The organism is Streptomyces sp. TSRI0107 (assembly GCF_001905845.1).
GTDB lineage: Bacteria > Actinomycetota > Actinomycetes > Streptomycetales > Streptomycetaceae > Streptomyces.
Map to the genome: position 1 here is coordinate 56,412 of NZ_LIVZ01000007.1, position 429,120 is coordinate 485,531.

Below are 429,120 nucleotides of genomic sequence, written 5' to 3' on the forward strand. Positions count from 1 at the left end.
CAGGGCCTGGCCGAGCTCACCGGTCTGACGATCGGCGTGGTGTCGATCGTCGTGGGCGCCGCGGTGCTCCTGCTGTGGATCCCGCTGCGCCAGCGCCCCGGCCTCGGCACCGTCTCCAATGTCTTCGTGGTCGGCATCGCCATGGACGGCGCCCTCGCCGTCGTCCCCGAGGCCGACACCCTCCCCGTACGGGTCCCCCTGATGCTGGCGGGCATCCTCCTCAACGGCGTCGCCACCGGCCTCTACATCGCCGCGCGCTTCGGGCCGGGGCCACGCGACGGGCTGATGACCGGACTGCACCGGCGCACCGGCCGCTCGATCCGGCTGATGCGCACGGCCGTCGAGGTGGCGGTCGTCGTCACCGGCTTCGCGCTGGGCGGCACGATCGGCGTCGGCACACTGCTGTACGCGGTCTCGATCGGCCCGCTCGCCCAGCTCTTCCTGCGCGTGTTCGCCGTCCCGTCGGCATCCGACGGCAGCACGGTCGTTGCCGGCGGGCAACCGCGGCGAGCGATACTGCGTCGGTGAGCACGCGCGTACGCCATCCCTATCTCGACCACCCCGGTCCCATCCCGTTCGCCCACCGCGGCGGGGCGGCCGACGGGCTGGAGAACACCGTGCGGCAGTTCCGCCGCGCGGTCGAGACGGGCTACCGGTACATCGAGACCGATGTACACGCCACGCGGGACGGCAAACTCGTGGCGTTCCACGACGACACGCTGGACCGGGTCACCGACGGCGCCGGCCGGATCGCGGACCTGCCCTGGGCGGAGGTACGGCACGCGCGCGTGGGCGGCAGCGAACCCGTGCCGCTCTTCGAGGAGCTGCTGGAGACGTTCCCCGAGGTGCGCTGGAACGTCGACCTCAAGGCGGAGTCCGCGCTCCACCCGTTCCTCAACCTGGTCGCCCGCGCCGACGCCTGGGACCGGATCTGCGTCGGCTCCTTCTCCGAGGCCCGCGTGGTGCGCGCCCAGCGCCTGGCCGGACCACGCCTGGCGACCTCGTACGGCACCAGGGGCGTGCTCAATCTGCGGCTGCGCTCCTGGGGCGTGCCCGCCACGCTGCGCCGCTCGGCCGTCGCCGCGCAGGTACCGGAGACGCAGTCCGGCATCCAGGTGGTGGACCACCGCTTCGTGCGCACCGCGCACGCGCTCGGGCTCCAGGTGCACGTGTGGACGATCAACGAACCGGAACGGATGCACCGGCTCCTGGACCTGGGGGTCGATGGCATCATGACCGATCACATCGACACACTGCGCGAGGTCATGACGGATCGCGGCGTCTGGGCCTGACGCCCCGGCCCGGCGGACGTCCCGGCCCCGCGCGCGGCACCTGCACGGGGAAGCGAGGGCACGGGTGGGCACCGACACCGTGCGGACGGGCGCGAAGGACGGCGACGAGCCCGCCGCGCGCCGGCGCGAGCAGCGCGGCTGGTACTTCTACGACTGGGCGTGCTCCGTCTACTCGACGAGCGTGCTCACCGTGTTCCTGGGCCCGTATCTGACGTCGGTCGCCGAGGCGGCGGCGGACTCGGACGGATTCGTCCATCCGCTGGGCGTCCCGGTGCGCGCCGGGTCCTTCTTCGCGTACGCGGTGTCGCTGTCGGTGATCGTGGCCATCCTGGTGATGCCGCTGGTGGGTGCGGCCGCCGACCGCACCGGCCGCAAGAAGCACCTGCTGGGCGCCGCCGCGTACACGGGCGCCGCGGCGACGGCCGCCATGTTCTTCCTCTCCGGCGACCGCTATCTGCTGGGCGGGGCGCTGCTGGTGGTGGCGAACGCGGCCCAGTCGGTGGCGATGATGCTCTGCAACTCCTATCTGCCGCAGATCGCGCCGCCCGAGGAACGGGACGCGGTGTCCTCGCGCGGCTGGGCCTTCGGATACGCGGCCGGGGCCCTGGTCCTGGTCGGCAATCTGGTCCTGTACCTGGCGCACGACTCCTTCGGCCTGTCCGAGGGCGAGGCCGTCCGGATCTGCCTGGCCTCGGCCGGGCTGTGGTGGGGCGGCTTCGCGCTGATCCCGCTGCGCCGGCTGCGGGACCGCCCGGCCGTGGAGCCGGGGGCGGCCGTCCCCGGCCGCCGGCAGCTCATGGCGACCCTGCGGGACATGCGCCGCCACCCGCTCACGCTCGCCTTCCTGCTGGCGTACCTGGTCTACAACGACGGCATCCAGACCGTGATCTCCCAGGCCTCCGTCTACGGCTCCGAGGAGCTGGGCCTCGGCCAGTCGACGCTGATCGGGGCCGTGCTGCTGGTCCAGGTGCTGGCGGTGGCGGGCGCACTGGCGCTGGGGCGGCTGGCCCGGCGCCACGGCGCCCGGCGCACCATCCTCGGCTCGCTGGTGGCGTGGACGGTGATTCTCGCCACGGGCTACTTCCTGCCCGCCGGGGAACCGGTGTGGTTCTTCGCGCTGGCGGCCGGGATCGGACTGGTGCTCGGCGGCAGCCAGGCGCTGTCCCGGTCCCTGTTCTCGCACCTGGTCCCGCCCGGCAAGGAGGCCGAGTACTTCGCGGCGTACGAGCTGAGCGACCGCGGGATGAGCTGGCTGGGACCGCTGCTGTTCGGCCTGACGTACCAGCTGACCGGGAGCTACCGGGACGCGATCATCTCGTTGGTGGGCTTCTTCGTGCTGGGTTTCCTGCTGCTCGCACGGGTACCGGTACGGCGGGCGATCCAGGAGGCGGGCAACCCGGTCCCCGAAAGGATTTAGCACTCGGCGCGAAAGGGCTGTAGTGTACGCGTTTGGCCTGCCAGGCGTACCGTTACTGCGCGTCAAAGATGCCGAAACGCTGGGTGACATCTCCTATCAGATGTGACAAACCGGGCGCCTGTGGGTACTGCACTGGTTGACAAGGCTGCGGCTACGACGGCGACGCATGACCCGGAACGGGACTCCGAACGGGAATCTTTACCGCCGACCGGACGTTGACCGGATGACGACGACAGCGACACCTGTCCTGTGGGCGACAAGCCCGGGAGGCACGATTCATGAGTGAGCGAGCTCTTCGCGGCACGCGCCTCGTGGTGACCAGCTACGAGACGGACCGCGGCATCGACCTGGCCCCGCGCCAGGCCGTGGAGTACGCATGCGAGAAGGGGCACCGGTTCGAGATGCCCTTCTCGGTCGAGGCGGAAATCCCGCCGGAGTGGGAGTGCAAGGTCTGCGGGGCCCAGGCACTCCTCGTGGATGGCGACGGCCCGGAGGAGAAGAAGGCCAAGCCGGCGCGAACGCATTGGGACATGCTGATGGAGCGCCGCACCCGTGAGGAGCTCGAAGAGGTCCTCGAGGAGCGGCTCGCCGTGCTGCGTTCCGGCGCGATGAACATCGCCGTTCATCCCCGGGACAGCCGCAAGTCGGCCTAGTCCCCGCGGGGCCTGGCCCGGTATCCAGCGCACGCACATGACCGCGGGCGCCGTACGTGACTTCCACGTACGGCGCCCGCGGTCGTTCGTGTCCCTGCTTCCTTCCGGTTCAGCGGTTCAGCGGCGGGTACTGCTCGCGCGGCGCGTCCGCGGGCTCGTCGCGGATGACCTCGCCCTGGACGACCTTGCCGTCCGGGCGGTGCATCCGGGCCTGCTGGAAGGCGTCGCCCAGGCTGCCGGGGGCGGCCCGGCGCAGCCTGCGGTCCACCGTGCGCTCCGCGTACCGGCCGAGGGCCTTCTGGAGCGGCGGTACGAGCAGCAGCAGACCGGCGACGTCCGAGATCATCCCGGGGAGCATCAGCAGCAGGCCGCCCAGCATCATCAGGCCGCTGCCGCCCCCGCTGGAGGGCGCGGTCCCGCGCTGCAGCGCCTCGTTCAGGTTCTGGAAGGCACGCCGGCCCGCCCGCTTGATGACCGCCGCGCCGAGCACGAATCCGGCGACGAGCAGCAGGAACACGGTGAACCCGCCCGCCGCGTCGGCGACCACGGTCAGCAGCCAGATCTCCAGCACCAGCCACGCCGCGACGGCGAGCGGCAGCATGGTGCGCAGCCGGGAGCGCCGGGGCCGGGTGGTGGCAGCAGAGGGGGTCGAAGCGCCAGTCGTCATGGGTCCAGTGTGCCTGCGCCCGGCTCAGCACGGGATAAGGGGCCTGGCCGGCCCCGGCCGGGCTGACGGCGGCGGCCCGTCACGGCTGCTTCGCAGGCCCCTCGCCGCGGCCGCCCAGCAGCTTGCCGACCCGCTCCCCCACGCCCCAGGTGGTGACCCGCCACAGCGCCTCGACGAGGATGTCGCGGCTCATCTTGGAGTCGCCCAGTTCGCGTTCGACGAAGGTGATCGGGACCTCGACCACGTGGTAGCCGGCCTTGATGGCGCGGCGGGCGAGGTCGACCTGGAAGCAGTAGCCCTGGGAGGCGACCTCGTCGAGGCCCAGGCCTTGCAGGGTCTCCACGCGGAACGCGCGGTAGCCGCCGGTGATGTCGCGCAGCGGCAGGTCCAGGGCCAGGCGCGAGTACAGGCTGCCGCCGCGGGAGATGAACTCGCGGGACTTGGGCCAGTTCACCACCCGGCCGCCCGGCACCCAGCGGGAGCCGAGCACAAGGTCGGCGCCCTTGAGCGCGGTGAGCAGCCGGGGCAGTTCCTCGGGCTGGTGGGACCCGTCGGCGTCCATCTCGATGAGCACGCCGTAACCGTGCTCCATGCCCCAGCGGAAGCCCGCGAGGTAGGCGGCGCCGAGTCCTTCCTTGCCCTTGCGGTGCAGCACCTGGACGTGATCGTCGGAGGCGGCGAGCTCGTCGGCGAGCTTGCCGGTGCCGTCGGGGCTGTTGTCGTCGGCGACCAGGACGTGCGCCTCGGGGACCGCCTCGCGCACCCGGCCGACGATCGTCTTGATGTTCTCCGCCTCGTTGTAGGTCGGAATGATCACCAAGGCCGTGCCGAGCGGGCCGAAGCGTCTCCCCTGGGCCTCTGCCGCGCGGGTGCCGTCGCCGTCGTTCACTGCTGCCCCTTCATGTCCGTACGCAGAGCTCCACCTTAGTGGCCGCGGCCTGCGCTGACGTGACAGGACGTTCCTATGGCGGCGGCCGTTCCACGTGAGCGGGGCAGATGCACTGTTTTGACCACCCCGGCGCCCCCGGTCGCCCGGTGGTGCGGCGGTGCGGCGGTGCGGCGGTGCGACGGATGGGGGCCCGGCGCCCTTCGGGCCGACCTGGGACCCGCTGGCTGCGGATCGACCGAAAGCCGTTGTCTACTGAGCGGCCGGGCCCCACCCGGGTCACACCTTCCCGGCCGGCCGGAACGCTCCCTCGGTGCGGTGCCGACGCTGAGCCTGGCTCCCAGTGACGGTGCCCCGGTGCGGTACACCATCCCTGACCCAGCGGCGCCGCGACGAGTGTGCGAACGTTCCCCGGTCGGGGTGTCCGGTGGTGGACCCGGCCGAACCTACCGGTGCCGGGCCGCCGCCTGTCAACAGCCGTCTGACCTGTGCTTTTGTGCCGAATCCGCTGGTGGGCGGGGCGGAAGCGCAGGTCGCGCGACCGCGCGCCGGGCCGCCCGCGCCCCCGCGCGGACCCCGTAGATCACTCGCCCGGCCGTACGAACACGGTCCGTCCGCCCACCACCGTGCGCAGGCAGACGGGCAGGTCGGTGCCGGGGGTGAGGTCGGGCAGGCCGGGGGTGCCGGAGCGCGGGTCGGTGGACCAGCGGGCGACCCGGTCGTCGGGGGCCTGGACGACGAGCTCGCCGGTGCGCCACACGGCGTAGTCCGCGGGCGCGCCGGGCACCAGGACGCCCGCGTCGTCGCGGCCGATCGCCCGCCAGCCGCCGCGCGTGTGGGCGGTGAAGGCGGCCCGTACGGAGACCCGGTGCTCGGGGGTGCGGTGGAAGGCGGCGGCGCGGACCGTGCCCCACGGGTCGAGCGGGGTGACCGGGCTGTCGGAGCCGAGGGCGAGCGGGACCCCGGCGCGCAGCAGGGCCGCGAACGGGTTCAGGGCGCGGGCGCGGTCGGCGCCGAGCCGCTGGGCATACATGCCGTCCTCGCCGCCCCACAGGGCGTCGAAGGCGGGCTGCACGGAAGCGGTGAGGCCGAGCTCGGCGAAGGCGGCGACGGTCTCGGGGGTCAGCATCTCGGCGTGCTCGACCCGGTGCCGGGCGGCCCGGACGCGGGCGAGGCCGACCTTGTCGGCGGCGGCGCGCACGCCCTCGACGACGGCGGTGACGGCGGCGTCGCCGATGGCGTGGAAGCCGGCCTGGAGGCCCGCCTCGGTGCAGGCGACGACATGGGCGGCGACGTCCGCGGCGTCCAGGTAGGCGGTGCCGGTGTGGCCGGCGTCGGCGTACGGCTCGTGCAGGCAGGCGGTGTGGGAGCCGAGGGCGCCGTCGACGAAGAGGTCGCCGGCGGCGCCGGCCGCGCCCAGCTCGCGCGCCTTGTCGACGTCCCGCTCGGCCCAGTAGCCGACGACGCGCGGCCCGGGCTCGTCGGCGGCGAGGCGGAGCAGGCCGGTGAAGTCGTCCTCGGAGGAGATCTCGGGCCCGCCGCACTCGTGGACCGAGCCGATGCCGAGGGAGGCGGCGTGCGCGAGCGCGGCACGCTGGGCCTCGTCACGCTGGCCCGGGGTGACGGCGGCGAGGGCGGCGGCGCGCACCGCGTGGTGGGCGTCGGCGGTGAGCGGGCCGTCGACCGGGCCGAGCTGCGGGGTCATGTCGAGCAGCGCGGTGCTGACGACCGCCGAGTGGACGTCGATCCGCGAGAGGTAGAGCGGGCGTCCCCCGGTCGCCTCGTCGAGCTCCGCGCGGGTCGGCGGGCGGCCGCCGGGCCAGCGGGCGGCGTCCCAGCCGTGGCCGAGCAGCACCCGGTCGTGCGGGCGGGCGGCGGCGAACTCCCGGACCAGGCCGAGGGCCTGTCCGAGGTCCCGCGCGGCGGACAGGTCGAGGCCGGTGAGGGCCAGTCCGGTCGCCGTGGCGTGGATGTGCGCGTCGGTGAACGCGGGGGTGACGAGGGCGCCGTCGAGGTCGATCACCTCGTCCACACCGTCCGCGAACGCGTCGGCCGCGCCCTCGGAGCCGACCCAGGCGACCTGGCCGTGCTCGACGACCATGGCGGTCGCGAAGGGGTCGGCGGGACTGTGGACCTCTCCGCGGCGGAGGAGGACGGTCTTCGGCGGGGTGGTGCGCTCACTCATGGGGAACAGTCTCGCGCCCCGCGTGCGCCGACCCGCACCCAGGTGGCTCAGATACGCGGCGGCCGTGCCTCGTACGGCGTCGACAGGACGACCGTGGTGCGCGTGGAGACCCCGGCGAGGGAGCGCAGCCGGGCCAGCAGCTCCTCCAGTTCGTGCGGGGTGGCCACCCGGACCTTGAGGATGTAGTTCTCGTCGCCCGCGACGCTGTGGCAGGCCTCGATCTCGGGGACGCCCGCGAGCCGCTCGGCGATGTCGTCGGGGGCACTGGGGTCGAACGGTTTCACCGAGATGAAGGCGGTCATGGGCAGCCCGACCGCCTCCGGGTCGACGACCGCGGCGTACCCGCGGATGACGCCACGCTGCTCCAGCCGGCGCACCCGCTGGTGCACGGCCGACGTGGACAGGCCCGTGGCCTTGCCCAGGTCGGTGTAGCTCATCCGCCCGTCCTTGACGAGCAGCTGCACGATCTGTCGGTCCAGCTCCTCCATGGCGCAAGAACCTACAGTGCGGTTGATCCCCTCGGATAGCGAGCGGCCCAGGTCATGCCCGGTTCGTGATGTGAGCGGGAGCGGTGCGTCGGCCGTCCGGGCGACGGGACTGCCACGCGGGCACCTGCGAACGGCATGTGACGAACGCCACAAGGTTCGAGCCGTCTCCGTGATGTTCTCGTGATTACCCCGGAATCCCGTTGGGAAGTGCTTGCTGTGGTCGAGGCCGCAGTGCCCGAACGGCCCAGCCCGAGGGGGAGAATCCCATGCAGAGTCTTAAGCGCCCTGGTCGTACCGCGCCCAAGCGGCAGCAGCCGGTCGTCGAACCCGAGCCGGAGGGCGTCGAACCCGACGCCTACGACACCGAGGAACTCGACGCCTACGACACCTTCGAAATGTACCGGGTGATCTGCCCGGACTGCGCGCAGCCCATCGCCCTCCTGGCGGACGAGGAGGTCCTGCCGGAGCACGCGCTGTGCGCCTCGCCGTGGAACCCGTTCGGCCTCACGGTCTGCGCGGGTACCGGCCGCCGGGCCTCCGACGCCCGGCCCGCGGACGAGTCCTTCGAGCCGCAGGAGCAGGACACCGCCCTGCTGCTGACGCTGCCCCAGGGGCTCGACTGGCGGACGCAGCCGTTCTCGCACGTCGGCGGCCCGGGTTCGCGCCCGATGCGCGTGCCGGCGATGCGTCGCCACGCCGCCTGAGCCTCCGGCTCGCCCCTTTCTCACCGGAGCGCGCCGCGGCACAGGACTGCCGTGGCGCGCTCCGGCGCGCCGGGACGCGCCCCCGGGCCGCCCGGGCGCCCGTGACCGTACGCCCGGCGCGCGGTCTCCGCGAGCGCCCGTGAAACGCACGCCCGATTCCACGCACCGGTGACCTGCCCGGCCCGCGTGGCGTTGCCCAGGCATGACCCCCACGTACTCCACCACCGGGCGACAGCGGCCGCTGCTCGTCCCGAGCGGGTTCACCCCCAGTGGGTTCGTCTCCAGCGGGTTCGCGCCGAGCGACGTGACACCGAGCGGCTTCGTCCCGAGCGGCTTCCAGGACCCGCCGATCTACGCCGACCTGTTGCGGACCTGGACCAACCGCGGCCGCACCCTGCCGGGGCGCCACGACCCGGAGTGGGTCCGGCTGGTGGCGCCCGTGGTCAGGCCGGGTCAGTTCAGCGGGTCTCCGGACCGGCGAGGTGACGGGCGATGACCATCCGCTGGATCTGGTTGGTGCCCTCGACGATCTGGAGCACCTTGGCCTCGCGCATATGGCGTTCGACGGGGAAGTCCGCGGTGTAGCCGTAGCCGCCGAGGACCTGGACGGCGTCCGTGGTGACCTTCATCGCCGTGTCGGTGCAGTGCAGCTTGGCCATGGCCGCCTGCTTGGCGAACGGCCGCCCCGCGTCCTTCAGCCGAGCCGCCGCGAGGTAGAGGGCGCGGCCGGCCTCGATCTGGGTGGCCATATCGGCGAGCATGAAGCGCAGCCCCTGGAAGTCGGCGATCGGCCGGCCGAACTGCCGCCGTCCGAGTGCGTACTCCACCGCCGCGTCCAGGGCCGCCTGTGCGACGCCGATCGCGCAGGCCGCTATGCCGAGCCGCCCGGAGTCGAGGGCGGAGAGGGCGATCGCGAAGCCCTGGCCCTCCTCGCCGACGCGCCGGTCGTCGCCGACCCGCACCCCGTCGAAGTGGACCTGGGCGGTGGGCGAGCCCTTCATGCCCATCTTCTTCTCCGGCGCCGCGGCGCTCAGCCCCTCGGCGTCGCCGGGCACCAGGAAGGCGGTGATCCCGCGCGGGCCGTCCTCGCCGGTGCGGGCCATCACGGTGTAGAAGTCGGCGACGCCGCCGTGGGTGATCCAGGCCTTGGTGCCGCTGATCACCCAGTCGTCGCCGTCGCGGACGGCCTTGGTGCGCAGCGAGGCCGCGTCCGATCCGGAGGCCGGCTCGGAGAGGCAGTACGCGCCGAGCAGGCCGCCGCCGAGCATCGCGGGCAGGTGCTCGACCTGCTGCTGCTTGGTGCCGAAGGTGGCGAGGGCGTGGGAGGCGAGGGTGTGCACGCTGACGCCGAGGCCGACGGTGAGGCGGGCCGTGGCCAGCTCCTCCAGGACCTGGAGGTAGACCTCGTAGGGCTGCTCGCCGCCGCCGTACTCCGGGTCGTAGGGCAGCCCCAGCAGGCCCGCCTCGGACAGGAGGGTGAAGATCTCGCGCGGGAAGCGGCCGGCCTCCTCCTCCGCGGCCGCCCTGGGCGCGATCTCGCGCTGCGCTATGTCGCGGACGAGCGAGATCAGGTCCCGGGCCTCGTCCGTGGGCAGTTGTCGGTCCACCGGCTGCGGGGCGCGGTCGGGCATGGCGACGCTCTCCTCCCGTTTCGGGCACATCGGCGGACGGGCGCCGTGGGTTGGGGCGGCTCCGCCGGTCTCTCTGAGGCCCAGCCGAGGGGGCGGGCTTCCGGGTCACGGAAGCCGCTGACCAGCGGCTGTGCGCAGTGAGTATGCCCGATCCGGGGCCCTCCGTCACCGGTTAACGACCGCTCACTTCAAGAATTCCGCAAGCGCGGAAATTGGTCCGCACCATTGACCTACTGGTCTAGTCCTCCTACGGTGTCGGATCACCGCACTCGTTATCGCGTCCATGCCAATGAGTGCGCCGTTCCCCTCTCCCCCACGAGGAGACACCTGATGCGAACTCCCCACCGCCCCCGCGGCCGCTTCCGGGCCGCCGTGGCCGCCGCCTGCGCGGCCGTCCTCGGCGCCGGACTGCTCGCCGGCGCCGGTGCGAGCACCGCCACCGCCGCCCCCGAGGCGGAGGCCGCCGCCGGCTCCAAGGTCGTCGGCTACTTCACCGAATGGGGCACCTACGACCGCAAGTACCTGGTCAAGAACATCGAGACCTCCGGCTCCGCCGCCAAGCTCACCCACATCAACTACGCCTTCGGCAACGTGGTCGGCGGCAAGTGCGTGATGGGCGACGCCTACGCGGCCACCGACCGCACCTACACCGCCGCCGAGTCCGTCGACGGCGTGGCCGACACCTGGGACCAGCCGCTGCGCGGCAACTTCAACCAGCTGCGCGAGCTGAAGAAGAAGCACCCGAACCTCAAGGTCCTGTGGTCGTTCGGCGGTTGGACCTGGTCCGGCGGCTTCGGTGAGGCGGCGAAGAACCCGGCCGCGTTCGCGCAGTCCTGTTACGACCTGGTCGAGAACTCCAAGTGGGCGGACGTCTTCGACGGCATCGACATCGACTGGGAGTACCCGAACGCCTGCGGCGCCTCCTGCGACACCAGCGGCCGGGCGGCGTACAAGAACCTGATGCAGGCGGTCCGGGCCAAGTTCGGCTCCGGCAACCTGGTCACCGCGGCGATCCCCGCCGACGCGACCTCCGGCGGCAAGATCGACGCGGCGGACTACGCGGGCGCGGCGCAGTACGTGAACTGGTACAACCCGATGACGTACGACTACTTCGGCGCCTGGGACGCCACCGGCCCGACCGCCCCGCACTCGCCGCTGACCTCGTACTCCGGCATCCCGATCGCGGCGAACCACACCTCGGCGACCATCGCCAAGCTGAAGGGCCTCGGCATCCCCGCCTCGAAGCTGCTGCTCGGCATCGGCTTCTACGGCCGCGGCTGGACCGGCGTCACCCAGTCCGCGCCCGGCGGCACCGCGACCGGCCCGGCGGCGGGCACGTACGAGCAGGGCATCGACGACTACAAGGTGCTGAAGACCAAGTGCCCGGCGACCGGCACGGTGGGCGGCACCGCGTACGCCAAGTGCGGCAGCAACTGGTGGAGTTACGACACCCCGGCGACCATCGCGACGAAGATGAACTACAAGAACCAGCAGGGCCTCGGCGGCACCTTCTTCTGGGAGCTGAGCGGCGACACGGCGAGCGGTGAGCTGATCAAGGCCATCAACTGACCTCGGGACGCGGTCACTCGGGGCGGAGGCCGGTCACCGGTCTCCGCCCTCGCTCATGCCTCCCGGCGGGCGGGCGGCGGCACCGGGAAGGCCGGGTCCAGCTCCTCGATGGCGCGCATGGCGCCGCCCAGCGACTTCACCAGCAGCTCACGCATCAGCTCCCGGGGCAGCCCGGGGCGGTCGATCCAGTCGAGGGTGGTGCCCTCGACGCCGCAGACCCAGCCGAGCAGCCCCATCCGCGCCAGCGGAGTGATCTCCCGTTGCCCGTAGGCCCCTTCGGCGATGGTCGTGACGATCGCCTCGCGCACCCCGTCCCGGATGGCCTGCACCTCGGTGTCGAAGCCGACGCCGCCGCTGACGATGGTGCGGTACGCGGCCTGATTGTGCTCGGCGTAGCGCAGATAGCCGTCGACGGTGCGCTCCACCCGCTCGCGCGCGGGCAGTTCCAGGCCGCCGGCCGCGAAGGTGACCAGGTCGGCGACGGAGTCCTGGACGATGGCCAGGTAATAGCCGCGCTTGGAGTGGAAGTAGTAGTAGATCAGCCCCTTGGCGACGTGCGCCTGCCGGGCGATGTCGTCCATCGACAGCGCGTCGTAGGACGTGTCGGCGAACAACTTCCGCCCGATGGCGATGAGTTCCGCGCGGCGTGCGACGGAGCGCTCGGTTCCGCGCGGCCGGGGACGGGCGGCGTCACGTTGTTCGCTGATGTTCACTTTCGACCCTGACTCCAACGGGCGGCGGGACATCCGCAGTATGTCAGGTCGGGTCATAGCCCTATGTGTCAGGTCACAGTGCGGCAGTGCAACCGGTCACAGCAGGCCGAGCCGGGTGACGAGCATCGCCACGACGGCCACGAGGACCCAGCCCATGACGTGCTCGACGATCTGCGGGCCGTCGTCCTGGGGGCCGCCGGTACGGACGCGGGCGGCGATGAGGGAAGTGGCGGTCATGTGCTTCTCACTGGTCTCGTACGGGCGGTGGACACGGTGGGCGCGGTGGACACGCCGGGGCGTCGCCCACCGGTCTGTCCACCTTGCCACCGCCCGCGCCGTTTGCGGCGGAGACGTTGCTCACAGCGCCGGCCGGACCCGGGACCCGGCGCCCGGAGGTCAGCGCACCCCGACCGCCGCCAGCGCCGCCCGCTGCCGCGGGGTCGGCCGGGCCGGGAAATAGAGGTAGCAGACGCCGCCGGTGCCGGAGACGACCTTGCCGGAGGCGTTGTACCGCTTGGTCCGCAGCCAGATGTTCTCCCACTCGCGCCGCCGGTAGACCCGCCGTACGGCCTCGTTGCTCGGCGAGGCGGGGTCGTTGGCGATCACGTCGCCCTCGGCGGTGAAGCCGATCACCGTCATCAGATGGCCGGAGGTGCCGTAACCGGCGCCGGTCAGCTCCTCCTTCAGGAAGGACTGGGACGTTATGGCCGGGATGCCCGCCGCGATCAGCTGCTCCAGTTCCGTCAGGGAGCCGAGCCTGGTGACCACGCCCTGGAGGTCCTTGAAGGTGGCCGCGTAGGCGGCGTTGAACGGCCAGTTGCCGCAGCCGGCGTACTGGTAGTCGTAGGTGTGGCGGGCCGCGTGGCACACCTGCGGGTCGGCGTAGGCCGGGTCGACCCAGGACAGCTGCTCGTCGGTGAGGCGGCCGCCCCAGTACTCGATGATCATCTGCGAGGAGGTGGGGCTGCACCATGCCTCGCCGCCGTTGTCGTACTCGGGGTACTGGCCGACGTGGGTCTCCTGGGAGTAGCGCGGAACCGCCAGCTCCTGGGCGAGGCCCGCGGTGGTGGCGGGGACCGTGAAGCGGTCGGGGATGTCGGAGCCCATGGCACCGAGGCGCCACACGGTGGGGGTGAGCCGGGTGCCCGGCCGCCTGTACAGGGTCAGCCGCAGCCGGTACGACTCCAGGCGCAGCCCGGACGCCGGGTCGTCGACGGCGAAGGTGTCCGTCCAGACGCTGCTCTTGCCGTCGCCCTGGTCGTCGACGGAGGTCCGCCGGATGTCCTGGTCGCCGGCCGCCCAGCGGCCCATGACGTACCAGGGGGTGTCGGTGCCGTCGGAGTAGGTGCCCTTCAGCTCGATCTGGATCCAGGTGCCCTCGGGGGTCCTCGCGTTCCAGGAGGGGATCACCTCGGTGGCGGGGACGGCGAGCCGGTGGACGGGCGAGGTCCAGGTCGCGTACTCCCAGCGGGAGGTCTCGCCGGTGTGCGGGTCCGTGTAGTCGAGGGTGCCGAGGGGGGCGGCGATCGCGAGGCCGGGCCGGGCGCCCGCGACGGCCCGGGTGCCCTTGGAACCTCCGGAGCGCCAGTCGGTGTACGTGGTCCAGGCCCGGTTGTCGATGGGCCGGGCCGGGGCTCCCGCGGCGGTCGCGGGGCCGGCGGCGGTCGCGGTGCCGGCCGTGGTGGCGGTTCCGGCGGCCACTGCCGTTCCCGCGCTGCCGGTGACCGCGGCGGCGACCGCCGCGGCCAGGAGGGTTCTGCGGGACGGCTGTTCGGCTCTGCTCATGGGCGCTTGACTCCCAGGGGTGCGAGACGGGCAGGTCCTTGCACGACGGTGTGCGATGGCGTTCGCCAACTGATGGCGTCCGCCAACTATGGACGGGGGTGGACCGCCCTGCCAGCACTTCGGGGCATGCCACGCCCACCAATATTGGTCGGGACCACTGGCGGTCCGGGGCACACGGGATGATGGGCACGTGTCGCATCCCCTGAATGGCCTCGCCCGTACGCTCCGCCGCCTCCCCCCGTCCTGCGGCCCGGTCCGGCTCGTCGGCGTCGACGGGCACGCGGGCTCCGGGAAGTCGACCTTCGCGGGCGAGCTGGCCGCCGCGCTCGGCGGGGCGCCGGTGCTGCATCTGGACGACATCGCCAGCCACGAGGAGCTGTTCGCGTGGACCGGCCGGCTGCTGGAGCAGGTGATCGAGCCGCTCCGCAGCGGCGCGACCGCGCACTACTCCCCCTACGACTGGCGTGCCCGCCGGTTCGGCGCGCCGCGTCCGCTGCCGTCGGCGCCGGTGGTCCTCCTGGAGGGTGTCGGAGCGGGCCGCCGCGCGCTGCGCCCGCATCTGGCGCGACTGCTGTGGATGGAGCTGCCCGCCGAGGAGTCCTGGACGCGGGGTCGCTCACGTGACGGGGAGGAGCAGCGGGAGTTCTGGGACGGGTGGGTTTTGGCAGAGCGGCGGCATTTCGCCGACGACCCTTCTCGGCCGTACGCCGACCTGTTGGTACTGCAGATGACAGGGGGATACGAGGTGCTGCCGGGGCCTGCGTGACGGCCCTTCGGAGACCAGTACGTCACGCTCCGTGATGGACCGTCTCCGATGTGGTGAACCTGTGAAGACCCTTGCGTGCGAACTCGGCCGACTGCCTCAACTCCGCTTGACCCGGGGGCCGTACAGGACTTACGTTCTCAATGTGCGGCCAAACGGAGCCGCCCAGTGACGCGAAGCCCCCGATTGTTCCCCCGTGATCGGGGGCTTCGTTCTGTCCGCTTCACGTTTTCCGGCGCTCCCGGCCTCCGATTCGCTCACCCTCGGTCACCATGCGGTGTGCGCCCCCTTCGCACCCGGCCTCGCCGAACGTCCCTGCGGCACCCTACGGCGGGCACCCGACCCGCGGGTACGATGCCCAATGTCGCAACTCCGGTCCGCTGCACAGCGGTTCGACCAGCGGGGGCACGGTTTGTGGGGGGACGTGATGGACTTCGGCACGCAGGGCCCCGAGGCCCCGGCCGACCTCGCCTGGCTGCGAGGCGTGGACGCGTACACCATGGGCGCCTATCCGCAGGCGGAGGAGGAATTCCGGACCGCGGTGCGGCTGGACCCCGGGATGGCCGACGGCTGGCTCGGGCTGCACGCGCTGCGCGTCGACACCACGACCGCGCTGCTGCGGATGTTCCGGCACCGTGACCGCTTCGGCGAGCAGCGCGCCCGGCACCGCCGCACCCTCAACTCCTGGTACTGGCTGGGCTGGTGGGTCCAGCCCGTGCTGGAGAGCCCCCGCGATCTGCTGCTCGCGCACGCCTCGCACTGGCTGGACGGCCGCCACGTCCCGGAGCTGGACCGGGCCCTCGCCGGGCTGCCCCCGGTCGACGCCGACGCCCAGGTCCGTTTCCTGCACGCCTGCCGGGCCTATCTGGTCAAGGACTGGGAGCAGCTGGTCCGGCACACCGACCCGCTGCTCGACGATCCGCTGCTCGGGATCGAGGCCGGCCTGTTCGGCGGCATGGCCCGGGTCCGCCTGGAGATGTACGGCCAGGCCGAGCCGCTGCTGTCGGCCGCGCTGATGCGCTGCCGCAGCGAGCAGCCGCAGCGCAAGGAGCTGCGGTACTGGCTGGCGCGGGCGCACGAGGGCACCGGCCGCTCGGCGGCGGCGCTCCCCCTGTACCGGGCGGTGCACCGCGTGGACCCCGCCTTCATGGACACCTCCGCGCGGCTCGCCGCGATCGCCGAGGGCGACGGGTACGACGACAGCACCGACCTCGCCTCGCTCCCCCTCGCCGGCCCGGGGTCCGACTACGCCGACGGCATGGAGGGTCTGGACCCGCTCTTCGGCATCGAGGACCGCAACCTGAAGCTGACCGAGCCCGGCCTGCCGCCCGCCGGTCCGCTGCCGTCGGAGAGCGACCCGGCGGTACGGGAGAAGGCGACCCTGTCGTCGCAGCCGCTGCCCGCCGGCCCCACCGACCCGGGATTACTCGAGGAAGCGCTCGCCGAGCTGGAGCGCATGGTGGGCCTGGAACCGGTGAAACGGCAGGTCAAGGCGTTGTCCGCCCAGCTGAACATGGCGCGGCTGCGAGCCGGTCAGGGCCTGCCGGTGCAGCCGCCGAAGCGCCACTTCGTCTTCTCCGGCCCGTCCGGCACCGGCAAGACCACGGTGGCGCGCATCCTGGGCCGGGTCTTCTACGCGCTCGGCCTGCTCGGCGGCGACCATCTGGTGGAGGCGCAGCGGGCCGACCTGGTCGGCGAGTACCTGGGCCAGACGGCCGTGAAGGCCAACGAACTGATCGACTCCGCGCTCGGCGGGGTGCTCTTCGTGGACGAGGCGTACTCGCTGTCCAACTCCGGCTACGGCAAGGGCGACGCCTACGGCGACGAGGCGCTCCAGGTGCTGCTGAAGCGGGCGGAGGACAACCGCGACCATCTGGTGGTGATCCTGGCCGGCTACCCCGAGGGCATGGACCGGCTGCTGGCCGCCAACCCCGGCCTGTCCTCGCGTTTCACGACGCGGGTCGACTTCCCCTCGTACCGGCCGCTGGAGCTCACCGCGATCGGCGAGGTACTGGCCGCGGAGAACGGCGACGCGTGGGACGAGGAGTCGCTGGACGAGCTGCGGTCGATCGCCGGGCACGTCGTCGACCAGGGCTGGATCGACGAGCTGGGCAACGGGCGGTTCCTGCGGACGCTGTACGAGAAGAGCTGCGCCTACCGCGATCTGCGGCTGTCGACGTACCCGGGGACGCTGTCCCGGGACGACCTGGCGACCCTGCGGCTGCCGGATCTGATGCAGGCCTACGGGGAAGTGCTGTCGGGCCGGGGCCCGCAGGATCCGTCAGCCATGTGACGGACCCCGCGGACCGGCCCGGGCGGCTCGGCCCGCCGGGGCGGGTCAGCTCGCCAGCGCCTGCTCGACCTCCTCACCCGAGCGGGGCTCGGACACGGAGGGCGGTCGGGTCTCCCGGTGCGCCGGGTCCCGCACCTCGCCGACCAGCAGTTCCAGCACGTCCTCCAGCGCCACCAGCCCCAGCACCCGGCCGGAGGCGTCGGCCACCTGGGCGAGGTGGGTGGCGGCGCGGCGCATCACCGTCAGCGCGTCGTCGAGGGGCAGCTCGGGGCGAAGGGTCGTCATCGGGCGCCACAGCTGCTGCGGCACCGCACGGTCGGAGTCTTCCAGGTCGAGGACGTCCTTCACGTGCAGATAGCCCATGAAGGCGCCGCCGTCCGTGGCCACGGGGAAGCGGGAGTACCCGGTCCGCGCGGTCAGCTCGACGATCCGTCCCGGTGTGACCGACGGGGGCACCGTCACCAGCGACTCCCGCTTCAGCAGGACGTCCGTCACCGGGCGGGAGCCCAGTTCCAGGGCGTCCTCCAGGCGTTCGGCCTCCTCGGGGTCGAGCAGTCCGGCCTGGCCGGAGTCCTCCACCAGCCGGTTGAGCTGTTCGCTGGTGAAGACGGCCTCCACCTCGTCCTTGGGCTCGACCCGGAAGAGCCGCAGCACGCCCTGGGCGCAGGCGCCGAGGGCTGCGGTGATCGGGCGGCACACCCGGGCGAACGCGACCAGTCCGGGGCTGAGCCACAGCGCGGCCTTCTCCGGCGCGGCCATCGCCAGGTTCTTCGGGACCATCTCGCCGATGACGAGGTGGAAGAAGACGACGGTGGCCAGGGCGATGACGTAGCCCAGCGGGTGGATCATCGCGTGCGGCAGGTGGATCCACTCGAAGACCGGCTCCAGCAGATGCGCGACCGTCGGCTCGGCGACCGCGCCCAGCGTCAGCGAGCAGACGGTGATGCCGAACTGGGCGGCCGCCATCATCTGCGGCAGCCGCTCCAGGCCGTACAGCACCTGACGGGCGCGGGCGGTGCCGAGCGGTTCGATCTGGCTGCGGCGCACCGAGACCAGCGCGAACTCGGCACCGACGAAGAAGCCGTTGGCGAGCACGAGCAGCGCCGCGAACAGCAGTTGCAGGACGCTCATCGGGCGGCCTCCATCACGGGGGCCGTGCGCACCAGGCGGACCCGCTCCGCGCGGTAGTGGCCGACCTGGCGGACGGCGAGCCGCCAGCCGGGCAGTTCCGCGCGGTCGCCGACGGCCGGGATCCGGCCGAGCAGGTCTGCGACGAGTCCGGCGACCGTCTCGTACGGTCCTTCGGGCACGTCGAGGCCTATCCGGGCCAGGGTGTCGACCCGGCAGCTGCCGTCGACGTCCCAGGCGGGCCTGCCGTCCTCGGGCGGGGCGGGGGCGAGTTCGGGTACGTCGTCGAGCACGTCGTCGTGCTCGTCGCGGACCTCGCCGACGATCTCCTCGACGATGTCCTCCAGGGTGACGACGCCGGCCGTGCCGCCGTACTCGTCGACGACGACCGCGATCGGCTGCTCGCTGCGCAGCCGGGCCAGCAGCGGCCGGACGGGCAGGGTCTCGGGGACGAGCAGGGCCGGCCTGGCGATCCGCGACACGGGGGTGCGCAGCCGTTCGTGGGCGGGGACCGCGAGGGCGTCCTTGAGGTGGACCATGCCGACGACCTCGTCGATCCGCTCCCGGTAGACGGGGAAGCGGGACAGGCCGGTGGCCCGGGTCAGGTTGACCACGTCCTCGGCGGTCGCCGACGACTGGAGCGCGCTGACCCTCACGCGCGGGGTCATCACATGCTGCGCGGTCAGCTCGCCCAGCGACAGGGTGCGGACGAAGAGGTCCGCGGTGTCCTGCTCCAGGGCGCCGGCCCGCGCCGAGTGCCGGGCCAGCGAGACGAGCTCGCCCGGGGTGCGGGCGGAGGCCAGCTCCTCGGCGGGTTCGAAGCCGATGGCGCGGACGAGGCGGTTGGCGACGCCGTTGAGCCCGGCGATCACCGGGCGGAACAGGCGGGCGAAGGCGTGCTGCGGGCCGGCGACGAAGCGCGCGACCTGCATCGGGCGGGACACCGCCCAGTTCTTGGGCACCAGCTCGCCGACGACCATCTGCACGGCGGAGGCGAGCAGCATGCCGACGACCACGGCCACGCCGGACACCGCGGCCTCGGGGATGCCGACGGCCGTGAGCGGGCCGTCGAGCAGCCGGGCGAGGGCGGGTTCGGCGAGCATGCCGACGACCAGGGAGGTGATGGTGATGCCGAGCTGGGTGCCGGAGAGCTGGAAGGACAGCTCCTTGAGGGAGGCGACGACCCGAAGGGCCCGTCGGTCGCCCTCGGCGGCGGCCTTCTCGGCCTCCGGGCGCTCGACCGTCACCAGGCCGAACTCGGCCGCGACGAAGAAGCCGTTGGCGAGGATCAGCAGGAACGCGGCTGCGAGGAGCAGCAGGGGGGTGGTCATGATGCCGCCGCCTCCGCACGGACGCGGACCTCGTGGAGTCGGTCCGCGCTATGTCGGCAGGGGGCGGCGCAGGTACTACAGGACGATCCGTCCATCGCCGGAGAGGGTCACTCCTCGGGTAGCAGGAGCCCCTGTGCGCCGGGCGGCACGACAGGGGCGGAGGCTCATCGGAAAACGCCTCCGCCTCACAGATTAATCAAGACAGGGGCCGGTGCGGCAGGGTGAGCACCCCCGAACCGCCCCCGAGTCAGCCCCGATGTTCCCCGGTACGGGCCTCCACCAGGGCCCTCAGGGTGCGGGTCTGGGCGATGGCCTGCTCCTTGGCGATGCCCGGCTGGATGCCGATGGCGGGCAGGCTGGTGCCGTCGCTGAGGTCGAGGAACACCCAGGGGTCGCCGACCCGCAGGTTCACCTGGACGATCTCGGCCCACTCCAGACGGCGGACACTGCCGAAGTTGACGATCGTCACACCGGATTCCTCGGCGACGACCTTGGGTCGTGCCAGTCGCAGCAGCACCCAGGCCAGCAGGGCGGCGGTGAAGACGAAGCTCAGCTTCTCGGCCGGGCTGAGCCGGTCCAGGAGCAGTGCGACCAGCGACACGGTCACGAAGATCGCGCCGGCCGCGGTGAGCAGGACGGCCCGGGTGCGGGTCGGCCGGAAGGTGACGGGGAGGTCGGGCAGGGGTGCCGGTGCCGACATCGTGCGCAGCCCCTTCTCAGAGCCGGCAGGCGTGGATGGCGGTCGTCAGGATGGCCCGCGCCCCGATGGAGTACAGGTCGTCCATGATCCGCTGCGCGTCCTTGGCGGGCACCATCGCGCGGACGGCGACCCAGCCCTCGTTGTGCAGCGGCGAGATGGTGGGCGATTCCAGGCCCGGGGTGAGGGCGACGGCCTTCTCCAGCTGCTCGACCCGGCAGTCGTAGTCCATCATCACGTAGGTGCGGGCGACCAGGACGCCCTGGAGGCGGCGCAGGAACTGCTGCACCTTCTCCTCCTCGGCGTCGGCGCCGACCCGGCGGACGACGACGGCCTCGGACTTCATGATCGGCTCGCCGATGACCTCCAGGCCGGCGTTGCGCAGCGAGGTGCCGGTCTCGACGACGTCCGCGATGACCTCGGCCACGCCGAGTTCGATGGCGGTCTCGACGGCGCCGTCGAGGTGGACGACCGAGGCGTCGATGCCGTTGTCGGCGAGGTGCTTGGCGACGATCCCCTCGTAGGAGGTGGCGACCGTCATACCGCTGAGGTCCGCGACGCCGTTCGCCGTGCCCGGCTTGGTGGCGTAGCGGAAGGTGGAGCGGGCGAAGCCGAGCGGCAGGATCTCCTCGGCGCTGGCGCCGGAGTCGATCAGCAGGTCGCGGCCGGTGATGCCGATGTCGAGGCGGCCGGAGGAGACGTAGATCGCGATGTCGCGGGGGCGGAGGTAGAAGAACTCGACCTCGTTCTCCGGGTCGACGATCCGCAGTTCCTTGGACTCGCGGCGCTGCTGGTAGCCGGCCTCATGCAGCATCTCCGCCGCAGGGCCGGAGAGTGAACCCTTGTTGGGAACGGCGATGCGCAGCATGAGGTCGGCTTCCTTTGCGTGGGGTGTGGCGGGGACTGTGCGGGATGTGCTTACAGGTGGGCGTAGACGTCGTCGAGGGAGATCCCCCGGGCGACCATCATCACCTGGACGTGGTACAGCAGCTGCGAGATCTCCTCGGCGGCCGCCTCCTTGCCCTCGTACTCGGCGGCCATCCAGACCTCGGCGGCCTCCTCGACGACCTTCTTGCCGATGGCATGGACGCCCTTGCCGACCAGCTCTGCGGTGCGGGAAGTGGCGGGGTCGCCGTGGGCGGCCTTCTGCTGGAGCTCGGTGAAGAGCTCCTCGAACGTCTTCTTGGACATGGTGGTCCTAACCCTACGCGCTGACCGGCACCCCTCAGCGCCAGGGTTCGGATACTGAACGCAGGGTCGCCGCCGTGGCGACCGCCGCGGTCACCGCCTCGTGTCCCTTGTCCTCGTTGGAGCCCTCCAGCCCGGCCCGGTCCAGGGCCTGCTCCTCGGTGTCGCAGGTGAGCACGCCGAAGCCGACGGGGACACCGGTGTCGACGGAGACCTGGGTGAGGCCCTGGGTGACGCCCTGGCACACGTAGTCGAAGTGCGGGGTGCCGCCGCGGATGACGACGCCGAGGGCGACGATCGCGTCGTAGCCGCGGCCGGCGAGCACCTTGGCGACGACCGGGAGCTCCCAGCTGCCGGGGACCCGCAGCAGGGTCGGCTCGTCGATGCCCAGGTCGTGCAGGGCGCGCAGCGCGCCGTCCACCAGTCCGTCCATCACCTTCTCGTGCCACTGCGCCGCGATGACGGCGACCCGCAGGTCACCCACATTGCGTACGGACAGCTCCGGTGCGCCCTTGCCGCTCACGTTCTCGCCTCTCCTCGGTGTCGTTCGGGTTCGTTCTACTGGTTGCCGCAGGTGGTCGCGGGAGCGTCCAGCCAGGGCAGGTCGTGGCCCATCCGGTCCCGCTTGGTGCGCAGGTAGCGGAGGTTGTGCTCGCCCGCGGTCACGGGCATCGGCTCGCGCTCGGTGACCTCGATGCCGTGCCGGACGAGCGCGTCGGCCTTCTCGGGGTTGTTGGTCATCAGACGGACGCTGCGCACGCCGAGGTCCTCGAGGATCTGGGCGCCGGCCCCGTAGTCGCGGGCGTCGGCGGGCAGGCCCAGCTCCAGGTTGGCGTCGAGGGTGTCGTGGCCGCGTTCCTGGAGTTCGTAGGCGCGCAGCTTGGACAGCAGGCCGATGCCGCGGCCCTCGTGTCCGCGCAGGTAGACGACCACGCCCCGGCCGGCGGCCTGGATGCGCTCCAGGGAGGCCTCCAGCTGGGGGCCGCAGTCGCAGCGCAGGGAGTGGAAGACGTCGCCGGTGAGGCATTCGGAGTGCATGCGGACCAGGACGTCCTCGCCGTCGCCCAGCTCGCCGTGGACGAGGGCGACGTGCTCGACGCCGTCGACGGTGGAGCGGTAGCCGTACGCCGTGAAGGTGCCGTGCCGGGTCGGCAGGTGGACCTCGGCCTCGCGGCGGACGGTGGGCTCGGCGCTGCGGCGGTAGGCGATCAGGTCCTCGATGGAGATGATCGTCAGGCCGTGCTTGCGGGCGAACGGGATCAGTTCGGGCAGCCGCAGCATGCTGCCGTCCTCGCCGGCGATCTCGACGATGGCGCCGGCCGGGCGCAGGCCCGCGAGCCGGGCGAGGTCGACGGCGGCCTCGGTGTGGCCGTTGCGCGCGAGCACGCCGCCGGGCTTGGCGCGGAGCGGGAAGATGTGGCCCGGGCGGACGAAGTCGTCGGCCTGGGCGGCGCCGCTCGCCAGCAGCTGGAGGGTGGTGGCGCGGTCGGAGGCGGAGATGCCGGTGGTCACGCCGTGCGCGCCGGAGGCGTCGACGGAGATGGTGAACGCGGTCTTCATCGACTCGGTGTTGTCCGCGACCATCTGCGGGAGCTGGAGCCGCTCCAGTTCGTCGCCCTCCATGGGGGCGCAGATCAGACCGCGGCACTCGCTCATCATGAAGGCGACGATCTCGGGGGTGGCCTTCTCGGCGGCGATGACGAGGTCGCCCTCGTTCTCGCGGTCCTCGTCGTCGACGACCACGACCGGGCGGCCGGCCGCGATGTCGGCGATGGCCTGTTCGATCGGGTCGAGGGCGTAGTCCTCGATGCCGTCGGTGCTGTACAGCAGAGGTGCCGTGGTCATGCCGGGGCTCCTTCCAGGACGGGCTGCCCGGCCCGGCGGGACCGCCGCCACCAGTCGCGCATGCCCCACAGGACGAGTGCGCCGTAGATGACGTAGACGAAGCCGGAGAAGGCGTAGCCGTTGGCGAAGTTGAGGGGAACGCCGACCAGGTCGACGAGCAGCCAGGCGAACCAGAACTCGACCATGCCGCGCGCCTGCGCGTACATGGCGACGATGGTGCCGACGAAGATGTAGGCGTCCGGCCAGGGGTCCCAGGACAGGCTGGGGTAGGCCGTGAAGAGCAGGGCGACCGCGACGGTGCCGAGGGCGGCGGCGGCCGCCATCGCGCCGCGCTCGCGCCAGGTGGCGAACCGGACGGAGACGCGGCCGTCCTCGGTCCGGCTGCGCCCGCGGCTCCACTGCCACCAGCCGTACAGCGCGACGGCCATGACGACGGCCTGCTTGCCGGCGCTGCCGGTCAGGTGGCCGAAGAAGGCGCCGAAGAGGACGAGGCCGGAGAGGAACTGCACCGGCCAGGTCCACAGGGAGCGCCGCCAGCCGAGGGCGAGGGTGATGAGGCCGAGGATGTTGCCCACCATGTCGGACCAGATGATGTGCTGGCCGAAGAGGGTGAACGCCTCGGAGTTGAGCCAGTTCACCGGTCGGCCCCCCGGCTGCCGAGCAGGCGCTCGACGTACTTGGCGATCACGTCCACCTCGAGGTTGACCGGGTCGCCGGGCCGCTTGTGGCCGAGCGTGGTCAGGGCGAGGGTGGTCGGGATGAGGCTGACGGTGAAGTAGTCGGGGCCGGCTTCCACCACGGTGAGGCTGATGCCGTCGACGGTGATGGAGCCCTTCTCGACGACGTAGCGGGCGAGGTCGGCGGGGAGGGAGATCTTCACGATCTCCCAGTTCTCGGAGGGGGTGCGTTCGAGGACCGTGCCGGTGCCGTCGACGTGGCCCTGCACGATGTGGCCGCCGAGGCGGGCGCCGACGGCGGTGGGCCGCTCGAGGTTGACGCGGGAGCCGACGGTGAGGACGCCCAGGCTGGAGCGCTTCAGGGTCTCGGCCATGACGTCGGCGGTGAACTCGTCGCCCTCGTGGTCGACGACCGTGAGGCAGACGCCGTTGACGGCGATGGAGTCGCCGTGCTTGGCGCCCTCGGTGACGACGGGGCCGCGCAGGCGGAAGCGACAGGCGTCGTCGAGGTTCTCGACGGCGGTGACCTCGCCCAGCTCTTCGACGATTCCGGTGAACACTTCCCGGGTCCTCCTGCCTCTTCGGGCACGGACTCCGGGGCTGTCGATGACGACAGAAAGTACGGGCGACGACACCGGGAGCGACGCCGACAAAAACCCGTCCCGAAAGGGACGAGCCAATACGGCGGCGCGCACGAATGCCCGCCCGCCGCGCACTGCCTCCCATCCGGACTTTAACCGTCGGTCCAGGAATTTCACCTGGTCAACCGGCCGCTGGAGGCGACCGGGTCGCGGACTGTAACCGCCGGTTCGGACTTTCACCGACCCCGGAGTGCGCTGCTACTGGTACAGGGCCAGTTTGCCACGCCCGATCGACGTCCATACGGGCGAGCGGTGTGGGGTGGCTCACAGCGCGCCCGTATGGACATTCCGAGCGTTTCCGGTAACGCCAACTCCCCCGTTCTCACCCGCACTTCAGATTGGTCCATACCTATTGACTCACTGGTCTAGTCCTCTCTAGGGTCTGCGCAACTTCCGTGGAGAGGAACCGACTGTGCTGTCCCCCTCACGTCACCGGGCCAGACCCGCCCTGCTCGCGGCCGCCGGGGCCGTCGCGGGTCTGCTGCTCGCCGGCCTCCCGGCGACCGTCTCGCACGCCGCCGACCAGGAGTCCTGTCGCCCCGACGGCCTCTACAAGACCCCCGGCGTCGACGTCCCCTACTGCTCCGTCTACGACGCCGACGGCCGGGAGAAGATGGGCGCCGACCACCAGCGCCGGGTGATCGGCTACTTCACCGGCTGGCGTACCGGCAAGGACGGCACGCCCGCGTACCTGGCCTCGGACATCCCGTGGGACAAGGTCACCCATCTCAACTACGCCTTCGCCCACATCGACGGCGGCAACAAGATCTCCGTCGGCGCGGACGGCCCCACGAACGCGGCCACCGGCATGACCTGGCCGGGGGTCAGTGGCGCGGAGATGGACCCGGAGTTCTCCTACAAGGGCCACTTCAACCTGCTGAGCAAGTTCAAGAAGCAGCACCCGAACGTCAAGACGCTGGTCTCCGTGGGCGGCTGGGCCGAGACCGGCGGCTACTTCGACGACAGCGGCAAGCGCGTGAACTCCGGCGGGTTCTACTCGATGGCCACCAACGCCGACGGCTCGGTCAACCAGGCCGGCATCGACACCTTCGCCGACTCGGCGGTCGCCTTCATCCGCAAGTACGGCTTCAACGGCGTCGACATCGACTACGAGTACCCGACCACCATGAAGGACGCGGGCAACCCGCTCGACTGGTCCTTCGCCAACGCCCGCCGCGCGGGTCTGGTCAAGGGCTACGCGGCGCTGATGAAGACCCTGCGGGAGAAGCTGGACCGCGCGGGCGCCGCGGACGGCAGGCACTACCTGCTGACGGTGGCGGCCCCCTCGTCCGGCTACCTGCTGCGCGGCATGGAGACCTTCCAGGTCCAGAAGTACCTGGACTACGTCAACATCATGTCGTACGACCTGCACGGCGCCTGGAACGAGTACGTCGGCCCGAACGCCTCCCTCTTCGACGACGGCAAGGACGCGGAACTCGCGGCGGCGAACGTCTACGGCAGCCAGCAGTACGGCGGCATCGGCTACCTGAACACCGACTGGGCGTACCACTACTTCCGCGGCTCCATGCCGGCCGGCCGGATCAACATCGGCCTGCCCTACTACACGCGCGGCTTCAAGAACGTCCAGGGCGGCACGGACGGCCTGTGGGGCAAGGCCGCCGCCACCACCTGCCCGGCCGGCTCCGGCCTGACCAAGTGCGGTGACGGCGCGGTCGGCATCGACAACCTGTGGCACGACAAGGACGACAACGGCAAGGAGTCCCCGGCCGGCTCCAACCCGATGTGGCACGCGAAGAACCTGGAGAAGGGCATCGTCGGGGACTACCTGACGAAGTACGGCTTCCCCGCCGACACCCGGCTCACCGGCACCTACGCCCGCAAGTACGACTCCACCCTGGTCGCGCCGTGGCTGTGGAACGCCGAGAAGAAGGTGTTCCTCTCCACCGAGGACGAGCAGTCGGTGGCCGCCAAGGCCGACTACGTCGTGGACCGCGGCATCGGCGGCACGATGATCTGGGAGCTGGCGGGCGACTACGGCTGGAACGCGGCCAAGGGCCAGTACGAGCCCGGCTCCACGCTCACCTCGCTGATGTACGACAAGTTCAAGTCGGCCGCCCCGTACGGCGCGAAGGTCTCGAACAAGGAGCTGCCCGCCAAGGCCGTCGACATCGGCGTGGAGTTCGGGGAGTTCAAGCTCGGCGACTCCAACTACCCGATCACGCCCAAGGTGAAGATCACCAACAACACGAAGACGACGCTGCCGGGCGGTACGGAGTTCCAGTTCGACTACTCCACCGCGGCCCCGGCCAACGCCTCCGACCAGTCGGGCTTCGGCACCAAGGTGATCAGCAGCGACCACACCGGGAACAACGTCGGCGGGCTGAAGGGCGACTTCCACCGCGTCTCGCTGAAGCTGCCGGCCTGGCAGTCGCTGGCGCCCGGCGCGTCCGTGGAGCTGTCGTTCAACTATTACCTGCCGGTGTCCACCCCGTGGAACTGGACGGTGAACATCGCCGGCACGACGTACGCGCTCGCCGGGAACCTGGCCCGTGGCACCACGGTCGTGGAGCCGGGCTCGGGCACCACGCCCACGCCGGACCCGACGAACCCGACCCCGACACCGACCCCGACGCCCGGCGCCTGCACCGCCCCGGCGTGGAACGCCGGCTCGGAGTACGGCGGCGGCTCGACGGTGTCCCACAAGTCCCACACGTGGAAGGCCAAGTGGTGGACGAAGGGCGAGGAGCCCGGCACCACCGGCGAATGGGGGGTCTGGCAGGACCTGGGCGCCTGCTGATCCCGGACGGACGGGCCCGGCGGCGGTGACGACGGCCCTTGCCCGCCGCCGGGTCTCACCAGAGCCACCCCGCACCACCCTGCCGGAGCGCCGCGCGGCGTACCGCTCTGGCAGGGTGATCGTCATGACGAGCGCGATCGCCGACGAGTTCGAACTCCACCGGGGCCGGCTGTTCGGGCTGGCCTACCGTCTGCTCGGCTCCGCCGACGAGGCCGAGGACGCCGTCCAGGACGCCTATCTGCGCTTCAGCGGCACCGACCGCGCGCGGATCGAACAGCCGGGGGCCTGGCTCGCCAAGGTCGTCACCAATCTCTGCCTCAACCGGCTGACGTCCGCCAGGGCCCGGCGCGAGCAGTACGCCGGGCCCTGGCTGCCGGAACCCGTGGGCACCGCCGACGGCACCCTCGGGCCACTGGAGTCGGCCGAACAGCGGGACGCCGTGTCCATGGCACTGCTGGTGCTGCTGGAACGGCTCACGCCGGCCGAACGGGCGGTGTACGTGCTGCGGGAGGCGTTCGGATACGGCCACCGGGAGATCGCCGAGGTGCTGGAGCTGGGCGAGGCGAACTGCCGGCAGCTGTACCGGCGGGCGGTACGGCGGGTCGCGGCGCGGGAACGCCGGTTCGAACCGGAACCCGAGCGGCAGCGGGAGCTGGTCGCGTCCTTCCTCACCGCCGCGCGCGAGGGCGATCTGGGCGGCCTGGAGAAGCTGCTCTCCGCCGACGTGACCTGGTGGAGCGACGGCGGGGGCAAGGTCTCCGCGGCCCGGCGGCCGCTCGAGGGCCGCGAGAAGGTGCTGCGCTTCCTCGCGGGCGGCTCGCAGCGGTTCGCGGCCGGGTTCACCTACACGCTCGTCGAGGTCAACGGCGGGAGCGCGCTCGCCGCGTGGGCGGACGGGACGCTGGTCGCCGTGGTGTCCTTCGAGTCCGCGGACGGACTGATCACCGAGGCGTGGGCCGTGGTCAACCCGGACAAACTGGCCTTCGTAGGGCGCCAGCTCGCTCACCGGTAGGCGGTTGTCACATTCCGCGGGGGCTGCCCGGTCTCCAATGCGGAGGCGTTCCGGCCGGGAGCGCCCCGCGTGAAGGGACCGACAGCATGACCACGATCCTGGTGACCGGCGGTACCGGAACCCTCGGCCGGCTCGTCACGGAGCGGCTGCGGGCGGACGGACACGAGGTGCGGGTGCTCAGCCGGCACGCCCAGCCGTACGCCGTCGACCTGCGGGCGGGCGGTGGCGCGCTGGACGCGGCGCTGGCGGGAGTGGACACGGTCGTGCACTGCGCGAGCTCCCCGCGCGGCGGCGACGAACAGGCGGCCGGTCACCTGATCGCGGCGGCCCGGCGGGCGGGCGTCGGCCATCTGCTCTACATCTCGATCGTCGGCGTCGACCGGGTGCCGTACGGCTACTACCGGTCCAAGCTCGCCGTCGAGCGGCTGGTCGAGGAGTCGGGGATCGGCTGGACCGTGCTGCGGGCGACCCAGTTCCACGATCTGCTGGTCCAGGTGTTCCAGGCGCTCGCCAAGCCGCCGGTGATGGCGCTGCCGGCCGGGGTGCCGGACCAGCCGATCGCGGTGGCGGAGGTCGCCGACCGGCTGGCGGAACTCGCCCTCGGCGGACCGGCCGGGCGGGTCCCGGACATGGGCGGACCCGAGGTGCGGTCGCTGGAGTCCCTGGCCCGGGCGTACCTGGCGGCGACGGGGCGCCGGCGACGGCTGCTGCGGGTGCCGCTGTGGGGCTCCGCGTACCGCGCCTTCCGCGCGGGCGGCCATCTCACGCCCGGACGGGCGGTGGGCAAGGGCACGTTCGAGGAGTACCTGGCGGCCCGCTTCGGGAGCGGCCGGTAGGCCGGCCGGCCCGTACGGTCATCTCTCCGGCGGTGTGAACAGCTCGTCCTGGGCGCGGTCCCGCGCGGTCAGCAGCGCGCCGCGCAGCACCGCGCCGCCGCCGAGGACACTCGTCCGCACCTCGGTCGCCAGCGGCGACATCCGCCGGACCCGCGCCTGAACCCGAGCGGCCAGCTCCGCTCCCCCGGCCTGCCCGATCTCGCCCCCGAGCACCACACAGCCCGGATCCAGCACAGCGGCGACGGAGGCGACCCCGACGGCGATCCGGTCGGCGAGGGCGTCGAGAAAACGAGCCCCGGGGTCCGAGGGACCGCCCGCACCGGCGCCGGGATCACCGGCCTCGCCTCCCCCGACGGCCGTCGGCGCAGTTGCCGGGGAACCCGGCGCCCCGGCCTGACCCCGACCGCCGACCGACGCACTCGCCGGCAGGCCCGCCGCGCGGGGCCCGGCTCCCACCGCGTTCCCGGCGCCCCGGCCGGGACCGGGCACCACTCCGTTCGCGGCTCCCGGATCGCCCCCGGCGCCACTCACGGAATCCGCCCCGGCACCGGCCGAACCCTCGGAGCCCGAACCCCGCCCGGCTCCCGCCACCCCCTCGGCGCCTCGGCCGGAGCCGGGGCTCGCCGTATCCCCGGAGCCGGGGCCGGACCCGACACCCGCCGCGCCCCCGGAGCCCGGCCCGGGGCCGAAGCCCGGCCCGCCCCCGAGCCCGCGCACCGCCGCTCCCACCAGCTCCGCCGCCCACGGGCCGGCGCCCGCGTGGGGCGCGGTCAGCCCGTGCCGCAGCGCGAGGCTCTCGATGGCCGACGCGCCCGCCAGGGAGTGGAAGCCGCCCTCGCAGTCCGTCGCCGACGGCAGGCCGCTCGTCCCCGGTACCGGCAGGAAGCCGATCTCGCCGGTGCCGCCGGAGGCGCCGCGGCGGAGGTTGCCGTCGAGGACGACCGCCGCGCCGGTGCCGTGGCCGAGCCAGAGCAGGACGAAGGTGTCGCGGTCTCGGGCGGCGCCGTCGCGCTGTTCGGCCAGGGCCGCGAGGTTGGTCTCGTTCTCGACGATGACGCGGGCCTCGGGGAGCCGTTCCTGGAGCGCGGCGACGAGGCGGCGGTGCCAGGCGGGCAGGCCGGTCGAGTCGCGCAGCTCGCCGGTCGCGGGGTCGATCAGTCCGGGCGCGCCGATCCCGACGGTGTGCAGCCGGTCCGCGCCGGCCTCCTTGGCGACCCGCTCGACGAGGGCGACCGCCTGTTCCACCGCGGGCCCGGTCCCGGTGCCGTCGCCGATCGGCACGGACGCCTCGGCGAGCACCCGGCCGAGCAGGTCGGAGACGACCACGCTGACGCTCTCGGTGCGCACGTCGAGCGCGGCGAGGTGGGCGCGGTCGGCGACGATGCCGTACAGCCTGGCGTTGGGGCCGCGCCGCTGCTCGCCCGCCTCACCGACCACGGCGACGAGTCCGGCGGCGGTGAGGCGTTCGACGAGGTCGGCGACGGACGGCCGGGACAGTCCGGTCAGCTGTTTCAACTGCCCCGCCGTCAACGGGCCCTCCTGCTGGAGCAGGCGCAGGGCGAGCCGGTCGTTGATGGCCCGGGCGGTGCTCGGGGATGCGGGCATGCCGGGATCCTCCCAGACGGTCGGGCCCGCGCTGCGGGCGGTCATGAGAATACGCCCTATCTATCAGGCAGGCTTCCTGATAGTTTACGGCCGCAGAAACGGCGCCCCCGCGAAGGGCGGCGGCGGCACGGCGCGGATGGCGCGAACACGCCCGGGGAGGGGCCCGACAATGAGTGAAGTGGTCTACGAGCAACGCGTCGTGCGGCGCGCCCGTTACGCCGTGGCCGCCGTGTTCACCGTGCACGGGGCGGTCACCGGCTCGTTCGCGACCCGGGTGCCGTGGATCCAGGACCACGCCGGTGTGAGCGCGGGCCAGCTCGGCCTCGCCCTCGCCTTCCCCGCGCTCGGCGCGTCCGTGGCGATGCCGCTCGCGGGCTGGTTCAGCCACCGCTTCGGCGCCCGTACGGCCCTGCGCGGGCTGCTGGCGCTGTGGACGCTGTCGCTGACCCTGCCCGCCCTCGCCCCGAACCTGGCCACGCTCTGTCTGGCCCTGTTCGTCTACGGCGCCACGGCCGGCATGTCGGACGTGGCGATGAACGCCCTGGGCGTGGAGGTGGAGAACCGCCTCGACCGGTCGATCATGTCCGGCCTGCACGGCATGTGGAGCGCGGGCGCCCTGCTGGGCTCGGCGGCCGGCACGCTCGCCGCGCACCTCGGCTCCGACGCCCGGCTGCACCACACGCTGGCGGCCGGTGTGCTGACCGTGGCCGGCCTGGTGGCCTGCGGCTGGGTGCTGGACCTCCAGCCCGCCGAGGACGAGGAGCCGCCGCCCCGGTTCGCGCTGCCGCCCCGCTCGGCGGTGCTGATCGGCGCGGTCGGGTTCTGCGCGGTGTTCGCGGAGGGGGCGAGCCTGGACTGGTCGGCGGTGTATCTCCGTGACGAGCTGGGCACCTCGGCCGGTCTCGCGGCGGCCTGCACGACCGGGTTCACGTTCACCATGGCGGTCGCCCGGATCGCGGGCGACAAGGTGGTGGACCGTTTCGGCGCGGTGCGGACGGTCCGCTGGGGCGGCGTGCTGGCGACCCTCGGCGGTCTGCTGATCGTCGTCGGCGGGCATCCGGCGGTGGCGATGTCCGGGTTCGCCCTGATGGGGCTGGGCATCGCCGTGGTGGTGCCGCTGTGCTTCGCGGCGGCGGGCCGCAGCGGCTCGAACCCCAGCCTGGCCATCGCGGGCGTCGCCACGATCACCTACACCTCGGGGCTGGTCGCCCCGAGCGCGATCGGCGGGCTCGCCCAGCTGACCAGCCTGGTGGTGTCGTTCGGGCTGGTCACCGTGCTGTCCTGCGGGCTCGCCGTCTTCGCCGGCGTGCTGCGGTCCGGTGACCGGGGCCGCCCGAAGGTCAGCGCTGCGGACGCAGCAGTTCCCGGCCCGCGGCCCTGAACCGCTCGCTCCAGGGGGCCGGGCGCATGGTGCCGGCGTCCAATCGGACCAGCACCCGGCTGCCCTGGGCGTAGGTCACCGTCCCGTCGGCCGAGCAGAACCGGAACCCGTAGGTGAGGCCCGTGGTGCCGAGCCGGTCCAGCCAGAGGTGGACGGCGTAGCCGCCCGGCCTGGTCACCGGCGCCTCGTAGCTGATCCGCAGTTCCCTGACGGCGTTGCAGGCGTCGCCGGCGGCGGCCCAGTCGCCCTCGAAGGTCACCCCGTGCTCCTGCCACAGCTCGGTCCAGGCGCGCTCGACCAGGACCGGGTAGCGGGCGTTGTGCAGCAGCCCGAGCGCGTCGAGGTCGTCGAAGTGGACGGTGACGGGGATCAGCCGGCCGTACGGCAGGGCGGGGGCGGCCGGGGCTTCGGCGGTGGTCATGGGCGGGGCTCCAGGGACGTACGGGATAGGTGCCCAGTACATGAAGTGCCGGGGCGCGATCATCCTAAGCGCCCGCTTTCAGCCGGCCGCCAGCGGCTTCGTCCCACCCCGAGCAGGCGCTCAGATGTGCGAAGCACCCCCGTCCACCCCTGACAATGGTCCGGACGAAGCTGCCCGCACGACGAAAGCGACACCCCATGGATCTCGGCGTCCGCTGGAAACTGCACGGCGACGGACGCTCTCCGGCCCCCGGAGCCGTCGTCCACCCCGACGAACGGCTCTCCTGGCCGCGTACGGCCGGACTCGGCGCCCAGCACGTGGTGGCCATGTTCGGCGCGTCCTTCGTGGCCCCGGTCCTGATGGGTCTCGACCCGAACCTCGCGATCATGATGTCGGGCGTCGCGACGATCGTGTTCCTGCTGGCCACGCGCGGCCGGGTGCCCAGCTACCTGGGCTGCTCGCTGTCCTTCGTGGGCGTCGCCGCGGTGATCCGCGCCCAGGGCGGCACCAGCGCCACGGTGACCGGCGCCGTCTTCGTCGTCGGGGTCGCGCTGTTCCTGGTCGGCCTCGCCGTGCAGCGGTTCGGGGCGCGGATCATCCACGCGGTGATGCCGCCGATCGTCACCGGCGCGGTGGTCATGCTGATCGGCTTCAACCTGGCCCCCGTGACCGCCTCCACGTACTGGCCGCAGGACCAGTGGACGGCGCTGCTGGTGATGCTGTTCACCGGTCTGGCCGTAGTGTGCCTGCGCGGTTTCTGGTCCCGGATCGCGATCTTCCTCGGCCTGGTCTTCGGCTACGGCATCTCCTGGGTCTTCGACCTGGTCTTCGGCAAGATCCACTCCGTGGACGGCAGCGGCAAGGTCACCGACCACTGGCGGCTGGACTTCTCCGCCGTCGGCCAGGCCGACTGGATCGGTCTGCCCTCCTTCCACGGCCCGTCCTTCGAGTGGTCGGCGGTCCTGGTCGCGCTGCCCGTCGTGATCGCCCTGGTCGCGGAGAACGCCGGGCACGTCAAGGCGGTCGGCGAGATGACCGGCGAGCGGCTGGACGACAAGCTCGGCACGGCGATCTCCGCCGACGGCGTCGGCTCCATGCTGTCCACCGCGTTCGGCGGCCCGCCCACCACCACGTACTCCGAGAACATCGGCGTGATGGCCGCGACCCGCGTCTACTCCACCGCCGCCTACTGGGCCGCCGCCGCGTTCGCCCTGCTGTTCGGCGTCTGCCCCAAGTTCGGCGCGGTCGTGGCCGCCATCCCGGGCGGCGTGCTCGGCGGCATCACCGTCATCCTGTACGGCATGATCGGCCTGCTCGGCGCGCAGATCTGGATCAACGCCAAGGTGGATCTGCGCAACCCGCTGAACCTGGTGCCGGCCGCGGCGGGCATCATCATCGGCGTCGGCAACGTCTCCCTGGAGATCACCGACAACTTCTCGCTCAGCGGGATCGCGCTGGGCACCCTGGTCGTCATCACCGGCTACCACGCGCTGGGCGCCTTCGCCCCCGCCCACCTCAAGGCGCAGGAGCCCCTGCTGGACGAGGGCACGTCCAGCTACGACACCGAGGACACCAAGTCGTCGTAGCCGTCTCTCAGCGCGCCAGGTCGTAGGCGTACGACGGGGTGAACGTGCCCGGCGCCCCCTTGCAGCCGTCCGACTCCCCCGGCAGCTTCACCCACAGGTAGGCGTCGATGCGCTCCTCACCGGTGTTCAGGGTCGGGGCGCGGCCGAGTCTGCGGCCCGCCGGGTCGCACCACTGGCCGTCGGCCGGGGCGCCGTTGCCGTTCCTGCTGGTGTCGATGACCGCGCCCAGGCCCGCCGGGCCGCCGAGGGCGTCCAGCACCCGCCGGTCGTAGGCGATCTCGTCGGCCGTGCGGTGGAAGTTGGAGACGTTGCTGAAGACGCCGTCGGAGGAGGCGGCCGAGGCGGCGCCCGCCTGGCGCAGCAGTCCGGCCTGTTCGGCGGCAGGGCGCCAGCCGGAGTGCCCGGCGTCGTGGTAGACGCGGGCCTCGGGGTTCGCCTTCTTGAGCACCCGTCCCGCGCGGGCCAGCGAGGCGAACCTGGCGGCGCGGTCCGCGGCGGAGAGGCAGTCGGCCTGGGCGACCGCGTCGGGCTCCAGGATGACGATGACCTCGCCGGAGCCCAGCCCGGCGGCGAACCGGTCGATCCACGCGTCGTAGGCGGCGAGGCCGGGGGCCCCGCCCTGTGAGTGGCCGCCGCAGTCGCGGTCCGGGATCGCGTACGGCACCAGCACCGGCACCCGGCCCTCGGCGGCGGCGCCGGAGGTGACCGCCGCGACCCGTGAGGTGATCGTGGATGGTGTGAAGTCGGCGAACCACACCGAGGCGGGCTGATCGGCGATGCGCTGCCGGATCACGTCGCGGCGCGGGTCGTCGGGGTTGGCGCGCACCCAGTCGAGGACGTGGGAGTCGGGGTGGCGGTAGAGCCGCCCGGCCGCCGGGGCGCTGTGCTGCTCCCGGGTGGCGCGGGGCGTCGCGGTGGCGGACGGCCGCCGCTCGGACGGCGGCCCGGTCGAGGACGACGAGGGCGAGGCGGAGCCGGACGGTGCCGCCGACCGCGGGGACGGCGACGGCGGCGGCTCGACCGGCGGCGGGTCCGGCCGTGGCGAGAGGGTCCGCTCGGTGCTGGTCGCCTCCTCGACGGGCGGCCGGTCGTCGAACGCGGACCTCAGTCCGGTCACCGCGCCGGCCGCGACCACGACCGAGGCGGCCACCACCATCGCGTTGCGCCGGACGGCACGCCTGCGCGCGGCCCTGCGCTCGGCCAGCCGCCGGGCACGTAAGCCTGACACCTGCTCTTCCCCCCTCGTGTCGCCGTCTCCCCCACGGCTCACTCCCCCGTGCGACGAACCCGTTCCCCCGTTCTGGGGAAGCGCCGGGCCCGTCGGCACCGCGGCAAGCGTAAGGCTGGGACGCTGCCCCCATGGCGCAGTTGGAACACTTCACCACTCCCGTCGACGCGGTCGTCTCCCGGATGCGCGCCCTCGACGCGTCCCTGCCCCCTCGGGACGGGGTTGCGGTCTTCAACCGCGTCTACCTCGCGGTGACCGAGGCGGTCGACCACCGCATCGACGCGGGCCGGTTCCCGGACCCGCTGGCCGCGATGACGCTGGACGTACGGTTCGCGGAGCGGTACCTCGCGGCGGTCGACGCGGTCGCCGAGGAGCGCCGCCCGCCGGCCTGCTGGCGGCCGCTGTTCCAGTTCCGCCGCCACCCCGGCGTACGTCCGCTGCAGTTCGCGCTGGCGGGCATCAACGCGCACATCGGGCACGATCTGGCGCTCGCCGTCGTGGACGCCTGCCGTACGCTGGGATGCGAACCGGCCGATCTGGAGGATGAGTTCGACCGCGTGGGCGACCTCCTCGTGACGCTGGAGGAGCGCATCCGCGAGGATCTGATGCCGGGCCCCGATCTGCTGCAGATCGCCGACCCGCTCACCCATCTGCTCGGCGCGTGGAGCCTGGACCGGGCCCGGGACGCGACGTGGGCGGCGGCGCGGGCGCTGTGGGCGATGCGCCGACTGCCCGATCTCACGGCGGAGTTCGTCGAGCGGCTGGACGCGGCGGTGGGGTTCGCGGGACGGATGATGCTCACTCCGCTACCGGACTGATCAAGCCAACCGCTTTACGCTCACCAGGCAACTCCCCATTGAATCGTTGTAAGTTGAATGACCTCTTCGGCGTCGCTCACGCAAAGGAGCACACGGGACATGGCGATTCGGCTCGGCCTCGGACTGCCCCAGGCACGGCACTACGACATCGGCCGCGACGTACCCGAGGTGGCACGCGCCGCGGAGCGCGTCGGCTACGAGAGTCTGTGGGTGTTCGAGCGCGCGTTGTTCCCCGAACCCGCGACCCAGGGGCTGTACGGCATCGAGGGCCTGCCGTGGCCCGAGTTCTACCGGCATGTCGCCGACCCGCTGGTCACGCTGACGCTCGCCGCGGCGGCCACCGAGCGGGCCAGTCTCGGCACCAGCGTGCTGGTGGCCCCGCTGCACGTGCCGTTCCAGCTCGCCAAGACGCTCGCCACGCTGGACGCGGCGAGCGGCGGCCGGGTGGTCGCCGGGTTCGGCACCGGCTGGTCCGTCGACGAGTACGCGGCCGCCGGCATCCGGCCGTTCGCGGAGCGTGGCCGGGCCCTGGACGAGCTGCTGGAGGTGTGCCGGGCGGTGTGGGGCCCGGACCCGGTCGCCCACGACGGCGAGACCACCACGATCGCCTCCGCCGCGGTCGGTCCCAAGCCCGCCCGGCCCATCCCGGTCCTGCTGGCCGCGTCCAGCCCGAAGGCCCAGCGGCGGCTGGTGGACCACGCCGACGGCTGGCTGCCGGTGGCGATGGACGCCGGCGCCCTCGCCGAGCAGTGGCGCCGGCTCCAGGACCTGGCGGCCGAGCGGGGCCGTACGGCTCCCCTGCGGACGGTGCTGCGGGTCAACGCGCAGTACACGCCGCGGACGTACGACGGCTCCGACCGCCGGCCCTTCCAGGGCAGCGTCGACCAGATCGTCGCCGACCTGGTCCCGTTCGCGGAGATCGGGCTGGAGGAGATCATGATCGACTTCCTGGGCGTGCCGCGCGACGCCCGGGAACTCGTGGACCTGGCCGCGCAGGTCTACGACAAGGCCCGCGCGGCCGGTGTCTGAGCCGGACCCGGCTCAGTCCTCGGGCAGCTCGACCGGCGCGATCTCGTCGTACACGTCACCGGGGCCCGGGTTGGTCGGGTCGGTGGTGCCGCCCAGGTGGTGCATGACGCCCCAGACCGCGTTCAGCGCGGTCTGGACGGCGCCCTCGGCCCAGCCGGCCGTCCAGGAGATGTCGTCGCCGGCGAGGAAGATGCCCCGCTTGTCCTCGGGCAGCCGGTCCTGCATGAAGTGGGTGAACAGGCGCCGCTGGTAGCGGTAGTGGCCGGGCAGGTTGGCCTTGAACGCGCCCATGAAGTAGGGCTCGTTCTCCCAGGAGACCGTCACCGGGTTGCCGATGATGTGCTTGCGGATGTCGACCTTGGGATAGATCTCGCCGAGCGACTTCAGCATGACCTCCATCCGCTCGTTCGCGGACAGCGGCAGCCACTTCAGGCTGTCGTCGCACCAGGTGTACGACAGGCAGATGACGGCGGGCTTGTCCGGGCCGTCGTCCAGCAGGTAGGTGCCGCGGGTCATGCGGTCGGTGAGCGTCATCGACATGACGTCCCGGCCGGTCTCCTCGTCCTTGTCCAGCCAGAAGGGCCGGTCGACGGGGACGAAGAGCTTGGAGGACTCCATGTAGTGGGTGCGCTCGATCGCCGTCCAGTGGTCGATCGGGAACAGCGAGTCGTCGCAGGCGATCTTCGACAGCAGCATCCAGGACTGGGCGGTGAAGATCGCCGCCCGGTAGGTGCGGATGTCGCCGTTCGCGTCGGTCACCGTGATCCGGTTGCCGGCGGTGCGGTTCAGCCGGGTCACGGCCGGGCGGGGCTCGCCGTTCTCGTGCAGCTTGGCGAGCGAGGTGCCGTACGCCCAGTGCGTGATCTTCTCCGGCTCGCGCTCCCACAGGCGCAGCGGCAGCTGCTGGGAGCCGCCGACGATGCCGCGGTGGTGGTCGTCGGCCTCGGTGTAGACGACCCGCAGGATCTCCAGGATGGAGTTGGGGAAGTCGGTGTCCCAGCCGCCGGTGCCGAAGCCGACCTGGCCGAAGATCTCGCGGTGCCGGAAGGACTTGAACGCCTCGGAGTCGCAGAGGAAGCCGTAGAACGTCTGGTTGTCGAGCTTTTCGACGAGCTGCGACCAGATCTCCCGGATGCGCGGGACGTCCCGCTCGCGCATCGCCTGGTTCATGTCGGAGAAGTCGGCGCCCTCTTCGAGGCACTTGTTCCAGGCCTCGGCGACGTCGCGGTAGACCTGCGGGAGGTCGTCGATCGTCTCCGCGTAGTGGCTCTCGCCCTTGAGGTCGACGACGGTCGACGGGGTCGCCTCGGCGAGGGGGTTCGGGAACGGCCGGGTCTCGAGTCCGACGAGGTCGATGTAGTGCTGGAGGGCGGTGGAGGACGGCGGGAAGCGCATCGCGCCCATCTCGGCGGTCAGCGCCGGGTCGCAGCCGTCGAAGCCGACGGTGCGCAGCCGGCCGCCGATCTGGTCGGCCTCGTAGACGACGGGCTTGAGGCCCATCTTCATCAGCTCGTAGGCGGCGACGATGCCGGACAGGCCGCCACCGATGACCGCGACCTCGGTGCCGTGCTCGGTGGCGGGCACCTGGCCGAGGCCCGCCGGGTGGGCGAGGAAGTCGTCGTACGCGTAGGGGAAGTCCGGGCCGAACATGGTGATCGGCGGCTGCTGCTCGTCGGCGTGCTCGACGGCGTTGGGCACCGTGGACGTCATGGGGTACGGACTCCTTGCGCGGAATTCTTGCTCAGAAAGCGAGAAGAGAAGCGGGGGGGCGGGGGGAGGGCGGGGGGCCGGGGCTTCAGAGGAGGGACCCGTAGAGGGCCGGGCGGCGGTCCTTCAGGTACGGGTTCGTCTCGCGGGAGGCGGCGAGGGCGACGGGGTCCACGTCGGCGAGGACCAGCTCCTCGGCGCGGCCGGCCCGCGTGCGGGCGACGCCGTCGGGTCCGGCCAGGGTGGAGAGCCCGACGAACTCGAACTCCCCTTCCGCGCCGACCCGGTTGACGTAGGCGACGTACATCTGGTTCTCGAAGGCGCGCACCGGGACCAGGTGTTCGGCGACGAACTGGAACGGGTGCATCTGGGCCGTCGGCACCAGCAGCAGGTCGGTGCCCGCCAGCGCGTGGGCGCGGACGTTCTCCGGGAACTCCACGTCGTAGCAGATCATCAGGCCGATCCGCAGCCCGTCCAGCTCCGCCTGGACCACCGGCTGCTCGCCCGGCGTGAACTGGTCGCGCTCGAAGCAGCCGAAGAGGTGGGTCTTGCGGTAGTTGGCGAGGCGGGTGCCGTCGGCGGAGATCAGCTGGACGGAGTTGAAGACGGTCGCGCCGGCACGCTCCGGGTAGCCGTACGCGACCGCCAAGCCGTGGCGGGAGGCGAGCTCCGCGATCGCGTCGGCCGATTCGCCGTCGGCGGGCTCGGCGAGGCGGGCGACGTCGTCTCCGATGGCGTAGCCGGTGAGGAACATCTCCGGCGCGACCAGCAGTCCCGCGCCCGCGGCGGCGGCCCGGCCCGCGGCCTCGTCGAGGACCTTGAGGTTCTCGACGGTGGAACCGGGGCGGCCGGAGCTCTGGAGCAGGGCGATGCGCATGCGTGTTCCTCACCGGGACGGATGGGTGTGGGGGACACGTAGACGGTACGGGCGGCGGAGTCGGGCGGACAAGGAGGAGCCGTTGCGCGCTCGTGCGCGGTTCGTTGCGTCCGTGCGGGGCGCGGCGGCGATTCGTTGCGCACCCCGAGTCGTACGGCCGGTCGCCCTCGGGGCACACGGCCGGGCCCGGTCCTCCGCCGGGTGGCGGAGGCGGGGTGACGCCCTCGGCGCGATGTGGCGGGGGTGCTCCGCGGGAAGAGTGGTGACCGTTCGTACCACCGGCTCTCACCTGCGGAAATCCCGGAAAGAACCCGTCATGAAGCGTCGTACGAGGACCGCCGCGTCCGGTGTCGCCCTTGCCCTGCTGCCGGCCACCGGCGCGACGGCCGGCACCGCCGTCGCGGAGAAGCGGGAGGCCGCAGCGCTGACCGGCACGGCCAAGCTGTACCGGTCGGCCGGGGACGACATCACCTTCACCTTCGACGCGCATCTGGCGGCGAAGGACACCGCCGCCCCGACGCCACTACCTCGACGGGAAGGGCGCCCGGGCCGAGGCGGAGGGACTGCCCAAATGCGTGGGGTCCGCCCCCCTTCGAGAAGGTCGAGCAGGTGACGGGCGACTTCACGGTCGTGCCGTGGCGGCCCCGGCTCTGGTCAACAGCAGCGCCGTCACCAGGTACGGCACCGCGAACAGCGCGAAGACGGTGCCGTGCGCGGCCGATCCGCCGAGTGCCGCGTAGCCGCCGTACACGGCGATCGTGGCCAGCTCGGTGCCGAGGCCCGCGACCGAGGTGAGCGTGGCGCGCTCGCCGTCCTGGATGCGGTGCTGGAGCCGGGTGTCGGCGAGGACGGTGGCCAGCTGGAAGCCGCCGAAGGCGACGGCAACGAGACCGAGGCCGGCCGGCGTGCCCAGCCCGGCGCCCACGGCGAGGGCGAGCGCGGCCCCGGCGAGCACTCCGGCGAGCCCGTGCCCGCCGAGGCCCGCGGCGCGTCCGGCGAGCAGGCTCCCGGCGGTGGCGCCCGCCCAGATCAGCATGATCAGGTAGGGCACGAGTTCGTCGGGCACCCCGGTCTCCCGCACCAGTAGCGGCGTGTACTCGTCGAGCGCGCCCCACACCGCGCCGACGGCGGGGACGAGCAGCAGCGCGCCGCGCAGGGACCGGTCGCCGCGGGCGGCGGCGAGCCCGGACCGCAGGGTGGCGGCCCAGCCGTCGTCGCCCTCGGCCGCCGGCGTTCGGTGCTCCGGGAACCGGGTGGCCGTCGCCGCGGTCAGCAGGGCCGCCAGGACGCTGGCCGCGCCGACCGCCGCGTAGCCGCCGAGCGCGAACACCGGCCCGGCGAGCCCGACCGCGGCGACCGTGGCCAGGAGGCGTGCCGCGTGGGAGCGGCCCATGACCCGGGCGTACCGGTCGGCCGCGCCGAGCCGGTCCAGCTCCTCGTACACCAGGGCTTCCAGGGCGCCGGAGCCGAGCGCTCCCCCGGCGCCCCACAGGACGAACCCGGCCGCGAAGGCCCAGTACGACGGGACCAGCACCCACAGGGCGAAGCCGACGGCGGTGAGCAGCGGGCCGAGCCACAGCAGCAGCCGGCGTGAGAAGGCGTCGGCCCAGGCGCCGGAGGGGACCTCCAGCAGGACGCCGGTCACCGACCAGAGGGCGAACAGGGAGGAGATCTGCCAGAGCGACAGTCCGGTGTCGGCGAACAGCAGCGCGTACACCGGGTAGAGCAGGACGAAGTCTTCGAGGAACGCGTAGCCGTACAGCGTGGCCGTGAGGCGGCGGACGCCGGTGCCGGGCACGCGTGCGGGTGAGAGTGTCATGAGGCCTTCCCACTGGGACGGATCGGACGCCGGGGGTACGGCGTCCGAGGCGGCCCTCGGGAGGCACGGCGGGTGGATCAATGTCGCCAGGTCATGGCACCGATGGTAGGCGGGACCTGCGCGCCCGCGCAGGATTCCCGGCGATCCGGCGGCTCCGCCGCACGGCTACCCGGGTCCGCCTCGCGGAGGAGGCCGTCGCCCGCACCGGGGCGCGAGACTTCCTCACGACAAGCCGAATCCGCCCGCCGAAGGGGTCCTCCATGAATGCCGCCGACCGTCTCGCCCTGCCGTTCGTCGACCGGCACGGCACGGTCGTCGCGGCGGGCGCCGACGCCGTCTGGAGGGCGCTGGGCGAAGTCCTGGACCGCTCGTGGGCGGGCGGCGGGGCGGCAGGGTACGCGCGCCTGGTGGGCTGCGCCGACCGCACGGCGTCCGGGCCCCGGCCGCTGACAGAGGGTTCGGCGCTCGCGGGGTTCAGGGTGGCCGCCGCGGATCCGGGCCGGGAGCTGGTCCTCGTCGGGCGCCACCGGTTCTCGACGTACGCCCTGATCTTCCGCCTTCACGAGGCGGGCCCGGGACGCACCGTGCTGCGGGCCGAGACCCGGGCCAGGTTCCCCGGCCCGGCGGGTGCCCTCTACGGGCGGCTCGTCATCGGCTCGGGCGGCCACGCGATCGGCGTACGGCGGCTGCTGGCGGCGGTCCGCCGCCGGTCCGGATGAGAGCGGTCGGGCCGGCAGGCACGATCGCTCAGGTCGGCGACCCGGACGAGAAGCGCCGCAGCAGCGGGGACAGCACCAGCACCGACTTGGTGCGTTCGACGAACGGCTCCCCGGCGATCCGCTCCAGGACCCGTTCGAAGTGCCGCATGTCGGAGGCGAAGACCTGGGCGATCGCGTCCGCCTCCCCGGTGACGGTGGAGGCGGCCACGACTTCCTGGTAGCGCTCCAGGCCCCGCTGGATGGTCTCCGGCGAGGTGTTGCGGCGGCAGTAGATCTCGACGAACCCCTCGGTCTCCCAGCCGAGCGCCGACGGGTCCACCCGGACGGTGAATCCGGTGATGGCCCCGGTGGCGCGGAGCCGGTCCACGCGCCGTTTCACGGCCGGGGCGGACAGTCCGACCAGTTGACCGATGTCCGCGTAGGAGCGGCGGGCGTCCTCGGCGAGGGCGTGCACGATGCGTTCGTCGAGATCGTTCAGCACAGTGGGGTGTTCACTTCTCAGGTGTTGCGAGACGGGACCGGCGATAGCCGTAGAGGAAGTAGAACACGAGACCGGCGGCCATCCAGAACCCGAAGACGACCCAGGTGACGGTGTCGAGGCTGAACATGTTGTACGCGCAGAAGAGGAAGCCCAGCACCGGCAGGACGGGGCCGAACGGCACCTTGAAGGTGCGCTCCAGCTCCGGGCGCTTGTAGCGGAGCACGATCACCGCGATGTTGACCAGGGCGAAGGCGAACAGGGTGCCGATGCTGGTGGCGTCGACGAGCTTGCCCAGCGGGATCAGGGCGGCGAGCACACCGCAGAACAGGGAGACGACGACCGTGTTCAGACGCGGCGCGCCGGTCTTCGGGTTGATCTTGCCGAGCGCCTTGGGGACCAGGCCGTCGCGGGACATCGCGAAGAGGATGCGGGTCTGGCCGTAGAGCACGGTGAGCACCACGCTGGCGATGGAGATGACCGCGCCCAGGGCGAGCAGCGTGCCCCAGAAGGTCTGGCCGCTGACGTCGTTCATGATCGCGGCGAGGGAGGCCTCGGAGCCCTCGAACTTCGTCCAGTGCCAGGCGCCGACGGCGACACCCGCGACCAGCACGTACAGCGCGGTGACGATGATCAGCGAGAGCATGATCGCGCGGGGCAGGTCCTTCTTCGGGTCCTTCGCCTCCTCACCGGCGGTGGAGGCGGCGTCGAAGCCGATGTAGGAGAAGAACAGCGTGGCGCCGGCGGCGCTGACCCCGGCCATGCCGAGCGGCATGAAGTCGGCGTAGTTGCCGGACTTGAAGCCCATGAAGCCGACCGCGCAGAACAGCACCAGCGCCGCGATCTTCACCGCGACCATGATGGTGTTGGCGCGGGCGGACTCCCGCACCCCGCCGAGCAGGAAGACCATCGCCAGCAGGACGACGATCAGCGCGGGCAGGTTGATGACGCCGCCCTCGCCGGGCGCGGAGGACAGGGCGGCGGGGATGGTGACGCCGATCGTGCCGTCGAGCAGTTCGTTCAGGTACTCGCCCCAGCCGACGGCGACGGCGGCCACCGAGACGCCGTACTCCAGGACCAGACACCAGCCGCAGACCCAGGCGACCAGCTCGCCCATCGTTGCGTACGCATACGAGTACGAGGAACCGGCGACCGGGATGCTGCCCGCCAGCTCGGCGTAGGACAGGGCCGAGAAGAGGGCCGTCAGACCGGCGATCACAAACGCCAGGGTGACCGCGGGGCCGGCCTCCGGGACGGCGTCGCCGAGGACGACGAAGATGCCGGTGCCGAGCGTGGCACCGATGCTGATCATGGTGAGCTGCCACAGTCCCAGGGAGCGGCGCAGCGCGCCTCCCTCACCCTGGCCGCCCTCCGCGACCAGGCGTTCCACAGGCTTGCGGCGCAGCAGGCGCGCGGCGACGCCCGGGCCTGGCTGGGTGGGGTTCTGCGGGGGTGCGCCTTGGTCGAGCACGCGCTGGCTCCTTCTCGCTGCCGTTCAGGTCGGACGGGGTCCGGCGGTACCCCGACGACAGCCGGAACCCACCGAGCGGGGTCCCCGCCACGCCACGTACAGCGCAGCACTCTATGGCTGGGGCGTTGCGGCTGTAATGCAGCAACCTTGCGCATGCCCGCAAGATCATTGCGTTCCTGGGGGCGGGGCGGGGGTTCGTTGCGCGGGGGCTGTCGAGTGTTGCGTCGCGTTGCTCAGTGGAGGGTTTTGACGAGGAACGTGCAGGAGTCGGCCTGCTCCCGCTGGATGCCCTGTTCGTCCAGGTACGTCCACCGGTCGACGTAGGCCACCGCGGGCCGGTATCCGAGCCGTCCGTAGAGGGCTTCGGCACGCTCGTTGCCGCGGCCGACACCGAGGCCCATGACGGCGATGCCGCGCTCGGCCGCCAACCGCTCGGCGGTGCGGATCAGGGCCGTGCCGATGCCCCGGGAACGCAGGGACGGTGGCGACACGAGGAGGCCGTTGATCTCCGGGCAGCCGGGCTGGACGGCCCGCACCTCGGGCGCCGCACAGCCGGTCCAGCGCACCTCCGCGTGACCCACGGGCCGCCCGTCCAGCCACGGGACGAGACAGCTGCTCTCCCCGGCCTCCTGGCGGGCGAAACGGGCGGCGTGCGAGCCGCCGACGCTGTTCGACGGCAGAAGGCGCTCCAGCGCCTCCAGGTCCTCGGCGCGGCACACGGTGATCTCCATGGACCCGACCGTACGGCGCCGGAAACGCCGAAGGCCCCCGGTTTCCCGGGGGCCTTCGACCAGGGATCGGGTCAGCTCCAGCTGGCGTGCAGCGGCTTGCCCTCGGCGTAGCCCGCGGCGCTCTGGATGCCGACGATCGCCTTCTCGGCGAACTCCTCCAGGGAGCCGGCACCGGCGTAGGTGCAGGAGGAGCGGACGCCCGCGATGATCGAGTCGATCAGGTCCTCGACGCCCGGGCGGGCCGGGTCGAGGAACATGCGGGAGGTGGAGATGCCCTCCTCGAACAGCGCCTTGCGGGCGCGGTCGTACGCGGACTCCTCGGACGTGCGGTTGCGCACGGCACGCGCGGAGGCCATGCCGAACGACTCCTTGTAGGCGCGGCCGTCGGCGTCGTGCTGGAGGTCGCCCGGGGACTCGTACGTGCCGGAGAACCAGGAGCCGATCATCACGTTGGACGCGCCGGCCGCGAGGGCCATCGCCACGTCGCGCGGGTGACGGACACCGCCGTCGGCCCACACGTGCTTGCCGTACTTCTTCGCTTCGGCGGCGCACTCCAGCACCGCGGAGAACTGCGGCCGGCCGACGCCGGTCATCATCCGGGTGGTGCACATGGCGCCGGGGCCGACGCCGACCTTGACGATGTCGGCGCCCGCTTCGATCAGGTCCCGCACGCCCTCGGCGGAGACGATGTTGCCCGCCGCGATCGGCACCTGCGGGTCGAGCGCGCGGACCGTGCGGATCGCGCTGATCATCGACTCCTGGTGACCGTGCGCGGTGTCGATGACGAGGGTGTCGACGCCCGCGTCCAGCAGCTGCTTGGCCTTGCCCGCCACGTCGCCGTTGATGCCGACGGCGGCGGCGATGCGCAGCTTGCCGTTCGCGTCGGTGGCCGGGGTGTACAGGGTGGCGCGCAGGGCGCCCTTGCGGGTGAGGATGCCGGCGAGCCTGCCGTCCTTGTCGACCGCCGGGGCGTAGCGCCGATTGTGGTGGTCGAGGGTGTTGAAGGCCTCGCGCGGGTCGATGTCGGCGTCCAGCAGGAGCAGGTCCTTGGACATGACCACTTCGAGCTGGGTGAAGCGGTCGACGCCGGTCAGGTCCTGGTCGGTGACGACACCGACCGGGCGGTGGTCCTCGTCGACGACGACACCGGCGTTGTGCGCGCGCTTGGGCAGCAGGGCGAGTGCGTCGGCGACGGTCTGGTGCGGGGCCAGCACGATCGGGGTGTCCAGCACCAGGTGGCGGCTCTTGACCCAGGAGACGACGTCGGTGACGACCTCGATCGGGATGTCCTGCGGGATGACCACGAGGCCGCCGCGCCGGGCCACCGTCTCCGCCATCCGGCGGCCGGCGATGGCGGTCATGTTGGCGACGACGAGCGGAATCGTGGTGCCCGTGCCGTCCGGGGAGCTGAGGTCCACGCCCTGGCGGGAGCCGACCGCGCTGCGGCTCGGCACCATGAACACGTCGTCGTACGTCAGGTTGTACGAGGGCTGGATGTCGTTGAGGAAACGCACGTGCTGCACATCCCAGTCGATCAGAGGTGGCCCCCGGACAGGTCAGCCAGGGGGAAAGAGCACGTACTTCATTCTCCCATGCCGCCCCCTCGGCGACGTACGGGCAGTTCATCCAGGCTGGTCAGGAAGGCGTTAGGAGGATCCTCCAAGCGCGAGGTGGACGGAGAGCGCCGAAGTGTGGTCCGCCGCCTGGCCGAACACCTCCTGGGCGGTCCGCCACTCGTCCGGCCGGGCCTGCGCGTACCCCTGCCAGTTCCGTACGACGACCAGCAGTCCCCGCTCGACGGCGTCCTCCGGCCAGAGGGTGTGGTCGCCGAGGCTGTCGGCGAGCGCGTCCCAGTTCCGGCCGAACCAGTCGGGCAGGTCCAGTGCGCGGGCGCAGCGGTCCATGAGGCCCGCCTTGTCGGTGATCCCGGCGAGATCCAGGCTGACCACGCGTTCCGTCATCTCGGCACCGCCCTGAACGAGTCGTAGTGATCGTCGGTGTAATGGATCCCGCCGAGACCGGCGCGGAGATGGCGCGGAGACGGACGAGGACGCCGGGTACGGGCCACGGCCGCATGCCGTCGATGCTGCCACGGCCGCATGCCGTCGATGCTGCCACGGCCGTGCCCGGCTCACCCGCCGCCCGCGTCCGTCAGTGTCCGTCCGGGTCCGCCCGGTTGAGCGCAGGCTTCGGCGTCGGCCCCGCCGTCATCAGGTAGTCCGCGGCCGAGGTGTCCGTGACCAGGCTGGTGACCAGCCCGGACCGCAGCACCGCGTCGATCGCGGCCGCCTTGCGCTGGCCGCCCGCGATCGCCACCACCTCCGGGATACGGCGCAGCTGGTCGGCCTTGACCGTGATGCACCGCTCGCCCAGGTCCCGGCCGATCCGGCGGCCGTCGGCATCGAAGAGGTGCGCGGACATCTCGGCGGCGACACCGAGCGAGGCGTAGTGCGCCCGCTCCTCGTCGCTGAGCATGTCGTGCACCGTCGAGATGCCGGGCTCCCAGGAGCCGATGGAGACACAGGCGACCGTGACCTTGTCGAAGTACTCGAAGGCCCGGGCGATCCCCGTCTGGTTGCGCAGCGCCACCGCGGTGGCCGCGTCCGGCAGCAGCATCGGCGCGTAGATGGGGTGGGCGTCGCCGCCCGACACCTGCGCGGCACGCCGCACCGCCTCCACCGAGCCGCGCTCGGCGGTCCCGGCGTCGTACACCCCCGTCAGCTGCACCACCGTGCAGGGCGGCAGCCGGTCGAGGGCGGCCGCCATGTGGATGGTGGACCGGCCCCAGGCCAGACCCAGCACGTCACCCTCGTTGACCAGCTCGCCGAGCAGGTCGGCGGCCACCTCCCCCAGGTTCTCGGGGTCGGGTGTCTCCTCCGCCTCCGCCGGGGACTCGACCACGACGGCGTGCCTGAGGCCGTAGCGGGCGCGCAGCGCGTCGGAGCGCTCCGCGTCCAGCTCGGCCGGCACCCGGATCTCGATACGCACGAGATCCCGTTCGAGGGCGGTCTCCAGGACCCGGGCCACCTTGAAGCGGCTGACGCCGAACTCCTCGGCGATCTGGATCTTGGACTTCCCCTCGAGGTAGAAGCGGCGGGCCATGGCCGCCGCCTGCACCAGCTCAGCGGGTCCCATCCGCATGGCTGACCGGCCCGCCGACATACCCGACACGGCGATCTCCTCACTGCTGTTCACACTCTGGATTCGCCGTTCATCCTTGCAGATCCGGCGCGCTTGATCAGCCCTGATGGGAGCCGTTCACGTTCCTGACGCTCAGTGGTCGCACGCCCACGAGGCCTTGGCCGTGGCCGCCTGAGCCTGGTTGCGTAGTGCACGTACCGCCTCGGCCGGGTCGGACGCGCCGTAGACGGCCGATCCCGCCACGAAGACATCCGCGCCCGCGTCGGCGCACTGCTCGATGGTGGACTCCGCGACCCCGCCGTCGACCTGGAGCCACAGCTGCAGACCGTGCTTGCTGATCAACTCGCGGGTGCGGCGGATCTTGGGGAGCATGATGTCGAGGAAGGCCTGGCCGCCGAAGCCCGGCTCGACCGTCATGATGAGCAGCATGTCGAGCTCGGGGAGCAGGTCCTCGTACGGCTCGATCGGCGTCGCGGGCTTGAGCGCCATGGAGGCGCGGGCGCCCTTGGCGCGGATCTCCCGTGCCAGCCGTACCGGGGCGGCGGCCGCCTCGACATGGAAGGTGACCGAGGAGGCACCCGCTTCCACGTACTGGGGGGCCCAGCGGTCGGGGGCCTCGATCATCAGATGGCAGTCCAGCGGAGTGTCCGTCGCACGGGCCAGGGACTCCACCACCGGCACGCCGAGCGTGAGGTTCGGGACGAAATGGTTGTCCATCACGTCGACATGGAGCCAGTCGGCTCCTTCGACCGCCTTCGCCTCGTCGGCGAGTCTGGCGAAGTCGGCGGACAGGATGCTGGGGTTGATCTGCACGGCCATGACCCAAGCCTGCCATGCGCCAGGCCCTGCCGTAACGGCGGACCCGTGGGCCGGTGCCGGTGAGGGCGCCCATGGCGGACGCCCGAGGCGTCGCGCGGCTGGTCTGCGGGCCGCGCGCCAAGTGGCTGGTGCTCGCTCTGTGGCTGGTGGTGCTCGCGCTGACGGTGCCCTTCGGCCAGCGGCTCACCGGCGCCCAGGACAACGACGCGGCCTCCTGGCTGCCCGGCTCCGCCGAGTCCACCCAAGTCATGGAGATCTCCCAGGAGTTCAGGCCCGAGCAGCTCCCCGTGGTCGTCCTCTACGCCCGGGAGAGCGGGCTGACGGCCCGGGACCGGGCGGCGATCGCCGAGGACGTGCGCGAGCTCCGGCAGCTGCACGACCACGGCATCCGGGGCGCGGAGACCCGAGGGCCGGTGTTCGACCGGGAGACCGGACCCCGGGCCGCCCAGGTCTTCGTACCGGTCACCATGGACGAGAAAGGCTGGGAGCACATCGCCCCGGCCGTCGACTCGATCCGGGCGGGTGCCGGCGCGGGCGGCGCCGGCCTGGCCGTGCACATCACCGGCCCCGGCGGCACGTCCGCGGACTTCGCCGAGGCCTTCGCGGGCATCGACTCCACGCTGCTGCTCGCCGCGATGGGCGTCGTCGTCGCCATGCTGCTGATCACCTACCGCAGTCCCACACTCCTCCTGGTCCCCCTGCTGTCGGTGACCGCCGCGCTGTTCACCGCGCAGGCCATCGTCTACTTCCTCGCACAGCACGCGGGTCTGACCGTCAACGGCCAGAGCGCGGGCATCCTCACCGTCCTGGTCTTCGGCGCCGGCACCGACTACGCGCTGCTGCTCGTCGCCCGCTACCGGGAGGAACTGCGCCGCCACGCGGACCGGCACGAGGCGATGGCCCTCGCCCTGGGCCGCGCGGGCCCGGCGGTGATCGCCTCCGGCGCGACGGTCGTGCTCGGCATGCTCGTCCTGCCGGCCGCCGAGATGAACTCCACCAGCGGCCTCGGCCCGGTCGCGGCCACCGGCGTCGCCGTCGCCCTGCTCGCCATGCTGACGCTGTTCCCGGCGCTGCTGGTGAGCCTCGGCCGCTGGATCTTCTGGCCGGTCGTCCCCCGCTACGGCGCCGACGACCCGGCGGAGCGCGGGATCTGGGCGCGCACGGGCCGCCGTATCGCCCTCCGCCCGCGCGTGGTGTGGGCCGTGACGGCCGTGCTCCTCGGGGTCTGCTCGCTCGGCCTGCTCCAGCTGCGCGCCGAGGGCCAGAGCAACGCCGACGCCTTCACCGACAAGCCGGACTCGATCGTCGGCCAGGAGCTCTCCGCGCGCTGGTTCCCCGCGGGCAGCGGCGATCCGCTCCTCGTCGTCAGCGACCGGGAGCAGGCCGGGCAGGTGGGCCGCGCGGTCGCCGCGGCCCCGGGCATCGTCCCCGGCTCGGTGGTCCCGGCGCCCGGCGCCGCACCGGTGCACGACGGCAGGGTCCTCTTCGAGGCCACCCTGACCGACCCCGCCGACAGCGAGGCCGCGAAGCGGACCGTCGAGCGGGTCCGGGAAGCGGTGCACGCGGTGCCGGACGCCGACGCCCGGGTCGGCGGCGGCACGGCGGCCCTGCTGGACATGGACGAGGCGACGACCCGCGACAACCAGCTGATCATTCCGCTGGTGCTGGTGGTCGTGCTGCTGATCCTCTGCGTCCTGCTGCGCGCCCTGCTCGCCCCGCTGCTGCTGATCGGCACGGTGATCCTGTCGTTCGCGGCGGCGCTCGGGATCAGCGCGTTCGTGTTCCGCCACGCCTTCGGCTTCGCGAGCGAGCCGACGGACTTCCCGCTCTTCGTGTTCGTCTTCCTGGTCGCCCTGGGCATCGACTACAACATCTTCCTCACCACCCGCATCCGCGAGGAGGCCGCCCGGCAGGGCACCCGCCCGGGCGTGGTCACCGGCCTCGCGACCACCGGCTCGGTCATCACCTCCGCCGGCCTGGTCCTGGCCGGCACCTTCGCCGCGCTGGGCACCATGCCCCTGGTCACCTTCGCCGAGATCGGCTTCGCGGTCGCCCTGGGAGTGCTGCTGGACACCTTCGTGGTGCGGTCCGTGCTGGTGACGGCACTGTTCCTGGACGTGGGTCCGGCGGTGTGGTGGCCGCACCGGCTGGCCCGGGAGGACGGCGGTCCGCCCGAGCCCGAGCCGGTCGGCGTGGAGGTCAGCCGGTTCGGCGGATGAGCGCGAGGTACATCGCGTCCGTCCCGTGCAGATGCGGCCACAGCTGGACGTCCGGGCCGTCACCGAGGTGCGGTACGCCGGGCAGCAGCGGACGGGCGTCGATCAGCTCGGCCTGCGGGAACTGCTTGAGCAGGTCGGCGACCACGGCCCGGGTCTCGGCGAGCAGCGGCGAGCAGGTGGCATAGCCGACGACACCGCCGACACGGACGGACTCCAGGGCGGTGCGCAGCAGGGCGCGCTGGAGCGGCGCGAAGCCGTCCAGGTCCTCCGGGCGCCGCCGCCAGCGGGCCTCGGGGCGGCGGCGCAGCGCGCCGAGCCCGGTGCAGGGCACGTCCATCAGCACCCGGTCGAAGGTGCCGGCCCGCCACGGCGGGCGGGTCCCGTCGGCGGCGATGACCTGGTAGGGGCCGGGGTTGCCGTGCAGCGCCTTGGCGACCAGCCCGGCCCGGTGGGGCTGCTTCTCGGAGGCGAGCAGCGTGGCGCCCCGCTCGGCGGCCAGCGCGGCGAGCAGCGCGGCCTTGCCGCCGGGGCCGGCGCAGCCGTCCAGCCACTTCTCGTCCGGCCCGTCCAGCGGCGCGTCGGCGAGGGCTACCGCGACGAGCTGGCTGCCCTCGTCCTGCACGCCGGCCCGGCCCTCGCGGACGGCCTCGATCGCGCCGGGCTCACCGCCCTCGGTGAGCCGCACGGCGTACGGCGACCAGCGGCCCGCCACCGCGGCGTCCTCCGCCAGCAGTTCCTCGGCCGTGGCCCGGCCGGGACGGGCCACCAGGGTCACCTCGGGCCGCTCGTTGTCCGCCGCCAGCAGTTCCTCGATGCCGGCACGGCCGCCGCCGAGCGAGTCCCACAGCGCGGAGACCACCCAGCGGGGGTGGGAGTGCACGACGGCGAGATGGTCCTCGGGGTCCTCGTCATAGGGCGGCGCGACGCGCTCCAGCCAGCCGTCGAGATCGTGCTGGGCCACCTTCCGCAGCACGGCGTTGACGAACTTGGCGCGCCCGTCGCCGAGCACCACGCGGGCCAGCTCCACGGACGCGGACACGGCGGCGTGCGTCGGGATGCGGGTGCCGAGCAGCTGGTGCACACCGAGGCTGAGCACGTCCAGGACCGGCGGGTCGACCTCCCTGAGCGGCCGGTCGACGCAGTCCGCGATGACCGCGTCGTACGTCCCCTGCCGGCGCAGCGTCCCGTACACCAGCTCGGTGGCCAGCGCGGCGTCCCGCCCGTCGAACTTCTCGGGGCCCTCCTTCTCCCGCGCCTTGCGCAGCAGCGGCGGCAGCACGAGGTTGGCGTAGGCGTCCCGCTCGTCCACGGCACGCAGCGCCTCGAAGGCGAGGATGCGGACGGGGTCCTTCTGGGGCCGACGGTAGGGCTTGCCGGGCTTGCGGGGCCGCCGGGAGGTGTCGCTCACGAAAAGGTGCTCCGGATTTCTGTATACGGTGTGCGACCAGCCTACGTGGGCCGCACACCGCCCGCGCCGGGCCTGGGGGGCGTCTCGCCGCCTAGGCGCCGACGGTCTCGCCGTCGGCGATGCGCACGCCGCGAGCCCAGTCCGCCGCGCGCATCGGCTTCTTGCCCTGGGCCTGGACCCACAGCAGCTCCACGGCGTGCGAGCCGGTGCCGACGTGGACGTTGTTCTTGCCGACGGACAGTCGTCCGGGAGCGAGGTCGGTGCGGTCCGGGGTCAGGGCGACCTGGATGAGCTTGAGCCGTTCGCCTCGGAACGTGGTCCACGCGCCCGGCGCGGGGGTGCACCCGCGCACCACCCGGTCGACGCGCAGCGCGGGCGCGGCCCAGTCGATCCGCGCGTCCTCGACGGTGATCTTCGGCGCGAGGGTGATCCCGTCGGGGGGCTGCGGCACGGCCTTGAGCGTGCCGTCCTCGATGCCGTCCATGGTCGCGGCCAGCAGTCCGGCACCGGCGAATGCCAGCCGGGTCAGCAGGTCGCCGCTGGTGTCGGTGGGGCGGACCTGCTCGGTGACCGTGCCGTAGACGGGACCGGAGTCCAGCCCCTCCTCGATCAGGAACGTCGAGGCGCCGGTGATCTCGTCACCGGCCATGATCGAGTGCTGCACGGGCGCCGCCCCGCGCCAGGCGGGCAGCAGCGAGAAGTGCAGATTGACCCAGCCGTGCGCGGGGATGTCCAGGGCGACCCGCGGCAGCAGCGCGCCGTAGGCGACGACGGGGCAGCAGTCCGGGGCGATGGCGCTCAGCCGCTCCAGGAACTCCGGGTCGCGCGGCTTCGCCGGCTTCAGCACCTCGATGCCGGCCTCCTCCGCCCGCTCGGCCACGGGCGAGGCGACCAGCCTGCGGCCCCGCCCTGCGGGCGCGTCGGGCCGGGTGACGACGGCGGCCACCTCGTGCCGGCCGGAGGCCAGCAGAGCGTCCAGGGCGGGAACGGCGACCTCGGGGGTACCGGCGAAGACCAGCTTCATGGGTGGGCACGGGCCTCTCGGACGGAATTGTGCGGGCAACGCAAAGTCTAATTCCCACGCGGCGAACGCCCCTGACGGTGGAAAACCCGCAGGCGGGACGCACAGCGCACACCATCACGCGGGGGCGCGGGCATATGCCCGCACGCCCCCGGTGCGTGACCAGCGGCGCCGATCCGCGTTGGTCAAGACAGAGTTGACCACCACGGGCCGCGATCGCGGCCCGATCCTTTCTCCTCAACGCCGGTTCGAGAGGCTTGTTCATGGCCGACCACGCAACCCACGACGCCCAGGCTCGGGCCAGCCTGCACTTGCTGGTGCGGGACATCGAGCGGGTCCGCCGGCAGGTGGACGCACTGCGCACGCTCACCGCCCAGCTGGGAAACGTCTACCGCCCGCGCCGCTCCGGCCCCTCCACGGGCTTCGTCGTCTACGGACGCGCCCCCGCCCCGACCGTCCGCCTCGCCCAGGAACTGCGGGACAGTGTCGAGACCCTGGTCACGGCAGCGGTCGACTTCGACCGCTCGCTCGGCTTCTCGTGGGACGCGGTGGGCTCCGCCCTCGGAGTCACCAAGCAGGCGGTGCACCGTCGTTACGGCTCCCGCCGCGCCGCCGCCCAGGCGGCCGCCGAGGCCGAGCGCGGCACCGAGCCGTCGGGCACCCGGACGGTCAACGTCGGCACCGGCCTGCCCGCCGTGCCGACGGTCCCGGCCGCCCGCTCCATGCCCACCCAGCCGACGGCGGGCAGCCCGGCCCTGCGCGACGAGGCCAGGACGACGGCCTTCCCGAGCCCCCGCAACGGCTGACACCGACCGCCCCCGCCCCCGCCCCGAACACTGCCCTCCCGGTGCACCGCCCCGGGAGGGCAGTCCGTGTGCGGCTCCGGGACCACAGCCCTCCCCGCTGAGCGCGCCGCACGCACTCGTCGCCGGGCTCGCCGCCGCGTGGCTCCCCCGTCGGGCTCGCCACACGCATCCTCGCCGCGCTCGCCGCCGCGTCCCTCCCCCACCGGGCCTGCCGCCGCGTCCCTCCTCGCCGGGCTCGGTCGCCGCACTCGCCGCCGCGTCCCTCCTCGCCGGGCCCGCCGACGCGCCCCCTCGCCGCCGCGTCCCTCCCCCGCCGGGCTCGCCGCACGCATCCTCGCCGCGCTCGCCACCGCGTCGCTCTCCCGTCGGGCCCGCCGCACGCACCTCCTCGTCGGGCCCGCCGCCGCGTCCCTCCCCCGCCGAGCCCGCCGCCGCGCCCCTCCGCCGCGCTCGGCCGCCGGGCTCGCCGCCGCGTCGCTCAGCCGATGTCCGGCGGATCGATCCGCACCCGTACCGCCGCCCCGCTCCCCCGCGCCGTCCGTGCCGCCTGGGTGGCCTTCAGCGCGGACGCCAGTGCGGCTCCGCGGCCCGGTGGTACGCGGATCAGCGCCCGCTCCCAGTGCTCCCCGGGCGGTGGCGCGCCCGGCCGGCGTGGCCCGCCCGGGGCGGGGACGGGCACCGGTACCGGGCCCAGCACCTCCGCCTCGGGCGGCATGTCGACCATCGTCAGGAACTCCGCGACCGCCTCCGCCGTCCCCGAGACCGCCGCCATCCGGGACACCGGCGGAAACCCCAGCTCGGCGCGCTCGGCCAGCTCCCGCACCGCGTGCCCGACGGGGTCCCACCGCACCAGCGCCTGCACCGGGCGCAGCGTGGACTCGGCGACCACCACCACGGTCCCGCCCGCGCCCTGCGGACGCACCAGCGCGCCGGCCGCGATCCACCGGCGCAGCGCGTCCTCACCGGCGCGCAGGTCGGGCCGCCCGAGCATGGCCCAGCCGTCGAGCAGCAGGGCGGCGGCGTAACCGCCCTCGGCGACGGGCTCGGCGCCCGGTGTGCTCACCACCAGCGCGGGCGTCCCCGGCACCGTGTCCAGCACGTGCTCGCGCCCCGACGTCCGCACCGGGACCGCCGGGAAGGCCCGTCCCAGCTCCTCCGCGGTCCGCCGGGCGCCCACGACCTGCGCGCGCAGCCGGAACGACCCGCACTCCGGGCAGTGCCAGGACTCCTCCGCGCGACCGCACCAGCCGCACCGCAGCGCCCCGGCGTCCTGCGCCTCGAGCGGTCCGGCGCAGTGCCGGCAGCGGGCGGGCTCGCGGCAGCGGGCGCACGCCATCCGCGGGACGTAGCCCCGCCGGGGCACCTGGACCAGGACCGGTCCGTGCCGCAGCCCCTCCCTGACCGTCTGCCAGGCCAGGGTCGGCAGCCGGGCCGCCCGGGCGGCCTCGTCCCGGGCCAGGTCCTCGTCGCCGACGGTCCGCACCAGCGGGGCGGCGGCCCGCACCTGCTCGCGCCCGGCGACCAGGGGCCGCGCCCAGCCGCTCTCCACGAGCTGCGCGGCCTCCACCGTGCAGCTCCAGCCGCCCAGCAGGAAGGCGCACTTGTCCTGGGCGGCCCGCAGCAGCAGCACGTCCCGGGCGTGCGGCTGCGGCGCGTGCAGCTCGCTGTGGCTGTCGTCCCCGTCGTCCCAGAGGGCGACCAGCCCGAGGTCCTGGACCGGCGCGAACATGGCGGCCCGGGTGCCGACCACCGCCCGTACGGACCCTCTGCGTACCGCCAGCCATTCGCGGTACCGCTTCTCGGGCCCCGCGTCGGCGGTGAGCAGCGCGTGCCGCCCCGGTCCGAGCAGGGCGGTCAGGGCGGCGTCGACCCGTGCGGCGGCCCGCCCGTCCGGTACGACGACGAGCGCGCCGCGTCCGGAGGCCAGCGTCGCGGCGACGGCGCGGGCCAGCTCGGCGCTCCACTCCGGGCCGGGCAGCGCGTTCCACACGGCGCGCGGCGCGCCCCCCGAGGCCAGCGCCGCCAGGAACGCCGGCCCTCGCTCGTACCGCGTCCAGGACTCCGCGTCCGGCGCCGGGGGCGGCGGCAGCGGCGCGGGGGACGGCCGCTGCTCGGCCTTCGCGCTGCGCGGCGGCACGGCGAGCTGGAGCACGTCGGCGAGGCTTCCGGCGTACCGGTCGGCGACCGCGCGGGCCAGCCCCAGCAGTTCCTCGCTCAATACCCGCTCGGGCGACACGACCTGCGCCAGCGCGGCCAGCGGCCCGGAGTAGTCGGACTCCGCCCGCCGCTCGATCAGGAACCCGTCGATCAGACCGCCGCCCTCGCGGCGCCCCTCGCGCACCCGGTGCCGCCCGGCCCCGAACCGCACCCGCACCCGGACGCCCGGCTGCGCGTCGGCGTCCAGTTCCTCGGGCACGGCGTAGTCGAAGTAGCGGTCGAGGTGCAGTACACCCTTGTCCACGAGCACCCGCGCCACGGGCAGCTCCTTGGCGAGCGCGGCGCCCCGCCACGTCCGCGGCTTGGCCTTCGGCGCCTTGGCCTTGCGCACGCTCTCCCGAATGAGCGCGAGCTGCTCCGGCGGCGCGCCCTCCGCGCCGCCGCCCCCCTGACCGTTCTCGCTGCTCACGCTTGCATTCTTACCAAACCGCACTGACACCGACGCGCGGCCCGAGATCACCTCGGCCGCGGACGAACGCCCATCGGCGCTTCCGCCTTAGCCCGCTCGGCCATACCGGTCCGCCTGAACGGACCGGCAGCAGGATTCGAACCTGCGAGAGGAGAGATCCCCAGAAGTACCCGCGGCCTTCGCACCGGGCACGCGTCGTCGGCCTCCCGAGATCAGGCCGGCTTCGGCACATGTCTTCCAGATTCACCGCACGCCCGAGAGCGCACTCCACCGAAGGAACCGAAACCCTCGCACCGGGAGATCACCACCGTACGGCGCCGTGATCCCGCCGTGCCAGCGATTTCCCCACCGGGTGGGGCCGGGTAGGGCAGGGACGGGGCGGGGCGGGGCGGAACGCGACGAGGCCCGGCGCCCCCGAAGGGGTACCGGGCCTCGCGGAGACCGTCGGGGCTTACAGCCCCGCGGCGGCGCGCAGCGCGTCCACGCGGTCCGTGCGCTCCCAGGTGAACTCGGGGAGCTCACGGCCGAAGTGGCCGTACGCCGCGGTCTGGGCGTAGATCGGGCGGAGCAGGTCGAGGTCGCGGATGATCGCGGCCGGGCGGAGGTCGAAGACCTCGTCGATGGCCTTCTCGATCTTCTCCGGCTCGATCTTGTGGGTGCCGAAGGTCTCGACGAAGAGGCCGACCGGCTCGGCCTTGCCGATGGCGTAGGCGACCTGGACCTCGCAGCGGCCGGCCAGGCCCGCGGCGACCACGTTCTTGGCGACCCAGCGCATGGCGTAGGCGGCCGAGCGGTCGACCTTGGACGGGTCCTTGCCGGAGAAGGCACCGCCGCCGTGGCGGGCCATGCCGCCGTAGGTGTCGATGATGATCTTGCGGCCGGTGAGGCCGGCGTCGCCCATCGGGCCGCCGATCTCGAAGCGGCCGGTCGGGTTGACCAGCAGGCGGTAGCCCTCGGTGTCCAGCTTGATGCCCTCGTCGAGCAGCGCCTTCAGCTCGGGCTCGACGACGAACTCGCGGATGTCGGGAGCGAGCAGCGAGTCCAGGTCGATGTCGCTGGCGTGCTGCGAGGAGACCACGACGGTGTCCAGGCGGACCGCCTTGTCGCCGTCGTACTCGATGGTGACCTGGGTCTTGCCGTCGGGGCGCAGGTAGGGGATCGTGCCGTTCTTGCGCACGTCGGACAGGCGCTTGGACAGGCGGTGCGCGAGGAAGATCGGCAGCGGCATCAGCGTCGGCGTCTCGTCCGTCGCGTAGCCGAACATCAGGCCCTGGTCGCCGGCGCCCTGCCGGTCCAGCTCGTCCTCGTCGCCCTCGACGCGGGTCTCGTAGGCGGTGTCCACGCCCTGCGCGATGTCCGGGGACTGCGAGCCGATCGACACCGACACGCCGCAGGAGGCGCCGTCGAAGCCCTTCTTCGAGGAGTCGTAGCCGATCTCCAGGATCTTGTCCCTGACGAGCTGCGGGATCGGCGCGTAGGCCTTGGTCGTGACCTCACCGGCCACGTGCACCAGGCCGGTCGTGATCAGGGTCTCGACGGCGACCCGGGACGTCGGGTCCTCGCGCAGCAGGGCGTCGAGAATGGTGTCGCTGATCTGGTCAGCGATCTTGTCGGGGTGACCCTCGGTCACGGACTCCGAGGTGAACAGGCGACGGGACACAACGCTCCCTGGGGTTGCAGCGGCTGCTGGCTGATCATTGGTGGACGGGACGGGGCTGCTGCCCGGCGGTCGTCCTGGAACAGTTTATCGGTCGCGCTCCGCCGCGGGGCCACCCGTCTCGCCTCTCGGGAGCGCTGTGACCTGCGGCACGGGCATTCTGCCCAGGTTCTGCGGCATTGGCCAGGGGCGCCACGCCTGGATCGGGCGCGCGGGGGACGGCGTGGCGCGCGGAGCCGGTCAGCGCAGGCGGCCGGCGACGAGGTCCCACACGGTGTCGGCGAGCGCCTCCTTGGGGCCGTGCGGGACGGGCGTCTCGCCGCCGTCGGCGGCCAGCACCACGGCCTCGTTCTCCTCGGCGCCGAAGGTCTTGCGCTCCCCCACCTCGTTGACCACGAGCAGGTCGCAGCCCTTGCGCTCGAGCTTTCGGCGGCCGTTGGCCAGGACGTCGTCGGTCTCGGCGGCGAAGCCGACGATCACCTGACCGGGGCGCGCCCGGTCGGCGGAGATCTCGGCGAGGATGTCGGGGTTGCGGACCAGCACGATCGGGTCCGGGTCCTGCCCGTCCTTCTTCTTGATCTTGCCGGTCGCGTAGGTCTCCGGGCGGAAGTCGGCGACGGCGGCGGCCATGACGACCGCGTCCGCGTCGGCGGCCGCCTTCAGCACCGCCTCCCGCAGCTGGACGGCGGTGCCGACCCGGACCACGTCCACACCGGCCGGGTCCGGCAGCTCGGCGTTGGCGGCGACCAGGGTGACGCGGGCGCCGCGCGCCGCTGCCGTACGGGCGAGGGCGTAGCCCTGCTTGCCGGAGGAGCGGTTGCCGAGGAAGCGGACCGGGTCCAGCGGCTCGCGGGTGCCGCCGGCGCTGACGACGACGTGCCGGCCGGCGAGGTCGGGCTCCCGTACGCCCCGGGCGAGGACGCGGCGGCAGACCTCGAAGATCTCGGCGGGCTCGGGGAGCCGGCCCTTGCCGGTGTCTACGCCGGTGAGGCGGCCGACGGCGGGTTCGATGACGACGGCGCCGCGCCGGCGCAGCGTCGCCACGTTCTCCTGGGTGGCCGGGTGCTCCCACATCTCGGTGTGCATCGCGGGGGCGAAGACGACCGGGCAGCGGGCGGTGAGCAGGGTGTTGGTCAGCAGGTCGTCGGCGAGGCCGTGGGCGGCCTTGGCGAGCATGTCGGCCGTGGCGGGGGCGACGACGACCAGGTCGGCCTGCTGGCCGATGCGCACGTGCGGCACCTCGTGCACGGCGTCCCAGACCTCGGTGGAGACGGGATTGCCGGACAGGGCCGACCACGTGGCGGCACCCACGAAGTGCAGGGCTGAGGCGGTGGGGACGACCCGGACGTCGTGTCCGGACTCGGTCAGCCTGCGCAGCAGCTCACACGCCTTGTACGCGGCGATGCCGCCGCTGACCCCCAGAACGACCTTCGGCTTGTCCACCGTCGTCTCTCCCCGAACCTCGGAAACGTGCAACCACCCCCCATGAGACACCACAGGCCCGGCAGACGTGCTGCCGGGCCTGTGGAAAAGTCAGCCGTGAGCTGACCGTATGACTTACTGGCCGGGGCCTTCGACGGCCTCGGAGGTCAGCAGCCCCGCGTTGATCTCGCGCAGTGCGATCGAGAGCGGCTTCTCGTGGACGTGGGTGTCGACGAGGGGACCGACGTACTCGAGGAGACCCTCGCCGAGCTGCGAGTAGTACGCGTTGATCTGGCGGGCCCGCTTGGCCGCGTAGATCACGAGGCTGTACTTCGAGTCGGTGGCCTCGAGGAGCTCGTCGATCGGCGGGTTGATGATGCCCTCGGGCGCGGAGATGGAAGAGGACACGCTCTACCTTCCGATGGATGGGAAAGAATCAGTCGCGATGATCAGCCACTGCGGCATGGTCGTCACGATCACACAACGTTCATCAAGGCTAGCAGCTCACGCGCCACGTCCTCGACGGAGGTGTTGACCAGCGTCTCGTCGAACTCGGGCTCGGCCGCGAGTTCGACCTTGGCCGCGTCCAGCCGGCGCTCGATGACCTCGGGCGGCTCGGTGCCCCGGCCGGTCAGCCTGCGCACCAGCTCCTCCCAGGAGGGCGGAGCCAGGAACACCAGCTGTGCCTCGGGCATCGACTCACGGACCTGCCGGGCGCCCTGGAGGTCGATCTCCAGGAGGACGGGCTCACCCGCCTCCAGGCGCTCCAGGACGGCCGCACGCGGCGTGCCGTAGCGGTTGCCGGCGAACTCGGCCCACTCCAGCAGCTCGCCGTTGGCGATCAGCTTGTCCATCTCGTCGTCGGTGACGAAGAAGTAGTGGACTCCGTGCTGCTCGCCCGGACGGGGCTTGCGGGTCGTCGCCGACACCGAGAGCCAGACCTCGGGGTGTTCCTTGCGCATATGGGCGACGACCGTGCTCTTGCCGACCCCGGAGGGTCCGGAGAGCACGGTCAGCCGCGGACGTTCACTCATGCAGCGATTATTCCAGCAATCCCGGAGTGCCCGGGACCACCCCCGGGCGGACCGGGGTTCAGGAGCCGGTGCTGCCGAACTCGCGCTCGAGCGAGGCGATCTGGTTGGAACCGAGACCACGCACGCGGCGGCTCTCGGAGATTCCGAGTCGCTCCATGATCTGCTTGGCGCGGACCTTGCCCACGCCCGGCAGGGACTCGAGGAGGGCGGAGACCTTCATCTTGCCGATGACGTCGTTCTCCTGGCCCTGCTTGATGACCTCGTGAAGGGAGGCGCCGGAGTGCTTGAGTCGATTCTTGACCTCGGCCCGCTCCCGGCGAGCCGCGGCGGCCTTTTCGAGCGCGGCTGCGCGCTGTTCGGGGGTAAGGGGCGGAAGAGCCACGCCTACGTCACCTCGGATGTCGAACTGTCGGATACGGACCGGTGAGGAACCTAGTCGCCCCACACCTGGGGAGCCACGAGCAACACGCTCGCCCGTTGACTCTCGTCGGAGACTAGCGGTCAAGTCCGCCGGAGTCAGCGAGAACAGAGGAAAAGTCCTGGTCAGCCTCAGTCAGGACCGGATATTTCAGACATACTGCCCTGGATTTGAGGATGTATCCAGCCTCAAGCCGACCCCGGCGGACACGACGGGGACCTCAGACCGGCGCCACCGCGGTCCGGATCTCCTCCGCGAACCGCTCCGCGGCCGTCCGCAGCGCTCCGACGTCGGGACCGTGCCGCAGCACACCCCGGCTGACGTTCGGGACGACGTTGCGCACCGCCGCTCCGAAGACCCGGGGAAGGTCGGCCGCGGTGGCCCCCTGGGCGCCGATGCCGGGGGCGAGCAGCGGACCGTTGATCGCCAGGTCGTACGAGGACAGGTCGCCCAGCGTGGCGCCGACGACCGCGCCGAAGGACCCCAGCGGCTCCTCCGCCGCGTTCTCCTCCGCGAGGTGGGCGAGCATCGTCGCGCCGACGTTCCGGCCGGCCGGGTCCTCGGTGCGCACGGCGTGCTGGACCTCGCCGCCCTCCGGGTTGGAGGTCAGCGCCAGCACGAACAGTCCGGCGCCGTTCTCCCGGGCCAGCTCGATCGCCGGCTTCAGGGAGCCGTAGCCGAGGTAGGGCGAGACGGTCAGCGCGTCGGAGAACAGCGGGGCGTCCTTGTGCAGGAACGACTCGGCGTACGCGGCCATGGTGGAGCCGATGTCGCCGCGCTTGGCGTCCATGACGACCAGCGCGCCGGCCGCGCGGGCCTCCTCGACCGCCTTCTCCAGGACGGCGACGCCGCGCGAGCCGAAACGCTCGAAGAACGCGCTCTGCGGCTTGAGGACGGCGACCCGGTCGGCCATCGCCTCGACGACCGTGCGGCTGAACCGCTCCAGACCGGCCACGTCGTCGTTCAGGCCCCACTCGGCGAGCAGGGAGGCGTGCGGGTCGATGCCGACGCACAGCGGGCCGCGGTCGTCCATGGCGCGGCGCAGTCGCGCGCCGAAGGGCTCGGTCATGGAGTCTTCCTCACGTCGGCGCCGACCGCGTCGGCGAGGGTGGCGTAGGGGCTCTGGCGCAGGCGCGCGGCGAGGCCCTTGTGGATGGCGCGGGCCCAGAAGGGCCCCTCGTAGACGAAGGCGCTGTAGCCCTGGACCAGCGTGGCGCCGGCCAGGATGCGCTGCCAGGCGTCCTCGGCGTTCTCGACGCCGCCGACGCCCACCAGGGTGATCCGGTCCCCCACGCGCGCGTAGAGGCGGCGCAGCACCTCCAGGGAGCGGGCCTTGAGGGGCGCTCCGGACAGGCCGCCGGTCTCCTTGACCAGGGCGGGGCCAGACCGCAGGCCCAGGCCCTCGCGGGCGATGGTGGTGTTGGTCGCGATGATCCCGTCGAGGCCGAGTTCCACGGCCAGGTCGGCCACCGCGTCGACGTCCTCGTCGGCGAGGTCGGGGGCGATCTTCACCAGCAGCGGCACGCGCCGCGTGGTGACGGTCCGGTCGGCGGCGTCGCGGACGGCGGTGAGCAGCGGGCGCAGCGCCTCGGTGGCCTGGAGGTTGCGCAGCCCCGGCGTGTTCGGCGACGACACGTTCACGACCAGGTAGTCGGCGTGGGGTGACAGGCGCTCGGCGGACTTCACGTAGTCCAGGACGGCCTCCGCCTCCGGGACGACCTTGGTCTTGCCGATGTTCACGCCCACGACGGTCTTGAAGACGGGCGTACGGGAGGCCAGACGCGCGGCGACGGCGAGCGAGCCCTCGTTGTTGAAGCCCATGCGGTTGATCAGCGCCCGGTCCGCGACCAGCCGGAACAGCCGCTTCCTGGGGTTGCCCGGCTGTGCCTCCCCGGTCACGGTGCCGATCTCGACGTGGTCGAAGCCGAGCATCGCCATGCCGTCGACGGCGATCGCGTTCTTGTCGAAGCCGGCGGCGAGCCCGAAGGGCCCGTGCATGCGCAGGCCGAACGCCTCCGTGCGCAGTTCCTTGTACCGGGGCGCGAGCACGGCCGCGACAAAGGTGCGCAGCACCGGGACGCGCACGGCCAGGCGGATCCAGCGGAAGGCCAGGTGGTGGGCCTGCTCCGGGTCCATCCGCTTGAAGACGAGGTTGAAGAAGATCTTGTACATCGTGTCCTCATGACGAAGCTCGTGGGCGAGCCTCATGAAGAGGGGGACACCATTTCCGGTGTCCCCCTCAAGGGCTGCTAGTCGCGGGCCGCGGTCAGGAATTCCGCGTGTTCCTGGAGCGATCGGACGCCCACGTCTCCGTGGTTGAGGGCGTCGATGCCCTGGACGGCGGCGGCGAGCGCCTGGACCGTCGTCAGGCACGGCACGGACCGCGCCACGGCCGCCGTACGGATCTCGTAGCCGTCGAGGCGGCCGCCGGTGCCGTACGGGGTGTTGACGATGAGGTCGACCTCGCCGTCGTGGATGAGCTGGACGATGGTCTTCTCGCCGTTCGGGCCGGTGCCCTCGGACTGCTTGCGCACGACGGTGGCGTTGATGCCGTTGCGCTTGAGGACCTCGGCGGTGCCGGAGGTGGCCAGCAGCTCGAAGCCGTGGGCGACCAGCTCGCGCGCCGGGAAGATCATCGAGCGCTTGTCGCGGTTGGCGACCGAGATGAAGGCGCGGCCCTTGGTCGGCAGCGGGCCGTAGGCGCCGGCCTGCGACTTGGCGTACGCCGTGCCGAAGACCGAGTCGATGCCCATGACCTCGCCGGTGGAGCGCATCTCCGGGCCGAGGACGGTGTCGACGCCGCGGCCGTGGATGTCGCGGAACCGCGACCACGGCATGACGGCCTCCTTGACGGAGATCGGCGCGTCGAGCGGGAGCTCGCCGCCGTCGCCGTGCTGGGGCAGCAGGCCCTCGGCGCGCAGCTCGGCGACGGTCGCGCCCAGCGAGATCCGGGCGGCGGCCTTGGCCAGCGGCACCGCGGTCGCCTTGGAGGTGAAGGGCACCGTGCGCGAGGCGCGCGGGTTGGCCTCCAGGACGTAGAGGATGTCGCCCGCCATCGCGAACTGGATGTTGATCAGGCCGCGCACGCCGACGCCCTTGGCGATGGCCTCGGTGGAGGCGCGCAGGCGCTTGATGTCGAAGCCGCCGAGAGTGATCGGGGGCAGGGCGCACGCCGAGTCGCCGGAGTGGATGCCGGCCTCCTCGATGTGCTCCATGACGCCGCCGAGGTACAGCTCCTCGCCGTCGTAGAGGGCGTCGACGTCGATCTCGATCGCGTCGTCGAGGAAGCGGTCGACGAGCACCGGCCGGGTGGGGCTGATCTCGGTCGACTCGGCGATGTACGACTCCAGGCGGGCCTCGTCGTACACGATCTCCATGCCGCGGCCGCCGAGCACGTACGACGGGCGGACGAGGACCGGGTAGCCGATCTCGTCGGCGATGGCCTTGGCCTCGGCGAAGGTGGTGGCGGTGCCGTGCTTGGGGGCCGGCAGGCCGGCCTCCTTCAGGACGCGGCCGAAGGCGCCGCGGTCCTCGGCGGCGTGGATGGCCTCCGGAGAGGTGCCGACGATCGGCACGCCGTTGTCCTTGAGGGCCTGGGCGAGGCCGAGCGGGGTCTGGCCGCCGAGCTGGACGACCACACCGGCGATCGGGCCGGCCTGCTGCTCGGCGTGGACGATCTCCAGCACGTCCTCGAGCGTCAGCGGCTCGAAGTACAGGCGGTCGGAGGTGTCGTAGTCGGTGGAGACGGTCTCCGGGTTGCAGTTGACCATCACGGTCTCGTAGCCCGCGTCGCTCAGCGCGAAGGAGGCGTGGACGCAGGAGTAGTCGAACTCGATGCCCTGGCCGATGCGGTTCGGGCCGGAGCCCAGGATGATGACGGCCGGCTTCTCGCGCGGCGCGACCTCGGTCTCCTCGTCGTACGCCGAGTAGAAGTACGGCGTCCGGGCGGCGAACTCGGCGGCGCAGGTGTCGACCGTCTTGTAGACCGGGCGGATGCCGAGCGCGTGCCGGACCTCGCGGACGACGTCCTCGCGCAGGCCGCGGATCTCACCGATCTGCTGGTCGGAGAAGCCGTGCCGCTTGGCCTCGGCGAGCAGCTCGCGGGTCAGCTCCGGGGCCTCGGCGATCTCGTCGGCGATCTCCTTGATCAGGAAGAGCTGGTCGACGAACCACGGGTCGATCTTCGTGTACTCGAAGACCTCCTCGGGGGTGGCACCCGCGCGGATGGCCTCCATGACCTTGTTGATCCGGCCGTCGGTCGGGCGCACGGCGTCGCGCAGCAGCTCTTCCTTGTCGCCGGTCTCGCCGACGAAGGTGAACTGGCTGCCCTTCTTCTCGAGGGAGCGCAGCGCCTTCTGGAAGGCCTCGGTGAAGTTGCGGCCGATGGCCATGGCCTCGCCGACCGACTTCATGGTGGTGGTCAGCGTGGAGTCGGCCTGCGGGAACTTCTCGAAGGCGAAGCGGGGCGCCTTGACGACCACGTAGTCGAGGGTCGGCTCGAAGGAGGCCGGGGTCTCCTGCGTGATGTCGTTCGGGATCTCGTCCAGCGTGTAGCCGACGGCGAGCTTCGCGGCGATCTTGGCGATCGGGAAGCCGGTCGCCTTGGAGGCGAGGGCCGAGGAGCGGGACACACGCGGGTTCATCTCGATGACGATGACCCGGCCGTCCTCCGGGTTGACCGCGAACTGGATGTTGCAGCCGCCGGTGTCGACGCCGACCTCGCGGATGATCGCGATGCCGACGTCGCGCAGCACCTGGTACTCGCGGTCGGTGAGGGTCATCGCGGGGGCGACGGTGATGGAGTCACCGGTGTGCACGCCCATGGGGTCGAAGTTCTCGATGGAGCAGACGACCACGACGTTGTCGTGCTTGTCGCGCATCAGCTCCAGCTCGTACTCCTTCCAGCCGAGGATGGACTCCTCCAGGAGCACCTCGGTGGTCGGGGAGAGCGTGAGGCCCTGGCCGGCGATGCGGCGCAGCTCCTCCTCGTCGTGCGCGAAGCCGGAGCCGGCGCCGCCCATGGTGAAGGAGGGGCGGACGACGACCGGGTAGCCGCCGAGCGTGTCGACGCCCTTGAGGACGTCGTCCATGGAGTGGCAGATGACCGAGCGGGCGGACTCGCCGTGGCCGATCTTCTTGTTGACCTCCTCGACGACCTCCTTGAACAGGTCGCGGTCCTCGCCCTTGTGGATCGCCTCCACGTTGGCGCCGATCAGTTCGACGCCGTACTTCTCCAGGACGCCGTTCTCGTGCAGCGAGATGGCGGTGTTGAGCGCGGTCTGGCCGCCCAGGGTGGGCAGCAGGGCGTCGGGGCGCTCCTTGGCGATGATCTTCTCGACGAACTCGGGGGTGATCGGCTCGACGTAGGTGGCGTCGGCGATCTCCGGGTCGGTCATGATCGTCGCCGGGTTGGAGTTCACGAGGATGACCCGCAGGCCCTCGGACTTCAGGACCCGGCACGCCTGGGTGCCGGAGTAGTCGAACTCGGCGGCCTGGCCGATGACGATCGGGCCGGAGCCGATGACCAGGACGGACTGGATATCGGTGCGCTTAGGCACGCTGGCCCTCCATCAGGGAAACGAAGCGGTCGAACAGGTAGGCGGCGTCGTGCGGGCCGGCTGCCGCTTCGGGGTGGTACTGGACGCTGAAGGCCGGCTTGTCGAGAAGCTGGAGGCCCTCCACCACGTTGTCGTTGAGGCAGACGTGGGAGACCTCGGCGCGGCCGAAGGGGGTCTCGGAGATCTTGTCGAGCGGGGCGTCGACGGCGAAGCCGTGGTTGTGCGCGGTGACCTCGACCTTGCCGGTCGTACGGTCCTGCACCGGCTGGTTGATGCCGCGGTGGCCGTACTTCAGCTTGTAGGTGCCGAAGCCGAGGGCGCGGCCCAGGATCTGGTTGCCGAAGCAGATGCCGAACAGCGGGGTGCCGCGCTCCAGGACGGACTGCATCACGGAGACCGGGTGGTCGGCGGTGGCCGGGTCGCCCGGGCCGTTGGAGAAGAACACGCCGTCCGGGTTGACGGCGTACACGTCCTCGGCGGTCGCCGTGGCGGGCAGCACGTGCACCTCGATGCCGCGCTCGGCCATGCGGTGCGGGGTCATGCCCTTGATGCCGAGGTCGACGGCGGCGACGGTGAACTTCTTCTCGCCGATCGCGGGGACGACGTACGCCTCGGTGGTGGCGACCTCGGCGGAGAGGTCGGCCCCCTTCATCTCGGGCGCCTCCTGGACGCGGACCAGCAGCGCGGCGTCGTCCTGGATGGCGTCGCCGCTGAAGATGCCGACGCGCATGGCGCCGCGCTCGCGCAGGTGGCGGGTGAGGGCGCGGGTGTCGATGCCGCTGATGCCGACGACGCCCTGGGCGGCCAGCTCCTCGTCCAGCGAGCGCCGGGAGCGCCAGTTGGACGGCACGCGCGCGGGGTCGCGCACGACGTAGCCGGCGACCCAGATGCGCTCGGACTCGGGGTCCTCGTCGTTGACGCCGGTGTTGCCCACGTGCGGGGCGGTCATCACGACGACCTGGCGGTGGTAGGACGGGTCGGTCAGGGTCTCCTGGTAGCCGGTCATGCCGGTGGAGAAGACGGCCTCGCCGAAGGTCTCCCCCACGGCCCCGTAGGCACGGCCGCGGAAGACTCGGCCGTCCTCCAGGACGAGTACGGCGGGAACCTTGCTGGTTCCCCTGGTGGAGGTCGTCATCGTTCGGCGCCTTCCCTGGTGTTCGTTTCGGTCATGGAGTTGAGTACGTCGACCCACTCGTTGTGCTCGGCCGCTCGGTCCGAGCGGAAGCCGGAGTCGATCAGTTTTCCGCCGTGGGCCCAGGTCACGATGAGCAGTCCGCCCTCGGTGAGCACCTTTCCGGCGATGCCCTTGTCGAGCCGGGCCTCACGCAGGCTCGCGGCCGGGACGAAGAAGTCGGTCGCCCCGGGGCGTACGACCTCCAGTCCCGCGTCCGTCAGCGTGAGCTCGGCACGGCTGCGGGTGCCCAGGCCGTGTGCCACGATGCGGTCGAGCCACTGCCCGGCGGTGGTGGAGCCGTGGTAGCGGCCGCTCATCGTCAGTTTCGCCGGACCGGCGGCATCCGGCGCGGTGGGCAGCTCCGGCAGGTCCCCCTGGAGGGTGCCCCGCCATTTCCAGCCCTCGCGCATCAGCCAGTAGACGAGCGCGACGAAGAGGGCGAGACCGACGACCCAGCCGAGGCGGGCGGCCCAGTCGGTCACTTCCGCCGATTCCTTCTCGGCGGCCAGCAGGAGTACAGGTGTCACGTGAGCTTCCCGTCGACGAGCGTGGCCTTGCCCCGGAGCCACGTGTGCGTGACACGGCCCGGCAGCTCACGCCCCTCGTACGGGGTGTTGCGGCTGCGCGAGGCGAAGCCCGCGGGGTCCACGAGCCCACGGTATGCCGTGTCGACGAGGGTGAGGTTGGCGGGCTCACCAGCCGAGACGGGACGTCCGTGGCCCGAGGCCTGTCCGATCCGCGCGGGCGTGACGGACATCCGGTCGGCGACGCCGGCCCAGTCCAGCAGGCCCGTGTCCACCATGGTCGCCTGGACCACCGACAGCGCGGTCTCCAGGCCGACCATGCCCATGGCGGCGGCGGCCCACTCGCAGTCCTTGTCCTCGTGCGGGTGCGGGGCGTGGTCGGTGGCGACGATGTCGATCGTGCCGTCGGCGAGCGCCTCGCGCAGGGCCATCACGTCGCGCTCGGTGCGCAGCGGCGGGTTGACCTTGTAGACGGGGTTGTAGGTGCGCACCAGCTCGTCGGTGAGGAGCAGGTGGTGCGGGGTGACCTCGGCGGTGACCTGGATGCCGCGGGACTTGGCCCAGCGGACGATCTCGACGGAGCCGGCCGTCGACAGGTGGCAGATGTGCACGCGGGAGCCGACGTGCTCGGCGAGCAGCACGTCCCGGGCGATGATCGACTCCTCGGCCACGGCGGGCCAGCCGCCCAGGCCCAGCTCGGCGGAGACGATGCCCTCGTTCATCTCGGCGCCCTCGGTCAGCCGCGGCTCCTGCGCGTGCTGGGCGATGACACCGCCGAAGGCCTTCACGTACTCCAGGGCGCGGCGCATGATCTGCGCGTCATGGACGCACTTGCCGTCGTCGGAGAAGACGGTGACGCCGGCCGCGGACTCGTGCATGGCGCCCAGCTCGGCGAGCTTGCTGCCCTCCAGGCCGACGGTGACGGCGCCGATGGGCTGCACGTCGCAGTAGCCGGACTCCTGGCCGAGCCGCCAGACCTGCTCGACGACACCGGCGGTGTCGGCGACCGGGAAGGTGTTGGCCATGGCGAACACGGAGGTGTAGCCGCCGGAGGCGGCGGCGCGGGTGCCGGTGAGGACGGTCTCGGAGTCCTCGCGGCCGGGCTCGCGCAGGTGGGTGTGCAGGTCGACCAGGCCCGGCAGCAGCACCTTGCCGCCGGCCTCGACGACCTCGGCGCCCTCGGCGGACAGGCCGCTGCCCACCGCCTCGATGGTCTCGCCGTCGATCAGGACGTCCTGCGCCTCGCCGCCGAGGACCTTCGCACCACGGATCAGGATCTTGCTCATGGGTCTTACTTCTCCTCAGCGGTACGGGCGTGGGTGACGGCGGGCTCGTTGCCACCGAGCAGCAGGTAGAGGACGGCCATGCGGATGGAGACGCCGTTGGCGACCTGCTCGACGACCGTGCAGCGGTCGGAGTCGGCGACCTCGGCGGTGATCTCCATGCCGCGCACCATGGGGCCGGGGTGCATCACGATGGCGTGCTCGGGCATCTTCGCCATGCGGTCGCCGTCGAGGCCGTAGCGGCGCGAGTACTCGCGCTCGGTCGGGAAGAACGCGGCGTTCATCCGCTCGCGCTGCACCCGCAGCATCATCACCGCGTCGGACTTGGGCAGCGTGCTGTCGAGGTCGTAGGACACCTCGCAGGGCCAGGTCTCGACGCCGACCGGCACCAGGGTCGGCGGGGCGACCAGGGTGACCTCGGCGCCGAGGGTGTGCAGCAGGTCGACGTTGGAGCGGGCGACCCGGCTGTGCAGGACGTCGCCGACGATGGTGACGCGCTTGCCGGACAGGTCCTGGCCGAGTCCGGCGTCCCGGCCGACCAGGCGGCGGCGCATGGTGAAGGCGTCGAGGAGGGCCTGGGTGGGGTGCTGGTGGGTGCCGTCGCCGGCGTTGATCACGGCCGCGTCGATCCAGCCGGAGTTGGCCAGGCGGTACGGGGCTCCGGAGGCGCCGTGCCGGATGACGACGGCGTCGACGCCCATGGCCTCCAGGGTCTGGGCGGTGTCCTTCAGGGACTCGCCCTTGGACACGCTGGAGCCCTTGGCGGAGAAGTTGATGACGTCCGCGGACAGCCGCTTCTCGGCGGCCTCGAAGGAGATCCGGGTGCGGGTGGAGTCCTCGAAGAAGAGGTTGACCACGGTGCGGCCGCGCAGGGTCGGCAGCTTCTTGATCGGCCGGTCGGCGACCCGGGCCATCTCCTCGGCGGTGTCGAGGATCAGGACGGCGTCGTCGCGGGTGAGGTCGGCGGCCGAGATGAGATGACGCAGCATCTGTCAGGCTCCGTAAGGCAGTTATTCAGGAGAATTAGGGCAAACCTGGTCGCGCGTCGGCGTGCGGAAGCGTCGACGCGCCCTGATCTGCTACTGGTCGCCCGGCTTGGCGCCGAGCAGCACGGTGTCGCGACCGTCCTCCTCGGCGAGCTGGACCTTGACCGTCTCCCGCAGCGACGTGGGGAGGTTCTTTCCGACGTAGTCGGCGCGGATGGGCAGCTCGCGGTGGCCGCGGTCGACGAGGACCGCCAGCTGGACCGCGCGGGGGCGCCCGATGTCGTTCAGGGCGTCGAGGGCGGCGCGGATGGTGCGGCCGGAGAAGAGCACGTCGTCGACCAGGACGACCAGCTTGCCGTCGATGCCGTCACCGGGGATCTCGGTGCGGGCCAGCGCACGCGGCGGGTGCATGCGCAGGTCGTCGCGGTACATGGTGATGTCCAGCGAGCCGCACGGGACCTTGCGCTCGGTGATCTGCTCGAGCTTGGCGGCGAGCCGCCGGCCGAGGAAGACGCCTCGGGTCGGAATGCCGAGGAGCACCACGTCGTCGGCGCCCTTGGCGCGCTCGACGATCTCGTGGGCGATGCGGGTCAGTACCCGCGCGATGTCGGGGCCCTCGAGAACGGGCCTCGCATCGGACGCTTGCGTGTCCATACGAAACGGACCTCCTTCTCCGCCTCACGGGACGGACCTTAAAGGACGTCGGGATTGCGCCACCAACGTTAGCAGGCCCGTACGACACGCCCGAGCACCCCCCTCCCGGGCCCCCGATTTCACCCACTTGGCCCAAGCGATCGCCGATACCACGGAAGAGTCGGTGTGGACCATTCGGCTTGACGCAAGAGAGTCACGCTGCGTAACCTCACAGTGAGTTACCAACCGCGCGGCATGGACCCACGCCAGTCGCGTCGACACAGTGTCCGGGGAGCTATATGTCCAGCGAATACGCCAAACAGCTCGGGGCCAAGCTCCGGGCCATCCGCACCCAGCAGGGCCTTTCCCTCCACGGTGTCGAGGAGAAGTCCCAGGGACGCTGGAAGGCCGTGGTGGTCGGTTCGTACGAGCGCGGTGACCGCGCGGTGACCGTGCAGCGCCTCGCCGAGCTGGCGGATTTCTACGGCGTTCCCGTGCAGGAGCTGCTGCCGGGCACGACCCCGGGCGGCGCCGCCGAGCCGCCGCCGAAGCTGGTCCTGGACCTGGAGCGGCTGGCCACCGTGCCGGCCGAGAAGGCGGGCCCCCTGCAGCGCTACGCGGCGACGATCCAGTCCCAGCGCGGTGACTACAACGGCAAGGTGCTCTCGATCCGCCAGGACGACCTGCGCACACTCGCCGTCATCTACGACCAGTCGCCCTCGGTCCTCACCGAGCAGCTGATCAGCTGGGGTGTGCTGGACGCCGACGCGCGGCGCGCGGTGGCCTCCCACGAGGAGGGCTGAGCGCTCCACAGCGTCGGCAGACGCCCAGCAGAAACGTGCCGCCGGGGTGGCCGGAACCGATCGGTTCCGGCCACCCCGGCGGCGTTCTGCGGGCCGCACGGCCCCTGGACGTACGGCGGACGCCCGAGGGCCCGCAGCAGTGGTGCTGCGGGCCCTCGGGCGTCTTGGGGGCTCTCAGGCCTGGTCGCGGCGCAGCGACGGCTTGAGTTCCTTGAGCCGGCCGAGCAGGCCGTTGACGAACGAGGGCGACTCGTCCGTGGAGAACTCCTTCGCCAGCTGCACCATCTCGTCGAGGACGACGGCGTCCGGGGTCTCGTCGACCCAGATCAGCTCGTACGCGCCGAGACGCAGGATGTTGCGGTCCACGACCGGCATCCGGTCGAGCGTCCAGCCGACCGAGTACTGCGAGATCAGCTCGTCGATCCGGGCCGCGTGCTCCGCGTAGCCCTCGACCAGCTGCATCGTGTACTCGCTCACCGGCGGCTGCCGGGTGTCGGCCCGGGAGAGCCGGATCCAGTCCGCGAGGACCGTCAGGACGTCGGCGCCGCGCTGGTCGCCCTCGAAGAGGATCTGGAAGGCGCGCTTGCGGGCCGTGTTGCGGGCAGCCACGGTTAGCTGTTCACCCGGCCGAGGTAGTCGCTGGTGCGGGTGTCGACCTTGATCTTCTCACCGGTGGTGATGAAGAGCGGGACCTGGATCTGGTGGCCGGTCTCCAGGGTGGCGGGCTTGGTGCCGCCGGTGGAGCGGTCGCCCTGGACGCCCGGCTCGGTCTCCTGGATGACCAGCTCGACGGCGGCCGGCAGCTCGACGAAGAGCACCTCGCCCTCGTGCTGGGCGACGGTGGCCGTGAAGCCCTCGATCAGGAAGTTGGCGGCGTCGCCGACGGCCTTGCGGTCGACCATGAGCTGGTCGTACGTCTCCATGTCCATGAAGACGAAGTACTCGCCGTCCATGTACGAGAACTGCATGTCGCGCTTGTCGACAGTGGCCGTCTCGACCTTGACGCCGGCGTTGAAGGTCTTGTCGACGACCTTGCCGGAGAGCACGTTCTTGAGCTTGGTGCGCACGAAGGCCGGGCCCTTGCCGGGCTTGACGTGCTGGAACTCGACGACGGACCAGAGCTGGCCGCCTTCGAGCTTGAGCACCATGCCGTTCTTGAGGTCGTTCGTGGAAGCCACGGTTGCGGAATCTCCTGGACTGACGTGGACGACCCCGGGGGCACGCACCTGCCTATAGTGCGAGCAGCTCCTTGGTCGTGATGGTGAGTAGCTCGGGTCCGCCGTCCGCCTCGGGGCGGACGACGAGCGTGTCATCGATCCGGACGCCGCCCCGGCCCGGGAGGTGGACCCCCGGTTCGACGGTGACCGGCACGCAAGCGTCCAGTTTACCCATTGCGGCGGGAGCCAACTGAGGGTCCTCGTCGATTTCGAGTCCCACGCCGTGGCCGATGAGCGGAGGCAGTCCTTCCCCGCGGCCCGCCGAGTCCAGCACCTGCCGCGCCGCGCGGTCCACGTCCCGGTAGGCGGCGCCGGGCGCCAGGCTCTCGCGTCCGGCGCGCTGGGCGGCGAAGACCAGGTCGTACAGCTCGATCTGCCAGTCGGCGGGCGAGGTCCCGATCACGAAGGTACGGCCGATCTCGCACCGGTAGCCGCGGTAGGTGGCGCCCAGACAGACGGAGAGGAAGTCGCCCTCCTCCACGCGCCGGTCCGTGGGCCGGTGCCCGCGGCGGCCGGAGTTCGGGCCGGTGCCGACGGAGGTGGGGAACGCCGGCCCGTCGGCGCCGTGGTCGACCAGGCGCCGTTCCAGCTCCAGCGCGAGATGCCGCTCCGTGCGGCCGACGAGGATGGACTCCAGCAGTTCGCCGAGTGCCTGGTCGGCGATCTCCGCGCCGATGCGCAGACAGGAGATCTCCTCCTCGTCCTTCACCACCCTCAGCTGCTCGACCGCGCCGCCCAGATCGGCCAGCCGCAGCCGGGGGGCGACCGAGCCGATGGCCCGGTGCCGGGAGACGGTGAGGTGGTGTTCCTCGACGGCCAGGGACTCGGCGCCCTGCGCGGTGGCCAGGTCGGCGGCCGCGACGGCGGGGTCGCCGCCGAGGCGGGGCAGGGCGTGCACGCGCAGCGCCTCGTCCGGGCGCCCCTCGAAGGGGCGGTCCTCGGGCGGGCCTGCGCACACCAGCAGGTCTTCGCGCTTGCCCAGCAGCAGTACGGCACCTTGGGGAGCCGCGCCCGCTAGGTAGCGCACGTTGGCGGGACGGGAGACGAGCGCTGCCGCGGTGCCGGCCGCGGTGCAGCGTTCCCGTACTCGCGTACGGCGGGTCGCGTACACCTCTGACATGAGTCGAGCGTAGGAGCTCCCCGGGCTCGGCGCCGTTCGGGAGAGGCTGAGTGGGGCAAGGGTCCGTCAGCCGACGGGCCGGCTCAGTCCCCCCGGGTCACCACGCGGGCGGGCTCGCGATCGAGCGCGACAGGATCTCGTCCAGGACCCGGGCCGTGCCGGGGACGTCGAGCTGGGAGTTGTCGATGATCGGCAGTCCCGAGCCGTACCAGCCGGCCATGCGGCCGTGGATGCGGGCGACCTCCTCGTCGGTGAGGCGGCGGTTGCCGCTGCGCTCGGCGTTGCGCTCCAGCACGATGTCGAGCCCGGGGAGGAGGACGACGGGCAGCAGGCCGGGGCCGACGTGCCGCTTCCAGCCGCCGAGGCCGACGACGGGCCGGTCCGGGAAGACGGCGTCGTCGAGGATGCAGGAGATGCCGTTGGCCAGGAAGTTCCGCGCGGCGAAGCCGCAGGTGCGGCGAGCCAGGCGGTACTGGGCCTCCGAGTTGTCGTTCCACCCGGACTGCGGGTCGGCGAACCCCGAGCGGACCCATTCGCGTACGTCGTCCAGGCTGATGTGGGCCGTGGGCACCCGGCGGTGGTCCGCCCAGTACTTGGCGACGCTGGTCTTGCCCGCTCCGGCGGGGCCGATCAGCAGCACCGCGAGGGTCGTGGTGGCCGGGTCGGGCGCGGCGACGGCCGGCGGGGCGGTGGGTATGGTCACGGGGCCGCCGGGCGGCAGCGCCACATGGCCGGTGGTGTCCGGCGCGTGCGGCGGCACGCCCGGATGCGCGGAGCCGGGCGCTCCGGGGAAGCCCGGCGCGGGCGGCGGCGGGGGGACGGGAGCTGATCCGTGGGGCACCGGGGCGGGACCTTGCGGTACCGGGGCGGGGCCCTGGTGCGGACCCGGGTGGTGGGGACCCGGGTGGTGTGCGGCCGGCGACCAGCCGGCGGCCGGACCGTGCCCCGGCTGGTGGGGCGGCGGCAGCGGAGACCCCACTGCGTGCTGCATCCGGTGCCACTCCGTCTCGTACAGGCGATAGCGCTGGCAGCGGGCGGGACCCGCTTCGCTACCGAACGGTACCGCCCCCGGCCGTCCTTTGGTGAACGGCCGGGGGCGGCCCGAAGTGCCCGTCGCGGCAAGCGAATCGGACGGAAGGGTCCCGGCGGGACTTACTGGGCGACCTCGCCGTAGGCGGCGAGCAGCATGGCCGGATCGGGGCCCTCCATGACGGTCGGCTTGGCGAGCCCGTCCAGGACGATGAAGCGCAGCACGTCGCCGCGGGACTTCTTGTCGACCTTCATCGTCTGCAGCAGCTTGGGCCACTGGTCGTAGCGGTAGCTGAGCGGCAGGCCCACCGATTCGAGGATGGTGCGGTGACGGTCGGCGGTGGCGTCGTCCAACCGGCCCGCCAGACGGCCGAGTTCGGCGGCGAAGTGCATGCCGACGGCGACCGCGGCACCGTGCCGCCACTTGTAGCGCTCGTTCTTCTCGATGGCGTGGCCGAGGGTGTGGCCGTAGTTGAGGATCTCCCGGAGGCCGGTCTCCTTCAGGTCGGAGGAGACCACGTGCGCCTTCACCCGGATCGACCGCTCGATCAGCTCGGCGGTGTGCGGGCCGGCCGGGGTGCGCGCGGCCTCCGGGTCGGCCTCGATCAGGTCCAGGATCACCGGGTCGGCGATGAAACCGGCCTTGATGACCTCCGCGAGCCCGGAGACGTAGTCGTGCACCGCGAGGGAGTCCAGCGCGGCCAGGTCGCACAGGACGCCGGCCGGGGGGTGGAAGGAGCCCACGAGGTTCTTGCCCTCGGCGGTGTTGATGCCGGTCTTGCCGCCGACCGCCGCGTCGACCATGGCCAGCACGGTCGTCGGGATCGCGATCCAGCGCACTCCGCGCAGCCAGGTCGCGGCCACGAACCCGGCCAGGTCGGTGGTGGAGCCGCCGCCGACACCGACGATCACGTCGGTGCGGGTGAACCCGGACTGGCCCAGCGCCTTCCAGCAGTAGGCGGCGACCTCCGCGGTCTTCGCCTCCTCCGCGTTCGGCACCTGGATCGCGACCGCCTCGTAGCCCTGCTCGGCCAGGTCCGCGCGCAGCGCCTCGCCGGTCTCGGCCAGCGCCTCCGGGTGGATCACCGCCACCCGCGCGGCCTTGTCGCCGATCAGACCGCCCAGCTCGCCCAGCAGCTGACGGCCCACCAGGACCTCGTACGGTTCGCTGCCCGGGGTGCCGCCGACCTGGATCCGCGTCACAGACTCGCTCATGCTTCCTTCAACTCCAGTGCGTCCAGCACCGCCTGGGCGACCTCGTCCGGCGTGCGGGCGTCGGTGGCCACGACCGCGCGGGCCACCTCCTCGTACAGGTGCCGGCGGGCTTCCATCAGCTCCCGCCACTGCTTGCGCGGGTTGATCGCCAGCAGCGGGCGGGCGGCGTTCAGGCCGGTGCGCCGGGCCGCCTCCTCGACGTCCATCGACAGGTAGACGACCCGCTGCCCGGCGAGGAGCGCGCGGGTGTCGGCGTCGAGGACCGCGCCGCCGCCGAGGGCGAGGACGCCGTCGTGCTCGGTCAGCGCCCGGTGCACGGCCCGCTTCTCGACGGCCCGGAAGGCGGGCTCGCCCTCGTCGACGAAGATGTCGGCGATGGCCCGCCCCTGCTCGGCGACGATGTCGTCGTCGGTGTCCCGGTAGCCGACCCCCAGCCGCTCGGCGAGCAGCTGCCCGACGGTGGACTTGCCCACCCCCATCGGGCCGACCAGGACGACGACAGGACCGGTGCTCATCGGATGTGCAGGTTGTCGAGGTACGACCGCACGTTGCGGCTGGTCTCGGCGACGCTGTCGCCGCCGAACTTCTCCGCCACCGCGTCGGCGAGGACCAGGGCGACCATCGCCTCGGCCACGATGCCGGCGGCCGGCACGGCGCAGACGTCGGAGCGCTGGTGGTGGGCGGCCGCGGGCTCGCCGGTGACGACGTCCACGGTCTTCAGGGCGCGCGGCACGGTGGCGATGGGCTTCATCGCCGCGCGGACCCGCAGCAGCTCACCCGTGGTCAGACCGCCCTCGGTACCGCCGGAGCGGCCCGAGGCGCGCCTGATGCCCTCGTCCGTGGTGACGATCTCGTCGTGCGCCTTGGAGCCCGGCACCCGGGCCAGCTCGAAGCCGTCGCCGACCTCGACGCCCTTGATCGCCTGGATGCCCATCAGCGCGGCGGCGAGCCGGGCGTCGAGACGCCGGTCCCAGTGCACGTGCGAGCCGAGGCCCACGGGGACGCCGTACGCCAGCACCTCGACGACACCGCCGAGCGTGTCGCCGTCCTTGTGGGCCTGGTCGATCTCCGCGACCATCGCCTTCGACGCGTCCGCGTCCAGGCACCGCACCGGGTCGGCGTCCAGCTTCTCCACGTCGGCGGGCGTCGGGTAGACGCCGTAGGGGGCCTTGGCGGCGGCCAGCTCCACCACGTGGGAGACGATCTCGATGCCGGCCGTCTCCTTCAGGTACGACCGGGCCACCGCGCCGAGCGCCACCCGCGCCGCCGTCTCGCGCGCCGACGCGCGCTCCAGGATCGGCCGGGCCTCGTCGAAGCCGTACTTCTGCATGCCCGCGAGGTCGGCGTGGCCGGGCCGCGGGCGGGTCAGGGGGGCGTTGCGGGCCAGTTCGGCCAGCTCCGCCGGGTCGACCGGGTCGGCCGCCATGACCTTCTCCCACTTGGGCCACTCGGTGTTGCCGACCATGACGGCGACCGGGGAGCCGAGTGTGAGTCCGTGCCGGACGCCACCGATGAAGGTGACCTCGTCCCGCTCGAACTTCATCCGCGCACCGCGCCCATAGCCGAGCCGCCGCCGCGCCAGGTGGTCCGCCACCATCTCCGTGGTGATCGGCACGCCGGCGGGAAGTCCCTCCAGCGTCGCGACGAGTGCGGGGCCGTGGGACTCCCCCGCGGTCAGCCAGCGCAACCTGCTCAACGGTGCTCCTCAGTGCTCGCGCCCTGGTACTGCCCTGCGTGCGCGTGTCCTCGCGCACGGCGGTGGCGCGACCGGGTGCGCGGCCCTGGCCCGCCACCCCCGATCCTCCCACGTCCGGGCCGTTGTCCCATCCGCCGGTCCACCAGGCGGACGGGCGGGCGCCGCTCCCAGGCGCGGCTCAGCGCTCCGCGAGAGCGTGCTCGCCCGCCCGGCGCATGGCGTTGACGGGGGCCGGGGCGCGGCCGGTCATCTGTTCCACCTGCAGTACGGCCTGGTGGACGAGCAGGTCGAGGCCGCTGACGACGGCGCCGCCGTACGCGGACCAGCGGGCGGCGAGGGTGGTCGGCCAGGGGTCGTACAGCACGTCGAAGAGGGCGGCGGGCCGCTCGGGGATGGCGGCGGCCAGCGCGTCGGTGGTGCCCGCCGGCGTGGTCGCGACGACCAGGGGCGCGCGCAGCGCCTGCTCGGCGTCGGCCCAGTCGGCGACGCGGATCCCGACGTCCAGCCGCTCGGCCCACTGCCGCATCTCGGCGGCCCGGGCCTCGCTGCGGACGTAGACGGCGATCTCACCGGTGCAGATCCGGGCCAGCGCGGCGAGGGCGGAGGAGGCGGTGGCGCCCGCGCCGAGGACGGCCGCGCTGTCGACCTTCTCGATGCCGTGCTCGGCCAGCGCCGCGACCATGCCGGGGATGTCGGTGTTGTCGCCGGTCCGGCGGCCGTCCTCGTGGAGGACGACGGTGTTCACGGCGTCCACGGCGGACGCGGTCTCGCTGATCTCGTCGAGCAGCGGGATCACCGCCCGCTTCAGCGGCATGGTCAGCGACAGCCCCGCCCACTCCGGACCCAGCCCGTCGAGGAAGCCGGGCAGCGCCGCCTCGTCGACGTCGAAGCGGTCGTACGTCCATCCGGTCAGCCCCAGCTCGGCGTACGCGGCGCGGTGCAGCACCGGGGACAGGGAGTGGGCGATCGGCGAGCCGAGAACGGCGGCTCGGCGGGCTGGGGACATCAGTTGTTCCTCGAAGCGTTCCACTGGTCGACCAGCTTCTGGTGCTCTGCGTTGGTCTTGGTGAACTTGCTGGTCTTGCCGTCCATCGAGATGAAGTAGTACCAGCCGTCGTCGGTCGGGTCGAGCGCGCCCGTGAGCGCCTCCTCGCCCGGGTTGCCGATCGGTCCGGGCGGCAGGCCCTTGTAGTAGTACGTGTTGTACGGGTTGTCGTAGTTCCGCAGCTCGGCCAGCGTGAGGTCGATCTTGCTCTGGTTCTTGATGTAGTTGTACGTGGAGTCGAACTCCAGCATGCCGTTGGTCTGCGGGTTGGCCGGCTTCATCCGGTTGTAGACGACCTCGGCCATCTTGCGGAAGTCGTCGTGGCTGGTGCCCTCGGCCTGGGCGAGGCTGGCGACCGTGATCAGCTGCCAGGGGCCGTCGAGGCCCAGGCTCTCCGCCTTCTTCTCGACACCCATCTTCTCGTAGGTGTCGGTGGCCCGCTGGACCATCTGCTTGAGGACGTCCTCGGGCTTCTGCCCCTTGGCGACCGGATAGCTGGAGGGGTAGAGGAACCCTTCCAGCGGGTCCTTGACGTTCTCGTGGCCCTGCGCCCAGCCGGGCAGACCGAGCTTCTTCCAGTCGTCCTCGGCCACCTTGGCGGTGGTGCCCTCGGTGACCTCCAGGCGCTGGTCGATGAGGGCGTAGATGTCGGCGTTGCGTTTGCCCTCGGCGATGATCAGGTTGTTGCGGCTCTCGTCGCTGAGCATCAGTTCGACGGCGCTCTCGGCGGACATCTCCTTCTGGAGCGTGTACACGCCGTCCTGGATGCTCTTGCCCTCGGGGTTGCCGTTCTGGGCGGCGACGAAGGCGTCGACGCTCTTGACGACGCCCGCCTGCTTCAGCAGGTTGCCCATCGTGTAGCCGCTCGCACCCTTGGGGATGGTGACGGACACCTGCTCGCCATTGCCGTCGCCCGCGAAGTCCGGGGCCTCGCCGAAACGATCCTGGTAGAACTGCAGGCCGAAATAGCCGACGCCGGCGAGACCGCCGCCGAGCACCAGGACGACCACCAGGCAGGCGACTCCGTTGCGGCTCTTCTTCTTGCCGCCGCGGCCCCGCCGGTCGCCTCGGTCACCCCGGTCGCCGCGGCCACGCCGCCCGCCCGCCTCGTCGTCGAAGTCGTCCGCGTCGTCCGGGCCGTCGGAGTCGCGGTCGTCGTCGCCCGCGAAGAAGGCGTGCTCGCCCTGGTCGGGACCCGGGTCCCAGTCGGTCTGCGGCTCGGGCTCGGCGCTGCGCCGGGCGGGCGGCTCGGGCGGCGGGTAGGCGTCCTGGGTGCCGTAGAAGTCGGGCTGCGCCCCGTCGTAGGCCGCCGACTGCTGGGCGTACGGGTCCGCCGGGTCGGCGGGGTACTGGACCTGCGGCTGGGCGCCGGTGGACCAGGCGTCACCGTTGCCGTACGGCTGCTGCTGCGGGTCGTACTGCTGCCCGCCCTGGCCGGGGTACTGCTGGCCACCGTAGTTCTGGTACTGCTGCTGATTCTGGCCGTACGCGGCGTGCGCGCCGGTGTCGCTCCACTCGCCGTACTGCGGCTGCTGCGGCTGCTGCGGATGGTGCTGCGGCCGGCCGCCGTAGGACGACTGTGGGCCCGGGTGGGCCTGCTGTCCTCCCCATCCGCCGTCCCCGTACAACGGGTCCTCCGGATGCCACGGTTCGGAGCCTTGGCCCCGGCCATACTCAGTCATCGATCCCCTAGAGCCGCGAGGCGGCGGTCGCGGTCTCGGAAACCGGTTCCGTTCCGCCTCTTGCTGTGCGGCGGCTGTTCGAATGCCGCCGCATCGCGCGGAACGTTACCGTATCGCGATCAGATGACCACTTCGACGCCCTCGCCGGGTGCTTTACCTGACACCCGTTCGGATTCCAGGGCCTGTTGAAGGATGATCACCGCTGCCGCCTGGTCGATGACGGACCGCCCCTTCTTCGACTTCACGCCCGAAGCGCGCAGTCCCTGGCTCGCCGTCACCGTCGTCATGCGTTCGTCGACGAGTCTCACCGCGACCGGCGCGATCATGCGTGCGAGTTCCTGGGCGAAGCCGCGGACCTTGGCCGCGGCCGGGCCCTCGCCCCCCTTGAGGGAACGCGGAAGCCCGACCACCACCTCGATCGGCTCGTACTCCTCGACCAGCTGCCTCAGCCTGCGCTGGGCCGCGGGGACGTCCCGGCCGGGCACGGTCTCCACCGGCGTGGCGAGGATCCCGTCGGGGTCGCACGAGGCGACCCCGATGCGGGCGTCCCCGACGTCGATGGCGAGCCGACGTCCTCTGCGCATTACTTGGCCGTCTCCGCGACCAGGCGCTCGACGGCGTCCACGGCGTCACCGATGGCGGCCGGGTTCTGGCCGCCGCCCTGGGCGACGTCCGGCTTGCCGCCACCGCCGCCGCCGAGGGTCTTGGCGGCCGTGCGGACCAGGTCGCCGGCCTTGAGGCCGCGCTCGCGGGCGGCCTCGTTGGTGGCGATCACCGTCAGCGGCTTGCCGTTGACCGTGGTGAACAGGGCCACCACGGCGGCCCGGCCGCCCTGGATGCGGCCGCGCACGTCGAGGACCAGCTTGCGCAGGTCGTCGGCGGTGGTGCCGTCCGGGACCTGGCCGGTGACCAGGGCCACACCGCGCACGTCCTTGGCGGACTCGGCGAGACCGGCGGCGGCCTGCAGCACCTTCTCCGCGCGGAACTTCTCGATCTCCTTCTCGGCGTCCTTGAGCTTGCCGAGCATGGCGGAGACCTTCTCCGGAAGCTCCTCCGGACGGCCCTTGATCAGCTCCTGGAGCTGGGCCACGACCGTGTGCTCACGGGCGAGGAAGTTGTAGGCGTCCACGCCGACCAGGGCCTCGATACGGCGCACACCGGAGCCGATGGAGGACTCGCCGAGCAGCTTCACCAGGCCCAGCTGGGCGGTGTTGTGCACGTGCGTGCCGCCGCACAGCTCCTTGGAGAAGTCGCCGATGGTGACGACGCGCACCCGCTCGCCGTACTTCTCGCCGAACTCGGCGATGGCGCCCTGCTTCTTGGCCTCGTCGATGCCCATGACCTCGGCGTGCACGGCGAGGTCGCGGGACAGCACCTCGTTGATCTTCTGCTCGACGTCGGTCATCACGGCCGTCGGAACGGCGGACGGCGAGCCGAAGTCGAAGCGGAAGCGGCCGGGCTGGTTCTCGGAACCGGCCTGGGCGGCCGTCGGGCCGAGCGCGTCGCGCAGGGCCTGGTGGGTGAGGTGGGTGGCCGAGTGGGCGCGGGCGATGGCCGTGCGACGGCGGGCGTCGATCGAGGCGTGGGCCTTGGCGCCGACGGTGACCTCGCCGACCTGGACGACGCCCTTGTGGACGTAGACGCCGGGCACCGGCTTCTGGCAGTCGCGGATCTCGATGACGGCACCGGTGTCGACCTTGATCCGGCCGGTGTCGCCGATCTGGCCGCCGCCCTCGGCGTAGAACGGGGTCCGGTCGAGGACGATCTCGACCTCGTCGCCCTCGGTGGCGGCCGGGGAGGAGACGCCGTCGACGAGGATGCCGACGACCGTGGTCTCGCCCTCGGTGTCGGTGTAGCCGATGAAGTCGGTCGCACCGGCCTTGTCGGCGATCTCACGGTAGGCGCCGGCGCCGGCGTGGCCGGTCTTCTTGGCCTGGGCGTCGGCCTTGGCGCGCTCCCGCTGCTCCTTCATCAGGCGGCGGAAGCCCTCCTCGTCCACGGAGAGGCCCTGCTCGGCGGCCATCTCCAGGGTGAGGTCGATCGGGAAGCCCCAGGTGTCGTGGAGCAGGAAGGCCTTGTCGCCGGGCAGGACGGTTCCGCCGGCGGCCTTGGTGTCGGTGACGGCCGTGTCGAGGATGTTGGTGCCGGCCTTCAGCGTCTTGAGGAAGGCGTTCTCCTCGGCGAGGGCGACCTTCTCGATGCGCTCGCGGTCGGTGATCAGCTCGGGGTACTGCTGGCCCATCATGCCGATCACGGTGTCGATCAGGTCCTTGACGACCGGACCGGTGGCGCCGAGCAGGCGCATGTTGCGGATGGCGCGGCGCATGATGCGGCGCAGCACGTACCCGCGGCCCTCGTTGCCGGGGGTCACGCCGTCGCCGATGAGCATGACGGACGTGCGCATGTGGTCGGTGACCACGCGCAGGGAGACGTCCGACTCGTGGGCGTCGCCGTAGGCCACGCCGGTCAGCTCGGTGGCCTTCTTGATGACGGCCATGGAGGTGTCGATCTCGTACATGTTCTGCACGCCCTGCAGAATCATGGCGAGGCGTTCCAGACCGAGGCCGGTGTCGATGTTCTTGCTCGGCAGCTCGCCCAGGATCTCGAAGTTGTCCTTGCCGATGCCCTCGCCCCGCTCGTACTGCATGAAGACGAGGTTCCAGATCTCGACGTACCGCTCGTCGTTGACGGCGGGGCCGCCCTCGACGCCGAACTCGGGGCCGCGGTCGTAGTTGATCTCGGAGCAGGGGCCGCAGGGGCCGGGGACGCCCATGGACCAGTAGTTGTCCTTCATGCCGAGGCGCTGGATGCGCTCCTTCGGCACGCCGACGACCTCGTGCCAGATGCGCTCGGCCTCGTCGTCGTCCTTGTAGACGGTGATCCAGAGCTTCTCCGGCTCCAGGCCGTAACCGCCCTTGTCCTGGGGCGTGGTGAGCAGCTCCCAGGCGTACTTGATGGCGCCTTCCTTGAAGTAGTCGCCGAAGGAGAAGTTGCCGCACATCTGGAAGAACGTGCCGTGCCGCGTGGTCTTGCCGACCTCTTCGATGTCGGGCGTGCGCACGCACTTCTGGACGCTGGTGGCGCGGGCGAAGGGCGGCTTGACCTCGCCCAGGAAGTAGGGCTTGAAGGGCACCATGCCGGCCGGGACGAGGAGCAGAGTCGGGTCGTCCGCGATGAGCGACGCCGAAGGGACGACGGTGTGCCCGCGCTCCTCGAAGAAGCTCAGCCAGCGACGGCGGATCTCAGCCGACTCCATCAGTGGTCCTCATTCCGGTTGTACGAGTACGTCGTGTTCTCGATGTACTTGGGGTCGTTGCGGTTCTCGATGACGGCGTAGCGCCGCGGAGCGGGCAGCTCGGGGTCCGCGTTGATGCCGAGGGCCTCGCCGAGTTCGGCCTCCCGCTGGGCCATGTTGTCGCGGACGTCGAGGGCGAAGCCGACCGCGCGGTCCTTGAGCCGGTGGCCCGCCTCGATCGCCTTGTTCGCCGCGGTCGCGGCCAGGCTCTCGGGGGTCAGCTGCTTCAGCTTGCGGTTGACCTTGGTGGTGGCCCACACACCGGCGGCGACACCCGTGGTGAACCAGAACGTACGGCGGAACATCGCTGGTTCAGTCCTTCTTTCCGCGGAGGTTTCGCTTCGCCCGCCGCGCGGCCGGGACGGTACGGCCCACGATCACGGTACGCCGGGGTGCCCGCTCGGGCACGTCGTCCTTGCGTCCGCCGAGCGCCCGGCGGACGCCGTATCCGAAGGCCGCGACCTTGACCAGCGGGCCTCCGAAGGTGGAGGCGACGGTGGTCGACAGCGCGGACGCGTTGGACGTGACCTCCTGGACGTCGGAGGCGATCGCGTCGACCCGGTCGATCTGGGTCTGCGCGGAGCGCACCGCCTCGGAGGCGTCGGCCAGCAGCGGGACGGCCTGGTCGGTCACGTCCGCCACGAGCTTGGTGGTCGCCTTGAGCGTCTGGGCCAGCCTCACGAGTGCCACCGCGAGGAAGGAGACCAGGATCGCCCAGAAGACGGCCACCAGGATCCCGGCCACCTCTCCACCGGACACCTTGTGCACCCGCTCCCTGAAACGTGCCTGAACATCGAGAAAGTCGTGCACCGAGCCTATCGCGCCGGGGCTGCCCGTCCGTACCGCATTACCGGGCGGGACCAGCGGAGTTGCCTCCGGCATTTGTACGCAGTGCATACGATTGAGTACGCTCCGTATCCCATGCGGGACCAACACAGCGGCGACACCTCCCGGACCGGCAATCTCCCCTGGGAACTCGACGGGTTCGTCGGACGGACCTCCGAACTCGCCGCCCTGACGGCGGCGCTCGGCGCCGCGCGGCTGGTGACCGTGACCGGCGTCGGCGGAGTCGGCAAGTCGCGGCTGGCCGCGCGCGCCGCCGCCGGTGCCGCGCCCCGAGACGGGGTGTGGCGCGCGGAACTGGCCCCGCTGCGCGACCCGGAGTTCGTCGACTACGCCGTGATGGAGGCCCTGGGCCTCACCGACCACACCACCCGGCAGCCCCGCGAGACGCTGCTCGGCCATCTCGCCGACCGGCAACTGCTGCTGGTCATCGACGGTTTCGAGCACCTCGTGGACGCTTGCGCCGCGCTGGTCGTGGAGCTGCTGCGCGGGGCGCCGGGACTCACGGTCCTGGCCGTGGGACGCCGGCCGCTCGCGGTGTCGGGCGAGCGGCTGTTCCCGCTGGCGCCGCTGGGTGAGGACGAGGCGGTGGCGCTGTTCGCCGACCGGGCGGCCCGGCAGGGGCTGCCGCCCGGCGACGAGCGGACCGTACGGGAGCTGTGCCGGCGGCTGGACGGTGTCCCGCTGGCGATCGAGCTGGCCGCGGGGCGGCTGCGGGCCCTCTCCCCGGAGCTGCTGCTGGACCGGCTGGAGGACCGGTTCCGGCTGCTGACGGGCGGTGGGCGGGACGGGCTCCCCCGGCACCGGACGCTGCGTACGGCGATCGGCTGGAGCCATGAGCTGTGCACGCCCGAGGAGCGGCTGCTGTGGTCCCGGCTGTCGGTGTTCACCGGGCCCTTCGACCTGGAGGCCGCCGAGTACGTGTGCGCCGGGCACGGTCTGCGCGCCGAGGACGTCCTGGACGTGCTGGACGAACTGATCGCGCAGTGCGTGGTCGGGCGGGAGCCGGGCGGGACGCCGGTGCGCTACCGGATGCTGGACACGGTCCGCGCGTACGGCGCCGAGTGGCTGGAGGCCACCGGTGACGCCGGCCGGCTTCGGCGGCGGCACCGCGACTGGTACCTGGGTCTCGCCACCTGGTGCGAGCTGGACTGGTTCTCGCCCCGCCAGTGCGAGGTGGCCGCCCGGGTGGCGGCGGAGCTGCCCAATCTGCGCAGCGCCCTGGAGTTCTGTCTGGCCGAGCCCGACGAGGCGCATCTGGCGCAGTACCTCGCGGGCTCCCTGTGGTTCTGCTGGGTCGGCTGCGGGCGGCTGGCCGAGGGCCGGCACTGGCTGGAGCGGGCTCTGGCGCTGGACTCCGACCACGAGCAGCCCCGGCTGAAGGCCCTGTGGGTGCTGGGCTATGTGGCCATCCTGCAGGGCGATCCGGTCCCGGCCCTTGCGGCGCTCCAGGAGTGCCGGGAGGAGGCGGAGCGGTCGGGGAGCGCGACGGCGCTGGCGTACGCCGAGCACCGCACCGGCTGTCTGGCGCTGGTCACGGACGACATGGCGCGTGCGGAGACCCTGCTGCGCTCGGCTCTGGACCGCTACCGGGAGATCGGCGAACTCAACAGCAACGTCCTGATGGCGCAGGTCGAGCTGGCCATGACCCGGGCGTTCCAGGGCGATCTGCCGGACGCCGTGCGGCTGTGCGAGGACGTGCGCCGGGTGTGCGAGGACCACGGGGAGCGCTGGGCCCGGGGCTACGCGCTGTACGTCCTGGCGTACGCCGCCTGGAGCGAGGGCGACACGGACCGCGCCCGCGTCCTGCTGACGGAGTGCGTGCGTGGCGCGCACGGCTTCCGGGATCTGCTGGGCTGCGTGCTGGCGGTGGAGCTGCTGGCGTTGGTGACGGCGACGGAGGGCGACCCGGCGGAGGCGGCGGTGCTGCAGGGCGCGGCGGCCCGTATCTGGCCGTCGGTGGGGCTGCCGCTGTTCGGCTCGGCGCACTACAAGGGCCCGCACGAGCTGTGCGAGGCGATGGCCCGGGAGCAGCTGGGCGACGAGCGGTACGAGGAGTGCGTGCGGGAGGGCGAGCGGCTGGAGCGCGCGGAGGCAGTCGCCCGGGTGCGGCAACGGGGGCGTATCCGCAACGCGGTGCCGGGCCCGCGCGGGCCGGTGCGGGAGGCGCGAGGGTCGGCGGACACGCAGAAGCCCGCCGGCTCGCCCACCCGGAAGGGCGGGGAGACGGCGGGCTGACGCAGGAGGTGCTACACCCGGATCAACGGGCGTAGTACTCGACGACGAGCTGCTCGTCGCAGATCACCGGGATCTCCTTGCGGTTCGGCTCACGGTCCAGGCGGAACGCCAGGGCGCGGAGGTTCACCTGGAGGTAGCGCGGGGTCTCGCCGTCGGGGGCGAAGCCACCCTCACGGGCGATCGAGAACAGCGTCTTCTCACGGCTGCGCTCGCGAACCTGCACGACGTCGTCCGGGCGGACACGGAACGACGGCTTGTCGACCTTCTGGCCGTTGACCTCGATGTGGCCGTGCACGACCATCTGGCGGGCCTGGTAGATCGTGCGGGCGATGCCCGAACGCAGGACCAGGGCGTCGAGACGGCGCTCGAGCTCGACGATCAGGGCCTCACCGGTCTTGCCCTGCACCTTGGAGGCACGCTCGTAGGCGCGGACCAGCTGACGCTCGGAGATGTCGTACTGCGCGCGCAGACGCTGCTTCTCCAGCAGACGGACCTTGTAGTCCGAGTTCTGCTTGCGGCCGCGGCCGTGCTCACCCGGCGGGTAGGGACGGGCCTCGAAGTACTTGACGGCCTTCGGGGTCAGCGCGATGCCGAGGGCACGCGACTTCTTGACCTTGGGGCGGGACTGGTTCGCCACTTGTCTCTCATTTCTGGTGTTCGGCTTGTCAGAGTTGAGGGAGGTCGCATCCGCAGCCGGGGAATCCCGCCGGGTCCGCATGGGACCTGCCGGGCAGCCGCTCCCCTGGTCTGGGCACATACGTGCAGCACGCGAGTGGCCCACCGACCGAATCCGGGATTCCGGGTGGTGGTGGGCTGCCCGCGACACCGTTCGACGGTGCGCGACGCTCCTGGAGCCGATCCGCTGGGGACCGGTTCTCCGGCTGACTGTCCCGTTCTGACTGCACAGGACGCAGCGCTTCAACGATCCTACAGGGTGCTCAGGACCGCCTGCGACCGAGGTGCTTCCTGGTCCACTCCACGGCGTCCGCGTACCGTGCCTCCGCGCCGTGCCGGCTCGGGGTGTAGTACTCGCGGTCCTTCAGGGCGTCCGGCGCGTACTGCTGGGCGGCGATGCCCTCGGGCAGGTCGTGCGGATAGACGTACCCCTGCCCGTGGCCGAGCTTGGCGGCGCCCTTGTAGTGGGAGTCGCGCAGGTGCCCGGGCACCGGCCCGGCCAGTCCCTTGCGTACGTCGTCCAGGGCGGCGCCGATCGCTGTGGTCGCCGCGTTGGACTTGGGGGCGAGGGCCAGGGCGATGGTGGCGTGGCTGAGGGTGAGCGCGGCCTCGGGGAAGCCGATCATGGCGACGGCCTGGGCGGCGGCGACCGCGATCGGCAGGGCGCCCGGGTCGGCGAGTCCGATGTCCTCGCTGGCGGAGATCATCAGGCGGCGGGCGATGAACCTGGGGTCCTCGCCCGCCTCGATCATGCGGGCCAGGTAGTGCAGGGCGGCGTCGACGTCGGAGCCGCGGATGGACTTGATGAGGGCGCTGGCCACGTCGTAGTGCTGGTCGCCGTCGCGGTCGTACTTCACCGCCGCGCGGTCGACCGTCTCCTCCAGGGTGGTGAGGGCGATCTCCGGTTCGCCCTTGTCGAGCGCGGCCCCGGCGGCGGCCTCCAGGGCGGTCAGCGCGCGGCGGGCGTCGCCGCCGGCGATGCGCAGCAGGTGCTCCTCGGTGTCCTCGGGGAGGGTGACGGCGCCCTTGAGGCCGCGGTCGTCGCTCAGCGCCCGGCGGAGCAGCCCGCGGACGTCGTCGTCCGTGAGGGGTTCGAGGGTGAGCAGCAGGGAGCGCGACAGCAGCGGGGAGATCACCGAGAAGTACGGGTTCTCGGTGGTCGCCGCGATCAGGGTCACCCAGCGGTTCTCGACGGCCGGGAGGAGGGAGTCCTGCTGGGCCTTGCTGAAGCGGTGGATCTCGTCGAGGAAGAGGACGGTCTCCTTGCCGTACCCGCCGGTGGCGCGGCGGGCGCCGTCGATGACCGCGCGGACCTCCTTGACCCCGGCGGTGATCGCGGACAGCTCCACGAAGCGCTTGTTGGTGGCCTTGGAGACGACGTACGCGAGTGTCGTCTTGCCCGTGCCGGGCGGGCCCCACAGGATCACCGAGGACGGTCCGGCCGGTCCCCCGGAACCCTCGCCGACCAGCCGGCGCAGCGGCGAGCCGGGCTTGAGCAGGTGCTGCTGGCCCACCACCTCGTCGAGGGTGCGCGGGCGCATCCGCACGGCCAGGGGGCTGCCGGTCGGGTCCTTCTCCTGGCGTTCTTCTGCGGCGGCGGTGAACAGGTCGGGCTCCACGCTGGAAACCCTAAATCACCGCACTGACAATCCCCCCGGGCGCCGGGTCAGGCCCAGAGCTGGCTGCCCCAGCGGGTCATGATCAGCATGACGATGATGCCGACGTGCGTGACCGGCAGCACCCAGGTGAACTCGCCGAGGAAGTTCCTGAGCCCGGCCGGGGCGGGCAGGAAGCCGTTCCGGACGTTGAAGGACGTCAGGTACCAGAACATGACGATGGTCGCGACCCAGGCCAGCGAGCACCACAGGCACAGCGCGTTGATCTCGTACAGCGACTGGATCATCAGCCAGGTGCAGAACCCGACACCGAAGAGCGTGCCCGCGTTGAAGGTGAGCCAGTACCAGCGCGGGAAGCGGGCCCGGGCGAGCAGGCTCATGCCGACGCAGATCACGATGCCGTAGGCGACGAGGCCGAGCATCGGGTTGGGGAACCCGAAGACGGACGCCTGCTCGCTCTCCATGACGCTGCCGCAGGACACGATCGGGTTGAGGCTGCAGCTCGGGGTGAACGTCTCGCCCCTGGCCTTGGCTTCCAGGATCTTGAACTTGTCGAGGGTGATGACCCAGGCGGCGAGCAGCCCCGCCGCGCCCGTGATCACCAGCAGCAGGGCGAAGGCCCGGCTGCCGCCCACCGTGCGCGGCTCGTCGGCGGTGTGCCGCGACTGCGGCCCGGGCTCGGGCTCGGTGGAGACGTCCTGGACTGTCGTCTTGCTCATCACGCCGATTCCGTCACTTGAGGGAGGTGGACCTGCTTCCGGCATCGGACATTGTGCCGCACACCCCTGTGTGGCCACCGTTCGCTGCGCATAAGGACATACGGCCGAAGGCCGTCCACCGTTCGGATCCGGACATGCCGGGAGCGCCGGGGTTCCCTTGTCCCCGGCGCTCCCGCGAGGCCTTCTCAGCCGAGCCGTGCCTCAAGCTCGGCCACGATCTCGTTGACGCCGATCGAGGTCTGCTCGCCGGACTCCATGTCCTTGAGCTGGACGACGCCCTCGGCGAGGTCCCGCTCACCGGCCACGATCGCGTAGCGGGCGCCGCTGCGGTTGGCGTTCTTCATCGCTCCCTTGAGGCCCTTGCCGCCATACGAGAAGTCGGCCGCGATCCCCGCCTTGCGCAGGTCGGTGACCTTGGCGAACAGCACCCGGCGGGCCTCCTCGCCGAGCGGCACCGCGAACACGCTGGTGCCGGCCGGGATGTCGAGCTCGATGCCCTCCGCCTCCAGGGCGAGGACGGTGCGGTCGACGCCGAGGGCCCAGCCGACGGACGGCAGCGCGGGGCCGCCGATCATCTCGGACAGGCCGTCGTAGCGGCCGCCGCCGCCCACCGCGGACTGGGAGCCCAGACCGTCGTGGACGAACTCGAAGGTCGTACGGGTGTAGTAGTCCAGGCCGCGGACCAGCTTGGGGTCGTCCTCGAAGACGACACCGGCGGCCGTGATCAGCTCGCGGACCTCCTCGTGGTACGTCTTGCAGGCGTCGCAGAGGTAGTCGCGCAGCAGCGGGGCGTTCGTCAGCTGCTTCTGGACCGACTCACGCTTGTCGTCGAGGACGCGCAGCGGGTTGATCTCCGCGCGGCGCAGGGTGTCCTCGTCGAGGTCGAGACCGCGCAGGAAGTCCTGGAGCGCGGCCCGGTAGACCGGGCGGCACTCCTTGTCGCCCAGGCTGTTGAGCAGGATGCGGAAGTCGCGCAGCCCGAGCGAGCGGTACGCCTGGTCGGCCAGGATGATCAGCTCGGCGTCCAGCGCGGGGTCCTCGGCGCCGATCGCCTCGGCGCCGACCTGGGAGAAGTGCCTGTAGCGGCCCTTCTGGGGGCGCTCGTAGCGGTAGTACGAGCCGGAGTACCAGAGCTTGACCGGGAGGTTGCCCGCCTTGTGCAGGTTGGCCTCCAGAGCCGCGCGCAGCACGGAGGCGGTGCCCTCGGGGCGCAGGGCCAGCTTGTCACCGCCCTTGGTCTCGAAGGCGTACATCTCCTTGGTGACGATGTCGGTGGACTCGCCGACACCGCGCGCGAACAGCTCGACGCTCTCGAAGCCGGGCGTCTCGATGTAGCCGTAGCCGGAGTTGCGCAGCGGGGCGGCGATCGCCTCACGCACCGCCAGGTACTTCGCGGAGTCCGGAGGGATCAGGTCGTAGGTGCCCTTGGGGGCCTGGAAGGTGCTCACGGAAGTCTCTCGTCTACATTCCTCGTCGGGGAGCCTCGACGGCTCCCTGGCCGGCGGCCACCTGCCGCAGATAGGGGTTGGTGGCGCGCTCACGGCCGATGGTCGTCTGGGGGCCGTGGCCGGACAGCACCACGGTCGAGTCCTCTAGCGGCAGGCACACGCGGGCGAGCGAGTCGAGGATCTCGGCCATGTCACCGCCGGGCAGGTCGGTGCGTCCGATGGAGCCGGCGAACAGCAGGTCGCCCGAGAAGAGGATCGGCGGGATGTCCGCCGCCTCGGGCAGGCCGAAGGTCACCGACCCCTTGGTATGGCCGGGCGCGTGCGCGACGGTGAGCTCCAGACCGGCCAGCTCCAGCTTCGCGCCGTCGGTCAGCGTCCTGACGTCGTCCGGCTCCCCCACGGTCAGCTCGCCCATCAGCTGCGTGCCGATGGAACGGCCGAGGGCCTTCTCGGGGTCGCTCATCATGTACCGGTCCTCGGGGTGGATCCAGGCCGGTACGTCGTGCGCGCCGCACACCGGGACGACCGAGGCCACGTGGTCGAGGTGGCCGTGGGTGAGGACGACGGCGACGGGCTTGAGCCGATGCTTCTTCAGCGCCTCTTCGACTCCTGGGGCCGCTTCGTGGCCCGGGTCGATGATCACGCACTCCTCACCGGCGGCGGGGGCGACCAGATAACAGTTGGTCCCCCAGGCCCCGGCGGGGAACCCGGCAATGAGCACGATCGTCCTTCGTTGTGTCGATACGGGCGGCTACAGCTTCCGTAAGAGCCTACCGGCGCTGCCGTTTCCTCAGCGAACCCATATACGGTACGGGGCACACGCAGGCGGTCGGCTCACCAGACGCACGCGTACCACCCGTCGACTTACGAGACGTATGAGGAGTAAACCCGGTGGTCAGCCAGGAGCAGCGGCGGCGTCAGCTCGCCCGGGAGAAGTTCTTGCGGCAGCAGCAGCGGCGAACCGACGCGCGGCGCAAGGCCCGCGTGCGCAACGCGGTGATCGCATCGGCTCTGGGCGTGGTCCTGGTCGGCAGCCTCGCGCTGTACACGACCGGGGTCCTCAAGGACGACGGCAAGGAGAACGCGGGCGCGGAGGTCACCCCCAGCGCGACGGCCCCGAGCACGCCGCCGGACCCGTGCGACAAGCCGGCCAAGGGCGAGGTCGAGTCGATGAGCTGGAAGAAGGAGCCGGCGATGAGCATCGACAAGTCGGCGAAGTACTCGATGAAGCTGGCGACGACCTGCGGTGACATAGACGTCGCGCTGAAGACGTCGGCGGCCCCGCACACCGTGAACTCCTTCGAGTTCCTGGCCGGCAAGGGCTACTTCGACCACACCAAGTGCCACCGGCTCACCACCAACGGCATCTACGTGCTCCAGTGCGGCGACCCGACGGGCAGCGGCAGCGGCGGTCCCGGCTACACCATTCCGGACGAGAACCTGAAGGACAAGAGCCTCAAGGACAACGTCTACCCGGCGGGCACGGTCGCGATGGCGAACACCGGGCAGAAGAACAGCGGAGGCAGCCAGTTCTTCCTGGTCTACCAGGACAGCCAGCTGCCGCCCAGCTACACGCCGTTCGGTACCGTTTCGGAGTCGGGCATGAAGGTTCTGAAGAAGATCGCCGCCGCCGGTGAGAGCACCGGCGCCGGTGACGGGGCCCCGAACGCGACGGTCGTGATCGACAAGGCGACCGTCACGAAATCCTGACCGCCAACTGCGAATTTCGGTCGCGCGGGATGCGGACAGGCAACCCGCCGGTCGCCTATGTTGGCCGTGACGAAACTGTGGACGATGCCCGGGGGAGCTGAGGCCCCCCGCAGGCATCATGTGGAGGAGGCGCTGTGAGCAGCGACCCGTGGGGCCGCGTCGACGAGACGGGGACCGTGTACGTGCGTACGGCCGACGGCGAGCAGGTCGTCGGTTCCTGGCAGGCCGGCTCCCCTGAGGAGGCGCTGGCCTACTTCGAGCGCAAGTACGAGGGCCTGGTTGTCGAGATCGGCCTCCTCGAGAAGCGAGTGCAGACCACGGACCTGTCGGCCAAGGACGCCCAGGCCGCCATCGACCATCTGCGCGAGCAGGTCGACGCGCACCACGCCGTCGGTGACCTGGACGCCCTGCGGACCCGGCTGGACAAGCTGGTGCAGACCGTCGAGAAGCGCCGCGAGGAGCGCAAGGCGCAGCGGGCCAAGCAGTCCGACGAGGCCCGTCACGCCAAGGAAGCGCTGGTCGTGGAGGCGGAGGAGCTGGCGCAGTCCGACCAGTGGCGGGCGGCCGGCGAGCGGCTGCGGGCGCTGGTGGACACCTGGAAGGGTCTGCCGCGCCTGGACCGCAAGTCGGACGACGAGCTGTGGCACCGCTTCTCGCACGCCCGCTCGGCGTTCTCCAAGCGTCGCAAGGCGCACTTCGCGCAGCTCGACGCGCAGCGCGAGGAGGCCCGCAAGACCAAGGAGCGGCTGGTCGCCGAGGCCGAGGCGCTGTCGAACTCGACCGACTGGGGTGCGACGTCCGCCCGCTACCGCGAGCTGATGGCGGAGTGGAAGGCCGCGGGCCGTGCCCAGCGCGAGCACGAGGACGACCTGTGGAACCGCTTCCGCGGCGCCCAGGACGTCTTCTTCGCCGCGCGCAGCTCGGTCTTCGCCGAGCGTGACGCCGAGCAGGCCGAGAACCTGAAGCTGAAGGAGGAGCTGGCCGAGGAGGCCGAGAAGATCCTCCCGGTGACGGATCTCAAGGCCGCGCGGGCCGCGTTCCGCTCGATCAACGAGCGCTGGGAGGCCATCGGCCACGTCCCGCGTGACTCCCGGCCGAAGGTCGAGGGCCGGATGCACGCGGTCGAGCGGGCCATCCAGGAGGCCGAGGAGGCCGAGTGGCGCCGGACCAACCCGGAGGCACGCGCGCGTGCCGCGGGTCTGACCGGCCAGCTCCAGGCGGCCGTGGACAAGCTCAAGGGCCAGATCGAGCAGGCTCGCGCCCAGGGCAACAACGCCAAGGCCGAGAAGCTCGAGCGTGAGCTGGAGGGCCGGCAGGCGCTGCTGGACCAGGCGCTGAAGGGTCTGCAGGAGTTCGGCGGCTGAGACCGCACGCGAGAGGGCGCCCGCACCGGAAAGTGCGGGCGCCCTCTCGTATGCCCTGTGACTCGTACGCGCTACGACCGGTTGCGCGCCGACGTCACCCGGTACACGTCGTAGACGCCCTCGACGCCCCGGACCGCCTTCAGGACGTGGCCGAGATGCTTCGGGTCGCCCATCTCGAAGGTGAAGCGGGAGGTGGCGACGCGGTCGCGGGAGGTCTGGACGGCCGCGGAGAGGATGTTGACGTGCTGGTCGGACAGGACGCGGGTGACGTCCGACAGCAGCCGGGAGCGGTCCAGCGCCTCGACCTGGATGGCGACCAGGAAGACCGAGGACTGGGTGGGCGCCCATTCGACGTCCAGGATCCGCTCGGGCTCGCGGGACAGTGACTCCACGTTCACACAGTCGCTGCGGTGAACCGATACGCCGCTACCGCGTGTGACGAAGCCGATGATCGGGTCGCCGGGCACCGGGGTACAGCAGCGGGCCAGCTTGACCCACACGTCCTCGACGCCCTTGACGACCACGCCCGGGTCGGCGCTGGTACGGCGCTTGCGGCTGCGTCCGCGCGCCGGCGGCACGCTCTCGTCGATCTCCTCGGTGGCCGCCTCCTCGCCGCCGAAGGCCTGGACGAGCTTCTGCACCACGTTCTGCGCGGAGACATGGCCCTCGCCGATCGCCGCGTACAGCGCGGAGATGTCCGGGTAGCGCATCTCGTGCGCGAGGGTGACCAGGGAGTCGCCGGTGAGGATGCGCTGGATCGGCAGGTTCTGCTTGCGCATCGCGCGGACGATGGCGTCCTTGCCCTGCTCGATCGCCTCGTCGCGGCGCTCCTTGGAGAACCAGGCGCGGATCTTGTTGCGGGCGCGCGGCGACTTCACGAAGCCGAGCCAGTCGCGGGAGGGCCCCGCGCCGGTCGCCTTGGAGGTGAAGACCTCCACCAGGTCGCCGTTGTCGAGGGTGGACTCCAGCGGTACGAGACGGCCGTTGACCCGGGCCCCTATGGTGCGGTGGCCGACCTCGGTGTGGACGGCGTACGCGAAGTCGACCGGGGTGGCCCCGGCGGGCAGCGCTATGACGTCGCCCTTGGGGGTGAAGACGAAGACCTCGTTGCGGGACAGGTCGAAGCGCAGCGACTCCAGGAACTCGCTGGGGTCCTCGGTCTCCTTCTGCCAGTCGAGGAGCTGCCGCAGCCACGCCATGTCGTTGATGGCGTCCTTGTCCTTGCCGGACGCCTTGGGCACGTCGGTGCGGACCTTGGAGGCGCCGGCGACCGCGTCCTGCTTGTACTTCCAGTGCGCGGCGATGCCGTACTCGGCGCGGCGGTGCATGTCGAAGGTGCGGATCTGCAGCTCGACGGGCTTGCCGTTGGGGCCGATGACCGTCGTGTGCAGCGACTGGTACATGTTGAACTTGGGCATCGCGATGTAGTCCTTGAACCGGCCGGGGACCGGGTTCCATCGCGCGTGCACCGTGCCGAGGGCCGCGTAGCAGTCGCGGACGGTGTCCACGAGGACGCGGATGCCCACCAGGTCGTAGATCTCCGCGAAGTCCCGGCCGCGGACGATCATCTTCTGGTAGACGCTGTAGTAGTGCTTCGGGCGGCCGGTGACCGTCGCCTTGATGCGGGCGGCGCGCAGGTCCTGCTGGACCTCGTCGGTCACTATGGCCAGATACTCGTCACGCTTCGGTGCCCTCTCGGCCACCAGCCGGACGATCTCGTCGTACATCTTGGGGTAGAGGATCGCGAAGGCGAGGTCCTCCAGCTCCCACTTGATGGTGTTCATGCCCAGGCGGTGGGCGAGCGGCGCGTAGATCTCCAGGGTCTCGCGCGCCTTCTTCTCCTGCTTCTCGCGCTTGAGGTAGCGCATGGTGCGCATGTTGTGCAGGCGGTCGGCGAGCTTGATGACCAGGACGCGCGGGTCCTTGGCCATGGCGACGACCATCTTGCGCACGGTCTCGGCCTGGGCGGCCTCGCCGAACTTGACCTTGTCCAGCTTGGTGACGCCGTCGACGAGCAGGGCGACCACGTCGCCGAAGTCGCGGCGCAGGTCCTCCAGGCCGTACTCGGTGTCCTCGACGGTGTCGTGCAGCAGGCCCGCCATCAGGGTGGCCGGATCCATGCCCAGTTCGGCGAGGATGGTGGTGACGGCGAGCGGGTGCGTGATGTAGGGGTCGCCGCTCTTGCGCTTCTGGCCGCGGTGCCAGCGCTCGGCGACCTGGTAGGCGCGCTCGATCTGGCGGAGCGTGGCCGTCTCGATCTTGGGGTCGTTGCTCCGGACTATCCGCAGCAGCGGCTCCAGGACCGGGTTGTACGGGTTCGCGCGCTGTACGCCGAGGCGGGCGAGGCGGGCGCGGACGCGGTTGGAGGAACCCGTGCGCGCGGGCTGCGGCGGCGAGGCCGGGCGGATCGGGGGCGTCGGCGTGACGGGGGTCCCGCCCGGACCGGAGCTTGCCGAAGGTCCTTGGGCGCGCTCGGGAGGAGCCGGCTTGGGGCGCGCCTGCTCGGCGTTCTTGGCGACGGGCGCGGACTGGGCGTCCTGAGCCGTCCCGCGGTTGTCGTCCTTCGCGTGCGGCGCGGGCTTGGCCGCGGGCTCCGAGCCTTGCTCGGGCTTTGCGGCGGTCAGGTGCTGGGCCTCGTCTGGCAAGAGGGCTCCTCGTGCGCGATCCGGGTCCCCCGGTCAGGCTCCGGAAACCCCATGGTAGCGATCCTGGGCTCCGGGATCGCCTTCAGGCCGATGTGAAGGCCGTCTACGGGGGAAACGCATGGGGCGGGCGCCGGATTCCTCCGGGCCCGCCCCATGCGGTGACGCGATGGCTCAGACGACGAGCAGCGCCTCCAGCGGAGCGCCGTCGAGAGCCGGTGCCAGGCGGCTGCGGCCGTCGAGGAAGGCCAGCTCCATCAGCACCGCGACGCCCGCGACCTGGGCGCCGGCGCGGCGGATCAGCTGGAGGGACGCCTCGGCCGTGCCGCCGGTGGCGAGCACGTCGTCGATGACCAGGACGCGGTCGTCCGCGGTCAGGTCCTCGGCGTGCACCTCGATCTCCGCCGAGCCGTACTCCAGGTCGTAGGACTGGCGCAGGGTGGCTCCGGGGAGCTTTCCGGCCTTGCGGACCGGGATGAAGCCGACGCCCGCGCGGACGGCGACCGGGGCTCCGAGGATGAAGCCGCGGGCCTCCAGGCCGACGATCTTGGTGGCGCCGGTGCGCTCCACGATCTCGGCGAGCGCGTCGGTGAGCGCGGTGAAGGCCGCGGGGTCCGCGAGGAGCGGGGTGATGTCCTTGAACATCACCCCGGGCTCCGGGTAGTCGGCGACGTCGCGGATGCGGCTGAGCAGCAGCTCCTTGATGTCGGTCATCGGCGCTTCCCGGAGGGTCGGCCGCGGCCCCGGGCACGGGAGGCGGGCTCGTCGCGCGGGCCGACGACCGCGGCGGCGGCGTCGGCGTACGCCTCGTCGCCCGTCTCCCCGGTCTGCGGCTCGCCCTGGTCGCCGCCCTGCGCCCGCTTGGCCAGGACGCGCTTGCGCAGGGACTTCATCTGCGGCTCGAGCTCCTTGAGGTCGGCGACGAGCGGCGTGGCGATGAAGATCGAGGAGTACGCGCCGGCCGCGAGACCGACGAACAGCGACAGCGAGATGTCGTTCAGCATGCCGGCGCCGAGGACACCGCCACCGATGAACAGCAGGCCCGCCACCGGCAGCAGCGCGACGACCGTGGTGTTGACCGAACGGACCAGGGTGCTGTTGATGGACCGGTTGGCGATGTCGCTGTAGGTCCAGCGGCTCTGCTTGGTGATGTCCTTCGTCTGCTCCTTGAGGCTGTCGAAGACGACGACCGTGTCGTAGAGCGAGTAACCGAGGATGGTCAGCAGACCGATCACCGTGCCCGGCGTGACCTCGAAGCCGACGAGGGCGTAGATGCCGACCGTGATGGTGATGTCGTGGATCAGGGCGACGAACGCGGCGACGGCCATGCGCCACTCGAAGGCGATCGCCAGGTAGATCACCACGAGGACGAGGAAGATGCCGAGGCCCTGCCAGGCCTTGTTGGCGATCTGGTCACCCCAGCTGGGGCCGACCAGCTCGGCGTTGATCTTCTCGCCGTCGACCTTCATGTCCTCGGCCAGCCGGTCCTTGATCCGGTCGGACTGGTCGGTGTCGATACCGGCGACCTGGATGCGAAGGCTGCCGTTGCCGAGCTCCTGGACGATGGCGTCGTGGCCGGAGGCCTCTTCCGCGTAGTCCTCGGCCTGGGAGACGGAGACGGAGGTCTTCGGGGTGGTGAAGACGGCACCGCCCTGGAACTCGATGCCCATGTTGAGGCCGCGCACCGCCAGGCCGACGATGGCCGTGATGGTGATCAGTATCGAGATGCCGTACCAGATCTTGCGGTTGCCGACGAAGTCGTAGCTGACCTCGCCACGGTGCAGTCGGGCGCCGAGGTTGCCGAGCTTCGACATCTCACGCCTCCTTCGGGTCGACGGGGGCGGCGGGACGGCGGGTACGGCGCAGCGGCGGCCGGGCACCCAGACGCTTCGGGTCGAGGCCGGACCACGGATGTCCGCTGGCGAAGAACTTGCGGCGGGCCAGCAGCGTCAGCAGCGGCTTGGTGAAGAGGAACACGACCACGACGTCGAGGACGGTCGTCAGACCGAGCGTGAACGCGAAGCCCTGGACCTTGCCGATGGTGACGAGGAAGAGCACCGCGGCGGCGAGGAAGGAGACGAAGTCGGAGACCAGGATGGTGCGCCGGGCGCGCGGCCAGGCCCGCTCCACCGCGGGGCGCAGCGAGCGGCCCTCGCGGATCTCGTCCCGGACCCGTTCGAAGTAGACGATGAACGAGTCCGCCGTGATGCCGATGGCGACGATGGCGCCGCAGACGGCCGGCAGGTTCAGCGCGAAGCCGATGGCCGGGCCGAGCAGGGCCATGATCACGTAGGTGAGGGCGGCGGAGACCAGCAGCGAGGCGATCGCGATGAGCGACAGACCGCGGTAGTAGACCACCAGGTAGAGCACGACGAGGGCGAGGCCGATGGCGCCCGCGATGAGACCGGCCTGCAGCTGCTCGCCGCCGAGCGCGGCGGTCACCGTGGTGACGCTGTCCTCCTTGAAGGTCAGCGGCAGGGCGCCGTACGACAGCATGTTGGCGAGGCCCTGGGCCTCCTGCTGCTGGAAGTTGCCGGAGATCTCGGCGTTGCCGCCGGTGATGGCCTGGCTGACGTACGGGCTGGAGACGACCTCGCCGTCCAGCACGATGCCGAACTGGTTCTGCGGGTCGGCGTTCTGCGCCAGCTTGCCGGTGATGTCGGCGAACTTCTTGCGGCCGCTGTCGGTGAAGTCCATCTGGACCTTCCAGCCGGCGCCGCTCTGGGTGTCGTAGACGGCCTGGGCCTTCTTGACCTCGGTGCCGTCGACGGCGGCCGGGCCGAGCAGGTACTTGTACCAGACGCCGTTGATCTCGCCGCAGCCGACGGTGGTGTCCTCGGGCTTGAAGCCGTCACCGGCCTCGTTGCGGGCCTTCTCCGTGCTGCAGTCGAGCGCGGCGTACTTGGCCTGGGCGTCGCCGTCCTTGCCGGTGGCGGCGCTCGCCGACGGGGAGGCGTCGGCCGACGGGGAGCCGGAGGCGCTGCCGGACGGGCTGGGGCTGGCCTTCAGGGCGTCCGTGACGGCGCGGCCCTGGGTGGTGGCGGAAGCGGAAGGGGCCGTCGCGCTCTCGGACGCGCCGGCGGAGGCGGAGGCGGACGGGCTCGCCTTGTCGTCGTCGGCGGGCTTCCCGGAGGCGCTCGAGGAGGCGCTGGGCGAGGGGCTCGCGGCGGCGGCGCCCGTGGGCTCGGCGGCGAGCACGGGGCGGAAGTAGAGCTTGGCGGTGGTGCCGACCTGGTCCCGGGCCTGCTCGGAGTTGGTGCCCCTGGGGATGTTGACGATGATGTTGCGGTTACCCTGCGTCTGGACTTCCGACTCCGAGACGCCAAGACCATTGACGCGGCGCTCCATGATGGAGACCGCGGTGTCCATGTTGGTCTTGTTGATCGCTGCCTCGTTGCCGTCCTCCGGGACGGCGCGGAGCGTGATGCTCGTGCCGCCGGCCAGGTCGATGCCGAGCCGCGGAGTGGTGTGACCGGAGACGAACATGCCGCCGGTGAGCGCCACGATGGCGATCAGGATCAGGGCCAGCGAGCGCCCCGGCTTGCTCTGGGCGCTCGCGTTCCGGCCCCTTTTAGGTGCTGCCACCTTCTCGTACTCCCTCTCGGGCCGCCACGCGCCGGGTGGGCGTGCGGGCGGCCATGACATGGTGTCGGGATCCCGCGCGGGATGCGCATGTCCCGGGGCACGCGAGGGCCTCTCGCGCGCCCCGGGACATCACTACTTCGCGTCGGCGTCGCCGTCGGTCTTCTTCGGCGCCTCGTCCGCGGTGGTGTCGTCGGAGGGCTCCGCGTCCTTCTTGCCGAGGTCGACGGCCTTGTCGTCGGAGGCGGCGGCAGCGTCGGAGTCGCCGTCGGTCCCGGTGAGGGCGGAGGCGTCGTCCGGGACGAGGTCCGAGTCGGACTTCAGGTCGTGCTCGATGCCGTGGACGATGCGGTTGTACTCGTCGTCGGACAGGACGGCACCGATCGCGTTCTTGGCGAAGAGCAGCTCGACGCCCGGCCCGGCGTCGAGGAGGACCGTGTCCTCACTGACCTCCTTGACCGTCGCGTACATGCCCCCGATCGTGCGGACACCGGAACCGGGCTGCATCTGGTTCCGCATGTCGATGGCCTGCTGCTGCTTCTTCTTGGCCGACCGAGTCATCAGGATCATGGCCCCGATGAGCACGATGAACGGGAGGAGGGTCACGAGACTCACGGGTCGGTACTTCCTTCACACGACCGCGATGGTGAGCGGCCTGATGGTTGGGGGTATGTGTGCCGCCGACTAGAGCGGCATCGGCGGAGTCTAAGCGAGTCCGCGCGCATGGAACAACGCTCAGCATGGCACCGGGGTTCCTGGTCCGGCGAATCCCTCGCCGTCACGCCCCGAACAGGTCCTGTTGTCCGTTTCCCCCGCCCTGCGCTCGGGGCGCGGTGAGGCCGAGATGCGCCCATGCGGCGGGAGTGGCGACGCGACCACGGGGTGTGCGGGCCAGCAGGCCCTCCCGGACCAGGAAGGGTTCGGCGACCTCCTCGACGGTCTCCCGCTCCTCCCCCACCGCGACGGCGAGCGTCGACAGACCGACCGGACCGCCGCCGAACAGCTTCAGCAGGGCCTCCAGCACCGCGCGGTCGAGCCGGTCCAGGCCACGGGCGTCGACCTCGTACACCGACAGGGCCGCCGCCGCGATCTCCCTCGTGATGACGCCGTCGGCCTTGACCTGGGCGTAGTCCCGGACCCGGCGCAGCAGGCGGTTGGCGATGCGGGGCGTGCCACGGGAGCGGCCGGCGATCTCGGCGGCGCCGTCCGCGTCTATCTCGACGTCCAGCAGGTTCGCGGAGCGGTGGACGACACGCTGGAGCTCGGCGGGCTCGTAGAACTCCATGTGCGCGGTGAACCCGAAGCGGTCGCGCAGCGGGGGCGGCAGCAGACCCGCCCGGGTGGTGGCGCCCACCAGGGTGAACGGGGGCAGTTCGAGGGGGATGGCGGTGGCGCCGGGGCCCTTGCCGACGATCACGTCGACGCGGAAGTCCTCCATCGCCATGTACAGCATCTCCTCGGCGGGCCGGGACATGCGGTGGATCTCGTCGAGGAACAGCACCTCGCCCTCCTGGAGGGAGGAGAGGATCGCCGCGAGGTCGCCGGCGTGCTGGATGGCGGGGCCCGAGGTGATGCGGATGGGGGCGCCCATCTCGGCCGCGATGATCATCGACAGGGTGGTCTTGCCGAGGCCGGGGGCGCCGGAGAGCAGCACGTGGTCGGCGGTGGCGCCGCGCGCGCGGGCGGCCCGCAGGACCAGGTCCAGCTGCTCGCGGACCTTCTCCTGGCCGATGAACTCGCCCAGGTCCTTCGGGCGCAGCGCGGCCTCGACGGCCTGGTCCTCGCGGTCGGCGGACGCACCGACGAGCCGCTCCTCGGCGGAGGTGTCGGTCGTGTCGTCCCAGTTCATGGAGTGTGCCTCGGGGGTCGCGGTCGGATGGGTCGTACGCGGAGGGGGCGCCGCTCGCGGGGGTGGTTTCCGGCCGAATCGGAGCCGGGGCGCCTCTCCGCGGGCGGCGCGGGCGTCAGCGGGCTCTGTTGAGGGTCTGGAGAGCCGCCTTCAGCAGCGCGCCCACCTGCGGGGTGCCCTGCGCGGCCTCGGCCTGCGGGGTCACGGCGGCCACGGCCTCGTCGGCCTCGCGGGTGGCGTAGCCCAGGCCGATCAGGGCGGCGTGCAGCTGGTCGCGCCAGCCGGAGCTGACCGGGGCGCCGACGGCGGGGGCGCCGATGGGCTCGCCGAGGCGGTCCTTCAGCTCCAGCAGCAGCTTCTGGGCGCCCTTCTTGCCGATGCCGGGGACGGCGGTGAGCGCCTTCTCGTCTCCGGTGGAGACCGCGCGGCGCAGGGCGTCGGGGCTGTGCACGGCGAGCATGGCCTGGGCGAGGCGGGGGCCGACGCCGCTGGCGGTCTGCAGCAGCTCGAAGACCTGGCGCTCGTCGTCGTCGGCGAAGCCGTACAGCGTGAGGGAGTCCTCACGCACGACCAGGGAGGTGGCGAGCTTGGCCGGCTGGCCCACGCGGAGCGTGGACAGGGTGTTCGGCGTGCACTGGACGGCCATGCCGACACCGCCGACCTCGACCACCGCGGCGTCCGGGGCGAGGGCGGCGACCGTGCCGCTGACGAAGGCGATCATGTCGTACGGCCTTTCGTTGCGTGTGCTGCGTGCTGGGCGACCGCCTGCTGGAGGCGGTTCTGGGCGGGGGCGCGCCAGATGTGGCAGATGGCGAGTGCGAGGGCGTCGGCCGCGTCGGCGGGCTTGGGCGGCGCGGCCAGCCGCAGCAGGCGGGTGACCATGGCGCCGACCTGGGCCTTGTCCGCGCGGCCCGATCCGGTGACGGCGGCCTTGACCTCGCTGGGGGTGTGCAGGGCGACCGGGATGCCGCGGCGGGCGGCACACAGCATGGCGACGGCGCTGGCCTGGGCGGTGCCCATCACCGTACGCACGTTGTGCTGGCTGAAGACGCGCTCCACCGCCACGTACTCCGGCCGGTGCTCGTCGAGCCACTGCTCGATGCCCTGCTCGACGGCGACGAGGCGGTCGCCGAGCTGGGCGTCGACCGGTGTGCGGACGACCCCGACGCCGAGCATGGTGAGCGGTCTGCCGGGCACGCCCTCCACGACTCCGACACCGCACCGGGTCAGTCCCGGGTCCACCCCCAGTACGCGCACCCGCCCCTCCTTCAATCGCCTGTTCGTGCAGGCTATCGGGTGGCACTGACAACGCCGCACAAAGCGACGGGCCGACGGGGTGTGTCCCGTCGGCCCGTTCGGCTCGCCGTGCTCGCTGCGGCGTCAGGCTCCGCCTCAGGCGTCGACCTTCTCCATGACCTCGTCGCTGACGTCGAAGTTGGCGAAGACGTTCTGGACGTCGTCGCTGTCCTCGAGCGCGTCGATCAGCTTGAAGATCTTCTTGGCGCCCTCCTCGTCCAGCTCGACCTGCATGGTCGGGACGAAGTTGGCCTCGGCGGAGTCGTAGTCGATGCCGGCGTCCTGGAGGGCGGTGCGGACCGCGACCAGGTCGGTGGCCTCGCTGATGACCTCGAAGTTCTCGCCGAGGTCGTTGACCTCCTCGGCGCCCGCGTCCAGGACGGCGGTGAGGACGTCGTCCTCGGTCAGCTCACCCTTGGGGACGATGATCACGCCCTTGCGGTTGAACAGGTAGGACACCGAGCCGGGGTCGGCCATGGAACCGCCGTTGCGGGTCATGGCGACGCGGACCTCGGAGGCGGCGCGGTTGCGGTTGTCGGTCAGACACTCGATGAGCACCGCGACACCGTTCGGGCCGTAGCCCTCGTACATGATCGTCTCGTAGTCGGCGCCGCCGGCCTCCAGGCCACCGCCGCGCTTGATCGCCGAGTCGATGTTCTTGTTCGGGACCGAGCTCTTCTTCGCCTTCTGGACGGCGTCGTAGAGCGTCGGGTTGCCGTCGAGGTCGACGCCGCCCATGCGTGCGGCCACCTCGATGTTCTTGATCAGCTTCGCGAAGAGCTTGCCGCGCTTGGCGTCGATCACGGCCTTCTTGTGCTTCGTCGTGGCCCATTTAGAGTGGCCGGACATCTGCCTGTCTCCTTCGCGTAACCCATCCAGATACGAACGCCAGGAATCCTACAAGGACTCGGCTTCCCGATTCGCGCGCACCATGTCGACGAACAGGGAGTGCACACGGTGGTCGCCGGTCAGTTCCGGGTGGAACGACGTGGCGAGCGCGTTGCCCTGGCGGACCGCCACGATGTGCCCGTCGTGCTCGGCCAGCACCTCGGCCGCGGCTCCGACGGACTCCACCCAGGGGGCGCGGATGAAGACGCCCTCCACGGGGTCGCCGTCGACGCCCTTGATGTCGACGGCCGCCTCGAAGGACTCGTTCTGGCGTCCGAAGGCGTTGCGCCGGACGATCATGTCGATGCCGCCGATGGTCTCCTGGCCCGAGCGCGGGTCGAGGATCTTGTCGGCGAGCATGATCATGCCCGCGCAGGTGCCGTAGACCGGCATGCCGGCCCGCACGCGCGCGCGGAGGGGTTCCATCACGCCGAAGAGGACGGCCAGCTTGGAGATGGTGGTGGACTCGCCGCCGGGGAGGACGAGGCCGTCGACCTCGGCGAGTTCCTCGGGGCGCCGGACCGGCCTGGCCACGGCGTCGGCCGCGGCCAGGGCGATCAGGTGCTCCCGTACGTCGCCCTGGAGGGCCAGGACGCCAATGACAGGGGCTTCGTTGCTCATCGGGTGATTACCAGCCGCGGTTGGCGTAGCGCTCGGTCTCGGGGAGGGTGTCGCAGTTGATGCCGACCATGGCCTCGCCGAGGTTGCGGGAGGCGTCGGCGATGATCTTCGGGTCGTCGTAGAAGGTGGTGGCCTTCACGATGGCGGCGGCGCGCTTGGCCGGGTCGCCGGACTTGAAGATGCCGGAGCCGACGAAGACGCCCTCGGCACCGAGCTGACGCATCAGGGCGGCGTCGGCCGGGGTGGCAACTCCACCGGCGGAGAACAGCACGACCGGGAGCTTGCCCAGCTCGGCGACCTCCTTGACCAGCTCGTACGGGGCGCGCAGCTCCTTGGCGGCGGCGTACAGCTCGTGGTTGTCGAAGCCGCGCAGCTTGGCGATCTCGTTCTTGATCTGGCGCAGGTGGCGGACGGCCTCGACGACGTTGCCGGTGCCGGCCTCGCCCTTGGAGCGGATCATCGCGGCGCCCTCGGCGATACGGCGCAGGGCCTCGCCCAGGTTGGTGGCACCACAGACGAAGGGGGTGGTGAACGCCCACTTGTCGGAGTGGTTGACCTCGTCGGCCGGGGTGAGGACCTCGGACTCGTCGATGTAGTCGACGCCGAGGGACTGCAGGACCTGGGCCTCGACGAAGTGGCCGATGCGGGACTTGGCCATCACCGGGATGGAGACGGCGTCGATGATGCCCTCGATCATGTCCGGGTCGGACATGCGGGCCACGCCGCCGTCCTTGCGGATGTCGGCCGGGACGCGCTCCAGGGCCATGACGGCGACGGCGCCCGCGTCCTCGGCGATCTTCGCCTGCTCCGGCGTGACGACGTCCATGATCACGCCGCCCTTGAGCTGCTCGGCCATGCCGCGCTTGACGCGCGCGGTGCCGGTCTCGGGGGCCTGGGCGGAGTTGGGGAGGGTGGACACGGGTTGACCTCACTCGGTGAAGAGGGTTTCTGCCGAACCGAGGAAACGTGAGGCGCCCGGGCCACAGCAAGGGCCAATGGAAAGGCGGTGGATCGTTTTTCCGCCACGGCGGGGGAAACCGCAGGTCACGGGCCGCTCAGGCGGCCCGGTCCACCAGCGCCGCGGGCGGTTCGTCGTCCATCTCGAAGGCCAGCGGGAAGGGCGCGTGGCCGGCCAGCCGGAACCAGCGGACCTTGCGGTGCTCGCGGAGCCTGCGGGCCGCGCCCACGGCGTCGTTGTGGAACCGGCGCGCCATCGGCACCCTGCGCACGGCCTCGGTGAGCTCGCGGGCCGCCTCCTCGCCCCCGGGGGCCTCCCGTACGGCCGCCATCTGGTGCGGGTCCCCGAGCACGGCCCGCAGCGCCTGGCTCAGCTCGCTCTCGGCGACCTCACGGTGCTCCTCCTCGGCCTGCCGGGCGGCATGCGCGGCCTCGTACAGGACGATCGAGGCGGCCGGGTCGAGCACCCCCGACGTCGCCAGTTCCTGCGCCACCGAGGCCCTGCGCAGCAACTGGGCGTCCAGCGCGGCGCGCGCGGCATCGATCCTGGCGTGCAGCCGGTCCAGCCGGCCGGCCGTCCAGCTCAGGTAGAGGCCGATCACGACGAGGGCGACGAGGATCCAGATGAGGGTTTCGATCACGGGCGGCAGACTAGCCGCGCCTGGTCGGCAAGGTCTCGCTCGGGGCGCCGGCGCGGGCGTCACCGGGGGCTGCCGCGCCTGGCCTACGACTCCGGCCCTGAACCGGGGCTCGCCTCAGACGTCGGTGCCAAGACGCCTTGCCGCGTCCGGCTCACCCAGGACGCCGCAGGTGCCGGGACGCTCCCGCCGCGTCGGAACTCAGTCCCGCGCCAGCCCCAACCGCGCCCGCAGTCCGCCGCCCCCGCCGGCCCCCTCGTCCGCCGCCACCGCTGCCGCGCCCGCCGTCACCGTCTCGTAGACGGAGAGGATGTCGGCGCCGACCGTCGACCAGTCGAAGCGCCGGACGTGGGCGCTGCCGCGTTCCCCCAGCTCGGCGCGGCGCTTCGGGTCGGCCAGCAGGCGCAGCGCCGCCTCGGCGAGGGCGTCGGCGTCCTCGTTGGCGAACAGCTCGCCCGCCGCGCCCTGGTCGAGGACCTGGGCGAACGCGTCGAGGTCGGAGGCGAGCACCGGGGCGCCCGCCGACAGCGCCTCGACGAGGATGATGCCGAAGCTCTCGCCGCCCGTGTTGGGAGCGACGTACAGGTCGACACTGCGCAGGAGGCGCGCCTTGTCCTCGTCGCTGACCATGCCGAGGAACTGCACGCGCGGGCGCAGCTCGGCGGGCAGCGACGCCACCGCCTCCTCCTCGTCCCCCCGCCCGGCGACCAGGAGCCGGGTCTGCGGGCGCTCGGCGAGGATCCGGGGCAGGGCCCGCATGAGCACCGGCAGGCCCTTGCGGGGCTCGTCGATGCGCCCTATGAAGCCGATGGTGTCGCCCTGCCACTCCGGGTTCGGCTCGGCCTCGGCGAAGAAGCCGACGTCGACGCCGTTGGGGATCACCACGGCGTCCCCGCCGAGGTGTTCCACCAGGGTGCGGCGGGCGTACTCGCTCACCGCGATCCGGGCGCTGATCTTCTCGAGCGCCGCCTGGAGGATCGAGTAAGCGGCGATCATCGCGCGCGAGCGCGGGTTGGACGTGTGGAAGGTGGCCACGATGGGGCCCTGCGCCGCCCAGCAGGTCAGCAGCCCCAGCGAGGGGGAGGCCGGCTCGTGGATGTGGATGACGTCGAACGCGCCGTCGTGCAGCCACCGCCGCACCCGGGCGGCCGACAGGAAGCCGAAGTTCAGCCGGGCCACCGAGCCGTTGTACGGCACCGGCACCGCGCGGCCCGCCGAGACGACGTACGGCGGCAGCGGAGTGTCGTCGTCGGCGGGGGCGAGCACCGACACCTCGTGGCCGAGGCGGATGAAGTACTCGGCGAGGTCGCGGATGTGGAACTGGACGCCGCCCGGCACGTCCCACGAGTACGGGCAGACGATGCCGATCCTCACGAGGGCCCCTTCGCGGGGTCGAGGTCCGAGAGCCACAAACGCTGCAGCATGTGCCAGTCCTCCGGGTGTTCGGCGATGCCCTGGGCGAAGGCGTCTGCCAGCGCCTGTGTCATGACAGACGTCTTCTCGGCCCGGGTGCCTGTCTCCGGTACCTCGATCGGGGGATGGACCCTTCCCCGCATGACGGGCGATTCGTCGTACCAGAGCGTCACCGGCAGCAGCAGCGCGCCCGTCTGCTGGGCCAGCAGCGCGGGCCCGGCGGGCATCCGCGCGGTGTCGCCGAAGAAGGTGACCTCCACGCCGGAGGCGGACAGGTCGCGGTCGGCGACCAGGCAGACCAGTCCGCCGTCGCGCAGCCGCCGGGCGAGGGTGCCGAAGGCGGAGCCGCCGGTGTGCGGCAGCACCTCCATGCCGAGGCCTTCGCGGTAGGCGACGAAACGGTCGTACAGCGTCTCCGGCTTCAGACGCTCCGCGACCGTCGTGAACGGCGTCTCCAGCTTGGTCGTGACCCAGGCGCCCGCCAGGTCCCAGTTGGCCAGGTGCGGCAGGGCGAGTACGACGCCCTTGCCGGAGGCGAGGCCGTCGGTGAGGTGGTGCAGGTCCTTGGGGTCGAAGCCGCCCTTGACGCGTTCGGCGCTCCACGCGGGGAGCCGGAACGACTCCATCCAGTAGCGCAGGTACGAGCGCATGCCCGCGCGGGACAGCTCCGCCAGCCGCTCCGGGGTCGCGTCGGGCACCACGCGCGCGTAGTTGCTCTCCAGCCGCAGCACCCCCTTGCCGCGGCGCTTCCAGACGGTGTCGGCGATGGTGCGGCCGAGCCGTACCGCGACCGGCTCGGGGAGCTTCTTCACGGTGCTCCAGCCGAGACCGTACAGCGCGTCCGTCAGGCGTTCCCGGACGCTCATTTCGCGGCCTCGCTGCCGTGGGAGGCGTTCGGCTGCCCCTGCTCGGCCGCTGCCGCCGCCTCCGCCTCCGCGGACTCCCTGCGGACCGTGACGACCCGCTGCACCAGCGTGACGAGGCTGCCCACGGCGACGATCCACAGCGCGATCGGCAGCAGCACGTCGATGCCGGGCACGCCGAACGTGTGCAGGCCGGCGAGACCGGCCGCGACCAGGGAGATCACCAGCCGCTCGGCGCGCTCCACGAGCCCGTTGACGGCGACCGGCAGGCCGATCGACTCGCCGCGCGCCTTGGTGTACGACACCACCTGGCCGCTGGCCAGGCAGAAGATCGACACCGCGCACAGCGCGTTGTCGTCACCGCCGCCGGCGTACCAGAGCGCGAAACCGCCGAAGATCGCGCCGTCGGCGACCCGGTCCAGGGTGGAGTCCAGGAAGGCGCCCCAGCGGCTGGAGCGGCCGAGCTGGCGGGCCATGTTGCCGTCGACGAGGTCGGAGAAGACGAACAGCGTGATGACGATCGTGCCCCAGAAGAACTCGCCCCTGGGGTAGAAGACCAGCGCGCCCGCGATCACACCGGCGGTGCCGATCAGCGTGACCGTGTCGGGGCTGACGCCCCGGCGGATGAGAAACGCGGCGAACGGTGTGAGGACACGCGTGAAGAATGCACGCGCGTACTTGTTCAGCATGGCCTTCCCGAGGGTCGGTGTCGCCGCGCGGCCCCTGCTGGCCACCGGCTGGCCCATCGTAGCCACGCGCGCGTGGGCGCGACGGCCGGGCACCCACACGGGTCCGGGGCCGTCCGGCGAACGGCCCGCAACCGGCGGGCGGCGACGGGTTCCCGTCGTTCGTATGGACGCACCGTGACGGGAGTGGAAAGCTCGAAGGATCGCGGGCGTCGCCGTAGCCGCTCGCACGCGGCCACGCGTGTCCGCGCCCACAGTGACCTCACCGTGCACGGGAGGCAGGATCATGGGCGACAAGGCGAATGTACATTCCGGAGCCGCCGGCAGGGCTACGGCGGCCGACCACCCCGCGTCCGTACGGAATGTGGTGCTGGTCGGCCACTCCGGATCGGGCAAGACGACCCTGGTGGAGGCTCTCGCGCTGACCGCGGGAGCGGTGAACCGGGCGGGCCGTGTGGAGGACGGCGGCACCGTCTCCGACTACGACGACATCGAGCACCGCCAGCAGCGCTCGGTGCAGCTGTCCCTGGTCCCCGTCGAATGGGACGGGATCAAGATCAATGTGCTGGACACCCCCGGATACGCCGACTTCGTCGGGGAGCTGCGGGCCGGTCTGCGTGCGGCGGACGCGGCCCTCTTCGTCGTCTCGGCCTCCGACGGCGTGGACGGCTCGACCCGCATGGTGTGGGAGGAGTGCGCGGCCGTCGGCATGCCCCGGGCGATCGTCGTCACGCACCTGGAGGCCGCCCGCGCGGACTTCGAGGAGATGACCCGGATCTGCGCCGAGGCCTTCGGCGGCGACGACCCCGACGCCGTGCTGCCGCTGTACCTGCCGCTGCACGGCCCGGAGGGCCCGGACGGGCACGCGCCCGTCACCGGTCTGATCGGCCTGCTCACCCAGAAGCTGTTCGACTACTCGGGCGGGGAGCGCAAGGAGTCCGAGCCGGGCGAGGACCAGCTCCCGCTGATCGAGGAGGCCCGCAACCGGCTGATCGAGGGGATCATCGCCGAGAGCGAGGACGAGACCCTGATGGACCGCTACCTCGGCGGCGAGCAGATCGATCTGAAGACGCTCGTCGAGGACCTGGAGCGGGCCGTGGCACGGGGCACGTTCTTCCCCGTCCTGGCCGCCGCCCCGGCCGCCGACGGCGCCCGCCAGGGCATCGGCACGGTGGAGCTGCTGGAGCTCGTCACCGGCGGGTTCCCGACCCCGTTCGAGCACCCCACCCCCACGGTGACCACCATCGACGGCAGGCCGCGCGAGCTGAAGCCGTGCGACACCGACGGCCCGCTGGTCGCGGAGGTCGTCAAGACGTCCTCCGACCCCTACGTCGGCCGGATCTCCCTGGTGCGGGTGTTCTCCGGCACCCTGCGCCCCGACCAGACCGTCCACGTCTCCGGGCACGGCCTCGCCGACCGCGGCCACGAGGACCACGACGTCGACGAGAAAATCGGCGCGCTGTCCGTGCCCTTCGGCAAACAGCAGCGACCGGTGACGCACGCCGTCGCCGGCGACCTGGCCTGTGTGGCCAAGCTGGGCCGCGCGGAGACCGGCGACACCCTCTCCGCCAAGGACGACCCGCTCCTGATGGAGCCCTGGCAGATGCCCGACCCGCTGCTGCCGCTCGCCATCCAGGCACACAGCAAGGCCGACGAGGACAAGCTCTCCCAGGGCCTGGCCCGGCTGGTCGCCGAGGATCCGACGATGCGGCTGGAGCAGAACCAGGACACCCACCAGGTGGTGCTGTGGTGTCTGGGCGAGGCCCACGCGGACGTCGCCCTGGAGCGGCTGCGCAGCCGCTACGGCGTCCAGGTCGACGTCATCCCGCACAGGGTGTCCCTCCGGGAGACGTTCGCGGGCAAGTCGGCCGGGCGCGGACGGCATGTGAAGCAGTCCGGCGGGCACGGGCAGTACGCCATCTGCGAGATCGAGGTGGAACCGCTGCCGGGCGGCTCGGGCATCGAGTTCGTCGACAAGGTGGTCGGCGGCGCGGTGCCGCGCCAGTTCATCCCGTCGGTGGAGAAGGGCGTCAGGGCCCAGGCCGCCAAGGGCGTCGCGTCGGGCTATCCGCTGATCGACGTCCGGGTCACGCTGCTGGACGGCAAGGCCCACTCGGTGGACTCCTCCGACGCCGCGTTCCAGACGGCGGGCGCGCTGGCGCTGCGGGAGGCGGCGTCCGACGCGCGGATCCATCTGCTGGAGCCGGTGGCCGAGGTGAGCGTCCTGGTCGGCGACGAGTACGTGGGCGCCGTGATGAGCGACCTGTCCGGCCGGCGCGGCCGGGTGCTCGGCACCGAGCAGACACCCGGGGGGCGCACGGTGGTGCGCGCCGAGGTGCCCGAGATCGAGATCGGGCGGTACGCCGTCGATCTGCGCTCCCTGTCGCACGGCACGGCGCGCTTCGACCGCCGGTACGCGCGGCACGAGCCGATGCCGCCACAGGTCGCCGAACGCCTGCGTGAACAGGAGCGGGCCGCCTCCTAGTTGGGACGAGAGGACACTCAAGTGGCCTGAGAGGCCGCTTTCCTGCCATCCCGGCGGACGGCTTCGGCCGTCCGCCGACGCTTGTCGGTGCCTGCGGATACGCTGAAGACCTGATCAACAGGTGTGCGAAGCAGGGAAGTCGGGAAGGCCGCAGGACGACAGTGGCGGCGATCGGGGGCGGGAATGACCGTTGACGGCGGTTACGCGGACATCTTCGGACCGCAGGTGCCGCGCACGGGCGACGAGGGCCAGACGGCGACCTTCGCGCTGGCGTCGGCGGCCTATCGGGACAACCCCGTGGAGGACATCAAGAAGGCCGACAACGAGTGGCACCAGTCGACCGTGAACGCGGGAAAGATCGCGCTGTTCAAGCCGAACCTGGGCGAGGCGTTCTCCCGCGCGGTGGTCGACCGCATGCTGGGCGGCGGCCGCAGCCCGCTCATCCAGTCGTTCGGCACGCAGCCCCAGGTGGTCGTCGAGCACTGCCTGGCCGCCAACCGGCTGCGCCGCGAGCGGGACAACAAACTGACCGCGATCACGGTCCTGTGCGGGCTGATCTTCCTGCCGGGCTTCCTGGTGTGGCTGCTGGTGTTCCAGCTCCGCACCACCATGGCCAAGCGGGAGGACAGGCGGACCTCCGCCCTGGCCACCGCGCTGCTCGTGGCCGTCGGCGCGATGGCCGTGATCGTCCTGGTCCGGATGCCGTTCGGCGGCTTCTGGGGGTGGTACGCCCGCGCGGCGGTCGTCGCCCCCGTCGCGGGCTGGTTCCTGGCCAAGCAGCTCTGCGAGCGCACCGCGAAGGACCTCAGGGAGCGCTGGGACAGCCTGCTGTCGGGCAGCAGCATCGGTGCGAAGGTCCCGGAGGCGGTGCCCAGCAACCCCGGTGAGACGGCCGCCGAGCAGCTGCGCCAGTCCCTCGCCAAACTCAGCGCCGAGCAGCAGTCGAACTCCGTGTTCTACGCCGGTCCCAAGGGGATCCTCGGCATGGGCACCCGCTGGGGCTCCTGGCAGCTCGCCGAGGAGCTGGTCCCCGCCCACGCCGACCGCGAGATCCACCCGTTCCGCAGCTGGGACGTCATACGCGCGATCCACGACCAGCTGCGCATGCTGGAGCGCGGCCCGCTGAACACCGGCGGCTTCCCGACCCCGTCGATACGGCACTGGATCGTCACCCCGATCGGCGAGAACGCCAAGGCGGTCTCCCGGCCGGAGGGCACCGACGTGGAGGCGTACCAGGTCAAGCCGCACGCCATACAGGACATCTGCAACAAGCAGCAGTTCGGCGCCGGCGACCGGCACTACCTGGGCGTCCAGTGGACGCTGTGGGACGGCCAGCTGGTCCTCACCATGCTGATCACCGTCACCGTCCTGCACTCCACGCTGCGCATCGAGGTCACCGGTCACGCCCTGGGCCCGGTGAACGGCCTGTTCACCACCAAGTCGGAGGCGCCGACCAAGACGGTCAGCAAGTCGCTCAAGCCGTGGGAGACCCGCACGGTGAAGCTGCCGCTGGTCACCAGCGACGAGGTGGTCCGGCTCGCCGTGCGGGCGCCGATCAGCTGGTATCCCCCGCTGCTGAAGTGGCTGGGCGGCTCCATCGGCCTGCCCGAGCCGTTCGGTCTGCGGCACGCATGGGCCGACCAGCCGTGGCGGCACCGCTTCATGGCCGACGACGCGCTGCGCGCCGCGACGCCGGTGCTGCGCGTGGTGCACTCCGCGGCGATCAAGGTGCTGGACGAGAACGGCGTCGACACGGAGAAGTTCGGCAGCCGCTCCGCCTTCCTCAGCACGGCGGTGCAGGACCCGAGCCCGCGCAAGGCCGACGTCTACGACGCGTAGGCTCCGGCGGTTCGGGCGCGTGCGGGGTCTGGGTGGCCGTCCCTGGGGGCTGCGCCCCCAGACCCCCGCTTCCGTCGCCCGGGACTCACCCCGCGGGCCAGGCCTCCGCCAGCATCTTCCGGGTGTCCGCCAGCAGCTGCGGCAGCACCTTGGTGTGGCCGACGACCGGCATGAAGTTCGTGTCGCCGCCCCACCGGGGCACGATGTGCTGGTGCAGATGCGCGGCGATCCCGGCGCCCGCCACCGAGCCCTGGTTCATGCCGATGTTGAAGCCGTGCGCCCCGGACGCGGTGCGCAGCGCCGTCATGGCCTGCTTGGTCAGCTCCGCCAGCTCGGCGGTCTCCGCGTCGGTGAGGTCCGTGTAGTCGGCGACATGGCGGTACGGCACGGTCATCAGATGGCCACCGTTGTACGGGTACAGGTTCAGCACCGCGTACACCTGCTCACCGCGCCGGACGACCAGCCCGTCCTCGTCGGATTTGGCCGGGATGGAGCAGAACGGGCAGCCGTCGTCGGCCCCCGGGCCGGTCGGCTTGTTCTCACCCTGGATGTAGGCCATCCGGTGGGGCGTCCACAGGCGCTGGAACGCGTCCTGCGTCCCCACTCCGATCTGCTGCTCCGGCTCACTCGTCATGCTAGGCAGCATATGGCTTCCCCCGTTCGCGGCGTGTCGCCGGGGCGGGCGGGGGGCGGTCACCGGCCAAGCTGGGCCAGTGCATGACGACGACAGCCCCGCGGCTCGCTGGGAGCAGCGCACCGAGATCCCCCTTTTCCTGGCGTCGCTGATCTTCATGGCTGCCTATGCCACCCGGGTCCTGGCCGTGAACCTGCCGTCCTTCTGGCAGAACCTGTGCGGGTTCACGCTGCTCGCCGTCTGGCTGCTGGGCTTCGCGGACTACGCCGTGCGCTGGCGGCTGAGCGGGCAGGGCCTGCGTTTCGTCCCCACGCACGTGCTGCACACTGTGGTCGTCATCCTGCCCCTGCTGCGCCCGCTGCGGATCGTCCCGCTCTACGACGTCGTCCAGCGCCGGCGCGGACAGCCCCGGCTGTCGCTGTACGCGCGCGTGATCGCCTACGCCGGTCTGTCGACCGTGCTGCTCGGGTTCTCCGGGGCGCTGGCGGTCTACCAGCAGGAGCGCGGGGCGCCGGGGGCGAACATGCGGACGTTCGGGGACGCCGTGTGGTGGGCCGCCGAGACCCTCAGCACGGTCGGCTACGGCGACATCACGCCGGTGACCTTCCTGGGCCGGGTGATCGCGATCGGCATGATGGCCGGCGGACTGGCCCTGCTCGGCGCGGTCACGGGGTCGTTCTCGTCCTGGGTGATGCAGACCTTCACCCGAGAGGGAGACGAGCCGAGGCCCCCGGGAAGATGACCTTCCCGGGGGCCTCCTCGCTGGTGGGCGGGATCAGACCTGCGTCCGCTCCTCGACGACCTTCGCGATCTTCGCGATGGCCTCGTCGAACGGAATGCCGTTCTCCTGCGAGCCGTCGCGGTAGCGGAACGACACCGACCCGGCGGACATGTCCTCGTCGCCCGCGATGACCATGAAGGGCACCTTCTGCTTCTGGGCGTTGCGGATCTTCTTCTGCATCCGGTCCGACGACGAGTCGACCTCGACCCGCAGCCCCTTCTTCTTCGCCTCCGCGGCGAACTTCTGCAGGTACTCGACGTGCGCGTCGCCGATCGGGATGCCGATCGCCTGCACCGGAGCCAGCCAGGCCGGGAACGCGCCCGCGTAGTGCTCCAGGAGCACGGCGAAGAACCGCTCGATGGAGCCGAACAGCGCGCGGTGGATCATGACCGGCCGCTGCTTGGTGCCGTCCGCGCCGGTGTACTCCAGGTCGAAGCGCTCCGGCAGGTTGAAGTCGAGCTGGATGGTCGACATCTGCCAGGTGCGGCCGATGGCGTCCTTGGCCTGCACGGAGATCTTCGGGCCGTAGAAGGCGGCGCCGCCCGGGTCGGGGACCAGCGGCAGGCCCTGCTTCTCGGCGACCTGGCGCAGCGTCTCGGTCGCCTCCTCCCAGACCTCGTCCGAGCCGACGAACTTCTCCGGGTCCTTGGTGGACAGCTCCAGGTAGAAGTCGGTCAGGCCGTAGTCGCGCAGCAGGTTCAGCACGAAGGTGAGCGTCTTGTCCAGCTCGTCGGACATCTGCTCGCGGGTGCAGTAGATGTGCGCGTCGTCCTGGGTGAAGCCGCGGGCACGGGTCAGGCCGTGCACGACGCCCGACTTCTCGTACCGGTACACGGTCCCGAACTCGAAGAGGCGCAGCGGCAGTTCACGGTACGAACGCCCGCGCGCGTCGAAGATCAGGTTGTGCATCGGGCAGTTCATGGGCTTGAGGTAGTAGTCCACGCCCTCGTCGAGCTGCATGGGCGGGTACATGCCCTCGGCGTACCAGTCCAGGTGGCCGGACGTCTCGAAGAGCTTCCCCTTCGTCGCGTGCGGCGTGTAGACGAACTCGTAGCCCTCTTCCTCGTGGCGGCGCCGCGAGTAGTCCTCCATGACCCGGCGGACGATGCCGCCCTTGGGGTGGAAGACGGCGAGGCCGGAGCCGATCTGCTCCGGGATGGAGAACAGGTCCAGCTCGTTGCCCAGCTTGCGGTGGTCGCGCTTCTCGGCCTCGGCGAGGAAGTCCAGGTACGCCTTCAGCTCGTCCTTGGACGGCCAGGCGGTGCCGTAGATGCGCTGGAGCATGGGGTTCTTCTCGCTGCCGCGCCAGTAGGCGGCCGCGTTGCGCATCAGCTTGAACGCCGGGATGAGCCGGGTGGAGGGCAGGTGCGGACCGCGGCAGAGGTCCTTCCAGCACAGCTCGCCGGTCTTGGCGTCCAGGTTGTCGTAGATCGTCAGCTCGCCGGCGCCGACCTCGACGTCCGCGCCGTCGTCCGAGGAGGCGGAGCCCTTGAGGCCGATCAGCTCCAGCTTGTACGGCTCGTTCGCCAGCTCCTCGCGGGCGGCCTCGTCGGTCACCACGCGGCGGGCGAACCTCTGCCCCCGCTTCTGGATCTCCTGCATCTTCTTCTCGATGGCCTTGAGATCCTCGGGCGTGAACGGCTTCTCGACGTCGAAGTCGTAGTAGAAGCCGTCCTTGACGGGCGGGCCGATGCCCAGCTTCGCCTCGGGGAACAGTTCCTGCACGGCCTGCGCCATGACGTGCGCGGTGGAGTGGCGCAGGATGTTCAGGCCGTCCTCGGAGGAGATCTCGACGCCCTCGACCTCGTCGCCGTCGGAGAGCACGTACGACAGGTCCCGGAGCTCACCGCCCACGCGCGCGGCGATGATCGAGCGCTCGCCGGCGAAGAGGTCGGCGGCCGTGGTGCCCGTCGTCACCGCGCGCTCTTCCCGCTCGGAATCGCGTTGGATGATCACACGGACGTCTGACACCGGTCTCTCCTGACTGAAGATGGATGCGGCGCCATACCGAGAGCGCGCGCAATAGGGGATCGTACCGACCCGGGCCCGCCCTCCGCGAAATCAGTCCCCGGCGCACGCCTCCTCGAAGAAGTCGAGATTCTCCTGGAGGGACTTCATCAGCCGGTCCCGTTCCGCCTCGTCCACCTGCACCGGTACGACGCCGGAGGCCCCGGTCAGCCGCCGGAAGCCGTCCCGGCTCTCCAGCCGCCCGTGCACCCGCACCGGCAGCCCCACGAGGTGTGCCTGCCCGGCGATGCGGTAGTCCTCCTCGTCGAGCACGAGCCGCACGTGCGGCACCTCCGCGCCGGCGAGCACCCGCAGCCGTACGTGGCCCTCGCCGCTCGGCCCGGACCTGCGCATCCGGACGACGGCGCCGGTGATCCGCACCGGCTGGGACGGCTCGGCGCGCCGGTAGCGGGCCCCGGCCTCGCGCAGCACGGGCAGGTCGCCGGGCGAGAACTCGACGGCCTCGGCGGAGGCGACCGCGCCCTCGGGGGTGCCGGCGGCGGGTGCCCACGCGACGGCGATCCGGGCTCCCTCGGTGCCCCGGACGAGGGCGGTCAGCGCCTCGGTGAGCTCGCGGCTGACGCCGGCCTCGACGGCGCCGTCGAAGGCGTCCATGCCGCCGGTGGCCCGCCGGTAGTCGATCGCCTCGCGGGCGGCGTACAGCGCCTGGTGGAGGCGTACGACCAGGGGGCGTCCGCCGGCGACGGGCACGAAGGCGGTGAGGGCGCGGCCGCCGTCGGCGGGGCCGGCCAGGACGTTCTCCAGTTCGGCGGCGGCCGCGCGGCGGTGCCGGGCCCCGTAGTAGCCGGCTCGCGCGCGGGTGGCGAGGGCGGCGGCGAGCAGGGTCTGGCGGGCGGCGGTGCGCAGCTGCTCCTCGACGGTCCAGGCGTCGGCGCCGGCCGGTCCGCCCGGGACGTCCCGCCACCAGCGGATCTCGTCGCTGGGCACGGCGAGCCCGACCAGCACCTCCCGGGCGGCGGGGCTGGCGCTGCGGGCGAGGGCGGTGAGGGCCTCGCCGAGCAGGTCGTCGCTGTCGGGGAAGGCGCGGCTCTCGGGGACGAGCAGGCTGGTGCCGCTGCCGCCGGGGCCGGGCGGGGTCCAGCGGCCGTAGCGGCCGGGGGCGCCGCCGCGGCGCTGCCAGCCGTGCCGGCGCAGCAGGGCGCTGAGCACGGCGGGGTCGACGCGGCCGGGCTCGGGCGGCTGGTCCCAGCGGATCTCGGGGTGCGGGCGCACCGGCCGCAGGGGCTCGTGGAGCGGGCGGTGGGTCATGGTCTGCCTCCGGTCCCGACCCGCGTCATGATCTCGCACAGCGCCCGGTCGTCGAAGATGCGTGCGGTCGGGATCCGCACGGTGGTGCGGTTGCGGCCGGTGATCGGGTGCCCGGCGAGGTTGACCCAGTAGCAGCAGTGCCTGAGGTCGAGGCGGTCGTGGCTGGCGCGCAGCCAGTCGTCCTGGGACCTGGGCACGAGCATCACGACGAGGATCTTGTGCACCGAGACCGGGGTCCGGGCGAGTTTCGCCAGGTGACCGTTGTCGAGCGTGAAGGAGAAGGAGCGGCCGGGAGGGTTGGGCGCGACCTGGTAGGTCGCCTTGAGCTGCACCTTGATGGTGACCTCGTCGTCGACGGTGTGGCCGGGCGCGCTGTGGCTGACGTGCCAGTCGATGCCGTTGTCGGGGAACGGCTGCGACAGCGAGCAGCCCGCGGCCGCGGCGACGGCGTGCAGATAGCCGACCTGCAGGGTCTCCATGCAGGCGGTGGTGGCGAGGGAACCGCGAAGGGGACCCGCGCGGTCGGGCAGCAGCCCGCCCCGCTCGGGCTGCGCTATCGCCATGGCCAACAGCCTTCCGAGCAAAGTGCTTCCCGTGCCGGGCCGCTGAACTGCGCGGACCCGTATCCCTGTTGTCTCCTCCCGGCGTACGGCGCAAACGGCCCGGGTATCACCAAACCGGCAGGAGACGGAACGTCAGCTGCCTCGGGTGAACGAGGAGTTGTGTAGGTATGACGTGCTGGTACGAGGGCCCTCTGGCGGCATTCGACACGGAGACTACGGGCGTGGACGTCGAGACCGACCGGATCGTGTCGGCCGCCCTCGTGGTGCAGGACGCACCGGGCACCCGCCCGCGGGTGAACCGCTGGCTGGTGAACCCGGGCGTGCCGGTGCCCGCCGAGGCGACGGCGGTGCACGGGCTGACGGAGGATCACCTGGCGCGCAACGGCCGCTGGCCGGCGCCGGTGATGCAGGAGATAGCCATGGGGCTGGCCGAGCAGGCCGGCCGCGGGCGTCCGCTGGTGGTGATGAACGCGCCGTTCGATCTGACGCTGCTGGACCGCGAGCTGCGCCGGCACCGGGCGTCGTCGCTGGCGCGCTGGTTCGAGTCGACGCCGCTGCTGGTGCTCGACCCGCGGGTGCTCGACAAGCATCTGGACCGCTACCGCAAGGGCCGCCGCACGCTGACCGACCTGTGCGCGCAGTACGGGGTGGGGCTGGACGACGCCCATGACGCGGCGGCGGACGCGCTGGCGGCACTGGAGGTCGTCCGGGCGGTCGGGCGGCGGTTCGCGTCCCGGCTGGAGCGCCTCTCCCCCGCCGAGCTGCACACACTCCAGGCGGTGTGGCACGCGGCGCAGGCGCGCGGGCTGCAGGCGTGGTTCGCGCGCAACGGCACCGAGGAGGCGGTGGACCCTGCGTGGCCGCTGCGTCCGGACCTGCCGGCGGCCGCGGCATGAAGAAGGCCGGTCCGCGATGGCGGACCGGCCTTTCCCGGTGGGCGATACTGGGTTCGAACCAGTGACCTCTTCGGTGTGAACGAAGCGCTCTCCCACTGAGCTAATCGCCCGGGAACGCACTGAACAATACAGGTCCCGGCGCCTTTCGTTCAAACCGCTTCCAGCCGGCCCGCCAGTCCGCGCCGTCCCGCGCGCATCATCAGCCCATGGTTGGCGCGGAAGAAGGGCCGCCCGGGCACCGCGAACCGCCGCAGCAGCGGTTTGCGGACGTGGACCTCCTGGTCGTAGCGGACGAGGCTGCCGGGGCCGTGCGCGGTGACGGTCCAGCGCGACCAGCCGTCGACGTCGCCGCTCAGTGCCGCCTCCAGCACTCCGGCCGCGGGGTCGCGGCGCACCTCGCGGGCGGTGAAGGTCATGTCGTAGGGCAGGAGCGAGCGGATCCGGATGGCGGCCGTGCGGTCGTCGACCTGGGTCACCTCGCGCACCTGCCGCCACCAGCGCGGATAGTCCTCGACCCGTTCAAGGGCGGCGTACACGGTGGCGGGCGGGGCGGGCAGGTGCCAGAGGCTGCGGAAGCGGTGGTGGGTCCAGTCCATGGGCGGAGTCTGTCCTGCTCAGCGCCTGGGTATCCGCGTCTGAGTACGTTCTGAGTACCCGCACTCATGTCCTGGCGGGTGACGGCGGCCACACTCCGAGCCATGACGCACATTCCGTCCCCCGCCGAGGAGTTGCGGCTCGTCGACGCCGAGCTGCACCGACTGGACGCCCGGCGCGCCCAGTTGCTGGCGCGCCGCGGCTGGCTGCTGTCGCAGTTGCAGCCGCTGCGACCGTTGCCGGCCGCCGTCCCGCCGCGTCCCGAGGCCACCGGCCCCCGGGTCCAGAACGTCCTGCTGGTGCTGGGCGGTGTGCTGCTCACCCTGGCGGCGGCCGCGTTCACGCTGGTCAGCTGGGGTCACCTGGGGATCGCCGGGCGAGCCGTGGTGCTGGGCGCGGTCACGGCGGCGGCGCTTGCGGTGCCAGTGCCGCTGCTGAAGCGGGGCCTGCGCTCCACCGCGGAGTCGGTGGCGGGGCTGGGTCTGGCGCTGACGGTGCTGGACGCGTACGCGCTGTACGCGGCCGCGCTGACGGGCACGGACGGCACGGCCTACGCGGCGGGCGCCTCGGCGGCGCTGGCGGCGGTCTGGGCGGCGTACGGTCTGCTGCTGCCCCGCGTGACCGGCCGGCCGCTGGTCCTGCCTGTGCCGGCCGCCGTGTGCGTGGCGCAACTCCCGCTGCCGCTGTGGGCGGTGGCGGCCGGCCCGGACGTGTCCGGGTTCGCGGCGGCCCTCCTGGTGACGGCGGCGGCCGACGCGGCGGTGGCGCTCCGGGTGTCCGCCGGGTCCGTGCGGATCGCCGCCGCCGTGGGCGCCTACGGCCTGGGCGGCTGGGGTGTGCTGGCGGCCGGCTGGCTGTCGTGGACGGCCGCCGGTCCGGGTGCCGCCGTCCCCGCGGCCGCGCTTCTGCTGCTGGCCACGGCGATCACGCTGGCCGGGGCGCGGGCGCCGCACGCCGGGATGGCGCTGGGCAACTCCGTCGCGGCGGGTCTGCTGGCGGTCGCCGCGCTCGGCGCGGTGCCCCGGTCGGCGCTGCCCGGCGCTTGGACGGTGCCGGTCCATCTGGCGTTCGGCATCGCCCTGTTGGGGCTGCTCGGCGTCACCCGGGTCCCGGAGGTGGTGCGCCGGGGGTTCGGCTGGGCCTCCGGGGCCGTGCAGGCGCTGGCCGTGGTGGCGGCGCTGCCGGTGGTGGCCGTCGCGCTGCTGGGGTCCCTCGGCCGGGCGGCGCGGGTCTGGTCGGGGGCGCCCGCGGACGCGCGGGCGGCCGTGACGGCCGACGTGCCGTGGCCGCCGGACAGCGCGACGGCGCCGTTGGCGCTGCTCGCGGTCGCGGCGGTGCTGGCCGTGACGGTCCGGGAGGCCGCTTGGCGGCCCCGCGCCCTGGACGCCGTGCTCGCCCTGGTGTGGGCGGCGGCGGTGGCCCTGCCGCCGGTCCTGCGGCTGCCGTACGTCGCCACGCTGGTGGTGCTGGGCCTGACGACGGCGGCGCTGCTGTGGCTGAGGCGGTTCACGGCGACCGTGCTCGCCGTCCTCACGTCGGCCGTCCTCGCCCTGCTCGCGCTGGCCACCGAGCCGGCCACTCTCACGGCGCTGGCCCTGCTGACGGCCGGTTTCGCGCTCGGCGCCCGCACGCCGGTGCCGGCGGCGGCCACGGCGGGGTACGCCACCGCGCTGCTCTGCGCGACGGGCGCCGCGCTGGACTGGTCGTCGGCGCACTGCGCGCCGCTGGTGCTGCTGGTGCCGGTGGCGGCGGCGCTGTGGGCGACGCGCACCGAGGGTGCGACCCGGCTGACGGCCGAGATCTTCGGGGTGGTCGCGGCGCTGGTCGCGGTCGGCCTGGCGGTGCCGGACGCGCCGATGCTGGCGCTGGTGCTGGCCCTCACCGGAGTGATCGCGGCGGCCACGGCCGTACGCCCCGACCGGCGTGCGGTCGGCCACGCGGCGGCCGCGCTGTTCGTGCTGGCCGCTTGGGTGCGGCTGGTGGCCTGGGAGGTGACCGTCCCGGAGGCCTACGCGCTGCCGGTGGCCGTCCCCGCGCTGGCCGTGGGCGTGCTGCGCCGGCGCCGTGACCCGCAGGCGTCGTCCTGGACGGCGTACGGCCCCGGTCTCGCCGCCGGCCTGCTGCCGAGCCTCGTCGCGGCCTGGGGCGACGCGCACTGGCAGCGCCCCCTGCTGCTGGGCACGGGGGCGCTGCTGGTGACGCTGGCCGGGGCCCGGCACCACCTCCGGGCACCGCTGCTGCTGGGCGGTGCGGTGCTCGCCCTGGTGACCCTGCACGAGCTGGCCCCGTACCTCGTGCAGGTGGCGGGCGCGCTCCCCCGCTGGGCGCCTCCCGCCCTCGCCGGACTGCTCCTGCTCGCCCTCGGGGCGACGTACGAGCAGCGGCTGCGGGACGTCCGGCGGGTGCGGGAGACGCTGGGGCGCATGAACTAGGCGGCTACGACGGCATCCTGTCGCCGAGCAGGGCCAGGTTCTCGATGGCGGCGAGGCCGTACAGGGCGGTGTCGTTGGTGGACACCCAGCCGGCCTCGCTGCCCTCGACCAGGGCGGTGGGGCCGCTGACCTTCTCGGTCTTCCAGGGCGCGGACTCCTTGTAGCCGTCGGAGTTGTAGAACTTGTCCCAGGCCCGCTTGGCGAGCTTCTCGTCGCCGGTCTTGACGGCCGCGTAGGCGTCGAGGCGGGAGTGGCCCTGGAAGAGGATGAGGCTGCCGAAGTTGGAGCCGTAGCGGGCGGCCTGCTCGGTCTTGCTCGCGTTGAAGTAGCGGCAGTAGTCGAAGTAGGCCTCGTTGAACTTCGGCATGTCGACGAGGTCGATGAGTTCGGCGCACAGCTCGTTGAGGCCGAACACCGCCGACAGGTGCGAGACCCCCACGACCGGCTTCTCTGCGATGGCGAACCTGCCGGTGTCCAGGTCGTACAGGCCGGTGCCCTGGACGAAGCCGTTGGGCTGGGCGGCGATGGTCTCCATCGTCGACAGCACGCGCGCCTTGGCCTTCTCCCACTTCGGGCCCTTGCGCTCCCACTCGGTGAGCCACGCCGAGACCAGTCCGCTCCAGTCGGTGCCGAAGCCGATCGAGAGGGCGTGCCGGTCGGGTGTGTACGGCTCGGTGCGGATCTTGCGGATCGGGTCGAGGACGAGGAACGTCTCGTCGGAGTCGACGTTGGCGTGCATGAGGTCGCCGACCCGCTCGTCCGCCGTGAGGAAGTAGTAGTAGCGGCGGTAGGTGGTGTTGGCGATGCGCTGCTGCTTGGCGCTGTCGGCGTAGTGCTGGACGCCGTGCCGGGTGCCGAGGCCGGCCCACTTGCCCAGGTGGTAGACGTCGACCTCGCCGGTGTGCCGGGTCATGGCCTCGGCGAACCGGAAGATGTCGGCGCGGCCGGAGCGCAGGTACGCGTACCAGAGCCACAGGTCCGGCGACAGCTCGGAGTTGTCCCAGGCGTAGCCGCCGACGTCGTACCGCCACTGGTGCCGGACGGTGTCGTAGGTGTGCATGATGTCGCCGTAGTCCCAGAAGCCGTACCACCGGCGCATCTCCACCTGGTCCTTGTAATAGGTGAAGAGGAAGTCGAGGTGGTCCTCGATCTTCGCCTTGGCCGGGGTGGAGCGGTCGGGCTCGGCGTACAGGCCCTTGCCGAAGACGCCCGCCTTGATGAGCTGCTTGGGCGGGGCGGCGAGCTGGGGCAGGACGCGGACGGCCTCGACCTGCTCGGCGAGCGTCTCGGCGCTCGGGGTGGACTCGTTGGCCCAGAAGAGGAGTTCGGAGGTACGGGCGATGCCGTAGGGGGTGCCGAACTCGGGCTCGTAGTCCTCGTAGGTGATGTTGAGGCCTTCGAGCTGCTCGGGGTAGGTGTCCTGGCCCAGGCCGTCGTGGTAGAAGCGCAGGTCCATGGGCTGCGCCTCGGGTGACCAGAGCCAGACGGTGACCTCGGCCTCGTCGGTGTGGGCGTCGCGGATGTCGAGCTGGGCGGGGAACTTCTCCCAGAAGTCGCGCAGGCCGAAGGAGAGGCCGCCGCTGACGCCGCCGACGTAGCCGAAGCCGGAGGCCCGCCGGCCGCCGCCCGCGCCGATCCAGCCGTGGCCCTGCTTGGTGCGCTTGCGCAGGGTGAAGCCGTCGGCGGAGAGCTGGGAGAGGGTGTAGTCGCCCCACTCGGGGATGTACTGCAGGCGGGTGGTGACCCGCTGGTCCCAGGTCGAGGGGTCGGGCAGCTTCCTGCCCTCGAACTGCGCGGACTGCACCGCGGCGCCCGGGTCGCGGCGCAGTCCGGTGATGCCCTTGACGGCCTCGCGGAGCATGCCGGTGCCCTCGCCGCCGATGCGGATGTGGCGGTCGTACGACTGGTCGCGCATCGGCACGGTGAAGCGGACGCCGATGCCGCGGATGAAGTCGCCGGAGGCCTTGCCGGGTTCCTGGGTGCCGTCGTAGGTGATGGTGTGCACCATGCGGAAGGAGTCGGCGCCCGCGTAGAAGTAGAGCCGGACGGAGAACGGCAGCCAGCCGCGGTTGCCCTTGCGGTGCTTGCCGTCGATGCGGACGACCGCGCGGACCGGGCCCTCCTGCTCGACCTTCACCTCGTCGATGGCGCTCTCGAAGCGCTCGTACTTGACCGTGCCCTGGTCCCCGTCCTCGATCTCCGGCTGGCGGAGCAGGACGAGGCGGCCGTTCTTCGCGATCTCCGTGGAGCCGCGGGTGACCGACTTGACCAGTGTGGAGCCGGACTTGCCGATCCTGGCGGTGATGACGCCGGTGGAGATGTCGACGGTGCCGCCGCTCTTGTCGACGGTGACCTTCTTCCCGGGGGCGGTGGGCTTGCCCGCGGTCAGGGTGAGTTTGCCGGTGCCGGAGCTGACGGCGTGCGCGGTCCACTTCAGGGAGCCGTCGGGCCAGTAGGCGATCGGCCAGGACTGGACGGGGACGGCGGTGCCGTTCTCGTCGGTGAGCGCGAAGGTCTGGTCCTCCTGGTACGCGCCCTTGGGCCAGGGCACGCCGAGGGTGGAGCCGGGCGCGGCGCCGAGACCGCCGTCCTCCAGCCAGTCGAGGACGACGGGTTCCGCCTCGGCGGTCTCCGCTCCGGGCGCGGCCTGGGCGTCCTGCGCCCCCAGCGCCCAGCTGAACTGGGCGGCGGCTCCGGCGACGGCGGCCGCCTTGAGGATGGACCTGCGGGGGATGGGGGACATGGCCTTTTCCTTTCCGTACGGGTACGGGTTGCCAAGGGCATGACAGACAGAGGTACGGCGCACGGGGCGCCGCCCTCGAGGGAGCCAGGCGCGCTCGGCGCGCCGCCCGGGGACGAGAGTGCTTGACGAGACGAGCGGCACCCCGCGGGGCGCCGCCCCTGATGTGCGGCACCGCGCGTCAGCGGTGCCGGTACCGCTCCTCCACGGCGACGGCGGCCGCCGCGACGGCCCCGAGCACCGGAACCGCCAGCGGCGGGACGAGCCAGCCCGAGCAGGCGACGACGGCGAGGCCGCCGACCAGCAGGAAGGACCCTGCCGGGTCCACGACCGTGCGGCGGCCGGCCGCGCCGAGCAGCGCGCGCCAGGACTCGCCCGGTGTCCAGGTCGCCGCCGCCCGCATCCCGGCGACGGCGGCGGCGATGAGCGCGAGCAGGCCGACCGCTCCGACCAGCGGTCCGCCGGGAAGCCCGGCCCGCGCGGCCTGGACGTCCACCCAGACGGCGGCCACCGCGGCCCAGCCGGCCAGGCCGACCAGCCAGCCGCGGCGCACAGCCGCCCGGAAGTCGGCGGCGAACTCCCGCAAGCCGCCCGCCGTGTGGGCCGTACGACGCCGCAGATGCCGTGCGCCGGCGGCGAACGCGGCGGGGTAGGTGACGATCCCGAGACAGGCCACGGCGATCCACACGCCGGTGAGCAGGGACTCGGCGAAGACACTGAACCGCTCGCCGAGGACCGGCTCCTTGCGCGGAGCGCGGGCTTTCACGCGTGCTTGCGCCATGGTCACCGCCTCAGCCCTTCAGTCCGGACGTCGCCATACCGTCGATGAGGTAGCGCTGGAAGGCCATGAAGAAGGCGATGACCGGCACCAGCGCCACCAGCGACATCGCGATCATGCTGCCGTAATTGGAGATGCCCTCCTGGTCGCGGAACATCATCAGACCGAGCGACACGGTGTACTTCTCGGGGGTGTTGAGGTAGATCAACGGCCCCATGAAGTCGTTCCAGGCGTTGATGAAGGTGAAGATGGCGCTGGTGATGATGGCGGGGCGGCTCAGTGGCAGCACGATGGCCCAGTAGGTCCTCAGGTGCCCGCAGCCGTCAAGCTTGGCGGCCTCGTCCAGCTCACGCGGCAGTCCGCGCATGAACTGCACCATCAGGAAGACGAAGAACGCCTCCGTGGCCAGGAACTTGCCCGCGACGAGCGGCACCAGGGTGTCGGTGAGCTCAAGGTTCCGGAAGAGCACGTACTGCGGGATGAGCAGCACGTGGTACGGCAGCAGCAGCGTGCCGATCATCAGCGTGAACAGCAGGTTCCGCCCGGCGAACCGGATCTTGGCGAAGGCGTACGCGGTCAGCGAGCTGGACAGCACGACGCCCACGACGGCGAGGGCCGCGTACATCAGCGAGTTCCAGAAGAAGCTGCTGATGGCGATGCCGGAGATGCCGTCGGCGAGTCCGGAGAAGTTCTCGAAGACCGGTTCGGTGGGCAGCAGGTCGAGGCTGGCGATGATGTCCTTGCTCGGCTTGAACGAGGCACCGACCACCCAGACCACGGGGTAGAGGACGACCGCGAGGACGATGAGCGCGCCCGCGTGCCAGGCGATCGATCCGGTGCGCCGCCGTTCGCCGGCGGTGCGCACGACAGGGGTGGTGGCAGTGGTCACTTGGCGGCCTCCTCGTAGTGCACCCACTTCTTCTGGGACCAGAACAGGACCGCCGTGACGAGCGCCACCGCGACCACCAGCGTCCAGGCCATGGCGGAGGCGAAGCCCATCTGGGCCTCCTTGAAGCCCTTCTGGTAGAGGTAACAGGTGTAGACGAGCGTGGCGTCGGCCGGCCCGCACCGGGTGTCGGAGACGACGTACGCGGAGCCGAACACCTGGAACGCGTGGATGGACTCCAGCAGCACGTTGAAGAACAGCACCGGGGAGATCATCGGCAGCGTGATGTTCCAGAACCGCCTGAGGGGACCGGCCCCGTCCACCTCGGCGGCCTCGTACAGCTCCTGCGGGACCTGCTTGAGGCCGGCCAGGAAGATGACCATCGGCGCGCCGAACTGCCAGATGCTCAGCGCCACCAGCGAGTAGAGGACGTAGTCCGGGTTGCCGATCCAGCCTCCGACGTCGAACCCGAAGACCGTCTGCGTGCGATCCACGATCGCGTCGTCCGAGAACAGCGCCCGCCACACGAAGCCCACGGAGACGCTGGCGCCGATCAGCGAGGGCATGTAGAACGCGGCGCGGTACAGGCCCTGGCCGCGCCGCTTCTGCGCGAGCAGCAGCGCGACGCCGAGCGCGAGCAGCAGCTTCAGCGGCGTGGCCACGACGACGTACTTCAGCGTGACCTCGACCGACTTCTGCCAGCGCGGGTCCTGGAACATCGTCGTGAAGTTGTCCAGCCCCACCCACTTCGGTGGCGTGAACAGGTTGTAGCTGGTGAACGCGTAGTACAGCGACGCGATCATCGGCCCCGCCGTGAGCAGCAGGAATCCCGCGATCCACGGCGACATGAAGAGATAACCGGCGAGGTTCTCGCGGCGCCGCCCGCGCCGCCCCGCGGCGGGCGCGGCGGGCCGCTTCCCGGCCGGGCGCGCGGGCGCTTCCTTGACGAGCGTCATGGTGGTACGTCCCCTCAGCCCGCGAACGCGGCCTTTGCCTCGCTGAACAGCGCCTTGGCGGCGTCGGCCGGCTTGGTCTTGCCCTGGGCGACCTCACCGCCGAGACGCAGGAACGCCGCCTCGATGACATCGGCGCCGGACGGGTGCGGAGTGATCTTCCCGAGCACGCCGGCCGCGGCGACCTCCTCCTCGTAGGCCTTGACGCCCTTGTTGGTCTCGTCGGCGGGCGCGAACGCCTCGTACTGCTCGGTCGTGGCGAGGATGCCGCGGTCGTAGCCCATGATCTTGCCGACCTCCGGGTCGTGGACCATGAAGTCGATGAACTGGGCGACCTCCTTCGGGTGTTCGGTCCCGGAGAAGGCGCTGAGCATCAGCGAGCCGAGGTACTGACCGGTGTCCTTGCCGTTCGTGGTGGGGATCGGCGCGAGGCCGTAGTCCGACTCGCCCTCGCCCTCGTAACGGATGGAGAAGTTGTCCCAGGTGAACTCGGACGCGGCGAGACCCGCCGACAGACCGGACTTGGGCGCGACCTGCTCGATCTTCTTGGGGTCGGCGACCAGCCCGGAGCGCACGCGCTTGTAGCCGTCCTCCCACCACTGCGTCAGATCGTCCTCGGTGAAGCCCAGGGCGTCCTCGGTGAAGAAGGCCTTGCCGTTCTGACGCAGGTACAGGTCGTAGAGGTACATGATGCCGAAGTAGCCGGTGTCACCGGCGATCTTCAGCTTGTCCTGGATCCTCTGCAGCGCGTCGAAGTACTCGTCCCAGGTCCAGCCGAACTCCGGCTCCACGCCCGCCTTCTTGAACGCCTTGAGGTCGATGACGAGCGCCATGGTGTTGGCGCCGACGGGAATGCCGATCTGCTTGCCGTCGACCTGACCGTTCGCCAGAACGCCGTTGCGGAAGTTCTCCAGGTTCAGATGTCCCGCGTCGGCCTGCGACTTGAGGTCCATGAGAACGCCGCGCTTGTCGTACTTGCGCAGGAAGCCGACCGCATTCTGGAAAACGTCCGGCGGATTTCCACCGGAGGCCTGGGTCTGGAACTTCTCCCAGAAGGCCGCGTAGTCGGTGAATTCCGGCTTGATCTTGATCTTCGGATACTTCTTCTCGAAGAGCGCGATGGACTTCTTGATGGCGATGGTGCGCGGCTCGCCGCCCCACCACGCGTAACGGAGTGTCACCGTCCCGTCGGCGGAGGCGCCTCCGCCACCACCGCAACCGGTCGTCGCCGCCAGCCCGAGGGTGGCCGCCGAGGCTCCCGCCACCTTGAGGATCGTGCGCCTCTCCACACTTCTGCCTGCCACCGTCAGACCCCTCCCCGCGGCGTCCTTGCCGCTGCATGAATCGTTTCAAGTAAGCGCTTGCTGGCACAAGGTACGAAGGGGTTCCGGGTGCGTCAATGATTCGGACAGGAATTTCTTGCGACCGAGATCGACCGGCTGGCGGGTCGCGACGGCCGCAGGGCCTGCCTGATGGGGTGACGCAGCAGGTGAGGGCGATGCGACCGACATTTCGAACGAGGTGCAGCCTGCCGCACGAAATGGCCGTGCGGCCGAAACTCGCCGCAGAGCGCGGACATGACAGGAAGCCGGCGGCCGCCCGGCCACCCCCGCACACACGACGGCGGCCCGCCTGCTTCTCGCAGACGGGCCGCCGTGCCGGGTGGGCGATACTGGGTTCGAACCAGTGACCTCTTCGGTGTGAACGAAGCGCTCTCCCACTGAGCTAATCGCCCGGGCGCAGGAAGAACATTACCCCATGTCAGGGGGTGCCTGTGACCACTCTCGGCCGCACGCCCGCGCCCCGGCCGCGGATCACTGATCCTTGATGCTCCACGGCATGACGAGACCGAACTTCCACAGATAGATCCCGGCCAGCACGCCCACGATCACCAGACCGAGCACGGTCAGGATGATGTTGCGCCGCCGCACCTTCGGATCCAGGGCCCGCTGAGCCGCCTCGGTGACCTTGCGCTTGGTCCAGCGCAGCACCAGCTGGGCCCAGACGAACTCGGTCGCCCAGATCGCCATGCCGCCGAAGATCACGACCCAGCCCGGTCCCGGCAGGGGCAGCATGATGATGCCGGCCACGACGACCGCCAGGCCCACGACGAAGACGCCGACCTGCCAGCTCAGGTGAAGCACCCGGCGCGCCTTGATGAACTCCGGCGCCCGGGAGCCGAGTCCCTGCTCGCTCCGCACCCCGCTCGTCCCCGTCTCGTCCGCAGTCATGGCGACGACCTCGCCAGACTCGTTACTCCCCGTATTCATACGGCCAAACCCTACCGGACCGAAACCGGTCACCGAAATGGACGCACCGGACGAAGAGGTTCTCGGCCGGATGAGTTACCTAAACACACGCAAAACCCTCAGAGGGGTTTACAACGGCACCGTAGGTGGCATGTCGATTTCGCCGACGTGCGAATCCCCGAGCGCACACTGAGCGAAAGGCCCTGGCGCTTATGAACACCACGGTCAGCTGCGAGCTGCACCTGCGCCTCGTTGTGTCGAGCGAGTCCTCCCTGCCTGTCCCCGCAGGCCTGCGGTACGACACGGCCGACCCCTACGCCGTGCACGCCACCTTCCACACCGGAGCCGAGGAGACCGTCGAGTGGGTGTTCGCCCGCGACCTCCTCGCCGAGGGGCTTCACCGGCCCACAGGTACCGGCGACGTCCGCGTCTGGCCGTCGCGTAGCCATGGTCAGGGCGTGGTGTGCATCGCCCTGAGCTCCCCGGAGGGAGAGGCGCTGCTCGAGGCCCCGGCGCGGGCCCTGGAGTCGTTCCTGAAGCGAACGGACGCCGCCGTGCCGCCCGGCACGGAACACCGTCACTTCGACCTTGATCAGGAGCTCTCGCACATCCTGGCGGAAAGCTAGGAGAGCCCCCACAGAGCCGCCCGGCGCCGTCCACTCGGGGAGACGGCTCGGGCCAAGACGGCCGCATGCGGCACACCGGCGCCGTCCCGCACGCCGAGCGTGAGGGGCGGCGCCGGTGTGCGCGCGTGAGGGGCGGGATCCAGGCGTCCGGGGGCGACGGCGAGATTCGGCCGGGCTCGGCTGGGGGTGGTGACGCTGTGTGTCCGAACCCTGCCCTCTCCCCGCTTTCCACACGTTGAGAGAGTGGCCCCTCGCGGCGAGTGACTTGGCTCTCACGGAGCGAGTGAGCTCCCGCGGCGAGCAGGCGGCCTCTTACGGTGAGGCAGTGACCTTTTGCCGTGAGTGAGCAGGTCCGTGGTCCGTGGGGGCGCTGGGCGGAGCCGTGAAAAACCCGGCGGTTCCGGGAACACCGCAGGCCGGGCCCCCGTTCTCAGGGCAAGCGCGGACGGGAACGGGCCAGGGGCCGCCGGGGAGCCATTACCATCGGCCACCACCGACGGGCGTCCGCCCGACCCCCAGGCCAGGGAGCGAAACGTGCTGATCACCCACGACACCCGGTGCGCACTCGACACCGTGGTGGATCTGGTGAACACCGCACCGGAGGACGACACGACCCCGGACGGGCTGGCGGATGTCACGGCCCTCGACGAGTTCGTACGATCGCACCAGATCAGCGATGTCGGCACGCTCTCGGAGTTCGATCTCTCGGCCGTGCGCAAGATCCGTGGCCGGTTCGCCGGGATCTTCGCCGCCCCGGACGCCCGGTCCGCCGCGGTGATCATCAACGAGCTGGTCGCCTCGGCGGGCACCACGCCCCGTCTCACCGACCACGACGGCTACGACTGGCACGTCCACTACTTCGCCCCCGGCGCCTCCGTCGCCGACCACCTGGCGGCCGACTGCGGCATGGCGCTGGCGTTCTTCGTGGTCGCCGGTGAGCAGGAGCGGCTGCGGCGCTGCGAGGCACCCGACTGCCGACGCGCCTTCGTCGACCTCTCCCGGAACCGTTCCCGGCGGTACTGCGACAGCCGCACCTGCGGGAACCGTCTTCATGTGGCCGCCTACCGGGCCCGCCGCAAGGAGGCGGCCGGCTGACGGCCGGGCGGTCCGGACACCGGTGCCGTCGCGGCCCCCGGCGGGTGGCGCCGGGGACCACGGGTACGGCTCACAGCAACAGCAGGTCGTGCAGCGCAGCCGTGAGCAGCAGACACCCGATCACCGCAAGGAAGATCATCAGCGGTGGCTGGGAAAGGGCGAAGAGACATCCGCGCGGTTCGTCCTGAGGCGGCGCGGCATCGCTCTGTGTCGTGTCCAGCATCTCGCCGGCGATGATGGCGCAGACGGGACCCTTGACACGCCCCGCAGACCCCGGTTCGTGCGGTACTTCACCGGATCACGTGGTCTGGCGGCGCGATCTTCACTAAGCTTCGCCGGCTCGTGAGGGGGACGCTCCTGTGACGATTCAGCCCGCACCGGGCGCGGGCGTCATATGCCGTGCTTCTTGAGGATGGCCTCGATGTCGCTGAAGTCGTCCGCGGAGTCGGCGGGGGACTTCCGCTGCGGGCGGGTCGCCGGGCGGGAGGCCTGTCCCAGGGAGGGCGCCGAGGCCTGCGGGGCGACCACGTCCGGCCGTCCCTCGGCCGAGACGGCCCCGCGGCCCCGTCGGCCGCCGCGTCGGCGCTCGACCGCACGCGTGCCGACGAAGAGCAGCCAGGCGGCGCCCAGCACCCCGAAGCCCGCCCAGGCGACCGGGCTGAAGGCGGTGTCGGCGGCCCACTGGACGGCACCGGTCATGACCAGGCCCAGGGGGACGAGGGAGTAGGCGGCGATTCTCGCGGCCGCGAGGAACCGCTTGCGGTACGCCGTGATCGCCGCGATGCCCAGGCCGGCCGCGGAGACGGCGGAACAGACGGTCTCGGCAATCATCCGGTCCTCCAGCTGGGCTCGATGGCGGGAGCACTGCGTCCCCCTCCATCCTGCACCGCCCACACCCCGCCCGGCCATGCTCCACCCGGACATCAGGGACATCTCCGGGTCGGCTCCTCCTGAGGGCGGGGGTTTCCACCGGGATGCCGGGCAGGGGTGCCGACGGGTGCCGGTTGGAGTGGGTGGTCCGGGCTGGGAGACTGGTGTTCATGAGCGACACCTCCCCCGCCCGTCCGGCCCCCGTTCTCGACGTCTGGTGCGAGCTTCAGTGCCCGGACTGCCGTACCGCCCTGGACGACCTTCGCGCCCTGCGCGCCCGTTACGGCGACCGTCTGGAGCTGCGGCTGCGGCACTTCCCGCTGGAGAAGCACAAGCACGCCTTCGCCGCCGCGCAGGCCGCCGAGGAGGCGCTGGAGCAGGGGAAGGGCTGGCCGTACGTCGAGGCGGTGCTGGACCGGGTCGAGGAGCTGGACCGTAAGGGAGAGCCCTTCCTGGTCGAGGTGGCCGGCGATCTCGGCCTGGACCCGGAGGAGTTCGACACCGCGCTGATCGACGGCCGGCACATCCTGATCGTGGACGCCGACCAGGCCGAGGGCAAGGCGATCGGCGTCACCGGCACCCCGACGTACGTCATCGGCGGCGAACGCCTCGACGGCGGCAAGAGCCAAGAGGGCCTGCGTGAGCGCATCGAGGAGATCGCCGACCGACTGCTCGCCGAGCGGGAGGCCTGACCGTCACAGCAGCGGCTTCTGCAGGGCGTACTGCGTCGTCTCGTAGCCGAGCGACGCGTACAGCCGCTCGGCCGGGGTGTTCCCGGCGAACACGTTCAGCCCGAGGACGCGCAGGCCGGCCGCCATGGACTGGGCCTCCGCGAGCAGCATGAGCGTACGGCCGTGGCCCCGCCCGCGGTGGGCCTCGTCGGCCTCCACCTTGTAGACGAACGCCTTGTCCTCGCGCAGGGCCAGCCAGAGGATGCCCACCCGGGTGCCCTCGTGCTCCAGGACGCTGAACCGCGTGTGCTCGCCGGCCAGGCCCTGGGGCAGCAGCTGCTGGTGGTCGCGCCGCGCCTTGGCGTGCGCCGCGGCCTCGGGCACGCCCCGCTCGATCCAGCTGCGCGCGTAGTCCTCGAAGGCGGGGACGCGCCACTCCTCGAACTCCGCCTCGGTCATGGGCCTGCCCCGGCTGCCCGCGGGCAGTGCGGGCGGGCTGTCGCCGAGCCGTTTCTCCATCCCGCGGTTGCGGACGGTGTAGCCGAGCGTCCGCACGAGCCGCAGGGCGCCCTCCGCGTCGGCGGGGACGGTCGCCTCGATCCGGGTGCAGCCCCAGCCGCGCGCCACCTCCTCCGCGGCGAGCAGGGCCACCGTGGCGCGGCCTCGTCTGCGGTCGGCCTCGTCGATGTGCAGGTGGTGCACGCTCGCCACCGTGTCACCGAGGGAGGACGAGGTTCCGAGATGTATGACGCCGACGGGACGGCTGTTCACGCACACCTGGTAGTGGCGTGAGCGCGTCCCGTCGGCGTGCTGCTGGAGCGGCCCGGTCGGCCGTAGGGTCGTGGTCATCACGGGTGTTCTACCCGCGCCGGGGCCCCGGGGTCAGCCGAATATCGCGCCGGTCGTCGCGGCGGTCACGGATCGAGGTCGTCGCCGGAACGCTCGTCGAAGATCCGCATGGCCTTGGCCGTCACCGCACCCGCCGTGCCGGGCAGTTCACGGTCGTCGACGCGGTGCACGGCCTGTACGTCCCGCAGGGTGGAGGTGAGGAAGACCTCGTCCGCGCGTTCCAGGACGTCCAGCGGGAGGTCGGTCTCCTTGGCGCCGGTCCACTCGACCGCCAGCGCGCGGGTGATGCCGGCGAGGCAGCCGGAGGCGAGGGGCGGGGTGTGGATCTCGCCGTCCAGGACGACGAAGACGTTCGATCCGGTGCCCTCGCAGAGCTGTCCGACGGTGTTGCCGAACAGCGCCTCGGACGCGCCGTGTTCGTGGGCGCGGGCCAGGGCGACGACGTTCTCGGCGTACGAGGTCGTCTTCAGGCCGGTCAGCGCGCCCCGCTCGTTACGGGTCCACGGCACGGTGATCACGGCGGTCGAGTCGGGCCGGCGCGAGGTCTCGCCGAGGGCGACGACCAGGGTCGGGCCGTGCTCTCCCCGGTCGGAGCCGAGCGGACCGTGGCCGCCGGTGTAGGTGATGCGCAGCCGGCCCAGCGGCATGGGGTTGGCCTCGAGGACGGCGGCGCAGCCGCGGCGGACCTCGTCGAGGTCGGGGTCGGGCAGACCCAGGCCGCGGGCCGAGCGGGTCAGCCGGTCGAGGTGACGGGTCAGGGCGAAGGGCCGGCCGTCCACCGCCTTCACGGTCTCGAAGATGCCGTCGCCCACGGTCAGCCCGTGGTCGAAGACGGAGACACGGGCGGATTCGACGTCCTGCAGCCCGCCGTCGAGCCAGATCTTCACGTAAGTACCTCTCCACTCACCTCGTACGTCCCCGACGCTACCGCGAGCAGCCGGGACGCCTTCAGTTCGGTCTCCCGCCACTCCCCCTCCGGGTCCGAGCCCCAGGTGATCCCGGCGCCGGTCCCGAACCGCAGGAGCGGCGTGCCCTCACCGGTGCCGTCGGTGCGGTCGATCCAGAAGGTCCGGATGCCGACGGCCAGCTCGCCGACGCCCCGGTCGGCGTCGACCCAGCCGATGCCGCCGCAGTACGGGCCGCGCGGGGCCGGCTCCAGGGCGTCGAGGATCCGCAGGGCGCTCGACTTGGGGGCGCCGGTGACCGAGCCCGGCGGGAAGGCGGCGGCCAGCAGTTCCGGCCAGCCCGCGCCGTCGCGCAGCTCGCCGCGCACGGTGGAGACCAGGTGCACCAGACCGGGGTGCTTCTCCACGGCGCACAGGTCGGGCACGGTGACGCTGCCGGTGGCGCAGACCCGCCCGATGTCGTTGCGGACCAGGTCCACGATCATCACGTTCTCGGCGTAGTCCTTCTCCAGGAGGTCCGCCTCGGTGCGTCCGGTGCCCTTGATCGGCCCGGACTCGACGACCCGCCCGTCCCGGCGCAGGAACAGCTCCGGGGAGGCGGTGGCTATCTCCACCCCGTGCCCTGGCAGGCGGATCGTTCCCGCGTACGGCGCCGGGTTGCCGCGGGCGAGCAGTGCGGTGAGGGCGTCGACGTCGGCGCCGGGGCCGACCGGGGCGGACAGCACCCGGCACAGGTTCGCCTGGTAGACCTCGCCGGCCGCGATGTGCTCGCGGATCCGCCGTACGCCCGCCGTGTACGCGGCACGGTCGAGGGACGACGTCCAGTCACCGGCCGCCGGTCCCCGCCAGGCACCCGGCACCGGGGCCGGGACCGGCACCTCGCGGACGTCCGCGAAGCGCGCGCAGGTCAGGCGGCCCTCGAAGTCCGCGGCGACGGCCCAGAAGCCGGTGGAGTCCAGGGCCGCGGGATCACCGGTGACGTCGAGGAGGCCGGTGGCGAGACGGTCGCCGAAGCGGGCGAGAGGAGCGAGGTCGAGCACGCTGTCGAGTCTAGGGCGGGTGTCCTGCGGGTGGCCCCGGCGTGTCCTTCCGGACGCCCCGGCCGGGTCGTCCCGTGGGTGCAGCGCAGCACGCTGCACAAACGCGTTTTTGTGCTGGCCCGGGAATCCGCTAGAGTTCAACACGTCGCCGGGACGCGGAAGCGGACCGAAACGACAAGCGGACGTAGCTCAGTTGGTAGAGCGCAACCTTGCCAAGGTTGAGGTCGCGAGTTCGAGCCTCGTCGTCCGCTCGCAGGAAAAGGGGATCTTCCCGATCCTCTACACTCCTGGTGGAGTGGCCGAGAGGCGAGGCAACGGCCTGCAAAGCCGTCTACACGGGTTCAAATCCCGTCTCCACCTCCAAGGACGATTAGCTCAGCGGGAGAGCGCTTCCCTGACACGGAAGAGGTCACTGGTTCAATCCCAGTATCGTCCACTGGATCTTCGGATCCTGGATCTTCTCGAAGATCCCCACCCGCGCGATTAGCTCAGCGGGAGAGCGCTTCCCTGACACGGAAGAGGTCACTGGTTCAATCCCAGTATCGCGCACGCAGTGCCCATGATCGGCTCCATGGCGTCAAGTGGATATGATCGTGGTCCCGAGGACGATTAGCTCAGCGGGAGAGCGCTTCCCTGACACGGAAGAGGTCACTGGTTCAATCCCAGTATCGTCCACACACCGGAAACCCCCGGCCGTCTTGAACGGTCGGGGGTTTCGTCGTCCTCATCGTCTTCGTGTCGTGGACCGAGGTCCCGGTGGACCGGTGGTCGGTCCACCGGGATCAGTGACTCAGCCGGTGACTCAGTGGTGACTCAGCTGGAGAAGAGCATGTGCCCGAAGCTCTTGTGGCGCTTGTGGCCGTAGTGACCGCCGTGCGGGGCGCCCCAGGCGGGGGCGGCCGGCTGGGTCGGGTACGGCTGCGGGGCCGGGGCGGGAGCGGCCGGCGGAGCCGGCGGTGCGGGCTGCGTCCACTGGGACTCCAGACGGGTCAGGGCCTCCAGCTCGCCGTAGTCGAGGAAGATCCCGCGGCAGTTCGCGCACTGCTCTATCTGGACTCCGTTGCGGTTGTAGGTGTGCATCGCGGCATGACACTTCGGACACTGCACGGTCGGCTCAACTCCTCGCCGGTCGATCCTGCTTCACGTATCGCCAGGACAGACTCTGTCCGGCTGCGGTCGGTTGCACCCTACTTCGCGGAGTTTCGAGCCAACTCCGTGGGGACCGTGGCCATTCGGTCGCAAGCGTCCACGAGCGACTGCTCGACCTCGTCCAGCGGGCGGCCCGCCGCTACGGCCTTCGCGATCGCCTGGGCGGCGGCCTGGACGGTGAGCGCGCGGGCCGGGACGTCCAGTGCGGGCCAGGGATCGCCGGTCGCGGGGACGGCCGGGCCCGCGGCGGTGCGGTAGGCGGTCAGGAAACGGGTCCACTCGTCCGGCGGAAGCAGCCCGCAGGCGTACCAGGCGGCCGGGCGGGCAAGATCCCAGGCCGGCACGCCCACGCCGAGGTCGTCGACGTCGATCAGCAGCCAGCGGGTGTCCGAGGCCGGGGCGCGGACGAGCTGACCGAGGTGGAGATCGCCGTGGCAGAGGGTGGTCGCGTCCGGCATGGGCTCCTCCGCGCGCGCCCAGGCGGGGAGGGAGGCCCAGGCGCGCAGCACGGCAGCGGTAGCGGCAGCGGGGTGGTGGTCGCCTTCGGCCGGGATTACGAGACGCGTGAGGCGGGCCACCGCGCGGGCAGCCTTCTCGGGGCCGCGCATGGCGGGCAGGGGGGCCGCCGGTGCGGGGGTGCGGTGAAGGCGTGCGAGGAGGGTGGCGGCGGCCTCCCAGGGGGCGGCGTCCGGGTCGTCGGGGTCGACCGGTGTGCCGTAGGGCCACAGGGTGACGAGGCGGCCGTGGAACGGCTCCGGCGTGGGGTCGAGCGGGGGCAGGAGGACGTCGGGGAGGCGGGCGGCCGTGGTGACGCGGGATCTGAGCTGGGCGGGGTCGGTATCAGGGGCGTGTGCCTTGGCTACGGCGGGACCGTGGCGGACGACGGTGGCGTCCGGGCGGTCGGCGAGGGTGGCGATCGCGGCGGGGCCACAAGCGCACGCGCGGGTGCTGCTGCTCGCGCCGGGGTGAGCGGCGGTACTGGCCTTGGCAGCGAGGGCGGTGAGAAGCGGGGGTGTCGGCACGCGGGATCCTGAGTGGTGGGGTGTTGGGGTGAGGGTACGTGGAGGTGCGGGGTGGGCTTGGGGGCTGGGCGGGGGGTGCGGGGGCTGGCGCGACCGGGCGCCTGTCTTCCCCGAGCTGATCGCGCAGGGGCGCGTCCAGCGCCCACCCGTGCCGGCGTAGGGGCACGAGTGCCTGCAGGCTGGGGCCGGGCTGGCGGGGGCCTGCGGCTGGGGCGAGCGGGAGCCTGCCGCCTGGGCGGGCGAGCGGCGCATCGCGGGGTTTGGCGGGAGAGTGGCGCTCGCGCGCAGTCAGGGGCAGTGGCGCCGACGGCGTAGGCGGACAGCGGCGGCCACGGCGTGGGCAGGGGCAAATGGCGGCTGAAGGCGGGCCCGGGGGCACTGTCGCTCGGGAGGTTTGCCGTGGCCGCGGTGGGGCTGAGTGGGATGCCGCTGATGCGGGTGCGGCATGCGCTGCGGCGGGGTGGGGCATGGGCGGCGTCCACTGAGGCGGACACCGTATGCGGCTGCGGCAGAGCGAGGCGGGGACGACGTCCGCCTGCGGCGGGCCGCATCCAGCCGAGGCGGAGCAGGCAGGAAACCTCATCCGCCCGGGGCAGAGACGGCGTCCCGCCCAGGTCGGTGGGGCACGGACGGCATCCACTGAGGCGGACATATGTGGCTGCGGCGGGGCAAGGCAGAAACAGCGTCCGCATGCGGTGCGGGCCGCATCCAGCCGCAGCCGCGTGAGGCAAGGGGCAGCATCCAGCCAACGCGCGGACGGGCGGGAACAGCGTCCGGCTGCGGCACCGTGGGATTGGCACAGCGCCCGGCTGAGGCGGGGCCGCATGCGGCTATGGCGGAGCGCAACAGGAGCCGCCCGACTGCGGCAGGCCGGGCAGACACGACGTCCGGCCGAGGCAAGTGGCGCAGGCGCGGCGTCCGGCCGCGGCGCACCGGGGCGGAGAGTTTCGGGTGCCGCAGGCGCGACGTCCGGCCGAGGCGCACCGGGGCGGAGAGTTTCGGGTGCCGCAGGCGCACGGCGGCCGACCGCAGTCGGGTGCTGGAGGCACGGCAGCCGGCCGAATTCCGGTGCCGCACGCACGGCAGTCGGCCAAAGTCGAGTGCCGCAGGCACCGCAGCCGACCGGGGCTCAGTGGGACAGGGGGGAGCGTCCAGACCCGGCGGATACGCAAGCGACGTCGGGCCGGGACGGCGTCCGGCATTGCAGGGGTCGCGTACGGAGAGCGTGGGATAGGTGGGTAAAGCAATGCCGGCGCAGCTCCCCAGCTGCGCCGGCATTTTGCCGTCCGCCGCACCCCCGTCCCCACGGGGTTATGGGTGGATGTCCCCGCCCGGACCGCTCTTCCGGGCCTGGGGTCGCCGCTCAGCGCCCCAGCATCACGCCCACGGACGACGCCTGTGTGGCCACTGTCTCCCAGCCGTCGAAGACGACCAGGAGCAGGACCGCCAGGGGAAGGGCCATCAGCGTCGCCACCAGCGGGTGGCGGCGGCCCTGGCGGCGTGGACGGAGCGCGGCGGCGTACGCCTTGCGTCCCTCCTCGCGGAGCAGCGTCCGCGGTGCCGTGTGGGCCATGGTCTTCTCCTGACCGTGATCAGTTGTCGTGGCAGCGGCGGGTGTCCGACCTCGGGGGACGAGTACTGCACCCGCCGCTTGACCTCAAATCTAGGCGGGCTGCGGAGGCCGCACGTCATGCCCTCGTACCGATTGCCTGGCCTCCCGGAGGATGAGCCATGAGCTGCGCTGTACTCCCCTGGGTGGAGACGGAGTGCTACGTCTCGGGGTCTTCCCGGAGGGGACGCCCGGAGTGTCCCTGCTTTTCCGAGCCGTCCTCCCGGGGGACCGGCTGTTCTACCAGCGCGAGGACCCGGTTCGCCATGAACCGTGCCGTACGGACGACGGCCCCGGTACGGGTGACTTCGCTCACTTCCACCACCCCTCGTCGCACGGCCGTCTCCACCCGGCGGCCCGCCCGGCTCGCCACCACCTCGTACGTCCGTGTCGTGTCGCCGGCGTCCACGACTATTTCCACTCGGTCACCCTTCACGGGATCAATCCCCCTTCTGGGACGGGTGGTTGAGTGCCCGCCGGCTGTGAAGTCGGGCTGTTCGCGGGCTCCCTGACCACCCTTCAAGTGTCCCACCCGGCACTGACAATCGATCGGATGGAGAGGGCGCGGCCTCTGCGCGCAGGCGGCCGGGGAAACGTAAGCTGTGCCACGTCAGACGGACCGGGCAGCGGGGATGAACATGGCGATGATGCGCCTGAGGCGCGAGGACCCGCGCGTCGTCGGCTCGTTCAAGCTTCACCGACGGCTCGGCGCGGGTGGGATGGGCGTTGTCTATCTGGGCTCCGACAAGAAGGGGCAGCGGGTCGCCCTGAAGGTGATCCGGCCCGATCTCGCAGAGGACCAGGAGTTCCGGTCGCGGTTCGCCCGCGAGGTCTCCGCGGCCCGCCGGATCCGGGGCGGCTGCACGGCCCGGCTGGTCGCGGCGGATCTGGACGCGGACCGGCCGTGGTTCGCCACGCAGTACGTGCCCGGCCCGTCCCTGCACGACAAGGTCGCCGACGAGGGCCCGCTGTTCGCGGCCGACGTCGCCGCGGTCGGGGCCGCGCTGTCGGAGGGCCTGGTCGCCGTCCACGAGGCGGGGGTCGTGCACCGGGACCTCAAGCCGTCCAACATCCTGCTGTCCCCCAAGGGGCCGCGGATCATCGACTTCGGTATCGCCTGGGCGACCGGGGCCTCGACCCTGACCCATGTGGGCACGGCGGTCGGCTCCCCCGGCTTCCTCGCCCCCGAGCAGGTGCGTGGCGCCGCGGTGACCCCGGCCACGGACGTGTTCTCGCTGGGTGCCACGCTCGCCTACGCCTCGACCGGCGACTCGCCCTTCGGGCAGGGCAGCTCCGAGGTGATGCTGTACCGCGTGGTCCACGAGGAGCCGCAGCTGCACGGCGTCCCGGACGCGCTGGCCCCGTTGGTGCGGGCCTGTCTGGCGAAGGACCCCGAGGAGCGGCCCAGCACCCTGGATCTTTCGCTGCGGCTGAAGGAGATCGCCGCCCGCGAGGCACAGGAGCTGATCGAGGGGCGTCCGCCCGCGCCACGCAGCAGTGAGGCGGACCGGCCCACCGGCCGGCTGGCGGACACCTACCCCGACCCGCAGCGCCCGCCGTCCCCGCGCCGGCCGCAGGGCCCGGCGAGCGCGCCCGGCACGCCCGCGCCCCGGGGCGCGGGTGCGGCGCGCGGCGCCGCGCCCGTACGGGGCGGTGGCCCCTCGCGAGGTCCGGTTCCGTCGCGCGGTGGTGGTGGTGCTTCCCGGGGCGGGGTTCCCTCGTCCCGGTCCGGGGCGCGGGCCACGCCCGCTTCACGGAACACCCCGGTCTCGCGGAACACCCCGGCCCCGCGCAACACCTCCGCTTCGCGCAACACCTCCGCCTCACGCAGTTCGACCCGTTCCGGCAGCGGTGCCCGTCCGGTGCCGCGCGGCGGATCCGGGCGGTCGGCGCCCAGGAACACCAAGACCGGGCTGCGGCCGGCCAATCCGCGGCTGCTGCGCCAGCGGCTGTTCGTGTTCGTCGTCGTGACCCTGCTCGTGGCGCTCGGCATCGGTCTCGTACAGGGCTGCCAGGGGTCGGCCCACGGGCTCGGCGACGAACGGGGAGGCGTCCCGGAGCGGCAGGAGCGGGTAGGGACGGACTACCGCCCGCTGGACGAGGGGCAGTTGATGTCCGAGCGGTACGAGTCGACCCTCGAGCGGTCGGAGTAAGCCGCGGGCGGTCGCCTGGCCGTGGCCGGCGACGGCTACGCCCCCGGGCGGCCCGTCGCCACCGCGTAGAACGCGACCGCTGCCGCCGCGCCCACGTTGAGGGAGTCCACGCCGTGGGACATGGGGATGCGGACCCATTCGTCGGCGGCGACCAGGGCCTGGGTGGTCAGGCCGTCGCCCTCGGCGCCGAGCATCAGGGCGACCCGGTCCATGCGGTGCGGGGCGGCCTCGTCGAGCGTCCTGGCCTTCTCGTCCGGGGTGAGGGCGAGGAGGGTGAAGCCGGCCTCGCGGACCGAGTCCAGGCTCTTGGGCCAGCTGTCGAGGCGGGCGTACGGGACGGAGAAGACCGCGCCCATGGAGACCTTGACGCTGCGGCGGTAGAGGGGGTCGGCGCAGTCCGGGGAGAGGAGTACCGCGTCCATGCCGAGGGCGGCCGCCGAGCGGAAGATGGCGCCGATGTTGGTGTGGTCGTTTACGCCTTCCATGGCGACGACCCGGCGGGCGGTGCGCAGGAGGTCGGCCGCCGTCGGCAGCGGCTTGCGCTGCATGGAGGCGAGGGCGCCGCGGTGCACGTGGTAGCCGGTGACGCGTTCGGCGAGTTCCGGGGTGACCGCGTAAACGGGCGCCGGGAGCTCGTCGATGACGTCGCGCATGACGTCGACCCACTTGGCGGACAGCAGCATCGACCGCATCTCGTATCCGGCGTCCTTGGCCCGCCGGATGACCTTCTCGCCCTCGGCGATGAACAGGCCCTCGGCGGGTTCGCGCTTGCGGCGCAGCTCGACGTCGGTCAGGCCCGTGTAGTCGTGCAGACGCGGGTCGTCGGGGTCATCGACGGTGATGAGATCGGCCACAGGGTGATACTGCCTTGCTCTGGGGTGCTGCCAACGGCACGGAACGGGTTCTGTTACTCCGGGTTACGCCTAGGTCCGGGGGCCTACGGTGACCACCTCGCCGATCACGATGACCGCCGGGGGCTTGACCTCGCTGGTACGGACCGTCTCGGCGACCGTGGCCAGGGTGGCGTCGACGCGGCGCTGGGCCGCCGTCGTGCCCTCCTGCACCAGGGCGACCGGGGTGTCCGGGGACTTGCCGTGCGCGACCAGGGTCTCGGCGATCTTGCCGATCTTGTCGACGCCCATCAGCACCACCAGCGTGCCGGTGAGCTTCGCGAGGGACGCCCAGTCGACCAGCGAGCGCTCGTCGTCGGGGGCCACATGGCCGCTGACCACCGTGAACTCGTGGGCGACGCCCCGGTGGGTGACGGGGATGCCGGCCGCGCCCGGGACCGAGATCGAGCTGGAGATGCCGGGGACGACCGTGCAGGGGATGCCCGCCTCGGCGAGCGCCTGGAGCTCTTCCATGCCCCGGCCGAAGACGTACGGGTCGCCGCCCTTGAGCCGTACCACCGACTTGCCCTGCTTGGCGTGCTCGATGAGGGCGTTGTTGATGGCCTCCTGGGCCATGAAACGGCCGTACGGGATCTTCGCCGCGTCGATCACCTCGACGTGCGGGGGCAGCTCGGCGAGCAGGTCGCGCGGGCCGAGGCGGTCGGCGATGACCACGTCGGCCTCGGCGAGCAGACGCCGGCCGCGGACCGTGATCAGGTCCGGGTCGCCGGGGCCGCCGCCGACCAGGGCGACGCCCGGGGTGCGGGTGCGGTGGTGGGGGGCGACGAGGGTGCCGTCACGCAGTCCCTCGACGACCGCGTCGCGGATGGCGGCGGTGTGGCGGGGGTCGCGGCCGCGTGCGTCCGTGGTGAGCACGGCGACGGTGACGCCCTCGCTGTGGCCCGTCGCCGGGGTCCAGGCGGTGGCCGCGTCGGCGTCGTCGGAGCGGACGCACCACACGCGGTGGCGCTCCGCCTCGGCGGAGGCGGCGGTGTTCGCGTCCGGGTCGCTGGTGGCGATCAGGGCGTACCAGGCGTCGGCGAGGTCGCCTTCGGCGTACGGGCGCTTCTGCCAGGTGATCTCGCCCGCGTCCGCCATCGCCTCGACGGAGGGGGTGGCCTCCGGGGAGACGAGATGGATGTCGGCGCCCGCCGCGATGAGGGCCGGGAGGCGGCGCTGGGCCACCTGGCCGCCGCCGAGGACGACCACTTTGCGGCCGGTGAGGCGGAGGCCTACGGGGTAGGCGGGGTGTTCGGCCATGAGGGGACGGCTCCTCGTGCTGGCAGGCGGGGGGCGCTTCGGCGTCGGAGCAGCCCTGACGTGCGGATTTTAGAGTGCGAACGGGGCAGGCGACAGGAGCGGTCCGATGGCTGAACACCGGACCGCCCCGCGCGGCACGCCTACTTCTCGGTGACGCCCGCCGAGTCGAACGTCGCCACCTCGTGCATCGCCCGGGCGGTGCTCTGGACCATCGGGAGGGCGAGGAGGGCGCCGGTGCCCTCGCCGAGGCGGAGGTCGAGGTCGACCAGGGGGCGCAGGCCCAGCTTGTTCAGGGCGGCGACGTGGCCCGGTTCGGCGCTGCGGTGGCCCGCGATGCAGGCGGCCAGGACCTCGGGGGCGATGGCGCGGGCCACCAGGGCGGCGGCGCCCGCGCTGACGCCGTCCAGGATCACCGGCGTACGCAGGGACGCGCCGCCGAGGAGGAGGCCGACCATGGCGGCGTGCTCCAGGCCGCCGATCGCGGCGAGGACGCCGATGGGGTCCGCCGGGTCCGGCTGGTGGACCTCGATGGCGCGACGGACGACCTCGGTCTTGCGGGCCAGGGTCTCGTCGTTGATGCCGGTGCCACGGCCCGTCACCTCGGCCGGGTCGGCGCCCGTGAAGACGGAGATCAGGGCGGCGGACGCGGTGGTGTTCGCGATGCCCATCTCGCCGGTCAGCAGCGCCTTGTTGCCGGCCGCGACCAGGTCGCGGGCCGTCTCGATGCCCACCTCGATGGCCTGCTTGGCCTCTTCGCGGGTCATCGCCGGGCCGGTGGTCATGTCGGCGGTGCCCGGCCGGACCTTGCGGGGCAGCAGACCCGGGGTCGACGGCAGGTCGGCGGCGACACCGACGTCGATGATGCAGACCTCGGCGCCCACCTGGCCGGCGAACGCGTTGCAGACCGCTCCCCCGCCGAGGAAGTTGGCCACCATCTGGGCGGTGACCTCCTGCGGCCACGGCGTGACGCCCTGGGCGTGCACACCGTGGTCGCCCGCGAAGATCGCGACCGCCGCGGGCTCCGGGATCGGCGGCGGGCACTGCCGGGACAGGCCGCTCAGCTGGGCGGAGATGATCTCCAGCATGCCGAGCGCGCCGGCCGGCTTCGTCATCCGCTTCTGGCGCTCCCACGCCTCACCGAGCGCCTTGGCGTCCAGCGGGCGGATCTGCGCGACGGTCTCCGCGAGCAGGTCGTGCGGCTCCTCACCGGGCAGGGCACGGCGGCCGTACGTCTCCTCGTGGACCACCCAGGACAGCGGGCGGCGCTTGGACCAGCCGGCCTGCATCAGCTCGGGCTCGTCCGGGAACTCGTCGACGTACCCGACGCAGAGGTAGGCGATGACCTCCAGGTGCTCGGGCAGGCCGAGCGCGCGGACCATCTCCCGCTCGTCGAAGAAGCTGACCCAGCCGACGCCGAGGCCCTCCGCGCGGGCGGCGAGCCACAGGTTCTCCACCGCGAGGGCGGCGGAGTACGGCGCCATCTGCGGCTGGGTGTGCCGGCCGAGGGTGTGACGGCCGCCGCGGGTCGGGTCGGCGGTGACGACGATGTTCACCGGGGTGTCGAGGATGGCCTCGATCTTCAGTTCCTTGAACTGCTTCGCGCGGCCCTTCGGCAGGGACTTCGCGTACGCCTCGCGCTGACGCATCGCCAGCTCGTGCATGGCCCGGCGGGTGTCGGCGGACCGGATGACGACGAAGTCCCAGGGCTGCGAGTGGCCCACGGAGGGCGCGGTGTGCGCCGCCTCCAGGACGCGGAGCAGCACCTCGTGCGGGATGGGGTCGCTGCGGAAGCCGTTGCGGATGTCCCGGCGTTCCCGCATGACCTTCAGGACGGCCTCGCGCTCGACGTCGGTGTAGGCGGGGGCGGCAGGGCCTGTGGACTGTCGTGCGTCCGCCACGGGGGCCGTGCCTTCTTCTTGCTGGTCTTCCTGCTCGGCGGCCCGGGTGTCCAGGTCGTCCGCCTGCTGTACGAGTGCGACCTCGTCCGTGTCCTCGGCGGCGGCCGCCTGCTCGGGCTCGCGGGGCGCCGGGACCGTGGGCGCGAGGTTGGGCGTCGTCGGGATCGAGCCCTCCACCGGCACGAACTGAGCCACGGCCTGCTCCGCGTCGGGCTCGGTGGCCAGGGGGGCGGGGGCGTCGGCGGGCGCCTCGGGGGCGGGGGCCTCAGGGGCCGCAGGGGCCTCAGCAGCGGGGATCTCCGCGGGTGCCTCGGGGGCTGCGTCGATCTGTACGTCGTCGGCCGGTACGGCGGCGCTCGGGACGTCCGCGACGGCGGCTTCGGGCTCGGGGGCCGGCTCCTGGGCGGGCGGGGCGACGGGCTGCTCGACGAGCTGGTCGACGGGGGGTTGCGGCTGCGGCTCCGGCAGGGCCTCCGCCGGCTGCTCGGGCTCTACGGCCTGCGGAGCTTCCGCGGGCACGGGCGCCTCGACGACCGGAGCGGGCGCCTCGGGAGCCTGCTCGGCGGCAACGGCGACGGCCTCCGGGGTCTGAAGAGCCTCAGGAGCCTGCGGCACCTCCGGGACGACCGCCTCGGGAGCCTGCGGCGCCTCAGGCGCGGCCTGCTCGGGCGCCTCGGCGGCGACGGGGACGATCTGTTCCGGCGCCTGCGGCACCTCGGGGGCCGGCTCCGGCGCGGCGACGGGCTGGACCTGCTCGGCATCGGGCTCCGGCACCTGTACGGCGACCGGGCCCTGCAAGGCCTCCGGCTGCTGCGGCTCGGCCGGAACCTCGGCGACCCGACCGGCGTCCGGAGCGGGGATCGGGGTGGCGTCGGGAAGCTGAACGGGGGTGACCGGGTCGGCGTCGGCCGGGGCCACCGCGGCGGCGACCTGAACGTCCTCGGCAGCCACCCCTTCGGGGGCTACCTCGACCTCGGCGGCAGCCTCCGCGACAACCTCCGCGGGCTCCTGCGGGGCCTCGGCGACCGCGTCCGCGGGCACCTGCCCGGTGCTCGCGTCCTCCCCTGCGGCAGCGGGGAACTCAACGACCTCCGGTACGACGGCGGCAGCGGCCGCCTCGACCTGGGCCTGAGCAGCGGCTTCTGCTTCGACGGCAGCCGCGACGGGGGCCTGGACGGCGGCCTCGGCCTCCACGGCAGCCTCGACCGGGACCTCAACGCCCCCGGAAACGTCAGCAGCCTCCTCGGCCGCCTCGACCGCCGGACCGACCGGCACGTCAGCCACCTCGGCCGCTTCAGCAGTAGCAGCCGTATCGGCGCTATCGGCGCTATCGGCCACAGCCTGTGCAGCCTCCGGACCCTGCTCGGCCTCCACCGCACCCGCCATCGCCGACGCCGTCGCCTGGCTGGTGAGGCGGGCCACCGCCGCCTGGGCCGCGTCGGCGGGCTCCGGCTGGGCGGCGACAGGCGGGACAACCGTTTCCGCAGGGGCCGGCTCTGCGGCGACCGGCGCCTGCACCGGGGCTGCGGCCTGCACCGGAGCGGCCGGGGCCTGCGTCTGGACCGGCGCCTGCGCACCCCACGGTGCCGCGCCCTGGGGCGGCAGGTCGCGCGGGACGTCGAGGTACTCGGGGCCGCGGTCGGCGAGGGAGCGGACCGGGCTGGCGGAGGCGTCGGGGATCTGCGGGCCGAGGTGCAGCGGACGGCGCGGGGTGATCGGCGGGATCGGCGTCGTCGGCGCGGTCGGCAGCGTCGGGTTGGGCAGGCGGACGCCGGTGAGGTCGACCGAGCCGCTGTCCCGGCCGGCCAGCTCGTGCGGGCCGGGTTCGTGGACGGCCTCGACGACCGGCTCGGGCGCCGGCGGGGCCACCTCGTTGCCCCAGGCGCCCTGGGCGCCGGGCAGCAGCAGGTCTTCGTCCTCGGCGGGTGTCTCGGAGAGGTAGGTGTACGCTCCGGGCGCGGCGACGCCCGGCTGCTCCACCATGCCTGCGTTCTCCGGCAGCCCCTCGCCCGGGACCTGGCCGGTGTCGGTCATGCGTACCCCTCGCCCATCGGTTGATGCTTCTACGACCAGCTCACCCGGAACGGCGCACCGACCGCCCGTAGTGAAGAACGAGCGTGCGTGCCCAGCGGCACGAACGACCGCCCGGAAAAGGCGACAAAGCCATTCAGTGGCATTGTCGCGGTCGTTCCGCCGTCAGGACAGCTCGATCCACGACGGCCCGCTGTGGACTGCGCCACGTTGCGCGTCCTCCCGGTTGTTGCCGTACCACACACACCCCAAAAAGGGCGTGTTTTCGGGACATTGACCGACGGGGTGCCGGACGTCCTGGTGCGGTGCAGCGATCGGCCAGCCTACCGCGCGCGGTACGACAACCGGATCACGGGGCGCGATCCGGGAGAACCCCGCTGAGCAGGAACGCGACGCTCCGCTCCTTCTCCGTCCAGTGGCGGGTGTCGAGTTCCACGGACTGCAGCAGGGCGCACTGGACCCGGTAGCCGTGCTCGGTCAGATCGCGGCCGACGAGTTCGGCGGCGTCGCGGGTGGCAGCGTGGGTGACGATGCGCTGCGGGCGGCGGTCGGCGACCGCGGAGACCACGGCCGCTCCCCCGCCGCCGATCCGGACGACGTCCGGTTCGGGCAGGTTCTCCAGGACGTGCGGGGCGATGCCCTGGACGACCTGGAGCTGGACTCCGAAGCGGCGGGCGGCGGCCTGGGCGCGGGCGCAGGCGGCGGGGTCCCGGTCGACGGCGATGACGGCGGCGCCGGCCCGGGCGGCCTCGACGGCGAAGGCGCCGGATGCCGAGCCGATGTCCCACACGAGGTCGCCCACGCGGGGGCCGAGGCGGGCGAGTTGGGCGGCGCGCAGCGGTTCGGTCTCGCCTTCGCCGAGTTCGGCGTCGTAGGCCTCGGCGGGCAGGGTCCAGCCGCGCGGGCCGGCGGCCGGGTCGCGGCCGGCGATCCAGCCGCCGCCCTCGGTCGCGGCGACGGGTCCGCCGATGACGATGACGACGTTCGGGTCGCGCCAGGTGTGATCGGCGGCGTTGTCGGAGGTGACGACGGTGACCTGCTCGCGGTCGGTGCCGAGTTCCTCGCAGATGACGAAGGTGCGGTGGACTCCGTCCAGGAGGAGTCCGAGTTCGGCGGGGCCGGCGCCGGGGGCGGTGAGGACCGCCACCTTGGTGTGGGCCCGGCATACATTCACCGCGCGTCGCAGGGTGCGAGGGTGTGCGACGACCACGTGTGCGTCGTCCCAGGGCATTCCGGCGCGGGCGAAGGCGGCGGCCACCGAGGAGACGGCGGGCACGACTTCGACCTCCAGGCCGAACTCGGGTGCGCGCAGGGTCCGTACGACGCCGAAGAAGCCGGGGTCGCCGTCGGCGAGCACCACGGCCGTGCCGCGGTGGGCGGCGATGCGGCGGGCGGCGAGGGCGACGCTGCCGAGGCGGATGCGTTCGGCGGTGGGGGGCACCTCGGGCAGGGCGAGGTGGTGGGCGGCACCGGCCACCAGCGTGGCGGCGCCGAGGGCGGCGCGTGCCGCGGCGGTCAGCGGAGAGCCGTCCCAGCCGATCACCGTGACCCGGTCGGCCATCGTCGTCAGTCTCCTGTTGGTTCGCGCGGGTCGTCGGGGCAGGCCCCGTGAGAGTACCCGGTGGGGCCGCGGGCGGGGCGGGCGACCTCGCCGGTGGATTCAGTTCCAGTCCGGGTACGACGTGAAACCTCGGGTGTCCGCCAGCTCCTCGGCGACACCGGCCAGGTCCTCCGGCAGCAGGCTCCAGACGATGACATCGGTGCGTACGTCGCTCCACGCTCCGCTCTCGGTGCGGGACCGGGCTATCCAGGCGCCGCGCAGGACGCCCTCGCTGATACAGCCGATCTTCTGGGCGACCTGCTGGGAGGCGGTGTTGTCGGCGGCGGTGCGCAGTTCCAGCCGTTCGAACTTCTGGTCGTTGAAGAGCCACTGGGCGGTGGCCAGGGCGGCCTCGGAAGCGTAGCCCTCGCCGCGGGCCCAGGGGGCGATGACGTAGGCGAGTTCGCTGGCGCGGACCCGCCAGTCTGTGTTGCGCAGGTGCACCGTGCCGACCAGACGCTGGGTCAGGAACTCGGTGACGGCGAGGACGACGCCGCGGCCCTCGGTGCGTTCGGCGGGGGCGCGTTCGGTGATCCAGGCGCGGGCGTCGGCCTCGGTGTAGGGGTGCGGTACGGAGGTCCAGGCGACGACGAGTTCGTCGTTCATCATCTCGGCGAAGGCCTCGACGTCCGGCTCCTCGAAGGGGCGCAGGACCAACCGCTCCGTGCTGATGGAGATGTTGGGGAAGGTGCTCGTCATGGCGCCGCTCCGTAACCTGTGAAACCGTCAGGGCCTGCTGAACTGCCCAGCATGCAGCATGAAAGCACCGAACCGCACAACGGGGTCCGCTCCGCCTGGAGGGACCCCGTCGTGCGGTGTGCCGGGTCAGCCGGAGGTGACCGGGAGGACCGAGCCCTGGTACTCGTCCTCGATGAACTTCGCCACCTCGGGCGAGGTGAGGAGGTCGGCGAGCTTGCGCACCCGCGGATCGTCCTCGTCGCCGCGCTTGACGGCGAGGATGTTGGCGTAGGGGTTGTCCTTCGCCGACTCCAGGAGGATGGCGTCCTCGGTGGGGCTGAGGCCCGCGTCCTGGGCGTAGTTGTTGTTGATGACCGCGGCGGCCACGTCGTCGAGCGAGCGGGGCAGCTGGGCGGGCTCCAGCTCCTTGAACGTGAGGTTCCTGGGGTTGGCGGTGATGTCCGCGGGGGACGCGTCCGTGCCGGCGTCCTTCCTGAGCGTGATCACGCCCTTGGAGGCGAGCAGCTTCAGGGCGCGGCCCTCGTTGGTGGTGTCGCTGGGCACGGCGACGGTGGCTCCGTCGGCGAGCTTCGCGACGTCGTCGGTCTTCTTGGAGTAGACGCCCATGGGCGGCAGGTAGGCGTCGACGACGGGGACCAAGTCGGTGCCCTTGGCCTGGTTGAAGTCGTCCAGGTAGGGCTCGTTCTGGTAGAGGTTCGCGTCGAGCGCGCCCTCCTGGAGGGCGGTGTTCGGCACGACGTAGTCGGTGAACTCCCGGATCTCCAGTTCCAGGCCGGCGTCCTCGGCGAGGTTGTCCTGGATGTACGTCAGGACCTCGCCGGCCGGGACGGCGGTGGCGCCGACGACGAGGGTGTCGTCGGCGCCACCGCCGGAGCCGGAGCCGCAGGCCGCCAGACCGAGGGTGAGGGTGAGGGCGGTGGTCGCGAGGAGTGCGGTGCGGCGGGTGCGCACGGCCGTCAGAAGGCCGCGACGACGGCGCCGTCGTACTCGTCGTCGATGAACTTCTTCACCTCGGGCGAGGTGAGGAGCTTGGCGAGCTTCTGGACGCGCGGGTCGTCCTCGTTGCCCTTCTTGACGGCGAGGAAGTTGCCGTACGGGTTGTCCTTGGGGGACTCGGCGGCGATGGCGTCCTTCGCCGGGCTGAGGTCGGCCTCCAGGGCGTAGTTGCCGTTGATCACCGCGGCGTCGACGTCACCGAGGGAGCGCGGCAGCTGGGCCGCCTCCAGCTCCTTGAACTCGAGGTTCTTCGGGTTGGACTCGATGTCCTTCGGGGTCGCCTCGTAGCCGACACCGGCCTTGAGCTTGATGACGCCGTTGGCCTCCAGCAGCTTCAGCGCGCGGGCCTCGTTGGTCGTGTCGTTCGGGACCGCGATCGTGGCGCCCTTCTCCAGGTCGGCGAGCTTCTTGACGCCCTGGGAGTAGACGCCGAGCGGCTCCAGGTGGACCGTCGCGCCGGGGACGGCGACGATGTCGGTGCCGTTCTTCTTGTTGAAGTCGTCGAGGTAGGGCTGGTGCTGGAAGTAGTTGGCGTCCACCTCGCCCTGGTCGACGGCCGTGTTCGGCGTGACGTAGTCGGTGAACTCCTTGACCTCGAGCTCGAGGCCCTGCTTCTCCGCGAGGTTGTCCTTGATGTAGTTCAGGATCTCGGCCTGCGGGGTGGCGGTGGCGGCGACGGTGAGCGGTCCGCTCGCGTCGGAGCCGGAGTCCTTGTCGGAGCCGCAGGCGGTGAGCCCGAAGGTCAGTGCTCCGGCGGCGAGGACGGCGGTGGTGATCTTGGCGGTGTTACGCACGAAAAGTGCCTTTCCTTATGGGTGGTGCGACCCCGTCGTGGGTGGACGGGGAGTTTCGGGGAGCGGCCGCTTACGCGACCTTGTCGACGTCGGCCGCCGCCGGCTCCTTCGCCTTGAGCAGGCGGAGCGCGGGGGCCGGGCCGGAGCGGGCGCCGCGGCGGTGCAGGGAGCGGGCGGCGTAGTCGCCGGCGAACTGGATGACGGAGATGACCACGGCGAGGATCGCGACGGTGATCCACATCAGGCCGGTCTCGAAGCGCTGGAAGCCGTAGCGGACCGCGAGGTCGCCGAGACCGCCGCCGCCGACGGTGCCGGCCATGGCGGAGTAGCCGATGAGCGCGATGACCGTGGTCGTGGTGCTGGCGATGAGGGAGGGCAGGGCCTCGGGGACCAGGACCTTGCGGACGATGGTCCAGGTGTTGCCGCCCATCGACTGGACGGCCTCGACGAGCCCGTGGTCCACCTCGCGCACGGCCGTCTCGACGAGCCGGGCGAAGAACGGGATGCCGCCGATGGCGAGCGGCACGATCGCGGCCTCGCTGCCGATGGTGGTGCCGGTGACCCAGCGGGTGAAGTTCATCAGGGCGACCATCAGGATGATGAACGGCATCGAGCGGCCGATGTTCACGATCTGCCCGATGACCTTGTTCAGCACCGTGCTCTGCAGCAGTCCGCCCTTGTCGGTGAGGACCAGCAGGACACCGATGGGCAGGCCGGCGACGACCGCGATCAGCGTGGACCAGCCGACCATGATCAGCGTCTCGGTACAGGCCTGCTCCAGCAGGGGCTGCATCTCGGACCAGGTCACTTGGCACCTTCCTTCACCAGTACGGGCTCCTGGCCGACGATGTCGATTTCCAGGCCCTGCTCGCGCAGGAAGCCGATCGGTACGACGTTGTCCTCGTAGCGGCCGGGCAGCTCGATGCGCATCCGGCCGACCTGGAGCCCGCCGACGGTGTCGATGGCGGCGCCGAGGATGGAGATGTCGATGTTGTAGGTGCGGGCCAGCTGGGAGATGACCGGCTGGGTGGCGGCGTCGCCGTGGAAGGTGACGTCGACGACGGTGCGGTCCTCGCCGGAGGCCTCGCCGCCCACCGGGAACAGCGCGGAGGCCAGCTCGGAGCCGGGGGTGGCGAGCAGTTCGCTGACGGTGCCGGACTCGACGATGCGGCCGTGCTCCATCAGGGCGGCGGAGTCGCAGATGCTCTTGACGACGTCCATCTCGTGGGTGATGAGCAGGACGGTCAGGCCGAGCTGCCGGTTGAGGTCGCGCAGCAGCTGGAGGATCGAGCGGGTGGTCTCGGGGTCGAGGGCGCTGGTGGCCTCGTCGGAGAGCAGCACCTTGGGGTCGCCGGCCAGGGCGCGGGCGATGCCGACGCGCTGCTTCTGGCCGCCGGAGAGCTGGGCGGGGTAGGCCTTGGCCTTGTCGGCGAGACCGACGAGGTCGAGGAGTTCCAGCGCCTTGCGGGAACGTTCCTTCCCCGACTTGCCCAGGATTTCCAGCGGCAGCTCGACGTTGTCCTGCACGGTCCGGGAGGACAGCAGGTTGAAGTGCTGGAAGACCATGCCGATCCGGCTGCGGGCCTGCCGCAGCTCCCTGCCGGCCCGCGGGCCGCGGCCGGCGAGCGCGGTGAGGTCCTGGCCGGCGACGGTGACCGTGCCGGAGGTGGGGCGCTCCAGGAGGTTGACGCAGCGGATGAGCGAGGACTTGCCGGCACCGGACTGGCCGATGACGCCGTACACCTCGCCTTCGCGAACGTGCAGATCGACGCCGTCGAGGGCGGTGACCTCGCGGCCGCGTGAGCGGTAGACCTTGGTCAGGCCCGATGTGGTGATCACTGGGGTTTCCGTCACTGTCGAGTGCGCGGGCGTGGGTGTGCCCGGGCACGGGTGCATTCGGTCGGGAACGCGGCACGGTTCTCGCGGTGCGCGGGGACCGGGGAGAACATGTGCGCTGGGCGGCTCGGTGCCGTAGGGCGGGCGCTACGGCGGACATGAGCGGGCTCTCGCTTCGGGGCGCGAGGCTCAGGTGGTGCAGGGGCCCTCTAGAAGGCGCACATTCGACACAGACACATACAACGAGCACCGGGCGTCATGGTCGCCTCGGTCGCAAGAGTGCGGCTGCTCATCGTGGTCATGCGATCAGTAAAGCAGACGTACGCTCCTGACCGGTCACCGCCGTCCGCATAGTGGACAGCGGTGGACCGTCACGGACGTACGTCAGTCCCGTACGGCGATCTCCACGCCCCCGTCGGTGACCAGTACGGACAGGGCCGACAGGTCCCGCACCACCAGGTCGGCGTCGAGCTCGTGGGCCTGGTGGGTTGTGGCCAATGCCACGGTGGTCATCCCGGCGGCGCGGCCCGCGGCGAGACCGGCGGGGGCGTCCTCGAAGACGACGCAGGCGGCCGGGTCGACGCCCAGCGAGCGGGCGCCGAGCAGGTAGGGCTCGGGGTCGGGCTTGCCGCGGGTGATGTCGTCGGCGGCGATCAGGGTCTTGGGCAGGATGCCGACGGCCTCCAGACGGGCCTCGGCGAGCCGCCGGGTGGCGGAGGTGACGACGGCCCAGCGGTCGGCGGGCAGCGCGGCCAGGAAGTCCTCGGTGCCGGGCAGCAGCCGGACGCCGCCGCCTGGCACGTCCTCCACCTCGAGCTGCTCGATCCGCGCGACGGCCTCCGGCACCACCTCGGCGGGCAGCAGGTCCGCGGCTATCTCCACGGCCGGGCGCCCGTGCAGCTCCACCTGCCCGAACCGCTCCGCCGTGATGCCGTACTCCGCGGCCCACCGGGTCCAGCAGCGCTGCACGGATTCCAGGGAGGAGACGAGGGTGCCGTCGTTGTCGAACAGGAGGGCTTGTGCGCGGATCTTCATGCCCCCGACCCTACGGGGCCGCCGGAACACATCGTTCCGGGGCGTGGCCGCGGATGGCCGGGGGCGCGCACGGGGTGTCCGTTGCGTCGTAATAGGGTCGCTGCATGCTTGATGCCCTGACGCTGGTGACCGGGGTCGCCGCGCTGCTGCTCGCCGCGTGGTGCGGCTGGGCGGCGTACCGTGACCAGCCGACCAAGGACTGGCACTTCACCGGGATGGCCGTGGTCACCCTGCTGACGCTGATCCAGCTGGTCGTCGGCATCGTGCGGCTGGCGCGGGGCGAGGAGCCGGACCAGGGGACGACGATCTTCGTGGCGTATCTGCTGGGCGCGTTCGCGTGCGTGCCGGCCGCCGGCTTCATGTCGCTGGCCGAGCGCACCAAGTGGGGTTCGGTGACGGTCGCCGCGGGCGGCGTGGTCCTCGCCGTGCTGGAGGTGCGGCTCCATGACATCTGGGGAGGCTGAGGTGACCGCGGTCGAGGAGAGGCAGCGGCAGCGCCTGACCAGCGGGCCCGGAACGCTGCTCGTCTGGCTGTACGGCGTGATGGTCGTCGGCGCGGTCTCGCGCTCCGCGTATCAGATCGCCACCGAGTTCGACCGGGCGCCGCTCGCCTACTCCCTGTCGGCGGTGGCCGGTGTGGTGTACGGCTTCATCACGTACACGCTGTTCCGGGGCGGGGAGACGGCCCGCAGGGCGGCGCGGCTGTGCTGCGCCGCCGAGCTGGTGGGCGTGCTGGTCGTGGGTACCTGGACGCTGGTCGAGCCGTCGGCGTTCCCCGATGCGACCGTGTGGTCGGACTTCGGGATGGGTTATCTGTTCATTCCGGTGCTTCTGCCGGTGTCCGCGCTGTTCTGGTTGCGGAAAGCGCGGAGCGGGCAGCCGGGTTGACGGTTCGTCGGCGGGTGCGGGCTCTCCGTGGTTTCTCGCGCGGTTCCCCGCGCCCCTGAGGGCGTTCCCCTCACGCCGTCTGTACGTACGTGCCCGCCCGCTTCTCCAGGATGATCATCGGGACGCCGTCCGAGCCCTGGGCCGTGCCCACGGCCTCGTAGCCCACCTTGCGGTAGAGGCGGAGGTTGCCTTCGCTGCGGTGGCCGGTGTGGAGGCGGAACTTCTTGGCGCCGCGCTGGTCGGCGAGGGCGGACTCGGCGGCGTTCAGGAGGCGGGCGCCGATGCCGTGGCCCTGGAGGCGGGGGTGGACGCAGAGCTTGCCGATGGCGGCGGCGCCGTCCTCGGTGACGGTGCCGCGCACGGAGCCGACCACCTCGTCGCCGAGCCGGGCGACGAACACGCAGTCGTCGGCGACCTCCCGGCGGAGCGAGTCGAGGGTCTGGACGAGCGGGTCGATGCGGTAGTTGCCGTACAGCGCGGCCTCGCTCTGGAAGCACAGGTACTGCAGCTTGAAGATCTGCTCGGCGTCCTGGTCCGTCGCCTCGGAGATGACCACGCTCATGCCCATGTGTGCACGCCTCCCGCTCACCTGTTGCCTGTCGTCCCCCACTCCTATCCCCGTGCTCTCCGGGCCGCAACCTCCGTTGTGAGCAATCGCCGTAGACATCCCAGACATCTGGAACGTTCCGGTCCGAGACTGCCCTGTGAGATACCCAACTCCCCCGCGATCTCCCGGTATGTCAGGTCCTGCGGGGACAGCAGGGCTTCGAGCAGCGTCGGGCAGCGGCCCGGCAGCCGGCGGACCATGTCACGCAGGGCGCGGCAACGCGCGGCGGCGAGGGCCAGCTGCTCGGGGGTGCCGTCGCCGTCGTCGGCCGGCTCGTTCGCGTACGGCCGTTCGCGACGGGTCGTTCGACGGGAGCGGCGCGCCTCGGAGCGGACGGCGCGGCGCAGCCAGCGCTCGGGGTCGTGGGGCGGGCCGTCGGTGCCGAGGCGTTCCAGGAGGCGGAGCCAGACCGCCTGTTCGAGGTCCGCGGGCTCGGTGCCGGGGTGCGCCTCGGCGACGGCCTCGGCGGCGAGCAGCGGCCGCAGCGCGGTGAGGAGGTCGTGCGTCATATGCGGCACGACGCGGCCGCCCGGGCGGTGGGTTGCCCGGGCGGCCGGGAGTCACCCCGAACGGGGTGCGGTGGTTCAACCGTTGACGAAGTCCTCGCGGGCCAGCAGGCCGGTGTCCGGGTGGTCGGTGAAGACACCGTCGATGCCCGTCGCGAAGTACGCCCGGTACGCGCCGAAGACGTCGCCGTAGCCGTCGGCGTCCGTGCCCTTGCGGAAGTCCGCCGGGAGGAACGGGTTCTCGTTGCGCAGGGTGTAGGGGTGCAGGATCAGGCCCACCTTGTGGGCGTCGGCGACCAGCGTGGTCGGCTCGGTGAGGTTGCCGGCCGCGTCCTTCGGGATGACGAGGTCGAGGGTGGGGCCGATGCCCTGGGCGTAGGAGGCGATCTCGCGCAGGCCGGCCGGCTTGACCAGGTCGGCGACGGTGCGCGGGTCACCGGTCTCGACGAAGTCCCAGGGGCGGCTGTTCGCACCGGACAGCAGGACCACCAGCGGGTTGTCGACCAGCTCGTTCAGGCGCTGGATGCTGGTCGGCTCGAAGGACTGGAGGATGACCGGGGAGTTCCACTTGTGCCTGCCGTGCTTGCGCAGCACCTTGGCGACCCGCTCCTCCAGGCCGAGGCCCAGCTTGCGGAAGTAGGTGGGGTGCTTCAGCTCGGGGTAGATCCAGACCTGCTTGCCGCGCCGCCGGGTCTGCTCCTCCTGCCAGCGCAGCACCTCCTCGAAGGTGGGGATCTCCCAGCGGCCGTCGTAGAGGGTGTTGTGCGGGCGGTTGCCGGGGATGCGCTCCTTGGCCCGCAGGGTCTTCAGCTCGGCGAGCGTGAAGTCCTCGGTGAACCAGCCGGTGGTGCGCACGCCGTCGAGGGTCTTGGTGGTCTTGCGGTCGGCGAACTCGGGGTGGTCGGCGACGTCCGTGGTGCCGCCGATCTCCGGCTCGTGGCGGCAGACGAGGTGGCCGTCCTTGGTGGGCACCAGGTCGCCGGCCTCGACGATGTCGGCGCCCATGTCCAGGGCGAGCTGGTAGGCGGCGAGGGTGTGCTCGGGGCGGTAGCCGCTGGCGCCCCGGTGGCCGATGATCGTCGGCACGGGCAGGCTCTTCACGCCGCGGCCCTCCTTGCTCGCGTCGGCTCTCGCCGTGCCGCCCAGCCCGAGGACCGCTCCGCTCGCGCCGAGCACGGCCGCGCCGAGGAGCGCCCGTCGTCCGGTGCTGTGGGCGTGTTCGTTCGTCTCCTGCGTTCCCATCGGCGCCTCCCTCAATCGGCTCGGCCGTCGTTCGGCCGCGGTGCGCGCCGATCGTAGGGGCGCGGACATGACGGAGGGGAGGCCTCGGGTCGAACACATGGATGACGATGGATGGCGTAGCGGATGCGCAAAATGACGGGCCGTCGGCTTGCCGGGCCGGGCGCGGGCCACCCGTCGACACGGGTCCGGCGAGAGCCGGACGCGGGGGGCGCCCGGGGTCCCGGGCGAGGTGCGTCACATCGTGGCCTGCGTGTTACGCGCCGTCCACGGCGCGATGGCGCAGGTTAACCCGCGTCAACACTGAGTAAGACGTCGGTGAACCCGATGTGCGCCACGCCGGGAACCGCGAGTATCGTCCTCACCTGCACAGACACATACCGCTTCACTCACCGACATCTTCGACACCGGAGGGCTCGTTGTCCCGCTTCGCGCTCATCAAGGCAGTGCTCGGCCCGGTCATGCGCCTGATGTTCCGCCCTCGGGTGGAGGGCGTGGAGCACATCCCGGGCGACGGGCCGGTCATCCTCGCGGGCAACCACCTGACCTTCATCGACTCGATGATCCTGCCGCTGGTCTGCGACCGTCAGGTGTTCTTCATCGGCAAGGACGAGTACGTCACCGGCAAGGGCCTCAAGGGCCGGCTGATGGCCTGGTTCTTCACCGGCGTCGGCATGATCCCGGTCGACCGGGACGGCGGCCGGGGCGGCGTGGCCGCGCTGATGACGGGCCGGCGGATCCTCGAGGAGGGCAAGGTCTTCGGCATCTACCCGGAGGGCACGCGGTCGCCCGACGGGCGGCTGTACCGAGGCCGCACCGGCATCGCGCGGCTGACGCTGATGACGGGTGCGCCGGTGGTGCCGTTCGCGATGATCGGCACGGACAAGATCCAGCCGGGCGGGGCGGGGCTGCCGCGGCCGCACCAGGTGACGGTCCGGTTCGGCGAGGCGATGGAGTTCTCGCGGTACGAGGGCATGGACCGGGACCGGTACGTGCTGCGGGCGGTGACGGACTCCGTGATGACCGAGGTGATGCGGCTGTCCGGGCAGGAGTACGTGGACGTGTACGCCACGAAGGCGAAGGCCGCCTAGAAAGTACCCGGTACCCGGCGCGGCGGCCAGATTCCGTCCGCCTGCCGGTGGAATCTGCATCCGACACCTCGTCTGCCCGGACCGGTTCCCGCGTATATGAACACAGAACATGTCTTATCTAGGCATGCACACACCTTCGCGGCGTACCCTCCTCCGTGCCCCGATCGCCGGTGCCGGCGCGGGACTCCTGGCGGCCTGCACCGACTCCGGCCCCGAGCCCCGCTCCGGCCCAGAACACACCGGTCTCCAGGGTGACTTCGTCCCGCCGGGGCCCTCGGGGTACATCAACCCGTCGGATCCGGAAGTCGAGGCCGCCGAGCGGGAACGCGGCTCGGGCCCCGTCCGCACGCTGCGGCTCACCGCCGCCGAGTCCCTGCTGGACCTGGGCGGGCGCACCGTCCGGACCTGGGCCTACGACGACGCGGTGCCGGGCCCGCTGGTGCGCGCCACAGCGGGGGGCATCCTCAGCCTGACGCTCGCCAACCGGCTGCCCGCCCCGACCACGCTGCACTCGCACGGGCTGCGCCTGCGCTGCGACATGGACGGCACTCCCGGCCTGACCCAGCCGGAGATCGAGCCCGGAGCCGACTTCCTCTACCGCTTCGCCGTCCCCCACCCGGGCACCTACCTGCTCCACTCCCACGTCGGGATGCAGCCCGACCGCGCCCTGTACACCCCCTTCATCATCGACGACCCGAAAGAGCCGCTCGCCTACGACGAGGAGTGGATCGTCGTCCTGGACGACTGGCTCGACGGTGTGGAGGGCTCCACCCCCGACGGGGTGCTCGAACAGCTCAAGCCCGGCGCGAGCGGATCCATGCACTCGGGCGGCATGGGGATGGGCATGGGGTCGGAGCGCGGCACGCCCGAGCACTCGCACGGCTCGCCGTCGGCCGGAAAGCCGTCGGGGCCCTCCCGGGTGCTGATGAACTCCTACAGCCGCCTCCTCGACGGGGAGAGCGGCAACGTCGCCCACCCCCACTTCCTGGCCAACGGACGGCTGCCCACCCGGCCCTCGGTGTTCCGCTGCCGTCCTGGCGACCGCGTCCGGCTGCGCATCATCAACGCCGGTTCCGACACCGCCTTCCGGGTCGCGCTGGAGGGCCACAGCATGACCGTCACGCACACCGACGGCTATCCGGTGGAGCACCGGGACACCGACGCCCTGCTCGTCGGCATGGCCGAGCGGTACGACGTGCTCGTCACCGCGAAGGACGGCGTCTTCGCCCTCGTCGGACTCGCCGAGGGCAAGAAGGGCCGGGCCCTCTCCGTCCTGCGTACCGACAGGGGACGGCGGAATCCCCCGCCGGACGTCCACCTCGACGAGCTCGACAGGCGGATCGTCCCGGCGCGGCGGCTGAGGCCGCACGAGTCGGTGGCCCTGTCCGACCGGGAACCCGACCGCGAGATGCGCATCCGGGTCACCGGCGGGATGGAGAAGTACAACTGGGGCTTCGACCACAAGCCGTACGACGTGCGGCACCGTTACCCGATCCGCTCCGGGGAACGGGTACGGCTCACCCTGATCAACGCCACCGACATGTGGCACCCCCTGCATCTGCACGGCCACACCTTCGCGATCACCGGCTTCGGCGCGGCGGGCGCGCGCAAGGACACCTCGGTGGTGCTGCCGCACCGCAAACTGGTCATCGACTTCGACGCCGACAATCCGGGGTTGTGGATGCTGCACTGCCACAACCAGTACCACTCGGAGAGCGGCATGATGACGATTCTCGGATACAAGCGGTGATACCCGGGCGGGGGCGCCGGGGCACGGCCCCGCGCCCCCCTGGCGGTCAGTGGCCGTGGCCGGAGCTCTCCAGGCGCTGTCCCTTCAGCAGGAACCAGGCCGCCGCAGCCGTCGCCAGCAGGACCGCCGCGCCCACACCCGCCGCGAGGGCCAGGCCGTCGACGAAGGACTCGCGGGCCGCGTCCAGCAGCGCCCCCGCCGTGTCCGCCGGCAGGCCGTGGGCCGCCTCCACCGCGCCACCCAGCGACTCGTGGGCGCCCTCGGGGGTGCCCGCCGGGGACGGGAAGCCCCGGTAGACGCCGGTGACGATGGAGCCGAGCACGGCGATGCCGAGGGCGGCGCCGAGTTCGTACGCCGTCTCCGAGACCGCGGAGGCGGAGCCCGCCTGCTCCTTCGGCACGGAGGCGAGGATGACGTCGGCGGTCACGGTGAAGGAGAACCCGGCGCCCACGCCGACGACCAGCAGGGCGGCGCCGAGCAGCGGGTAGCCGGTGGACTGGTCGAGGAAGGTCAGCGACGCCAGGGCCAGGCCGACCGCGGCGAGACCGCCGGCGACGACCGACCGCACCGAGAAGCGCCGGGCCGCCGCGCCGGCGACCAGACCGGCCGCCACCGCGCCGATCGCGGCGGGCAGTTCGGCCAGCCCCGCCTCGAACGGCCGCCTGCCCTGCACCAGCTGCAGGTACTGGGAGAGGAAGAACACCAGGCCGGACATGCCGAGGATGGTCAGCAGGTCGGCCAGGACGGCCGCGCCGAAGCCGCGCTTGCGGAACAGCCGCATGTCCAGCAGCGGGACCGGCAGCGTCAGCTGACGGCGTACGAAGCCGTACAGGGCGGCGGCGCCGAGGGCACCGGCGGCGAGGGTCGCCCAGGTGAAGCCGTGGGTGGCGGCCTCCTTCACCGCGTACACCACGCCGATCATCCCGACGAGCGAGAGCAGCACGCTGGGCAGGTCCCACGGGCCCGGGGCCGGGTTGCGGGACTCCGGCAGCAGCTTGCTGCCGACGAGGACCAGGACCGCCATCACGGGCAGGTTGATCAGGAAGACCGAGCCCCACCAGAAGTGCTCCAGCAGGAAGCCGCCCGCGATCGGGCCGACCGCCGTACCGGCGGAGGCGGTGGCGCCCCAGATGCCGATGGCGAGGCTGCGCTCGCGCGCGTCGTGGAAGATGTTGCGGATCAGGGCGAGGGTCGCCGGCATCAGGGTCGCGCCGGCGACACCGAGCAGCGCCCGCGCGAGGATCAGCAGCTCGGGGCTGGTCGCGTAGGCGTTGAGCACGGACACCGCGCCGAAGGCGGTGGCGCCGATCAGCAGGATGCGCTTGCGTCCGATGCGGTCGCCGAGGCTGCCCATGCTGACGAGGAGACCGGCGATGACGAACGAGTAGACGTCACCGATCCACAGCAGCTGGGTGCCGGTCGGTGCCAGGTCCTCACTGATGTACGGGGTCGCGAGGCCGAGGACGGTCGCGTCGACGGCCACCAGCAGCACGGCGAGCACGAGGACGGACAGCGCGAGCCAGCGGCCCGGACGCTTCACCGCCTCCGTGGGGGTCACCGGCTGCAGGGTGCTGGTCATGGTTCCTCTCTCCGTAGTGCGCCGCCGAGCAGCAGCTCGGCGATCATGAACTGGAAGTCGTTGCGGGCGACCTTGCCGTCCAGTACCGACCAGGCGCCGGCGGCGAGCAGGCCGTACAGGGCCTCGGTGAGCCAGGTCGGCGAGAGGTCGATGCGGAACTCGCCGCTGTCCTGGCCGCGCCGGAACAGGGTCGAGACGCGGGTGTCGATGCGGGCCCAGCCCGCGTTCTGCTCCTCGCCCTCGAACAGCTGGTTCTCGCTGTAGAGGAAGGCGAGCAGTCCGGCGGCGGGCTCCATCTCGCGGATCAGCCGGCGTACGGCCTCGCCCGCCCGGCCGTCGTCCAGCCGGGCCCGGTCCAGCGCGGCCTCGCACTCGGCGATGCCCAGTGCCTCCAGCGCCCGGACGAGCGCGTCGCGCCCGGCGAACTGCCGGTGCAGCGTGGCCCGGCTGATCCCGGCGGCCTTGGCGACCTCGTCCATGGTCGCGGTGGATTTACGGGTCAGCAGGGCGGCGGCGCTGCGCAGTACGTGGTCACGATCGACGGCCATGAGACAACCATAGCCCAAGTGAGACATCTTTGTCTCATTCAAGGCGTGCGTGGCTCATTGGCCGCTGGTCGGCGGGGGTGTCTCAGTGCCAGGGCAGCTGTCCGCGCCGCTCCCAGTAGGCGCGCGGGTCCTCCGTCAGGGCCGCGAGGCGGGTGAGCCGGTCCTCGTCCAGGTCGACGACGGGGGCGTGCAGGTTGGAGGCCAGCTGGGTGACGGTGGCCGCGCCGGACAGGACCACGCCCGCCCACGGCTGCCGCAGAACCAGGGCCAGGGCGACGGCGTCACAGCCGAGCCCGGTCTCCTCCGCGACGGCCTTCAGCGCGTCCGGGGCGTGCGGCTCGGCCAGCCGGCCGTTGGCCATGCCCTCCTTGACGATCACCGTCAGACCGGCGTCGTGGGCCTCGGCGAGGGCGGGGGCGGCCGAGGTCTCCAGGGCGTTGTACGTGGACTGGACGGTACGGAACAGCGGCTCGCCGTCCACGGTCACCGCGAGCGCGGCGCGGATCGCGTCGGCCTGGGCGGGGCCGCTGGTGGAGAAGCCGACGGTGACGCCCTGCGCGGCGGCCTCGGCGAGCCGGGCGTGCAGGTCCTTGTCGGTCAGTGCGGGGCTGTCCGGGGTGACCGAGTGGATCTGGTAGAGGTCGATCCGGTCGCCGAGCAGGGCGGCGCTCTCGGCGCGCTGCCGCTCGTACGTCTCGACGCTGTGGTCCTTGACCTCGTGCCGCTCGGCGTCGGTGGTCCAGTCGGCGGTGTAGGTGTAGCCCCACTTGCTGCCGACCACGATGTCGTCGATTTCCGGGTGCGCGGTCAGCCAGTCCGCCAGGAACTCCTCGGAGCGGCCGTAGGAACGGGCGGCGTCGAAGTAGCGGACGCCCTGGGCGTAGGCGGCGTCGAGGAGTTCGTGGGTGCGTGCGCGCAGCGCGTCGACGCTGCGGTCGTCTCCGAGGTCGCGGTCCCGTCCGAGGTTGATGTAACCGGGGCGGCCGACGGCGGCGAGACCCAGGCCGATGTGGCAGGTGGGCGTCGTGGCGGTCGCGAGACGGGCGAAGGGCATCGCGGGCTCCGTTTCGGTCGGCTCCGGTGCGGCTGTACGGCTCGACGACCAACGTAACCCGCGATGCCCTCACGTCACTTCTTGGCGTTCGCCCAGCCGTGCTGGGCGGCCACGTCCGCCTTCACCTCGGCCAGCTGCACGGCGACCGCGCTGGGCGCCGTACCGCCGCGGCCGTCGCGGGAGGCGAGGGCGCCGGGCACGTTGAGGACGGACCGCACCTCGGGCGTCAGATGCTCGGAGATCTTCGCGAACTGCTCGTCCGTGAGGCCGTCCAGCTCCTTGCCCTCGGACTCGGCGACCTTCACGCACTCGCCGGCCACCTCGTGCGCGACCCGGAACGGCACGCCCTGCTTGACCAGCCACTCGGCGATGTCGGTGGCCAGCGAGAACCCGGCCGGGGCCAGCTCCTCCATGCGCTCGCGGTGCACGGTGAGGGTGGCCATCATGCCGGTGAAGGCGGGCAGCAGGATCTCCAGCTGGTCGATGGAGTCGAAGACCGGCTCCTTGTCCTCCTGGAGGTCGCGGTTGTACGCGAGCGGGAGGGCCTTCAGCGTCGCCATCAGACCGGTCAGGTTGCCGATGAGGCGGCCCGACTTGCCGCGCGCCAGCTCCGCGATGTCCGGGTTCTTCTTCTGCGGCATGATCGACGAGCCGGTGGAGAAGGCGTCGTGCAGGGTCACGAAGGAGAACTCCTTCGTGTTCCAGATGATGACCTCCTCGGCGATCCGGGAGAGGTTCACCCCGATCATCGCGGTGATGAAGGCGAACTCGGCGACGAAGTCACGGGAGGCCGTGCCGTCGATGGAGTTCGCGGCGCTGCCGTGCTCGAAGCCGAGGTCGCGGGCGACCGCCTCGGGGTCCAGGCCGAGGCTGCTGCCCGCGAGGGCGCCCGAGCCGTACGGCGAGACCGCCGTGCGCTCGTCCCACTGGCGCAGCCGCTCGGCGTCCCGGGACAGGGCCTGGACGTGGGCGAGGACGTGGTGGGCGAAGAGCACGGGCTGGGCGTGCTGGAGGTGGGTGCGGCCCGGCATCGCCACGTCGGGGTGGGCCTCGGCGAGGCCGATCAGGGCGTCCTGAAGCTCGGCGATCAGGCCGCCGATGGTGCGGGCGTGGTCGCGCAGGTACATCCGGAAGAGGGTCGCGACCTGGTCGTTGCGGGACCGGCCGGCGCGCAGCTTGCCGCCGAGGTCGGGGCCGAGGCGCTCCAGCAGGCCGCGCTCCAGGGCGGTGTGCACGTCCTCGTCGGCGATCGTGCCCACGAAGGAGCCGTCGGCGACGTCGGCTTCGAGCTGGTCGAGCCCGGCGATCATCCGCTGGAGCTCGTCCTCGGTGAGGAGGCCCGCCTGGTGCAGCACGCGCGCGTGGGCGCGCGAACCGGCGATGTCGTACGGCGCGAGCCGCCAGTCGAAGTGGACGGACGCGGACAGTTTCGCCAGGGCCTCGGCGGGACCGTCGGCGAAACGGCCGCCCCAGAGCCGTACGTCACCGCTGTTGCTGCTCACTCGCGCTGCTCCTAGCCTCGCACTGCCTCGGTCATGCATGAGTATGCAGAACACTGCATGATTCGTCAATTTCGGGGAGTGCTGAACGGGGGAAACCGCTTTCTCGTACTGCTCACCGAACACCGGCGCCGTCAGTACCTCTCCCACACCCCCCGACCCGAGTGAGGCATCCGCATGTCCAGGGCACTTCCCAAGTACGACAAGCGCCGCGTGGCGATCGTCGGCGGCGCCGCCGCCGTGGTGCTGTCCGGCGCGCTGATCGCAGGCTCCGCCCTGGCAGGCGAGCCGTCCGGCGGCGGCGCCGGCCCCCGCACCCTGGCCGCCCTGGGCAGGATCAGCTGCCCGGACGTGGCGTCGAAGCTCCCCGCCGTCCCCGCCTCAGCCAAGGCCGAAGTCGACCGCAACCTCACCCTCCTCCAGACCCAGATCGACGAAGCCAACAAGCGCCTCACCGACACCGCCGGCCAAGGCGGACCCAACTTCGTCCAGAACGCCATCCTCGGCCCCCTCCAAGGCAAACGAACCGCCGCCATCGACCGCATCGCCATCTCCATCGGCCGCACCATCACCAAGCCACAAGGCCTGGAAGCCCTCGCGGCCTGCACGCTCGGCGGCGCGGGAACCGGCACCGGCACGGCGGCACCGAGCCAGACGGCGACGAGCCCGGTGGCCACGAGTCCGGTGGCGACGCAGCCGGCCCGCGCGGGCAGGATCAGCTGCCCGGACGTGGCGTCGAAGCTCCCCGCGATCCCCGCCTCAGCCAAGGCCGAAGTCGACCGCAACCTCACCCTCCTCCAGACCCAGATCGACGAAGCCAACAAGCGCCTCACCGACACCGCCGGCCAAGGCGGACCCAACTTCGTCCAGAACGCCATCCTCGGCCCCCTCCAAGGCAAACGAACCGCCGCCATCGACCGCATCGCCATCTCCATCGGCCGCACCACCACCAAGCCGCAGGGCCTGGAAGCCCTCGCGGCCTGCACGCTCCGGTAGGAGGGAGGGTGGCCGCCCCGTGGAAGCGCCGGCCGGGGCGGCCACCAGCCGGCAACCGCCGCAATTCGTCGGACAAATGAGCGATGTGCATCAATAATCGTTAGACATGGGAAAGACTTACGAGCGCATCGACGGCAGACTCCGGACGTTCATCGAGGAACAGCCCGTCTTCTTCACCGCGACCGCCCCGCTCGCGGGCGACGGCACGGTCAACCTCTCCCCCAAGGGCCTCAAGGGCTCCTTCGCGGTGCTCGACGAGCACACCGTGGCCTACCTGGACTTCGCGGGCTCCAACGCCGAGACCATCGCCCATCTGCGGGAGAACGGCCGGATCACCCTGATGTGGTGTGCCTTCCAGGGCCCGCCGAACATCGTCCGCGTGCACGGCCGCGGGGAGCCGGTGTTCCGTGACGACCCGCGCTTCCCGGACCTCCTCGCCCGCTTCCCCGGCATCGACACGACCTCGCACGGCCTGCGCGCGATCATCGTCGTGACGGCCGAACTCGTCCGTGACACCTGCGGATACGCGGTCCCCTTCATGTCGTACGACGAGGACCGCGACCTGCACGGCAAGCGGTTCGCCCGCGAGGACGACGCCTCGCTGAGCGCCTACTTCGCGAAGAAGGAGCATGTGGCGAGCAGCATCGACGGACTGCCGGGGCTGCCGTTGCCGCTGCCTTCCCTCGTCCAGGACACCCCCTAGGGCACCTGGCCCCCGAACGGCGCAACCGCACTGGCGCCGCACTCGGGCGCCGCTAGCGTCGGAGGCATGCGCCCCGCCGTCGCCGCCGCCGTCGCCCTGCTCGCCTGCGTGTGCCTCACCGCCTTCGCGCCGTCCGGCGAGGAGGTGCTGCCCGACCGGATGGCCGACACCGGGGGCGGCCGTCAGCTGATCACCGCGGTGGCGCCGGAGGCCGGTGCGACGCGCGGCACCGTGACGTGGTGGGAGCGGCGGGACGGACGGTGGGTGGAGGAGGGTTCGGCGGCGGCCAGGTTCGGCGCGAACGGGCTCGTCGATGGTGCCGCGCGCCGGCAGGGCACGAACACGACGCCGACCGGGCTGTACGACCTGCCGTACGCCTTCGGCATCGAGCCGGCACCGCGCGGGACCACCTACCGCTACCGCCCGGTCCGCGAGGACTCCTGGTGGTGCCAGGACAACGGCTCCCGCGCCTACAACCGCTGGACCGAACCACGCCCGGCCGACTGCCGCGCCGCCGAGGCCGAGCACCTGGTCTCCTACACCACGCAGTACGCGCACGCCCTCGTCATCGGCTTCAACTACGCGAAGCCCGTGCGGGGCCACGGCGCCGGCATCTTCCTCCATGTCGACGGGCGGGGCGCCACGGCCGGTTGTGTGTCCGTGCCGGCGGACGCGATGCGGCGGATCCTCGCCTGGGCCGAGCCCGGCAAACGGCCGCACATCGCCATCGGGACGGAGAGCGGGCGGACGGCCGTCACCCGCTACTGAACGCCCGGCGAACACCCGCGCCGCTCGCTGAACACCGGCCGCCTCCCCCACGTATCTCTGGGCCAAGGGACTACGAGACACCGTTGCCCCCGTCCCCGGAGGAACCGTGACCACCACGCTCGCAGGCGGCCGTGCCGCCCGGCGCCAGACGATGCGCCGCATCCGCCCGCGCCGCTCCCCCGCCGTGCCGCTGCTGCTGGCCCTGTGGGCGGGGGCGGGCGGGGTGCTGTGGCTGTGGTGGCACACCACTCCCTCGATCGCGGACGACACCGGGCGGATCCTCGGCGCGGGCCGGATCACCGGCCTGCTCGCGGGCTATCTGATGGCCCTGGTGGTCCTCCAGATGGCGCGGGTGCCCGCGCTGGAGCGGCGAGTGGGTTCCGACCGGGTGGCCCGCTGGCACGCGATGACCGGCCGCTACACGCTCTGCCTGGTGATCGCGCACGTCTTCCTGATCATGTGGGGGTACGCGCTGCAGGCCGGGCGGAGCCTCGGTGACATCGTCCAGCAGACCGTCGACTCGGTGAACCAGCTGCCGGACATGGGCAAGGCCGCGATCGGCACCGGTCTGCTGCTGCTGATCGGGCTGGTCTCGATCGGCGGCGTCCGCCGCAGGTTGCCGTACGACACCTGGTACCACGTGCACCTTCTGACGTACGCGGCGGTGTACCTGACGTTCTGGCACCAGATCAGCACCGGCAACGACTTCGCCGTGGAGCCGGTCGCGAAGACCTTCTGGTACGGGCTGTACGGGACGGTCACCGCGCTCGTCGTCTGGTACCGGGTCATCACCCCGGTGCGCCTCAACCTGAAGCACCGGATGCGGGTCGAGGCCGTGATCGAGGAGACGCCCGGGATCGTGTCGGTGCTGATCGGCGGGCGGAAGCTGCACCGGATGGGCGCGGAGGCCGGGCAGTTCTTCCGGTGGCGGTTCATGGCGTCGGGCATGCGCTTCAGTTCGCACCCGTACTCGCTGTCGGCGGCGCCCCGCCCCGGCGTGCTGCGCATCACCGTGAAGGCGATCGGCGACCACAGCGCCCGGCTGCGCGAGCTGGCCCCCGGCACCCGGGTGTGGGCCGAGGGCCCGTACGGGGCGCTGACCGCGCAGCGTCGCAGCCGCGGCAAGGTGCTGCTGGTGGCGGGAGGGGTCGGCATCACCCCGATGCGGGCCCTGTTCGAGACGCTGCCGGGCGCGGCCGGCGACATCACCCTGCTCTACCGGGCCAACAGCACCCAGGACCTGGCCCTGTGGGACGAGCTGGCCGCCATCGCCGACGAACGGGGGGCGCGGCTGATGTACGCGGTCAACAGCCCCGACGGGGAGCGCCCGGACATCTCGGCGGAGCGGCTGCAGGAGAAGGTGCCGGACGTCGACAAGCACGACGTCTTCCTGTGCGGGCCGCCCGGCTTCGCGCAGTCCGTGTACGAGGCGCTGCGCGGCGCGGGAGTGCCCGCCCGTCGTATCCACCACGAGTCGTTCGAGATGTGAGCGACGGTAATTCCAGCGATTTCAGGAGCTGTTGGGACCGATGAGGAAGAGCCACCCGATCCGGCGTGCCCTGCTCGCCACCGCCGCCACGGTGTCCGGCATCGTGTTGCTGCTGTCGCTGAAACCGGCGTCCGACCCGGCCTCCGCCTCGGCGGTGGGCGGCGCGGCCCCGCAGCAGACGGCGGCGGGCCAGTCACCTCAGGGCGGCGCCCGGGGCGCGGGCACCACCACGCTCACCGGCGAGGCGGTCCAGACCCAGTACGGTCCGGTCCAGGTCCGCCTGACGGTGGCCGACGGCCGCGTCACCGGGGCCGAGGCCGTGCAGGCGCCCAGCGGCGGCCGCAGCGGCCAGATCACCGCCGACGCCGTACCCCGCCTCAACCAGGCCGCCGTGGCCGCCGGCACCGCCGACATCGACGCCGTGTCCGGGGCCACCTACACCAGCGCCGGATACAAGGAGTCACTCCAGTCCGCCCTGGACCAGATGGGAAGCGCGAGCCCCGAGGCCGGAGCCGAGGCCGAGACCCAGCCCGAGACCGAGACCGAGGCCCGTACGGTCACGGGCGCCGTCGCGCAGACCCAGTACGGCCCCGTCCAGGTCCGCGTCACCGTGGCGGGCGGCCGTGTCACCGAGGCCGAAGCCGTGCAGGCGCCCAGCGGCGGCCGCAGCGGCCAGATCACCGCCGACGCCGTACCCCGCCTCAACCAGGCCGCCGTCGCCGCCGGCACCGCCGACATCGACGCCGTGTCCGGAGCCACCTACACCAGCGCCGGATACAAGCAGTCCCTGCAGTCGGCCCTGGACCAGATCGGTGGGTGAGGCCGCGCAAGCTCCCGTCGCGGTACGTCGGGTGGAGGAGACGATGGGGACCGTCTTCTCCTTCGACGTCCGCGGCGGGGATCCCCGTGCCGTGCGGGCGGCGCTCGACGAGGCGGTCGACGGGCTGCACCGGGCCGACGCGGTGTTCAGCACCTACCGCGAGGACAGCCAGCTGTCCCGGCTGGCGCGCGGCGAGCTGACCGTCGAGGAGTGCGACCCGGAGGTCGCCGAGGTGCTGGCGCTGGGCGCCGAGGCGGAGCGGATGACCGACGGCTGGTTCAGCACCACGTACCAGGGCCACCTCGACCCCACCGGCATCGTCAAGGGCTGGGCCGTCGAACGTGCGGCGCGGGTGCTGGCGCTGGCCGGCGCGAGCGGGGTGAGCGTCAACGGGGGCGGCGACGTGCAGTTGCTGGGCGCTCCCGGGACCGAGCGGCCGTGGCGGGTCGGGGTCGCCGACCCGCTGCGTCCGGGCGGCCTGGCGGCGGTGGTCTCGGCGTCCGGCACCACGGAACTGGCCGTCGCCACCTCCGGCACCGCCGAACGCGGCGCCCACATCGTCGACCCCCGCACCCGCAGGTCGGCGGTCACCGACCTGCTCGCGGTGACCGTGGTGGCCCCGCACCTGACCTGGGCGGACGCCTGGGCGACGGCCGCCTTCGCGATGGGCGCGAGGGAGGGCCTGGCGTGGCTGGAGAGCCTGCCGGAGGTGGAGGCCCTGCTGATCACGGCGGGGGACGAGGTGAGGTGCACCAGGGGCCTGGCGGCTCGGCTGGGGTGAGGCGGGCTCGCTCAGTGCCCGTTCTGAGCCAGCCGCAGCAGGTGGTCCGCCAGTGCCTGCCCGCCGTCCGGCTGCCGGGAGATCAGCAGCAGGGTGTCGTCGCCGGCGATGGTCCCCAGGATGTCGTGCAGCTCCGCCTGGTCGATCGCCGAGGCGAGGAACTGCGCCGCCCCCGGGGGCGTTCGCAGGACCACGAGGTTCGCGGAGGCCTCCGCGGAGATCAGCAGCTCCTGGGAGAGCCGCCGCATCCGCTCCTCCTTCGCCGACTCGCCCAGCGGTGCCCGGGGGGTGCGGAAACCCCCCTCGCTCGGCACCGCGTAGATGAGTTCGCCGTCGGTGTTGCGGATCTTCACCGCGTTCAGCTCGTCCAGGTCCCGGGAGAGCGTCGCCTGGGTGACGGTCAGCCCGTCGTCGGCGAGCAGCTTCGCCAACTGGCTCTGGGAGCGCACCGGTTGCCGGTTGAGGATGTCCACGATCCGGCGGTGGCGGGCGGTGCGCGTCTGCGGCACGGCGGGTCCGTTGGCCCCCGGCTGCTCGTGATCCTGCGCCTGGCTCATCGTCGTCTCATTCTCCGGATCGTCCGTCCCCGCTGACTGCGTCGAGGAAGCCGGGCAGCGCCTGGACCAGCGCCGCCACGTCGTCGTCACCGAGGTTCAGCGGCGGCATCAGCCGTACGACGTCGGGGGCGGGCGCGTTCACCAGGAAGCCCGCTTCCTGAGCCACCTGCTGCACCTGTGCCGCAAGGGGTTCGGTGAGCACGATACCCAGGAGCAGTCCCGCGCCCCGGACGTGGCCGACGAGCGGGTGGCCGAGCCCCTCGATCCCGTTCCGCAGCTGCTCGCCCTGCCGCTTGGCGTTCTCCAGGAGTCCTTCGTTCGCGATGGTGTCGAGGACGGCGAGGCCGGCGGCGCAGGCGACGGGGTTGCCGCCGAAGGTGGTGCCGTGGTGGCCGGGCTTCAGCAGGTCGGCGGCGCGGCCGAAGGCGACGGTGGCGCCGAGCGGCAGTCCGCCGCCGAGGCCCTTGGCGAGGGTGACGACGTCGGGCAGGACGCCCTCGTGCGCCTGGTACTCGAACCAGTGCCCGGTGCGGCCGATGCCGGTCTGCACCTCGTCGAGGACGAGCAGCGAGCCGGTGGCGGCGGTGATCGCGCGGGCGGCCTTGAGGTAGCCGGGCGGCGGGACGACGACGCCGTTCTCGCCCTGGATGGGCTCGATGACGACGAGCGCGGTCTCCTCGGTGACGGCGGCGGCCAGGGCCTGCGCGTCGCCGTAGGGGACGTGGGTGACGTCGCCGGGCAGGGGGTGGAAGCCGTTCTGCTTGCCGGGCTGGCCGGTGAGGGCGAGGGCGCCCATGGTGCGGCCGTGGAAGCCGCCCTCGGTGGCGACCATGTGGGTGCGCCCGGTGAGCCGGCCGATCTTGAAGGCGCCTTCGTTGGCCTCGGCGCCGGAGTTGCAGAAGTAGACCTTGCCGTCCCGGCCGAAGTGCGTGAGGAGCCGTTCGGCGAGGGCGACGGGCGGTTCGGCGACGAAGAGGTTGGAGACGTGGCCGAGGGCGGCGATCTGCTCGCTGACGGCCTCGACGACCGCGGGGTGGGCGTGGCCGAGCGCGTTGACCGCGATGCCGCCGACGAAGTCGAGGTATTCCTTGCCGTCGGCGTCCCACACCCGGGTGCCCTCGCCGCGGACGAGGGGCAGCCGGGGGGTGCCGTAGTTGTTCATGAGCGCGCCCTGCCAGCGCGTGGTCAGTGCCTCGTTGCTCATTGCTCCCCCTGTCCGTCCGGCTTCTCGTCGGGCACGACCATCGTGCCGATGCCCTCGTCGGTGAAGATCTCCAGCAGGATCGAGTGCTGGACCCGGCCGTCGATGACGCGGGCGGTGGTGACGCCGTTGCGTACGGCGTGCAGGCAGCCCTCCATCTTCGGCACCATGCCGGAGGACAGCTCGGGGAGCAGTCTCTCCAGCTGGGAGGCGGTGAGGCGGCTGATCACCTCGTCGCTGTTCGGCCAGTCCTCGTACAGTCCCTCGACGTCTGTCAGGACCATCAGGGTCTCGGCGCCCAGCGCGGCGGCGAGCGCCGCGGCCGCCGTGTCGGCGTTGACGTTGTAGACGTGTCCGTCGTCCTGGGAGCGGGCGATCGACGAGACGACCGGGATCCGGCCGTCGGCGAGCAGCGCCTCGATCGCGCCGGTGTCGATGTCGGTGATCTCGCCGACCCGGCCGATGTCGACGGATTCGCCGTCGATCCGCGGCTGGTGCTTGGTGGCGGTGATGGTGTGCGCGTCCTCGCCGGTGAGGCCGACGGCGAGCGGGCCGTGCTGGTTGAGCAGCCCGACCAGTTCGCGCTGCACCTGCCCGGCGAGCACCATCCGGACGACGTCCATGGCCTCCTCGGTGGTGACGCGCAGGCCGGCCTTGAACTCGCTGACGATGCCGTGCTTGTCGAGTGCGGCGCTGATCTGCGGGCCGCCGCCGTGCACGACGACCGGCTTGAGGCCGGCGTGGTGCAGGAACACGACGTCCTGGGCGAAGGCGGCCTTCAGGTCCTCGTCGATCATGGCGTTGCCGCCGAACTTGATGACGACGGTCTTGCCGTTGTGCCGGACCAGCCAGGGCAGCGCCTCGATGAGGGTCTGGGCCTTGGGGAGCGCGGTGTGCTTCCGCGTCGGATTGCTCATGAGCTGTAGGCGCTGTTCTCGTGGACGTAGTCGGCGGTGAGGTCGTTGGTCCAGATGGTGGCGGTCTCGGTGCCGGCGGCGAGGTCGGCGACGATGTGCACCTCGCGGTAGCGCATGTCGACCTTCTCGCGGTCCTCGCCGACGGAGCCGTTCTTGCAGACCCAGACGCCGTTGATGGCGACGTTCAGCCGGTCGGGCTCGAAGGCGGCGGAGGTGGTGCCGATCGCGGAGAGGACACGGCCCCAGTTGGGGTCCTCGCCGTGGATGGCGCACTTGAAGAGGTTGTTGCGGGCGATGGAGCGGCCCACCTCGACGGCGTCGGCCTCGGTCGCCGCGTTGATCACCTCGACCTTGATGTCCTTGCTGGCGCCCTCGGCGTCGCGGATCAGCTGCTGGCCGAGGTCGTCGCAGACCTGTCGTACGGCCTCGGCGAACTCCTCGTAGGCCGGGGTGACCTCTGCGGCGCCGGAGGCGAGCAGCAGGACGGTGTCGTTGGTGGACATGCAGCCGTCGGAGTCGACGCGGTCGAAGGTGACCTTGGTGGCGGCGCGCAGCGCCCGGTCCAGGGCCGTGCTGTCGAGGTCGGCGTCGGTGGTGATGACGACCAGCATGGTGGCGAGGCCCGGCGCGAGCATGCCGGCGCCCTTGGCCATGCCGCCGACGGTCCAGCCGTCCTTGGTGACGACGGACGTCTTGTGGACGGTGTCGGTGGTCTTGATGGCGATGGCGGCCTTCTCGCCGCCGTGCTCGGACAGCTGGGCGGCGGCGGTCTCGACGCCGGGGAGCAGCTTGTCCATGGGGAGCAGTACGCCGATGAGGCCGGTGGAGCAGACGGCGACCTCGCCGGCGCCGATGTCCAGCGCCTCCGCGACCTTCTCGGCGGTGGCGTGGGTGTCCTGGAAGCCCTTGGGGCCGGTGCAGGCGTTGGCGCCGCCGGAGTTGAGGACGACGGCCGACAGCTCGCCGCTCCTGAGGACCTGCTCGGACCACAGCACCGGGGCGGCCTTGACGCGGTTGGAGGTGAAGACGCCCGCGGCGGCGCGGCGCGGCCCGGTGTTGACCACGAGGGCCAGGTCCGGGTTGCCGTTCTCCTTGATCCCGGCGGCGATGCCCGCCGCCGTGAATCCCTTGGCTGCCGTGACGCTCAAGGTGCGACTCCGATCGTGGAAAGCCCGGTGGTCTCGTCGAGACCCAAGGCGATGTTCATGCTCTGGACGGCACCGCCGGCGGTGCCCTTGGTCAGGTTGTCGATGGCGCTGATCGCGATGATCCGCCCGGCGGCCTCGTCGTACGCGACCTGCACCTGGACGGCGTTGCACGCCTGGACGGACGCGGTGGCGGGCCACTGGCCCTCGGGGAGCAGGTGGACGAAGGGCTCGTCGGCGAACGCCTTCTCGTAGGCGGCGCGGACGGTGTCCGCGGTGACCCCCGGCCTGGCCTTCGCGCTGCACGTGGCGAGGATGCCGCGCGGCATCGGCGCGAGGGTCGGGGTGAAGGAGACGGAGATGCGCTCGCCGGCCGCCGCGCTGAGGTTCTGGATCATCTCGGGCGTGTGCCGGTGGCCGCCGCCGACGCCGTACGGCGTCATGGAGCCCATGACCTCGCTGCCCAGCAGGTGCGGCTTGGGCGCCTTGCCCGCGCCGGAGGTGCCGGACGCGGCGACGATCACGGCCTCGGCCTCGGCGAGCCCGGCGGTGTAGGCCGGGAACAGGGCGAGGGAGACGGCCGTGGGATAGCAACCGGGTACCGCGATGCGCTTGGACCCCTCCAGCGCGGCGCGGGCACCCGGGAGTTCGGGGAGGCCGTACGGCCAGGTCCCGGCGTGCGGGGAGCCGTAGAAGCGCTCCCAGTCGGCGGCGTCCTTCAGCCGGAAGTCGGCGCCCATGTCGACGACGAGGACGTCCGGTCCGAGCTGTTCGGCGACGGCGGCGGACTGCCCGTGGGGCAGCGCCAGGAACACGACGTCGTGTCCGGCGAGCACGTCGGCGGTGGTCTCCTGGAGCACCCGGTCGGCGAGCGGCAGCAGGTGCGGCTGGAGTGCGCCGAGCCGCTGGCCCGCGTTGGAGTTGCCCGTGAGGGCGCCGATCTCGACCTCGGGGTGCGTCAGGAGCAGACGCAGCAGCTCTCCGCCCGCGTATCCGCTCGCTCCGGCCACTGCCGCACGTACCGTCATGGGACCCTCCGACCCTCCTCCTGGATGGCATGACTATACGTTTCGCTGCACGTTTATGCAATCCATGTGATCCATTCCCCGGCGACCACAAGCGGCTCGCGGACCGGTACGGCCCGCTGGAGCTCGGCGGCTTCCTCCGCGGGAGGCCCGCCTCAGCGACCCTTGCGCGCCGCGTACGCCCGGGCCGCACGGACCCGGTTGCCGCACTTCGTGGTGCACCAGCGGCGGGCGGCGTGGGAGCGCAGGAACCAGCGGGCGCAGCCCTGGGCGGCGCATTCGGCGAGCTGATCGGCCTCGGGGCCGGTGAGCAGATCGGCGGCATCCTCGGCGAGCAGGGAGAGCGCGGCGCCGGCCGGGTTGCCGGCGTCGGCCTGGTGGGCGCGGCGGGGGCCGTCGGCGGTCCAGTCGAGGCGGGGGGTCGGCGGGGCGGCGGCGAGCGCGGAGTTGAACGCGGCGAGGCTGCCGGCCGGGGGGACGGCCGCGGTGCCGTAGGCGGTGAAGAGGGCGCGCAGGGCCTCGCGCAGACCCAGGAGCCTGCCGAACTGCCGGCCGTTGAGGGCGACGCGGTCCGGCAGCAGGTCGTGCCTGACCAGCCACAGGTGCGCGGCCTCGGTGTCGTCGAGCAGGTCCACCGGGCCGTGGCTCAGGGTGAAACGCGTGTTGACCAGGGCCAGCGACACATAGCGTTCCTCGCCCGGGACCGGGAGCCGGTGCAGGGAGACGGGGGACTCATGATCCACGTTCTCATGTTAACGCTTGCGATTCTCCGTGAGGAGACCTAGCGTGCCTCACGGTAAATGGTTACAGAACCCGTGAGAGGTGAGACGTCGTGGCCTTCGACGTGGACGCGCTGCGCAAGGACTTCCCGATCCTGGAGCGGACCCTGGACAGCGGCGCCCGCCTCGTCTACCTGGACTCCGGCGCCACCACCCAGAAACCGCTCCGGGTCCTCGACGCCGAGCGGGACTTCCTGCTGCACCACAACGCGGCCGTGCACCGAGGCGCCCACCAGCTCGCCGGGGAGGCGACGGAGGCGTACGAGAACGCCCGGCACACCGTCGCCCGCTTCGTCGGCGCGGCGGACGACGAGATCGTCTTCACCCGGAACACCACCGAGGGCATCAACCTGGTCGCCCACGCGCTGGGCAACGCCCGCCGCATCGGCCCCGGCGACCGGATCGTGGTCACGGAGATGGAGCACCACGCCAACCTGGTGCCCTGGCAGCAGCTCGCCGAGCGGACCGGCGCGACGCTGGACTGGTTCGGGCTGACCGACGAGGGGCGCCTGGACCTCACCCGGCTCGACGAGCTGGTCGACGAGCGCACCAAGGTCGTCGCCGTCACCCACCAGTCGAACGTGCTCGGCACGGTCAACCCGGTGCGGCTGCTGGCCGACCGCGCCCACGAGGTGGGTGCGCTGGTGGTGGTCGACGGCGCCCAGTCGGTCCCCCACCGGCCGGTGGACGTCGCCGCGCTCGGCGCGGACTTCCTGGCGTTCTCCGGGCACAAGATGCTCGGCCCGTACGGGGTCGGCGTGCTGTGGGGGCGGCGGGACCTGCTCGACTCGCTGCCGCCGTTCCTGACCGGCGGTTCGATGGTCGAGATCGTGGAGATGGAGCGCACCACGTTCCTGCCGCCGCCGCAGCGTTTCGAGGCGGGCGTGCCGATGACGTCCCAGGCGGTCGGCCTGGCCGCGGCGGTGGACTATCTCCAGGCGCTCGGCATGGCGGAGGTCGCCGCGCACGAGGACCGGCTCACCGCACGGGCCCTGGAGCTGCTGGGCGAGATCCCCGGCGTGCGGATCGTCGGCCCGCGCGACCTCGCCGACCGGGGCGGCGCCGTCTCCTTCACGGTCGACGGCGTCCACCCGCACGACGTCGGCCAGGTGCTGGACGAGCGCGGGGTCGCCGTCCGGGTCGGCCACCACTGCGCCCGCCCGATCGTGCGCCGGTACGGCGTTCCGGCGACGACCCGGGCGAGCTTCTACGTCTACAACACGCCGGCGGAGGTGGACGCGCTGGCGGAGGGGGTGCGGGCGGCCCAGGCGTACTTCGGGGTCTGAGCCGCCCGCGTCCGCCTCACCTCCTGGCGATCCTGAGGAACGTCACGGAGTTCGCCGGGAAGGTGTAGGTGAACTTCCCGGCGACGCCCGTGAACGTGGACTTCACCGGGGTCACCGGGGTGTCCGTCTCGGTGTTCACGTCCTCGGGGTCGGCGGCCAGGGAGGTCACCCGGGCCCGCGAGGAGACCTTGGCGCCGCCCAGGTCGACCGCCGTACGGGCGGCCGTGGACTGAGCGTTGACGACCTTGACGATCAGCTCGCCGGTGCGCCGGTCCTCGGTGACGACCTGGCGGAACGGCTCGGCGGGCTTGTCGTCGGTGAAGCTGCCCCAGAGCTGTCCGTCCAGGTAGAGGCCGACCTGGCGGCCCCGCACCTTGATGTCGATGTCGTAGGCGCGGCCCGTCTCGATCGAGTGGGGCTTGGAGATCAGTGTGGACTTGCCGCCGTCCGAGGCCTGCTCGACGGCGGAGCTGGTGTTGTTCCAGCCGCCGAGGTTCCACCAGTAGTAGTTGCCGGTGTCCTTGACGCCGAAGGCGACGAGGAAGCCCTCCTTGCCGGACTTCTTGGTGGCCTTGACGTGCAGGTCGTAGTCCTTCCACCCGGGGTCGCCCGCGGTGACCAGGGTGTTCTCGGCGGCGGCGTCGGTCTGGACGTAGGCGCCGTCCTGGACGCTCCAGCTGCCGGCGCCGGAGTGGGTCCACTTCGAGGCGTCACCGGAGAAGTCGTCGCCGAACAGGGTCGTGCCGTCGGCCGAGGTGACCTTCACGTCGTCGTAGGCGGCGCTGGTCGCCCAGGTGGACAGGCCGACCGCGCCGGTGATCGGGCCACTGACGTCCGGGGTGCCGGTCGCGGTGGAGGGGATCACGCGGTCGCCCACGTTGTTCATGAACAGCTTCTGGACCTCGTAGCTCGCCGAGTTCCAGGAGGCCCGGTTGTTGAACCAGATCATGTCGGGGCGCCACTGCACGTAGTCCTCGTTGGCGAGCAGCGGGGCGTACGAGGCGAGCTTGACCACGTCCGCGTTGCGTTCCAGGCCGGTCATGAACGCGGCCTCGGCGAGGGCGTTCTTGAAGGCGTTGCCCTGGGAGGCGTACTCGCCGAGGAACACCTTGGGGCCCTGCCGGTCATAGGAGTCGTAGCGGTCGTTGTTCTGCAGGAACCACTGCGGGCTGTTGTAGTAGTGCTCGTCGACCATGTCGACGCCGCCCTCGCGGTTGAGCTTCCAGGCGGTGTCGAAGGTGGTTCCGGCGTCGTCCGGGCCGGAGTTGGAGATGACCGTGATGCCGGGGTACTTCGCCTCGATCGCGGCGCGGAACTTCTGGAAGCGGGCGAAGAACTCGTTCGGCAGGTTCTCCTCGTTGCCGACGCCGAGGTGCGTGAGGCCGAACGGCTTCGGGTGGCCCATCTCGGCGCGCAGCCCGCCCCACTTCGAGGTGGCCGGGCCGTTGGCGAACTCGATCAGGTCGAGGGTGTCCTGGATGTGCCGCCGCAGCAGTTCCTCGTCGTCGGTGGCCTTGTTCTGGCCGCAGCCGGTGACCAGGGCGGGGACGACGGGCAGCGGCATGGCGCCGATGTCCTCGGCGAAGCGGAAGTACTCGTAGTAGCCGAGGCCGTAGCTCTGGTTGTAGCCCCAGAAGTTGGCGTTGGTGGCGCGCTCCTCGACCGGGCCGACGGTGTCCTTCCACTGGTAGGACCGCTTGCGCTGCCAGCCGGAGGCCTCGCTGTAGTCCTCCATGGAGCCGGTGTTGACCAGGCAGCCGCCGGGGAAGCGGACGAAGGCGGGGTTCAGGGCCTCGATCTTCTCGGCGAGGTCCTTGCGCAGGCCGTTGGGCTGGTTCTTGTAGGTGTCGCGCGGGAACAGCGAGACCATGTCGAGCGCGGCGGCGCCGGAGGAGTGGACGGCGAGGCGGCCGCGGTTGCTGGTGCGGGTGGCGGTGAAGGCGGCGGTGTACTTGGCCCAGCCGCCCTCGGCGCTCACCCGGCGGGCGGTCGCCAGTTCGCCGGCGGCGTCCTTCAGGGAGACGGTGAGGGTGGTTGCGGCGTCGGCGCGGGCCCACACGGAGAAGTCGTACCGCTTGCCCTGCTCCACCCGGATCCCGGTGTTGTAGCCGGCGTTGCTGACGGACGAACCGGCGCCCAGGGCGAGGTAGTTGCGGTTGCGCTCGTTGAGCCGGCCGTCGTCGTTCACGACCTGCGCGGTGCCGGCGACCGTCCAGGAGGTCAGCGGGGTGTACGAGCCGTTGTCGGCGGTGGAGTACTCGAAGGACCGGTTCTGCACGAGTTCGGCGTACAGACCGCCGTCGGCCGCGCGGTTGATGTCCTCGAAGAAGACGCCGTACATCGTGTCGTCGATCTTCGCGCCGGTCGCGGACGGGTCGACGGTGATGGCGTAGTCGGTGACGGACTCGGCGTGCGCGGGCGCGGGCGCGAGCACGGAGGAGGCGGCCAGCGCGGCGGTCGCGGTCAGGCCGAGTCTCCAGCGGGTGGTGCGGGTGGTGCGTGACATGGATACTCCGCGGCTCTTTGCTCCGGAAAGGAGTTGTTCGAAATATCGGACATTGGTCAGCACTTCGAACGGCAAGATAGGGAGGGGGCGGGTACGCGTCAATGGGTCACGCAGGAACGGACGGGACGGAGAGTCGTACGCGATGGGCGAGTTCTGGCCAGTGCCCAAGGTGCTGGCGTTTCTGGCCGGGAAGTGGGAGGTGACGCGTTCCGTGCGGGATCTCGCGGGCGGGGACGCGGGGCGGTTCACCGGGACGACGGTTTTCAGCCCGCTCGAGGGCGGCGGCCTGCTCCATCACGAGTCCGGGACGTTCACCTGGCAGGGCGTCTCCCGGCCCGCCGAGCGGACCCTGCGCTTCCTGCCGGGACCGGACGGCACCGGGACGGCCGACGTGCGGTTCGCGGACGGCCGGCCGTTCCACGACCTGGACCTGACGTCCGGGCACTGGGTCACCGACCACCCCTGCGCGGCCGACCTCTACCGCGGGGAGTTCACGGTCCGGGACGCGGACCACTGGCGGACGGTATGGCGGGTCGGGGGACCGGCCAAGGACCTGGTCCTGACGACGGACTACGCGCGCGTGGGCTGAGCCCGGCAGCCGTCGAGACGCAGGTTCCAGCGGCCCGCGTGCCCCGTCACGGTGGTCGTCGACAGCGGACGGACGTCGATGTTCCAGTACGTCGACGGCGGCGCCTTCAGCGCGTACACCAGCGCCGCGCGGATCACCGACGGCTCCGCCACCGCGACGATCCCGCAGCCGTCCTCCACCGGCCGGGTGTCCAGCCAGCCGCCGACGCGGCCGATGAAGGCGAGCAGCGGCTCACCGCCGTGCGGGTTGCCGCGCGGGTCCGCCAGCCACGCGTCCACCGCCTGGGGCTCGCGGGCCATCGCCTCGCCGAGGGTCAGCCCGCGCCACCGGCCCATGTCGCAGTCCCGCAGCGCGAGCTGAGCCAGCGGGGCGTAGCCCAGGGCGTCGCCGGTGGCGCGGCTGCGCGGCGTGGGCGAGCAGTAGCGCAGCTCGGCCGCCGCCAGCGGCAGCAGCTCGGGGGCGACGCGCTCCACCTCGTCCCAGCCCGCCTGGTCCAGCGGCCGGTCGTCCTCGAAGCGCTCCGCGAGCAGCGGGGAGCTGCGCGCGGCGGCGACGAACGTGACCCGAAGTGCCATGCGGGGATGGTGAGCCGCGCGCGTACCCGGGTCAAGGGGTGGACGCCAGGGGTTACCCAGGGTTTACCCCGGCTCACCGGTCGAAGTGGAGCGCCATCCACTGGTCGGGCCGCTCCAGCGGCGCGAATCCGAGCTTCTCGTACACCGCGTGCGCGTCGTGCGTGGCGAGCAGGATCCGCCGCAGCCCGTACGGCCGCAGCTCCTCCCGTACGGCGCCCACCAGCGCGGTCCCCACGCCCTTGCCCCGCACCGACGGGTCGACGTAGACGTCGCACAGCCAGGCGAAGGTCGCCCGGTCGGTGATGATCCGGGCGTACGCCACCTGCTCCCCCGAGGCCGTGTCGTACACCCCGAAGTTGAGCGACCCGGCGATGGCCCGGTCCTGCTTCTCGCGGGGCCGTCCGAGAGCCCAGTAGGCGTCGGTGGACAGCCACCGGTGCACGCGGTCGGCGTCGACGCGCTCGGGGTCGGTGGAGATCTCGTAGCCGTCGGGGAGGCGAAGGGTGTCGTCCATGGCAGGAGGTTGGCAGCTCCGGGACGTCGGGGTCGAACGAATTGCCCGGGGCGCTTCCGACGAGGTGCCCGGCGGTGCGCTTCGGACCATTTGCCCGGCGGGGCTCTTCGGACGATCCGCCTACAGCACCTCGTCGCAGGCCGTCCGCAACCGCCGCACCCCCTCCGCGATCTCGCCCGTCCCGGCGACCGCCGCGAAGCTCAGCCGCAGATGGGCGGCGGGCGGCTCGGCGCTGAAGTAGGGGCGGCCGGGGGTGACGGCGACGCCCGCGCGCAGCGCCGCCGCCGTCAGGGCCGCCTCGTCGGTGCCCTCGGGCAGCCGGGGCCACAGGTGGTAGCCGCCGCTGGGGATGTGCGGCAGCGCCAGCTCGGGCAGCCGCAGCCGCAGCGCGGAGACCATGGCGTCGCGCCGGATTCTCAGCTCGGCGGAGACCGCGCGCAGATGACGCGGCCAGGCCGGCGAGCCGACCAGCTCCAGCGCCGCCTCCTGGAGCGGCCGGGGCACGAAGAAGGTCTCGACGACCTGGATGGCGCGCAGCCGCTCCAGGACCGGGCCCCGGGCGGCCAGCGCGCTCACCCGGAAGCTGGGCGAGGTGGCCTTGGTCAGCGAGCAGACGTGGACGACGACGCCGTCGGGGTCGTCTGCCACCAGCGGGCGCGGCAGCGGCGGCGCGTCCTCGTGCACGAGGCGGCGCACGAAGTCGTCCTCGACGACGAACGCCCCGGCCGCCCGCGCGATCCGCAGCACCTCGCCCCGCCGCTCGGGGGCGAGGACGGCGCCGGTGGGGTTCTGGAACAGCGGCTGGCAGACGAGGACCCGGGCGCCGGTGGCCCGGAACGCGTCGGCGAGCAGGGCCGGGCGGACCCCGTCGGCGTCCACCGGGACCGGCACCGGCCGCAGGCCCGCCGCCCGGGCGATGGCGAGCATGCCCGGGTACGTCGGCGACTCCACGAGCACCGGCGCCCCGGGCGGGGCGAGCGCGCGCAGGGCGGTGGTGAGCGCGGACTGGCCGCCCGCGGTGATCAGCACCTCGGCCGCGGTGACCGCACCGCCGGGGCCGCCGATGCTGCGCGCGAACCACTCCCGCAGCTCCGGCAGCCCTTCCATCGGCGGCCGCCCCCAGGCGCCGGGCCGGCGGCCCGCTCGGGACAGCGCGGCGGCCATCGCCCGCTCGGGCTGCAGGGAGGGGTGCAGGTAGCCGCCGTTGAACTCGATCACGCCGGGTGACGGTGCGGCGAGGGAGACCAGCACCCCGGAGGCGTCCACGGAGCGCGGGACGGCCTCGGCGGCGCCGTCGGCGCTCAGCGTCAGTTCCTGCCACGAGGTGTCCCCGGCGGGCGCGGCGGCGGGGCGCGGCCCGGCCCGGAACGCCCCGGCGCCGGGGCGGGTCACCACCAGCCCCTCGGCGGCGAGCTGGGCGAGCGCCCGGGAGACGGTCACCGGGCTCACCCGGAACCGCTCCACCAGGGACCGGCTCGACGGCAGCTTTCCGCCTGGAGAGTAGCGGTCCAGCTCCCTTCGCAGCTGTTCCGCCAGTTCACCGACACTGCTACGCTCTTGCATGAGAGCACAGAGTAGCGCTACCAAGCCGACCGCGATAGCAGTCGACGCCCCGCCCACAGGCCCGTCCACCGGTCCGGCCGCCGTCCCGGCCCGCGCCACGGCGGGCACCCTCCAGGCGGCCCTCGGCGTCATCGCCTTCTCGCTCACCTTCCCCGCCACCGCGTGGGGGCTGGAGGGCTTCGGGCCCTGGTCGCTGGTCGCCGTGCGCAGTGTGCTGGCCGCGCTGATCGCGGGCGGCTGCCTGCTGGCCCTGCGGGTGCCGCTGCCGGCCCGCGAGCACCTTCCCGGCCTTGCCGTGGTCGCCGCCGGCGTGGTCATCGGGTTCCCGATGCTGACCACGCTCGCCCTCCAGACCTCGACCACCGCACACGCCGCCGTCGTGGTCGGGCTCCTGCCGCTGACGACGGCCGCGCTGTCCGCGCTGCGCGTCGGCAGCCGCCCCTCGCGCACCTTCTGGACGGCGGCCCTCGCCGGTGCCGCGGCGGTGGGCGTGTTCACCGTGCAGCAGAGCGGCGGCGGCCTGAGCACCGCCGACCTCTACCTCTTCGGCGCGCTGCTGGTGTGCGCGGCCGGCTACACCGAGGGCGGCCGGCTGGCCCGGGTCATGCCGGGCTGGCAGGTCGTCGGCTGGGCGCTGGTGCTGTGCCTGCCGCTGAGCGTCCCGGCCACCGCGATCGCGCTGTCGTACGAGCCGGTGACGCTCACCGCGCACGCCGTGGCCGGGGTGCTGTGGGTCGCGGCGGGGTCGCAGTTCCTGGGGCTGGTCGTCTGGTACCGGGGCATGGCGGCCATCGGCATCCCCAAGGCCAGCCAGTTGCAGTTGGCCCAGCCGCTGCTCACACTGGTGTGGTCGGTGCTGCTGCTGGGCGAGCACCTGACAGTGGCCGCCCCGCTGACGGCCGCGGCCGTGCTCGTCTGCATCGCCGTCACCCAACGGGCGCGAGGCTGAGCGGCGTACGCCGCCGGGTTCCGCCCGGCGCCCACCGCAGTGGACTCGAGGCCACGGACCGCTGCTCCGTCGATGGTGAGGAGGCCACAGATGCGCGCAAGCGTGGGCGACCAGCTTGTCCAGCACGGCAGGGTGGTCGGACAGCACGACAAGGTCGGCGAGATCGTGGAAGTGCTCGGCCAGGAGGGCAACCCCCCGTACCGCGTCCGGTTCCAGGACGGGCACGAGGGTCTGTGCTCCCCGGGCCCCGACACCGAGATCCGGCACCGGGACACCCACCCGATGACCGGTCAGTGATCCAGGGCGCGGGATTCGCCGGTCACTGGTAGTGGTCGGCGATCACCCGCGCCAGCGCGCCGTACGGGTCCGCCACCACCTCTTCGGCGGCGAAGAACACATGCCCGCCGACCTCCGGGTACCTGGACGCCAGCGTCAGGTGCCGGGACAGCTCGGCCGGGTCCTGCCAGGCCGCGGGCTGCGCGGGGTCACCGGCCTTGTACAGGGCCTCCCCGAAGTAGAGCCGGGTTCCGGTGCCCCGGGCGGTCTTCGCCCACCACGGGACCAGGGTGGCGTAGTCGGCGGCGGCGAAGCCGATGTGCCAGTACAGCTGCGGGCAGATGTAGTCCACCCAGTTCTCCCGCACCCATTTGCGGGTGTCCGCGTACAGGTCGTCGTAGGTCTGGAGGGCCTTGGTGTCCGAGCCGCGCGGGTCGGTCTCGGCGTTGCGCCACACCCCGAAGGGGCTGATCCCGAACCGGGTCCCGGGCCGCACCTCCCGGATGCCGGTCGCCATCCCGTGCACCAGCCGGTCGATGTTGTCGCGCCGCCAGTCGGCCCGGTTGGTGAAGTCGCCGCCGTGGGCGTCGTAGGCCGCGTCGTCGTCGAAGCTGTGGCCCGGCACCGGGTACGGGTAGAAGTAGTCGTCGAAGTGGACGGCGTCGACCGGGTACTTCTCGACCGCGTCGAGCATCGCGGTCCGCACGAAGGTACGGACCTCGGGCAGCCCCGGGTTGTAGTAGAGCTTCCCGGCGTACGTCACCACCCACCCGGGATTCCTGCGGGCCGGGTGGGTGGGCGTGAGCCGGGTGAGGTCCGCGTGGGTGGCGACCCGCAGCGGGTTGAACCAGGCGTGCAGCTCCAGGCCGCGCGCGTGCGCCTCGGCGACGGCCGTGCCGAGCGGGTCCCAGCCGGGGTCCCCGCCCTGGGTGCCGGTGAGGACCTGCGACCAGGGCTCGTACGGCGAGGGCCACAGCGCGTCGGCGGCCGGCCGCACCTGGAAGATCACCGTGTTGAGGCGGCGCCGTACGGCCGCGTCGAGCAGGGCGATCAGCTCCGCGCGCTGCTCGGCGGCGCTCAGACCGGTGCGGGAGGGCCAGTCCCGGTTGGCGACGGTCGCCAGCCACACGCCGCGCATCTCGTCGGTCACCGCACCGCCCGCCGCGTCCCTCGCCTCGCCGTCCGCCCGTGGCCCCCCGCCCGGCCGCCTGGGGGCCGCCGAGGCGCCGTCCCCCGTCATGGCCAGGGCCGACAGCGCGGCGGCCGCGAACACCCGACGTGTCATACGTCCCATGCGAACACCCCCATACGCCGCGTCTCCACGCGGTCACGATCCGTTGCCGCGCCCAGAATGCCCGACCCCGGCGATCGATCATCGATACTTGGCGGTAACGTGCACGAACGGAGCAGGCACGTGCAGGCCCCGGGACCCGGCGGACCTGACGAGCATGGATCAGCGAAGGGGACGATGTGACGGGCATCCCAGCGGGAGACATTTCGCGCGTCGGAGTGGTCGGCTGCGGCCAGATGGGCGCCGGTATCGCGGAGGTGTGCGCCCGCGCCGGCCTGGACGTCAAGGTCGCCGAGACCACCGGCGAGGCCCTGGAGATCGGCCGCACCCGGCTGTTCAACTCCCTGGCCAAGGCCGCCGAGCGGGGCAAGATCAGCGAGGAGGAGCGGGACTCGACGCAGGCCCGGCTGAGCTTCACCACCGACCTCGGCGAGTTCGCCGACCGTGATCTGGTGATCGAGGCGGTCGTCGAGAACGAGCAGGTCAAGACCGAGATCTTCCAGGTGCTCGACCAGGTGGTGACCCGCCCGGACGCGATCCTGGCCTCCAACACCTCCTCCATCCCGCTGGTGAAGCTGGCGGTCGCCACCTCGCGGCCGGACCAGGTCATCGGCGTCCACTTCTTCAACCCGGCCCCGGTGCAGCAGCTCGTCGAGCTGATCCCCGCGCTCACCACCTCCGAGGGCACGCTCAGCCGGGCCCAGCTGTTCACCGAGAAGGTGCTGAACAAGCACGCCATCCGCGCCCAGGACCGCTCCGGCTTCGTGGTCAACGCGCTGCTGATCCCGTACCTGCTCTCCGCGATCCGGATGTTCGAGTCGGGCATCGCCAGCCGTGAGGACATCGACAACGGCATGGAGATGGGCTGCGCGCACCCCATGGGCCCGCTGAAGCTGTCGGACCTCATCGGTCTGGACACGGTCGCCTCCGTGGCGTACTCGATGTACGAGGAGTACAAGGAGCCGCTGTACGCCGCTCCCCCGCTGCTCCAGCGCATGGTCGACGCGGGCCGGCTCGGCCGCAAGACCGGATCCGGCTTCTACACCTACGGCTGATTACCGACCGTCAGTATCCGGCCGGTCGCAGGGCCCGGCACCCCAGGAGGGTGCCGGGCCCGCGCCATTCACACACCGTGTGCGCGCCGGGCTCGCATATGCCCTGCGCACACGCTCCCCATGCGCCCACCAGGCGAGTTGACTCTTCATGCGCATGCAAGGGATGTAGACCGACCACGGAAAGGAGCGGACTTGTGACCGCCGATCCCGAGCATCCGGTCGTGAACGGAGAACTCGCAGAGTTACGACGCCGCCTCGATGTGGCCTATGCCCGCGTCGAAGGCGGACTGGCCCTGCTCAGCCATCGGACCGAGGAGACCGCGAAGGAACTGGACGAGGTGAACAACCGGCTCGTCACGCTGGAGCACGCCCGCTGGCCGCTGCCCTCGCTCGCGGCCGTGACGGCCGTGGGCGCGCTCGTGGTGACGATCTGGCAGGCGCTGGGACGTTAGCGGACGCGTCCTAGAGCCTGAGGTGGTGAAGTAACAGCAGTGCGGCCGCCATGTTGGCGGCCGGGACCTCGCCGCGGGCGATCAGGTCGGGGACGACCTTGAGGGGGACCCACTCCCGCCGGTCCGACTCGAAGTCGTCCACGGGGTGACCGACGTACTCGCCCTCGTCGGCCCAGTAGATGTGGTGCCGGGCGTCGGTGAGCCCGTTGGACGGCTCCACGCTCATCAGATGGCGCAGCGGTCCCGGCCGCCATCCGGTCTCCTCCTCCAGCTCCCGGGCGGCGGCCGCCGCGATGTCCTCGCCGTCCTCCACGACGCCCGCCGCGAGTTCCCACCCCCAGCTGTCGGTGATGAAGCGGTGCCGCCACAGCAGCAGGACCTCGTTGGCCTCGTTCACCACGGTGGCCACGGCGACGGGCCGCAGCCGTATCAGGAAGTGGTCGAGATGCCGGCCGTCCGGCAGCTCGACATCCGCGAGGTTGACGCTGAACCAGCGGTTTTCATACACAGTTTGTTCGTTCTGTTTCGTCCACTGCACGGTTCTGCCACCTTCCGCCGAGTAAGTGGCAATATCGCAGCAGGAGCGGGCGGGCAGCAGGGCGCACACCCGGCCGCTCGCGGGGCGGCCGTGGGCGCAATGGGGTCGCAAGGGATCCGCAGGGGGGTCCGGACAGCAGGTCTACAGCGGTACGCGCAGGGCCCCGTCGATGAGTTCGGCGGCCTCGGCCGTGCCCGCGCCGCCGCTGCGCACCAGGTGCTCGCGTACCGCCCGGAGTCTGTCGCGCAGCCGCTGCGACTCCATCCCGCGGGCCTGCTCGGCCATCCGCACCGCGGTGGCCACAGCCTTCTCCGCGTTGCCCTGGCGCAGTTCGATCGTGCTGAGCATGGCCAGCCGGTGCACGCGGCCCCGGTCGTGCGCCGGGGTGTCCACCGCCGCCTCGGCGTGCTCCCGGGCCGCCGCCAGCTCACCCAGGCTGAGCAGCGCCTCCGCCACCTGGACGTTGACCAGCCCCGGCTGCACATAGCCGGTCTCGTCCGGTTCGTAACCGCGCCGGATCCGCTCGGCGGCCTGCTCGGCGCGCCGGATGCAGGACAGCGCCCCGCTGCCGTCGCCGAGATGGGCGTACGCCTTCGCCTGCATCGCGTACAGGTCGGAGGCCAGCGCGGGCGTGATGTGCTTCCCGGCGGTGCGCAGCGCGGCCTCCGCGAAGGCGACGGCCTGCCGGTACTCCTTCATGAACAGCGACTGGTTGACCAGCAGCGCGATCACATAGGCGCCCAGTCCCCGGTCCCCGCTGGCCTTCGCCAGCCGCAGCGCCTGGTGGAAGTAGCGCTGGGCGAGGCCGTGCGCGTCGGAGTCGTAGGCGCAGATGCCCGCGACCGCCACCAACCCGCCGGTCGCCCGGTGCAGCTGACGGCCCGTGGCGTCGGTGTAGCCGCCGCGCAGCAGCGGCGCGGCCTCGGCGTTGAGGAACCCGACGATCCGGGTGCGTGTGGCCACCCCGCCGGCCTTGCGGTACATCTGCTCGTAGTGGGCGCGGGCGGCGCGCAGCATGTCGATGTCGGCCGGGGTGACCCGGTGCCGCCCGCCCCGGGAGACGTCCACGTCCTCGGGCGGGTTCTCCCACTCCCACACCGGCATCACGGCGGGCGTGCCGGTGACCGCGGGCGCGCCCAGGATGTGCGGGCGCTGCTGCTCGTCGGAGCGCCACAGGGCGGTGGCCCGCTCCACGAAGCCGGACAGCGAGGTGCCGTGCACGGTCGGCTCGCCGCCGGGGACGCCGAGTCCGATGTCGTCGAGGGTGACCGGCCGGTGCAGCCGGGCGGCCAGCACCTCGCAGATCAGGTCGGGCACCTGGCCGCGCGGGCGCTGGCCCTTCAGCCAGCGGGCAACGGCGGTGTGTTCGTAGCGCAGCGCGAGTCCGCGCGCCCGTCCGGCCTGGTTCACGTGCGCGGCCAGACCGGCGTGCGAGATGCCCGCCTCGTCCAGAATCGCGTCGAGCAGTGTGTTGGGCTGCATGGGATAGGCCCCCCGGATGGCTCGGTGCCCGACAGCGTAGTGAATCCGGGTTCACACGGGGTGTGAACGGAGTACGCGAATCCGGCGTGTGCGCGCGCTGTCGCGGAGAGTTCCGAGCGGGTTGACTGAATGTCCTCGAAAGAGGCCGGCCGGGCCGTCGGCTCCCCCTCGTACAGTGCGACGGCCCGCGCTCACGCCGTCCGCCGCGTCGCCTGCCCGACACTCCGTGGCGGGGCGGACGGCGTGTCGCCGGCGGCACTGCCCCGCGCCCCTGAAGGGCGACCGAGCAGACGCTCGTTGCGGACGACCAGGAAGGCGACGTCATCGGCGGGGGTGCCCTGGGTGTGGCGCAGCAGGCGGGTGAACACGGCTCCCAGGAGGGCCTGCGGAGTTCTCGTCCCCGCGCTCAGCGCCTCCGCGAGGACGAGGTCCAGCGGGAAGAAGCGGCCCTGTGCGTCGCGGGCGTCCTCCGCGCCGTCCGTGTGGAGGAAAAGGGCCTCACCGTGCCGGAGTTCGCCGCAGGGCGCGGCGGGCAGTTCGGGCGGCAGCGGGAACGGGCCCAGCGGCGGCAGCGGCTCGGCCACGGACAGCGGCTCGACCTCGGCGCCCCGGAGCCGGTAGGGCCATGGGTGACCGCAGTTGAGGGCCCGCATCCGCCCGTCGCGGTCGATCTCCAGCAGCAGGACGGTGACGAACTCCTCGGAGAGCGCGCCGCCCGCCTCGGTGCGGCCCCGTTCCCGCAGATGGCGGGCGAGGGCCCGGTCCAGCCGGCGCAGCACCCGGTCGAGGTCGGGTTCGTCGTGGGCGGCCTCGCGGAAGCTGCCGAGCACGGCGGCGACGGTTGGGATGGCGCCGATCCCGTGCCCGCGCACGTCGCCCATCACGGCCCGTACGCCGTGCTCGGTGGCCACCACGTCGTACAGGTCACCGCCCACACTGGCGCCGCGGTCGGCGGCCAGCTGGGCGGCGGCCACCCGCAGCCCGTCGACCCGTGGCGGCAGGGGCCGCAGCAGCGCGCTCTGCGCGGCACCGGCGACCTCGCGGGCCTGTTCGAGCTCCCGCAGCAGCACCCGGCGGACGTGGAACATCAGCCCGGTGCCGACGGCGAAGAAGACGGCGCTGGTCACGAGCCGCGCCCCCAGCCCGTCCTGCCGGCCGAGCGGGCAGGCCAGCTTGTAGGCGATGGCCGCGGCACCCCAGGCCGTGGGCAACCCGAGTGCGAGCATCCGACGACCTGGGGCCCGTGCCTTGATACGGATCATGCCGATGGCCCCCCATGTAGGCCCTGACAGCGCGCGGACCGACCCCGAAAGGCCGGTCCGATTCTGTCGACCGCATGACCCGTAAAGACGGATCAGCCGGAAATGTCACCCGATCGAGTGAGGTGACTCCCACGCCCCGAAAAGGGGTGCGGGGAACCGCGCGACCGGTCACGGACGGCTGGAAGCCGCCGCCGATCGCGCAGTCCCCCGGCGCTTTCGCGGAACTAGCCCCGCAGCGCCGCCCCGGTCCGCTCGGCGGCCAGCGCGACGGCCGCGTCCCGCGCGGCCGACGCCTCGTCCACCGTCAGCGTCCGGTCGCCGGCCCGGAAACGCAGCGCGTACGCGAGGGACTTCTTGCCGTCCCCCAGCTGCTCCGCGTTCTCGTACACGTCGAACAGCCGGATGGCCTCCAGCAGCTCGCCCGCGCCCTCACGCAGCGCGGCCTCGACCTCGGCGTGCGGCACGGGCTTGTCGACGACGAGCGCGACGTCCTGCGTGGCCACGGGGAACGTGGAGATGCCGGGCGCCTGCGGGGTGCCGTCCCCGGCCTGCTCCAGCGCGTCCAGGTCCAGCTCCATCGCGCAGGTCCGCTCGGGCAGCCCGAGCGCCTTCAGCACGCGCGGGTGCAGCTCACCCGCGTGGCCGACGACCTGCTCGGCGCCGTCGGCGACGACGACCAGCTCGGCGCACCGGCCCGGGTGCCACGGACCGTACTGGCCCTTGCGCACCACCAGCTCGGAGCCCGCCTCCCGGGCGACGAGCCGCGCGGCCTCGACCGCGTCGGCCCAGTCGGCCGGACGGCCCTTGCCCCACCAGCCGGCCTGCTCGCGGGCGCCCGCGAGGACGACGGCCACGTGGCGCGGCTGCTCGGGCAGCACGGCGTTCAGCGCGGCGAGCTCCTCGTCGGTGGGACGCCGGTCGACGGGCAGGTGAGCGGCGACGCCGGGCTCCTGACGCGGGTGGAAGACCAGCCCGGTCTCGAAGAGCGCCAGGTCGTGCGAGCCCCGGCCGTCGTTGCGGCGCAGCGCGCCGAGCAGACCCGGCAGCAGCGAGGTGCGCAGCGCGGGCTCCTCGTCGTTGAGCGGGTTGACCAGCTTGACCACGCGGCGGGCGGGGTCGTCGGCCTCCAGGCCGAGCTGGTCGAAGACCTGCTCGCTGACGAACGGGTAGTTCGGCGCCTCGACGTACCCGGCGCCGGCCAGCGCCCGGCCGACGCGGCGGTGCAGCCGCTGCCGGTGGGTGAGGCCACGGCCGGACGGGAGCTTCGGCAGGGTGGAGGGCAGGTTCTCGTAGCCCTCCAGCCGGATGACCTCCTCGGCCAGGTCGTTGGCCTCCAGCAGGTCGGGCCGCCAGGACGGGACGGTGACGATCAGCTCGTCCTGCCCGTACACGTCGCAGCCGATCTCCTGCAGCCGCCGTACGACGGTCTCCCGGCCGTAGACGACGCCCGCGACCTTGTCGGGGTGGTCGGCCGGCACGGTGATGGTGTGCGGCGCGGACGGCGCGATGACCTCGGTGACCCCGGCGTCCGCGGTGCCGCCCGCGAGCAGCACCAGCAGGTCGACGGTGCGCTGGGCGGCGGCGGACGCGGCCTGCGGGTCGACACCGCGCTCGAAGCGGCGGGAGGCCTCCGAGGACAGCTTGTGGCGCCGGGCCGTACGGGCGATGGAGACGGCGTCGAAGTGCGCGGCCTCGATCACCACGTCGGTGGTCGCGCCCTCCTCGTCGTCGTGGTCGGCGATCTCGGTGTTGGCGCCGCCCATGACACCGGCCAGGCCGATGGGGCCGCGGTCGTCGGTGATGACCAGGTCCTCGGCGTGCAGCTTCCGCTCGGCGCCGTCGAGGGTGACGATCTTCTCGCCCTCCTCGGCACGGCGGACGCCGATCGTGCCCTGGACCAGCTTGCGGTCGTAGGCGTGCAGCGGCTGGCCGAGCTCCATCATCACGTAGTTGGTGACGTCGACGGCGAGGGAGATCGGACGCATGCCGACCTTCTGGAGCCGGCGCTGGAGCCAGATCGGGGAGCGCGCCTCGGGGCGCAGGCCGGACACCGTGCGGGCGGTGAAGCGGTCGCAGCCGAGCGGCTCGGAGACCTTCACCGGGTAGCCGAAGGCGTTCGGGGCGGGCACGTCGAGCAGCGCCGGGTCGCGCAGCGGCAGGCCGTAGGCGATGGCGGCCTCACGGGCGACGCCGCGGATGGACAGGCAGTCGCCGCGGTTGGCGGTGACGGCGATGTCCAGCACCTCGTCGACCAGTTCGAGCAGCTCGATGGCGTCCTTGCCGACCTCGGTCTCGGGCGGCAGCACGATGATGCCCTTGGTGCCGTCGTCGCCCATGCCCAGCTCGTCGCTGGAGCAGATCATGCCGTGGGACGTCTTGCCGTAGGTCTTGCGCGCGGAGATGGAGAAGCCGCCCGGCAGGGTGGCGCCGGGCAGGACCACGACGACCTTGTCGCCGACGGCGAAGTTGCGGGCGCCGCAGACGATCTCCTGGGGCTCGCCGGTGCCGTTGGCCTGGCCGACGTCGACGGTGCAGAAGCGGATCGGCTTCTTGAAGCCCTCCAGCTCCTCGATGGTCAGCACCTGGCCGACGACCAGGGGGCCCTTGAGGTCGTGGCCGAGCTGCTCGACCGTCTCGACCTCCAGACCGGCCGAAATGAGCTTGGCCTGGACGTCACGGCCGGTCTCGGTGGCCGGCAGGTCGACGTACTCCCGCAGCCAAGAAAGCGGGACCCGCATCAGATCTCCATCCCGAAGGGCCGGGTGAACCGGACGTCACCCTCGACCATGTCTCGCATGTCTTCGACGTTGTGGCGGAACATCAGCATCCGCTCGATGCCGAACCCGAAGGCGAAGCCGCTGTACTTCTCCGGGTCGACGCCGCAGGCGGCCAGTACCCGCGGGTTGACCATGCCGCAGCCGCCGAGCTCGATCCAGCCCTCGCTGGAGCAGGTGCGGCAGGGCCGGTCGGGGTTGCCGACGGACTCGCCGCGGCAGACGTAGCACACCATGTCCATCTCGGCGGACGGCTCGGTGAAGGGGAAGAAGTTCGGCCGAAGCCGGGTCTTCATGCCCTCGCCGAACAGCGACTGGACCATGTGGTCCAGGGTGCCCTTGAGGTCCGCCATGGTCAGGCCCTCGTCCACGGCCAGCAGCTCGACCTGGTGGAAGACCGGGGTGTGGGTGGCGTCCAGCTCGTCGGTGCGGTACACGCGGCCCGGGCAGATGACGTAGACCGGCAGCTCACGGTCGAGCAGGGAGCGGATCTGCACCGGCGAGGTGTGGGTGCGCAGCACGACACCGGACTCGGAGCCGCCGTCGGGGCCCTGCACGAAGAACGTGTCGGCCTCGCCGCGGGCCGGGTGGTCCGGGCCGATGTTCAGGGCGTCGAAGTTGAACCACTCGGCCTCGACCTGCGGGCCCTCGGCGACCTCGTAGCCCATGGCCACGAAGATGTCCTCGATGCGCTCGGACAGGGTGGTGAGCGGGTGGCGGGCGCCGGCCGGTACGCGGTCGTACGGCAGCGTGACGTCCACGTCCTCCTCGACCAGCACGCGGGCGTCCCGCTCGGCCTCCAGCTCGGCCTGGCGGGCGGCGAGCGCCTTGTTCACGGCGCCGCGGGCCTGGCCGACCAGCTTTCCGGCGGCGGCCTTGGCGTGCGGGGGCAGGGCGCCGATCTCGCGGTTGGCCAGGGCCAGCGGGGAGGTGCCGCCGGTGTGGGCGACCTTGGCCTCCTGGAGCGCGTCGAGGGAGCCCGCGGCGGCGAAGGCGGCGAGCGCCTCGTCCCGCATGCGCTCGATCTCTTCCGGTTTCAACGCCTCGACCTCGACAGGGTCGTACGACTTATTGGGTGCCGACATCTCTTCCCGTGCTTCCGATTGGCTGGCTGGAGGTCCCCGTCACCGACTCATGGACTGTGCGTCACGGCTTTCGGGACACAAAGGTGCCAAAGGCCGAGTCTAACGGGGTGAGGGTGTACGAATGCGCCCGTGGGTCACTGGGCGAGATACGCCGGTGCTCCCACGGGCAACGTAAATCGGAACTCGGCGCCGCCCTGCTGGGCGCGGCCGACCGTGATGGTGCCGCCGTGGGCCTCGACGATCCCCTTGACGATGTAGAGCCCGAGGCCGGTGCCACCGCGCTTGCTGCCCCGCCAGAAGCGGGTGAAGACGCGGTTCATGGACTCCTCCGGGATGCCGGGCCCCTCGTCGCTCACCGTGACCGACGTGCCGGTGTCCTCCCCTTCGCGGGGGGACGCCGTGGCCGTGATGTCGATGGTGACGGTTCCCTCGCCGTGCCGCACCGCATTTTCCAGCAGGTTGCTCAGCACCTGGTCGATCTTGTCGGGGTCGGCCCACAGGTCGGGCAGCGGCTGCTCGATGCGCAGCAGGAACCGGTCGGCGGCCTGCCCGGCGGCAACGTACGCCTGGATGTGCCGGCCGACGGCGGCGCCGATGTCGACGGGCTGGCGGCGCACCTCCAGGCGCCCGGAGTCGATCCGGGAGATGTCCAGCAGCTCGGCGATCAGCCGGGTGACGCGGTCGGCGTCCGCGTCGACGGTCTCCAGCATCAGCCGCTTCTGGTCGTCGGTGAACCTCTCCCACTTGGCCAGCAGGGTCGCGGTGAAGCCCTTGACCGAGGTGAGCGGGGAGCGCAGCTCGTGGGCGACGGTGGCGATCAGCTCGGCGTGGCTGCGCTCGGTGCGGCGCCGGGCCTCGGTGTCGCGCAGGCAGACGACGACCCGGCGGACGGGGCCGGTGGGCTCGGCGCGCACGTACCGGGCGGAGACCAGCACCTCCCGGCCGCCGGGAAGCAGCAGGTTGCGCTCGGGCTGGCGGACCCGGATGGCGAGCCCGCCGTAGGGGTCGGTCAGCTGCCACCAGCGCCGGCCCTCCAGGTCCTCCAACGGCAGGGCCGACTCCAGCGGCTGCCCGAGGACGTCGGCGGCGCGGACGGCGGCGATGCGCTCGGCGGCGGCGTTGCAGCAGACCACCCGGCCGTGCTCGTCGGCGACGACGAGGCCGTCGGGCAGGTCGTCGGGATCGATGCCGAGGCCGGCCGCCGGGTCACCGGGCCGTGGCGCGGGCGGGCGCCGCACGTCCTGTGCTCCCCGTGCGCTGCTCGTGCCGACGCTCATCCCCGTATCCCACCTCTCGGATGGTTGAGTGGGCCCCCGAGCCCGTCACCCTACTAGCTCTCGGTGACGGATCGGCACCCTCCGGAGGCGCGCTGCGCGCGGGCCGACGCGTAGAGACATACGGCGGCGGCGGTGGCGAGGTTCAGGCTCTCCGCCTTCCCGTGGATGGGGACGCGGACCACGGCGTCCGCGAGGGCCCGGGTCTCCTCCGGCAGGCCCCAGGCCTCGTTGCCGAACACCCAGGCGGTGGGGCCGCCCATGCTGCCCTTGTCCAGCTCGTCGTCGAGGTCGTCGGTGCCGGCCCCGTCGGCGGCGAGGATCCGCACCCCGGCCTCCTTCAGCCCGGCGACGGCCCGCTCGACGGGGACGCCGACGGCGACCGGCAGATGGAACAGGGAGCCGACGGAGGCGCGTACGGCCTTCGGGTTGTACAGGTCGACGGAGGCGTCGGTGAGGACGACGGCCTCGGCGCCCGCGGCGTCCGCGCAGCGCAGCACCGTGCCGGCGTTGCCGGGGTCGCGGACGTGCGCGAGGACGGCGACGAGCCGGGGCCGTGCCTTCAGGATGTCCTCGAAGGGCGTGTCGACGAACCGGCAGACGCCGACGAGTCCCTGCGGGGTCACGGTGGTGGAGATGTCGGCGATCACCTGTTCCGAGGCGAGGTGCAGCCGGGCCCCGGCGTCCCGCGCCTCGCCGACGATGTCGGCGTACCGCTCCGCGGCCTCGACGGTGGCGAACAGCTCGACGAGGGTGTCCCGGTACGCCGCCGCCTCCCGCACGGCCTGCGGCCCCTCCGCGAGAAACAGCCGCTCCTTGCCCCGGAAGTTCCGCTTGGCGAGCCGCCGGGCGGCGGAGACGCGGGGAGAGCGGGGGGAGATCAGCTCGGGGGCGGCGGGAGGCATGGGGTTCACCTTCGGTTGTCCTGTCCGGAAAGTCTCGGAACACAGCGGACCCGCAGGCCGTGAGAGCCTGCGGGTCCTTCAGTCACGTCGGCTCGGAGCCAGCGCGTCGCTGTGTTACGCGGCCTTGGGCGCGTTCACGTCCGACGGCAGCGCCTTCTGCGCGACCTCGACGAGCGCGGCGAACGCGTTCGCGTCGTTGACGGCCAGCTCGGCCAGGATCTTGCGGTCGACCTCGACGTTCGCGGCCTTCAGACCCTGGATGAAGCGGTTGTACGTGATGCCGTTCGCGCGGGCAGCGGCGTTGATGCGCTGGATCCACAGCTGGCGGAAGTCACCCTTGCGCTTCTTGCGGTCGTTGTAGTTGTAGACCAGCGAGTGGGTGACCTGCTCCTTGGCCTTGCGGTAGAGGCGCGAACGCTGACCGCGGTAGCCGGAGGCCTGCTCGAGGATCGCCCGGCGCTTCTTGTGGGCGTTGACTGCCCGCTTGACGCGTGCCACTTGTTAACTCCTTGTAGCGGGGCCGTGGTTGTCGTCACACGGCCCGGAAACGATTGGGTCCCGGTGTCGGTGGATCAGGCGCTGGGCGCCCGACCTCACTTGCCGAGAAGCTTCTTGATCTTCGCGGCGTCGCCCGGGGCCATCTCGGCGTTGCCGGTGAGGCGACGCGTCACGCGGGACGACTTGTGCTCGAGCAGGTGGCGCTTGCCGGCGCGCTCACGGAGCACCTTGCCGGAGCCGGTGACCTTGAAGCGCTTGCTGGCACCGCTGTGCGACTTGTTCTTCGGCATAGCGCCGTTCTCTCCTCGTCGGTGGCGCTCCGGTGCCCGGTCGCGAAAACCGGGCACAGGTGGAGCGTCGCTCTTGTTTCGGTTACTGCCTGGGACTCGGAAGTCCCCGGGATCACGCCTCGGCGGGTTCCTCGGCGGCAGCCTCGGGGGCGGCCTCGGCGTCGGCAGGGTTCTGCGAACGACCGGGGTTGGCCTTGGCCTCCGCCTTGCGGGCTTCCTGCGCCTGGCGAGCCTCGGCCATCGCCTCGGTCTTCTTCTTGTGCGGACCGAGAACCATGATCATGTTTCGGCCGTCCTGCTTCGGGTTCGACTCCACGAAACCGAGGTCCTGGACGTCCTCCGCGAGACGCTGCAGCAGCCGGTAGCCCAGCTCGGGCCGGGACTGCTCGCGACCACGGAACATGATCGTGATCTTGACCTTGTCGCCCTGCTTGAGGAACCGGACGACGTGACCCTTCTTGGTGTCATAGTCGTGCGGGTCGATCTTCGGCCGGAGCTTCATCTCCTTGATGACCGTGTGCGCCTGGTTCTTGCGCGCCTCACGGGCCTTCATGGCCGACTCGTACTTGAACTTCCCGTAGTCCATGAGCTTGCACACGGGCGGACGGGCGTTCGCCGCGACCTCGACCAGGTCCAGGTCGTACTCCTGCGCAAGCTCCAGGGCCTTGGCAAGCGGCACGATGCCGACCTGCTCGCCACTGGGACCGACAAGTCGCACCTCGGGAACGCGAATCCGGTCGTTGATGCGGGGCTCGGCGCTGATGGATCCTCCTCGGTAGCACCACGCGACGGTCTGGCGGACAGCCGCGTAACGTCTGTGTTCGTTAGACCTAACCGCGCCGAAGCACAAAAAATGCCCCGGACGATCACAGGCGGGGCTCCTCGAACTACCGGAGCACCGCCGCGATCACCGCGGGGCGCGCATTCGGACGGATCGCCGCCTCGGGGACGGGACCGTCTGACCGGTGACCCGCCGCCCTGAGGGCGGTCGGGTGGGAGTTCGAAAGCCTCCACTTGTAGGCCGGACTCGACAGCCGTGAGGCGCACGTGTCCGACCGGTCGTTACACAAGGTTAGCAGCTCCGTCCAGGAACGGCTAACCGAGGCCAACTAGGGCCTGCTCCGTTCCTGGACCTATGGTGAACGCCATGAGTGAAGAGACGCCCGACTTCAACGCCATGACCCGCGACATCGCGGAGGTCCCCGCGGTCGAGGTGATCGTGACGGTCGCCGTCAACCTGATGAGCGCCGCCGCCGTGAAGCTCGGTCTGACCGAGGAGGGCGACAAGTACAAGGACCTCGACGAGGCCCGCAAGCTGATCCACGCCCTGGCCGGCCTGCTGGACGGCAGCGCGACCGAGATCAGCTCCTTCCACGCGGCGCCGCTGCGGGACGGCCTGAAGTCGCTGCAGCTGGCGTTCCGCGAGGCGTCCGTGGTCCCGGACGAGCCGGGCCAGGGGCCGGGCGAGAAGTACACCGGCCCGGTCTACGGCTAGGTCCTCAGCACATCACCCGCGCACGTACAGGGGCTCGCCCGGCGGCGTGGTCCCGGCCGGCAGCAGTGCCAGGTCGAGGCCGCGTACCAGGCGGGCCCGCAGTGTCTCGTCGGCGGCGAGGCGCCGGGCGATCACCCGGGCGGCCGCGGCGGGCTCGGCGGCCGGGTCCAGGACGAGCGCGAGCGTGCCGTCGGCCTGGCCGGGGCCGAGGTGGGCGCGGACCACGGCGGGCTCGGCGGCGACGGCGGCTCGCACCGCCTCCAGGACGGCCGGATCGGCGAGCGGGTCGGTCGTCGTACGGCCCTCCGCGAGCGCCAGCAGCGCGGGCCCGGTCAGCTCGAACGGCACGGGTCCGGCCAGGTCCAGCACGACCGTGTCGGCCTTCTCGTGGGCGGCGGCCTGGAGCGCCTGGTGCAGCGGTACGGCCACCGGGCGGGCCTGCGGGTCCCAGCGGGCCAGCGAGTCGGTGGAGGTGAACGCCGGGAGGGCGGTGCGGCCGCCCGCCTTGAGGGTGGGGACGGCCATGTCGCTGGTCTTCTCGCGGCGCAGCCCGTTCTCGTCCTCCTCGACCTCGCCGAGCACGGCGACGACGGGGACCAGCAGCCGGGCGCCCTTCAGTGCCTGGAGCACCGGCGCCAGGGCGGTGCGGTCCTCGGCCCAGGCCGCGAGCGCCGCGCTCAGCCGGGGGTCGGCGGAGCCGTCGTCGTCGGAGAAGCCGGGGTCGGGAATGTTCTTGTTCGCCACGGTCACCGACCCTATCGGGGGGATGGGGGCGGAACGCGGGCGGGCTTGCCCCCCGGCCCCTTGAAGGATCGTCCCGCGGCTGGAGGATCGTCCTCCGGCTAGAGGATCGTCCTGCGGCCCCGCCACAGGACCACCGCCGCGACGAGCAGCACCCCGCCGACGCTGCCGGCGAGGGCGCCCGCCCAGCCGGTGCCGTCGTCCCCGGGTTCGGCGGCGTCGGGGCCGGGGCCGAAGTACTCCTCGCCGTAGGCGGCCGAGCGCAGGTTCCCCGGCTTGAGGCGGCCGGCCTCCTCGATGGCGGCGGCCGGGTCGATGAAGCCGAAGCCGCGGGAGTCGTCGCGGCCGTCGGCCGGGGCATTGCGGGCGGTGTCTTCCAGAAGGCGCTTGATCTGCGCCGGGGTCAGGCCGGGGTGGGCCGCCTTGACCAGGGCGACGGCGCCTGAGACGAACGCGGCGGCGGCGCTGGTGCCCCAGCCCTCGTAGTACTTGCGGTCGGGGTCGGCGATGACGACGTCGACGCCGGGGGCGCTGACCGTGGAGTACCAGCGGCGGGTGGAGAAGGAGGCGCGGGTGCCGTACTTGTCGACGGCGGTCGCGGCGATCACACCCGGGTAGGCGGCCGGGTAGGAGATGTGGTCGCCCTTCTCGCCGCCGTTGCCGGCCGAGGCGACGACGACGGCGCCCTTCTTCAGGGCGTACTGGACGGCCTCGTCCTCGGCGGGCTCCGGGTGGGCGGAGGCAGAATCGTCGCCGAGGGAGAGGTTGATGACGTCGGCGCCCTGGTCGGCGGCCCAGCGGATGCCGGAGGCGAGGGCGTTGCCGCGGGTCTTGCGGGCCTTGCTCCGGGCGGGGTCGCCGTCCTCCAGGATCACCCGGACGGGGAGGATCTTCGCGGCGGGCGCGATGCCCATGACGCCGTCGGTGCCGCCGTAGCCGTGTCCGTGGCCGGCGATGATCCCGGCCATGGCCGTGCCGTGCCGGGCCCAGGCGCGGTCGCCCCGGTCGGCGCCGAAGCCGACCATGTCCCTGCCGGTCAGGACGTTCCCGGCGAGGTCGGGGTGGGTGGCGTCGACGCCGGTGTCGAGGACGGCGACGGTGATGCCGGCGCCCTTGGTGGTCTGCCAGGCCTGCCGGGTGTGCAGGGCGTCCAGGGCCCACTGCTTGGCGCGGATGCCGTCGGCGTGCGCGGCGGTGGGCGGGACGAGGGCGAGGGAGGCGGCCAGGAGAGCGCTGAGCACGGCGGCCCGGTGGGTCGTACGGCGGCGGGTCATGAGGGCTGCTCCGTGGCGGCGACGACGGACTTGCGCAGGCCCCGCTCGACTCGGTCGGCGAGGCCCTTCGCCTCGTGGCCGAGGCCTGCCTGGGCGGGGGCGGTGGTGGCGCCGGAGCGCATCGCGTCGGCGGCGGGCTGCGGCTCGTCCACGGCGCGGCCGTCGGCCCAGCCGGAGACGGCGTAGACGACGACGGGCGCGTCGGTGAGGACGGAGACGGTCCACGAGGCGCGCTGGGCGTCGCCGAAGCCGGCGGCGACGGTGCCCTTCGCGGCGTACGGGCGGGGCATCAGGTCGGTACGGCGGCGCAGGCCCTCGTCCTCGAACCGTGCCTGAAGGGCGCGCATGGCGGCCGCGTCGGCCTTGGTGAAGAGCAGCCCGACGGTGGTGACGTGGCTCTGGGTGGCGTCGGTGTAGGTGGCGCGCAGCAGGCGCTGGCAGCCGACGGGGGCGAAAGCCTTGCGCAGCAGCGGGTCGAAGGCGTCGGCGCAGTCGGCGTCGGGGGCGACGGCGATCCTGGTCCAGGTGCGGTCGGCCTCGCCGGGGCCGGCGCCGGTGCCCGTGACGGTGCGCGGGAACAGCTGGTCGACGGGCACGTTGTGCCAGAGTCCGGCGGCCGTGGCGAACGCGCCGCGCTCCCCCGCGTCCGTGGAGTCGCCGGCCAGCCAGCTGCCCGTGACGGCACCGCCGATGAGGCCGAGCCCGAGCACGACGCAGGCGGCGGCCGCGACGGTCTGCCGCCGCACCCGGCCGCCGGGCGGCGGAAGCGGACGGTCGTCGCCGAAGGCGTGGGGCATCGCGGTTCGGGGTGCGGGCGGGGCGCTCCAGGAGTGCGGGGGGTTCGGCGCCGGGGTCGCCGACGTCATCGAGCCGGTCCCGGACGAGGTCGGGCTCTGCGGTGGGTGCGCCGGGGGGCGGCCGGGATGGCGCGGCACGGACCCGGCCTGCGACCGGGCGGCGGGTACGCCTGTCCGGGGGCGGGGTTCCGGAGTCCCGGCGCGCGGGCGGGGCGCCTGCGGTGCCGGGTGGTGTACCGATTCGGCCGGTGCGGGGGCTGCGGGGTCCGGTGTCTCCGGCGGGACGGGGCGCAGGCGGGTCGTGCGTTCCGTGGCCGTCTCGGCGGGGGCGTCGGCGGAGCGGGGCGGTACGGGGCCGCGGGCCGCCGGGGGCGGCAGGTCCGGGAAGCGGGCCGAGGCGGCCGGCGGGGGCGGGGTGAGGGAGGCATCCGCCTGCGAACGCGGGGTCTGTGGGGGCCTGGTGCCGCCGTCGGCGGGGGCCGTGGGGTTCGCGGCCGGTCGCTCGTCCGGTGGGGAGTCGGGGCGCGGTGGGATGGGAGCGTGCCGCGCTTCCGTGCTCATGCACCCCCCGTTTCCTCGTGCCCGGGCCCGTCTCCACGTACGCGGCTCGTCCTCACATCGCACGCATACCCGCACGGATGGACCGCCATCCGGCGGGGGCATCCCCGCGGGGCCGTTCCGACATGCGTGCGCGTCACTCTACGGGTTGCCCGCGCCGATGCGGGAACCAGTCCACGACCGCGGGGCATCTGCCCGGAACATCCCCCTACCCTGCGGTAATCCTGTCTGGCAGGCTGCGCTCATGACTGCGCGTGCCGCCGACCGGGCCCGTTACGACCGGGCCACCGCCCATCTCGACGCTCCTGTGGCGATCGTGGACCTGGACGCCTTCGACGCCAACGCGGACGACCTGGTCCGCCGGGCCGGGGGCAAGCCGATCCGGGTGGCCAGCAAGTCCGTGCGCTGCCGGGCCCTGCTGGAACGCGTGCTGGCGAAGGACGGTTTCGCGGGCGTCATGTCCTTCACGCTCGCCGAGTCGCTGTGGCTGGCCCGTTCCGGTTTCGAGGACGTGCTGCTGGCCTATCCGTCCGCCGACCGCGCCGGTTTCGCCGAGCTGACGAGCGACCCGAAGCTGGCCGCCGCGGTGACCGTGATGGTCGACGATCCGGCGCAGCTGACGCTGATCGACCGGGCGCGGGACGGCGGGCGTGAAGTGGTGCGGGTCTGCCTGGAGTTGGACACCTCGCTGCGGCTGTTCGGGGGCCGGGTCCGGGTCGGCGCGCGGCGCTCCCCGCTGCACTCCCCCGCCCAGGTCGCCGAGCTGGCGCGGGCGGTGGACCGGCGGCCGGGGTTCGAGGTCGTGGGGATCATGGCGTACGAGGGTCATGTCGCCGGGGTCGGGGACGCGGTGGCGGGGCGGCCGGTGCGCTCGCGTGCGGTGCGGCTGATGCAGGCGGCGGCCCGCCGGGAGCTGGCCGAGCGGCGGGCGGCGGTGGTGCGCGCGGTGCGGGCGGTCGTGCCGGGTCTGGAGTTCGTCAACGGCGGCGGCACGGGCAGCGTGCAGTACACGGCGGCGGAGGACGCGGTGACCGAGATCGCGGCCGGGTCGGGGCTGTACGTGCCGCGGCTGTTCGACAACTACACGTCGTTCAGCGGGCGTCCGGCGGCGCTGTTCGCGCAGCCGGTGGTGCGGCGGCCGGGGGTGGGCGTGGTGACGGTGCTCGGCGGGGGCTATCCGGCGTCGGGCGCGGCCGGGTGGGACCGGCTGCCGGTGCCGTGTCTGCCGGAGGGGCTGCGCTACGACCCGCAGGAGGGGCCCGGCGAGGTGCAGACGCCGCTGCTCGGTTCCCCGGCCGACGATCTGCTGATCGGCGACAAGGTGTGGTTCCGGCACGCGAAGGCCGGTGAGCTGTGCGAGCGGTTCGACTCGCTGCACCTGGTCGAGGGCGACCGGGTGACGGCCACCGTGCCGACGTACCGGGGCGAGGGGCGTACGTTCCTCTAGGAGTGACCGGCTGGGAGAGGCCGGCTAGGAGGGGCCGACGCTGCTGCCGACGCCTCCGCTCCCGCCGGTGTCGCCGAGTACGCGGATGCCCTTGGTGATGACGTCCATCTCGGCGAGCGGCGGGCCGTCCTCGCCCGCGTCGAAGACGTAGCGGACGATGACCGGCGACTCGGTGCCGACGCTGGACTGGAAGGCGAGGGACTGGACGTAGCCGCCGGGCCCGTCCGCGGTCCTGACCCGCCAGCGCACGAAGTACCCGGCGCGGCCGGCCACCGCGACCGGCCCGGAGTCGACCAGTTGGTGGGACTCGATGCCGCCGTAGGGGCGCCGGTCGAGGGCGTCGCGGTCGTAGGCCTCGTCGGCGGCGTCGGCTATGTCGCCCTCGGCCAGGGCCTTGGGCGAGGTCTCGTCGTTCTCGGTGACCGTGCGGGAGAAGACCATGCCGTGCCGGCAGACGCCGATGCCGCTGGGGCAGTCGTAGGTGCCGTCGGTGGTCATCACGACGTTCTCCTGGCTGACGTTGCGGGGACGGACCCAGCCGGCGGGCAGCGGGAAGGTGATGCCGTTGAGCTGGTCCTCGACGACGGCCGGGTCGTCGCCGGACGGCTCGGAGGCGGTGCGGGACGGTGCCGGCGCGGGCGGCTGCGAGGTGGTGCCCGGCACGAGTGTCGGGCTGGGGCCGGCGACCGGGCCGCCGCCGTCGTCGCCGTCGCCCGTCGCGTCGTCCTGCAGGAAGACGGCGCCCGTGACGATCGCCGCGACCAGCACGGCCCCGGCGACGGTGAGGGCCATGGCCCTGGACCGCGCGGAGCCGCCGCCCACGGTGGCGGGGGGCGGCGGCCCGGGGAGCGGCGGCGGGCCCGGTACCGGGTGCCCGGCGGGTTCCGGGGCCCGCTGGTGCTCGGTCCAGGCCGTGCCGTCCCACCATCGCTCGGCGTGCGGAGCCGTGGGGTCGCGATACCAGCCGGGCGGCGGTGTCATGCTCATATCCCGGCACTGTAGGCCCAGAACTACAGCGGTGTGACGTACGCCCCCGAGATCCCGCCGTCCACCAGGAAGTCGCTGGCGTTGACGAAGGAGGAGTCGTCGCTGGCGAGGAAGGCGACGGCGGCGGCGATCTCCTCGGCCTCGGCGAACCGGCCGAGCGGGATGTGGACGAGGCGGCGCGCGGCCCGCTCCGGGTCCTTGGCGAACAGCTCCTGCAGCAGCGGGGTGTTGACCGGCCCCGGGCACAGCGCGTTCACGCGGATGCCCTCGCGGGCGAACTGCACGCCCAGCTCCCGCGACATGGCGAGGACGCCGCCCTTGGACGCGGTGTACGAGATCTGGCTGGTTGCCGCTCCCATCCTCGCCACGAACGACGCCGTGTTGATGATGGAGCCCTTGCCCTGGCGCCGCATGTAGGGGATGGCGGCCTTGCAGCACAGGTAGACGGAGGTGAGGTTGACCTCCTGGACCCGCTTCCAGGCCTCCAGGCCGGTCTCCAGGATGGAGTCGTCGTCGGGCGGGGAGATCCCGGCGTTGTTGAAGGCGATGTCGACGCTGCCGTAGGTGTCGTACGCCGTCCTGAACAGCGCCTCGACCTGTTCGGGGTCGGTGACGTCGACCTTGACGAAGATGCCGCCGGTCTCCTCGGCGGCCGCCTTGCCGCGGGCCTCGTCGACGTCGCCGCAGACGACGTGCGCGCCCTCGGAGGCGAGCCGGCGGACGGTGGCGAGGCCGATGCCGCTGCCGGCTCCGGTGACGACGGCGGTGCGGCCGACCAGCCGGCGGCAGATGATCTCTTCGGTCACTGTGCGGGGCCCTCCGTACTGATGAAGACGTTCTTGGTCTCGGTGAAGGCGGTCAGGGCGTCGGGGCCGAGTTCGCGGCCGACGCCGGACTGCTTGAAGCCGCCGAACGGGGTCCAGTAGCGGACGCTGGAGTGGGAGTTGACGGAGAGGTTGCCGGCCCGCACGGCCTGGGAGACGCGCAGGGCGCGGCCGACGTCGCGGGTCCAGATGGACCCGGAGAGGCCGTAGTCGGTGGCGTTGGCCAGGGTCACGGCCTCCGCCTCGTCGTCGAAGGGGAGGACGACGGCGACCGGGCCGAAGACCTCCTCCACGGCCACGCGTGCGCGCGGGCCGACGCCGGTGAGGACGGTGGGCGGGAACCAGAAGCCGGGGCCTTCGGGGGCCTTGCCGCGGATGCCGGGTGCGTCCGGGTCGACGTACGAGCGCACCCGGTCCAGCTGGCCGCGGGAGATGAGCGGGCCCATGTCCGTGCTCTCGTCGGCCGGGTCGCCGACGCGCACCGCCTCGATCGCGGGGGCCAGCAGTTCCAGGAAGCGGTCGTACGCGGTGCGCTGGACGAGGATGCGGGTGCGGGCGCAGCAGTCCTGGCCGGAGTTGTCGAGGAAGGACATGGGGGCGGCGGCCGCGGCGGCCTCCAGGTCGGCGTCGGCGAAGACGATGTTGGGGCTCTTGCCGCCGAGTTCGAGAGTGACGCGTTTGAGGTGGGCGGCGCCCTTCACCAGCACCTGCTTGCCGACGGCCGTGGACCCGGTGAACACGATCTTCGCCACGCCCGGGTGCCGGACGAGCGCGTCGCCCGCGACGGGGCCGTGGCCGGGCAGCACCTGGAAAAGGTGCTCGGGCAGGCCTGCCTCCAGGGCCAGTTCGGCGAGCCGCAGCGCGGTGAGCGGGGTGGTCTCGGCGGGTTTGAGGAGCACCGCGTTGCCCGCCGCGAGGGCGGGGGCCGTGCCCCAGGCGGCGATCGGCATCGGAAAGTTCCAGGGCGCGATCACGCCGACGACGCCGAGCGGTTCGAGGATCGTGACGTCGAGGCCGCCGGGGACCGGGATCTGGCGGCCGGTGAGCCGTTCCACTCCCCCGGCCGCGTAGTCGAGCAGGTCGCGGACGTTGCCCGCCTCCCAGCGGGCGTTGCCGAGGACGTGACCGGCCTCCCGCACCTCCAGCCGGGCGAGTTCTTCGAGGTGGTCGTCGACGGTGACGGCGAACCGGCGCAGCAGCCGGGCCCGGTCGCCCGGGGGCAGCGCGGCCCACGCGGTCTGCGCCTTCGCCGCCCGTACGACCGCCCGGTCCACGTCCTCGGCCGTGGCGGCGGGGACGGTGGCGACGACCTCCTCGGTCGCGGGGTTGAGTACCTCGAGGGTCACGGTCACGGGGTCCTCACATCCGTTCGAAGGAGCGGCGCAGCTCCCAGTCGGTCACCGCGGCGTCGAAGGCGGCGAGTTCGACGCGCGCCATGTTGCGGTAGTGGTCGACGACCTCGTCGCCGAACGCGGCCTTGGCGACCGGGCTGGTCTCCCACAGCTCGGCGGCCTCGCGCAGGGTGGTCGGCACCTGCGCGTACCCGGCGGTGTAGGCGTTGCCCTCGCAGGCCTCCGGCAGTTCCAGCTCCTGCTCGACGCCGTACAGGCCGGCGGCGACCATCCCGGCGACCGCGAGGTGCGGGTTGACGTCGCCGCCGGGCAGCCGGTTCTCGAAGCGCAGGGAGCGGCCGTGGCCGACGACCCGCAGGGCGCAGGTGCGGTTGTCGTGGCCCCAGGCGATGGCGGTCGGGGCGAAGGAGCCGGGCTGGAACCGTTTGTAGGAGTTGATGTTGGGGGCGTACAGGAGGGAGAAGTCGCGCAGCGCCGCCAGCTGTCCGGCGAGGAAGTGCCGCATGAGCGGGGACATTCCGTGCGTGCCGTCCCCGGCGAAGGCGGGGCGTCCGCCGGTGTCCGTGAGGGACAGGTGGATGTGGCAGGAGTTGCCCTCGCGCTCGTTGTACTTCGCCATGAAGGTCAGGGACACGCCCTCCTGCGCGGCGATCTCCTTGGCGCCGGTCTTGTAGATCGCGTGCTGGTCGCAGGTGACCAGGGCCTCGTCGTAGCGGAAGGCGATCTCGTGCTGGCCCGGGTTGCACTCGCCCTTGGCCGACTCGACGGTCATCCCGGCGCCGGCCATCTCGTTGCGGATGCGGCGCAGCAGGGGTTCGACGCGGCCGGTGCCGAGCACCGAGTAGTCGACGTTGTACTGGTTGGCCGGGGTGAGGCCCTGGTAGTTGGTGTTCCAGGCCTGCTCGTAGGTGTCCTTGAAGACGATGAACTCCAGCTCGGTGCCGACCTGGGCGGTGAGGCCGAGTGCGGCGAGCCGGTCGAGCTGGCGGCGCAGGATCTGACGGGGGGCGGCCGTCACCGGGGAGCCGTCCTCCCAGGCGAGGTCGGCGACGACGAGGGCGGTGCCGGGGTGCCAGGGGACCCGGCGCAGGGTGGCGAGGTCCGGGCGCATGGCGAAGTCGCCGTAGCCGCGGTCCCAGGAGGACATGGCGTAGCCGTCGACGGTGTTCATGTCGGCGTCGACGGCGAGGAGGTAGTTGCAGCCCTCGGTGCCGTGCCGGAGCACCTCGTCGAGGAAGAAGCGCGCGGCGAACCGCTTGCCCTGGAGGCGTCCCTGCATGTCCGGGAAGGCGAGGACGACGGTGTCGAGCTCGCCGCCCGCGACGAGGGCGTGCAGCTCCTCGACGCTGAGCGGGGGTGTGCGGTCTGCCACGGGGAGGGCCTCCTTCGGTCAGCCGGGAGCCCTAAGGTATGAGTGACGACCATTGGTTGGGAAGGGGGCACAGCCACATGCCACTGGATCCGGTGGAACCCGCCGGTGCCGCCTCCGGGGCCGGCGCCGGGGACCGGCTGGCCCCGGTGCTGCGCCCCGTGCGGGCGGGCAACGGCTTCGAGGAGGCGCTGGAGCAGATCCTCCAGGTGGTCCGGCTGGGACTGGTGCCGGGCGGCGGGCGGCTGCCCGCCGAGCGGGAGCTGGCGGAACGGCTGGGGATCAGCCGGGTGACGCTGCGCGAGGTGCTGAAGGTGCTCCAGGACCAGGGGCTCGTGGAGTCGCGGCGCGGCCGGTACGGCGGAACGTTTGTGCGCGAGCGGGCGGACGCCGTCGGCGAGGCCGAGCTGCGGCGCCGGGTCGCCGGTGTCGACCTGGAGGACGTGCTGCGCTTCCGGGAGGTGCTGGAGACCGGCGCGGCCGGGCTGTGCGCCGCGCACGGGCTGACGGACGCGCGGGCGGGGCGGCTGCGTGAGGCGCTGGCCGGCACCCGGGACGCCCCGCCGGCCGACTACCGCCGCCGGGACACCCTGCTCCACCTCACCCTCGCCGAGCTGTCCGGCTCCGCGACGCTGACCGCGCAGTACGCGGCGGTCCGGGCCACGGTGAACGACCTGCTCGACTGCATCCCGCTGCTGGTGCGCAACCTGGAGCACTCCCAGCACCAGCACACCGCGCTGGTGGAGGCGGTGCTCGACGGTGACGCGGACGGGGCGCGGGAGATCATGCGGGAGCACTGCGCGGGCACGGCGGCGCTGCTGCGCGGGTTCCTCGGGTGAGCGTCTTGCCGTGCCCCCCGCACCTCGGCAATGGTACGGAGGGGATCCATTGAGGGAGGTCGGATGACCGACGGGCGGCCGCTGATCGGAGTCAGCACCTACCTGGAGGCCAAGGCGCGCTGGGGCGTGTGGGAGCTGGATGCGGCGCTGCTGCCCGCCGGGTATCCGCGGCTGGTGCAGGAGGCGGGCGGGCTGGCCGCGCTGCTGCCGCCGGACGCGCCGGGACGGGCGGCGGCGGCCGTGGCCCGGCTGGACGGCCTGGTGATCGCGGGCGGCCCCGACGTGGAACCGGTGCGCTACGGCGCCGCCCGCGACCCCCGCACCGGCCCTCCGGCGCGGGAGCGGGACGCCTGGGAACTCGCCCTGATCGAGGCGGCGTTGGCGGCCCGGCTGCCGCTGCTGGGGATCTGCCGGGGCATGCAGCTGCTGAACGTCGCCCTCGGCGGCACCCTGACCCAGCACGTCGACGGGCACGCCGAGGTGGCCGGCGTCTTCGGCCGCCACCCGGTCAAGCCGGTGCCGGGCACGCGGTACGCGGGGATCGTCGCGGAGGAGACGGCCGTACCGACGTACCACCACCAGGCCGTCGACCGTCTCGGCGCCGGTCTGCTGCCCAGCGCCCACGCGGCGGACGGCACGGTCGAGGCGATCGAACTGCCCGCCGCCGCCGGCTGGGTGCTCGGCGTCCAGTGGCATCCGGAGATGGGCGACGACGTCCGCGTGATGCGCGCGCTGGTCGAGGCCGCCACGACCGCGCTCTGAGACCCGCCGGGCGCGGCGGGCGCGGCGGCTACCTCCGGGTCAGCGACAGCAGGTCCCGCGCCGGTCCCGTCGGGCGGTGGCCGGTGCGCCAGACCGCGCGCAGGTCGCGGCGGAGGCGGACGCGGTCCACGGGGACGCTCACCAGGCGGCGGGTGGACAGTTCCTCGCGCACGGAAAGCTCGCTCAGCACGGCGGGGCCGGCGCCGGCGACGGCCGAGGCCTTCACCGCGGTCGTGGAGGACAGCTCGATCAGCGGGCGGGCCAGGCCGCCCAGGGCCGCGTCGAGGACCTGGCGGGTGCCGGAGCCCTTCTCGCGCAGCACGAGCGGGGTCGAGGCCAGCTCGTCCGGCGACAACGGCAGCCTGCGGCGGGCCCAGGGGTGGCCGGGGGCGGTGACCACGATGAGCCGGTCGCGCGCGACGACCGCCGAGTCCAGGCCCGCCGGCACGGTCAGGCCCTCGACGAAGCCGAGGTCGGCCTCGTCCGCGAGGAGCCGTTCCGCCACGGCCGTCGAGTTGCCGGCGAGCAGCGACACCGCCGTGTCGGGCCGTTCGGCGCGCAGCGCGAGCAGCCAGCCGGGCAGCAGGTACTCGGCGATGGTCATGCTGGCCGCCACCCGCAGCCGGGAGTCACGCCGGTCCCGCAGCGCCTGCGCCCCCGCGTCGAAGGCCTCCGCCGCCTCCACGACCCGCCGGGCCCAGTCGGTGACCAGTGCCCCGGCGTCGGTGAGCCGGGAGCCGCGCGGGGAGCGGTCCACCAGGGCGACACCCAGCTGGCGTTCCATGGAGCGGATCCGGCTGCTGGCCGCGGGCTGGGTGATGCCGACCTCGCGGGCCGCCGCACCGAGGCTGCCCAGCCGCGCCACGGCCAGCAGCAGCTCCAGCGCCCCCAGGTCGGGCACCCGGTGTGCCAGCGACCCGGTCGGCGCGGCCCCCTCCGTACCGTTCCGCCCGCTCGTGCCGCTCGTGCTGCTCATAAGACCAGTTTATGCCCCCATAGAAAGATCATCCCTGGTGGGAGCCCTTCGAGCCCTGGACAGTGGGGGCATGGTCACCGCAGTACGCCACCTCGGCCCCAACTGGTACGCCTCCGTGATGGGGACCGCCGTCGTCGCCACGGCCGGCGCCACGCTCCCCCTGCCCGGCCAGGGCGCGCGCACCGCCTGCACCGCCGTGTGGGCTCTCGCCCTCGTCGTACTGGTGACCCTGCTCGCCGCCCGCGCCCTGCACTGGATCCACCACCGCGACCAGGCCCGCGCCCACCTCCTCGACGCGGCCGCCGCCCCCTTCTACGGCTGCCTGGCCATGGCCCTGGTGTCGGTGGGCGGCGGCGCCCTGTCCCTCGGCCGGGACTGGACCGGCGCGACGGCGGCGGTCGCGCTCGGCGCCGCCCTGTACACGGCCGGTACGGCGGTGGGGCTGGCCTCGGCGGTCGCCGTCCCGTACCTGATGGCCGTACGGCATCGCGTGGAGCCCCACCAGGCGACGCCCGTGTGGCTGCTGCCGCTGGTCGCGCCGATGGTGTCGGCGGCGGTCGGGCCGCTGCTGGTGCCGCATCTGCCGCCCGGCCAGGCCCGGCAGACGCTGCTGTTCGCCTGTGTCGCGCTGTTCGGGCTGAGCATGCTCGCGACGCTGCTCATGCTGCCGCTGGTCTTCGCCCGGCTGATCACCGCCGGCCCGCTGCCCCTGGCGCTGACCCCGACCCTCTTCCTGGTGCTGGGGCCGCTGGGCCAGTCCACCACCGCGGTCGGCATGTTCGCCGACGTCGCCCCCGGCGTCGTCCCGGCCTCGTTCGGCGACGGGTTCGCGGTGCTCGCCGTGCTGTACGGGGTGCCGGTCATGGGGTTCGCGCTGCTGTGGCTGGGGCTTGCCACCGCGCACGTGGTGCGGGCCCGGCGGCAGGGCATGGGCTTCTCCCTGACCTGGTGGGCGTTCACGTTCCCCGTCGGCACCTGCGTCACCGGCACCGAGTCGCTGGCCCGGCACACCGGGCTGGTCGTCTTCCAGGGGATCGCCGTTCTGCTGTACGGCCTGCTGGTCGCCGCCTGGGCCACCGCCGCCGTACGCACGGCGCACGGGCTGCTCAGCGGACGGCTGCTCGCAGCGCCGCGCCCAGCACCCGCGGCGCCTCGGCGAGCGACGGCCCGTACCACGTCAGGTGCCGTCCGCTGACCAGCGCGCAGGGCAGCTGGGGGAAGGCCTCGGGACCGTCGTCCGGGGTGAATCGGTACGGCTCGTCGGGCAGCACGACCACGTCCGGGCGGGCCGCGACCAGCTCGTCCACGGGGACACGCGGGTAGCGGTCGGCGTGGCCGGCGTACAGGTGGTCGACACCGAGCCGCGCGAGCACGTCGCCCGCGAAGGTGTCCCGGCCCAGCACCATCCAGGGCCGCCGCCAGACCGGTACGACGGCCGTCGTACGGCGTTCCGGTGCGGGCGGCGCCGACCAGGCCGCCTCCGCCTCGTCCAGCCAGCGAGGCCGGCCGGGCGCCCCGCACGCGGCCAGCACCCGGGCCAGCTCCCGGAAGGCCCCCGGCACGTCCCGCACCTCGGTCACCAGCACCTCGACGCCCGCCGCGCGCAGGGCGTCCAGGTCGGGGGCGCGGTTCTCCTCCTCGTTGGCGATCACCAGGTCCGGGGCGAGCGCGACGATCCGCTCGACGGCGGGGTTCTTGGTGCCACCGACGCGGGACACGTCCAGGTCCGCCGGATGGCTGCACCAGTCGGTGGCCCCGGCCAGCACCCCCGGCACGGACACCGCCACCGCCTCGGTCAGCGACGGCACCAGCGAGACGACCCGCACTACCGGGGCCGGTCCTGCACGGCCTCGATGTGCTCGGCGACGGCGACGACGAGGACCCGGGTCTCCGGCACGGTGGCCCGCCAGCGGTGCCGCACGCCGCCGGTGAGGTACAGCGTGTCGCCCCGGCCCAGCCGGTACGCGCGGCCCTCCGCCTCGATCTCGACCGCGCCGTCCGCGACGTACATCAGCTGGTCGTTGCGGTGCTGGAACTCACGGCCCGCGTCGTGGTCGCCGGTGAACTCGGAGGCGTGCATCTGGTGGTGGCCGCGGACCAGGGAGCGCACCTGCGGGTCGGGCGCCGGCTCGGTCTCCTCGGCGCGCACCACGTCGACACTGCACGCCGGGTCGGCGGCGGCCAGGAGCTCGACCGCGGTGGTGCGCAGGGCGTCGGCGACCTTCTCCAGGGAGCTGCGGCTGGGCCGCGCCCTGTCGTTCTCGACCTGGCTCAGGAAGGGCACCGACAGGCCGCTGCGTTCGGCCACGACGGCGAGGGTGAGCTCCAGGGCCCGGCGCCGCCGCCGGACGGCCGCGCCCACCCGAAGGGGCTGTTCTTTGTGGTCGCCCATCGCTCCGGCTCCCTCCTTCGCTCGTCGTCGCGGATCGTCTGTCCGGTCGTCCCGGCGCGTTCATGCCGATGAGTACTTCTCTGCACCCTACGCATGTTCGGCAAACCGTTTCATGCGCCCGTCACATCGACGACACGTCGCGCGGGGTGCGACCTCACAGTTCGCGCCAGTGGATCAGCTCCTGTGAACGCGCCGGGCCGGAGGCTCCTCCTCCGGGACGAAGAGGCTGCCCAGCGGGGGCGGGCGGCTCGTGGGGCGGTGATCGGCGCCGGGCCGCCGGGATGTGGCCGTGCGCCTGCCGGCTTCCGGGATCCCGCTCAGTTCAATGCGGGCCCGGGCCCCGATGTTCCCGCCGCCCGGACGTCCGGGCCTGGGCGAGGGCGTAGCGCTTCGTGGTTGTCCGGATCCTTGTCGTCGGCGCCTGCGCCGTGCGGCGTACCTCATGCCGCGAGGGGCGGGCCGCACCACACGGATCGTGTGGGTGGCCCGCCCCTCGTCCCGGCGGCCGGTGTCCGTCAGGTCACCCGGCCGCCTGGCTCCTGCCCTGGCCGTCGACCGGCGCCCACTGGTCCACCAGGCCGGGGTTCTGCTTCAGCCAGGCGCGGACGGCGTCCTGCTCCCCGCCCTTGCCGGCCTTCTGGATCCGCGCCTCCAGTCCGGTGAGCTGCTTCTCGGTCATCGAGAAGTCGTTCAGCCACCGGCCGACCTCGGGGTTCTCGTCGGCGAAGCCCTTGCGGGCCAGGGTGTGCACGCCGTCGCCCTCGCCCCAGGCGCCCTTGGGGTCCTTCAGCTTCTTCAGGTCGTAGTCGCTGTACGCCCAGTGCGGTGACCACAGGGTGACGACGATCGGCTGCTTCTTGGCGTACGCGCGCTTCAGCTCGGCGAGCATCGCGGGCGTGGAGCCGTCGACGACGTCGTAGTCGCCCTTCAGGCCGTACTCCTCGAGGACCTTGTCCTTGAGCAGGCCCATCATTCCGGCGCTGGGCTCGATGCCGACGATCTTGCCGCCGAAGTCGTCGGCGTGCTTCTTGAGGTCGTCGAGGGTGTTGACGTCCTTCATGTACGCCGGAACGGTCAGTTCCAGGGAGGTCGGGCCGTACCACTTGCCGAGGTCGTCGAGCTGCTTGCCGTACTTCTTCCAGTACTCGGCGTGCGTCGTCGGCAGCCAGGAGTCGGTCTGGAAGTCGACTTGGCCGGTGGCGAGGCCGGTGTAGAGCGGGCCGGCCGCGTACTGGGTGGTCGTCACGTCGAAGCCGCGCTGCTCCAGGATCTCCTTCCAGAGGTACGTGGAGGCGATGCCCTCGTCCCACGGGATGTACCCGATGGTGATCTCCCTGCCCTTGCCGACGTCCGAGGCGGAGGCCTCGGCGGTGCCGGCGGAGGAGCCGAAGACGCCCATGCCGCCCGCGACCAGGGCGAGCACGGCCACGCCGACGACCGGGACGGCCGGGCGGGGGCGGTAGGTCCACACCTTCTGGCGGCCCGCCACCCGGGCCTTCGCGGCGGCGCGGCGGCCGAGCGGGGAGATCTGCGTGCCGAGGGCGCTGGTCATCCGGTCCAGGTAGATGGCGAGGACGACGATGGCGACGCCCGCCTCGAAGCCGTAGCCGATCTCCAGCTGGCCGATCGCCTCGTTGACCGCGCCGCCGAGGCCGCCGGTGCCGGCCATGCCGGCGATGACGACCATGGACAGGCCCAGCATGATCACCTGGTTGACGCCCGCCATGATGGTCGGCAGGGCGAGCGGCAGCTGCACCCGCAGCAGGGTGTCACGCGGCGTGGTGCCGAACGCCTCGGCGGCCTCGACCAGCTCCTTGTCGACCTGGCGGATGCCCAGCTCGGTCATCCGGACGCCGGGGGCGATCGCGAAGATCAGCGTGGCGATGACGCCGGCGGCGGTGCCCAGTCCGAAGAAGAGGATGGCGGGGATCAGCAGCACCATCGACGGCATGGTCTGGAGCAGGTCCAGGACCGGCCGTACGATCGCGCTGACCCGCCGGGAACGTGCCGCCCAGATGCCCAGCGGGACGGCGATCACCAGGGCGATGACGGTCGCGACGAGTACCAGGGACAGGGTCGACATGGCCCGTTCCCACAGGCCGAGCGAGTCGACCAGGGCGAAGCCCGCGAAGGCCAGGACGCCCGCGACGAGACCGCGCAGCCACCAGGCCAGGACGGCGAGGATGCCGGCGAGCAGCAGCGGCTCGGGCGCGTTCAGTACGGCGTCGATGCCGTCGTACATGCCTTCGACCACCGTCTTGACGGCGTCGAAGAGCCAGGAGACGTGGGCCAGCAGCCAGTCGACACCGGAGTCGACCCAGTCGCCGAGACGCAGCCTAGGCATGGGCGGTCACCTTCCCGTCCGGGTTGTCGCAGGGCGCGGGACCGGCCGTCTCGTCGCCGAGGAAGCCGAGCAGCCGCTGCCGCGGCACGACGCCGACGACCCGGTTCGCCTCGTCCACGACCGACACGCGGTGCGACAGCCGGGCGCTGATCGCGCACAGCTCCGCGAACGGCGTCTCGGGGGTCGCGGTCTCGCAGCGGCAGAGGGGGCCGTCGCCGGTGACGGAGGTGTCCATGATCGCGCCCGCGGTGAGCACCCGGGAGCGGTCGACGTCCTGGATGAAGGAGGCCACGTAGTCGTTCTCGGGGCGCAGCAGGATGTCCTCGGCGCTGCCGGTCTGCACGATCCGGCCGTCGCGCATCACGGCGATGCGGTCGCCGAGGCGCATGGCCTCGTTCAGGTCGTGGGTGATGAACACGATCGTCTTCTTCAGCGTCCGCTGCAGGGTGAGCAGCTGATCCTGCATGTCACGGCGGATCAGCGGGTCCAGTGCGCTGAAGGACTCGTCCATCAGGAGCAGGTCGGCGTCGGTGGCGAGCGCGCGGGCCAGGCCGACGCGCTGCTGCATGCCGCCGGACAGCTCGTCCGGCCAGGACTTCTCCCAGCCGGCCAGACCGCACAGAGCCAGCGCCTCGCCGGCGCGCTGCTCGCGCTCGGCGCGGGGCACGCCCTGCACGGCCAGGCCGTAGGCGGCGTTCTCGAGCACGCTGCGGTGCGGGAAGAGCGCGAAGTGCTGGAAGACCATGCTGATCTTGCGGGCGCGGACCTCGCGCAGCTCGCGGTCGCCGAGCGCGGTCAGGTCCTGGCCGTCGAAGCGGACGGCTCCGGCGGTCGGTTCGAGCAGACCGTTGAGCATGCGCAGCAGGGTGGACTTGCCGGATCCGGAGAGGCCCATGACGACGAAGATCTGACCGGGCTCCACCGTGAAGGAGGCGTCGATCACGGCGGCGGTGGTGCCGTCGGCACGCAGTTCCTCGCGGTCCGCGCCGGCGCGGAGCCGGTCGACCGCCTGGTCCGGTCGTCTGCCGAACACCTTGTACAGATGCTCGGCCTCAAGCCTGGATGACACACGTACCTCTCGTCATGGACGGCGACAAAACAGAGCGATGGGGGCACACGTAACAGTTGAACGCGCAACCGGCATCGCTCAGGGGCGGCGCCTGCCCGGCTCCCCTCACCCCAAACTCACAAGTGGCCCAGTTCACGGGGTAGGCGCAGGGCGCAACGCGTTGCCGCGTCGCCGTTACGGGCGGGGCTGTCGGTGGCGTACGGCATGATGCGAGGCGTGACCGGACGACTGATGCTCCTCGACACCGCCTCGCTCTACTTCCGCGCCTACTTCGGCGTCCCGGAGTCCGTGAAGGCCCCGGACGGCACGCCGGTGAACGCCGTGCGCGGACTGCTGGAATTCATCGACCGCCTGGTCCGGGACCACCGCCCCGAACACCTCGTGGCCTGCATGGACGCCGACTGGCGCCCGAAGTGGCGGGTCGACCTGATCCCGTCCTACAAGGCGCACCGGGTCGCCGAGGAACGCCCGGCGGGCCCGGACCAGGAGGAGGTGCCCGACACGCTGTCCCCGCAGGTGCCGGTCATCGAGGCGGTGCTCGACGCGCTCGGCATCGCCCGCGTGGGCGTCGCGGAGTACGAGGCGGACGACGTCATCGGCACCTTCACCGCGCGCGCCACCGGCCCGGTCGACATCGTCACCGGCGACCGCGACCTGTACCAGCTGGTGGACGACGCGCGCGGGGTGCGGGTGCTGTACCCGCTCAAGGGCGTCGGCACGCTCCAGGTGACCGACGAGGCATGGCTGCGCGAGAAGTACGGCGTCGACGGCAGCGGGTACGCCGATCTGGCACTGCTGCGCGGCGACCCCAGCGACGGCCTGCCCGGCGTGGCCGGCATCGGCGAGAAGACCGCCGCCAAGCTGCTCGCCGAGTTCGGCGACCTCGCCGGCATCCAGGCGGCGGCCGACGACCCCGGCGCCCGCCTCACCCCGACCCAGCGCAAGCGGCTGACCGAGGCCCGGCCGTACCTGGCGGTGGCCCCGAAGGTGGTCCGCGTGGCCACCGACGTCCCCCTGCCGGACGTCGACACCGCCCTCCCCCGCACCCCCCGCGACCCCGCGTCCCTCGACACCCTGGCCGACCGCTGGGGCCTGGGCGGCTCACTGCAGCGCCTGCTGGGGACGCTCGGGGCGTGAGCGCCGGTCCGGGAGCGGCCGGCGAGCGGGCTTGCGCCGCCGGCGGGAGGGCACTCGGGGCTCGCGGGTGGCCGTACGTGGCCGCGGCACAGGCGTGCGCCGGGTGTTCGTTGCGCGACACGCACACATAAAGACCGTATGGAGTGGTGTCAGCCGAGCGGGGGAAGGTGCTAACTTAGGTAAGCCTAAGTTCAGGGATCAGGGAGGCCGTCATGGCAGAACGTCCGGCCAGGAAGCCGCGGAGGGCCCACTCGGCCCAGGTCGTGCGCACCGAACGGCTCACCCCGCACATGCAGCGCGTGGTGCTCGGCGGTGAGGGCCTCGCGCAGTTCACCGCGGGCACCCACACCGATCACTACGTGAAGCTGCTGTTCCCGCCGAACGAGGGCATCACCTACCCGGAGCCGTTCGACCTGGAGCGGATCCGTGAGGAACTCCCCCGCGAGCAGTGGCCGGTGACCCGGACCTACACCGTGCGCGCCTGGGACCCGGAGGTGCGGGAACTGACCCTGGACTTCGTGCTGCACGGCGACGAGGGCCTGGCCGGCCCCTGGGCGATGCGCGTCCGGCCGGGCGACACCGTCCGCTTCATGGGACCCGGCGGCGCCTACGCCCCCGACCCCGACGCCGACTGGCATCTGCTCGCCGGTGACGAGAGCGCCCTGCCCGCCATCGCCGCCGCGCTGGAGGCACTGCCCGACGGCGCCGACGTCCGGGCCTTCATCGAGGTCGCCGGCCCCGAGGAGGAGCAGAAGATCAACTCCGACGCGGAGGTCGTCTGGCTGCACCGCGGCGACCGGCCCGTCGGCGAGGCCCTGGTGGCGGCCGTCCGCGCGCTGGACTTCCCGCAGGGCCGGGTGCACGCCTTCGTGCACGGCGAGGCCGCCTGCGTGAAGGAGCTGCGCCGGCTGCTGCGCGTCGAGCAACAGGTCCCCCGCGAGGACCTGTCGATCTCCGGCTACTGGCGTCTCGGCCACAACGAGGACGGCTGGCAGGCCTCCAAGCGGGACTGGAACGCGCGGATCGAGGCCGAGCAGGAGGGTGCGGACGCGTCCGCCGCGTGACCAGCCCCTACGCTGGAGCGCGATGAGACGCAGGACCCGTATTCCGCCCGCCCCGCTCCCCCAGCGCCAGGGGGTCGACCCGGTGCGGGTGCGGCTGCCCGCCGACGGCCCCTGGGCCACCGTCCGCGACCACCTCGTGGAGCGGCTCTCGGGCGCGGGTCCCGGCGTCGTCGACGGGATGTTCGAGGCCGGCGGGATCGTCAGGGCGGACGGTGCCGCGGTCGCCGCGGACACGCCGTACGAGCCGGGCATGTTCCTGTGGTTCCACCGGCAGCTGCCCGAAGAGGTGCCGGTGCCGTTCCCGCTGCGGATCGTGCACCGCGACGAGCACATCGTCGTCGTGGACAAGCCGCACTTCCTCGCCACCACCCCGCGCGGCAGCCATGTCACCGAGACCGTGCTGGCCCGGCTCCGCCGCGAGCTGGGCGTGCCCACGCTCGGCGCCGCGCACCGGCTGGACCGGCTCACCGCCGGGCTGGTGCTGTTCACCGTGCGGCCCGAGGAGCGAGGCGCATACCAGACACTGTTCCGGGACCGGCTGATACACAAGGAGTACGAGGCGGTCGCCCCGTACGATCCGTCGCTCGCCCTGCCCCGGACCGTGCGCAGCCGCATCGTCAAGGAGCGCGGCTCACTGACCGCCGTCGAGGTCGAGGGCGAGCCGAACGCGGTCAGCCGGATCGAGCTGCTCGGACACCGGGCCGGTCTCGCCCGGTACCGGCTGGTGCCGGGCACCGGGCAGACGCATCAGCTGCGGGTGCACATGAACGCGCTCGGCGTGCCGATCCTCGGCGACCCCCTCTACCCGGTGGTGACCGCCCCCGTCCCGCCCGGCGACTTCCGCAGCCCACTGCAACTGCTCGCGCGGGTGCTGGAGTTCACCGATCCGGTGACGGGGGTGGCGCACCGCTTCCGCAGTACGCGGACGCTCGCCGCCTGGCCCGGTCAGTAGCGGTCAGTAGCCGCCCCACCAGCGCCGGAACCGCTGCCAGAGGCCCTGCCTGGGAGCGGGCTCCGGCTCCGGTTCGGGCTCCGGCTGCGGCTGCGGCTCGGGCTGCGGGGCGGAGATCACCGGCTCCGGGAACGGCCGGTCCCATGTCTTCGGCGGGTTCGGCGTGTGGCTCGGCATCTGGTCCACGTCCTGCTGGAGCGTCGCCCCGAACCGCACCGGCAGCTGTACCAGATGGCGCGAGGCGATCGACTCCCGCCATTCCAGCTCGTCCTCCTCGCAGTCGAGCCGCACGTCCGGCAGCCGCCGCAGCAGGGCGTCGACACCGACGTCGGCGATGGCACGGCCGATGTTCTGGCCGGGGCACTCGTGCGGGCCGCCGCCGAAGGCGAGATGGGCGCGGTTGCCCATCATGTTGGCGCTCAGGTCGGGCCGGATCCGCGGGTCGACGTTGCCCGGCGCGGGCGCGAAGAGCAGCCCGTCGCCCTTGCGGATCTGCCGGCCGCCCAACTCGGTGTCCTGCTTGGCGAAGTAGGCGAAGACGGTGCTGAACGGCGGCTCGTCCCACAGGGACTGCTCGACGGCTTGGCCGACGGTCATCTGCCCGCCGTTCAGCTGGGCCCGGAAGCCCGGGTGGGTGAGCACCATGCGCAGCGCGTTGGAGAGCAGGTTGGCCGTGGCCTCGTAGGCGGCGATCAGCACCACCCGCAGGTGTTCCCTGACCTCGTCGTCGGTGAGCCCGGCCGGGTCGGCGACGAGGAGACCGGCGATGTCCTCGTCGGGCTCGGCCCGGCGGCGGGCGGTGAGCCGGCCCAGGGCCTCCATGATGTAGGCGTTGCTGGCGATCGCGGTCTCGGTGCCCTTGAGCATGTCGCGGGCGGCGTGCACGATCCGGTCGTTGTACTCCTGGGGCATGCCCAGCAGCTCGCACATCACGGCCATCGGCAGGTACTCGGCGTACTGGTGGACCAGGTCGGCCTCGCCGCGCTCGCAGAACTTGTTCACCAGTTCCTGGGCGTAGCGGTAGATGTGCTGGCGCAGGTGGCGGTGGTTGATGGGCGCCATGGCGTTGGTGACCGCGCCGCGCAGCCGCCGGTGTTCGTCGCCCTCGGCGTGGGAGCAGATGGGCTGCCAGGCGATGTGCGGCATGAGCGGGTGGTCGGGTTTGACCCGGCCCTCCAGGAGCGGGGTCCAGATCCGGCTGTCCCGGCTGAAGACCGCGGGCGTGCCGACCAGCCGCAGGTTCTCGGCGTGGCCGAGGACGACCCAGATCGGCACGTCGTCGTGGAGCAGCGCGGGCGCCACCGGGCCGTGCTCCTCGCGCATCTCCTCGTACAGAGAGCGCAGGTCGATCGGTCCGGGGCCGTAGAGCCGGTTCATTCCGCCGCGGCCGATGCCGTGCGCGGGGCATCCGGGGGGCGGGTCGAGGGTGAGGCCGTCCGTACCGGTGGTGGTGGGGATGTCAGACGTCACGGTGGGTCGCTTTCCAGGCTTTCGGGGAGGGGCGTCAGGTGAGCCGGCCGGTCAGGGCGAGGGAGTGCAGGAAGCGCATCAGGGTCATCAGGACGTCCCGGCTGGAGGCCCGGCGGCGGACGTCGCAGTCGATGATGGGGATCTCCGGGGCGATGTCGAGTGCCTTGCGCAGTTCGTCGAGGGGGTAACGGGGCGCGTCGGGGAAGGAGTTGACGGCCACCACGAACGGCACACCGCGCTCCTCCAGCCGCCCCATCACGTCGAAGCTGACCTCCAGGCGCCGGGTGTCGACGAGGACGACCGCGCCGAGGGCACCCTCGAACAGGCCGTTCCACAGGAACCAGAACCGCTCCTGGCCGGGGGTGCCGAACAGGTACAGCACGAGTTGCTCGGAGATGCTGATCCGGCCGAAGTCCATCGCCACGGTGGTGGCGGTCTTGGTTTCGGAGCCGAAGTTGTCGTCGACCCCGATACCGGCCTGCGTCATGGTCTCCTCGGTGGTCAGCGGCCGGATCTCGCTGACCGAACCGACCATGGTGGTCTTGCCGACCCCGAAACCGCCGACGATCACGATCTTCACCGCGGCCTGTGCCGTGTGCGGCAGCTGGTCCTCGGCGCGTGGGCCGGGAATGGTGTCAGAGCTTTTGAAGTCCATGCATCACCGCTTCGAGGAGGGAACGGTCAGGAAGCTCCTGGCGGACGATCGGGGCGCGCGCCTGCACCAGTCCGGCCGCCAGCAGGTCGGTCAGCAGGACGGAGACCACACTGAACGGCAGCGCGAGGTAGGCGGACAGCTCGGCCCCGGAGAGCGGGGCCTCGCACAGTCTGAGCAGCGCGGCCTGCTCGGGCGGCAGCGAGGTGGGCGGGGTGCCGCGCGCCACGATCAGCGTGACCAGGTCCATCTCGGCGGGAATGCCGCCCTCGCCGATCAGGTACAGCCGCTCGGGGTTCTTGCCCTCGCCTTCCTTGGGGGGCGCCGGGTCGGGTTCCTGCTGCGGGTGGCGCCTCTGGCGTTGCGGAGGAGTCATACGGACTGCCCGTTCCGCCGGGGCGGACTGGTCAGATGGGTGCCGAGCCGCAGGACCAGGTCACGCATCCGGCCGCTCATCAGCCCCGGGTCGGTGCGCACGTCGGCGAGCACGGCGAGATAGGCGTTGGCGCCGGCGGACATCAGGTAGAAGTAGCCGCCGTCCACCTCGATGACGAGCAGCCGCATCTCGCTCTTCTCGCTGGCCTGGATCTCGTCGGTGATGGCGTGGGCGAGGCTCTGCATGCCGGCGCAGGCGGCGGCGACACGGTCCGCGGCGTCGGGGTCGCCGCCGTAGCGCGCGATCCGCAGTCCGTCGGCGGACAGCACCACGATCATCTCGATGCCGATGGTCCCGTCGACGAGGTCCCGGAGCATCCAGTCGATGTTCCCTCGCTGCTGAATCACGTGAGGTCCCCCTCGTCGTCGGCCTCGGTGCGGGCCGTTTCGTCCTTGTCGTCCTTGTTCTCGTCGAGCAGGTGCAGATACGCGGTGGGGTTGCGGGTGAAGGCGGTCGGGTCACCCGGGTTGTTCTTCCGCAGGCCCGCCCAGAAGGACTCGACCCACAGGCCGGGCGGCGGCAGTTCCTTCTCGGGCTCCGGCTCCGGCTCGGGCTCGGCCGGCGCCCACGGGTCCTGCCTGGCCCGTTCGGCGGCCCGCTCGGCCGCCTCCTTCACGGTCTGGTCGAACGCCGCCTCCTCGGCGATCCGCTGGCTGAGCGGGGTCTTGACCCGGCTGCGGCGCTGCGGCAGGCCTTGCTCGGTCCACTCGGTGACCACGGGGATGTCGTCCTCCATGGACACCGTGGCGGGGATGCGCGGGTTGGTGGGGCGGCGGATCTTGGGCTTGCGCGCGGGACCGGCGAGCGCGCCCTTCGGGCGATCCGCGACGGACTGGGCGCCGATGCCGTGCGGGACGAAGCCGAGCACGCCGGGTTCGTCGGTCATCATGTTCCGCGGCACGACGAGCACCGCGCGCAGACCGCCGTACGCCGAGGAGCGCAGGGAGATCTGCATGTTGTGTTCCTTGCACAGACGGCCGACGACGGCGAAGCCCAGCTGGGGAATGTCCGTGATCACCTCGAGGTCGGTGCCGTCCATGGCCTTCTCCAGCAGCCCCTCGAGCCGCAGCCTGGACTCCTCGTTGAGGTCGGGGCCGCAGTCCTCCATCTCGATGGCCACGCCGTACTGCACCTCGTGCGCGGTGACGTGCACCTGGGTGGTCGGCGGCGAGTAGCGGGTGGCGTTGTCGAGGATCTCCGCGCAGGCGTGGATGATCGGCTCGACCGCGGTGCCCTTGATGTTGACCTTGGCGATGGACTTCAGGTCGATGCGCTTGTACTCGAGGATGCGGGACATGGCGCCGCGCAGCACGCTGTAGAGCGCGACGGGCTGGGGCCACTGGCGTGCGGGGCGGCCGCCGCCGAGCACGGAGACGGTGTCGGCGAGGCGGCCGATCAGGGCGTTGCCGTGGTCGATGCGCAGCAGGTCCTGGAAGACCTCGTGGTTGCGGCCGTGGTCCTCCTCCATCTCGCGGAGTTCCTTGGCCTGCTGGTGGACGATGGCCTGGACGCGCTGGGCGACGTGGACGAAGGAGCGCTGGGCTCCGTCGCGCATGACCGCCTCGCTGTCGACGGCCTTGAGCACCTGGCGCAGCAGGGAGGCGTGCAGCGCGCCGAGCTGGCGGAACGCCGGGACGTGCCGCTCCAGGCGGATGAACACCTCCCTGGGGGGCAGGCCCTTGCGCGTCATGTGCAGGGCGGTGGGCAGGATCTCCTCGGTGAGCACCACGAGGACCTGGTCCCGGTCGGCCAGGCGCTGTTCCAGTTGCGCGCTGCGCCGGGCGTGTTCGTCCTGCTGGGCGCGGAGCGCGCGACCGCGGCGGGCCGCCTCGGCCGCCGTCAGCACGACCAGCAGCGTGGCGATGCCGCCGCACAGGCCGACCGCGAGCCGCGCCGAGTGCGCCACCACGGCGACGGCGGCTCCGGTCGCCGCCGCCATCACTATGGCCGGTGGCAACAGCACACGCGCGTAGGGGAGTTCACGGCGTCGGGGCGGGGGTTGAACACTCACCATGTGGGCCCTCTGAAACGAATCGGCTGGGTGTCGGGCGAGCTTGCGGGGGGAAGAGTCATGGAAATGTCTGGGTAATCAAGACGATTGGGAACAGACGCACGAATACACCGCAACTCGGTGCGCTGCGGGCGAGCTTAGTCCGACCGGATCATCGCCGTGTCATATTCAGCAACCGCCTGAAACGGGCCGCGGGCACGGAGTACGCTCGATTTCATTTACACGCCAAGAGATCACTCGCGCACCCTGCGTAACAGCGAACGGGCATACGAAAGCCGTTCACCCGGGAGGGTGAACGGCTTTCGTGAGACCCTTCGGAGGCGCGGCGAACCGCGGTCAGCCCACCGACGAGTAGGCGACGACGCCCCGCAGCAGCCCGTCGACCGCCTTGCGCGCGGCCTTCGGCACGGTCGACCCCTCCGCGGGGGCCGCCGCCTGGATCTGCCCGAGCACGTCGATGACCTGCTTGCACCACCGCACGAAGTCACCGGCCGGCATCTCCGCCTCGCGCAGCACCTCGTCGAGGCCCTTGCCGGAGGCCCACATGTACGCGGCCCAGGCGAACCCGAGATCCGGCTCCCGCTGCCCGACGCCCTCGGTCTGGTTGATGCGGTACTCCTCCTCCAAGGCGTCCAGCCGCCCCCAGATCCGCACCATCTCGCCGAGCGCTGCCTTCGCCTTGCCGGACGGCAGCTTCGGGGCGAGCGCGTCGTCACCGACCCGCGCCTCGTACACCAACGCCGAGACGCACGCGGCGAGTTCGGCCGGGCCGAGCCCTTCCCAGACCCCGGCGCGCAGGCACTCGCTGGCCAGCAGGTCCAGCTCGCCGTAGAGCCGGGCGAGCCGCTTGCCGTGCTCGGTGACCTCGTTGTCGCGCAGATAGTCCAGCTCGGTCAGCAGCGCGACGATCCGGTCGAAGGTCCGCGCAATGGTGTTGGTGCGCCCCTCGATGCGGCGCTCCAGCTGCTTGGTGTCCCGCAGCAGCCGGTGGTACCGCTCGGCCCAGCGCGCGTGGTCCTCACGGTCGTTGCACCCGTGACACGGGTGCGCCCTGAGCGCCGCCCGCAGCCGGGCGATCTCCCGGTCGTCCGCGGCCTGCGAGCGGCGCTTGCGGTGCCGGTCGGGCGCGATGTGCCCGGCCTTGCTGCGCAGCGCGGACGCCAGGTCCCGGCGCGACTGCGGCGAGCGCGGGTTGAACGAGCGCGGGATCCGCATCCGGTCCAGCGGCTCCACCGGCACCGGGAAGTCCATCGACGCCAGCCGCTTGACCTGCCGTTCGGCGGTGAGCACCAGCGGGCGCGGCCCGTCGTGGTGCTCGAGGCCCCGGTGCCCGTTGGACCGCCCGGCCGGCAGCCCCGGGTCGAGCACCAGCGCCAGCCCGGCGTACTTCCCGGTCGGCACATGGATGACGTCGCCGGGCTTGAGCCGCTCCAGCGCGACGGCGGCCTCGGCGCGCCGCTGCGCCGCGCCCTGCCGGGCCAGCTCGGTCTCACGGTCCTTCAGCTCACGGCGCAGTCGCGCGTACTCCTCGAAGTCGCCGAGGTGGCAGGTCATGGACTCCTTGTAGCCGTCCAGCCCCTCCTCGTTGCGCTGCACCTGCCGGGAGATGCCGACGACCGACTTGTCGGCCTGGAACTGGGCGAACGACGTCTCCAGCAGCTCGCGCGAGCGGTGCCGCCCGAACTGCTCGACCAGGTTGACCGCCATGTTGTACGACGGCTTGAAGCTGGAGCGCAGCGGATACGTCCGGGTGCCCGCGAGGCCCGCCAGGTGCTCGGGGCTCATGCCGCGCTGCCACAGCACGACCGCGTGACCCTCGACGTCGATGCCGCGCCGCCCGGCGCGGCCGGTCAGCTGGGTGTACTCGCCCGGGGTGATGTCGGCGTGCTGCTCGCCGTTCCACTTGACCAGCTTCTCCAGCACCACCGACCGCGCGGGCATGTTGATGCCCAGCGCCAGCGTCTCGGTGGCGAAGACGGCCTTGACCAGCCCGCGGACGAACAGTTCCTCGACGACCTCCTTGAACGTCGGCAGCATGCCCGCGTGATGGGCGGCGATACCGCGCTCCAGGCCCTCCAGCCACTCGTAGTACCCGAGGACGTGCAGGTCCTCCGGCGGGATCGACGAGGTGCGTTCCTCGACCAGCGACCGCACCTGTTCCCGCGCCGCCTCGTCGTTGAGCCGCAGTCCGGCGTACAGGCACTGCTGGACGGCGGCCTCGCAGGCGGCGCGGCTGAAGATGAAGGTGATCGCCGGGAGCAGCCCCTCGGCGTCCAGCCGCTCGATGACCTCGGGCCGGCTCGGCGTCCACACGCGTGAGCGCTGCCGCCGCTCCCGCTCCCGGTCGGCCTCGCGCATCGCCCGGCCGCGCCTGCGGTCCTGGAACGAGGGCCGGGTGGCCTCCATGCGCGCCATGCGCGTGAGGTCGGGGTTGACGGCCTTGCGGTGGCCCTCGCCCTCCTCGAACAGGTCGTACATCCGGCGCCCGGCGAGGACGTGCTGGAACAGCGGGACGGGCCGGTGCTCGGAGACGATCACCTCGGTGTCGCCGCGGACGGTGTCCAGCCAGTCGCCGAACTCCTCCGCGTTGGACACGGTCGCCGACAGTGACACCAGCGTCACGGACTCGGGCAGGTGGATGATCACCTCTTCCCAGACGGCGCCGCGGAAGCGGTCGGAGAGGTAGTGCACCTCGTCCATGACCACGTAGCCCAGGCCGAGGAGGGTCTGCGAGCCCGCGTACAGCATGTTCCGCAGCACCTCGGTGGTCATCACGACCACCGGGGCGCCGGAGTTGACGCTGTTGTCGCCGGTGAGCAGGCCGACCTTCTCCGTGCCGTAGCGGCGGCACAGGTCGTTGTACTTCTGGTTCGACAGCGCCTTGATGGGCGTCGTGTAGAAGCACTTCTTGCCCTGTCGCAGGGCGAGGTGGACGGCGAACTCGCCCACGATCGTCTTGCCCGAGCCGGTGGGAGCGGCCACCAGCACGCCCTTGCCCGCCTCCAGGGCCTGGCAGGCCTCGATCTGGAAGGGGTCGAGACCGAAGTCGTACATCTCGCGGAAGGACGCGAGCGCGGTGGCCTGCTCGGCTGCCCGCCTGCGGGCTGCCGCGTACCGCTCGGCCGGTGAGAGGTCCTGTGTCATCGTGCTTTCGAGCGTACCGGGCCGCACTGACAACAGGACGATCATTATCGGGATCCGGTCCTGTGAATCCGGCGATAGCCCCAGCTCAGGGGCCCGCGACCCGGACCGCGCCGGGCACGCAGCGCGCGGTCAGCGGCAGCGGTCCCAGCGGCTCGCCGTCGGCGTACCCGGTGATCCCGTCGGCCGCCAGCTCGACCGCCGCCGCGCGGTGCACGGTGACCTTGGGGTGGTCGACGTGCCCGCCCCGGTAGACCGTCGGGAAGACCCGCAGCAGCGTCCGCCGGGAGCAGTCCCCGACGACGGTGACGTCGAACAGCCCGTCGGTGAGGTCGGCACCGGGGCAGATACGCATCCCGCCGCCGTACGACGATCCGTTGCCGACCGCGACCAGGGTCGCCTCGACCTCGCGCACGGCTCCGTCGTCGAGGGTGATCCGGTACGGGAACGGCCGGAAGGCGGCCAGTTCGGCGAGCATCGCGAGGTCGTACTTGAGGCGGCCGGCGGGCCATCGCATGCGGTTGCCCCGGTCGTTGACCCGGGAGTCGAAGCCGGAGGCCAGCACGGTGCCGAACCAGCGGTCCCCGGCCCGGCCGAGGTCGATGTCGCGCAGCCGGTCCTCCTTGAGGGCGTCCGCGATCTGCCGGCCCGCGGCGGCCGGGTCCCGCACCGGCAGACCGAGGGCGCGGGCGAAGTCGTTGCCGGTGCCGACGGCGACCAGGCCGAGCGGGGTGCGGGTGCCGGCGACGGCCTGCAGGGCCAGGTTGACCATGCCGTCCCCGCCGACCGCGATCAGGGCACCGGTGCCGCCGGCCACGGCGTCCCGCGCGCGGGCCAGGGCGTCCCGGGCGTCCTCCCCGAGGACCGTCCGGACCGAGAAACCGGCCGCCCGCAACGCGGAAGCGGCCGGCTGCGCCGCGTGGGCGCCCCGGCCGCGGCCCGCGGTGGGGTTGACGAAGAGAGTGATCTCGCTGGTCACGCAGTGACCTTACGAGGTGCGTCCCGCTCCTCAGGTCACGTCGTCATAACCGTTGACCCGGTCCCTGGTCGCCTGTTCGGGCAGCGCGGGGGCGGCGGCGACCGCCTCGATCTCGCCGATGTCCTCGGGGGTCAGGTCCAGCTCGGAGGCCTCGTCGTCGGCGGGGCCCAGGGCCTCGCGGCGGCTGCGACGGCGGTCGTTGACGAGCGAGACGACCACGGCGCCGAAGTACAGGATCCAGATCGGCCCGGCGAGCGCCAGCATGGTCAGCGGGTCGGTGCTGGGCGTGGCGATGGCCGCGAAGACCGTGATGCCCATGATCATGCCGCGCCACCAGCCGAGCATCCGCTTGCCGGAGATGGCGCCGGTGAAGTTGAGCATGACCAGCAGCAGCGGCAGCTCGAAGGAGAGGCCGAAGACGATGACCATCCGGGTCACCAGGTCGAGCAGGTCGTCCAGCGGCAGCAGGTTGTCGACGCCGAACGGCGTGAACTCGATCAGGACCTTCGCGGTGGTGGGCAGCACCTTGTAGGCGAAGTAGGCGCCGCCGAGGAAGAGCGGGAAACCGGTGCCGACGAACGCGTAGGCGTACTTCTTCTCGTGCTTGTGCAGACCGGGCGCGACGAAGGCCCACAGCTGGTACAGCCAGACCGGTGCGGCCAGCACGACACCGGCCATCAGGGACACCTTCAGCGCCAGTGTGAACGGGGTGAGCAGACCGTTGATCGTGATCTGCGCGCACGGGTCCTTGGCGTCCTCGGGCAGCCTCGCCAGCTCCTCGAAGGACTCCTTGCAGCCGACCGACTTCAGGATCGGCTCGGTGAAGAAGTTGATGATGTCGTTGTAGAAGAAGGCGGCGACGACCGTGACGACGACGATCGCCAGCAACGCCTTCGCGAGCCGGTTGCGTAGCTCACGAAGGTGCTCCGCGAGGGGCATCCGCCCCTCGGGATCCTTCTCCTGCTTGCGGGCAGACTTCAGCAACCCACGTTCCCATCTCGTGCGGCGGGCCGGAGGTCACCGGCCCTGCGTCAGCGCTTGGTCGTGTCCGTCGGCTCGGTGACCGGGCGGGAGCTGGTCACGTCGCCGGGGGCGGCCTGGATGACGCGCTGCGCGGGCTGCTCGTCGGAGTTGTTCGGCGGGTCGGCCGGGGCCGAGGACTTGCCGTCCTCCTTCATCGCCTTGGCCTCGCTCTTGAGGATGCGCGCGGACTTGCCGAGCGAGCGGGCCATGTCCGGAAGCTTCTTCGCGCCGAACAGCAGGATGATGACGACGAGGATGAGAATGATCTCGGGGGCTCCGAGCTTCCCGAACATAAGCTTTTACCTTCTCACCGAGGCGGGTGGGTGGGCGGCTGTCCGACCGGTCGGACAGGTGTCCGAACGACCGTGCTGGCAGCGATCGTAACGCTCAGGGGTAAACGTCCGGCAATCCCCGTGCGTACTCCCGGTTCGCGATCCGGGCCTCGTTTTCCGGACCGCGACCAGCAGCGTACCTGGCAGGTGGGCCGACTCGACAGGGCGAAGCGGCCCAAAGCACATGAACTCACCGGACTCACAGGGGCCGCACAGCACGACCCGCGACGCGGCTCACAGTGCGGCTACCGGTACGGCTCACAGCGCGTCCGCGGAGCGGGCCGCGTTGACGGCGGCGCGCTCCAGGTCCTCGGCGGCGCGGTTGATGCGGCGCGCGGAGTCGGCGACCTGCAGGCCGAGGCGCCGCGCCTCCACGAAGACCCGCACGGCGAGCACGCCGAGAACGGCAAGACCCAGGAAACCCACAGCAACCGCGAACATCGGCCAGAACATGACGCCGAGCCTAGACCGTCGAGTGGAGCCGCAGGGTCCGCACGCCGCCGCCGGTGAGGAGTTCGACGATCCGCTCCCCCGCGGGCTTGCGGACGGCCGCCCCGCACTCGGGGCAGGTGAACGAGTAGAACGTCGTACGGCTGCTGGCGCCGATGGCCAGCCGCAGGGCGCTCGCGGCGAGTTCGAAGCGGCCCCGGCAGTCCGGGCAGCCGGCCTTGAACACCACCGGGGTGGCGCTGCGCATCCCGGCGAACGCCGAGGCCACCGACACAGCGCGGACGCCGGACGCCGACTCGCTCACAGTCCCTGCTCCTGCCTGTCGAACAGCTCGTCGTGAACGGGGCTTTCGAGACCGTCGTACGCGCCCAGCGCCTCGCGGGCGACCCGGCGGGCGCTCTCGGCCAGTTCGGCCGGGGCGACGATCCGTCCGTCCCGGCCGAGGCGCAGCGCGAGGCGGCGCAGCGAGGCCGGGTCGGGGGTGCGCAGGGTGATCCGCAGACCGCCGTCCGGGAGTTCCTCGGCGCTGTCGTGCGGGTAGTACTCGGCGACCCAGCGGCCGCCGGGGCCGACCTCGACGATCACCTCGGGGTCCTCGGCCGCGGGCTGCACCAGCCCCTCGGACAGGTCCCGCAGCTCGATCTCGGGCGGCGCGGAGGGCTCGTCGAGGATGCGGATCTCGGCGACCCGGTCGAGCCGGAAGGTGCGGCGCGCCTCGGAGCGGCGGCACCAGGCCTCGACATAGGTGTGGCCGACGCTGACCAGCCGGATGGGGTCGATCTCGCGCTCGGTGACCTCGTCGCGGGCCGGCGAGTAGTAGCGGATCCACAGCCGGCGGCGCTCGGAGATCGCCCGGTCGACGTCGGCGAAGACCCCGCCCTCCGACTCGAAGGTCACCGACAGCCGGGAGCTGGCGCCCGCCGCCTCGCCCGCCGCGGTCTCCACCTTGGCGGTGGCCCGCAGCAGCGCCTGCCGGTCGCTCTCGCGCAGCCCGGGCAGGGTGGCCACGGCGCGGGCGGCCACCAGCAGCGCGGTCGCCTCGTCGGCGGCGAGCCGCAGCGGCTCGGCCGCCTCCGCGCCGAGGGCGGCCGGGTTGTGCCACCAGATGCGCTCGCCGTCGGTGTCGATGTCCAGCAGATCGCCGCCGCGGAAGCTGGTGCCGCACATGGGCAGCACGTCGAGGTCGGAGACCAGCTCCTCCTCGGTGATGCCGAAAGCGCGGGCGACGTCCTCGATCCGGGCGCCGGGGCGCTCCTTGAGATACGTCACCAGGGAGAGCATCCGCCGGGTCTGGTCGATCGCGTTCACGGGCCTGACCGGTCTGCCTGCCACTGTCCGTCCCCCTCCCCCTCAGCCCTTGGCCACGGCGCGCAGCCGGTCCACCACGTCGGCCCGCAGCTCCGCGGGCTCCAGCACCACCACGTCCGGCCCGAACTCCACCAGCCAGGCGTCCAGCCCGTGCCCGTACGGAATCTCCAACTCGTCCCAGCCGTCGCCGAGTTCCCGGACCGCGGTGGCCTTCGCCCGCAAGGGGTACCCGGCACCGGCGCGCAGCCGGATGCGCGCGCTGCGGTCGGCGGTCTCGCCCGCCCAGCCGGCGACGGTCTCGCGCACGGTGACCACGTCGGGCACCGGCGCGGTGAAGCGGGCGCCGCGCGAGCGCACCTTGCCGGTGATCCGGGACAGCCGGAACACCCGCTCCGCGCCCCGGTCGCGGTCCCAGCCCGCGAGGTACCAGTGGCCGCGCCAGCACTCCAGCGCCCACGGCTCGACATGCCGGGCCTCGGGCTGCGCGGCGTTGGCCTTGCGGTACTCGAAGACGACGGGACGGCGGTCGCGGCAGGCCAGCATCAGCGGCTCGAAGGCGGCCTCGTGCACGGGGATGCGCGGCTCCAGGGCGCCGTGGGCCTCGTAGGGGTCCACGTCCTCCGGCAGTCCGGCCGCGCGCAGCTTCTGCAGGGCGCCGCTGGCCGCGCCGGCCAGCCGGGCCTGCTGCCACACCTTGGCGGCCAGGCCCAGGGCGGCGGCCTCCTCGGCGTCGAGGGTGATGGGCGGGAGGCGGTTGCTGTCGCGGCGGGCCAGGTAGCCGACCTCGCCTTCCAGGTTCTCGACGGTCTCGATGACGAGTCCCAGCTCGCGCAGGTCGTCCTTGTCCCGCTCGAACATCCGGTTGAAGGAGTCGTCGGAACCGGGCACGCCCCTGTCCGGCCCGAAGGCCTCCATGTAGGCCTCGATGGACTCGCGCAGCTCGCGCTTGCTGAGCGGACGCCGCGTCCCCAGCAGACACAGCGCCAGGTTCATCAGCCGCTCGGCCTTGGCAATGGCCATCGACGCCCTTCGCCTTCCCTATGGTGCTTCCGACCGTTGACCGTACCGCTCCGGGGTGCCGTGACAAAAGCCGAGGGCCCACGCCTGGACAGGCATGGGCCCCGGATGATCGGAACCGGTCGGCTCCCGTAGGCGCCCCGTACGAGGATCGGAACGTCTTCTGATCGTTCCCGACCCCCGTACGACGATCGGACGGCGATCAGACGGCGATCGGACGGCGATCGGACTGCGATCAGACGCCGAGCAGGTCGACGACGAAGATCAGCGTCTCGCCGGGCTTGATCGCCGGGGTCGGGCTCTGGTTGCCGTAGGCGAGGTGGGCCGGGATGGTCAGCTGGCGGCGGCCGCCGACCTTCATGCCCTGCACGCCCAGGTCCCAGCCCTTGATGACCCGGCCGCCGCCCAGCGGGAAGCGGAACGGGGTGCCCCGGTTCCAGCTCGCGTCGAACTCCTCACCCGTGCTGAAGGCGACACCCACGTAGTGGACGGTGACGGTCTGGCCCGCCTGCGCCACCGGGCCGTCGCCCTCCCAGATGTCCTTGATCTCGAGGTCCGCCGGGGGCTCGCCACCCGGGAAGTCGATCTCGGGCTTATCGATGCTCACGTCATCGCTCCTGCTTGTGTACGACAAGTAACGCGCCCAGTCTTTCATCCCACCCGGCACACCCGTGACCAGCCACTCCACCGAAGGCGGAGGTTGCCGGCCCCACCGGCTCCGGTATGTTCGCGGCGTGAACCACAGAGCGGCCCTGGTGGCGTGCTTCCTCATACCGGCCCTCTGGGGAACCGGAAGCCTCCTGAGTGCCCTGACGGCCTCGGCGGAAGTGGTCTGCCCCGGGGAGAACGCCGGCGAGGACGGGGAGGAACGCCCCGGACCGATGCGGCCCGGGGACACCCGGTGCGCCGTGCTGGACGGAACGCTCGGCGTGGGGACCCGGAACTACGAGCAGCAGCGGCTCGCCCAGTCCCTGGAGCGGCGCGAGGACGCGCGGAACGGCGTCCTGCTCCTGGCCTACGGCGCCGGCGGGACGCTCCTGGCGTGGCGCGCCACCAGGCCCGGTTCCCGCGCGGACTGAGCCCCGCCGGTGACCGGCCGCCTCACATCTTGGCGAGGATGTCCACCGTGAACACCAGCGTCGCGCCCTTGGCGATGCCGCTGCCCTCCGGCGGGTTGTCGCCGTAGCCCAGGTCCGGCGGGATGACGATCAGCACGCGGCTGCCGACCTTCTTGCCGGTCAGGCCCTGGGACCAGCCCTTGACGACCTGCTGGAGCGAGAAGGACGTCAGCGCCTTGCGGCTGTACGTGGAGTCGAACTCCTTGCCGTTGTCCCACTGCACGCCCTTGTACTGCACGAGCACGCTGTCCTCGGCGCCGACCGTCGCGCCGTCGCCCTCGAGGATGTAGTTCGCGACCAGCTTCCCGGGCGGGTCCGTCTTCGGGACCTCGACGGACGGCGCCTTGCCGTCCGTGTTGGTGCCGACCTTGGGCAGGTCCACGTTGTCCTGCGCGACCTCGGTGCCCTTCGCCGAGCTCTTGGCGTTGAAGGTGGCCTGCAGGTCCACGACGAAGACCAGGGTGTCGGTGCCCTTGATGCCCGCCTGGGACTGGCCCTGCTCGCCGTAACCCCAGGTCGGGGGCACCGAGAACTGGACCCGGCTGCCGGTCTTCTTGCCGGTCAGCGCATACCGCCAGCCGTCGATGATGCTGCCCTGCGCGAGCTGGATCACCAGCGGCGTCTTACGGTCGTAGGAGTTGTCGAAGACCTTCGCGGTGTCCCAGATCTGACCCAGGTAGTTCGCCTGGACGTAGTCGCCCTCCGCGACGGTCCGACCGCCTCCCGCGATGACCGTCTTCACCGCGAGGTCCTTCGACGGGTCACCGCTGCCCTTGGCGACCGTCGGCTTCTCGTCGAACTTCGTGCCCGCGGTGATCGCCGGCAGCGGACCGTCGACGATCTTCGGCGACGGCGCGGCGGACGCGTCCGGCGCCGAGGGCGAGGCGCCGTCGGTGGCCTTGCTCGAATCGGCCTTGTCCTCGCCGCATCCGGCGAGCGTGACCAGTCCAGCGGGAACGGCAATCATCAGGGAGCGTCGGCGCACGGTGGGGGCCTCGTAATCGATCGATCGTGTTGATGGCGTGCGCGCAACTCTACGGCGTGAGAAGGGCGCCGTACGGGTAACGTACGGCGCCCGTGTGGCGTTCCGGCAATCAGTCCGGAAAACCCGCCGGCTCACATTCCGGCGATCAGCTTCTCCACCCGGTCGTCCACCGAACGGAACGGGTCCTTGCACAACACGGTGCGCTGTGCCTGGTCGTTGAGCTTCAGATGCACCCAGTCGACCGTGAAGTCCCGGCGCTGCTCCTGCGCCCGCCGGATGAAGTCACCGCGCAACCGCGCCCGAGTCGTCTGCGGCGGAACCGACTTGCCCTCGAAGATCTTCAAGTCGTTGCAGATCCGCGCGGCTTGACCCTTCTTCTCCAGCAGGTAGTACAGGCCACGACGACGGTGGATGTCGTGGTACGCGAGGTCTATCTGCGCGACCCGCGGATGCGACATCGTCATGTTGTGCTTGGCCCGGTACCGCTCGATGAGCTTGTACTTCATGACCCAGTCGATCTCGGTGTCGATCCGGTCGAGGTCCTCCGTCTCGATCGCGTCGAGCGTGCGGCCCCACAGCTCCAGGACCTGCTCCACCGTCCCGGTGCGGATGCCGCGCCGCTCGCAGAAGTCCAGCGCCTTCTCGTAGTACTCGCGCTGCACCTCCAGAGCCGACGCCTCCCGGCCGCTGGCCAGGCGTACCTTGCGGCGGCCCGTGATGTCGTGGCTGACCTCGCGGATCGCCCGGATCGGGTTCTCCAGGGTCAGGTCACGCATCACCGTGCCCGCCTCGATCATGCGCAGCACCAGGTCCGTCGCGCCCACCTTCAGCAGCATGGTCGTCTCGGACATGTTCGAGTCGCCCACGATGACGTGCAGACGGCGGTAGCGCTCGGCGTCCGCGTGCGGCTCGTCACGCGTGTTGATGATCGGCCGGGAACGGGTCGTCGCCGACGAGACGCCCTCCCAGATGTGCTCGGCCCGCTGGCTCACGCAGTACACCGCACCGCGCGGCGTCTGCAGCACCTTCCCCGCGCCGCACAGCAGCTGCCGGGTGACCAGGAACGGGATGAGGATGTCCGCGAGCCGGGAGAACTCCCCGTGCCGGGCCACCAGATAGTTCTCGTGGCAGCCGTAGGAGTTGCCCGCCGAGTCGGTGTTGTTCTTGAAGAGGTAGACGTCGCCCGCGATTCCCTCCTCGTGCAGGCGTCGCTCCGCGTCCACCAGGAGTCCTTCGAGAATGCGCTCGCCGGCCTTGTCGTGGGTGACCAGTTCGATCACATTGTCGCATTCGGGTGTGGCATATTCCGGATGCGATCCCACGTCGAGATAGAGGCGGGCGCCGTTCCGCAGAAAGACATTGCTGCTTCGGCCCCATGACACGACACGGCGGAAGAGGTACCGCGCCACCTCGTCAGGCGACAGACGGCGCTGTCCCCTGAACGTGCACGTGACGCCGTACTCGTTCTCCAGCCCGAAAATGCGGCGGTCCATGAGTGAACATTACGCCCGATCCCCTGAACTGAAACGGGGTTCGACAGCACGATTTGGATCATTTTCCGATGAAGACGCAACGACCGCGGTCCGCGCGGGAGCTGCGAGTACCCGACCCGTGGCCAGAAGAACCAGCAGCGACACACCCCCGGCGGCACCCGGCACGGCGAATCCCCAGAGCGCCCCGCCCCACTCCACGACCGGACCCGCCAGGCCCGTACCGACCGACGCACCCACCGTGAACGTCGTCACCAGCCACGAGAACGCCTCCGTCACCGTGCCCCTCGGCGCGTGCCGGTCCACGATGACGAACGCGCACGCGATCGCGGGCGCCAGGAACACCCCGGAGAGCGCCGTCAGCGCCGTCATCGCCACCGCGCCCGGCATCAGCATCAGCGGCAGGTAACACACCGCCAGAAGACCGACCAGCACCCGCAGTCGCCGCTCCGGCGCACCGGCCCACTGCCGCGCCCCGTACACCGCGCCACCGACCAGCGCGCCCAGCCCCAGGGCCGCCATCAGCCAGCCGTAGACCGCGTCACCGCCGTGGTCGTCCGCGTACGACACCGCCGCGACCGTGATCGAACCGAGCGCCACACCCACGAAGAGGAACGCGCCGAGCAGCGCGATCAGCCCCGGCGAGCGCAGCGCGCCCAGCCAGTGCGCCTCGCGCGGAGCCGACCGCCACGCGCGCGAGGGCGGCGACACCACGACGGACAGGGCGCCGAGCACACCGATCACGTTCAGCACCAGCAGGGCCGCCTGCGCCGACCACAGGGCAGTGCACAGGGTGACCAGCAGCGGGCCGACTGTGAACATCACCTCCTGCGCCACCGCGTCCATCGCGTACGCGGTGTGCACCTGGCCCTCCTTGCGCAGCACCGACGGCCACAGGGCCCGCAGACCGCCCTCCAGCGGCGGGGTGAACAGCCCGGCCGCGGCCACGGCGGCGTACGACAGCGCCGGCGGCTCGGTGCCCGCGAAGGCGAAGACGGCCATCGCCAGCGCCGACAGGACGGCCGCGGGCAGCTGCACACGCGGCTGGCCGTGCAGGTCCACCAGGCGGCCGAGCAGCGGCTGCCCCACCGCGTTGGCGACGCCGTACACGGCGGCCAGCGCCCCGGCGAGGCTGTACGAACCGCCCTCCGCGCGGATGAACAGCACGATCGCGATCGCGGCCGTGGCGTTCGGCAGCCGGCCCACCAGCGTGCCCACCAGCAGGCGGGCGGCGTGCCTCGCCCTGAGGATCTCCAGGTACCCCGCGGCCATGTGCCCCGCCCTCCGGCTTGAGGTTTTACGTATAACGTCCTCCGTCATACGTACCATGTGCGCTGTTCACCCGTCCAGGCCGAGCCCGGGCGCGACCCCGACCGAGGAGCAGCCGCCGGTGGCACGAGCCAGCACCCGCCCCACGAGCCGCGACGTCGCCGAAGCCGCCGGCGTCTCCCAGGCCGCCGTGTCGCTGGTGCTCGGCGAGAAGTGGCGCGGCCGCGTCTCCGAGACCACCGCCGAACGCGTCCGCCGCGCCGCACGCGACCTCGGCTACCGGCCCAACCTCGCCGCCCGCAACCTCCGCCTCGGCCGCACCCGCACCGTACTGCTCGTCGTCCCCGCCCTGACCACCGAGTTCTTCGCCGGCGTCTACACCGGCGCCGCTCGCGTCGCCGCCGCCCACGGCTTCGGCGTCGTCCTCTACCCCTCCCCCGAAGGCATCGGCCCCGCCCGCGACCCCTTCGCCTCCGCCCAGGCCGCCCTCGACGGCGTCATCGCCTCCTCCATGGCCGCCGACGCCCTCACCGCCATCCGCGGCGACCAGCTCCCCCTCGTGATGCTCGACAGCGACCCCGACGGCAGCCTGGGCGCCGCCACCGTCAACCTCGACATCGCCGACGGCATCCGGCAGATCACCGAGCACCTGCTCGGCCTCGGCCACCGCCGCTTCCTCCACCTGGCCGCCGACGTCCCCTCCTGGACCTTCGAGGTACGCGCCCGCGAACTCGCCGCACGACTCGGCACCGTCCCCGGCACGACCCTGCGCACCGCACCCGCGCCCATCCACATCGACGACGCCCTGACCGCCGCCGAGACCGCGCTCACCGGCCCCGGACCCCGCCCCACCGCGATCATCTGCGACGACGACAAACTCGCCGCCGGCGCCTACAAGGCCGCCCGGCGACTCGGCCTGCGCATCCCCGACGACATCTCCGTCACCGGCCTCGACGACCTCGCCCTGGCCACCGCCATCGACCCCGAACTCACCACCGTGCGACTCGACGCCGAGCTCTTCGGCGAACGCGGCATGCAGGCCCTGCTGGCCGTCCTGGAGGGCCGCACGCCCGCCCGCGGCGACATCCCGGTCGAGTTGGTCGTACGAGGCTCCACGGCGCCGCCACCGGCCCCCTGAACGCCGTGTGCCCCGGACCTCGAAAGGCCGGGGCACACTCACGGTGACGGGGGAAGGCGGAGGTGACTACTCCTCCTCGGAGCCCTCCGCCGACTCGGCGGACTCACTCTCCGACTGCGCGGCGGCGTCGTCCGCCAGCAGCCGCGACAGCTGCCGGCTGGTGATCCGCTTGAACTTGCGCTTCTGCGGACGCGTACGGTCCAGCACCGCGACCTCCAGGCGCTCGGCGGGGATCTCCCGCTGCGTGCCGTTCGACTCGCGGGACAACGCCTGCACGGCCAGCTTCAACGCCTCCGACAAGGTCATGCCGTCCTGATGACGCTGATCCAGATAGTTGCTGATCAGCTCCGCGTTGCCACCCACCGCGACCGAACCGTGCTCGTCCACGATCGAACCGTCGTGCGGCAGCCGATAGATCTGGTCGCCCTCGGGCGTCTCACCGACCTCGGCGACGACCAGCTCCACCTCGTACGGCTTCTCACCGACACTGGAGAAGATCGTGCCCAGCGTCTGCGCGTACACGTTCGCCAGACCCCGCGCGGTGACGTCGTCCCGGTCGTACGTGTAGCCACGCAGGTCGGCATAGCGGACGCCGCCGATGCGCAGGTTCTCGTACTCGTTGTACTTGCCGGCCGCGGCGAAGCCGATCCGGTCGTAGATCTCGCTGAACTTGTGCAGCGCGCGGGACGGGTTCTCACCGACGAACACGATGCCGTCGGCGTACTGCAGCACGACCAGACTCCGGCCGCGCGCGATGCCCTTGCGGGCGTACTCGGCCCGGTCGGCCATGGCCTGCTGAGGTGAGACATAGAACGGCGTCGACACCGGTTATCCGTCCCTTTCTGTGGAAGTCACTGGATCACCTGCAACAACAGCGCCCGCGCTCAGAGCAGCGCGGCCCGCGGACCGTCGGGCTGCTCCAGACGCCGCTCCAGCACCGAGCGGGCGATCTGCGAGGACTCGTCCTCGGTGAGCCGGCGGAAGCCGTCCTCGGTGATCACGGTGACGATCGGGTAGATCCGGCGGGCGACATCGGGGCCACCGGTCGCCGAGTCGTCGTCTGCCGCGTCGTACAGAGCCTGCACCACGAGCGTCGTGGCCTGCTCCTCGGTCAGGTCGTCACGGAAGAGCTTCTTCATCGCACCGCGCGCGAAGATCGAGCCGGAACCCGTGGCCGCGTACCCCTGCTCCTCGGAACGGCCGCCCGTCACGTCGTACGAGAAGATGCGGCCCTTGTCGCGGTCCAGGTCGTATCCGGCGAAGAGCGGCACCACGGCCAGACCCTGCATGGCCATGCCCAGGTTCGACCGGATCATCGTCGACAACCGGTTCGCCTTGCCCTCCAGCGAGAGCTGGGCACCCTCCACCTTCTCGAAGTGCTCCAGCTCCAGCTGGAACAGCTTCACCATCTCGACGGCCAGACCGGCCGTGCCGGCGATGCCGACGGCCGAGTACTCGTCCGCCGGGAAGACCTTCTCGATGTCCCGCTGCGCGATGATGTTGCCCATCGTGGCCCGGCGGTCACCGGCGAGCACGACACCGCCGGGGAACGTCACGGCCACGATCGTCGTGCCGTGCGGGGCCTCGACCACGCCCTGCGTGGGCGGGAGTTGCCGGTTGCCGGGCAGCAGCTCGGGCTGGTGCTCCGACAGGAAGTCCATGAAAGAAGAAGATCCAGGCGTCAGGAAGGCAGCTGGTAGACGCCCGGTGCTACGAGTGTTGGCTTCCACGCGATTCCTTCCACGTAAGCAGCAGCCCGCCTTATGGCATCGGGCCGATCCTTGAACTGCCCCAGCGCGGCGTTGCAGCTGAAGCACAGTACGCCACGGACCCTACCCGTCTCATGGCAGTGATCCACATGCGCGGCGGGGGCGGAAAGACACATGCAGCAGATGCCCCCCTGGCTGTCGATCGACGCGTCGCGTTCGGCTTCGGTGATGCCGTACGGACGCTTCGGATGACCCTGCCGCCCCTGCACCGCCCGGCAGGTCTTGCAGCGGGTCGACAGGCCGTCCGATCCCATGGCCTGCCGGCGGCGCCGGTAGTGCGCTGCGCCGTACTGCGCCACGCACTCCCGGCACCGCACCTGAAGGCCGTCGCTCCGGTTCCTGTCCCGTGCGAACGCGGGCGGCGGCAAACACCGCCCGCAGCCCGTGCACCCTTTCCCGGGCGTCTCCTCACCCATCCCCCGTACCTTCACTTCAAAGGCAAGCGAGTCCGAGCGCCTTTACTCGCCACCCTTTTGCACGAAGGAGCGCACGAAATCCTCTGCGTTCTCCTCGAGCACATCGTCGATTTCGTCGAGGACCGAGTCCACGTCGTCGCTCAGCTTCTCGTGACGCTCCTTGAGGTCCTCCGAAGCCTGCGCCTCCGCCGCCTGCTCCTCGACCTCCTCGGTCGACCGGGTGGCCTTCTGCTGTCCGCCGCCGGTGTCCTTGGTCGCCATAACCCTCACCCCGCTCGGTTCGCCCGACACAGTTGCTCGGTCAAGATCAGACCCTACTCGCCGGGTCTGACAATGGCCCCGCAGTTTCTCCAACGTACGGGGCCCACCTCGATGATTCCCGGACACGGTGGTTTCCACCCTGCCCGGGCGGCACTTCCCGGGTACCCGCTCAGCCGCCGGAGAGCACCCTGACCAGGTCCTCGGCGGTGCGGCAGCGGTCCAGGAGCTCCTTGACGTGATTACGCGTTCCGCGAAGCGGTTCCAGGGTTGGGACGCGCTGCAGCGAGTCCCGGCCCGGGAGGTCGAAGATCACGGAGTCCCAGGAGGCCGCCGCGACGTCGTCCGCGTACTGCTCCAGGCAGCGCCCGCGGAAGTAGGCGCGGGTGTCCTCAGGTGGCTTCTGCCTGGCCCGCTCGACCTCCGCCTCGTCCAGCAGCCGCTTCATGCGCCCGCGGGCCGCGAGACGGTTGTAGAGGCCCTTCTCGGGGCGTACGTCGGCGTACTGGAGGTCGACGAGGTGGAGCCTCGCGGCGTCCCAGTCGAGGTTGTCGCGGCGGCGGTAGCCCTCCATGAGCTCGCGCTTGGCGACCCAGTCCAGTTCGCCGGCCAGGCTCATGGGGTCGTGTTCGAGCCGGTTGAGGGTGTCCTCCCAGCGGGACAGGACGTCCTTGGTCTGCTCGTCGGCGTCGGCTCCGAAGCGTTCCTCCACGTATTTGCGCGACAGCTCGTAGTACTCCATCTGGAGCTGGACCGCGGTGAGCGTGCGGCCGCTGCGGAGCGTGATGAGGCGCTTGAGGGAGGGGTCGTGCGACACCTGGTGCAGGGTGCGGACCGGCTGGTCCACGGCCAGGTCCACCGCGATGAAGCCGTCCTCGATCATGGACAGGACCAGGGCGGTGGTGCCCAGCTTGAGGTACGTCGAGATCTCGGAGAGGTTCGCGTCGCCGATGATCACGTGGAGGCGGCGGTACTTCTCCGCGTCCGCGTGCGGCTCGTCGCGGGTGTTGATGATGGGGCGCTTGAGGGTGGTCTCCAGGCCGACCTCGACCTCGAAGTAGTCCGCGCGCTGGCTGAGCTGGAAGCCGTGTTCGTGGCCGTCCTGGCCGATGCCGACGCGGCCGGCGCCGGCGAAGACCTGGCGGGAGACGAAGAAGGGCGTCAGGTGGCGCACGATGTCCGAGAAGGGGGTCTCCCGCTTCATCAGGTAGTTCTCGTGCGTGCCGTAGGAGGCGCCCTTGTTGTCGGTGTTGTTCTTGTAGAGGTGGATGGGCTGGGCCCCGGGCAGCTGAGCGGCCCGTTCGGCGGCCTCGGCCATGATCCGCTCGCCGGCCTTGTCCCAGAGGACGGCGTCGCGGGGGTTGGTGACCTCGGGCGCGCTGTACTCGGGGTGTGCGTGGTCGACGTAGAGCCGTGCGCCGTTGGTGAGGATGACATTGGCGAGGCCGATGTCCTCGTCGGTGAGCTGGCTGGAGTCGGCGGCCTCGCGGGCGAGGTCGAAGCCCCGCGCGTCGCGCAGCGGATTCTCCTCCTCGAAGTCCCAGCGGGCCCGGCGGGCCCGGTGCATCGCCGCCGCGTAGGCGTTGACGATCTGGGACGAGGTGAGCATGGCATTGGCGTTGGGGTGGCCGGGGACGGAGATCCCGTACTCCGTCTCGATGCCCATTACTCGCCGTACGGTCATGCGGCCCTCCTTGCCCGGCGTAGCCCTCGGTCGTGGGCTCCGCTCAGATACCGCTGGTGCTCTGTCGCGTGAGCGGTGCCCGTCCCCGCACTGCGCGACTCGGCGGTACGGAAGAGCCTAGAACGCCTTTGCGCCGGTGTGGAGATCATTTGCGTCATTGCCTGCTCCAGCCGTGGCCGGAAAAACAGTCGGCTGCGGGTACCCGGAAAGGGCACCCGCAGCCGCCCTGTGTTTTACAGGTACTGTCCGGTGTTCGCCACCGTGTCGATGGAGCGTCCGGTGTCCGCGCCCTGCTTTCCGGTGATGAGGGTGCGGATGTAGACGATCCGCTCGCCCTTCTTTCCGGAGATCCGGGCCCAGTCGTCGGGGTTGGTGGTGTTCGGCAGGTCCTCGTTCTCCTTGAACTCGTCCACGCATGCCTGGAGGAGGTGGGAGACGCGGAGGCCCTTTTGGTTGTGCTCGAGGAAGTCCTTGATGGCCATTTTCTTGGCGCGGCCGACGATGTTCTCGATCATGGCGCCGGAGTTGAAGTCCTTGAAGTAGAGGACTTCCTTGTCGCCGTTGGCGTAGGTGACCTCGAGGAAGCGGTTCTCCTCGGATTCGGCGTACATGTGCTCCACTGCCGTCTGGATCATGGCCTGGACGCATGCGGCCTTGTCGCTGCCGTGCTCGCCGAGGTCCTCGGCGTGCAGCGGGAGGCGTTCTGTGAGGTACTTGCCGAAGATGTCCTTGGCCGCTTCGGCGTCCGGACGTTCGATCTTGATCTTGACGTCGAGCCGGCCGGGTCGCAGGATCGCGGGGTCGATCATGTCCTCGCGGTTGGAGGCGCCGATCACGACCACGTTCTGCAGGCCTTCCACGCCGTCGATCTCGGCGAGCAGCTGCGGGACGATGGTGTTCTCCACGTCCGAGCTGACGCCGGAGCCGCGGGTGCGGAAGAGGGATTCCATCTCGTCGAAGAAGACGATGACGGGGGTGCCCTCGCTGGCCTTCTCACGGGCTCGCTGGAAGACCAGGCGGATCTGCCGCTCGGTCTCGCCGACGTACTTGTTGAGGAGCTCGGGGCCCTTGATGTTGAGGAAGAAGCTCTTGCCGGCGGCCTGGCCGGTGACCTCGGCGACCTTCTTGGCCAGCGAGTTGGCGACGGCCTTGGCGATGAGCGTCTTGCCGCATCCGGGGGGCCCGTAGAGCAGGACGCCCTTGGGCGGCCGCAGTTCGTGCTCCTTGAACAGGTCGGGGTAGAGGTACGGGAGCTCGACCGCGTCGCGGATGGCTTCGATCTGGTTGCCGAGGCCGCCGATCTGCTCGTAGCCGATGTCGGGGACCTCTTCGAGGACGAGTTCCTCGACCTCGCTCTTGGGGACGACCTCGTAGACGTAGCCGGAGCGGGGTTCGAGCAGGAGGGCGTCGCCGGGGCGGATGGTGACGTCCAGCAGCGGCTCGGCGAGCCGTACCACCCGTTCCTCGTCGGTGTGCCCGAGCACCAGGGCGCGCTCGCCGTCCTCGAGGATCTCCTTGAGGGTGACGATGTCCCCGACGCGCTCGAACTCCATGGCCTCGACCACGTTGAGCGCTTCGTTGAGCATTACTTCCTGGCCGCGCCGGAGTTCTTCGACCTCGACGCTGGGGCTGACGTTCACGCGGAGTTTGCGGCCTCCGGTGAAGATGTCGGCCGTGCCGTCCTCGTTCGCCGCGAGGAAGACACCGAAGCCGGCCGGCGGCTGTGCGAGCCGGTCGACTTCTTCCTTGAGGGCCACGATCTGGTCGCGGGCCTCACGGAGCGTGTTGGCGAGTCGCTCGTTCTGGGCGGACACGCCGGCCAGGTTGGTCTGCAGCTCGACGATCCGCTCTTCGAGAATCCTCGTGTGTCGCGGAGAGTCGGCGAGCTTGCGTCGCAGGACGGCGATCTCCTGCTCAAGGTAGGCGATCTGCCCGGCCGGGTCGTCGGACCCGCGTCCCGGGCGGATGCCGCGGTTCATGTCGTCGTCGTGGGCTGCCACGGTCCTCACCTCCTCCAAGGGGAGCTGGACGCTTCCAGACCCTACCTGGGTGGGTGTCGATTGAAACCCCTAGATCACAAAGACGGTCGGGGTGTGTCCGATCTTCACCCTTGCGCTCTCCCTCACGCCAGGGGAATACCCACCGAACGCGATTGGAAAGCGACCAGAGGTAGGGTCGAAGCGTTCAACACCCGCCAGAGCTGGCCGGATTCCCGTATGGCTCGGCGCAGAAAACGGCAGGAGAGATGACCGTGCAGCAGGAGGCCGGAGTCGTCGGCGAGGCGCTGGAGGTCTGGATCGATCAGGATCTCTGTACCGGCGACGGCATCTGCGCGCAGTACGCGCCCGAGGTGTTCGAGCTGGACATCGACGGTCTGGCCTATGTGAAGGGCGCCGACGAGGAGCTGCTTCAGGCGCCGGGCGCCACAACGCCCGTGCCGCTGCCGCTCCTCACGGATGTGATCGACTCGGCGAAGGAGTGTCCCGGCGAGTGCATCCACGTGCGTCGGGTTTCGGACAGCGTCGAGGTCTACGGACCGGACGCAGAGTGACTGAATAAGCACCCTGCGTTACGACTGTCTGATTTCTCACACCATTTGGTGGCGTGCGTCAGACGCTGCGGGCCTCCGCGGGTGACGAGCGGACGAACGAGCCGTTCTTCCACCGCCACTTCGCGTTCTCCTCGACGTCCGGGCAGCAGGTGGGCACGTCGGGGGTCGAGTAGCCGAGCAGGGTCGTGAGGACTTCGCCGTCGCGGACGGCGAAGTCCTTGACCGTGTAGCGGTCCTTGGGGTCGACGAGGGTCGCCACCACGCGCGCGTGGGTGTCGTCCGCGCCGCGGGTGAGGACGTACACGCCGTCGGGCGGGGTGCTGATGCCGGCGTCGCAGTGCACCACGGCGACCGTCTCCGGCCGGCCGTCGCCGTCGAGGTCCCCGGTCGCCTCGCGTTCCACGACGGCTTGCACGGGCCCGCATTCGAGGGGGAACTTCACGCCGTCCGTGGCGGGCGCGGCGACCACGGGGGCCGACTGCGTGCCGAGGCCCGGTTTCTGGGCGGCGGTGGCGGCGTCCGGCTGGAGGAACGAGGAGAGGGCCACGACACCGGCGAGCGCGGTGGCGGTGGCCAGCCAGTGGATGGGGCGGGTGCGGGTGTGTGCCAGTTCCGGGACCGCGGATTGCTGCACTAGGAGTGTCTCCTGTGAGAGCTGTGCCGGTGGGGTGGCCTGCATGCTGCCACACCTCACAGGGCGGGGGAACCGCGGGGTCCGGGCCTGGTCGCGGTCGTCGCGGGACCAGGGGCTCTGCGGGGCCCTGGGGCACTGGAAAGCGCCGAGGGGCGTCAACAGCGCGGCGCCGTGCCCGAGTTCCACGCGGGACGCGGGAACTCGGGCACGGCGCCGGGACGTTGTACGCGGCACGGGACCGCCCCGGGCGGCCGGTGCCCGCGCGTTCAGCGGCCGATGCCGCCGTCGGCGTTGGGGCCGGTGTAGTCCTCGCCGTAGGCGCCCTTGGCGGGGCGGCGGCGGCGCATGGGCGGCTCGACGCCGTCCGCGAGGCGGCGGGCGGTGAGGAGGAAGCCGGTGTGGCCGATCATCCGGTGGTCCGGGCGGACCGCCAGGCCCTCGATGTGCCAGTTGCGGATCATCGTCTCCCAGGCGGTCGGCTCGTTGAAGCAGCCGATCTCGCGGATGGACTCCACGGTCCGGGCGAGCTGGGTGGTGGTCGCGACGTAGCAGCACAGGATGCCGCCCGGGACCAGCGCCTTGGAGACGGCCTCCAGGCACTCCCAGGGGGCGAGCATGTCGAGGATGACGCGGTCGACGTCGGTGTCGCTCAGGTTGTCCTGGAGGTCGCCGACGGTGAGCTGCCAGGCGGGGTGCGGGCCGCCGAAGTAGCGCTCCACGTTCTGCTTGGCGATCTCGGCGAAGTCCTCGCGGCGCTCGTAGGAGTGCAGCATGCCCTGGTCGCCGATGGCCCGCAGCAGGAAGCTGCTGAGCGAGCCGGAGCCGACGCCGGCCTCCACGACGCGGGCGCCGGGGAAGATGTCGGCGAAGGCGAGGATCTGCCCCGCGTCCTTCGGGTAGACGACTGCTGCCCCGCGGGGCATGGAGAGGACGTAGTCGGGGAGCAGGGGGCGCAGCGCGAGATAGGCGACGTTCCCCGTCGTACGGACAACGCTGCCCTCGGGAGCGCCGATCAGCTCGTCGTGCGGGAAGGAACCCTTGTGGGTGTGGAAGTTCTTCCCGGCCTCGAGCGTGAACGTGTAGTGGCGGCCCTTGGGGTCGGTCAGCTGTACCTGGTCCCCGACCTTGAAGGGCCCGCGGCGGCGGGCGGCACCGGTCGGTTCGGACATGTGAACAGACTACCGGGGTTTGCGGGGGGCGCGGACCACGCGGTGGGCCCGCCCGGCGGCTAGGAGGGCCTGGCCATGGCCTTGACGAAGGCGCGCTCGACGTCGGCGGCGGAGAGGACGCCGTAGATCTCGCCGGTCTCCTCGACCACCAGGTACTCGGTGGCGGGGTGGGCGCGCAGTGCCTCCAGGAGGTCCTCGCCGGCCAGCTCGGCGGAGACCCGCATGCCGTCGGTGAGTTCCTGGGCGAGGCCGCTGACGGCGACCCAGGGGCGGCGGTGCTCGGGGACGCCGACGATGGCGGCCTCGCGGACCAGGGAGATCGGGGTGCCGTCGGCGTCGACGACGACCAGGGCGCGGGCGCCGGCCTCGTTGGCGCGGCGCAGGGCCTCGGAGAGGGGGGTGTCGGTCGGCACGGGCACCGCGCGGCGGGTGAGGGTGCGGGCGCGCAGCTCGGGGAGGTGTTCGCGGAGCCGGGCGACGCGGAGGCTGTTGCCGGCGCCGGTCCAGATGATCGCTGCGAGGATCGCGGCGAGCAGGGCGTCCATGACGGTGTCCATGCCGACGTTGTCGACGGCGTCGGAGCCGAGGAGGCCGGACTGGGTGAGCAGCGGCAGGCCGATCAGGACGGAGACGGCGAGGGCGCGGCCGACCCAGGCGGCGGCGATGGTGCCGCTCATCGGTTTGCCGGTGATCTTCCAGACGACGGCGCGGAGCATCCGGCCGCCGTCCAGCGGGAGGCCGGGCAGGAGGTTGAAGACGGCCACGATGAGGTTGGAGATCATCAGGCCGGCCAACAGGACGCCGGGGACCGTGCCGGGTTCGACGGCCAGCATGGCGACGTAGAAGACGCCGGCGAGGACCAGGGAGAGCAGTGGGCCGACGAAGGCGAGCACGAACTCCCGGCCGGGGGTCTCGGCCTCCTTCTCGATCTCCGAGACGCCGCCGAAGAACTGGAGCTGGATGCGGCGGACCGGGAGTTTGAAGCGGATCGCGGCGACCGTGTGGGCCAGCTCGTGGACGAGGACGGAGGCGTAGAAGGCGACCGCGAAGAACAGGGAGACCAGGTAGCGGGCGGCGCCGAGCTCGGGCAGGACGCGGTCCAGCTGGCCGCCGAAGACCCAGGTGATCAGGGCGGCGACGAGGAACCAGCTGGGCGCGACGTACACGGGGACGCCGAACAGCCGGCCCATGAGCAGCCCGCCGCCGGGCTCGGGGCGCTCGGGTGCGGGGCCGTGGGTGCCGGAGTGGGCGTGGGCGCGCTCGTGGTCGTCGGCGGGTGCGGGGGCCTTGCCGAAGTCGGGGCCGCCGACGGGGCGGTCTTCGTGGCGCGCGCCGCCGGTCGCACGCTGCTCGCTGTCGGCGTCGGCGCTGGTGTCGGGAGCTGAGGCGCCGGTGTCCGGTTCCCGGGCGGCGTCGGCGGTGGCGTCGGCCGACTCCTCGGCGGAGCCGGAAGCCGGACCGGCGGGCGCGGCCTCGGGCTCCTCGTGCTTGTCGGTGCCGGGCTTCTCGGTGCCGGGCTTCTCGGTGCCGGGGTGGGGCGGCTCGGCCGTGGGGTGCTGTCGCGGCGGTGTCGTCGTCGCGTCGGAGGCCGGGTTCGTCGGTGCTGCGTGGTGTCCGGCCGGGTTGTCGTCGCCCGACCGCGGCTGCCCGCTCCCGCCGCTCTCGTCCACGGTGTCCCCTCGTTCGAAGCGTCGCCCCCCGCCTGCCGGGCGGAAGGTCTCGGGTCGATGGTATGCGTCCGCCGGGGCACCTTCCGCCCCGGCACCCCACTGTTGCCCCGGTGGTCGAGGGTCACACGACCGGGAGGGGGTCACTGTCAGTGGTGGGCCGTAAGGTCTGTTGGCATGGAGACGAGCACCGAGGGCGTGACGGAGGCCCGCAGCGACGGTACGGCCGAGGCCACGATCGTGGCGGGCGAGGCGGTGACCGCGACGGCGACGACGGCCGCGGCGGTGACCGCACCGGAGACCGAGGCCACCGCACCCGCGGCGATACCGCCCGCCTCGCTGTCCCCCTCGCGTGCGGGTGACTTCATGCAGTGTCCGCTGCTGTACCGGTTCCGGGTGATCGACCGGCTGCCCGAGAAGCCCAGCGAGGCGGCGACGAAGGGCACCCTGGTCCACGCGGTGCTGGAGCGTCTTTTCGACGCGCCGGCCGGGGAGCGGACCGCGCCGCGGGCCAAGTCGCTGATCCCGGGCCAGTGGGACCGGCTGCGGGAGTCGAAGCCGGAGCTGGCCGCGCTGTTCGCCGACGACCCGAAGGGCGCCCGTCTGGCGCGCTGGCTCGGGGAGGCGGAGCAGCTGGTGGAGCGCTGGTTCACGCTGGAGGACCCGAGCCGGCTGGAGCCGGCCGAGCGGGAGCTGTTCGTCGAGGCGGAGCTGGACTCGGGGCTGCGGCTGCGCGGGATCATCGACCGGGTCGACGTCGCGCCGACCGGCGAGGTGCGGATCGTCGACTACAAGACGGGCAAGGCCCCGCGTCCCGAGTACGCCGAGGGCGCGCTGTTCCAGATGAAGTTCTACGCGCTGGTCGTGTGGCGGCTGAAGGGGGTCGTCCCGCGCCGCCTCCAGCTGGTGTATCTGGGCAGCGGTGACGTGCTGACGTACGACCCTGTCCTCGCCGACCTGGAGCGTGTGGAGCGCAAGCTGCTCGCGCTGTGGGACGCGATCCGGCTGGCGACGGAGACGGGTGACTGGCGGCCGCGTCCCACCAAGCTGTGCGGCTGGTGTGATCACCAGGCGCACTGCCCGGAGTTCGGCGGCACTCCCCCGCCGTATCCGCTGGCGGTGCGGGCGTCCGGTTCCGGCGAGGGGTGAGCCGCCGTCCGGGGCGCCCCGGACGCGGAGCGGTGCGCGGGCGCAGGGCAGAATGGACCCGGACTAGCGAAGGAGACTTACGTGGCCATCCGCGTCCTACTGGTCGACGACCAGCCGCTGCTGCGTACGGGCTTCCGGATGATCCTGGAGGCCGAGCAGGACATCGCGGTCGTCGGCGAGGCCGGGGACGGGCTCCAGGCACTCGACCAGGTGCGGGCCCTGCAACCCGATGTGGTCCTGATGGACATCCGCATGCCGCGGATGGACGGCGTGGAGGCCACCCGGCAGATCACCGGTCCCGGGCGGGACGGCCCGGCGAAGGTGCTGGTGCTGACGACCTTCGACCTCGACGAGTACGTGGTGGAGGCGCTGCGGGCGGGGGCGAGCGGCTTCCTGCTGAAGGACGCGCCCGCGCACGAACTGGTGCAGGCGATCCGGGTGGTGGCCGCCGGTGAGGCCATGCTCGCCCCGAGCATCACGCGTCGGCTGCTCGACAAGTACGCCACGCATCTGCCGTCGGGCGACGAGCCGGTGCCGGACACGCTGAACACCCTCACGGACCGTGAGGTGGAGGTTCTGAAGCTGGTCGCGCGCGGTCTGTCGAACGCCGAGATCGCCGCCGACCTGTTCGTCAGCGAGACGACCGTGAAGACGCATGTCGGCCATGTCCTGACGAAGCTGGGGCTGCGCGACCGGGTGCAGGCCGCGGTGTACGCGTACGAGAGCGGGCTGGTGCGCCCGGGCGCGCAGTAGGGCCTGACGGAACGGCACGAGGGGCGGTCCCTCCTTCCCCGTGGGGTGAGGAGGGGCCGCCCCTCGTCGTGTCGGCGGGTCAGCTCTTGCTGAGCTCCCAGAACCGGAACACCGTGGAGGCGTCCAGGCAGTACTCCAGGCCGTACACGCCCTCGCGGGCGACCGCGTACTGCTTGGCCTGCCAGACGGGCAGCATGGGCAGTTCCTCGGCGACGATGTCCTGCAGCCGGCCGTAGTCGTTGTCCGTCGCAGCGCGGTCGGACTCGGCGGCGGTGCGCGGGATGAGCGTGCCGGTGATGGTGTTGTTGGCGTAGTTGTTGCCGAGCACGTTGCCCTCGCCGAAGAACGGGGCGGTGAAGTTGTCGGCGTCGGGGTAGTCGGGGACCCAGCCCTTGACGTAGACGCCGTACTTGCCGGCTTCGATGTCCTTCTCGTACTGGCCGAAGGCGACGGACTTCACCTGGGCGTCGAACAGGCCGCTGGCGTTGAGCTGGCCGGCGATGGCCTGCAACTCCTGGTCGGTGGCGGGGCCGTAGCGGGAGGGCGTCGACCAGAGGGTGAGCTTCACCTTGCCCTCGATGCCGTCGGCGCGCAGCGCGGCGGCCGCCTTGGCCTTGGAGGGGCTGGCGCCGTAGGTGTCGAAGAACGCCGTGTTGTGGCCGGTGATGCCGGCCGGGATGATCGAGTACAGCGGGGTCGCGGTGCCCTGGTAGACCTCGTCGATGAGGGCGTCGCGGTCGATGAGGTGGGCGATGGCCTTGCGGACCGAGAGCTTTCCGGCGACCGGGTCGTCCATGTTGAAGACGAGGTGCTGGACTTCGGCGCTGGTGCCCTCGACGATCTCGACGCCCGCGTCGGAGTCGGCCTTCTCGATGTCGGCGATGTCGCCGGCGCTCAGGCCTCGGTAGGCGATGTCTATCTCGTCGTCGAGCAGGGCCTGCTTCAGCGCGGTGCGGTCGCCGTGGAAGAACTTGAGGGTGATGCCGGAGTTGCTGACGTCGGCGTTGCCCTGGTAGTGCTCGTTGACGGAGAAGACGGCCTGGTCGTCGTCGAAGGAGTCCAGCTTGTAGGGGCCGGAGCCGACCGCTTCGCCGTCCTTGCGGAGCCCGGCGGCGTCGTAGGAGCGGTGGTTGACGATGGAGCCGGCACCGGAGGCGATCTTGCTCGGGAAGGTGGCGTCGGCGACCTTGAGCTTGAAGACCACGGTCTTGTCGTCCGGCGTCTCGACCGAGTCGAGCATCGGGAACATGATCGCCGGGCCGTCGGCGTCGTTGATCTTCAGCATGCGGTCGAAGGAGAACTTGACGTCCTGCGAGGTGAGCGAGTCACCGTTGCTGAACTTCAGGCCGTCCTTGAGCGTGCACTTGTACGTCTTGGTCGAGGTGTCGGTGAAGGTGCATTCCTCCGCCGCCTCGGGCTGCGGCTCGGTGCCTCCGTTGGGGAAGCTGAGCAGCGACTGGAAGACGTTGTTGAACAACAGCCAGGAGCCGGGGTCGTAGCCGGAGGCGGGGTCCGTGGCCAGGACGTCGTCGGACATCCCCATGACGATGGAGGAGCCGTTGTCCCCGGCGTCACCGTCTTCCGACCCGCATCCGGTCAGCAGGCCGGAGGCCAGGCCCGCGGCGAGGGGCAGGACCGGCCACTGCTTGCGCATGTTCACTGCGTGTGCCTTACGTCGTTCTCTGGTTCCTGGGCGACCGTGCGGCGCCCGACGAGTGAAGTGGTGTCAGCCGCTCACACCGCGACCGAGCTCCCAGAGCTGGAGGGTCGAGGAGGAGTTGAGCGCGTAGGCGGTCCCGGTGATGTCGTCGCGGGCGGCGACGTACTGCTTGCCCTGCCACAGCGGGAGTACGGGGACGTCCTCGGCGACGATGTCCTGGATCTGCGTCAGGCTGTCGGCGGCGGAGAGCCGGTCGGCCTCGCGGCGGGACTGCGGGATCAGGCTGTTGCGGATCTGGCTGTTCGCGTACGGCGAGCCGAGGAAGTTGTCCTTGTCGAGGAACGGCGCGAGGTAGTTGTCGGCGTCCGGGAAGTCCGGGAACCAGCCCATGCCGTAGACGTCGTACTCGCCCTTCTGCTCGGCGGGGCGGAACGTCGACCAGGGCGTGCCCTTGATGTCGACGTCGAACAGGCCGCTGTCGTTGAGCTGCTCACGCAGCAGCTCGAACTCCTTCTTCGTGGCCGCGCCGTAGTGGTCGGTCGTGTAGTGCAGGGTCAGCTTCACCGGGGTGGTGATGTCGGCCTTGGCGAGGATGTTGCGGGCCTTGGCGACGCTGGGGTCCTGGTAGCGGTTGAAGAACGAGTTGGAGTGGCCGGTGATGGTGGCCGGGACCAGCGAGTACAGCGGTTCGGCCTGGGAGCCGTAGACCTCGGAGACGATCTCGCCGCGGTTGACGAGCTGGGCCATGGCCTGGCGGACGGCCTTGGTGCGGACGGTCGGGGCGTCGGTGTTGAAGGCCAGGTAGCGGATCTCCAGGCCGGGCATGTCGACGAGGTCGACGCCGTCGGGGGCGTCGGTGGTCAGCTGCTCGATCTGCTCGGGCGTCATGGTGCGCGTCATCAGGTCGATGTCGCCCTGTTCGACGGCGTCGGCCATGTCGGCGGCGTCCGTGTAGGAGACCAGCTCGACCTTGTCGTTGTTCACCTTCAAGGTGCCCTTGTAGTCGGGGTTCTTGGTGAACACGGCCTTGACCAGCTCGCCGTCCTTCTCCTCGGACTGCAGGGTGTACGGGCCGGAGCCGTCCACGGCGAAGCCGTCGCGCAGCTTGTCCTTGGCGTAGTCGTCGGGGTTGACGATGCCGGCGACCGGGGTGGACAGCTTGAACGGGAAGGTCGCGTCGGCGGTCTTGAGGTGGAAGACGACCTCGCGGTCGCCCTGCGTCTCGACGGTGTCGATGGTGGACAGCAGGGCGAAGACACCGCTGTCGGCCTTGATGGCGCGGGCGCGGTCGATGGAGTACTTCACGTCGGCCGCGGTGATGGGATCGCCGTTCGCGAAGGTCAGGTCGTCGCGCAGCCGGCAGACGTAGCGTTCGTTGCCGGTGTCGGTGAATCCGCAGCTCTCGGCGGCCTCGGGGACCGGTTCGCCCTCGCCGCGGGGCTGGATCATCAGGGTCTGCACGGTCTGACGCAGGACGTTCCAGGTGCCGACGTCGTAGGCGTAGGCGGGGTCGAGGGGCGCGGGAGCGTCCTTCGAGGCGATGAACCGGTCGGTGGTGCCGACGACGATGGCGTCCCCGCCGCCGCTCCCGCTGTCGGATCCGCCGCAGGCGGCCAGCGCGGGTGCGAGCAGGCCGACCACGGCCGGCAGCACCAAAGTCTTGCGGTTCATGCTCGAGTTTCTCCAGAGCTGTCGAGTCCGTGTATCCGGCATGCGGGGGTGTCGCAGCGGATCACGGGAGCAGGGGGGGTGATGTTCTCGCGTCGAGATTAGTGCGCGCCCGCACCGGGGTTGACAGCCACTGGAGTTGAACGTCCATCACGGAGCGAAACCGGGCGTGGACGCACCGAAAACCCGACAGGGGAAGGATTCGTGCAGCGTCTCACCAATCGGGACACAAGGGCACGGCGGAATCCGCAGGAAGGGGGCAAGGAGCAGCCCCTGGGCAGGCTGTCGAGACCCACCGGCGTGACGAACGTCATACCCTCGACGGGGAGGGGGACGCACTGGAATTCGGCCACGGGGAGCGATTCGAATTCCCTTGTGGGCGCGTCGGTGAATTCGAGGCCTATCGCCGCTGCACGGTGGGTGAAGACCTAGGGCATTTCCGTCATCAGGCCGCGCAGAAAAGCGAGGTCGACCTCTTCGAGGGAGGTCACCACGGTGCGCCGGGCGGCGGGGGCGATGGGGGCGACGGACGGCACCGCGACCACCCGGCAGCCGGCGGCCTCGGCCGCGGCCACACCGGTCGCCGTGTCCTCGACGACCGCGCACCTGGAGGGTTCGGCGCCGAGTCCGGCGGCGGCCAGCAGATACGGGTCGGGGTGCGGCTTGGTGCGCGGCACCTCGTCACCGGCGACGGTCAGGGTGAAGTGCTGGGGGCCGAGGGTGGTGAGCACCCGGTCGATGATGCGCCGGTGAGAGGCGGAGACCAGGGCCGTGGGGATCTCGTGCGCGGCCAGTTCGGCGAGCAGCCGGGTGGCTCCCGGCATCAGCGGCAGCGTCCGGTCGATGCGGTCCTCGAACCCCTGGTTGAGCAGGACGGTCAGTTCGGCGAGGGTGATGTCCGCGCCGGTCGCCTCGATGAGGAACCCCGCGCTGCGGCTCATGGGGCCGCCGACGACGACATGGCGCCAGGAGTCGTCGAGGGCGTGTCCGAGGCCGGCGAAGACCTCGACCTCGACGTCCCACCAGAAGCCCTCGGTGTCCACCAGGGTGCCGTCCATGTCGAGGAGCACGGCCTGCAGGGCGGAGCCTTCGGCCGTACGGGTGCCGAGCGCGGGGACGGTGGTCGTCATCCGGCGTACCTCCTTGAGGGACGACCAGGCCGGTTCCCGCGCGGGGAACCGGCCTGCAGTGGACCGACCAGTGTACGACTCCGGCAGGGGAATCGCCTCGTTTGAACGTCGGACGGCGGGGCACTCCGCGAGGACCGCCGGGGGTCGGTGTCCCGTGCGGTCCTCGCGGGGTGTGCCGGGTGGGGCCCGGCGCCGTGCTCAGCGGGCGTTGAAGTACTTGGCCTCGGGGTGGTGGATGACGATCGCGTCCGTGGACTGCTCGGGGTGGAGCTGGAACTCCTCGGACAGCTGGACGCCGATGCGCTCCGGCTGGAGCAGGTCCGCGATCTTGCCGCGGTCCTCCAGGTTCGGGCAGGCGCCGTAGCCGAGGGAGAAGCGGGCGCCGCGGTACTTCAGGGCGAACATGTCCTCGATGGCGGCCGGGTCCTCACCGGCGAAGCCCAGCTCGGAGCGGACCCGGGCGTGCCAGTACTCGGCGAGCGCCTCGGCCAACTGGACGGACAGGCCGTGCAGTTCGAGGTAGTCGCGGTAGGAGTCGGACGCGAAGAGCTTCGCGGTCTCCTCGCCGATGCGGGAGCCGACGGTGACGACCTGGAGGCCGACGACGTCCGTCTCGCCGGACTCCTCCGGGCGGAAGAAGTCGGCGAGGCACAGCCGGCGGCCGCGGCGCTGGCGCGGGAAGGTGAACCGGGTGCGCTCGTTGCCGGCCTCGTCCAGGATGATCAGGTCGTCGTCCTTGGAGACGCACGGGAAGTAGCCGTAGACGACGGCCGCCTCCAGGAGGTTCTCCGTCTGGAGCTTGTCCAGCAGGCCGCGCAGCCGCGGCCGGCCGTCGGTCTCGACCAGTTCCTCGTACGTCGGTCCCTCGCCGGTGCGGGCCTGCTTCAGGCCCCACTGGCCCTTGAACAGCGCGCCCTCGTCCAGCCAGGAGGCGTACTCCTTGAGCTGGATGCCCTTGACGACGCGGGTGCCCCAGAACGGCGGCGTCGGCACCGGGTTGTCGGTGGCGACGTCGGAGCGGACGTGCCCCTCCTCCGGGCGCTCCTCGACCTCGACTGCGGCGGCCCGCACCCGGCGCTGGCGCAGCTCGGGCAGCTTGGCGCCGGGCACGCCCCGCTTGACGCCGATGAGGGCGTCCATCAGGCGCAGGCCCTCGAACGCGTCGCGGGCGTAGCGGACTTCGCCCTCGTAGATCTCGTGCAGGTCCTGCTCGACGTAGGCGCGGGTGAGGGCGGCGCCGCCGAGGATGACGGGGTAGGAGGCGGCGAGGCCGCGGGTGTTCAGTTCCTCCAGGTTCTCCTTCATGATCACGGTGGACTTGACCAGGAGGCCGGACATGCCGATGACGTCGGCCCGGTGTTCCTCGGCGGCGTCCAGGATCGCGGAGACCGGCTGCTTGATGCCGAGGTTGACGACGTTGTAGCCGTTGTTGGAGAGGATGATGTCGACGAGGTTCTTGCCGATGTCGTGGACGTCGCCGCGCACGGTGGCGAGGACGATGGTGCCCTTGCCCGCCTCGTCGGTCTTCTCCATGTGCGGCTCCAGGTGGGCCACGGCGGTCTTCATGACCTCCGCGGACTGGAGCACGAACGGCAGCTGCATCTGGCCGGAGCCGAACAGCTCGCCGACCACCTTCATGCCGTCCAGCAGGGTCTCGTTGACGATGTCGAGGGCGGGGCGTTCCTTCAGCGCCTCGTCGAGGTCGGCTTCGAGGCCGTTGCGCTCGCCGTCGATGATGCGGCGCTTGAGGCGCTCGTCCAGCGGCAGCGCGGCCAGTTCCTCGGCCTTGCCGGCCTTCAGCGACTTGGCGGTGGCGCCCTCGAAGAGCTGCATCAGCTTCTGCAGCGGGTCGTAGCCCTCGCCGCGGCGGTCGTAGATGAGGTCGAGGGCGGTGTTCACCTGCTCCTCGTCGAAGCGGGCGATCGGCAGGATCTTGGACGCGTGGACGATCGCGGAGTCCAGGCCGGCCTTGACGCACTCGTCGAGGAAGACGGAGTTCAGCAGGATGCGGGCGGCCGGGTTCAGGCCGAAGGAGATGTTCGACAGGCCCAGGGTGGTCTGCACCTTGGGGTGGCGGCGCTTGAGTTCGCGGATCGCCTCGATGGTGGCGAGGCCGTCCTTGCGGGACTCCTCCTGGCCGGTACAGATGGTGAAGGTCAGGGTGTCGATGAGGATGTCCTCCTCACGGATGCCCCAGTTGCCGGTCAGGTCGTCGATGAGCCGTTCGGCGATCTCGACCTTCTTCTCCGGCGTGCGGGCCTGGCCTTCCTCGTCGATCGTGAGCGCGATCAGGGCGGCGCCGTGCTCGCGGGCGAGCTGGGTGACGCGCGCGAAGCGGGACTCGGGGCCGTCGCCGTCCTCGTAGTTCACGGAGTTGATCACCGCGCGGCCACCGAGCTTCTCCAGGCCGGCCTGGATGACGTCGACCTCGGTGGAGTCCAGCACGATGGGCAGCGTGGAGGCGGTGGCGAAGCGGCCGGCCAGCTCCTCCATGTCGGCGACGCCGTCGCGGCCGACGTAGTCCACGCACAGGTCGAGCATGTGGGCGCCCTCGCGGATCTGCTCCCGGGCCATCTCCACGCAGTCGTCCCAGCGGGCCTCCAGCATGGCCTCGCGGAACTTCTTGGAGCCGTTGGCGTTGGTGCGCTCGCCGATGGCCAGGTAGGAGGTGTCCTGTCGGAACGGCACCGACTGGTAGAGGGAGGCGGCGCCCGGCTCGGGGCGGGGGTCGCGCTCGGCCGGGGTGAGGTCGCGGACCCGCTCGACCACCTGGCGCAGGTGTTCCGGGGTCGTGCCGCAGCAGCCGCCGACGAGGGACAGGCCGTAGTCGCGGACGAAGTTCTCCTGCGCGTCGGCCAGCTCGGGCGCGCTCAGCGGGTAGTAGGCCCCGTCCTTGGTCAGCTCCGGCAGGCCGGCGTTGGGCATGGCGGACAGCGGGACGCGGGCGTGCCGGGACAGATGGCGCAGGTGCTCGCTCATCTCGGCGGGGCCGGTCGCGCAGTTCAGGCCGATCATGTCGATGCCGAGCGGTTCCAGCGCGGTCAGCGCGGCACCGATCTCCGAGCCGAGCAGCATGGTGCCGGTGGTCTCGACGGTCACCGAGACGATCAGCGGTACGTCGTACCCGGCGGTCTCCATCGCGCGGCGGGCGGCGATGACCGAGGCCTTGGTCTGGAGGAGGTCCTGGGTGGTCTCGACGATCAGGGCGTCGGCGCCGCCGGCGAGCAGGCCCTCGGCGTTCTGCTGGTAGGCGTCGCGGATCGCGCGGAAGGTGGTGTGGCCGAGGGTGGGCAGCTTGGTGCCGGGGCCCATGGAGCCGAGCACCCAGCGCTGCCGGCCGTCGCGGGCGGTGTACTCGTCGGCGGCCTCGCGGGCGATCCGGGCACCCGCCTCGGACAGTTCCAGCACCCGTTCGGGGATGTCGTACTCCGCCATCGCGGTGAGGTTGGCGCCGAAGGTGTTGGTCTCGACGCAGTCGACGCCGGCCGCGAAGTAGGCGTCGTGGACGTGGCGGACGATGTCGGGCCGGGTGACGTTCAGGACCTCGTTGCAGCCCTCGAGGTTCTGGAAGTCCTCGAGGGTGGGTTCCTGGGCCTGGAGCATCGTGCCCATCGCTCCGTCGGCGACCACCACACGGGTGGCGAGCGCCTGTCGGAGCGCGGACGCACGGGTCCGGCTGTCGGCGGAAGGGGTCGGCGGCAACGAGGCCATGTAGGGGCTCCCTGAGATGCGACGGCTGTCGGCTTTGCGTCACCTCGGGCACGGTCGGGGACCGTCCCGGGGCGGGCGCACGTCGTCAGGGTAACCGGCGTCCGGGGCCTAAGGTCAGGGGCGTCCACGAGGCGGACGAAGATGTCGTGCCGGGAAGCCGACGGGAGCTTCTACCGATGACTTTCGGCCACCGCCGGTGGACGCGGGGCGAACAACTGCCGACCGACCATTAGCGAGAGGTCGGCATCGACCGGTAGTGTTCGACAATGCCGAACGGCGGCAGCGACGTCGGCTCGACGGTCGAGGGAGACGGAGGCAGGACGGCGATGGCACGGAACATCCAGTCGCTCGAGCGGGCGGCCGCGATGCTGCGCCTGCTCGCGGGCGGGGAACGACGGCTCGGCCTGTCGGACATCGCCTCGTCCCTGGGCCTCGCCAAGGGCACCGCGCACGGGATCCTGCGCACCCTCCAGCAGGAGGGCTTCGTCGAGCAGGACGACGCCTCCGGGCGCTACCAGCTGGGCGCGGAGCTGCTGCGACTGGGCACCACCTATCTCGACGTGCACGAGCTGCGGGCCCGGGCCCTGGTGTGGACCGACGACCTGGCCCGCGCCAGCGGCGAGAGCGTCCATCTGGGTGTGCTGCACCAGCAGGGCGTGCTGATCGTCCACCATGTCTTCCGCCCCGACGACAGCCGGCAGGTGCTGGAGATCGGCGCCATGCAGCCGCTGCACTGCACGGCGCTCGGCAAGGTGCTGTCCGCCTACGACCCGGTCGCCCACAGCGAGGCCGTCGAGGCCGACCGCAAGGCCTTCACCGACCGCACCGTCTGCGATCTGGAGCCCTTCGAGCAGATCCTCGACTTCACCCGGGCACGCGGCTACGCGGCCGACGTGGAGGAGACCTGGGAGGGCGTGGCGTCCATCGCCGCCCCGATCCACGACCGGCGGCGGATGCCGGTCGGCGCGGTCGGCATCACCGGGGCCGTGGAACGCGTCTGCCGGGACGGCGAGCTGCGTCCCGAGCTGATCGCCGCGGTACGGGACTGTGCCCGCGCGGTGTCGCGGGACCTGGGCGCGGGGCGCTTCTGAGGCACGCGGCGGCCTGACGGCCGTACCGACTCGACACATGAACACCGGGACGCCGAAGCGGCGTTCCGGTGATCGCCGTACCCTGAGACCGGACATTTCCGGCAAACCATACCCAGAGCGGCACTGAAGATCGATAACTCATCGCGATCAATAACGATCGTATTTTCGATATCGGAACCCTTGACGCACGCCTGACGCCGGAGAAAGACTCCCGTCCATCGGTCGGCATTGTCGAACACCTACCGGCAATACGCGCTAGAGTGTGACAACGCCAAGGGCCGGCCATCGCTCTCACCCCCGAGGGCGCGGAACCTCCGTTGGGACACGGGGTTCGGCTTCCCCTGGACGAAGGACAAAGGAGTCGCGGGTGTCCAGCTCCGACATCTTCATCGGCGAGACCATCGGTACCGCCATACTCATCCTGCTCGGCGCCGGCGTTGTGGCCGCCGTCGTGCTCAAGGCCTCCAAGGCCCAGAACGCCGGTTGGCTCGCCATCACCTTCGGGTGGGGCTTCGCCGTCCTCACGGCCGTCTACACCACGGCGCCCCTGTCCGGCGCCCACCTGAACCCGGCCGTGACGCTCGCCATCGCCATCAAGGACGGCGACTGGAGCAACGTTCCGACCTACTGGGCGGGACAGCTGCTGGGCGCCATGATCGGTGCCACGCTCGCCTGGGTCGCCTACTACGGCCAGTTCCGGGCCCACCTCACGGACCCCGAGATCGTCGGGGACCCGGGCACCGAGGCCGGCAAGGCCATCGAGGCGAGAGAGGCCCAGGCGGGCCCCGTCCTCGGCGTCTTCTCCACCGGACCGGAGATCCGGAACGTGGCGCAGAACCTGGCCACCGAGATCATCGGAACGTTCGTGCTCGTCATCGCGGTCCTCACCCAGGGCCTCAACGACAACGGCAACGGCCTCGGCATCCTCGGCGCTCTGATCACCGCGCTCGTCGTGGTCGGCATCGGTCTCTCGCTCGGCGGTCCGACCGGATACGCCATCAACCCGGCGCGTGACCTCGGCCCGCGCATCGTGCACGCGCTGCTTCCCCTGCCCAACAAGGGCGGCTCCGACTGGGGCTACGCCTGGATCCCGGTCGTCGGACCGCTGATCGGCGGCGCACTCGCGGCAGGCCTCTACAAGCTGGCTTTCGCCTAGACCTTCCGCTAAAGCATCAGCGCACACCTCCAGTCCGTTTCCGTGAAACATCAGGAGCACACCGTGACCGACGCGCACACCGCCGGCCCGTTCATCGCCGCCATCGACCAAGGCACCACCTCCAGCCGCTGCATCGTCTTCGACCGGGACGGCCGGATCGTCTCCGTCGACCAGAAGGAGCACGAGCAGATCTTCCCCAAGCCGGGCTGGGTCGAGCACGACGCCACCGAGATCTGGACCAACGTCCAGGAAGTCGTCGCCGGGGCCATCGAGAAGGCCGGCATCACCCGCGAAGACATCAAGGCCATCGGCATCACCAACCAGCGCGAGACCACCGTGCTGTGGGACAAGAACACCGGTGAGCCCGTCCACAACGCCCTCGTCTGGCAGGACACCCGCACCGACGCGCTCTGCAAGGAGCTCGGCCGCAACGTCGGCCAGGACCGTTTCCGCCGTGAGACGGGCCTGCCGCTCGCGTCCTACTTCTCCGGCCCGAAGGCCCGCTGGCTGCTCGACAACGTCGAGGGCCTGCGGGAGCGCGCCGAGGCCGGCGACATCCTCTTCGGCACCATGGACACCTGGGTCATCTGGAACCTGACCGGCGGTGTCAACGGCGGCAAGCACGTCACCGACGTGACCAACGCGTCCCGCACCATGCTGATGAACCTGCACACCACGGAGTGGGACGAGAAGATCGCCGAGTCCATCGGCGTCCCGCTGGCGATCCTGCCGGAGATCCGCTCCTCCGCCGAGGTCTACGGCGAGGTCACCGGCGGCAAGCTGGGCGACGTGCTCGGCGGCATCCCGGTCGCCTCGGCGCTCGGCGACCAGCAGGCGGCCCTGTTCGGCCAGACCTGCTTCTCCGAGGGCGAGACCAAGTCCACCTACGGCACCGGCACCTTCATGGTGATGAACACCGGTGACAAGATCATCAACTCCTACGCGGGCCTGCTGACCACGGTCGGCTACAAGATCGGCGACCAGCCGACGGTGTACGCGCTGGAGGGCTCGATCGCCGTCACCGGCTCCCTGGTGCAGTGGATGCGCGACCAGATGGGCCTGATCTCCACCGCGGCCGAGATCGAGACGCTCGCGCTCTCGGTCGAGGACAACGGCGGCGCCTACTTCGTGCCGGCCTTCTCCGGCCTGTTCGCCCCGCACTGGCGTTCCGACGCCCGCGGTGTGATCGCCGGTCTGACCCGGTACGTCACCAAGGCGCACCTGGCGCGCGCCGTCCTGGAGGCGACCGCCTGGCAGACCCGGGAGATCGCCGACGCGATGGTCAAGGACTCCGGCGACGAGCTGGTGGCCCTGAAGGTCGACGGCGGCATGACCTCCAACAACCTCCTGATGCAGACGCTCTCGGACGTCCTGGACGCACCGGTGGTGCGCCCGATGGTCGCCGAGACCACCTGCCTCGGCGCCGCCTACGCCGCCGGCCTCGCCGTCGGCTTCTGGTCCAGCACCGACGAACTGCGCGCCAACTGGCGCCGGGCCGCCGAATGGACCCCCCACATGGACGCGGAGACCCGTGACCGTGAGTACAAGAACTGGCTCAAGGCCGTCGACCGGACCATGGGCTGGATCGACGACGACGACGAAAGCTGACCGAAGCCTGCGGGGAGCTCAGCGGCGAGCTCCCCGCCGAGCTCGGCCACATCGTCCCGATGAGGAGTAAGAACCCCAAATGACCAGTCAGACCACCCTGCAGTCCGTGCCTGCCCTCGGGACGCGCCCGGCCTCCGGCTCGAACCCGAGCCGCGCCGAGACCCGGGAGCAGCTCTCCAAGGCGTCGTACGACCTTCTCGTGATCGGCGGCGGCATCCTGGGCATCTCCACCGCCTGGCACGCCGCGCAGGCCGGGCTCAGGGTGGCTCTGGTCGACGCCGGCGACTGGGCCGGCGCCACCTCCTCCGCCTCCTCCAAGCTGCTCCACGGCGGCCTGCGCTACCTGCAGACCGGCGCGGTGAAGCTGGTGGCGGAGAACCACTTCGAGCGCCGTGCGGTGTCCCGTCAGGTGGCCCCCCACCTGGCGAACCCGCTCACGTTCTACCTCCCCGTGTACAAGGGCGGGCCGCACGGCGCGGCGAAGCTCGGCGCGGGAGTGTTCGCGTACTCGATGCTGTCGGCCTTCGGCGACGGTGTCGGTCACCTGCTCTCCCCCGCCAAGGCGCAGGCGGACGTTCCCGAGCTGCGCACCGAGAACCTGAAGGCCGTGGCCGTGTACGGCGACGACCAGATGAACGACGCCCGCATGGCGCTGATGACGGTCCGCGCGGCCACCGAGGCGGGTGCGGTCGTCCTCAACCACGCCGAGGTCACCGGCCTGCGCTTCACCAAGGGCCGGGTGACCGGTGCCGAGCTGCGCGACCGGCTCTCCGGCGACGAGTTCGGCGTCAGCGCCCGGCTCGTGCTGAACGCGACCGGCCCGTGGGTCGACCACCTGCGCCGTATGGAGGACCCGAATGCCGCGCCGTCGATCCGTCTGTCGAAGGGCGCGCATCTGGTCCTGAAGCGCACCTCCCCGTGGAAGGCGGCGCTGGCCACCCCGATCGACAAGTACCGCATCACCTTCGCCCTCCCCTGGGAGGACATGCTGCTGCTGGGCACCACGGACGAGGAGTTCGAGGGCGATCCGGCGGATGTCGCGGTCAACGACAAGGACATAGCGCAGATCCTCGACGAGGCCGCGTTCTCCATCCGCGACCAGCAGCTGGACCGGAGCCTGATCACCTACGCGTTCGCCGGTCTGCGGGTGCTGCCGGGCGGCCCCGGCGACACCGCGAAGGCCAAGCGCGAGACGGTGGTCACCGAGGGCAAGGGCGGCATGCTGTCCGTCGCGGGCGGCAAGTGGACGACCTTCCGCCACATCGGCCGTACGGTGATGCAGAAGCTGGAGTCGCTGCCGGGCCACCCGCTGGGCGAGGACTTCGAGCCGATCTCGTCGCTGCCGAAGAAGCTGCCGCTGCCGGGTGTCGCCAACCCGCGCGCGGTCGCCCACCGGCTGCTGACCGACGGCCCGGCGCCGGGCCCGCGGATGGCGGCGGACACCGCGAAGCACCTGGCCACCCACTACGGTTCGCTGGCCTTCGACATCGCCCGGCTCGCCAACGAGAGCCCCGAGCTGGCCGAGCGTGTCCACCCCGACGCCCCGGAGATCTGGGCGCAGGTGGTGTGGGCCCGTGACCACGAGTGGGCCGAGACGGCGGACGACGTGCTGCGCCGCCGCACCACGCTGACGATCCGCGGCCTGGCCACGGACGAGGTTCGGACGAAGGTCCAGGACCTGCTCGACGAGAAGTAGGCGTCGAGGAAGCAGATCTCGCGCGCCGGCTCTTCCCTGACCGCCCGCCGGCAGCCGCGGAACGGCCCCCTCCGCACTAGGGGGCCGGGCACAGGAAGGGGGTGGCTCCCCGCCGACGGAGCCACCCCCTTCGCCATGCCCGCACCCTCGCCGTGCCCTCGCCGTGCCTTCGCCGTCGAGGTCGCGCGGCGCGGCGGGGATCGCGGGGTGTTCCGGGTCGGCGAACGGGGCAGTGATCCGTTCACTCCCCCGTGCAAGGGGGCTGCGGGCGCCCTCGCCGAACGCCGTAAGGTTGGGACGTCAAGCGAGGGCACGTCGGAAGGAGGCACTGGGTGATCGAGCTCGAGGGGGTTCCCGAGCTGATCGACCCGGTCATGGTGGCCGCGTTCGAGGGCTGGAACGATGCCGGCGACGCCGCCTCCACCGCGGTCGCGCATCTCGAGAGGGAATGGAAGGGCGAGGTCTTCGCGGCGCTGGACGCCGAGGACTACTACGACTTCCAGGTCAACCGCCCCACGGTGTTCATGGACGGCGGCGTGCGGAAGATCACATGGCCGACGACCCGGTTGTCGGTGGTGCGGGTCGGCGGCGACAAGCCTCGTGACCTGGTGCTGGTCCGGGGTATCGAACCGTCCATGCGCTGGCGCTCGTTCTGCAACGAACTGCTCGGCTTCGCGCACGAACTGGGTGTGGAACTGGTGGTCATCCTGGGCGCGCTGCTCGGCGACACCCCGCACACCCGTCCGGTGCCGATCAGCGGGACCACGTCCGACCCGGACCTGGCCCGCCGGATGGACCTGGAGGAGACCAAGTACGAGGGTCCGACGGGCATCGTCGGCGTCCTCCAGGAGGCCTGCACGCACGCGGGCGTACCGGCGGTGTCGCTGTGGGCCGCCGTACCGCACTACGTGTCGCAGCCGCCGAACCCGAAGGCGACGCTGGCGCTGCTGAACCGGCTGGAAGATCTGATCGACGTGCGCATCCCGCTGGGCGAGCTGCCCGAGGACGCGCGCGCCTGGCAGGTCGGTGTGGACCAGCTGGCCGCCGAGGACAGCGAGGTCGCGGAGTACGTGCAGACGCTGGAGGAGGCCCGGGACACCGCCGAGCTGCCGGAGGCGTCGGGTGAGGCGATCGCCCGCGAGTTCGAGCGGTATCTGCGGCGCCGGGACGGCGGCCGGGACAATCCGGGGGACCGGACGCGCCCGCCGATGCCGCCGAAGCCGGGCACGGACGACGGGGAGTCGTCGGAGGACTGAGCCCTGTGCGGTGGGGCGGTGCGGGGCGTGGTCGTACGCCCCGCACCGCCCTTCGTCACACTCGGGGCACGGCCACCGTGTCGTAGTCGGTGTCGGGGGCCGGCGGGTCGATGTCGAACCGCGCGTTGGGCAGGTAGATCCGGTCGCCCCAGGCGGCGGCCGTCGTCGGGATGCGGAACCGGTCCGGGTCCGTGACGCGGGTGATCAGGGAGCCGCGGGTGCCGGACGAGTTCAGCCGGAAGACGTCGATCGCGTTCTGCCACTGCTGGACGACGTAGAGGGTGCGGCCGAGCAGCAGCAGGCCGTCGCCGTTCGGCAGCAGCGCGCCGCCGAGGTCGACGGCGCTCGCGCTGCCGGTGCGCGGGTCGACCCGCATGAGGCCGCCGCCGCCCGCGAAGGCGTTCACCACGAGCAGGGCGCTGCCGTCGGGGGTGCGTTCGATGCCGTTGGCGGTGAAGTCGGGGCCCTGCTCCCAGTCGCCACTCAGCGGCACGGTCTCCACGCCCTGCGGTGCGCCGTCGCGGCCGAGGTCGAGCCGGTAGAGCCGGGGCAGGAAGGAGTCGGTGAACCAGGCGGCACGCGGGGTCAGGACGACGTCGTTGACGAAGGCGCCGCCGACCTCGTGCACCTGCTCGATCTCGCCGGTGCGGGCGTCGACGGTGCGCAGATCGCCGCCGGCGCCGCCGGAGAGGAAGAGGCGGCCGTGCCGGTCGATCTTCAGGCCCACGACGGGTCGGTCCGGGCCGAGTCCGCGGTGGACGACGCGGCCGCGGCCGGTGGCGAGGCTCGCCCGGTAGACGTCGCCGTTGGCGAGCGAGCCGAACCAGGCGTACGGCTCCGAGCCGATGGCGATGCCCTCCGGCTGGAAGCCGTCGGGCAGCGGGAAGCGGGTGGGCCAGGTCGCCTGCCGGGCGTCGGCCGCGTGTGCGGTGCCGCCGAGCAGTGCCGCCCCGGTGAGGGCGGCGGTCGTGGTGAGCAGTCTGCGCCGTGCTAAGGAACGCTCCGTGGATGTCACTGCGTATGTCCTTCTGCGAGGGCCGACGCGAACGGCCGGCCGGACGGTGTTGGTTCCAGACGTGTCTCGTGTTGTTCCAGGCGTGCCGCGTGCTGTTTCCGGACGTGTGGCGTGCTGTTTCCGGACGTGTCGGTCCGGGGCGCCGCCTCCGGGTGGAGGGGGCGCCCCGGACCGTACGCGGCTGCTACAGGGCCACGCCGAGCAGGGCGTCGACCGCGCGGGTGACGACGCCGGGGGCGCCGGTGTCCTCGCCGCCCTGCTCGTGCTGGAGGGTGGCCCAGCGGTCGACGGCGGCCAGCGCGGCCGGGGCGTCGAGATCGTTGGCCAGGGCCTCGCGGATCTCCTCGACGAGGGTGTCGGCGCCCGGCCCGTCGGGCCGGGAGACGGCGGACCGCCAGAGCTCCAGCCGGGCCTCGGCGTCCCGCAGGACCTGGTCGGTCCACTCCCAGTCGGCTCGGTAGTGGTGGGCGAGCAGCGCGAGCCGGATGGCGGCCGGGTCGACACCGTCGCGGCGCAGCTGGGAGACGAAGACCAGGTTGCCCTTGGACTTGGACATCTTCTCGCCGTGCAGGGCGACCATGCCGGCGTGGACGTACGCCTTGGCCATGGGGAACTCGCCGGTCAGCACCTGGGCGTGGGAGGCGCCCATCTCGTGGTGCGGGAAGGCGAGGTCGGAGCCGCCGCCCTGGACGTCGAAGCCCATGCCGAGGTGGTCGAGGGCGATGGCGACGCACTCGATGTGCCAGCCGGGGCGGCCGCGGCCCAGCGAGCCGCCGTCCCAGCTCGGCTCGCCCTCGCGGGCGGCCATCCACAGCATCGGGTCGAGCGGGTTCTTCTTGCCCGGCCGGTCCGGGTCGCCGCCGCGCTCGGCGGAGAGCAGCCGCATCGCGGCGGCGTCCAGGTTGGAGACCTGGCCGAAGTGCGGGTCGGCCTCGACGGAGAAGTAGATGTCACCGTCCAGCTCGTAGGCGGCGCCCAGTTCGCGCAGGCGCTCCACCAGCGGCACGATGCCGGGTATCGCCTCGACCGCGCCGATGTAGTGCCGCGGCGGCAGCATCCGCAGGGCGGTCATGTCCTCGCGGAACAGGGCGGTCTCCCGCTCGGCGAGCGCCACCCAGTCGAGGTCGTCGCGCTGCGCCCGCTCCAGCAGCGGATCGTCGACGTCGGTGACGTTCTGGACGTAGTGGACCTGCCGCTTGGTGTCCAGCCACACGCGCTGGACGAGGTCGAACGCGTTGTAGGTCGCCGCGTGACCGATGTGGGTCGCGTCGTACGGGGTGATGCCGCAGACGTAGATACGGGCGACGGGACCGGGATCGAGGGTGACCAGAGCGCCGGTCGCGGTGTCGTGGATCCTCAGGTCGCGGCCCTGACCAGGCAGGGCGGGGACCTCGGAAGCGGGCCAGGCATGCATGCCTTGAGCCTAACCGGACTGGAGTTCCGAATCCGAACCGGACCAGGCCATATGGCCGGGAAGGCGCTCTTGCGCGTTCCCGGCCGATGTGCCTTACGGCCACTGCCTCACGCGGCGCCGCTCACACCGGTGGCCACGGGATGGCGGGCCACTCCCCGCCCGGCTCCGGGTGGACGCCCGAGGTGAGCAGGGCGTCGACCCGGGCGCGGGTGGCGTCCAGCTCGGCGGGGGTGATCAGCCCGGCCAGGCGTTCGGCGAGCGCCCCGCCCTCCCGCAGCCGCTCCTTCAGGCCCCCGAGGACCGTCACGGCCTCCTCGGTGAGGGCTTCGCCGGCCCAGCCCCACAGCAGGGTGCGCAGCTTGTTGTCGACGTTGAAGGTGACCCCGTGGTCGATGCCGTAGAGCCGGCCGTCCCCGGCGGGGAGGAGGTGGCCGCCCTTGCGGTCGGCGTTGTTGATCACCGCGTCGAGTACGGCGAGCCGCCGCAGCCGCTCGTCGTCGGCGTGCACCAGCAGCGCGGTGCGCCCCTCCCCCACTTCGGCGAGGCCGATCGCCTTCCAGCCCGGCGCCGGTTCCTCATCCTCGACGAGGGCCAGCAGCTCGGCGCCTGGGACGGCCTCGATCCACAGCTGGACCATGCCCTCGCCGTACGGCCCGTCGCGCAGCACGGTCGGCGGCACCAGGTCCCACCCGGTCGCCTCGGACACCAGGTAGGCGGCCACCTCCCGGGCGGCGAGCGTCCCGTCCGGGAAGTCCCACAGCGGGCGCTCCCCGGCGACGGGCTTGTAGACGCAGGCCGCCTCCCGGTCCTCGTACGTCACCGTGCAGTACAGCGCCGCGTTGGAGGCGTCCCGGATTTGTCCGCGGACGGTCAGCTCGCCCTCGGCGAGCAGTTCCGCCGGGGTCATGCTCCGCGGCGGTATCCGTTCTGGCGCGGACATACGTGTCCTTCCGGGTCGAGCGGCAGGCTGCACAGCGGGCAGGGCGGCCGGCCGGCGTTGACGACGTCGAGGGCGCGCTTGGCGAAGGCTCTGGCCTGGGCGCCGGTGAGGCGGACCCGCAGCATCGGCGGGCCGTTCTCCTCGTCCTGGAGCAGCCGCTCCTCGGCCTCGGCCAGGTCCTCGTCGGAGTCGGCGTCGAGCTCCACGAGGGCCTGCGCCTCGACGATCATGCGCTGCTCCTCGCCGTCCCAGGCGAGGGCCATCGTGCCGACCCGGAACTCCTCCTCGACGGGGGTGTCCAGGGGGGCGGTGTCGGTGATCTCGGCGGGGGCCACGGCGGGGACGGCGGCACTGCCGCCGCTGCGCCGTACGACCTCGTCGAGGAGTTCGTCCATGCGCTCGGCGAGCGCGGCGACCTGCGTCTTCTCCAGGGCCACGCTGGTCACCCGGGAGCCGGCTGAGGCCTGGAGGAAGAACGTACGGCGCCCGGGCAGTCCGACCGTGCCGGCCACGAAGCGGTCCGGTGGGTCGTAGAGGAACACCTGACGGGACACGTCCTGTCTCCTGGAATCGTCTGGACTTGTGGATCGGCATCGACTTCGGGACCGACTGACCGCTTCACCCTACTGCGGCCGACGATCACGGTGCGCCCGCACCGCCCCCGACGGGTGCGTCCTCGGCCGGGGGCTCCTCGCGCGGCACCAGGGAGGTGAAGTCGCCCGTGTCGCCGAGGCGGACGAGGAACGGGCGCAGACGGGTGTAGCGGATCGCGGTGATGGAACACGGTTCCACAGCGATCCGCTGGAAGAGGTCGAGATGAAGTCCGAGGGCGTCCGCGACGAGCGACTTGATGATGTCGCCGTGCGAACACATCAAGTACACCGCGTCGGGCCCGTGATCGCGCTCCACGCGCGCGTTCCACTCGCGTACGGCCTCGGCCGCGCGGGTGGCCATCGCGCGCATCGACTCGCCGCCCGGGAAGGCGGCGGCCGACGGGTGGGCCTGGACGACCTCCATCAGCGGCTCGTCCTTGAGTTCGGCGAGCTTGCGGCCGGACCAGTCGCCGTAGTGGCACTCCCCGATCCGTTCGTCGGTGTGCGCGGTCAGTGCGGGGCGGGCGTCGAGCAGCGGCCGGATCGTCTCCTGGCAGCGCTGGAGCGGGCTGGTGACGATCTCGGCGAGCGGGAGTTCGGCGAGGCGGGCGGGCAGGGCCGCGGCCTGGGCGGTGCCGCGTTCGTCGAGGCGCACGCCGGGCGTCCAGCCGGCGAGCAGTCCCTCGGTGTTGGCGGTGGAACGTCCGTGCCGGACGAGGATCAGCGTGGGCATGCGGCCCAGCGTAGGCGTACGCCGGAGGGCGTGTGTGAGGTGTGGAAGGGAGAATGCGCTTCGTGATCGTCGACTGCGGCATCTACCGGGAGGGGCATCGCGTGGAGGGTCCTTCGGACCTCTCCGACGCGCTGGACGAGGCACGGGCCGCGGGCGGCTTCGTGTGGATCGGGCTGCACGAGCCGAGCCCGGAGGAGTTCGAGCTGGTCACCGAGGAGTTCCGGCTGCATCCGCTGGCCGTGGAAGACGCCTTGAAGGCCCACCAGCGGCCCAAGCTGGAGGTGTACGACGACTCGCTGTTCCTCGTCCTGAAACCGGTGGTGTACGAGCCGGAGAGCGACGCGGTGTCCTCCGGCGAGGTCATGATCTTCCTCGGTGACGCCTTCGTGGTGACCGTCCGGCACGGCGAGGGCGCGCCGCTGGCCGCCGTACGCAAACGGCTGGAGCGGGAGCCGGAGATGCTGGGCAAGGGCCCCACGGCCGTGCTCTACGCCATCGCCGACGCCACCGTCGACCACTATCTGGAGGTCGCGGGCGAGCTGCAGAACGACCTGGAGGAGCTGGAGACGGAGGTGTTCTCGCCGGACGTGGCCGGCTCGCGGCACACCGCGTCGCGGATCTACACCTTCAAGCGGCAGATCCTGGAGTTCCGCAGGGCCAGCGGGCCGCTGGCCCTGCCGCTGACCCGGCTGGCCGGGAACGGTCCGTTCGGCGCGGCGCCGCCGTTCGTGAACGACAAGGCGCGGCCCTTCTTCCGGGACGTGCACGACCATCTGACCCGGGTCAACGAGTCGGTGGAGGGGCTGGACCGGCTGGTGTCGGACGTGCTGTCGGCGCATCTGGCGCAGATGAGCGTCCGGCAGAACGACGACATGCGGAAGATCTCCGCGTGGGCGGCCATGGCCGCGGTCCCCACGATGCTCGCGGGGATCTACGGCATGAACTTCGAGCACATGCCGGAGCTGCGCTGGGTGTGGTCGTATCCGGCGGTGATCGGTGTCATGGTCGTCCTGGAGGTGCTGCTCTACCGGCTGTTCAAGAGGCGCGGGTGGATGTGAGGGGGGTGCCTCACACGAACTCCGGGGCCGACTCCGCGGGGCCGCCCAGGGCGTTGCGGCGTTCCGGCGTCCTGAGGGAGACCATGCGCCGCCGGCCGCCGAGGCGTTCGTAGGCGTAGACCGCGTGGATGCCCGCCGCGAGCGCCGCGGACTTGGCCTTCGGCCAGTGCAGGAGGCCGCCCATGTGGGCCATGACGGAGAGGCTGACGCCGCGGTACACGCGGATCTCGGCGAGGGCGCACTCGCGCAGGGTGCGCCGGATGGTCCGGCCGTGGCCGGCGCGGGCGAGGCGGAGCAGTTCCTCGTGGCAGTAGGCGAGGTGGGCGTCCTCGTCCCTGGAGATCATCCTGACCGCCCGGCCGAGGTCGGGGTGGTCGGCGAAGTGCCTGCGCAGCAGCTCCATCTGCTCGGCGGCGCGCTGCTCGGTGACACGGCTGTGGGCGAGGTGGACGACGATGTCCCGGACGGTGAGGGGTTCGTCGCGCTCGAGCCTGTCGTGGGCGAGGCCGATGCCGGCGCGTTCCAGCAGCATCGTGTAGTCGGTCTCGGGCGGGACCGGGACGGGGTCGAGGCCGCGCTTCCTCATCAGGGCGTTGAAGATGCGCCCGTGCTTGTCCTCGTCGGCGCCGTGGCGGGTGATCTTGGGGGCGAGGTCCGCTCGCTCGCGGGGACGAGAGCTGCGATGCGGGCGTTCTCCCAGCCGCCCTAAGCCTCACCGCCGGCGGCGATGGAGCAGAACAGGGCGAAGGACTCGTCGTTGTCGAGGATCTCCTGGAACAGGCTCTTGGCCGAAAGCATCTGGAGCACCTCTCTGCAGGGTTCCGCAGGCCGCAAGGAACGAGTCAAATGCGGGACGAGGTGGGCGGCAACAGGTGTGTCGGACAACTCCGCCGAAAGAAGGACCGCCGGGGTGTGCCGGAGGCGTAACCGCCTACGGGGAAGGCGCGTTGTTCCGCGTGACGGCCGTGGCGGGGTGGACCCCCGAGCCCCCACCACGGCCGCGAAATCCTCCGGCGGCGCAACCCGGGGTCCCCGTGTGTCAGGCGAGCCCGGCGCGCTCCAGGGCCTCGGTGCCGGCCCGGAGCGAGGCGATCCGCTCGTCGAGGGTGAAGCCCGCGGGGGCGAGGGTGAGAGTCGTGACGCCGGCCGCGGCGTACGCCTTCATCCGGTCGGCGATGCGGTCGACGGAGCCGAGCAGGGTCGTCTTGTCGATGAGGTCGTGCGGTACGGCGGCCGCGGCGCCCTGCTTGTCGCCGGCGAGGTACTTCTGCTGGACCTCCTCGGCCGCCTGCTCGTAACCCATGCGCCGGGCCAGCTGGTTGTAGAAGTTCTGCTTGCGGCTGCCCATGCCGCCGACGTACAGGGCGGTGTAGGGGCGGAAGGTGTCGGCGAGGGCGGAGACGTCCTTGTCGTCGCCGACGGCGAGCGGCAGGGTCGGGCAGACGTCGAAGCCGTCGAGGGTCTTGCCGGCCTTCTCGCGGCCCGCGCGCAGGTGCTGGATCGCGGTCTCCTCGAGGTGCTCGGCGGCCGGGAAGATCAGCAGGGCGCCGTCGGCGATCTCGCCGGTCTGCTCGAGGTTCTTCGGGCCGATCGCGGCGATGTACAGCGGGATGTGCTCGCGCTGCGGGTGGACGGTGAGCTTGATGGGCTTGCCGGGGCCGCCGGGGAGGGGGAGGGTCCAGTGCTCGCCGTCGTGGGTGAGGCGTTCCCGGCTCATCGCCTTGCGGACGATCTCGACGTACTCGCGGGTGCGGGACAGGGGCTTGTCGAACTTGACGCCGTACCAGCCCTCGGACACCTGGGGGCCGGAGACGCCGAGGCCGAGGCGGAAGCGGCCGCCGGACAGGGAGTCGAGGGTGGCGGCGGTCATCGCGGTCATCGCGGGCTGCCGGGCGGGGATCTGGAAGATGGCCGAACCGACGTCGATGCGGGTGGTCTGGGCGGCGACCCAGGTGAGCACGGTGGCGGCGTCCGAGCCGTAGGCCTCTGCGGCCCAGCAGACCGCGTAGCCGAGGCGGTCGGCCTCCTGGGCGACGGCGAGGTTGTCCGCGTCCATTCCGGCGCCCCAGTAGCCGAGGTTGATGCCGAGCTGCATGGCCTTCCCCTTACTGATCAGTAACGTCCCTTTGTGGGGGTGACCCTACCGGGTGGGTGACCACGGGACGTAGACCTCCCTCAGCGCTGCGCGAACGGTGGGGAACGCGGTCGGGAAATCGGTTGTCCACAGGCAACCCACGGCACCAGTTCCGGCCAGTAATCTCGGCGGACATGGAGCAGAGGCATCTCGGCCGTACCGGCCTGCGCGTGTCCCGTATCGGCCTTGGCACCCTGACGTGGGGCCGGGACACCGACGAGCACGACGCCGCGGACCTCTTGAAGACGTTCTGGGAAGCCGGCGGCACGCTGATCGACACGGCGGACGTGTACGGGAACGGGGAGGCCGAGTATCTGCTCGGACGGCTCATAGACGGGCTGGTGCCGCGTCGGGACCTGGTGATCTCGACCAAGGCCGGGAGCGTGCCGGACCCCGACCGGCGGTTCGACGGGTCGCGGGGGCACCTGCTGGCCGCGCTGGACGCCTCGCTGGCCCGGCTGGGCACGGACTACGTCGACGTGTGGCACATCCACGCGTACGACCCCCGGACACCGCTCGAGGAGACGCTGCAGGCGCTGGACCTGGCGGTGAGCAGCGGCCGGGTGCGGTACGCGGGAGTGTCCAATTTCTGCGGGTGGCAGCTCGCCAAGGCGGCGACCTGGCAGCTGGCCGCGCCGGGCACGCGCACCCGGCTGGCCAGTACGCAGATGGAGTACTCGCTGCTGCAGCGCGGGGTCGAGCGGGAGGTGCTGCCCGCCGCGCTGGACCTGGGCATCGGGCTGCTGCCCTCGTCGCCGCTGGGGCGCGGGGTACTGACGGGGAAGTACCGCAACGCCGTGCCGCCGGACTCGCGGGGCGCGTCCGAGCATCTGGCGCCGTTCGTGGAGCCGTACCTCGACGACATGGCCGGCCGCATCGTCGACGCCGTGACGACCGCGGCGGACGGGCTCGCCGTGACCCCGTTGCAGGTGGCGCTCGCCTGGGTGCGGGACCGTCCCGGCGTGGCCGCGCCGATCGTCGGCGCGCGCACCGCGCAGCAGCTCACGGCGGCGTTGTCAGTGGAGGCGCTTAGTCTTCCTGACGAGATCTGCCGGGCGCTCGACGATGTGTCGGCGCCCGTGCACCGCTATCCCGATCACGACTGGAGCACGCTGTGAGCACGGAGCCGGAGACCACCGAGGACGCCGAGCAGAACACGCCGGCCCCCGAGGCGGAGGGCGGCGTCCCCGAGACAGAGGAGGGGACCGGGGGCGAGCGGCACAGCGGGGCTGAGGGGGCCGAGGCGGCGCGGGGTGCTGGGGCTCGGGGGGCTGGCGAGGAGCGGGGCGCCGGGGGCGCGGAAGCCGGCGGGGCGGACGATGCCCGGTCTGCAGGGGCCGACTCGGCGCGGGATGCCGGGGCTGCGAGGGCCGACTCGACGGGGGGCACCGGGGGTGCGGGGTCCGGCGAGGCGCAGGGCAGCAGGGATGAGGAGGCCGGCGAGGCGCAGAGCGCCGGCGCTGCGGGGACCGACGGGGTGCAAGGCGCCGAGGCCGAGGAGGGCGACGGCGAGCCCGGCTCCGGCGAGGAGGCCGGCGTAACGCAGGGCACCGAGGCCGAGGAAGCCGGCTCGGCGCAGGACGGCGAGGCTGCGGGGACCGGCGAAACGCAGGACACCGAGGCCGGGGAAGCTGACGGCGAGCCCGGCTCCGTCGAGGAGGCCGGCGCAACGCAGGGCACCGGGGCCGAGGAAGCCGGCTCGGTGCAGGACGGCGGGGCTACGGGGACCGGCGAAACGCAGGACACCGAGGCCGGGGAAGCCGACGGCAAGCCCGGCTCCGTCGAGGAGGCCGGCGCAACGCAGGGCACCGGGGCCGAGGAAGCCGGCTCGGTGCAGGACGGCGGGGCTGCGGGAGCCGAGTCGGCGCCGGGCACCGAGGCCGACGGGGCCAGCGAAGGGCAAGGCACCGAGGCCGAGGGAGCCGGCGAAGGGCAAGGCACCGAGGCCGAGGGAGCCGGCGAAGGGCAAGGCACCGAGGCCGAAGGGGCCGGTGAGGGGCAGGTTTCTGAAGCGGAGGCGGAGCTTGCGGCTCAGCGGGTCGAGCGGGAGCGGATCGAGCGGCGCAAGGCGGAGAAGCAGGGGCCCATCGAGAGCGGGGCCAAGCTGAGCGGCAAGGCCGCCGACCTGCTCGCCGCCGTGCGGGCCGTGGAGAGCGGGGCGAAGCCCTCGGCCACGGTGTTCGCCGAGCCCGAGGCGACGGTGCGGCGACCGGCGCCGGAGGCGGTGCGGCGGACCCAGCCGGTGGCCCCGCCCGTCGTCGCCGCGCCCGCGACGGGGACCGTCGAGGGCGTCCGGCGGGTGCTGGCCGAGGGCGGTGCTCCCGAGGCGTTGGCGCCGCAGGCGGCGACCGTGCTCGGGGAGGGCGCCGAGGACCGGCTGCGGTCCGACCCCTGGCTGCTGCTGCGGGTCGGCGGGGTGCGGCCCGAGCAGGCCGACGGGTTCGCGCGGGCGCTGCTCGGCGCGCAGTGCGGCCCCGACGACGAGCGGCGGCTGCGCGCGGTCGTCGTCTGGCTGCTGGAGCAGGCGGCGCTGGCCGGGCACACCGCCCTGGAGCTGCCGACGCTGACCGCCGCCCTGGCCCAGCGAGGCGTGCCCGACCCGGACGCGGCCGTCCAGGACGCCCTCTCCGAGGGCGAGGTGCTGGCCTTCCAGGACGGGCTGGAGGAGTCGGAACCCGCCGAGCCGGAGTCCTCGTCCGGGGAGGGCGAGGAGCGGGCGCCGGTGCGGGTGCTGGTCGGCCTGGAGCGGTACGCGCTCGCCGAGGAGAGCCTCGCCGACGGCATCGGGCGGCTGATCAACTCGGTGCCGAAGGAGGACGGTTCGGGCGCGGAGTGGGAGCGGGCCGCCGCCGCGGCCCAGGGTTCCGCCGCCGAGCTGATCCGGGCGGTCGCCGGGCACGGCCTGGTGCTGCACACCGGCGGTGAGGCGTCCCGCGCCGAGGCCGCGCAGCTGCTGGGCGTCGCGCGGGACCTGGGCCTGCGGGCCTGGGCCGCCGTGCACAGTCCGCTGGGTCGCGCCGGGTTCCCGGAGCGGGAGACGGTCGCTACGGTCGCGGGGCTGCTGTCCGGCGCCGAGGGACCGGGCCGGGACGCGGACGGCGCGCTGGACCTGGATCTGCTGGTCGTGCTCGACGCGCCGCAACTGGACGTGGAGACCGGCGCGTTGCTCGTGGAGTCGCTGCCGGACGGAGCCCGGCTGGTGCTGTCCGGGGACCCGGCGGTGCTGTGGTCGGCGGGGCCCGGGCGGGTGTTCGCGGATCTGCTCGCGGCGCGCAGGGTGCCGCAGATCGCCTCCCGGCGGCCCGACCCCGGACCGCTCGGCGAGCTGGTGTCGGGGATCGGCATCGGTGAGCTGAACCAGGTCGCCGCGCCCGGCAAGGAGATCGTGATCGTGCCGGTGCGGGACGCGGGCGAGGCCGTGCACCGCACGGTGCAGCTCGTCGCGGACTCGGTGCCGCGGGCGATCGGCGTGCCCGCCGAGGAGACGGTGGTCATCACGCCGGGGCACGGCGGCGCGGCCGGCACGCGCGTGCTGAACGCCGCGCTGAAGGAGCGGCTCAACCCCGGGCCCGGGCGCTTCGGCGGCTTCGACCCCGGCGACCGGATCGCCTACTCCCCCACGCCCGGCCGTACGCTGCCGGGGCGGGTGGTCACGGCCGACGCCGACGGGCTGCATCTGTCGTGCGCCGGTGAGGCCGTCGTCGTACCGCGCGAGCGGGTGGAGCAGTGGGTGCGGCACGGGTGGGCGCTGACCGCGCACCAGGCGGTCGGCGGACGCTGGCCCGCGGTGGTCGTGGTCCTGCCGGGCGACGCCGCGCAGAGCCTGACCCGGCCCTGGGTCTACACCGCCTTCGGCCGCGCCGAGCGTCATCTGTCCGTCGTGCACGGCGTGGAGCAGGCCCTGCCGAGAGCGGTCGCGGAGGGCACGGCCAAGCCGCGCACCACGCGCCTGCCCGACCTGCTGCGTCCCGAGGCACCCACCGCGGAGTAGCCGCGCGGACACGGAACGGCGGCCACCGGGGCTTCCCCGTGGCCGCCGTGGTCACCGCCGTCTCGTTCCCGGCGGAACGCCTCAGCGCTCCGCGTCCAGAGGTTCGAGATCCTCGTCTTCGTCCTCATCGAGGTCCAGCTCGTCCTCCTCCAGCTCGTCGGAGTCGGGATCGGCGTCGTCGGGATCGGCGTCGTCGGGACCGTCGTCCTCGTCGGGACCGTCGTCCAGGTCCTCGTCGAAGACCGCGCTGACGTCGAAGCGGCAGACCACCCGCTGGGGGTCGACCGCGTCGAACGGGGCCGCGAGCCATTCGCCGGGCTCCGGGGGCTCGTCGGTGGCGATCACCCACAGCGTGGAATCGCCCTCCTCCAGGCCGAACTCCTTGTGCCGGGTGGCGATCTCGTCCGGTTCGAACTCGCCGAACAGGATGCCGAGCGCCCCGTTGACCGTCTCCCCGCCGTCCGCGTCCGCGTCCGCGCTCGCGTCCGCCGCCTCGACCCGCTGGGCCTGCGCCAGCAGCCGCTGCGGTTCCGCCACCGCGTAGTCGCGGCGGATCAGCACACTCAGCGCGCTCGGTTCCTCGGGCCCGGTGTACGGCGGCAGCGAGTCGTCGGCGCCGGGGATCTCGAAGGGCGTGACCTCGTCGTAGCGGTCGTAGAGCAGTTCGTCGTACGCCTCTGCGGCCGCGGCCAGCTGGTTGAACGCCTCGTAGACGGCCGGGTCGTCCTCCCCCGACCGGCGTTCGACCGCGGCGAGATGGCGGTCGAGCGCGGTCTTGACCGCCTCGGCGGCGGCGCGTACCTCGGCAGCGGTGGGCTGCGCAGCATCAGACATACTGCAGACGCTATCCGTACCGGGCCCCAGCCCGCACAATAGATGCGATGCCGGAATACGAATTTGTCGACGTGTACGTACCGCGCGGGGTCTCCCGCAAGGACGCGACGCGTCTGCTGACGGACCATGCAGAGTACGGAAACTGGGAGTTGCACCGCCTGAGCCTGCTGCGTGACGGCAGCCGCAAGGTGCGGTTGCGTCGACGGATCATCCGCCAGGTGCGAGCCACATGGTGAGGTGAGAGGCGAAACGGAGCGGGCCCCGCCGGTTGGCGGGGCCCGCTCCGTTCTCCGGTGTGGGCGTCACGCCGAGGCACGTGCCCTGCGGTAGAGGACCGCGCCCGCCAGCAGCGCGCCCGCGCCCAGGGAGGCCGCGGCGCCCACCGGCAGACCGCTGCCGGTCTCCGCGAGCTGTTCCCTGCCCTGGGGCTGGGTGACGGACTGGGCGCCAGGCTGGTTGCCGGCCCCCGGGCCGTCGTCGCCGGGCGTCGAGTCGTCCGTGGCGGGCGGTGTGCCGGGATTGGCGGGTTCCTCGGGGTTGCCCGGGGTGCCGGGCTGCTCGGGCGTACCGGGCGGGGTCGTCCCGGGCGGGTTGGTCCCCGGAGGCGTGGTCCCGGGAGGCGTCGTCCCCGGCGGGGTGGTTCCCGGCGGGTTCGTCCCCGGAGGCGTGGTCCCGCCGTCTCCCGGCGGGGTGGTGTGCCCGCCGGAGCCGCCGCCGTCGTTGGCGCACTCGTTGCCCACCACGGCGTTGCCGACGCCGATGATGTCGACGGTGTTGCCGCAGACGTTCACCGGGGCGTGGATCGGCGCCTGAACGTGGTTGCCCGAGCCGACGCCGGGCGAGTCGGAGGCGTGTCCGCCGGCGTGCGCGCCGCCGGAGCCGCCGTGGCCGCCGTCACCGCCCGAGTCGCCGTAGCCGCCCGAGTCGCCGTAGCCGCCGGAGTGGCCGCCGTGGCTGTCGTTGCCGCAGGAATTGCCGGCCGCCGGGTTGAGGAGCCCGACGACGTTGACGGTGTTGCCGCAGACGTTGACCGGCACGTGCACCGGCGCCTGCACGGTGTTGCCGGAGAGCACTCCGGGCGAGCCGGACGCGGCGCCGGCCGCACCCGAGTGCGCCTGGGCCTGACCGCTCGCGACGGCGATCACTCCCGTCGCGGCCGCCACGGTCATCAGTCCCTTGCGGGTGGCCTGTCGCATGGGTGAATCCCCCTTCTACGTCGTGACAGAACCGGATCGATCGCGAACCGGCTCCTGGAAATCCGGGAGAGCGCTCGGCCCCGGAGCGCATGGCGCGTGCTCCGGGGCCGAAGGGCTCAGACCTTCATGAGGTGAGGCCCGACGTCACTTGTTGACGCAGTAGTTGCCGAAGGCGGGGTTCAGCACGCCGATCACCGAGACCGTGTTGCCGCAGGCGTTCACCGGGATGTGCACGGGGACCTGAACAACGTTGCCGGAGACGACACCCGGGGAGTGCACGGCGGCACCCTGGGCGCCGGAGTCGGCGACGGCCATGCCGGCACCGGCGAGAACCAGACCACCGGTGGCAGCGGCGGCGGCGACGACCTTCTTGATCATTATTCCTCCTCGTTGGCAAGGCGATCCCAAGCCGCGGATCGCATCACCAGTAACGAGGAGGGAGTAATAGGGCTACGACCTGATGAGCGCATTCACTCTTCCCAGTCCGCCTCGTACGCGCGGCCGAAAAGTGCAGTCGCGTTTCAGCGGGACGAATCAGGACGCGTCGAGGAACCGGTCGAGCACCCGCACCCCGAACTTCAGCCCGTCGACCGGCACCCGCTCGTCGACCCCGTGGAACATCCCGGCGAAGTCCAGCTCCGGCGGCAGCTGGAGCGGGGCGAAGCCGAAGCAGCGGATGCCGAGGTCGTCGAAGGACTTGGCGTCGGTGCCGCCGGAGAGCATGTACGGCACGGCGCGGGCGATCGGGTCCTCGGCGCTCAGCGCGCTCTGCATGGCGTCCACGAGCCGGCCGTCGAAGTCGGTCTCCAGCGCCTTGTCGGCGTGCACGTCCTCGCGCCGCACCCGCGGGCCGAGGATCCGGTCGAGGTCGGCCAGGAACTCCTCCTCGTAGCCGGGCAGGAAGCGGCCGTCGACGTGCGCGGTGGCCTGGCCGGGAATGACGTTGACCTTGTAGCCGGCGCCGAGCATGGTGGGCGCCGCCGAGTTGCGCAGGGTGGTGCCGATCATCTTGGCGATGCCGCCGAGCTTGGCGAGGGTCTCGTCCATGTTCTCGGGGTCGAGTTCGGTGCCGAGCGCGTCGGACAGCTCGTCGAGGAAGGACCGTACGGTCTTGGTGACCCGGACCGGCCACTTGTGCCGGCCGAGCCGGGCGACCGCGTCGCACAGCTCGGTGATCGCGTTGTCGTCGTTGGTCATCGAGCCGTGGCCGGCCGTGCCCTCGACGGTCAGCCGCATCCAGTGCATGCCCTTCTCGGCGGTCTCGACGAGGTAGAGCCGCAGCTTCTCGTTGACGGTGAAGGAGAAGCCGCCGACCTCGCCGATCGCCTCGGTGACGCCCTCGAAGAGGTCCGGGTGCCGGTCGACCAGGTAGCGGGCGCCGTAGGTGCCGCCCGCCTCCTCGTCGGCGAGGAAGGCCACGACGACGTCGCGCGGGGGCTTGCGGCCGCTGCGCAGCCGGTCGCGGACGACCGCGAGGGTCATCGCGTCCATGTCCTTCATGTCGACGGCGCCCCGGCCCCACACGCATCCGTCCGCGATCTCGCCGGAGAAGGGGTGGTGGGTCCAGTCGGCCGCGTTGGCCGGTACGACGTCGAGATGGCCGTGCAGGAGCAGGGCGGGCCGGGACGGGTCCTCCCCTTCGATCCGGGCCACGGTGGAGGCGCGGCCGGTGTGGGATTCGAAGATCTGCGGCTCCAGGCCCACCTCGGCCAGCTTGTCGGCGACGTACTCGGCCGCCTTGCGCTCGCCGGGGCCGGAGTGGTCGCCGTAGTTGCTGGTGTCGATCCGGATCAGCTCGCGGCAGAGGTCGACGACCTCGTCCTCGCCGGTGACGCCCTGGCCGGTGCCCGTCTGGCTCACGCTGGTTCCTCCCGCTGTCGCCGCTGGTGGTTCCCCCACATCCTGCTCCTTGTGTCTGCGGGGTCCAAGACCGGACCCGGTCCGTCACACGCCGTTCACGTCAGCGGGGGGTGATCGGCCACCCCCGAAAGCCTGGTAATGTTTACGACGTCGCCGCGGGGGAAACCGCCCCGCACGACAGACACCTTGTCCGGGTGGCGGAATGGCAGACGCGCTAGCTTGAGGTGCTAGTGCCCTTTATCGGGCGTGGGGGTTCAAGTCCCCCCTCGGACACCAGCCGGAACCCCCGGTCGCTCAGGCGGCCGGGGGTTCCGTCGTTTCCGGGGCACAGGCGACGGTGCAGCAGAATGGAGGGCATGTCCCGACGCAGCTCGCATCTCCGGCGCCGTACCGCCGCCAGCCCCGCCGGCCGGCCCTCATGCCCTTGCGGTCTCGCTGAGGCCTACGAGGAGTGCTGTGGGCGGTTCCACCGGGGTGCGGGGGCGGCGCCGACCGCCGAGCGGCTGATGCGGTCGCGCTACAGCGCCTTCGTGCGGCGGGACGAGGCGTATCTGCTGCGCACCTGGCACCCCCGGACCCGGCCGCCGGGCGTCGACTTCGACCCGGGCGTGCGGTGGACCGGCCTGAAGATCCTGGACACCAGCGACGGCACCGCGTTCCACACGACCGGCACGGTGACCTTCCGGGCCTCGTACCGGGGCGGCGTGCTGCACGAGCGCAGCCGGTTCGAGCGGGTCGACGGGGCGTGGGTGTACGTCGACGGGGACTTCCCGGAAGGCTGAGCGTCAGGGCGCCAGGATGTCCAGCTCCTGCAGCGCGCCCACGGCGATCTCCCGGGTGAGCTGCTCCGCGCGGTCCGCGTCACGGGCGCGGACCGCCTCCGCGACCCGGACGTGCAGCGTGACGGCGGCCGGGTCGGGGTCCTCGAACATCACGTCGTGCTGGGTGCGGCCGGTCAGCACCTCGGCGACGACGTCGCCGAGCCGGGCGAACATCTCGTTGCCGGAGGCGGTGAGGATGACCCGGTGGAAGGCGATGTCGTGGAACAGATAGCCCTCCAGCTGGTGGCCGCGCGAGTGCGCGACCATGCCGAGCGCGCACTCGGTCAGCTGCGCGCACTGCTCGGCGGTGGCGTGCTGGGCGGTCAGCCGCGCGGCCACCGGTTCGATGGCGGAGCGCAGCACGGTGAGCGAGCGCAGCTGGTGCGGCCGGTCGGCGCCGGCCAGACGCCAGCGGATGACCTGCGGGTCGTACACGTTCCACTCCGCCTTGGGGCGGACCGTGACGCCGACCCGGCGGCGGGACTCGACCAGGTGCATCGACTCCAGGACGCGGACGGCCTCGCGCATCACCGAGCGTGACACGTCGAAGCGCTGCGCCAGCTCGTCGGTGCGCAGGACGCTGCCCGGAGGGTACTCGCCCGCGGTGATCTCGGGGCCAAGGGTGTCCAGTACATGGCCGTGCAGCCCTCGGCCCGTTGTGCTCATGCACTCAGAGTACGGGGCGGGTCACGCGATCAAAAAGTCAGACTTATTCATCACACTCTCTTGAATTCGTCGTACCTAATGCGTTTCAGTATGCCGACATCACCGTGTCGACGAAGACAGCGAGGCAGCGATGAACACCCCCCATGTCGTCGTGGTCATGGGCGTCGCGGGCACCGGGAAGACCACCATCGGTCCCCTGCTCGCCGCCCGGCTCGGCGTCCCGTACGCCGAGGGCGACGACTTCCACCCCGAGGCCAACATCGCCAAGATGTCGGCCGGCACCCCGCTCACCGACGAGGACCGCCTCCCCTGGCTCGACGCCATCGGCGGCTGGGCGGACGGCCGGGCCGGACTCGGCGGGGTGGTCAGCTGCTCGGCGCTGAAGCGGTCCTACCGGGACCGGCTGCGGGCCGCCGCGCCGGGCCTGGTCTTCGTACACCTCACCGGCGACCGCGCCCTCATCGAGGACCGCATGTCGCACCGGCAGGGGCACTTCATGCCCACCGCGCTGCTCGACTCCCAGTTCGCCACGCTCGAGCCGCTCGGTGCGGACGAGGCGGGCGTCTCCGTGGACGTCTCCGGCGGCCCCGAGGAGATCACGCGGCGGGCGGCCGAGGCGCTGGGCGAGCTGCCCGAGCCGGCCCGGTGACCCCGTAGCCCCTTGTCGTCCCCCTCCTTGTTATCCCCCTCCTTGTTATCCCCCTGCGCCCGGCGCTGCCGGGCGCGTCCCCCTCCCCCATCCCCGTCACCTGTTAAGGGAACCCCCGTGACCAGACTCAGCGTCGAGATGCTGGCAGCGGACACCGTCGAGCCCATCACCTCGGCCGGTCATGCCCAGCTGGGCATCGCCGTGCTGGCGGGCATCGCCGTCATCGTCCTGCTCATCACCAAGTTCAAGCTCCACGCCTTCCTGGCCCTGACCATCGGGTCGCTGGCGCTCGGAGCGTTCGCCGGGGCGCCGCTCGACAAGGCCATCGCCAGCTTCACCACCGGTCTCGGCGCCACCGTCGCGGGCGTCGGCGTGCTGATCGCGCTCGGCGCCATCCTCGGCAAGATGCTCGCCGACTCCGGCGGCGCCGACGAGATCGTCGACACCATCCTCGCCAAGGCGGGCGGCCGTTCGATGCCGTGGGCGATGGTCCTGATCGCCTCCGTGATCGGTCTGCCGCTGTTCTTCGAGGTCGGCGTCGTCCTGCTGATCCCGGTCGTGCTCATGGTCGCCAAGCGCGGCAACTACTCCCTGATGCGCATCGGCATCCCCGCGCTCGCCGGTCTGTCGGTGATGCACGGTCTGGTCCCGCCGCACCCCGGTCCGCTGGTCGCGATCGACGCCGTGGGCGCCAACCTCGGTGTCACGCTGGCGCTCGGCGTCCTGGTCGCCATCCCCACGGTGGTCATCGCCGGTCCGGTCTTCGCCCGCTACGCCGCCCGCTGGGTGGACGTGCCGGCGCCGGACCGGATGATCCCGCAGCGCGCCTCCGACGAGCTGGACAAGCGCCCGAGCTTCGGCGCCACCCTGGTGACGATCCTGCTGCCGGTCGTGCTGATGCTGGCCAAGGCGCTGGTGGACATCGTCGTCGACGACCCCGAGAACACCGTGCAGCGCGTCTTCGACGTCGTCGGCTCCCCGCTGATCGCCCTGCTCGCCGCCGTCCTGCTGGGCATCTTCACGCTGGCCCGCCCCGCCGGGTTCTCCAAGGAGCGCGTCTCCGCGATGGTCGAGAAGGGCCTCGCTCCCATAGCGGGCATCCTGCTGATCGTCGGCGCGGGCGGCGGCTTCAAGCAGACGCTGATCGACTCCGGCGTCGGCCAGATGGTCCTGGAGATCTCCGAGGACTGGTCGATCCCGGCCCTGCTGCTGGCCTGGCTGATCGCGGTGGCGATCCGGCTCGCGACCGGTTCGGCGACGGTGGCGACCGTCTCGGCGGCGGGCCTCGTCGCCCCGCTGGCCGCCGACATGTCGACCACCCACGCCGCCCTCCTGGTCCTCGCGATCGGCGCCGGCTCGCTGTTCTTCAGCCATGTCAACGACGCCGGCTTCTGGCTGGTGAAGGAGTACTTCGGGCTGAACGTCGGCCAGACGATCAAGACCTGGTCGGTGATGGAGACGATCATCTCGGTGGTCGCGGGGGCGTTCGTGCTCCTGCTGTCGCTGATCATCTAGCCGCGGTCCGCACGCCGCTCAGGGCCCACCCCCCTCCCGGGGTGGGCCCACTTCGTTTCTTTCTCCTCTGCCGTCCCAACCTGGGCGTAACGGCTTCCCGGAGCACATCGGCGGCCCGATGATGAGGCACACGCGGGGACCATCACATCGGGGGGCGACATGAGGGCTGCGCTGGGGACACGACTCGCGGGCCTCTTCCTGGCCGGCTCACTGACGGTCCTGGCGGCCGCCTGTACCGACGGCGGCAACGGCTCGTCGGACGGCGGGAACGGTGTGAACGGTGGGACGAGCGTCGCGGGCGGCGTGTCGGGCGGAGGCGAGGAGGGCGACTCGGAGGGGCCCGAAGGCTCCGGCGGGACCCTGCCGACGTGGCGGGCGACGGACGACGGCTCCGGTGGGACGTCCGGCGCCGGGGACGGCGGGAAGCGGGGCGACGGAGGTCAGGAGAACGGCGGCGGGGACAACGGGGGCGGGCACCACGGGGGCGGGGACAACAGCGGCGGAGACAACGCGGGCGGAGAGAACGGCGGGAGCGGCAACGGGCACTCGGGCGGCCCCGCATGGCTGCCGCCGGGCCCGCACTCCCCGAACACCGAGGGCCGGCCCGACCCGGAGAGCGTCTACGACGTCCTGCGCGCCCCGTCCCGCTGCCAGGACGCCCTGGACTTGATGCCGGACAGCCTGCCGGACGCCGACTGGCAGGTTCTGCGCGGACTGGCCCAGGCCTGCCTGGCGATCCAGGGCGGAGGCGGCGACTGGGAGACGGCCGCGCGCGACTACTCCGCGGTCGCCGACCGGCTGCGCACCTGCAAGGGCCGCGCCGCCCGCCGGACCCTGGCGGGGCTCCTCGACTTCCACCGCCGCAACCCCACGGCCACCGCCGCGCTGGAGAACGCCCCGGGCGGCACAGCCGCCTGTGACTTCCGGATCACCTCGGTGGACGCGGGCGGCGACACCGTGGCGAAACCCGGTGACACGATCCGGATCACCGTGCAGGGGACGTACTTCGACCACGGCGAGCTGCTGCGGGACGGCTCGGTGCGGATCGGCAGGGCGCCGCAGGACCACTCGCCCGGCTTCGTGTCGGAGGACGGCGACAAGCTGGTCCTGACCACTGTGATGCCGGAGCTTCCCGCGTCCCCGGCGGAGTCGTTCGACGTGGTCGTGCACTACATCCACGCCGAGGCGATCAAAGAGGCCGCGCTGCGCGTCGAAGCCCCCGGCACGGCGGCGACCCCGTGACCGCCTCGGCCCGCCTGCGCCGCCTGCGCACGGCCCTCACCCGCCGCCGTCCCCCGACCCCGGATCCCGTACCCGAGCCGACCCCGGATCCGCCACCAACGCCCCCGCCACCAACGCCGCCGCCACCGCCACCGGACCCCGCGCCCGCTCCCCCCGAGCCCCCCAAGTGGCTCGAACTCATCGGCACCGTCGGCTCGTTCCTCTCCCTCTTCACCGCCGTGCTCTTCTACTTCGGGTGGGCGAGCACGGACGCCGAGACCCGCGCTCTCGGCCTGCGGGACACCCTGTTCCGCTTCTCCACCGCCGACTACCTGCTGCGCAGTGTGGACGCGCTCTACCTCCCGGTGCTCGGGGTGGCGGCCGCGGCTCTGGCGGCGACGGCCCTGCACCAGCGGGCGGAGCGGGATGCCGCACGGGCCGCGCCGGTGTTGCGGTGGCTGCGGCACGCCTGGGTGCCGGCGTTGCTGGTGGTGCCGCTGTACTCCGTCGCACCGGGCGTGCTCACCCTGGTGATCCCGCTGGTCGTGCTGCTCGGCGTGCTCCTCGCCGCCTACGCCCGCACCCGCCCCGAACCGGACGGCCCGCCTCCGCCGCATCGGCGGCGGATCTGGGTGCCGGCCCTGCTGGTGGCGCTGGTGGCCCTGTTCTGGGCGGTGTACGCCTACGCGGGGATCGTGGGGCGTGGCCGGGCCGCCCTGACGACGGCGACGGTGGCCTCGGAGTTCCCGGCCGTGGTGGTGTTCAGCGAGCGTGACCTGCTGATCCGGGGCGGCGGGAGCTGTGTCTCGGCGGTCGACGAGAAGGGCAGCCCGTACCGCTTCCGGTACGCCGGACTGCGGCTGTTCCACGTCTCCGGGGACCGCCTGTTCCTCGTCCCGAGGCACTGGGCGCCGTCGGACGGCACGCTGTACGTGCTGCGCGAGGACGAGGCGGAGGTGCGGGTGGAGTACGTGAGCGGCGGCGTCGAATACCGCGAGCGGGAGTGCGACGAAGCGCTGACCACGCCTTGAGCCGGTGCCCGTCTACGGCCGCCACAGCGAGTGCTTCCGCTCCGCCCACTCCCGGCTCACCGTCCCGGTCCGCATGCCCCGGCGGGCCTCCGGATCCGCGAGGGCCATGCCGACGTGTCCGGCGAGGACGATGCCGACGGTGAGGGCCAGCCAGTCGTGGACGAAGGTCGCGCTGGTGCGCCACACCAGCGGGGTGAGATGGGTGAACCACATCATCAGGCCCGTGCCGAGCATCACCAGGGTGGCTCCGGCGATCCAGGCGGCGTAGATCTTCTGCCCGGCGTTGAACTTGCCCGCGGGCCGGGACTCCGGGCGCCTGTCACGGCGTACGGCGGCGCGCAGCCAGCGGCCGTCGTGCGGGCCGAAGCGGTTGAGCAGGCGCAGGTCGGCGCGGAAGGCGCGGGAGGCCAGGGCGGCCAGGACCGGCACCGGCAGGGCGAGCCCGGCCCACTCGTGCAGGGTGACCACGAGCGCGCGGCGGCCGACGAGCTGGGCGAGTTCGGGGATGTACAGGCAGGCCGCGGTCAGCACGCACACGCCCGTCAGCGCGGCCGTGGTGCGGTGCGTCCACCGCTCGGCGCGGGTGAAGCGCCGGACTCGGACGGTGGCCGGCGGGGTCTCAACTCGTGGGCTCATCGTCCCGCCCGTTCGACCGGCCGACCCAGGCGTCGACGTCGTAGCCGCGCTCCTCCCAGTAGCCGGGCCGCACGTCCTCGGTGACGGTGATGCCGGAGAGCCACTTGGCGGACTTGTAGAAGTACATGGGCGCCACGTAGAGGCGGACGGGGCCGCCGTGGGCGTGGCCGAGGTCCTCGTCCCGCATGCGCAGGGCGACCAGGACGTCCGCGCGGCGGGCCTGGGCGAGGGTCAGGCTCTCGGAGTAGGTGCCGTCGAAGCAGGTGAAGCGTACGGCCGTGCCCTTCGCGCGCACTCCGGCGGCGTCCAGCAGCCGGGACAGCCGCACCCCTTCGAACGGCGTGTCCGGCACCCGCCAGCCGGTCACGCACTGCACGTCCCGGACCAGGCGGGTCTGCGGCATCGACCGGAGGTCGGCGAGGGTGTAGGAGGCGGGGCGGTCGACCAGGCCGTCGACGGTGAGGCGGTAGTTCTCCGCGTTCTTGCGGGGCACGGAGGAGGCGACCGAGTAGTACCGGAAGCCGCCGCCGTTCGGCAGCAGGCCGGTCAGGCCGGTGGGGTCCTTGTCGGCGGCGCCGCCGAGGAAGGACTCCAGGCCGCGTTGGAGGGTGGGCGCGGAGATCACGCCGAGGGCGCCCAGGCCGAGGGTGCCGAGGAAGACCCGGCGGCCGATGGGGCGGCCCTCCTCCTCGGGCTGTCCGGTGTTCACCCTGCCATTCGAGCACTCGCGCCCCCGGCCGGGCCAGGGGTGGCGGGTTTTCGTCCTCGCCGGTGTTCCGCCGCTGTTCCGCCCGCGCCGGGGATCCGAGGGGGCGCGTGGCCAGTCAGGCCGCGCCGAGCGCTCGGGTGCGGGCGGCGTGGAAGGCGGCGAGCGGGTCGCGGTCCGGGTAGGACCACGGTTCCGGGGTCGCGTGGCCGCCGATGCGGTGGAACAGGGCGGCGGCCTCGGCGCCCCGGCCCCCGCAGTGCTTGGCGTGGGCGAGGAAGTTCAGGTCGAGCAGGCGCCGGGGATGGTCGTCGTGCTCCCATTCCAGCCACCAGTCGAAGGCGGCCTTCATCACCTGCCGGGCCCGGCGTCCGGACCAGTGCCCGGAGCCGGCCGGGTCGGCGGGTTCGAACCCGGCGGCGGCCAGCACCCGGTAGCGCTCGGCGTGCGCGACCACGGGGAGGATCGCCAGCGGCGAGTCGGCCGGGGCCTGCTCGGCGGCCCAGTCGGCGAAGTCGTACACCTCGTGCAGCGGGTCGGGGCCGGCGCCGGCTCGGCGTTCGGCGAGCCGGGCGACCATGAGGTGGTGCGCGTGGTGGTGGTCGGCGTACCGGGCCCGTACCTGCTCGAAGGTCCGTACGACCTCCTCCTGGGCGCCGAGGTGCCGCTCCAGCAGGAGCAGACCGAGCCAGGGGGTGGGGTCGGCGGGGTACCGCTCCGCGGCGCTCCGGCAGGCCTCGCGGGCCAGGTCCGGTTCGTCCTTGCCGCGCAGCGCCCGCCAGACCCGGGCCAGGGCGAGCAGGACGGCGGCGTCGGCGGAGTCGGGCTCGGCGAGCAGCCAGGCCCGGGTCCAGGCGGCGCTGTAGGTCTCGCGCGCGAGGACGACGGCGCGGTGTCCGCGCCGGTCCCAGTCGTCGCCGGTGCGGGCCAGCAGGGAGCGGGCCGCCTGCCAGCGGCCCTGGGACAGCGCGGCGCGCGCGGCGGTGAGGTCGGTGTCGTCGAGAGCCGAGTCGAAGGCCCGGTCCGCGCTCCCCCGGTTTCTCGGCTTCGCTCGCACAGGGAGGGGACCTCTGGGCTGACTCGGACTGCCATCGGGTGATCACGCACAGCAAACCCCCAGCCAAGGGTCTCCGTCAAGCGCCGCCGGTACATGACACACGTCAACCGGCCATGACGGCACGGGACTTGTGACCCCCGGCCGGTCCGCCCCTCCCCCGGGCCCGTTCCGGCGTGACGTGCGCCATAGCGCGACCCCGCCGCGCCCCTCAGCATGGCGGGACGCACCCCATTTGTCCCGGGTCCGCCGATCATCCCGGCCGGCCCGAACGATCATCCAGGGAGCAGCTTGTCCGTCTCGGTTCTGGTGCTCGCCATGAGCGCCGCGTGCTGCCTGGGCTTCGGCTTCGTCCTCCAGCAGAACGCGGCCCAGCGCGCACCCCTCAACGACTTCCTCTCCCCGCGCCTGCTGCTGGACCTGGCGAAGATGCCCAGCTGGCTCGGCGGCATCGCCCTGATGGTCGCCGGCACGGCCCTCGGCGCGGTGGCGCTCGGCCAAGGCGAGATCTCCGTCGTGGAGCCGCTGCTCGCCACGAACCTGCTCTTCGCCCTCGCCCTCTCCCGGCACCACACCCGGCAGCCGCTGGGCCGCCAGGGCTGGCTGGGGCTCGCGCTGCTCGCGGGCGGGGTGACCGTGTTCCTGGTGGCCGGCGAGCCGCGCGGCGGAGGCGCGGCCCCCGGTCCGCTGCGGCCCTGGCTGATCATCGGCGTGATGGTGGGCTCGGCGCTGCTGCTGACCGCGTACGCCCGCCGCACCCGCGCCGGCGCCGGCCCGGTGCTGCTGGCGGTGGCCGCGGGCCTGCTGTACGGCGTGCAGGACGCGCTGACCCGGCAGAGCGGGCAGCGGTTCGCCTCCGGCGGCGCGGCCGAGCTGCTGACCGGCTGGCAGCCGTACGCCGTCCTACTGCTCGGCGTGACCGGGCTGCTCTTGCTGCAGAGCGCCTTCGAGACCGCGCCGCTGCGCAAGTCGCTGCCCGCGCTGACCGCCGCGCAGCCGCTCGCCGGCATCCTCTGCGGCGTCGGCTTCCTCGGCGACCGGCTGCACACCGACGCCGGCGCGCTGGCGTGGGCGGCGACGGGGCTCGCGGCCGTGGTGGGCGGCATCGTGCTGCTGGGTCTGCATCCGGCGCTGCCGCAGGGCGCCGTCGCCCCGGCGGCGGCGCCCGCCCTCCAGCCCGGCTGACCGGACCTTGCCCGGCCGGCCACGCCCGGCCCGGCTGTCCGGGTCCGGCCCGGCCGACCGGGCGGGCCTGCTTGGATGGGCCCATGAGCGCTGCGGACGAGATCCTGGACATCGTCGACGAGCACGACCGCGTGATCGGGCGGTACCCGCGCGGTGAGGCGTACGCCAAGGGCCTGCGGCACCGGTGCGTGTTCATCCAGGCCCGCGACGCCGAGGGCCGGATCTTCGTGCACCGCCGCACCCCGGCCAAGCTGGTCTTCCCCTCGCTGTACGACATGTTCGTCGGCGGGGTGGTGGGCGCGGGCGAGTCGTACGACGAGGCAGCGCTGCGGGAGGCCGAAGAGGAGCTGGGCGTCAGCGGACTGCCGCGGCCCCGGTTCCTGTTCAAGTTCCTCTACGACGACGGCTCCGGGCAGTCCTGGTGGTCGGCCGTCTACGAGGTCCGCTGCGACCTGCCGGTCCGCCCGCAGGCCGAGGAGGTCGCCTGGCACGCCTTCCTGCCGGAGCCGGAACTGCGGGAGCGGCTGCACGAGTGGGAGTGGGTGCCGGACGGCATGGCGGCCTACGAACGCCTGCGGGCGCACCGCTCGACGGGCTGACCTGCCCGTTCGAACCCCTCCCGGTACTGTCGGACACGTGATCGAACTCCTGCGGAACGTCCGCCTGTGGTTCGCCCCCGTACGCATACGCGAAGAGGGCGGCACCCCCGACTACCGGTTCTCGCTGGCGAACGAGCGGACCTTCCTGGCCTGGCTGCGGACCGCCCTCGCGCTGATCGGCGGCGGTTTCGCGGTGGACCAGTTCCTGCCGGACCTGCGCTGGGGCTGGCGGGTCGGTCTGGCGCTCGCGCTGCTGGCGGCGGGCGTGCTGTGCTCGCTGCGCGCGGTCAACCACTGGATCCGCTGCGAGCGGGCCATGCGGCGGGGCGAGGATCTGCCGGTGTCCCGGTTCCCGGCGCTGCTGAGCGTCGTCGTCGCGGTGGTGGCCGTGGCGATGGTCGTCGTCGTGCTGCTCGGCTGGGAAGGATGAGCGGGGCCGCCCCGGAGCGCGACCCGGGGCTCCAGCCCGAGCGGACCCGGCTGGCCTGGCGGCGCACCACCCTCTCCGGCACGGTCGCCGCGGTGCTCGCGATGCGGACCGCGCTGACCGACGGCCCCACCGCCGCGGGTGCCGTGGTCTGCGCCCTGTGCTTCACCCTCTGGCTGGCCTTCCTGCTCCTCGCCCACCACCGCATCCGCACCCTCATGACGACCCCGCGCCCCGCCCCCTTGACCCCGCGCCACGCCACAGCGGCCACCCTCTGCACGGCGACTCTGGCGGTGTGCGCGGCGGCACTGATCCTCTAGAGCCGCCCGGCAGGCTCTGGAGGGCCGCAGGCCCTGGAGGGTCGCAGGCCCTGGAGGGTCGCAGGCCCTGGAGGGTCACAGGCCCGCGGAGCCTGTCGCAGACCCTGCGGGGTACGCGGACCCCATGCAACCCTTATCTCCGGAAATGCTCCTTTTCCCTCCTTTCTCCCTCGACAGCTTCCGGAAGTGAACCCATGACGAGTCCCCACATGGAACACGCCGCCCACACGCACACCCACGGCCCGGACTGCGGACACACCGAGGTCCCGCACGGCAGCCACGTCGACTACGCCCACAACGGGCACCTGCACCGCGAGCACGGCGGCCACTGGGACGAGTGCGAGCCCGCCGGGCACACCACCCATACGGACCACGGCCACCGGCACGGCGAGGACTGCGGCCACCCCACGGTCCTGCACGGCGACCACATCGACTACCTCCACGACGGCCACCGGCACGCCGAGCACGACGGCCACTGGGACGACCACTGAGCCCGCCGGCACCTGCCATGTGACGGCTCCCCGCGACGCGCGCGGAGCCGTCGTCCTATCGTGGCCCTGATCACGTTCGCTCCGCCTACTGGACGGCATACCGACCGGTCGGCATCATGAATCGGGTCCCGTTAACCCGTCCGTAGGAGCGACGATGAGTTCCGACCACCCGCCAGGCCTCGATCCGGACCGGCTGCGCGCCCTGCTCGACCGCGAGCGCCCCGGTCTCGTGCAGGGCCCGCTGACCGGCCGGCTGATCGAGGGCGGGCGGTCGAACCTCACCTACGCCGTCACCGACGGCACCTCCAAGTGGGTCGTACGGCGCCCCCCGCTCGGCCATGTGCTGGCCACCGCGCACGACATGAAGCGCGAGCACCGGGTGATCAGCGCCCTGCACCCGACGAAGGTGCCGGTGCCGCGGCCGGTGCTGCTGTGCGAGAACCCCGAGAACGAGGCGGTGCCCGGGGCGCCCTTCTACGTCATGGAGTTCGTCGAGGGCACCCCGTACCGCACCGCCGACCAGCTCGCCCCGCTCGGCCCCGAGCGCACCCGGAACGTGGCGCTGGGCCTGGTGGACACCCTCGTCGAGCTGCACGCCGTGGACCCCGCCGAGGTGGGGCTCGGCGACTTCGGCCGCCCCGAGGGCTTCCTGGACCGGCAGCTGCGCCGCTGGGGCAAGCAGCTGGACGCCTCCCGCAACCGCGAACTGGCCGGCATCGACGAGCTGCACGCGGCCCTCGGCCGTGACCTGCCGAGCTCCCCCGCCCCGGCCGTGGTGCACGGCGACTACCGCCTGGACAACGTCCTGATCGGCTCCGACGACCGGATCAAGGCGATCCTCGACTGGGAGATGTCCACCCTCGGCGACCCGCTGACCGACCTGGGCCTGCTGGTGATGTACAGCATGCCGCTGGGCATGCCCGAATCCCCGGTCTCCACGACCGCCGAGGCCCCCGGGCACCCGGCCCCGGCCGAACTGATCGAGCGCTACGCCGCCCGCTCCGGGCGCGACGTCTCCCAGGTCTCCTGGTACACGGCCTTCGCCTGGTTCAAGCTCGCCGTGATCCTGGAGGGCATCCACTACCGCTACACGCTGGGCCAGACGGTCGGGCGCGGCTTCGACCGCATCGGCGACCTGGTCCCGGTCTTCATCGCCCACGGTCTGACCACTCTGCAGGAAGGCTGACGCCATGGACTTCGCGTTCGACGCACGTACCGAGGAGCTGCGTGCCAAGCTGCTCGCCTTCATGGACGAGTACGTCTACCCGGCCGAGGCCGTCGCCGAGGAACAGCGGGCCCTGCTGGCCTCGCCGTGGGACACCCCGGCCGTGGTCGAGGAGCTGAAGGCGGAGGCGAAGCGGCAGGGCCTGTGGAACCTCTTCCTGCCCGACGCGGAGCACGGCGCCGGCCTCACCAACCTCCAGTACGCGCCGCTCGCCGAGATCACCGGCCGCAGCCCGCACCTGGCGCCGACCGCGACGAACTGCGCGGCGCCGGACACCGGGAACATGGAGGTCCTCGCCCAGTTCGGCGACGAGGCGCAGCAGAAGCAGTGGCTGGAGCCGCTGCTGGCGGGCGAGATCCGCTCCGCGTTCGCGATGACGGAGCCCGAGGTGGCCTCGTCCGACGCCACCAACATCACCACGCACATCGAGCGGGACGGCGACGAGTACGTCATCACCGGCCGCAAGTGGTACATCTCCGGGGCGATGAACCCGGACTGCAAGATCTTCATCGTGATGGGCAAGACCGACCCGGACGGCGCGGACATCCGCCGCCAGCAGTCGATGATCCTGGTCCCCCGCGACACCCCGGGCGTCACGGTCGAGCGCGCGATGCAGGTCTTCGGCTACGAGGACCACTCCCACGGCGGCCACGCCGAGGTGATCTTCGACCAGGCGCGCGTGCCGGTGTCGAACCTGATCGGCGAGGAGGGCGGCGGCTTCGCCATCGCCCAGGCCCGGCTCGGCCCCGGCCGGATCCACCACTGCATGCGGCTGATCGGCATGGCCGAGCGGGCGATCGAGCTGATGTGCAAGCGCGCGGTCTCGCGTACGGCCTTCGGCAAGCCGCTGGCCGCCCAGGGCGTGGTCCACAACTGGATCGCCGACGCGCGGGTCACCGTCGAGCAGCTGCGGCTGCTGGTGCTGAAGACGGCCTGGCTGATGGACACCGTCGGCAACAAGGGCGCGCACACCGAGATCCAGGCCATCAAGATCGCGACTCCCCGCGCGGTCGTCGACATCCTCGACAAGGCGATCCAGCTGCACGGCGCGGGCGGCGTCAGCCAGGACTTCCCGCTGGCCGAGCTGTACGCCGGCGCGCGGACCCTGATGATCGCCGACGGCCCCGACGAGGTGCACCAGCGGTCGCTGGCGCGGCGGGAGCTGAAGAAGTACGCGTGAGACACGTGTAAGGGGCGGCTGCCACTGCAGCCGCCCCTTACACGTCGTACACGACGTACGCGTCGTGTACGTGGCGCCGTTACGGCCGCAGCGCCCGCAGCAGCAGGTCCGCCAGGTGGTCGGCGACCTGCTGCGGGGTGAGGGGGCCGTCCGGGCGGTACCAGGTCGACAGGTGGTGCACGGACCCGAAGTGGTAGTCGACCACCAGGTCCGCCGGGGTCGCCTTGGAGAAGACGCCCGCCTCCTGGCCCTCCTCGATCAGCGCGCGGAAGCGTTCGTGATAGCGCCGGCGCTCCGCGCGCACCTGCTTGTTCTTCTCCGGGCTCAGATGGTGCATGGAGCGGAAGAAGATGGACGCGTCGTCCAGGTTGTCGATCGTGGTGACCACGACGTCCGCCGCCGCGTCCCGCACCCGCTTCTCCACCGGCTCGTCGGCGCCCGCGAAGGTGTCCAGCCGCTCCTGCTGGAGCCGCAGCACGCGCGCGTACACCTCGTGCAGCAGATCGTCCTTGGAGCCGAAGTAGTGGTACAGCGCCCCCTTGGTGACGCCGGCCGCCTCGACGATCTCCTGCACCGAGGTGCGGTCGTAACCCTGCTCGGCGAAGAGCCGGGTGGCGGCGGCCAGCAGCCGCTGCGGCACAGGAGTCCCGTCTCCGTCCGTCGTCCTGGGCACTGCCGCCACCTGCCTTCCTCGTCGCCTTACCGATTGTCCTGCGCTTCGTCCCGCGCCTCGTCCTGTGCGCGGGAACGCAACTCCCGCCGGAGGATCTTCCCACTCGCCGTCTTCGGCAAGTCGGGCAGGATCTCGACCTGACGCGGGTACTTGTAGGCGGCCAGTCTCTCCTTGCAGTGCGCCGCCAGCGCGTCCGGGTCCGTCTCCGCGCCGGGACGGAGCGAAATGTACGCTTTGACGGTCTCGCCGCGGTACCCGTCGGGCACCCCGACGACGGCCGCCTCGCGCACCGCCGGATGCGTGTAGAGCACGTCCTCGACCTCGCGCGGCCACACCTTGAAACCGGACGCGTTGATCATGTCCTTCTTGCGGTCGACGACGTACAGCCAGCCGCGCTCGTCCATGAACCCGATGTCCCCGGTGCGCAGCTCGCCGTCCGGGAAGGTCTCCGCGGTGGCGTCGGGCCGCCGCCAGTAGCCGGGCACGACCTGCGGGCCCCGGACGACGATCTCGCCCTGTTCCCCGAACGGCACCTCGGCGCCCTCGTCGTCGACGATCCGCACGACCGTGTCGGGCCCGGGCACGCCGACGGCCAGCGTGCCGGAGGCCGGGTCGACGGGCGCCTCCAGGTGCGGCGGGACGGAGGCGCAGGGCGCGGTGCACTCCGTCAGCCCGTAGCCGTTGCGGATGTACGGCCCGAAGCCGGCCCGGAACTTCTCCACCAGGGCGGGCGGCAGCGGGGCGCCGCCGGAGGAGATCACCCGGAAGGACGAGAAGTGGTCCGGGGTGACGGACGGGTGCGCGGCCAGCGCCATGAAGGCCGTGGACGGGCCGACCGTGTAGTGCGGCCGGTGCTCGGCGAACGCGTCCAGCACGACGCCCGCCTCGAACCGGTAGGCCAGCACCAGCGTGCCCGCGCTGTTCAGACAGGCCCCGAACTGGCAGACCATGCCGGTGATGTGGAACAGCGGCGCCATCGCGAAGTACACCGGCGCCTCCGGCAGCCCGAGCCCGGTCCGCTGCCGCTCGGCGTTGTACATGATGTTGCCGTGCGTGTTGGTGGCGCCCTTGGGTGTGCCGCTGGTGCCGGAGGTGTAGCTGATCAGCGCGAGATCGCCGGGCCCGGGCTCGCGCCCCTGGGGCGCCTGGTGTCCGGCGCGGGCCACGGCCGTGAGGTCGTCGGCGTCGGCGGCCCGCGGCAGCCGCTCGAAGGTCAGCACGCGCGTGTCCCCGCGCGTCTGGAAGTCCAGTTCGCACCCGGTGAGCACGATCCGCACCGGCGAGTCCTGCGCGGTGTCGCGCAGATACGACTCCCAGGCCCGGTCGGAGCAGATCAGCGCCGCCACCTCGCCGTCCCGCAGCACGTGGGCCACCTCGCCCGACTTGTACATCGGGTTCACCGGCACCACGACCGCGCCCGCCTTCCAGGCGCCCAGCACGGCGAGCACGAACTGCGGGGAGTTCTGCAGCAGCACGGCGACGCGGTCCCCGCGCTCCAGCCCGCGGGCGGCGAGGTGCCCGGCGACCGAGTCGCTCAGCTCGTCGGCCTCCCGGTAGCTCAGCCGCCCGTCGAAGTAGGCGAGGAAGGTGCGGTCCGGGGCCTCGGCGACCGCGCGCCGCAGCGCGTGCACCAGTGAGTCCGCCGGGCTCACGGGCGCCTTCTGGGCCTCGTCGAGCAGCGCCAGCCAGGGCTTGTCTGCGTAACGGACGCCGGTCACCGGGTCGCCTCCCACTTCTGCTGGAGGTGGTTCATGCCGCTCAGCCAGCGGTCGGGTTCGGCGGCCCGCGCCTGGTAGTACCCGGCGACCTCGGGGTGCGGCAGGATCAGGAACCGGTCCTCCTCGATCCCGGCGAACAGGGCGTCCGCGACGGCCTCCGGCTCGATCGCGGTCGGCGCGAGGACCAGGTCGCCGGCGCTGCCGGTCCCGGACAGCATGTCGGTGCGCACGCCCTGCGGGCAGATCGCGTGGACCTTGACGCCCCGGTGCCGGTACGTCAGCGACAGCCACTCGGCGAAGGCGTACGCCCCGTGCTTGGTGACGCTGTAGGGCGCGGCCCCGATCATGGTGAGCAGCCCGGCGGCCGACACGGTCGACACGAACCGCCCGGCGCCGCGCTCCAGCCAGTCCGGCAGGAGGACGTGCGCCGCCCGGACGTGGGCCATGACGTTGACGTCCCAGGCGAGCGCCCAGACGTCCTCGCCGGCCGCCTCGGAACCCCCGGAGGCGACGCCGGCGTTGGCGCAGTAGACGTCGACGACGCCGCCGAGCGCGTCCCGCGCCTGGTCCACGATCGCGGAGGCGTCCCCGGGCACGGCGATCCCGCCGACCTCCTCGGCGACGGCCTTCGCCTTCTCGGCGTCCAGGTCGTTGACGACGACCCGGGCCCCCTCGGCGGCGAACCGCCGGGCCAACGCGGCCCCGATCCCGCCACCGGCCCCGGTGACGACGACTCCCGCACCCTGCACGGCTTCCACCATCGGTCTCCTTCGACGCGACGCGACACGGCTCTCCCCCGGTGATACGTCAGACTAACCGGTCGGTATGTCACAAGGAAGGGAAACGGCGACGCCGGGGAGGGGGCGCGGGGAACCGCGCGACCGGCTCCCACCGGCCCGCACCCCTGCGACACTCCCTGCGGGAGCACTCCACACACCCCGGAGGTAACCGCATGAAGCTGTCCAGACGCACCCTCCTGGCGACCACCGCAGCCCTCACCGCGACGACGACGGCCACGGCGGGCGCGGCCCCACAGGGCCGTACCCTCCGCACCGGCTTCGAACGCCTCGCGCAGGACGGGTACGCGATCCTCCACGGCGAGCGCGTCGGCGTCGTCACCAACCCCACCGGCATCACCAGGGACGCCCGCCACATCGTCGACGTCATGCACGCCGACGACCGGGTGAACCTCACCGCCGTCTTCGGGCCCGAGCACGGATTCCGGGGCACCGCCCAGGCCGGCGGCTCCGAGGGCCGCTACGACGACCCGGCCACCGGTCTCCCCGTCTACGACACGTACCTCAAGAGCGGCCAGGCCCTCGCCGACATCTTCACCGCCTCCGGCGTGGACACCGTCGTCTTCGACATCCAGGACGTCGGCGCCCGCTTCTACACGTACATCTGGACCCTCTACGACTGCATGGCGGCGGCCGCGCTCGCCGGCAAGCGCTTCGTGGTCCTGGACCGCCCGAACCCGGTCACCGGCCGCTCCGCGCAGGGTCCCGTGCTGCACAAGGAGTTCGCCACCTTCGTCGGCCGGGAGCCGATCTCGCAGGCGCACGGGATGACGGTCGGGGAGCTGGCCCGGCTGTTCGACGGGGAGTTCCTGACGACGCCCGTGCCGCTGGACGTCGTACGGATGACCGGCTGGAAGCGGTCGGCGTTCCACGACACGACCGGGCTGCCGTGGGTGCCGCCGAGCCCGAACATGCCGACGCCGGACACCGCGCTGGTGTACGCCGGGACGTGCCTGTTCGAGGGCACGAACCTCTCCGAGGGCCGGGGCACCACCCGCCCCTTCGAACTGCTGGGCGCGGAGGGGATCGACGGGCGCTGGGCCGCCGCGGCGAACGAGCTGTCCCTGCCCGGTGTGCGCTTCCGGGAGGCGTACTTCGCGCCCACGTTCTCCAAGTTCCAGGGGAAGACCGTCGGCGGTGTCCAGATCCACGTCCACGACAGGGCCGCCTACGACCCCGTCCGTACCGGTATCGCGCTGCTGGTGACCGCCCGGCGGGTCTGGCCGGGCTTCGCCTGGCGGTCCGACAACTGGATCGACAAGCTGACCGGCTCCACCCGGGTCCGCACGCTGATCGACGCCGGGGCGGGCACGGACGACGTGGTCGCGGACTGGCAGGCGGAGCTGGCGGCCTTCCGGGCGGTCCGGAAGGAATACCTGCTGTACTGACCGGCCGTGACATATGGCCAACCTCCCCCGTTGGCAGGACGATGCGCCCACGGCGCGCACCTGTGGGGACGGAGGGGCTGGCGATGGCGAACCCGGGCATGAGCGTGACTCCCTATGCGGAGCTGACCTTCGACGCGGACGGAGACGCCGACGGGCGCCGGCGGGACCGGCTCGTCGACCGGGTCGCGGACGGCGGCGTCCGCGACCTGGTGGTCTTCGCCCACGGCTGGAACAGCGACCGCTCGGCCGCCACCCGGCTCTACAGCGCCTTCCTCGCGCCGTTCCCCCGGCTCGCGCCGCGGGCGCGGATCGGGTACGCGGGGGTGGTGTGGCCGTCGATGCGGTTCTCGGACGAGCCGATCCCGGACTTCCCGCGCTCCGTGGCGGCCGACGACCCGCCGCCCCGCCCGGCGCTCGACAAGGTCACCCGGCACGCGCTGCTGGAGACCTTCCCCGGGCGGGCGACGGTGGTCGACCGGCTCGCCCGGCTGCTGGACCAGCACCCGCCGCAGGAGGCGGCGCTGGAGGAGTTCGGGCGGCTGGTCCGGCTGCTGGTGGAGGTGGTGCCGCCGGGCCCGCAGGGGCTGTTCGCGGCGGACACCCTGGCCGAGGGGGTGCCGCAGGACGGGCCGCGGATGTTCTCCGCGCCGGTGGCGGAGGTCTGCGAGGAGTTCGCCCGCGCACGGGCCGGGGAGCGGGCGGAGGGGCTGCGGCTGCCCAACCCGTGGGAGGGCGCCCAGGAACTGCTGCGGCAGGCGACGTACTACGCGATGAAGCGCCGCGCGGGAACCGTGGGCGAGCGGGGGCTCGGGCCGGTGATCGGGCGGCTCGCGGCGGCCGCGCCGGGGCTGCGGGTGCATCTGGTGGGGCACAGTTTCGGGGCGCGGCTCGTGTCGTTCGCGCTGCGCGGGATGCCGGAGGGCGTGCGGGCGGTGAAGTCGGTGACGCTGCTCCAAGGGGCCTTCTCGCACTACGCGTTCGCCGCGCGGCTGCCGCACGACGCCCGCGCGGGAGGCGTGCTGCAGGGGCAGCAGAACCGGATCGACGGCCCGCTGGTGTGCTGTCACTCCCGGCACGACACGGCGCTCGGCACGTTCTATCCGCCGGCCTCGCGGATGGCGGGCGACGACCAGGGACTCGCCGGCCTCGATCCGGCCCGTGCCCTGCGCGACCGGTGGGGCGCGCTGGGGTACGGCGGGCTGCGGGCGGTGCCCGGCACGCGGTCCCTGACGCTCGCCGAAGCGCTGTCGGAGCCGCTGCCCGGCTCCGGGTGCGTGAACGTGGACGCGGCGGCCGTGGTCCGGCGCGGCGGACCGCCCGCCGGCGCGCACGGCGACATCCTGCACCCGGAGCTGGCGCGGCTGGTGGTGGCGGCGGGCCGCGTCCGCTGACCCGCCGCCGCGCCTCAGGGCTCACCCGGCTCAACCGGATCCTCGACCGGGTGTCTCACCGGTGCGAGGTGAACTCCACGACCTGCTGGTACGTCGGCCGGTTCTGCCAGCCGACGATGCGGTGGCCGATGCCGCCCAGGGCCCGGTGGACGATCGCGTCGGCGCACCACTGGTCGCCGGCCGCGCAGTGCTCGTCGCCGGGGTAGACCTGGGCGGCGGTCTTCCCGGCCGCCTCCTTCAGCGTGCCGATCAGGGTGTCCCGGCAGGCGGCGAGGCTGCCGTCGCCGCAGTAGGTGTCGGCGAGCGGGCCCCGCACCTGCTCACCGAGGACCGTGCGGATGTCCTTGTCGACATAGCTCCACCAGCCGTACTGGAAGGCGCTCCCGGCGTGCGCGCCGGTCGGGCCGTGCGCGGCGGACGGGGACTCGTCGACGGGCAGGTTGGCGGTGACGGCGGTGTACAGGCCGCCGCCCAGGCCGGGTTCGAACTCGGCCTTCACCAGCAGCGGCCACCAGGCGTCCAGGACGCGGATCGCCTCCGCGTGCGCGTACGTCCGTGAACCGGCCGACGTCTCCGTCCGCCTGGCCCCGGCCGCCGCCCATGCCCGCAGCTTGCTCACGGCCGCCGCGGCCTCCGGGTCGGTGACCGGGGCGCTGTCGATCACCTTGAGCAGGTTCGGCAGCACCTGCTCGGCCCGCAGGTCGGTGAGGCCGGCACCGGCCATCGCCTTCACCAGTGACGCCCGGGTCACCCCGCCCGCCTCGACCAGCTTCGCCACCCGGTCGTCGAGCAGGTCGCCGCGGTGGACGCGGCCGTTGCCCCAGGGCGCGGACGGGTAGTCGCGGGCCGGTTTGTTGTTCCAGGAGACGTAGTAGTCCTGGTCGATCGAGTTCGGGTGCCGGTCGGGCGGGGTGTAGTCGGGGGTGTTGGTCGCCGGGTCCCAGTTCCGCCACTCGTACGCGGGCCGCGCCCACACCGGGAACTCTGCGTCGACGCCGTTCGCGCGCACCGGGTTGTCGCCGCTGTTGTAGTACGCGGTGTGCTCGGAGTCGGCGTAGAACCAGTTGAAGGTGTAGTTGATGTGCTGTGCCGCCCGCTGGAAGCTCTCCGGGCCCGTGACGTAGCCGGGGTCGTTCAGCATCTGGAAGCCGATGATCGAGTCGGCCTCGTGCAGGTACGAGGTGCGCAGGGTGGTGTAGGCGACCTTCTTGCCGCCGACGGTCGCGCGGTGGGTGACCGGGCCGTACTTCGTCCGCCAGACCCGCATCGTGTACGAGCCGGCGGCGGTGCCGTCGGCGACGGTCGGCTTCCAGGCGTTCCTCTGCTCCACCTTCTCCATCGGGACGCAGGTGCCGCGGTGCAGGTAGTGGTGGTCGTCCTGGCACAGCTCGACGGCGTAGGTGTCGACGACGTCCTGGCCGGAGGTGGTGGCGCTCCACGCGTAGTCCTGGCCGCGCCCCAGTTCGACGTAGAAGCTGAGGCCCGCGAAGGAGGCGCCGCGGGCGCTGATGCCGGGGCCCTGGATCTCCTGGAGCATCAGCAGCTGCGGCGCGAAGTAGCCGGTCTGCGGGCCGAAGACGGCGACGGGGTGGCCGCTCGCGGTGTGCTCGCCGCTGACGACGAGGGCGTTGGACATGCCCCGCCTGGCGGAGGTGACGGCGTTGGCCGCCGCGCCGGCGGAGGCGTCGGCGGCACTCGGGCCGGTGGCGCTGCCGGTGCGGTCGTGCACCAGTGGTTCCGGTGTCACCGAGCCGGCGTCGGGCAGCGCCAGGCCCTGCGGGTCGTCGGGTCTGACGGCGTAGGGGAAGCTGCCGTCGTGGACGGTGAGGGCGGCCTCGGGGTCGTTGCGCATCCGGAAGGACTCCCAGACCCGGGTGCCCTCGGCCACGCCGTACCGGGACTGGGCGGCCAGCAGGGACAGCGCGTTGTTCACCTCGCCGCCGCCCCCGGAGCCGAACAGCGCGCCGACGACGGAGGCCAGGGCGACCAGGTCGGTGGGCTTGAAGTGCTCGATGGTGCCGACGTTGGTGACGGAGTCCTTGTGGCCGGTCAGGACGTACTCGCCGGGGAAGTAGCGGCCGCCGTCGGAGGCGTCGATGTAGGCGTTGACGCCGTCCACGTAGGCGTTGACGTCGGCGAGGGCCTGCCGGCCGCGCTCGCCGTGCCGGGCCGCCGCGCCGTCGATCTGGGCCTGGAGGTCGGCCTCGGTGTAGGGGGCGTTGCGCCAGAACTCCTGCTCCAGGCCCTGGTTGGCGGGGGCGCCGCCGGCGAACGGCGTCAGCCGGCCGCGGCCGACGTGCCGGAAGACGTCCATCAGCCACAGCCGGTCCTGGGCGGCCGCGTAGCCGGCGCCGAACTCGGTGCCGTAGCGGGTGGTTCCGGTGATGTGCGGCACACCCGTCTTCTTGTCGCGGACGATCGTCACGTCGGTGCGTCCCGCGGGGCGGACGGTGGAGGCGATCTGGTCGGCGGGGACTCCGAAGGAGGCGTCGTTGAAGAAGCCGCCGAGGGTGGCGTCGGTGAGGTTCTGGTGGCCGCCGGCCAGGCCGGCGTAGGGCCCGAGCTGGTCGTCGGTGTGCGCGGGGCGGGTGCCGAAGGCCTGGTGGAGGAGGATCTGGGCGAGGGTGGCGTTGCCGTTCTGGCCGGGCGGCAGGATGTCGGAGCACCGGCCGCCGCAGTGGTCGTCCGCCGCCGCGGCCGGGGCGGCCGGCGCCTCGGGGAGCGCCGCCGCCGGGGAAAGCGGGGACAAAAGGCCGGCAACGAGGACGCATAGGGACGCGGCCTTCAGGAACCCGGGGAATCCGCGGGGAGTTCTCAGTCTGTCGAGCGCGTTGTGTGGGGTGCGCCGTGGCATGGCAGTTCCTCCCGACAGGGGTGGGCCGGTGGTTACCGCCGGTATCCCCGAGTTCGAAGCTGAACATGCGTCACTTTCGGGTGGCGCAGGGTCCGTTGATGGCGGCCATCGCACATCGGATGGCCACGGAAGGGAGCCGAATCGCGTGTCGATACGTCTATTCGGCGACGTCCGTACGACGACGCCGCAGTGACCGAAGTACAGGTGCAGGTGTGACGGAGGTGCAGGGCGATGGCCGGTTTCCGGAGTCTGGCGAGACAGGTACGAGACCCCCGGTGCGATCTGGCGCTACGGCGCTACTCGCTGCGCAAGTGCCTAGAACGGTTCGCCCCTTACGGGCATCGGGCGACCTGGGACCATCTGTGCTCCCGGGCCGGGTTCGGTCCCGAGGACCGCTCCCCCGACCCGGCGCGGCTCGTGGCCGCGCTGGAGGAGCTGGAGGAGGCGCGGGCGGTGTGGCTCGCCTACGAGGTCGAGTTCGCCGAGCGCCGCAGGAAGGAGAAGCACGACGGACTGCGCAGGCCGGGCAGTGTGGACGACTGGCACCGGCTGACCTGGGGCGGCTTCGGCGTCGCCTGGTGCGACGACCCCCGGGTCCACCCCGACGAGCCACTGGCCGAGGTGCTGCGCAAGCTGATCGCCGCCCTGGAGCGCGAACCGGGTTCGGGCTGCCCGGTGTGCGACGGGGAGCGGCTGTTCTGGAAGTACGACCTGGACCACGAACCCTCGTCCGGCCCGGTCTGCGCGGACTGCGGGATTCTCGTACCGCGGCCCGTGCTCACGCCGGAGGCACTGGCGTACGCCCGGCGCACCCGGGTGCTGGTGTCGGCGTGAGGGAGTAGTCAGGGGGGTGCGCTGGGGGATGCCGCACCCCCGTTCGTCAGGGGAGTTCCGACAACGGGGGCACCGCGCTGGGCAACGGGGGCATCGCGTCCGGCGACGGGGACTTCAGGACGAACGCGTTCCGCCGGACCGCCGGCCGCCCGGGCGCTCCACCAGCAGGCGGGAGCCGGTGAGGCGTTCGCCGAAGACGTCGCCGGGGTTGGACAGCACGCAGGTGTCCAGCGAGAGACAGCCGCAGCCGATGCAGTCGGTGAGATGGTCGCGCAGCCGGTTGAGCTGCTTGATGCGCTCGTCCAGCTCGGAGCGCCAGGCCTCCGACAGCCGGGCCCAGTCCTCATGGGTCGGTGTGCGCTCCTCGGGGAGCTGGGCCAGCGCCTCGCGGATGGTGGCCAGCGGGATGCCGACGCGCTGGGCGGCGCGGATGAAGGCGACCCGGCGCAGGGTGTCACGGCTGTAGCGGCGCTGGTTGCCGCTGGTGCGGCGGCTGCCGATCAACCCCTTGGACTCGTAGAAGTGCAGGGCCGAGACGGCGGCGCCGCTGCGCGCGGAGAGCTGGCCGACGGTGAGCTCGTGGATCTTCTCTGGAATCTGGGGCACTCCCCGAACCCTACCGATCGCGTCACACGGACGGTCCGTTGACAGGTCCCTTCGGGCCGACCATGCTAAGCAGTTGCTTAGGCATGCGAGGACGCATGTGACCGAGTGGTGCGAGCGAGAGGCCGGGACATGGCAGAGCCGAGGATCTTCACGTCCGTCGACGAGCTGAAGGCGGCGGTGGGCGAGCAGCTGGGGTACAGCGACTGGCTCGAGATCGACCAGAAGCGGATCGACCTGTTCGCGGAGGCCACCGGCGACCACCAGTGGATCCACGTCGACCCGGAGAAGGCCGCGGCCGGGCCGTTCAAGACGACCATCGCCCACGGCTACCTCACGCTTTCGCTGCTCCCGCTCTTCGGGCCGCAGCTGATCGCCGTCGAGGGCATGAAGATGGGCGTCAACTACGGCAGCAACAAGGTGCGCTTCCCCTCCCCCGTGCCGGTCGGCTCGCGGGTGCGCGCCACGGCCGCCGTCACCGGTGTCGAGGACGTCAAGGGCGGCGTCCAGGTCACGGTCGCCTTCACGGTGGAGCGCGAGGGCGGCGACAAGCCGGTGTGCGTGGCCGAGGCGGTGTCCCGGTACTACCTCTGAGGTCCGGTACTACCTCTGAGGTCCGGCCGGGGGTTCCCGGTCCGGGGTCACTTGACCCCCACCATCCTCAGCACGAGGTCGGCGTAGAGCGCGCCGACCTCGTCGGGGGTCCAGGGGCCGTTCACGTTGAACCAGCGGGCCACGTCGATGCAGAGGGACAGCACGGCGAGGGTGGTCCCCTTGACGTCCAGCACGTCGAACTCGCCGGACGCGATGCCGTCCTCGATGATCCCGCGCACCTCGTCGTCGCACTGGCGGCGCAGCGCCAGGATCTCGGCGCGGGCGTCCTCGCCGAGCGAGTCCAGCTCGTACTGGACGACCCGGGCGGTGGTGCGGCCGCCGGCGTGCCAGCGGACGAAGGAGCCGACCGCGTCGGCCAGCCGCTCCCGCGCGGTGCCCTCGCGGCGGGCGGCCGTGCGCAGGATGTCCAGCGCCTTCTCGTGGCCGATCCGGCTGATGCGGTGGAGCAGCTCTTCCTTGGTCTTGTAGTGGATGTAGAGCGCGGCCGGGCTCATGCCGGCGCGGCCCGCGATGTCGCGGGTCGTGGTGGCGTGGTAGCCGCGCTCGGCGAAGGCCTCCACGGCGGCGATCAGCAGCCGCCGGGCCGCGTCCGGGGTGACCTCGCCCCACGGCTGACTCTCGCCGCCGGACGTCTCCTCCGCCGTACTCATCGCTCGTTCGCCCCTCTCGCCGACAGGGGCACCACCATACCGCCGAACCTGAGCGCCCGCTTAGACGCCCCGCTCGGAGCAGGTCGGGTACCGGGCGCCGTCCTGCCGACGAGATGGCGTGCTCAGAACGCCGAGACCCCGGTGAGCGCCCGGCCGATGAGGAGCTTCTGGATCTGGCTGGTGCCCTCGTAGAGGGTCATCACGCGGGCGTCCCGCAGCAGCTTGCCCGCCGGGTACTCGTCGATGTAGCCGTAGCCGCCGAAGACCTGGAGGGCGTTGTTGGCGGCGCGGACGGCGGCCTCGGAGGCGAAGAGCTTGGCCTTGGAGGCCTCGGTGGCGAAGGGCAGCCCGCGGTCGACGAGGTCGGCGACCCGCCAGGTCAGCAGCCGGGCGGCGTCGACGTCGACCGCGATGTCGCTGATCAGCTCCTGGACGAGCTGGTGGTGGGCGATGGTCCTGCCGAACTGTTCGCGTTCCCCCGCGTAGCGCACGGCCGCGTCGAGGGCGGCCTGGGCGATGCCGACACAGCCCGCCGCCACCGACATCCGGCCCTTGGCCAGGGCGGACATGGCGACGGAGAAGCCCTTGCCCTCCTCGCCCAGCATCGCGCTCGCGGGGACGCGCACGTCCTCCAGGACGAGTTCCGCCGTGGCCTGTCCGCGCAGTCCGAGCTTGCCGTGGACGGTGCGGCGGCTCAGGCCGGGGGTGTCGGTGGGCACCAGGAAGGCGCTGACGCCCTTGTGGCCGGGCGCGTCGATGGAGCGGGCGAAGAGCAGTACGACGTCGGCCCAGGTGCCGTTGGTGATGAACATCTTGGTGCCGCTCACGACGTAGTGGTCGCCGTCGCGCACCGCGCGGGTGGCGAGGCTGCCCGCGTCGGAGCCGGTGCCGGGCTCGGTGAGGCCGAAGCAGCCGACGTACGCGCCGGAGGTGAGGCCGGGCAGCCACTGCCGCTTCTGCTCCTCGCTGCCCCAGGCGGCGATGGTCTTGGCGACCAGGCCGAGGGAGACGGAGACGATGCCGCGCACGGACGAGTCACCGCGGCCCAGCTCCTCGGTCACCAGGCAGTACGCCAGGTGGTCGCCGCCGGAGCCGCCGTACTCCTCGTCGACGGTGAGCCCGAGGAAGCCGACCTCGCCGAGCTTCTTCACGATGCCCCGGTCGACCTCCTCGGCGCGGTCCCAGGCGACCACGTGGGGGGCTATCTCGCGCTCCACGAAGTCCCGGGCGAGCTGCCGTACGGCGGTCTGTTCCTCGCTGAGCTCCAGGTTCATGGCGCGTCACCCCACACATAGGTCACAGATTGAAAGTCGCACATTTAAATTAGCACTGCTAGTTTCCAGTCGCAGCCCTACTATGTGCGCCATGGCCCGACCGCGCAAGCCCTTGCTCAGCACCGACCGGATCGTCGAGACGGCCCGGGAACTCGTGGACGCGGAGGGCCTGTCGGCCGTCTCCACCCGGCGGCTGGCCGCCGAACTCGGGGTGAGCGGGCCCTCGCTCTACAACCACTTCCGCACCAAGGACGAGATCCTCGAGGCGGTCGCCGACTCGGTGAGCGGCCAGGTCGACCTGTCGATGTTCGAGGACGGCCGGGACTGGCGGACCGCGCTGCACGACTGGGCGGTCTCCTACCGCGCCGCCCTGCGCGACCACCCGAACATCGTCCCGGTCCTCGCCCGCGGCCCCGGCCGCCGCCCCGCCGCGCTGCGGCTCGCCGACGCGGTGTACGGCGCGATGGTCGACGCCGGTTGGCCGCCCGCGCAGGCCACCTCCATCGGCGCGCTGATGCGGTACTTCATCATGGGCTCCGCGCTCGGCTCGTTCGCCGGCGGCTTCGTGGACGACGCCAGCGCCTACGACCCCGCCGACTATCCCCACCTGGGGCAGGCGCACCGCCTCGCCGAGCAGCAGGAGAAGATCGACGAGCGGGCCTTCGAGACCGGGCTCACCGCCCTGCTGGACGGGCTGGCGCAGCAGTTCGCGCTGGTCGGGCGCCCTGCGTAGCACGGTTCGGCGGGGACCGAACCGTGTGTGCCGCATGCTGGGGGCATGACCACCAGGGACACCCGGGCGGCCGGGCTCGCCGCCCTCGCCGGCCTGATCGCCGACACCACCCGGTCCGCGTGCCTGCTGGCGCTGCTCGACGGCCGGGCGTGGACCGCCGGTGAACTGGCCCGGCACGCGGGCGTCGCCCCCTCGACGCTGAGCGAGCACCTGGGCAAGCTCGTCGCGGGCGGGCTGCTCGCCGAGGAACGGCAGGGGCGGCACCGTTACGTCCGGCTGGCCGACGCCCGCGTCGCGCAGCTGCTGGAGGATCTGGCGGCCCAGGTCGTACCGGGGACGCCGCGGCGTCCGCGGAGCCTGCGCGAGGCCGGCGCCGGGTCGGCCATGGCCCGCGGCCGCACCTGCTACGACCATCTCGCCGGGCGCCTCGGCATCGCGGTCACCGACGCGCTGGGCGCGCTCGGGCTGCTGCGCCGGGACACCGGTTTCGCGCTCACCGACGCGGGGCTGGCCTGGTTCGCCGACGCCGGTATCGACCTGGACCGCACGGGCCGCCGCCCGCTGGCCCGGGCCTGCCTCGACTGGACCGAGCGCCGCCCGCACCTCGCCGGCGTGGCGGGCGCCGCCCTGTGCCGGCACGCGCTCGACGCGGGCTGGTGCGTGCGCATCGGCTCGGAGCGCGCGGTGAAGGTGACGCCGACGGGCGAGCGGGCCCTGGCCGAAGCGCTGGGCATTCCGGCGGGGTCGCTGCGCTGACGCCGGTCCGAAATCCGCGAGCTGTCCCCCTCTGCCTCTCCTAGGGGGTGTCTCGCCGATCATGCCGGGCTCGCGGCGCCTGGCACCGCGCCTCGCCGCGTTGTCGTCGGTCCCCGATTCCCCCAAGCTCTCGGCTCCGCTCGAGCAGGGGGGACCCCCATCGCATCGGCTCCCTCCTCCGCCTTGCGATGCACGGCACCAGACGCCGCTCCCTGATCCGGCCTGATCGACGAGACCCCCCCTAGCCTCGGGAACCATGATGCCGTCACCCTCTCGCCCCGCCTTCCTGGCCGCCGGTGCGGCCCTGGTCACCGTCGTGCTGTGGGCCTCCGCGTTCGTGTCGATCCGCAGCGCCGGGGAGGTGTACTCGCCGGGCGCGCTGGCGCTCGGGCGGCTGCTGGCGGGCAGCGTGGCGCTGGGGGCGCTGTGTCTCATACGGCGGGAGGGGTGGCCGCCGAGAGCGGCATGGCCCGGGATCGCGGTGTCCGGAGTGCTGTGGTTCGGCGTCTACATGGTGGTCCTGAACTGGGGCGAGCAGCAGGTGGACGCGGGGACGGCGGCGCTGGTCGTGAACATCGGCCCGATCCTGATCGCGCTGCTCGGCGCCCGGCTGCTCGGCGACCCGATGCCGCCCCGGCTGCTGGCGGGGATGGCGGTGTCGTTCGCCGGCGCGGTGACCGTGGGTCTGTCGATGTCCGGCGGCGGTTCGTCGTCCGCCCTCGGGGTGCTGCTGTGCCTGCTGGCGGCGGTCGCCTACGCGGGCGGCGTGGTCGCGCAGAAGCCCGCGCTGGCGCGGGCAGGCGCCCTCCAGGTGACGACCTTCGGGTGTCTCGTCGGGGCGGTGCTCTGTCTGCCGTTCGCGGGGCAGCTGGTGAGCGAGGCCGCCGACGCGCCCCTGCCGGCCACCCTCAACATGGTCTACCTGGGCCTCTTCCCGACCGCCCTGGCCTTCACCACGTGGGCCTACGCGCTGGCCCGGACGACCGCCGGCCGGATGGGCGCGACCACGTACGCGGTGCCCGCGCTGGTGGTGCTGATGTCGTGGCTGGTGCTCGGCGAGGTGCCGGGGCCGCTCACGCTGGCGGGCGGGGCGCTGTGCCTGGCGGGGGTGGCGGTGTCCCGGTCGCGGGGCCGGGCGGCCCGGGTCGTGGCGGCCTCGCCGCGACCCGGACCCGCCCGCGAGCGGTCCGGCGGGTCCGCCGGGTCAGCGTGACCGTGCCCGGTCCGCCAGCACCTTGATGGAGACGAGGGCGATGACCGACAGGCCGATGACATAGGCGGACACCGCCATCGAGGTGCCGGTCGCCTCCAGCAGCAGCACCATCACGAACGGCGCCAGTCCGCCGCCGCACACCGCGGCGATCTGGTAGCCGAGGGAGGCCCCGGTGTAGCGCATCTCCGGTGTGAACAGCTCGGCGAACAGCGCGGCCTGGGGGCCGTACATGATGCTCAGGAAGCAGCTGGCGACGAAGCTGGCGACCGCGAGCCACAGCAGTGAGCCGGTGTCGATGAGCAGGAACATCGGCACCGCCCACAGCGCGATGCCCACGGCGCCGAGGGCGTAGATCCGGATGCGGCCGACGCGGTCGGAGAGCGCGGCGGAGGCGGGGATCAGCACGAGCTGGGTGAGGCTGACGCAGAGCGAGACGGTGAGCACCGCGCCGCGCTCCATGTCGAGTTCACGGGTGGTGTAGTCGAGGACGCCGGTGATGAGAATGTAGAAGGTCGCGGTGTTGACGGCGAAGGAGCCGCCCGCGAGCAGCACCGTGCCCAGGTGGTGGCGCAGGATCGTGCGCAGCGGGGAGGACTCCTCGCCCTTCTCCTTCTCGGCCAGCGCCCGCTCGGCCTGCCGGAACTCGGGGGTCTCCTCGACGCGGACGTGGATGTACCAGGCGAGCGCGAGGACGAACACGCCGACGACGAACGGGATCCGCCAGCCCCACGCCTCGAACGCCGATTCCGAGGTGAACGCCCCGGCCAGCAGGAAGACGGAGTTGGCGGTGACCACGCCGATCGGGACGCCGAGCTGGACGACGCTGCCGTAGAGGCCGCGCTTGCCCTCGGGGGCGTACTCGGTGGCCAGCAGCATGGCGCCGCCCCACTGGGCGCCGACGGCGATGCCCTGGACGATGCGCAGGGCGACCAGCAGCAGCGGCGCAGCGACGCCGATCGTGTCGTACGTGGGCAGCAGGCCGATGCCGGTGGTGGCCAGGCCCATCAGGGTGAGCGCGAGGACCAGCATCGGCTTGCGGCCCCGCTTGTCGCCGAGGTGTCCGGCGACGATGCCGCCGAGCGGGCGGGCCAGGAAGCCGACGGCGAAGGTGGCGAAGGCGGCGAGGACCCCGGCGGAGGCGCTGCCGGCGGGGAAGTAGAGGTCGCCGAGGACGAGGGCGGCGGCGATGCCGAAGACGAAGTAGTCGTACCACTCGACGGCGGAGGCGAGCGCCGCCGCGGTGGCCACGCGGCGCCGGTTGGCCTCGGGGAGGGCCGTGGTGGTGGGGGCGGAGGGTTGAGCGGAGGGGAACGTGTCCATGCGGTGCACACTCCGATGGGTGCGGTGGGGACGTTCCGGGGAACATACTGACCGGACGGTATGGGGTCAACGGTCGTGCGCGAAGTTACCGGCGAGGAAAGAAGGGGCCCGGGGTGTCCCCCGGGCCCCTTCGGTCAACGTGCCGGAGCGATCACGGTCAGAAGATCACCAGCGCCCGGCCGCCCTTGCCCGCCAGCATGTTCTCGAACGCCGCCGGGATGCCGTCCAGGGCGATCCGCTCCGTCACCAGCGCGCCCAGGTCCAGCCGGCCCTCGCGCACATGTCCGGCGATCACCGGCAGGTCCCGCGCCGGGTCGCTGTTGCCGTAGACGCAGCCGGAGAGGGTGCGGCCCCAGTGGAAGATCTCCAGGGCGTTGAAGGTCACCTGCTGGTCCTTTCCGCCGATGCCGACCACGGTGGTCCGGCCGCCGCGCCGGGTGGACTCCCAGGCTGCGCGGATCGTCACCGCCCGGCCCACGCACTCCACGGCCACGTCGACACCCTGCTTGCCGGTCAGGGCGCGGATCTCGCGCGGGGTGGTCTCGGAGGCGACGACGTAGTCCGTGGCGCCCGCGGTCCGCGCCAGCTCCTCCTTCTCCGGCGAGACGTCCACCGCGACGATCTTCGACGCGCCCGCGATCCGCGCGGCCTGGAGTGCGGCGAGACCCACCCCGCCGACCCCGAACACGGCGACCGTCTCGCCCTCCCGGACCCGCGCCGAGTGGTGGACGGCGCCGTAGCCGGTGAGCACCGCGCAGCCGAGCAGGGCCGCGTCCGCGAGCGGCACCCCGTCCGGGGCGGGCAGGACGCAGTTCGCCGGGACCACCGTCTCCTCGGCGAACGCGGCGACGTTCAGACCGGGATGCAGTTCGGTGCCGTCGTCGGCGCGGCGGGCGTGGACCGCGCCGATGCCGCCCAGCGCGTTGGCGCACAGCCACACCTCGCCGAGCGCGCAGGCCGGGCAGCTCCCGCAGGAGGGCGCCCAGTTGAGGACGACGCCGTCGCCGGGGGCGACATGGGTGACGCCCTCGCCGACGGCGAGGACGGTGCCCGCACCCTCGTGGCCGAGGACGGCCGGGAGCGGCACCTTCATGGTGCCGCTGGACAGGGACAGGTCGGAGTGGCAGACACCGGCGGCGGCGAGCCGGACCCGGACCTGCCCGGGTCCGGGGTCGGGCAGCTCGATGCCGGTGATCTCCAGCGGGGCGCCGATGGCGGGCACGACGGCGGCACGGACGGCCATGTGAGGGAACTCCCTTAGAACTGGAGGGACTTGGTCTGGAGGTACTCGGCCAGGCCGTGGCTGCCGAGCTCGCGGCCCACGCCCGACTGCTTGTAACCGCCGAACGGGGCCAGCGGGTTGAAGCGGCCGCCGTTGATGTCGACCTGCCCGGTCTCCATCCGGCGCGCGAAGGCCACCGCCTCCGCCTCGTCGCCCGCCCAGACCGCGCCGGCGAGCCCGTAGACGGTGCCGTTGGCGATGCGCAGGGCGTCGTCCTCGTCCTCGTAGGGCAGGATCGCCAGGACCGGGCCGAAGATCTCCTCCTGCGCGATGGTCATCTCGGGGGTGACGTCCGCGAAGACGGTCGGACTGACGAAGTAACCCCGCTCGCGGGGCGCTTCGGGGCCGCCGGCGACCAGCCGGGCGCCCTCGGCGACGCCCTTCTCGATGTATCCGCGCACCCGCGCCTGCTGCTGGGCGTTGACCACCGGGCCGATGCGCTCGCCGTACTTGGCGGCGGCGGTCCGGGCGAGTTCGACCGCCTCCTCGTACCGCTCGCGGTGGACCAGCATCCGGGTCCAGGCGCTGCACGTCTGCCCGGAGTTGGACATCACGTTGGCGACGCCCACGTTGACCGCCTTGGCCAGGTCGGCGCTGGGCAGGATGACGTTGGCGGACTTGCCGCCGAGTTCCAGGGCGACCTTCTTGACGGCGGCCCCGGCGAGCGCGCCGATCCGGCGGCCGACGGCGGTGGAGCCGGTGAAGGAGACCAGGTCGACGTCCGGGTGCTCGGCGAGCGCCTGGCCGGCGACCGGGCCGAGCCCGGTGACCAGGTTGAAGACGCCCGCCGGGAGCCCGGCCTCGTCGACCACCTCGGCGAAGAGCTGGGCGGTGAGCGGGGTGTCCTCGGCGGGCTTCAGCACGACCGTGCAGCCCGCGGCGAGGGCCGGGGCGACCTTGGCGACGATCTGGTGCAGCGGGTAGTTCCAGGGTGTGATCGCCGCGACCACGCCGATCGGCTCCTGGTAGACCACGGAGTTGCCGACCTTCTCCTCGAAGGCGAACCGGGCCGCGAGCTCGGCGTAGGAGCCCGCGACCGCGATCGGCGCGCCGACGTGGACGGTCTGGGAGAACTTCAGCGGTGAGCCGAGTTCGGCGGTGACCGTCTCGGCGATCTCCCCGGCCCGGGCCACCAGTCCGTCCCGCAGGGCGGTCAGGCGCGCGGCCCGCTCGGCGGGCGGGGTGGCGGCCCAGCCCGGAAGGGCGGCGCGGGCGGCCCGTACGGCGTTGTCGACGTCCAGGGCGGTGCCGGCGGGCACCTGGCCGACGACCTGCTCGTCGACCGGGTTCACGACGTCGATGACGTCCCCTCCGGCGGCCGGGCGCCAGGCGCCGTCGATGTACATGCCGTCATGTGCCTTCATCGCGTTCCTTCCGGCGAGCCTCGTCGTCGAGCCCCAAACTAGCGCCGTTAGTTTTACGGCACCAGGGGACTCCCGCATGGCACGGCTCACCCTGCCCGCAGGCCGCTCAGAAGTCGACCCGCGTCCGGCTGTCGACCCGCGCGACCGCCTCCTGCGCGAACCGCTCCTCGTAGTCCCGGCGGATCTCCTCGATCCTCCGGTCGCCGACCGCCGCCTCGGCCACCGGGTACAGCAGGATCAGCTCGTACGACCGCTCCTTCTCGATGACGCCGCGCCCGTCCCGCCACTGCCCGCGCCCCTCCTGCACGGTGAGCCCGCCGGGGAAGTCCGGGGTCACCTCCCGGTCGACGAACTCGGCGAACTGCCGCCCGGTGACGGCCGGTCCGCCGTCGGGCCGCTCGGTGCCGAAGAACAACCGGGTTTCCATGTAGGGCGCGCCGCGCGGCGGTACGGCCGCCGGGGTGGCCGGGGCGTCGTCGAGGGTGGCGTAGGCGGTGGGGGCGGCGACGGCGAGCAGCAGGCCCGCCGCCACGAGGGCGGTCCGGGTGCGGATGGCGCGGACGGTGAAGCGCGTGTGGTTGTCCCTACGCCTTCCCCTACGGGATACGCGCGTCCGGATCGGGCAGCCGCGCGGGGGTGCCCGGATGCCCGCTCCGGCGCGCACGCCGGTGACGCGCGCCGGACACGGCGGGCGAGCCGCCCGCAACGATCGGGCTCAGGCGTCGCTTCGGCGGCGGGGGCGGGCAGCGCGGGCCCGCTGCCGCTCGGGGGCCGGCTTCGCCGGGGACCGCAGGGCCACGCCCGAGGACAGCAGGAGCAGCACCCCGAGCATCACGAACGGCGCGGCCACGCCCGCCACTCCGGCGACCAGGCCCGCCGTGGCGGGCGCGGCGACCTGGCCGAGGCGATTGCCGGTCAGCCGCAGGGCGAGGGCGGTCGAACGGGCGCCCTCCGGCGCGGCCTGCACGACCGTCGTCATGGACAGCGGCTGCCCGACACCGAGGCAGAAGCCGAGCGCGGCCAGCATCACGGCCAGCGCCCACACCGGCACCGGCAGCGCGACACCCGCGCAGAGCACGGCGGCCAGCAGACAGGTCACGGTGAGCAGCGCGGTGCGGCCGAGCAGCCGCAGCAGCGGGGTGAGCACCAGACGGCAGGCGATGGTGGCCGCCGCCCGCAGGCTGAGCAGCAGCCCGATCACCGACGGGGCGATGCCCCGGTGTTCGCCGACCACCGGCAGGTAGGCGGTGAGGATGTCGGTAGCGGACAGCACGGACAGGCTGATCAGGATGCCCGCGGGCACGCCCCGGGCGCGCAGGATGCCCCGCACGGGCACCCGGTCGCCCGCCGCCTCACCCGGGCCGGACGCCGTACGGCGGTGCTCTATGCGCCACAGCGAGCTGACCGCGACCGCGGCGCCCGCGCCCGCGACCAGCAGGGCGAGCGCGCTGGTGCCCGCCATGTCGGGGCCGCCGATCAGCGCGCCGGCCGCGATCGGGCCGACCAGCTGGCCGAGGGAGGCGCCGATGGTGAAGTGGCCGAAGTTGCGGTCCTGTTCGTGCGGGGCGGACTGGCGGGCCACCAGGGACTGGGCGCCGATCACGAAGGCGAGGTGGCCGAGGCCCATCACCCCGCTCCAGACCGCCATGGCCCACAGCGAGCCGGCCAGGCCGCTGAGCACACAGCCGCCGGATATCAGCACCACGCCGATCGGCAGCAGCGGCGCGCAGCGGCCGTGGTCGGTGCGGCGGCCCAGCGGGACGGCCGCGAACAGCGGAAGCAGCGCGTACACACCGGCGATCACACCGACCGCCCGCTCGTCCGCGCCCAGCGCGAGGGCCCGGTAGGAGACGGCGGGCCGGGCCATCGACACCGCCCCCTGCGCGAAGCTGAAGGCGATGACCAGGCGGAGCAGCCAGCCGCGGTTCCCACCGGGCCCCATGGTTTTCCACCTCCGTGTGGAGTCGAGGACGTACGAGGACGAGGATGCCGTGCGGGCGTCAGATGATGCCGAACAGGATGCCCGCTCCGAGGATGACCAGGCAGGTGAGCGCGGCCCACTTGACCACGAACCGGGTGTGGTCGCCGAACTCGACCTTGGCCATGCCGACCAGCACGTACACGGCCGGGACCAGCGGGCTGGACATGTGCAGCGGCTGGCCGACGAGCGAGGCGCGGGCCATCTCCAGCGGCGAGACGCCGTGCGCGGCGCCGGCCTCGGCGAGGACCGGCAGGACGCCGAAGTAGAAGCCGTCGTTCGACATGAAGTAGGTGAGCGGCAGGCTCAGGACGCCGGTGACCAGCGCCATGTGGGGGCCCATGCCCTCGGGGATGACGTCCACCATCCACTCGGCCATGTGGTCGACCATGCCGGTGCCCTGGAGGACGCCGGTGAAGACGGCGGCGGCGAAGACCATGCCGGAGACGTTGAGGACGTTGTCGGCGTGGGCGGCGAGGCGGGCCTTCTGGTCCGGGATGCGCGGGAAGTTCACGGAGAGCGCGAGCGCGGCACCGAGCAGGAACAGCACCGGGATCGGCAGCCACTCCATGATCATGGCGGTGAGCAGGGCGACCGTGAGCAGCGCGTTGAACCAGTACAGCTTGGGGCGCAGGGTGTCGCGGTTCGGGTCGAGGCCCTGGAAGTCGTCGGCCTCGTCGGAGGCGGAGCCGCCGGTGGCGGGCCCCTCGGAGACGTCCGCGTCGGTGCCGGAACCGCAGCCGCCCGTGACGGTCTTGGCCGTGCCGGAGCCGCCGGTGCCGACCAGCACCGTCTCCGTCTCCGTCTCCTTCTCCTCCTCCAGCACCTCGTCCAGCGTGAGCACGCCGAGCCGCTTGCGCTCACGCAGGCCGAGGACGTAGGAGAGGCCGATCACGAAGAGCAGGCCGACGGCGAGGGCCGGGATCATCGGGACGAAGATGTCGCTGGCGTCCAGCTTCAGCGCGGTGGCCGCGCGGGCGGTGGGGCCGCCCCAGGGCAGCGTGTTCATCACGCCGTTGGCCATGGCCGCGACACCGGTCATGACGACGAGGCTCATCTTCAGGCGCTTGTAGAGCGGATACAGCGCGGAGACCGTGATCATGAAGGTGGTCGAGCCGTCGCCGTCCAGCGACACGATCGCGGCGAGCAGGGCCGTCCCGACGACGATCCGCATCGGGTCGGCCTTGCAGAACTTGAGGATGCCTCTGACGATCGGGTCGAAGAGACCGACGTCGATCATCACACCGAAGTAGACGATCGCGAACATCAGCATCGCCGCGGTGGGGGCGAGGCTGGTGACGCCGTCGATGACGTAGTCGCCCAGGTGGGCGCCCTTGCCGACGAAGACGCAGAACAGTGCGGGGATCAGCACCAGCGCCGCGATCGGCGACATCTTCTTCATCATGATCAGGACCAGGAAGGTCGCGATCATGGCGAAGCCGAGGATGGTCAGCATGAGTGGATACCTAACGTTCGCCCTTGAACTCCCACCTGAGCCGGCGGTGCGATGGACGTTAGGTCCCGTCAAGCAGCGTTAACAAGACGTTGACATGCGAGCAATAAGCGCAAAACTGCTGGTCACAGCTTTGCTCAGGTCAGCGTCCTGAGCATTTCAGGCCATCGGGGCGAGTTCGACCGGCACGCCGTTGAGGACCGCGTTGCCCGACAGCGGGTCGAGCAGGCTGCCGTCGAGGAGCTGGTTGACGTTGACTCCGGGCTCGGCGGAGGCGTGGCGCAGCCGGGTGCCGGGACGGTCGTGGCCCCAGCCGTGCGGCAGGCTCACCACGCCCCGGCGCACCCCGTCGGTGACCTCCGCGGGGGCGGTGACCGCTCCCCCGGCGCCCTTGACCCGCACCGGCGCCCCGTCGCGCACGCCGAGGCGTTCGGCGTCCTCGGGGTGGATGTGCAGGGTGCAGCGGTTGGTGCCGCCGGTGAGGGCCGGGATGTTGTGCATCCAGCTGTTGTTGGAGCGCAGATGGCGGCGGCCGACCAGGAGCAGCCCGGCGGGCAGCTCGGCCATCGCCCGCCTCAGCCGGGGCAGGTCGGCGGCGATGGGGGCGGGCAGCAGCTCCACCTTGCCGCTGCGGGTCCGCAGCGGCTGCGGCAGGCGGGGGCGCAGCGGGCCGAGGTCGATGCCGTGCGGGCGCTCCAGCAGCCTGTCGAGCGTCAGTCCGTCCTCGCGTGCGCCGAAGCCGTCGCCGTAGGGGCCGAGGCGCAGCATCAGGTCGAGCCGCCGCTCGGGGCCGGTGTCGCCGGTGAGCAGTCCGGCGAGTTCGCGCGGGTCGCGGCCGTGCACCGGGGAGTGCGGGTCCTTCACCGCCTTGCCGAGGGTCTGGTCGATCACCAGGGCGTCCACGGCGGAGGGGTCGGCCCCGTACATGCCGCTCACCGCCAGGGTCAGCCGCGCCAGGATCTCCGTCTCGGCCATCCGGCCCGGCTCCAGCGGGATCGCGGGGCGGGTGTAGCGGACCTGGTTGCGTACGGCGAGGGTGTTGAAGGCGAAGTCGTGGTGCGGGCTCTGCGCGGGCGGCGGCGGGGGCAGCACCACGTCGGCGTGCCGGGAGGTCTCGTTGAGGTAGGGGTCGACGCTGACCATGAAGTCGAGCGAGCCGAGGGCTTTGTCGAGGCGGTCGCCGTCGGGTGTGGAGAGCACCGGGTTGGCGGCGACGGCGATGACCGCGCGGATCGGCTCGCCCTCGTCCGTGACGGTGTCGATCTCCTCGGCGAGCGCGGAGATCGGCAGCTCGCCCTTCGCCTCGGGGTGTCCGCTCACCCGGGAGTGCCAGCGGCCGAGCGCGAAGCCCTTGCCGGGGCCGGCGGGCCGGGGGGTCTTGTCGGTGGCGGCCTGCGGGAAGAGGGAGCCGCCGGGGCGGTCCAGGTTGCCGGTGAGGACGGCGAGGACGTCGACGAGCCAGCTGGCGAGCGTGCCGTGCGGGACGGTGCAGCTGCCGATGCGGCCGTAGACGGCGGCGGTGGGGGCGGCGGCCAGTTCGCGGGCGAGGACGCGCGGCACGTCGGCGTCGACGTCGCAGGCGGGGGCGACGGCCTCCGGGGTGAAGTCGCGTATCGCCTCGCGGAGTTCGTCGAGGCCTTCCAGGTGCGGGGCGAGGCCGCCGACGTCGACGAGGTCCTCCTCGAACAGCACGTGCGCCGTCGCCGCGAGGAGCAGCGCGTCCGTGCCGGGGCGGATGGCGATGTGCCGGTCGGCGAGCCGGGCGGTGCGGGTGCGGCGCGGGTCGATGACGGTGAGGGTGCCGCCGCGGGCCTTGAGCGCCTTGATGCGGCCCGGGAAGTCGGGGGCGGTGCACAGGCTGCCGTTGGACTCCAGCGGGTTGGCACCGATCAGCAGCAGGTGGTCGGTGTGGTCGAGGTCGGGCACCGGGATGGCGTTGGCGTCGCCGTAGAGCAGGCCGCTGGAGACGTGCTTGGGCATCTGGTCGACGGTGGAGGCGGTGAACAGGCTGCGCGTGCCGAGCGCGCCGATCAGGACCGGCGGGTAGAGGGCGCCGGCCATGGTGTGCACGTTGGGGTTGCCGAGGACGACGCCCACGGCGTTCGGTCCGTACCGTTCGACGACCGGCCGGACGCCGGCGGCCACCGCGTCGAAGGCCTCCTCCCAGGTGGCCTCGCGCAGCTCGCCGTCCCGGCGCACCAGAGGCGTGCGCAGCCGGTCGGGGTCGCCGTCGACGGCGCCGAAGGAGGCGCCCTTCGGGCAGATGAAGCCCTGGCTGAACACGTCGTCGCGGTCGCCGCGCGCGCCGGTGACGGTGGTGCCCTCGATGGTGAGGGTCAGCCCGCAGGTGGCCTCGCACAGCGGGCAGATACGCAGAGCGGTGCGGGACATGGGTCCTCCCGGGGGTCTGGCGGCAGCGGCGGCTCACACGAACCGAGCCGAGCATACCGACCGGTAGGCATGTAGGGGAGGGGTCTGCGCGGGACCGTCCGTCAGTCCAGCACCCGCGCCAGATAGGACCGCAGCATCTCGCGCATCTCGCCGATGATCCCCTCGTCGCCCTGCGGGTCCACCCGGAAGGCCAGCTGGACGAGGGCGTCGGAGGTCTCCACGGCGATCAGGAAGGTGCGGCGCAGGTCGTCGTCGACGGGGCGGCCGAGATAGCCGGAGAGCAGTGCGGTCAGCCGGTCGGCGACCCGGTGGTTGGGCTCCGACTGGCGGGCCCCGACGGGGATCTGGTTGCCGAAGTCGACCAGGGAGAAGCCGGGCGCGGTGCGCTTCATGGCCAGGTACTCGTCGATCACCGCGTCCATGGCGGCCCGCCAGTCGCCGGCCCGGGCCTGCTTCAGCCGTTCGGTGACGCGCTCGGCGTACCGCTCCAGGTTGCGCTGGGCGAGGGCGTCCGCCATCTGCCGTTTGTTGCCGAAGAAGCGGTAGACGGAGCCGATGGGGACGCCGGCGCGCTCGGCGACGGCGCGGGTGCTGAGCGCGTCGTAGCCGACCTCGTCGAGGAGGTCGGCACAGGCGTCGAGGATCCTGGTCAGGCGTTCGGCGCTACGGCGCTGGACGGGGGCGCGGCGGAGCGTGGTCGCATGGGGCACGGGCTTCATGATGCCTTTCCGGAGCGGTCCGGTGAACCTCACCCCCCAGTACGGGTACCGGTGGCCCTGACACTCATCTCCGGGCCGGGCCGGGCTCCGACGCGGTGATGTCGGCCGTGGTCTGGACCGGTTCGCCGTCCACCGCCCACACCGTGCCGTCGTCCGCGCAGAGCCGGGCGGTGACCTGGTGGGTGCCGCGCGGGACGAGGCGGCCGGGGATGCGGTACTCCGGGTCGCGCAACTCGCTGACGAACCGGCCGTCGACGAAGAGCCGGACGGTGCCGCGCCCGGCGACCGGCTCGACGGGCGTCCCGGCGGGCGAGAGCCGGAAGCCGCGCAGGGTGAGCCGGACCCGCCAGCTCTCCCCGGCCGGGTCGGGCTGCACCTCGACGCCGACGCCGGGGGCGTCCTCCTCGTCCACCTGGCGGTAGGAGCGCCCCTCCTCGTCCCGGTCCTCCAGGACCTTGCCCACCGGTGCGGGCGCCCCCGCGCCGCCGCCCTCGTCTGCGTCACCGGTGCCGCAGCCCGCGGACCCGCCCAGCACGAGGACACAGACCGCGAGCGCGGCGAGAAATCCACGTGTCCACGACATGCCGGCGAGCGTAGAACACCGGTGCGACACCTCGGATCCCCCTTGAGTCTGGTTCTCGTAGTCCCCCGGTAGTCCGTCGAGAGGAGGGCGCCCCGGTCCCGTACGACTCTTCGTGCGGATCTCCGGCCGTCCTTCCGCAGGCCTCTTGCGCACACGAAAACGCAATCCTACGGTGATGCATAGGAATAAGTGGTCAGTACTTGTCCCACCGGCACAGGGAGCAGTGATCATGAGCGGGGACCCGCGCAAGGCCGCCGAAGGGCTGGCGTATCTCTCCGGATTCGGCAACGAGCACAGCTCCGAGGCCGTTCCGGGCGCCCTGCCCTCGGGCCGCAACTCACCGCAGCGCGCCCCGCTGGGGCTGTACGCGGAGCAGCTGAGCGGTACGGCGTTCACCGAGCCGCGGGCCCACAACCGCCGCTCCTGGCTGTACCGGATCCGCCCGTCGGCCGCCCACCCGGCGTTCACCCGTTCCGGCAACGGCGCGCTGCGCACCGCGCCCTTCACCCAGACGGTGGCCGACCCGAACCGCCTGCGCTGGAACCCGCTCCCCGAGCCGGGCCCCGAGACGGACTTCCTGGCCGGCCTGTGGACCCTGGGCGGCAACGGCGACGTGACCCAGCGCGCCGGCATGGCCGTGCACCTGTACCACGCCAACGTCTCCATGGACCGGGTCTTCAGCGACGCGGACGGCGAGCTGCTGATCGTCCCCGAGCGCGGCGGGCTCCTCCTGCGGACGGAGTTCGGCCTGCTCCACGCGGAGCCCGGCCACGTCGCGCTGATCCCGCGCGGCGTGCGGTTCCGCGTGGAACTGCTGGACGGCTCCGCGCGGGGCTACGTCTGCGAGAACTACGGCGCCCCGTTCCGCCTCCCCGACCTCGGCCCGATCGGCGCCAACGGGCTCGCCAACGCCCGCGACTTCCAGGCGCCGGTCGCCGCGTACGAGGACGTGGAGGGACCGGTGGAGGTGGTGAACAAGTTCTGCGGCAACCTCTGGACGGCCACCTACGACCACTCGCCGCTGGACGTGGTCGCCTGGCACGGCAACTACGTGCCGTACGTCTACGACCTGCGCCGCTTCAACGTCATCGGGACGATCTCGTACGACCACCCGGACCCGTCGATCTTCACCGTGCTGACGTCCCCGTCCGACACCCCCGGCCTGGCCGGCGTCGACTTCGTGGTCTTCGCGCCGCGCTGGCTCGTCGGCGAGGACACCTTCCGGCCGCCGTACTTCCACCGGAACGTGATGAGCGAGTACATGGGCCTGATCGAGGGCGCCTACGACGCCAAGGCGGAGGGCTTCGTACCGGGCGGCGGCTCGCTGCACAACATGATGTCGGCGCACGGCCCCGACCGGGAGACGTTCGACCGGGCGAGCGCGGCCGAGCTGCGCCCGCAGAAGATCGACGACGGGCTGGCGTTCATGTTCGAGACCCGCTGGCCGGTGACGCTCACCCCGCAGGCGGCCCGCGCGGAGCACCTGCAGCAGGCGTACGACGACGTCTGGCAGGGCCTCGAGCGCCACTTCCGGCCCTTGCACTGACGATCCCCCCGACGGTACGGATGGCCCCGTGACCTCCTTCGCTCCGGACTCCATCGTCCTGAACCGCAAGCTGCCGCTCTGGTACCAGGTGTCGCAGTCGCTGCGCGCCTCGATACTCGGCCGCTCGCCCCGGGACCCGCTGCGGCTGCCCACGGAAGAACAGCTCGCCGGGCACTACGGCGTGAGCGTGCTGACCATGCGGCAGGCGCTGAAGGAGCTGGAGGACGAGGGGCTGATCACCCGCCACCGCCGGCGCGGCACCTTCATCGAGCCGAGCGCCCGCCGGGGCTCCCCGGTGCGGCTGCTCGGCTCGGTGGACGCGATCGTGGCCCAGCAGTCCGGCATGACGACGGAACTGCTGGACCACGGCCGCGCCCCGGTGCCGGCCGAGGTCGCCGAGCACTTCCCGGACCTCGCCGAGGCGGCGACGTACCACCGGCTGCGCAGCGACGCCGAGACCGGCGAGCCGACCAACCACGCCCGCAACTGGGTCCGTCCCGAACTCGCCGACCGGATCGACCTCGACGACCTGGTCCGCTGGCCGATGACCAAGGTGCTGCGCGACGTGGTGGGGGCGGACATCAGCCGGATCACGGACACCGTGGAGGCCCGCCTCGCCGACCCGGAGACGGCCCGGCTGCTCCAGGTGCCGCTGCTCAGCCCGATCCTGCACTACACGGGCGTCACCTACGACGCGGACGGCCGGGTCCTGGACGTCGTCGTCATCCACTACCGCGGCGACCGCTTCTCGTTCACAGTCACCCTGGAGGCCACCTGAGCCGTCGTACGATGCCGGGCGTGACGTACGACGACGCTCCGCTGCTGGCGGACCTCATGCCGTGGTCCGTCGCACCGCCACGGCTCGGCCGGGAGTGGCCGACGGCCCCCGACGCCCCCTCGCTGACGGCCCGCTGGGACGCCTTCGTGAAGGCGGACGGCGCCGAGCGCGAGGCGCTGTTCGAGCCGAGCCGGGCCCGCACCCTGCGCACCGCGGTCGGCCAGCTCCCCGGCCAGTCCACCGGCACCGAACGGCTGCTGCGCGCCGGCGGCCCCTGCCCCGCCCCGGTCCGCGTCCTGCGCGCCCCCTTCGACGAGCAGTGGCTCATCCCCGACCACCGGCTCATCGACGCCGCCCGCCCGGAGCTGTGGCGGGTGGCCGACGAGCACCAGGTGTTCGCCGTGGAGAACGCGGAGGACCCGGCGCTCCCCCTGCTGGCGACCTCCCTGCTGCCGCTGCTCCGCCCCGGCCCCGTCCGTCCCCTGTACCGCCGCCCCGGCGGAACGGAACCGAATCTCGCGCCGGGCCTGACCGAACACCTGGCCGCCCGCCTCGGGCATCCGGTGCCGCCGCCGGACGTCCTCGCCTGGACGCTGGCGACGGTACGGCCCGACCGCGCCGTCCCGCTCACCGCGGACCCCGAGGCGTGGGCGGCGGGCGTGGCGCTGGGCCGGCGCCTGCTGTGGCTGATGCGCCGCGACGGCGAACGCCCCAAGCTGCCGGGCGGCCGGCGCCCGTACGTCCGCGCCCCGCTGCCCGCCCGCCCGGTGACCCTCGCGTACGACCGCGAGGAGGAGACCCTGCTGCTCGACGAGGGCCGTATCTCCCCGGTGCCGCCGGAGGCCTGGGACTTCGAGTCGGGCGGGACGCGGGTGCTGGAGCAGTGGTTCACCGTCCGCACCGCGGCCCCCGAGCCGGGCACGCTGACGGCGATCCGCCCGGCGTCCTGGCCGCAGCCGTGGACGTCGGAGCTGCTGGAACTGATCACGGTCCTGGCCCTGATCGCCGAACTCCGCCCGGAGCGGGAGCGGCTGGCCTTCCCGTCGCCCGTCACGGCGGCGGAACTGAAGGAGGCGGGCGTCCTCCCGGCCCCGGACCGGGCACGCCGCCCGGCGTCGGTCCTGGACCACCAGGAGGAAGGCCCGGACGGCCAGTTCGCGTTGCTCTAGGGGGTCAGGGGGTTTCCTTCGGCGCGAAGCCGTCCAGGAGCCGGTCGAGCATCAGGTCGAACGCCCCCTCCAGGTTCACCGGCCCCGGATCCTCCGTGAAGGCGGCCGCCAGCCGCGGATACGCGCCGGTCGCCAACTGCCCGCCGACATAGGCCATCCGCACCGCGCTCTCCTGCTCCTCCGACCACGGCAGCGACCTGCTCCGCTCGGCGGTGGCCAGCTCGGTGGCGACATACGCCGTCACGCACCCGTTGAGCATGCCGATGAGCTGCATCTTCGTGCCGGAGGGCGCGTCGAGCGGGTCGAGGCAGGCCATGCAGTGCTCCAGGAAGCGCAGGGCGTGCGGACTGAACCCGTACACGGGTGACATCACCCGCGGCAGCCACGGGTGCCGGTGCATCAGCGCGCGCGTCACACGCGCGATCCGCCGCGCCTCGGCCCGCCAGTCGCCGCCCGGCTCCCACAGCTCGTGCTCCGCGCTGACGGCGTCCACCATCAGCTCGTACAGGTCCTCCTTACGGGGGACGTAGTTGTACAGCGACATCGTCCCGCAGCCGAGCTCGCCCGCGACGCGCCGCATTGACACCGCGTCGAGGCCCTCCGCGTCGGCGATCCCGACCGCCGCCGCCGCGATGTCGGCACGGGTGTACGCGGGCCTCGGCCCGCGCCCGGTCCGCTCGGGGCGCGCCCAGATCACTTCGGGTTCGGTCGCTCGGCCGGCCATCGGTCATCACCTCGCACACCATCCTAGTTACGTACGCCGTACGTAGTGCGCTATGGTCGAGCCATGACTACTACGTACGCCGTACTTAGTGAGGGTCTGGAGAAGCGTTTCGGCGAGGTGCGGGCACTGCGCGGACTGGATCTCGCGGTCGCGCAGGGCACGATCTGCGGGCTGCTCGGACCCAACGGGGCGGGCAAGACCACCGCCGTCCGGCTGCTCACCACGCTGCTGCGACCCGACGCCGGCTCCGCCCGGGTCGCCGGGCACGACCTGGTCCGCGAGGCCGCGGCGGTCCGCCGCCGGATCGGCGTCACCGGGCAGTACGCCTCGGTCGACGGCGACCTCACCGGCCGCCAGAACCTGCGCCTGTTCGCCCGGCTGCACCGGGTGCGCGGCCCGGCCGAGACCGCCGCCGAACTGCTGGAGCGCTTCGGCCTCACGGAGGCCGCCGACCGGCCCGCCTCCACCTACTCCGGCGGCATGCGCCGCCGCCTCGACCTGGCGGCGAGCCTGGTGCGCCGCCCCGACGTGCTCTTCCTGGACGAGCCCACGACCGGCCTCGACCCGGCCTCCCGCAACGACATCTGGGAAGCGGTCCGCGCGCTGCGGGCCGAGGGCACGACGGTGCTGCTGACCACCCAGTACCTGGAGGAGGCCGACCAGCTCGCCGACGACATCGTGCTCGTGGACCGGGGCCGGGTCGCGCACACCGGCTCCCCGGCCGCGCTGAAGGCGGTCATCGGGGCCTACGTCGAGGTGGTCGTCGCCGACGCCGACGTGATGGTGAAGGCGGCGGGCGTCCTGGACCACCTCACCGGCGCGCGGCCGACGTTCGACCACGACCGGGGCGCCGTCGGCGCGGTCACCCGGGACACCACGCTCACGCTGCCCCGGCTGGTGCGCGAACTCGACGCGGCGGGTGTGCCGCTGCTCGACGCGAGCGTCAAGCCGCCCACCCTCGACGACGTCTTCCTGCACCTGACCGACGAGACCCACGACCGTGACGAGACCCACGACCGTGACGAGACCCACGACCGTGACGAGACCGAGGAGGCGGCCGCATGAGCGCGCTCGTCCACGACGGCGGCGCGATGCTGGGCCGTCAGCTCCAGCGGGTCCGGAACAACCCGGGCCTGATGATCCTCTCCCAGACCATGCCGATCACCATGCTGCTGTTCTTCGGCTACGTCTTCGGCAGCGCGCTCGCGATGCCGGGCGCCGAGTACCGCTCCTTCCTGGTGCCGGGCCTGCTGGTGGCGACGGCCGCGGGCGGGGTCATGACGGGCATGTTCCAGGCCGCCCAGGACACCCACCGGGGCGTGACCGACCGGCTGCGCACACTGCCGATGAGCAGGGCGGCGGTGCCGCTCGGGCAGGCCGCCGCCGACCTGGTCGTCACGGCGGCGGGCACGGTGCCGTTCCTGCTGGTCGGGCTGGCGATGGGCTGGCGGATCGAGGGGTCGGCGGCACAGGCCGCGGGCGCCGTCGGGCTGCTGCTGCTGTTCCGGTTCGCCTGCACCTGGGTGGGCGTCTTCCTGGGCCTGCTGACCCGGAACGAGGAGGCGGCGGGCCAGCTGGGCGGAGCGACCTTCGTGCTGCCGCTGCTGTCCAACGCCTACATCCCGACCGAGGGCCTGCCCGGCTGGCTGCGCGCCCTCGCCGAGTGGAACCCGATCAGCGCGGTCACCACCGCCGTACGGGACCTGTTCGGCAACGCGCCCGTGCCGGACGGCGCGGCCTGGCCGGTGGCGCATCCGGTCGCCGGGTCGCTGGCGTGGTGCGCGCTGCTGATCGCCGTGTTCGCCCCGGCCGCGGTGCGCCGGTACGCGCACGGGGACCGCTAGGGCGCGCCCTCCCGGCCGGTCCGGGCCTGCTGACAAAGCGCCTGGGCAGAGGCATGATCCAGCGCATGGACCGTCTTCCGCTGCCCCTGGAGGGCATCACCGTCGTCGCCGTCGAACAGGCCGTCTCCGCGCCGTTCGCCACCCGTCAGCTCGCCGACCTCGGCGCCCGGGTGATCAAGGTCGAGCGGGTGGACGGCGGTGACTTCGCGCGCGGCTACGACACCGCCGCGCGCGGCCTGGCCTCCCACTTCGTGTGGTGCAACCGCGGCAAGGAGTCCGTCGCGCTGGACCTGAAGGACCCGCGCGGGCTGGACGTCGTACGGCGGCTGGTCGCGGACGCGGACGTGTTCGTGCAGAACCTCGCGCACGGGGCGGCGGCCCGGCTGGGCCTGGACGCGGCGACGCTGTGCGCGGCGCATCCGCGGCTGATCGCGGTCGACATCTCGGGCTACGGGGCGTCGGGGCCGTACGCGGACAAGCGGGCCTACGACATGCTCGTGCAGTGCGAGGCGGGGCTGGTGTCGGTGACCGGGACGCCGGAGCAGCCGGTGAAGGCGGGCATCCCGGCGGCGGACATCGCGGCGGCCATGTACGCCTTCTCCGGGGTGCTGGCGGCGCTGGTGCGCCGGGGGACGACCGGGCGCGGCGGGCCGGTGGAGATCTCGATGCTGGAGGCGCTGACGGAGTGGATGGGCCATCCGCTGCACCACACGCTGCACGACGGCACTCCCCCGGCGCGCACGGGCCTCGCGCACGCGGTGATCGCGCCGTACGACGCCTACGCCACGGCGGACGGCGGGCGGGTGCTGCTGTCGGTGCAGAACGACCGGGAGTGGCGGCGGCTGGCCGAACACGTCATACGGCGGCCGGAGTTGGGTGCGGATCCGGCGTACGCGACGAACGCCGCGCGGGTGGCGCACCGGGAGCGCACGGACGATCTGGTGGCGAAGGCGCTGGGCGTGCTCGACGCCGACGAGGCGCTGGCGCGCCTGGAGGAGGCGGGGATCGCGTGCGCCCGGCTGCGGGACGTCCGGGAGGTGGCGGAGCATCCGCAGCTCGCGGCGCGGGAGCGGTGGCGGGAGGTGGGGTCGCCGGCGGGGCCGCTGCGGGCGCTGCTGCCGCCGATCACGCTGCCGGGTGGGGACACCGCACGGATGGGTGACGTACCCGCGCTCGGCCGGCACACCGAGGCAGTGCTGCGTGCCGTGGGGATGACGGACGACGAGATCGCAGCGTTGCGCCGGGACGGTGTGGCGGCCTGAGCGCGGGTTTCCTGAGGTGGCACCGGTGAGCGCCGGTGCCGTCGGTCAGTGCCCGCCGAACAGTGTGCGGCGGAGCCTGCGCAGCGGGGCGAAGAGCGAGACGCGGCTCACTCGGGCGCCCGTGGCGCTGGGGCGGTGCGCGGGCTCACGCGCGGTCAGTTCACGCATCAGCGAGGTCGCCTCGGCCGTCTTCTGCTGCGGCACGGCGGGACCCGCCAGCACCGCGAGATGGCGGTCGAGGCGCGTACTGGTCGCGCTGCTGCCGCAGGTGATCGCAGGGACCCTGGCCCTGCTGCGCACAGTTATCTGTTCCATGTCACTCCCCACCCGTACGAGTCCACCCGGCCCGGGCAGGGTAACCCTATCGCCCCCTCGGGGCACGCGTGTATCGCGGTCACAGGATTCACCTTCCCCGCAAGGGTGTTGACCATCCCCGCTCGACTACTCTCCGAATCCAACCGATTCCAGGGTGAGTTGGACAACAGGCCTGGTGGTGGGCCGAGCTGACCCTCCGTCCGGTTCGACGGTCACAGCGAGTGACGTCGATCCGCGGTCCAGTCCGGAGGCGACCAAGGGCGTGTCGCCGTCGAAGAGGCCCAGGGAGCGCGGTTGTGCGTGGGGGCGCATGAGCCACAGCTGGTGAACGTGTTCGCCCGGCGGCTCACCGTAGCCGCCCAAGGTCACCACCGCGCTCCCCGCCGAGGCGGAAGCGATCACTCCGATCGTGCGGCCGCGTTCGTCCCGGCCGGTCGTGGCGCGGGCGTCCGGCGCGGCCAGGACGTGGGCGATCTCACGTGCCCGGTCCCGCTCCGCGGCCAGTTCGCCCCGCGTCCGGTCGGCCTGGACGGCGAACAGCCCGGCCACGACGAGCGCCGCCGCGGCGGTCGCGGTGGCGAACGGCACGAACAGGGGGCGCGCGCGGCGCGTACGGGTGCGCGCGGGCGGCGGCCGGGTGCCCCAGACGTGCGGGGGCAGCCGGGGCGTGTGGGCCGGGGCCGGGGCGGCGGTCTCCTGCGGGGTGTGCCGTACGGCGGCCAGCACCCGCTCCCGCATCCCGGCCGGCGGGGGTTCGGCCGCGGACCAGGCCAGCCGTACCGCGTCCTCGGTCAGCGCACGCACGTCGTCGGCGCACCGCCCGCAGCGCGCCAGATGCCGTTCGAACCGGCGCCGCTCCTCGGGCCCGAGGGCGTCGAGCGCGTAGGGCGCGGCGAGGGAGTGGGGGTCGTCCCGGCCGAGGAGCCGGTCGAGGACGCTCATGCCGCACCTCCGAGGCAGTGCCGCAGCCGCGTCAGCCCGTCCCGCATCCGGGTCTTCACCGTGCCCAGGGGCAGCGACAGCCGTTCGGCGACCTCGCGGTAGGTGTAGCCCTCGTAGTAGGCGAGGGTGACGGACTGGCGCTGCAGGGCCGTGAGGCGGTGCAGGCAGCGGCGCACCCACTCGCGTTCGAGCCCGGCCTCCACCTCCTCGGCGACCTGGTCGAAGGCGGTCTCCCGCGCGCGCAGCGCCTCCCGCTGGTCGCGGTCGACGGCCGCGCGGGCGCTGCGCACCCGGTCGACCGCCCGGCGGTGGGCGAGCGTGAGCACCCAGGCGAGCGCGCTGCCCCGCCCGGGGTCGAACCGCGCGGCCGACCGCCACAGTTCGAGCAGCACCTCCTGCGCCACCTCCTCCGACTGGGCCGGATCCCGCACCACTCGCTTCACCAGCCCGAACACCGGGCCGGACACCAGCGTGTACAGGTCCTCGAAGGCCCGCTGGTCACCGCCCGCCACGCGCAGCAGAAGCTCGTCCGCCTCCACCCGCTCCCCCTCCCTGTCGCCTGTCGGACGGGATTACGGATCAGCGTGCCGAAAACGCGGGTCGCGTGGTGGGAAAAACTGATTTCCGATCCGACCAATCCGCTGGGTGCCCCGCCGCGAATCACCGGTGTCAGGCACATCGGCACGGAGGACGGACGGGATGACCACTATCTCCAGGAGCGGGGCGGGACGCGGTGTCGCCGCCCTCGTCTGTGGCGCGCTGGCCGCCGGGGGGCTCGCGGCCGCCGGGGTGACCGCGCTGGAACCGGGGGCGGCCGCCGCCTCCAGCCATCGGGAGGCCCCGCTGATCTCGGGCACCCCGCAGTACGACAACACGGACGTGTACGCGTTCGTGAGCCCGGACAAGCCGGACACGACGACGATCGTCGCCAACTGGATCCCCTTCGAGGAGCCGGCCGGCGGACCGAACTTCTTCCCGTTCGCCGAGGACGCGCAGTACGACCTGCACATCGACAACGACGGCGACGCGCAGGGCGACCTGCTGTACCGCTACACCTTCAGCACGCACGTCAAGAACAAGAAGACGTTCCTGTACAACACCGGCCCGGTCGAGAGTCTGGACGACCCGGACCTCAACGTGACCCAGACGTACGACCTGGAGCTGCTGCGGCTGAAGAACCAGCATCTGGTCTCCCGGACGACGATCGCGCACGACGTGCCGGTCGCCCCGTCGAACGTCGGCAAGGCGTCGATGCCGGACTACGGCAAGCTGCGCGACCAGGCCGTCCACAAGCTCGCGGGCGGCGCCACGACGTTCGCCGGGCAGGCCGACGACCCGTTCTTCCTGGACCTCAGGGTCTTCGACCTGCTGTACGGCGGGAACCTCTCCGAGGTCGGCAACGACACCCTGAAGGGGTACAACGTCAACTCCGTGGCGCTCCAGGTGCCGAACGAGCTGATCCGCCAGTCCGCGCACCAGCCGGTCGTCGGGATCTGGTCGACGACCCAGCGCAAGAACGCCCAGGGCCAGTGGCGGCAGGTCTCGCGGCTCGGCAACCCGCTGGTCAACGAGGTCGTCAACCCGCTGAAGGACAAGGACCGGTTCAACGCGGACGCGCCCTGGAACGACGGCCAGTTCCTCAAGAACGTCACCAACCCCGAGCTGCCCAAGCTGATCGAGGCGATCTACAAGATCGAGGCGCCGGCCGAGCCGCGCAACGACCTGGTCGACGTCTTCCTCAAGGGCGTGGAGGGGCTGAACCAGCCGCCGCACGTACGCCCGGCGGAGGTGCTGCGGCTGAACACCTCGATCAAGCCGGCCGCCGAGCCCAAGCGGCTCGGTGTCCTCGACGGCGACAACGCGGGCTTCCCCAACGGCCGCCGGCTCACCGACGACGTGATCGACGCGGCGCTCCAGGTCGTCGAGGGCGAACTGCTCGGCCAGAAGAACGACCTGGGCGACGCGGTCGACGCCAACGACAAGGAGTTCGGCTCCGCCTTCCCGTACCTCGCCCTGCCGACGGAGGGCTCGCGCGGCCCGCTCGCCAAGGGCACCTCGGGCGACGCGGACGTACGCAGCCAGCTCGGCGACGCGCTGAGCCCGGCGGGCGTGTCCGGTGACGACACCCCGCTCATCGCCGCCTCGGCGGGCGCCGGAGCCGTCGGTGTCCTCCTGATCGGCGGCGGCCTGCTGTGGTGGCGCCGGTCCCGCCGACGCGCGTACTGACGCCCCACCCTCCCCAGACCGGCGCACGAGGAGAGGCATGGTCCCGCGCACCACGAAAGACGACGACACCGGGTCCCGGCGGGCCCTTCGGCTCGCCGGGTGTGCCGCGCTGCTGGCCGTGGCCCTGACCGGGACGGCGATCGCGGTCGGCAACGTCCGCGAGGGCGGTCAGCGGCCGCTCTCCTCGGCGCCCGCCGCCGTCACCCCGGCCCTGCTGTCGCAGGGTGACCTGGACGCGGGCGTCAGCGCCCTGCAGTCCCATCTCCGCGCCCAGCCGAGGGACTTCGGCGGCTGGGCGACCCTCGGCCTGGCCTACGTCGAACAGGCCAGGACCGGCGGCGACCCGTCCCGCTACCCGGCGGCCGAACGGGCTCTGGAGCGCTCCCTCGCCCTGCGGCCCGGCAACGACCAGGCACTGGCCGGCCGCGCCGCGCTGGCCGCCGCGCGGCACGACTTCACCGCGGCCCTGCGCGACGCCGACCGGGCGCTGAAGGAGAACCCGTACAACGAGCGCGCCCTGTGCGCCCGGATCGACGCCCTGGTGGAACTCGGCCGCTATCCCGAGGCGGCGCGGGCCGCCCGCCTCGCGGACACCCGGCGGCCGGGGATACCGGTGTTCACGCGGTACGCGTACGTCCAGGAGCTGCGCGGCGACGTCCGCACCGCCCGCCGGGTCCTGACCCGGGCGCTCGACTCGGCCACCGCGCCCGGCGACGTGGCGTACGTGGCCACCGCGCTCGGCCAGCTCGCCTGGAACGAGGGGGACCACGAGACGGCCCTGCGGCACTACGCCCGCGCTCTCGCCGCCGACGACGCCTACCTGCCCGCGCTGGAGGGCCGGGCCCGGGCCCAGGCCGCGCGGGGCGAGCGGGCGGCGGCGATCCGGACGGCGGAGCAGGTCGTCGCGCGGGCCCCGCTGCCGGGCCCGCTGGTGCTGCTCGGCGAGCTGTACGAGCAGCGCGGCGACCGGGGCGACCGGGCGAAGGCCCGTGAGCAGTACGCCCTCGTCGACGCCTGGACGGCGCTGGCCCGTTCCGGCGGCCTCAACCCCGACCTGGACACCGCCCTCGCGGCCGCCGACCACGGCGACGAACGGACCGCCCTGCGCGCGGCCCGCGCCGAGTGGGAGCGCCGCCGCACCGTGCACACCGCCGACGCCCTCGCCTGGGCGCTGCACGTCAACGGGCGGGACGCGGAGGCCCTGCCGTACGCCCGCCGGGCCACCGCCACCGGCTACCGCAACGCCGCGTTCCACTACCACCGCGGCATGATCGAGCGCGCGCTGGGCCGCGCCCCGGACGCCCGTGCCTCCCTCGGCAAGGCCCTGGAGCTCAACCCGGGCTTCTCCGCGCGGGGCGCCCGCGAGGCCCGCGCGGCCCTGAAGAGCCTGGAGGCAGCGGAGTGAAAGCCCGTCACCTCCTGGCCGCCGCCGGGGCCGCCTGCGCGCTCGCCGTGCTGCCCGCCGGGGCGGCCGCCGCCCATCCGCTCGGCAACTTCACCGTCAACCAGTACGACGGCCTGGTCGCCGCCCCCGGGGAGCTGCGGATCGAGCACGTCGAGGACTTCGCCGAGATCCCGGCGACCCAGGCCGCGCCGGACATCGAGCGGGAGGGCATGGCCGCCTGGACCCGCGAGCGGTGCGCGCGGGCCGCGCGGGACAGCGAGGTCACCGTCGGCGGCCGCCCGGTCGCCGTGACCGCCGTCTCCCACACCGGCCGGGTCCGGCCGGGGCAGGCGGGGCTCGACACCCTGCGCGTGGAGTGCCGGCTGACGGCACCGCTCCCCGAGGGCACGAGCGTGACCGTCGGCTTCCGCGCCGCCGGCGCGGCTCTCGGCCCCGGCTGGCGGGAGATCACCGCACGCGGCGACCGTACGACGCTCACCGCGTCGGACGTGCCGCGGGAGTCGGCGTCACGCGCGCTGACCCGCTACCCCGAGGAGTCGCTGTCCTCCCCGGCCGACACCACCACCGCGTCCCTGCGGGTGCGCCCCGGCGGGCCCGCCCTCGCCGGGGAGCGGGACGACGGCGACGCGCCCGCCGGGTCCGTGCTGCCGCCCGGCGCCGACCGGTTCACCCGCGCCCTGGACTCCCTGATCGCCCGTCACGACCTCACCCCCGGCTTCGCCGCCCTCGCCCTGGCCGTCGCGCTGGGCCTGGGCGCCATGCACGCGCTCGCGCCGGGCCACGGCAAGACGCTGATGGCCGCCACGGCGGCGGCGCACGGCGGCAGGACGCGGCTGCGGGACGTACTGCCGCTGGCCGCGTCGGTGACCGTCACCCACACCCTCGGCGTGGTCGCCCTGGGCCTGCTGGTCACGGCCGGTTCGGCGGCGGCGCCCTCGGTCGTCGCCTGGCTGGGCATCGCGAGCGGCGTCCTGGTGACGGCGGCGGGAGCGGGCCTCGTACGACGTGCCTGGCGGAACCGGGGACACGGACACACGCACGGACACGGACACACGCACGGGCACGGGCATGAACACGGCCATGGGCATACGCATGAACACGGGCATGGCCACGAGCACGGGCACCATCACCATCACGCCCACCCGCACTCCCACCCCCGCCCCACCCTCCGCGGCACCCTCTTCCTCGGGTTCGCCGGTGGGCTCGTGCCCAGTCCCTCCGCGGTGGTCGTGCTCGTCGGCGCGGCGGCGCTGGGGCAGGCCTGGTTCGGGCTGCTGCTCGTCGTGGCGTACGGTGCCGGGCTCGCGCTGACCCTGACCGCGGCCGGGTTCGCGGTGTCCAGGCTGGGGGCGCGCGTGGCCCGGGCGCGGCTGCCCGGGGGCCCGCTGACGGCGGCGCTGCGCCGGAGCGCGCCGCTGGGATCGGCGTCCGTGGTCCTGGCGTTGGGGGCCGGATTGGTGCTCAAGGGGGCGGCAACGGCACTCGGGTGAGCTACTTTCGTGGAGAAACAGGGATTTCGCCCGGATGCGAAGGGGGCGCCCGTGTCCGACGTACCGGGCCGTGAACGGCTGATCGCGGGTCGCTACCGGCTGCTGTCCCCCCTCGGCGAGGGCGGCATGGGCACCGTGTGGCGGGCCCGTGACGAGGTGCTGCACCGCGAGGTCGCCGTCAAGGAGGTGCGCGCCCCGGCGGGGCTGTACGGGACCGACGTGGAGCGGATGTACGCCCGGCTGGAGCGGGAGGCGTGGGCCGCCGCGCGGATCACCGACCGCAACGTGGTGACCGTCTACGACGTGGCGACCGAGGACGGCCGCCCGTGGATCGTCATGGAGCTGGTGCGGGGCATCTCGCTGGCCGAACTGCTCGACGCCGAGGGCCCGCTGACGCCGCGGCGGGCGGCGCACATCGGCGCCGAGGTGCTGGCCGCGCTGCGGTCGGCGCACGCGGCGGGGGTGCTGCACCGGGACGTGAAGCCGGCCAACGTGCTGCTGTCGAACGACGGCCGGGTGGTGCTCACCGATTTCGGCATCGCCATGGTCGAGGGCAGTTCCGCGCTGACCATGACGGGCGAGGTCGTCGGCTCGCCCGAGTTCCTCGCGCCGGAGCGGGCGCTCGGCCGCACGCCGGGGCCCGAGTCCGACCTGTGGTCGCTGGGCGTGCTGTTGTACGCGGCGGTGGAGGGCAGTTCGCCGTTCCGACACGACACTCCGCTGAGCACCCTGCGGGCCGTCGTCGACGAGGAGCTGCCGCCGCCGCGCCGGGCGGGGCCGCTCGCCCCCGTCATCGAGGGGCTGTTGCGCAAGGACCCGGCCGAGCGGCTGCCGGCGGACCGGGCCGAGCAGGATCTGCGGGTGATCGGCGCGGGGGGCTCCCCGCGCGCGGACACCGCCCCGACGACGCCGGTGGCGCCGTATCCGCAGACGGTCGCGGCGTCCACCGCGCCGCCCCGGCAGCCGTCCGCCTCCTCCACCGCGCCGCTCCCGGAGCCGCCGCCGCCCCGTGACCGCCGGGGTGTCCTCGCCGTGGTCGCGGGCTTGGTGGTGCTCGCGCTGGCGCTGGGGGGTCTGGCGTACGCCCTGGTCAACCGGGACGGCGGCGACGGCGGTGGCAGCGCGGGCGGTGCCACCAGGAGCACCCCCACCGTGGAGCGGAGTTCGCCGACGCCGACCGAGGAGGAGACCTCCGAGGAGCCGCCGTCCCCGTCGCCCAGCCCGACCCCGAGCAGCAGCCGTCCGAGCACACCGCCGCCCCAGTCGGTGACCGTCTCCGTCACCGGCGCCCGCACGGAGTACCACGGTCCCTGTCCGCCGCCGCAGGCGGGCGCGCCCGAGTTCACGGCGACGTTCACGGTGGGCCGGCTGCCCGCGGAGGTGGAGTACCGGTGGGTGAACGGCAACGGTGAGCCGGCCGAGGGGGGCTGGCGGACGCTGTCGTTCCCGGCGGGCGGCGAGAAGAGCCGGCAGGCCCGGGTGGTCGTGACGACGTACGACGAGGGCGGGACGTTCGAGAGCGCGATCGGTGTGGAGGTCCGTGAGCCGGTGCACACCACGTCCGGCGCGGTCGCGTTCTCGGTGACCTGTGTGACGGAGACCCCGACGGGCGGGGTCTCCGCTTCACCGAGTGCGTGAGGTTCAGGCCGCGTTGCGGAAGACCGGCAGGTAGCCGCCGGACTGGCCGCTCGCGGTGGGGTGGTACGACTCGCCGATGTTCAGCCAGTTGACGCTGTGCAGCCAGGAGCTGCCGGAGCAGATCTCGTGGCCGGTGAACGTGCCGCGGACGTCACCGAAGGTGAATCCGTGGTTCAGGGCGCGCTTCTCGATCGCGGTGTTCAGGTGGTCGGAGGCCTGGTTGATGGCGGCGCGCTTGGTCTCGGAGAGACCGAGGCACGAGGCGCCGAGCTTGTAGAAGCGGGGGTAGCCGAGCACGACGACGTGGGCCGACGGCGCCCTGGAGCGGATGGCGCCGTAGACGGCGTCGAGCTTGCCGGGCAGCGTCGAGTCGACGTACGCCCTGGCGGTGTTGATGCGGCTGATGCAGGCGCTGTCTGACTGCAGGACACAGGTCGTCATGACGTCGGCGAAGCCGGCGTCGTTGCCGCCGACGCTGATGGAGACCAGGCCGGTGCCGGTGCCGAGCGGGGTGAGCTGGCCCGCGAGGACGTCGTCGGTTCGGGCGCCCGAGCAGGCGGTGAAGTGGAAGGACGAGGGGGCGTTGGCGGCGGCCCAGAGTTGCGGGAACGCCTTGGTGCTGCGCTTGCAGTCGCCGCTGGAGCTGATGTAGCTGCCCGCGCCGACGCCGGAGGAGTAGGAGTCGCCGAGCGCCACGTAACCGGTGGCGGCGGCTTCGGACGCGTGGGCCCCGGTGGCTCCGGTGAGCGTCGCTACGACGCCGAGGAGGACCGAGCTCACGTATGCGACAAGTCGGGAACGTCTCATGGAACCTCCCTTTAGCAGGATCTCTGCCTCAACCGTCGTACCAACTACGCGTGTTGACGGGAAGTGTTCATGCCAAGTCTTTTGCGAGCGTTCCCGTTTGGTTCCTGATCAGTTTCTGATCGCTTTTCAGACCATTACCGGTCGCTTCCGGACCGATCTCCCGACGCCCTCATGCGCCGCGTTTCGTGTGCATGACAGATTTGTTGACGGGTGCTCAACTCCCTTGTTTCCCCAGTCACGGGCACCTCACGCTGTTTCGCGTAACCCCCACAGACGCAGCGCCCCACCCGGGCGCGCGCCGCCAAGAGGAGGACTCCCTCGTAATGGCACACCTGCGAAGCAAGAAGGTCCGGCTCGCCGCGATAACCAGCCTGGCGACCGCCGCCCTCGTGGGCGGGCTCACCGCCCTCCCCGCCCAGGCCGCCCCGGCCGAGGGCACCGTGCTCGCGGCCGGCTCCCCCACCGCGATCAAGGACAGCTACCTCGTCACGCTCAAGAAGAGCGCCGGTCTCAAGGCCGCGTCCAGCGAGGGCAAGGATCTGATCGAGCAGTACGGCGGTTCGGTCAGGAAGACGTTCAAGAGCGCCCTGAACGGCTACTCCGCCACCCTCTCCGCGAGCGAGGCGAAGAGACTCGCCGCCGACCCGGCGGTCGCCTCCGTCGAGCAGAACCAGCGCGTCTCCATCGACGCCACGCAGTCCAACGCCCCCTGGGGCCTGGACCGCATCGACCAGACCTCCCTCCCGCTGTCCGGGACCTACACCTACCCGGACAGCGCGGGCAGCGGTGTGACCGCCTACGTCATCGACACCGGCGTGCGCATCACCCACTCGCAGATCAGCGGTCGTGCCGTCAACGGCTACGACGCCGTCGACGGCGACACCACCGCCCAGGACGGCAACGGCCACGGCACCCATGTGGCCACCACCATCGCGGGCTCCACCTACGGCGTCGCCAAGAAGGCGAAGATCGTCGCCGTCCGGGTGCTGAACAACAGCGGCTCGGGCACCACCGCGGGCGTGGTCGCGGGCATCGACTGGGTGACGCAGAACCACTCCGGTCCCTCGGTCGCCAACCTCTCCCTCGGCGGCGGGGTCTCCACGACGCTGGACAACGCGGTGCGCAACTCCATCGCCAGCGGCGTGACCTACGCGGTCGCGGCGGGCAACAGCAACGCCAACGCGTCCTCGTTCTCCCCGGCCCGGGTCTCCGAGGCCATCACCGTCGGCGCGACCACCAGCACCGACGCGCGCGCCAGCTACTCCAACTACGGCTCGGTGCTGGACATCTTCGCGCCGGGCTCCTCCATCACGGCGGGCTGGCACACCAGCGACACCGCGACCAACACCATCTCCGGCACCTCGATGGCGACCCCGCACGTCGCGGGCGCGGCCGCCGTCTACCTGGCGAACCACACCTCCGCCACCCCGGCGCAGGTCGCCTCGGCGCTGACCGCCGGCGCCACCACCGGCAAGGTCACCAGCCCCGGCAGCGGCTCTCCGAACCGGCTGCTGAAGCTGGTCCCGTGACACCCGCGTCACTGATGTGAAGCACGGTTCCCCGGAGGTGCGCCACGCCTCCGGGGAACACCCGTCGCCGTCTTGACGGCTCCGTCGGCACTGGGTCACATTGAAGCCCGGCATCCGGCGCTTCGGGGGGCAAAGTCGCCAATGCAGACCATCCGTGGCACAACCGATCCAGGCGGAACAGATACGGCGGACGAGGCGGACGACGCCGAGCGGTCGCGGTCAGGACCGGGGAGGGACCTGACACCACTGCTCGCGGGCGCCGCCACCGCCGTCGGGGCGCTCGGCGCGTTCCTCGCACTCACCGGCTCGGGCTCGCCGCTGCGCGGCCCGTTCACCCTGTTCTTCCTGCTTGCGGCACCGGCCGCGGCGATCGCCGTCGCGCTCACCGGGCTGGAGCCCTTCGGCCGCGCCGTCGCCTCGCTGGCGGGCGCGGTCGTCGTCGACATGCTGGTGGCCCAGATCCTGCTGGCCACGCACCACTGGTCGGTGCGCGCCGGGCTGGTGGCCGTGACCGTGTTCAGCGCCCTCGTTCTCCTGCTGGTTCCAGTGCGGCGGCTGCGCGGCCGCACGCCGAGAAGACAGGGCTAGTGACGTGGACATCAGCGTGTACCGCCCCGGCGAGCTGACCGCCGCCGACCGGGCGGAGTGGACCGCTCTGCAGGCCAAGGCGCATCTGCACGGCTCGCCGGAGCTGGCGAACCCCTTCCTGTCCCCGGAGTTCGCGCTCGCGGTGGGCCGCTACCGGCGTGGCGTACGGATCGCGGTGGTCCGGGAGGGCGGCGAGCCGGTCGCGTTCCTGCCGTTCCAGCGGTCCGCCGCCGGGGTGGGCCGGGCGATCGGGCTCGGGGTCTCCGACGCGCAGGGCGTGGTGCACCGGCCGGGGTTCACCTGGGACGCCCGGGAACTGCTGCGGGCCTGCGGGCTCGCCGTCCTGGAGTTCGACCATCTGATCGAGGGACAGCGGCCGTTCGCGGCCGGCGTCTCCGGCACCTTCCCGTCCCCGGTCATGGACGTCGACCAGGGCTACGACAGCTATCTCGCCGGGCTGCGGGAGCGCTCGCCGAAGTTCACCCGGACCACGCTCGCCAAGGAGCGCAAGCTGGGGCGGGACGCGAGCGGCGTGGTCTACGTGCACGACGAGCGGGACCCGGCCGCGCTGCGCACGCTCATGGGGTGGAAGTCGGCGCAGTACCGCCGTACCGGGCGCAGCGACCGCTTCGCTCAGGACTGGATCACCGATCTGGTCCGCCATCTCTTCCACACCCGCACCGAGCGGTTCGCCGGAACCCTGTCGGTGCTGTACGCGGACGGCAGGCCGGTTGCCGCGCATTTCGGGCTGCGCAGCGAGCGGATCCTCGCCTGCTGGTTCCCGGCGTACGACCCGGCGTACGCCCGGTACTCCCCGGGCCTGATCCTGCATCTGCGCATGGCCGAGGCGGCCGCCGCCGACGGGGTCGCGTATCTCGATCTGGGCCGGGGCGAGAAGGAGTACAAGGACTCCCTGAAGACCCGGGACATCCGGGTGTCGGAGGGGTGGGTGACGCGCCGTCACCCGGTGGCGCTCGGGCATCGGGCACGCCGTGCCCCGGTGCGGGCACTGCGCAATGCCGTGGTGTCCCGGCCGGAGCTGTTCGAGCCCGCCGACCGGCTGCTGAAACGGGTGGGAAAGATCCGCTCAGGACGGCAGTAGTCGGTGGTAACGGGAAAAACAACAAAAACGTGAGGCCTGGTTCCAGGCCTTGCCATATGGACTCAATCGTCAATACCGTCGTACATCTCACTCGCATCGGACCATCATCCAGCGGACCAGGGGAGGGCTCAGGGCCGCGGTGGTGCCGGCGCGAGAGCGCGGTAGGGGGGTGCCGTGACCGGTCGGCGTGCGTACGCGTGCGCGGCCGGGGACGTGCCGCGCAACCGGCTGCCGTTTTCCGGCGCCGGTGGGTTTCGCCAGTGACACAACCCCCCTTTCGAACCGGACAGACAACCGGGCCGCCCAGGGGCGGGCGGTCCACCGGACGAGAGGGACCAGACTCATGAGCTCAGTACTGCGCCCGGTGAGCACGGGCCACGAGCCGGCCAGGAGCACCGCGTACCGGCCGATCTCCTCGCACCTGGCCATCGCGCCGCCGGTGAGCGTGGTGATCCCGGCCATGAACGAGGCGGAGAACCTTCCGTACGTCTTCAAGACCCTGCCGGACTGGATACACGAGGTCGTCCTGGTCGACGGCAACTCCACCGACGACACCGTCGAGGTCGCCCGTGAGCTGCGGCCCGGCGTGAAGGTCGTGCGGCAGCGCGGCAAGGGCAAGGGGGACGCGCTGATCACCGGGTTCGAGGCCTGCACCGGCGACATCATCGTGATGGTCGACGCCGACGGCTCGGCCGACGGCAACGAGATCGTGTCGTACGTCTCCGCGCTGGTCTCCGGCGCGGACTTCGCCAAGGGCTCCCGCTTCGCCAACGGCGGCGGCACCGACGACATGACGTTCGTCCGCAAGCTCGGCAACCGCGCCCTGTGCGCGGTCGTCAACCGGAAGTTCGGCGCCCGCTACACCGACCTCTGCTACGGCTACAACGCGTTCTGGCGGCACTGCCTGGACAAGATCGACCTCGACTGCACCGGCTTCGAGGTGGAGACCCTGATGAACATCCGGGTGGTCAAGGCGGGCCTGCGGGTGCAGGAGATACCGAGCCACGAATACCTCCGCATCCACGGCACCAGCAACCTCAGCGCCGTCCGCGACGGGCTGCGGGTGCTGCGCGTCATCCTGCGGGAGCGCTCCAACCGGCGGGCGCTGCGCCGCCGTACGCACGCCTCCCCGATGCTCGACGCGGTGCGGGGAGAGGCGTCTTGAGCGGTACGGGAAGCGGGGCTCCGGGCGGCCCCGGCATCTCCGTGGTCGTCTGCGTCTACACCGAGGAGCGCTGGGAGGACATCCTCGCGGCGGTCGCCTCGGTGCGGGCGCAGTCCCGGCCGGCCCTGGAGACCCTGCTGGTCGTCGACCACAACCGGGCGCTGCTGGACCGGCTGGAGCGGGAGTACAAGGAGGCCGAGGACGTGCGGGTGCTCGCCAACGCGGGCCCCCGCGGGCTGTCCGCCGGCCGCAACACCGGCATCGCCGCCGCGCACGGCGAGGTGATCGCCTTCCTCGACGACGACGCCGTCGCCGAGCGGGACTGGCTGCGCCACTTCGCGGCAGCCTACGCCGACCCGCGGGTGATGGCGGTCGGCGGCCGTACGGTGCCGATCTGGGCGTCGGGCCGCCGTCCCGTGTGGTTCCCGGAGGAGTTCGACTGGGTGGTGGGCTGCACCTACCGGGGGCTGCCGCCCGGCCGGGTCCGGGTGCGCAACGTGCTCGGCGGCAACGCCTCGTTCCGCCGGATCGCCTTCGACGCGGCGGGCGGCTTCGCCACCGGCATCGGACGCGACGGCGACAAGCGCCCGCTGGGCTGCGAGGAGACGGAGCTGTGCATCCGGCTCACCCGGGCCGTGCCCGGCGCGGTGCTGCTGATCGACGACCGGGCGGTGATCCACCACCGGGTGCCGGCGGGCCGGGAGCGGTTCGGCTACTTCCGCACCCGCACGTACGCCGAGGGCCTGTCGAAGGCGCTGGTCGCCCGCAGCGTCGGCGCCGGCAAGGGGCTGGAGTCGGAGCGGCGGTACGCCACCCGGGTGCTGCCCGCCGGGGTGGCGCGCGGGCTGCGGGACGCCGTGCTGGCCCGGCCGGGCGGCGCGGGGCGGGCCGGGGCGATCGTCGCCGGAGTGCTGACGGCGGCCGGCGGGTACGTCGTGGGGAGTGTGCGGGCGCGCCGGGGCGGGACCGCGTTCTCCGTGGCGCCGATCGAGGGGGAGAGCGGATGACCGCCAAGACCGGTGTGCCGATCCTCATGTACCACGCGGTCGCCACCGACCCGAACGACGCCACCCGCGCCCTCTCCGTCGCCCCCGAGGCGTTCGCCGCCCAGATGGAGCTGGTCGGCGACCTGGGCCTGACCCCGGTGACCACCGCCGACCTGGCCGCCCGCTGGCGCGCCGGGCGCCCGCTGCCGAGCCGCCCGGTCCTGGTCACCTTCGACGACGGCTACGCGGGCGTCCACCGGCACGCCCTGCCGGTGCTCGCCAAGCACGGCTTCCCGGCGACGCTGTTCGTCTCCACGGGCTGGCTGCGGGGCCCGCACGACACCGGGGGCGCCCTGGACACCATGCTCGACTGGGACCAGGTGCGCGAACTGGCCGCCGCGGGCGTGGAGATCGGCGGGCACAGCCACAGTCATCCGCAGCTCGACCAGCTGGACGACGACGCGCTGCGCTTCGAGCTGACCCGCTGCCGCGACCTGGTCGCCGGTGAACTCGGCGCGCTCCCGCTGTCCTTCGCCTACCCGTACGGCTACTCCAGCCGCCGGGTCCGGCGGGAGGTGCGGGCGGCCGGGTTCGCCCAGGCGCTCGCCGTCGGCAACGAGCTGGCCCGGCGCCGCCAGGGGCCGTACGCGCTGCGCCGGGTCACCGTGCGCCGCGGCACCGGGATCGAGGAGTTCGCGCGACTGGTCGAGGGCCGCGCGATCGCCCGTACGTTCGCCACCGACCGTGCCCTGACCAAGGGGTACGCCGTGGTCCGCAGAGCCCGACAGGTCCGCCGGAAGGCCATCCGTTCCCGTGTCTGACACGACCACCGCAGCGCAGGCCACGACGTCCGCCGGACCGGAACAGGCGACGCCCGGGCGGCCGGGCGGCGGCCAGCTGTTCCGCAACGCCTACGCGCTGATGCTCAACACCGGGATCTCCGCGGTGCTGGGTCTCGGCTTCTGGCTGGCGGCCGCCCGCTACTACTCCGAGTCGGCGGTCGGCCAGGGCTCCGCCGCGATCGCCGCGATGAAACTCCTCGCGGGTCTGACCGCGGTGACCCTGACCGGTGCCCTGGCCCGGTTCATCCCGGTCGCCGGGCGCACCACCGGCCGGCTCATCTTCCGCACCTACGCGGGCAGTTCGCTGGTGGTGGCGCTGGCGGCCGGGGTGTTCCTGCTGACGCTGGACCTGTGGGGGCCGTCGTACGGCTTCCTGGACGGGCCGGTGAACGGGCTCGGGTTCGTCGTCGCGGTGATCGCCTGGAATCTGCTCACGCTGCAGGACGGGGTGCTGACCGGGCTGCGCAGCGCGCTGTGGGTGCCGGTCGGCAACACCGCGTTCTCCGCGGTCAAGCTGGGCCTGCTGGTCGCGTTCGCGGCGGCCGTCCCGACGACCGGCGTGTTCGTGTCCTGGGTGGCGGCGATCGCGGTGTCCGTGCTGCCGCTGGGCTGGCTGGTGTTCCGGCGGCTGGTGCCCCGGCATGTGGCGGCGACCGAGGAGCACGCGAGGCCGCCGTCGCTGCGGGAGGTGGGCCGGTTCCTCGCGGGCGACTACACCGGATCGCTGTTCTCGCTGGCCGTGGTCTACCTCGTCCCGGTGATCGTGGCCGCGCAGGTCAGCTCCGAGGACAACGCGTACTTCTACATCACCGCGACCATCGGCGGCACGGTCAACCTGCTCGCCATCAACATGGGCGCCTCACTGACCGTGGAGGGCTCGCACGACCCGGGCCGGCTCGCCGCCAACACCCGCGCGGCGCTGCGCCGGATGGCCAGGATCATGCTCCCGGTCTGCACCGTGCTGTTCTTCGGCGCCCCGTGGATCCTCGGCGTGTTCGGGGCGGGCTACGCGGACGCGGCCACGCCGCTGCTGCGCTGGTTCGCGGTCGGCGCGGTGCTGCGGGTGGTGATGGAGACGTACTTCGCGGTGCTGCGCGCCCAGAGCCGTACGGCGGGACTCGCCTGGTTGCAGGGCCTGCTGTGCGCGCTGGTGCTCGGGCTGACGCTGCTGCTGCTCCCCCGGATGGGGCTGACCGGCGCGGGCGTCGCGGAGATCGTCAGCCTCGCGGTGATCGTGGCGATCGCCGCGCCCAGGCTGTACCGGACCGTCCGGGCGCTACCGTCCGGCGCCGGCCGCCCCGAGGTGACGGCGCCGGACGGAGACGTCGCCGACCCGCCGGCGCGCGAGGCCGGCGCCGCGCCCGCGGCCCGCCGCCGCGGCCCGGGCTGGGCGCTCGACACCGACACCCTCGCCCTCGGCGTCCACGTCGACTTCGACCATCTGGAACGCCGCCCGGACGTCCGCCCGGGGCCGGGCACACCACCGGCGGGCATCCCCGTTGCGGCCGACGCGGACGTGGACGCGCCGTTCGAACCGGAGGACGAGCCCCCGCACCGGACCGAGCAGCCGGAGATCTCGGAGAAGAAGGACGTGGCGCAGCCCGTGCAGCTCGCCGAAGCGGCGGCTCCGCCGCCCGCGCCGCCGGCGGGCCTTCGGCGGCGTCTGATGCCGACCCGCCTCGGCGTGGTCCTCGGCTGTCTGCTGATCGCCGCGCTGCTGCTGTACTGGGTGCCCGCCGCCCGGCTCGGCGAGGCCGACCTCGACCGGATGGGCGGACTCGGGCTGATCTCCGTGCTGCCCGCCCCGACGCTGGTCGGCGCCGGACTGCTGGTGGTGGTGTTCGCCTCGTTGCTCTGGCTGGGGCGCGAGCACCGGGCGCTGCTGCTGGTGACCCTGCTGGCGACGGTGGTCTCGCTGCACGCGCTGCCCGCCGTCATCGAGACCGAGCCGCGGTTCGCGACCGCCTGGCAGCACCTGGGCTTCCTCGACCACATCGACCGGACCGGGACGGCCGTGCCCGACCTGGACGCGCGGTGGAGCTGGCCGGGCTTCTTCGCGGCGGCCGCGTTCGTCGCCGAGGCCTGCGGGGTCACCGACTTCACCGAGGTCATCCGCTGGTGGCCGACGGGCATCCAGCTGCTGTACCTGGCGCCGGTGGTCCTGCTGACCCGCTCGCTGCGGGCGAGCTGGCGGGCCCGCTGGACCGGCTTGTGGATCTTCGTGCTGAGCGGCTGGGTGGGCCAGGACTACTTCTCCCCGCAGGGCTTCACCTACCTCCTCTACCTGGTCTTCGTGGCGGTCCTGCTGGTGTGGTTCCGCGCGCCGCGCGTGATCTGGACGAGACTGCGGCCCGGCGAGGCGGAGGTCGAGCCGGCGAACCGGCGGCAGCGGGCGGTGCTGCTGCTGGTGGTGATCGGCCTGTTCATGGCGAGCGTGCCCGCCCATCAGCTCACCCCGTTCGTGATGCTGGGCGTGGTCACCGTGCTGGTCCTCGTCGGCCGCTGCGAACTGCGCGGGCTGCCCTTGCTGTTCGGGGTGGCGGTGGTGTCCTGGATCGGCTTCATGGCGGAGCCGTACTGGTCGGGGCACTTCGACGAGATGTTCGGCGGGATCGGCGGGGTCGGCGGCAATGTCTCCTCGTCGGTGTCCGGCCGGATCGAGGGCGGCAGTTCCACCCACAAGCTGGTGCTGTACGCGCGGGTGGCGCTGGCCGGCGGGGTGCTGGCGCTGGCCTGCTGGGGCTGGTGGCGGCGGCGCGAGCACCGCTACCGGGAGCGTGCGCTGCCGGTCCTCGCCTTCGTGCCGTTCCTCGGCTTCGGCATGCAGTCGTACGGCGGCGAGATGGCGCTGCGCGTGTTCATGTTCGCGCTGCCCGGCGCGGCTCTGCTGGCCGCCCTGGCGCTGTTCCCGCGCACCGGCGTCACCGCGAGGGAACGCGACCGGGACCGGGTCAGTCTCGCCCCGCTGGCGGCGCTGATGGCCGGCCTGGTGCTCATGGGCGGCTTCCTGGTGGCCCGCTGGGGCAACGAGCCGTTCGAGCGGATCCGGCCCGGTGAGGTCGCCGCCATGGAGTACGTGTACGCGCACGACGATCCGAGCGTGCGGCTGCTGTGGCTGAGCAACGACACCTTCGAGAACGTGACACCGGCGATGCCGTGGGGCGCGCGGGACATGGAGAAGGTGGAGTACGTGCCGACGCTCGCACCGACCGACCCGGTGCTGGTGTCGGGGCTGGTGAAGGCGCTCAAGGACGCCGGCCCGAACTCGTACCTGATGGTCAACCGCAGTCAGGTCACCTATCTGACGATGGACGTCGGGTACGCCACGACCTGGGAGCCGCGGCTGATCCGGAACCTGGACCGGCGCCAGGAGCTGCGGAAGGTCCTCGTCAACGAGGACGTCACGATGTACGCGCTGAGCGAGCGTCCCGCGGGTCCCGTTCCCGAGCCGGATCCCGGACCGGCGGGGCCGCGGGTGACCTGGACGCCGTGGTCGGTGGTCGGGGCGCTCGCGGCGGCCGCGCTGATCGTGCTGCTCGCGGCCCGCGAGGTGCTGCGGGTCGCGGCGCGTCCGGGGGTACGGCAACTGCGCCGCCTCCAGGGCAGCTTCTGGTTCTCGCTGCCCTTGCTGGCGGTGCTGCTGGCCTCGCTGGTGCAGCGGTTCCTGACGATCAAGTGAGAGGTGTGCGGCAGGCGCTGGTGGCCGGCCGCGCTAGCGGGTCAGCCACTTCACCTCGTAGGCCTGGAGGCCGACGGTCCGCCCGTCGACCTTCGCGCTGATCGCCCGGTCGCGGGTGTTGACGACGAGGACCGTGCGGTCGGTGGCGAGGGCGCGGATGCGGCGGTCGGCGGTCAGGTCGTCGTAGGCCGTGCCCGGCGGGAACGCGGCGGCGAACCGGGAGACGAGGTCGTGCATGGGCAGCTCGCCGCCGCCGCTCGCGGTGCCGGTCGGGGTCCACAGGCAGCCGGGGCACTCGGGGCCCCGCTCCGCCTCCGGGTTCCAGTAGAAGCCGGAGGAGGCGCCGCCCCGCACCATGGCGATCATCCCGGCGGCCTGGACGGCGACCCGGCGGGTCTCGGACCAGCCGTGGCGGTCGTCGTTGCCGTCGGCGGGCTCGACGTAGTACTCGGCCCACCACAGCGGCAGTTCGCCGCCGGTGCGTCCGCGCACCCACTCCCCCACCGCGGTGAACTTGTCGGTGGCGGCGAACTCGTCGGGCAGCAGCTCGTCGTCCCGGGTGTAGCTGGAGCCGTCCACGACGACGAAGTCGGCGCCCGCCTTGTGCCGGTTCCAGTAGTCGAAGGCGTCCAGGACCCGCTGGTCCACGGCCCCCCAGGGACCCCTGAGGCCGGTCGAGGCGTGCTGCTGGCGGGGATCGAGGCTGTCCATGACCAGATAGGGGCCGCCGACCATGATGTCCTCGTCGACGGCCTTCAGCGCCTTGTACACGAGGTTGTACATGCGGGTGTAGCCCTCGTGGTCCCAGCGGTGCTCGGCGTCGTTCCAGAAGCCCTTGAACTCGTTCCAGACGATGAAGTGCCGTACATCGGGGTAGCGCTTGGCGACGGTCGCGGCGAGCGCCGCGAAGTCGTCGTAGTGCCCGGGCTCGGGCGCCGTCTCCAGGGCGGCCTGGCTCCAGTCGGTCCGGTCCGCGCCGGCCTCGCCGCCCTTCATCCAGTCCGGGGCGCAGCACAGGGTGATCACCGGGGTGGCGCCGGAGGCCCGCATGAAGTCGACCCGCAGGTCCAGCGCGTCGAAGTCGTAACGCCCCTTCACCGGCTCGGGGTTGTCGGCGCCCCAGCCCATGATGTGCTGGTTCTGCGGCAGCCCGGCGTCCCGGAGCCGGTCCTCGACCCGGGCGACCGCCTCGGGGCTGCCCTCGTCGGCGCTGAACTGGGTGTGCGTGAAACCCCAGCCGACGTCCGGTCCGGACCGCTGCGGCGGGGTGACGGGCGTGCCGTGCACCTTGTCGCCGTCGGGCGAGGTGCCCTCGGTGCTCGCGCCGCCGGGCAGCGTGCCGAACAGGGTCACCAGCAGGGCCGCTACGGCCACCGACACGCCGAGCAACGCGGTGAGCCGCCACCGCCGTGCCCCCGAATCCCACCCATGACGTCCCATCGAGGGCAACAGTAGCGGCGGGGGCGGGCGTCGGGGCAGATGTCGTGAAGAAGCAACCAAGGAGCGACGAAGGGCGCGGACGGGGCACAGCGGGGCGAGCGGCACGGAAGGCGACACTCCGCGCGCACCTCGGAAACCGGGTGCACGAGACGCCCCGGTGCCCGATCATGGCGGCATGTCCGCGAACCCACACGACGCACTGCCGATCCGGCTCAACGTCGACGACAGCGACTCGCCCTCCGACGTCGTCGACGCGCTGTTCCTCGGCCGCTTCGCGACGGGCGAGCAGCCCTTCTCGCACGCCGCGAACATCGACCGCGTCCGCTCCGGGGCGACCCTGCTGCCGCCGGACGCGCGGGTGCTGCGGGTGGCCCGCGACGACGACCGCAGCGCCACCCTCGCCGAGGGCGACGGCTGGACGCTGCTGGTGTCCCGCTGGAGCCGGGGCGCCGACGTCACCGTGACGGCGACCACCGCGGACCTCGCGGCGCAGGTGCTGAGCGCGGCGACGGACGGCGCGGCGGACGAGCCGGAACCGCAGCCGGAGAACGTCACGATGGGCTTCTGGTACGTCTCCCCGAGGCGCGGCCCGCACCGCACCACCCGGCAGATCTCGGCGGGCACCTGGGACGAGGTGCGGCCCAACTACACGGCGCCGGTCGCGGACGCGATGGACCGGCTGATGAAGACCACCCCCGAGGACATCGCGGGCCGGCTGCTCCTGCTGCACGGCCCGCCCGGCACCGGCAAGACCTCGGCGCTGCGCACCCTGGCCCGCTCCTGGCGGGACTGGTGCCAGGTGGACTGCGTGCTGGACCCGGAGCGGCTGTTCTCCGACGTCGGCTATCTGATGGACATCGCGATCGGCGAGGAGGACGCGGCGGGCAAGGGCCGCTGGCGGCTGCTGCTCCTGGAGGACTGCGACGAACTGATCCGCGGCGAGGCCAAGCACACCGCCGGGCAGGCGCTGTCCCGGCTGCTCAACCTCACCGACGGGCTGCTCGGCCAGGGCCGCAACGTGCTGGTCGGCGTCACCACCAACGAGGACCTGGAGCGCCTGCACCCGGCCGTGGTGCGTCCCGGCCGCTGTCTGGCCCGGATCGAGGTGGGGGCGCTGACCCGGGCCGAGGCGGTGAACTGGCTGGGCACGGACGAGGGCGTCGGCCGGGACGGCGCGACGCTGGCCGAGCTGTACGCGCTGCGCCGGGGCACCTCCCCGACGGCGCTGCCGGAGCCGCGGGGCGGGGTGGAGGCGGGGATGTACCTGTAGTGCTGCGGCTGCCCGTGTAGTGCTTTGATGGGGATATGCCTCTGTATGTCGGTACGTCGGGGTGGCAGTACAAGGACTGGAAAGGCCTGCTGTACCCGGCCGACGTGCCCACCCGGCTGTGGCTGGAGGAGTACACACGGCACTTCGCCACCGTCGAGATCAACAACGCCTTCTACCGGCTGCCGACGCGCGAGACCTTCGAGGCGTGGCGGGAGCGCGTGCCGCCGGACTTCGTGGTCGCGGTCAAGGCCAGCCGGTATCTGACCCACATCAAGCGTCTGAAGGACCCCGAGGAGCCGGTGGAGCGGCTGATGACCCACGCGGCGGGTCTCGCCGATCGGCTGGGCCCCGTCCTGCTCCAGCTGCCGCCGACGCTGAAGGCCGACGCGAACCTGCTGGACGCGTGCCTGCGCCGGTTCCCGGCGTCGACCAGGGTCGCCGTCGAGCCACGGCACGAGTCGTGGTGGACGCCCGAGGTCCGCGCGGTGCTGGAGTCCCGCGCCGCCGCCCTGTGCTGGGCGGACGTCCTCTCCCGCCCGGTCACCCCGCTGTGGCGCACCGCGGACTGGGGTTACGTCCGCTTCCACCAGGGCCGCGCCCGGCCGTGGCCGCGCTACGGCCGGCAGGCCCTGGAGACCTGGCTGCGGCGTGTCGCGGAGGCGTTCGACGACAGCCGGGACGTGTACACGTACTTCAACAACGACCCGGACGGGGCGGCGGTGGCGGACGCGATGGCCTTCGGAAGGCTGGCGGCGTCCAGGGGCCGCACGGTGACGCGGACACCGGCCGCGCTGTCGGCGACGCAGGTCCACCGGTAGGTTCCTACGCCTCGTACGCGGCCCGCACTGCGTCCCGTACGGCGTCCAGCGCGCCCTCCTGGGGAACGCCCAGGCGCCGGGCCCGCTCCGCGTACGCCCGGGCCGCCGACGCCAGCTCCCGCTCCGCCGCCGAGCCGGCCGCGGCGACGAACGTCCCGTTGCGGCCCCGGGTCTCGATCACCCCGTCCGTCTCCAGCGCCCGGTACGCCTTGGCGACCGTGTTCGCCGCGAGGCCCAGCGACTCCGCTAGCCCGCGCACCGTCGGCAGCCGGTAGCCCACCGGCAGCTCCCCCGACCGCGCCTGCGCGGAGATCTGCGCCCGCACCTGCTCGTACGGCGGTACGCCGCTGTCATCGATGCCGATCTTCAACGTCACGGGGCGATTGTCCCGCAGCCCCCGGAAAATGGGAGGCATCCGGCCTTGATCCCCGCGTAGCGTGCGGCCGCATGACCGTCATCGTGCGCGATCTCCGCCCCGAGGTCCGAGCCGACGCCGAGGCCTTCATCAAGGTCAGGCACCGGGCGCTGCCCTACCTGCTGAGCACCCCGGAGTCCGTGCTGCACCAGCTGGCCCACACCCACCCCGACGCCCGCTTCCGGCAGTTCGTCGCCGAGCGGGACGGCGAGGTCGTCGGCACGGCCGAGGCCGGCCTCGCCCACGACAGCCCGGAGCCGGGGCAGGGGTGTCTCAACGTGTACGTCGACCCGGAGCGGACCGGGCACGGCGCCGGCTCGCTGCTGGTGCGCATCGCCGAGGAGCACCTGGCGGGGGTGGGCGCGACCCGGCTGTTCTCCTGGGTGCTGGACGCCCCCGCGAACCGCGGCTTCGCCGAGCGGCACGGCTACCGGGCCGGCCGCTCCGCGCACTTCCTCCGCCTGGACCTGGCCGGCGGCACCCTGCCGTCGCCGCAGGGCCCGCCCCCGGGAGTGGAACTGCGCACCGGCGCGGACTACGCGGACGACCCGCGGCCGGTGTTCGAGCTGGACGCGGCGGCGACCGCGGACGAACCGGGCGACATCACGGCGGAGTTCACCGACTTCGAGGCCTGGGTCGAGGAGACCTGGAACCACCCGCTGCTCGACCTGGAGCTCACCTCGGTCGCGGTCGCCGACGGCCGCCCGGCCGCCTTCAGCGCGGCCTACACGGACCCGGCCCGGCGCCGCTACGCCTCGGCGATGACCGGCACCGCCGCCGCCTTCCGCGGCCGCGGCCTGGCCAAGCTCGCGAAGAACGACTCGCTGCACCGGGCGCGGGCCGCGGGTTACACGGAGGCGATCACCGGGAACGACGCGGGGAACGACCCGATGCTCGCGATCAACCAATGGTTCGGGTACGAGATCTGCGCCACGGAGGTGCGTTATGTCCGCGAACTCGGCTGACACCGGAAGCCAGGTCGAGGTGGTCCTGGTCAAGGCGGGCCGTACGAAGATCCGTTACGGGGCGCGGCTGCTCGGTGACGACGGCGTCCGGATCGCGGTCCGGGCCCCCTGGGCGGGTGCCGGGGTCCGTGACTTCGGCTTCGTGCGGTTCGAGCCGGGGGACGTGTTCACCGAGTACTACTGGCGGGACCGCTGGTACTCCGTGAAGGAGGTCCGCGCGGCCTCGGGCGCGCTGAAGGGCTGGTACTGCGACATCACCCGGCCGGCGGTACGGTCCGGCGCCGAGGTGGTGGTCGAGGACCTGGACCTGGACCTGTGGCGTTCCGCCGACGGTGCCGAGGTGCTCCGGCTGGACGAGGACGAGTTCGCCGAGAGCGGCCTCGCGGAGCGGGACCCGCACGCCGCCGCGGCGGCCGTGGCGGCGCTGGACGAGCTGGAGGCCCTGGCCCGCAAGGAGGGCTTCGACACGCTCCTCGCGTGACAGCCCGCTGTCACCCGATCACGGTGGTTTACAGACACCGCCGGGGTGACACCCGCCACGGACAACCGAATCGTGACTGCCGCCACAGACAAATCGGGCGGCGATGAGGAAGTCTCGCCGAACGGGTCCACCTCCGTGAGAACGCGGAACCCGGTGGCCCACGAGGAGGCAGCAATGCGCCGTGTGACCGTGCAGAAGCCCCTGAAGAAGAGCGACGCCCGCCGGGTGCGTGAGGAGACCGACGAGCGCCCCGCCGGCCGCCCCGAGGTGCGCAAGGACATCGCCCGCACGTGGTGGCCGGACGGCTGACCCCTGGCCGGCCCGCCCGCGGGCCTCAGGCCCGGTTCAGGAGCTTGCGGTAGTGGACGCGGTCGTACGGCCCGTCCACGCGCCGTTCCACGACCTCGTATCCGTACCTCGGGTAGATCTTCTGGTTCTCCCACATCATCGCGTTCGTGTAGAGCCTGATCTCGGGCAGACCCAGCGCGCGTGCGCGCGCGTCCACGAACCGCAGCAGCCGCCGCCCCACGCCCCGGCCACGGGCGTCGGGGTGCACGGCGATGCTGTCCAGGAAGAGATGGTCCTCGTACGCGTCCAGGACGACGAGACCGGTCACCGGGTCCCCCGTGACGAACACCCGCCCCGCGGCGACGTCCGCCGCGTGGTCCGCCTCCATGGGCTGCGGCACCACGCCGATCCGCGCGACGTAGGGGTGGTACGCCGCGTCGGTCACGGACTTCACGGACGGTACGTCGGCGGTGACGGCCGGCCGGATCTCCTCGTCGTTCATGCCCCGAACGGTAGCTACCTCAGCGCAGTCTGAGCACTCCCTTAACGGGACCATAAGGATCTCCGTCCGCCGCCCTCAGCAGGCGATTTCGCGGTTTCTTGGGGCTAGCTTCTGATCGCCCCCACGGGATCACACCCGGAATCACACGGGATCAGAACCGCCCGCAACCGCGTCTAGGAGTTCCCCCATGTCCGCACGCCGCCGCAAGGCCGCCGCCACCGTCGCCGCCCTCGGCCTCGGCCCGCTCGCCCTGACCGCCCTGTCCGCGGCCCCCGCGTCCGCGCACGGTTCGATGGGCGACCCGGTCAGCCGGGTCTCGCAGTGCTACGCCGAGGGCCCGGAGAGCCCGTCCTCGGACGCGTGCAAGGCGGCGGTCGCGGCGGGCGGCACCCAGGCGCTGTACGACTGGAACGGCATCCGCATCGGCGACGCCGCCGGGCAGCACCAGGCGCGGATCCCGGACGGCAAGCTGTGCAGCGCGAACAACGAGGAGTTCAAGGGCCTCGACCTGGCCCGCGCCGACTGGCCCGCGACCAGCGTGCGCAGCGGCTCGTACACCTTCAAGTACCGCGTGACCGCCCCGCACAAGGGCACCTTCAAGGTGTATCTGACGAAGCCGGGTTACGACCCCTCCAAGCCGCTCGCCTGGGACGACCTGGATCTGGCCGATCCCGTGGCCACCGTCACCGACCCGGCCGCGTCGGGCGGGTTCTACACGTTCTCCGGCACCCTTCCGGAGCGCACCGGCAAGCACCTGCTGTACGCGGTCTGGCAGCGGTCGGACAGCCCGGAGGCGTTCTACTCCTGCTCCGACGTCACCTTCGGCGGTGACTCCCCGGCCTCGTCGACCGCTCCGTCCGCCCCCGCCCCGTCCGCCTCGGCTCCCTCCCAGGAGCAGATAGAGGAGGGTGCCGACAAGTCGACCGTCGAGAACCACGGTCACGGCGACGACGACCCGCACACGACGGCGGAGCCGGCCGCGGCGGACGCCCCGGAGAGCGACACCGCGGCCGGCGAAGGTGCCGACGCGGAGGGTGACACGGAGGGCGCTTCGGAGGCCAACCAGCCCAAGGCGGCGGGTGCTTCGCAGAACCTCGCGGAGACCGGCGGCGACAGCAGCACCCCGTACATCGCGGTCGGCGGCGCGGCGGCGCTGGCCCTCGGTGCGGCCGCCCTGTTCGCCTCGGTGCGCCGCAAGGCGGTGACCGGCGGCCGGCACGGCCGCTGAGGCGACCGGGACTTCCGGGGTCCGGCCGGCGGCTCAGGCCGGCCGGACCCCGGCGGCGCTCAGCTGAAGGCGGAGGCGCAGGTGGTGGGCTTGGCGTGGGCCGGGTCGAGGGCGTTGGCCACCTCGTGGAAGGCGATCCGGTCGAACAGCCCGATCGCCAGGTGCTCGGAGAGGTCGACCGGGCAGAGGTCCTGGAGCAGCACGTTGCGTACGTCCGGCCCTTCCAGGTACCCGCTCCGGTAGGGCGTGACGACCTGGTCGTACTTGGTCGCGAGGACGGTGTAGCGGACGCCGGGCACGGTGTCGCCGCCCTCGTTCAGCTTGGTGAGGAAGTCGGAGCCGGTGATCTGGTCGGCGAGTCCGGGGGTGGCGGTGGAGAGCAGGTCCTCGGCGCCGGGGAAGTACGGCAGCAGCTTGGTGAGTCCGCTGAGGGTGGTGCCGTGGTTGTCCGGGGCGATGCCGATGAGGGCGTTCACTTCGGCTGCTCCGCCGAGGAACTTGAGGTAGTGACGGGGCATCATGCCGCCCTGCGAGTGGCCGACGAGGTCGGTCTCGGCGGCGCCGGTCGCGTCGAGCACCTTGTCGACGAACGCGTCCAGTTGTTCCGCCGACTTGTCGATGGGGCCGAGCCCGTGGAAGAACGGGACACCGGGGAGCTGGCCGTAGTCGAGGGAGAAGACGCAGTAGCCGCGCTTCACCAGATACGGGGCGAGGCCCAGCCAGTTGTCGACCGAGTTGCCGAGGGTGCCGTGGACCAGCACGACGGGGCGGGGGTGGGCGGCGGAGGGCTTGCAGGACCAGTTGTTCCAGCCGCTGCTGGGCGCCTCGGCAGCGGTGGCGCCGGCGGCGGGAACGGCGACGAGACCCGCGGCGAGAAGCAGTGCGACCAGGCATCTGCGTATTCGGTTCCAGGGCAGCATCGAGTGATCTCCTGACGGCTCGTGGGGAAGGAGTTACGACTGCCTTACGCCCTGTGATCCGGATCACGGGATGCTGTTCACTTGTCAAGTTACGGGCGAGTAGCCACAGCGGGAAGTTACGCGACAGTAAAAACTGGCGGCGCTAGTTGATCGTGAGCCCGACGCGTCCCGCCCGGCCCGGCTCGGGCTACGCCGCCAGTCTCCCCGGCATCACCGCCCGCGGCCCGAACTTCGCCCGCGCGCGGTCGGCGACCTCCTCGATCCGGCGGACCCGCTCGTCCACGGGGTCGAAGGAGAGCTGGTGGGAGGCCTGTTCGGCGGGGGTCAGCCCCTCGGCGCGCAGGGCGATCGCGCGGACCCGGGCACGCTGGAGACCGAGGGCGTCGTACATGCCGTACACCGCCTTGGCCAGCGCCGCCGAGTGGGCGGTGGGTTCGACGAGGGTGCGGGAGCGGACGGTGGCCGAGCGGTCGGCGTAGCGCACGGTCAGGGTGAGGGTGCGGCAGACCTTCTCCACGGCGCGCAGCCGGGCGCCGATCTCCTCGGCGGCCGAGAGCAGGGCGCGGCGGTGCCGCTCCGGGTCGAGTTCGTCGCGGTCGAAGGGGCGTTCCGTGGCCAGGGAGCGGGAGACGGCGTTGGGCACCACCCGGCCGCGGTCGATCCCGTTCGCCTTCTCGTGCAGGTCGCGGCCCGCCTTCGCGCCGACCAGGCGCTGGAGCGTGGACAGCGGCGCGGCGGCGACCCGGCCGAGGGTGTCGAGGCCGTACTCGCACAGGGTGCGGGCGGTCGCGGCGCCGACGCCGGGCAGGACGGCGACGGGCTTGTCGGCGAGGAACTCCGCCACGGCGTCCGCGGGGACCGCGCGGGTCACCCCGGGCCGGGCGTCGCGCAGCGCGATCCGGGCCAGCATCGGGCCCGGGCCGGCGCCGATCACACAGTCGATCCCGTGGTGGGCGAGGGCGCGGACCCGGATCACCGAGGCCAGTTCGACGGCGTCACGCCCGAAGTAGCGTTCCGCGCCGCGCAGATCGGCGAGCGCCCCGTCCGGCGGCAGCGCCTCGACGACCGGCGTGAACTCCTCCAGCAGCCCGAGCAGCCCCGGCAGGGCCGCCTCGTACATCGGCGGCAGCTGGAAACGTACGCAGAGGATGGTCATCCCGCACTCCCCGGACTCTGGTGCCACAACTTCCTTGTGCGCGAAGGTTCTTGTCCCGCGGGCCGCAGATCGGCCCACGGGTGCATCTCGTACCCGGTGGGCATGTGGATCGTCCGGGACCGGTGGGTCTCCATACGGTCCCGGGCGGCGGAGCCGGCCGGGGCGGGCAGCCCGTCGGAACCGGCGAGCCGCCCGCGCGCGGACCCTTGCCCGTCGTCGGGCGGGGTGCCGGGCGCGGGCGTGCCGGGCGTGTCGGCGAGCCGGGCCGCGACCCCCTCCAGCCCTTCCTCCCGGCGCAGTTCGACCAGTTCGGCGAGGTTCCAGGCGGCGGAGCCCACCACGCTGAGGCTGCGCGGGCCGCGCCGCTGGACCACCCCGCGCACCAGCAGCAGCCAGGAGTGGAAGACGGTGTGGGCGCAGGCGTCGTGGGAGTCGTCGAAGAAGGCGAGGTCGACCAGGCCGGTGCCGTCGTCCAGGGTGGTGAAGATGACCCGTCTGCCGGACCGGACGGGCGGGGTCTGGGTGGCCGCCTTGGCGCCCGCGACCAGCACGGTCTCCCCGTGCCGGGCCTCGCGCAGCCGGCGTGCGCCGACCACGCCCAGTTCGCGCAGGAACGCGCGGTGGTCGTCCATCAGGTTGCGCGAGGCGTCCATGGAGAGCACGCCGAGTTCGGCGCTGAGCCGTTCCTCCGCGGAGAGGTCGGGCAGCCCGGCGGAGGCGGTGCCGCGGCCGCCGGCCAGAGGGAGCTGTCCCCCGCCGCCGCCCATGCCGCGGGCGCCGCGGTGCAGTTCGGTCAGGTGCAGTTGCAGGTCTCGGCGGTTGGCGCCGAACGCGTCCAGCGCGCCGACCTGGGCGAGCCGGGCGGCCAGCGGGCGGCTGGGGCGGGCCCGTTCCCAGAAGTCGAGCAGGGAGGAGTACGGCTGTCCGTCCTCGATCCGCTTCGCCTCGGCCTCACTGATGTTGTGGACGTCGGAGAGGGCCAGCCGGAGTCCCCAGACCCCTGGACGCGGACCCGATTCAGACACCAGTTCGATCCTGTGTGCGACCCCGGACTTGTTCACGTCCAACGGCAGGATCGGCACCCCGCGCCGCCGCGCGTCCGCCAGCAGCAGCCGCTTCGGATACATGCCGGGGTCGTGGGTGAGCAGCCCGGCGTAGAAGGCCGCCGGGTGATGCGCCTTCAGCCAGGCCGACTGGTACGTCGGCACGGCGAAGGCGACCGCGTGCGCCTTGCAGAAGCCGTAGCTGCCGAACGCCTCGACGATCTCCCAGGTGCGCCGGATCGTCTCCGCGTCGTAGCCGCGGGCCGCCGCGTGCTGGGCGAACCAGACCCGGATCCGCCCCTGCGACTCCGGGTCGGACAGCCCGCGCCGCACCCGGTCCGCCTCCGCGCGCCCGCAGCCCGTCATGATGTCGACGATGTGGATGATCTGCTCGTGGAAGACGACGACCCCGTACGTCTCCTTCAGCGGCCCCTCCAGATCCGGGTGCGGATAACGCACCGGCGCCCGCCCGTGCCGCGCCTCGATGAACGGCCGCACCATGTCGGCGGCGACCGGCCCCGGCCGGAAGAGGGAGATGTCGACGACCAGGTCGTGGAAGGTCGCCGGCTGGAGCCGCCCGACCAGGTCCCGCTGGCCCGGCGACTCGATCTGGAAGCAGCCCAGGGTCTCGGCGGAGCGGATGAGACGGTACGTCGCCGGATCGCCCGGCGGCACGGCGTCCAGGTCGACCTCGGCGCCCGTCGTCCGCTTCACCTCGGCGACCGCGTGCGCCATCGCCGACTGCATCCGCACCCCCAGCACGTCCAGCTTGAGCAGCCCCAGGTCCTCCACGTCGTCCTTGTCGAACTGCGCCATGGGGAAGCCCTCGCCGCTGGTCGGCATCACCGGCGTACGGGAAAGCAGGGAGGCGTCGGAGAGCAGGACGCCGCAGGGGTGCATGGCGACCCCGCGCGGCAGCGCGTCCAGCGCCTCGACCAGCTCCCACAGCGCGCCGTACCGCTCCTTTTGAGCAGCGAGCTCCTTCAGCTCGGGCAGCTCCTCCAGCGCCGCGCGGGCGTCGCGGGCGCGGATGTGCGGGAAGGACTTGGCGAGGCGGTCGATCTCGGCGGGGTCCAGGGACAGGGCCGCGCCGACGTCACGGATGGCGTGCCGCACCCGGTACGTCTCCGGCATCGCGACCGTCGCGACCCGCTCGGCGCCGAACCGGTCGATGATCGCCCGGTAGACCTCCAGGCGGCGCGCGGACTCCACGTCGATGTCGATGTCGGGCAGCACCAGCCGGCGCTTGGACAGGAAGCGTTCCATCAGCAGCCCGTGCTCCACCGGGTCGGCGTGCGCGATGCCGAGCAGATGGTTGACGAGGGAGCCCGCGCCGGAGCCGCGCGCGGCGACCCGGACGCCCATCCTCCGTACGTCGTCGACGACCTGGGCGACCGTCAGGAAGTAGGAGGCGAAGCCATGGTGGGCGATGATGTCCAGTTCCTCGTGCATCCGCTCCCAGTAGGCGCGCCGGCCGGTGTAGCCGCGCAGCACCATGCCCGCCGCCGCCCGGGAGGCGAGCACCCGCTGGGCGGTGCGGCGGTCCGCGCCGACCAGGTGCGGCTCGGGGAAGTGGACGGTGCCGATGCCGAGGTCGTCCTCGGGGTCGACCAGGCAGGCGGCGGCCGTCGCCTGGGTCTGCTCCAGCAGCCGGTGGGCGGTGTCCCGCCGGTAGCCCGCGGCCTGGACGATCCGCTCGGCGGCGTGGAGCATGGCGTCCGCGTCCTTGAGCCAGGCCTCACCGGAGTCCAGTTCCTTGGCGGGGTCGATCGGCACCAGACGGCGGGCGGCGTCCAGGACGTCGGCGACCCGGCCCTGTCCGGGGTCGGCGTACCGCACGGCGTTGCCGAGCACCGGTCGGACGCCCTGCTCGGCGGCGAAGCCGACGGTACGGGCGGCCAGCCGCAGGGAGCCGGGCCCGGTGCCGGCGCGGCCGTGCCAGACGGCCTCCAGACGCAGGGCGTCGCCGTAGACCTCCCGCCAGGGGGCGAGGAGCCGCGCGGCCCGGTCGGGGCGGCCCGCGGCGAGGGCCCGGCCGACGTCGGAGCCGGGGCCGAGCAGCACGGTGAGGCCGTCGCCGTGGTTGTCGGCCCAGGGCAGGGCGGGGATGTCCGGGCCGCCCCGGTGCGCCGCGGTGACGAGGCGGCACAGGTCGGCCCAGCCGTGGGCGCCGTCGCGGGCGAGGAAGGTGACGCGCGGGGCCGACTCGTCGATGAAGGCACCGCCGCGCACCGGGGTGCGACGCCGGCTCTCCGGTCGTACGGAGTCCGGCTCGGGCGCGGTCACCGCCAGGTCCGCGCCGAACAGCGGGCGGACGCCGGCGCGGGCGCAGGCCTTGGCGAAGCGGACCGTGCCGGCGAGGGTGTCGCGGTCGGTGAGGGCGAGGGCGTCCATGCCGCGCTCGGAGGCGCGCTCGGCCAGCCGCTCCGGGTGCGAGGCGCCGTAGCGCACGGAGAACCCGGAGACGGTGTGCAGATGCGTGAAGCCCGGCATCCGCACCTCCCGCCATCCACTATCGAACATCCGTTCCCAACCTGCTCACCACCACCATAGACCAAATCCCGAACATGTGTACGACAACCGTTCGGGCCCCTCCCACCTGCGGAAACACCTGTCTCCCCGGACGGTGGGGACATGACACAGACCACGTTCCTCCGAGAGGTGAAGGACGCCGTCACCCCGCGGGCCACGCTGCTCGTCCTCGGCGTGATCGCCCTCCAGCTGCTGTTCATCACCTCGTACGTGGGAGCGCTGCACGACCCCCGGCTGAAGGACGTGCCCTTCGGGGTGGTCGCGCAGCCGGCCGCCGCCGGGCAGGCGGTGACCCGGCTGGAGCGGCTGCCCGGCGGCCCGCTGGACCCGCGCGCGGTGGCCGACGCGGAGACCGCCCGCGAGCAGATCGTGAACCGGGACATCGACGGCGCCCTGGTCCTGAACCCGCACGGCACCACCGACACCCTCCTGGTCGCCTCCGGCGGCGGCACCGTCCTCGCCACCTCGCTGGCGACGCTGACCACCACCCTGGAGAAGGCCGAGGGGCGCACGGTGCGGACCGTGGATGTGGCCCCGGCCTCCCCCGACGACTTCGACGGACTCTCGTCGTTCTACCTGGTCGTCGGCTGGTGCGTCGGCGGCTACCTGTGCGCCTCGATCCTCGCCATCAGCACCGGCGCCCGGCCCGCCAACCCGCGCCGCGCGGTGATCCGGCTCGCCGTGATGGCGGTGGTGGCGATCGTCGGCGGGCTCGGCGGCACGGTCATCGTCGGACCGGTCCTGGGCGCCCTGCCCGGCGGCGTCGCGGCCCTGTGGGGGCTCGGCGCGCTGGTCATCTTCGCCGTCGGCGCGGCGACCCTCGCCCTCCAGGGGCTCTTCGGGATCGTCGGCATCGGCCTCGCGATCCTGCTGGTGGTGGTCCTGGGCAACCCCAGCGCGGGCGGCGCCTTCCCGCTGCCCATGCTGCCACCGTTCTGGGAGGCGATCGGCCCGGCCCTGCCACCGGGCGCGGGCACCTGGGCGGCCCGCTCGATCGCCTACTTCGAGGGCAACGACACCACCGGCGCCCTGCTGGTGCTGTCGGCATGGGCGGCGGCCGGCGTCGTGATCACCCTGGCTGCGGCGGCACTGCGCCGGAAACGCCAGGAGCAGCGCCTGCCGACGCAGGTGCCGTAGGCCCGCGCGGACAAGGAGCCTCAGGGGGTGTCTTCCCCCGGGCTCTCCCGCAACCCGCGCACCTCCCCCGTACCCAGCGCGATCCCGGCCCGGGCCCGCATCGGCTCCTCGCCGCGCCGGGAGAGCAGGACCACCTCGTCGACCACCGCCGACAGCGTGCCGAGCCGGGCGGCGCACTCGGCGGCCAGGTGCTTCGGATCCTGGGTGCGGCCGAGGGACAGATGCGGGGTGAAGCGGCCGCCGCGCCCCCGGCAGAGCGGGAACCTCAGCTCCAGCTCCCGCTGGAGGCGGGACCACTGCGCCCGGTCCGCCGCGGCCGGGTCGAGCCACACCGTGGCGTAGTGCCGGTGCCGGAACCAGCGCACTCCGGCCAGCCGTGCCGGGAACGCCGCGCACCGCGCCGCCCCGGCGGACAGCAGCGGCAGGGCCCGCGCGAATTCCTCCTCCGGCACGAAGCCGAACAGCAGATTCACATGCGGCGGCCACCGTCGTACCTGCGGATCGTGCTCCCAGCGGATGTCCTGGATCACCGGCCAGAGCTCCCGCGGCGGCAGCCACGCCACCGCCGTCCGGGGGGTGGGCGCCACCTCGAGCGCGTCCACCGGCTCGGCCCCGTCGAAAACCGGGTTCCCGTCCACATCACCAGGATCACCGCCGGCGGGCCGCACGCGAAAGTCCCGCCCCTCACGCGCGGGGCGGGACTTCGCTACGTGCGGGACGGGTCAGCCGATCTGCGTGCCCGTCGCCGACAGCGCCTCCGTCACCGGCTGGAAGAACGTCTCCCCGCCGGAGGTGCAGTCGCCGCTGCCGCCGGAGGTGAGGCCGATGGCCTTGTCACCGGAGAAGAGCGCGCCGCCGCTGTCGCCGGGCTCGGCGCAGACGTCGGTCTGGACGAGTCCGTTGACGATGTCGCCGTTGCCGTAGTTCACGGTGGCGTCCAGGCCGGTGACCTTGCCGGAGTGCACCTGCGTGGTGGAACCGCTGCGGGTGACCTCCATGCCGACGGTGGCCTCGGCGGCGCCGCTGATCTGCTGGGCCGAGCCGTTGTAGAGGTTGACCTCGCTCGGGTGGTCGACCTCGGCGGTGTACTTGACGAGACCGTAGTCGTCACCCGGGAAGCTGGACGCCTCGTTCTCACCGATGACGGTGCCGGAGGAGTCCGACCAGGTGGAGATGCCCTCGGTGCAGTGGCCGGCGGTCAGGAAGAACGGCTCCCCGCCCTTGACCACGTTGAAGCCGAGCGAGCAGCGCCCGCTGCCGCCGGTGATGGCGTCACCGCCGGCGATGAAGGGCTTGAACTCCCCCTTGGTGCGCTGGAGTTCGGCGACCGTGCCGAGCCCGTCGACGACCTGGCCGAGCTTCTCGAACTCGGCCGCGGAGACGGTGCGGTCGGCGGTGACGACGACCTTGTTGGTGGTCGGGTCGGTGACCCAGGCGGTGCCGGGGATGGCCGCGTCCTGCTTGAGCGTCGTACGGGCGCTCTTCAGCTCGGCGAGGGAGTGCTCGACGATTCTCGCCTGGGCGCCGGCCTCCTCGACCACGTCGGCGGCGGCCTCGTCGAGCACGTTCACGACCAGGCTCTTGTCCTGGGCGTCGTAGTACGTGCCCGCCGCGTCGGCGCCGAGGTCCTGACCCAGCGTCGAGGCGAGCTTTCCGGCCGCGATCGCCGACAGCGTCTTGAGCTCCGGGGTCTCCGACGGCTCACTCGCGTTCGCAGTCTGGAAGGTGACTCCCGCGGCGACCAGTGCGGCGATGCCCGCACCTGCCACGGCGAACCGCCGCTTGGGTATGCGTCGGTGCTGCAACTCACGTCCTCCTGTGGGGGGTCGGCCCGACGGTGGTTGTGGGGACCACGACGAGCCGGAAGGCTTGGTTGACGGGCGCCCACTCTTCCGAACCGCACAGGGAGCGCACAAGGTCGACTTCAGGACGCGCACACGGTGACCACCGCGCGCCCCTCGCCCCTTCACCACCCCGCGTATTCCTCTTACATCCCAGGGGAATTCGCACTGCAAATGCTACGCGTGAGTAACCGTGTACGGGTTGGTGAGGTCTAGTCCTGACTGATTTTCACCTCTGCCCCTCCCACCCCGGAGACCCCAAAAGGGGAGCCCCCGCACGCGGTTGCGTGCGGGGGCTCCCGAAGACGCCGGCTGCGAACGCGAAGCGGCTCAGTAGACGCTGACGCCGTACGCGCTCAGGGCCTCGGTGACCGGCTGGAAGAAGGTCGTGCCGCCGGAGGAGCAGTTGCCGCTGCCGCCGGAGGTCAGACCGTACGCGGTGCCGTTGCTGCCGTAGAGCGGGCCGCCGGAGTCGCCGGGCTCGGCGCAGACCGTGGTCTGGATCAGGCCCGAGACGACGTCGCCGCCGCCGTAGTTGACGGTGGCGTTGAGGGCGGTGACGCGGCCGCTGTGGGTGCCGGTGGTGGAGCCGTCGCGGATGACGGTGGTGCCCACGCTCGGCGTGGCGGCCCGGGTGATGTCCACGCCGTTCGCGGTGCCGGGCCGGCTGACGGACCCGGTGTACCGGACGATGCCGTAGTCGTTGCCCGGGAAGCTGGAGCCGGCGGTCGAGCCGATGACCGTGGTGCGGCCCGAGTTGGAGTACCAGGTGCCCGCGCCGTCGGTGCAGTGGCCGGCGGTCAGGAAGTACTGGGTGCCGCTGCTGTTCTGGACGTTGAAGCCGAGGGAGCAGCGCCAGCTGCTCGCGTAGATGGCGTCGCCGCCCTGGATCAGCTTGGTGAACTTGCCGGGCGTGCGCTTGATGGTGAGCGCGTCGGCGTTGGCCCCGGCCTGTTCCTTGATCTTCGCGATCTCGGCCTTGGAGACCGTGCTGTCGACGGTCACGAGAACGCGGTTGGTCTTGCTGTCGACGGCCCAGGCGGTGCCCGGGACGTCGGCCTTGAGCACCGAGGCGCCGGCGCTCTTCAGCTCGGTGGCGCTGAACGTGGTGGTGTCGGACGCGTTCGCGCTGGGGACCGCGACCGCGGCGGCGGCCACGAGTCCGGTGGAAACGGCGATCAGCCGGGTCCGTCTCGATATGCCGCTGCGAGGGGTGGTGCGCTTGATCCTCACTTTTCGTTCCTCCACAAAGGAAGTCGGGGGCCCGCGTGGGGTCGGGGCCCGTGAGGCGCAGTCGGGGGCACGGGCGTCCGGATTCCGAACACGCCGTGCCCCTGACAAGCGCTTGTGGGAGTATTCGGCCGAACGACCGGTAGGCGCAAGGGTGCCTTTCGGCCGTCAAGCATTGAACGAACTGTGCGGAATGGCCCCCGTACCGGCCTTGATGACCCGTCAGACCAGATTGCGCTCCCCTGCCGCGACCGGCACGACCAGGGTGTTCCCCGGCGGCGGGAAGGGGCAGATGAAGTGGTCGGCGAAGGCGCACGGCGGCAGCAGCGCCCGGTTGAAGTCCACCGTCGTGGAGCCGTCGGCGCCGGGCGCGGCCGGCCGCAGGAACCGGAAGCGGTAACTGCTGTCGCCGCTGGTGGCGTCGGCGAAGACGGCCCAGAGCGAGCCGTCGCCCTCCACCGTCACCTGGAGGGTGTGCTCCCGCCCGTCGAGGGTGAAGGCCAGCTCCCCGCCCAGCCCGAGGCCACGCCGCTTCCCGTCCGCGTTCTCCACCCGGACGGTGCGGTCGTCGTCGTACGGCGTGAAGCGGCCCGGCACCGACCAGCGCGGATCGTACGGTGTGGCCTCGATGCCGCGGAACAGCCGGCGCGTCTCGGCCGCCGGGTCGAAGTCGCGTACCCCCCAGATCCCCTCGCGGACGAGCACGACCAGCCGTCGTTCGCCGTAGCCGACCCGGGCGGCCGACACCGGGCCGGAGTCGGCCGCGAGCCGTACCCGGCTCTCGAAGGGCGCGCCGTCGACGGTCAGGCCGTCCCCGGCGCCGGCGGTCAGGACGACCGCGTCACCGTCGGCGGTCCAGTTCCCCGGGATGTCCGGAAGTCGCCCCTCCGGATAGTCCTCCAGCCAGTGGGTCGCGGTCAGCGCGAGCGGCCCGTAGGGAGCGGACACCGTCTCCAGGCGCCCCTCGTGCCACTGCTTCCACTCGCCGGACGCGTCCGTCGTCATGTCATCAACCCTTCCGTACCGGGTCAGGCGACCCGAGGTGTGAGCGCGCCGTGGCGCACCGGTCTTTCCGCCGCGGGTGCGGCGGCTCAGGCGGCCGCCCGGTCGGCCGACGCCCGCAGGAACGCCAGCGCCGCCCGCGCCGCCGCGTCGTTCTGCCGGAACGCCGGTCCGCCGGAGCGCGGCCGGACGAAGGCGCCCGCGCCCCGGATGTCGGTGTGCGGGCCGAGCGCGAACCGGCGCGGATGCGGCAGCCCGGCCCGGTCCAGCACCCGTCCGTCGACCGGGTCCACGCGGAGCAGCCCGTCGGGGGTGGCGTCGGCCCCGTCGGCGTACAGCTCCCGCAGCAGCGGCTCCCGGGACCGGGCGACCGTGGGCTCCGGCAGCCGCGCCTCGACCAGCGCCCGCGCCTCGACGGCGAACCCCGGCACGGTCGGACTCGACGCCCGGAACACCCCGTCCTGCGCGCGGACCTCCATGTCGGCGCCGACGAACCGCAGCACGCCCGCGCGGGACAGCGCGAGCAGTTGCCGCAGCCGGGGCCCGGGCGGCCCGGACGCCAGGTAGCTGAAGAAGCCGTGCCACCAGGTGCCGATGTCCCCGAGCCGCATCAGCTGGCCGTAGACGGAGAGCAGGGCGCCGAAGACGGCCAGGTCGGGGCTGTGCGCGGGGTCGTGGCGGCGCCGCAGATCGGCCTCGACGTAGTCGCGCAGCCCGGCCTGGAACGCCTCGTGCGACCCGTACCGCACGCCGGCCAGCGGGCGGTCGAGCGCGGCGAGGTCCAGCCGGTCGGCGGGGTCGGGCACGGCGGCGGCGACGAGGGCGGCGCGCTCGGCCGGGTCGTCGGCGGCGGCGTACTTGTCCTCGAAGGTGCTCCAGTCGAGGCCGGTCCGCCCGGGGTGGGCGGTGAACAGCCGGTGGTAGTGGGCGAAGCCCAGCTCCTTCTCCACCAGCGGCCACACGTCCCGCCGGAAGTCGATGCCGCCCGGCCGGGCGAGCAGCACGTCGGTCTCGGCGGGGCCGAAGAACCGGGGCAGCGGCGGCGGGGCGCCCTCCAGGCCGTAGCCGAGCTTCGCGTGGTACGGCACTCCGCGCCGCGAACCCACGTACAGCACCGGTTCCTTGCCCGAGGGGACGTAGGTGTCCCCGTCGTACCGCCCGCCCCGCCCCTCGGTGAGCAGCACCATCAGGTCGACGAAGGCGAGGCCGAAGCCGCGCACGACGACGGGCTCGCCGGGCCGCAGCGGGCTCAGGTCGCTGTCGGCGGTGAAGTCCGGCGGCAGGTGGACGAGGCCGTGGGCGCGGGCGTACTCGCTCAAGTGGGCCTGCTCGGCATCGGGTTCGGCGTCGAGGTGGCCGAGGGTGAGGATCACCAGGTCGGCGAGGAGGGGGCTCGGTCTGCCCTGCAGCCACACCCGCTGCCGGCCCTCGCGGGGTCCGGTAACCCGCAGGGCCCGGCACGGGTGGTGGTGCACGGCGACGCCGGGCGGCAGCGCGGCGACCGCCCGTTCGTAGGCCCAGCGGAGGTAGGAGCCCTGGACCCGCCGGCCGACGAAGGCGTCCCCGGCGAGCCCGGCCCACTCGTGCAGGGTGGGTCCCTCCTGGACGGGTCCGGCCATCTCCACGGTGTCGTCGGTGAACACGGTGACGTCCTCGGCGCGGGAGTTCATCCACAGCAGCGGCGACTGCGCGGTGCGCCAGATCCGGCCGGGGCCCGGCGGGTACGGGTCGACGAGGTGGATGTCGAGGCCGGTGCCGGGCACGGAGCCGGCGGCGTTGGCGGCGATCCGCTCCAGGACCCCGGTCCCGCGCGGTCCCGCTCCGACGATCACCAGGGACGCTCTCATCGGGCGGTCTCCGCACCGCGCGCGTAGCGCTTCTCGACGTAGTACTGGCCCACGCTCAGCAGCGAGGTGACGACGGTGTACCAGACGGTGGCCACCATCAGCAGCGGGATGACCTGGTACGTCTGGTGGTAGACCAGCTGCGTCGAGTACAGCAGGTCCTGGACGGCGATGACGCTGACGATGGAGGTGCCCTTGAGGGTGCCGATCAGCATGTTCCCGGCGGGCGGCACGATGGAGCGCATCGCCTGCGGCAGCACGATCCGCCACCAGCGCCGCAGCCGGCTCAGCCCGAGCGCCTGCGCGGCCTCGATCTGCCCGGCGCCGACGGACAGGATCCCGCCGCGCACCACCTCGGCGGCGTACGCGGCCTCGTGCAGGGTCAGGCCGATGACCGCGACGGCGACCGGGCCGAGCAGGTCGACGGTCCGCACTCCGAGGATCTGCGGGTAGAGCGCCCCGATGTTGAACCACAGCAGCAGCTGCACCAGGATCGGGATCGACCGGAACAGCCAGACGTATCCCCAGGCGACGGCTCTGAGCACGGGGTTGGCGGAGAGCCGGGCGGCGGCGAGCAGGGTGCCCAGCGCGAAGCCGAGCACCATCACCACCGCGGTCAGCCACAGGGTGAGCCACAGTCCGCGCAGCACCGCGGTCGAGGTGAAGTAGTCGGCGACGACTCCCCACTGGAAGGCGTCGTTGCGCAGCACGGAGGTGGCGGCGAGTCCGAGCAGGACGAGAACGACCGCGGCGGCCGCCCACTGGCCGTACCGGCGCTGCGGGACGATGCGGTCGGTCTCGGCGGAGACGGGGCGCGCGGGGGCTTTGGCAAGGGTGTCGGAGGACATGGGAAGGCTCCGTGATGTGTATGGAACACGGTGACGCCTTCACACGGGACGGCCAAGCCCCTCAGCAGGGCCGTCGGTCGAGAGTACGGGCCCGATCGGCCGGACTGTCAAGGCCGTCCGGATGGTGAGCGGGGAATCTCATTTTTACGGGGGCTGGTTGACGGGCCGTCCGGACGCCTGTTCCACTTGGCCCATGCATCCGCAGCAGTGGCTGGTCACGCGCTCCCACATCGACTTCGGTCGAGTGTGGTCCTCTTCCTGTTGAGCCGACTCCCTGCTCGCCTTCCCTTTATCTCTTTCCTTCTTCTCCCTTCCCTGCCTTCACACGCGCGCTCACCCCTCCCCTCAGTGCGTCAGCCGCAACCGCAGTCGCAGCCGCAGCCGTCGCAGCAGCCGTCCTCACCACAGCAGTTGCAGCACTCGCAGCAGTTGAAGCAGTCGCCGCAGCCGCTGCAGTCGCAGTTGGCGCAGGGCCCCTGCCGGTGTTCCCTGCTCCACGGGTCCTCGTACTCCCCGCAGCACAGCCGGCACGTACAGGCCAGCCCCAGCCACACCGCGCACCCCGCGAGCAGCCCCCGCCGGTCCCGGCGCGGCGGCTCCGGGGGCATCGGCGCGCCCGGTCCGCCGGGGGTGCCGGGCGGGGCGTAGGGCCCGGCCGCCTCCGGCCGGTGCCCGCAGGAGGAGGTGCCGAAGGCGCGGTCGACCGAGGCGGGCAGTTCGTGCACCAGCAGCCGGTGCGCCAGCCGCCCCTCGGTGAACTCGACCTCGCGCAGCGCCAGCCGGATGCCGTGCACGGCGTCGTCGGCGAGCCGCCGGGCCTCGGTGAGCGGGGTGCCGGTGGCGGTGAGCGGGTTCCAGGCGCCGGACGCGGCGTCAGCCTCCTTGTCCTGCACGGCGTCCAGCAGGTGCGCGAGCCGTCCGAAGAGACGTCCGGCCTCGGCCAGCGGCTCGGTGTTGCCCGGCCGTCCCGCCAGCACCGCGGTGTGCGCGAAGGCGGCGGCGGTGGCGGTCTCGGTCGGCTCGGTGACGGTCAGGATCGGGGTGCCCGGCCCGGCCAGCGCCTCGATGCCGACCTGCCGGTCGACGGCGTCGACCAGCACGGCGGTGTCGAAGCCGACGGACGATCCGGTGCGGGCGCCGGCCCGTCCCCAGCTGTCGGCGACCCGGCGGGCGGCGAACGCCACCGGGCGGCGGGCCAGCAGTCCGTCGCCGTCGGCGACGTGGTCGCGGACCTTGGCGGAGGCGAGCACCAGCGACACGGCGGCGGCGAGCCGGGCGCCCTCACCCTGCGCGACGGAGGCGGTGCGCATCCCGCGCAACGGGCACGGTCCGGCCGTACGCCGCCAACGGCCGCCCTCCCGCTCGCCCTGAGCCTCTGTCAGAACCGAGACGAGCAGGCCGTCGTAGTTGGTGACGACCCGGGCGAACTGGCCGTGGTCGGAACGCAGTGCGAGGCAGAGGCCGCACAGATGCGCCATCCACTCGGACTTGAGGCGTTCACCGAGACGATGACTGCAGGGCCGGACTATTCCGAACAAGAGGCTCCCCCGTGGGCCGTGTGACGCGGATTCGGCCGCATCGTATCGGCCACTTCGTTCACCCGTACGCAGTGCCCGTCACCCGTCCGCCGGGAAGAATCATATTTCACTCACAGTCAGCAGCCGCATACGACGGGACCCTTGGGGTAACCGGCCTCTCGACGGATTCGCTGTGCACCAGTACCGTCACAAACCCCCCGCACGGCGTCTATCCACTTGGCGCGACATCCGCATCATGGACGACCATGGGGATGCGGAAAGGAAGAAAGACCGCTGCGAGAGGAGGCGTCCATGGGATCGGTGCGCAAGGCGAGTGCGTGGCTCGGCCTCGTCGACGACAACGATGACGAGCGCTATTACGACGACGAGTACTCCGAGGAGAACGAGTCCGGGGACGCCTGGGTCACGGACCCGCGGGTGAAGGTGGCCACGGACACGGCCGAGGAGCGGGGCCGCCGGATCGGCACGGTCACCCCGGACAGCTTCCGGGACGCACGGGTCATCGGCGAGCTGTTCCGGGACGGCGTCCCGGTGATCATGAACCTGACGGCGATGGAGCCCGCCGACGCCAAGCGCGTCGTCGACTTCGCGGCCGGCCTGATCTTCGGGCTGCGCGGCTCCATCGAGCGGGTCTCGACCCGCGTGTTCCTGCTGACCCCCTCCAACACGGAGATCGTGAGCGGCGACCCGGCCGCGCACCGCTCGGACGGTTTCTTCAACCAGAGCTGAGGCAGGGCCGCCCACCGGCCCCGCCTCGGCCCCACCGGCTCACCGGAAGGCGTCGAGCCCGGTGAGTGCCTTGCCCAGCACCAGCTGGTGCATCTCCACGGTGCCCTCGTAGGTGAGCACCGACTCCAGATTGGTCGCGTGCCGCATCACGGGATATTCGAGCGAGATCCCGTTGGCACCGAGGATCGTCCGGGCCGTACGGCAGATCTCGATGGCCTCCCGGACGTTGTTGAGCTTGCCGAAGCTGACCTGCTCGGGACGCAGGCGGCCGGCGTCCATCCGCCGCCCCAGATGATGGGCGAGCAGAATCCCCTTGTGCAGTTCCACCGCCATGTCGGCGAGCTTGGCCTGGGTGAGCTGGAAGCCACCGAGAGGCCGGCCGAACTGCTCACGCGTCCTGGCGTAGTCGACCGCGGTCTCGAAACAGCTCCGCGCCGCGCCCATCGCGCCCCACACGATGCCGTAGCGGGCGTGCGACAGACAGCTGAGCGGGCCGCGCAGCCCGGTCGCGCCGGGCAGCACCGCGTCGGCGGGCAGCCGTACGTCGTCCAGGACCAGTTCGCTGGTGACGCTGGCCCGCAGCGACCACTTGTGCTTGATCTCGGGCGCCGAGAATCCGGGGGTGCCGGTCGGCACGGCGAAGCCGCGGATGCCTTCGTCGGTCTGCGCCCAGACCACGGCGACCCCGGCGACGGAGCCGTTGGTGATCCACATCTTGCGGCCGTTGAGCACCCAGTCGGTGCCGTCCTTCTTGGCGTACGTCCGCATGGAGGCGGGGTCGGAGCCGTGGTCGGGCTCGGTGAGCCCGAAGCAGCCGATGACCTCGCCGGCGGCCATCCGGGGCAGCCAGGTCTGCTTCTGCTCCTCGCTGCCGAAGCGGTGGATGGCGTACATGGCCAGGGAGCCCTGCACGGAGACCAGGGAGCGGATGCCGGAGTCGGCGGCCTCCAGCTCCAGGCAGGCGAGGCCGTGCTGCACGGCGCTCGCGCCCGCGCAGCCGTACCCGTCGAGGGACATGCCGAGCGCGCCGATCGCGCCGAGTTCCCGGGCCAGCTCGCGGATCTGCGGCAGCTCACCCTTCTCGTACCACTCGGCGACGTACGGCAGCACCCGGTCCGCCGCCCAGCCGCGCACGGTGTCGCGGACGGCCAGATCCTCGGGTTCGAGGAGGTCGTCGAGGCCGAGCGGGTCGGCGGGATCGAACGGCGGCAACTTCGCGGACGTGGACACGGGGCACCCTCCGGCGGCTCTGGAGCGGCGGCACCAGCTTTTAACTAGCACCGCTAGTCTCGGATTCAGGGCGACGCTACGACGCAGTCTCCCCCACGTCCACCCACCGGCCGTGCCGGACGCTCAGGCGGAGACCCGGGACTCGGCGACCTCACGCGGCGCGGGGAGCTCCACCGGGCCCGTCGCCTCGCAGTGCATCACCCTCGGCAGCCGCAGCGCCATCACCGCGCCGAGCAGCAGCAGACCCGCGCTGACCAGCAACGTCACATGCAGTCCGTGCACGAAGCAGTCCCGGGCGGCGTTGCGCAGGGCCGCGCCCGCCTCGCCGCCGAGCCGCCCGGCCACGTCGTAGGCCTCGCCCAGGGAGTGGCCGGCCGCGGCCGACGCGGACGCGGGCACGCCCGGCACCGAGGTGAGGCCGGGCGCGTACGCCGCGTTCATCACGCTGCCGAGCAGCGCGATGCCGATGCCCGCGCCGAGCTGGTAGGAGGTCTCGCCGATCGCGGCCGCGCCGCCGGCCTGCTCCTGCGGGGCCTCGCTCAGCATCGACTCGTACGCCCCGAAGAGAGTGGTCTCCAGACCGAACCCGAGCAGCACGAAACCGGACAGCATCAGCGCGGCGTTGTCCTCCCGGCCCAGCGCGGTCAGCAGCACCACCGCGACCGCGGTCAGACAGAACCCGGAGACCACCATCCGGCGCGGCCCGAACCGGCGCAGCATCCGCGCCCCGAACAGGCCGGCCGCCATCGCCGCCATGGTCAGCGGCAGCAGCCTCAGCCCGGTCTGCAGCGGGGACAGCCCCAGCACCAGCTGGAGGTACTGCGCCGCGATCAGCTCCAGCCCGACCAGCGCGAGCATCGCCAGCACGATGCAGCCGACGGAGGTGCTGAACGCCGCGCGGGCGAACATCCCCAGGTCGACCAGCGGATACGCCCGCCGGCGCTGCCGCCGCACGAACAGCGCCAGCAGGGCCGCGCCGGCCAGCAGCGGCAGCACGGTGAACGGGCCGGTCACGTCCTCCCCGCCGCCCAGCCGCTTCACGCCGAGCACCACGCCGAACAGTCCCGCCGCCGCCATCAGCGCGCCGGCCACGTCCCACGGGCCGTTGCCGTCGCCCTTCGACTCGGGCAGCAGCAGCCGCCCCACCGGCAGGCTGACCAGCATCAACGGGATGTTGACGAGGAAGACCGAGCCCCACCAGAAGTGTTCCAGGAGAAACCCGCCGAGCAGCGGGCCGACGGCCGCGCCGACCGCGGCGACCGCGCTCCAGACGCCGATGGCGAGCGCCCGCTCACGCCGGTCGGGGAAGACCTGACGCAGGATCGACAGCGTCGCGGGCATGATCATCGCGCCGCCGACGCCGAGCAGGGCCCGGGCGGCGATCAGCACCTGGGCGTCGGGAGCGAAGGCGGCCAGCGCGGAGGCCACCCCGAACAGGGCGTACCCGAGGAGCAGGACGCGTCTGCGGCCCACCCGGTCGCCGAGCGTGCCGAACAGGATCAGCAGCGAGGCGCAGACCAGCGGGTAGGTGTCGACGATCCAGAGCAGTTCTATGCCGCCGGGCTTCAGATCCTCGGTTACGGCGGGCACCGCCACGTGCAGCACGGTGGCGTCGACGGCGACCAGCAGCAGGCTGACGCAGAGGACGACGAGGACGACCCAGCGGTTGGCACCGGCCCCGGCCGCCCGACGGCGCGTCCCGACCGCGGCCGTGGTCGTCCCGGACATGTACGTACCTCCCAGATGTTCCCTCGCATCGGCGGGCTCGCGGGGTTGGGGAATCCCCCGTGACTCGGCCGGAGAAGCGGTGGTCTCCGGCCCGCGCAACGGATGGCGAGTGACACGTCAGCGTACGCGAGTCCATGCCGGGGTCGCGTGGTGGAGCTCTCACACTTCCGGCGGATCCGGTGTGGCGTACACCACTTGCTGAACCGCTTCGTACACCACGTCCGTACTTCGGGGAGCACGCCGGGCCCGGCCGCCCGGTTCCCCCTCCCGCCGATACTTGAGCCCGTGACCGACCTCGAAACGCGCCCCGAGCGCCTCATAGGCCCCACGCGCCCGACCCTGCGCCGGGCGGCCCCTGCCCTCCTCGGGTACGCCGCCGTCCGCGCCCTGGGTCTGCTCGCGCTGGCCGTGTGGAGCGCGGCACGCGACAAGAGCGCGTACACCCTGCTGACCGCCCGCTGGGACTCCCTCTGGTACGTCAGGGTCGCCGAGCTCGGTTACGGCTACGAGGTGCGCCTGCCGAACGGCGACATCCACTCCAACCTCGCCTTCTTCCCGCTGCTGCCCTGGCTGGAGCGGCTGCTGCACACGGTGACGCCGCTGTCGTACGCCGACGCGGGTTTCGTCGTCAGCCTGGTCGCCTCGCTCGCCGCGGCCTGGGGGATCTTCGCGGTCGCCGACCATGTCCACGGCCGCCGGGCGGGGGTCTGCGCGGTGCTGCTGTGGGCGGTGCTGCCGGTCGGGATCGTGCAGTCGATGGCGTACAGCGAGTCCCTCTTCACCGCGCTCGCCGCGTGGTCCCTGTACGCCGTACTCACCGGCCGCTGGCTCACCGCGGGCACCCTGGCGCTGCTGGCCGGGCTGACCCGGCCGGTGGGCCTCGCGGTGGTGGCGGCGGTGTGGACGGCGGGGGCGGTGTCCTTCATGACGGCCGGGGCGCGGTCCTCCGTGACGTCCGGGGCGCCTTCCTTCGTACGGCAGTGGCGGGGCCGGGGCGGCGTTGGGCCATCCGCGCGGCCGGGAAGCGCGGCGCCCACCCCCGGCGCGCATGCCACCGCGCACGCCCCCTCCCCCACCGACGTCCCCGGCGGGGAGGGCGCACCGGCGTGGCGACGCGCCCTCGGGATGCTGCTCGCGCCCCTGGGCGCCGCGGGCTATGTGCTGTGGGTCGGGCACCGCACCGGCAAGGGCCCGCTCGGCTACCTGGACGTCCAGGCGGGCTGGCGCAACGGCTTCGACGGCGGCTACGCCTTCGCCCGCTTCATCGGGGAGAAGTTCACGTCGTTCCCCTCGGCCCTGGCCGGCGCCGGGCTGATCGTCGGGGTCGGGCTGGTGATCCGGCTGTACGCGCTCTGCGTCCGGCAGCGCCAGCCGCTGCCGCTGCTGGTCTACACGGGCGTCGTCACCGCCCTCGCGCTGTGCGCGTCGAGCTACTTCGGCTCGAAGCCGCGCCTGCTGATGCCCGCCTTCCCGCTGCTGCTGCCGCTCGCGCTCGCCCTGGCCCGGCCGCGCACCTCCCGGGCGGCGCTGGTCACGGCGGGCGTCGCGGTGGTCTCGGCGGTGTACGGGGCGTTCTGGCTGAACGGCTCGGGGCCGCCCTGACCGGCCGCGCGCGCCCGGTGAGCGCCCGGCGAATTCCGCGCCATGCGCCGGTGAACGAATTCATAAGGAGGCCAAAACCAGCCCCTGCGGAATGATCAAAACAATTGAAGGGAACACGTCCTGAGGATTGCGGAATCGCTGGAAATAAACGTGCGTCTGAGAGCAATCCCACATCACATCGTCATTACAAACCCGGTGATTCGGCGGGGAAGTGAGCTCACTCGCTGTAACGTCGATTGGGTGCGTACCGAACCAAAGCCGACCCGGCTCGACCGGATCTTCGCCCGACTGGACCGCGAACCGCAGCGGCCGGTCCTCGACGTGCCGCGCATGACGCGGCACCGGGTGGTGCTCTTCGGCGCGACGCTCGCCTTCTACCTCACGATCGTCCTCGCCGTGGTGACCACCTCGTGGCTGGTCCGGCTGGACTGGCAGGCCATGCTCTTCCGGCCCTACCAGCAGTGGCCGGAGATCCACGCCTTCCTGGACTACTGGGTGGTCCTCGGCCAGCGCGGCCCGACGGCCGTGATGGTCGCGGCCTGGCTCGGCTGGCGCTGCTGGCGGCAGCACACCCTGCGCCCCCTGCTCGCCTTCGGCGCGGCGCTGCTGCTGCTGAACGTGACCGTGGGGGCCGTGAAGTACGGGCTGGGCCGCTCGGGGCCGCACTACGCGACCGAGGTCGGCTCCAACGAGATGTGGCACTGGTTCCAGGCCGGCAGCGACATATTTCCCTCCGGCCACACCGCGAACGCGGTGGTGACCTGGGGCATCCTCGCCTATCTGGCGTCCACGCCGCGCGCCCGCCGCTGGCTGTCGGCGCTCTCGGCGGTGCTGTCGCTCAGCGTCGGCCTGACCACCGTCTACCTCGGTACGCACTGGCTGAGCGACGTCCTGCTGGGCTGGGCCGCGGGCCTGCTGGTGCTGCTGGCGCTGCCGTGGCTGGAGCCCACGATCGCGGCCGCCGAGGCCTGGCTGTTCACCCAGCGCGACTGGCTGCGCGCCGGCCGCCGCGGCGTGGTCCCGCTGCCCCAGCCGACGCCGCTCGCCCCGGCCGCGGAGGACGAGCCGGTGCCGGTGCGGGAGACCGTCTCGCCGGCCGCCGCCCGCACCTCCCGGGCGTCGGGGCTGCTGGCCCCGGGCCCGCACACGGCCCGCTCGGAGCGCACCCCGGTCACCCCGGCCGGCAGCCGCCGTCCGCCGCACTCCGACCGCCTCCCCCGCGGCACGGCACCGGCCGCGCGCCCGGCGACGGGCGGCTGAGACCGCATGAGTGAGGCCCCGATCAGCACGATCGGGGCCTCACTCATGCGGTCTCAGCCCTTCCAGGCGCGCGCCACCCGGCCGTCCCTCACCTCGAAGTTCAGCCGCCCCACGCGGTACTCCATGGTGATGATCGCTCCCGGCGGCAGCGCGCGCACCGTCGGCCACCCCCGTTCGCGGGCGCGCCGCTCGGCCGCGTCCGCGTCGAGGCCGACGTAGGCGTCCGGGCTGTCCTGGGGTTCTGCGGAAGGTGTCGGAATCGGTGCCATGCCGCCACGCTAGGCGCTGTCCGGCGGCCGGGGAAGGGCAGACCGGACACCCTGGGTCACTGATCCCCCTCCGGTCACACTTCTGTCACAGGATCACGACACGCGTTTCGGCCGCCGTGTCGTCGACCACCGGGCGGCGGGCACTCACTCGGACGAGCGGTTCGGTACGCCTTCCGCAGGTATTCGAACGAAATTCCCGCGTGTCGGCACGGCTCGCCGAATTGCCCGGCGGAAAGTTCCGGAAGGACTGTCCCCCGGGTCTCATTCCATTGCCATTCCGGGCGGGCGACGAGGGCCGATTCCGCACACGGAATACACGGTTCCGTCACAGAAACCCCGTACGAGCGAAGGGGCGAGCGAGGCATGGGGACGGAGACCGTACCGGCGACGGCACGACGGGTGGGGGCCGGGAGGCGCGGCCGGGTGGTCATCGACTGGCTGACCACCACCGACCACAAGAAGATCGGCCATCTCTACCTGATCACGTCGTTCGGGTTCTTCCTGATCGGCGGGGCGATGGCGCTGGTGATGCGCGCCGAACTGGCCCGGCCGGGGCTCCAGCTGGTCGGCAACCACGAGTTCAACCAGCTCTTCACGCTGCACGGCACGATCATGCTGCTGCTGTTCGCGACCCCGACCTTCGCGGGCTTCGCCAACGAGCTGATGCCCCTGCAGATCGGCTCCCCGGACGTCGCCTTCCCCCGGCTGAACATGCTGTCGTACTGGCTGTTCCTGTTCGGCGGGCTGATCGTGCTCGGCTCGCTGGTCGTGCCGACCGGGCCGGCGGCCTTCGGCTGGTTCGCCTACGCGCCGCTGAACAGCCTGGAACGCTCGCCCGGGGTCGGCCCCGACCTGTGGATCATGGGGCTGGGGCTGGCCGGGTTCGGCACGATCCTCGGCGCGGTCAACTTCATCACCACCATCATCGGGATGCGCGCCCCCGGCATGACGATGTTCCGGATGCCGATCTTCACCTGGAACACCCTGTTCACGTCCATCCTGATCCTGATGGCGTTCCCGGTGCTGGCGGCCACCCTGCTTTGTCTCGAGTCCGACCGGCGGTTCGGCTCGCACGTCTTCGACGCGGCGAACGGCGGCGCGCTGCTGTGGCAGCACCTGTTCTGGTTCTTCGGGCACCCCGAGGTGTACATCATCGCGCTGCCGTTCTTCGGGATCGTCACGGAGATCATCCCGGTCTTCAGCCGGAAACCGATCTTCGGTTACATGGCTCTGGTCGGCGCGACGATGGCGATCACCGGCCTGTCGGTGGTGGTGTGGGCGCACCACATGTTCGCCACCGGCGCGGTGCTCCTGCCGTTCTTCTCCTTCATGAGCTTCCTGATCGCGGTCCCGACGGGGGTGAAGTTCTTCAACTGGAGCGGGACCATGCTCAAGGGCTCGCTGTCCTTCGAGACGCCGATGCTGTGGTCGGCCGGCTTCCTGGTGACGTTCCTGCTCGGCGGGCTGACGGGGGTGATCCTGGCGTCGCCGCCGATGGACTTCCACGTCACCGACTCGTACTTCGTGGTGGCGCACTTCCACTACGTGGTGTTCGGCACCGTCGTCTTCGCGATCTTCGCCGGGTTCTTCTTCTGGTGGCCCAAGTTCACCGGGAAGCTGCTCGACGAACGGCTCGGCAAGATCCAGTTCTGGACGCTGTTCGTCGGCTTCCACGCCACGTTCCTGGTGCAGCACTGGCTGGGCGCGGAGGGCATGCCGCGCCGCTACCCCGACTACCTGGCCGCGGACGGCTTCACCGCCCTGAACACCATCTCGACGATCGGCGCGTTCCTGCTGGGCCTGTCCACGCTGCCGTTCCTCTACAACGTCTGGAAGACCGCCAAGTACGGCACCAAGGTCGAGGTCGACGACCCGTGGGGGTGGGGCCGCTCCCTGGAGTGGGCGACCTCCTGCCCGCCCCCGCGGCACAACTTCACGGCGCTGCCGCGGATCCACACGGATTCCCCGGCGTTCGACCTGCACCACCCGGAGTACGCGTCTCCGGCGCCCCAGCACTCCGATCCAGCGCACGACCGAGGCGTTCCCGGGCATCCCTGAGCGCCTCGGTCAGCTCGGCCGGCTCCAGCACCTCGAACTCGAAGCCGAGCAGCAGCACATGGATCACCATCACGTCCAGGCTCGCCGCCCCGGTGCGCAGCAGACAGGCGTCCGGGCCGTCGGCCTCCAGGGTCCCGTCGGACGGCGAGATGTGCGCGGCCGCCTCCTCGACGGGCGCCAGCACCCGGATGACGGCCTGTGCGACGTACGCGCGCGTGGAGACGCCCTGCGACACATAGGCGGCCAGGTCCTCGGCGGGCGGCGTGCGCGGGGTGAACCGGGGGCCGTGCGGGGGCTTCGGCGTGACGCGGTCGACGCGGAAGGTGCGCCAGTCGTCCCGGTCGAGGTCCCAGGCGACCAGGTACCAGCGCCGCTCGGAGCACACCAGGCGGTGCGGCTCGACGGTACGGCGGCTGCGGGCGCCCTCGTGGTCCGCGTACTCGAACCGCAGCCGCTCCGCGTCCCGGCACAGCCCCGCCAGTTCGGTCAGCACCGCCGGGTCCACGGCCGACGGCTGGGGGCCGCGCAGCATCGGCACGGTGAACGCGTTGAGCGCGCCCACCCGGTGACGCAGCCGCTGCGGCAGCACCTGCTCCAGCTTGGCGAGGGCCCGTACGGAGCTCTCGCCGATGCCCTCCACCCCCTGCCCGGCGGCCGTGCGCAGGCCGACCGCGACCGCGACGGCCTCGTCGTCGTCCAGCAGCAGCGGCGGCAGGGCGGCGCCCGCGCCCAGCTGGTAGCCGCCGCCGGTGCCGGGGCTGGCGTGCACGGGGTAGCCCAGCTCGCGCAGCCGGTCCACGTCCCGGCGGACCGTGCGCGGGGTGACACCGAGCCGTTCGGCGAGTTCGGCGCCGGACCATTCGCGGTGGGCCTGGAGGAGGGAGAGCAGCCGGAGCAGGCGGGCGGAGGTCTCGAGCATGGGCTCGAGTATCCCGGGCTCGCAGGCCGAGGACCTGCCTAGGCCCTGTCGTTTGGATCATCCCGGCGTCGCAGGATCTGGCACGCACATCTGCCGCGTTGTCGTCAGTCGCCGACGCGCCGCGTCGACTCCCTCCTCCGCCTTGCAGCTGCACGCACCAGACCCCGCTCGACTCGGCCAGGACGCACCGTCCCTCACAGCCGGGCTGACCCAAACGACAGAGCCTAGGGCAGGGTGAGCATCTGACCGATCTTCAGCTGGTTGGGGTTGCCGCCGATCGTCGCCTTGTTGGCCTTGTAGAGGGCCTGCCAGCCGCCCTTGACGCCGTACTTGCGGGCGACCGCGGAGAGCGTGTCGCCGCGTTTCACGATGTGCATCCGGCCTTTCAGGCCGTATCTCTTCGAACAGACCGGCCAGGCCTCCCAGCCCTGCGCCGCCAGCACCTTCTGGGCCACGGCGATCTGCTGCTCGCGGGTGGCGAGGTCCGCGCGGGCGGCGTACTTCAGGCCGCCGTACGCCTCCCAGGTGGGCTGCCAGAACTGCAGGCCCCCGTAGTAGCCGTTTCCGGTGTTGATGTGCCAGTTGCCGCTGCTCTCACAGTCGGCGACACAGCCCCAGGGCCATTTCTCCTTCGGGCAGTGCTGCGGCGCGTGGGTCGCGGCCTGCGGTCCGGAGGCCGGTGGCCGGGACGCGGCCTGGGCCACGGCGGGGACGGGCGCGGTCAGCACGGCGGCCGCCGCGGCCAGGGTGAGGGTCATCGGGGTGCGCAACATCGGCCCACGCTAAGCAGCACCCGGCGCCCGGCCCGGCGAGCCGCGCCCCACGCGCGCGGGGCCCCACCCGGTCGGCGGACCGGCCGGGGCCCCCGTTCGGCGGCGTCGTCGCGTCAGAGCCGCAGCCGCTGCCCCGGCACGATGACGTCGGGGTCCCCGCCGATGACGGCCTTGTTGGCGGCGTACAGCCGCTGCCACGTGGTCCCGTGCCGGCCGGCGATGGCGCTCAGCGTGTCGCCGTCGCGGACGGTGTAGTCGCCGCGGGAGGCGCCGCGGTCGGTGTGGCCCGCCGTGCGCGCCGGCGTCCCGGCGGGCTTCCCGGCGGGCTTCCCGGCGGGCTCGGCGGGAGCCGCCGCGGGTGCGGGCGCCTCGGGTGCGCCGCCGTACGCGCCGGCGCGTACCGAGCAGGTCGGCCACGCGCCCCACCCCTGGGCGCGCTGGACCTTGGTGGCGACCGCGATCTGCTGGTCCTTGGTGGCCCGGTCGGCGGTCGGCGCGTAGGCGGTGCCGCCGAAGGCGCGCCAGGTGCCGGCGGAGAACTGGAGTCCGCCGTAGTAGCCGTTCCCGGTGTTGATGTGCCAGTTGCCGCCGCTCTCGCACTGGGCGATGCGGTCCCACACTCCGCCGTCCGCCGCCTGGGCGGTGCCGGTCGCGGTCAGCAGCCCGAGCGGGGCGAGCAGGACCGCCCCGGCGAGAGCCGCCGTCGTACGCGTCTTACGGGCGCGGTCGCGGGTGGTATCGGCACATTCGGACATGTAATTCCCTCTCGACGGACCCGGGGTCCCCCAAGAGACGGGGCTCGCTTCCCGCGTGGGATCGCGGTCGGCGCGCTCCGCCCCCGTCCGCCGGTGGCTGTGCCCCGGGCCGGCGTGGTGCTGCTGCCGATCCGGCCGGCGGACGTACCCGAGCGGTGCTCGTTGCACACGGCGGAGGAATGTAGGCACCGCGACGGGCAGGTATCAACCAACTCCGAGTCTCCGCAGGCCAGTTCGAGGTTACCGAAGGTATCAGCGATTTTCGGACACCCCATTCATTCGCTGATTTCCGGATTTTTCGACCCGTCGTCCGGTAAACCTGTGACTCTCCTCACCGGCGCAAGTCCCTTTACTCGTCCGGGACTTGACGCTGAGTGTCCGATTCCGACGCCAGGGTGACCCTCAGCTTCGGATGGTTCGATTCGATTCGTCGTACTGCGTGACTCCCGCCACAGATCGGCCGTTGTCATCTTCATGAGCCCGGGACCGACCCGGACCACGGGCCGGGAGCCACCCGGCCTCGCCACGCACCGCATCCCGAGGGAGCCACCCGTGCCGCGCATGCTCGACGTCAGCGACGAGGTACGCGCCGAGATCGGCGACGAAGAAGCCGACCGGCTGCTCGCCGGAGACACCACCCCTGGCAGTTACGACTGCACGTCCTGCCGCACCCCGGGCGACTCCGAGCGCGAGCGCACCAGCACCGTGCTGTTCATCGGCGACGAGACCGCCGTGCTCGCCTTCGCCCACGCCGCCTGTCTGCCCTCCCAGGTCGTCCAGGTCACCGAGGAGCAGCTGCAGGGCGCCGTGAGGTCCATCAGCGGCGACACCACCGACCTGGGGCCCGACAAGGTCACGCCCGAGCAGGCCGTGCTCGGCGTGACCAGCGGACTCGTGCTCATCGCGGGCGAGTTGCACCCGGCGCTGGTCGTGGAGCCGACCGGACCGATCGTGCGCCCCGGCTCGACCGGCGTCGGCGACGACTTCCTGCCGCTGCTCATCGAGCAGGGGTTCATGCCGGTGACCGAGCTGAGCACGGTGCCGCCGGTGCTGCACGGCTGGTCGGTGCTGCTGGCGATGGGCCAGCTGCACGCGGTGCTCCAGCCGTCGGCCAACGGGGGCCAGCCGGTCGCCTGGTGGCAGGCGCACCAGCCGCTCCAGGTCACGGAGGGCTGGCGGTCCGCCGCGAACAAGCACCAGCAGGTGCTGATGTTCGCCGCGCCGGTGGGGTCCATCGGGCGGCAGCCCCGCGAGGACCTGCTGCGGGACGCGCTGGACAAGGCGGCGGCCAACGGCAAGCTGGTCGCGGGGACGCTGCCGCTCGCGGGTACCTGAGCGCCACCGCACCGGGGAACCGCGGTGACCCGGCGGCCGCGGCTTCGTCGTGGCCGCCCGCGCCCCGCGCGGCGGGGCGGCCCCCCGCATCTTCTGATGTGCCGGTGTCGTTTGGACATACGTGCACGCATACGACGCTCCCCGCCGCCAGTCCTATCCCTCGGTCCCTCCCCCACCGCGGTCGGCTCAGGATCAGAGCGGACCATCGCCCACGCCGATCTACGACAAGCTCTACGCCGAGTACGTCAAGTCGTTCCGCGCGCTTCCGGGCGACCGCAGCGGCGAGGAGAAGCTGGGGTTCACCGCCTTCGGGAGCATTCCGTACGGCGCGGGCTCACTCGGCGGTTCGCTGGGCGGCTCATTCGGCGGCTCGTACAGCGCCTACAGCGCGGGCGCGCAGAGCGCCCGGCACGGCGGCGGCGGGCAGCAGCCGCAGTGGCAGCGCGTCGGGCAGATCCCGGCGGCCCTGCCACCGGGCCGGCGCGGCAGCCGTTGACCCGACGAAGCAGGACCCGACGAGAAGGGCGGCCCCGACCGGGACCGCCCTTTCGTCACTTCTTCTCTCGCGTCACGTCTTCTCTCGCGTCACTTCTTCTTCGCGCCGCGCTTCTCGCGCACCCGCACCGAGATGTGGATCGGCGTCCCCTCGAAGCCGAACTCCTCGCGCAGCCGGCGCTCGATGAAGCGGCGGTAGCCGGCCTCGATGAAGCCGGAGGCGAAGAGCACGAACCGCGGCGGCTTGGTGCCGGCCTGGGTGCCGAACAGGATGCGCGGCTGCTTGCCGCCCCGGATCGGGTGCGGGTGGGCGGCGACCAGCTCACCGAGGAAGGCGTTCAGCCGGCCCGTCGGCACCCGGGTCTCCCAGCCCGCGAGGGCCGTCTCGATCGCCGGGACCAGCTTCTCCATGTGCCGGCCGGTGCGCGCCGAGACGTTGACCCGCGGCGCCCAGGAGACCTGGCCCATCTCGGTCTCGATCTCCCGCTCCAGGTAGTAGCGGCGCTCCTCGTCGAGGGTGTCCCACTTGTTGTACGCGACGACGAGCGCGCGGCCCGCCTCCACGGCCATGGTGATGATCCGCTGGTCCTGCACCGAGATCGAGTCGGTGGCGTCGATGAGGACGACGGCGACCTCGGCCTTCTCGACGGCGGCGGCGGTGCGCAGCGAAGCGTAGTAGTCGGCGCCCTGCTGGAGGTGGACCCGCTTGCGGATGCCCGCCGTGTCGACGAACTTCCAGGTCTTGCCGCCCAGCTCGATCAGCTCGTCGACCGGGTCGCGGGTGGTGCCCGCCAGCTCGTTGACGACGACGCGCTCCTCGCCCGCCACCTTGTTCAGCAGCGAGGACTTGCCGACGTTCGGGCGGCCGATCAGCGCGACGCGGCGGGGGCCGCCGATGCCGGCGCCGCCGAAGGTCTGCTCCGGCGCCTCGGGCAGCGCCTCCAGGACGGCGTCCAGCATGTCGCCGGTGCCGCGGCCGTGCAGCGCCGAGACCGGGTGCGGCTCGCCGAGGCCCAGGGACCACAGGTAGGCCGCGTCGGCCTCGCCGCTCGGGCCGTCGACCTTGTTGGCGCACAGCACCACGGGCTTGCCGGCCTTGCGCAGCAGCCGTACGACGGCCTCGTCGGTGTCGGTGGCGCCGACCTTGGCGTCGACGACGAAGACCACGGCGTCGGCGGCCTCGATGGCGAACTCGGCCTGCGCGGCGACGGAGGCGTCGATGCCGAAGACGTCCTGCTCCCAGCCGCCGGTGTCGACGACCTTGAAGCGGCGGCCCGCCCACTCGGCCTCGTAGGTGACGCGGTCCCGGGTGACGCCCGGCCGGTCCTCGACGACCGCCTCGCGGCGGCCGATGATCCGGTTCACCAGGGTCGACTTGCCGACGTTGGGGCGGCCGACGACGGCGAGCACCGGCAGCGGGCCGTGCCCGGCCGCCTCGATGGCGCCCTCGACCTCCTCCAGGTCGAAGCCCTCTTCCGCGGCGAGCTCCATGAACTCCGCGTACTCGGCGTCGCCGAGCGCCCCGTGGTCGTGCTCGAAGCCGTCCGAGCCGCCGGGCTGGATCTGGTCGTTCATGAAGTCCGTACCTCGTCGTTCATTCGTGGTGATCGGTGGAGTGCCCCGGTTTCCCCGGGTTGATCCACTACTCAGTGTCGCTCAGCGTCCGGTCAGACGCCTGGCGTTTTCCAGGTGCACCGAGAGGTGCTTCTGGATGCGTTCGGTCGCCTCGTCCAGCGCCTTGCGCGTGCGCCGCCCCGAGCCGTCGCCCGCCTCGAACGGGTCGCCGAAGACCACGTCGACGCGGCTGCGCAGCGGGGGCAGCCCCTTGATGAACCGTCCGCGGCGCTCGGAACTTCCCAGCACGGCCACCGGGACGACCGGCGCCCCGCTGCGCACCGCGAAGTACGCGAGCCCGGCCCGCAGCGAGGCGAAGTCTCCCTCGCCCCGGGTGCCCTCGGGGAATATCCCCAGCACCCCGCCGTTGTCCAGCACGCCCAGCGCCCGGGTGATCGCGGTGCGGTCGGTGGAGTCGCGGTCCACCTTCAGCTGGCCGATGCCGGTCAGGAACGGGTCGAGCGGGCCGACGAACGCCTCCTTCTTGATCAGGAAGTGCGTCGGCCGGGGCGCGACGCCCATGACCATCGGGCCGTCGATGTTGTGCGAGTGGTTGATCGCGAGGATCACCGGGCCGGTCGGCGGGACCTTCCAGGCGCCGAGCACCCGCGGCCGCCACAGCCCGTACATCAGGCCGACGCCGATGCGCCGCCCGACCTCGGCGCCCCGCGCCGACGGAGCCTCGGTCACTTCCCGGCCCGCTTCTCCTCGACGAGGGTGACGACGCACTCGATGACCTGCGGCAGCGTGAGCTCGGTGGTGTCCACCTCGACCGCGTCACCGGCCTTGGCCAGCGGGGAGGTCTTACGGCTGGAGTCGGCCGCGTCCCGCTTGAGCAGGGCCTCGCGGGTGGCGTTGACGTCGGCGCCCTTCAGCTCACCGCTGCGGCGGGCGGCACGCGCCTCCGGGGAGGCGGTGAGGAAGATCTTCAGGTCGGCGTCCGGCAGGACCGTCGTGCCGATGTCGCGGCCCTCGACGACGATGCCGTTCTCGGCGGCGGCCGCGATGGACCGCTGGAGCTCGGTGATCCGGGTCCGCACCTCCGGGACCGCGCTGACGGCGCTGACCTTGGAGGTGACCTCCTGGGTGCGGATCGGGGCGGAGACGTCGGTGCCGTCGACGGTGATGGTCGGGCCCGTCGGGTCGGTGCCGGAGATGATCTCCGGCTTCCCGGCCACGGCGGCGATCGCCGTCGGGTCCTCGAGGTCGATGCCGTTGGTCACCATCCACCACGTGATCGCCCGGTACTGGGCGCCGGTGTCCAGGTAGCTCAGGCCGAGCTTGGCGGCCACGGCCTTGGACGTGCTCGACTTGCCCGTGCCGGAGGGGCCGTCGATGGCGACGATCACTGCGGGGACGGTCCGGGCGGCGCCGTTTTCCACGGGGGGACACCTTCCTGGTGCGGGTGGCGGGGGCGGGGGCGGGTTGGTGCCCCCGACAAGGTTACTGGGTGCGCGTCACTCGTCCGGCCGCACCTGCCCGGCGCCGGCCGGGCGAACCCGGTCCGTCCGGTGTTTGCGGACGCGGTCCGGCCTACTGCCGGATCGCCCACCCCCGCTCGCGCAGCGCGGCGCTCAGCACCGGCACCGCCTTCGGCTCGACCATCAGCTGGATCAGGCCCGCCTGCTGACCCGTCGCGTGCTCGATCCGTACGTCCTCGACGTTGACCCCGGCCTGTCCCGCGTCCGCGAAGATACGGGCCAGCTGGCCGGGCTGGTCGTCGATGAGGACGACGACGGTCTCGTAGACCCGCGGCGCGGACCCGTGCTTGCCGGGGACCCGCACCTGGCCCGCGTTGCCGCGTCGCAGCACGTCCTCGACGCCGGCGGTGCCCTCGCGGCGCCTGGCCTCGTCGGAGGACTCCAGGGCGCGCAGCGCGCGGACCGTCTCGTCGAGGTCGGCGGAGACGTCCGCGAGGAGGTCGGCGACCGGCCCGGGGTTGGCGGAGAGGATGTCGATCCACATCCGGGGGTCGGAGGCCGCGATCCGGGTCACGTCCCGGATGCCCTGCCCGCACAGCCTTACGGCGGACTCCTCGGCGTGCTCCAGGCGCGCGGCGACCAGGCTGGAGACCAGGTGGGGCATGTGGGAGACGAGGGCGACGGCCCGGTCGTGGGCGTCGGCGTCCATGACGACGGGCACGGCCCGGCAGTGCGAGACCAGTTCCAGGGCGAGGTTCAGCACCTCGGTGTCGGTGTCCCGGGTGGGGGTGAGCACCCAGGGGCGGCCCTCGAAGAGGTCGGCGGTGGCGGCGAGCGGCCCGGACTTCTCCCGGCCGGACATCGGGTGGGTGCCAATGTACGCCGACAGGTCGAGACCGAGCGCCTCCAGTTCGCGTCGCGGGCCGCCCTTGACGCTGGCCACGTCGAGGTAGCCGCGTGCGAGCCCGCGCCGCATGGCGTCGGCGAGCACGGCGGCGACATGGGCGGGCGGCGCGGCGACGACCGCGAGGTCGACGGGTCCGTCGGGGGCCTCGTCGATGCCGGCGCCGAGCGCGGCCGCGGTGCGGGCCTGCTCGGGGTCGTGGTCGTCGAGGTGGACGGTGACACCGCGCTGGACGAGGGCCAGGGCGGCGGAGGTGCCGATGAGGCCGGTGCCGATGACGAGTGCGGTCCTCACTGGGCGATGTCCTTGCGCAGGGCGGCGGCGGCACCGAGGTAGACGTGGCCGATCTCGTTGCGGGCCCGGTCGGTCTCGATGTGGGCGAGGACGCGGACCACGCGCGGCATGGCGCCCTGGATGTCGAGCTCCTGGGCGCAGATCAGCGGGACGTCGACGATGCCGAGCTTGCGGGCGGCGGCCGCCGGGAAGTCGCTGTGCAGGTCCGGCGTGGCCGTGAACCAGATGCTGATCAGGTCGTCGGCGGTGAGGCCGTTCCGCTCCAGGATGGCGGTGAGCAGGGCTCCGACCTGCGCGTCCATGTGCTCGGCCTCGTCCCGCTCCAGCTGGACGGCCCCCCGGACCGCTCGTACCGCCACGGCGCTGCTCCTTGTCGATCGCGTTCCAGTTGTGCGTTCGTCCAGCCTAGTCAGCCCGGGTCCGCCGGTCGCGCACCGCCCGTGTCCTGAGACGGCCGGCTCAGGCGTCCCAGAGCGCGCCGAGGGCCAGCAGCTCGCCTCGGTACTCGATGCGGTCGGTCCAGTCCGCGGGCCAGGCGTCGGCACCTAGGTGGGCGCCCGCGAAGGCGCCGGTGAGGCAGGCGATGGAGTCGGAGTCGCCGGAGGTGCAGGCGGCGCGGCGCAGCGCGGTGAACGGTTCACCGACGAAGAGCAGGAAGCAGAGCAGTGCGGTGGCGAGGGCCTCCTCGGCGATCCAGCCGGCCCCGGTGGCGAGGCAGGGGTCGGTCTCCGGGGAGACGGTGCGCACGGCGTCCTGGAGCCGGGCGAGGACGTCCAGGCATTCGTCCCAGCCGCGGGCGATGAAGTGCTCGGGGCCGGGGTCGTGGCTGCGGGTCCACAGGTCGCCGAGCCACTGGTGGTGGTAGCGGGTGCGGTTGTCGTAGGCGTACGAGCGCAGCAGGCCGACGAGCCCGGTCGGTTCGGCGCCGCGGGCGAGCAGGTGGACGGCGTGCGCGGTGAGGTCGGAGGCGGCGAGGGCGGTGGGGTGGCCGTGGGTGAGCGCGGCCTGGAGCTGGGCGGCGCCCGCCCGCTGGTCGTCGTCGAGTCCGGGGGCGAGTCCGATCGGCGCGACCCGCATGTTGGCGCCGCAGCCCTTGGAGTCGATCTGGCTGGCCTCCTGCCAGGCCCGGCCCTCCTGCTTGAGCAGGTGGCAGGCGCGCAGGCAGGTGCGGCCGGGGGCGCGGTTGTTCTCCGGGGACTGGTACCAGTCCACGAACTCCTCACGCACGGGCCGTGCCAGCCGCTTGGGCGCGAGGAAGCCCCGGTCCATGGCGGTGCGCAGGCCGCGGCCGAGCGCCAGTGTCATCTGGGTGTCGTCGGTGACGATCGCGGGCCGGGGCAGGTCCATCTGCCGCCATGGGCCGCACTTGGCGAGGATCGACGGTACGTCGTCGAACTCGGTCGGAAAGCCGAGCGCGTCCCCGAGGGCGAGGCCCAGGAGCGCTCCGGTCGCTGCGCGTTTCGGCACGCGGATCACCATCCCCTTTATCGTCACTGTGACCATAAAGGGGATGACGGACCGCCCACAAGTGCTTTACGGATCTCCCTTAGAGATCGACTTCCTTCATCAGCATGCCGACCTCCGTGTTGGACAGCCGCCGCAGCCAGCCCGACTTCTGGTCGCCCAGGGTGATCGGACCGAAGGCGGTGCGCACCAGCTTCTCGACGGGGAAGCCCGCCTCGGCGAGCATGCGCCGCACGATGTGCTTGCGGCCCTCGTGCAGGGTCACCTCGACCAGGTAGTTCTTGCCGGTCTGCTCGACGACCCGGAAGTGGTCCGCGCGCGCGTAGCCGTCCTCCAGCTGGATGCCGTCCTTCAGCCGCTTGCCCAGGTCGCGCGGGATCGGCCCGACGATCGCGGCGAGGTAGGTCTTCTTCACGCCGTACCGGGGGTGGGTCAGCCGGTGCGCCAGCTCGCCGTGGTTGGTGAGCAGGATGACGCCCTCGGTCTCGGTGTCGAGACGCCCCACGTGGAACAGCCGGGTCTCCCGGTTGGTGACGTAGTCGCCGAGGCACTGGCGTCCGTCCGGGTCCTCCATGGTGGAGACGACGCCGGCCGGCTTGTTCAGCGAGAAGAACTGGTACGACTGCGTGGCGACGGTCAGCCCGTCCACCCGGATCTCGTCCTTCTCGGGGTCGACCCGCATGCCCTGCTCGAGGACGATCTCGCCGTTCACCTCGACCCGCGCCTGCTCGATCAGCTCCTCGCAGGCCCGGCGGGAGCCGTAGCCCGCGCGCGCGAGAACCTTCTGCAGGCGCTCGCCCTCCTGCTCGGCGCCGGGGAAGGTCTTGGGCGGCTTGATGTCCTTCTTGCCCGCGTACCGCTCCCGGTTACGCTCCTCGACCCGGGCCTCGTACTCACGCGAGCGGGCGGGTGCCGTACGGCCGCGCCCGCCACCGCCGCCGCGCTGCTGCTGCTGGGACTGCTTGGGGCCGCCCTTGGCACCACCGCGCGCGGAACCGCCGCGCCCGGACTTCGGGCCGTCCTGGGAGGCGCCGGGGCCCACGTCGTAGCGGCGCTCCTCGGGGCGGGGCTTGCGGGGGCGGCCCTGCCCCTGCTTCTGGTCCCTGTCGTTGCCGGCACCGCGGTGGTTGCCGCGCCCGCCGTGTCCGCCGTTCCTGCCGCTGCTTCGCATCAAAGTTCCGTCGTCGTCGTGATCGTCGTGTGTTCGTCGTCCGCGTCCGGCGCGTCCGGGTCGAACGACGGTACGCCTTCCTGGGTCTCGGCCTCGATCGCCTCCGCCTCGGGGAGGAAGGGCGCGAGCTCCGGGAGCTCGTCCAGACCGCGCAGGCCCATCCGCTCCAGGAAGTAGTTCGTCGTCGTGTACAGGATCGCACCTGTTTCGGGTTCCGTGCCCGCCTCCTCGACCAGACCGCGCTGGAGGAGGGTGCGCATCACGCCGTCGCAGTTGACCCCGCGCACGGCCGAGACCCGGCTGCGGCTGACCGGCTGCCGGTACGCCACCACCGCCAGCGTCTCCAGCGCCGCCTGGGTCAGCCGGGCCTGCTGCCCGTCCAGCACGAACCGCTCGACGGCGGGCGCGTACTCGGCGCGGGTGTAGAACCGCCAGCCGCCCGCGACGAACCGCAGCTCGAACCCGCGCCCCTGCACGGTGTACTCGTCGGCCAGCTCCCGCAGCGCGTCCGCGACCTGCCGCCGGGGCCGCTCCAGGATCTTCGCCAGCTGCTCCTCGGTCGCGGGCTCGTCCACCACCATCAGCACGGCCTCCAAGGCGGGCTTGAGGCCGAGTGCGGCGACGGTCTCCTCGCTCATCAGGGCTTCTTCTCCTTCTCGGGCTCCTCGGGCGGCCGGTCGAACTCGTCGGTGACCCTCGGGGCGTCGTCCCCGTCCCCGCCGGTCCAGCGCACGAGCAGTTCCCCGAGCGCGGTCTCCTGCTCCAGCGCGACCGCCTTCTCCCGGTACAGCTCCAGCAGCGCGAGGAAGCGGGCGACGACGGTGAGGGTGTCGTCGGTGTCCCCGACCAGCGTGCGGAAGCTCGCCTCGCCCAGCTCCTTCAGCCGGGCGACGACGATCCCGGCCTGCTCCTGCACGCTGACCAGCGGGGCGTGGATGTGGTCGACGTACACCTGGGGCTTCGGCTTGGGCTGCATCGCCTTGACCGCGAGCTTGGCGAAGCCCTTCGCGCCGATGCTGATGACCACCTCGGGCAGCAGCTCGGCGTGCTGGGGCTCCAGGCCGACGGTACGGGGGTAGCGCCGGGCCTCGTCGTCGAGCCGCCCGTCGAAGATCTCCGCGATCCGTTTGTACGCGCGGTACTGCAGCAGCCGCGCGAACAGCAGGTCCCGGGCCTCCAGCAGCGCGAGGTCGGCCTCGTCCTCGACCTCGGCGGCGGGCAGCAGCCGGGCGGCCTTCAGGTCGAGCAGGGTGGCGGCGACGACCAGGAACTCCGTCGTCTGGTCCAGGTCCCAGTCCGGGCCCATCGCCCGGATGTGCGCCATGAACTCGTCGGTCACCTTCGACAGCGCGACCTCGGTGACGTCCAGCTTGTGCTTGGAGATCAGCTGGAGCAGCAGATCGAAGGGGCCCTCGAAGTTGGCGAGCCGGACCTTGAAGACACCGTCGGCGGGTTCGTCGGAGTCGACGGGATCGGCGGCTTCGACCGGCTCGGCAGGCTCGGCAGGCTTGATGGCCTCGACCGGCTCGGCCCCGGTGACCGGAACCTCCGGCTCAGACGTCTCGGCGGGAGCGTCCTCCGGACGTACCTCCTCCGGACCCGCCTCCCGCGGTTCGGCCGGCGCTGCGCCCGGCCCCCTCCCCAGCGCACGCCGGCGCCCGGCACGGCCGGAAGCGGGGACGGGAGAGTCGTACGAGGTCATAGCCCCCGCAGGCTACCGCTACCGCCCCCGCAGCCGCCGAACGAGGATGCTGGCGTCCCCCCGGGTCTCCAGATCCGCGAGCACGACGGCCACCGCCTCCCGCACGATCCGGCCCCGGTCGACGGCGAGCCCGTGCTCGCCGCGGAGCACGAGACGCGCGTGCTCCAGGTCCATCAGCTCCTCGGCGGAGACGTACACGGTGATCTTCTCGTCGTGCCGCTCGCGCCCGCTCGGCCGCCGCGTGGCCGACCGCCCCCGCTTGTTGTTGCGGGGCGCCGCCGCGGCAGAACCTTCCTGCGCCGCCTGGCGCCGCCCGGAGCGCTCTGTGGAGGCCGTCCGGCTGCGGGACTCGCCCGCCTCGGCCGGCTCCGGCTCCGCGGCCACGTGCTCGGCCCCGTCGCCGTCGCCGCCCTGCGCGGGCACGGCCAGCGGGGCGTCGTCCGCGGACGCCGGGTCGCTCTCCCCCGCGGGAGCCGGCACCCGGGCCTCGCCGCCCGCGGGGCGCCGGGGAGTGGACGGCTGGAGTGCCATTCCCCCTGTCGTACGGAACAGTTCGTCGGCCCCCGGCAGACTCACTCGGCGTGACACCGGGCGAGCACCTCCCTGGCGAGCTGGCGGTAGGCGGCGGCACCGACGGAGTTGGAGGCGTACGTGGTGATCGGCTCACCGGCGACCGTGGTCTCCGGGAAGCGGACCGTGCGTCCGATGACCGTGTGGTAGACGTGGTCGTCGAACGCCTCGACGACCCGCGCGAGCACCTCTCGGCTGTGCACGGTGCGCGAGTCGTACATCGTGGCGAGGATCCCGTCGAGCTCCAGCTCCGGGTTGAGCCGCTCCTGGACCTTCTCGATGGTCTCGGTCAGCAGCGCCACACCGCGCAGGGCGAAGAACTCGCACTCCAGCGGCACGATCACCTTGTGGGCGGCCGTCAGCGCGTTGACCGTGAGCAGGCCGAGCGAGGGCTGACAGTCGATCACGATGTAGTCGTAGTCGGGCAGCAGCGGCTTCAGGGCGCGCTGGAGCGTCGACTCGCGGGCGACCTCGGAGACGAGCTGGACCTCGGCCGCCGACAGGTCGATGTTGCTGGGCAGCAGGTCCATGTTGGGGACCGCCGTCTTCAGCAGTACCTCGTCCGCCGCCATGCCCCGCTCCATGAGCAGGTTGTAGACGGTGAGGTCGAGTTCCATCGGGTTCACGCCGAGACCGACCGACAGCGCGCCCTGCGGGTCGAAGTCCACGAGCAGCACCCGGCGTCCGTACTCCGCGAGCGCGGCGCCCAGGTTGATGGTCGACGTGGTCTTGCCGACGCCGCCCTTCTGGTTGCACATCGCGATGATCGTCGCGGGGCCGTGGTCGGTGAGCGGACCCGGGATCGGGAAGTACGGCAGCGGGCGTCCGGTCGGGCCGACGCGCTCACGGCGCTGGCGCGCCGCGTCGGGCGCGAGCGTGGCCGCGTACTCCGGGTCGGGTTCGTACTCGGCATCGGGGTCGTAGAAGTGCCCGTCGGGCAGTTCCTCGTAGTCGGCGAAGTGGTTGTGGGGCGCGCCACTTCCGTCGCCGGCCATGGCGTTCACGTGATGGCCATCCATGCTCTGGGGTGCTGTCTGAGCCATGTGGGGGCTGGCTTGGCTCTGGTGGGCTGCGAAGGTGCGGACAGCGACGGAGCCGACAGCCTCTAGCCCCGCGGATCCCTGGGCCCGCGTAGGCATTCCTGGTTGACCACCCCCGGGAGAAAATGTCGACTCATTCACAAGTCGTCTTACCTCCTTGGTGACCAGGAAACTTCTAGACAAGGTCAGCGTGGCACCATGCCGACGGTTGGCGACTCTATGGCGTGTCGGGCGTCCGCAGCAACACAATCCGCCGGACCCGGCCCGATGTGTCGGCAATGAAACATCCCGCTGTCAAGGGCGTGCGGCCGTCGCACAGCAGGATTCACCGGTGTGCGAATCGGTTAAAGGGATACGTTCGAGGCGAGTTGACCGAGCGTCGCAAAGTGACCATACACACATCCGGCCGGACCTTGTCGGGCAAGGTCCGGCCGGGTGTTCGGGGTTGACGACCCTTGTTGACGAATCGCCTTTTACCTATAGATGACTTGAACCGGACGGTCAGCCGAGCAGCGACTCGAGCTCGACGTGCTCCAGGCCGTGCGCCTCCGCGACCTCGCGGTAAACGACCTTGCCGTCATGGGTGTTGAGACCCTTGGCGAGCGCGGGGTCACGGCGCAGCGCCTCGACCCAGCCGTTGTTGGCCAGCGACACGATGTACGGCAGCGTGGCGTTGGTGAGGGCGTTGGTGGAGGTGTTCGGGACGGCGCCGGGCATGTTGGCGACGCAGTAGAAGACCGAGTTGTGGACCTTGAAGGTCGGCTCGGCGTGCGTGGTCGGGTGCGAGTCCTCGAAGCAGCCGCCCTGGTCGATCGCGATGTCGACAAGGACACTTCCCGCCTTCATCCGGGAGACCAGCTCGTTGGTGACGAGCTTCGGGGCCTTGGCGCCCGGGATGAGGACGGCGCCGATGACGAGGTCGGCGTCGAGGACGGCCTTCTCCAGCTCGAAGGCGTTGGACATGATCGCCTTGACCTTCGTGCCGAAGATCCGGTCGGCCTCACGCAGCTTGTTGATGTCGCGGTCGAGCAGGGTCACGTCGAAGCCCATGCCGACGGCGATCTGGGTGGCGTTCCAGCCGGAGACGCCGCCGCCGATGACGACGGCCTTCGCCGGGGTGACACCCGGGACACCGCCGGGGAGCACACCGCGGCCGCCGGCGGCACGCATCAGGTGGTAGGCGCCGACCTGCGGGGCCAGGCGGCCCGCGACCTCGGACATCGGGGCGAGCAGCGGCAGGGCGCGGTTCGGCAGCTCGACCGTCTCGTAGGCGATGGCGGTGGTGCCGGACTCGATGAGCGCGTCCGTGCACTCCTTGGAGGCGGCCAGGTGCAGGTAGGTGAAGAGGGTCTGGTCCTTGCGGAGGCGGTGGTACTCCTCCGCGATCGGCTCCTTGACCTTCAGCAGCAGATCGGCACTCGCCCAGACCTCGTCGGCGGTGTCGAGGATCTGGGCACCGGCGGCGACGTACTCCTCGTCCGTGATCGAGGAGCCGACGCCGGCGTTGCGCTCGATGACCACCTGGTGGCCGTTGCGCACCAGCTCGTGCACGCCGGCGGGGGTGATGGCCACCCGGAACTCGTTGTTCTTGACCTCGCGGGGGATGCCGACCTTCACGTCGATCACGGTCCTTGGCTCAGAGGGTGTAGTACGCGACATACCCGGATGTACAGGGCACACCGGGAGACACCGCAGGAGAACGTGCGGCAGAGCCAGTCTAATGAAGGTGTTCCCGCTGTCTAGCCTTTCATTGCATCAATCTTCAGCGGATGTACTGCGGATTTCGCAGGCGTTAGCTCGCTGTTCCGGCTGTGGATCTTCCGGATCGCCCTCCTGCTCGCTCTCTCGGAGCTCATCACCCAGCATGCGCTCGGCCGCGCTCCGGTGCAGTCCGGCCGCCGTGGGATCACCGAGATGGTCCAGCGTGTCGGCCAGCCGGAGGTACAGCGCGGCCTGGAGCCGGACGTCCTCCGCGCGGCGCGCCCACTCCACGGCCTCCTGGCAGGTGCGCAGCGACTCCTCGGGCCGCCCCGCGTACTCCTGCACCCGGGCGAGTTCGCTCAACGCCCGCGCCTGCGCGGCGACATCGCCGAGCTTGCGGTATCCGGCCGCCGCGGCCCGCCAACCGCGCAGCGCCTCGCCGTACCGGCCCGCGTAGGTGTGGGCGGCGGCGATCCGGCCGTAGAGCCGGGCGGCGTCCGCGCGCTCGTCGCGGGCCAGCCGCTGGGCGAGGGCCCGGCCGTACCAGTCGGCGGCCCGGTCGTAGTCCCCCAGCTCCTCGTGGGCGCCGCCTACGGATTCCATCGCGCGGCCGGTCGCATACGGGTCGTTCGCCTCGCGTCCGGCGTCCAGCGCGGCCCGGTAGCGCACCAGCGCGTCGGCGGTACGGCCGGTCCGGGCGTCCAGATCGGCCAGATTCAGCAGGGCCGCCGCCTTCTCCCGGGGCAGGTTCCGGCGCTCGGCCACGTCAAGGACGAGCTGGTGGACGACGTACAGGTCGGGAGCCGCGGCCTGGGTCCCGAAGTGCGCGACCATCGCCCGCACCAGCTGGGACATCAGGCGCCGGGCGAGCGTGTCCAGGTCCCCGTCGGCGACGGCGGCGCGGGCCGCGGCGAGCAGGGCGGGCCGGCGGATGCGCAGCCAGTCGGCGGCCGCGCGCGGGCTGGGGAAGCGCAGCGAGCGCGGCATGCCGAGCAGCTTCTCGCGGGCCTGCGGGCTGTCCGTCTCGGTGATCGCCCGGCACGACTGGAGCAGCCGCACCGTCCGCTCCAGCATCCGGGCCCGGGCCAGCTGGAGCTCGGCCGGCCGGTCCTCGGTCTCGGCGGCGCCGCGCAGCAGCGGGTGCAGGGAGCCCGGCACCTCGTACTGCGGCAGCGGCGAGTCCACCGCCCGCAGCAGGCCGAAGGCGGCCAGGTCGTCGAGGATGCCGCGGGCGGTGCTGACCGAGCAGCCGGCCAGCGCGGAGGCCGTGTGCGGGTCGACGTGCCCGGCGGGGGCGAGGGAGAGCAGTCGCAGTATCCGGGCGGTCGGGGCCGGCAGCGCGGCGTGCACGAGCCGGAAGACCCGGCTGAGCGGCGAGGGCGCGTTGTCCTCGGCGACCTCGGCACGCAGCTGCTTCCCGAGGTCGGCGACGGCCGCGTTGGGGCTGGCGGCCAGCCAGCCGCCGGCCAGCACCAGCGCGCCGGGCTGGGCCTGGCACTCCTCGACCAGGCTCTCGGCGGCCCGCGGATCGACGGTGATCCGCACCGAGCCGGTGAGCCGGGACAGCAGCTCGACCGCGGACTTGGTGTCCAGACCGCCCAGGGTGCACGGGCGGACGTCGGCGATGCCGGTGAGCGGGCCCTGGGAGACGGCGACGACCAGGCAGTCCGGGGTGTCCGGCAGCAGCGCGTCGACCTGCTCGGCGTCCGCCGCGTCGTCCAGCAGCAGTACGGAACGGCGGTCGGCCAGGGCCGTGCGGAGTGCCGCCGTCAGGTCGTCCGCGTCGGCTCCGGCGGGGGCGGACAGCTCCAGATCGGCGAGGAGGTCGCGGGCGGTGCGCTCGGTGGGGACGGGCGTGCCGTCGGGTTCGCTGAGCCGGGCCCGCAGCACTCCGTCCGGGTAACGGTCGGCGACCTGGCGGACCAGTTCCTCGGCGAGCGCGGTCCGTCCGGAGCCGGGCCGGCCGGCGATCAGCAGGACCCGGGCGCGGGGGGCCTTGCGGCCGGCGAGGGTGTCGAGTCCGGCGCGCTCGATGTCGGCGCGCAGTTCCTTCAACTCCCGTGTGCGGCCCAGGAAGTCGTACTCCCGCGGCGTGTGTCCCGTCAGCTCCACGCCGCCCGCGTCCACCGCCTGATCCGCCACGGGCCACACTCCCGTCCCACCGCACGTGCACAGCCCGCCGGGACTCCGGTGCGGGCGTCTCCAGAGCCTAGTTCACGCTCTGCGACGATCCCCGCGGAGCACGGCGGCGACGTCCCCCGATCGGATCAGGCGATGGTCACACCGCGAGGGGCGGGCGTCGGATCAGGACGCGAAGGGCCGCGCCGGCCACGGCGCCTCGGCCGGGCGCAGCGCGTCCAGGCCGTCCCCGGCGCGCGCGGCGACCAGCGACAGGACACCCACGACCAGGCAGTTGTTGTGCAGCTCCCCGGCGAGCACACCGCGCACCAGCTCGTCGACCGGGACCCGGGCCAGCTCCATGTCGGCCTCCTCGTCCTCGACCTCGAAGCGCTCGCCCTCGGCCGCGGACAGGCCCCGGGCGAGGAAGATCCGTACGGCCTCGTCACAGCCGCCGGGCGTGGTGTAGACGTCGGTGAGCACCCGCCAGTCCTCGGCCTTGACGTGCGCCTCCTCGTACAGCTCCCGCTGGGCGGCGTGCAGCGGGTTCTCGCCGGGCACGTCGAGCAGTCCGGCCGGGATCTCCCACAGCTTCTGGCGCACCGGGTGCCGGTACTGGCGCAGCACCAGCACGTGGTCGGCGTCGTCGAGGGCGAGGACGGCGACCGAGCCGGGGTGGATCTGGTAGTCGCGGCGGACCACCGTGCCGTCGGGCATGACCACGTCGTCGGTGCGGACGGAGGTCTTGTTGCCCACGAAGGGGGTGTCCGTGGCGCGGATCTCCCACTCCTCGGGGGTGTCCTTGATCGTCATGCCCTGTCCTTCCGGAGGTGCAGAAAAAGACGTGCAGAAAAAGACGTGCGGAGAGGCGTTGCGGAGAGAGACGTTGCGGAAAAGCCGGGGTGCGCGTCCTCGCGGACCGCACCCCGGCCACCGTACAACCGTCGGGTTACTTCGCCGTCTGCCGCTCGACGGCGGCCTTGACCAGGCCCGCGAAGAGCGGGTGCGGGCGGGTCGGCCGGGAGCGCAGCTCCGGGTGGGCCTGGGTGGCGACCAGGTAAGGGTGGACCTCACGCGGGTACTCGACGTACTCCACCAGCTTGCCGTCCGGGGAGGTGCCGGAGAACTGGATGCCCGCCTTCTTCTCCAGCTCCGCGCGGTAGGCGTTGTTCACCTCGTAGCGGTGACGGTGCCGCTCCTCGACGTACTCCTTGCCGTCGTACACCTCGCGGACGATGGAGCCCTCGGCCAGCTTGGCCGGGTACATGCCCAGGCGCATCGTTCCGCCCATGTCGCCCTCGCCGGCCACGATGTCCAGCTGCTCCGCCATGGTGGAGATCACCGGGTGGGCGGTCGCCGGGTCGAACTCGGTGGAGTTGGCGTCCGCGATGCCGGCCAGGTTGCGCGCGGCCTCGATCACGATGCACTGCAGGCCGAGGCAGAGGCCGAGCAGCGGGATCTTGTTCTCGCGGGCGTACTGGATCGCGCCGACCTTGCCGGAGACACCGCGGTCGCCGAAGCCGCCGGGGATGCAGATCGCGTCCACGTCGGCGAGCTGCTCGGCGGCGCCGGCCGGAGTGCGGCAGTCGTCGGAGGTGACCCACTTGATCTTGACGCGGGTGCGGTTGGCGAAGCCGCCGGCGCGCAGCGCCTCGGTCACCGACAGATAGGCGTCGGGCAGGTCGATGTACTTGCCGACCAGGGCCATGGTGATCTCGTGGGCGGGCTTGTGGACGCGCTCGAGCAGGTCGTCCCAGGTCGTCCAGTCCACGTCGCGGAAGGGCAGGTCGAGCTTGCGGACGGCGTAGGCGTCCAGGCCCTCGGCGTGCACGACCTTCGGGATGTCGTAGATCGACGGGGCGTCGGGGCAGGCCACGACGGCGTCCTCGTCGACGTCGCACATCAGCGAGATCTTGCGCTTGATGGCCGTCGGCACCTCGCGGTCGCAGCGCAGCACGATCGCGTCCGGCTGGATGCCGATGTTGCGCAGCGCGGCGACGGAGTGCTGGGTCGGCTTGGTCTTGAGCTCTCCCGACGGGCCGATGTAGGGCAGGAGAGAGATGTGCACGACGAAGACGTTGTCCCGGCCGACCTCGTGGCGGACCTGGCGGACGGTCTCCAGGAACGGCAGCGACTCGATGTCGCCGACGGTGCCGCCCACCTCGGTGATGACGACGTCGACGTCCTCCGCGGCCATCCGGCGGATGCGGTGCTTGATCTCGTTGGTGATGTGCGGGATGACCTGGACGGTGTCGCCCAGGTACTCGCCACGCCGCTCCTTGGCGATCACCGTCGAGTAGACCTGACCGGTGGTGACATTGGCGGAGCCGTCGAGGTCACGGTCAAGGAAACGCTCGTAGTGGCCGATGTCCAGGTCGGTCTCGGCACCGTCGTTGGTGACGAACACCTCACCGTGCTGGAAGGGGTTCATCGTGCCAGGGTCGACGTTGATGTACGGGTCGAGCTTCTGCATGACGACGCGCAGCCCGCGCGCCTTCAGCAGCATGCCGAGGCTGGAGGCGGTCAGGCCCTTGCCGAGCGAGGAGGCGACACCCCCGGTGACGAAGATGTGCTTGGTCGTCGTGGATTTGGACGGCATGGCCAAGAGGGTGCTCCCGTGGTCTCGGTCTGGGGGTGCGGTGCGGCTTTCCTGGAGGAGCCGTCGCTGCGGTTCGGGGGTTCTACGCCCACCGGTCCACGGGCTACCAGGGTATCAGCGCCTCGGCGCGATGGCGCCCGGCGACGCTCTGCGCACGGCCCGCCACGGACGTGAACCCATCACCCGTTCCTCACCCTCTGCTCACCCGTTCGGCGCAATCGGGTTGCCCGGAGCGGCACGCACATCATCTACGTGCGTCGTATCCTGCTCGGACACTCGCTGCCGAGCGCGCCGGCCGAACGGCACCACCCCCGTCCGTAGGGAACCGGAACAACGAGAGCTCGTCAGATCGTTGAGTGACGACGGTCGCCCGGGCGCATCGGCTCGACGACGGTTTTGCCTCACAGCTCAACGACGCATTACAACGAACCCCTTGACCGCACTAGCGAAAGCCCCCTTGTCTGGGGCTACGTGGCCGTTCGACTGGAGTTAGCACGTGGCCGGGCGCATCGAAGACTACGCACTCATCGGAGACATGCAGACCGCTGCCCTGGTCTGCCGGGACGGCACAGTCGACTGGCTGTGCCTGCCCCGCTTCGACTCGCACGCCATCTTCGCCGGTCTGCTGGGCACCGAGGAACACGGCTTCTGGCGGATCGGCCCGGCGCACGCGGCCGACGCCGAGCCCCCCGTCGCGGCCCGGCGCAGCTACCGCGGCGATTCGCTGATCCTCGAGTCCGAGTGGGACACCCTGCGCGGCACGGTCCGGGTGATCGACTTCATGCCCCCGCGTGACGGCGCGCCCCAGCTGATCCGGATCGTGGAGGGCGTCTCCGGCCGGGTCCCGATGCGTTCGGCGCTGCGGATGCGGTTCTCCTACGGCCGGATCGTGCCGTGGGTGCACAAGCACGACGCCCGTACGGTCGCCGTGGCCGGCCCGGACTCGGTGTGGTTCGACACCCATGTCGAGACCGAGGGCAAGGAGCTGACCACCTACTCCGAGTTCACGGTCTCGCCCGGCGAGCGGATCGCCTTCACCATCTCGTGGCAGCCCTCGCACAAGGAGGCGCCGCCCCTGCCGGAGCCGGAGCAGTCGCTGGAGGCGACGGAGGAGTTCTGGCGGGAGTGGGTCGAGCACTGTACGTACCACGGCCCCTACCGGGAGCCGGTGATCCGCTCCCTGATCACCCTGAAGGCGCTGACGTACGCCCCCACCGGCGGCATCGTCGCCGCCCCGACCACCTCCCTGCCGGAGGAGATCGGCGGCGTGCGCAACTGGGACTACCGCTACACCTGGCTGCGGGACGCGGCGATCACCCTGTCCTCGCTGCTGCGCACCGGCTACCGCGAGGAGGCCCGCGCCTGGCGCGAGTGGCTGCTGCGAGCCGTCGCCGGCGACCCCGAGAACCTGCAGATCATGTACGGCATCGCGGGCGAGCGCGAGCTGGGCGAGGCGGAACTGGACTGGCTGCCCGGTTACGAGAACTCCGCCCCGGTCCGGGTCGGCAACGGCGCCGCGCACCAGCTCCAGCTGGATGTGTACGGCGAGGTCACCGAGGCCCTGCACCTCGGCCACATGACCGGCCTGGCCCGCAGCGACTACGCCTCCCTGCTCCAGCTGAAGCTGATCAGCTACCTGGAGAAGCACTGGCACGAACCGGACGAGGGCATCTGGGAGGTGCGCGGCCCGCGCCGGCACTTCGTGCACTCCAAGGTCATGGCGTGGGTCGCCGTCGACCGGACGATCAAGCTCGTCGAGTCCGGCGACGCGGACGGCCCGCTGGAGCGCTGGAAGGAACTGCGCGACGAGATCCACCGCGAGGTGTGCGAGAAGGGCTACGACAAGGAGCGCAACACCTTCACCCAGTCGTACGGGTCGCGGGAGCTGGACGCGTCGCTGCTGCTGATCCCGCAGGTGGGCTTCCTGCCGCCGGACGACAAGCGGGTGATCGGCACGGTGGAGGCGATCCAGCGGGAGCTGTCCACCCCGGACGGCTTCATCCTGCGCTACCCGACGCAGGGCGAGAACGAGGGCGTCGACGGCCTGCCCGGCGACGAGGGCGCCTTCCTGGCCTGCTCGTTCTGGATGGCCGACGACCTCGCGATGATCGGCCGGGTCGACGAGGCCCGCAAGCTCTTCGAGAAGCTGCTCTCCCTGCGCAACGACCTCGGTCTGCTCGCCGAGGAGTGGGACCCCCGCCTGCAGCGCCAGGTCGGCAACTTCCCCCAGGCCTTCAGCCACGTGCCCCTGATCGACACGGCCCTGCGGCTGACGGCGTCGGGGGCGTACGGGGGCTGACGCGGCACGGGGCGGCGGCGCCGGGTGTGCGTCCGGCGTCGCGCCACCCGTGCCGGGCCCGCCTAGGCTGGAACCGGACGATTGCCCCTGCGCTGGAAGGGGGCGGCCATGGCTCCCCTGTCGAAGGCGGGCGCGGCGCTCGACGCGCTGCGTGAGGATCTGGCCGGCGAGGTGTTCGCCCCGGGGGACGCGGGCTACGACGAGGCCCGGCGCGTCTTCAACGGCATGATCGACCGCCGCCCGGCGGTGATCGCGCAGTGCGCGCACGAGGCCGATGTGGTGCGGGCCGTGCGGTTCGGCCGGGACCTGGACCTCAACATGGCGGTGCGCGGCGGCGGGCACAGCGTGGCGGGGATGGCGTCAAACGACAACGGCCTGGTCGTCGACCTGCGCCGGATGCAGGGCGTGACAGTCGATCCGGGGGCCGAGGCGGTCCGTGTCGAGGGCGGCGCGACGATGAGCCATCTGGACCGGGCGACCCAGCCGTACGGCCTCGCCACCACCGGCGGACGGGCCTCGACGACCGGCGTCGGCGGGTTCGTGCTGGGCGGCGGCAGCGGCTGGCTGGACCGCTGCTGCGGGCTCGCCGTCGACAATCTGCTCGGCGTGGAGCTGGTCACCGCGGACGCCGAGCGGGTCCACGCGAGCGCGGACGAGAACCCCGACCTGTTCTGGGCGCTGCACGGCGGCGGCGGCAACTTCGGCGTCGCCACCGCGCTCACCCTGAAGCTGTACGAGATCCCGGAGTTCGCCGTCGCCCTGCTGCTGTTCCGGCCGGAGTCCGGCCGGGAGGCGGTACGCGTGTACCGGGACGTCATCGAGTCCGGACCGCCGGAGGCGGGCGGTGGCGTGCTGTACATCACCGCTCCGCCGGCGGCGTTCGTGCCGCCGCACCTGGCCGGCACCCTGGTCTGCGCGGTGCTGCTGACGTACGCGGGCTCCGAGGACGACATGCGCGAGGTCGCCGGGCCGCTGCTGGCGCTGCCGCACGAGGGGGAGCTCGTCGGGGCGATGCCGTACGCCGACGTCCAGTGCATGCTCGACGATCCGCCGGGGCTGCGGAACCACTGGTCGGCCGAGTACCTGACCGGCGCCCCGGACGACTTCGTGGACGTCTTCTGCCCGCTCGCGCTTCCCATGCCGGTGCCGAGCAACAGCAAGCACGTCCTGTTCCCGCTGGGCGGCGCCGTCGCCGACGGCCCCGCCGAGTACCCGGTCCCGTACCGCGGCTCCCCCTGGGTGGTGCACCCCTTCGGTGCCTGGACGGACCCCGCCGACGACGAGCGCTGCGTCGGCTGGGTGCGTGACGTGCGCGGCCACGTCCGCCCGTGGAGCACCGGAGCGGTCTACCTCAACTTCATCGGCGACGAGGGCGCCGACCGCGTCCGGGCGGGCCTGGGTCCGGAGAACACCGCCCGGCTGGCCGAGCTGAAACGCCGCTACGACCCGGACAACGTGTTCCGCTTCAACCACAACATCAGGCCCGCCTGAGACACGGCCGCACCCCCGCCACGGGTCACGTCACCGCGTCGATCACCTCCCGCGCGGCCCGCTCCCCTTCGGTCGCGCCGCCCTCCATGAACCCCTGGAAGTCGTAGGAGCAGTGCTCGCCGCCGATGTGGACGTTGCCCTGCGCGGTGCCCTCATAGCCCGCGTACCGGTGCAGATAGCCCACCGGCCAGTACGAGTAGGCGCCCTGGGCGTAGGGGTTGAGGTGCCAGGCCGACAGCTGGGCCCGGCCGGTCCAGGCGGCCGACGTGCCGGGGAAGAAGGCGTCGATGTCCCTGGTGTACTCCGCCGCCAGTCTCGCCACGTACGGATCGCTCTCGGAGGAGAACGGCCCGGCCGGCCTCAGCGACCTGGCCAGGCTGCCGCCGTGGTACTGGATGAGGATGCCGCCCGTGCCCGGCTGGACTTTGGTGGTGTCCCAGGTCTGCTGCACCCGGCCGTCGGTGAAGCAGTCGCCCGCCGAGACCCCCGGCCAGGCGCCCGTGCCGCGCCAGGGCCGCTTGGAGAACTGCATGTTGAGCTTGGTGCAGTGCCCCATACGGGCGTCGCGCAGCAGGCCGGTCATCCGGCTGTCGAACCCGGCCCTGCTCAGGTCGAGCCCCTTGAGCACCGGCAGCGGCACGCACAGGACCGTGTGGTCGGCGGTGACCGTGCGGGTGGCGCCCGCCTCGGTGAACGTCAGCGTCTGGGTGCCGTCGGCGTTGGACCGTACCGCCTGGAGCGACCAGCCGTGCCGGATCGTCCCGTCGGGCAGGGCGTCCGCGATGGCGTGCGGCAGCCGGTCGTTGCCGCCGACGATGTGGTACCGCTCGTTGGACAGGCCCCAGATGTTGAAGTTGCCGGGATTGGTCTGGTAGCCCATCAGCAGCACCAGGGCCAGCGAGGACTGCTCGGTGGTGTCGGCGCCGTACTCGACGTTGTAGGCGACGTCGAAGAACCGGCCGAGCGGCGCGTCGTGGCCGCCGGGCACCCGTGACTCGATCCAGTCGTGGATCGACATGTCGTCCAGGGCCGTACCGGCCGCGGTCGTCCGGTTCCACCTCACCTCCCCGGCCTCCAGCAGATCGCGGTGGAGCGCCTGGTAGACGGCCTTGAAGTCCTCGTCGGCGTGCTCGCGCGGGTAGTACTCGCCGCCGAACCACAGGACTTCCTCGGCGCCGTTGGGCCCGCCGCCGAGGAAGTCCTCGACGGGCAGGGAGAAGCGGCGGCACAGCTCCAGCATCTTCTTGTGGCTGGTGTCGATCAGCTCGCCGCCGATCTCCGAGATCTGGCCGTGCGCCCAGTGGTCGCGCTGGGTGTACATCCGGCCGCCGACCCGGTCCGGGTCGGCCTCGTAGACCGTGCAGGGGAGCCCCGCGTCATGGAGGGTGAGCGCCGCGGTCAGCCCGGCGATGCCGGCGCCGACGACGGCGATCCGGGGCGCGGACGCGGCGGCCACGGGAGCGGCGGCCGTGACGGAGGCCGTGGCGGCGAGGGCCGCCGCGCCCTTGAGGACGGACCGGCGCCGCAGCCGCGCCTCGGCGACGGGCAGACCCAGCGCACGGGCCGCGGCGTGGTCGGCGGTGAGGGAACGGAGGACGTGCAGGGCGTGCGTACGGGACACAGTGCTGCTCCTCAGACCGTGGCGGATGTTTCCTCGTTGTCGTCGATCTCGTCCGTGCCGTCGGTGGCGTCGGTGCCGTGGGATTCGTCGGTGCTGTCGTCGTCCGTGCGTTCGGCCGCGTCCTCCAGGACGATCCGGCCGATGATCTCGTAGCGCTGCGGCTGCCGGGCCTTCAGATACAGGCCGAGCCCGAGGCCGCCGAAGAAGACCAGCCCGACGATCCACGGGATGGCCTTGAAGAAGAGCGAGTCGGCCGCCGTGCCGGCCGCGGTGTCGAGGTTGGTCACCAGCAGCACCACCACCGCGATCATGCCGATGCCGCCGAGCAGCGGGGCGGTGAGGGTGCGGAACCAGTGCCGGTCCTCGGGGTGGTTCCTGCGGAAGTAGCCGATCACGGCGAACGAGCACAGCGTCTGCACGATCAGGATCGCCATCGTGCCGAGGATCGCCAGCAGCGTGTAGAGGTGGATGTACGGGTCCTGCCCGGTCAGCCAGAAGGCCCCGACGAGCACGACCGCGACGACCGACTGGACGAACGAGGCGACGTACGGCGAGCCGTGCCGCGCGTGGGTGCGGCCCAGCGCCGGGTGCAGAAAGCCCTCGCGGCCGACGGCGTACAGATAGCGGGCCGCGCACTGGTGGAAGGCCATGCCGCAGGCGAAGGACCCGGTGATGAGCAGCCACTGGAAGGCGTCGACCGCCCAGGCGCCGATGTAGGCGTGCGCCGGGTCGAAGAACAGGTCGAGCGGGCTGGTCCCGGAGGAGACCTCGACCGAGCCCTTCAGCCCGTTGCCCGCGATGGTCATCCAGGAGACGTAGATGTAGAAGAGCCCGACGCCGACGACGGAGATCAGCGTCGCGCGCGGGATGACCCGCTTGGGGTCGCGGGACTCCTCGCCGTACATCGCCGTCGACTCGAAGCCGACCCACGACCAGAACGCGAAGAACAAACCGAGCCCGGCGGAGGTCCCGGTGAAGGCGTTCGCCGGGTTGACCGGCTCGACGGGGATGCCGTCCGGGCCGCCGCCGTTCAGCAGTACGGCGGTGGCGACCGCGAAGAGCACCGCGATCTCGGCGATCAGCATCACGCCGAGCGCCTTCGCGGTCAGGTTGATGTCGAAGTACGCCAGCACCGCCGTCACCAGCAGCATCGCGGCGGCGTACACGACCCAGGGCAGGTCCACGCCGAGCTGGTCCTCGACGGTGGTCTGGGCGAAGTAGGAGAAGACGCCGACGATGGACGCCTCGAAGACGATGTACGCCAGCACCGCGAGCATCCCGGAGGCCATGCCGGTGATCCGGCCCAGGCCGTGCGAGATGTACCCGTAGAAGGCGCCCGCGGCGGTGATGCGGCGGGCCATGGCGACATAGCCGACGGAGAACACCGTCAGGACGAGCGTGGCGAAGAGATAGCCGGCCGGCGCGCCGGTGCCGTTGCCGAAGCCGACCGCGATGGGCAGGTTGCCGGTCATCGCGGTGATCGGCGCGGCGGTCGCCACCGCCATGAACACCACGCCCACCAGGCCGACGGAATTCGCCTTGAGGCGATGCACCTCTCGCGTGGGTGTTTCTGCCATTCCCGCCCCTTTCCAAGGACCATGACAACGAAATCCGAAGATCGCTCGGCTGTTCCCTGCGAATGCGACAGTTTCTCGGCAGAGTGACGCACGCCACAACAGACACGCGGTCGTGCAATCCGGCACCCGGGGCGACGCATTGTCGGCCCCGGGCGCCCGGTGATCGCTCCCGTGACCACCCGGAGATGTCGCCGTAACGCGCGCGCCGGTAGCGTCCGCTGCATGGACAGCCGATTCGACAGCACGGGCGCCGGGATCACCGTTCAACGGGCACTGGAACTGCCCGGTCTGCGCAGCGGGCTCCCCGAGGTGCTGGCAGGGGCGGAACGGCTGCAGCGCACCGTGCGCTGGGTGCACGCGGGCGAGGTGCCCAACATCGCCTCCCTGCTCAAGGGCGGCGAACTGCTGCTGACCACCGGGTACGGCCTCGGCACCCGTCCGGCCGAGCAGCGCGCGTTCGTCCGCACCCTCGCCGAACGCGGCATCGCGGCCCTGGTGGTGGAGCTGGGCCCGCGCTTCGCCCGGCTGCCCGCCGCCCTCGTCGAGACGGCCCGCGCGGCCGGGCTGCCGCTGGTCCAACTGCACCGCGAGGTGCCGTTCGTGACGGTCACCGAGGAGATCCACACCGAGATCGTCAACGGCCACTACGCCCTGCTCCAGCGCGCCGAGGAGGTGCACCGCCGCTGCACCGAGGCCCTGCTCGGCGGCGGCGGGGTCCCGCAGGTCCTCGGCATCCTCGCCGACTTCGGCGCCAACCCGGTCTTCCTGGAGACCTCCGACGGGCAGCTGCTGTACGCCGCCGGCGCCGGCCCCGAGGGCGCCGACCCCCTCCAGGTGTGGGAGGGGCTGCGCGGCCCGCACAAGGACGCCCCGCCGCCCGCCGGTTCGGTGCTGGTGGACGTGCCGGGCGGCGGTCCCGGCACCGGCTCGGTCCGCGCCCGCCTGGTGCTGCTGCCGGTGCGCGGGCCGCTGGCGCCGGTCCACCGGATCGCCGCCGAACGCGCCGCCGGCATCCTCGCCGTCGTCCTGATGCAGGCCCGGCAGGAGGAGGAGCTGGCCGCGCGCGGGCGCGGGGACTTCCTCACCGACCTCGCCGAAGGCCGGATCGCCGCCGAGGACGCCCCGGCCCAGGCCCGCGTCCTCGGCTTCAAACCGGGCACCGGCCCGCTGCTGCCGGTGGTGATGCGGCTCGGCGACGGGCTCTCCCCCGGCGGGGGCTGGGCGGTGCTGGCACGCGCGGTCGCCGAGGAGCTGGCGTCGGTGGGCGTGCCGGTCCTGCTGGGCGTACGACCGGTGGAGGGCCGCGTCCCCCTGCTGCTGGGCCTGCGCTCGGAGTCGGAGCGCTCGGCGGTCGCCGACCGGGTCGCGGCGGCGCTGCGGGCCGGGGTGGAGCGGGCCGGGATGCAGCGGCCGGGCGCGCAGCCGCCGGTCGTGGTCGTCGGCGTGGCGGGCGGCTGGGCGGCGGCGTCGGCCGGGCTGCGGCACGCGGCGGAGACGGCGACCGCGGCCCAGGGTCTGACCGACCGCCCCTGGTACGACGCCCGCCGCCTCGACATCGACCTGCTGCTGTGGCGGCTGCGCGACCACCCCGACCTGGCGGCGTTCGTGGACCGGGCGATCGGCCCGATCCGTGACCACGACCGCCGCTCCCGTCCCCCGCTGCTGCCCACGCTGGAGACCTATCTGGCGCACGCGGGCCGCAAGGCGGAGACCGCCCGCGAACTCCATCTGAACCGGCAGACCCTCTACAACCGCCTCGCCCGCATCGGCGAGTTGCTGGGCACCGACCTCGACGACCCGCAGACGGTACTGGCGTTGAGCCTGGCCCTGCGCGCCCGCCGGCACGTGGGTTAGATCATCGGCCGGGGCTGGGTCAACTCGTCGTACACGCTGAGCACTTGGGCGACGGTCTCGTCCTCCGTCGGCCAGGTGGCCGCCTGCCGCACACCCCGCTCCCGCAGCAGTTCCCGCCGCTCGCGGTCCCCGAGCAACCGTACGACGGCCGCCGCGAACGCCACCGCGTCCCCGGCCGGGACCAGTTCGGCCGCGTCCCCGACCAGCTCGGGGACCCCGCCGACGGCGGTGGCGACGAGCGGGACGCGGCCGTGCAGGGCCTCCTGCGCGAGCACCGACCGCGACTCCCGGCCGCCCGGCAGCAGCGCCAGATCGGCGGCGTCCAGCAGCGCGGCCACGTCGTCCCGCTGCCCGACCAGCCGCACCGGCAGTTCCTCGTCCTCGATGCGGCCCTGCAGCTCCGCCCGCAGCGGACCCTCGCCCGCCACGACGACCTGCGGCGCGGGATCCAGCTCCCGCCACCGCCGCGCGGCGTCCAGCAGCAGGTCGTAGCCGCGCTGCCGGTCCAGCGAGCCGACCGCCAGCAGCAACGGCCGCCCGATCGCGCCGAGTTCGGCCCGCACCTTGGACCGCTGCCGGTCCGGGTCACCGCGCTCCACCGCCGTACGCGGCCCCGGCAGGGACACGGCGGCCAGCCGCGCGTCCCGGGCGCCGGTGCGGCGGGCCCCGTCCACCAGGTCCGAGCTGGTGCCGAGCACGACGGCGGCGGCCTTCACCACGCGCCGCTCCAGCAGCCGCAGCAACTGACCGCGCGCTCCCTCGGCGTGCGCCCGGTTGTGCCAGGTGACGACCAGCGGGATGTGTTTGCCGCTGAGCGCGAGCGCCGCGCGGAAGGAGGCGTGCAGCCCGTGCGCGTGCACCAGGTCGGCGTTCGCGCAGGCCGTCCGCAGCGCGGCCACGGAGACCGGGTCACTGCTGCGCGGGATGTGCACGTGCTCGGCGCCGGCCCCGGTGAAGTCGTAGGCGTGCTCGGCCTCGGTGGGGGCGCACACGGTGACCCGCACGCCCCGTGCGACGAGCCCCGCGGCCAGCGAGCGCACATGCGCGCTGCTGCCGGCGTTGCCTCCGCCCAGCACCTGCACGGTGCGCAGCGACGACTGGCCGTGCGGTGACGGGCTGCTCACGGGGGTCACGTGCCCGGGCTCCTGGTTCGGCGTCGGTCGGTCACGGCGGTCACGGAGAAACGTACAGAAGGATCGGGCGGAGGGGGTGTACCGCGCGGCGTCCTCCCCGTACTCCGCCAAGGATGCCAGCCCGTACGCCCGTTCCGGGAACCCCGCACAGCCGAGCGCCGCCCGCGCCTGGGCAACGCGCCATCTCACATCCCCCATACGAGTGAACCGGTCATGCACGAGGGTGACCTGACGTCCCTCACCCGTGACCCGGCCCCCACGCGTGTCCCATCACCCCGCACCCGAACACCGCCGACTCACTCCCACGCGCCGCCGAACGCACTCCCCCGCTCCCCGGGTCCCGGTTCACGAGGTTGCGGCGCCCTCACCCGTTCCCCCGCCCGCGAGCGCGCTCACCCGCTCCCCGTGAACGGCCGCCGCCACCACCGCCGCCGCATGCGCGACCAGCCCGGCCCGCCCGCTCCCCGCGACGACCGCCGCCCCGAGCGCCGCGCCTAGGGGGTGTCTCGGCGTCCCCGATCATCGCCCGCTCCGCGAGGTCGTCCGGCAGCACGGCTCCCGCCGCCCCCATCGCGGTGGCCGCCATCTCCGCGCCGGGCCCCTTCCGCAGCAGCCCCGGCAGCCCGAGAGCCAGCGCGGCGCCGGCGGCGCGCCCGGGCCGTACGTCCACCAGGTTCACGGCGTGCGCGGCACCGGCGATCACCACTCCCGCCAGCACCTTGTCCACCGCCCGCTCCTTCATCAGCGCGCCCGCGAGCAGCCCGGCGGCGGAGATCCCGAGAAGCTTGACGGCACCGCTGGTGATCTGGCCGTCCCCGAGCGCGGACAGATGCGCGCGGAACCCGCGCCGCGGGTCGCCCGCCCCGGCGAAGTCGTCGTACGCCCCGCAGACCCCGGCGACCGCCACGGCGACCCCGGCGGCGGGCCGTATCCGCGCGACGCCGACGGCCGTCGCGAGAGCGGCGGCGGGACCGGCGTACAACTCGACGCTGCGGCCGGCGTAGTTCTCGCGCCGCCAGGGTTCCCGGCCGCCGGGGGCGGTGGCGCGGAGGACGGCGGTGGCGGCGCGCGTGAGGGCGGCGGACAGCCCGAAGGAGATGATCATCCGCCCACCCTAGACATCGGCTACCCGGCGTCGCTCCTGGCCGCCGCCAGCAGTTCCTCCGCGTGCGCCCGAGCGGTCTCGGAGTCCTCCTGGCCGGCCAGCATCCGGGACAGCTCCCGGACCCGCTCCTCGCCTTCCAGCACCTTCACGCCGGACCGGGTGACCGATCCGTCGTTGGTCTTCTCCACCAGCAGCTGCCGGTCGGCGAAGGCGGCGACCTGCGGCAGGTGAGTCACGACGACCACCTGCGCGGTCTTCGCGAGCCGTGCCAGCCGCCGCCCGATCTCCACCGCGGCCTTGCCGCCGACGCCCGCGTCGACCTCGTCGAAGAGATACGTCGGCACGGGGTCCGTCCCGGCGAACACCACCTCGACGGCCAGCATCACCCGGGACAGCTCACCGCCGGACGCCCCCTTGGCGATGGGCCGGGGCGGCGCCCCGGGGTGCGGGGCGAGCAGCAGCTCGACCTCGTCGGCACCGGACGGCCCGTACGCCACCGTCCGCCCGCCGACCTCGACGCCCTCCGGGTCCTCGGTCTGCCGGATGGCGAAGGACACCCGCGCGTGGGGCATGGCGAGCGAGCCCAGCTCGGCGGTCACGGCGGCGGCGAACCGCTCGGCGGCCTCCGTCCGCGCGTCCGTCAGGGCCTGCGCGAGTCCGCCCAGTTCGGCCCGCAGCGCGTCCCGCTCGGCGGTCAGCTCCTCGATCCGCGAGTCGTCGCCGTCCAGCTCGGTCAGCCGCGCGGCACTCCGCTCGGCCCAGGCCAGCACCGCGCCGACGTCCTCGCCGTACTTCCGTGTCAGCGCGCTCAGCGCGGCCCGCCGCTCCTCGACGGCCGCGAGCCGCAGCGGGTCGGCGTCGAGGTCGTCGGCGTACCCCGCGAGTTCCCCGGCCACGTCACCCAGCAGGATCCCGATCTCCCCGATCCGCTCGGCGAGCGCGGCGAGCGCGGGATCGTGCGACCGTACGGCCTCCAGGGCCCGGTGGGCGCCCGCGACCAGCGTCGAGGCGTCGACCCCCTCGGGGTCCTCCGGGTTGCCCGCCAGCGCGGCGTGCGCGGCCGCGGCGGCGGACGCCAGTGCCTCGGCGTGCCCCAGCCGCTCGGCCTCCGCGGCCAGCTCGGCGTCCTCCCCGGCGCGCGGCTCCACGGCGGCGATCTCGTCGAGGCCGTAGCGCAGCATGTCGGCCTCCTGGGCCCGCTCACGCGCGCGCGTGGTGATCTCCTCGAGCTCCGCGGAGACGGCCCGCAGCCGCCGGTAGGCCTCGCTGTACTTGGCGAGCGGCACGGTCACCGTGTCCCCGGCGTACCGGTCGAGCGCCTGCCGCTGCCGGGACAGCTTCAGCAGCCCCTGCTGGTCGGTCTGCCCGTGCACGGCGACCAGCTCGTCGGCCAGCTCTGCCAGCAGCCCCACCGGCACGGACCGCCCGCCCAGATGGGCCCGCGACCGCCCTTCGGCGGAGACGGTACGGCTGATCAGCAGCGCCCCGTCGTCGAGCTCGGCGCCGGCCTCCTCGGCCCGCACGGCCACGGAGGCGTCCGCCCGCAGGGCGATCCGCCCCTCCACGACGGCCTTGTCGGCCCCGATCCGCACCAGCGCCGGGTCCGCGCGCCCACCGAGCAGCAGGCCCAGGCTGGTGACCACCATGGTCTTGCCCGCACCCGTCTCACCGGTGACCGCGGTGAACCCGGGCGACAGCTCGACGACGGCGTCATCGATGACACCGAGCGACCGTATCCGCATCTCCTCCAACACGGACACGACCTTACGAGGTCCGGGTCCGTGAGTGCGACCACCCCACCCTTGTCACCCACGTGAGCGGGCCCACCTCAGGGGCGCGGGGAACCGCGCGACCAGCCACGACGAACCCGCACCCGCCGGCGACGAAGAACCACCCTCTCGGATGGCGCACGACGACTAGGCCCTGTCGTTTGGATCATCCCGGCGTCGCAGGGTCTGGCACGCACATCTGCCGCGTTGTCGTCAGTCGCCGACGCGCCGCGTCGACTCCCTCCTCCGCCTTGCAGCTGCACGCACCAGACCCCGCTCGACTCGGCCGGGACGCACCGTCCCTCACAGCCGGGCTGATCCAAACGACAGAGCCTAGTGCGGCGCCCCCCGCCACCCGGACACCGGCAGCGCGAACTTGGCCACCAGCCGGTCGGTGAACGAGGCGTGATGCAGCCGGGCCAGCCGTACCGGCACGGCCCCCCGCCGCACCTCCACCCGCGCTCCCGGCGGCAGCTCCACGGTCCGCCGTCCGTCGCACCAGAGCACGCCCGGCGGAATGTGCGGCAGAACCTCCACCGCGAGCACCGAATCCGGCGAGGTCACCAGCGGCTTCGCGAACAACGCGTGCGCGGAGATCGGCACCATCAGCAGCGCCTCCACCTCGGGCCACACCACGGGCCCGCCTGCGGAGAACGCGTACGCCGTCGACCCGGTCGGCGTCGACAGCACGATCCCGTCGCAGCCGAACCCCGTGACCGGCCGCCCGTCGATCTCCAGCACGACCTCGAGCAGCTTCTCCGCGCCGGCCTTCTGCACGGCGGCCTCGTTGAGCGCCCAGTCGGTGTGCACGATGTCGCCGTTGCTGTGCACGACGACGTCGACGGTCATCCGCTCCTCGACCTCGTACGCCCTGGTCACGACCCGGTCGACGACCTTGTCGAGGTCGTCCCGCTCGGCCTCGGCGAGGAATCCGACCCGCCCGAGGTTGACCCCGAGCATCGGCACCCCGGACGCCCGCGCGAACTCGGCCCCGCGCAGCAGCGTGCCGTCGCCGCCCAGCACGATCAGCAGCTCGCACCCGTCGAGGCACTGCGGAGTCGCCTCGCCGACCAGCTCCACCTCTTCCGGCAGCGGCAGGTCCCGCGCCTCCGCCTCCAGGACCCGCACCCCGATCCCGGACCTCAGGAGCCCTTTCACCACGAGCTCGGCGCTGCGAATGGCTGCCGGACGCCCGGTGTGGGCCAGCAGGAAAACAGTACGAGCTCGGTTCGGTGTCAACGCGGCCCCTCCGCCACTGCACGGTCAACGTCGGCCGGGTCCAGCTCGGGAGCACCGGCCCGCAGCCACAGAAAGTACTCGACATTGCCGGAAGGACCGGGCAGCGGACTGGCGGTGACACCCTTCACCCCGAGCCCCAGCTCCCACGCCTTCTCGGCCACTCCTCGCACGGCCTCCGCCCGCAGTTGCGGACTCCGTACGACTCCCCCGCTGCCCAGCCGCTCCTTCCCCACCTCGAACTGCGGCTTCACCATCATCACCAGGTCGGCGTCCGGCCGCACGCACCGCACCAGGGCGGGCAGCACCAGTCCGAGCGGGATGAAGGACAGATCCCCGACGACCAGGTCCACAGGTTCTCCGTCGATCGCCTCGAGCGTCAACTCCCGTACGTTCGTACGGTCCTTGACGGTGACGCGTTCATCGCTCTGCAAAGTCCAGGCCAGCTGCCCGTAACCGACGTCGACGGCGACGACGTGTGCCGCGCCCGCCCGCAGCAGCACATCCGTGAACCCTCCGGTGGACGCGCCGGCGTCCAGCGCCCGCCGCCCCTCGACGAGCAGTCCCTGCGGCACGAAGGCCTGCAGCGCCCCGGCGAGCTTGTGACCGCCCCGGGAGACGTACTCGGGGTCGTTGTCGTCGGCGGCGACCACGATGGCCGCCGCGGTCTCCACCTGAGTGGCGGGCTTGGTCGCGACGGTCTTGCCGACGGAGACCCGCCCGGCGGCGATCAGCTGGCTGGCGTGCTCGCGCGAGCGCGCGAGCTTCCGGCGGACCAGCTCCGCGTCGAGACGGCGGCGTGCGACTCCTGCCACGTTCGGTTCAGCTCCTATTGCCGTACGTCGAGGGGGGCGCCGGAGGTCCCGGGCGGGCGTCGAGCGCGGTGAGCGCGTCGCGCAGCCCCCGGTGTACATCCTCGTACACCTCGACGTGCCCGTCCGTGGCGAGGTGGTCGGCGTCGGCCAGCCGGTCCAGCGCGGCATCGACGTCGGCGTTGCCGGTGGGCGTGCGCGGCACCTCCAGCGGGGCCGGGGCGGCGAGGTCGTACGCCGGGTCGTACGCGGGCCCGTCCACCGGCTCGTCCGCCGGCCGCTCCGGCCCGTCCGGCACGGCTCCCTCGTCCGGCACGGCTGCTGCGTCGTTCATGCCCCGACGCTACCCCGAAGCCCTGGGGTAACGTCGACCTCGATGGCCACGATCGAGGAGTGCCGCAGCGCACTCGACAAGCTCTCGGACAACATGCAGCGCGCGGAAGGGAACGTCCGCGAGGCGGCGGCCCTGGACCGCTCGGTGAGCTGCCACATCAAGGACCTGGACGTCACCTTCGTCGGCCGGATGACCGGTGGCCGGATCGAGGTGCGGGACACCGTGCAGGGCCCGCCCCCCGAGAAGGCGCAGATCCGGCTCGCGATGACCGGGGACGACCTGGTCGCGCTGGTCGACGGCGAGCTGCACTTCGCCAGGGCGTGGGGTTCGGGCCGGGTGAAACTGGAAGCGAGCCTCGCCGACCTGTTCCGGCTCAGGAAACTTCTGTAGCCGCCACCTTCGCCAGGTCCTCGCGGGCCCCGGCGCGTGCCTTGCGCGCGGCCGGCACCACCAGCGGGGTCCCGGTCTCCGGGTCGTCGATGACCTGGCAGCGCAGCCCGAAGACCTGCTCCACCAGTTCGGCGGTGACGATGTCGTTCGGTGCGCCCTGGGCGATGACCTCGCCGCCGCGCAGCGCGATGAGGTGCGTGGCGTACCGGGCGGCGTGGTTGAGGTCGTGCAGCACGGCGACGAGCGTGCGGCCCTGCTCCTCGTGCAGCTCGGCGCAGAGGTCCAGGACGTCGATCTGGTGCTGGATGTCGAGGTAGGTTGTCGGCTCGTCGAGCAGCAGCAGCGGCGTCTGCTGGGCGAGCGCCATCGCGATCCACACGCGCTGCCGCTGACCGCCGGACAGCTCGTCGACGTAGCGGTCGGCGAGTTCGGCGACCCCGGTCTGCGCCATGGACTCCTGGACGACCCGCTCGTCCTCGGTCGACCACTGCCGCAGCAGCCCCTGGTGCGGGTACCGGCCGCGGCCGACCAGGTCGGCGACGGTGATGCCGTCCGGCGCGATCGACGACTGCGGCAGCAGGCCGAGGGTGCGGGCGACCTTCTTCGCGGGCATCGACTGGATGACCTGCCCGTCGAGCAGCACCCGGCCCTGGCTGGGCTTCAGCATCCGCGACAGCGCGCGCAGCAGGGTGGACTTGCCGCACGCGTTCGGGCCGACGATCACGGTGAAGGAGTTGTCGGGGATCTCCACCGAGAGCTGCTCGGCGATGACCCGCTGGTCGTAGGCGAGGGTGACGTTCTCGGCGGACAGTCGGTTCACGGTGCTCCTTCGGTTGTTCATCGGACGGTCGCTCATATCCGGCCCGCCCGGCGCTCGGCGACCAGCAGCCACAGCAGGTAGCCGCCGCCGACCACGCCGGTGACCACGCCGACGGGCAGCTGGTCCGCGCCGAAGGTCCGCTGCGAGACCCAGTCGGCGGTGACCAGGAGGGCGGCGCCCATGCACAGGGACGGCAGCAGGTTCGGCCCGGGCGAGCGGGTCAGCCGGCGGGCGAGCTGCGGCGCGGTGAGCGCCACGAAGCTGACCGGTCCGGCGGCGGCGGTGGCGGCCGCGGTGAGCAGCACGGCGGACACCATCAGCAGCATCCGTACGCGCTCCACGCGCACCCCGAGGGCGTTGGAGACGTCGTCGCCCATCTCCATCATCCGCAGCCCGCGTCCGTTGGCGAGGACGAGCGGGAGGAGCACGGCGCACAGCGCGAGCAGCGGCCACACCTGCGCCCAGTCACGGCCGCTGAGGGAGCCGGTCATCCAGACGACGGCACGGGAGGCGTCGACGAGGTCGGCCTTGGTGATCAGGTAACCGTTGACGGCCGTGACGATCGCGGACACACCGATACCGACCAGAACGAGCCGATAACCGTGCACGCCCCGCTTCCAGGCGAGCAGATAGATGGCCATACCGGTCACCAGGCCGCCCACCAGGGCACCCATGGTGACCTCGGTGGCGCTCCCGGAGAACAGCACGATCATCACGAGCGCGCCGGCCGTCGCCCCCTGCCCGAGACCGAGGATGTCCGGACTGCCCAGCGGGTTGCGGGAGATGGCCTGGAACAGCGCGCCGCCGAGCCCCAGCGAGGCACCCACCAGCAGACCGACCAGGACCCGCGGCAGCCGCAGCTCGTTGACGATGAACTCCTGCCCGGGGTTGCCGTCGCCCATCAGCGTCCGCACCACGTCGGCGGCCGGGATCGGGAAGTCGCCGGTGCCGATCAGCACGACGCTCGCGGCGAGCGCGGCGACCAGCAGCAGCACGACGACCGTGACGGCCCGGACGTCCAGCCGCACGGACAGCCCGCCGGGGGTGCGCAGCGCGCGGGTCGCCCGAGCGGGCTTCGCCGCAGTGCCTTCTCCGGTGGTCTTCACCGCGGTCCTCACAGCTGGGCCGTCCTTCGCCGTCGTACGAGAAAGATGAAGACCGGGCCGCCCAGGATCGCGGTGACGATCCCGACCTGGATCTCCGCGGGCCGGGCCACGACCCGGCCGATGACATCCGCGCCGAGCAGCAGCACCGGCGACAGGACGGCCGCGTACGGCAGGATCCAGCGCAGGTCCGGGCCGGTGAAGGAGCGCACCACGTGCGGCACCATCAGCCCGACGAACACGATCGGCCCGCACGCCGCCGTCGCGGAACCGCACAGCACGGTCGCGGCGAGCATGGCCAGCACCCGGGTGCGGTTGAGGTTGGCGCCGAGCGCCTTGGCGGTGTCGTCGCCCATGGCCATGGCGTTGAGCGGCCGGGCCAGGCCCAGCGCGAGCACCATGCCGGCCACCATGAACGGCAGCACCTGGAGGATGCTCTCGTTGGTCGCCGAGGTCAGCGAACCCACGGTCCAGAAGCGCATCACCCCCAGCGCCGCCTCGTCGAGGATCATCATGGCCTGCAGATAGCCGTAGAGGGCCGCGCTGATGGCGGTGCCGGCGAGCGCGAGCCGCACCGGTGTGGCGCCCCGGCTGCCGCCGAGGAACCAGACCAGCGCGCCGACCGCGGCCGCGCCGCAGAACGCGAACCACACATAGCCGCTGAGGCTGGTGACGCCGAGGAAGGTGGTCGCGGTGACGACGGCCGCGGAGGCGCCGGCGTTGATGCCGAGCAGTCCGGGATCGGCCAGCGGGTTGCGTGTCAGCGCCTGCAGCACCGCGCCGGCCAGGCCGAGCGCGGCTCCGGCGAGCAGACCGAGGACGGTCCGCGACAGCCGGTCCGCGACGACGATGTCGCCGTAGGTCCCCGAGTCCTCGAACAGGCCGTGCCAGACCTGCTCCAGAGACAGCCCTCGGGCACCGATCGCGATACTCGCCAGGGCGACGACTACGAGGATCGCCACGGAGACGAGCAGCCCAACGGCCCGTATCGCCCGTCGGTTCGGGGGCGCGGGAGCGGTCACCGCGCGCTCTTCGGGAGGACTCTCAACCAACACGCGGTTAGGTTAGCCTACCCTCCCACCTAATCAAGATCCAGAACAGCGCCACCAGCGGCTCCGTCACCGGCGTGACCGCGGGCAGCCGTGCGGGTCACAACCCCAGCCGAGCCAGCGCCTTGCCCCCGTCCAGCTCGCAGACCCCGTCCCCCGCGACGGTCCAGGCCGCCGCGCACAACGCCCGCAACCCGTCCAACGCCGCGCCCTCCCCCTCCAACTCCAGCCGCTCACGCCCGGCCACAGCCGTCCATCCCCCGCACCGGAACCCGTCCCCGGCTTCGACGACCTCCGGCTGCCCGACGAGCAACCCCCGCAGATCCGCGTCCACATACGTCGGCCGGTGCCGCGGCTCCGCCGCCAGCAACCGCGCCCCGTCGGTCACCCCGGTCAGCACCAGCAACGAGTCGACGTCCCCGTTGAACGCCCCCTCGATGTCCGTGTCCAGCCGGTCCCCCACCACCAGCGGCCGCTCGGCCCCGGTCCGCAGAATCGTCTCCCGGTGCATCGGGGGCAACGGCTTCCCCGCCACCTGCGGCTCCGCACCGGTCGCGATCCGCACGACCTCCACCGCGGCCCCGTTCCCCGGCGCGATCCCCCGCGCACCGGGAATGGTCAGATCGGTGTTGGACGCGAACCACGGCACTCCCCGCGCGATCGCGTAACAGGCCTCGGCGAACCGCCCCCACGGAAGCTCCGGCCCGCCATATCCCTGCACCACCGCCGCCGGCTCGTCCTCCGCCGACTCCACCGGCACGAGCCCCTGCTCCCGCAGCGCCACCCGCAACCCCTCACCGCCGATCACCAGCACCCGCGCCCCCGCGGGCACCTGCTCGGCGATCAGCCGCGCCACGGCCTGCGCGGAGGTGATGACGTCCGACGCGTCCGCGGCTATGCCCAGCTCGGTGAGATGCCCGGCCACGGCGTCCGGGGTGCGCAGCGCGTTGTTCGTGACGTACGCAAGGTGCATCCCGCCCGCACGGGCCGCCGCCAGCGACTCGACCGCGTGCACGATCGCGTTCCCCCCGGCGTACACCACGCCGTCCAGGTCGAGCAGCGCCGTGTCGTACGCCTCGCTCAGCGCCCGCGCACTGCCCGCGGGCCTCGTCCTGACGCTCTGGCTCATTCCACCGCTCCTCGTCCGCGTACGCTCGTGCTCCCCGTTCCCCCGATCATCCCCCATGGCACTGACACACGTACGATGCCGGGATGAACCTTGCGGGTCACTCGGAAGCAATGGCGCCCCGAGGCCTGGAACTCACCCCGTTCCGAGGCCTGCGCTACGACCCCGACCGGGTCGGCAGTCTGGCGGCCGTGACATCCCCGCCGTACGACGTCGTCGTACGCCCCGACGGCCTGCACCACCTGGAGGCCGCGGACCCCCACAACATCGTCCGCCTCATACTTCCCCAGGCGGCCACCCCCACCGAGCGCAACGCACAGGCCGCCGACACCCTGCGCCGCTGGCTCGCCGAGGGCGTCCTGACCGCCGACGCCGAGCCCGGCCTCTACGTCTACGAACAGCACGACGGCGCCGGCCTCCTTCAACGCGGCGTCATAGGCGCCCTGCGCGTCTCGGACCCGTCCGAGTGCGTGGTGCTGCCACACGAGGACGTCATGCCGCACGTCGTCGCCGACCGCGCCGCCCTGATGCGCGCCACCCAGGCCAACCTCGAACCGCTGCTGCTGACCTACCGCGGCAACGGCGCGGCGACCGACACCTCGGCCGTCATCGAACGCATAGCCACGCTCCCGCCCGTGCTGTCCACCACCACCGAGGACGGCTTCCACCACCGCCTGTGGGCCGTCACCGACCCCGCCGACGTGGCCGGCATCCAGTCCGACCTGGCCCGCCACCAGGCCCTGATCGCCGACGGCCACCACCGCTGGGCCACCTACCGCAGGCTCCGCGCGGAGCACGCCTCCCCGAGCCCCTGGGACTACGGCCTGGTCCTCCTGGTCGACACGGCCCGCTACCCGCTCCGCGTCCGCGCCATCCACCGCCTGCTGCACGGCCTGCCCGTCCCGGACGCCCTGGCGGCCCTCGACGGCCGCTTCCGCGTACGACGCCTGGACACCACCGTCACCGAGGCCCTCACGGCTCTCGGCGACGCCACGGTCGACGGCAACGCCTTCCTCCTCGCCGGCGACGGCGCCTTCCATCTGATCGACCGCCCGGACCCGGCCCTGCTCGCCCGCACGGTCCCCGCCGACCGCCCCGAGGCCTGGCGCTCCCTGGACGCCACCGTCCTCCACGCCACCCTCCTCGACCACGTGTGGGGCATCCCCGAGGACTCCCCGGCCCACATCGCCTACATCCACGACGCGGCCGCCACCGTCGCCAAGGCGGAACACGACGGCGGTACGGCCGTCCTGATGCACCCGGTGCGCGAGGAGGTCGTCCGCGACCTCGCCCGCCAGGGCGTCACCATGCCCCGCAAGTCCACGTCCTTCGGCCCCAAGCCGGCGTCCGGCCTGGTCCTGCGCGCCCTGGACCACTGAGGCAGGACAAACGAAAAGGGGCGGGACCGCAGTCCCGCCCCTTCAGTCACATCCGTCAGTCCTGACGGTCGTCCTCGTCCTTGCCGGCGTCGCTCTGAGCCGCGTCCTCGTCCAGCGCGTCCACGAACTCGACACCGTCCAGCTCGGCGAGCCGGTCCGACGCGTCCGTGCTGCCGTCCCGGTCCGCCTCGACGGCCTTCGCGAACCAGTCCCGCGCCTCACGCTCCCGCCCGGCCGCGAGCAGCGCGTCGGCGTAGGCGTACCGCAGCCGCGCGGTCCACGGGTGCACGGCGTTCGAGGCCAGCTCCGGGCTCTGCAGCGTCACGATGGCCGCGTCCAGCTGCCCCATGTCCCGCCGCGCACCGGCCGCGACGAGCCGCATCTCCACCTGGCCGGCCTTGTCCAGCTTGTGCACCTCGGGCGCACCGGCCATGTCCAGCGCCTTCTCCGGCCGCCCGAGCCCGCGCTCGCAGTCGGCCATCACCGGCCACAGCTCCACGGACCCGGTCATCCGCCGCGCCGCCCGGAACTCCGCCAGCGCCTCGCTGTACTTCTGGTTCGCGTACGCCGCGAACCCGGCGGCCTCCCGCACCGCGGCGACCCGCGACGCCAGCCGCAGCGCCACCTTGGAGTAGCCGTACGCCGCCTCGGGGTCCTCGTCGATCAGCCGGGCGACCATCACCAGGTTCCGCGCGACATCTTCCGCGAGCGTCTTCGGCAGGCTCTGCAGCTCCTGGCGCACGTCCTTGTCGATCTCGTCGCCGGTGACCTCCTCGGGGATCGGCAGCCGCTTGATCGGCTCACGATCCCGGTCCCGGTCCCGGTCGCGCTCATCACGGAAGCGCCCACCGCCACGCCGGTCGTCGCCACCGCGGCCACGGAAGCCACCGGGCCGACCACCGCGGTCGTCGCGACGCGGCCCACGGCCCCCACGGTCGTCCCGACCCCGGAACCCACCACGGTCCCCGCGCTCACCACGGTCGTCCCGCCCACGGAAACCACCACGGTCGCCGTCACGGCGGTCATCGCGCCGGTCATCACGGCGGTCGTCACGGCGGTCATCACGCCGGTCGTCCCTGCGGAACCCGCCGCGGTCCCCGCGATGCTCGTCACGCCGGTCGTCACGGCGCTCGTCACGACGGTCGTCCCGACGGAAGCCCCCGCGGTCCCCGCGATGGTCATCCCGGCGGTCGTCACGGCGGAACCCGCGGTCGCGGTCGTCGCCGCGCCGGTCGTCACGGCGGTCATCGCGGCGGTCATCGCGCCGGCCGTAGCCGCCGCCTCCGCGATTGTCGTCGCGCCGGAACCCACCGCGGTCGCCGCGCTCGTCACCCCGGCGGCCGTAGCCGCCGCCACCGCGGCTGTCGTCACGCCGGAAGGCGGGACGGTCCCCGCGGTCGTCACGGCGGAACCCGCGGTCACGGTCCCGGTCGTCCCGACGCGGCCCACGATCCCGGTCACGGTCGCGGTCGTCCCGCTGGTACGACGGCCGGTACCCGCGATCCCCGTCACGGCGGTCATCACGCCGGTCGTCGCGACGGTCGTCACGGCGACCGTAACCGCCGCCGCCACGACTGTCATCGCGACGGAAACCACCACGGTCACCGCGATCGCTGCGCTCACCACGGTCGCCGCGGTCATCCCTGCGGTAACCGCCACGGTCACCGTCACGACGGCCGTAGCCGCCCCGGTCACGGTCGTTGCGGTCACCACCGCGACGGAAGCCACCGCGGTCGCTGCGGTCGCCGCGATCCCCACCATCCCTGCGCCGCTGGTCGCGCTCCGGACGGTCGTCGGGAGAGTTGGTGGACATCGGTGACTCCTGTCTTCGGTACCGCAAGCATTGTAAAAACAAAAGGACCCCTGGTCCCAGCTGAACGCTGGTGACCAGGGGTCCTCCAAAGATTGTTCGGCGGCGTCCTACTCTCCCACAGGGTCCCCCCTGCAGTACCATCGGCGCTGTGAGGCTTAGCTTCCGGGTTCGGAATGTAACCGGGCGTTTCCCTCACGCTATGACCACCGAAACCCTAATGGTTTCGAGCGAACAAGCACACTCTTCTATTATGCGTTCAGCTCAAAAGCCGGCAACGGTCGTTGCCTCAGAACTAACACAGTGGACGCGAGCAACTGAGGACAAGCCCTCGGCCTATTAGTACCGGTCAACTCCACCAGTTACCTGGCTTCCATATCCGGCCTATCAACCCAGTCGTCTACTGGGAGCCTTACCCCATCAAGTGGGTGGGAGTCCTCATCTCGAAGCAGGCTTCCCGCTTAGATGCTTTCAGCGGTTATCCCTCCCGAACGTAGCCAACCAGCCATGCCCTTGGCAGAACAACTGGCACACCAGAGGTTCGTCCGTCCCGGTCCTCTCGTACTAGGGACAGCCCTTCTCAAGACTCCTACGCGCACAGCGGATAGGGACCGAACTGTCTCACGACGTTCTAAACCCAGCTCGCGTACCGCTTTAATGGGCGAACAGCCCAACCCTTGGGACCGACTCCAGCCCCAGGATGCGACGAGCCGACATCGAGGTGCCAAACCATCCCGTCGATATGGACTCTTGGGGAAGATCAGCCTGTTATCCCCGGGGTACCTTTTATCCGTTGAGCGACGGCGCTTCCACAAGCCACCGCCGGATCACTAGTCCCGACTTTCGTCCCTGCTCGACCCGTCGGTCTCACAGTCAAGCTCCCTTGTGCACTTACACTCAACACCTGATTGCCAACCAGGCTGAGGGAACCTTTGGGCGCCTCCGTTACCCTTTAGGAGGCAACCGCCCCAGTTAAACTACCCATCAGACACTGTCCCTGATCCGGATCACGGACCCAGGTTAGACATCCAGCACGACCAGAGTGGTATTTCAACGACGACTCCACGAACACTGGCGTGCCCGCTTCACAGTCTCCCACCTATCCTACACAAGCCGAACCGAACACCAATATCAAACTGTAGTAAAGGTCCCGGGGTCTTTCCGTCCTGCTGCGCGAAACGAGCATCTTTACTCGTAGTGCAATTTCACCGGGCCTATGGTTGAGACAGTCGAGAAGTCGTTACGCCATTCGTGCAGGTCGGAACTTACCCGACAAGGAATTTCGCTACCTTAGGATGGTTATAGTTACCACCGCCGTTTACTGGCGCTTAAGTTCTCAGCTTCGCCAGGACGAATCCTAGCTAACCGGTCCCCTTAACGTTCCAGCACCGGGCAGGCGTCAGTCCGTATACATCGCCTTACGGCTTCGCACGGACCTGTGTTTTTAGTAAACAGTCGCTTCTCGCTGGTCTCTGCGGCCACCCCCAGCTCACCGAGTAAATCGGATCACCGAGTGTGGCCCCCCTTCTCCCGAAGTTACGGGGGCATTTTGCCGAGTTCCTTAACCATAGTTCACCCGAACGCCTCGGTATTCTCTACCTGACCACCTGAGTCGGTTTAGGGTACGGGCCGCCATGAAACTCGCTAGAGGCTTTTCTCGACAGCATAGGATCATCCACTTCACCACAATCGGCTCGGCATCAGGTCTCAGACTATGTGCAAGGCGGATTTGCCTACCTCGCGTCCTACACCCTTACCCCGGGACAACCACCGCCCGGGATGGACTACCTTCCTGCGTCACCCCATCACTCACCTACTACCAACTTGGGCCGGCGGCTCCACCACTCCCCCTCACTCCGAAGAGATCAGGGGCGGCTTCACGGCCTTAGCATCACTGGATTCGATGTTTGACGCTTCACAGCGGGTACCGGAATATCAACCGGTTATCCATCGACTACGCCTGTCGGCCTCGCCTTAGGTCCCGACTTACCCTGGGCAGATCAGCTTGACCCAGGAACCCTTAGTCAATCGGCGCAAACGTTTCTCACGTTTGTATCGCTACTCATGCCTGCATTCTCACTCGTCAACCGTCCACGACTACCTTCCAGTGCCGCTTCACCCGGCAGACGACGCTCCCCTACCCATCACAGCACCCGTTGGGGCTATCCGCTGCAATGACACGACTTCGGCGGTACGCTTGAGCCCCGCTACATTGTCGGCGCGGAATCACTAGACCAGTGAGCTATTACGCACTCTTTCAAGGGTGGCTGCTTCTAAGCCAACCTCCTGGTTGTCTGTGCGACTCCACATCCTTTCCCACTTAGCGTACGCTTAGGGGCCTTAGTCGATGCTCTGGGCTGTTTCCCTCTCGACCATGGAGCTTATCCCCCACAGTCTCACTGCCGCGCTCTCACTTACCGGCATTCGGAGTTTGGCTAAGGTCAGTAACCCGGTAGGGCCCATCGCCTATCCAGTGCTCTACCTCCGGCAAGAAACACACGACGCTGCACCTAAATGCATTTCGGGGAGAACCAGCTATCACGGAGTTTGATTGGCCTTTCACCCCTAACCACAGGTCATCCCCCAGGTTTTCAACCCTGGTGGGTTCGGTCCTCCACGAAGTCTTACCTCCGCTTCAACCTGCCCATGGCTAGATCACTCCGCTTCGGGTCTTGAGCGTGCTACTACAGCGCCCTATTCGGACTCGCTTTCGCTACGGCTACCCCACCCGGGTTAACCTCGCAACACACCGCAAACTCGCAGGCTCATTCTTCAAAAGGCACGCAGTCACGAGGAAGGAACAAGTTCCTACCCGACGCTCCCACGGCTTGTAGGCACACGGTTTCAGGTACTATTTCACTCCCCTCCCGGGGTACTTTTCACCATTCCCTCACGGTACTATCCGCTATCGGTCACCAGGGAATATTTAGGCTTAGCGGGTGGTCCCGCCAGATTCACACGGGATTTCTCGGGCCCCGTGCTACTTGGGTGTCTCTCAAACGAGCCGCTGACGTTTCGACTACGGGGGTCTTACCCTCTACGCCGGACCTTTCGCATGTCCTTCGCCTACATCAACGGTTTCTGACTCGCCCTACGGCCGGCAGACCGTAGAAGAGAGATCCCACAACCCCGCATGCGCAACCCCTGCCGGGTCTCACACGCATACGGTTTGGCCTCATCCGGTTTCGCTCGCCACTACTCCCGGAATCACGGTTGTTTTCTCTTCCTGCGGGTACTGAGATGTTTCACTTCCCCGCGTTCCCTCCACTTGCCCTATGTGTTCAGGCAAGGGTGACAGCCCATGACGACTGCCGGGTTTCCCCATTCGGAAACCCCCGGATCAAAGCCTGGTTGACGACTCCCCGGGGACTATCGCGGCCTCCCACGTCCTTCATCGGTTCCTGGTGCCAAGGCATCCACCGTGCGCCCTTAAAAACTTGGCCACAGATGCTCGCGTCCACTGTGCAGTTC

The 429,120-nt window shown here is 72.1% G+C and carries 382 protein-coding genes, 8 tRNA genes, 2 rRNA genes, 5 pseudogenes and 1 riboswitch (1 of these 398 cut by a window edge); of the genes and pseudogenes, 131 read left to right on the forward strand and 266 right to left on the reverse strand.

What is annotated here, in order from left to right:
- From yczE to AMK31_RS19505, 4 genes are all read left to right on the forward strand, one after another.
- Positions 1-528, forward strand: the 3' portion of a protein-coding gene (yczE, locus tag AMK31_RS19490; RefSeq protein ID WP_073941858.1) for a membrane protein YczE. 126 nt of this gene lie to the left of the window's left edge; only the last 528 of its 654 coding nucleotides appear in the window; the start codon falls outside the window, past its left edge; its stop codon occupies positions 526-528.
- Positions 525-1,292, forward strand: coding sequence for a glycerophosphodiester phosphodiesterase (locus AMK31_RS19495; RefSeq protein WP_073941859.1), 768 nt, complete (start codon positions 525-527; stop codon positions 1,290-1,292). Before yczE ends, AMK31_RS19495 begins: the two co-directional genes overlap by 4 nt.
- A 64-nt stretch (positions 1,293-1,356) precedes the next feature.
- The gene (locus AMK31_RS19500; RefSeq protein ID WP_073941860.1) at positions 1,357-2,709 is read left to right on the forward strand and encodes an MFS transporter; all 1,353 of its coding nucleotides are present in this window, start codon (positions 1,357-1,359) and stop codon (positions 2,707-2,709) included.
- A 278-nt stretch (positions 2,710-2,987) separates the two neighbouring features.
- Positions 2,988-3,362: an RNA polymerase-binding protein RbpA gene (locus AMK31_RS19505; protein WP_003977404.1), complete on the forward strand. Its 375-nt coding sequence runs from the start codon at positions 2,988-2,990 to the stop codon at positions 3,360-3,362.
- Between the two features lie 109 nt (positions 3,363-3,471).
- Here the strand turns inward: AMK31_RS19505 and fxsA are convergent, their stop codons facing one another.
- From fxsA to AMK31_RS19525, 4 genes are all read right to left on the reverse strand, one after another.
- Complete coding sequence (gene fxsA / locus AMK31_RS19510; RefSeq protein ID WP_073941861.1) at positions 3,472-4,029, reverse strand: FxsA family membrane protein; 558 nt, start codon at positions 4,027-4,029, stop codon at positions 3,472-3,474.
- 79 nt (positions 4,030-4,108) lie between these two features.
- A complete protein-coding gene (locus tag AMK31_RS19515; protein ID WP_073941862.1) occupies positions 4,109-4,918 on the reverse strand; it encodes a polyprenol monophosphomannose synthase in 810 nt (269 codons plus the stop codon).
- A gap of 580 nt (positions 4,919-5,498) precedes the next feature.
- On the reverse strand, positions 5,499-7,100 hold the full coding sequence (locus AMK31_RS19520) for an amidohydrolase (RefSeq protein WP_073941863.1): 1,602 nt from the start codon (positions 7,098-7,100) through the stop codon (positions 5,499-5,501).
- 47 nt (positions 7,101-7,147) lie between these two features.
- Complete coding sequence (locus tag AMK31_RS19525) at positions 7,148-7,588, reverse strand: Lrp/AsnC family transcriptional regulator (RefSeq protein ID WP_030677853.1); 441 nt, start codon at positions 7,586-7,588, stop codon at positions 7,148-7,150.
- A gap of 266 nt (positions 7,589-7,854) precedes the next feature.
- Here AMK31_RS19525 and AMK31_RS19530 point away from each other — a divergent pair, with 266 nt between their 5' ends.
- Complete coding sequence (locus tag AMK31_RS19530; protein ID WP_073941864.1) at positions 7,855-8,292, forward strand: hypothetical protein; 438 nt, start codon at positions 7,855-7,857, stop codon at positions 8,290-8,292.
- A 202-nt stretch (positions 8,293-8,494) separates the two neighbouring features.
- Complete coding sequence (locus AMK31_RS19535; protein ID WP_073941865.1) at positions 8,495-8,788, forward strand: hypothetical protein; 294 nt, start codon at positions 8,495-8,497, stop codon at positions 8,786-8,788.
- On the opposite strand, the gene AMK31_RS19540 is transcribed toward AMK31_RS19535, so the two are convergent.
- Entirely contained in the window at positions 8,751-9,923 is a 1,173-nt protein-coding gene (locus AMK31_RS19540) for an acyl-CoA dehydrogenase (protein ID WP_073941866.1), read from the reverse strand. The two genes, AMK31_RS19535 and AMK31_RS19540, sit on opposite strands and share 38 nt — an antisense overlap.
- A gap of 330 nt (positions 9,924-10,253) precedes the next feature.
- Here AMK31_RS19540 and AMK31_RS19545 point away from each other — a divergent pair, with 330 nt between their 5' ends.
- Positions 10,254-11,492 carry a glycoside hydrolase family 18 protein gene (locus AMK31_RS19545; protein ID WP_073941867.1) on the forward strand — a complete coding sequence of 413 codons (1,239 nt, stop codon included), beginning with the start codon at positions 10,254-10,256 and terminating at the stop codon, positions 11,490-11,492.
- 53 nt (positions 11,493-11,545) lie between these two features.
- On the opposite strand, the gene AMK31_RS19550 is transcribed toward AMK31_RS19545, so the two are convergent.
- The 3 genes from AMK31_RS19550 to AMK31_RS19555 form a co-directional block, all read right to left on the reverse strand.
- A complete protein-coding gene (locus AMK31_RS19550) occupies positions 11,546-12,205 on the reverse strand; it encodes a TetR/AcrR family transcriptional regulator (RefSeq protein WP_073941868.1) in 660 nt (219 codons plus the stop codon).
- A gap of 96 nt (positions 12,206-12,301) precedes the next feature.
- Positions 12,302-12,442 (reverse strand): SCO1431 family membrane protein, encoded by a 141-nt coding sequence (locus AMK31_RS39915; protein ID WP_107468662.1) that lies wholly within the window; start codon positions 12,440-12,442, stop codon positions 12,302-12,304.
- 159 nt (positions 12,443-12,601) lie between these two features.
- Positions 12,602-13,990, reverse strand: a complete 1,389-nt coding sequence (locus AMK31_RS19555) for a peptidase C39 family protein (protein WP_073941869.1) — start codon at positions 13,988-13,990, stop codon at positions 12,602-12,604.
- Between the two features lie 190 nt (positions 13,991-14,180).
- On the opposite strand from AMK31_RS19555, the gene AMK31_RS19560 reads away from it, so the two are divergent.
- The gene (locus AMK31_RS19560; protein ID WP_241842682.1) at positions 14,181-14,756 is read left to right on the forward strand and encodes a uridine kinase family protein; all 576 of its coding nucleotides are present in this window, start codon (positions 14,181-14,183) and stop codon (positions 14,754-14,756) included.
- A 424-nt stretch (positions 14,757-15,180) separates the two neighbouring features.
- The gene (locus tag AMK31_RS19565) at positions 15,181-17,046 is read left to right on the forward strand and encodes an AAA family ATPase (protein ID WP_073941870.1); all 1,866 of its coding nucleotides are present in this window, start codon (positions 15,181-15,183) and stop codon (positions 17,044-17,046) included.
- A gap of 45 nt (positions 17,047-17,091) precedes the next feature.
- Here the strand turns inward: AMK31_RS19565 and AMK31_RS19570 are convergent, their stop codons facing one another.
- From AMK31_RS19570 to AMK31_RS19610, 9 genes are all read right to left on the reverse strand, one after another.
- Positions 17,092-18,177, reverse strand: coding sequence for a hemolysin family protein (locus AMK31_RS19570; protein WP_073941871.1), 1,086 nt, complete (start codon positions 18,175-18,177; stop codon positions 17,092-17,094).
- A complete protein-coding gene (locus AMK31_RS19575; protein WP_073941872.1) occupies positions 18,174-19,505 on the reverse strand; it encodes a hemolysin family protein in 1,332 nt (443 codons plus the stop codon). Before AMK31_RS19575 ends, AMK31_RS19570 begins: the two co-directional genes overlap by 4 nt.
- A 247-nt stretch (positions 19,506-19,752) precedes the next feature.
- The gene (locus AMK31_RS19580) at positions 19,753-20,205 is read right to left on the reverse strand and encodes a PH domain-containing protein (RefSeq protein ID WP_073941873.1); all 453 of its coding nucleotides are present in this window, start codon (positions 20,203-20,205) and stop codon (positions 19,753-19,755) included.
- A gap of 16 nt (positions 20,206-20,221) precedes the next feature.
- Positions 20,222-21,070, reverse strand: a complete 849-nt coding sequence (gene hisG / locus AMK31_RS19585; protein WP_073941874.1) for an ATP phosphoribosyltransferase — start codon at positions 21,068-21,070, stop codon at positions 20,222-20,224.
- Between the two features lie 50 nt (positions 21,071-21,120).
- Positions 21,121-21,393 carry a phosphoribosyl-ATP diphosphatase gene (locus AMK31_RS19590; protein ID WP_023552153.1) on the reverse strand — a complete coding sequence of 91 codons (273 nt, stop codon included), beginning with the start codon at positions 21,391-21,393 and terminating at the stop codon, positions 21,121-21,123.
- Between the two features lie 34 nt (positions 21,394-21,427).
- Complete coding sequence (gene ribH, locus AMK31_RS19595) at positions 21,428-21,913, reverse strand: 6,7-dimethyl-8-ribityllumazine synthase (RefSeq protein ID WP_030247057.1); 486 nt, start codon at positions 21,911-21,913, stop codon at positions 21,428-21,430.
- 35 nt (positions 21,914-21,948) lie between these two features.
- Positions 21,949-23,235, reverse strand: a complete 1,287-nt coding sequence (locus AMK31_RS19600; RefSeq protein WP_073941875.1) for a bifunctional 3,4-dihydroxy-2-butanone-4-phosphate synthase/GTP cyclohydrolase II — start codon at positions 23,233-23,235, stop codon at positions 21,949-21,951.
- Positions 23,232-23,873 (reverse strand): nicotinamide mononucleotide transporter family protein, encoded by a 642-nt coding sequence (locus tag AMK31_RS19605; RefSeq protein WP_073941876.1) that lies wholly within the window; start codon positions 23,871-23,873, stop codon positions 23,232-23,234. Before AMK31_RS19605 ends, AMK31_RS19600 begins: the two co-directional genes overlap by 4 nt.
- Positions 23,870-24,472, reverse strand: coding sequence for a riboflavin synthase (locus tag AMK31_RS19610; protein WP_073941877.1), 603 nt, complete (start codon positions 24,470-24,472; stop codon positions 23,870-23,872). Before AMK31_RS19610 ends, AMK31_RS19605 begins: the two co-directional genes overlap by 4 nt.
- 148 nt (positions 24,473-24,620) lie before the next feature.
- A riboswitch (FMN riboswitch) is annotated at positions 24,621-24,751 on the reverse strand.
- A 214-nt stretch (positions 24,752-24,965) separates the two neighbouring features.
- Here AMK31_RS19610 and AMK31_RS19615 point away from each other — a divergent pair.
- The 3 genes from AMK31_RS19615 to AMK31_RS19625 all read left to right on the forward strand — a co-directional run bounded on the left by AMK31_RS19615 (position 24,966) and on the right by AMK31_RS19625 (position 29,159).
- Positions 24,966-27,311 (forward strand): chitinase C-terminal domain-containing protein, encoded by a 2,346-nt coding sequence (locus tag AMK31_RS19615; protein ID WP_073941878.1) that lies wholly within the window; start codon positions 24,966-24,968, stop codon positions 27,309-27,311.
- A gap of 124 nt (positions 27,312-27,435) precedes the next feature.
- Entirely contained in the window at positions 27,436-28,323 is an 888-nt protein-coding gene (locus AMK31_RS19620) for an RNA polymerase sigma-70 factor (RefSeq protein WP_073942410.1), read from the forward strand.
- Positions 28,324-28,409: 86 nt separating this feature from the next.
- Positions 28,410-29,159: an SDR family oxidoreductase gene (locus tag AMK31_RS19625; protein ID WP_073941879.1), complete on the forward strand. Its 750-nt coding sequence runs from the start codon at positions 28,410-28,412 to the stop codon at positions 29,157-29,159.
- 717 nt (positions 29,160-29,876) lie between these two features.
- Here the strand turns inward: AMK31_RS19625 and AMK31_RS42425 are convergent.
- A pseudogene (locus AMK31_RS42425) lies at positions 29,877-30,764 on the reverse strand (ROK family transcriptional regulator); the annotation flags it as partial.
- A 169-nt stretch (positions 30,765-30,933) separates the two neighbouring features.
- Between AMK31_RS42425 and AMK31_RS19635 the strand changes: the two are divergent.
- Positions 30,934-32,145, forward strand: coding sequence for an MFS transporter (locus tag AMK31_RS19635; RefSeq protein WP_073941880.1), 1,212 nt, complete (start codon positions 30,934-30,936; stop codon positions 32,143-32,145).
- On the opposite strand, the gene AMK31_RS19640 is transcribed toward AMK31_RS19635, so the two are convergent.
- The gene (locus AMK31_RS19640) at positions 32,105-32,566 is read right to left on the reverse strand and encodes an acyl-CoA thioesterase (RefSeq protein ID WP_073941881.1); all 462 of its coding nucleotides are present in this window, start codon (positions 32,564-32,566) and stop codon (positions 32,105-32,107) included. The two genes, AMK31_RS19635 and AMK31_RS19640, sit on opposite strands and share 41 nt — an antisense overlap.
- 197 nt (positions 32,567-32,763) lie before the next feature.
- Here AMK31_RS19640 and AMK31_RS19645 point away from each other — a divergent pair, with 197 nt between their 5' ends.
- Positions 32,764-34,152 carry a uracil-xanthine permease family protein gene (locus tag AMK31_RS19645; RefSeq protein ID WP_073941882.1) on the forward strand — a complete coding sequence of 463 codons (1,389 nt, stop codon included), beginning with the start codon at positions 32,764-32,766 and terminating at the stop codon, positions 34,150-34,152.
- Positions 34,153-34,159: 7 nt separating this feature from the next.
- Here the strand turns inward: AMK31_RS19645 and AMK31_RS19650 are convergent, their stop codons facing one another.
- Positions 34,160-35,308, reverse strand: coding sequence for a glycoside hydrolase family 6 protein (locus tag AMK31_RS19650; protein ID WP_073941883.1), 1,149 nt, complete (start codon positions 35,306-35,308; stop codon positions 34,160-34,162).
- 203 nt (positions 35,309-35,511) lie between these two features.
- Between AMK31_RS19650 and AMK31_RS19655 the strand changes: the two genes are divergently transcribed.
- Positions 35,512-36,198 carry a DUF5995 family protein gene (locus tag AMK31_RS19655; protein ID WP_073941884.1) on the forward strand — a complete coding sequence of 229 codons (687 nt, stop codon included), beginning with the start codon at positions 35,512-35,514 and terminating at the stop codon, positions 36,196-36,198.
- A 99-nt stretch (positions 36,199-36,297) separates the two neighbouring features.
- Positions 36,298-37,227 carry an LLM class F420-dependent oxidoreductase gene (locus AMK31_RS19660; RefSeq protein WP_073941885.1) on the forward strand — a complete coding sequence of 310 codons (930 nt, stop codon included), beginning with the start codon at positions 36,298-36,300 and terminating at the stop codon, positions 37,225-37,227.
- 12 nt (positions 37,228-37,239) lie between these two features.
- On the opposite strand, the gene AMK31_RS19665 is transcribed toward AMK31_RS19660, so the two are convergent.
- The 3 genes from AMK31_RS19665 to AMK31_RS19680 form a co-directional block, all read right to left on the reverse strand.
- Entirely contained in the window at positions 37,240-38,937 is a 1,698-nt protein-coding gene (locus AMK31_RS19665) for a flavin monoamine oxidase family protein (RefSeq protein ID WP_073941886.1), read from the reverse strand.
- Positions 38,938-39,022: 85 nt separating this feature from the next.
- Positions 39,023-39,811: a carbon-nitrogen hydrolase family protein gene (locus tag AMK31_RS19670; protein ID WP_073941887.1), complete on the reverse strand. Its 789-nt coding sequence runs from the start codon at positions 39,809-39,811 to the stop codon at positions 39,023-39,025.
- Positions 39,812-40,433: 622 nt separating this feature from the next.
- The gene (locus tag AMK31_RS19680) at positions 40,434-41,630 is read right to left on the reverse strand and encodes an MFS transporter (protein ID WP_073941889.1); all 1,197 of its coding nucleotides are present in this window, start codon (positions 41,628-41,630) and stop codon (positions 40,434-40,436) included.
- Between the two features lie 260 nt (positions 41,631-41,890).
- On the opposite strand from AMK31_RS19680, the gene AMK31_RS19685 reads away from it, so the two are divergent.
- Positions 41,891-42,349: a hypothetical protein gene (locus AMK31_RS19685; RefSeq protein WP_073941890.1), complete on the forward strand. Its 459-nt coding sequence runs from the start codon at positions 41,891-41,893 to the stop codon at positions 42,347-42,349.
- A gap of 28 nt (positions 42,350-42,377) precedes the next feature.
- Here the strand turns inward: AMK31_RS19685 and AMK31_RS19690 are convergent, their stop codons facing one another.
- The 7 genes from AMK31_RS19690 to rpe all read right to left on the reverse strand — a co-directional run bounded on the left by AMK31_RS19690 (position 42,378) and on the right by rpe (position 48,989).
- Positions 42,378-42,830 carry an Lrp/AsnC family transcriptional regulator gene (locus tag AMK31_RS19690; RefSeq protein WP_073941891.1) on the reverse strand — a complete coding sequence of 151 codons (453 nt, stop codon included), beginning with the start codon at positions 42,828-42,830 and terminating at the stop codon, positions 42,378-42,380.
- Between the two features lie 10 nt (positions 42,831-42,840).
- A complete protein-coding gene (locus AMK31_RS19695) occupies positions 42,841-44,298 on the reverse strand; it encodes an amino acid permease (RefSeq protein ID WP_073941892.1) in 1,458 nt (485 codons plus the stop codon).
- A 233-nt stretch (positions 44,299-44,531) separates the two neighbouring features.
- Positions 44,532-45,029 carry a GNAT family N-acetyltransferase gene (locus tag AMK31_RS19700; RefSeq protein WP_073941893.1) on the reverse strand — a complete coding sequence of 166 codons (498 nt, stop codon included), beginning with the start codon at positions 45,027-45,029 and terminating at the stop codon, positions 44,532-44,534.
- Positions 45,030-45,100: 71 nt separating this feature from the next.
- Positions 45,101-46,543 (reverse strand): GuaB1 family IMP dehydrogenase-related protein, encoded by a 1,443-nt coding sequence (locus AMK31_RS19705; RefSeq protein WP_073942412.1) that lies wholly within the window; start codon positions 46,541-46,543, stop codon positions 45,101-45,103.
- 132 nt (positions 46,544-46,675) lie between these two features.
- Positions 46,676-46,990 (reverse strand): barstar family protein, encoded by a 315-nt coding sequence (locus AMK31_RS19710; protein ID WP_073941894.1) that lies wholly within the window; start codon positions 46,988-46,990, stop codon positions 46,676-46,678.
- A 190-nt stretch (positions 46,991-47,180) separates the two neighbouring features.
- Entirely contained in the window at positions 47,181-48,224 is a 1,044-nt protein-coding gene (locus AMK31_RS19715) for a sugar-binding transcriptional regulator (protein ID WP_073941895.1), read from the reverse strand.
- A gap of 78 nt (positions 48,225-48,302) precedes the next feature.
- On the reverse strand, positions 48,303-48,989 hold the full coding sequence (gene rpe / locus AMK31_RS19720; RefSeq protein WP_073941896.1) for a ribulose-phosphate 3-epimerase: 687 nt from the start codon (positions 48,987-48,989) through the stop codon (positions 48,303-48,305).
- Positions 48,990-49,060: 71 nt separating this feature from the next.
- Here rpe and AMK31_RS19725 point away from each other — a divergent pair, with 71 nt between their 5' ends.
- Positions 49,061-51,208 (forward strand): MMPL family transporter, encoded by a 2,148-nt coding sequence (locus AMK31_RS19725; RefSeq protein WP_073941897.1) that lies wholly within the window; start codon positions 49,061-49,063, stop codon positions 51,206-51,208.
- On the opposite strand, the gene AMK31_RS19730 is transcribed toward AMK31_RS19725, so the two are convergent.
- Positions 51,189-52,616 (reverse strand): RsmB/NOP family class I SAM-dependent RNA methyltransferase, encoded by a 1,428-nt coding sequence (locus AMK31_RS19730; protein WP_073941898.1) that lies wholly within the window; start codon positions 52,614-52,616, stop codon positions 51,189-51,191. The two genes, AMK31_RS19725 and AMK31_RS19730, sit on opposite strands and share 20 nt — an antisense overlap.
- Before the next feature lie 91 nt (positions 52,617-52,707).
- The gene (gene fmt / locus AMK31_RS19735) at positions 52,708-53,640 is read right to left on the reverse strand and encodes a methionyl-tRNA formyltransferase (protein ID WP_073941899.1); all 933 of its coding nucleotides are present in this window, start codon (positions 53,638-53,640) and stop codon (positions 52,708-52,710) included.
- A gap of 260 nt (positions 53,641-53,900) precedes the next feature.
- On the opposite strand from fmt, the gene AMK31_RS19740 reads away from it, so the two are divergent.
- Entirely contained in the window at positions 53,901-54,443 is a 543-nt protein-coding gene (locus AMK31_RS19740) for a hypothetical protein (RefSeq protein ID WP_073941900.1), read from the forward strand.
- Positions 54,444-54,921: 478 nt separating this feature from the next.
- On the opposite strand, the gene AMK31_RS19745 is transcribed toward AMK31_RS19740, so the two are convergent.
- The 14 genes from AMK31_RS19745 to pyrR form a co-directional block, all read right to left on the reverse strand.
- Positions 54,922-57,069: a primosomal protein N' gene (locus tag AMK31_RS19745; protein ID WP_073941901.1), complete on the reverse strand. Its 2,148-nt coding sequence runs from the start codon at positions 57,067-57,069 to the stop codon at positions 54,922-54,924.
- 451 nt (positions 57,070-57,520) lie between these two features.
- Complete coding sequence (metK, locus tag AMK31_RS19750; RefSeq protein WP_073941902.1) at positions 57,521-58,729, reverse strand: methionine adenosyltransferase; 1,209 nt, start codon at positions 58,727-58,729, stop codon at positions 57,521-57,523.
- A 237-nt stretch (positions 58,730-58,966) separates the two neighbouring features.
- Positions 58,967-60,169: a bifunctional phosphopantothenoylcysteine decarboxylase/phosphopantothenate--cysteine ligase CoaBC gene (gene coaBC / locus AMK31_RS19755; protein WP_073941903.1), complete on the reverse strand. Its 1,203-nt coding sequence runs from the start codon at positions 60,167-60,169 to the stop codon at positions 58,967-58,969.
- A gap of 114 nt (positions 60,170-60,283) precedes the next feature.
- Positions 60,284-60,556: a DNA-directed RNA polymerase subunit omega gene (gene rpoZ / locus AMK31_RS19760; RefSeq protein WP_004933985.1), complete on the reverse strand. Its 273-nt coding sequence runs from the start codon at positions 60,554-60,556 to the stop codon at positions 60,284-60,286.
- A 68-nt stretch (positions 60,557-60,624) separates the two neighbouring features.
- Positions 60,625-61,182 carry a guanylate kinase gene (gene gmk / locus AMK31_RS19765; protein WP_073941904.1) on the reverse strand — a complete coding sequence of 186 codons (558 nt, stop codon included), beginning with the start codon at positions 61,180-61,182 and terminating at the stop codon, positions 60,625-60,627.
- 58 nt (positions 61,183-61,240) lie between these two features.
- Complete coding sequence (locus AMK31_RS19770) at positions 61,241-61,564, reverse strand: integration host factor (RefSeq protein WP_003977346.1); 324 nt, start codon at positions 61,562-61,564, stop codon at positions 61,241-61,243.
- A 256-nt stretch (positions 61,565-61,820) separates the two neighbouring features.
- Positions 61,821-62,669, reverse strand: coding sequence for an orotidine-5'-phosphate decarboxylase (gene pyrF, locus AMK31_RS19775; protein ID WP_073941905.1), 849 nt, complete (start codon positions 62,667-62,669; stop codon positions 61,821-61,823).
- The gene (locus tag AMK31_RS19780) at positions 62,666-63,772 is read right to left on the reverse strand and encodes a quinone-dependent dihydroorotate dehydrogenase (protein ID WP_073941906.1); all 1,107 of its coding nucleotides are present in this window, start codon (positions 63,770-63,772) and stop codon (positions 62,666-62,668) included. The genes pyrF and AMK31_RS19780 overlap by 4 nt, the downstream gene beginning before the upstream one ends.
- Before the next feature lie 77 nt (positions 63,773-63,849).
- Positions 63,850-67,158 carry a carbamoyl-phosphate synthase large subunit gene (gene carB / locus AMK31_RS19785; RefSeq protein ID WP_073941907.1) on the reverse strand — a complete coding sequence of 1,103 codons (3,309 nt, stop codon included), beginning with the start codon at positions 67,156-67,158 and terminating at the stop codon, positions 63,850-63,852.
- Positions 67,151-68,293 (reverse strand): glutamine-hydrolyzing carbamoyl-phosphate synthase small subunit, encoded by a 1,143-nt coding sequence (gene carA / locus AMK31_RS19790; protein ID WP_073941908.1) that lies wholly within the window; start codon positions 68,291-68,293, stop codon positions 67,151-67,153. The genes carB and carA overlap by 8 nt, the downstream gene beginning before the upstream one ends.
- Entirely contained in the window at positions 68,290-68,859 is a 570-nt protein-coding gene (locus AMK31_RS19795) for a PH-like domain-containing protein (protein WP_073941909.1), read from the reverse strand. The genes carA and AMK31_RS19795 overlap by 4 nt, the downstream gene beginning before the upstream one ends.
- The gene (locus tag AMK31_RS19800; protein WP_073941910.1) at positions 68,856-70,142 is read right to left on the reverse strand and encodes a dihydroorotase; all 1,287 of its coding nucleotides are present in this window, start codon (positions 70,140-70,142) and stop codon (positions 68,856-68,858) included. Before AMK31_RS19800 ends, AMK31_RS19795 begins: the two co-directional genes overlap by 4 nt.
- 5 nt (positions 70,143-70,147) lie before the next feature.
- Positions 70,148-71,128: an aspartate carbamoyltransferase catalytic subunit gene (locus AMK31_RS19805; RefSeq protein ID WP_073941911.1), complete on the reverse strand. Its 981-nt coding sequence runs from the start codon at positions 71,126-71,128 to the stop codon at positions 70,148-70,150.
- A gap of 90 nt (positions 71,129-71,218) precedes the next feature.
- Complete coding sequence (gene pyrR, locus AMK31_RS19810) at positions 71,219-71,779, reverse strand: bifunctional pyr operon transcriptional regulator/uracil phosphoribosyltransferase PyrR (protein WP_073941912.1); 561 nt, start codon at positions 71,777-71,779, stop codon at positions 71,219-71,221.
- A 278-nt stretch (positions 71,780-72,057) separates the two neighbouring features.
- Here pyrR and bldD point away from each other — a divergent pair, with 278 nt between their 5' ends.
- On the forward strand, positions 72,058-72,561 hold the full coding sequence (bldD, locus tag AMK31_RS19815; protein ID WP_030166512.1) for a transcriptional regulator BldD: 504 nt from the start codon (positions 72,058-72,060) through the stop codon (positions 72,559-72,561).
- Positions 72,562-72,735: 174 nt separating this feature from the next.
- On the opposite strand, the gene nusB is transcribed toward bldD, so the two are convergent.
- The 13 genes from nusB to AMK31_RS19880 all read right to left on the reverse strand — a co-directional run bounded on the left by nusB (position 72,736) and on the right by AMK31_RS19880 (position 85,619).
- A complete protein-coding gene (nusB, locus tag AMK31_RS19820; protein ID WP_073941913.1) occupies positions 72,736-73,170 on the reverse strand; it encodes a transcription antitermination factor NusB in 435 nt (144 codons plus the stop codon).
- Between the two features lie 2 nt (positions 73,171-73,172).
- Entirely contained in the window at positions 73,173-73,739 is a 567-nt protein-coding gene (efp, locus tag AMK31_RS19825; RefSeq protein WP_015661807.1) for an elongation factor P, read from the reverse strand.
- Positions 73,740-73,791: 52 nt separating this feature from the next.
- Entirely contained in the window at positions 73,792-74,898 is a 1,107-nt protein-coding gene (locus AMK31_RS19830; RefSeq protein WP_073941914.1) for an aminopeptidase P family protein, read from the reverse strand.
- Positions 74,899-74,995: 97 nt separating this feature from the next.
- The gene (locus AMK31_RS19835) at positions 74,996-75,889 is read right to left on the reverse strand and encodes a Pro-rich N-terminal domain-containing protein (protein ID WP_073941915.1); all 894 of its coding nucleotides are present in this window, start codon (positions 75,887-75,889) and stop codon (positions 74,996-74,998) included.
- A gap of 161 nt (positions 75,890-76,050) precedes the next feature.
- Complete coding sequence (gene aroB / locus AMK31_RS19840; RefSeq protein WP_073941916.1) at positions 76,051-77,142, reverse strand: 3-dehydroquinate synthase; 1,092 nt, start codon at positions 77,140-77,142, stop codon at positions 76,051-76,053.
- Positions 77,139-77,657 carry a shikimate kinase gene (locus tag AMK31_RS19845; RefSeq protein WP_073941917.1) on the reverse strand — a complete coding sequence of 173 codons (519 nt, stop codon included), beginning with the start codon at positions 77,655-77,657 and terminating at the stop codon, positions 77,139-77,141. Before AMK31_RS19845 ends, aroB begins: the two co-directional genes overlap by 4 nt.
- Positions 77,654-78,838: a chorismate synthase gene (gene aroC, locus AMK31_RS19850; RefSeq protein WP_073941918.1), complete on the reverse strand. Its 1,185-nt coding sequence runs from the start codon at positions 78,836-78,838 to the stop codon at positions 77,654-77,656. Before aroC ends, AMK31_RS19845 begins: the two co-directional genes overlap by 4 nt.
- Before the next feature lie 178 nt (positions 78,839-79,016).
- A complete protein-coding gene (locus AMK31_RS19855) occupies positions 79,017-79,844 on the reverse strand; it encodes a shikimate dehydrogenase (RefSeq protein ID WP_073941919.1) in 828 nt (275 codons plus the stop codon).
- A complete protein-coding gene (gene mltG, locus AMK31_RS19860) occupies positions 79,844-81,565 on the reverse strand; it encodes an endolytic transglycosylase MltG (protein WP_073941920.1) in 1,722 nt (573 codons plus the stop codon). The genes AMK31_RS19855 and mltG overlap by 1 nt, the downstream gene beginning before the upstream one ends.
- A gap of 119 nt (positions 81,566-81,684) precedes the next feature.
- Positions 81,685-82,149, reverse strand: coding sequence for a Holliday junction resolvase RuvX (ruvX, locus tag AMK31_RS19865; RefSeq protein ID WP_073941921.1), 465 nt, complete (start codon positions 82,147-82,149; stop codon positions 81,685-81,687).
- Complete coding sequence (gene alaS, locus AMK31_RS19870; protein WP_073941922.1) at positions 82,149-84,821, reverse strand: alanine--tRNA ligase; 2,673 nt, start codon at positions 84,819-84,821, stop codon at positions 82,149-82,151. Before alaS ends, ruvX begins: the two co-directional genes overlap by 1 nt.
- Complete coding sequence (locus AMK31_RS19875) at positions 84,821-85,165, reverse strand: hypothetical protein (RefSeq protein WP_073941923.1); 345 nt, start codon at positions 85,163-85,165, stop codon at positions 84,821-84,823. Before AMK31_RS19875 ends, alaS begins: the two co-directional genes overlap by 1 nt.
- Before the next feature lie 7 nt (positions 85,166-85,172).
- Entirely contained in the window at positions 85,173-85,619 is a 447-nt protein-coding gene (locus AMK31_RS19880) for a DUF948 domain-containing protein (RefSeq protein WP_073942413.1), read from the reverse strand.
- A 162-nt stretch (positions 85,620-85,781) separates the two neighbouring features.
- On the opposite strand from AMK31_RS19880, the gene AMK31_RS19885 reads away from it, so the two are divergent.
- On the forward strand, positions 85,782-87,941 hold the full coding sequence (locus AMK31_RS19885) for an ATP-binding protein (RefSeq protein ID WP_073941924.1): 2,160 nt from the start codon (positions 85,782-85,784) through the stop codon (positions 87,939-87,941).
- Positions 87,942-87,963: 22 nt separating this feature from the next.
- On the opposite strand, the gene rpsD is transcribed toward AMK31_RS19885, so the two are convergent.
- From rpsD to AMK31_RS19910, 5 genes are all read right to left on the reverse strand, one after another.
- Positions 87,964-88,578: a 30S ribosomal protein S4 gene (gene rpsD / locus AMK31_RS19890; protein WP_073941925.1), complete on the reverse strand. Its 615-nt coding sequence runs from the start codon at positions 88,576-88,578 to the stop codon at positions 87,964-87,966.
- Between the two features lie 301 nt (positions 88,579-88,879).
- Entirely contained in the window at positions 88,880-90,235 is a 1,356-nt protein-coding gene (locus AMK31_RS19895; RefSeq protein WP_073941926.1) for a replication-associated recombination protein A, read from the reverse strand.
- Between the two features lie 47 nt (positions 90,236-90,282).
- Positions 90,283-90,951, reverse strand: a complete 669-nt coding sequence (locus AMK31_RS19900) for a vitamin K epoxide reductase family protein (RefSeq protein WP_073941927.1) — start codon at positions 90,949-90,951, stop codon at positions 90,283-90,285.
- A 185-nt stretch (positions 90,952-91,136) separates the two neighbouring features.
- A complete protein-coding gene (hisS, locus tag AMK31_RS19905) occupies positions 91,137-92,399 on the reverse strand; it encodes a histidine--tRNA ligase (RefSeq protein ID WP_073941928.1) in 1,263 nt (420 codons plus the stop codon).
- A 13-nt stretch (positions 92,400-92,412) separates the two neighbouring features.
- Entirely contained in the window at positions 92,413-93,120 is a 708-nt protein-coding gene (locus tag AMK31_RS19910) for an MBL fold metallo-hydrolase (RefSeq protein WP_073941929.1), read from the reverse strand.
- A 170-nt stretch (positions 93,121-93,290) separates the two neighbouring features.
- On the opposite strand from AMK31_RS19910, the gene AMK31_RS19915 reads away from it, so the two are divergent.
- Both AMK31_RS19915 and AMK31_RS19920 read left to right on the forward strand, forming a co-directional pair.
- On the forward strand, positions 93,291-94,109 hold the full coding sequence (locus AMK31_RS19915) for a peptidylprolyl isomerase (RefSeq protein ID WP_073941930.1): 819 nt from the start codon (positions 93,291-93,293) through the stop codon (positions 94,107-94,109).
- Positions 94,110-94,243: 134 nt separating this feature from the next.
- Positions 94,244-95,473: a DUF349 domain-containing protein gene (locus tag AMK31_RS19920; protein ID WP_073941931.1), complete on the forward strand. Its 1,230-nt coding sequence runs from the start codon at positions 94,244-94,246 to the stop codon at positions 95,471-95,473.
- Between the two features lie 71 nt (positions 95,474-95,544).
- Here the strand turns inward: AMK31_RS19920 and AMK31_RS19925 are convergent, their stop codons facing one another.
- The 15 genes from AMK31_RS19925 to pgsA all read right to left on the reverse strand — a co-directional run bounded on the left by AMK31_RS19925 (position 95,545) and on the right by pgsA (position 110,968).
- Entirely contained in the window at positions 95,545-98,118 is a 2,574-nt protein-coding gene (locus tag AMK31_RS19925; RefSeq protein ID WP_073941932.1) for a RelA/SpoT family protein, read from the reverse strand.
- A gap of 171 nt (positions 98,119-98,289) precedes the next feature.
- Positions 98,290-98,829, reverse strand: a complete 540-nt coding sequence (locus tag AMK31_RS19930; protein ID WP_073941933.1) for an adenine phosphoribosyltransferase — start codon at positions 98,827-98,829, stop codon at positions 98,290-98,292.
- On the reverse strand, positions 98,826-99,929 hold the full coding sequence (gene secF, locus AMK31_RS19935; RefSeq protein WP_073941934.1) for a protein translocase subunit SecF: 1,104 nt from the start codon (positions 99,927-99,929) through the stop codon (positions 98,826-98,828). Before secF ends, AMK31_RS19930 begins: the two co-directional genes overlap by 4 nt.
- A gap of 1 nt (position 99,930) precedes the next feature.
- Positions 99,931-101,700, reverse strand: coding sequence for a protein translocase subunit SecD (gene secD, locus AMK31_RS19940; protein ID WP_073941935.1), 1,770 nt, complete (start codon positions 101,698-101,700; stop codon positions 99,931-99,933).
- 132 nt (positions 101,701-101,832) lie between these two features.
- Positions 101,833-102,312 (reverse strand): preprotein translocase subunit YajC, encoded by a 480-nt coding sequence (gene yajC / locus AMK31_RS19945; RefSeq protein WP_073941936.1) that lies wholly within the window; start codon positions 102,310-102,312, stop codon positions 101,833-101,835.
- Positions 102,313-102,475: 163 nt separating this feature from the next.
- Positions 102,476-103,546, reverse strand: a complete 1,071-nt coding sequence (gene ruvB / locus AMK31_RS19950; protein ID WP_073941937.1) for a Holliday junction branch migration DNA helicase RuvB — start codon at positions 103,544-103,546, stop codon at positions 102,476-102,478.
- 115 nt (positions 103,547-103,661) lie between these two features.
- Positions 103,662-104,267, reverse strand: a complete 606-nt coding sequence (gene ruvA, locus AMK31_RS19955) for a Holliday junction branch migration protein RuvA (RefSeq protein WP_073941938.1) — start codon at positions 104,265-104,267, stop codon at positions 103,662-103,664.
- The gene (gene ruvC, locus AMK31_RS19960; RefSeq protein ID WP_073941939.1) at positions 104,264-104,803 is read right to left on the reverse strand and encodes a crossover junction endodeoxyribonuclease RuvC; all 540 of its coding nucleotides are present in this window, start codon (positions 104,801-104,803) and stop codon (positions 104,264-104,266) included. Before ruvC ends, ruvA begins: the two co-directional genes overlap by 4 nt.
- A 135-nt stretch (positions 104,804-104,938) precedes the next feature.
- Positions 104,939-105,691 (reverse strand): YebC/PmpR family DNA-binding transcriptional regulator, encoded by a 753-nt coding sequence (locus AMK31_RS19965; RefSeq protein WP_073941940.1) that lies wholly within the window; start codon positions 105,689-105,691, stop codon positions 104,939-104,941.
- 48 nt (positions 105,692-105,739) lie between these two features.
- Positions 105,740-106,351 (reverse strand): pyridoxal 5'-phosphate synthase glutaminase subunit PdxT, encoded by a 612-nt coding sequence (gene pdxT / locus AMK31_RS19970; RefSeq protein ID WP_073941941.1) that lies wholly within the window; start codon positions 106,349-106,351, stop codon positions 105,740-105,742.
- Positions 106,352-106,358: 7 nt separating this feature from the next.
- The gene (gene pdxS / locus AMK31_RS19975) at positions 106,359-107,270 is read right to left on the reverse strand and encodes a pyridoxal 5'-phosphate synthase lyase subunit PdxS (protein WP_073941942.1); all 912 of its coding nucleotides are present in this window, start codon (positions 107,268-107,270) and stop codon (positions 106,359-106,361) included.
- Between the two features lie 136 nt (positions 107,271-107,406).
- A complete protein-coding gene (locus AMK31_RS19980) occupies positions 107,407-107,949 on the reverse strand; it encodes a hypothetical protein (RefSeq protein ID WP_107468664.1) in 543 nt (180 codons plus the stop codon).
- 198 nt (positions 107,950-108,147) lie between these two features.
- Complete coding sequence (locus AMK31_RS19985) at positions 108,148-109,320, reverse strand: glycosyltransferase family 4 protein (protein WP_073941943.1); 1,173 nt, start codon at positions 109,318-109,320, stop codon at positions 108,148-108,150.
- On the reverse strand, positions 109,317-110,225 hold the full coding sequence (locus tag AMK31_RS19990) for a phosphatidylinositol mannoside acyltransferase (RefSeq protein ID WP_073941944.1): 909 nt from the start codon (positions 110,223-110,225) through the stop codon (positions 109,317-109,319). Before AMK31_RS19990 ends, AMK31_RS19985 begins: the two co-directional genes overlap by 4 nt.
- The gene (gene pgsA, locus AMK31_RS19995) at positions 110,222-110,968 is read right to left on the reverse strand and encodes a phosphatidylinositol phosphate synthase (protein ID WP_073941945.1); all 747 of its coding nucleotides are present in this window, start codon (positions 110,966-110,968) and stop codon (positions 110,222-110,224) included. The genes AMK31_RS19990 and pgsA overlap by 4 nt, the downstream gene beginning before the upstream one ends.
- Positions 110,969-111,194: 226 nt before the next feature.
- On the opposite strand from pgsA, the gene AMK31_RS20000 reads away from it, so the two are divergent.
- Positions 111,195-113,393 (forward strand): elongation factor G-like protein EF-G2, encoded by a 2,199-nt coding sequence (locus AMK31_RS20000; RefSeq protein WP_073941946.1) that lies wholly within the window; start codon positions 111,195-111,197, stop codon positions 113,391-113,393.
- 183 nt (positions 113,394-113,576) lie between these two features.
- Positions 113,577-115,232 (forward strand): hypothetical protein, encoded by a 1,656-nt coding sequence (locus AMK31_RS20005; RefSeq protein WP_073941947.1) that lies wholly within the window; start codon positions 113,577-113,579, stop codon positions 115,230-115,232.
- Positions 115,233-115,317: 85 nt separating this feature from the next.
- On the opposite strand, the gene AMK31_RS20010 is transcribed toward AMK31_RS20005, so the two are convergent.
- Positions 115,318-115,878 (reverse strand): HIT family protein, encoded by a 561-nt coding sequence (locus AMK31_RS20010; protein WP_073941948.1) that lies wholly within the window; start codon positions 115,876-115,878, stop codon positions 115,318-115,320.
- A 67-nt stretch (positions 115,879-115,945) separates the two neighbouring features.
- Between AMK31_RS20010 and AMK31_RS20015 the strand changes: the two genes are divergently transcribed.
- Positions 115,946-116,608 carry a potassium channel family protein gene (locus AMK31_RS20015; RefSeq protein WP_073941949.1) on the forward strand — a complete coding sequence of 221 codons (663 nt, stop codon included), beginning with the start codon at positions 115,946-115,948 and terminating at the stop codon, positions 116,606-116,608.
- Positions 116,609-116,641: 33 nt separating this feature from the next.
- On the opposite strand, the gene thrS is transcribed toward AMK31_RS20015, so the two are convergent.
- The 3 genes from thrS to AMK31_RS20030 all read right to left on the reverse strand — a co-directional run bounded on the left by thrS (position 116,642) and on the right by AMK31_RS20030 (position 120,486).
- Complete coding sequence (gene thrS / locus AMK31_RS20020) at positions 116,642-118,618, reverse strand: threonine--tRNA ligase (protein WP_073941950.1); 1,977 nt, start codon at positions 118,616-118,618, stop codon at positions 116,642-116,644.
- Between the two features lie 90 nt (positions 118,619-118,708).
- On the reverse strand, positions 118,709-119,923 hold the full coding sequence (locus AMK31_RS20025; protein WP_073941951.1) for a hypothetical protein: 1,215 nt from the start codon (positions 119,921-119,923) through the stop codon (positions 118,709-118,711).
- Positions 119,920-120,486: a DUF4365 domain-containing protein gene (locus tag AMK31_RS20030; RefSeq protein WP_073941952.1), complete on the reverse strand. Its 567-nt coding sequence runs from the start codon at positions 120,484-120,486 to the stop codon at positions 119,920-119,922. The genes AMK31_RS20025 and AMK31_RS20030 overlap by 4 nt, the downstream gene beginning before the upstream one ends.
- Before the next feature lie 167 nt (positions 120,487-120,653).
- Here AMK31_RS20030 and AMK31_RS20035 point away from each other — a divergent pair, with 167 nt between their 5' ends.
- Positions 120,654-121,382, forward strand: a complete 729-nt coding sequence (locus AMK31_RS20035) for a 3'-5' exonuclease (protein ID WP_073941953.1) — start codon at positions 120,654-120,656, stop codon at positions 121,380-121,382.
- 38 nt (positions 121,383-121,420) lie between these two features.
- On the opposite strand, the gene AMK31_RS20040 is transcribed toward AMK31_RS20035, so the two are convergent.
- Positions 121,421-121,492 (reverse strand) — tRNA-Val (locus AMK31_RS20040).
- A gap of 39 nt (positions 121,493-121,531) precedes the next feature.
- Positions 121,532-121,978: an SRPBCC family protein gene (locus tag AMK31_RS20045; RefSeq protein ID WP_073941954.1), complete on the reverse strand. Its 447-nt coding sequence runs from the start codon at positions 121,976-121,978 to the stop codon at positions 121,532-121,534.
- Between the two features lie 102 nt (positions 121,979-122,080).
- Between AMK31_RS20045 and AMK31_RS20050 the strand changes: the two genes are divergently transcribed.
- Positions 122,081-124,408 (forward strand): SCO7613 C-terminal domain-containing membrane protein, encoded by a 2,328-nt coding sequence (locus AMK31_RS20050; RefSeq protein ID WP_385312775.1) that lies wholly within the window; start codon positions 122,081-122,083, stop codon positions 124,406-124,408.
- 4 nt (positions 124,409-124,412) lie between these two features.
- Here AMK31_RS20050 and AMK31_RS20055 read toward each other — a convergent pair whose 3' ends face one another.
- From AMK31_RS20055 to AMK31_RS20085, 7 genes are all read right to left on the reverse strand, one after another.
- On the reverse strand, positions 124,413-127,151 hold the full coding sequence (locus AMK31_RS20055; RefSeq protein WP_073941956.1) for an exo-rhamnogalacturonan lyase family protein: 2,739 nt from the start codon (positions 127,149-127,151) through the stop codon (positions 124,413-124,415).
- Positions 127,152-127,329: 178 nt separating this feature from the next.
- A complete protein-coding gene (locus AMK31_RS20060) occupies positions 127,330-127,929 on the reverse strand; it encodes a hypothetical protein (RefSeq protein ID WP_073941957.1) in 600 nt (199 codons plus the stop codon).
- Positions 127,930-127,939: 10 nt separating this feature from the next.
- A complete protein-coding gene (locus AMK31_RS20065; RefSeq protein WP_073941958.1) occupies positions 127,940-128,815 on the reverse strand; it encodes a carbohydrate ABC transporter permease in 876 nt (291 codons plus the stop codon).
- A complete protein-coding gene (locus AMK31_RS20070; RefSeq protein ID WP_073941959.1) occupies positions 128,812-129,768 on the reverse strand; it encodes a carbohydrate ABC transporter permease in 957 nt (318 codons plus the stop codon). The genes AMK31_RS20065 and AMK31_RS20070 overlap by 4 nt, the downstream gene beginning before the upstream one ends.
- Before the next feature lie 14 nt (positions 129,769-129,782).
- Positions 129,783-131,069, reverse strand: a complete 1,287-nt coding sequence (locus AMK31_RS20075) for an ABC transporter substrate-binding protein (RefSeq protein WP_073941960.1) — start codon at positions 131,067-131,069, stop codon at positions 129,783-129,785.
- A 359-nt stretch (positions 131,070-131,428) separates the two neighbouring features.
- Positions 131,429-131,500, reverse strand: a tRNA-Val gene (locus AMK31_RS20080).
- 79 nt (positions 131,501-131,579) lie between these two features.
- Positions 131,580-132,035, reverse strand: a complete 456-nt coding sequence (locus AMK31_RS20085; protein ID WP_073941961.1) for a TIGR02611 family protein — start codon at positions 132,033-132,035, stop codon at positions 131,580-131,582.
- Positions 132,036-132,226: 191 nt separating this feature from the next.
- On the opposite strand from AMK31_RS20085, the gene AMK31_RS20090 reads away from it, so the two are divergent.
- The gene (locus AMK31_RS20090; protein ID WP_004002642.1) at positions 132,227-132,640 is read left to right on the forward strand and encodes an SsgA family sporulation/cell division regulator; all 414 of its coding nucleotides are present in this window, start codon (positions 132,227-132,229) and stop codon (positions 132,638-132,640) included.
- Between the two features lie 534 nt (positions 132,641-133,174).
- On the forward strand, positions 133,175-133,735 hold the full coding sequence (locus tag AMK31_RS20095) for a CGNR zinc finger domain-containing protein (protein ID WP_073941962.1): 561 nt from the start codon (positions 133,175-133,177) through the stop codon (positions 133,733-133,735).
- Between the two features lie 70 nt (positions 133,736-133,805).
- On the opposite strand, the gene AMK31_RS41045 is transcribed toward AMK31_RS20095, so the two are convergent.
- Positions 133,806-133,958 (reverse strand): hypothetical protein, encoded by a 153-nt coding sequence (locus AMK31_RS41045; protein WP_164873000.1) that lies wholly within the window; start codon positions 133,956-133,958, stop codon positions 133,806-133,808.
- A gap of 167 nt (positions 133,959-134,125) precedes the next feature.
- The gene (locus AMK31_RS20100; protein ID WP_073941963.1) at positions 134,126-134,566 is read right to left on the reverse strand and encodes a hypothetical protein; all 441 of its coding nucleotides are present in this window, start codon (positions 134,564-134,566) and stop codon (positions 134,126-134,128) included.
- 209 nt (positions 134,567-134,775) lie between these two features.
- On the opposite strand from AMK31_RS20100, the gene AMK31_RS20105 reads away from it, so the two are divergent.
- A complete protein-coding gene (locus AMK31_RS20105; RefSeq protein WP_198948522.1) occupies positions 134,776-135,297 on the forward strand; it encodes a DsbA family protein in 522 nt (173 codons plus the stop codon).
- A 3-nt stretch (positions 135,298-135,300) separates the two neighbouring features.
- On the opposite strand, the gene AMK31_RS20110 is transcribed toward AMK31_RS20105, so the two are convergent.
- The 3 genes from AMK31_RS20110 to AMK31_RS20120 form a co-directional block, all read right to left on the reverse strand.
- The gene (locus tag AMK31_RS20110) at positions 135,301-136,125 is read right to left on the reverse strand and encodes a GNAT family N-acetyltransferase (RefSeq protein ID WP_073941965.1); all 825 of its coding nucleotides are present in this window, start codon (positions 136,123-136,125) and stop codon (positions 135,301-135,303) included.
- 65 nt (positions 136,126-136,190) lie between these two features.
- Positions 136,191-137,012, reverse strand: a complete 822-nt coding sequence (locus tag AMK31_RS20115; protein WP_073941966.1) for an aminotransferase class IV — start codon at positions 137,010-137,012, stop codon at positions 136,191-136,193.
- On the reverse strand, positions 137,009-138,070 hold the full coding sequence (locus AMK31_RS20120; RefSeq protein ID WP_073941967.1) for a chorismate-binding protein: 1,062 nt from the start codon (positions 138,068-138,070) through the stop codon (positions 137,009-137,011). The genes AMK31_RS20115 and AMK31_RS20120 overlap by 4 nt, the downstream gene beginning before the upstream one ends.
- A 178-nt stretch (positions 138,071-138,248) precedes the next feature.
- On the opposite strand from AMK31_RS20120, the gene AMK31_RS20125 reads away from it, so the two are divergent.
- The 5 genes from AMK31_RS20125 to AMK31_RS20145 all read left to right on the forward strand — a co-directional run bounded on the left by AMK31_RS20125 (position 138,249) and on the right by AMK31_RS20145 (position 138,745).
- Positions 138,249-138,321, forward strand: a tRNA-Gly gene (locus tag AMK31_RS20125).
- 38 nt (positions 138,322-138,359) lie between these two features.
- Positions 138,360-138,433: transfer RNA gene (locus AMK31_RS20130), tRNA-Cys, on the forward strand.
- 1 nt (position 138,434) lies between these two features.
- Positions 138,435-138,506, forward strand: a tRNA-Val gene (locus AMK31_RS20135).
- Between the two features lie 41 nt (positions 138,507-138,547).
- Positions 138,548-138,619 (forward strand) — tRNA-Val (locus AMK31_RS20140).
- A gap of 54 nt (positions 138,620-138,673) precedes the next feature.
- Positions 138,674-138,745 (forward strand) — tRNA-Val (locus tag AMK31_RS20145).
- Between the two features lie 138 nt (positions 138,746-138,883).
- Here the strand turns inward: AMK31_RS20145 and AMK31_RS20150 are convergent.
- From AMK31_RS20150 to AMK31_RS20165, 4 genes are all read right to left on the reverse strand, one after another.
- Positions 138,884-139,177, reverse strand: a complete 294-nt coding sequence (locus AMK31_RS20150) for a TFIIB-type zinc ribbon-containing protein (RefSeq protein ID WP_073941968.1) — start codon at positions 139,175-139,177, stop codon at positions 138,884-138,886.
- Between the two features lie 80 nt (positions 139,178-139,257).
- Positions 139,258-140,241: an aminoglycoside phosphotransferase family protein gene (locus tag AMK31_RS20155; protein WP_073941969.1), complete on the reverse strand. Its 984-nt coding sequence runs from the start codon at positions 140,239-140,241 to the stop codon at positions 139,258-139,260.
- 1,363 nt (positions 140,242-141,604) lie between these two features.
- On the reverse strand, positions 141,605-141,814 hold the full coding sequence (locus tag AMK31_RS20160) for a hypothetical protein (RefSeq protein ID WP_073941970.1): 210 nt from the start codon (positions 141,812-141,814) through the stop codon (positions 141,605-141,607).
- Positions 141,815-142,010: 196 nt separating this feature from the next.
- A complete protein-coding gene (locus AMK31_RS20165; protein ID WP_073941971.1) occupies positions 142,011-142,286 on the reverse strand; it encodes a hypothetical protein in 276 nt (91 codons plus the stop codon).
- 196 nt (positions 142,287-142,482) lie between these two features.
- On the opposite strand from AMK31_RS20165, the gene AMK31_RS20170 reads away from it, so the two are divergent.
- Positions 142,483-144,003 carry a serine/threonine-protein kinase gene (locus tag AMK31_RS20170; protein ID WP_073941972.1) on the forward strand — a complete coding sequence of 507 codons (1,521 nt, stop codon included), beginning with the start codon at positions 142,483-142,485 and terminating at the stop codon, positions 144,001-144,003.
- A gap of 35 nt (positions 144,004-144,038) precedes the next feature.
- On the opposite strand, the gene AMK31_RS20175 is transcribed toward AMK31_RS20170, so the two are convergent.
- The 10 genes from AMK31_RS20175 to AMK31_RS20220 all read right to left on the reverse strand — a co-directional run bounded on the left by AMK31_RS20175 (position 144,039) and on the right by AMK31_RS20220 (position 157,042).
- On the reverse strand, positions 144,039-144,857 hold the full coding sequence (locus AMK31_RS20175) for a TrmH family RNA methyltransferase (protein WP_073941973.1): 819 nt from the start codon (positions 144,855-144,857) through the stop codon (positions 144,039-144,041).
- 69 nt (positions 144,858-144,926) lie between these two features.
- Positions 144,927-146,153 (reverse strand): uroporphyrinogen-III C-methyltransferase, encoded by a 1,227-nt coding sequence (gene cobA / locus AMK31_RS20180; protein WP_073941974.1) that lies wholly within the window; start codon positions 146,151-146,153, stop codon positions 144,927-144,929.
- Between the two features lie 140 nt (positions 146,154-146,293).
- Positions 146,294-150,085, reverse strand: coding sequence for a nicotinate-nucleotide--dimethylbenzimidazole phosphoribosyltransferase (cobT, locus tag AMK31_RS20185; RefSeq protein ID WP_073941975.1), 3,792 nt, complete (start codon positions 150,083-150,085; stop codon positions 146,294-146,296).
- A gap of 346 nt (positions 150,086-150,431) precedes the next feature.
- Complete coding sequence (gene cbiE, locus AMK31_RS20190) at positions 150,432-151,643, reverse strand: precorrin-6y C5,15-methyltransferase (decarboxylating) subunit CbiE (RefSeq protein WP_073941976.1); 1,212 nt, start codon at positions 151,641-151,643, stop codon at positions 150,432-150,434.
- Between the two features lie 99 nt (positions 151,644-151,742).
- Entirely contained in the window at positions 151,743-152,381 is a 639-nt protein-coding gene (locus AMK31_RS20195) for a GNAT family N-acetyltransferase (RefSeq protein ID WP_073941977.1), read from the reverse strand.
- A gap of 126 nt (positions 152,382-152,507) precedes the next feature.
- Entirely contained in the window at positions 152,508-153,332 is an 825-nt protein-coding gene (locus AMK31_RS20200; protein WP_073941978.1) for a MetQ/NlpA family ABC transporter substrate-binding protein, read from the reverse strand.
- A gap of 5 nt (positions 153,333-153,337) precedes the next feature.
- Positions 153,338-154,171 (reverse strand): MetQ/NlpA family ABC transporter substrate-binding protein, encoded by an 834-nt coding sequence (locus AMK31_RS20205; protein ID WP_073941979.1) that lies wholly within the window; start codon positions 154,169-154,171, stop codon positions 153,338-153,340.
- A 70-nt stretch (positions 154,172-154,241) separates the two neighbouring features.
- On the reverse strand, positions 154,242-154,979 hold the full coding sequence (locus AMK31_RS20210) for a methionine ABC transporter permease (RefSeq protein ID WP_073941980.1): 738 nt from the start codon (positions 154,977-154,979) through the stop codon (positions 154,242-154,244).
- Positions 154,976-156,067 carry a methionine ABC transporter ATP-binding protein gene (locus AMK31_RS20215; RefSeq protein WP_073941981.1) on the reverse strand — a complete coding sequence of 364 codons (1,092 nt, stop codon included), beginning with the start codon at positions 156,065-156,067 and terminating at the stop codon, positions 154,976-154,978. Before AMK31_RS20215 ends, AMK31_RS20210 begins: the two co-directional genes overlap by 4 nt.
- 324 nt (positions 156,068-156,391) lie before the next feature.
- Positions 156,392-157,042, reverse strand: coding sequence for an HAD-IA family hydrolase (locus AMK31_RS20220; RefSeq protein WP_073941982.1), 651 nt, complete (start codon positions 157,040-157,042; stop codon positions 156,392-156,394).
- 104 nt (positions 157,043-157,146) lie between these two features.
- On the opposite strand from AMK31_RS20220, the gene AMK31_RS20225 reads away from it, so the two are divergent.
- Together AMK31_RS20225 and AMK31_RS20230 are read left to right on the forward strand one after the other, a co-directional pair.
- Positions 157,147-157,506, forward strand: a complete 360-nt coding sequence (locus AMK31_RS20225) for a hypothetical protein (protein ID WP_073941983.1) — start codon at positions 157,147-157,149, stop codon at positions 157,504-157,506.
- Complete coding sequence (locus tag AMK31_RS20230) at positions 157,487-157,930, forward strand: hypothetical protein (protein ID WP_107468667.1); 444 nt, start codon at positions 157,487-157,489, stop codon at positions 157,928-157,930. Before AMK31_RS20225 ends, AMK31_RS20230 begins: the two co-directional genes overlap by 20 nt.
- A gap of 70 nt (positions 157,931-158,000) precedes the next feature.
- Here AMK31_RS20230 and AMK31_RS20235 read toward each other — a convergent pair whose 3' ends face one another.
- The 3 genes from AMK31_RS20235 to AMK31_RS20245 form a co-directional block, all read right to left on the reverse strand.
- Positions 158,001-158,498: a GNAT family N-acetyltransferase gene (locus tag AMK31_RS20235; protein WP_073941985.1), complete on the reverse strand. Its 498-nt coding sequence runs from the start codon at positions 158,496-158,498 to the stop codon at positions 158,001-158,003.
- A gap of 44 nt (positions 158,499-158,542) precedes the next feature.
- Entirely contained in the window at positions 158,543-159,046 is a 504-nt protein-coding gene (locus AMK31_RS20240; protein WP_073941986.1) for an RNA polymerase sigma factor, read from the reverse strand.
- Between the two features lie 75 nt (positions 159,047-159,121).
- Entirely contained in the window at positions 159,122-160,285 is a 1,164-nt protein-coding gene (locus AMK31_RS20245; RefSeq protein ID WP_073941987.1) for a glycerophosphodiester phosphodiesterase, read from the reverse strand.
- A gap of 416 nt (positions 160,286-160,701) precedes the next feature.
- On the opposite strand from AMK31_RS20245, the gene AMK31_RS20250 reads away from it, so the two are divergent.
- Complete coding sequence (locus AMK31_RS20250) at positions 160,702-161,373, forward strand: lysophospholipid acyltransferase family protein (RefSeq protein ID WP_073941988.1); 672 nt, start codon at positions 160,702-160,704, stop codon at positions 161,371-161,373.
- Between the two features lie 124 nt (positions 161,374-161,497).
- On the forward strand, positions 161,498-163,123 hold the full coding sequence (locus AMK31_RS20255) for a multicopper oxidase family protein (protein ID WP_073941989.1): 1,626 nt from the start codon (positions 161,498-161,500) through the stop codon (positions 163,121-163,123).
- 46 nt (positions 163,124-163,169) lie between these two features.
- On the opposite strand, the gene AMK31_RS20260 is transcribed toward AMK31_RS20255, so the two are convergent.
- The 4 genes from AMK31_RS20260 to argH all read right to left on the reverse strand — a co-directional run bounded on the left by AMK31_RS20260 (position 163,170) and on the right by argH (position 167,806).
- Positions 163,170-164,702, reverse strand: a complete 1,533-nt coding sequence (locus AMK31_RS20260) for an MFS transporter (protein ID WP_073941990.1) — start codon at positions 164,700-164,702, stop codon at positions 163,170-163,172.
- Positions 164,699-165,250 carry a TetR/AcrR family transcriptional regulator gene (locus AMK31_RS20265; RefSeq protein ID WP_241842683.1) on the reverse strand — a complete coding sequence of 184 codons (552 nt, stop codon included), beginning with the start codon at positions 165,248-165,250 and terminating at the stop codon, positions 164,699-164,701. Before AMK31_RS20265 ends, AMK31_RS20260 begins: the two co-directional genes overlap by 4 nt.
- A gap of 82 nt (positions 165,251-165,332) precedes the next feature.
- Positions 165,333-166,304, reverse strand: coding sequence for an aldo/keto reductase (locus tag AMK31_RS20270; protein ID WP_073941992.1), 972 nt, complete (start codon positions 166,302-166,304; stop codon positions 165,333-165,335).
- 74 nt (positions 166,305-166,378) lie between these two features.
- The gene (gene argH, locus AMK31_RS20275; protein WP_073941993.1) at positions 166,379-167,806 is read right to left on the reverse strand and encodes an argininosuccinate lyase; all 1,428 of its coding nucleotides are present in this window, start codon (positions 167,804-167,806) and stop codon (positions 166,379-166,381) included.
- 174 nt (positions 167,807-167,980) lie between these two features.
- Between argH and AMK31_RS20280 the strand changes: the two genes are divergently transcribed.
- The 6 genes from AMK31_RS20280 (at position 167,981) to AMK31_RS20305 (ending at position 173,360) form a co-directional block, all read left to right on the forward strand.
- Positions 167,981-168,799, forward strand: a complete 819-nt coding sequence (locus AMK31_RS20280) for a hypothetical protein (protein WP_073941994.1) — start codon at positions 167,981-167,983, stop codon at positions 168,797-168,799.
- A 106-nt stretch (positions 168,800-168,905) separates the two neighbouring features.
- Complete coding sequence (locus tag AMK31_RS20285; protein WP_073941995.1) at positions 168,906-169,502, forward strand: pyridoxamine 5'-phosphate oxidase family protein; 597 nt, start codon at positions 168,906-168,908, stop codon at positions 169,500-169,502.
- A 66-nt stretch (positions 169,503-169,568) separates the two neighbouring features.
- Positions 169,569-170,270 carry a L,D-transpeptidase family protein gene (locus tag AMK31_RS20290; protein WP_073941996.1) on the forward strand — a complete coding sequence of 234 codons (702 nt, stop codon included), beginning with the start codon at positions 169,569-169,571 and terminating at the stop codon, positions 170,268-170,270.
- A gap of 106 nt (positions 170,271-170,376) precedes the next feature.
- Positions 170,377-171,759, forward strand: a complete 1,383-nt coding sequence (locus AMK31_RS20295) for a ferredoxin reductase family protein (RefSeq protein WP_073941997.1) — start codon at positions 170,377-170,379, stop codon at positions 171,757-171,759.
- Between the two features lie 40 nt (positions 171,760-171,799).
- Positions 171,800-172,579 (forward strand): FMN-binding protein, encoded by a 780-nt coding sequence (locus AMK31_RS20300; protein ID WP_073941998.1) that lies wholly within the window; start codon positions 171,800-171,802, stop codon positions 172,577-172,579.
- 43 nt (positions 172,580-172,622) lie between these two features.
- Positions 172,623-173,360, forward strand: coding sequence for an FAD:protein FMN transferase (locus tag AMK31_RS20305; protein ID WP_198948524.1), 738 nt, complete (start codon positions 172,623-172,625; stop codon positions 173,358-173,360).
- 11 nt (positions 173,361-173,371) lie between these two features.
- Here AMK31_RS20305 and AMK31_RS20310 read toward each other — a convergent pair whose 3' ends face one another.
- The 6 genes from AMK31_RS20310 to AMK31_RS20335 all read right to left on the reverse strand — a co-directional run bounded on the left by AMK31_RS20310 (position 173,372) and on the right by AMK31_RS20335 (position 178,948).
- Positions 173,372-173,917, reverse strand: coding sequence for an arginine repressor (locus tag AMK31_RS20310; RefSeq protein ID WP_073942000.1), 546 nt, complete (start codon positions 173,915-173,917; stop codon positions 173,372-173,374).
- Between the two features lie 7 nt (positions 173,918-173,924).
- The gene (locus AMK31_RS20315) at positions 173,925-175,121 is read right to left on the reverse strand and encodes an acetylornithine transaminase (protein ID WP_073942001.1); all 1,197 of its coding nucleotides are present in this window, start codon (positions 175,119-175,121) and stop codon (positions 173,925-173,927) included.
- Positions 175,118-176,035 (reverse strand): acetylglutamate kinase, encoded by a 918-nt coding sequence (gene argB / locus AMK31_RS20320; RefSeq protein WP_073942002.1) that lies wholly within the window; start codon positions 176,033-176,035, stop codon positions 175,118-175,120. The genes AMK31_RS20315 and argB overlap by 4 nt, the downstream gene beginning before the upstream one ends.
- Positions 176,032-177,183, reverse strand: a complete 1,152-nt coding sequence (gene argJ / locus AMK31_RS20325) for a bifunctional glutamate N-acetyltransferase/amino-acid acetyltransferase ArgJ (RefSeq protein WP_073942003.1) — start codon at positions 177,181-177,183, stop codon at positions 176,032-176,034. Before argJ ends, argB begins: the two co-directional genes overlap by 4 nt.
- Complete coding sequence (gene argC / locus AMK31_RS20330) at positions 177,180-178,208, reverse strand: N-acetyl-gamma-glutamyl-phosphate reductase (protein ID WP_073942004.1); 1,029 nt, start codon at positions 178,206-178,208, stop codon at positions 177,180-177,182. Before argC ends, argJ begins: the two co-directional genes overlap by 4 nt.
- A 152-nt stretch (positions 178,209-178,360) precedes the next feature.
- Positions 178,361-178,948, reverse strand: a complete 588-nt coding sequence (locus AMK31_RS20335; RefSeq protein WP_073942005.1) for an ABATE domain-containing protein — start codon at positions 178,946-178,948, stop codon at positions 178,361-178,363.
- Between the two features lie 89 nt (positions 178,949-179,037).
- On the opposite strand from AMK31_RS20335, the gene AMK31_RS20340 reads away from it, so the two are divergent.
- A complete protein-coding gene (locus tag AMK31_RS20340) occupies positions 179,038-180,270 on the forward strand; it encodes a cysteine desulfurase (protein ID WP_073942006.1) in 1,233 nt (410 codons plus the stop codon).
- 16 nt (positions 180,271-180,286) lie between these two features.
- On the opposite strand, the gene AMK31_RS20345 is transcribed toward AMK31_RS20340, so the two are convergent.
- Entirely contained in the window at positions 180,287-182,776 is a 2,490-nt protein-coding gene (locus AMK31_RS20345; RefSeq protein WP_073942007.1) for an alpha-L-arabinofuranosidase C-terminal domain-containing protein, read from the reverse strand.
- Between the two features lie 142 nt (positions 182,777-182,918).
- Between AMK31_RS20345 and AMK31_RS20350 the strand changes: the two genes are divergently transcribed.
- Positions 182,919-183,365, forward strand: coding sequence for a DUF6314 family protein (locus tag AMK31_RS20350; protein ID WP_073942008.1), 447 nt, complete (start codon positions 182,919-182,921; stop codon positions 183,363-183,365).
- Here the strand turns inward: AMK31_RS20350 and AMK31_RS20355 are convergent.
- From AMK31_RS20355 to AMK31_RS20365, 3 genes are all read right to left on the reverse strand, one after another.
- Positions 183,347-183,940 (reverse strand): histidine phosphatase family protein, encoded by a 594-nt coding sequence (locus tag AMK31_RS20355; protein ID WP_073942009.1) that lies wholly within the window; start codon positions 183,938-183,940, stop codon positions 183,347-183,349. The two genes, AMK31_RS20350 and AMK31_RS20355, sit on opposite strands and share 19 nt — an antisense overlap.
- Positions 183,941-184,013: 73 nt before the next feature.
- A complete protein-coding gene (locus AMK31_RS20360) occupies positions 184,014-184,454 on the reverse strand; it encodes a GNAT family N-acetyltransferase (RefSeq protein ID WP_073942010.1) in 441 nt (146 codons plus the stop codon).
- A gap of 120 nt (positions 184,455-184,574) precedes the next feature.
- Entirely contained in the window at positions 184,575-186,017 is a 1,443-nt protein-coding gene (locus AMK31_RS20365) for an aminotransferase-like domain-containing protein (protein WP_073942011.1), read from the reverse strand.
- On the opposite strand from AMK31_RS20365, the gene AMK31_RS20370 reads away from it, so the two are divergent.
- Positions 186,016-186,966, forward strand: coding sequence for a DMT family transporter (locus AMK31_RS20370; protein WP_073942012.1), 951 nt, complete (start codon positions 186,016-186,018; stop codon positions 186,964-186,966). The genes AMK31_RS20365 and AMK31_RS20370 overlap by 2 nt on opposite strands.
- Before the next feature lie 90 nt (positions 186,967-187,056).
- Positions 187,057-187,263, forward strand: coding sequence for a DUF1918 domain-containing protein (locus AMK31_RS20375; RefSeq protein WP_073942013.1), 207 nt, complete (start codon positions 187,057-187,059; stop codon positions 187,261-187,263).
- A gap of 22 nt (positions 187,264-187,285) precedes the next feature.
- Here the strand turns inward: AMK31_RS20375 and AMK31_RS20380 are convergent, their stop codons facing one another.
- The gene (locus tag AMK31_RS20380; protein ID WP_198948525.1) at positions 187,286-188,536 is read right to left on the reverse strand and encodes a family 10 glycosylhydrolase; all 1,251 of its coding nucleotides are present in this window, start codon (positions 188,534-188,536) and stop codon (positions 187,286-187,288) included.
- A 176-nt stretch (positions 188,537-188,712) separates the two neighbouring features.
- Between AMK31_RS20380 and AMK31_RS20385 the strand changes: the two genes are divergently transcribed.
- Positions 188,713-189,588: a 3-hydroxybutyryl-CoA dehydrogenase gene (locus AMK31_RS20385; RefSeq protein WP_073942015.1), complete on the forward strand. Its 876-nt coding sequence runs from the start codon at positions 188,713-188,715 to the stop codon at positions 189,586-189,588.
- A 194-nt stretch (positions 189,589-189,782) separates the two neighbouring features.
- Complete coding sequence (locus AMK31_RS20390) at positions 189,783-190,040, forward strand: hypothetical protein (RefSeq protein WP_073942016.1); 258 nt, start codon at positions 189,783-189,785, stop codon at positions 190,038-190,040.
- Between the two features lie 10 nt (positions 190,041-190,050).
- Here the strand turns inward: AMK31_RS20390 and AMK31_RS20395 are convergent, their stop codons facing one another.
- The 10 genes from AMK31_RS20395 to infC all read right to left on the reverse strand — a co-directional run bounded on the left by AMK31_RS20395 (position 190,051) and on the right by infC (position 200,911).
- Positions 190,051-190,578: an NUDIX domain-containing protein gene (locus AMK31_RS20395; RefSeq protein WP_073942017.1), complete on the reverse strand. Its 528-nt coding sequence runs from the start codon at positions 190,576-190,578 to the stop codon at positions 190,051-190,053.
- A gap of 141 nt (positions 190,579-190,719) precedes the next feature.
- The gene (locus tag AMK31_RS20400; protein ID WP_073942018.1) at positions 190,720-192,060 is read right to left on the reverse strand and encodes a transcriptional regulator; all 1,341 of its coding nucleotides are present in this window, start codon (positions 192,058-192,060) and stop codon (positions 190,720-190,722) included.
- Between the two features lie 191 nt (positions 192,061-192,251).
- Positions 192,252-193,322, reverse strand: a complete 1,071-nt coding sequence (locus AMK31_RS20405) for a PP2C family protein-serine/threonine phosphatase (RefSeq protein ID WP_073942019.1) — start codon at positions 193,320-193,322, stop codon at positions 192,252-192,254.
- A 224-nt stretch (positions 193,323-193,546) separates the two neighbouring features.
- Positions 193,547-196,060 carry a phenylalanine--tRNA ligase subunit beta gene (gene pheT / locus AMK31_RS20410; RefSeq protein WP_073942020.1) on the reverse strand — a complete coding sequence of 838 codons (2,514 nt, stop codon included), beginning with the start codon at positions 196,058-196,060 and terminating at the stop codon, positions 193,547-193,549.
- A complete protein-coding gene (pheS, locus tag AMK31_RS20415; RefSeq protein ID WP_073942021.1) occupies positions 196,060-197,181 on the reverse strand; it encodes a phenylalanine--tRNA ligase subunit alpha in 1,122 nt (373 codons plus the stop codon). The genes pheT and pheS overlap by 1 nt, the downstream gene beginning before the upstream one ends.
- A 134-nt stretch (positions 197,182-197,315) precedes the next feature.
- Complete coding sequence (locus tag AMK31_RS20420) at positions 197,316-198,458, reverse strand: sensor histidine kinase (RefSeq protein WP_073942022.1); 1,143 nt, start codon at positions 198,456-198,458, stop codon at positions 197,316-197,318.
- A gap of 53 nt (positions 198,459-198,511) precedes the next feature.
- Entirely contained in the window at positions 198,512-199,360 is an 849-nt protein-coding gene (locus AMK31_RS20425; RefSeq protein ID WP_073942023.1) for a TrmH family RNA methyltransferase, read from the reverse strand.
- Positions 199,361-199,474: 114 nt separating this feature from the next.
- Positions 199,475-199,858: a 50S ribosomal protein L20 gene (rplT, locus tag AMK31_RS20430; protein WP_006141703.1), complete on the reverse strand. Its 384-nt coding sequence runs from the start codon at positions 199,856-199,858 to the stop codon at positions 199,475-199,477.
- Positions 199,859-199,953: 95 nt separating this feature from the next.
- A complete protein-coding gene (gene rpmI / locus AMK31_RS20435; protein ID WP_004933563.1) occupies positions 199,954-200,148 on the reverse strand; it encodes a 50S ribosomal protein L35 in 195 nt (64 codons plus the stop codon).
- A gap of 112 nt (positions 200,149-200,260) precedes the next feature.
- Complete coding sequence (gene infC / locus AMK31_RS20440; RefSeq protein WP_241842694.1) at positions 200,261-200,911, reverse strand: translation initiation factor IF-3; 651 nt, start codon at positions 200,909-200,911, stop codon at positions 200,261-200,263.
- Between the two features lie 384 nt (positions 200,912-201,295).
- Here infC and AMK31_RS20445 point away from each other — a divergent pair, with 384 nt between their 5' ends.
- On the forward strand, positions 201,296-201,643 hold the full coding sequence (locus AMK31_RS20445) for a DUF1844 domain-containing protein (protein WP_073942415.1): 348 nt from the start codon (positions 201,296-201,298) through the stop codon (positions 201,641-201,643).
- A gap of 12 nt (positions 201,644-201,655) precedes the next feature.
- On the opposite strand, the gene AMK31_RS20450 is transcribed toward AMK31_RS20445, so the two are convergent.
- The 3 genes from AMK31_RS20450 to AMK31_RS42145 form a co-directional block, all read right to left on the reverse strand.
- The gene (locus AMK31_RS20450; protein WP_073942416.1) at positions 201,656-202,387 is read right to left on the reverse strand and encodes an SseB family protein; all 732 of its coding nucleotides are present in this window, start codon (positions 202,385-202,387) and stop codon (positions 201,656-201,658) included.
- A 98-nt stretch (positions 202,388-202,485) separates the two neighbouring features.
- Positions 202,486-203,658, reverse strand: a complete 1,173-nt coding sequence (mycP, locus tag AMK31_RS20455; protein WP_073942025.1) for a type VII secretion-associated serine protease mycosin — start codon at positions 203,656-203,658, stop codon at positions 202,486-202,488.
- A complete protein-coding gene (locus AMK31_RS42145) occupies positions 203,655-205,016 on the reverse strand; it encodes a hypothetical protein (RefSeq protein ID WP_274535970.1) in 1,362 nt (453 codons plus the stop codon). Before AMK31_RS42145 ends, mycP begins: the two co-directional genes overlap by 4 nt.
- A gap of 241 nt (positions 205,017-205,257) precedes the next feature.
- Between AMK31_RS42145 and AMK31_RS20465 the strand changes: the two genes are divergently transcribed.
- Entirely contained in the window at positions 205,258-206,460 is a 1,203-nt protein-coding gene (locus AMK31_RS20465; protein ID WP_073942026.1) for an amino acid deaminase/aldolase, read from the forward strand.
- 24 nt (positions 206,461-206,484) lie between these two features.
- Here AMK31_RS20465 and AMK31_RS20470 read toward each other — a convergent pair whose 3' ends face one another.
- The 4 genes from AMK31_RS20470 to AMK31_RS20485 are packed head-to-tail and all read right to left on the reverse strand — an operon-like array spanning position 206,485 to position 210,995.
- Complete coding sequence (locus AMK31_RS20470) at positions 206,485-207,441, reverse strand: DUF2510 domain-containing protein (RefSeq protein ID WP_073942027.1); 957 nt, start codon at positions 207,439-207,441, stop codon at positions 206,485-206,487.
- A 29-nt stretch (positions 207,442-207,470) separates the two neighbouring features.
- Positions 207,471-208,253, reverse strand: a complete 783-nt coding sequence (locus AMK31_RS20475) for a 3-oxoacyl-ACP reductase (protein WP_073942028.1) — start codon at positions 208,251-208,253, stop codon at positions 207,471-207,473.
- Entirely contained in the window at positions 208,250-209,617 is a 1,368-nt protein-coding gene (locus AMK31_RS20480; RefSeq protein WP_385312316.1) for an aldehyde dehydrogenase family protein, read from the reverse strand. Before AMK31_RS20480 ends, AMK31_RS20475 begins: the two co-directional genes overlap by 4 nt.
- Before the next feature lie 13 nt (positions 209,618-209,630).
- Positions 209,631-210,995, reverse strand: coding sequence for a glutamine synthetase family protein (locus tag AMK31_RS20485; RefSeq protein WP_073942030.1), 1,365 nt, complete (start codon positions 210,993-210,995; stop codon positions 209,631-209,633).
- 77 nt (positions 210,996-211,072) lie between these two features.
- Here AMK31_RS20485 and AMK31_RS20490 point away from each other — a divergent pair, with 77 nt between their 5' ends.
- Together AMK31_RS20490 and AMK31_RS20495 are read left to right on the forward strand one after the other, a co-directional pair.
- A complete protein-coding gene (locus AMK31_RS20490; protein ID WP_073942031.1) occupies positions 211,073-211,831 on the forward strand; it encodes a FadR/GntR family transcriptional regulator in 759 nt (252 codons plus the stop codon).
- A 63-nt stretch (positions 211,832-211,894) separates the two neighbouring features.
- A complete protein-coding gene (locus AMK31_RS20495) occupies positions 211,895-212,593 on the forward strand; it encodes a gamma-glutamyl-gamma-aminobutyrate hydrolase family protein (RefSeq protein WP_073942032.1) in 699 nt (232 codons plus the stop codon).
- Between the two features lie 28 nt (positions 212,594-212,621).
- On the opposite strand, the gene AMK31_RS20500 is transcribed toward AMK31_RS20495, so the two are convergent.
- On the reverse strand, positions 212,622-213,569 hold the full coding sequence (locus AMK31_RS20500; protein ID WP_073942033.1) for a LysR family transcriptional regulator: 948 nt from the start codon (positions 213,567-213,569) through the stop codon (positions 212,622-212,624).
- 70 nt (positions 213,570-213,639) lie between these two features.
- Between AMK31_RS20500 and AMK31_RS20505 the strand changes: the two genes are divergently transcribed.
- Positions 213,640-214,764, forward strand: a complete 1,125-nt coding sequence (locus AMK31_RS20505; RefSeq protein WP_073942034.1) for a TDT family transporter — start codon at positions 213,640-213,642, stop codon at positions 214,762-214,764.
- On the opposite strand, the gene AMK31_RS20510 is transcribed toward AMK31_RS20505, so the two are convergent.
- The 4 genes from AMK31_RS20510 to AMK31_RS20525 form a co-directional block, all read right to left on the reverse strand.
- Positions 214,676-215,395: a helical backbone metal receptor gene (locus AMK31_RS20510; protein WP_073942035.1), complete on the reverse strand. Its 720-nt coding sequence runs from the start codon at positions 215,393-215,395 to the stop codon at positions 214,676-214,678. The two genes, AMK31_RS20505 and AMK31_RS20510, sit on opposite strands and share 89 nt — an antisense overlap.
- Positions 215,395-215,961 (reverse strand): helix-turn-helix domain-containing protein, encoded by a 567-nt coding sequence (locus AMK31_RS20515; RefSeq protein ID WP_073942036.1) that lies wholly within the window; start codon positions 215,959-215,961, stop codon positions 215,395-215,397. Before AMK31_RS20515 ends, AMK31_RS20510 begins: the two co-directional genes overlap by 1 nt.
- 520 nt (positions 215,962-216,481) lie before the next feature.
- Positions 216,482-218,305 (reverse strand): ABC transporter permease/substrate binding protein, encoded by a 1,824-nt coding sequence (locus AMK31_RS20520; RefSeq protein ID WP_073942037.1) that lies wholly within the window; start codon positions 218,303-218,305, stop codon positions 216,482-216,484.
- Positions 218,298-219,374 (reverse strand): quaternary amine ABC transporter ATP-binding protein, encoded by a 1,077-nt coding sequence (locus AMK31_RS20525; RefSeq protein ID WP_073942038.1) that lies wholly within the window; start codon positions 219,372-219,374, stop codon positions 218,298-218,300. Before AMK31_RS20525 ends, AMK31_RS20520 begins: the two co-directional genes overlap by 8 nt.
- A gap of 207 nt (positions 219,375-219,581) precedes the next feature.
- On the opposite strand from AMK31_RS20525, the gene AMK31_RS20530 reads away from it, so the two are divergent.
- From AMK31_RS20530 to AMK31_RS20540, 3 genes are all read left to right on the forward strand, one after another.
- Positions 219,582-220,511: a 5'-3' exonuclease gene (locus tag AMK31_RS20530; RefSeq protein WP_241842695.1), complete on the forward strand. Its 930-nt coding sequence runs from the start codon at positions 219,582-219,584 to the stop codon at positions 220,509-220,511.
- Between the two features lie 212 nt (positions 220,512-220,723).
- Positions 220,724-221,575 carry a siderophore-interacting protein gene (locus tag AMK31_RS20535; RefSeq protein ID WP_073942040.1) on the forward strand — a complete coding sequence of 284 codons (852 nt, stop codon included), beginning with the start codon at positions 220,724-220,726 and terminating at the stop codon, positions 221,573-221,575.
- 22 nt (positions 221,576-221,597) lie between these two features.
- Entirely contained in the window at positions 221,598-222,527 is a 930-nt protein-coding gene (locus AMK31_RS20540; RefSeq protein ID WP_073942041.1) for an RluA family pseudouridine synthase, read from the forward strand.
- 3 nt (positions 222,528-222,530) lie between these two features.
- Here the strand turns inward: AMK31_RS20540 and AMK31_RS20545 are convergent, their stop codons facing one another.
- The 14 genes from AMK31_RS20545 to AMK31_RS20610 form a co-directional block, all read right to left on the reverse strand.
- Positions 222,531-223,997: a cytochrome P450 gene (locus tag AMK31_RS20545; protein WP_073942042.1), complete on the reverse strand. Its 1,467-nt coding sequence runs from the start codon at positions 223,995-223,997 to the stop codon at positions 222,531-222,533.
- Positions 223,998-224,031: 34 nt separating this feature from the next.
- Positions 224,032-224,652, reverse strand: a complete 621-nt coding sequence (locus AMK31_RS20550; protein WP_073942043.1) for a GTP-binding protein — start codon at positions 224,650-224,652, stop codon at positions 224,032-224,034.
- Complete coding sequence (locus tag AMK31_RS20555) at positions 224,633-225,025, reverse strand: DUF742 domain-containing protein (RefSeq protein WP_073942044.1); 393 nt, start codon at positions 225,023-225,025, stop codon at positions 224,633-224,635. Before AMK31_RS20555 ends, AMK31_RS20550 begins: the two co-directional genes overlap by 20 nt.
- Positions 225,022-225,432, reverse strand: coding sequence for a roadblock/LC7 domain-containing protein (locus AMK31_RS20560; protein ID WP_073942045.1), 411 nt, complete (start codon positions 225,430-225,432; stop codon positions 225,022-225,024). The genes AMK31_RS20555 and AMK31_RS20560 overlap by 4 nt, the downstream gene beginning before the upstream one ends.
- Positions 225,429-227,099 carry an ATP-binding protein gene (locus tag AMK31_RS20565; RefSeq protein ID WP_107468669.1) on the reverse strand — a complete coding sequence of 557 codons (1,671 nt, stop codon included), beginning with the start codon at positions 227,097-227,099 and terminating at the stop codon, positions 225,429-225,431. Before AMK31_RS20565 ends, AMK31_RS20560 begins: the two co-directional genes overlap by 4 nt.
- A gap of 333 nt (positions 227,100-227,432) precedes the next feature.
- Positions 227,433-230,285, reverse strand: a complete 2,853-nt coding sequence (locus tag AMK31_RS20570) for a DEAD/DEAH box helicase (RefSeq protein ID WP_073942047.1) — start codon at positions 230,283-230,285, stop codon at positions 227,433-227,435.
- Between the two features lie 40 nt (positions 230,286-230,325).
- Positions 230,326-231,216: a diacylglycerol kinase gene (locus tag AMK31_RS20575; protein ID WP_073942048.1), complete on the reverse strand. Its 891-nt coding sequence runs from the start codon at positions 231,214-231,216 to the stop codon at positions 230,326-230,328.
- Positions 231,217-231,246: 30 nt separating this feature from the next.
- Positions 231,247-232,200 (reverse strand): twin-arginine translocase subunit TatC, encoded by a 954-nt coding sequence (tatC, locus tag AMK31_RS20580; protein WP_073942049.1) that lies wholly within the window; start codon positions 232,198-232,200, stop codon positions 231,247-231,249.
- Between the two features lie 47 nt (positions 232,201-232,247).
- Positions 232,248-232,532: a Sec-independent protein translocase subunit TatA gene (gene tatA, locus AMK31_RS20585; RefSeq protein ID WP_073942050.1), complete on the reverse strand. Its 285-nt coding sequence runs from the start codon at positions 232,530-232,532 to the stop codon at positions 232,248-232,250.
- A gap of 297 nt (positions 232,533-232,829) precedes the next feature.
- A complete protein-coding gene (locus AMK31_RS20590) occupies positions 232,830-233,024 on the reverse strand; it encodes a hypothetical protein (RefSeq protein ID WP_073942051.1) in 195 nt (64 codons plus the stop codon).
- 10 nt (positions 233,025-233,034) lie between these two features.
- Entirely contained in the window at positions 233,035-233,325 is a 291-nt protein-coding gene (locus tag AMK31_RS20595) for a hypothetical protein (protein WP_073942052.1), read from the reverse strand.
- Complete coding sequence (locus AMK31_RS20600; RefSeq protein WP_073942053.1) at positions 233,322-234,353, reverse strand: helix-turn-helix transcriptional regulator; 1,032 nt, start codon at positions 234,351-234,353, stop codon at positions 233,322-233,324. The genes AMK31_RS20595 and AMK31_RS20600 overlap by 4 nt, the downstream gene beginning before the upstream one ends.
- 18 nt (positions 234,354-234,371) lie before the next feature.
- Complete coding sequence (locus AMK31_RS20605; protein ID WP_073942054.1) at positions 234,372-235,349, reverse strand: helix-turn-helix transcriptional regulator; 978 nt, start codon at positions 235,347-235,349, stop codon at positions 234,372-234,374.
- Positions 235,350-235,581: 232 nt separating this feature from the next.
- A complete protein-coding gene (locus AMK31_RS20610; RefSeq protein ID WP_055709516.1) occupies positions 235,582-235,953 on the reverse strand; it encodes an FKBP-type peptidyl-prolyl cis-trans isomerase in 372 nt (123 codons plus the stop codon).
- Positions 235,954-236,080: 127 nt separating this feature from the next.
- Here AMK31_RS20610 and AMK31_RS20615 point away from each other — a divergent pair, with 127 nt between their 5' ends.
- On the forward strand, positions 236,081-236,425 hold the full coding sequence (locus tag AMK31_RS20615; RefSeq protein WP_079186883.1) for a hypothetical protein: 345 nt from the start codon (positions 236,081-236,083) through the stop codon (positions 236,423-236,425).
- Between the two features lie 22 nt (positions 236,426-236,447).
- Here the strand turns inward: AMK31_RS20615 and AMK31_RS20620 are convergent, their stop codons facing one another.
- From AMK31_RS20620 to AMK31_RS20630, 3 genes are all read right to left on the reverse strand, one after another.
- The gene (locus AMK31_RS20620; RefSeq protein WP_073942055.1) at positions 236,448-237,449 is read right to left on the reverse strand and encodes an FKBP-type peptidyl-prolyl cis-trans isomerase; all 1,002 of its coding nucleotides are present in this window, start codon (positions 237,447-237,449) and stop codon (positions 236,448-236,450) included.
- A 131-nt stretch (positions 237,450-237,580) separates the two neighbouring features.
- Positions 237,581-238,942: a Pup--protein ligase gene (gene pafA, locus AMK31_RS20625; RefSeq protein WP_073942056.1), complete on the reverse strand. Its 1,362-nt coding sequence runs from the start codon at positions 238,940-238,942 to the stop codon at positions 237,581-237,583.
- A 9-nt stretch (positions 238,943-238,951) separates the two neighbouring features.
- The gene (locus AMK31_RS20630) at positions 238,952-240,211 is read right to left on the reverse strand and encodes an MFS transporter (protein ID WP_073942057.1); all 1,260 of its coding nucleotides are present in this window, start codon (positions 240,209-240,211) and stop codon (positions 238,952-238,954) included.
- 118 nt (positions 240,212-240,329) lie between these two features.
- Here AMK31_RS20630 and AMK31_RS20635 point away from each other — a divergent pair, with 118 nt between their 5' ends.
- A complete protein-coding gene (locus AMK31_RS20635; RefSeq protein WP_073942058.1) occupies positions 240,330-241,346 on the forward strand; it encodes a LacI family DNA-binding transcriptional regulator in 1,017 nt (338 codons plus the stop codon).
- A gap of 66 nt (positions 241,347-241,412) precedes the next feature.
- On the opposite strand, the gene prcA is transcribed toward AMK31_RS20635, so the two are convergent.
- The 6 genes from prcA to arc form a co-directional block, all read right to left on the reverse strand.
- The gene (gene prcA / locus AMK31_RS20640) at positions 241,413-242,171 is read right to left on the reverse strand and encodes a proteasome subunit alpha (RefSeq protein WP_073942059.1); all 759 of its coding nucleotides are present in this window, start codon (positions 242,169-242,171) and stop codon (positions 241,413-241,415) included.
- Between the two features lie 59 nt (positions 242,172-242,230).
- Positions 242,231-243,076, reverse strand: a complete 846-nt coding sequence (gene prcB, locus AMK31_RS20645) for a proteasome subunit beta (protein WP_073942060.1) — start codon at positions 243,074-243,076, stop codon at positions 242,231-242,233.
- Entirely contained in the window at positions 243,028-243,531 is a 504-nt protein-coding gene (locus AMK31_RS20650; protein WP_073942061.1) for an endonuclease VII domain-containing protein, read from the reverse strand. Before AMK31_RS20650 ends, prcB begins: the two co-directional genes overlap by 49 nt.
- Positions 243,532-243,573: 42 nt before the next feature.
- The gene (locus AMK31_RS20655; RefSeq protein WP_031486664.1) at positions 243,574-243,792 is read right to left on the reverse strand and encodes a ubiquitin-like protein Pup; all 219 of its coding nucleotides are present in this window, start codon (positions 243,790-243,792) and stop codon (positions 243,574-243,576) included.
- 169 nt (positions 243,793-243,961) lie between these two features.
- Positions 243,962-245,473 (reverse strand): depupylase/deamidase Dop, encoded by a 1,512-nt coding sequence (dop, locus tag AMK31_RS20660; RefSeq protein WP_338013045.1) that lies wholly within the window; start codon positions 245,471-245,473, stop codon positions 243,962-243,964.
- 233 nt (positions 245,474-245,706) lie between these two features.
- Entirely contained in the window at positions 245,707-247,473 is a 1,767-nt protein-coding gene (arc, locus tag AMK31_RS20665; RefSeq protein WP_073942063.1) for a proteasome ATPase, read from the reverse strand.
- 245 nt (positions 247,474-247,718) lie between these two features.
- Here arc and AMK31_RS20675 point away from each other — a divergent pair, with 245 nt between their 5' ends.
- Complete coding sequence (locus tag AMK31_RS20675; protein ID WP_073942065.1) at positions 247,719-248,024, forward strand: ferredoxin; 306 nt, start codon at positions 247,719-247,721, stop codon at positions 248,022-248,024.
- A gap of 58 nt (positions 248,025-248,082) precedes the next feature.
- On the opposite strand, the gene AMK31_RS20680 is transcribed toward AMK31_RS20675, so the two are convergent.
- The 3 genes from AMK31_RS20680 to AMK31_RS20690 form a co-directional block, all read right to left on the reverse strand.
- Positions 248,083-248,658 carry a hypothetical protein gene (locus tag AMK31_RS20680; protein ID WP_073942066.1) on the reverse strand — a complete coding sequence of 192 codons (576 nt, stop codon included), beginning with the start codon at positions 248,656-248,658 and terminating at the stop codon, positions 248,083-248,085.
- A gap of 266 nt (positions 248,659-248,924) precedes the next feature.
- Entirely contained in the window at positions 248,925-249,827 is a 903-nt protein-coding gene (locus AMK31_RS20685) for a tRNA (adenine-N1)-methyltransferase (RefSeq protein WP_073942067.1), read from the reverse strand.
- Positions 249,828-249,886: 59 nt separating this feature from the next.
- Positions 249,887-251,497 (reverse strand): site-2 protease family protein, encoded by a 1,611-nt coding sequence (locus AMK31_RS20690; RefSeq protein WP_073942068.1) that lies wholly within the window; start codon positions 251,495-251,497, stop codon positions 249,887-249,889.
- Positions 251,498-251,671: 174 nt separating this feature from the next.
- Here AMK31_RS20690 and AMK31_RS20695 point away from each other — a divergent pair, with 174 nt between their 5' ends.
- Positions 251,672-252,643, forward strand: a complete 972-nt coding sequence (locus AMK31_RS20695; RefSeq protein ID WP_073942069.1) for a RecB family exonuclease — start codon at positions 251,672-251,674, stop codon at positions 252,641-252,643.
- An 81-nt stretch (positions 252,644-252,724) separates the two neighbouring features.
- On the forward strand, positions 252,725-253,396 hold the full coding sequence (locus AMK31_RS20700; protein ID WP_073942070.1) for a response regulator: 672 nt from the start codon (positions 252,725-252,727) through the stop codon (positions 253,394-253,396).
- A gap of 79 nt (positions 253,397-253,475) precedes the next feature.
- On the opposite strand, the gene AMK31_RS20705 is transcribed toward AMK31_RS20700, so the two are convergent.
- From AMK31_RS20705 to metH, 4 genes are all read right to left on the reverse strand, one after another.
- Entirely contained in the window at positions 253,476-255,056 is a 1,581-nt protein-coding gene (locus tag AMK31_RS20705; RefSeq protein WP_073942071.1) for an ABC transporter substrate-binding protein, read from the reverse strand.
- Between the two features lie 66 nt (positions 255,057-255,122).
- Positions 255,123-256,727: an ABC transporter substrate-binding protein gene (locus AMK31_RS20710; RefSeq protein ID WP_073942072.1), complete on the reverse strand. Its 1,605-nt coding sequence runs from the start codon at positions 256,725-256,727 to the stop codon at positions 255,123-255,125.
- 425 nt (positions 256,728-257,152) lie between these two features.
- On the reverse strand, positions 257,153-257,854 hold the full coding sequence (locus tag AMK31_RS20715) for an HAD family hydrolase (RefSeq protein WP_073942073.1): 702 nt from the start codon (positions 257,852-257,854) through the stop codon (positions 257,153-257,155).
- Positions 257,855-258,052: 198 nt separating this feature from the next.
- Entirely contained in the window at positions 258,053-261,565 is a 3,513-nt protein-coding gene (metH, locus tag AMK31_RS20720; protein WP_073942074.1) for a methionine synthase, read from the reverse strand.
- Between the two features lie 326 nt (positions 261,566-261,891).
- Here metH and AMK31_RS20725 point away from each other — a divergent pair, with 326 nt between their 5' ends.
- The 5 genes from AMK31_RS20725 to AMK31_RS20745 all read left to right on the forward strand — a co-directional run bounded on the left by AMK31_RS20725 (position 261,892) and on the right by AMK31_RS20745 (position 268,372).
- Positions 261,892-262,656, forward strand: a complete 765-nt coding sequence (locus AMK31_RS20725; protein ID WP_073942419.1) for an IclR family transcriptional regulator — start codon at positions 261,892-261,894, stop codon at positions 262,654-262,656.
- Positions 262,657-263,023: 367 nt separating this feature from the next.
- Complete coding sequence (locus AMK31_RS20730; protein WP_073942075.1) at positions 263,024-263,812, forward strand: MIP/aquaporin family protein; 789 nt, start codon at positions 263,024-263,026, stop codon at positions 263,810-263,812.
- Positions 263,813-263,875: 63 nt separating this feature from the next.
- Entirely contained in the window at positions 263,876-265,420 is a 1,545-nt protein-coding gene (gene glpK / locus AMK31_RS20735) for a glycerol kinase GlpK (RefSeq protein ID WP_073942076.1), read from the forward strand.
- 79 nt (positions 265,421-265,499) lie between these two features.
- The gene (locus tag AMK31_RS20740; protein WP_073942077.1) at positions 265,500-267,116 is read left to right on the forward strand and encodes a glycerol-3-phosphate dehydrogenase/oxidase; all 1,617 of its coding nucleotides are present in this window, start codon (positions 265,500-265,502) and stop codon (positions 267,114-267,116) included.
- Positions 267,117-267,448: 332 nt separating this feature from the next.
- Positions 267,449-268,372, forward strand: a complete 924-nt coding sequence (locus AMK31_RS20745) for a PAC2 family protein (RefSeq protein ID WP_073942078.1) — start codon at positions 267,449-267,451, stop codon at positions 268,370-268,372.
- Between the two features lie 55 nt (positions 268,373-268,427).
- Here AMK31_RS20745 and AMK31_RS20750 read toward each other — a convergent pair whose 3' ends face one another.
- The 5 genes from AMK31_RS20750 to AMK31_RS20770 form a co-directional block, all read right to left on the reverse strand.
- Positions 268,428-269,387, reverse strand: a complete 960-nt coding sequence (locus tag AMK31_RS20750; RefSeq protein ID WP_073942079.1) for an SMP-30/gluconolactonase/LRE family protein — start codon at positions 269,385-269,387, stop codon at positions 268,428-268,430.
- A 184-nt stretch (positions 269,388-269,571) separates the two neighbouring features.
- Positions 269,572-270,801 carry a cysteine--1-D-myo-inosityl 2-amino-2-deoxy-alpha-D-glucopyranoside ligase gene (gene mshC / locus AMK31_RS20755; protein ID WP_073942080.1) on the reverse strand — a complete coding sequence of 410 codons (1,230 nt, stop codon included), beginning with the start codon at positions 270,799-270,801 and terminating at the stop codon, positions 269,572-269,574.
- Positions 270,802-270,922: 121 nt separating this feature from the next.
- The gene (locus AMK31_RS20760) at positions 270,923-271,708 is read right to left on the reverse strand and encodes an SCO1664 family protein (protein ID WP_073942081.1); all 786 of its coding nucleotides are present in this window, start codon (positions 271,706-271,708) and stop codon (positions 270,923-270,925) included.
- Positions 271,705-272,295: a DUF3090 domain-containing protein gene (locus AMK31_RS20765; protein WP_073942082.1), complete on the reverse strand. Its 591-nt coding sequence runs from the start codon at positions 272,293-272,295 to the stop codon at positions 271,705-271,707. The genes AMK31_RS20760 and AMK31_RS20765 overlap by 4 nt, the downstream gene beginning before the upstream one ends.
- A gap of 85 nt (positions 272,296-272,380) precedes the next feature.
- Positions 272,381-273,067, reverse strand: a complete 687-nt coding sequence (locus tag AMK31_RS20770; protein WP_073942083.1) for a histidine phosphatase family protein — start codon at positions 273,065-273,067, stop codon at positions 272,381-272,383.
- Between the two features lie 62 nt (positions 273,068-273,129).
- On the opposite strand from AMK31_RS20770, the gene corA reads away from it, so the two are divergent.
- The gene (gene corA / locus AMK31_RS20775) at positions 273,130-274,125 is read left to right on the forward strand and encodes a magnesium/cobalt transporter CorA (protein ID WP_073942420.1); all 996 of its coding nucleotides are present in this window, start codon (positions 273,130-273,132) and stop codon (positions 274,123-274,125) included.
- 10 nt (positions 274,126-274,135) lie between these two features.
- Here the strand turns inward: corA and AMK31_RS20780 are convergent.
- A pseudogene (locus AMK31_RS20780) lies at positions 274,136-274,923 on the reverse strand (ferritin-like domain-containing protein).
- Positions 274,924-275,164: 241 nt separating this feature from the next.
- Positions 275,165-276,220 (reverse strand): LLM class F420-dependent oxidoreductase, encoded by a 1,056-nt coding sequence (locus AMK31_RS20785; RefSeq protein ID WP_073942084.1) that lies wholly within the window; start codon positions 276,218-276,220, stop codon positions 275,165-275,167.
- A 173-nt stretch (positions 276,221-276,393) separates the two neighbouring features.
- Here AMK31_RS20785 and AMK31_RS20790 point away from each other — a divergent pair, with 173 nt between their 5' ends.
- Together AMK31_RS20790 and AMK31_RS20795 are read left to right on the forward strand one after the other, a co-directional pair.
- Positions 276,394-277,377: an aldo/keto reductase gene (locus AMK31_RS20790; protein WP_073942085.1), complete on the forward strand. Its 984-nt coding sequence runs from the start codon at positions 276,394-276,396 to the stop codon at positions 277,375-277,377.
- Positions 277,378-277,736: 359 nt separating this feature from the next.
- Positions 277,737-280,250: a helix-hairpin-helix domain-containing protein gene (locus tag AMK31_RS20795; protein WP_073942086.1), complete on the forward strand. Its 2,514-nt coding sequence runs from the start codon at positions 277,737-277,739 to the stop codon at positions 280,248-280,250.
- 81 nt (positions 280,251-280,331) lie between these two features.
- On the opposite strand, the gene AMK31_RS20800 is transcribed toward AMK31_RS20795, so the two are convergent.
- Complete coding sequence (locus tag AMK31_RS20800) at positions 280,332-281,084, reverse strand: hypothetical protein (RefSeq protein WP_073942087.1); 753 nt, start codon at positions 281,082-281,084, stop codon at positions 280,332-280,334.
- A 47-nt stretch (positions 281,085-281,131) separates the two neighbouring features.
- On the opposite strand from AMK31_RS20800, the gene AMK31_RS20805 reads away from it, so the two are divergent.
- Entirely contained in the window at positions 281,132-281,320 is a 189-nt protein-coding gene (locus AMK31_RS20805) for a DUF5703 family protein (protein WP_073942088.1), read from the forward strand.
- A gap of 66 nt (positions 281,321-281,386) precedes the next feature.
- Here the strand turns inward: AMK31_RS20805 and AMK31_RS20810 are convergent, their stop codons facing one another.
- The 3 genes from AMK31_RS20810 to AMK31_RS20820 all read right to left on the reverse strand — a co-directional run bounded on the left by AMK31_RS20810 (position 281,387) and on the right by AMK31_RS20820 (position 284,140).
- Positions 281,387-282,280: a chaplin gene (locus AMK31_RS20810; protein WP_073942089.1), complete on the reverse strand. Its 894-nt coding sequence runs from the start codon at positions 282,278-282,280 to the stop codon at positions 281,387-281,389.
- Positions 282,281-282,424: 144 nt separating this feature from the next.
- Positions 282,425-282,658 (reverse strand): chaplin ChpH, encoded by a 234-nt coding sequence (gene chpH / locus AMK31_RS20815; RefSeq protein WP_073942090.1) that lies wholly within the window; start codon positions 282,656-282,658, stop codon positions 282,425-282,427.
- Between the two features lie 156 nt (positions 282,659-282,814).
- A complete protein-coding gene (locus AMK31_RS20820; protein WP_073942091.1) occupies positions 282,815-284,140 on the reverse strand; it encodes a M20/M25/M40 family metallo-hydrolase in 1,326 nt (441 codons plus the stop codon).
- Positions 284,141-284,328: 188 nt separating this feature from the next.
- Here AMK31_RS20820 and AMK31_RS20825 point away from each other — a divergent pair.
- Together AMK31_RS20825 and AMK31_RS20830 are read left to right on the forward strand one after the other, a co-directional pair.
- A tRNA-Leu gene (locus tag AMK31_RS20825) sits at positions 284,329-284,416 on the forward strand.
- An 80-nt stretch (positions 284,417-284,496) separates the two neighbouring features.
- The gene (locus tag AMK31_RS20830) at positions 284,497-284,922 is read left to right on the forward strand and encodes a YchJ family protein (protein WP_073942092.1); all 426 of its coding nucleotides are present in this window, start codon (positions 284,497-284,499) and stop codon (positions 284,920-284,922) included.
- A gap of 3 nt (positions 284,923-284,925) precedes the next feature.
- Here AMK31_RS20830 and AMK31_RS20835 read toward each other — a convergent pair whose 3' ends face one another.
- On the reverse strand, positions 284,926-285,627 hold the full coding sequence (locus AMK31_RS20835; RefSeq protein ID WP_073942093.1) for a FadR/GntR family transcriptional regulator: 702 nt from the start codon (positions 285,625-285,627) through the stop codon (positions 284,926-284,928).
- Positions 285,628-285,757: 130 nt separating this feature from the next.
- Between AMK31_RS20835 and AMK31_RS20840 the strand changes: the two genes are divergently transcribed.
- The 4 genes from AMK31_RS20840 (at position 285,758) to AMK31_RS40435 (ending at position 290,043) form a co-directional block, all read left to right on the forward strand.
- On the forward strand, positions 285,758-286,276 hold the full coding sequence (locus AMK31_RS20840; protein WP_073942094.1) for a gluconokinase: 519 nt from the start codon (positions 285,758-285,760) through the stop codon (positions 286,274-286,276).
- A 117-nt stretch (positions 286,277-286,393) separates the two neighbouring features.
- On the forward strand, positions 286,394-287,791 hold the full coding sequence (locus AMK31_RS20845) for a GntT/GntP/DsdX family permease (RefSeq protein ID WP_073942095.1): 1,398 nt from the start codon (positions 286,394-286,396) through the stop codon (positions 287,789-287,791).
- Positions 287,792-287,950: 159 nt separating this feature from the next.
- Positions 287,951-289,033, forward strand: a complete 1,083-nt coding sequence (locus AMK31_RS42150) for a hypothetical protein (RefSeq protein ID WP_073942096.1) — start codon at positions 287,951-287,953, stop codon at positions 289,031-289,033.
- Positions 289,030-290,043, forward strand: coding sequence for a hypothetical protein (locus tag AMK31_RS40435; RefSeq protein ID WP_198948527.1), 1,014 nt, complete (start codon positions 289,030-289,032; stop codon positions 290,041-290,043). The genes AMK31_RS42150 and AMK31_RS40435 overlap by 4 nt, the downstream gene beginning before the upstream one ends.
- Positions 290,044-290,055: 12 nt before the next feature.
- Here the strand turns inward: AMK31_RS40435 and AMK31_RS20860 are convergent, their stop codons facing one another.
- The 3 genes from AMK31_RS20860 to AMK31_RS20870 all read right to left on the reverse strand — a co-directional run bounded on the left by AMK31_RS20860 (position 290,056) and on the right by AMK31_RS20870 (position 292,442).
- On the reverse strand, positions 290,056-290,679 hold the full coding sequence (locus AMK31_RS20860; protein WP_073942097.1) for a cytochrome b/b6 domain-containing protein: 624 nt from the start codon (positions 290,677-290,679) through the stop codon (positions 290,056-290,058).
- Positions 290,663-291,388: a molybdopterin-dependent oxidoreductase gene (locus AMK31_RS20865; protein ID WP_073942098.1), complete on the reverse strand. Its 726-nt coding sequence runs from the start codon at positions 291,386-291,388 to the stop codon at positions 290,663-290,665. Before AMK31_RS20865 ends, AMK31_RS20860 begins: the two co-directional genes overlap by 17 nt.
- Before the next feature lie 115 nt (positions 291,389-291,503).
- Positions 291,504-292,442 carry a hypothetical protein gene (locus tag AMK31_RS20870; protein WP_073942099.1) on the reverse strand — a complete coding sequence of 313 codons (939 nt, stop codon included), beginning with the start codon at positions 292,440-292,442 and terminating at the stop codon, positions 291,504-291,506.
- Positions 292,443-292,730: 288 nt separating this feature from the next.
- Between AMK31_RS20870 and AMK31_RS20875 the strand changes: the two genes are divergently transcribed.
- The 7 genes from AMK31_RS20875 (at position 292,731) to AMK31_RS20905 (ending at position 297,866) form a co-directional block, all read left to right on the forward strand.
- Positions 292,731-293,624, forward strand: coding sequence for a DMT family transporter (locus AMK31_RS20875; protein WP_073942100.1), 894 nt, complete (start codon positions 292,731-292,733; stop codon positions 293,622-293,624).
- 83 nt (positions 293,625-293,707) lie between these two features.
- The gene (locus AMK31_RS20880) at positions 293,708-294,223 is read left to right on the forward strand and encodes an NUDIX domain-containing protein (RefSeq protein WP_073942101.1); all 516 of its coding nucleotides are present in this window, start codon (positions 293,708-293,710) and stop codon (positions 294,221-294,223) included.
- Between the two features lie 37 nt (positions 294,224-294,260).
- A complete protein-coding gene (locus tag AMK31_RS20885; protein ID WP_073942102.1) occupies positions 294,261-294,653 on the forward strand; it encodes a YidH family protein in 393 nt (130 codons plus the stop codon).
- The gene (locus AMK31_RS20890; protein ID WP_073942103.1) at positions 294,650-294,970 is read left to right on the forward strand and encodes a DUF202 domain-containing protein; all 321 of its coding nucleotides are present in this window, start codon (positions 294,650-294,652) and stop codon (positions 294,968-294,970) included. The genes AMK31_RS20885 and AMK31_RS20890 overlap by 4 nt, the downstream gene beginning before the upstream one ends.
- Before the next feature lie 194 nt (positions 294,971-295,164).
- A complete protein-coding gene (locus tag AMK31_RS20895; RefSeq protein WP_073942104.1) occupies positions 295,165-295,461 on the forward strand; it encodes a hypothetical protein in 297 nt (98 codons plus the stop codon).
- A gap of 154 nt (positions 295,462-295,615) precedes the next feature.
- The gene (locus AMK31_RS20900) at positions 295,616-296,647 is read left to right on the forward strand and encodes a phosphotransferase family protein (protein WP_073942105.1); all 1,032 of its coding nucleotides are present in this window, start codon (positions 295,616-295,618) and stop codon (positions 296,645-296,647) included.
- A 4-nt stretch (positions 296,648-296,651) separates the two neighbouring features.
- Entirely contained in the window at positions 296,652-297,866 is a 1,215-nt protein-coding gene (locus AMK31_RS20905) for an acyl-CoA dehydrogenase family protein (RefSeq protein WP_073942106.1), read from the forward strand.
- Between the two features lie 79 nt (positions 297,867-297,945).
- On the opposite strand, the gene AMK31_RS20910 is transcribed toward AMK31_RS20905, so the two are convergent.
- The 3 genes from AMK31_RS20910 to AMK31_RS20920 are packed head-to-tail and all read right to left on the reverse strand — an operon-like array spanning position 297,946 to position 301,018.
- On the reverse strand, positions 297,946-298,539 hold the full coding sequence (locus tag AMK31_RS20910) for a TetR/AcrR family transcriptional regulator (protein WP_073942107.1): 594 nt from the start codon (positions 298,537-298,539) through the stop codon (positions 297,946-297,948).
- Between the two features lie 26 nt (positions 298,540-298,565).
- Complete coding sequence (locus AMK31_RS20915; protein WP_073942422.1) at positions 298,566-300,257, reverse strand: class I adenylate-forming enzyme family protein; 1,692 nt, start codon at positions 300,255-300,257, stop codon at positions 298,566-298,568.
- The gene (locus AMK31_RS20920; protein ID WP_073942108.1) at positions 300,254-301,018 is read right to left on the reverse strand and encodes an SDR family oxidoreductase; all 765 of its coding nucleotides are present in this window, start codon (positions 301,016-301,018) and stop codon (positions 300,254-300,256) included. Before AMK31_RS20920 ends, AMK31_RS20915 begins: the two co-directional genes overlap by 4 nt.
- A gap of 191 nt (positions 301,019-301,209) precedes the next feature.
- Between AMK31_RS20920 and AMK31_RS20925 the strand changes: the two genes are divergently transcribed.
- Positions 301,210-302,442 (forward strand): exo-beta-N-acetylmuramidase NamZ family protein, encoded by a 1,233-nt coding sequence (locus AMK31_RS20925; RefSeq protein WP_073942109.1) that lies wholly within the window; start codon positions 301,210-301,212, stop codon positions 302,440-302,442.
- Between the two features lie 83 nt (positions 302,443-302,525).
- A complete protein-coding gene (locus tag AMK31_RS20930; RefSeq protein ID WP_073942110.1) occupies positions 302,526-303,833 on the forward strand; it encodes a serine-threonine protein kinase in 1,308 nt (435 codons plus the stop codon).
- Between the two features lie 55 nt (positions 303,834-303,888).
- Here the strand turns inward: AMK31_RS20930 and AMK31_RS20935 are convergent, their stop codons facing one another.
- Positions 303,889-306,687, reverse strand: a complete 2,799-nt coding sequence (locus AMK31_RS20935; protein ID WP_073942111.1) for a penicillin acylase family protein — start codon at positions 306,685-306,687, stop codon at positions 303,889-303,891.
- A 231-nt stretch (positions 306,688-306,918) separates the two neighbouring features.
- On the opposite strand from AMK31_RS20935, the gene AMK31_RS20940 reads away from it, so the two are divergent.
- Entirely contained in the window at positions 306,919-307,521 is a 603-nt protein-coding gene (locus AMK31_RS20940) for a hypothetical protein (protein ID WP_073942112.1), read from the forward strand.
- A 114-nt stretch (positions 307,522-307,635) separates the two neighbouring features.
- On the opposite strand, the gene soxR is transcribed toward AMK31_RS20940, so the two are convergent.
- Positions 307,636-308,127, reverse strand: coding sequence for a redox-sensitive transcriptional activator SoxR (gene soxR / locus AMK31_RS20945; protein WP_073942113.1), 492 nt, complete (start codon positions 308,125-308,127; stop codon positions 307,636-307,638).
- A gap of 129 nt (positions 308,128-308,256) precedes the next feature.
- Here soxR and AMK31_RS20950 point away from each other — a divergent pair, with 129 nt between their 5' ends.
- Positions 308,257-308,718, forward strand: coding sequence for a MaoC family dehydratase (locus tag AMK31_RS20950; RefSeq protein WP_073942114.1), 462 nt, complete (start codon positions 308,257-308,259; stop codon positions 308,716-308,718).
- Between the two features lie 47 nt (positions 308,719-308,765).
- Here AMK31_RS20950 and AMK31_RS20955 read toward each other — a convergent pair whose 3' ends face one another.
- A complete protein-coding gene (locus AMK31_RS20955) occupies positions 308,766-309,389 on the reverse strand; it encodes a TetR/AcrR family transcriptional regulator (RefSeq protein WP_073942115.1) in 624 nt (207 codons plus the stop codon).
- A gap of 122 nt (positions 309,390-309,511) precedes the next feature.
- Positions 309,512-310,663, reverse strand: coding sequence for an acyl-CoA dehydrogenase family protein (locus AMK31_RS20960; protein ID WP_073942116.1), 1,152 nt, complete (start codon positions 310,661-310,663; stop codon positions 309,512-309,514).
- A gap of 91 nt (positions 310,664-310,754) precedes the next feature.
- On the opposite strand from AMK31_RS20960, the gene AMK31_RS20965 reads away from it, so the two are divergent.
- The 3 genes from AMK31_RS20965 to AMK31_RS20975 all read left to right on the forward strand — a co-directional run bounded on the left by AMK31_RS20965 (position 310,755) and on the right by AMK31_RS20975 (position 313,365).
- Positions 310,755-311,396, forward strand: coding sequence for a TetR/AcrR family transcriptional regulator (locus tag AMK31_RS20965; protein WP_073942117.1), 642 nt, complete (start codon positions 310,755-310,757; stop codon positions 311,394-311,396).
- Positions 311,397-311,441: 45 nt separating this feature from the next.
- The gene (locus tag AMK31_RS20970) at positions 311,442-312,152 is read left to right on the forward strand and encodes an ArsR/SmtB family transcription factor (RefSeq protein ID WP_073942118.1); all 711 of its coding nucleotides are present in this window, start codon (positions 311,442-311,444) and stop codon (positions 312,150-312,152) included.
- Positions 312,153-312,408: 256 nt separating this feature from the next.
- Entirely contained in the window at positions 312,409-313,365 is a 957-nt protein-coding gene (locus tag AMK31_RS20975) for a DMT family transporter (RefSeq protein WP_073942119.1), read from the forward strand.
- On the opposite strand, the gene AMK31_RS20980 is transcribed toward AMK31_RS20975, so the two are convergent.
- The 9 genes from AMK31_RS20980 to AMK31_RS21020 form a co-directional block, all read right to left on the reverse strand.
- Positions 313,357-314,685 carry an MFS transporter gene (locus tag AMK31_RS20980; protein ID WP_073942120.1) on the reverse strand — a complete coding sequence of 443 codons (1,329 nt, stop codon included), beginning with the start codon at positions 314,683-314,685 and terminating at the stop codon, positions 313,357-313,359. The genes AMK31_RS20975 and AMK31_RS20980 overlap by 9 nt on opposite strands.
- 157 nt (positions 314,686-314,842) lie before the next feature.
- The gene (locus AMK31_RS20985) at positions 314,843-315,928 is read right to left on the reverse strand and encodes a Zn-dependent alcohol dehydrogenase (protein ID WP_073942121.1); all 1,086 of its coding nucleotides are present in this window, start codon (positions 315,926-315,928) and stop codon (positions 314,843-314,845) included.
- Positions 315,929-315,942: 14 nt separating this feature from the next.
- On the reverse strand, positions 315,943-317,331 hold the full coding sequence (locus tag AMK31_RS20990) for an aldehyde dehydrogenase family protein (RefSeq protein WP_073942122.1): 1,389 nt from the start codon (positions 317,329-317,331) through the stop codon (positions 315,943-315,945).
- A 106-nt stretch (positions 317,332-317,437) separates the two neighbouring features.
- Positions 317,438-317,863 carry a DUF3574 domain-containing protein gene (locus tag AMK31_RS20995; protein ID WP_241842685.1) on the reverse strand — a complete coding sequence of 142 codons (426 nt, stop codon included), beginning with the start codon at positions 317,861-317,863 and terminating at the stop codon, positions 317,438-317,440.
- Positions 317,864-318,046: 183 nt separating this feature from the next.
- Positions 318,047-319,273, reverse strand: coding sequence for an MFS transporter (locus AMK31_RS21000; RefSeq protein ID WP_073942123.1), 1,227 nt, complete (start codon positions 319,271-319,273; stop codon positions 318,047-318,049).
- Positions 319,274-319,331: 58 nt separating this feature from the next.
- Positions 319,332-320,765 (reverse strand): CitMHS family transporter, encoded by a 1,434-nt coding sequence (locus AMK31_RS21005; RefSeq protein ID WP_073942124.1) that lies wholly within the window; start codon positions 320,763-320,765, stop codon positions 319,332-319,334.
- Between the two features lie 156 nt (positions 320,766-320,921).
- Positions 320,922-323,153, reverse strand: a complete 2,232-nt coding sequence (locus tag AMK31_RS21010) for a molybdopterin oxidoreductase family protein (RefSeq protein WP_073942125.1) — start codon at positions 323,151-323,153, stop codon at positions 320,922-320,924.
- 101 nt (positions 323,154-323,254) lie between these two features.
- Positions 323,255-323,872 (reverse strand): TetR/AcrR family transcriptional regulator, encoded by a 618-nt coding sequence (locus tag AMK31_RS21015; RefSeq protein ID WP_073942424.1) that lies wholly within the window; start codon positions 323,870-323,872, stop codon positions 323,255-323,257.
- Positions 323,873-323,936: 64 nt separating this feature from the next.
- A complete protein-coding gene (locus tag AMK31_RS21020) occupies positions 323,937-324,455 on the reverse strand; it encodes a hypothetical protein (protein ID WP_338013046.1) in 519 nt (172 codons plus the stop codon).
- A 229-nt stretch (positions 324,456-324,684) separates the two neighbouring features.
- Between AMK31_RS21020 and hmgA the strand changes: the two genes are divergently transcribed.
- The 3 genes from hmgA to AMK31_RS21035 are packed head-to-tail and all read left to right on the forward strand — an operon-like array spanning position 324,685 to position 327,948.
- Positions 324,685-326,001, forward strand: coding sequence for a homogentisate 1,2-dioxygenase (gene hmgA / locus AMK31_RS21025; protein ID WP_073942425.1), 1,317 nt, complete (start codon positions 324,685-324,687; stop codon positions 325,999-326,001).
- 28 nt (positions 326,002-326,029) lie between these two features.
- Entirely contained in the window at positions 326,030-326,779 is a 750-nt protein-coding gene (locus AMK31_RS21030; RefSeq protein ID WP_073942126.1) for a GntR family transcriptional regulator, read from the forward strand.
- 11 nt (positions 326,780-326,790) lie between these two features.
- Positions 326,791-327,948: a type ISP restriction/modification enzyme gene (locus AMK31_RS21035; RefSeq protein WP_073942127.1), complete on the forward strand. Its 1,158-nt coding sequence runs from the start codon at positions 326,791-326,793 to the stop codon at positions 327,946-327,948.
- 4 nt (positions 327,949-327,952) lie between these two features.
- On the opposite strand, the gene AMK31_RS21040 is transcribed toward AMK31_RS21035, so the two are convergent.
- Positions 327,953-328,672 carry a TetR/AcrR family transcriptional regulator gene (locus AMK31_RS21040; protein WP_073942128.1) on the reverse strand — a complete coding sequence of 240 codons (720 nt, stop codon included), beginning with the start codon at positions 328,670-328,672 and terminating at the stop codon, positions 327,953-327,955.
- 63 nt (positions 328,673-328,735) lie between these two features.
- Here AMK31_RS21040 and AMK31_RS21045 point away from each other — a divergent pair, with 63 nt between their 5' ends.
- The 3 genes from AMK31_RS21045 to AMK31_RS21055 all read left to right on the forward strand — a co-directional run bounded on the left by AMK31_RS21045 (position 328,736) and on the right by AMK31_RS21055 (position 331,778).
- The gene (locus AMK31_RS21045) at positions 328,736-329,737 is read left to right on the forward strand and encodes an ATP-binding cassette domain-containing protein (RefSeq protein WP_073942129.1); all 1,002 of its coding nucleotides are present in this window, start codon (positions 328,736-328,738) and stop codon (positions 329,735-329,737) included.
- Positions 329,734-330,516 carry an ABC transporter permease gene (locus AMK31_RS21050; RefSeq protein WP_073942130.1) on the forward strand — a complete coding sequence of 261 codons (783 nt, stop codon included), beginning with the start codon at positions 329,734-329,736 and terminating at the stop codon, positions 330,514-330,516. Before AMK31_RS21045 ends, AMK31_RS21050 begins: the two co-directional genes overlap by 4 nt.
- Positions 330,517-330,581: 65 nt before the next feature.
- Positions 330,582-331,778 carry a CaiB/BaiF CoA transferase family protein gene (locus AMK31_RS21055; protein WP_073942131.1) on the forward strand — a complete coding sequence of 399 codons (1,197 nt, stop codon included), beginning with the start codon at positions 330,582-330,584 and terminating at the stop codon, positions 331,776-331,778.
- Positions 331,779-331,823: 45 nt separating this feature from the next.
- Here AMK31_RS21055 and AMK31_RS21060 read toward each other — a convergent pair whose 3' ends face one another.
- From AMK31_RS21060 to AMK31_RS21070, 3 genes and pseudogenes are all read right to left on the reverse strand, one after another.
- Positions 331,824-332,093 (reverse strand): hypothetical protein, encoded by a 270-nt coding sequence (locus tag AMK31_RS21060; RefSeq protein WP_073942132.1) that lies wholly within the window; start codon positions 332,091-332,093, stop codon positions 331,824-331,826.
- A 126-nt stretch (positions 332,094-332,219) separates the two neighbouring features.
- The gene (locus AMK31_RS21065) at positions 332,220-333,035 is read right to left on the reverse strand and encodes an anti-sigma factor (RefSeq protein ID WP_073942133.1); all 816 of its coding nucleotides are present in this window, start codon (positions 333,033-333,035) and stop codon (positions 332,220-332,222) included.
- Positions 333,032-333,583 (reverse strand): annotated as a pseudogene (locus tag AMK31_RS21070) (sigma-70 family RNA polymerase sigma factor); the annotation flags it as partial. The pseudogene AMK31_RS21070 and the gene AMK31_RS21065, both read right to left, overlap by 4 nt.
- A gap of 151 nt (positions 333,584-333,734) precedes the next feature.
- Here AMK31_RS21070 and AMK31_RS21075 point away from each other — a divergent pair.
- Genes AMK31_RS21075 through AMK31_RS21090 form a run of 4 tightly spaced genes read left to right on the forward strand, consistent with a single transcriptional unit; the run spans position 333,735 to position 339,794 of the window.
- Entirely contained in the window at positions 333,735-335,261 is a 1,527-nt protein-coding gene (locus AMK31_RS21075) for a DUF4331 domain-containing protein (protein WP_073942135.1), read from the forward strand.
- Positions 335,262-335,298: 37 nt separating this feature from the next.
- Complete coding sequence (locus AMK31_RS21080; protein WP_079186884.1) at positions 335,299-336,666, forward strand: tetratricopeptide repeat protein; 1,368 nt, start codon at positions 335,299-335,301, stop codon at positions 336,664-336,666.
- Entirely contained in the window at positions 336,663-338,156 is a 1,494-nt protein-coding gene (locus tag AMK31_RS21085; protein WP_073942136.1) for a nickel transporter, read from the forward strand. Before AMK31_RS21080 ends, AMK31_RS21085 begins: the two co-directional genes overlap by 4 nt.
- 51 nt (positions 338,157-338,207) lie before the next feature.
- The gene (locus tag AMK31_RS21090; protein WP_241842686.1) at positions 338,208-339,794 is read left to right on the forward strand and encodes a serine/threonine-protein kinase; all 1,587 of its coding nucleotides are present in this window, start codon (positions 338,208-338,210) and stop codon (positions 339,792-339,794) included.
- Between the two features lie 3 nt (positions 339,795-339,797).
- Here the strand turns inward: AMK31_RS21090 and AMK31_RS21095 are convergent, their stop codons facing one another.
- Positions 339,798-340,601 (reverse strand): SGNH/GDSL hydrolase family protein, encoded by an 804-nt coding sequence (locus tag AMK31_RS21095; protein ID WP_073942137.1) that lies wholly within the window; start codon positions 340,599-340,601, stop codon positions 339,798-339,800.
- A gap of 323 nt (positions 340,602-340,924) precedes the next feature.
- Between AMK31_RS21095 and AMK31_RS21100 the strand changes: the two genes are divergently transcribed.
- The 7 genes from AMK31_RS21100 to AMK31_RS21130 all read left to right on the forward strand — a co-directional run bounded on the left by AMK31_RS21100 (position 340,925) and on the right by AMK31_RS21130 (position 350,492).
- Positions 340,925-342,130 carry a S8 family peptidase gene (locus tag AMK31_RS21100; protein ID WP_073942138.1) on the forward strand — a complete coding sequence of 402 codons (1,206 nt, stop codon included), beginning with the start codon at positions 340,925-340,927 and terminating at the stop codon, positions 342,128-342,130.
- Between the two features lie 141 nt (positions 342,131-342,271).
- On the forward strand, positions 342,272-342,718 hold the full coding sequence (locus AMK31_RS21105) for a hypothetical protein (protein ID WP_241842687.1): 447 nt from the start codon (positions 342,272-342,274) through the stop codon (positions 342,716-342,718).
- Between the two features lie 4 nt (positions 342,719-342,722).
- Entirely contained in the window at positions 342,723-343,820 is a 1,098-nt protein-coding gene (locus AMK31_RS21110) for a GNAT family N-acetyltransferase (protein ID WP_073942139.1), read from the forward strand.
- Between the two features lie 343 nt (positions 343,821-344,163).
- Positions 344,164-344,985 carry a glycosyltransferase family 2 protein gene (locus tag AMK31_RS21115; protein ID WP_073942140.1) on the forward strand — a complete coding sequence of 274 codons (822 nt, stop codon included), beginning with the start codon at positions 344,164-344,166 and terminating at the stop codon, positions 344,983-344,985.
- Positions 344,982-345,992 (forward strand): glycosyltransferase, encoded by a 1,011-nt coding sequence (locus AMK31_RS21120; RefSeq protein ID WP_073942141.1) that lies wholly within the window; start codon positions 344,982-344,984, stop codon positions 345,990-345,992. The genes AMK31_RS21115 and AMK31_RS21120 overlap by 4 nt, the downstream gene beginning before the upstream one ends.
- Positions 345,989-346,792: a polysaccharide deacetylase family protein gene (locus AMK31_RS21125; protein ID WP_198948529.1), complete on the forward strand. Its 804-nt coding sequence runs from the start codon at positions 345,989-345,991 to the stop codon at positions 346,790-346,792. The genes AMK31_RS21120 and AMK31_RS21125 overlap by 4 nt, the downstream gene beginning before the upstream one ends.
- Positions 346,785-350,492 (forward strand): lipopolysaccharide biosynthesis protein, encoded by a 3,708-nt coding sequence (locus AMK31_RS21130; protein ID WP_073942142.1) that lies wholly within the window; start codon positions 346,785-346,787, stop codon positions 350,490-350,492. The genes AMK31_RS21125 and AMK31_RS21130 overlap by 8 nt, the downstream gene beginning before the upstream one ends.
- A gap of 33 nt (positions 350,493-350,525) precedes the next feature.
- Here AMK31_RS21130 and AMK31_RS21135 read toward each other — a convergent pair whose 3' ends face one another.
- The gene (locus AMK31_RS21135) at positions 350,526-351,932 is read right to left on the reverse strand and encodes a GH39 family glycosyl hydrolase (RefSeq protein WP_073942143.1); all 1,407 of its coding nucleotides are present in this window, start codon (positions 351,930-351,932) and stop codon (positions 350,526-350,528) included.
- Between the two features lie 175 nt (positions 351,933-352,107).
- Here AMK31_RS21135 and AMK31_RS21140 point away from each other — a divergent pair, with 175 nt between their 5' ends.
- Entirely contained in the window at positions 352,108-353,202 is a 1,095-nt protein-coding gene (locus tag AMK31_RS21140) for a DUF5925 domain-containing protein (RefSeq protein ID WP_073942144.1), read from the forward strand.
- A 35-nt stretch (positions 353,203-353,237) separates the two neighbouring features.
- Entirely contained in the window at positions 353,238-354,020 is a 783-nt protein-coding gene (locus tag AMK31_RS21145; RefSeq protein WP_073942145.1) for a DUF72 domain-containing protein, read from the forward strand.
- Between the two features lie 4 nt (positions 354,021-354,024).
- Here AMK31_RS21145 and AMK31_RS21150 read toward each other — a convergent pair whose 3' ends face one another.
- A complete protein-coding gene (locus AMK31_RS21150) occupies positions 354,025-354,396 on the reverse strand; it encodes a GntR family transcriptional regulator (RefSeq protein WP_198948530.1) in 372 nt (123 codons plus the stop codon).
- Positions 354,397-354,467: 71 nt separating this feature from the next.
- Between AMK31_RS21150 and AMK31_RS21155 the strand changes: the two genes are divergently transcribed.
- From AMK31_RS21155 to AMK31_RS42155, 3 genes are all read left to right on the forward strand, one after another.
- Positions 354,468-355,400: a GNAT family N-acetyltransferase gene (locus AMK31_RS21155; protein WP_073942147.1), complete on the forward strand. Its 933-nt coding sequence runs from the start codon at positions 354,468-354,470 to the stop codon at positions 355,398-355,400.
- Positions 355,381-355,881 (forward strand): DUF402 domain-containing protein, encoded by a 501-nt coding sequence (locus tag AMK31_RS21160; RefSeq protein WP_073942148.1) that lies wholly within the window; start codon positions 355,381-355,383, stop codon positions 355,879-355,881. Before AMK31_RS21155 ends, AMK31_RS21160 begins: the two co-directional genes overlap by 20 nt.
- Positions 355,882-356,055: 174 nt before the next feature.
- A complete protein-coding gene (locus AMK31_RS42155) occupies positions 356,056-356,190 on the forward strand; it encodes a hypothetical protein (RefSeq protein WP_107468672.1) in 135 nt (44 codons plus the stop codon).
- A gap of 25 nt (positions 356,191-356,215) precedes the next feature.
- Here the strand turns inward: AMK31_RS42155 and AMK31_RS21165 are convergent, their stop codons facing one another.
- Positions 356,216-356,671: a GNAT family N-acetyltransferase gene (locus AMK31_RS21165; RefSeq protein WP_073942149.1), complete on the reverse strand. Its 456-nt coding sequence runs from the start codon at positions 356,669-356,671 to the stop codon at positions 356,216-356,218.
- A 187-nt stretch (positions 356,672-356,858) separates the two neighbouring features.
- On the opposite strand from AMK31_RS21165, the gene AMK31_RS21170 reads away from it, so the two are divergent.
- A complete protein-coding gene (locus AMK31_RS21170) occupies positions 356,859-357,899 on the forward strand; it encodes a lytic polysaccharide monooxygenase auxiliary activity family 9 protein (protein ID WP_073942150.1) in 1,041 nt (346 codons plus the stop codon).
- A 59-nt stretch (positions 357,900-357,958) separates the two neighbouring features.
- Here the strand turns inward: AMK31_RS21170 and AMK31_RS21175 are convergent, their stop codons facing one another.
- The 3 genes from AMK31_RS21175 to AMK31_RS21185 all read right to left on the reverse strand — a co-directional run bounded on the left by AMK31_RS21175 (position 357,959) and on the right by AMK31_RS21185 (position 363,511).
- The gene (locus tag AMK31_RS21175; protein WP_073942151.1) at positions 357,959-358,819 is read right to left on the reverse strand and encodes an esterase/lipase family protein; all 861 of its coding nucleotides are present in this window, start codon (positions 358,817-358,819) and stop codon (positions 357,959-357,961) included.
- 187 nt (positions 358,820-359,006) lie between these two features.
- A complete protein-coding gene (locus AMK31_RS21180; RefSeq protein WP_073942152.1) occupies positions 359,007-359,975 on the reverse strand; it encodes a DNA polymerase Y family protein in 969 nt (322 codons plus the stop codon).
- A complete protein-coding gene (locus AMK31_RS21185; protein WP_073942153.1) occupies positions 359,972-363,511 on the reverse strand; it encodes a DNA polymerase III subunit alpha in 3,540 nt (1,179 codons plus the stop codon). The genes AMK31_RS21180 and AMK31_RS21185 overlap by 4 nt, the downstream gene beginning before the upstream one ends.
- A gap of 141 nt (positions 363,512-363,652) precedes the next feature.
- On the opposite strand from AMK31_RS21185, the gene AMK31_RS21190 reads away from it, so the two are divergent.
- A complete protein-coding gene (locus AMK31_RS21190; RefSeq protein WP_073942154.1) occupies positions 363,653-364,687 on the forward strand; it encodes a DUF3533 domain-containing protein in 1,035 nt (344 codons plus the stop codon).
- A gap of 20 nt (positions 364,688-364,707) precedes the next feature.
- Here the strand turns inward: AMK31_RS21190 and AMK31_RS21195 are convergent, their stop codons facing one another.
- The 7 genes from AMK31_RS21195 to AMK31_RS21225 all read right to left on the reverse strand — a co-directional run bounded on the left by AMK31_RS21195 (position 364,708) and on the right by AMK31_RS21225 (position 372,990).
- Positions 364,708-365,325: a 2'-5' RNA ligase family protein gene (locus AMK31_RS21195; protein ID WP_073942155.1), complete on the reverse strand. Its 618-nt coding sequence runs from the start codon at positions 365,323-365,325 to the stop codon at positions 364,708-364,710.
- 84 nt (positions 365,326-365,409) lie between these two features.
- A complete protein-coding gene (locus tag AMK31_RS21200; protein ID WP_073942156.1) occupies positions 365,410-366,492 on the reverse strand; it encodes a S1 family peptidase in 1,083 nt (360 codons plus the stop codon).
- A gap of 366 nt (positions 366,493-366,858) precedes the next feature.
- The gene (locus tag AMK31_RS21205) at positions 366,859-367,761 is read right to left on the reverse strand and encodes a S1 family peptidase (RefSeq protein ID WP_073942157.1); all 903 of its coding nucleotides are present in this window, start codon (positions 367,759-367,761) and stop codon (positions 366,859-366,861) included.
- 219 nt (positions 367,762-367,980) lie between these two features.
- Positions 367,981-368,763, reverse strand: a complete 783-nt coding sequence (locus AMK31_RS21210; RefSeq protein WP_073942158.1) for a DUF1684 domain-containing protein — start codon at positions 368,761-368,763, stop codon at positions 367,981-367,983.
- 86 nt (positions 368,764-368,849) lie between these two features.
- Positions 368,850-370,607, reverse strand: coding sequence for an FAD/NAD(P)-binding protein (locus AMK31_RS21215; RefSeq protein WP_073942159.1), 1,758 nt, complete (start codon positions 370,605-370,607; stop codon positions 368,850-368,852).
- The gene (locus tag AMK31_RS21220) at positions 370,604-371,452 is read right to left on the reverse strand and encodes an amino acid ABC transporter permease (RefSeq protein ID WP_073942160.1); all 849 of its coding nucleotides are present in this window, start codon (positions 371,450-371,452) and stop codon (positions 370,604-370,606) included. The genes AMK31_RS21215 and AMK31_RS21220 overlap by 4 nt, the downstream gene beginning before the upstream one ends.
- Positions 371,453-371,805: 353 nt before the next feature.
- Positions 371,806-372,990, reverse strand: a complete 1,185-nt coding sequence (locus tag AMK31_RS21225; RefSeq protein ID WP_073942161.1) for a DUF5685 family protein — start codon at positions 372,988-372,990, stop codon at positions 371,806-371,808.
- Between the two features lie 291 nt (positions 372,991-373,281).
- On the opposite strand from AMK31_RS21225, the gene AMK31_RS21230 reads away from it, so the two are divergent.
- On the forward strand, positions 373,282-373,719 hold the full coding sequence (locus tag AMK31_RS21230) for a cell division protein SepF (protein ID WP_073942162.1): 438 nt from the start codon (positions 373,282-373,284) through the stop codon (positions 373,717-373,719).
- A 39-nt stretch (positions 373,720-373,758) separates the two neighbouring features.
- Here the strand turns inward: AMK31_RS21230 and AMK31_RS21235 are convergent, their stop codons facing one another.
- Together AMK31_RS21235 and AMK31_RS21240 are read right to left on the reverse strand one after the other, a co-directional pair.
- Positions 373,759-374,949: an acyl-CoA dehydrogenase family protein gene (locus AMK31_RS21235; RefSeq protein ID WP_073942163.1), complete on the reverse strand. Its 1,191-nt coding sequence runs from the start codon at positions 374,947-374,949 to the stop codon at positions 373,759-373,761.
- Positions 374,950-375,072: 123 nt separating this feature from the next.
- Positions 375,073-376,677, reverse strand: a complete 1,605-nt coding sequence (locus tag AMK31_RS21240; protein ID WP_073942164.1) for an MFS transporter — start codon at positions 376,675-376,677, stop codon at positions 375,073-375,075.
- 285 nt (positions 376,678-376,962) lie between these two features.
- On the opposite strand from AMK31_RS21240, the gene AMK31_RS21245 reads away from it, so the two are divergent.
- Together AMK31_RS21245 and AMK31_RS21250 are read left to right on the forward strand one after the other, a co-directional pair.
- Positions 376,963-378,279 (forward strand): mannosyltransferase family protein, encoded by a 1,317-nt coding sequence (locus AMK31_RS21245; RefSeq protein WP_073942165.1) that lies wholly within the window; start codon positions 376,963-376,965, stop codon positions 378,277-378,279.
- A gap of 240 nt (positions 378,280-378,519) precedes the next feature.
- Positions 378,520-379,539 carry a phosphatase PAP2 family protein gene (locus AMK31_RS21250; RefSeq protein WP_073942166.1) on the forward strand — a complete coding sequence of 340 codons (1,020 nt, stop codon included), beginning with the start codon at positions 378,520-378,522 and terminating at the stop codon, positions 379,537-379,539.
- A gap of 53 nt (positions 379,540-379,592) precedes the next feature.
- Here AMK31_RS21250 and AMK31_RS21255 read toward each other — a convergent pair whose 3' ends face one another.
- On the reverse strand, positions 379,593-379,808 hold the full coding sequence (locus AMK31_RS21255; RefSeq protein WP_073942167.1) for an I78 family peptidase inhibitor: 216 nt from the start codon (positions 379,806-379,808) through the stop codon (positions 379,593-379,595).
- A 363-nt stretch (positions 379,809-380,171) separates the two neighbouring features.
- On the opposite strand from AMK31_RS21255, the pseudogene ctaD reads away from it, so the two are divergent.
- A pseudogene (ctaD, locus tag AMK31_RS21260) lies at positions 380,172-381,848 on the forward strand (aa3-type cytochrome oxidase subunit I); the annotation flags it as partial.
- On the opposite strand, the gene AMK31_RS21265 reads toward ctaD, so the two are convergent.
- From AMK31_RS21265 to AMK31_RS21275, 3 genes are all read right to left on the reverse strand, one after another.
- Entirely contained in the window at positions 381,742-382,785 is a 1,044-nt protein-coding gene (locus AMK31_RS21265) for a WYL domain-containing protein (protein WP_073942169.1), read from the reverse strand. The pseudogene ctaD and the gene AMK31_RS21265 sit on opposite strands and share 107 nt — an antisense overlap.
- 224 nt (positions 382,786-383,009) lie before the next feature.
- Positions 383,010-383,558 (reverse strand): LysM peptidoglycan-binding domain-containing protein, encoded by a 549-nt coding sequence (locus AMK31_RS21270; protein WP_073942170.1) that lies wholly within the window; start codon positions 383,556-383,558, stop codon positions 383,010-383,012.
- 113 nt (positions 383,559-383,671) lie between these two features.
- Positions 383,672-384,313, reverse strand: a complete 642-nt coding sequence (locus tag AMK31_RS21275) for a LysM peptidoglycan-binding domain-containing protein (RefSeq protein WP_073942171.1) — start codon at positions 384,311-384,313, stop codon at positions 383,672-383,674.
- A gap of 552 nt (positions 384,314-384,865) precedes the next feature.
- Here AMK31_RS21275 and AMK31_RS21280 point away from each other — a divergent pair.
- Both AMK31_RS21280 and AMK31_RS21285 read left to right on the forward strand, forming a co-directional pair.
- Entirely contained in the window at positions 384,866-385,648 is a 783-nt protein-coding gene (locus tag AMK31_RS21280) for a hypothetical protein (protein ID WP_073942172.1), read from the forward strand.
- Between the two features lie 121 nt (positions 385,649-385,769).
- Positions 385,770-386,144: a hypothetical protein gene (locus AMK31_RS21285; RefSeq protein ID WP_073942173.1), complete on the forward strand. Its 375-nt coding sequence runs from the start codon at positions 385,770-385,772 to the stop codon at positions 386,142-386,144.
- Between the two features lie 89 nt (positions 386,145-386,233).
- Here AMK31_RS21285 and der read toward each other — a convergent pair whose 3' ends face one another.
- The 15 genes from der to AMK31_RS21360 form a co-directional block, all read right to left on the reverse strand.
- Positions 386,234-387,718 (reverse strand): ribosome biogenesis GTPase Der, encoded by a 1,485-nt coding sequence (gene der / locus AMK31_RS21290; RefSeq protein WP_073942174.1) that lies wholly within the window; start codon positions 387,716-387,718, stop codon positions 386,234-386,236.
- An 81-nt stretch (positions 387,719-387,799) separates the two neighbouring features.
- Positions 387,800-388,447, reverse strand: coding sequence for a lysophospholipid acyltransferase family protein (locus tag AMK31_RS21295; protein ID WP_073942175.1), 648 nt, complete (start codon positions 388,445-388,447; stop codon positions 387,800-387,802).
- Complete coding sequence (gene cmk / locus AMK31_RS21300) at positions 388,444-389,139, reverse strand: (d)CMP kinase (RefSeq protein WP_073942176.1); 696 nt, start codon at positions 389,137-389,139, stop codon at positions 388,444-388,446. Before cmk ends, AMK31_RS21295 begins: the two co-directional genes overlap by 4 nt.
- Positions 389,140-389,290: 151 nt before the next feature.
- Positions 389,291-390,376: a prephenate dehydrogenase gene (locus AMK31_RS21305; protein ID WP_073942177.1), complete on the reverse strand. Its 1,086-nt coding sequence runs from the start codon at positions 390,374-390,376 to the stop codon at positions 389,291-389,293.
- Positions 390,373-390,735, reverse strand: a complete 363-nt coding sequence (gene aroH / locus AMK31_RS21310) for a chorismate mutase (RefSeq protein ID WP_073942178.1) — start codon at positions 390,733-390,735, stop codon at positions 390,373-390,375. Before aroH ends, AMK31_RS21305 begins: the two co-directional genes overlap by 4 nt.
- A 100-nt stretch (positions 390,736-390,835) precedes the next feature.
- Positions 390,836-391,855 carry an ADP-ribosylglycohydrolase family protein gene (locus tag AMK31_RS21315; protein WP_107468673.1) on the reverse strand — a complete coding sequence of 340 codons (1,020 nt, stop codon included), beginning with the start codon at positions 391,853-391,855 and terminating at the stop codon, positions 390,836-390,838.
- 67 nt (positions 391,856-391,922) lie between these two features.
- Positions 391,923-393,011 carry a pseudouridine synthase gene (locus AMK31_RS21320; RefSeq protein ID WP_073942180.1) on the reverse strand — a complete coding sequence of 363 codons (1,089 nt, stop codon included), beginning with the start codon at positions 393,009-393,011 and terminating at the stop codon, positions 391,923-391,925.
- On the reverse strand, positions 393,011-393,649 hold the full coding sequence (scpB, locus tag AMK31_RS21325) for an SMC-Scp complex subunit ScpB (RefSeq protein ID WP_073942181.1): 639 nt from the start codon (positions 393,647-393,649) through the stop codon (positions 393,011-393,013). Before scpB ends, AMK31_RS21320 begins: the two co-directional genes overlap by 1 nt.
- A complete protein-coding gene (locus tag AMK31_RS21330; protein ID WP_073942182.1) occupies positions 393,649-394,713 on the reverse strand; it encodes a segregation/condensation protein A in 1,065 nt (354 codons plus the stop codon). The genes scpB and AMK31_RS21330 overlap by 1 nt, the downstream gene beginning before the upstream one ends.
- Before the next feature lie 18 nt (positions 394,714-394,731).
- A complete protein-coding gene (locus AMK31_RS21335) occupies positions 394,732-395,289 on the reverse strand; it encodes a hypothetical protein (protein ID WP_079186885.1) in 558 nt (185 codons plus the stop codon).
- Positions 395,286-396,422 (reverse strand): ParA family protein, encoded by a 1,137-nt coding sequence (locus AMK31_RS21340; RefSeq protein WP_073942184.1) that lies wholly within the window; start codon positions 396,420-396,422, stop codon positions 395,286-395,288. Before AMK31_RS21340 ends, AMK31_RS21335 begins: the two co-directional genes overlap by 4 nt.
- Positions 396,423-396,824: 402 nt before the next feature.
- Positions 396,825-397,940 (reverse strand): alanine dehydrogenase, encoded by a 1,116-nt coding sequence (gene ald / locus AMK31_RS21345; RefSeq protein WP_158074546.1) that lies wholly within the window; start codon positions 397,938-397,940, stop codon positions 396,825-396,827.
- 138 nt (positions 397,941-398,078) lie between these two features.
- Positions 398,079-400,166, reverse strand: coding sequence for a tetratricopeptide repeat protein (locus AMK31_RS21350; RefSeq protein ID WP_073942186.1), 2,088 nt, complete (start codon positions 400,164-400,166; stop codon positions 398,079-398,081).
- Positions 400,167-400,328: 162 nt separating this feature from the next.
- Positions 400,329-400,955 carry an NUDIX domain-containing protein gene (locus tag AMK31_RS21355; protein WP_073942187.1) on the reverse strand — a complete coding sequence of 209 codons (627 nt, stop codon included), beginning with the start codon at positions 400,953-400,955 and terminating at the stop codon, positions 400,329-400,331.
- 136 nt (positions 400,956-401,091) lie between these two features.
- Entirely contained in the window at positions 401,092-402,741 is a 1,650-nt protein-coding gene (locus tag AMK31_RS21360) for a CTP synthase (protein WP_073942188.1), read from the reverse strand.
- Between the two features lie 496 nt (positions 402,742-403,237).
- Between AMK31_RS21360 and AMK31_RS21365 the strand changes: the two genes are divergently transcribed.
- The gene (locus AMK31_RS21365; protein WP_073942189.1) at positions 403,238-405,040 is read left to right on the forward strand and encodes a glycoside hydrolase family 15 protein; all 1,803 of its coding nucleotides are present in this window, start codon (positions 403,238-403,240) and stop codon (positions 405,038-405,040) included.
- 108 nt (positions 405,041-405,148) lie between these two features.
- Positions 405,149-406,531: an FAD-binding oxidoreductase gene (locus AMK31_RS21370; protein WP_073942190.1), complete on the forward strand. Its 1,383-nt coding sequence runs from the start codon at positions 405,149-405,151 to the stop codon at positions 406,529-406,531.
- Between the two features lie 25 nt (positions 406,532-406,556).
- Here AMK31_RS21370 and AMK31_RS21375 read toward each other — a convergent pair whose 3' ends face one another.
- A complete protein-coding gene (locus AMK31_RS21375) occupies positions 406,557-408,152 on the reverse strand; it encodes a flavin monoamine oxidase family protein (RefSeq protein WP_073942191.1) in 1,596 nt (531 codons plus the stop codon).
- An 11-nt stretch (positions 408,153-408,163) separates the two neighbouring features.
- Positions 408,164-409,729 carry an APC family permease gene (locus AMK31_RS21380; RefSeq protein ID WP_241842688.1) on the reverse strand — a complete coding sequence of 522 codons (1,566 nt, stop codon included), beginning with the start codon at positions 409,727-409,729 and terminating at the stop codon, positions 408,164-408,166.
- A gap of 222 nt (positions 409,730-409,951) precedes the next feature.
- Here AMK31_RS21380 and AMK31_RS21385 point away from each other — a divergent pair, with 222 nt between their 5' ends.
- Positions 409,952-411,583, forward strand: coding sequence for a PucR family transcriptional regulator (locus AMK31_RS21385; RefSeq protein ID WP_073942192.1), 1,632 nt, complete (start codon positions 409,952-409,954; stop codon positions 411,581-411,583).
- On the opposite strand, the gene AMK31_RS21390 is transcribed toward AMK31_RS21385, so the two are convergent.
- The 6 genes and pseudogenes from AMK31_RS21390 to AMK31_RS21420 form a co-directional block, all read right to left on the reverse strand.
- Positions 411,580-412,716, reverse strand: a complete 1,137-nt coding sequence (locus AMK31_RS21390; protein ID WP_073942194.1) for a glycosyltransferase family 4 protein — start codon at positions 412,714-412,716, stop codon at positions 411,580-411,582. The genes AMK31_RS21385 and AMK31_RS21390 overlap by 4 nt on opposite strands.
- A gap of 345 nt (positions 412,717-413,061) precedes the next feature.
- A pseudogene (locus AMK31_RS21395) lies at positions 413,062-413,821 on the reverse strand (hypothetical protein).
- A 20-nt stretch (positions 413,822-413,841) separates the two neighbouring features.
- Positions 413,842-415,563, reverse strand: a complete 1,722-nt coding sequence (gene recN, locus AMK31_RS21400) for a DNA repair protein RecN (RefSeq protein ID WP_073942195.1) — start codon at positions 415,561-415,563, stop codon at positions 413,842-413,844.
- Between the two features lie 360 nt (positions 415,564-415,923).
- Positions 415,924-416,829: an NAD kinase gene (locus AMK31_RS21410; protein WP_073942196.1), complete on the reverse strand. Its 906-nt coding sequence runs from the start codon at positions 416,827-416,829 to the stop codon at positions 415,924-415,926.
- The gene (locus tag AMK31_RS21415) at positions 416,826-417,641 is read right to left on the reverse strand and encodes a hemolysin (protein ID WP_073942197.1); all 816 of its coding nucleotides are present in this window, start codon (positions 417,639-417,641) and stop codon (positions 416,826-416,828) included. Before AMK31_RS21415 ends, AMK31_RS21410 begins: the two co-directional genes overlap by 4 nt.
- A gap of 7 nt (positions 417,642-417,648) precedes the next feature.
- Positions 417,649-417,972, reverse strand: a complete 324-nt coding sequence (locus AMK31_RS21420) for a hypothetical protein (protein WP_073942198.1) — start codon at positions 417,970-417,972, stop codon at positions 417,649-417,651.
- A gap of 42 nt (positions 417,973-418,014) precedes the next feature.
- On the opposite strand from AMK31_RS21420, the gene AMK31_RS21425 reads away from it, so the two are divergent.
- Positions 418,015-418,362: an SCP2 sterol-binding domain-containing protein gene (locus tag AMK31_RS21425; protein ID WP_073942199.1), complete on the forward strand. Its 348-nt coding sequence runs from the start codon at positions 418,015-418,017 to the stop codon at positions 418,360-418,362.
- On the opposite strand, the gene AMK31_RS21430 is transcribed toward AMK31_RS21425, so the two are convergent.
- From AMK31_RS21430 to AMK31_RS21445, 4 genes are all read right to left on the reverse strand, one after another.
- A complete protein-coding gene (locus AMK31_RS21430; RefSeq protein WP_073942200.1) occupies positions 418,346-419,218 on the reverse strand; it encodes an ABC transporter ATP-binding protein in 873 nt (290 codons plus the stop codon). The two genes, AMK31_RS21425 and AMK31_RS21430, sit on opposite strands and share 17 nt — an antisense overlap.
- Positions 419,215-420,300 (reverse strand): FecCD family ABC transporter permease, encoded by a 1,086-nt coding sequence (locus AMK31_RS21435; protein WP_079186886.1) that lies wholly within the window; start codon positions 420,298-420,300, stop codon positions 419,215-419,217. Before AMK31_RS21435 ends, AMK31_RS21430 begins: the two co-directional genes overlap by 4 nt.
- A complete protein-coding gene (locus AMK31_RS21440; protein WP_073942201.1) occupies positions 420,297-421,340 on the reverse strand; it encodes a FecCD family ABC transporter permease in 1,044 nt (347 codons plus the stop codon). Before AMK31_RS21440 ends, AMK31_RS21435 begins: the two co-directional genes overlap by 4 nt.
- A gap of 94 nt (positions 421,341-421,434) precedes the next feature.
- Positions 421,435-422,463: an HAD hydrolase-like protein gene (locus AMK31_RS21445; RefSeq protein ID WP_073942202.1), complete on the reverse strand. Its 1,029-nt coding sequence runs from the start codon at positions 422,461-422,463 to the stop codon at positions 421,435-421,437.
- Between the two features lie 83 nt (positions 422,464-422,546).
- Here AMK31_RS21445 and AMK31_RS21450 point away from each other — a divergent pair, with 83 nt between their 5' ends.
- Positions 422,547-423,839: a DUF1015 domain-containing protein gene (locus AMK31_RS21450; protein WP_073942203.1), complete on the forward strand. Its 1,293-nt coding sequence runs from the start codon at positions 422,547-422,549 to the stop codon at positions 423,837-423,839.
- 55 nt (positions 423,840-423,894) lie between these two features.
- Here the strand turns inward: AMK31_RS21450 and AMK31_RS41050 are convergent, their stop codons facing one another.
- Entirely contained in the window at positions 423,895-424,626 is a 732-nt protein-coding gene (locus tag AMK31_RS41050; protein ID WP_198948540.1) for a tetratricopeptide repeat protein, read from the reverse strand.
- 315 nt (positions 424,627-424,941) lie between these two features.
- On the opposite strand from AMK31_RS41050, the gene AMK31_RS41055 reads away from it, so the two are divergent.
- Entirely contained in the window at positions 424,942-425,658 is a 717-nt protein-coding gene (locus AMK31_RS41055; RefSeq protein ID WP_198948545.1) for a hypothetical protein, read from the forward strand.
- Between the two features lie 88 nt (positions 425,659-425,746).
- On the opposite strand, the gene rrf is transcribed toward AMK31_RS41055, so the two are convergent.
- Positions 425,747-425,863, reverse strand: a 5S ribosomal RNA gene (gene rrf / locus AMK31_RS21460).
- A gap of 105 nt (positions 425,864-425,968) precedes the next feature.
- A 23S ribosomal RNA gene (locus AMK31_RS21465) occupies positions 425,969-429,092 on the reverse strand.
- Positions 429,093-429,120 lie beyond the last annotated feature (28 nt).

Coding starts and splice junctions, on each gene's coding strand:
- AMK31_RS21185 (WP_073942153.1), bottom strand. CDS start 363,511: ATGCCGGGCTTCACGCATCTGCACACCGTCTCCGGGTTCTCCGTGCGC.
- AMK31_RS20890 (WP_073942103.1), top strand. CDS start 294,650: ATGAGCGGGGCCGCCCCGGAGCGCGACCCGGGGCTCCAGCCCGAGCGG.
- mltG (WP_073941920.1), bottom strand. CDS start 81,565: ATGACTGAGTATGGCCGGGGCCAAGGCTCCGAACCGTGGCATCCGGAG.
- AMK31_RS20920 (WP_073942108.1), bottom strand. CDS start 301,018: ATGGTGGAAGCCGTGCAGGGTGCGGGAGTCGTCGTCACCGGGGCCGGT.
- AMK31_RS20025 (WP_073941951.1), bottom strand. CDS start 119,923: ATGACCCACCGCCCGCTCCACGAGCCCCTGCGGCCGGTGCGCCCGCAC.
- AMK31_RS21320 (WP_073942180.1), bottom strand. CDS start 393,011: ATGCGAAGCAGCGGCAGGAACGGCGGACACGGCGGGCGCGGCAACCAC.
- AMK31_RS19900 (WP_073941927.1), bottom strand. CDS start 90,951: ATGAGCAAGACGACAGTCCAGGACGTCTCCACCGAGCCCGAGCCCGGG.
- AMK31_RS20425 (WP_073942023.1), bottom strand. CDS start 199,360: ATGCCTCCCGCCGCCCCCGAGCTGATCTCCCCCCGCTCTCCCCGCGTC.
- carA (WP_073941908.1), bottom strand. CDS start 68,293: ATGACGACCTCCACCAGGGGAACCAGCAAGGTTCCCGCCGTACTCGTC.
- AMK31_RS20980 (WP_073942120.1), bottom strand. CDS start 314,685: ATGGACACGTTCCCCTCCGCTCAACCCTCCGCCCCCACCACCACGGCC.
- AMK31_RS19525 (WP_030677853.1), bottom strand. CDS start 7,588: ATGGAGGAGCTGGACCGACAGATCGTGCAGCTGCTCGTCAAGGACGGG.
- AMK31_RS21360 (WP_073942188.1), bottom strand. CDS start 402,741: ATGCCGTCCAAATCCACGACGACCAAGCACATCTTCGTCACCGGGGGT.
- recN (WP_073942195.1), bottom strand. CDS start 415,563: ATGCGGATACGGTCGCTCGGTGTCATCGATGACGCCGTCGTCGAGCTG.
- AMK31_RS21060 (WP_073942132.1), bottom strand. CDS start 332,093: ATGGAACAGATAACTGTGCGCAGCAGGGCCAGGGTCCCTGCGATCACC.
- AMK31_RS20105 (WP_198948522.1), top strand. CDS start 134,776: ATGAGCGACACCTCCCCCGCCCGTCCGGCCCCCGTTCTCGACGTCTGG.
- AMK31_RS21015 (WP_073942424.1), bottom strand. CDS start 323,872: ATGAAGCCCGTGCCCCATGCGACCACGCTCCGCCGCGCCCCCGTCCAG.
- AMK31_RS20830 (WP_073942092.1), top strand. CDS start 284,497: ATGTCCCGACGCAGCTCGCATCTCCGGCGCCGTACCGCCGCCAGCCCC.
- AMK31_RS21005 (WP_073942124.1), bottom strand. CDS start 320,765: ATGCTGACCATCCTCGGCTTCGCCATGATCGCGACCTTCCTGGTCCTG.
- AMK31_RS20500 (WP_073942033.1), bottom strand. CDS start 213,569: ATGAGCAGCACGAGCGGCACGAGCGGGCGGAACGGTACGGAGGGGGCC.
- AMK31_RS19855 (WP_073941919.1), bottom strand. CDS start 79,844: ATGTCCCCAGCCCGCCGAGCCGCCGTTCTCGGCTCGCCGATCGCCCAC.
- AMK31_RS20790 (WP_073942085.1), top strand. CDS start 276,394: ATGGAGCAGAGGCATCTCGGCCGTACCGGCCTGCGCGTGTCCCGTATC.
- AMK31_RS20675 (WP_073942065.1), top strand. CDS start 247,719: ATGACCGTGCAGCAGGAGGCCGGAGTCGTCGGCGAGGCGCTGGAGGTC.
- AMK31_RS19600 (WP_073941875.1), bottom strand. CDS start 23,235: ATGACCACGGCACCTCTGCTGTACAGCACCGACGGCATCGAGGACTAC.
- AMK31_RS21190 (WP_073942154.1), top strand. CDS start 363,653: ATGACACAGACCACGTTCCTCCGAGAGGTGAAGGACGCCGTCACCCCG.
- AMK31_RS21105 (WP_241842687.1), top strand. CDS start 342,272: ATGCAGACCATCCGTGGCACAACCGATCCAGGCGGAACAGATACGGCG.
- AMK31_RS20380 (WP_198948525.1), bottom strand. CDS start 188,536: ATGGGACGTATGACACGTCGGGTGTTCGCGGCCGCCGCGCTGTCGGCC.
- AMK31_RS20760 (WP_073942081.1), bottom strand. CDS start 271,708: ATGACCCCGGCGGAACTGCTCGCCGAGGGCGAGCTGACCGTCCGCGGA.
- AMK31_RS19740 (WP_073941900.1), top strand. CDS start 53,901: ATGGCCGACCACGCAACCCACGACGCCCAGGCTCGGGCCAGCCTGCAC.
- scpB (WP_073942181.1), bottom strand. CDS start 393,649: ATGAGCGAGGAGACCGTCGCCGCACTCGGCCTCAAGCCCGCCTTGGAG.
- AMK31_RS21230 (WP_073942162.1), top strand. CDS start 373,282: ATGGGATCGGTGCGCAAGGCGAGTGCGTGGCTCGGCCTCGTCGACGAC.
- AMK31_RS20930 (WP_073942110.1), top strand. CDS start 302,526: ATGGCGAACCCGGGCATGAGCGTGACTCCCTATGCGGAGCTGACCTTC.
- AMK31_RS19780 (WP_073941906.1), bottom strand. CDS start 63,772: ATGTACAAGATCTTCTTCAACCTCGTCTTCAAGCGGATGGACCCGGAG.
- AMK31_RS20960 (WP_073942116.1), bottom strand. CDS start 310,663: ATGAACCTGGAGCTCAGCGAGGAACAGACCGCCGTACGGCAGCTCGCC.
- AMK31_RS42145 (WP_274535970.1), bottom strand. CDS start 205,016: ATGAGCACGGAAGCGCGGCACGCTCCCATCCCACCGCGCCCCGACTCC.
- AMK31_RS20725 (WP_073942419.1), top strand. CDS start 261,892: ATGGCACGGAACATCCAGTCGCTCGAGCGGGCGGCCGCGATGCTGCGC.
- AMK31_RS20710 (WP_073942072.1), bottom strand. CDS start 256,727: ATGAACCGCAAGACTTTGGTGCTGCCGGCCGTGGTCGGCCTGCTCGCA.
- AMK31_RS21450 (WP_073942203.1), top strand. CDS start 422,547: ATGAACCTTGCGGGTCACTCGGAAGCAATGGCGCCCCGAGGCCTGGAA.
- AMK31_RS20400 (WP_073942018.1), bottom strand. CDS start 192,060: ATGCAGCCCAACACACTGCTCGACGCGATTCTGGACGAGGCGGGCATC.
- AMK31_RS21100 (WP_073942138.1), top strand. CDS start 340,925: ATGGCACACCTGCGAAGCAAGAAGGTCCGGCTCGCCGCGATAACCAGC.
- AMK31_RS20405 (WP_073942019.1), bottom strand. CDS start 193,322: ATGATCCGTATCAAGGCACGGGCCCCAGGTCGTCGGATGCTCGCACTC.
- AMK31_RS20110 (WP_073941965.1), bottom strand. CDS start 136,125: ATGACCACGACCCTACGGCCGACCGGGCCGCTCCAGCAGCACGCCGAC.
- der (WP_073942174.1), bottom strand. CDS start 387,718: ATGAACGACCAGATCCAGCCCGGCGGCTCGGACGGCTTCGAGCACGAC.
- AMK31_RS20550 (WP_073942043.1), bottom strand. CDS start 224,652: ATGGACTTCAAAAGCTCTGACACCATTCCCGGCCCACGCGCCGAGGAC.
- AMK31_RS19570 (WP_073941871.1), bottom strand. CDS start 18,177: ATGAGCGTCCTGCAACTGCTGTTCGCGGCGCTGCTCGTGCTCGCCAAC.
- AMK31_RS21220 (WP_073942160.1), bottom strand. CDS start 371,452: ATGTCCTCCGACACCCTTGCCAAAGCCCCCGCGCGCCCCGTCTCCGCC.
- AMK31_RS20085 (WP_073941961.1), bottom strand. CDS start 132,035: ATGAATACGGGGAGTAACGAGTCTGGCGAGGTCGTCGCCATGACTGCG.
- AMK31_RS20055 (WP_073941956.1), bottom strand. CDS start 127,151: ATGTCCCCCATCCCCCGCAGGTCCATCCTCAAGGCGGCCGCCGTCGCC.
- AMK31_RS20925 (WP_073942109.1), top strand. CDS start 301,210: ATGAAGCTGTCCAGACGCACCCTCCTGGCGACCACCGCAGCCCTCACC.
- AMK31_RS19565 (WP_073941870.1), top strand. CDS start 15,181: ATGGACTTCGGCACGCAGGGCCCCGAGGCCCCGGCCGACCTCGCCTGG.
- AMK31_RS20515 (WP_073942036.1), bottom strand. CDS start 215,961: ATGGGCGACCACAAAGAACAGCCCCTTCGGGTGGGCGCGGCCGTCCGG.
- AMK31_RS20905 (WP_073942106.1), top strand. CDS start 296,652: ATGGACTTCGCGTTCGACGCACGTACCGAGGAGCTGCGTGCCAAGCTG.
- AMK31_RS19635 (WP_073941880.1), top strand. CDS start 30,934: ATGAGTGAAGTGGTCTACGAGCAACGCGTCGTGCGGCGCGCCCGTTAC.
- AMK31_RS19625 (WP_073941879.1), top strand. CDS start 28,410: ATGACCACGATCCTGGTGACCGGCGGTACCGGAACCCTCGGCCGGCTC.
- AMK31_RS20465 (WP_073942026.1), top strand. CDS start 205,258: ATGACTGCGCGTGCCGCCGACCGGGCCCGTTACGACCGGGCCACCGCC.
- AMK31_RS19555 (WP_073941869.1), bottom strand. CDS start 13,990: ATGAGCAGAGCCGAACAGCCGTCCCGCAGAACCCTCCTGGCCGCGGCG.
- AMK31_RS20770 (WP_073942083.1), bottom strand. CDS start 273,067: ATGCCCACGCTGATCCTCGTCCGGCACGGACGTTCCACCGCCAACACC.
- AMK31_RS19530 (WP_073941864.1), top strand. CDS start 7,855: ATGCAGAGTCTTAAGCGCCCTGGTCGTACCGCGCCCAAGCGGCAGCAG.
- pafA (WP_073942056.1), bottom strand. CDS start 238,942: ATGGACCGCCGCATTTTCGGGCTGGAGAACGAGTACGGCGTCACGTGC.
- AMK31_RS19830 (WP_073941914.1), bottom strand. CDS start 74,898: ATGTCAGAGGTGTACGCGACCCGCCGTACGCGAGTACGGGAACGCTGC.
- AMK31_RS20000 (WP_073941946.1), top strand. CDS start 111,195: ATGGGCGACAAGGCGAATGTACATTCCGGAGCCGCCGGCAGGGCTACG.
- AMK31_RS19505 (WP_003977404.1), top strand. CDS start 2,988: ATGAGTGAGCGAGCTCTTCGCGGCACGCGCCTCGTGGTGACCAGCTAC.
- AMK31_RS20505 (WP_073942034.1), top strand. CDS start 213,640: ATGGTCACCGCAGTACGCCACCTCGGCCCCAACTGGTACGCCTCCGTG.
- AMK31_RS20810 (WP_073942089.1), bottom strand. CDS start 282,280: ATGCGACAGGCCACCCGCAAGGGACTGATGACCGTGGCGGCCGCGACG.
- AMK31_RS21315 (WP_107468673.1), bottom strand. CDS start 391,855: ATGGTGATCCGCGTGCCGAAACGCGCAGCGACCGGAGCGCTCCTGGGC.
- AMK31_RS20900 (WP_073942105.1), top strand. CDS start 295,616: ATGAGTTCCGACCACCCGCCAGGCCTCGATCCGGACCGGCTGCGCGCC.
- AMK31_RS20805 (WP_073942088.1), top strand. CDS start 281,132: ATGCCGGAATACGAATTTGTCGACGTGTACGTACCGCGCGGGGTCTCC.
- cbiE (WP_073941976.1), bottom strand. CDS start 151,643: ATGGCCGACCGGGTCACGGTGATCGGCTGGGACGGCTCTCCGCTGACC.
- AMK31_RS20965 (WP_073942117.1), top strand. CDS start 310,755: ATGGCCCGACCGCGCAAGCCCTTGCTCAGCACCGACCGGATCGTCGAG.
- AMK31_RS20650 (WP_073942061.1), bottom strand. CDS start 243,531: ATGGGTGAGGAGACGCCCGGGAAAGGGTGCACGGGCTGCGGGCGGTGT.
- AMK31_RS21040 (WP_073942128.1), bottom strand. CDS start 328,672: ATGGCCGGCCGAGCGACCGAACCCGAAGTGATCTGGGCGCGCCCCGAG.
- AMK31_RS19640 (WP_073941881.1), bottom strand. CDS start 32,566: ATGACCACCGCCGAAGCCCCGGCCGCCCCCGCCCTGCCGTACGGCCGG.
- fxsA (WP_073941861.1), bottom strand. CDS start 4,029: ATGACGACTGGCGCTTCGACCCCCTCTGCTGCCACCACCCGGCCCCGG.
- AMK31_RS20100 (WP_073941963.1), bottom strand. CDS start 134,566: ATGATTGCCGAGACCGTCTGTTCCGCCGTCTCCGCGGCCGGCCTGGGC.
- AMK31_RS41045 (WP_164873000.1), bottom strand. CDS start 133,958: ATGCTGGACACGACACAGAGCGATGCCGCGCCGCCTCAGGACGAACCG.
- AMK31_RS20285 (WP_073941995.1), top strand. CDS start 168,906: ATGGGAAAGACTTACGAGCGCATCGACGGCAGACTCCGGACGTTCATC.
- AMK31_RS20445 (WP_073942415.1), top strand. CDS start 201,296: ATGAGTGAAGAGACGCCCGACTTCAACGCCATGACCCGCGACATCGCG.
- AMK31_RS19575 (WP_073941872.1), bottom strand. CDS start 19,505: ATGACCACCCCCCTGCTGCTCCTCGCAGCCGCGTTCCTGCTGATCCTC.
- AMK31_RS19990 (WP_073941944.1), bottom strand. CDS start 110,225: ATGAGCGTCCGGGAACGCCTGACGGACGCGCTGTACGGTCTCGGCTGG.
- AMK31_RS21240 (WP_073942164.1), bottom strand. CDS start 376,677: ATGTCCGGGACGACCACGGCCGCGGTCGGGACGCGCCGTCGGGCGGCC.
- AMK31_RS19680 (WP_073941889.1), bottom strand. CDS start 41,630: ATGACACTCTCACCCGCACGCGTGCCCGGCACCGGCGTCCGCCGCCTC.
- ruvB (WP_073941937.1), bottom strand. CDS start 103,546: ATGAACTGGGACGACACGACCGACACCTCCGCCGAGGAGCGGCTCGTC.
- AMK31_RS20215 (WP_073941981.1), bottom strand. CDS start 156,067: ATGCACCCGTGCCCGGGCACACCCACGCCCGCGCACTCGACAGTGACG.
- AMK31_RS19545 (WP_073941867.1), top strand. CDS start 10,254: ATGCGAACTCCCCACCGCCCCCGCGGCCGCTTCCGGGCCGCCGTGGCC.
- AMK31_RS21000 (WP_073942123.1), bottom strand. CDS start 319,273: ATGGGGCCCGGTGGGAACCGCGGCTGGCTGCTCCGCCTGGTCATCGCC.
- alaS (WP_073941922.1), bottom strand. CDS start 84,821: ATGGAGTCGGCTGAGATCCGCCGTCGCTGGCTGAGCTTCTTCGAGGAG.
- AMK31_RS20045 (WP_073941954.1), bottom strand. CDS start 121,978: ATGGACTGGACCCACCACCGCTTCCGCAGCCTCTGGCACCTGCCCGCC.
- AMK31_RS20590 (WP_073942051.1), bottom strand. CDS start 233,024: ATGTTCTGGCCGATGTTCGCGGTTGCTGTGGGTTTCCTGGGTCTTGCC.
- AMK31_RS19725 (WP_073941897.1), top strand. CDS start 49,061: ATGGCGGACGCCCGAGGCGTCGCGCGGCTGGTCTGCGGGCCGCGCGCC.
- AMK31_RS19700 (WP_073941893.1), bottom strand. CDS start 45,029: ATGGAGATCACCGTGTGCCGCGCCGAGGACCTGGAGGCGCTGGAGCGC.
- AMK31_RS42150 (WP_073942096.1), top strand. CDS start 287,951: ATGAGGGCTGCGCTGGGGACACGACTCGCGGGCCTCTTCCTGGCCGGC.
- AMK31_RS20290 (WP_073941996.1), top strand. CDS start 169,569: ATGCGCCCCGCCGTCGCCGCCGCCGTCGCCCTGCTCGCCTGCGTGTGC.
- pyrF (WP_073941905.1), bottom strand. CDS start 62,669: ATGACCGAGCCCTTCGGCGCGCGACTGCGCCGCGCCATGGACGACCGC.
- AMK31_RS19620 (WP_073942410.1), top strand. CDS start 27,436: ATGACGAGCGCGATCGCCGACGAGTTCGAACTCCACCGGGGCCGGCTG.
- AMK31_RS21055 (WP_073942131.1), top strand. CDS start 330,582: ATGGACCGTCTTCCGCTGCCCCTGGAGGGCATCACCGTCGTCGCCGTC.
- AMK31_RS20880 (WP_073942101.1), top strand. CDS start 293,708: ATGAGCGCTGCGGACGAGATCCTGGACATCGTCGACGAGCACGACCGC.
- AMK31_RS20070 (WP_073941959.1), bottom strand. CDS start 129,768: ATGACGCTCGTCAAGGAAGCGCCCGCGCGCCCGGCCGGGAAGCGGCCC.
- AMK31_RS20520 (WP_073942037.1), bottom strand. CDS start 218,305: ATGCCTAGGCTGCGTCTCGGCGACTGGGTCGACTCCGGTGTCGACTGG.
- AMK31_RS20685 (WP_073942067.1), bottom strand. CDS start 249,827: ATGTCCGAACCGACCGGTGCCGCCCGCCGCCGCGGGCCCTTCAAGGTC.
- pdxT (WP_073941941.1), bottom strand. CDS start 106,351: ATGAGCAACGAAGCCCCTGTCATTGGCGTCCTGGCCCTCCAGGGCGAC.
- AMK31_RS19710 (WP_073941894.1), bottom strand. CDS start 46,990: ATGACGGAACGCGTGGTCAGCCTGGATCTCGCCGGGATCACCGACAAG.
- hisG (WP_073941874.1), bottom strand. CDS start 21,070: ATGCTGCGCATCGCCGTTCCCAACAAGGGTTCACTCTCCGGCCCTGCG.
- AMK31_RS19665 (WP_073941886.1), bottom strand. CDS start 38,937: ATGACGTCCACGGTGCCCAACGCCGTCGAGCACGCCGACGAGCAGCAG.
- AMK31_RS20940 (WP_073942112.1), top strand. CDS start 306,919: ATGGCCGGTTTCCGGAGTCTGGCGAGACAGGTACGAGACCCCCGGTGC.
- AMK31_RS20160 (WP_073941970.1), bottom strand. CDS start 141,814: ATGGCCCACACGGCACCGCGGACGCTGCTCCGCGAGGAGGGACGCAAG.
- AMK31_RS20350 (WP_073942008.1), top strand. CDS start 182,919: ATGGGCGAGTTCTGGCCAGTGCCCAAGGTGCTGGCGTTTCTGGCCGGG.
- AMK31_RS20860 (WP_073942097.1), bottom strand. CDS start 290,679: ATGAGCCCACGAGTTGAGACCCCGCCGGCCACCGTCCGAGTCCGGCGC.
- AMK31_RS20365 (WP_073942011.1), bottom strand. CDS start 186,017: ATGCAAGAGCGTAGCAGTGTCGGTGAACTGGCGGAACAGCTGCGAAGG.
- ruvX (WP_073941921.1), bottom strand. CDS start 82,149: ATGCGCAGAGGACGTCGGCTCGCCATCGACGTCGGGGACGCCCGCATC.
- AMK31_RS20530 (WP_241842695.1), top strand. CDS start 219,582: ATGCGAGGCGTGACCGGACGACTGATGCTCCTCGACACCGCCTCGCTC.
- AMK31_RS20470 (WP_073942027.1), bottom strand. CDS start 207,441: ATGACACCGCCGCCCGGCTGGTATCGCGACCCCACGGCTCCGCACGCC.
- AMK31_RS20490 (WP_073942031.1), top strand. CDS start 211,073: ATGCCACTGGATCCGGTGGAACCCGCCGGTGCCGCCTCCGGGGCCGGC.
- AMK31_RS20955 (WP_073942115.1), bottom strand. CDS start 309,389: ATGAGTACGGCGGAGGAGACGTCCGGCGGCGAGAGTCAGCCGTGGGGC.
- AMK31_RS19885 (WP_073941924.1), top strand. CDS start 85,782: ATGCGGGACCAACACAGCGGCGACACCTCCCGGACCGGCAATCTCCCC.
- AMK31_RS19685 (WP_073941890.1), top strand. CDS start 41,891: ATGAATGCCGCCGACCGTCTCGCCCTGCCGTTCGTCGACCGGCACGGC.
- AMK31_RS20300 (WP_073941998.1), top strand. CDS start 171,800: ATGAGGAAGAGCCACCCGATCCGGCGTGCCCTGCTCGCCACCGCCGCC.
- mshC (WP_073942080.1), bottom strand. CDS start 270,801: ATGCATGCCTGGCCCGCTTCCGAGGTCCCCGCCCTGCCTGGTCAGGGC.
- AMK31_RS20950 (WP_073942114.1), top strand. CDS start 308,257: ATGGCAGAGCCGAGGATCTTCACGTCCGTCGACGAGCTGAAGGCGGCG.
- AMK31_RS20985 (WP_073942121.1), bottom strand. CDS start 315,928: ATGGCCGTCCGTGCCGCCGTCGTGCCCGCCATCGGCGCCCCGCTGGAG.
- AMK31_RS21445 (WP_073942202.1), bottom strand. CDS start 422,463: ATGAGCCAGAGCGTCAGGACGAGGCCCGCGGGCAGTGCGCGGGCGCTG.
- AMK31_RS20555 (WP_073942044.1), bottom strand. CDS start 225,025: ATGACTCCTCCGCAACGCCAGAGGCGCCACCCGCAGCAGGAACCCGAC.
- AMK31_RS20785 (WP_073942084.1), bottom strand. CDS start 276,220: ATGCAGCTCGGCATCAACCTCGGCTACTGGGGCGCCGGAATGGACGCG.
- AMK31_RS21255 (WP_073942167.1), bottom strand. CDS start 379,808: ATGGCACCGATTCCGACACCTTCCGCAGAACCCCAGGACAGCCCGGAC.
- AMK31_RS19965 (WP_073941940.1), bottom strand. CDS start 105,691: ATGTCCGGCCACTCTAAATGGGCCACGACGAAGCACAAGAAGGCCGTG.
- AMK31_RS21155 (WP_073942147.1), top strand. CDS start 354,468: ATGACCGTCATCGTGCGCGATCTCCGCCCCGAGGTCCGAGCCGACGCC.
- AMK31_RS21125 (WP_198948529.1), top strand. CDS start 345,989: ATGACCGCCAAGACCGGTGTGCCGATCCTCATGTACCACGCGGTCGCC.
- AMK31_RS21020 (WP_338013046.1), bottom strand. CDS start 324,455: ATGTCGTGGACACGTGGATTTCTCGCCGCGCTCGCGGTCTGTGTCCTC.
- AMK31_RS21430 (WP_073942200.1), bottom strand. CDS start 419,218: ATGAGCGACCGTCCGATGAACAACCGAAGGAGCACCGTGAACCGACTG.
- AMK31_RS21215 (WP_073942159.1), bottom strand. CDS start 370,607: ATGAGAGCGTCCCTGGTGATCGTCGGAGCGGGACCGCGCGGGACCGGG.
- AMK31_RS21210 (WP_073942158.1), bottom strand. CDS start 368,763: ATGACGACGGACGCGTCCGGCGAGTGGAAGCAGTGGCACGAGGGGCGC.
- AMK31_RS19670 (WP_073941887.1), bottom strand. CDS start 39,811: ATGCGCATCGCCCTGCTCCAGAGCTCCGGCCGCCCCGGTTCCACCGTC.
- AMK31_RS19650 (WP_073941883.1), bottom strand. CDS start 35,308: ATGGTGGTGGCCGCCTCGGTCGTGGTCGCGGCCGGCGCGGTGACCGGA.
- AMK31_RS20050 (WP_385312775.1), top strand. CDS start 122,081: ATGACGCACATTCCGTCCCCCGCCGAGGAGTTGCGGCTCGTCGACGCC.
- AMK31_RS19660 (WP_073941885.1), top strand. CDS start 36,298: ATGGCGATTCGGCTCGGCCTCGGACTGCCCCAGGCACGGCACTACGAC.
- AMK31_RS21095 (WP_073942137.1), bottom strand. CDS start 340,601: ATGAGACGTTCCCGACTTGTCGCATACGTGAGCTCGGTCCTCCTCGGC.
- mycP (WP_073942025.1), bottom strand. CDS start 203,658: ATGACCCGCCGCCGTACGACCCACCGGGCCGCCGTGCTCAGCGCTCTC.
- AMK31_RS20655 (WP_031486664.1), bottom strand. CDS start 243,792: ATGGCGACCAAGGACACCGGCGGCGGACAGCAGAAGGCCACCCGGTCG.
- AMK31_RS20935 (WP_073942111.1), bottom strand. CDS start 306,687: ATGCCACGGCGCACCCCACACAACGCGCTCGACAGACTGAGAACTCCC.
- aroB (WP_073941916.1), bottom strand. CDS start 77,142: ATGAGCGAGTCTGTGACGCGGATCCAGGTCGGCGGCACCCCGGGCAGC.
- hmgA (WP_073942425.1), top strand. CDS start 324,685: ATGAGCGGGGACCCGCGCAAGGCCGCCGAAGGGCTGGCGTATCTCTCC.
- AMK31_RS19835 (WP_073941915.1), bottom strand. CDS start 75,889: ATGCAGCACGCAGTGGGGTCTCCGCTGCCGCCGCCCCACCAGCCGGGG.
- AMK31_RS20740 (WP_073942077.1), top strand. CDS start 265,500: ATGACCAGTCAGACCACCCTGCAGTCCGTGCCTGCCCTCGGGACGCGC.
- AMK31_RS21340 (WP_073942184.1), bottom strand. CDS start 396,422: ATGCCTACGCGGGCCCAGGGATCCGCGGGGCTAGAGGCTGTCGGCTCC.
- AMK31_RS19535 (WP_073941865.1), top strand. CDS start 8,495: ATGACCCCCACGTACTCCACCACCGGGCGACAGCGGCCGCTGCTCGTC.
- AMK31_RS21265 (WP_073942169.1), bottom strand. CDS start 382,785: ATGCTCGAGACCTCCGCCCGCCTGCTCCGGCTGCTCTCCCTCCTCCAG.
- AMK31_RS20310 (WP_073942000.1), bottom strand. CDS start 173,917: ATGAGCCAGGCGCAGGATCACGAGCAGCCGGGGGCCAACGGACCCGCC.
- AMK31_RS19800 (WP_073941910.1), bottom strand. CDS start 70,142: ATGAGCAAGATCCTGATCCGTGGTGCGAAGGTCCTCGGCGGCGAGGCG.
- AMK31_RS20305 (WP_198948524.1), top strand. CDS start 172,623: ATGGGGACCGTCTTCTCCTTCGACGTCCGCGGCGGGGATCCCCGTGCC.
- AMK31_RS21420 (WP_073942198.1), bottom strand. CDS start 417,972: ATGAACGACGCAGCAGCCGTGCCGGACGAGGGAGCCGTGCCGGACGGG.
- AMK31_RS21180 (WP_073942152.1), bottom strand. CDS start 359,975: ATGACCATCCTCTGCGTACGTTTCCAGCTGCCGCCGATGTACGAGGCG.
- AMK31_RS20570 (WP_073942047.1), bottom strand. CDS start 230,285: ATGATCGTCCTGTTGTCAGTGCGGCCCGGTACGCTCGAAAGCACGATG.
- AMK31_RS21355 (WP_073942187.1), bottom strand. CDS start 400,955: ATGACGATCAAGGACACCCCCGAGGAGTGGGAGATCCGCGCCACGGAC.
- AMK31_RS20315 (WP_073942001.1), bottom strand. CDS start 175,121: ATGAGCAACGAGGCACTGACCACGCGCTGGCAGGGCGCGCTCATGAAC.
- AMK31_RS19655 (WP_073941884.1), top strand. CDS start 35,512: ATGGCGCAGTTGGAACACTTCACCACTCCCGTCGACGCGGTCGTCTCC.
- AMK31_RS20375 (WP_073942013.1), top strand. CDS start 187,057: ATGCGCGCAAGCGTGGGCGACCAGCTTGTCCAGCACGGCAGGGTGGTC.
- dop (WP_338013045.1), bottom strand. CDS start 245,473: ATGACCGTACGGCGAGTAATGGGCATCGAGACGGAGTACGGGATCTCC.
- AMK31_RS20060 (WP_073941957.1), bottom strand. CDS start 127,929: ATGGCGCAAGCACGCGTGAAAGCCCGCGCTCCGCGCAAGGAGCCGGTC.
- AMK31_RS20565 (WP_107468669.1), bottom strand. CDS start 227,099: ATGGTGAGTGTTCAACCCCCGCCCCGACGCCGTGAACTCCCCTACGCG.
- AMK31_RS21270 (WP_073942170.1), bottom strand. CDS start 383,558: ATGTTGCGCACCCCGATGACCCTCACCCTGGCCGCGGCGGCCGCCGTG.
- AMK31_RS21140 (WP_073942144.1), top strand. CDS start 352,108: ATGTCCGCGAACCCACACGACGCACTGCCGATCCGGCTCAACGTCGAC.
- AMK31_RS20090 (WP_004002642.1), top strand. CDS start 132,227: ATGAACACCACGGTCAGCTGCGAGCTGCACCTGCGCCTCGTTGTGTCG.
- argB (WP_073942002.1), bottom strand. CDS start 176,035: ATGAGCAATCCGACGCGGAAGCACACCGCGCTCCCCAAGGCCCAGACC.
- pyrR (WP_073941912.1), bottom strand. CDS start 71,779: ATGGACACGCAAGCGTCCGATGCGAGGCCCGTTCTCGAGGGCCCCGAC.
- AMK31_RS20225 (WP_073941983.1), top strand. CDS start 157,147: ATGCTTGATGCCCTGACGCTGGTGACCGGGGTCGCCGCGCTGCTGCTC.
- AMK31_RS21115 (WP_073942140.1), top strand. CDS start 344,164: ATGAGCTCAGTACTGCGCCCGGTGAGCACGGGCCACGAGCCGGCCAGG.
- AMK31_RS20355 (WP_073942009.1), bottom strand. CDS start 183,940: ATGGCACTTCGGGTCACGTTCGTCGCCGCCGCGCGCAGCTCCCCGCTG.
- AMK31_RS19930 (WP_073941933.1), bottom strand. CDS start 98,829: ATGACCGACATCAAGGAGCTGCTGCTCAGCCGCATCCGCGACGTCGCC.
- AMK31_RS20230 (WP_107468667.1), top strand. CDS start 157,487: ATGACATCTGGGGAGGCTGAGGTGACCGCGGTCGAGGAGAGGCAGCGG.
- metH (WP_073942074.1), bottom strand. CDS start 261,565: ATGGCCTCGTTGCCGCCGACCCCTTCCGCCGACAGCCGGACCCGTGCG.
- AMK31_RS21385 (WP_073942192.1), top strand. CDS start 409,952: ATGGACAGCCGATTCGACAGCACGGGCGCCGGGATCACCGTTCAACGG.
- AMK31_RS21330 (WP_073942182.1), bottom strand. CDS start 394,713: ATGACCTCGTACGACTCTCCCGTCCCCGCTTCCGGCCGTGCCGGGCGC.
- AMK31_RS20715 (WP_073942073.1), bottom strand. CDS start 257,854: ATGACGACCACCGTCCCCGCGCTCGGCACCCGTACGGCCGAAGGCTCC.
- AMK31_RS21145 (WP_073942145.1), top strand. CDS start 353,238: ATGCCTCTGTATGTCGGTACGTCGGGGTGGCAGTACAAGGACTGGAAA.
- AMK31_RS21160 (WP_073942148.1), top strand. CDS start 355,381: ATGTCCGCGAACTCGGCTGACACCGGAAGCCAGGTCGAGGTGGTCCTG.
- AMK31_RS21165 (WP_073942149.1), bottom strand. CDS start 356,671: ATGAACGACGAGGAGATCCGGCCGGCCGTCACCGCCGACGTACCGTCC.
- AMK31_RS20540 (WP_073942041.1), top strand. CDS start 221,598: ATGAGACGCAGGACCCGTATTCCGCCCGCCCCGCTCCCCCAGCGCCAG.
- rpmI (WP_004933563.1), bottom strand. CDS start 200,148: ATGCCGAAGAACAAGTCGCACAGCGGTGCCAGCAAGCGCTTCAAGGTC.
- AMK31_RS20360 (WP_073942010.1), bottom strand. CDS start 184,454: ATGGACGACACCCTTCGCCTCCCCGACGGCTACGAGATCTCCACCGAC.
- rpe (WP_073941896.1), bottom strand. CDS start 48,989: ATGGCCGTGCAGATCAACCCCAGCATCCTGTCCGCCGACTTCGCCAGA.
- AMK31_RS42155 (WP_107468672.1), top strand. CDS start 356,056: ATGCGCCGTGTGACCGTGCAGAAGCCCCTGAAGAAGAGCGACGCCCGC.
- AMK31_RS19520 (WP_073941863.1), bottom strand. CDS start 7,100: ATGAGTGAGCGCACCACCCCGCCGAAGACCGTCCTCCTCCGCCGCGGA.
- AMK31_RS19590 (WP_023552153.1), bottom strand. CDS start 21,393: ATGTCCAAGAAGACGTTCGAGGAGCTCTTCACCGAGCTCCAGCAGAAG.
- AMK31_RS20605 (WP_073942054.1), bottom strand. CDS start 235,349: ATGGCCATTGCCAAGGCCGAGCGGCTGATGAACCTGGCGCTGTGTCTG.
- AMK31_RS21035 (WP_073942127.1), top strand. CDS start 326,791: ATGCCGGGCGTGACGTACGACGACGCTCCGCTGCTGGCGGACCTCATG.
- AMK31_RS20235 (WP_073941985.1), bottom strand. CDS start 158,498: ATGGGCATGAGCGTGGTCATCTCCGAGGCGACGGACCAGGACGCCGAG.
- AMK31_RS21050 (WP_073942130.1), top strand. CDS start 329,734: ATGAGCGCGCTCGTCCACGACGGCGGCGCGATGCTGGGCCGTCAGCTC.
- gmk (WP_073941904.1), bottom strand. CDS start 61,182: ATGAGTGAACGTCCGCGGCTGACCGTGCTCTCCGGACCCTCCGGGGTC.
- AMK31_RS19645 (WP_073941882.1), top strand. CDS start 32,764: ATGGATCTCGGCGTCCGCTGGAAACTGCACGGCGACGGACGCTCTCCG.
- AMK31_RS20970 (WP_073942118.1), top strand. CDS start 311,442: ATGACCACCAGGGACACCCGGGCGGCCGGGCTCGCCGCCCTCGCCGGC.
- AMK31_RS21275 (WP_073942171.1), bottom strand. CDS start 384,313: ATGTCCGAATGTGCCGATACCACCCGCGACCGCGCCCGTAAGACGCGT.
- AMK31_RS41055 (WP_198948545.1), top strand. CDS start 424,942: ATGCTCGTCACGCCGGTCGTCACGGCGCTCGTCACGACGGTCGTCCCG.
- AMK31_RS21080 (WP_079186884.1), top strand. CDS start 335,299: ATGGTCCCGCGCACCACGAAAGACGACGACACCGGGTCCCGGCGGGCC.
- AMK31_RS20220 (WP_073941982.1), bottom strand. CDS start 157,042: ATGAAGATCCGCGCACAAGCCCTCCTGTTCGACAACGACGGCACCCTC.
- AMK31_RS20265 (WP_241842683.1), bottom strand. CDS start 165,250: ATGGCCGTCGATCGTGACCACGTACTGCGCAGCGCCGCCGCCCTGCTG.
- AMK31_RS39915 (WP_107468662.1), bottom strand. CDS start 12,442: ATGACCGCCACTTCCCTCATCGCCGCCCGCGTCCGTACCGGCGGCCCC.
- AMK31_RS21010 (WP_073942125.1), bottom strand. CDS start 323,153: ATGTCCCGCACCGCTCTGCGTATCTGCCCGCTGTGCGAGGCCACCTGC.
- AMK31_RS20170 (WP_073941972.1), top strand. CDS start 142,483: ATGAACATGGCGATGATGCGCCTGAGGCGCGAGGACCCGCGCGTCGTC.
- AMK31_RS20280 (WP_073941994.1), top strand. CDS start 167,981: ATGTCCAGGGCACTTCCCAAGTACGACAAGCGCCGCGTGGCGATCGTC.
- AMK31_RS21065 (WP_073942133.1), bottom strand. CDS start 333,035: ATGAGCGTCCTCGACCGGCTCCTCGGCCGGGACGACCCCCACTCCCTC.
- AMK31_RS20260 (WP_073941990.1), bottom strand. CDS start 164,702: ATGACCAGCACCCTGCAGCCGGTGACCCCCACGGAGGCGGTGAAGCGT.
- pheT (WP_073942020.1), bottom strand. CDS start 196,060: ATGCGGGTCCCGCTTTCTTGGCTGCGGGAGTACGTCGACCTGCCGGCC.
- cobT (WP_073941975.1), bottom strand. CDS start 150,085: ATGACCGACACCGGCCAGGTCCCGGGCGAGGGGCTGCCGGAGAACGCA.
- fmt (WP_073941899.1), bottom strand. CDS start 53,640: ATGAAGCTGGTCTTCGCCGGTACCCCCGAGGTCGCCGTTCCCGCCCTG.
- AMK31_RS21380 (WP_241842688.1), bottom strand. CDS start 409,729: ATGGCAGAAACACCCACGCGAGAGGTGCATCGCCTCAAGGCGAATTCC.
- AMK31_RS20245 (WP_073941987.1), bottom strand. CDS start 160,285: ATGGGAACGCAGGAGACGAACGAACACGCCCACAGCACCGGACGACGG.
- AMK31_RS20030 (WP_073941952.1), bottom strand. CDS start 120,486: ATGGCGATAGCGCAGCCCGAGCGGGGCGGGCTGCTGCCCGACCGCGCG.
- AMK31_RS20535 (WP_073942040.1), top strand. CDS start 220,724: ATGGCAGAACGTCCGGCCAGGAAGCCGCGGAGGGCCCACTCGGCCCAG.
- AMK31_RS20370 (WP_073942012.1), top strand. CDS start 186,016: ATGAGAGCACAGAGTAGCGCTACCAAGCCGACCGCGATAGCAGTCGAC.
- AMK31_RS20195 (WP_073941977.1), bottom strand. CDS start 152,381: ATGACGAGCACCTTCCCCAACATCTCCATCAGCACGGAGCGGTTGGTC.
- cobA (WP_073941974.1), bottom strand. CDS start 146,153: ATGGCCGAACACCCCGCCTACCCCGTAGGCCTCCGCCTCACCGGCCGC.
- AMK31_RS20035 (WP_073941953.1), top strand. CDS start 120,654: ATGACGTGCTGGTACGAGGGCCCTCTGGCGGCATTCGACACGGAGACT.
- AMK31_RS20895 (WP_073942104.1), top strand. CDS start 295,165: ATGACGAGTCCCCACATGGAACACGCCGCCCACACGCACACCCACGGC.
- AMK31_RS20835 (WP_073942093.1), bottom strand. CDS start 285,627: ATGAGCACAACGGGCCGAGGGCTGCACGGCCATGTACTGGACACCCTT.
- AMK31_RS20630 (WP_073942057.1), bottom strand. CDS start 240,211: ATGGCCGCGGGGTACCTGGAGATCCTCAGGGCGAGGCACGCCGCCCGC.
- tatA (WP_073942050.1), bottom strand. CDS start 232,532: ATGTTCGGGAAGCTCGGAGCCCCCGAGATCATTCTCATCCTCGTCGTC.
- AMK31_RS20005 (WP_073941947.1), top strand. CDS start 113,577: ATGACCGTTGACGGCGGTTACGCGGACATCTTCGGACCGCAGGTGCCG.
- AMK31_RS21135 (WP_073942143.1), bottom strand. CDS start 351,932: ATGGGACGTCATGGGTGGGATTCGGGGGCACGGCGGTGGCGGCTCACC.
- AMK31_RS19845 (WP_073941917.1), bottom strand. CDS start 77,657: ATGAGCACCGGTCCTGTCGTCGTCCTGGTCGGCCCGATGGGGGTGGGC.
- AMK31_RS21175 (WP_073942151.1), bottom strand. CDS start 358,819: ATGCTGCCCTGGAACCGAATACGCAGATGCCTGGTCGCACTGCTTCTC.
- bldD (WP_030166512.1), top strand. CDS start 72,058: ATGTCCAGCGAATACGCCAAACAGCTCGGGGCCAAGCTCCGGGCCATC.
- AMK31_RS21370 (WP_073942190.1), top strand. CDS start 405,149: ATGGCTCCCCTGTCGAAGGCGGGCGCGGCGCTCGACGCGCTGCGTGAG.
- AMK31_RS21045 (WP_073942129.1), top strand. CDS start 328,736: ATGACTACTACGTACGCCGTACTTAGTGAGGGTCTGGAGAAGCGTTTC.
- secF (WP_073941934.1), bottom strand. CDS start 99,929: ATGTCGAAGCTCGGCAACCTCGGCGCCCGACTGCACCGTGGCGAGGTC.
- AMK31_RS20420 (WP_073942022.1), bottom strand. CDS start 198,458: ATGAGCGTCGGCACGAGCAGCGCACGGGGAGCACAGGACGTGCGGCGC.
- pgsA (WP_073941945.1), bottom strand. CDS start 110,968: ATGGGCCAGCCGGTGGCCAGCAGGGGCCGCGCGGCGACACCGACCCTC.
- chpH (WP_073942090.1), bottom strand. CDS start 282,658: ATGATCAAGAAGGTCGTCGCCGCCGCCGCTGCCACCGGTGGTCTGGTT.
- AMK31_RS19805 (WP_073941911.1), bottom strand. CDS start 71,128: ATGCTGCGTCATCTCATCTCGGCCGCCGACCTCACCCGCGACGACGCC.
- AMK31_RS19580 (WP_073941873.1), bottom strand. CDS start 20,205: ATGTCGGCACCGGCACCCCTGCCCGACCTCCCCGTCACCTTCCGGCCG.
- pheS (WP_073942021.1), bottom strand. CDS start 197,181: ATGTCGGCACCCAATAAGTCGTACGACCCTGTCGAGGTCGAGGCGTTG.
- AMK31_RS20270 (WP_073941992.1), bottom strand. CDS start 166,304: ATGCCCTTCGCCCGTCTCGCGACCGCCACGACGCCCACCTGCCACATC.
- AMK31_RS20010 (WP_073941948.1), bottom strand. CDS start 115,878: ATGCTGCCTAGCATGACGAGTGAGCCGGAGCAGCAGATCGGAGTGGGG.
- argC (WP_073942004.1), bottom strand. CDS start 178,208: ATGACGGTACGTGCGGCAGTGGCCGGAGCGAGCGGATACGCGGGCGGA.
- AMK31_RS21170 (WP_073942150.1), top strand. CDS start 356,859: ATGTCCGCACGCCGCCGCAAGGCCGCCGCCACCGTCGCCGCCCTCGGC.
- AMK31_RS20255 (WP_073941989.1), top strand. CDS start 161,498: ATGCACACACCTTCGCGGCGTACCCTCCTCCGTGCCCCGATCGCCGGT.
- AMK31_RS20495 (WP_073942032.1), top strand. CDS start 211,895: ATGACCGACGGGCGGCCGCTGATCGGAGTCAGCACCTACCTGGAGGCC.
- AMK31_RS21075 (WP_073942135.1), top strand. CDS start 333,735: ATGACCACTATCTCCAGGAGCGGGGCGGGACGCGGTGTCGCCGCCCTC.
- AMK31_RS20240 (WP_073941986.1), bottom strand. CDS start 159,046: ATGACGCACGACCTCCTCACCGCGCTGCGGCCGCTGCTCGCCGCCGAG.
- AMK31_RS20840 (WP_073942094.1), top strand. CDS start 285,758: ATGAACACCCCCCATGTCGTCGTGGTCATGGGCGTCGCGGGCACCGGG.
- AMK31_RS20345 (WP_073942007.1), bottom strand. CDS start 182,776: ATGTCACGCACCACCCGCACCACCCGCTGGAGACTCGGCCTGACCGCG.
- AMK31_RS19875 (WP_073941923.1), bottom strand. CDS start 85,165: ATGTTCCGCCGTACGTTCTGGTTCACCACGGGTGTCGCCGCCGGTGTG.
- AMK31_RS20800 (WP_073942087.1), bottom strand. CDS start 281,084: ATGTCTGATGCTGCGCAGCCCACCGCTGCCGAGGTACGCGCCGCCGCC.
- AMK31_RS20695 (WP_073942069.1), top strand. CDS start 251,672: ATGGAGACGAGCACCGAGGGCGTGACGGAGGCCCGCAGCGACGGTACG.
- AMK31_RS20990 (WP_073942122.1), bottom strand. CDS start 317,331: ATGAAGGCACATGACGGCATGTACATCGACGGCGCCTGGCGCCCGGCC.
- AMK31_RS21425 (WP_073942199.1), top strand. CDS start 418,015: ATGGCCACGATCGAGGAGTGCCGCAGCGCACTCGACAAGCTCTCGGAC.
- ruvA (WP_073941938.1), bottom strand. CDS start 104,267: ATGATCGCCTTCGTCAGCGGCACGGTCGCCGCCCTCGCCCCGGACGCC.
- AMK31_RS20975 (WP_073942119.1), top strand. CDS start 312,409: ATGATGCCGTCACCCTCTCGCCCCGCCTTCCTGGCCGCCGGTGCGGCC.
- AMK31_RS19540 (WP_073941866.1), bottom strand. CDS start 9,923: ATGCCCGACCGCGCCCCGCAGCCGGTGGACCGACAACTGCCCACGGAC.